384 protein-coding genes, 6 pseudogenes and 3 riboswitches (1 of these 393 running past the window's edge) are annotated in these 427,816 nt (G+C 63.6%); of the genes and pseudogenes, 163 read left to right on the top strand and 227 right to left on the bottom strand.

The annotated features are described in order from the left end of the window. The 6 genes from O0880_RS13685 to O0880_RS13710 all read left to right on the top strand — a co-directional run. Positions 1-718, top strand: the 3' portion of a protein-coding gene (locus tag O0880_RS13685) for a D-tagatose-bisphosphate aldolase, class II, non-catalytic subunit (RefSeq protein ID WP_289886944.1). 626 nt of this gene lie to the left of the window's left edge; 718 of the gene's 1,344 nt are visible here — the last part of the coding sequence; its start codon lies off the left edge, out of view; the stop codon is at positions 716-718. Positions 719-753: 35 nt separating this feature from the next. Next, positions 754-1,521, top strand: coding sequence for a DeoR family transcriptional regulator (locus O0880_RS13690; RefSeq protein ID WP_071323842.1), 768 nt, complete (start codon positions 754-756; stop codon positions 1,519-1,521). Between the two features lie 3 nt (positions 1,522-1,524). Next, positions 1,525-2,619: an N-acetylglucosamine-6-phosphate deacetylase gene (locus O0880_RS13695; RefSeq protein WP_289886945.1), complete on the top strand. Its 1,095-nt coding sequence runs from the start codon at positions 1,525-1,527 to the stop codon at positions 2,617-2,619. A gap of 29 nt (positions 2,620-2,648) precedes the next feature. Continuing rightward, positions 2,649-4,442 (top strand): MFS transporter, encoded by a 1,794-nt coding sequence (locus O0880_RS13700; protein WP_289886946.1) that lies wholly within the window; start codon positions 2,649-2,651, stop codon positions 4,440-4,442. 209 nt (positions 4,443-4,651) lie between these two features. Continuing rightward, on the top strand, positions 4,652-6,049 hold the full coding sequence (locus O0880_RS13705) for an amino acid permease (protein ID WP_289886947.1): 1,398 nt from the start codon (positions 4,652-4,654) through the stop codon (positions 6,047-6,049). A gap of 75 nt (positions 6,050-6,124) precedes the next feature. Continuing rightward, the gene (locus tag O0880_RS13710; protein ID WP_289886948.1) at positions 6,125-7,411 is read left to right on the top strand and encodes a DUF445 domain-containing protein; all 1,287 of its coding nucleotides are present in this window, start codon (positions 6,125-6,127) and stop codon (positions 7,409-7,411) included. Positions 7,412-7,418: 7 nt separating this feature from the next. Here O0880_RS13710 and O0880_RS13715 read toward each other — a convergent pair whose 3' ends face one another. From O0880_RS13715 to O0880_RS13725, 3 genes are read right to left on the bottom strand one after another with little or no spacing between them, the layout of a single operon-like run. Next, positions 7,419-8,441, bottom strand: a complete 1,023-nt coding sequence (locus O0880_RS13715; protein ID WP_289886949.1) for an LLM class oxidoreductase — start codon at positions 8,439-8,441, stop codon at positions 7,419-7,421. Between the two features lie 18 nt (positions 8,442-8,459). Beyond that, positions 8,460-9,083: a glutathione S-transferase family protein gene (locus O0880_RS13720; RefSeq protein WP_289886950.1), complete on the bottom strand. Its 624-nt coding sequence runs from the start codon at positions 9,081-9,083 to the stop codon at positions 8,460-8,462. Continuing rightward, on the bottom strand, positions 9,080-10,477 hold the full coding sequence (locus tag O0880_RS13725; RefSeq protein ID WP_289886951.1) for an MFS transporter: 1,398 nt from the start codon (positions 10,475-10,477) through the stop codon (positions 9,080-9,082). Before O0880_RS13725 ends, O0880_RS13720 begins: the two co-directional genes overlap by 4 nt. A gap of 124 nt (positions 10,478-10,601) precedes the next feature. On the opposite strand from O0880_RS13725, the gene gcvA reads away from it, so the two are divergent. The 5 genes from gcvA to O0880_RS13750 all read left to right on the top strand — a co-directional run bounded on the left by gcvA (position 10,602) and on the right by O0880_RS13750 (position 16,251). After that, positions 10,602-11,507, top strand: a complete 906-nt coding sequence (gcvA, locus tag O0880_RS13730; protein WP_289886952.1) for a transcriptional regulator GcvA — start codon at positions 10,602-10,604, stop codon at positions 11,505-11,507. Positions 11,508-11,569: 62 nt separating this feature from the next. Beyond that, positions 11,570-13,363: an alpha/beta fold hydrolase gene (locus O0880_RS13735; protein ID WP_289886953.1), complete on the top strand. Its 1,794-nt coding sequence runs from the start codon at positions 11,570-11,572 to the stop codon at positions 13,361-13,363. Between the two features lie 45 nt (positions 13,364-13,408). Next, positions 13,409-14,257 carry a universal stress protein gene (locus O0880_RS13740; protein WP_289886954.1) on the top strand — a complete coding sequence of 283 codons (849 nt, stop codon included), beginning with the start codon at positions 13,409-13,411 and terminating at the stop codon, positions 14,255-14,257. A 109-nt stretch (positions 14,258-14,366) separates the two neighbouring features. Next, on the top strand, positions 14,367-15,434 hold the full coding sequence (locus O0880_RS13745; RefSeq protein WP_289886955.1) for an alpha/beta hydrolase: 1,068 nt from the start codon (positions 14,367-14,369) through the stop codon (positions 15,432-15,434). Between the two features lie 118 nt (positions 15,435-15,552). Beyond that, on the top strand, positions 15,553-16,251 hold the full coding sequence (locus tag O0880_RS13750) for an alpha/beta hydrolase (RefSeq protein WP_071323853.1): 699 nt from the start codon (positions 15,553-15,555) through the stop codon (positions 16,249-16,251). A 231-nt stretch (positions 16,252-16,482) separates the two neighbouring features. Here O0880_RS13750 and O0880_RS13755 read toward each other — a convergent pair whose 3' ends face one another. Continuing rightward, entirely contained in the window at positions 16,483-17,469 is a 987-nt protein-coding gene (locus O0880_RS13755; protein ID WP_289886956.1) for a magnesium and cobalt transport protein CorA, read from the bottom strand. Positions 17,470-17,559: 90 nt separating this feature from the next. After that, positions 17,560-18,192 carry a hypothetical protein gene (locus O0880_RS13760; protein WP_289886957.1) on the bottom strand — a complete coding sequence of 211 codons (633 nt, stop codon included), beginning with the start codon at positions 18,190-18,192 and terminating at the stop codon, positions 17,560-17,562. A gap of 243 nt (positions 18,193-18,435) precedes the next feature. On the opposite strand from O0880_RS13760, the gene O0880_RS13765 reads away from it, so the two are divergent. The 3 genes from O0880_RS13765 (at position 18,436) to O0880_RS13775 (ending at position 22,389) form a co-directional block, all read left to right on the top strand. Further along, a complete protein-coding gene (locus O0880_RS13765) occupies positions 18,436-18,948 on the top strand; it encodes a sigma-70 family RNA polymerase sigma factor (RefSeq protein ID WP_289886958.1) in 513 nt (170 codons plus the stop codon). Further along, the gene (locus O0880_RS13770) at positions 18,927-19,907 is read left to right on the top strand and encodes a FecR domain-containing protein (RefSeq protein WP_289886959.1); all 981 of its coding nucleotides are present in this window, start codon (positions 18,927-18,929) and stop codon (positions 19,905-19,907) included. The genes O0880_RS13765 and O0880_RS13770 overlap by 22 nt, the downstream gene beginning before the upstream one ends. Positions 19,908-19,968: 61 nt before the next feature. Beyond that, positions 19,969-22,389 carry a TonB-dependent receptor gene (locus O0880_RS13775; RefSeq protein WP_289886960.1) on the top strand — a complete coding sequence of 807 codons (2,421 nt, stop codon included), beginning with the start codon at positions 19,969-19,971 and terminating at the stop codon, positions 22,387-22,389. Positions 22,390-22,430: 41 nt separating this feature from the next. On the opposite strand, the gene O0880_RS13780 is transcribed toward O0880_RS13775, so the two are convergent. Beyond that, positions 22,431-23,639, bottom strand: coding sequence for a hypothetical protein (locus O0880_RS13780; protein ID WP_289886961.1), 1,209 nt, complete (start codon positions 23,637-23,639; stop codon positions 22,431-22,433). 294 nt (positions 23,640-23,933) lie between these two features. Here O0880_RS13780 and O0880_RS13785 point away from each other — a divergent pair, with 294 nt between their 5' ends. Continuing rightward, positions 23,934-25,298 carry a serine hydrolase domain-containing protein gene (locus O0880_RS13785; RefSeq protein WP_289886962.1) on the top strand — a complete coding sequence of 455 codons (1,365 nt, stop codon included), beginning with the start codon at positions 23,934-23,936 and terminating at the stop codon, positions 25,296-25,298. A 118-nt stretch (positions 25,299-25,416) separates the two neighbouring features. On the opposite strand, the gene paoC is transcribed toward O0880_RS13785, so the two are convergent. From paoC to O0880_RS13825, 8 genes are all read right to left on the bottom strand, one after another. Next, positions 25,417-27,621: an aldehyde oxidoreductase molybdenum-binding subunit PaoC gene (gene paoC / locus O0880_RS13790; protein ID WP_289886963.1), complete on the bottom strand. Its 2,205-nt coding sequence runs from the start codon at positions 27,619-27,621 to the stop codon at positions 25,417-25,419. Between the two features lie 4 nt (positions 27,622-27,625). Continuing rightward, on the bottom strand, positions 27,626-28,594 hold the full coding sequence (locus tag O0880_RS13795) for a xanthine dehydrogenase family protein subunit M (RefSeq protein WP_289886964.1): 969 nt from the start codon (positions 28,592-28,594) through the stop codon (positions 27,626-27,628). Further along, positions 28,591-29,259 carry an aldehyde dehydrogenase iron-sulfur subunit PaoA gene (gene paoA / locus O0880_RS13800; RefSeq protein ID WP_289886965.1) on the bottom strand — a complete coding sequence of 223 codons (669 nt, stop codon included), beginning with the start codon at positions 29,257-29,259 and terminating at the stop codon, positions 28,591-28,593. Before paoA ends, O0880_RS13795 begins: the two co-directional genes overlap by 4 nt. A gap of 108 nt (positions 29,260-29,367) precedes the next feature. Continuing rightward, positions 29,368-30,078: a sigma-70 family RNA polymerase sigma factor gene (locus tag O0880_RS13805; protein ID WP_289886966.1), complete on the bottom strand. Its 711-nt coding sequence runs from the start codon at positions 30,076-30,078 to the stop codon at positions 29,368-29,370. Next, positions 30,075-42,695: a filamentous haemagglutinin family protein gene (locus O0880_RS13810; protein ID WP_289886967.1), complete on the bottom strand. Its 12,621-nt coding sequence runs from the start codon at positions 42,693-42,695 to the stop codon at positions 30,075-30,077. Before O0880_RS13810 ends, O0880_RS13805 begins: the two co-directional genes overlap by 4 nt. A 144-nt stretch (positions 42,696-42,839) precedes the next feature. Then, positions 42,840-43,829, bottom strand: coding sequence for a FecR domain-containing protein (locus O0880_RS13815; protein ID WP_289886968.1), 990 nt, complete (start codon positions 43,827-43,829; stop codon positions 42,840-42,842). Positions 43,830-43,837: 8 nt separating this feature from the next. Then, on the bottom strand, positions 43,838-44,413 hold the full coding sequence (locus tag O0880_RS13820; RefSeq protein ID WP_156894832.1) for an RNA polymerase sigma factor: 576 nt from the start codon (positions 44,411-44,413) through the stop codon (positions 43,838-43,840). Next, positions 44,410-45,135, bottom strand: a complete 726-nt coding sequence (locus O0880_RS13825; protein WP_289886969.1) for a hypothetical protein — start codon at positions 45,133-45,135, stop codon at positions 44,410-44,412. The genes O0880_RS13820 and O0880_RS13825 overlap by 4 nt, the downstream gene beginning before the upstream one ends. Positions 45,136-45,343: 208 nt before the next feature. On the opposite strand from O0880_RS13825, the gene O0880_RS13830 reads away from it, so the two are divergent. From O0880_RS13830 to O0880_RS13840, 3 genes are read left to right on the top strand one after another with little or no spacing between them, the layout of a single operon-like run. Then, entirely contained in the window at positions 45,344-46,360 is a 1,017-nt protein-coding gene (locus tag O0880_RS13830; RefSeq protein ID WP_289886970.1) for a M14 family zinc carboxypeptidase, read from the top strand. Next, positions 46,357-47,172, top strand: a complete 816-nt coding sequence (locus O0880_RS13835) for an alpha/beta hydrolase (RefSeq protein ID WP_289886971.1) — start codon at positions 46,357-46,359, stop codon at positions 47,170-47,172. Before O0880_RS13830 ends, O0880_RS13835 begins: the two co-directional genes overlap by 4 nt. Continuing rightward, positions 47,169-48,221, top strand: a complete 1,053-nt coding sequence (locus O0880_RS13840) for a serine hydrolase domain-containing protein (protein ID WP_289886972.1) — start codon at positions 47,169-47,171, stop codon at positions 48,219-48,221. The genes O0880_RS13835 and O0880_RS13840 overlap by 4 nt, the downstream gene beginning before the upstream one ends. A gap of 93 nt (positions 48,222-48,314) precedes the next feature. On the opposite strand, the gene O0880_RS13845 is transcribed toward O0880_RS13840, so the two are convergent. Together O0880_RS13845 and O0880_RS13850 are read right to left on the bottom strand one after the other, a co-directional pair. After that, the gene (locus O0880_RS13845) at positions 48,315-49,406 is read right to left on the bottom strand and encodes an agmatine deiminase family protein (protein WP_289886973.1); all 1,092 of its coding nucleotides are present in this window, start codon (positions 49,404-49,406) and stop codon (positions 48,315-48,317) included. A 12-nt stretch (positions 49,407-49,418) separates the two neighbouring features. Further along, the gene (locus O0880_RS13850; protein ID WP_289886974.1) at positions 49,419-50,591 is read right to left on the bottom strand and encodes an agmatine deiminase family protein; all 1,173 of its coding nucleotides are present in this window, start codon (positions 50,589-50,591) and stop codon (positions 49,419-49,421) included. Positions 50,592-50,720: 129 nt separating this feature from the next. Here O0880_RS13850 and O0880_RS13855 point away from each other — a divergent pair, with 129 nt between their 5' ends. Further along, on the top strand, positions 50,721-51,617 hold the full coding sequence (locus O0880_RS13855) for a LysR family transcriptional regulator (RefSeq protein WP_289886975.1): 897 nt from the start codon (positions 50,721-50,723) through the stop codon (positions 51,615-51,617). On the opposite strand, the gene O0880_RS13860 is transcribed toward O0880_RS13855, so the two are convergent. Continuing rightward, positions 51,618-52,133: a phospholipase D family protein gene (locus O0880_RS13860; RefSeq protein WP_354669892.1), complete on the bottom strand. Its 516-nt coding sequence runs from the start codon at positions 52,131-52,133 to the stop codon at positions 51,618-51,620. Between the two features lie 1,020 nt (positions 52,134-53,153). After that, on the bottom strand, positions 53,154-53,744 hold the full coding sequence (locus O0880_RS13865; RefSeq protein WP_289886976.1) for a hypothetical protein: 591 nt from the start codon (positions 53,742-53,744) through the stop codon (positions 53,154-53,156). Between the two features lie 546 nt (positions 53,745-54,290). On the opposite strand from O0880_RS13865, the gene O0880_RS13870 reads away from it, so the two are divergent. After that, positions 54,291-54,815 (top strand): nuclear transport factor 2 family protein, encoded by a 525-nt coding sequence (locus O0880_RS13870; protein WP_289886977.1) that lies wholly within the window; start codon positions 54,291-54,293, stop codon positions 54,813-54,815. 125 nt (positions 54,816-54,940) lie between these two features. Here the strand turns inward: O0880_RS13870 and O0880_RS13875 are convergent, their stop codons facing one another. Next, entirely contained in the window at positions 54,941-55,738 is a 798-nt protein-coding gene (locus O0880_RS13875; RefSeq protein WP_289886978.1) for a hypothetical protein, read from the bottom strand. 64 nt (positions 55,739-55,802) lie between these two features. Then, positions 55,803-57,329, bottom strand: coding sequence for an MFS transporter (locus tag O0880_RS13880; RefSeq protein WP_289886979.1), 1,527 nt, complete (start codon positions 57,327-57,329; stop codon positions 55,803-55,805). Positions 57,330-57,474: 145 nt separating this feature from the next. Between O0880_RS13880 and O0880_RS13885 the strand changes: the two genes are divergently transcribed. Together O0880_RS13885 and gstA are read left to right on the top strand one after the other, a co-directional pair. Then, positions 57,475-58,338: a LysR substrate-binding domain-containing protein gene (locus O0880_RS13885; RefSeq protein ID WP_289886980.1), complete on the top strand. Its 864-nt coding sequence runs from the start codon at positions 57,475-57,477 to the stop codon at positions 58,336-58,338. Between the two features lie 272 nt (positions 58,339-58,610). After that, complete coding sequence (gstA, locus tag O0880_RS13890; protein WP_289886981.1) at positions 58,611-59,219, top strand: glutathione transferase GstA; 609 nt, start codon at positions 58,611-58,613, stop codon at positions 59,217-59,219. 21 nt (positions 59,220-59,240) lie between these two features. On the opposite strand, the gene O0880_RS13895 is transcribed toward gstA, so the two are convergent. Continuing rightward, entirely contained in the window at positions 59,241-59,687 is a 447-nt protein-coding gene (locus tag O0880_RS13895) for a PaaI family thioesterase (protein WP_071323877.1), read from the bottom strand. A 177-nt stretch (positions 59,688-59,864) separates the two neighbouring features. Here O0880_RS13895 and O0880_RS13900 point away from each other — a divergent pair, with 177 nt between their 5' ends. The 4 genes from O0880_RS13900 (at position 59,865) to O0880_RS13915 (ending at position 63,409) form a co-directional block, all read left to right on the top strand. Continuing rightward, positions 59,865-60,962, top strand: a complete 1,098-nt coding sequence (locus O0880_RS13900; RefSeq protein ID WP_289886983.1) for an acyl-CoA dehydrogenase — start codon at positions 59,865-59,867, stop codon at positions 60,960-60,962. Positions 60,963-61,091: 129 nt separating this feature from the next. Then, on the top strand, positions 61,092-61,925 hold the full coding sequence (locus tag O0880_RS13905) for an HDOD domain-containing protein (RefSeq protein WP_071323879.1): 834 nt from the start codon (positions 61,092-61,094) through the stop codon (positions 61,923-61,925). Between the two features lie 111 nt (positions 61,926-62,036). Continuing rightward, positions 62,037-62,468: a hypothetical protein gene (locus tag O0880_RS13910; RefSeq protein ID WP_071323880.1), complete on the top strand. Its 432-nt coding sequence runs from the start codon at positions 62,037-62,039 to the stop codon at positions 62,466-62,468. A 20-nt stretch (positions 62,469-62,488) separates the two neighbouring features. Further along, on the top strand, positions 62,489-63,409 hold the full coding sequence (locus O0880_RS13915; RefSeq protein WP_289886984.1) for a DUF2145 domain-containing protein: 921 nt from the start codon (positions 62,489-62,491) through the stop codon (positions 63,407-63,409). Here O0880_RS13915 and O0880_RS13920 read toward each other — a convergent pair whose 3' ends face one another. The 5 genes from O0880_RS13920 to O0880_RS13940 form a co-directional block, all read right to left on the bottom strand. Next, on the bottom strand, positions 63,410-63,994 hold the full coding sequence (locus tag O0880_RS13920) for a flavin reductase family protein (RefSeq protein WP_289886985.1): 585 nt from the start codon (positions 63,992-63,994) through the stop codon (positions 63,410-63,412). Continuing rightward, complete coding sequence (locus O0880_RS13925; protein ID WP_289886987.1) at positions 63,995-64,465, bottom strand: GNAT family N-acetyltransferase; 471 nt, start codon at positions 64,463-64,465, stop codon at positions 63,995-63,997. 47 nt (positions 64,466-64,512) lie between these two features. Beyond that, a complete protein-coding gene (locus O0880_RS13930; RefSeq protein WP_289886988.1) occupies positions 64,513-65,142 on the bottom strand; it encodes an NAD(P)H-binding protein in 630 nt (209 codons plus the stop codon). A gap of 46 nt (positions 65,143-65,188) precedes the next feature. Continuing rightward, on the bottom strand, positions 65,189-66,469 hold the full coding sequence (locus tag O0880_RS13935; protein WP_289886990.1) for an arsenic transporter: 1,281 nt from the start codon (positions 66,467-66,469) through the stop codon (positions 65,189-65,191). A gap of 119 nt (positions 66,470-66,588) precedes the next feature. Continuing rightward, a complete protein-coding gene (locus tag O0880_RS13940; RefSeq protein ID WP_289886992.1) occupies positions 66,589-68,235 on the bottom strand; it encodes a DUF4394 domain-containing protein in 1,647 nt (548 codons plus the stop codon). A 213-nt stretch (positions 68,236-68,448) separates the two neighbouring features. Here O0880_RS13940 and O0880_RS13945 point away from each other — a divergent pair, with 213 nt between their 5' ends. Genes O0880_RS13945 through O0880_RS13955 form a run of 3 tightly spaced genes read left to right on the top strand, consistent with a single transcriptional unit; the run spans position 68,449 to position 69,891 of the window. Further along, a complete protein-coding gene (locus tag O0880_RS13945) occupies positions 68,449-68,721 on the top strand; it encodes a DUF6150 family protein (RefSeq protein ID WP_289886993.1) in 273 nt (90 codons plus the stop codon). A 41-nt stretch (positions 68,722-68,762) separates the two neighbouring features. Continuing rightward, entirely contained in the window at positions 68,763-69,332 is a 570-nt protein-coding gene (locus O0880_RS13950) for a type VI secretion system tube protein Hcp (protein WP_289886994.1), read from the top strand. 4 nt (positions 69,333-69,336) lie between these two features. Then, on the top strand, positions 69,337-69,891 hold the full coding sequence (locus O0880_RS13955) for a contractile injection system tape measure protein (protein WP_289886995.1): 555 nt from the start codon (positions 69,337-69,339) through the stop codon (positions 69,889-69,891). A gap of 21 nt (positions 69,892-69,912) precedes the next feature. On the opposite strand, the gene O0880_RS13960 is transcribed toward O0880_RS13955, so the two are convergent. The 3 genes from O0880_RS13960 to O0880_RS13970 are packed head-to-tail and all read right to left on the bottom strand — an operon-like array spanning position 69,913 to position 75,616. Next, positions 69,913-71,295, bottom strand: a complete 1,383-nt coding sequence (locus O0880_RS13960) for an efflux transporter outer membrane subunit (protein WP_289886997.1) — start codon at positions 71,293-71,295, stop codon at positions 69,913-69,915. Beyond that, a complete protein-coding gene (locus O0880_RS13965; RefSeq protein WP_289886998.1) occupies positions 71,295-74,441 on the bottom strand; it encodes an efflux RND transporter permease subunit in 3,147 nt (1,048 codons plus the stop codon). The genes O0880_RS13960 and O0880_RS13965 overlap by 1 nt, the downstream gene beginning before the upstream one ends. A 41-nt stretch (positions 74,442-74,482) precedes the next feature. After that, on the bottom strand, positions 74,483-75,616 hold the full coding sequence (locus O0880_RS13970; RefSeq protein WP_289886999.1) for an efflux RND transporter periplasmic adaptor subunit: 1,134 nt from the start codon (positions 75,614-75,616) through the stop codon (positions 74,483-74,485). A 166-nt stretch (positions 75,617-75,782) separates the two neighbouring features. On the opposite strand from O0880_RS13970, the gene O0880_RS13975 reads away from it, so the two are divergent. Both O0880_RS13975 and O0880_RS13980 read left to right on the top strand, forming a co-directional pair. Further along, on the top strand, positions 75,783-76,532 hold the full coding sequence (locus O0880_RS13975; protein WP_071323893.1) for a response regulator: 750 nt from the start codon (positions 75,783-75,785) through the stop codon (positions 76,530-76,532). Next, positions 76,532-77,617, top strand: a complete 1,086-nt coding sequence (locus tag O0880_RS13980) for an ATP-binding protein (RefSeq protein WP_289887000.1) — start codon at positions 76,532-76,534, stop codon at positions 77,615-77,617. The genes O0880_RS13975 and O0880_RS13980 overlap by 1 nt, the downstream gene beginning before the upstream one ends. Positions 77,618-77,626: 9 nt before the next feature. On the opposite strand, the gene O0880_RS13985 is transcribed toward O0880_RS13980, so the two are convergent. After that, positions 77,627-78,520 carry a LysR family transcriptional regulator gene (locus O0880_RS13985; RefSeq protein ID WP_354669886.1) on the bottom strand — a complete coding sequence of 298 codons (894 nt, stop codon included), beginning with the start codon at positions 78,518-78,520 and terminating at the stop codon, positions 77,627-77,629. A gap of 99 nt (positions 78,521-78,619) precedes the next feature. Between O0880_RS13985 and O0880_RS13990 the strand changes: the two genes are divergently transcribed. After that, positions 78,620-79,618: an aldo/keto reductase gene (locus tag O0880_RS13990; protein ID WP_289887001.1), complete on the top strand. Its 999-nt coding sequence runs from the start codon at positions 78,620-78,622 to the stop codon at positions 79,616-79,618. A 109-nt stretch (positions 79,619-79,727) separates the two neighbouring features. Further along, positions 79,728-80,366 (top strand): NAD(P)H-dependent oxidoreductase, encoded by a 639-nt coding sequence (locus O0880_RS13995; RefSeq protein ID WP_289887004.1) that lies wholly within the window; start codon positions 79,728-79,730, stop codon positions 80,364-80,366. Positions 80,367-80,421: 55 nt separating this feature from the next. On the opposite strand, the gene O0880_RS14000 is transcribed toward O0880_RS13995, so the two are convergent. The 26 genes from O0880_RS14000 to tssB all read right to left on the bottom strand — a co-directional run bounded on the left by O0880_RS14000 (position 80,422) and on the right by tssB (position 111,535). Continuing rightward, positions 80,422-81,732 carry an ATP-binding protein gene (locus O0880_RS14000; RefSeq protein ID WP_071323897.1) on the bottom strand — a complete coding sequence of 437 codons (1,311 nt, stop codon included), beginning with the start codon at positions 81,730-81,732 and terminating at the stop codon, positions 80,422-80,424. Continuing rightward, complete coding sequence (locus tag O0880_RS14005) at positions 81,726-82,391, bottom strand: response regulator transcription factor (protein ID WP_289887008.1); 666 nt, start codon at positions 82,389-82,391, stop codon at positions 81,726-81,728. Before O0880_RS14005 ends, O0880_RS14000 begins: the two co-directional genes overlap by 7 nt. 72 nt (positions 82,392-82,463) lie before the next feature. Beyond that, positions 82,464-83,789 (bottom strand): hypothetical protein, encoded by a 1,326-nt coding sequence (locus O0880_RS14010; protein ID WP_289887010.1) that lies wholly within the window; start codon positions 83,787-83,789, stop codon positions 82,464-82,466. Positions 83,790-83,835: 46 nt separating this feature from the next. Further along, on the bottom strand, positions 83,836-84,960 hold the full coding sequence (gene tssA / locus O0880_RS14015; RefSeq protein ID WP_289887011.1) for a type VI secretion system protein TssA: 1,125 nt from the start codon (positions 84,958-84,960) through the stop codon (positions 83,836-83,838). Positions 84,961-85,031: 71 nt separating this feature from the next. Beyond that, positions 85,032-85,712: a formyltransferase family protein gene (locus O0880_RS14020; RefSeq protein WP_289887012.1), complete on the bottom strand. Its 681-nt coding sequence runs from the start codon at positions 85,710-85,712 to the stop codon at positions 85,032-85,034. Continuing rightward, the gene (locus O0880_RS14025) at positions 85,709-89,929 is read right to left on the bottom strand and encodes a type VI secretion system protein (protein WP_289887013.1); all 4,221 of its coding nucleotides are present in this window, start codon (positions 89,927-89,929) and stop codon (positions 85,709-85,711) included. Before O0880_RS14025 ends, O0880_RS14020 begins: the two co-directional genes overlap by 4 nt. Beyond that, a complete protein-coding gene (locus tag O0880_RS14030) occupies positions 89,923-90,789 on the bottom strand; it encodes a DotU family type IV/VI secretion system protein (protein ID WP_083411838.1) in 867 nt (288 codons plus the stop codon). Before O0880_RS14030 ends, O0880_RS14025 begins: the two co-directional genes overlap by 7 nt. 3 nt (positions 90,790-90,792) lie before the next feature. Beyond that, entirely contained in the window at positions 90,793-92,127 is a 1,335-nt protein-coding gene (gene tssK / locus O0880_RS14035) for a type VI secretion system baseplate subunit TssK (RefSeq protein ID WP_083411839.1), read from the bottom strand. 17 nt (positions 92,128-92,144) lie between these two features. After that, entirely contained in the window at positions 92,145-92,675 is a 531-nt protein-coding gene (locus O0880_RS14040) for a hypothetical protein (protein ID WP_232251287.1), read from the bottom strand. 32 nt (positions 92,676-92,707) lie between these two features. After that, positions 92,708-94,117, bottom strand: coding sequence for a cation:dicarboxylase symporter family transporter (locus O0880_RS14045; protein ID WP_289887020.1), 1,410 nt, complete (start codon positions 94,115-94,117; stop codon positions 92,708-92,710). Then, on the bottom strand, positions 94,114-95,457 hold the full coding sequence (locus O0880_RS14050; protein ID WP_289887021.1) for a cation:dicarboxylase symporter family transporter: 1,344 nt from the start codon (positions 95,455-95,457) through the stop codon (positions 94,114-94,116). Before O0880_RS14050 ends, O0880_RS14045 begins: the two co-directional genes overlap by 4 nt. Before the next feature lie 3 nt (positions 95,458-95,460). Next, positions 95,461-96,324 (bottom strand): ABC transporter substrate-binding protein, encoded by an 864-nt coding sequence (locus O0880_RS14055; protein WP_289887022.1) that lies wholly within the window; start codon positions 96,322-96,324, stop codon positions 95,461-95,463. Beyond that, a complete protein-coding gene (locus O0880_RS14060; RefSeq protein WP_289887023.1) occupies positions 96,321-96,569 on the bottom strand; it encodes a hypothetical protein in 249 nt (82 codons plus the stop codon). The genes O0880_RS14055 and O0880_RS14060 overlap by 4 nt, the downstream gene beginning before the upstream one ends. Positions 96,570-96,613: 44 nt before the next feature. Further along, positions 96,614-97,000 carry a DUF4280 domain-containing protein gene (locus O0880_RS14065; RefSeq protein ID WP_071323903.1) on the bottom strand — a complete coding sequence of 129 codons (387 nt, stop codon included), beginning with the start codon at positions 96,998-97,000 and terminating at the stop codon, positions 96,614-96,616. Next, on the bottom strand, positions 97,000-97,725 hold the full coding sequence (locus tag O0880_RS14070; RefSeq protein WP_071323904.1) for a hypothetical protein: 726 nt from the start codon (positions 97,723-97,725) through the stop codon (positions 97,000-97,002). Before O0880_RS14070 ends, O0880_RS14065 begins: the two co-directional genes overlap by 1 nt. Next, positions 97,726-99,687: a type VI secretion system tip protein TssI/VgrG gene (gene tssI / locus O0880_RS14075; RefSeq protein WP_071323905.1), complete on the bottom strand. Its 1,962-nt coding sequence runs from the start codon at positions 99,685-99,687 to the stop codon at positions 97,726-97,728. Further along, complete coding sequence (gene tssH / locus O0880_RS14080) at positions 99,684-102,389, bottom strand: type VI secretion system ATPase TssH (RefSeq protein WP_289887024.1); 2,706 nt, start codon at positions 102,387-102,389, stop codon at positions 99,684-99,686. Before tssH ends, tssI begins: the two co-directional genes overlap by 4 nt. Before the next feature lie 5 nt (positions 102,390-102,394). Next, complete coding sequence (gene tssG, locus O0880_RS14085; protein ID WP_289887025.1) at positions 102,395-103,492, bottom strand: type VI secretion system baseplate subunit TssG; 1,098 nt, start codon at positions 103,490-103,492, stop codon at positions 102,395-102,397. Continuing rightward, positions 103,480-105,243 (bottom strand): type VI secretion system baseplate subunit TssF, encoded by a 1,764-nt coding sequence (gene tssF / locus O0880_RS14090; protein ID WP_289887358.1) that lies wholly within the window; start codon positions 105,241-105,243, stop codon positions 103,480-103,482. Before tssF ends, tssG begins: the two co-directional genes overlap by 13 nt. After that, positions 105,240-105,701 carry a type VI secretion system baseplate subunit TssE gene (gene tssE / locus O0880_RS14095; protein WP_289887026.1) on the bottom strand — a complete coding sequence of 154 codons (462 nt, stop codon included), beginning with the start codon at positions 105,699-105,701 and terminating at the stop codon, positions 105,240-105,242. Before tssE ends, tssF begins: the two co-directional genes overlap by 4 nt. Before the next feature lie 177 nt (positions 105,702-105,878). Further along, on the bottom strand, positions 105,879-107,087 hold the full coding sequence (locus tag O0880_RS14100) for a hypothetical protein (protein WP_289887027.1): 1,209 nt from the start codon (positions 107,085-107,087) through the stop codon (positions 105,879-105,881). A 166-nt stretch (positions 107,088-107,253) separates the two neighbouring features. After that, complete coding sequence (locus O0880_RS14105; protein WP_289887028.1) at positions 107,254-107,778, bottom strand: hypothetical protein; 525 nt, start codon at positions 107,776-107,778, stop codon at positions 107,254-107,256. A 95-nt stretch (positions 107,779-107,873) separates the two neighbouring features. Beyond that, positions 107,874-108,509 (bottom strand): YopT-type cysteine protease domain-containing protein, encoded by a 636-nt coding sequence (locus O0880_RS14110; protein ID WP_289887029.1) that lies wholly within the window; start codon positions 108,507-108,509, stop codon positions 107,874-107,876. A 371-nt stretch (positions 108,510-108,880) separates the two neighbouring features. Then, a complete protein-coding gene (locus O0880_RS14115) occupies positions 108,881-109,366 on the bottom strand; it encodes a type VI secretion system tube protein Hcp (RefSeq protein ID WP_071323912.1) in 486 nt (161 codons plus the stop codon). A 76-nt stretch (positions 109,367-109,442) separates the two neighbouring features. Continuing rightward, positions 109,443-110,930, bottom strand: a complete 1,488-nt coding sequence (gene tssC, locus O0880_RS14120; protein WP_289887030.1) for a type VI secretion system contractile sheath large subunit — start codon at positions 110,928-110,930, stop codon at positions 109,443-109,445. 47 nt (positions 110,931-110,977) lie between these two features. Further along, positions 110,978-111,535, bottom strand: a complete 558-nt coding sequence (gene tssB / locus O0880_RS14125; RefSeq protein ID WP_071323914.1) for a type VI secretion system contractile sheath small subunit — start codon at positions 111,533-111,535, stop codon at positions 110,978-110,980. Positions 111,536-111,916: 381 nt separating this feature from the next. On the opposite strand from tssB, the gene O0880_RS14130 reads away from it, so the two are divergent. Both O0880_RS14130 and O0880_RS14135 read left to right on the top strand, forming a co-directional pair. Further along, positions 111,917-115,186, top strand: coding sequence for a winged helix-turn-helix domain-containing protein (locus tag O0880_RS14130; RefSeq protein WP_289887031.1), 3,270 nt, complete (start codon positions 111,917-111,919; stop codon positions 115,184-115,186). A gap of 11 nt (positions 115,187-115,197) precedes the next feature. Then, positions 115,198-115,599 carry a hypothetical protein gene (locus O0880_RS14135; RefSeq protein WP_071323916.1) on the top strand — a complete coding sequence of 134 codons (402 nt, stop codon included), beginning with the start codon at positions 115,198-115,200 and terminating at the stop codon, positions 115,597-115,599. Here O0880_RS14135 and O0880_RS14140 read toward each other — a convergent pair. Further along, on the bottom strand, positions 115,560-116,300 hold the full coding sequence (locus O0880_RS14140; protein WP_071326501.1) for a hypothetical protein: 741 nt from the start codon (positions 116,298-116,300) through the stop codon (positions 115,560-115,562). The two genes, O0880_RS14135 and O0880_RS14140, sit on opposite strands and share 40 nt — an antisense overlap. A 358-nt stretch (positions 116,301-116,658) precedes the next feature. Here O0880_RS14140 and O0880_RS14145 point away from each other — a divergent pair, with 358 nt between their 5' ends. Together O0880_RS14145 and O0880_RS14150 are read left to right on the top strand one after the other, a co-directional pair. Beyond that, positions 116,659-118,536: a LodA/GoxA family CTQ-dependent oxidase gene (locus O0880_RS14145; protein WP_289887032.1), complete on the top strand. Its 1,878-nt coding sequence runs from the start codon at positions 116,659-116,661 to the stop codon at positions 118,534-118,536. Continuing rightward, on the top strand, positions 118,533-119,633 hold the full coding sequence (locus O0880_RS14150; protein WP_289887033.1) for a tryptophan 7-halogenase: 1,101 nt from the start codon (positions 118,533-118,535) through the stop codon (positions 119,631-119,633). The genes O0880_RS14145 and O0880_RS14150 overlap by 4 nt, the downstream gene beginning before the upstream one ends. Positions 119,634-119,651: 18 nt before the next feature. On the opposite strand, the gene O0880_RS14155 is transcribed toward O0880_RS14150, so the two are convergent. Further along, entirely contained in the window at positions 119,652-120,230 is a 579-nt protein-coding gene (locus tag O0880_RS14155) for a TetR/AcrR family transcriptional regulator (protein ID WP_289887034.1), read from the bottom strand. A 111-nt stretch (positions 120,231-120,341) separates the two neighbouring features. On the opposite strand from O0880_RS14155, the gene O0880_RS14160 reads away from it, so the two are divergent. Continuing rightward, positions 120,342-121,190 (top strand): SIP domain-containing protein, encoded by an 849-nt coding sequence (locus tag O0880_RS14160; protein WP_289887035.1) that lies wholly within the window; start codon positions 120,342-120,344, stop codon positions 121,188-121,190. 22 nt (positions 121,191-121,212) lie between these two features. Here O0880_RS14160 and O0880_RS14165 read toward each other — a convergent pair whose 3' ends face one another. Next, positions 121,213-121,842, bottom strand: a complete 630-nt coding sequence (locus O0880_RS14165; RefSeq protein WP_289887036.1) for a hypothetical protein — start codon at positions 121,840-121,842, stop codon at positions 121,213-121,215. 457 nt (positions 121,843-122,299) lie between these two features. Here O0880_RS14165 and O0880_RS14170 point away from each other — a divergent pair, with 457 nt between their 5' ends. After that, positions 122,300-123,499 (top strand): YbfB/YjiJ family MFS transporter, encoded by a 1,200-nt coding sequence (locus tag O0880_RS14170; protein ID WP_289887037.1) that lies wholly within the window; start codon positions 122,300-122,302, stop codon positions 123,497-123,499. A gap of 114 nt (positions 123,500-123,613) precedes the next feature. Beyond that, entirely contained in the window at positions 123,614-123,940 is a 327-nt protein-coding gene (locus tag O0880_RS14175) for a hypothetical protein (protein WP_289887038.1), read from the top strand. 532 nt (positions 123,941-124,472) lie between these two features. On the opposite strand, the gene O0880_RS14180 is transcribed toward O0880_RS14175, so the two are convergent. The 15 genes and pseudogenes from O0880_RS14180 to O0880_RS14255 form a co-directional block, all read right to left on the bottom strand. Next, positions 124,473-124,925 carry a hypothetical protein gene (locus O0880_RS14180; protein ID WP_289887039.1) on the bottom strand — a complete coding sequence of 151 codons (453 nt, stop codon included), beginning with the start codon at positions 124,923-124,925 and terminating at the stop codon, positions 124,473-124,475. Further along, the gene (locus O0880_RS14185) at positions 124,922-144,361 is read right to left on the bottom strand and encodes a hemagglutinin repeat-containing protein (protein WP_289887040.1); all 19,440 of its coding nucleotides are present in this window, start codon (positions 144,359-144,361) and stop codon (positions 124,922-124,924) included. Before O0880_RS14185 ends, O0880_RS14180 begins: the two co-directional genes overlap by 4 nt. A 144-nt stretch (positions 144,362-144,505) precedes the next feature. Next, positions 144,506-145,468, bottom strand: a pseudogene (locus tag O0880_RS28125) (filamentous hemagglutinin N-terminal domain-containing protein); the annotation flags it as partial. Positions 145,469-145,550: 82 nt separating this feature from the next. Then, positions 145,551-147,323: a ShlB/FhaC/HecB family hemolysin secretion/activation protein gene (locus tag O0880_RS14200; protein ID WP_289887043.1), complete on the bottom strand. Its 1,773-nt coding sequence runs from the start codon at positions 147,321-147,323 to the stop codon at positions 145,551-145,553. Positions 147,324-147,583: 260 nt separating this feature from the next. Then, a complete protein-coding gene (gene guaA, locus O0880_RS14205; protein WP_071324006.1) occupies positions 147,584-149,194 on the bottom strand; it encodes a glutamine-hydrolyzing GMP synthase in 1,611 nt (536 codons plus the stop codon). 70 nt (positions 149,195-149,264) lie between these two features. Next, positions 149,265-150,725, bottom strand: a complete 1,461-nt coding sequence (gene guaB / locus O0880_RS14210; protein ID WP_071324007.1) for an IMP dehydrogenase — start codon at positions 150,723-150,725, stop codon at positions 149,265-149,267. Between the two features lie 217 nt (positions 150,726-150,942). Continuing rightward, positions 150,943-151,311, bottom strand: a complete 369-nt coding sequence (locus tag O0880_RS14215) for a response regulator (RefSeq protein WP_289887044.1) — start codon at positions 151,309-151,311, stop codon at positions 150,943-150,945. A 344-nt stretch (positions 151,312-151,655) separates the two neighbouring features. Continuing rightward, the gene (locus tag O0880_RS14220) at positions 151,656-153,101 is read right to left on the bottom strand and encodes an ATPase domain-containing protein (protein WP_289887045.1); all 1,446 of its coding nucleotides are present in this window, start codon (positions 153,099-153,101) and stop codon (positions 151,656-151,658) included. Beyond that, positions 153,101-153,514: a hypothetical protein gene (locus O0880_RS14225; protein WP_289887046.1), complete on the bottom strand. Its 414-nt coding sequence runs from the start codon at positions 153,512-153,514 to the stop codon at positions 153,101-153,103. The genes O0880_RS14220 and O0880_RS14225 overlap by 1 nt, the downstream gene beginning before the upstream one ends. 71 nt (positions 153,515-153,585) lie before the next feature. Continuing rightward, positions 153,586-154,956 carry a hybrid sensor histidine kinase/response regulator gene (locus O0880_RS14230; protein WP_289887047.1) on the bottom strand — a complete coding sequence of 457 codons (1,371 nt, stop codon included), beginning with the start codon at positions 154,954-154,956 and terminating at the stop codon, positions 153,586-153,588. Between the two features lie 160 nt (positions 154,957-155,116). Continuing rightward, positions 155,117-155,353: a hypothetical protein gene (locus O0880_RS14235; protein WP_289887049.1), complete on the bottom strand. Its 237-nt coding sequence runs from the start codon at positions 155,351-155,353 to the stop codon at positions 155,117-155,119. A 338-nt stretch (positions 155,354-155,691) separates the two neighbouring features. Beyond that, positions 155,692-156,309, bottom strand: coding sequence for a hypothetical protein (locus O0880_RS14240; protein ID WP_289887050.1), 618 nt, complete (start codon positions 156,307-156,309; stop codon positions 155,692-155,694). Positions 156,310-156,437: 128 nt separating this feature from the next. After that, entirely contained in the window at positions 156,438-157,121 is a 684-nt protein-coding gene (locus O0880_RS14245; RefSeq protein ID WP_289887051.1) for an SOS response-associated peptidase family protein, read from the bottom strand. Positions 157,122-157,190: 69 nt separating this feature from the next. Continuing rightward, positions 157,191-158,084 carry a hypothetical protein gene (locus O0880_RS14250; protein ID WP_289887052.1) on the bottom strand — a complete coding sequence of 298 codons (894 nt, stop codon included), beginning with the start codon at positions 158,082-158,084 and terminating at the stop codon, positions 157,191-157,193. Between the two features lie 76 nt (positions 158,085-158,160). Then, positions 158,161-158,244 (bottom strand): annotated as a pseudogene (locus O0880_RS14255) (DNA adenine methylase); the annotation flags it as partial. A 370-nt stretch (positions 158,245-158,614) separates the two neighbouring features. On the opposite strand from O0880_RS14255, the gene O0880_RS14260 reads away from it, so the two are divergent. Then, positions 158,615-159,007 (top strand): hypothetical protein, encoded by a 393-nt coding sequence (locus O0880_RS14260; protein ID WP_289887053.1) that lies wholly within the window; start codon positions 158,615-158,617, stop codon positions 159,005-159,007. Between the two features lie 28 nt (positions 159,008-159,035). Here O0880_RS14260 and O0880_RS14265 read toward each other — a convergent pair whose 3' ends face one another. The 34 genes and pseudogenes from O0880_RS14265 to O0880_RS14430 all read right to left on the bottom strand — a co-directional run bounded on the left by O0880_RS14265 (position 159,036) and on the right by O0880_RS14430 (position 187,734). Continuing rightward, positions 159,036-159,305: a hypothetical protein gene (locus O0880_RS14265; protein WP_289887054.1), complete on the bottom strand. Its 270-nt coding sequence runs from the start codon at positions 159,303-159,305 to the stop codon at positions 159,036-159,038. Further along, a complete protein-coding gene (locus O0880_RS14270; RefSeq protein ID WP_289887055.1) occupies positions 159,302-159,697 on the bottom strand; it encodes a hypothetical protein in 396 nt (131 codons plus the stop codon). Before O0880_RS14270 ends, O0880_RS14265 begins: the two co-directional genes overlap by 4 nt. Further along, positions 159,694-160,158 carry a D-Ala-D-Ala carboxypeptidase family metallohydrolase gene (locus tag O0880_RS14275; RefSeq protein ID WP_289887056.1) on the bottom strand — a complete coding sequence of 155 codons (465 nt, stop codon included), beginning with the start codon at positions 160,156-160,158 and terminating at the stop codon, positions 159,694-159,696. Before O0880_RS14275 ends, O0880_RS14270 begins: the two co-directional genes overlap by 4 nt. Beyond that, positions 160,155-160,583, bottom strand: a complete 429-nt coding sequence (locus O0880_RS14280) for a hypothetical protein (RefSeq protein ID WP_289887057.1) — start codon at positions 160,581-160,583, stop codon at positions 160,155-160,157. Before O0880_RS14280 ends, O0880_RS14275 begins: the two co-directional genes overlap by 4 nt. A gap of 74 nt (positions 160,584-160,657) precedes the next feature. Further along, positions 160,658-161,797, bottom strand: coding sequence for a tail fiber domain-containing protein (locus tag O0880_RS14285; protein ID WP_289887058.1), 1,140 nt, complete (start codon positions 161,795-161,797; stop codon positions 160,658-160,660). Then, the gene (locus O0880_RS14290; RefSeq protein WP_289887059.1) at positions 161,797-162,627 is read right to left on the bottom strand and encodes a hypothetical protein; all 831 of its coding nucleotides are present in this window, start codon (positions 162,625-162,627) and stop codon (positions 161,797-161,799) included. The genes O0880_RS14285 and O0880_RS14290 overlap by 1 nt, the downstream gene beginning before the upstream one ends. Positions 162,628-162,631: 4 nt before the next feature. Continuing rightward, positions 162,632-163,330 carry a hypothetical protein gene (locus O0880_RS14295; RefSeq protein ID WP_289887060.1) on the bottom strand — a complete coding sequence of 233 codons (699 nt, stop codon included), beginning with the start codon at positions 163,328-163,330 and terminating at the stop codon, positions 162,632-162,634. Then, complete coding sequence (locus tag O0880_RS14300; RefSeq protein ID WP_289887061.1) at positions 163,330-163,647, bottom strand: hypothetical protein; 318 nt, start codon at positions 163,645-163,647, stop codon at positions 163,330-163,332. Before O0880_RS14300 ends, O0880_RS14295 begins: the two co-directional genes overlap by 1 nt. Position 163,648: 1 nt before the next feature. Further along, a complete protein-coding gene (locus tag O0880_RS14305; protein ID WP_289887062.1) occupies positions 163,649-164,707 on the bottom strand; it encodes a hypothetical protein in 1,059 nt (352 codons plus the stop codon). Beyond that, complete coding sequence (locus O0880_RS14310) at positions 164,704-166,173, bottom strand: hypothetical protein (RefSeq protein WP_289887063.1); 1,470 nt, start codon at positions 166,171-166,173, stop codon at positions 164,704-164,706. The genes O0880_RS14305 and O0880_RS14310 overlap by 4 nt, the downstream gene beginning before the upstream one ends. After that, positions 166,170-171,710, bottom strand: a complete 5,541-nt coding sequence (locus O0880_RS14315) for a phage tail length tape measure family protein (RefSeq protein WP_289887064.1) — start codon at positions 171,708-171,710, stop codon at positions 166,170-166,172. The genes O0880_RS14310 and O0880_RS14315 overlap by 4 nt, the downstream gene beginning before the upstream one ends. Next, complete coding sequence (locus O0880_RS14320) at positions 171,710-172,048, bottom strand: hypothetical protein (RefSeq protein ID WP_289887065.1); 339 nt, start codon at positions 172,046-172,048, stop codon at positions 171,710-171,712. Before O0880_RS14320 ends, O0880_RS14315 begins: the two co-directional genes overlap by 1 nt. 8 nt (positions 172,049-172,056) lie before the next feature. Beyond that, entirely contained in the window at positions 172,057-172,530 is a 474-nt protein-coding gene (locus O0880_RS14325; protein WP_289887066.1) for a hypothetical protein, read from the bottom strand. 122 nt (positions 172,531-172,652) lie between these two features. Further along, the gene (locus O0880_RS14330) at positions 172,653-173,159 is read right to left on the bottom strand and encodes a BRO family protein (protein ID WP_289887067.1); all 507 of its coding nucleotides are present in this window, start codon (positions 173,157-173,159) and stop codon (positions 172,653-172,655) included. A gap of 94 nt (positions 173,160-173,253) precedes the next feature. After that, positions 173,254-174,459 (bottom strand): phage tail tube protein, encoded by a 1,206-nt coding sequence (locus O0880_RS14335; protein WP_289887068.1) that lies wholly within the window; start codon positions 174,457-174,459, stop codon positions 173,254-173,256. A 67-nt stretch (positions 174,460-174,526) separates the two neighbouring features. Continuing rightward, positions 174,527-174,928: a DUF4128 domain-containing protein gene (locus O0880_RS14340; RefSeq protein WP_289887069.1), complete on the bottom strand. Its 402-nt coding sequence runs from the start codon at positions 174,926-174,928 to the stop codon at positions 174,527-174,529. Beyond that, a complete protein-coding gene (locus O0880_RS14345; RefSeq protein WP_289887070.1) occupies positions 174,925-175,401 on the bottom strand; it encodes a hypothetical protein in 477 nt (158 codons plus the stop codon). Before O0880_RS14345 ends, O0880_RS14340 begins: the two co-directional genes overlap by 4 nt. 20 nt (positions 175,402-175,421) lie before the next feature. Next, positions 175,422-175,796: a hypothetical protein gene (locus O0880_RS14350; RefSeq protein WP_289887071.1), complete on the bottom strand. Its 375-nt coding sequence runs from the start codon at positions 175,794-175,796 to the stop codon at positions 175,422-175,424. Then, positions 175,796-176,167, bottom strand: a complete 372-nt coding sequence (locus O0880_RS14355; protein ID WP_289887072.1) for a hypothetical protein — start codon at positions 176,165-176,167, stop codon at positions 175,796-175,798. Before O0880_RS14355 ends, O0880_RS14350 begins: the two co-directional genes overlap by 1 nt. Beyond that, on the bottom strand, positions 176,164-176,676 hold the full coding sequence (locus tag O0880_RS14360; RefSeq protein ID WP_289887073.1) for a DnaT-like ssDNA-binding protein: 513 nt from the start codon (positions 176,674-176,676) through the stop codon (positions 176,164-176,166). Before O0880_RS14360 ends, O0880_RS14355 begins: the two co-directional genes overlap by 4 nt. A gap of 51 nt (positions 176,677-176,727) precedes the next feature. Further along, entirely contained in the window at positions 176,728-177,228 is a 501-nt protein-coding gene (locus O0880_RS14365; RefSeq protein WP_289887074.1) for a hypothetical protein, read from the bottom strand. Positions 177,229-177,290: 62 nt separating this feature from the next. Then, positions 177,291-178,283: a major capsid protein gene (locus O0880_RS14370; protein ID WP_289887075.1), complete on the bottom strand. Its 993-nt coding sequence runs from the start codon at positions 178,281-178,283 to the stop codon at positions 177,291-177,293. A 2-nt stretch (positions 178,284-178,285) separates the two neighbouring features. Continuing rightward, a complete protein-coding gene (locus O0880_RS14375; protein ID WP_289887076.1) occupies positions 178,286-179,071 on the bottom strand; it encodes a DUF6651 domain-containing protein in 786 nt (261 codons plus the stop codon). Between the two features lie 131 nt (positions 179,072-179,202). Continuing rightward, complete coding sequence (locus O0880_RS14380; RefSeq protein ID WP_289887077.1) at positions 179,203-179,484, bottom strand: hypothetical protein; 282 nt, start codon at positions 179,482-179,484, stop codon at positions 179,203-179,205. Between the two features lie 96 nt (positions 179,485-179,580). Further along, positions 179,581-180,201, bottom strand: a pseudogene (locus O0880_RS14385) (phage minor head protein); the annotation flags it as partial. A 60-nt stretch (positions 180,202-180,261) separates the two neighbouring features. Continuing rightward, entirely contained in the window at positions 180,262-180,663 is a 402-nt protein-coding gene (locus tag O0880_RS14390) for a hypothetical protein (RefSeq protein ID WP_289887078.1), read from the bottom strand. Then, on the bottom strand, positions 180,664-182,031 hold the full coding sequence (locus O0880_RS14395; RefSeq protein WP_289887079.1) for a DUF4055 domain-containing protein: 1,368 nt from the start codon (positions 182,029-182,031) through the stop codon (positions 180,664-180,666). Positions 182,032-182,045: 14 nt separating this feature from the next. Next, positions 182,046-183,332, bottom strand: coding sequence for a terminase family protein (locus tag O0880_RS14400; protein ID WP_289887080.1), 1,287 nt, complete (start codon positions 183,330-183,332; stop codon positions 182,046-182,048). Continuing rightward, the gene (locus O0880_RS14405; RefSeq protein WP_289887081.1) at positions 183,313-183,774 is read right to left on the bottom strand and encodes a DUF2280 domain-containing protein; all 462 of its coding nucleotides are present in this window, start codon (positions 183,772-183,774) and stop codon (positions 183,313-183,315) included. Before O0880_RS14405 ends, O0880_RS14400 begins: the two co-directional genes overlap by 20 nt. Positions 183,775-183,804: 30 nt before the next feature. Continuing rightward, entirely contained in the window at positions 183,805-184,401 is a 597-nt protein-coding gene (locus O0880_RS14410; RefSeq protein ID WP_289887359.1) for a putative metallopeptidase, read from the bottom strand. Between the two features lie 68 nt (positions 184,402-184,469). Further along, the gene (locus O0880_RS14415) at positions 184,470-184,610 is read right to left on the bottom strand and encodes a hypothetical protein (RefSeq protein ID WP_289887082.1); all 141 of its coding nucleotides are present in this window, start codon (positions 184,608-184,610) and stop codon (positions 184,470-184,472) included. Positions 184,611-185,680: 1,070 nt separating this feature from the next. After that, entirely contained in the window at positions 185,681-186,223 is a 543-nt protein-coding gene (locus tag O0880_RS14420) for a hypothetical protein (RefSeq protein WP_289887083.1), read from the bottom strand. 117 nt (positions 186,224-186,340) lie between these two features. Beyond that, a complete protein-coding gene (locus O0880_RS14425; RefSeq protein WP_289887084.1) occupies positions 186,341-187,348 on the bottom strand; it encodes a 2-hydroxyacid dehydrogenase in 1,008 nt (335 codons plus the stop codon). A gap of 173 nt (positions 187,349-187,521) precedes the next feature. Further along, complete coding sequence (locus tag O0880_RS14430) at positions 187,522-187,734, bottom strand: hypothetical protein (RefSeq protein ID WP_289887085.1); 213 nt, start codon at positions 187,732-187,734, stop codon at positions 187,522-187,524. A 111-nt stretch (positions 187,735-187,845) separates the two neighbouring features. Here O0880_RS14430 and O0880_RS14435 point away from each other — a divergent pair, with 111 nt between their 5' ends. Further along, positions 187,846-189,393 (top strand): recombinase family protein, encoded by a 1,548-nt coding sequence (locus tag O0880_RS14435; RefSeq protein ID WP_289887086.1) that lies wholly within the window; start codon positions 187,846-187,848, stop codon positions 189,391-189,393. A 24-nt stretch (positions 189,394-189,417) separates the two neighbouring features. Here O0880_RS14435 and O0880_RS14440 read toward each other — a convergent pair whose 3' ends face one another. Together O0880_RS14440 and O0880_RS14445 are read right to left on the bottom strand one after the other, a co-directional pair. Next, positions 189,418-189,849, bottom strand: a complete 432-nt coding sequence (locus O0880_RS14440) for a MepB family protein (RefSeq protein WP_289887087.1) — start codon at positions 189,847-189,849, stop codon at positions 189,418-189,420. Positions 189,850-189,875: 26 nt separating this feature from the next. Beyond that, positions 189,876-190,211, bottom strand: a complete 336-nt coding sequence (locus O0880_RS14445) for a hypothetical protein (protein ID WP_289887088.1) — start codon at positions 190,209-190,211, stop codon at positions 189,876-189,878. A gap of 26 nt (positions 190,212-190,237) precedes the next feature. On the opposite strand from O0880_RS14445, the gene O0880_RS14450 reads away from it, so the two are divergent. Both O0880_RS14450 and O0880_RS14455 read left to right on the top strand, forming a co-directional pair. After that, complete coding sequence (locus tag O0880_RS14450) at positions 190,238-190,582, top strand: TfoX/Sxy family protein (RefSeq protein ID WP_289887089.1); 345 nt, start codon at positions 190,238-190,240, stop codon at positions 190,580-190,582. A 146-nt stretch (positions 190,583-190,728) separates the two neighbouring features. Then, positions 190,729-191,553, top strand: coding sequence for an SGNH/GDSL hydrolase family protein (locus O0880_RS14455; protein WP_289887090.1), 825 nt, complete (start codon positions 190,729-190,731; stop codon positions 191,551-191,553). Between the two features lie 42 nt (positions 191,554-191,595). Here O0880_RS14455 and O0880_RS14460 read toward each other — a convergent pair whose 3' ends face one another. Genes O0880_RS14460 through O0880_RS14475 form a run of 4 tightly spaced genes read right to left on the bottom strand, consistent with a single transcriptional unit; the run spans position 191,596 to position 193,892 of the window. Continuing rightward, positions 191,596-192,267, bottom strand: a complete 672-nt coding sequence (locus O0880_RS14460) for a DUF6475 domain-containing protein (protein WP_289887091.1) — start codon at positions 192,265-192,267, stop codon at positions 191,596-191,598. After that, positions 192,254-193,033, bottom strand: a complete 780-nt coding sequence (locus O0880_RS14465) for a YdaU family protein (protein WP_289887092.1) — start codon at positions 193,031-193,033, stop codon at positions 192,254-192,256. The genes O0880_RS14460 and O0880_RS14465 overlap by 14 nt, the downstream gene beginning before the upstream one ends. After that, on the bottom strand, positions 193,030-193,437 hold the full coding sequence (locus O0880_RS14470) for a hypothetical protein (RefSeq protein WP_289887093.1): 408 nt from the start codon (positions 193,435-193,437) through the stop codon (positions 193,030-193,032). The genes O0880_RS14465 and O0880_RS14470 overlap by 4 nt, the downstream gene beginning before the upstream one ends. Then, complete coding sequence (locus O0880_RS14475; protein ID WP_289887095.1) at positions 193,434-193,892, bottom strand: nuclease domain-containing protein; 459 nt, start codon at positions 193,890-193,892, stop codon at positions 193,434-193,436. The genes O0880_RS14470 and O0880_RS14475 overlap by 4 nt, the downstream gene beginning before the upstream one ends. Positions 193,893-193,981: 89 nt before the next feature. On the opposite strand from O0880_RS14475, the gene O0880_RS14480 reads away from it, so the two are divergent. After that, a complete protein-coding gene (locus O0880_RS14480) occupies positions 193,982-194,638 on the top strand; it encodes a hypothetical protein (protein WP_289887096.1) in 657 nt (218 codons plus the stop codon). An 8-nt stretch (positions 194,639-194,646) separates the two neighbouring features. Here O0880_RS14480 and O0880_RS14485 read toward each other — a convergent pair whose 3' ends face one another. Together O0880_RS14485 and O0880_RS14490 are read right to left on the bottom strand one after the other, a co-directional pair. Next, a complete protein-coding gene (locus O0880_RS14485; RefSeq protein WP_289887097.1) occupies positions 194,647-195,876 on the bottom strand; it encodes a phosphoadenosine phosphosulfate reductase family protein in 1,230 nt (409 codons plus the stop codon). Between the two features lie 335 nt (positions 195,877-196,211). Next, a complete protein-coding gene (locus O0880_RS14490; protein WP_289887098.1) occupies positions 196,212-196,607 on the bottom strand; it encodes a hypothetical protein in 396 nt (131 codons plus the stop codon). 69 nt (positions 196,608-196,676) lie between these two features. On the opposite strand from O0880_RS14490, the gene O0880_RS14495 reads away from it, so the two are divergent. Then, on the top strand, positions 196,677-196,979 hold the full coding sequence (locus O0880_RS14495; protein ID WP_289887099.1) for a hypothetical protein: 303 nt from the start codon (positions 196,677-196,679) through the stop codon (positions 196,977-196,979). A 16-nt stretch (positions 196,980-196,995) separates the two neighbouring features. Here O0880_RS14495 and O0880_RS14500 read toward each other — a convergent pair whose 3' ends face one another. Continuing rightward, positions 196,996-198,855: a DNA cytosine methyltransferase gene (locus tag O0880_RS14500; protein WP_289887100.1), complete on the bottom strand. Its 1,860-nt coding sequence runs from the start codon at positions 198,853-198,855 to the stop codon at positions 196,996-196,998. 32 nt (positions 198,856-198,887) lie between these two features. On the opposite strand from O0880_RS14500, the gene O0880_RS14505 reads away from it, so the two are divergent. Then, the gene (locus O0880_RS14505) at positions 198,888-199,136 is read left to right on the top strand and encodes a hypothetical protein (RefSeq protein ID WP_289887101.1); all 249 of its coding nucleotides are present in this window, start codon (positions 198,888-198,890) and stop codon (positions 199,134-199,136) included. 11 nt (positions 199,137-199,147) lie between these two features. On the opposite strand, the gene O0880_RS14510 is transcribed toward O0880_RS14505, so the two are convergent. Next, positions 199,148-199,498, bottom strand: coding sequence for a hypothetical protein (locus O0880_RS14510; protein WP_289887102.1), 351 nt, complete (start codon positions 199,496-199,498; stop codon positions 199,148-199,150). Positions 199,499-199,656: 158 nt separating this feature from the next. Here O0880_RS14510 and O0880_RS14515 point away from each other — a divergent pair, with 158 nt between their 5' ends. After that, a complete protein-coding gene (locus tag O0880_RS14515; RefSeq protein WP_289887103.1) occupies positions 199,657-199,953 on the top strand; it encodes a hypothetical protein in 297 nt (98 codons plus the stop codon). Between the two features lie 146 nt (positions 199,954-200,099). Here the strand turns inward: O0880_RS14515 and O0880_RS14520 are convergent, their stop codons facing one another. The 4 genes from O0880_RS14520 to O0880_RS14535 all read right to left on the bottom strand — a co-directional run bounded on the left by O0880_RS14520 (position 200,100) and on the right by O0880_RS14535 (position 201,130). After that, a complete protein-coding gene (locus O0880_RS14520; protein ID WP_289887104.1) occupies positions 200,100-200,270 on the bottom strand; it encodes a hypothetical protein in 171 nt (56 codons plus the stop codon). Continuing rightward, the gene (locus tag O0880_RS14525; protein WP_289887105.1) at positions 200,267-200,530 is read right to left on the bottom strand and encodes a helix-turn-helix transcriptional regulator; all 264 of its coding nucleotides are present in this window, start codon (positions 200,528-200,530) and stop codon (positions 200,267-200,269) included. The genes O0880_RS14520 and O0880_RS14525 overlap by 4 nt, the downstream gene beginning before the upstream one ends. A gap of 76 nt (positions 200,531-200,606) precedes the next feature. After that, on the bottom strand, positions 200,607-200,822 hold the full coding sequence (locus O0880_RS14530) for a hypothetical protein (protein ID WP_289887106.1): 216 nt from the start codon (positions 200,820-200,822) through the stop codon (positions 200,607-200,609). Positions 200,823-200,839: 17 nt separating this feature from the next. After that, complete coding sequence (locus O0880_RS14535) at positions 200,840-201,130, bottom strand: hypothetical protein (RefSeq protein WP_289887107.1); 291 nt, start codon at positions 201,128-201,130, stop codon at positions 200,840-200,842. Between the two features lie 115 nt (positions 201,131-201,245). Here O0880_RS14535 and O0880_RS14540 point away from each other — a divergent pair, with 115 nt between their 5' ends. Continuing rightward, positions 201,246-201,512, top strand: a complete 267-nt coding sequence (locus O0880_RS14540; protein ID WP_289887108.1) for a hypothetical protein — start codon at positions 201,246-201,248, stop codon at positions 201,510-201,512. Here O0880_RS14540 and O0880_RS14545 read toward each other — a convergent pair. From O0880_RS14545 to O0880_RS14555, 3 genes are read right to left on the bottom strand one after another with little or no spacing between them, the layout of a single operon-like run. Further along, positions 201,448-201,843: a hypothetical protein gene (locus O0880_RS14545; protein ID WP_289887109.1), complete on the bottom strand. Its 396-nt coding sequence runs from the start codon at positions 201,841-201,843 to the stop codon at positions 201,448-201,450. The two genes, O0880_RS14540 and O0880_RS14545, sit on opposite strands and share 65 nt — an antisense overlap. Continuing rightward, positions 201,840-201,974, bottom strand: a complete 135-nt coding sequence (locus O0880_RS14550) for a hypothetical protein (RefSeq protein ID WP_289887110.1) — start codon at positions 201,972-201,974, stop codon at positions 201,840-201,842. The genes O0880_RS14545 and O0880_RS14550 overlap by 4 nt, the downstream gene beginning before the upstream one ends. Then, positions 201,971-202,324: a hypothetical protein gene (locus tag O0880_RS14555; protein ID WP_289887111.1), complete on the bottom strand. Its 354-nt coding sequence runs from the start codon at positions 202,322-202,324 to the stop codon at positions 201,971-201,973. Before O0880_RS14555 ends, O0880_RS14550 begins: the two co-directional genes overlap by 4 nt. A gap of 79 nt (positions 202,325-202,403) precedes the next feature. On the opposite strand from O0880_RS14555, the gene O0880_RS14560 reads away from it, so the two are divergent. From O0880_RS14560 to O0880_RS14570, 3 genes are all read left to right on the top strand, one after another. After that, a complete protein-coding gene (locus O0880_RS14560) occupies positions 202,404-203,099 on the top strand; it encodes a S24 family peptidase (RefSeq protein WP_289887112.1) in 696 nt (231 codons plus the stop codon). Between the two features lie 122 nt (positions 203,100-203,221). Next, positions 203,222-203,989: a hypothetical protein gene (locus O0880_RS14565; protein ID WP_289887113.1), complete on the top strand. Its 768-nt coding sequence runs from the start codon at positions 203,222-203,224 to the stop codon at positions 203,987-203,989. A gap of 88 nt (positions 203,990-204,077) precedes the next feature. Then, a complete protein-coding gene (locus O0880_RS14570) occupies positions 204,078-204,494 on the top strand; it encodes a J517_1871 family lipoprotein (RefSeq protein WP_289887114.1) in 417 nt (138 codons plus the stop codon). Between the two features lie 73 nt (positions 204,495-204,567). Here the strand turns inward: O0880_RS14570 and O0880_RS14575 are convergent, their stop codons facing one another. Then, entirely contained in the window at positions 204,568-204,852 is a 285-nt protein-coding gene (locus O0880_RS14575) for a hypothetical protein (protein WP_289887115.1), read from the bottom strand. A 14-nt stretch (positions 204,853-204,866) separates the two neighbouring features. On the opposite strand from O0880_RS14575, the gene O0880_RS14580 reads away from it, so the two are divergent. The 19 genes and pseudogenes from O0880_RS14580 to O0880_RS14670 all read left to right on the top strand — a co-directional run bounded on the left by O0880_RS14580 (position 204,867) and on the right by O0880_RS14670 (position 215,778). Further along, on the top strand, positions 204,867-205,100 hold the full coding sequence (locus tag O0880_RS14580) for a hypothetical protein (RefSeq protein ID WP_289887116.1): 234 nt from the start codon (positions 204,867-204,869) through the stop codon (positions 205,098-205,100). Between the two features lie 740 nt (positions 205,101-205,840). Then, positions 205,841-206,065: a hypothetical protein gene (locus O0880_RS14585; RefSeq protein WP_289887117.1), complete on the top strand. Its 225-nt coding sequence runs from the start codon at positions 205,841-205,843 to the stop codon at positions 206,063-206,065. Further along, positions 206,062-206,295 carry a hypothetical protein gene (locus O0880_RS14590; protein WP_289887118.1) on the top strand — a complete coding sequence of 78 codons (234 nt, stop codon included), beginning with the start codon at positions 206,062-206,064 and terminating at the stop codon, positions 206,293-206,295. Before O0880_RS14585 ends, O0880_RS14590 begins: the two co-directional genes overlap by 4 nt. Before the next feature lie 34 nt (positions 206,296-206,329). After that, on the top strand, positions 206,330-206,821 hold the full coding sequence (locus O0880_RS14595) for an HNH endonuclease (RefSeq protein ID WP_289887119.1): 492 nt from the start codon (positions 206,330-206,332) through the stop codon (positions 206,819-206,821). Between the two features lie 145 nt (positions 206,822-206,966). Further along, positions 206,967-207,146, top strand: coding sequence for a hypothetical protein (locus tag O0880_RS14600; protein ID WP_289887120.1), 180 nt, complete (start codon positions 206,967-206,969; stop codon positions 207,144-207,146). Between the two features lie 235 nt (positions 207,147-207,381). Beyond that, positions 207,382-207,522: a hypothetical protein gene (locus O0880_RS14605; RefSeq protein ID WP_180979345.1), complete on the top strand. Its 141-nt coding sequence runs from the start codon at positions 207,382-207,384 to the stop codon at positions 207,520-207,522. After that, positions 207,519-207,764 (top strand): hypothetical protein, encoded by a 246-nt coding sequence (locus tag O0880_RS14610; RefSeq protein WP_289887121.1) that lies wholly within the window; start codon positions 207,519-207,521, stop codon positions 207,762-207,764. Before O0880_RS14605 ends, O0880_RS14610 begins: the two co-directional genes overlap by 4 nt. A gap of 112 nt (positions 207,765-207,876) precedes the next feature. Beyond that, positions 207,877-208,998 (top strand): RecT family recombinase, encoded by a 1,122-nt coding sequence (locus O0880_RS14615; RefSeq protein ID WP_289887122.1) that lies wholly within the window; start codon positions 207,877-207,879, stop codon positions 208,996-208,998. Beyond that, entirely contained in the window at positions 208,995-209,642 is a 648-nt protein-coding gene (locus tag O0880_RS14620; protein ID WP_289887123.1) for a lambda exonuclease family protein, read from the top strand. Before O0880_RS14615 ends, O0880_RS14620 begins: the two co-directional genes overlap by 4 nt. Continuing rightward, a complete protein-coding gene (locus tag O0880_RS14625; protein ID WP_289887124.1) occupies positions 209,639-210,925 on the top strand; it encodes a hypothetical protein in 1,287 nt (428 codons plus the stop codon). The genes O0880_RS14620 and O0880_RS14625 overlap by 4 nt, the downstream gene beginning before the upstream one ends. Positions 210,926-210,955: 30 nt before the next feature. Then, positions 210,956-211,246 (top strand): KTSC domain-containing protein, encoded by a 291-nt coding sequence (locus tag O0880_RS14630; RefSeq protein ID WP_289887125.1) that lies wholly within the window; start codon positions 210,956-210,958, stop codon positions 211,244-211,246. 28 nt (positions 211,247-211,274) lie between these two features. Then, positions 211,275-211,739, top strand: coding sequence for a DUF1367 family protein (locus O0880_RS14635; protein WP_289887126.1), 465 nt, complete (start codon positions 211,275-211,277; stop codon positions 211,737-211,739). A 10-nt stretch (positions 211,740-211,749) separates the two neighbouring features. Beyond that, positions 211,750-212,640: pseudogene (locus O0880_RS14640) on the top strand (recombination-associated protein RdgC); the annotation flags it as partial. Positions 212,641-212,664: 24 nt separating this feature from the next. Further along, a complete protein-coding gene (locus O0880_RS14645; RefSeq protein ID WP_289887360.1) occupies positions 212,665-212,970 on the top strand; it encodes a DNA translocase FtsK in 306 nt (101 codons plus the stop codon). Beyond that, positions 212,967-213,383, top strand: a complete 417-nt coding sequence (locus tag O0880_RS14650; protein WP_289887127.1) for a hypothetical protein — start codon at positions 212,967-212,969, stop codon at positions 213,381-213,383. The genes O0880_RS14645 and O0880_RS14650 overlap by 4 nt, the downstream gene beginning before the upstream one ends. Then, positions 213,380-214,096 carry a hypothetical protein gene (locus tag O0880_RS14655; protein ID WP_289887128.1) on the top strand — a complete coding sequence of 239 codons (717 nt, stop codon included), beginning with the start codon at positions 213,380-213,382 and terminating at the stop codon, positions 214,094-214,096. Before O0880_RS14650 ends, O0880_RS14655 begins: the two co-directional genes overlap by 4 nt. Then, complete coding sequence (locus tag O0880_RS14660) at positions 214,093-214,335, top strand: hypothetical protein (protein ID WP_289887129.1); 243 nt, start codon at positions 214,093-214,095, stop codon at positions 214,333-214,335. Before O0880_RS14655 ends, O0880_RS14660 begins: the two co-directional genes overlap by 4 nt. Before the next feature lie 25 nt (positions 214,336-214,360). Further along, positions 214,361-214,663, top strand: coding sequence for a hypothetical protein (locus tag O0880_RS14665; RefSeq protein ID WP_289887132.1), 303 nt, complete (start codon positions 214,361-214,363; stop codon positions 214,661-214,663). Between the two features lie 5 nt (positions 214,664-214,668). After that, complete coding sequence (locus tag O0880_RS14670; protein WP_289887133.1) at positions 214,669-215,778, top strand: DUF3596 domain-containing protein; 1,110 nt, start codon at positions 214,669-214,671, stop codon at positions 215,776-215,778. Positions 215,779-215,974: 196 nt separating this feature from the next. On the opposite strand, the gene O0880_RS14675 is transcribed toward O0880_RS14670, so the two are convergent. Both O0880_RS14675 and O0880_RS14680 read right to left on the bottom strand, forming a co-directional pair. Continuing rightward, the gene (locus O0880_RS14675) at positions 215,975-216,271 is read right to left on the bottom strand and encodes an RnfH family protein (RefSeq protein WP_289887134.1); all 297 of its coding nucleotides are present in this window, start codon (positions 216,269-216,271) and stop codon (positions 215,975-215,977) included. Next, positions 216,264-216,695, bottom strand: coding sequence for a type II toxin-antitoxin system RatA family toxin (locus O0880_RS14680; protein WP_035818194.1), 432 nt, complete (start codon positions 216,693-216,695; stop codon positions 216,264-216,266). The genes O0880_RS14675 and O0880_RS14680 overlap by 8 nt, the downstream gene beginning before the upstream one ends. 93 nt (positions 216,696-216,788) lie before the next feature. Between O0880_RS14680 and smpB the strand changes: the two genes are divergently transcribed. Beyond that, complete coding sequence (smpB, locus tag O0880_RS14685; protein ID WP_034784131.1) at positions 216,789-217,238, top strand: SsrA-binding protein SmpB; 450 nt, start codon at positions 216,789-216,791, stop codon at positions 217,236-217,238. 321 nt (positions 217,239-217,559) lie between these two features. Here the strand turns inward: smpB and O0880_RS14690 are convergent, their stop codons facing one another. The 5 genes from O0880_RS14690 to ppsA all read right to left on the bottom strand — a co-directional run bounded on the left by O0880_RS14690 (position 217,560) and on the right by ppsA (position 223,160). Further along, positions 217,560-217,868: an H-NS histone family protein gene (locus tag O0880_RS14690; RefSeq protein WP_010397665.1), complete on the bottom strand. Its 309-nt coding sequence runs from the start codon at positions 217,866-217,868 to the stop codon at positions 217,560-217,562. Between the two features lie 613 nt (positions 217,869-218,481). After that, positions 218,482-219,426 (bottom strand): stomatin-like protein, encoded by a 945-nt coding sequence (locus O0880_RS14695; RefSeq protein ID WP_071324010.1) that lies wholly within the window; start codon positions 219,424-219,426, stop codon positions 218,482-218,484. A gap of 15 nt (positions 219,427-219,441) precedes the next feature. Then, positions 219,442-219,858, bottom strand: coding sequence for an NfeD family protein (locus O0880_RS14700; RefSeq protein WP_289887361.1), 417 nt, complete (start codon positions 219,856-219,858; stop codon positions 219,442-219,444). A gap of 205 nt (positions 219,859-220,063) precedes the next feature. Further along, complete coding sequence (locus O0880_RS14705) at positions 220,064-220,561, bottom strand: Dps family protein (protein ID WP_071324012.1); 498 nt, start codon at positions 220,559-220,561, stop codon at positions 220,064-220,066. A gap of 169 nt (positions 220,562-220,730) precedes the next feature. Further along, positions 220,731-223,160: a phosphoenolpyruvate synthase gene (ppsA, locus tag O0880_RS14710; RefSeq protein WP_071326512.1), complete on the bottom strand. Its 2,430-nt coding sequence runs from the start codon at positions 223,158-223,160 to the stop codon at positions 220,731-220,733. Positions 223,161-223,312: 152 nt separating this feature from the next. On the opposite strand from ppsA, the gene O0880_RS14715 reads away from it, so the two are divergent. After that, positions 223,313-224,161, top strand: a complete 849-nt coding sequence (locus tag O0880_RS14715; protein ID WP_152255341.1) for a pyruvate, water dikinase regulatory protein — start codon at positions 223,313-223,315, stop codon at positions 224,159-224,161. 63 nt (positions 224,162-224,224) lie between these two features. On the opposite strand, the gene O0880_RS14720 is transcribed toward O0880_RS14715, so the two are convergent. The 16 genes from O0880_RS14720 to rpsB form a co-directional block, all read right to left on the bottom strand. Continuing rightward, a complete protein-coding gene (locus O0880_RS14720; RefSeq protein WP_289887138.1) occupies positions 224,225-225,010 on the bottom strand; it encodes an RNA methyltransferase in 786 nt (261 codons plus the stop codon). Next, a complete protein-coding gene (rnhB, locus tag O0880_RS14725) occupies positions 225,007-225,645 on the bottom strand; it encodes a ribonuclease HII (RefSeq protein ID WP_071324015.1) in 639 nt (212 codons plus the stop codon). Before rnhB ends, O0880_RS14720 begins: the two co-directional genes overlap by 4 nt. A 32-nt stretch (positions 225,646-225,677) precedes the next feature. Beyond that, positions 225,678-226,853: a lipid-A-disaccharide synthase gene (lpxB, locus tag O0880_RS14730; protein WP_289887139.1), complete on the bottom strand. Its 1,176-nt coding sequence runs from the start codon at positions 226,851-226,853 to the stop codon at positions 225,678-225,680. Beyond that, a complete protein-coding gene (gene lpxA / locus O0880_RS14735) occupies positions 226,837-227,625 on the bottom strand; it encodes an acyl-ACP--UDP-N-acetylglucosamine O-acyltransferase (RefSeq protein ID WP_289887140.1) in 789 nt (262 codons plus the stop codon). The genes lpxB and lpxA overlap by 17 nt, the downstream gene beginning before the upstream one ends. A 1-nt stretch (position 227,626) precedes the next feature. Continuing rightward, positions 227,627-228,121 carry a 3-hydroxyacyl-ACP dehydratase FabZ gene (fabZ, locus tag O0880_RS14740; protein WP_071324018.1) on the bottom strand — a complete coding sequence of 165 codons (495 nt, stop codon included), beginning with the start codon at positions 228,119-228,121 and terminating at the stop codon, positions 227,627-227,629. Beyond that, positions 228,118-229,173: a UDP-3-O-(3-hydroxymyristoyl)glucosamine N-acyltransferase gene (lpxD, locus tag O0880_RS14745; RefSeq protein WP_071324019.1), complete on the bottom strand. Its 1,056-nt coding sequence runs from the start codon at positions 229,171-229,173 to the stop codon at positions 228,118-228,120. Before lpxD ends, fabZ begins: the two co-directional genes overlap by 4 nt. Before the next feature lie 76 nt (positions 229,174-229,249). After that, positions 229,250-229,768, bottom strand: coding sequence for an OmpH family outer membrane protein (locus O0880_RS14750; RefSeq protein ID WP_071324020.1), 519 nt, complete (start codon positions 229,766-229,768; stop codon positions 229,250-229,252). Between the two features lie 51 nt (positions 229,769-229,819). Continuing rightward, positions 229,820-232,156: an outer membrane protein assembly factor BamA gene (gene bamA, locus O0880_RS14755; protein ID WP_071324021.1), complete on the bottom strand. Its 2,337-nt coding sequence runs from the start codon at positions 232,154-232,156 to the stop codon at positions 229,820-229,822. An 82-nt stretch (positions 232,157-232,238) separates the two neighbouring features. Then, positions 232,239-233,600: an RIP metalloprotease RseP gene (gene rseP, locus O0880_RS14760; protein WP_289887141.1), complete on the bottom strand. Its 1,362-nt coding sequence runs from the start codon at positions 233,598-233,600 to the stop codon at positions 232,239-232,241. Then, a complete protein-coding gene (ispC, locus tag O0880_RS14765; RefSeq protein WP_289887142.1) occupies positions 233,597-234,781 on the bottom strand; it encodes a 1-deoxy-D-xylulose-5-phosphate reductoisomerase in 1,185 nt (394 codons plus the stop codon). Before ispC ends, rseP begins: the two co-directional genes overlap by 4 nt. A gap of 11 nt (positions 234,782-234,792) precedes the next feature. Continuing rightward, on the bottom strand, positions 234,793-235,626 hold the full coding sequence (locus O0880_RS14770; RefSeq protein WP_141168853.1) for a phosphatidate cytidylyltransferase: 834 nt from the start codon (positions 235,624-235,626) through the stop codon (positions 234,793-234,795). After that, positions 235,626-236,393, bottom strand: a complete 768-nt coding sequence (uppS, locus tag O0880_RS14775; protein WP_071324025.1) for a polyprenyl diphosphate synthase — start codon at positions 236,391-236,393, stop codon at positions 235,626-235,628. The genes O0880_RS14770 and uppS overlap by 1 nt, the downstream gene beginning before the upstream one ends. A gap of 99 nt (positions 236,394-236,492) precedes the next feature. Beyond that, the gene (frr, locus tag O0880_RS14780; RefSeq protein WP_046684961.1) at positions 236,493-237,053 is read right to left on the bottom strand and encodes a ribosome recycling factor; all 561 of its coding nucleotides are present in this window, start codon (positions 237,051-237,053) and stop codon (positions 236,493-236,495) included. A 295-nt stretch (positions 237,054-237,348) separates the two neighbouring features. After that, the gene (pyrH, locus tag O0880_RS14785; RefSeq protein ID WP_034752258.1) at positions 237,349-238,065 is read right to left on the bottom strand and encodes a UMP kinase; all 717 of its coding nucleotides are present in this window, start codon (positions 238,063-238,065) and stop codon (positions 237,349-237,351) included. A gap of 147 nt (positions 238,066-238,212) precedes the next feature. Beyond that, the gene (tsf, locus tag O0880_RS14790) at positions 238,213-239,124 is read right to left on the bottom strand and encodes a translation elongation factor Ts (protein WP_071324026.1); all 912 of its coding nucleotides are present in this window, start codon (positions 239,122-239,124) and stop codon (positions 238,213-238,215) included. Between the two features lie 156 nt (positions 239,125-239,280). Then, the gene (rpsB, locus tag O0880_RS14795; RefSeq protein WP_071077760.1) at positions 239,281-240,033 is read right to left on the bottom strand and encodes a 30S ribosomal protein S2; all 753 of its coding nucleotides are present in this window, start codon (positions 240,031-240,033) and stop codon (positions 239,281-239,283) included. A gap of 379 nt (positions 240,034-240,412) precedes the next feature. Here rpsB and map point away from each other — a divergent pair, with 379 nt between their 5' ends. The 4 genes from map (at position 240,413) to O0880_RS14815 (ending at position 245,544) form a co-directional block, all read left to right on the top strand. Then, positions 240,413-241,225 carry a type I methionyl aminopeptidase gene (gene map, locus O0880_RS14800; RefSeq protein ID WP_071324027.1) on the top strand — a complete coding sequence of 271 codons (813 nt, stop codon included), beginning with the start codon at positions 240,413-240,415 and terminating at the stop codon, positions 241,223-241,225. Between the two features lie 35 nt (positions 241,226-241,260). Continuing rightward, entirely contained in the window at positions 241,261-243,828 is a 2,568-nt protein-coding gene (locus tag O0880_RS14805) for a [protein-PII] uridylyltransferase (protein ID WP_071324028.1), read from the top strand. A gap of 48 nt (positions 243,829-243,876) precedes the next feature. After that, positions 243,877-244,626, top strand: a complete 750-nt coding sequence (locus O0880_RS14810) for a pseudouridine synthase (RefSeq protein WP_034752263.1) — start codon at positions 243,877-243,879, stop codon at positions 244,624-244,626. A gap of 153 nt (positions 244,627-244,779) precedes the next feature. Beyond that, positions 244,780-245,544, top strand: coding sequence for a PilZ domain-containing protein (locus O0880_RS14815; protein ID WP_083411866.1), 765 nt, complete (start codon positions 244,780-244,782; stop codon positions 245,542-245,544). A 177-nt stretch (positions 245,545-245,721) separates the two neighbouring features. On the opposite strand, the gene def is transcribed toward O0880_RS14815, so the two are convergent. From def to O0880_RS14850, 7 genes are all read right to left on the bottom strand, one after another. Beyond that, a complete protein-coding gene (gene def / locus O0880_RS14820; protein ID WP_071324029.1) occupies positions 245,722-246,258 on the bottom strand; it encodes a peptide deformylase in 537 nt (178 codons plus the stop codon). Further along, positions 246,255-247,148 (bottom strand): UTP--glucose-1-phosphate uridylyltransferase GalU, encoded by an 894-nt coding sequence (galU, locus tag O0880_RS14825; protein ID WP_071324030.1) that lies wholly within the window; start codon positions 247,146-247,148, stop codon positions 246,255-246,257. The genes def and galU overlap by 4 nt, the downstream gene beginning before the upstream one ends. A gap of 54 nt (positions 247,149-247,202) precedes the next feature. Then, complete coding sequence (gene ligA / locus O0880_RS14830; RefSeq protein ID WP_289887148.1) at positions 247,203-249,569, bottom strand: NAD-dependent DNA ligase LigA; 2,367 nt, start codon at positions 249,567-249,569, stop codon at positions 247,203-247,205. Positions 249,570-249,583: 14 nt separating this feature from the next. After that, complete coding sequence (locus O0880_RS14835) at positions 249,584-250,756, bottom strand: cell division protein ZipA C-terminal FtsZ-binding domain-containing protein (RefSeq protein WP_289887149.1); 1,173 nt, start codon at positions 250,754-250,756, stop codon at positions 249,584-249,586. Further along, a complete protein-coding gene (gene smc, locus O0880_RS14840; protein ID WP_289887150.1) occupies positions 250,753-254,280 on the bottom strand; it encodes a chromosome segregation protein SMC in 3,528 nt (1,175 codons plus the stop codon). Before smc ends, O0880_RS14835 begins: the two co-directional genes overlap by 4 nt. Positions 254,281-254,475: 195 nt before the next feature. Then, a complete protein-coding gene (locus O0880_RS14845; RefSeq protein ID WP_289887151.1) occupies positions 254,476-255,111 on the bottom strand; it encodes a phosphatase PAP2 family protein in 636 nt (211 codons plus the stop codon). A 157-nt stretch (positions 255,112-255,268) separates the two neighbouring features. Next, positions 255,269-255,841: an ATP-dependent Clp protease proteolytic subunit gene (locus O0880_RS14850; protein ID WP_071324034.1), complete on the bottom strand. Its 573-nt coding sequence runs from the start codon at positions 255,839-255,841 to the stop codon at positions 255,269-255,271. Positions 255,842-256,009: 168 nt separating this feature from the next. After that, positions 256,010-256,096: riboswitch (glycine riboswitch) on the top strand. 28 nt (positions 256,097-256,124) lie between these two features. Next, positions 256,125-256,230, top strand: a riboswitch (glycine riboswitch). Positions 256,231-256,303: 73 nt separating this feature from the next. On the opposite strand from O0880_RS14850, the gene gcvT reads away from it, so the two are divergent. From gcvT to gcvP, 3 genes are all read left to right on the top strand, one after another. Beyond that, positions 256,304-257,425, top strand: coding sequence for a glycine cleavage system aminomethyltransferase GcvT (gene gcvT / locus O0880_RS14855; protein ID WP_289887152.1), 1,122 nt, complete (start codon positions 256,304-256,306; stop codon positions 257,423-257,425). A 71-nt stretch (positions 257,426-257,496) separates the two neighbouring features. Next, complete coding sequence (gcvH, locus tag O0880_RS14860) at positions 257,497-257,877, top strand: glycine cleavage system protein GcvH (protein WP_071324036.1); 381 nt, start codon at positions 257,497-257,499, stop codon at positions 257,875-257,877. 103 nt (positions 257,878-257,980) lie between these two features. Continuing rightward, complete coding sequence (gene gcvP, locus O0880_RS14865; RefSeq protein WP_071324037.1) at positions 257,981-260,881, top strand: aminomethyl-transferring glycine dehydrogenase; 2,901 nt, start codon at positions 257,981-257,983, stop codon at positions 260,879-260,881. A 262-nt stretch (positions 260,882-261,143) separates the two neighbouring features. On the opposite strand, the gene O0880_RS14870 is transcribed toward gcvP, so the two are convergent. Beyond that, positions 261,144-261,284 carry a hypothetical protein gene (locus O0880_RS14870; RefSeq protein WP_156894868.1) on the bottom strand — a complete coding sequence of 47 codons (141 nt, stop codon included), beginning with the start codon at positions 261,282-261,284 and terminating at the stop codon, positions 261,144-261,146. Between the two features lie 190 nt (positions 261,285-261,474). Here O0880_RS14870 and O0880_RS14875 point away from each other — a divergent pair, with 190 nt between their 5' ends. From O0880_RS14875 to O0880_RS14890, 4 genes are all read left to right on the top strand, one after another. Continuing rightward, positions 261,475-262,692 carry a Bcr/CflA family efflux MFS transporter gene (locus tag O0880_RS14875; RefSeq protein ID WP_289887153.1) on the top strand — a complete coding sequence of 406 codons (1,218 nt, stop codon included), beginning with the start codon at positions 261,475-261,477 and terminating at the stop codon, positions 262,690-262,692. Positions 262,693-262,714: 22 nt separating this feature from the next. Next, the gene (locus O0880_RS14880; RefSeq protein ID WP_289887154.1) at positions 262,715-263,338 is read left to right on the top strand and encodes a TetR/AcrR family transcriptional regulator; all 624 of its coding nucleotides are present in this window, start codon (positions 262,715-262,717) and stop codon (positions 263,336-263,338) included. 414 nt (positions 263,339-263,752) lie between these two features. Next, a complete protein-coding gene (gene mgtA / locus O0880_RS14885; protein ID WP_289887155.1) occupies positions 263,753-266,437 on the top strand; it encodes a magnesium-translocating P-type ATPase in 2,685 nt (894 codons plus the stop codon). A gap of 36 nt (positions 266,438-266,473) precedes the next feature. Then, positions 266,474-266,815 carry a DUF6677 family protein gene (locus O0880_RS14890; protein ID WP_071324040.1) on the top strand — a complete coding sequence of 114 codons (342 nt, stop codon included), beginning with the start codon at positions 266,474-266,476 and terminating at the stop codon, positions 266,813-266,815. A 19-nt stretch (positions 266,816-266,834) separates the two neighbouring features. Here the strand turns inward: O0880_RS14890 and O0880_RS14895 are convergent, their stop codons facing one another. Continuing rightward, a complete protein-coding gene (locus tag O0880_RS14895; RefSeq protein ID WP_071324041.1) occupies positions 266,835-267,401 on the bottom strand; it encodes an Rrf2 family transcriptional regulator in 567 nt (188 codons plus the stop codon). A 64-nt stretch (positions 267,402-267,465) separates the two neighbouring features. Next, positions 267,466-268,674 (bottom strand): FAD-dependent oxidoreductase, encoded by a 1,209-nt coding sequence (locus O0880_RS14900; protein ID WP_289887157.1) that lies wholly within the window; start codon positions 268,672-268,674, stop codon positions 267,466-267,468. A 141-nt stretch (positions 268,675-268,815) separates the two neighbouring features. On the opposite strand from O0880_RS14900, the gene O0880_RS14905 reads away from it, so the two are divergent. Then, positions 268,816-269,505, top strand: coding sequence for a ribonuclease HI family protein (locus tag O0880_RS14905; protein WP_289887158.1), 690 nt, complete (start codon positions 268,816-268,818; stop codon positions 269,503-269,505). On the opposite strand, the gene O0880_RS14910 is transcribed toward O0880_RS14905, so the two are convergent. The 3 genes from O0880_RS14910 to O0880_RS14920 all read right to left on the bottom strand — a co-directional run bounded on the left by O0880_RS14910 (position 269,502) and on the right by O0880_RS14920 (position 273,643). After that, positions 269,502-271,139: a methyl-accepting chemotaxis protein gene (locus tag O0880_RS14910; protein WP_071324044.1), complete on the bottom strand. Its 1,638-nt coding sequence runs from the start codon at positions 271,137-271,139 to the stop codon at positions 269,502-269,504. The genes O0880_RS14905 and O0880_RS14910 overlap by 4 nt on opposite strands. Positions 271,140-271,256: 117 nt before the next feature. Continuing rightward, a complete protein-coding gene (locus O0880_RS14915) occupies positions 271,257-272,876 on the bottom strand; it encodes a methyl-accepting chemotaxis protein (RefSeq protein ID WP_071324045.1) in 1,620 nt (539 codons plus the stop codon). A 275-nt stretch (positions 272,877-273,151) separates the two neighbouring features. Beyond that, positions 273,152-273,643: a chemotaxis protein CheW gene (locus O0880_RS14920; RefSeq protein ID WP_071324046.1), complete on the bottom strand. Its 492-nt coding sequence runs from the start codon at positions 273,641-273,643 to the stop codon at positions 273,152-273,154. 359 nt (positions 273,644-274,002) lie between these two features. Between O0880_RS14920 and O0880_RS14925 the strand changes: the two genes are divergently transcribed. The 4 genes from O0880_RS14925 (at position 274,003) to O0880_RS14940 (ending at position 277,878) form a co-directional block, all read left to right on the top strand. Then, entirely contained in the window at positions 274,003-274,662 is a 660-nt protein-coding gene (locus O0880_RS14925; RefSeq protein WP_289887159.1) for an HD domain-containing protein, read from the top strand. Between the two features lie 138 nt (positions 274,663-274,800). After that, the gene (locus O0880_RS14930) at positions 274,801-276,090 is read left to right on the top strand and encodes a TCR/Tet family MFS transporter (protein ID WP_289887160.1); all 1,290 of its coding nucleotides are present in this window, start codon (positions 274,801-274,803) and stop codon (positions 276,088-276,090) included. 99 nt (positions 276,091-276,189) lie between these two features. Beyond that, complete coding sequence (locus O0880_RS14935) at positions 276,190-277,011, top strand: transporter substrate-binding domain-containing protein (protein ID WP_289887162.1); 822 nt, start codon at positions 276,190-276,192, stop codon at positions 277,009-277,011. Between the two features lie 9 nt (positions 277,012-277,020). Continuing rightward, positions 277,021-277,878 (top strand): DMT family transporter, encoded by an 858-nt coding sequence (locus O0880_RS14940; RefSeq protein WP_289887163.1) that lies wholly within the window; start codon positions 277,021-277,023, stop codon positions 277,876-277,878. Between the two features lie 3 nt (positions 277,879-277,881). Here O0880_RS14940 and O0880_RS14945 read toward each other — a convergent pair whose 3' ends face one another. After that, positions 277,882-279,786: a CocE/NonD family hydrolase gene (locus O0880_RS14945; protein ID WP_289887164.1), complete on the bottom strand. Its 1,905-nt coding sequence runs from the start codon at positions 279,784-279,786 to the stop codon at positions 277,882-277,884. A 363-nt stretch (positions 279,787-280,149) separates the two neighbouring features. Between O0880_RS14945 and trpS the strand changes: the two genes are divergently transcribed. The 4 genes from trpS to O0880_RS14965 all read left to right on the top strand — a co-directional run bounded on the left by trpS (position 280,150) and on the right by O0880_RS14965 (position 285,161). Then, positions 280,150-281,226 carry a tryptophan--tRNA ligase gene (trpS, locus tag O0880_RS14950; RefSeq protein ID WP_232250904.1) on the top strand — a complete coding sequence of 359 codons (1,077 nt, stop codon included), beginning with the start codon at positions 280,150-280,152 and terminating at the stop codon, positions 281,224-281,226. Positions 281,227-281,357: 131 nt separating this feature from the next. Continuing rightward, complete coding sequence (locus O0880_RS14955) at positions 281,358-282,953, top strand: pyridoxal-dependent decarboxylase (protein WP_289887165.1); 1,596 nt, start codon at positions 281,358-281,360, stop codon at positions 282,951-282,953. Between the two features lie 44 nt (positions 282,954-282,997). Beyond that, a riboswitch (Fluoride riboswitch) is annotated at positions 282,998-283,072 on the top strand. A 92-nt stretch (positions 283,073-283,164) separates the two neighbouring features. Then, entirely contained in the window at positions 283,165-284,433 is a 1,269-nt protein-coding gene (locus O0880_RS14960; RefSeq protein WP_289887166.1) for a voltage-gated chloride channel family protein, read from the top strand. After that, the gene (locus O0880_RS14965) at positions 284,430-285,161 is read left to right on the top strand and encodes a class I SAM-dependent methyltransferase (protein ID WP_289887167.1); all 732 of its coding nucleotides are present in this window, start codon (positions 284,430-284,432) and stop codon (positions 285,159-285,161) included. The genes O0880_RS14960 and O0880_RS14965 overlap by 4 nt, the downstream gene beginning before the upstream one ends. An 8-nt stretch (positions 285,162-285,169) precedes the next feature. Here O0880_RS14965 and O0880_RS14970 read toward each other — a convergent pair whose 3' ends face one another. Next, the gene (locus O0880_RS14970; protein WP_289887168.1) at positions 285,170-285,727 is read right to left on the bottom strand and encodes an XRE family transcriptional regulator; all 558 of its coding nucleotides are present in this window, start codon (positions 285,725-285,727) and stop codon (positions 285,170-285,172) included. A 51-nt stretch (positions 285,728-285,778) separates the two neighbouring features. Here O0880_RS14970 and O0880_RS14975 point away from each other — a divergent pair, with 51 nt between their 5' ends. Further along, positions 285,779-286,684, top strand: coding sequence for a DMT family transporter (locus tag O0880_RS14975; RefSeq protein ID WP_289887169.1), 906 nt, complete (start codon positions 285,779-285,781; stop codon positions 286,682-286,684). Between the two features lie 3 nt (positions 286,685-286,687). Here the strand turns inward: O0880_RS14975 and O0880_RS14980 are convergent, their stop codons facing one another. Then, positions 286,688-287,635: a cupin-like domain-containing protein gene (locus tag O0880_RS14980; protein WP_289887170.1), complete on the bottom strand. Its 948-nt coding sequence runs from the start codon at positions 287,633-287,635 to the stop codon at positions 286,688-286,690. 52 nt (positions 287,636-287,687) lie between these two features. Then, positions 287,688-288,671, bottom strand: a complete 984-nt coding sequence (locus O0880_RS14985; RefSeq protein ID WP_289887171.1) for a chemotaxis protein CheB — start codon at positions 288,669-288,671, stop codon at positions 287,688-287,690. 138 nt (positions 288,672-288,809) lie between these two features. On the opposite strand from O0880_RS14985, the gene O0880_RS14990 reads away from it, so the two are divergent. Further along, the gene (locus O0880_RS14990) at positions 288,810-289,157 is read left to right on the top strand and encodes a DUF1294 domain-containing protein (RefSeq protein ID WP_289887172.1); all 348 of its coding nucleotides are present in this window, start codon (positions 288,810-288,812) and stop codon (positions 289,155-289,157) included. Positions 289,158-289,304: 147 nt separating this feature from the next. Here O0880_RS14990 and O0880_RS14995 read toward each other — a convergent pair whose 3' ends face one another. From O0880_RS14995 to O0880_RS15010, 4 genes are all read right to left on the bottom strand, one after another. Beyond that, the gene (locus O0880_RS14995) at positions 289,305-290,048 is read right to left on the bottom strand and encodes a DNA-binding protein (RefSeq protein ID WP_071324059.1); all 744 of its coding nucleotides are present in this window, start codon (positions 290,046-290,048) and stop codon (positions 289,305-289,307) included. A 156-nt stretch (positions 290,049-290,204) separates the two neighbouring features. Then, on the bottom strand, positions 290,205-290,822 hold the full coding sequence (locus tag O0880_RS15000; RefSeq protein ID WP_289887173.1) for an LON peptidase substrate-binding domain-containing protein: 618 nt from the start codon (positions 290,820-290,822) through the stop codon (positions 290,205-290,207). Positions 290,823-290,873: 51 nt separating this feature from the next. Next, positions 290,874-292,112 carry a DEAD/DEAH box helicase gene (locus tag O0880_RS15005; RefSeq protein ID WP_071326518.1) on the bottom strand — a complete coding sequence of 413 codons (1,239 nt, stop codon included), beginning with the start codon at positions 292,110-292,112 and terminating at the stop codon, positions 290,874-290,876. Between the two features lie 128 nt (positions 292,113-292,240). Next, complete coding sequence (locus tag O0880_RS15010) at positions 292,241-294,316, bottom strand: TonB-dependent receptor (RefSeq protein ID WP_289887174.1); 2,076 nt, start codon at positions 294,314-294,316, stop codon at positions 292,241-292,243. 393 nt (positions 294,317-294,709) lie between these two features. Between O0880_RS15010 and asd the strand changes: the two genes are divergently transcribed. Further along, entirely contained in the window at positions 294,710-295,558 is an 849-nt protein-coding gene (asd, locus tag O0880_RS15015; protein ID WP_289887175.1) for an archaetidylserine decarboxylase, read from the top strand. A gap of 18 nt (positions 295,559-295,576) precedes the next feature. On the opposite strand, the gene O0880_RS15020 is transcribed toward asd, so the two are convergent. Then, the gene (locus O0880_RS15020; RefSeq protein WP_071324062.1) at positions 295,577-296,482 is read right to left on the bottom strand and encodes a LysR family transcriptional regulator; all 906 of its coding nucleotides are present in this window, start codon (positions 296,480-296,482) and stop codon (positions 295,577-295,579) included. 123 nt (positions 296,483-296,605) lie between these two features. On the opposite strand from O0880_RS15020, the gene O0880_RS15025 reads away from it, so the two are divergent. Continuing rightward, positions 296,606-297,205 carry an NAD(P)H-dependent oxidoreductase gene (locus O0880_RS15025; RefSeq protein ID WP_071324063.1) on the top strand — a complete coding sequence of 200 codons (600 nt, stop codon included), beginning with the start codon at positions 296,606-296,608 and terminating at the stop codon, positions 297,203-297,205. Positions 297,206-297,273: 68 nt separating this feature from the next. Continuing rightward, positions 297,274-298,155 (top strand): pirin family protein, encoded by an 882-nt coding sequence (locus O0880_RS15030; protein ID WP_289887176.1) that lies wholly within the window; start codon positions 297,274-297,276, stop codon positions 298,153-298,155. Positions 298,156-298,180: 25 nt separating this feature from the next. On the opposite strand, the gene O0880_RS15035 is transcribed toward O0880_RS15030, so the two are convergent. Then, entirely contained in the window at positions 298,181-299,869 is a 1,689-nt protein-coding gene (locus O0880_RS15035) for a methyl-accepting chemotaxis protein (protein ID WP_289887177.1), read from the bottom strand. 220 nt (positions 299,870-300,089) lie between these two features. Between O0880_RS15035 and O0880_RS15040 the strand changes: the two genes are divergently transcribed. Then, on the top strand, positions 300,090-301,037 hold the full coding sequence (locus tag O0880_RS15040; protein WP_071324066.1) for a cation diffusion facilitator family transporter: 948 nt from the start codon (positions 300,090-300,092) through the stop codon (positions 301,035-301,037). 41 nt (positions 301,038-301,078) lie between these two features. On the opposite strand, the gene O0880_RS15045 is transcribed toward O0880_RS15040, so the two are convergent. From O0880_RS15045 to O0880_RS15055, 3 genes are all read right to left on the bottom strand, one after another. Continuing rightward, positions 301,079-303,328 carry a bifunctional (p)ppGpp synthetase/guanosine-3',5'-bis(diphosphate) 3'-pyrophosphohydrolase gene (locus O0880_RS15045; RefSeq protein WP_071324067.1) on the bottom strand — a complete coding sequence of 750 codons (2,250 nt, stop codon included), beginning with the start codon at positions 303,326-303,328 and terminating at the stop codon, positions 301,079-301,081. 30 nt (positions 303,329-303,358) lie between these two features. Then, positions 303,359-303,709, bottom strand: coding sequence for a RidA family protein (locus O0880_RS15050; RefSeq protein WP_071324068.1), 351 nt, complete (start codon positions 303,707-303,709; stop codon positions 303,359-303,361). A 66-nt stretch (positions 303,710-303,775) separates the two neighbouring features. After that, positions 303,776-304,657 carry an alpha/beta hydrolase gene (locus O0880_RS15055; protein WP_071324069.1) on the bottom strand — a complete coding sequence of 294 codons (882 nt, stop codon included), beginning with the start codon at positions 304,655-304,657 and terminating at the stop codon, positions 303,776-303,778. Between the two features lie 340 nt (positions 304,658-304,997). Between O0880_RS15055 and O0880_RS15060 the strand changes: the two genes are divergently transcribed. Further along, the gene (locus O0880_RS15060; protein ID WP_232250906.1) at positions 304,998-306,335 is read left to right on the top strand and encodes a dicarboxylate/amino acid:cation symporter; all 1,338 of its coding nucleotides are present in this window, start codon (positions 304,998-305,000) and stop codon (positions 306,333-306,335) included. Positions 306,336-306,577: 242 nt separating this feature from the next. Further along, positions 306,578-306,988 carry a DoxX family protein gene (locus tag O0880_RS15065; protein WP_071324071.1) on the top strand — a complete coding sequence of 137 codons (411 nt, stop codon included), beginning with the start codon at positions 306,578-306,580 and terminating at the stop codon, positions 306,986-306,988. 50 nt (positions 306,989-307,038) lie between these two features. On the opposite strand, the gene O0880_RS15070 is transcribed toward O0880_RS15065, so the two are convergent. Both O0880_RS15070 and O0880_RS15075 read right to left on the bottom strand, forming a co-directional pair. After that, a complete protein-coding gene (locus O0880_RS15070; RefSeq protein WP_289887178.1) occupies positions 307,039-307,689 on the bottom strand; it encodes a CoA transferase subunit B in 651 nt (216 codons plus the stop codon). 20 nt (positions 307,690-307,709) lie between these two features. Beyond that, the gene (locus tag O0880_RS15075) at positions 307,710-308,411 is read right to left on the bottom strand and encodes a CoA transferase subunit A (RefSeq protein ID WP_289887179.1); all 702 of its coding nucleotides are present in this window, start codon (positions 308,409-308,411) and stop codon (positions 307,710-307,712) included. 145 nt (positions 308,412-308,556) lie between these two features. Between O0880_RS15075 and O0880_RS15080 the strand changes: the two genes are divergently transcribed. Continuing rightward, positions 308,557-309,123 carry a PAS and helix-turn-helix domain-containing protein gene (locus tag O0880_RS15080; RefSeq protein ID WP_289887180.1) on the top strand — a complete coding sequence of 189 codons (567 nt, stop codon included), beginning with the start codon at positions 308,557-308,559 and terminating at the stop codon, positions 309,121-309,123. Positions 309,124-309,132: 9 nt separating this feature from the next. Here the strand turns inward: O0880_RS15080 and O0880_RS15085 are convergent, their stop codons facing one another. The 3 genes from O0880_RS15085 to O0880_RS15095 form a co-directional block, all read right to left on the bottom strand. After that, positions 309,133-309,948: a phytanoyl-CoA dioxygenase family protein gene (locus O0880_RS15085; protein ID WP_289887181.1), complete on the bottom strand. Its 816-nt coding sequence runs from the start codon at positions 309,946-309,948 to the stop codon at positions 309,133-309,135. An 8-nt stretch (positions 309,949-309,956) separates the two neighbouring features. Further along, positions 309,957-310,535, bottom strand: coding sequence for a methyltransferase domain-containing protein (locus O0880_RS15090; protein ID WP_289887182.1), 579 nt, complete (start codon positions 310,533-310,535; stop codon positions 309,957-309,959). Positions 310,536-310,640: 105 nt separating this feature from the next. Continuing rightward, on the bottom strand, positions 310,641-311,417 hold the full coding sequence (locus O0880_RS15095; protein WP_070221564.1) for an SDR family oxidoreductase: 777 nt from the start codon (positions 311,415-311,417) through the stop codon (positions 310,641-310,643). Between the two features lie 262 nt (positions 311,418-311,679). Between O0880_RS15095 and O0880_RS15100 the strand changes: the two genes are divergently transcribed. The 12 genes from O0880_RS15100 to O0880_RS15155 all read left to right on the top strand — a co-directional run bounded on the left by O0880_RS15100 (position 311,680) and on the right by O0880_RS15155 (position 325,951). Beyond that, the gene (locus O0880_RS15100) at positions 311,680-313,356 is read left to right on the top strand and encodes an electron transfer flavoprotein-ubiquinone oxidoreductase (RefSeq protein WP_198043693.1); all 1,677 of its coding nucleotides are present in this window, start codon (positions 311,680-311,682) and stop codon (positions 313,354-313,356) included. A gap of 232 nt (positions 313,357-313,588) precedes the next feature. Next, positions 313,589-316,810: a tetratricopeptide repeat protein gene (locus tag O0880_RS15105; protein ID WP_289887183.1), complete on the top strand. Its 3,222-nt coding sequence runs from the start codon at positions 313,589-313,591 to the stop codon at positions 316,808-316,810. Then, positions 316,807-317,922, top strand: coding sequence for a dTDP-4-amino-4,6-dideoxy-D-glucose aminotransferase VioA (gene vioA, locus O0880_RS15110; RefSeq protein ID WP_289887184.1), 1,116 nt, complete (start codon positions 316,807-316,809; stop codon positions 317,920-317,922). Before O0880_RS15105 ends, vioA begins: the two co-directional genes overlap by 4 nt. Before the next feature lie 40 nt (positions 317,923-317,962). Further along, positions 317,963-318,979, top strand: a complete 1,017-nt coding sequence (locus tag O0880_RS15115) for a ketoacyl-ACP synthase III (RefSeq protein WP_289887185.1) — start codon at positions 317,963-317,965, stop codon at positions 318,977-318,979. Positions 318,980-319,024: 45 nt separating this feature from the next. Further along, complete coding sequence (locus tag O0880_RS15120) at positions 319,025-319,243, top strand: acyl carrier protein (RefSeq protein ID WP_071324080.1); 219 nt, start codon at positions 319,025-319,027, stop codon at positions 319,241-319,243. Positions 319,244-319,245: 2 nt separating this feature from the next. Further along, positions 319,246-320,301 carry a ketoacyl-ACP synthase III gene (locus tag O0880_RS15125; protein WP_289887186.1) on the top strand — a complete coding sequence of 352 codons (1,056 nt, stop codon included), beginning with the start codon at positions 319,246-319,248 and terminating at the stop codon, positions 320,299-320,301. 3 nt (positions 320,302-320,304) lie between these two features. Continuing rightward, entirely contained in the window at positions 320,305-321,063 is a 759-nt protein-coding gene (locus tag O0880_RS15130; protein ID WP_071324082.1) for an SDR family oxidoreductase, read from the top strand. Positions 321,064-321,071: 8 nt separating this feature from the next. After that, the gene (locus O0880_RS15135) at positions 321,072-321,704 is read left to right on the top strand and encodes a NeuD/PglB/VioB family sugar acetyltransferase (protein ID WP_289887188.1); all 633 of its coding nucleotides are present in this window, start codon (positions 321,072-321,074) and stop codon (positions 321,702-321,704) included. Further along, positions 321,701-322,720: a Rieske 2Fe-2S domain-containing protein gene (locus O0880_RS15140; protein ID WP_289887189.1), complete on the top strand. Its 1,020-nt coding sequence runs from the start codon at positions 321,701-321,703 to the stop codon at positions 322,718-322,720. Before O0880_RS15135 ends, O0880_RS15140 begins: the two co-directional genes overlap by 4 nt. A 164-nt stretch (positions 322,721-322,884) precedes the next feature. After that, positions 322,885-323,736: a flagellin gene (locus tag O0880_RS15145; RefSeq protein WP_071324085.1), complete on the top strand. Its 852-nt coding sequence runs from the start codon at positions 322,885-322,887 to the stop codon at positions 323,734-323,736. A gap of 192 nt (positions 323,737-323,928) precedes the next feature. Continuing rightward, complete coding sequence (locus O0880_RS15150) at positions 323,929-324,783, top strand: flagellin (RefSeq protein ID WP_289887190.1); 855 nt, start codon at positions 323,929-323,931, stop codon at positions 324,781-324,783. A gap of 58 nt (positions 324,784-324,841) precedes the next feature. Next, complete coding sequence (locus O0880_RS15155; RefSeq protein ID WP_289887191.1) at positions 324,842-325,951, top strand: hypothetical protein; 1,110 nt, start codon at positions 324,842-324,844, stop codon at positions 325,949-325,951. Between the two features lie 47 nt (positions 325,952-325,998). Here O0880_RS15155 and O0880_RS15160 read toward each other — a convergent pair whose 3' ends face one another. Genes O0880_RS15160 through O0880_RS15190 form a run of 7 tightly spaced genes read right to left on the bottom strand, consistent with a single transcriptional unit; the run spans position 325,999 to position 332,310 of the window. Next, a complete protein-coding gene (locus O0880_RS15160) occupies positions 325,999-328,086 on the bottom strand; it encodes a flagellar biosynthesis protein FlhA (protein WP_071324088.1) in 2,088 nt (695 codons plus the stop codon). Continuing rightward, a complete protein-coding gene (locus tag O0880_RS15165) occupies positions 328,083-329,222 on the bottom strand; it encodes a flagellar type III secretion system protein FlhB (RefSeq protein WP_071324089.1) in 1,140 nt (379 codons plus the stop codon). Before O0880_RS15165 ends, O0880_RS15160 begins: the two co-directional genes overlap by 4 nt. Beyond that, positions 329,212-330,012 (bottom strand): flagellar biosynthetic protein FliR, encoded by an 801-nt coding sequence (locus O0880_RS15170; RefSeq protein WP_071324090.1) that lies wholly within the window; start codon positions 330,010-330,012, stop codon positions 329,212-329,214. The genes O0880_RS15165 and O0880_RS15170 overlap by 11 nt, the downstream gene beginning before the upstream one ends. 12 nt (positions 330,013-330,024) lie before the next feature. Further along, the gene (locus O0880_RS15175; RefSeq protein ID WP_071324091.1) at positions 330,025-330,297 is read right to left on the bottom strand and encodes a flagellar biosynthetic protein FliQ; all 273 of its coding nucleotides are present in this window, start codon (positions 330,295-330,297) and stop codon (positions 330,025-330,027) included. Positions 330,298-330,300: 3 nt separating this feature from the next. Continuing rightward, positions 330,301-331,071, bottom strand: coding sequence for a flagellar type III secretion system pore protein FliP (gene fliP / locus O0880_RS15180; RefSeq protein WP_071324092.1), 771 nt, complete (start codon positions 331,069-331,071; stop codon positions 330,301-330,303). Further along, positions 331,068-331,433, bottom strand: a complete 366-nt coding sequence (locus O0880_RS15185; protein WP_071324093.1) for a FliM/FliN family flagellar motor switch protein — start codon at positions 331,431-331,433, stop codon at positions 331,068-331,070. The genes fliP and O0880_RS15185 overlap by 4 nt, the downstream gene beginning before the upstream one ends. 1 nt (position 331,434) lies before the next feature. Beyond that, the gene (locus tag O0880_RS15190) at positions 331,435-332,310 is read right to left on the bottom strand and encodes a FliM/FliN family flagellar motor switch protein (protein WP_071324094.1); all 876 of its coding nucleotides are present in this window, start codon (positions 332,308-332,310) and stop codon (positions 331,435-331,437) included. Between the two features lie 554 nt (positions 332,311-332,864). On the opposite strand from O0880_RS15190, the gene O0880_RS15195 reads away from it, so the two are divergent. The 17 genes from O0880_RS15195 to O0880_RS15275 all read left to right on the top strand — a co-directional run bounded on the left by O0880_RS15195 (position 332,865) and on the right by O0880_RS15275 (position 346,611). Then, positions 332,865-333,203, top strand: coding sequence for a flagellar hook-basal body complex protein FliE (locus O0880_RS15195; RefSeq protein WP_071324095.1), 339 nt, complete (start codon positions 332,865-332,867; stop codon positions 333,201-333,203). Between the two features lie 49 nt (positions 333,204-333,252). Beyond that, positions 333,253-334,977 (top strand): flagellar basal-body MS-ring/collar protein FliF, encoded by a 1,725-nt coding sequence (fliF, locus tag O0880_RS15200; protein WP_289887194.1) that lies wholly within the window; start codon positions 333,253-333,255, stop codon positions 334,975-334,977. Further along, positions 334,955-335,995 (top strand): flagellar motor switch protein FliG, encoded by a 1,041-nt coding sequence (locus tag O0880_RS15205; protein ID WP_071324097.1) that lies wholly within the window; start codon positions 334,955-334,957, stop codon positions 335,993-335,995. Before fliF ends, O0880_RS15205 begins: the two co-directional genes overlap by 23 nt. Continuing rightward, positions 335,992-336,681 carry a flagellar assembly protein FliH gene (gene fliH / locus O0880_RS15210; RefSeq protein WP_071324098.1) on the top strand — a complete coding sequence of 230 codons (690 nt, stop codon included), beginning with the start codon at positions 335,992-335,994 and terminating at the stop codon, positions 336,679-336,681. The genes O0880_RS15205 and fliH overlap by 4 nt, the downstream gene beginning before the upstream one ends. Beyond that, a complete protein-coding gene (gene fliI, locus O0880_RS15215; RefSeq protein ID WP_071324099.1) occupies positions 336,678-337,988 on the top strand; it encodes a flagellar protein export ATPase FliI in 1,311 nt (436 codons plus the stop codon). Before fliH ends, fliI begins: the two co-directional genes overlap by 4 nt. An 8-nt stretch (positions 337,989-337,996) precedes the next feature. Continuing rightward, on the top strand, positions 337,997-338,434 hold the full coding sequence (locus O0880_RS15220) for a flagellar export protein FliJ (protein WP_071324100.1): 438 nt from the start codon (positions 337,997-337,999) through the stop codon (positions 338,432-338,434). Positions 338,435-338,523: 89 nt separating this feature from the next. Next, on the top strand, positions 338,524-339,951 hold the full coding sequence (gene fliD, locus O0880_RS15225; RefSeq protein ID WP_071324101.1) for a flagellar filament capping protein FliD: 1,428 nt from the start codon (positions 338,524-338,526) through the stop codon (positions 339,949-339,951). 51 nt (positions 339,952-340,002) lie between these two features. Next, positions 340,003-340,392: a flagellar export chaperone FliS gene (fliS, locus tag O0880_RS15230; RefSeq protein ID WP_071324102.1), complete on the top strand. Its 390-nt coding sequence runs from the start codon at positions 340,003-340,005 to the stop codon at positions 340,390-340,392. A 31-nt stretch (positions 340,393-340,423) separates the two neighbouring features. Beyond that, positions 340,424-340,702: a hypothetical protein gene (locus O0880_RS15235; RefSeq protein WP_232250907.1), complete on the top strand. Its 279-nt coding sequence runs from the start codon at positions 340,424-340,426 to the stop codon at positions 340,700-340,702. 2 nt (positions 340,703-340,704) lie between these two features. Beyond that, on the top strand, positions 340,705-341,892 hold the full coding sequence (locus tag O0880_RS15240) for a flagellar hook-length control protein FliK (RefSeq protein WP_289887197.1): 1,188 nt from the start codon (positions 340,705-340,707) through the stop codon (positions 341,890-341,892). An 11-nt stretch (positions 341,893-341,903) separates the two neighbouring features. Beyond that, complete coding sequence (locus O0880_RS15245) at positions 341,904-342,368, top strand: flagellar basal body-associated FliL family protein (RefSeq protein ID WP_354669887.1); 465 nt, start codon at positions 341,904-341,906, stop codon at positions 342,366-342,368. Between the two features lie 33 nt (positions 342,369-342,401). Beyond that, positions 342,402-343,145 carry a FliA/WhiG family RNA polymerase sigma factor gene (locus O0880_RS15250; RefSeq protein WP_071324105.1) on the top strand — a complete coding sequence of 248 codons (744 nt, stop codon included), beginning with the start codon at positions 342,402-342,404 and terminating at the stop codon, positions 343,143-343,145. 80 nt (positions 343,146-343,225) lie between these two features. After that, positions 343,226-344,140, top strand: a complete 915-nt coding sequence (gene motA, locus O0880_RS15255) for a flagellar motor stator protein MotA (protein ID WP_034757817.1) — start codon at positions 343,226-343,228, stop codon at positions 344,138-344,140. Beyond that, positions 344,124-345,128, top strand: a complete 1,005-nt coding sequence (locus O0880_RS15260) for a flagellar motor protein MotB (RefSeq protein ID WP_289887199.1) — start codon at positions 344,124-344,126, stop codon at positions 345,126-345,128. Before motA ends, O0880_RS15260 begins: the two co-directional genes overlap by 17 nt. Positions 345,129-345,144: 16 nt before the next feature. Next, the gene (gene flgM / locus O0880_RS15265; protein WP_289887200.1) at positions 345,145-345,435 is read left to right on the top strand and encodes a flagellar biosynthesis anti-sigma factor FlgM; all 291 of its coding nucleotides are present in this window, start codon (positions 345,145-345,147) and stop codon (positions 345,433-345,435) included. Then, positions 345,432-345,872, top strand: a complete 441-nt coding sequence (gene flgN, locus O0880_RS15270) for a flagellar export chaperone FlgN (protein ID WP_289887201.1) — start codon at positions 345,432-345,434, stop codon at positions 345,870-345,872. The genes flgM and flgN overlap by 4 nt, the downstream gene beginning before the upstream one ends. Further along, complete coding sequence (locus O0880_RS15275; RefSeq protein ID WP_289887202.1) at positions 345,859-346,611, top strand: glucosaminidase domain-containing protein; 753 nt, start codon at positions 345,859-345,861, stop codon at positions 346,609-346,611. Before flgN ends, O0880_RS15275 begins: the two co-directional genes overlap by 14 nt. A gap of 7 nt (positions 346,612-346,618) precedes the next feature. On the opposite strand, the gene flgA is transcribed toward O0880_RS15275, so the two are convergent. After that, positions 346,619-347,239 (bottom strand): flagellar basal body P-ring formation chaperone FlgA, encoded by a 621-nt coding sequence (gene flgA, locus O0880_RS15280; protein ID WP_289887203.1) that lies wholly within the window; start codon positions 347,237-347,239, stop codon positions 346,619-346,621. Between the two features lie 281 nt (positions 347,240-347,520). Here flgA and flgB point away from each other — a divergent pair, with 281 nt between their 5' ends. The 13 genes from flgB (at position 347,521) to O0880_RS15345 (ending at position 358,659) form a co-directional block, all read left to right on the top strand. Continuing rightward, positions 347,521-347,883, top strand: a complete 363-nt coding sequence (flgB, locus tag O0880_RS15285; RefSeq protein ID WP_071326523.1) for a flagellar basal body rod protein FlgB — start codon at positions 347,521-347,523, stop codon at positions 347,881-347,883. 8 nt (positions 347,884-347,891) lie between these two features. Beyond that, entirely contained in the window at positions 347,892-348,308 is a 417-nt protein-coding gene (gene flgC, locus O0880_RS15290; RefSeq protein WP_289887204.1) for a flagellar basal body rod protein FlgC, read from the top strand. Positions 348,309-348,311: 3 nt separating this feature from the next. Next, positions 348,312-348,965 (top strand): flagellar hook capping FlgD N-terminal domain-containing protein, encoded by a 654-nt coding sequence (locus tag O0880_RS15295; protein WP_071324111.1) that lies wholly within the window; start codon positions 348,312-348,314, stop codon positions 348,963-348,965. Positions 348,966-349,019: 54 nt separating this feature from the next. Beyond that, positions 349,020-350,198, top strand: coding sequence for a flagellar hook-basal body complex protein (locus O0880_RS15300; protein ID WP_071324112.1), 1,179 nt, complete (start codon positions 349,020-349,022; stop codon positions 350,196-350,198). Positions 350,199-350,224: 26 nt separating this feature from the next. Continuing rightward, a complete protein-coding gene (locus tag O0880_RS15305) occupies positions 350,225-350,953 on the top strand; it encodes a flagellar basal body rod protein FlgF (RefSeq protein WP_071324113.1) in 729 nt (242 codons plus the stop codon). A 33-nt stretch (positions 350,954-350,986) separates the two neighbouring features. Then, a complete protein-coding gene (gene flgG / locus O0880_RS15310; RefSeq protein ID WP_198043695.1) occupies positions 350,987-351,775 on the top strand; it encodes a flagellar basal-body rod protein FlgG in 789 nt (262 codons plus the stop codon). Beyond that, a complete protein-coding gene (gene flgH, locus O0880_RS15315) occupies positions 351,775-352,449 on the top strand; it encodes a flagellar basal body L-ring protein FlgH (protein WP_071324115.1) in 675 nt (224 codons plus the stop codon). Before flgG ends, flgH begins: the two co-directional genes overlap by 1 nt. A gap of 9 nt (positions 352,450-352,458) precedes the next feature. Continuing rightward, on the top strand, positions 352,459-353,571 hold the full coding sequence (locus O0880_RS15320; RefSeq protein ID WP_071324116.1) for a flagellar basal body P-ring protein FlgI: 1,113 nt from the start codon (positions 352,459-352,461) through the stop codon (positions 353,569-353,571). 2 nt (positions 353,572-353,573) lie between these two features. After that, positions 353,574-353,975: a rod-binding protein gene (locus O0880_RS15325; RefSeq protein ID WP_289887362.1), complete on the top strand. Its 402-nt coding sequence runs from the start codon at positions 353,574-353,576 to the stop codon at positions 353,973-353,975. Between the two features lie 83 nt (positions 353,976-354,058). Next, complete coding sequence (gene flgK, locus O0880_RS15330; RefSeq protein ID WP_289887216.1) at positions 354,059-355,420, top strand: flagellar hook-associated protein FlgK; 1,362 nt, start codon at positions 354,059-354,061, stop codon at positions 355,418-355,420. 10 nt (positions 355,421-355,430) lie between these two features. Then, positions 355,431-356,342, top strand: a complete 912-nt coding sequence (gene flgL, locus O0880_RS15335) for a flagellar hook-associated protein FlgL (RefSeq protein WP_071324118.1) — start codon at positions 355,431-355,433, stop codon at positions 356,340-356,342. Between the two features lie 5 nt (positions 356,343-356,347). Continuing rightward, positions 356,348-357,403, top strand: a complete 1,056-nt coding sequence (locus O0880_RS15340) for a hypothetical protein (RefSeq protein ID WP_289887218.1) — start codon at positions 356,348-356,350, stop codon at positions 357,401-357,403. Between the two features lie 155 nt (positions 357,404-357,558). Continuing rightward, the gene (locus O0880_RS15345; RefSeq protein WP_289887219.1) at positions 357,559-358,659 is read left to right on the top strand and encodes a glycosyltransferase family 9 protein; all 1,101 of its coding nucleotides are present in this window, start codon (positions 357,559-357,561) and stop codon (positions 358,657-358,659) included. Here the strand turns inward: O0880_RS15345 and O0880_RS15350 are convergent. Next, positions 358,644-360,809, bottom strand: coding sequence for an EAL domain-containing protein (locus tag O0880_RS15350; protein WP_289887220.1), 2,166 nt, complete (start codon positions 360,807-360,809; stop codon positions 358,644-358,646). The genes O0880_RS15345 and O0880_RS15350 overlap by 16 nt on opposite strands. A gap of 116 nt (positions 360,810-360,925) precedes the next feature. After that, the gene (locus O0880_RS15355) at positions 360,926-361,375 is read right to left on the bottom strand and encodes a hypothetical protein (RefSeq protein ID WP_289887221.1); all 450 of its coding nucleotides are present in this window, start codon (positions 361,373-361,375) and stop codon (positions 360,926-360,928) included. A gap of 195 nt (positions 361,376-361,570) precedes the next feature. Here O0880_RS15355 and O0880_RS15360 point away from each other — a divergent pair, with 195 nt between their 5' ends. Beyond that, entirely contained in the window at positions 361,571-362,038 is a 468-nt protein-coding gene (locus tag O0880_RS15360) for a PACE efflux transporter (protein WP_289887222.1), read from the top strand. Here O0880_RS15360 and O0880_RS15365 read toward each other — a convergent pair. After that, positions 362,014-362,895: a LysR family transcriptional regulator gene (locus tag O0880_RS15365; RefSeq protein WP_071324123.1), complete on the bottom strand. Its 882-nt coding sequence runs from the start codon at positions 362,893-362,895 to the stop codon at positions 362,014-362,016. The genes O0880_RS15360 and O0880_RS15365 overlap by 25 nt on opposite strands. Positions 362,896-362,968: 73 nt before the next feature. On the opposite strand from O0880_RS15365, the gene O0880_RS15370 reads away from it, so the two are divergent. Next, positions 362,969-363,172: a DUF3460 family protein gene (locus tag O0880_RS15370; RefSeq protein ID WP_071324124.1), complete on the top strand. Its 204-nt coding sequence runs from the start codon at positions 362,969-362,971 to the stop codon at positions 363,170-363,172. A 141-nt stretch (positions 363,173-363,313) separates the two neighbouring features. Here O0880_RS15370 and O0880_RS15375 read toward each other — a convergent pair whose 3' ends face one another. Both O0880_RS15375 and O0880_RS15380 read right to left on the bottom strand, forming a co-directional pair. Continuing rightward, on the bottom strand, positions 363,314-364,030 hold the full coding sequence (locus O0880_RS15375; RefSeq protein ID WP_071324125.1) for a DUF882 domain-containing protein: 717 nt from the start codon (positions 364,028-364,030) through the stop codon (positions 363,314-363,316). A gap of 132 nt (positions 364,031-364,162) precedes the next feature. Further along, complete coding sequence (locus tag O0880_RS15380) at positions 364,163-364,999, bottom strand: EAL domain-containing protein (protein WP_289887223.1); 837 nt, start codon at positions 364,997-364,999, stop codon at positions 364,163-364,165. A 235-nt stretch (positions 365,000-365,234) separates the two neighbouring features. Between O0880_RS15380 and O0880_RS15385 the strand changes: the two genes are divergently transcribed. After that, positions 365,235-366,047 carry a class II glutamine amidotransferase gene (locus O0880_RS15385; RefSeq protein ID WP_289887224.1) on the top strand — a complete coding sequence of 271 codons (813 nt, stop codon included), beginning with the start codon at positions 365,235-365,237 and terminating at the stop codon, positions 366,045-366,047. Between the two features lie 75 nt (positions 366,048-366,122). Here O0880_RS15385 and O0880_RS15390 read toward each other — a convergent pair whose 3' ends face one another. Then, positions 366,123-366,653 carry a GNAT family N-acetyltransferase gene (locus tag O0880_RS15390; RefSeq protein ID WP_289887225.1) on the bottom strand — a complete coding sequence of 177 codons (531 nt, stop codon included), beginning with the start codon at positions 366,651-366,653 and terminating at the stop codon, positions 366,123-366,125. A 348-nt stretch (positions 366,654-367,001) separates the two neighbouring features. Between O0880_RS15390 and O0880_RS15395 the strand changes: the two genes are divergently transcribed. After that, complete coding sequence (locus O0880_RS15395) at positions 367,002-368,057, top strand: sulfate ABC transporter substrate-binding protein (protein WP_071324129.1); 1,056 nt, start codon at positions 367,002-367,004, stop codon at positions 368,055-368,057. Positions 368,058-368,116: 59 nt separating this feature from the next. Here the strand turns inward: O0880_RS15395 and O0880_RS15400 are convergent, their stop codons facing one another. Further along, a complete protein-coding gene (locus O0880_RS15400; protein ID WP_289887226.1) occupies positions 368,117-368,602 on the bottom strand; it encodes a hypothetical protein in 486 nt (161 codons plus the stop codon). 173 nt (positions 368,603-368,775) lie between these two features. Between O0880_RS15400 and O0880_RS15405 the strand changes: the two genes are divergently transcribed. Then, positions 368,776-368,994 carry a TOBE domain-containing protein gene (locus tag O0880_RS15405; RefSeq protein WP_034757699.1) on the top strand — a complete coding sequence of 73 codons (219 nt, stop codon included), beginning with the start codon at positions 368,776-368,778 and terminating at the stop codon, positions 368,992-368,994. A gap of 59 nt (positions 368,995-369,053) precedes the next feature. Here the strand turns inward: O0880_RS15405 and O0880_RS15410 are convergent, their stop codons facing one another. Genes O0880_RS15410 through O0880_RS15420 form a run of 3 tightly spaced genes read right to left on the bottom strand, consistent with a single transcriptional unit; the run spans position 369,054 to position 371,527 of the window. After that, the gene (locus O0880_RS15410) at positions 369,054-369,485 is read right to left on the bottom strand and encodes a DsrE family protein (protein WP_289887363.1); all 432 of its coding nucleotides are present in this window, start codon (positions 369,483-369,485) and stop codon (positions 369,054-369,056) included. 48 nt (positions 369,486-369,533) lie between these two features. Beyond that, on the bottom strand, positions 369,534-370,283 hold the full coding sequence (locus tag O0880_RS15415) for a LytTR family DNA-binding domain-containing protein (protein ID WP_289887227.1): 750 nt from the start codon (positions 370,281-370,283) through the stop codon (positions 369,534-369,536). Then, positions 370,280-371,527, bottom strand: coding sequence for a histidine kinase (locus O0880_RS15420; protein WP_289887228.1), 1,248 nt, complete (start codon positions 371,525-371,527; stop codon positions 370,280-370,282). Before O0880_RS15420 ends, O0880_RS15415 begins: the two co-directional genes overlap by 4 nt. A 417-nt stretch (positions 371,528-371,944) precedes the next feature. Between O0880_RS15420 and O0880_RS15425 the strand changes: the two genes are divergently transcribed. Continuing rightward, positions 371,945-372,823: a serine hydrolase gene (locus tag O0880_RS15425; RefSeq protein ID WP_071324134.1), complete on the top strand. Its 879-nt coding sequence runs from the start codon at positions 371,945-371,947 to the stop codon at positions 372,821-372,823. Positions 372,824-372,943: 120 nt separating this feature from the next. Here the strand turns inward: O0880_RS15425 and O0880_RS15430 are convergent, their stop codons facing one another. Further along, positions 372,944-373,876 (bottom strand): DMT family transporter, encoded by a 933-nt coding sequence (locus O0880_RS15430; RefSeq protein ID WP_071324135.1) that lies wholly within the window; start codon positions 373,874-373,876, stop codon positions 372,944-372,946. 109 nt (positions 373,877-373,985) lie between these two features. On the opposite strand from O0880_RS15430, the gene O0880_RS15435 reads away from it, so the two are divergent. After that, positions 373,986-374,885 carry a LysR substrate-binding domain-containing protein gene (locus O0880_RS15435; RefSeq protein ID WP_289887230.1) on the top strand — a complete coding sequence of 300 codons (900 nt, stop codon included), beginning with the start codon at positions 373,986-373,988 and terminating at the stop codon, positions 374,883-374,885. 8 nt (positions 374,886-374,893) lie between these two features. Here the strand turns inward: O0880_RS15435 and O0880_RS15440 are convergent, their stop codons facing one another. The 6 genes from O0880_RS15440 to O0880_RS15465 all read right to left on the bottom strand — a co-directional run bounded on the left by O0880_RS15440 (position 374,894) and on the right by O0880_RS15465 (position 390,194). After that, the gene (locus tag O0880_RS15440; RefSeq protein WP_289887232.1) at positions 374,894-376,831 is read right to left on the bottom strand and encodes a methyl-accepting chemotaxis protein; all 1,938 of its coding nucleotides are present in this window, start codon (positions 376,829-376,831) and stop codon (positions 374,894-374,896) included. 204 nt (positions 376,832-377,035) lie between these two features. Further along, a complete protein-coding gene (gene recD, locus O0880_RS15445; protein ID WP_289887233.1) occupies positions 377,036-379,003 on the bottom strand; it encodes an exodeoxyribonuclease V subunit alpha in 1,968 nt (655 codons plus the stop codon). Then, a complete protein-coding gene (gene recB, locus O0880_RS15450) occupies positions 378,993-382,652 on the bottom strand; it encodes an exodeoxyribonuclease V subunit beta (protein WP_289887235.1) in 3,660 nt (1,219 codons plus the stop codon). The genes recD and recB overlap by 11 nt, the downstream gene beginning before the upstream one ends. Further along, on the bottom strand, positions 382,649-386,068 hold the full coding sequence (recC, locus tag O0880_RS15455) for an exodeoxyribonuclease V subunit gamma (protein WP_289887236.1): 3,420 nt from the start codon (positions 386,066-386,068) through the stop codon (positions 382,649-382,651). The genes recB and recC overlap by 4 nt, the downstream gene beginning before the upstream one ends. 74 nt (positions 386,069-386,142) lie before the next feature. After that, complete coding sequence (locus O0880_RS15460) at positions 386,143-389,166, bottom strand: CHASE domain-containing protein (protein WP_071324140.1); 3,024 nt, start codon at positions 389,164-389,166, stop codon at positions 386,143-386,145. Between the two features lie 137 nt (positions 389,167-389,303). Continuing rightward, complete coding sequence (locus O0880_RS15465) at positions 389,304-390,194, bottom strand: LysR family transcriptional regulator (protein ID WP_289887364.1); 891 nt, start codon at positions 390,192-390,194, stop codon at positions 389,304-389,306. A gap of 107 nt (positions 390,195-390,301) precedes the next feature. Between O0880_RS15465 and O0880_RS15470 the strand changes: the two genes are divergently transcribed. Next, positions 390,302-391,309: a cyclase family protein gene (locus O0880_RS15470; RefSeq protein ID WP_289887237.1), complete on the top strand. Its 1,008-nt coding sequence runs from the start codon at positions 390,302-390,304 to the stop codon at positions 391,307-391,309. 10 nt (positions 391,310-391,319) lie between these two features. Here O0880_RS15470 and cobA read toward each other — a convergent pair whose 3' ends face one another. From cobA to O0880_RS15530, 12 genes and pseudogenes are all read right to left on the bottom strand, one after another. Then, positions 391,320-392,090, bottom strand: a complete 771-nt coding sequence (cobA, locus tag O0880_RS15475) for a uroporphyrinogen-III C-methyltransferase (protein ID WP_289887238.1) — start codon at positions 392,088-392,090, stop codon at positions 391,320-391,322. 14 nt (positions 392,091-392,104) lie between these two features. Beyond that, complete coding sequence (locus tag O0880_RS15480; RefSeq protein WP_289887239.1) at positions 392,105-393,283, bottom strand: CmpA/NrtA family ABC transporter substrate-binding protein; 1,179 nt, start codon at positions 393,281-393,283, stop codon at positions 392,105-392,107. A gap of 157 nt (positions 393,284-393,440) precedes the next feature. After that, entirely contained in the window at positions 393,441-394,094 is a 654-nt protein-coding gene (locus O0880_RS15485; RefSeq protein WP_071324145.1) for an ANTAR domain-containing protein, read from the bottom strand. Positions 394,095-394,158: 64 nt separating this feature from the next. Further along, positions 394,159-394,350, bottom strand: a pseudogene (locus tag O0880_RS15490) (methylmalonate-semialdehyde dehydrogenase (CoA acylating)); the annotation flags it as partial. Positions 394,351-394,417: 67 nt separating this feature from the next. Beyond that, the gene (locus O0880_RS15495) at positions 394,418-395,917 is read right to left on the bottom strand and encodes a CoA-acylating methylmalonate-semialdehyde dehydrogenase (protein ID WP_289887240.1); all 1,500 of its coding nucleotides are present in this window, start codon (positions 395,915-395,917) and stop codon (positions 394,418-394,420) included. Between the two features lie 11 nt (positions 395,918-395,928). Next, positions 395,929-396,729 (bottom strand): 5-deoxy-glucuronate isomerase, encoded by an 801-nt coding sequence (iolB, locus tag O0880_RS15500; protein WP_289887241.1) that lies wholly within the window; start codon positions 396,727-396,729, stop codon positions 395,929-395,931. Continuing rightward, positions 396,726-397,640: a myo-inosose-2 dehydratase gene (gene iolE, locus O0880_RS15505; RefSeq protein WP_289887242.1), complete on the bottom strand. Its 915-nt coding sequence runs from the start codon at positions 397,638-397,640 to the stop codon at positions 396,726-396,728. Before iolE ends, iolB begins: the two co-directional genes overlap by 4 nt. Position 397,641: 1 nt before the next feature. Then, positions 397,642-399,513 (bottom strand): 3D-(3,5/4)-trihydroxycyclohexane-1,2-dione acylhydrolase (decyclizing), encoded by a 1,872-nt coding sequence (iolD, locus tag O0880_RS15510; protein ID WP_289887243.1) that lies wholly within the window; start codon positions 399,511-399,513, stop codon positions 397,642-397,644. Continuing rightward, positions 399,510-401,456, bottom strand: coding sequence for a 5-dehydro-2-deoxygluconokinase (gene iolC / locus O0880_RS15515; protein WP_289887244.1), 1,947 nt, complete (start codon positions 401,454-401,456; stop codon positions 399,510-399,512). Before iolC ends, iolD begins: the two co-directional genes overlap by 4 nt. An 8-nt stretch (positions 401,457-401,464) precedes the next feature. Continuing rightward, positions 401,465-402,250 (bottom strand): ATP-binding cassette domain-containing protein, encoded by a 786-nt coding sequence (locus O0880_RS15520; RefSeq protein WP_071324152.1) that lies wholly within the window; start codon positions 402,248-402,250, stop codon positions 401,465-401,467. A gap of 3 nt (positions 402,251-402,253) precedes the next feature. After that, positions 402,254-403,387: an ABC transporter permease gene (locus O0880_RS15525; RefSeq protein ID WP_289887365.1), complete on the bottom strand. Its 1,134-nt coding sequence runs from the start codon at positions 403,385-403,387 to the stop codon at positions 402,254-402,256. 188 nt (positions 403,388-403,575) lie between these two features. Continuing rightward, positions 403,576-404,625: a sugar ABC transporter substrate-binding protein gene (locus tag O0880_RS15530; RefSeq protein ID WP_071324153.1), complete on the bottom strand. Its 1,050-nt coding sequence runs from the start codon at positions 404,623-404,625 to the stop codon at positions 403,576-403,578. Positions 404,626-404,885: 260 nt separating this feature from the next. Here O0880_RS15530 and O0880_RS15535 point away from each other — a divergent pair, with 260 nt between their 5' ends. Genes O0880_RS15535 through O0880_RS15545 form a run of 3 tightly spaced genes read left to right on the top strand, consistent with a single transcriptional unit; the run spans position 404,886 to position 407,783 of the window. Next, the gene (locus tag O0880_RS15535) at positions 404,886-405,752 is read left to right on the top strand and encodes a MurR/RpiR family transcriptional regulator (RefSeq protein WP_071324154.1); all 867 of its coding nucleotides are present in this window, start codon (positions 404,886-404,888) and stop codon (positions 405,750-405,752) included. Beyond that, complete coding sequence (iolG, locus tag O0880_RS15540; protein ID WP_289887367.1) at positions 405,745-406,731, top strand: inositol 2-dehydrogenase; 987 nt, start codon at positions 405,745-405,747, stop codon at positions 406,729-406,731. Before O0880_RS15535 ends, iolG begins: the two co-directional genes overlap by 8 nt. Before the next feature lie 29 nt (positions 406,732-406,760). Beyond that, positions 406,761-407,783 carry a Gfo/Idh/MocA family oxidoreductase gene (locus O0880_RS15545; protein ID WP_289887245.1) on the top strand — a complete coding sequence of 341 codons (1,023 nt, stop codon included), beginning with the start codon at positions 406,761-406,763 and terminating at the stop codon, positions 407,781-407,783. A gap of 45 nt (positions 407,784-407,828) precedes the next feature. On the opposite strand, the pseudogene O0880_RS15550 reads toward O0880_RS15545, so the two are convergent. Continuing rightward, positions 407,829-408,086 (bottom strand): annotated as a pseudogene (locus tag O0880_RS15550) (addiction module antidote protein); the annotation flags it as partial. 142 nt (positions 408,087-408,228) lie between these two features. Here O0880_RS15550 and O0880_RS15555 point away from each other — a divergent pair. Next, positions 408,229-409,446, top strand: coding sequence for a hypothetical protein (locus O0880_RS15555; protein WP_289887246.1), 1,218 nt, complete (start codon positions 408,229-408,231; stop codon positions 409,444-409,446). Between the two features lie 3 nt (positions 409,447-409,449). Here O0880_RS15555 and O0880_RS15560 read toward each other — a convergent pair whose 3' ends face one another. Continuing rightward, complete coding sequence (locus O0880_RS15560) at positions 409,450-410,820, bottom strand: MFS transporter (RefSeq protein ID WP_289887247.1); 1,371 nt, start codon at positions 410,818-410,820, stop codon at positions 409,450-409,452. 232 nt (positions 410,821-411,052) lie between these two features. Between O0880_RS15560 and O0880_RS15565 the strand changes: the two genes are divergently transcribed. Continuing rightward, positions 411,053-411,604 (top strand): TetR/AcrR family transcriptional regulator, encoded by a 552-nt coding sequence (locus tag O0880_RS15565; RefSeq protein WP_198043982.1) that lies wholly within the window; start codon positions 411,053-411,055, stop codon positions 411,602-411,604. A 21-nt stretch (positions 411,605-411,625) separates the two neighbouring features. Here O0880_RS15565 and O0880_RS15570 read toward each other — a convergent pair whose 3' ends face one another. Genes O0880_RS15570 through O0880_RS15580 form a run of 3 tightly spaced genes read right to left on the bottom strand, consistent with a single transcriptional unit; the run spans position 411,626 to position 415,098 of the window. Continuing rightward, a complete protein-coding gene (locus O0880_RS15570) occupies positions 411,626-413,089 on the bottom strand; it encodes an ATP-binding protein (RefSeq protein WP_289887248.1) in 1,464 nt (487 codons plus the stop codon). Continuing rightward, positions 413,082-413,795 carry a response regulator transcription factor gene (locus O0880_RS15575; RefSeq protein ID WP_034757625.1) on the bottom strand — a complete coding sequence of 238 codons (714 nt, stop codon included), beginning with the start codon at positions 413,793-413,795 and terminating at the stop codon, positions 413,082-413,084. The genes O0880_RS15570 and O0880_RS15575 overlap by 8 nt, the downstream gene beginning before the upstream one ends. Beyond that, positions 413,770-415,098, bottom strand: a complete 1,329-nt coding sequence (locus O0880_RS15580; RefSeq protein WP_289887251.1) for an ABC transporter substrate-binding protein — start codon at positions 415,096-415,098, stop codon at positions 413,770-413,772. Before O0880_RS15580 ends, O0880_RS15575 begins: the two co-directional genes overlap by 26 nt. Positions 415,099-415,453: 355 nt before the next feature. Between O0880_RS15580 and O0880_RS15585 the strand changes: the two genes are divergently transcribed. From O0880_RS15585 to O0880_RS15610, 6 genes are all read left to right on the top strand, one after another. Continuing rightward, the gene (locus tag O0880_RS15585; protein WP_071324160.1) at positions 415,454-416,716 is read left to right on the top strand and encodes an ABC transporter substrate-binding protein; all 1,263 of its coding nucleotides are present in this window, start codon (positions 415,454-415,456) and stop codon (positions 416,714-416,716) included. 111 nt (positions 416,717-416,827) lie between these two features. Continuing rightward, positions 416,828-417,742 (top strand): sugar ABC transporter permease, encoded by a 915-nt coding sequence (locus O0880_RS15590; protein WP_289887252.1) that lies wholly within the window; start codon positions 416,828-416,830, stop codon positions 417,740-417,742. Between the two features lie 8 nt (positions 417,743-417,750). Next, on the top strand, positions 417,751-418,590 hold the full coding sequence (locus tag O0880_RS15595) for a carbohydrate ABC transporter permease (protein ID WP_071324161.1): 840 nt from the start codon (positions 417,751-417,753) through the stop codon (positions 418,588-418,590). Positions 418,591-418,600: 10 nt separating this feature from the next. Beyond that, positions 418,601-419,734 carry a sn-glycerol-3-phosphate ABC transporter ATP-binding protein UgpC gene (gene ugpC, locus O0880_RS15600; RefSeq protein WP_289887253.1) on the top strand — a complete coding sequence of 378 codons (1,134 nt, stop codon included), beginning with the start codon at positions 418,601-418,603 and terminating at the stop codon, positions 419,732-419,734. Positions 419,735-419,824: 90 nt separating this feature from the next. Beyond that, positions 419,825-421,060, top strand: coding sequence for a carbohydrate porin (locus O0880_RS15605; protein ID WP_289887254.1), 1,236 nt, complete (start codon positions 419,825-419,827; stop codon positions 421,058-421,060). Positions 421,061-421,172: 112 nt separating this feature from the next. Continuing rightward, a complete protein-coding gene (locus O0880_RS15610; protein ID WP_289887255.1) occupies positions 421,173-422,339 on the top strand; it encodes a ParB/Srx family N-terminal domain-containing protein in 1,167 nt (388 codons plus the stop codon). Positions 422,340-422,578: 239 nt separating this feature from the next. On the opposite strand, the gene ugpC (O0880_RS15615) is transcribed toward O0880_RS15610, so the two are convergent. The 5 genes from ugpC (O0880_RS15615) to O0880_RS15635 form a co-directional block, all read right to left on the bottom strand. After that, complete coding sequence (gene ugpC / locus O0880_RS15615; RefSeq protein WP_289887256.1) at positions 422,579-423,688, bottom strand: sn-glycerol-3-phosphate ABC transporter ATP-binding protein UgpC; 1,110 nt, start codon at positions 423,686-423,688, stop codon at positions 422,579-422,581. Positions 423,689-423,697: 9 nt separating this feature from the next. Next, a complete protein-coding gene (locus O0880_RS15620; protein WP_071324167.1) occupies positions 423,698-424,567 on the bottom strand; it encodes a carbohydrate ABC transporter permease in 870 nt (289 codons plus the stop codon). Further along, the gene (locus O0880_RS15625; protein ID WP_034777935.1) at positions 424,564-425,448 is read right to left on the bottom strand and encodes a sugar ABC transporter permease; all 885 of its coding nucleotides are present in this window, start codon (positions 425,446-425,448) and stop codon (positions 424,564-424,566) included. Before O0880_RS15625 ends, O0880_RS15620 begins: the two co-directional genes overlap by 4 nt. Before the next feature lie 115 nt (positions 425,449-425,563). Further along, complete coding sequence (locus O0880_RS15630; protein ID WP_289887257.1) at positions 425,564-426,817, bottom strand: ABC transporter substrate-binding protein; 1,254 nt, start codon at positions 426,815-426,817, stop codon at positions 425,564-425,566. A gap of 374 nt (positions 426,818-427,191) precedes the next feature. Next, positions 427,192-427,816, bottom strand: a 625-nt coding sequence (locus O0880_RS15635; protein ID WP_289887258.1) for a carbohydrate porin, incomplete at its 5' end; no start/stop codon positions are given.

Below are 427,816 nucleotides of genomic sequence, written 5' to 3' on the forward strand. Positions count from 1 at the left end.
GCTGGACGTGCACCGCCGCGCCTTCCTCGACAACGGCCTGCATGGCGCCTGGCGCCGCGTGATCGCCATGGTGGTGCAACCGGGCGTCGATTTCGACCAGAGCAGCATCCAGCACTACGACGCGGATGCCGCCGCCGAACTGTCGGCCTTCGTCGCCGAGCAGCCCGGCCTCGTGTTCGAAGCCCATTCCACCGACTACCAGCGCGAAGCGGCCCTGCACGCCATGGTGCGCGACCATTTCGCCATCCTGAAAGTGGGTCCCGCCGCCACCTTCGCCCTGCGCGAAGCGCTGTTCGCCCTGTGCCAGATCGAGGAAGAACTGCTGCCGGCGGCGGCGACCTCGCAACTGATGCAGGTGCTCGACGACGTCATGCTGGCCAAGCCGAAGAACTGGATCAAGCACTACCTGGGCACGCCGGAAGAACAGCGGCTGATGCGCCGCTATGGCTTGAGCGACCGTTGCCGCTATTACTGGGGCGAGCCGGAAGTGGCGGCCGCCGTCGACAAGCTGCTGGCCAACCTGCAGGACCTGGCGATTCCGCTGCCGCTGCTGAGCCAGCATTTGCCGGAACAGTACCTGGCCGTGGTAGAGGGCAGCCTGGCCGTGGCGGCGCCGGCCTTGATCGAGCACAAGATCGGCAGCCTGCTGGCGCAATATGCGCGCGCCTGCAACCGCAATGCGGCGGTGGCCATCGTTGCCGAAGCGGCAATCTGTTAAGCTCGGCATTTTCATTTTTTACTGAGCCCGCCACCATGCGAAATACCAGCCAACGCCGTGAATCCATCCTCCAAATGCTCGCCCAGCAGGGCTCGGTGCAAGTGACCGATTTGGTGGAAAAGCTCGGCGTGTCCGCGGTCACCATCCGCAGCGACCTCAATGCGCTGGAAGCGCAAGGCATGGCCACGCGCAGCCACGGCGGCGCGACGTTGACGCGCACGCCGCCGCCCGAGCACACGATACGCCAGAAGGACGCCATCAACCACGAGCAGAAGGAGCGCATCGGCGCCTATGCGGCGCGGCTGGTGCAACCGGGCGACAACATCATCATCGACTCGGGCACCACCACCATCTCGCTGGCGCGCCACCTGCGCGACGCCACCGGCGTGACGGTGGCCACGAACGGCCTGAATATCGCGTGGGAACTGGCCGATGCACCGGGCGTGGACCTGATCCTGACGGGCGGCCTGCTGCGCAAGCAGTCGCTGTCGATCCAGGGCAGCCAGGCCGAGACCTGCCTGCAAGCCTACAGCTTCGACAAGCTGTTCCTCGGCGTGGACGGCTTCGACCTGCAGTTCGGCGTCACCACCCACCACGAGGCGGAAGCCAGCCTGAACCACAAGATGGTGGAACGGGCAAAGAAAATCATCGTCCTCACGGACGCCTCCAAGTTCGGCCGCGTCAGCCTGCACCGCATCGTGCAGCTGGACCGCGTCGATACCGTCATCACCGATGCCAGCATCAGCCAGGAGTACCGCGAAGGGCTGCAAAAGCTGGGCATCGAACTTTTCATAGCGGAATAACACATGCTGAGCGGCAGAATCCTTACCCCATCTGGCTGGATCACGGGCACCATCACTTTTGACCAGCGTATCGTCCAGATACAGGAAGACCCTGCCGCCGACAGCGCGCTGACCATCCTGCCCGGCTTCATCGACCTGCACGTGCATGGCGCGGCCGGCGTCGACATCATGGAAGGCGGCGACGCCGGCGCCACCGTGGCGCAAGTGCATGCGCGCCATGGCACCACGGCCCTGCTGGGCACCACGCTGACGGCAAAGGAGCCGTCGATCCTGCGCGCCCTGCAAGGCTTGGCCGGCGTCATCGCGCAGCGCCCGGCCAACGGCGCGCGCATGCTGGGCGTGCACCTGGAAGGCCCGTTCCTGAATTTGCACCGCCTCGGCGCGCAGCCGCCCGACGTGGTGCAGGCCAGCCTGGCGCTGGTGCAGCGCTTTCACGCCATCGCCCCCATCAAGGTGCTGACCATGGCGCCGGAAATCCCCGGCCACCTGGAGCTGATCCCGCAGCTGGCGGCGATGGGCATCCGCGTGCAGATCGGCCACAGCGCCGGCACCTATGACGAAGGCGTAGCTGCGCTGAAGGCCGGCGTCTCCGGCTTCACGCACCTGTACAACGGCATGACGGGCATGACCCATTACGATCCCGGCATGGTGGGCGCGGCGCTGGCGCATGCCGAATACGCGGAAATCATCCCCGACCTGCAGCACGTGGCCAAGGGCGCCCTGCGCGCGGCCCTGCGCGCCATCCCGCGCCTGTACGGCGTGACGGACGCCACCTCGGCCACCGGCATGCCGGACGGCGAATACGGCCTGGGCACGCAGCGCGTCTACAAATGCATGGGCTGCGTGCGCCTGGCCACGGGCTCGCTGGCCGGCAGCGTGCTGACCATGGACCAGGCCCTGCGCAATTTCGTCGACCTGGGCCTGGACCTGGCCGACGCCTCGAACCGCCTGTCGCTGTACCCGGCCGACTACCTGGGCGAATCCGAACGGGGCCGCCTGGCGCCCGGCGCCTGGGCCGATATCGTCGTCCTCGACGCCAGCCTGCAGCCAGTGTCCGTCTTCGTCGAAGGCACGGCCATCGATCTTTCCACCCGCTAGACCACTTCAACCCCACCTCCGGAGTTTCCATGCACGACACGTCACACAAGGCCCCCGTGTGGGCCATGCGCTACCTGCTATTTATTGCCGGCATGGGGGGATTGCTGTACGGCATAGACATCGGCATCATCGCCGGTGCCCTGCCCTACCTGGAATCGACGGCCTCGGTGGCGTGGAAACTGACGGCCCAGCAGCTGAGCTTTATCGTCGCCGCCGTGCTCCTGGGTTCCGTCCTGTCGTCGCTGTTCGCCGGCGCCCTGGCCGACCTGCTGGGTCGGCGCTGGGTCATGTTCTGGGCCGGCGCCCTGTTCAGCGCCAGCATCCCCCTGATCGCCCTGGCCGACGGCTACACACCGCTGCTGCTCGGTCGCTTGCTGCAAGGCATCAGCGGCGGCTTGATCGGCGTCGTCGTGCCCCTGTACCTGGCCGAATGCCTGCCCGCACAACAGCGGGGACGGGGCGCGGCCCTGTTCCAGCTGCTGCTGACCATCGGCCTGGTGGCGGCCGCCCTGATCGGACTGGTGCAAGCGCAGACGGTGGAAACGGCCACGCAGGCGGCGCAGGCGCTGCCAGAGGCGGGCCGCATCGCCGCCATCTTCACGGCCAAGGACCACGCCTGGCGCAGCATCTTCTGGGTCTGCCTGACGCCGGGCCTCGTGTTTACCGTCGGCGCCCTGCTGCTGGCCGAGTCGCCGCGCTGGCTGGCCCGCCGCGGCCGCGTGGAACAGGCGCGCCAGTCGCTGCTGCGCACGCGTTTGCCCCATGAAGCGGACGCGGAACTGCGCGAGATCCTCGATACCCCCGAAAATGCGGCCAGGGTGGACGGCAAGGGCAAGGCCAGGGATCCGCTGCTGAGCCGCCGCTACGTGCTGCCCTTCCTGCTGGCCTGTCTGATCCTGGCCTGCACGCAGGCGACGGGCATCAATTCCATCCTCGCCTATGTCGTCAACATCCTCAACCAGGCCGGCCTGTCCGGCGCCTCGGCCAACATGGCCGACGTCCTGCTGAAAGTGCTGAACGCCGTGATGACGGTGGTGGCCGTGCTGCTGGTGGACCGCAAGGGCCGCAAGTTCCTGCTGATGCTGGGCACGGGCGGCATCATCGTCTCGCTGCTGGCGGCGGGCCTGCTGTTCCGCGGCGCCGAAGCGGGCCTGGCCGACGTGCGTCCCGCCATCGCCGCGCAGATCCAGAACGATGGCCTGGCCCTGCACCTCGATGCGGCCACCCTGAGCGCGCTGGGCGCGGCCGCCGACGGCACGCCGCAGCAGCTGACCATCGCCTACGCCTACGGCCCGTTCACCAACGTGAAGAGCCTGCGCAGCGACGATCCCGTGCTGCGCCAGGTGACGATCGCCCGCGAGGATGCCGTGCAGGCCGACAGCGTCATCGGCGTGTTCTTCCGCAAGCTGCACCTGAATCCGTTCGCCGACCCGGCCGCCGGGCGCAAGGCGCCGCTGCGCATCGAGAAGGCCAGCCTCGGTCCCGTGCCCTCGTCCACGCACGGCTGGCTGGTGGCGATCGCCATCTGCGTGTTTGTCTCCAGCTTTGCCGTGGGACCGGGCGTGTGCGTGTGGCTGGCCCTGTCCGAGCTGATGCCGACGCGCATACGCTCGAACGGCATGAGCATCGCGCTGCTGGTGAACCAGTTCGTCTCGACGGTGATCGCCGCCATCTTCCTGCCGACGGTGGGCTTGCACGGCTATTCGACGCTGTTCTTCTTCGGCGCCGGCTGCACCGTCGTGTACTTCCTGGCCGCCGCGTTTTTGTTGCCGGAAACCAAGGGCAAGACCCTCGAGGAAATCGAAGCGCACTTCGCCAAATGAGTCATTAAGCAGGCAAGGCAGTCTCCTTTACGGCCCCGGTCCATCATCCCGGGGCTTTTTTTTGCCTGCTGAACAAGCTTGCAGGGCTGGCGTGCACGGCAAAGTACATATTTCCTTCTAGAATGCCTGCAGGCTGGGCTAGAATCTGGCTGCGTCGTGCTGCCCACGAGGCGGCAATGGCGCCATGACAAAAACACACAGGAGAGACAGTGAGCTTATTTAGAACCAAGAATTTGGATGATATGATCGCCCACAGCAAGAAGCCGGGGGGACTGGCGAAAGTGCTGGGCCCCTTCGACCTGGTGCTCATGGGCATAGGCGCCATCGTCGGCACCGGCATTTTCGTGCTCACCGGCACGGGCGCCCTGACGGCCGGCCCCGCCCTCTCGCTGTCCTTCGTCGTGGCGGCCGTCGCCTGCTGCTTCGCCGCCCTGTGCTATGCGGAATTCGCCTCCACCGTGCCGGTGGCCGGCTCCATCTATACCTACAGCTATGCCACCCTGGGCGAGCTGGCCGCCTGGATGATAGGCTGGGACCTGCTGCTCGAGTACGGCCTGGCCGCGGCCGCCGTCTCCGTCGGCTGGTCCGGCTACTTCCAGTCGCTGCTGTCGGGCTTTGGCATCGTGCTGCCCGTGGCCTTGACGGCCGCCCCGGGCGCCCTGCCTGGCGTGACCACCTTCATCAACCTGCCGGCCCTCGTCATCATGCTGGCCCTGACGGCCATGCTGGGCTGGGGCGTGCGCGAATCGGCGCGCCTGAACAACATCATGGTGGCCATCAAGGTGGGCGTGGTGCTGCTGTTCATCATCTTCGGCGCGCGCCACGTGCAGCCGGCCAACTGGCAGCCTTACATGCCGTTCGGCTACCACGGCATGCTGAGCGCCGCCGCCCTCGTGTTCTTCGCCTTCATCGGTTTCGACGCCGTCACCTCGGCCGCCGAGGAAGTCAAGAAACCGTCGCGCGATCTGCCGATCGGCATTATCGGCTCGCTGGCCGTGTGCGCCGTGCTGTACGTGGTGGTCTCGGCCATCATGACGGGCATCGTGCCGTACCAGAAATTCCTCGGCGTCGACCATCCCGTCTCGCTGGCCCTGCAATACGCGGGCGAAAACTGGATCGCCGGCTTCGTCGACCTGGGCGCCATCCTCGGCATGACCACCGTGATCCTCGTGATGGCCTTCGGCCAGACGCGCATCATCTTCGCCATGTCGCGCGACGGCTTGCTGCCCAAGCGCCTGTCGACCGTGCATCCGCGCTTCCACACGCCGTTCTTCGCCACCTGGCTGGTGGGCATCGTGTTCGGCCTGATCGCCGCCGTGATCCCGCTCAACATCCTCGCCGAGCTGATCAACATCGGCACCCTGGCCGCCTTCACCATGGTTTCCGTTGCCGTCGTGGTGCTGCGCAAGCGCCGTCCCGACCTGCCGCGCGCCTTCCGCTGCCCTGGCGTGCCGTATGTGCCGGCGCTGGCCGTGATCCTGTGCGTGGGCCTGATGACCTTCCTCAGCTGGGTCACCTGGGTCGCCTTTTCCATCTGGCTCGTGCTGGGCCTGATCATCTACTTCGGCTACGCGCGCCGGCGTTCGCTGCTGCACCCGCCGCAGTAATCCATCACGCCGGCGACACGTTTCGCCGCCGGCGCCTTAAGATGGCGGTCTCGCAACCCATGCAGGCCGCCATCCATGCAACGCTCCCCCGACCTCATCGAACAGCTGGACCGCAGCACGGACCAGCTTCAGCGCACGCGCCTGCGCAATATGCAGCTGCTGGCCGCCGGCTTGCTGCTGCTGGCGGCGCTGGTGTTTGCCGTCGCCCGCGCGCAGCGCGGCGGCCACCCGGCCTGGGGCTATGTGGAAGCGTTTGCCGAGGCCGCGATGGTGGGCGCGATTGCCGACTGGTTCGCCGTCGTCGCCCTGTTCCGCCACCCGCTGGGCATCCCGCTGTGGCACACGGCCATCATCCCGAACAGCAAGATGGAAATCGGGCGCAGCCTGGGCGCCTTCGTGGAAAACCATTTCATCACCGAGCAAGGCATCGCGGAGCGCATCGCGCAAGCCGATCCGGCCGGACGGCTGGGCGCCTGGCTGGACGACCCGCAGCATGCGCGCCAGCTGGGCATGGCCAGCGCCGGCGTCGCCAAGCATCTGCTGGCGCTGGCCGACCATGAAAAACTGGGCCGGCTGCTGCGCGCACAGGCCAGCGCCTACCTGGGCCAGTTGAACGTGTCGGACGTCGCGGCCGACTGCATCGATGCGCTGGTCGCCGACGGCAAGCCGCAGGAACTGGTGGATTTCCTGCTCGACCGCAGCGCCGCCTACCTGGCCGACGAGCGCCACCACGCCACCATCGGCGACTTCGCGCTGGGCGCCTTCCAGATCGAGAACGCGCTCGTAAAAAAGGCCTTGAAGGCGTATGAACCGCGCATGATCGCCTCGCTGCAAAAGTTTGCCCTCGCCGTGCGCCTCGACCCCGGCCACCCGCTGCGCCAGCGCATCGCCGGCTGGATCGCCGACAGCGCGCTGCACCTGAAGGCCGATCCGCACTGGCAGGAAACCGTGCGCCGCTACCAGCAGCAGCTGGTCGCCAGCGACACCGTGCAAGCCATGCTGGGCGAGCTGTGGGACACCATCCACGCGCGCCTGCTGGCCGACCTGCACGCCGACCGGCCCGTGCTGGCGGAGGCCATCGCCGGCCTGGCGCGGAACACGGGCAAGGTGCTGGGAAAGGACGCGGCCGCGCGCGCCTGGCTGAACGACGCCATCGTCGCCGGCAGCGGCACGCTGGTGCGCCGCTACCGGGGCGAAGTGGGCGCCTTCATCGAAAACCGCCTGGCCCTGTGGAGCAAGGAAGAAATGAGCAGCCGCATCGAGCTGGCCATCGGCCGCGACCTGCAATTCATCCGCATCAACGGCACCGTCGTCGGCGGCCTGGCCGGCCTGCTCATTTACGCCGCCAGCCAGGCGTTCTAGCGGCCCCTCACCACTGCGGGCCGCGCGCCGGCATGCCCGCATGCGAGGGAAAATGCGGCAGCACCTCCTCGGCCAGCTCCTGCAGCACTTGCGCCGCCGGCCGCTGCCCGTGCTGGATGCCCAGTGCCGCGTGGTTGACGCCCGCTTCGCGCCACTCGCCCAGCAGGTCGATCAAGCCCTTGCGCCCCGTGCGCAGCACATAGCCGCTGCGCACGGGCGTGCGCGGGTAATCGGCGTCGTCCACCAGGTCCAGCCACTCGTTGCACATGTGCGGGCGGAAGCCGCCATCGGGGATGCAGGCGCGCCAGGCGCGGATCTTGTCCGCCAGGCGGCGCGGTCCGTCCGGCGTATGCGTCGCTTCCGGATACGTCAGCCAGCCATCCGCGTGGCGTCCTATCCATGCCAAAGGCTGGCCCGAGGAACTGGTGACGACCAGGGGAATGGCGCCGGCGGCCGGTTTCGGCAGCAGTTCGAGGCCATCGAGGCTGCCCAGCGGGCCGCTGATCTGTGCCGGGCCGGGGCGCAGCAGCTGGCGGAACATGTGCACCGCCTGCGCATAGCGTTCGCCGCGCGTCGCGTGCGGCACGCCATACGCGGGAAATTCGCTGGCGCGGTCGCCCGCGGCCGTGCCCAGCACCAGGCGTCCGCCCGACAGCTGGTCGATGCTGGCGGCAGCCTTGGCCAGGTCGACGGGATGGCGCAGCGTGAAGATGGCGCTGCCCGTGGCCAGGGCCAGCGTCTGCGTGCGCGCCGCCAGGTACGCCAGGTAGGTCCACGGGTCGAACAGCTGGCCCGCATCGCCGAAGCGGCGGTCGTACAGGGGAATGTCGCGCACCCAGGCGGCGGCAAAGCCTTGCCGGTCCATGGCGGCGACAAGGTCGGCCTGGCCGGCCAGCGCCCGCATGTCGCCCTGGTAAAAGCGCAGCGGCAGGAAGATGCCGAGCGTGAGCGCGCCGGGCGCGAACATGCGGCGGTAGCCGGCATGACGGACAAACGCGTGCGAGGACGCGCCGGAGGTGTCAATGATCATGGGGTTCCTTGTCGTGGATCAGGCGCCCGTGGCGGGCGCGGGAATGGAGATGCCCAGCCGGACGGCCGGGCGGGCCGCCACGCGGGCGTACCAGGCACGCACGTGCGGCCAGGCGGAAAAGTCGAAGCCGACCAGCCGCGCGATGTGCAGCCAGCCAAAGCTGGCGATATCGGCCATCGAATACTCGTCGCCGGCCAGGTAGGCGCAGGCGGCCAGGCGGCCTTCCATGGTGGCGAAGGCCGCATCGCACAGCTGGCGGAAATGCGCCGCCGCGGCGGCATTCGCGCCCGCTTCGGCAATCTCGAAATGCACGCGCTGGCCCAGCAGCGGCCCCATGCTGGCCGCGTGGAAGACCAGCCAGGTGATGGCGGCCCAGCGCTGCGCGGGTTGCGCCGGCAGCAGCCGCCCCGTCTTCTCGGCCAGGTACAGCAGGATGGCGGCCGATTCGAACACGGTGATGCCCGCCTCGTGATCGACCAGCACGGGTATGCGGCCGTGCGGATTGAGGGCCAGGAAAGCGGCTTGGCGGTGCTCGCCCTGCTCGATGCGCACGTGGCGCAGCCGGTACGGCAAGCCCAGTTCGGCCAGCGCGATGGTGGCCTTGAAACCGTTGGGCGAACTGTCGGTGTACAGCTCGATCATGGCGTCGCCTCCCGGCGCACGGCCTTACCGGGCAGAATGGCCACGGCGCAGGCCAGGCCCGCCGCCACCAGGCAGGCGGAAACGAGGATGGCGCTGCTGTAGCCTTGCGCGGCCGTGCCGCCGCCGGCCAGCACGGCGATGCTGACGGCCACGCCCACGGCCAGTCCCACGGCGGAACCGACTTCCTGCGTGGTGGTCAGCATGCCGCCCGCCAGGCCATGGTCCGCTTCCGGCACGCCATCGATGCCGGCCACGGTCCAGGCGGGAAAGGCCAGGCCGTAGCCGATGCCGGCCAGCACGGTGCCGGGCAGGATGGACGCGCTCCAGGCGGACAGCGTGGCCAGCGCGCTGCCCAGCAGTGCCAGGCCGCCGATGAACAGCAGCATGCCGCCGACGATGACGGGCTTGGTGCCGCAGCGGGCGATCAGCGCCGGCCCGGCCCAGGCGCTGGCCAGCATGAAGGCGACGGCCATGGGCAGCAGTCCCAGCCCCGTGCGCGTGGCGGAAAACCCCAGCACTTCCTGCATGGCCAGGGCCACGACGACAAAGGTGGGGCCCAGCGCCGTATTGGCCAGCAGCGACACCACGTTCGCACCGCCCGTCGAGCGGCGCCAGAAGACGGCCAGCGGCATCAGCGGCGCGGCCACGCGGCTCTCGACCCAGACGAACAAGGCCAGCAGGGCCAGCGCCGCGGCGACCAGGCCGAACGTGAGCGGGTGCGCCAGGCCCACGTGTTCGCTGTTGGCGAAGGCAAACACCAGCATGGCCGCGCCCGAGGCCACCAGCAGCGCGCCCCACACGTCGAGCGGGCCGGACGTCGCGGCGGCATCGGGTTTGCCTGCCGGCAAGGCGGGCGACAGCGCCAGCACCAGCGCGCCGACCGGTACATTGATCCACAGCACCCAGCGCCAGCCCAGCAGGTCGGTGATGAAGCCGCCCAGGATCAGTCCCGCGACAAAGCCGCTGGCCGCCACGGCCGTCCAGGCGCCCAGCGCCCGGTTGCGCTGCGCAGGCTCGGGAAAGACGGCCAGCAGCAGCGAGAATGCGGCCGGCGAAAACATGGCGGCGCCCAGGCCCTGCAGCGCGCGCGTGGCCACCAGCATGGCCGGGCTGTGCGAAAAGCCGCCGAGCAGGGACGCCGCCGTAAACAGCAGCACGCCGGCGAGGAAGACGCGGCGGCGGCCGAACATGTCGGCCGCGCGCCCGCCCAGCAGCAGGAAGCCGGCGATGGCCACGCCATAGGCGTTGATGACCCACTGCAAACCGCCCGGGGTGAAGCCCAGGCTGCGCTGGATTTGCGGCAAGGGAATCATGGTGATGGAAAAATCGAGCAAGGCGACGAATTGCGTCGTGCACAGCAGGATCAGGCAAAGTTGCCGATGTGAAAGTAGCATAACCATCCTATTGATATAGTTTTACTCAACGTCAAAATGAGCGTCGCAGGCCCGTATAATGCGTTGCTGTCGAATAAAACTGAAACGATGCTTTTTGCCTCATGACTATAGAAAAACTATACCGATGAACCATCCTTTACCGCTCCAGGCACTGCGCGCCTTTGTCGAAGTGGGCCAGCGCGGCAGCATCAAGGCCGCCGCCGAGGCGCTGCATGTGACGTCGGGCGCCGTCAGCCAGCAGATCCGCTTGCTCGAAGAGCGGGTCGGCATGGCGCTGTTTACACGCGAGCGCCAGGGTTTGCGCCTGACGGAAGCGGGCGGCAAGGTTCACCCTGCCCTGCTGGCCGCGTTCGCACAGATCGCCAGCGCCAGCCAGGCGCTGGAAGACATTGCCGGGCGCCAGACGCTGACCGTCAGCACGGTGGCCACCTTTGCCGCCGCCTGGCTGGTGCCGCGCCTGGGCCGCTTCAACCAGCGCCACCCGCAGATCGAGGTGCGCGTGGAAGCCACGTCGGCCCTGGTCGACCTGCGCCGCGACCGCGTCGACGTGGCGCTGCGCCACGGCCTCGGCGACTATCCGGGCCTGCTGGTGACGCGGCTGATGGCGCCCGTGCTGGTGCCCGTCGCCAGCCCGGCCCTGATGGCGGGCCAGCCCCCCATCGCCACGCCAGCCGATTGCCTACGCTACCCGCTGCTGCACGACACGGACCGCGCCGACTGGCCCCTGTGGCTGGCCGCGCACGGCGCGCCCGATGAGGAGCGCGCGGCGCGCGGTTCCGCCTTCGAGGACGATTTCCTGTTGATACGCGCAGCCGAGGCGGGCCAGGGCCTGGCCCTCGTGCCGCAGCTGTATGCGCAGGAGGAAATCGCCGCCGGGCGCCTGGTGCAGGTGCTGGACCTGCCGTGGCCCGCGCGCTTCGCCTATTACCTGGTGGCGCGTCCCGATGCGGCCGCGCGCCCCGCCGTGCAGGCGTTCATGGCGTGGATCATCGAAGAGGCACGGGCGGCGGGCGTATCCGGCCAAACTTGATGTAGATCATAATTTTTTGAACAAGCTCTTGCTATCCTGTAAAAAAATGACGGGAGTCCTGGATGAGCAAGAGGCAGCAGGCAGCAACGGCACATGAACGCGCAGGCAGCGCCTGGCAAGGCGCGCCCGTGCCCGATTACCCGGAAAGCGCGCCGGAAGGCGCCACCCTGGACCTGCTGCTGAATGCCTGGCTGGGCAAGTTCACGGGCGGCATCTCGCCCGTCGCCCTGGGCAATGCCTATGCGGACTGGCTCGGCCACCTGGCGCTGGCGCCATCGAAACAGCAAACCCTGCTGCTGGAAGCGTGGAAGAAGATCGGCCGCTGGCAGCAGTACGCCATGCAGTCGGCGCAGTCCGGCGCCGCGCTCGGGCAGCCGTGCATCGCCCCGCTGCCGCAGGACCGCCGCTTCGACGACCCGGCCTGGCAGCGCTGGCCCTACAACCTGGTCTACCAAGGCTTTCTGCTGCAGCAGCAGTGGTGGCACCGCGCCACGACGGGCGTGCGCGGCGTCTCGCCGCACCACGAGGATGTCGTCACGTTTACCGTGCGCCAGTGGCTCGACATGCTGGCGCCGTCGAACTTCCCGCTGACCAATCCCGTGGTGCGGCAGGCCACGCTGGAAAGCGGCGGCGCCAACCTGGCGCGCGGCATGGCCCGCGCGGCCGACGACTGGCAGCACGCGGCCATGGGGCCATATGCGCCCGATGCGCGCCGCTACAACGTGGGCGGGAACGTGGCCGTCACGCCGGGCAAGGTCGTGTACCGCAACGACTTGATCGAACTGATCCAGTACGCGCCGACGACGGCCAAGGTGCACGCGACGCCCGTGCTGTTCGTGCCCGCCTGGATCATGAAGTTCTATATTCTCGACCTGTCGCCGCACAATTCGCTGGTGCGCTACCTGGTGGGCCAGGGCCACACGGTGTTCATGATTTCGTGGAAAAACCCGGGCGAGGAAGACCGCGAGCTGTCGCTGGAAGACTACCGCCAGCTGGGCGTGATGGCCGCGCTCGACGCGGTGGCGGCCATCGCGCAGGCGCCGCAGGTGCACGCCGTCGGCTATTGCCTGGGCGGCACCCTGCTGGCGATCGCCGCCGCCAGCATGGCGCGCGACGGCGACACGCGCCTGGCCAGCCTGACGATGCTGGCGTCGCAGGTGGACTTCAAGGAACCGGGCGAGCTGTCGCTGTTCATCGACGAGAGCCAGGTCAGCTTCCTGGAAGCGGCCATGTGGAAGCAGGGCTATCTCGATACGCGGCAGATGGCGGGCGCCTTCCAGCTGCTGCGTTCGAATGACCTGATCTGGTCGCGCCGGCTGAACCACTATCTGCTGGGTCTCGATGAGCAGGACAGCGACCTGATGGCGTGGAACGCGGACGCCACGCGCATGCCTTGCCGCATGCACTCGGAATACCTGCGCCGCCTGTTCCTGCACAACGACCTGGCCGAAGGCCGCTACCGCACGGCGGGCCGCCACATCGCCCTGCCCGACATCGACGCGCCCATCTTCGCCGTGGGCACCTTGACGGACCACGTGGCGCCGTGGCGCTCCGTCTACAAGCTGCAGCTGCTCACCGACACGGACGTCACCTTTCTGCTGACCTCGGGCGGCCACAATGCGGGCGTCGTCTCGCCACCGGGCCAGGCGCGCCGCAGCTACCAGCTGGCCACGCACCGCCACGACGATGCGTATATCGACGCGGACAGCTGGCAGCGGGACGTGCCGCACCAGCAGGGTTCCTGGTGGCCTGCCTGGCAGGCCTGGCTGGCGGAACGCTCGGGCGGGCGGGCGGCGCCGCCGGCGATGGGCGGCGCGCTGGGCGACGCGCCGGGCAGTTATGTGCTGCAGCCTTGAGCCGAGTCCTCCCTTCCCCCTTTCCCCACTTTCCAGGACGATGCCATGCCCTACACCACCCTGCTGGTCCACGTAGACAATTCTAGCCACTGCCCGCGGCGCGTCCGCCTGGCCGTGCGCCTGGCCATCGCCGAAGGGGCGCACCTGATCGGCTCGGCCATGAGCGGCATCTCGCGCTACGCGTATGGCGGCGGCGTCAACGCCTTGCAGTTCGCGCCGGCGCAAATGCAGGCGCTGCGCGGCCAGGCCAGCGACGCCTTGCACGATTTCGAGCGCATCGCCCGCGAAGAAGGCTTGTCGGCGTATGAAACGCGCTTCGTCGACGACGACGCGCAAGGCGCCCTGCTGCTGCAGGCGCGCTATTGCGACTTGCTGATCCTGGGCCAGACGGACGCGCAGGACACGCCCTCGCGCGTGATCGCCGGCACGGCCGAGTATCTGATGCTGCATTGCGGCCGCCCCGTGCTGATGGTGCCGCACGCGCCCTCGCCCACGGCGACCGCCGCCATCGGCCAGCGCCCGCTGCTGGCCTGGAACGGCAGCGCCGAAGCGCTGCGCGCCATCACCGATGCGCTGCCGCTGCTGCGGCGCGCGCAGCAGGTGACCCTGGCCGTCGTCAATTCCCACGCGCAGCCGGCCGCGCATGGCGAACAGCCGGGCGCCGACCTGGCCCTGTACCTGGCGCGCCACGGCGTCAATGTCGACGTGCTGCAGCACGACACGCCGCCTGGCCAGGACGTGGGCGCGGCCCTGCTGGCCATGGCCGCGCAACGCCGGTGCGACCTGCTGGTGATGGGCTGCTATGGCCACATGCGCCTGCGCGAAACGTTGCTGGGCGGCGTCACGCGCACGGTGCTGCAGGAGATGACCTTGCCGGTGCTGGTGTCGCACTAGGAGGCGGTGCCGGCCGGCGCCGTCTTCAGCCTTCCTTCACCCCATCCTCAGCGGCGCTTCATGCGCGGCGCCGATACTGGCCATGCCCTCATCCCTACAGGAGTACCGCATGACCGGAACCGACGACGCCATCCCCCATCTCCACGCCCGCCGGCGCCTGCTGTTCGGCATGGGCGCGCTGGCCGGCCTGGCCGCCTGCGGTGGTGGTGGCACGCTGCCATTCGCCGCCGCGGTGAGCGACCGGCGCATCGCCGTCGCCCCCGGCGTCAGCCTGCACGTGCGCGACTGGCGCGGCGCTCCTGGCAGCGAGGACGATGTGATCGTGCTGCTGTCCGGCCTGGGCGGCAATGCGCATGCATTCGACAGCCTGGCGCCCGCGCTGGCGCGCCGCCACCGCGTGCTGGCCGTCACGCGCCGCGGCGATGGCTCTTCCAGCAAGCCGCTGCCCGTGGACGGCGCCAGCTACGCGCCCGCCATCCTGGTGGCCGACCTGCTGGCCGTGCTCGACGCCTTGCAGGTCCGGCGCATCATCCTGGCCGGCCATTCCATCGCCGGCAACGAGGTGACCTTGTTCGCCGGCCGCCATCCGGGCCGCGTGCGCGGCGTCGTCTACCTCGACACCACGTTCGACTACAGCAATCCCCTGCCCTGGCGCGGCGAGCCGGAACCCGACGAGGATGAGCTGAACCCGCCCGAGCCGGCGCCGGCCGACATGGCGTCGATGGACGCCTCGATCGCCTATGCGCAGCGCATCCACAAGCAGTGGTGGCCGGCCCTCGATGCCTACTGGCGCGATACGCTGCAGGTGCAGGCCGACGGCTCGGTGCGCCCCGCTACGCCGGCGGCCGTCGCCACGGCCATGGCCACGGGCGCGTACGCCCATGTCCCCGACTACCGGGCCGTGCGCGCACCGGCGCTGGTGATCGCCGCCCAGCCGGGCAGCCTGCGCGACGTCACGCCCTGGCTCACGGCGCAGAGCGAACCGCGCCTGCTGGCGGCGGCGCGCACCTTCCTGCGCATCTACCCGCAGGCGCACCAGGCCGACTTTGCGCGCACCGTGGCGGCGCTGCCGGGCAGCACGCTGCTGGTGCTCGACAACGCCGCCCACGCCGACTTCTTCATCGAGTATGAGACGGCCGTGGTCCATGCCATCGAAGCCATGCGCTGGGAGAAGTAAAACGCCGGCGGCCATGTGCGCCGGGAAGGTCTACAATGGATGAGCACCTGCCGCCGTGTCGTTCCTTCCAGGCAACTGCACGGCATACGTCCTTCCCTACACCACAAGGAGTACCCGTATGAGCAAGCAAGCCACCATCGTCCTCGTCCATGGTTTCTGGGGCGGCGCCGCCCACTGGAGCCGCGTCATCCTGGAATTGCGCCGCCAGGGCCACACGGCCATCCGCGCCGTCGAACTGCCCCTCACCTCGCTGGCCGACGACGCCGAACGCACGCGCAAGATGGTGGCGCAGGTGCAGGGACCGGTATTGCTGGTGGGCCACTCCTACGGCGGCGCCGTCATCAGCGTGGCCGGCAACGCGCCGAACGTCGTCGGCCTCGTGTACATCGCCGCCTTCGCCCCTGACGCGGGCGAAAGCCCGGGCAGCATCACCCAGGAACACCCGCCTCTCGGCGCGGCCAACCTGGAAGGCGACAGCGACGGCTACCTGTGGGTGAAGGCCGAGCAATACCACGACAGCTTTTGCCAGGACCTCGATGCGGAAGAAGGCGCCGTGCTGGGCGTGGTGCAAAAGGCGCCGCTGGCCAGCACCTTCGGCGACACCGTCAGCGACCCGGCGTGGAAACACAAACCCAGCTGGTACCAGATTTCCAGCGCCGACCGCATGATTGCCCCCGTCAACCAGGAGCGCATGGCGGCGCGCCTGAACGCGAGAAAAGTCATCACCCTGAACGCCAGCCACGCTTCGCTGGCCTCGCGCCCCGCCGAGGTGACGGCACTGATCCTGGAAGCCGCGGGCGCCGTGGCGCCGGCATAGGCGGCACAGGCGGCACGGGCAAAAAAAAGGCTCCTGGAAACCAGGAGCCTTGTGGCGTCGGACAGACGATGTGATCCGCACCGGCGGCTCTGGGGTGCAGCGCCGGCCGGACCGCTATCCACGCCAAGGAGGTTCAGCCACTTGCCATCAACCACCTTCACTAAGACCATTTCATCGTAGCAGCTAATTCGGCGGGAAAACTCTCCAATATTTGCATGCCGCCCGCCGCCGTTACAGCCAGCCGTCGCGCTTCAGGCGGCGGTGCAGCAGGTAGCAGCCGACGAAAATGCCGACGATCACGGCCGGGTAGCTGCCGCGCCATTTCAGCTCGGGCATGAATTCGAAATTCATGCCGTACAGACTGAAGACCATGGTGGGCACGGCCAGGATGGCGCCCCAGCCGGCCAGGCGCTTGACGACCTCGTTCTGGCGGATCGAGATTTGCCCCAAAGCCACTTGCATGGCGGAATTGACCATCTCGCGCATCTGGCCCGCCGTGTGCGTGACGCGCTTCACGTGGTCGAGGATGTCGCGGTAATAGATGCGGTTTTCCTTGGGCACGATGTCGCCATGGAAACGGATCAGCTGGGTGCAGATTTCATGCAGGGGGTTGACGGCCGCGTCGAGTTTCAGCAGTTCCGTCTTGAGCTGGTAGAAATCCTGCAGCTTGTCTTCGCTCAGGCTGGGCTTGAACAGCTGGGTTTCATACTGCTGGAACCTGGCCTGCAGATGGTCGATGCAGGGCTGATACTGGTCGACGATGAAATCGATGATGGAATACAGCACATAGCCGGGACCGCTGGCCAGCTTGTCCGGCACGCTTTCCTTGCGTTCGCGCAACTTCGCATAGCCGGCCGAGGGGCCGTGGCGCACGGTGATGATGAAGCGGCAGCCGAGAAAGACGTGGGTTTCGCCGTAGACGATGGCGTCGCCATCCAGGCTGGCCGTGTGCAGCACCATGAACAGGGTGTCGCCGTACTCCTCCAGCTTGGGCCGCTCGTGCGCCCCTTCCGCATCCTCGACGGCCAGTTCGTGCAGGCCGAAAGCCGCCTGCAGCGCCTGCATGGCCGTGGCATCGGGGCCGGCCAGGCCGATCCAGACGAAGCAGTCTGGGTCGCCGAGAAAGTCGCTCACCTTGTCGATATCGAAATGCGCGATCTTCTTGCCGTCGCGATACGCTTCGCAATTGACGACGGCGGCGTGGGTACTGAGGTCCATGGTGGTTTTCGGGCTACGATGTCGGGCCGCCAGTATAGCGGAATGGCCTTTGTCACTCTGTTAAGTTGACCGCTCCGCCCGCCACAGCGCTTAAAACAGGCCGAACAGCGATTTTTTCGGCGCCGCGCAGCTGGCGGTGACGGGCGCGGCGATTTCCTGTTTCGCCGCCGGGTCCGTCACGTCGAGCAACACCTGCCTGCACTTGTTGTCACCGAGGAAACGGAACTCCACCTGGTATTTCTTGCCCGCTTCCGGCGTCAGCTGCAAGGTCAAGGGCCCGCAGGAACCGGCGCGCAAGCCATGTTCGGCCGGCCAGTCGGCGTAGGCCTGCACCCACACCGGCTCGCCCGCCGTCAGCGTCTTCTCCACTTCCGGCAGCACGCCCGTCATGCGCCGCGAGCGCTCGACCATCTTCGAAATAAATGGCAGCAATTTCTCGCGCAAGGTCGTGGCGTCGTACACCTTGCCCGCCGGCGTAAAATCCTTGCACCCTTCCGCGCTGCCGCTGGTGCCGTACTCCACCACCATCTGCTCGCCCGACGATACCAGGCTCAGCTTCGCGACGACCGGCGCGGCGGCCGCTTCGGCCACGGCAGGCGCCGCCGCCGGGGTTTCCACCGCCGGCGCCGCCACGACCTCGTCACCCGCCTGGCTTGCCCCGGCACTCGCGCCGGCCACAGCCAGCAAGACACTTAATACACCACGCACACTATTTTTACGCACAAGAAATCCAGATCCAAAGTAAGTTTCATCGAAATATTAGTTGATTCAACGCAATTAATATTGCCATAAAAGATAATATATTAAATATTTCCATATGGCAACTCCATGCCATCGAGCCATGCTGCCGCCCATGGCGCCTCCATTGACATTCAGGCACGTCAATGTAAAATGAGAACCATTCGCATTTAAGAAGCACCTGCACGCCTGCGGCATGGGGACTTCCGCGCCAACCTGGAGTGTGCCGTGACGTATGCCGTATCCCCCGCCGCCGATCCCGTCGCCCGACTGTACGGCGAGCACCATCCCTGGCTGCTGCGCTGGCTGCGCGGCAAACTGGCCTGCACGGACCACGCGGCCGACCTGGCGCAAGATACCTTCGTCAAATTGCTGGCCACGCCAACGGAGCGCGCCGTCGGCCTGCGCACGCCGCGCGCCTACCTGACCACCGTGGCGCGGCGCCTGCTGATCGACCATTACCGCCGCCAGTCGCTGGAACAGGCCTGGCTGGCCACCCTGGCCCAGTTGCCCGCGCCCGTCACGCCGTCGGCGGAAGAGCGCTTGCTGATCCTGGAAACGCTGCACCAGATCGATACGCTGCTCGATGGCCTGGGCGCGAAGGTGCGCACGGCGTTCCTGCTGTCGCAGCTGGAAGGCCTGGGCTACGCCGAGATCGCCGCGCGCCTGAACATCAGCGAGCGTACCGTCAAGCGCTACATGGTGCAGGCGCTGGCACAATGCATCCTGCTGCTGGCATGAGCGCCGCCATCGATGCGCACGCCGCGCATGAAGCGGCGCACTGGATGATGCGCCTGCAAGGCGGCGAACTGGACGACGCGTCACGGCAGGCGCTGGCCCGCTGGCGCGCCCGCCATCCGCGCAATGAGGCGGCCTGGCAACGCGCCGAGCAGGTGTGCCGCACCTTCGGCATGCTGTCCGCGCCGCTGGCCATGCCGGTACTGGACCGCCCAGCCCGCATCCAGCGCCGCGCCACCCTGAAAACCCTGGCCGTGCTGATCGTCGCCGGACCTGCCGGCTGGGCCATGCTGAAGGTGGCGCCGTGGCAGGAATGGACGGCCGACCTGCGCACGGCCACGGGCGAGATCCGCCACCTGACCCTGGCCGACGGCAGCCGCCTGAGCCTGAACACGGCCAGCGCCGCCGATATCGGCTTCAGCGCCGCGCTGCGCCTGGTGCACCTGCGTGCCGGCGAAATCCACGTGACGACGGCCCCCGATCCCCATCCTGGCCGGCGCCCATTCATCGTGCGCACCAGTAACGGCAGCGTGCGTGCCATCGGTACGCGCTTCACGGTGCGCCAGGACGCCAGCCTGCTGGGCGCGCGCACCCATGTGGCCGTGGCGCAGGGCGCCGTCGAAGTGCGGCCCGCCGAAGGCCGTCCCGTCATTCTGCAGGCCGGCTGGCAAGCCAGCTTCGACGCGGCGGCCGCCAGCGCGCCGCAGCCGCTGGCGCCGCAGGCAAACGCCTGGCTCAAGGGCTTGCTGTACGCGGACGACACGCCGCTGGCCGACGTGCTGGCGCAGCTGGCGCGCTACCGCCACGGCGTCGTGCGCTGCGATCCGGCCGTGGCGCACCTGCGCGTCTCGGGCGTCTACCAGCTGCGCGACACGGACGCGCTGCTGGCCCTGCTGCAAGCGTCGCTGCCCATCCGCGTGCGGCGCCATAGCCGTTTCTGGATTTCAGTCGAGCCCGCATAAAACTTTTACAAAGAATGTCCCTTTCCGCCATGTGCCCCGTCAATCCACACAGGACCAACACATGAACGAAGGGAAACACGCAATGAAGCACTACCGCAACACCAGCATCACCCTCGCCCTGCTGGGCAGCCTGGCCCTGGCACCGCTCGCGCACGCGCAGCAGCTGCAGCAGGATGGCCCAGCGCGCCACTACCAGGTGGCCGCCGGCCCCCTCAGCACGGCCCTGTCCGCGTTTGCGGCCGAGGCCGGCGTCAGCATTTCCGGCGCCGCCAGCCTGTACGCGGGCTTGAGCAGCCGCGGCTTGAACGGCCATTACAAGGTGGCCGACGGTTTCGCCCGCCTGCTCGACGGCAGCGGCCTGATCGCCATCGACCAGGGCGGCGGCCACTACGCCGTACGCCAGCAGCCGTCGGCGGCGGACGCCGCCACCCTGCCCGGCATCGCCGTGCGCGCCACGGCCGAGCGCAGCACCAGCACGGAAGGCACGGGATCCTATACGACGCCGGCCACGGCCAGCGCCACGGGCCTGGTGCTGTCGCTGCGCGAGACGCCGCAATCGGTCAGCGTCATCACGCGCCAGCGCATGGATGACCAGGACTTGCTGACGGTGCGCGACGTGCTGCGCAACACGCCCGGCATCGCCGTCAACCAGTTCGACACGGAGCGCAGCACCTTTTCCGCGCGCGGCTTCGACGTCGACAATTTCCAGTACGACGGCGTGCCCACCACGTATAAAGTGCAGTATTCGGGCGGCGAGTCGGAAATGGATTCGTTGATCTATGACCGCGTGGAAGTGACGCGCGGCGCCACGGGCTTGCTGACGGGCGCCGGCTACCCGTCCGCCTCGATCAACCTCGTGCGCAAGCGGGCCAGCGCCAGGCAGTTCGAAGGCCAGCTGTCGCTGGCGGCCGGTTCGTGGAGCGATTACCGCGGCACCGTCGACCTGGCTACGCCCCTGAACGGCGACGGTTCCGTGCGCGGCCGCGTGGCCGGCGCCTGGCAGGACCGCAAATCATTCACCAGCCACTATGCGAACCAGCGCCAGCTCGTCTATGCCACCGTCGAGGCGGACCTGGCGCCCGGCACGGTGGCCAGCGTGGGCGCCAGCTACCAGAAGAACGACCCGAAAGGCAGCAACTGGGGCGGCTTCCCGCTGTGGTACAGCGACGGCACGCGCACGGATTTCGACCGTTCCGTCTCGACGGCGCCGCGCTGGGCCGCCTGGGCCACGGAGCAGACGAATGTGCACGCCACCGTGGAGCACGCGCTGGGCCAGGGCTGGAAGGCGCAGGCGCAAGCCATGTACAGCAAGCATACGGAAGACACGCCGCTGCTGTTCCTGGCCGAGCGGCCGGACCGCATCACGGGTCTGGGCATGCTCGGCTATCCGAACCGCTACATCGGCCAGCGCGAGCAGAGCAGCGCCGACCTCAAGCTGTCCGGCCCGTTCACCCTGGGCGGACGCCAGCACGAAGTCATCGTCGGCGCCAATTACACGCTGCAGCGCGCCGAGTTCAGCGTCAAGGAAGCGCTCGATCCCGAGCCGATCGGCAATTTTCTCGCCTGGGACGGCAGCTACCCGCAGCCGGCCTGGGGCGAGCCCGTGCTGTCGGAAAAATATACCACCAAGCAATATGGGGCGTATGGCGCGGCGCGGCTGAACCTTGCCGACCACACCCGGCTGATCGTCGGCGGGCGCCTGAGCCGCTGGGACAAGGACCGCATCGGCTTCGATGGCAGCGCCCGCTTTGCCTTCGCCAAGAGCAAGTTCGTGCCGTATGCGGGCCTGGTGGTCGACTTGAACAGCGTGTATTCGGCCTATGCCAGCTACACGGACATCTTCCGCCCGCAGGAAAACCAGGACCGCACGGGCGCCTGGCTGGACCCGCTGACGGGGCAAAGCATGGAAGTGGGCTTGAAAGGCGAGTTGCCGGGTGGACAGTTGAACGGCGCCATCGGCATCTTCGAGATCAGGCAGGACAAGCTGGCCCAGCCGGACGGCGCGCACAGGATTCCCGGCACCACCACGCAAGCGTATTACGCGGCGCGGGGCGCCACCAGCCGTGGCGTCGAGGGAGAACTGTCGGGTCGTCTGGCGCCGGGCTGGAACGTGACGGCCAGCGCCAGCCACTTCCGCGCCAAGGACCGCGAACAGCAGGATATCAACACCCTGTCGCCCCGCTCGACGGCACGATTGTTTACCACCTGGAAAGTGCGCCCCGACCTCACCGTGGGCGGCGGCATCAACTGGCAAAGCAAGTTCTACTTTGACGACGAGGGCCCGGACGGCAAGGAAAGAATCACGCAGCAAGCCTACAGCACGGTCAGCCTGATGGCCACGTATCAGCTGTCGCGCCAGCTGACGGCCCAGCTGAACGTGGAAAACCTGCTCGACAAGCACTACATCAACATCAACACCTATGCGCAAGGCACGTATGGCATGCCGCGCAGTGTGCGGGGGACGTTGACGTACCGGTTTTGACGCGCATCAATACCGATACGTCAGGCGCTGCATGGCCGCCCTTACTTGGCCTGCAGCACTCCCCACATGAAGTCGAATTTGCGGGAGCCCTTCAGGACGGCTGGCATCGGCGCGCCGGTCGGATTGAAGGGCAGCATGGCCTTGGCCCCCAGCGATGTCGCGCCTGTGGCGTCGTACGACGCATACGCATGGCAAGCGATACAGGATGACGCCGTCACCGTGCCATTGCCGACCACGCGTTCAATGACCGAATTGCCCAGTGCGGTCGGCGTGCCGTCGGCCGTCACATAGTCGACCTGGGTCGACTTCAGGCAGTAATTCTGCCAGACCGGCGACAGCTTGGCCTGGGTCATCAGCATTTGCAGCATGCTCGACTTGTCGCAGGCGCCGTACTGGGTGTTGATGGCGCGCCGGTTGGGCGCCACCACGGGCTGCTCGGCGCCAAAGCTGTCATAGCAGCCGAGGTCGTCGCAGCGGCCTGGATTTTTCTGGTGTTCAAAAGTGCCCCACACCCAGTTCGGGTTCTGCCGGCTGCTCACATGCAGGGCCACCAAGGCATATTCCACCTTCTCGGACACGCTGGTGTAGTACAGCGAGCGGATGCGTTCCGGGCTGCGCAACTCGGGTATCCATTTGAGCAAGGTATCCACGGGTACCCAGTCGCCCTTGACGGAGACGGCATCGGTCGGCATCTGCACATCGAGCGCGCGCTGGTAGGCCGCGGCCAGGCCCGCCCGCGTATGCAAGCCGTTCTTCTTGATATAGTCAAACTGCGGACGATTGCGCCTCACCTCTTCGGCGATGCAGGGCACCGGCGTGCCATCGACGGGAAAACCGCCCGCAGCGGCATTGCCCGGCGCGATGCAAGGCAAATCGACCGGACCGCCGCCGTGCAGTTTCGTCCTCAGCAACGCGCTGGCCTGGAATTTCCGCGCCGTACCTGGACTCGGCCAGGCGGGCGTCGCCGTGAACGTGTCGGCATCCGACGCCCAGGTATCAAAGATCACCGATGGTGGCTGCGCGCCTGGCGTGGGCGCCGTGAACTTGGTAAACAAGCGCCAGATGAACTCGTCGGAGTTCATCTGCATGCCGTTCACCGGGCCGGCGCGTGCCGTGTCGACGACGCGCGCCACGCCAGGCGTCACGGCGGCCTCGGGCTTGGCCGCATGGGCGGCGGACGCGGCCAGGGCCAGGCCGGCGCCGATGAACATCGTGGCCAGTATTGTCAACCGTTGCGGTATCTTGAACATGCATGCCTCCGTAAACTCGCTTGTCAGTCGGAAATGGGCTGGCCGTCAACGAAGGGCGCCAGCAAAGGGCGGTGCGGGGAAAACAAATGAAAATACGACAGTTTGTGCATGGATTAGCTCAACATGCTTATCACTTCAAAACATCGGATACCGAAGATTGAACGCCACCGAAAAGCCGTTCAGGCGAGGGATGTTGCTGAGTCTAGCAACTTAAGTGATGTCCAAACACTCACATTGTAACCATGAGGAAATTAGTTTCCCAACGTCATACTTGACGGTAAAAAGCCAGGCAGCATGCGCGATAGCGGCGTGCGCGGGTACTTCGCAGCCGGCCCGTGTGCAGGCTGCCGGTCGGGTCGCGTCATGGGGGGAAGGCAAGGCGGGCAATCCGCCGTCACATGTCTTCGAATTTTGCCGTTCTTGTCATACACTGGCAACGCTTTCCCGTCCATGCATGCAGGCGCACGAACGCATGGGCAAGGTCATCGACGCCGCCGCCAGCCTCATTCGCACAAGCGGCGCAGCGTTTCCTTTGCCATCAACCAAGCCACCATATCCCCCATGAAAACTTCTTCCGCTGACAGCAAAACGATTTTTTCACTACCAATCTTGACGATGTCTTTTGTATTGACCCTCTCCAGCTTCGTGCATGCCCAGGCCGGCGATCGGTCGTCGGCAGCCAAGACAGATGACTACTCCGCCAAAATTGACCGCCTGATACAAGCAACCAGTCCAAGAAATTTCAATGGCGTCGTCCTCATCACGCAACATGGCAAAACGAAATACTCAAAAGCCTACGGCTATGCGGATATTAAAAATAAAACCCCATTAACGCCCGAAGACAACTTCAGGATCATGTCGAACAGCAAGCAAATTACGGCGGTGCTGATTTTAAGAGAAGTTGAAAAAGGCACAATAGACTTGCGCAGTCCCGTCAGAAAGTACTTGCCTGACTTGCCGCAAGCCTGGGCCGACGAAGTGACCGTGCATCAGTTGCTCAACTTTTCGGCAGGCATCAGCGCAATCGACCAGCCACTGAATTTCAAGCCCGGAACGGACTTTTTGTATGGCGTGACCACCTACAGCATGCTGGGCAGTATTTTTGAAAAAGTCTCCGGCAAAACGTATATCGAGGCGGCCAATGACTTGTTCAAGGAACTGGGCATGAAAAACAGTTTTTGCTATGAGGAAAACAAAAGCAATAAGGTCATCAATGGCTATGTCAATGCGAAAAACGCCTTCGAATTGCGCGAGCATCCAGTGCAGGGAAAAGGCTGGATCAGCTTCATTCCAGCAGGTGGCATTGTTTCAAACGCCAGGGACTTGAATATCTGGGATGAAAAGCTTCACAAGGGAAAAATTTTAAAGCCGGAGACCTATCGACTGATGACCAGTTACGACATCTCCAGCCAGCATGTGGCTTTTGGCAGCGAAAAACATGGCTATGGGTACGGTGTCTATGTGAGCGACAAGACGCCCGTCACATACATAGGGCACTCTGGCAAAGGCCTGGGATTCGCATCGATCAAGGTATATTTTCCTGAGAAAGATGTCGATGTGATTGTCCTGGAAAACCAGTACAGCGAAGACAGCGCCCTGCATTACTATTTTGAGATAAAAATAAGAGAAATCGTCATGAATAGCAGTCTTTTACGATAGCGCGGGCCACCCCAAGTACAGCGTTTCCGTCACGCCGCGGAGGAAAAAACACCCGACGGTGCGAAACGATGCCAGGTGACATGGCGCAGCCATCGCGCCATGCTCCCCACGCGTCCGGTTACGCCGTCAGCTTGCCATCGAGCTTGCCAATCAGCTTGTCCAACGTTAGCGGATACTCGCGCACGCGCACCCCCGTCGCGTTGTACACGGCATTGGCGATGGCGGCCGCCACGCCGCAGATGCCCAGCTCGCCCACACCCTTGGCCTTCATGGGCGAGGACATGGGGTCCGTTTCGTCGAGAAAGATGACGTCCTGGTGCGGGATGTCGGCGTGCACGGGCACTTCGTAGCCGGCCAGGTCGTGGTTGACGAAGTAGCCGCGGCGCTGGTCGACCACCAGCTCTTCCATCAGGGCCGCGCCCACGCCCATGGTCATGGCGCCGATCACCTGGCTGCGCGCCGCCTTCGGATTGAGGATGCGGCCGGCCGCGCACACGGCCAGCATGCGGCGCACGCGCACTTCGCCCGTGTCGCGCTCCACGCCCACTTCGACGAAATGCGCGCCAAACGTCGATTGCTGGAATTTCTTGTCGAGGTCGCCGTATTCCATGTGGTCTTCCGCGACGACGTCGCCATGATAGGCGGCGGCAGCGAGCGGCACGCTGCGCTCGCCCTGGCTCACCTGGCCGTCGGCAAAGCGCGCGTCTTTCTCGTCGAAGCCCAGCTTGCCGGCGATGGCCTGGCGCAGGCGCACGCAGGCCGCGTACACGCCGGCCGTCGAGCTGTTGCCGCCCCACTGCCCGCCCGAACCGGCCGAGACGGGGAAATCCGAATCGCCGAGGCGCACCACGACCCGGTTCAGAGTCACGCCCAGCATCTCGGCCGCCGTCTGGGCGATGATGGTGTAGCTGCCCGTGCCGATGTCCGTCATGTCCGTCTCCACGGTAATGATGCCCTTGCCGTCGAGGCGCACCCTGGCGGCGGACTGCATGACGAGGTTGTTGCGGAAGGCGGCCGCCACGCCCATGCCCACCAGCCAGCGGCCGTCGCGCCGCGCGCCCGGTTGCGCCAGGCGCTCCTTCCAGCCGAACTCCACGGCGCCCGTGCGCAGGCAGTCGATCAGGCGGCGCTGGGAAAACGGCCGGCCGGGCTTTTCCGGATCCACTTTCGTATCGTTGAGGATGCGCAAGACGATGGGATCCATTTTCAATTTCTCCGCCATCTCGTCCATGGCGATTTCCAGCGCCATCAAGCCCGGCGCCTCGCCCGGCGCTCGCATGGCGTTGCCCTCCGGCAGATCGAGCACGGCCAGGCGCATGGCCGTCATGCGGTTGGCGCCCGCATACAGCAGGCGCGTCTGCAGCACGGCCGTTTCCGGCTGGCCGCCCTTCAAGTCGCCCGACCACGATTCATGGCCGATGGCCGTGATCTTGCCGTCGCGCGTGGCGCCGATGCGCAGGCGCTGGATGGTGGCGGGCCGGTGCGTCGTGTTGTTGAACATCAGGGGCCGCGTCAGCGCCACCTTCACGGGACGCTGCGCCGCGCGCGCACCGAGCGCCGCCAGCAACGCTTCGGCGCGCACGAACAGCTTGCCGCCGAAGCCGCCGCCGATGTAGGGCGAGACGATGCGCACCTGGTCTTTCGGCACGCCCAGGGTGCGCGCCAGGTCGCCGCGGCCCCAGTCCACCATCTGGTTCGCCGTCCACAGCGTCAGCTTGTCGCCTTCCCAGGAGGCAATCGAGGCGTGCGGCTCCATCATCGCGTGCGACTGGTCGGGCGTCGCATACATGGCATCGAGGCGCACGGGGGCATTGGCATAGGCGCCGGCAAAATCGCCGGCGCGGCTGTCGGGCTTGCCGTCTTTCGGCTTGCTGGCGCCGCCCCTGGCCTTGGCCAGGTCGAATGCGCCCTGCTGTTCCACATATGTGACGTCGAGCAACTGCGCGGCCGAGCGGGCCTGCTCGAAGGTTTCCGCCACCACCAGCGCGATGGCCTGGTGGTAATGCTGGATGTCCGGGCCGCCCAGCAGATGGGCCGTATTCATCTTGCCCTTCCCCAGCTTGCCCGCCGACTCAGCCGTGACGATGGCCAGCACGCCTGGCGCGCGCCGCGCGGCGCCGGTATCGATGGACGCGATGCGGCCCTTGGCGATGGCGGCGCCGACGACATGGCCGTAGGCGGCATGCGGCGCGGCGGCGTGCTGTTCATACGCATACGGCGCCGTGCCCGTGGTTTTCAGGGGGCCGTCGATGCGGTCCGTGGGCCGGCCCACGACTTTCAGCTGGTCGATGGGATTGGTGGTCGCAGGTGTCGTGAATTTCATGGCCCTAGCCTTTCTTCGCTTGGACTGCTTGTGCTTCCCTCAGCACGGAGGCTATCGTGCGCTCGGCCAGGGTCACCTTGAAGCCATTGTCGTCCGTCGGCCTGGCACCGGCCAGCAACTGCCGGGCCACGGCGGCGGCGCCATCGGGCATGGCCTGTTCCGCGCCCGCAACCCGCCACGGCTGCGGCGCGACACCGCCCAGGGCCAGCCTGCCCGTGCCGTCCGGCAAGATCACCGCCGCGACGGACACCAGCGCGAACGCGTACGAGGCGCGGTCGCGCACCTTGCGGTACATATGCGTGCCGCCCGGCGGCCGTGGCAGCACCACGCCCGTGATCAGTTCGCCTGGCTGCAAGACGGTCTCCACGTGCGGCGTATTGCCCGGCAGGCGGTAAAAGTCGGCGATCGGTATCGTGCGCACGGCGCCGTCGGCGCGCACCGTGTCGATGCTGGCGTCGAGCACGCGCATGGCCACGGCCATGTCGCTCGGGTGCGTGGCGATGCAGGCATCGCTGCCGCCCACGATGGCCAGCGGCCGGCTGAAGCCGCCGATGGCGGAACAGCCGCTGCCCGGCACGCGCTTGTTGCAGGCCTGGTTTGTGTCATAAAAGTAAGGACAGCGCGTGCGCTGCAGCAGGTTGCCGGCCGTCGTCGCCTTGTTGCGCAGTTGCGCCGACGCGCCGGCCAGCAAGGCGCGCGACAGCACGCCGTAATCGCGGCGCACCGTGGCATGGGCCGCCAGCGCCGTATTGCGCACGAGGGCGCCGATGCGCAAGCCGCCATCGTTTGTTGCTTCCACCTTGTCCAGGGCCAGGCCATTGACGTCGATCAGATGCGCGGGCGTCTCGATCTCGAGTTTCATCAGGTCGAGCAGATTCGTGCCGCCGGCGATGAAGCGGGCGCCCGGCGTGCGCAGCGCGGCCGCCGCTGCCTCGGCCGGCGTGGCGGCCTTCTGGTAAGTAAACACTCTCATGCCGGCCTCCCCGCCACCTCGGCGATGGCATCGATGATGTTGGAGTAGGCGCCGCAGCGGCACAGGTTGCCGCTCATGCGTTCGCGCAACTCTTCGGGCGTCGCCTGCGGCGCCGCGTTCAGGTCCGCGCTGACATGGCTGGGGATGCCCTGGCGGATTTCGCCCAGCGCGGCGATGGCCGAACAGATCTGCCCCGGCGTGCAATAGCCGCACTGATAGCCGTCGTGTGCGATGAAGGCTGCCTGCATCGGATGCAGTTTGTCGGGCGTGCCCAGGCCCTCGATGGTGGTAAGCTTGGCGCCGTCATGCATCACGGCCAGGGTCAGGCAGGCATTGATGCGCTGGCCGTCAAGCATGACGGTGCAGGCGCCGCACTGGCCGTGGTCGCAGCCCTTCTTGGTGCCCGTCAGGTGCAGGTGTTCGCGCAAGGCGTCGAGCAAGGTGGTACGCGTGTCCAGTTCCAGGCTGTGGCGCTGGCCATTGACCTCCAGCGTGACGTTCATCAACACGGGCGGCGGCGCCTGGCCGGCCTGGGCGGCCGTTTTTACCGCTTCCGCCGCGCCGGTGACGCCGGGCACGGCCACGGCGGTGGCCGACAGGGCGCCGGCGATCAGCAAGCCGCGCCGGCCTGTATCGATACGATGGACCTGCTTGATCTCGCTCATGTCGCGCTTCCTCCTGGCAGTTGGCTGGGTGGGCGCATGCAGGCCCGAAGTGCCAGTCTGGCGGCAGGACATGTACGCGTCTGTACGCGAACGTACGCAGAACTCCGCTTAACTCCCCATTTGCGCCTGTCCCTGGCGCACGCGCAAACTGCGCCGGGGCGTGCCGACGCCGCCCAGCGCCGCGTAGCCCGTGTGGCGGGCGCAGTGGTCGAGCGCCTGGCGCAGGGCCGTATCGACGTTGCGCAGCGACATGTCGTGCCGCTCGGCCACTTCCTGCCGGGTCAGCTCATCGACGCGCAGCGCTTCGAGCACTTGCCGGTGGCGCCGTGGCAACAGTTCGACGGCCTGCGCCAGGCGCCGCAGGTCCGCATGCAGTTCGGCCAGGCGTTCCGGCCCCGCCGCCGCATCGGCCAGGCGCTCGATGCCCTCCTCTTCCCCATCGCCCGCGTCCGCATACAGCCAGGCGCGGTTGCGGCGCAGGCTGTCCGTGGCCGCATTGCAGGCGACGCGGAAGACATAGGCGACGGGACTGTGCGCCAGCGGCGCGCCATTGCCCGCCCCCAGGCGCAGCCAGGCGTCGTGCAGGCTGTCGCTGGCCAGCTCGGCGCAGCCCAGATGCCGCGTCAGGCGACGGTGCAGGCCCGCGTAATGGCTTTCCAACACCGCCTGCAGCTGCGCGCCCGGCCCTGGCGCCGACGCCATGTCGTTGGCGGCCCGCAGACGGGGCCGCATGGCTGGCCAGCAGCGGGCCATGCGCGCATGCCCCACAGCGCCCGCTGCCATGCGCAATGGCAACATTTCCACCATGCCGGCCATCATGGCGACAGCCTGCTGCGCTCTTGCGCCGTCAACTGGCGCGTGGCCGATTCCGGCAGCGGGCCCAGGCCCAGCACGCGCACGGCGCTGCGCGGGTTGTAGTCGGCCGCCTCGATGCGGGCGCCGTCCAGCGGGGCCGCTTGCGCGCTGTCGGGCGGCGCGTCGCCGCCAAAGCCCAGCACGCGCACCGTGAACACGGATGGCTGCGCCGAGCGGGTGGCGGCGCGCTCGCGCTGCACCACGTCCTGCGCCGCCGCCGTGGCCTGGGAAGCGGCCGCGCTGGCGTTCGTCATGGCCGCCACGTTGACGGACGCCACCGTCGGCATGCCTTTCGCTTCGCCCTTGACCTGGATATTCGCCGCGTTCATCACCTTCAGCGCGGCCAGGTTGACGTTGCCCGAGACGCGGATGCCCGCCTCGCCCGCGTCGATGGTGCCCAGCGGCGCCAGCAAGTCGACGTCGCCGGCCGGCACTTCCGCGATCGGCGCCAGCGTGGCGATGCCGGCGCCCGTGCTGGGCACGTCGGACGACAGGGTCACGTTGCCCCAGTTGTCATACACGCGCTTGGGCGGCGTGTAGACGATGGTCGACTTCGAGCCACGGCCCGCGTTGATGTCGCCCGTCGACGACCAAGCGAGGATGTCGCCGCCAAACGTCGTCATGATGCGGCTCTGGCCCAGCAGGATGCTGCCGTGCGAGAACAGGTCGATATTGCCGCCGCCCTTGGTGATGACACCCGAGGTCGACGGCGGCGCCTCGCCTTCGATGCCCAACACCTGCTGGCCGCCCGGCGTCAGCAGCGCGATATCGCCGCCGAAATTCGTGTGCACGTAGCCGCTGCGGGGAACGATGCGGTCATAGTTCAGCGAAATCGGGTTGTAGGCGGCATACGTGCCGCGGTACATGACGATATCGCCCGCATACGAAATCGCCTTGCCGCTGGCGTCCGTGGCCGGCGCCAGGCCCGCGATGGCGTTGCGGCTGCGCAAGAAGCTGCCATAGCGCGAGCTGTCCGCATCGTTGTACTCGCGCCCGCCTGCCTTCAGTTCCGCGAAATACACGGTGCGGGCGAACACGCGCTGCTGCGGCTCGGGCAAGGCCAGGTAAAAGGCCAGCGCCTCGGCCGCCGTGCCCTTGAAGCCGTAGCGCTCACCGAGCCAGGTTGCCAACTCACTGTCGTACGATTTCACCACCTTGCCCGCCTGGTCCGCCAGCGGCACGCCCTTCTGCGCCACGTTCGCCGGGTCCAGATACGGCTTGACGAAGCGCAAGTAATCGAGGCCGGCCGCGCCCACGCCCGCCTGCATGGCGATGCCGGCGCCCGGGCGCTTGTCGCCCGCCACCACGGGACCGAGGCTGACGACGCTGCCTTTATCCTGCATCAATATGTTGCGGCCCGCGCTGATATCGAGCGTGCCGGGACCGGCCACGTTGAAGGAACTGCCCAGGATGTCGCGCCCGGCCGAGACCACCGATACGTCATATGCATTGTTGTGCACGAAAAGGTTGCTGAGTATCCTGAAGCGCATCTCGCCGGCGGCGGTGCCATCCAGGGCTTCCAGCTGCGCCGTGCCGCTGCTGACGATATCGCGTCCCGCCTTCATCCACACGGGTTGCGCCCCCTCGTACCAGGTGATGCCCGCATGCGCGGCATCGGTGAACTCGATGATGCGGCCGCTATTCACGCCCACCAGGTCGCCCGTGGCGGCATAGATGCGGGCGGCCTGCGTACCGCTGTTCGCAGGGCCGGCCGAGGAATTCGGTCCGAAGGCAAACAGCGGGAAGTTCCATTTCGTTGCTGGCGTCCCCTTGTTAGAGACATTGGCAGCCAGGGGATTGGTCACGTAAGTACTGAGATCCCAGCCCGTAAAGCCAGGCTTGAACGGCGTAACGATGCTGTCGGCGGCGGCACCGGACTGGCTGACGGCATAGCCGCCCGCATAGATGGAATCGCCGGCAAGCCACTGCAGCTGCGCATTGGGCGATGGCGCCAGCACCAGCGGATCAGCATAACTGGTGGCGCCATTCGAGTCGACAACTGCCTTGCCGTAATACAAGCTGCCATGCGGCGCCGCGGCCCGCACGATGGACGGGTAGACGATGGCCAGGTCGGTGGCCGTGCCAAGCGACCCGCTCAGGGGAGTCATATTGCCGCCGGCAGAGAACAGGTCGAGCGCCGTGCGCGGCGTCCACAGGCTGAACCAGCTGTAGCCATAGCCCTGCTCTCCGGACGGGCCGGTGAATGGCGTGGCATTGGGTAGGGTCGCGCGGCCGGGGTCGGCCACATCCTGCAGCGCCTGGTCGCCCAGGGTCGCCACGCTGAAGGTGGCGTCGCCGGGTACCAGGAGCATGCCGCCGCGCGGCGTGGCGCGCGTGGCCGTGAAGGCATCATAGGCCCGCGTTTCCAGCGGTACGTGCTGGGTAGGCTGCGAACCGTACTCCAGCGCCAGGCTGCCCAGCTGTGCGGCCGACGTTTCCGCGTGGCCCCGCAAGTCGACCAGCGCGCCATTCAGATAACCGCCACCGGGCGTGCTGGCGGGATTGAGCGCACCGCCCACGCGCAGGTCGAGGTCGCCGCCGCCCGTCAGCAGCAGGCTGCCGTCGGCCTGCACGCGGCCCGTGCTGCCCACGGCCAGCAGCAAGCCCTGCGAACGGGGATTGATGCTGGCGTTGTAAGAACTGCCCGTCAGCAGTGTCTGCACGCCCGCATCCCCCGCCACCTCGGCGCGCACATTGCCGCCGCCCAGGGTACCGAAGCCCGTAAAGCCCAGCACGGTGTCGGCCAGGGTATCGCGGCGCATATAGCTGCCGAAGTTGATCCACCACGCCGTCGGCTGGGCCGGGCCGCCCGTGGCCACGCCGCCGCTGCCCTGGCGCCACAGCCAGTTGCCCACCGGCACCGAATCGGCCAGGCCATCCTTGCTGACGGGACGTTCGTTGTTGGCGCTCGCCGCGTTGATCAACGCGCCGCTCAAGTTACCCGCCACCTTCAGCAGCAGATTGCCGCCCTGGTCCGGATACCATGCCCGGTAGATGCTGTCGGCGCCGCCATCGACCAGGCGTTCATGCGCGCCGTCGGGGTTGCCCAGCACAGTACCGTTCGCATTGCGCGAGCGCGGCAGGTTGTACGGATCGCCGGCCACCGTCGGCGAAGACGACATGCCCGCCGTGTACACGCCATACAGGCTGTCCATGCGCAGGTCGCCGCCGCTGACGAGGTCCAGGTCGCCCGTGCCCGTGCGCAGCACGCTGTGGCGCAGGCTGCTCGCCTTGTAGTCGAACGTGGGGTTCGGCGTGCCGCACCAGGTGGGATTTTCCTCGCAAATGGTGGGCCAGCCAAGCGCCACCGGATCGAGCAGGTCGCCCTCCTTGGTTCTGGGGTCGGCAAACTCTTCCGCGCCTTCTTTGGTCCACACGTAGGACACCCTCAGATCGCACCAGCTGGCGGTGTCGGCGCAGAACTTCGCAATCGTGGTGCCGTTCTGATTGAGAAATTCCTCGGAGATCGGTTCGCCCGCCACGATGCCTTCGATGCCCTGCTCTCCCGCTTCCTTGCTCCAGTACTGCACGCCCTTCGGCGGCACCAGCACGCCATACATGCCGTAGTGGCTGTCGGCCAGGCGCAGGGTGCCGCGCGCGGGATGCGCCTGCACGCTGCGCGTGTCGGCCCCGTCCAGGTCGGCGCCCGCCACCAGGCGCATGCCCCACGCTTGCGAACCTTCGGCCAGCATGGGCGCGATGGCCCACAGCTTGCCCTGGCTGCCCGCCACTTCCGGACGCAGCTCGATTGCCGCCACATTGGGCAACAGCTTGACGTCGGTGCCGGACGGGATCAGGGAGCCCACGGCCAGCGCCAGGTTGCCATCGAGTACAAAGACCGAGCGTTCACCGGCCACGCCAGGCAGCGGCACGCCCTTGGGCCAGGTCATGGCGCTCACTTTCACCGCTTGCTTGAGCACGCTGCCGGCGTCGAGGCGCATGCCGGCCGTAAAGGTCTGCTCCGTGGCCAGCAGGCTGCCGGCCGCGTGGACGATCTTGCCGGCGCTGTCGCGCACGGCAGCAGCCAGCACCGTGCCGGCCGGCACGATCATGGCCTGGTCCAGGGTCACGGCCACGGGCAGGCGCGTATTGGCCATCAGGTTGAAACCCTTGATGGGCAGGTCGTAATTGAGCGCGATTCCGCCCGGGAACAGCGTGCCATCGGCCACGGTCACGCCCTTGCCCGGCACGATGACGTCGCTGCCATTGATGTCGCGCCCCGGCAGCAGGCGCCAGCCGTTCTCGTCCTTGGTGGCGGGCGGCGGCGCGAAGCCGTCGTTGATGCTGCCGTAGATGCTCAGGTCGCCGCCGGCGCGCAGCAGCAGGCTGCCCACCTCGCCCGAGCCGCGCACAGTCGTGCGCTGGAAGCGGGGATTGAGGCTGGCGTAGCGCATGCCCGACAGATCCACGTCGCCCTGCACCACCAGGTCGCCGTCCGCCGTCCTGCTGGCGATATCGACGCCGGGACGCACATGCAGCGCATCGGCATACGCGGCCGTGGCCAGGCCCGCCAGTTTGCCGTTGCGCAAGTTCGTGTTGGCCAGCGCCGCGTCGATGAAAGCCGCGCTGTCCCCGTGCTTGCTGTCCAGGTAAGCCTGGTTGATCACCTGGTACGGCCGGCCGCCGGCCGACAGGTCGGGCGCCAGCACGCCATTGGCATCGGGCGTCATGGCGTAGGCCGCGTCGTCGTAGCGCTGCATGGCGTTGACGGCGATGGACTTCGCGCCGCGGATGGTCAGGCCGCCGCCGGCCGCGATGGCGATGTCGCCAAAGGTGGCGGCGTCGACGTCCGTGCGCGCGCCGCCGCTGCCCAGGCGCGGCGCGCTCAATTCCAGCGTGCCGCGCGCGGCGCCGTCGTATTCGCCCTTGCCCTTGCCGGCCACGGCGGCCGTGCCGTGGCGCACGTCGATCTGCGCGCCGCCGGCCAGGTTCAATGCGCCCTCGCCCGCATTCAGTTCCACCATGGCCCGGTTCGGGCTGTCGATGATCTTGCCATAGCTATCGACGCGCAAGACCGTGCCATGCGCGTCGAGCACGGCGTTGCCGGCCAACGTCACTCCATGCTTGCCGGCCAGGCGGATGCTGCCCACGCGCTCGCCGCTGGCATCGATCACGCCAGCGACGGTGAGACGGCCATTGTCGACCGACACCTGCACCTCGCCCGCCTTCAGCTCATTGCCTATCGTCAAGTCGCCCCGTTTCAGCTGGAAGCTGCGCGCGCCCGTCACGCCGCCTTCCGTCAGGCGCGTGTTCAGCGACGCGAACTGGCTGTCCAGGTTGCCGCCCGCGCCCAGGGTTTGCGCGCGCACGTCCACGCTGCCCTGCTTGTACGGCACCATGGTGCCGCCCGCGTCGTAGCTGCCGCTGGCGCCGCCCAGTATCTTGCCCAGCAAATCCACCATGCCGGCCCCGCCGTCGAGCGCCACCGCCTTCAGGCTGCCGGCGCGGTTGTGCTCGGCCGACAGGTCGATCACGGCGCCGCTTGCTGCGCGGATGTCGCCGGCGCGGCTGTCCAGGGTCACGTCGCCGCCCCAGCTGTATTTGTCCACGTCGAAGAAAGTGCTCTTGCGGCCCGCCAGGTCGAGGCGGGCGCCGTCGGCCACGGTGATGTCGTGCTGCGCGCTGACGGTGAGCTTGCCGCTCGGCAGCACCACGGCCGTGGCCACGCTGACGCTGTCGCCCTTCAGGCTCAGCTGAGCACCGAGCCCATCGTTGTTCTTGACGGGTGCCGCCGGCGCCACGCCGGCCGGCGCCGCCACCGTCAGCGCGCCGCCCGCCGTATAGCTGTGCACGGAGCCGGCGTCGCCCGTCAGCAGCGGCGTGATGATGTTCAGCTTGCCGCCGCTGTACTGGTAGCCCTTGCCCGTCTCATAGCCGTCCTGCGCCTGGTAGACGGACAGGCTGCCCTTGTGGTTGGCCGTGACTTGCCCGCCGGCCTTCAGGTTGACGTTGGCAAAGCCCAGCGCCAGGCGGTCGAACGAGGCGACGCCGGCCGGCTGCGTGAACGGGCCGAAGCCGAAATCGATGCGTTCCGCTTCCAGGTTCAGGGTGCCGCTGCCCGTGCCGGCGCCATGCGTGATCACATTGCCGGCCGGCGACAGGGCGCCGCCCCAGATCAAGTTGGCCGTGCGGATGGTGGCCACCGCGTCGTCGCCGCCCTGGCCATACATGGCCGGCGTGGTCAGCACCAGGCGCTCCAGGGTGGACTTTCCCGTCGTCTTGTCGTAGGTATCGAGCACCACGTCGCCATAGAAATTGACGCTGTCGGCCGCGCTCAGCATCAGTGCCTGCAGGGCCGGCGCGCCCGTGCTGGTGTCGCCGCGCAGCAGGCGCTCCAGCACGCCCTGGTTCATGGCCAGGCCGCTGGAGCGCGTGCCGCTGGCCTGGGCCGCCGCCAGCGCCTCGCTGCTGCCCATGTTGATGGCGCCCACCGCCAGGCTCAGGTTGCGCGTGCCGTAGCGGGCCGAGTTGTCCAGCTCAAAACTGCCATTCGTCGACATCAGCAAGGTGCCTTCCGAGTACAGGCTGGCCGTGCCGGCGCAGGCGTCGCCGCACACGCCGATGCTGATGCCGCCGCGCGCCGAACCGCCGACCGGGGTCACATTCATCAAGCCGTTCGAGGCGGCCAGCATGTGGATGCCCTCGTTGCTCTGGTAGATAAAACCGTCGTTGGAGTCATAGGCGGCCTTGCCGCGCCCCAGCGTGTTGATGCCCGCGCCGGGCGCAACATCGATCAGGCCGGCGGTCCATTCCGTATTCCAGGGATCGCGCGCCAGCAGCATCACTTCCGGCGCCGCCAGGATGGCGCCGCGGCGCAGGTAGATATTATGTGCCTGCGCCGTGCCAAAACTGATGTAGTTGCCGCCCTGTCCGTAATTGATGATGGGCGTGGAACCGATGACGATGCGCGCCGCGCCGATCGCGTTCAGGCTGCTGGCACGCAGCGTGACGCCGCCAAAATCCGGCGTGGCGGGCGCGCCGTCGGCGATGATTTCCAGATCCTCGGGGCCGCCCGCGATCACCGACACGGTGCCGCCGAAGCCGCCCGTGGCCGCGCCGAACTTGCCCGTGCCCTCGAACTGGAAGGAATCGATGCCGGCGCCGGGCGCCAGCTGCAGCTTGAACGTCTTCGCATCGGCCGGCAGCAGCGGGCGGGGAATGCCCCGCGTTTGCGCGTCGGCCAGGGCAAACGCCGTATAGCCCATTTCGTTGTACTGCGAATACGTGCGCAAGACCTTGGCCGGCGTGAGTATCAGCTGGCTGGCCAGCGGCGCGCGGATATCCGTGCCGGCGATCGACAGTGTGCCGGGCGCGGCCCAGGAACCGTTGCGCAGCGGCTGCGCCGGGGCGCCGCCACTCGCCTGCCCCGCCAGGCCGTTCAGTTCCACGCGGAAGGCGCCCGGCAGCAAGGCGTAGGTCGATGGCATCAGGGTGTAGGTGCCGGCGGGCAAGCCCGGCACGCCGCTGCCTATCGTCACCTGCCGGCCCACGGCCGGGTCGGCAGCGCCCTTGTCGCCGCCCACGGGCGCCTGCGGCGCCTGCACGCCCGGCACGATGGCGTACACGGGATTGGTCGCCAGTCCCGGCAAGACAAAGCCGCCGTTCGCCCCCACCTGCAGCAGCGGATGGTAGCGCGCATCGGTGGAGCCGCCGCGGCCGGCGACAAAACCGGCGCCCGTCAATTCGCCGCCGCCGGACAGGTCCAGCAGCGCGCCCGGCTTGACGGCCACGGCCACGCTGGCGATATCGACGCCGATGCGCATGGCGCCATTGGCGCTGCTGCCGCCGACGCCGAGAAACTCCGTCTTCTTGCCGTCGACGTTCCAGTTCTGGCCATCGGCCGTGCCGCCATACGGCATGACCATGCCGGCGGCGCTGACGGAAGTAACACTGCCAGGCAAGAAATTGATGCTCAGGCTATTCTCGTCCGCGCGCAGGCTGAGACCCAGGTTAAGCAGGCCCAGCGGCGCGCGCACGATGCCGCCCTGCTCGATATGGGCGGCACCCAGCTGCAGCATGCCAAAGGCCGAGTACGGCACGGCGGGAATGCTGTCCGTGCTGCGCGCGATGGTCAGGCTGCGCTCGGGGTCGTAGACGATATTGCCATCTTTTATGTCCATGCCCACGCGCACGGCGGCGCCGGCGCCCGTGGCCGGATAAAGCTGGGCCGCCTTGAGGGTCATGTCGCCCGGCGCCGACAGCACGGTCGTCGGCTGGTTGCCATCCCAGCCCAGCGGCGACAGCAGGAAGCGCAGGTCGCCGCGGCTGGTCAGGCGCACGTCGTTGGCCGCGACGTCGACCATGCCGCGCACGTCGATCAGGTCGCCCGCAATGCTGATCTGGCTGGCGACCGGCGACTGTCCTGCGCTGCCTGGCGTCGTATAGAAATCGCGGCCGGCCGGCCTGATGCTGGCCAGGCGCACATACGGCGCCGCCACGCTGACCTTCGCATCGGGCGAACTGCCGGGCGAGAGCACGGGCGCGCCGTACAGCTGGAAGCTTTGCTGCATCGTCAGCGCCACGTCGCCATCGAAGCTGGCGGCGCCCAGCAGGGCCAGGTTGCCGAAACCGCCCGCTTCCACTTGCTCCACAGAAAAACGGCCATGGCCGTACTGCAGCGCCTGCGCCCCGTCGCGGGCTGTCACCTTGTCAGCCAGGTCGCTGGCCGCCTGGCGCTGCGTCAGCCGCAGCTGGCGGCCCTGCAGCACCCTGGGCGTGGCCAGCACTTTCAGGTATTCGGGCGTGCCCGTGGCCACGGACAGGGTGCCGCCCGCCGCGCCCGCGCCGCCGGCCCTGGCCCGCAGCTGGCCGTCCAGATACAGGCCATTGTTCGACGCCAGCGCGATGCTGCCGCCTGCGCTGGCTACGTCGATGGCGTCGCCATCGACATCGAGCACGGCGTGCGCGCCGGACGCATCGAGCACGGCGCCGTCGCGCACGACGACGAACAGGCTGGCGGCCGAGGTGCTGCCCTGCGCATGGTCGATCTCGCCGCCGACGACGATGCTGCCGCCATCGACCACCTTGCCGTAGCGCCGGCCCTGCGCATCCGTGGCGCTGACGGCGCGCGAGGCCACGTCGAGCACGGCGTTCTCGCCGAGCCAGATGGAGCGGCCATGGCCGGCCGCCTCCACCGCCTCGGCGACCGGCCTGTCGACGCCCACGCCGCCCAGGCTGATCTTGCCGCCCCAGGCGTTCAGCCGGCCTTCCACCGTCAGCTGGCCCACGCTGGACAGCTTGATGGACTGGCCCGCATCGACGCTGACCACGGCATTCTTGCCCACCAGCAGTTCGGCGATGGCCATGTCGGCCGCGCCGGACTGCATGTCGCCCACCTGCAGGGCCAGGCTGGCGCCCTTGCGCTGCGTCAAGGCGCCCTTCAGCGGATTTTCCGTGACCTGTTCCGGCATCCACAGGGCCAGTTTTTCATTGTCCACCAGGCGCAGCACGGGCATGCGCACGTCCACCTGCGTGCCGTCGGCTACCGTCACGCCCTGCTTGCCGACCAGGCTGTAGCTGGAAAAGCCCTTGTCGAAGAAGCCGCCGCCCAGCTGCACGGTGCCTGCCTCGGGTTTTTCCATTGGGCCGATCATGATCTTGTTGGCCTGCAATTCCAGCTTGCCGCCGCCCGCCACGCCATGGCCGCGCACTTGCGCGCCTTCGCCCAGCGCCAGGTCGGCCTTCGCGCCATAGCTGGCCAGGGTCACGCTGCCGCCCTTGCCGCCCTGCTGTTTCGCCTGCGCCAGGATGGCCGCGCCGGAGCTCACGTCGACCAGGCTGCCATTGCCGACGCGCACGTCGCCAAACGCGCGCAGGGACACGCTGCCGCCGTTCACGTAAGGCAGGCCGGCGGCGGCCAGCGGATCGCGCAGCACGTTGCTGAACAAGCCGCTGGCATCGAGCGTGACGCCGTCGGCCAGCACCAGCGTGCCCGGGGGCGCGCCCGGATTGACGTAGGTATCGAGCATGCCCAGCGCACCGACCTGGTTCAGCACGTTGCCGGCCGCGATGCTGCCGCCACGGCTGCGCAGGCTGGCATTGATGGCGACGTCCTTGCCGAACACGGTGATATTGCCGCCATCGGCCACCTGCAGCGCGCTGTCGATGGTGATCGCGCCTTTCGCGGCGAGGCGGATGGCACCCAGCTGCTGCTCATTGAGCAAGCCCGTGTCGAGCAGCAGCCTGCCCTGGCGCTCGGGCGCCAGCACGCTGTCCACGTCGAGTCCGGCGGCGATGCCATCCTGCACGCGCGTCAGGCGTACCTCGTCCATGACGGCCGACAGCGCATGCTGCAGCACGCCCGTGCGCTTGTCGAACATCGGCTGGTACTGGCCGACGATCAGCTGGCCCCGCTGCGCGGCCGCCAGCTGCGACTGCTGGTAGCCGTCGAGCAGCGCCTGCGGCGCCTGGGTCTGGCGTTCGCCCTGGAAGACGTCGCCCGCGATGCCGCCCTCCAGCACGGCCGAACCGGTGGCCACCACCAGCTTGCCCGCATCGCGCCCCACCGTGTAGCCGTTTTCCAGCCGCTGTTGCGCGGCGATCAATGGACTGGCGTAAAACGCGCTGGCATCCTTGCCCCAGCGCGCATGCTCTTCCTCGTAGCCCTTGTACACGCCCGCATACGCCAGGTCGGCCGGCGCGCTGCCCGCCTCGTGCAGCTTGCCGTCCGCGCCTGTCAGCCAGGTCTGGCGCAACGCGCCCGTCTGCACGTCCAGCGTGCCGCCCGACAGGTTGATGCTGGAGCCAAGCTGCGTGACGACATCGTGGCCGCCGAAGGTCACCGTGCCGCCCTGCGCCATCCATTCGCTGACGGAGTGGCCCTGCGTGCCCAGGTAACCGGCCACCTCCAGCAAGCCGCCGGCCGTGTACCAGCGGTCGCTGTCGTAGCCGTTCGTGCCTTTGGGTAGCAGCACCAGCTTGCGGCGGTCGACCCAGATGCTGTTGTTGATCAAGGCCTTGCCGTCGCGGTTGACGGGCGCATCGCGCTGCTCGTTGCCCTGCACATTGATCTCGACATTGTTCGCCGCCATGGCCACCTTCACGCCGACGGCGCCGGCAACGTCGAGCCGGGCGCCGTCGCGCACGAGGCTGCGGCTGGCCGCGTTGACGGCGATCTGGCCGCCCGTGGCCAGGGTCAGCGAATCGCCGAGGAACTCCACCGTGCCGGCGCTGCCGATTTCGATGCGCGACTGGTCGCGGCGGTCGCTCACGGCGGCGATGTTTTCCGTCGCCACGGCCGGCCCGCGCATGGCGTCGCGCTGGCTGTCGAGCGCCGTCGTCTTGCCGTCGTCCTCGATGACGATGGTCGTGGCGGCGCCCCGTCCCAGGGTCACGCCGGCGTCGCTGCCCAGCGCGTTCAGGTGGATGGTGCCGCGCGTGGCCGTGGTGGTCGTGGCCAGCAGCACGCCGTCCTGGCGCACTTCGCGGCCCGCCAGCGTTACGTCGCCTTCGCGCGCCTGGATCAGGCCCGTGTTGACGACCTTGCCCGCCGTGCTGCCTGCCGCGAACTGGGGCGTGACTTCGCTGCCGCGCGTGGTCGACAAGGGGTTGCCGTCCGTGCCCACGCCTTTCTTGATGCTGAAACTGTCGCCGGCGGCCAGCAGGGCCTGGCCCTTGGGTGTGCTGATCTCGCCCCCGTTGTGCACTTCCTTACCCAGCAGCATCACGTAACCGCCGCCTTCCGTGCTGCCCTTGGGCGCGCTGCTGCTGATACGCGCGCCGGCCAGCACCTGCACCTTGCCGGCCGCCTCGGTAAACGTCGCGGCGCCGGCCGTGCCGGGGCTGTAGATGCCGTCCTTCTGGAATTGCGCGTCGCCGATGCGGGCCGCGGCCGCCACCAGGCTGCGCGTGTCGACCTGGCTCGCGCCATTGAAGACGATGCCGTTGCGGTTGACGATCAGCACCGTGCCGTCGGCCTTGATCTGGCCCTGGATCTGGCTGGGACGGGCCAGCGGATCGTTGACCCGGTTCAGCACGGCCCAATCCTTTTGCTGCTGGAAGGTCAGGCTCGTGTCCTTGCCGACGTTAAACGTTTCCCAGTTCAGGATGGCCTTGTCCGCCGTCTGCTGCACCACCACGGCCGTCTTGCCCGCCGCCACCGTCTGCACGGGCGCCTGGGCGTTGAGCCAGCCGGCCGTCAGGCTGTTGGTGTCGACCTGCAAGCCGCCTTTCACGAGGCCATCGGGCGCGCCGGGCACGCCCGCCGCCTGCTGGCGCGCCTGCGCCTGGACCGCCTGCTGCGCGGCGATGGCGCGCGCGGCCAGGTGCAGATTGTTGAGCGAACGCTGTAACTGCTGATTCGCCTGCTGGCCCTCGGGCCGGCTACCCTGCGGCAGCGGCTGGCCGCTCGGCAAACGGCCGGCCGTGCTAGCCGTATTTTGCGCCGCGCCCTTGGCCGCGAACCAGCCGCCGCTGAACGCCTGCTGCGCGCGCGCCGGCGTCGTGAAGGCGCCCGCCATCAGCATGGTGGTCAATGCATAGGCGAGCGGCGTGAGCCGCAAGCGGCTGCCCAGCGTGGAACAACGCTGCGCACCCGTGTCAACGTGCGGGACGGGGCGCTGGGCAGTGTGAAGCTTGGTCATGGCAATGGTTTCCTGGCTAGAGAGAAGGGAACGGAGCCTGGCTGTCGCACAAGCGTCCACACCTCCATGACGTAGCTGGATGGCGGAAGGGATAATGTTTTTTGAAAAATATTTTCTATCAACCCGGCCGCGAAGAAAAACGCATCAGCTGAGCAGCACGATGCCGCCCGGCAGGCTGGTCATTTGCGCGCCGTACAGGTCGCGTATCATCGCCAGCGCGCCATCGGTCTGGCCGATGGAAAAGCGCATGCGCACGAGGCGGCGGCCCAGCTCGGCATTGCGCAGCAGTACCTTGCCCGGCCGGTAGCGGTTGATTTCATCGACGACATGGGACAGCGGCTTGCCGGCGAACGACAGCGCCCCCGTGCGCCAGGCGCTGGCCTCGCCCGCCGGCGCCGCCGTGGCCGCCAGCATGGCCTTGTCGTCATACACCAGTTGCTGTCCCGCATCGAGGGTCTGGCGGCGGTGTTGCCAGGCCACTTCCACGGCGCCCGCCAGGCAGGTGACGCAGACGGCATCGTCCGTGTGACGCACATTGAAGCGGGCCGATTGCGCCAGCAGGCGTCCCTCGCCCGCCACCACGGTCACGGGCGTGCTGGCACCGCTGGCAACGATTTCCGCCTCGCCGGCCAGCAGTTCGATCGCTTCCTGCGTCCGCACATTGATGCGCGTCTGCGTGTTCATCTGCACCGTCAGCTGGCGCGACAGCGCCACTTGCCGCTGCTCGCCCGTACCCGTGCGGTAATCGGCGCTGAGCTCCTGCAGCGATGGCCAGGCGCCCAGCGGCGGTCGCAGGGCCAGCACGGCGACGCCGGCGGCCAGCGCGCCGCCGAGAAAGGCGCGGCGTCCGGGCCGGGCCGGGAACGCCAGCACGGCCGCCCGCTGCGGTGCGGCCGCCTGCGCCTCCCCTTGCAGCGCCGGGTCGAGCGCCTGCCACAGCTGCCTGAGCTCGCGCCAGGCGCGCGCATGCGCGGGGCTGCGCGCGCACCAGGCGCGCAAGGCATCGGCGTCGGCCCGCGTAAAGTCGTCGCCGCGCAGCCGCGCCCACCAGGCATCGGCTTGCCGGCCGATGGCCGCGTCGCTGTCATCGGCGCTGGCGGCGGGGCCGCGTGGATCGGGGTCAGGAGCATTCATGGGTTTCATCAATATTTACGGCGGCCCGACACATCGCTGCGCTGGACGGCCTCGGCGTCGGCCATGCACGTTTTACAGTGTTGCATGGCGGCCTGCAATTCTTTCTTCACCATCGCCACGGAAATGCCGAAGCGCTCGGCGATCTCCGCGTTGAGCAAGCCGTCGACCCGGGCCGCCGTCAGGATGGCGCGGCGGCGCGGCGACAGCCCGGCCAGCGCCGCGTCCAGCGCCTGCACGTCGAGACGCGCCGAAACGATGCGCGCCGGGTCGCCGATATCGTCGCCGCTCTCGTCGGCCATGTGCATCAGCTCTTCGCGTTCGCGTTCCGTGACGATGATACGGTCGCGCCGATAGGCGTCGGTGGCGATATTGGCCGCCATGCGCAGGAGATACGCGTCGGGATTGTGGACGGGAGCGGAGGCCGGCCCCGGCGACACCATCGCTTCGAGGCGCAGCCAGGTTTCCTGCAGCGCATCGGCCGCATGGTGCTTGCAGCCGACCACGCGCTCGAGGCGCCAGCGCAGCACGGCGTAGCGTGAACTCAGGTGCCGCTTCAGTTTGGTGCGCAGGTCGGGCATGCTCATGGCGCGGCCCCTCCCGGCGCGCTGGCGGCGCAATCGACTTCGCTGCCCGGCCCCTGCGGCAGCAGCAGGATGGAAACGGGCTGCGGCATCGACGGCAGCGGCGCCGCGCCCACGCGCATGCCCAGCACCAGGCGCGCGATGGCCGTGTCGCGTGCGCGCAAGCCCGTGCTGTCGAGCAGTTGCACCCGGTCCACCACGCCGGCGCGGTTCAGGTACAGCTGCAGCGCCAGGCGGTAGCCGCCGGGACGCGTCTGCGCCGCGCGGCACAGCAGCCCCAGCAAAACGTGCTGCAGGCGGCTCACGTAGGCCGCATGGTCGCCGCCGCCGTGCAGGGCGCCAGGAATGTCGGCGGCCGCCACCACGGCGGCCTGCGGCAAGTCGGCGCCGGCCGGGGCATACACGATGACGGCTTGGGCATCGGACTGGCGCGCCTGCAGCCTCGTGCCCTCGAGCAAGGCTTGCAGGGCCACGCCGGCGGCATGCGCGCCGCGCACGGTGCCCGACTGGCGCTGCGCGTAGCGCTGCTCCATCAGCACGGCGATGCCCGTGCGGCGGCTGTAGAGATCGAGCGCGTCGCCGAGGTTCTGCGCGGCGATATCGAACTGGAAGACAGGAGCGTCGGCGGCCTGCGCCCGCACGGGCCCCGCCGCGGCCAGGAAGCCCAGCAGCACCAGGTATCCCGCCAGCGCAAGCACATGGACGGATGCCGGGCTGCCTGTCATATCGCTATCTTGTCGCTATCGTGTGAAGGGGGAACTGCGCAAATTGGGGTATTGCCAAGTTAAAATTCTTGCGTCAACTGCAATAGACTACACAGCAAACATGACGGCTTCGTGACATGCCGGCCATCAATAAATTTCGTCATGCGGGATGTCGGGAACGCTGCTGATTTCGGCTACACTGGCTGTCACTCTCCTTTTCCGACGCCGAATGATCGAAAAGAATTTGCCCGAACTGGTCATGCTGAAACGCCTCATCGACGAGGGCGGCAAGCACCTGGAAGTGGCCGCGCCCTGCACTGTCGCCATGGACGGGCGCGAATTTCCCGTGTACACCATTGCGCTGGGCAACCCCGGTCCGGACGTGCCCGTGCTGGGCTTTTTCGGCGGCATCCACGGCCTCGAGCGCATCGGCACGCAAGTACTGCTGTCCTTCCTGGAAAGCCTGATCGCGCGCCTGCGCTGGGATGCCACCCTGCACCAGCAACTGGAAACGATGCGCCTCGTGTTCATGCCGCTGGTCAATCCGGGCGGCATGTGGCAAGCCACGCGCTGCAATCCGAACGGCGTCGACCTGATGCGCAATGCCCCGCTGAGCGCGCGCGAAAGCGTGCCGTTCATGCTGGGCGGACAACGCTACAGTCCGCGCCTGCCCTGGTACCGGGGCGCGCAAGACGCGAGCATGGAAGCGGAAAGCCAGGCCGTATGCGACTTCGTCGAGCGCGAATTGCTGTCGCGCCAGTTCAGCATCGCCCTCGATTGCCATTCCGGCTTCGGCTTGCGCGACCGCATCTGGTTTCCCCACGCGCATACCAAGGTGCCGATACAGCACCTGGCCGAGATCGGAGCGCTGGAAGAGCTGTTCAGTCAAAGCTATCCGAACCACGACTATGTGTTCGAGCCGCAAAGCCGGCAATACCGCACGCATGGCGACCTGTGGGATTATCTGTACCTGAACGGCACCGGCTACAGCGGACGCGTGTTCCTGCCGCTGACGCTGGAAATGGGCTCGTGGCGCTGGGTCAAGAAAAACCCGCGCCAGCTGTTCAACCGGGTCAGCATCTTCAACCCGACGGCCACGCACCGCCTGCAGCGCGTGCTGCGGCGCCACCTGGTGTGGTTCGACTTCCTCATGCGCGCCGCCAGCAGCCACGGCCGCTGGGTGCCGGAAGGCCTGGCGCACAAGGCCCAGCGCCGGCGCGCGCTGGCGCAGTGGTACGAATCATGACGCAGATCAATACGCAGGAAAACTGGATCCTGCTGCGCGGCCTGATGCGCGAACAGCGCCACTGGGGCGCCTTCCCCGCCACCCTGGCGCGCGCCCTGCCCGGCGCCCATATCGTCACGCCCGACTTGCCCGGCAACGGACAACGCCATGCGCAGGACAGCGCCACGCGCGTGGCCGCGATGGTGGAGTCGTGCCGCCAGGATTTGCTGGCGCGCGCAATCGCCCCGCCCTACCGCCTGCTGGCCCTGTCGCTGGGCGGCATGGTGGCCGTGGAATGGGCGCACCGCTATCCGCAGGAAGTGGCCCGCTGCGTGCTGCTCAACACCAGCATGCGGCCCTACAGTCCGTTTTACCGGCGGCTGCGCTGGCAAAACTACGGCGCGCTGCTGCGCCAGCTGCTGCTGGGCGACCAACGCAGCCAGGAAGCGCTGATCCTGCGCCTGACCAGCCGCAGACATGCGCAAGGCAACCCCACCCTGTTGGCCGACTGGCTCGGCTACCAGCAGCAATACCCGGTCAGCCGCCGCAATGCGCTGCGCCAGCTGCTGTCGGCCGCCCGCTACCGCGCCCCTGCCACTCGTCCCGCCATGCCGGTGCTGGTGATGGCCGGCGCGCAAGATCAACTGGTCGACCACCGCTGCTCGCTGCGCCTGGCGCGGGCCTGGCAAGCGGACTGCCTGATCCACGGCGACGCGGGCCACGACTTGCCGCTCGACGAGGGGCTATGGGTGGCGCAGTCGCTGGCACGCTGGCTGGGGGTGGCAGCGGCAGACCATGACCAGGCATGCACGACACCGTCAACATGCAAATGACACACCAGACAGATCCTGCAGACCAGCTGGCCGCGCTGGTGGAAAGCGGCGTGCACGACCAGGTTTTTCCAGGCGCGGCCTGGGCCATGGGCTCCGTCCACCACGGTATGGCGGGCGCGGCCGGGCGGCTCACGCCCGATCCCGCCAGCGCCGCGATGCGGGCCGACACCTTGTTCGACATCGCTTCGCTGACCAAGATCGTCAGCGTATGGGCGCTGACCGGCAGGCTGGTGGGCCAGAAACGGCTGCGCCTGGACAGCCGCCTGGCCGACGTGCTGCCCGGTACGGCAGGCTATGCGCTGGGGCCGGTGACGATTTTCCAGCTGCTCACCCATACGGCGGGCTTGCCGCTGCGCGCGCGCCTGCGCGCCAGCTACGGCGAGGTGCGCGAGGACATCGTGCGCGGCGTACTGCGCGAGCCGCTGGAAGGCCGGCCCGGCGTGGCCGTGGACTACACGGACCGCGCGGCCCTGATCCTCGGCTTTGTCATCGAGCGGCTGCTGGGCATGCCGCTGGACGAGGCGCTTGCAGAGTACATTTTGCGGCCGCTGGGCATGGCCGCCACGGGCTTCGGCCCGGTGGCGCCGCGCCACGGCCAGCTGGTCGCGCCCACCGAGTACTGCGAGCAGGCCGGTGCCCACCTGTGCGGCGTCGTGCATGATTTTTCGGCCCGGCTGCTGGGCGGCGTGTGCGGCATTGCCGGGCTGTTTTCAAACGTGTTCGACCTGCAACGCTTCCTGCAGACAATGCTGGCGACATCGACAGGGCAGCACGGCGGGGCATTCGATGCCGGCTGGGTAAGCGCTTCGCTGACAGTGCAGACGGGCGCGCTGCATCCCGCGCGCGGGCTGTTCTGGCATCCGGCGGCAGGCACGGAACCCGGGGACGACATCTGGTGCCACCTGGGTTTCACGGGCACGGCAATGTGGCTCAGCCCGCGGCGCGGCCGCTATGGCGTGCTGCTGACGAACAAGCTGTATTACACGCGCGATTCCGCCAGAATCAACGGGCTGCGGCGCGACTTCATGCGCTGCGTGTTCAGCGGATGAGCAGCGGATGAGGCGCGACCTGCCGAGCCGGCGGCGCCGTCGCCGCCGTTCCCATGCAAGGGACGGACAACGACACGCCTGCCGGCCTGGCCCTCACGCCGGCTGCTGCTGCGTGGTGCAGTGGATGCCGCCGCCGCCGGCCGCGATGGCGTCGATATTCAGTTGCACGATGTCGCGCCCCGGGAATTGCTCGCGCAAGATGGCCTTGGTATTGCGGTCGGCTGTCGCATCGCCGAATTCCGGGCACAGCACGGCGCCGTTGCAGACATAGAAATTGATGTAGCCGGCGGCAAAGTCCTTGTTTTCATACTGCGGGCGCACATGGCCCGGCCCCGGCAAGACCACCACGTGCAGCGGCCGGCCGCGGGCGTCGGTCGCCTTGCGCAGGATGTCGAGGTGGCGCTGCGTGACGGCCCGTTCGGGCGACGTCGGGTCGCTTTCAAAGCCGGCCGCGACGACGCCGGGCGCGCAGAAGCGCGCATAGAAATCCGTGTGGCCATCCGTGATGTCCTGGCCGGCGATGCCGGGCAGCCAGATGACTTTTTCGATGCTCAGCAGCCGGCGCAGCTCCCGCTCGCATGCGGCCTTGCTCACGCCAGGGTTGCGGTTGGCGTTGAGCACGCAGCTTTCCGTGATGATGGCCGTGCCCTGGCCATCGACTTCGATGCCGCCCCCTTCGAGCACCAGGCTGCTTTCCAGCACGGCCACGCCGGCGCGCCCGGCAACAAAACCGGCCACCAGCGCATCGTCGTCGTAATCCTGCTTTTCGCCCCAGCCATTGAAATTGAAATTCACGCCGGCCAGCGCGCCGCCCGCCTGCTTGACGAAGACGGGCCCCGTGTCGCGCATCCACAGGTCGTCGATGGGCTGCACCAGCAGCCTGACCTTGCTGCCGCACAGGCGCGCCGCCACGTCGTAGTCCTCCTCGTTGACGAGCATGTGCACGGGCTCGACGCTGGCAATCGCCTGCGCGATGCGCGCCAGGTTCGCTTGCGCGCCCGCCTTCAGGCGCTCGCCCCACACCTCGTCGTTGGCGCCGAACGCCATCCAGGTGGCGGAGTGGCGCTCGCCTTCGTCGGGCATGCGCCAGCCCGCGCCCGCCGCCAGGGCGGGCATGGCAGGCAGGCCGCTGGCGGCGCCGGCCGCCAGGCCCAGGGCGCCAGTCAGGAAGTGTCGTCGTAGCATGCTGTTCTCCTTTTATCCAATTTCCTGCTGCGTGGTGCAATGGATGCCGCCACCACCGGCCGCGATGGGGTCGATATTGATCTGGATCACGGCGCGCCCCGGATACAGTTCCATATATTGCGCCCTGGCCCGGGCATCGGCCTGCGCATCGCCGAATTCGGGGATGAAAATGGCGCTCCTGGTGGCATAGTAATTGATATAGCCGGCGGCGAAGGTATTTGGATTGTTTCCTGGCCGAATCTGGCCGGGACCATCGACGACGACGATCTGCAGCGGCTGGTTATCCGCATCGGTGGCACCGCGCAGGATCTTCAGGTGGCGCCGCGTCAGCGCATGGTCGTACGATTCCGTGTCCATCTCGCGGTGCGCCGCCACCACGCCGGGACGCACGAAGCGGGCGTAGAAATCCGTGTGGGCGTCCGTGATGTCCTGGTTCTTGATGCCAGGCAGCCAGATCACCTTACGGATGCCCAGCAGGCGCAACAGTTCAGCCTCGCAATCGGCCTTGCTCCAGCCCGGATTGCGGTTGCTATTCAGCACGCAACTTTCCGTGATGATGGCCGTGCCCTTGCCGTCCACTTCCAGCGCGCCCCCTTCCAGCACCAGGCGCGTGGACAGCAGCGGCACCCGGGCCTGGGCGGCGACGACGTCGGCCACCACGCCATCCTTGCCCGATTGCTGCTTGTTGCCCCAGCCATTGAAGTTGAATTTCACGCCGGCCCGCTCTCCGTTCGGCTTGCGCACGAAGACGGGCCCCGTGTCGCGCATCCATAAATCGTCCAGCTCGGCGGGAATCAGGGTGACGCCCGCATCGAGCAATTGCCGCGCGCTGGTCAGTTCGGCTGGACGCACCAGCATGTTGACAGGTTCGTGCGCGGCGATGGCGTTGGCGATGCGCACCAGCGCCAGCTGCACCTGCGGCACTTGCGCGCGCGTCCAGATGGCGTTCGAGGCGCCGTACGCCATCCATGTCGCCTTGTGGGATTCGGCCTCGTCGGGCATGCGCCAGCCGTCGGCCTGAGGCAGGCCTCCGTTGCCGCCACTATTGATCGGCGGCAATGGCGCGGTGGGACCTGTGCCCGGCCCGCCCTCGGCGCCACCGCCGCAGCCGGCCAGCAAGCCGCCCATGGCCAGCGCGCTGCCGCCCACCATGCAATGACGCAAGAAATATCGACGTGTGTGCATATCCATCCTTTATTCATTAACAAGATTGCCGCGCGCCATAGCTGGCGTCTCGGGATGGAGAGCATTGTCGGCCGATCAAGACATGAAAACAAATGATATGATTTGCCTTAATTCATTAACTTTTCTCATATGTCAGAACATCGCATTCCTTCGCTGAAGTTGTTGATGGGCTTTGAGGCGGCGGCCCGTCACGGCAATTTCTCGCGCGCGGCCGACGAGCTGCACGTGACGCAGTCGGCCATCAGCCACCAGGTGCAATTGCTGGAAGAACAGGTCAAGCAGCCGCTGTTCCGTCGCGCCGGACGGGGCGTGGAGCTGACGGTGGCCGGCGAAGTGCTGCTGCGCAGCGTGCAGCGCTCGATGACCGTGCTGCGCAGCGGCCTGGGACGCATCGCCACCTATCTCGATCCGGGCCTCGTGGTGCTCGTGTGTCCGGCGCCCCTGCTGCACGGCTGGCTGCAGCCCCGGCTGCGCGCGCTGGAGGCGCAGCTGCCCGAACTGTGCCTGCTGCTGTCAGTGGACGAGAGCGCCCGCTTCGTCGATGAAATCGACGTCGATATCGCCATCGGCGACCGTCCCCTGCTGCAGCAGGACTTGCAGGAAATCCCCCTGCTGCACGATGAATGGGTATTGGTCGCCAACAGCGAGCTGGCGGCGCGGCTGGCCGGCATGCCGCAGGAGGCGCATCACCTGCACGCGGATCTGGTGTGTCTGGAAGAAAGCCTGACGGGCGACGCGACGGCGCCCCTGTTCCTGGGCCCGCTGGCGCGCTTTCGCAAGCGGGCCATCTACGACGACGCGCGCCTGCTGCTGGACGCCACGCTCGACGGGCGCGGCATCGCCTGCCTGCCGCGCCTGCTGGTCGATGCCAGCCTGGCGCGCGGCCTGCTGCACCTGTTGCCCGCTTACCCCAGGGTGCCGGGCGCCACCTGGTGGCTGTCAGGCGTGGCGGAACATCCGCGTTCGCCCATCGTCGGGCAAGTATTCGACTGGCTGCGCGCGCAAGGCGCGGCGCAGGAGCAATGATCAGGGCTGCGGCACGCGCGCATAGTCGAGGCCGCTGGCCCAGCGGTTTTCCCAGTGCGCCAGGTACGATTGCGCCAGGCGCGCGCTCTGCCACACGACGAGCACATTTTCGCTGTTGGCGGTAGCGGCATCGGCCGTGTAGTTGAAGCTGCCGTTCTGCACGCTCACGCCATCGGCAACGATGTACTTGTCGTGATGCAGCGCGTAGCGGGAAATGATACGGGTGGGAATACCCGCATCGACAAGGCGGTTCAAGGCGGCCCGGCTGTTCTTGCGCGCGTTGCGCCGCGCATCGACGAGCACCCTGACGTCCACGCCCCGCTGCCGCGCCCGCAGCAAGGCCTCGACCACATGGGGCGAGCTGAACGAATAGGCGGCCAGCCGGATCGTCGACGCCGCGCTATCGATGACCTTGAGCACCAGCGCCTCCGCCCCGCCATCGGGCGAAAACGCGTTTTCGATGGTGACCGTGGAGGCGGCGTCGGCGGCAAGCGATACTGGCGACGCCGACGACACGCCTGCGGCCAGGCACAGCGCAACGGCAAGCAGGATGTTCTTCACGCGGGCATTCCCCTGTTTCAATGAGTAGAATTCTATAAAACGCTACACCCAGCGCAGACAAGCACAACTTCGCCATGCCCAAATGCGCCCCATAGCTTATCGCTACAAAGACGTGGCATCGCGACCTGAATGGCTGCATGCACCAAACGTTAGCGACGCCTACTCACTGAGCGCTTGCGTTTCCACGAACTTTGCGGACCATATAAGCGACTGGAAACACAACGGATATTGGTTTTTCGACTCACCGTCCGTCATGATCAAACTGGCGGCCGACAATGCGATTGTACTCGACGGCCTCAAGCTCTTCTACTATGAACTATTCGAAGAAGAATTTGACGGTGAGAGCAGGGAATGGAGAACTTTCGAACCCGAGTCCTCATTCGAACTGAACGTTGTCTTACCTCAAACCAAAGTTTTGCAAAGTTTCAACGTAACCTTATTTACGTGCCAGACCTCCCCGGAATGCTCGTCCCTCTCGTGCAATTCCTTCGCTGCGACGCTTCCCGCCAATCAGCATTGTCTATTCAATACATTCCATGTAGCCAGGCAGGCAGTAGAAAACAATGGATTTCCCGCATGCGGGCCTGGGCCATATCGGATTATTGCGGTCTATTCAATACGATAGATACTGGCTGGGGCACATGTTCCTGGCCGGTTGCCGTCGTTGGCCCGCTGACTGCGCACCGTGAGGTGAAATGACTACCGCAATAGTCGGGGGATCGCGCAGGACGGCAGCAAACCGCATACGGCCCCATGGCAGTAATAAACCTATTGTCACCGCCACCAACAAACTCGCGGCGTCCAGCTGGCCACCTGCGAAAGAGTCGTTCACAATGTGCCTTGGCAATTCGCAACGCCAATCAGGCCGCTGCATCCAGCTTCGATTTTGCTGGCGCCAATTTCCAGGTATCCAGCAGCTAAATTGCTCGTCCCTATCGGCGGCTCCCTGCTTGACTTGCCGCCTGCCGCATCAACTCACTTCCCGGCAACAGCAAGAGATGACACCAGTATGGCGGCTTGCTGCATGACTTCGCCAGCATTCTCAATTTTACTGTGCTGAAGAGAAACCTTCACGTCGACATCCCGGTACGAAAAGTACAAATGGCAGATTTCAGTTTCGTAGCAAATAATGGAGCCGATTGTATATACCGAATCATTTTTTTCAGGACTTTTCCTGAAATACCAATTATACCGACCGCAGGAATCGATGCATTGATACCATCCAAACTGCGTCATTTTGAGCGCATTCGCAGTGTCCCCTTCGTCAACCATCGCATCGAAAGGAGAAGGAAAGCCTTTTCCTTTTCTTTCCATGCTGGACTGCAGGAAAATACCCCATTTGCCGAAATAAGGACCATTGGGAATCTCCAAAAACGCACCTTCCGTGTTATCGAGTGGAGCGGCATCCCTTCCAACATCGGAAGCAATAATAATCTGAGGATTTGGAACTCGAAAGGTTAGCCCTGCAATTTTCAATTCCACTATTCGCTGCGACCAAAAATAAGATCCTGCAATAAGCAATACCAAGGCAAAAAACGAAACTCCAACTTTACTTATACGCATCATGCTCTCTCTTGCAAGCCTGAAAATTGTCCGCTGGCTTTTGGTTCATCCGGGGCGCCAACGCCACCACCCTGAGACAGTGCCGTTACCACTGAAACAGAAACCACATGCGCCGGGCGGCACACAGAGATGCAGATCTCTCGATGAAACGCTGGTGCCAACAGAACGCGAATGCACTCCTCAGCTTTGGTCAGTTGCCAATCGTTTGCAAAGCCGCCAAGGCCAAGCGCCCGGCAGATGTTTTCGGATGTGTAGTTGGCGTTGAGCATAATCGCAGAAAAATTAAGGTATCGTAAAAATCGGGAAACGATAAGGTATCAGGCAATAGGCGGCAAGACACAACCATTCGAACGTCCGCATCTGGCTGCGGCCACTGTCCGGCGATATACAACGCCCCCTGTTGAAAAACCCGAGATGCAACTCATCCCTCGATTCGTGCAGTCCGTCGCAATTGACATCAAGCATGTCACATTTCCCTTAAAATCGGTCTTCACAAATAGAGGCAGCCAGCCGTCGATAACTTTCATCCAGTTCTAAAAGGAACAACTCATGTGGAAATCTGTATCCGCGCGCTCTTGCCTCGTAGTGGCGTCGGTCGCCGCTCTTGCTGCCTGCACCACTTCGAATGAAACGGCACATCAGCAATCGTTTTCCAAAGCGCCGGAGCAATTAAAGAAGCAAATAGAACACATGGACGTAGCCTTGTTCGCTGCTTTCAATGCCTGCGATGTCGCCGCATTTACAAACTACCTGACTCCGGATGTCGAGTTTTACCATGACGAAGGTGGCCTCATGCTATCGGCCGATTCTCAGGCGGAAGGCTTGAAAATGCGCTGTGCCGAGCAATCGAAAAACGGTGAGCTGCGGCGTGAATTAGTCAAGGCTAGTCTTGAAGTCTATCCAATTAAAAATTATGGCGCCGTTGAAATTGGCACGCATAATTTTTACAGGACTCTGCCGGGCAAACCGGAAAAATTGACGACTGTGGCGAAATTCATGCATATTTGGCAGCAGGATGGCAAGCAATGGCGTGTCTCGCGCATCATCAGCTACGCGCATTCGGCACCCAACTAGCAATGGACAAAGGAGACCGACAAAACCAGTCCCCTTCAGAATGTCGGCCCATATCACTTGCGTCCGACTCCATTGTAGTGTGCCCGGCTGAACTGCCTGTTCACCTCAGGCCAGGCATGCCGCGGCTATGGCAGCCGGTGCCGGAACGTGGGTTCGATGTTGCGCGCATGCAGCCAGCGCACGATGTCTTCCAGCGTGGCGTCCTGCAACAGCAAGCCTGGCTGGGGAGCGGGCGTGACCACGGGTGATGGGGCGGCGGGAACGGCGGCAGGCACTGCCTCGGCCAGCCCCGCATGCCCCTGCAGCTGCGCCAGCGCCTGCGCGAACTGCGCCGGATTGATGCTGCGCAAGCTTTCCAGGAAGCCCAGCTGTGCCGTCGGCGGCGGCGGCATGTCCAGGCCCGGCTCGTCGACGAAGGCGGCGCCCATGCTGGGGTGGATAAAGGCAGCCCACTTGCCCGACGGCTGCAAGCATGGCGGCAGCGCCGCCTGCTCCACGTAGGCGGGCGGCGCCACGGCGAGGATCTCGGTCGATGCGGGCAAAAAAGTCGCGCGCAGCAGTTGCACGAACTGGCGCGCCTGGGCGACGGGCACGGGCGTGGCCAGCGACAGCCATAACTGGAACGCCGTGCCCGAAATGCTGACGGCAGGCGCCGGCAAGTCCAGCTCATGCTGCACGGCATTGGCGATCGTGCACAGCGCGCTCCAGTGCGCTTCGCCGCCGCCCTTGCCGCCAAACTCCAGCACCAGCGCGCGCGCCAGGCCGCTATCGGTAACCAGCCGCACCGCTACCGTCTGCTCGCCCGACAGATGGCGCGCCAGCACGGCCGGCGTCAGCGGCTGCGCGCCGCCCTCCGCGTCCAGATACTGCTGCTGTGCATCGAACAGATACAGGCGGTTGAGTTCAGAAATCAGTTTGTGCATGTGCGGCTCCGTAATGACGTTGCGCAACACTTGCCAACGTGCGCAGATTATAGCCGCCCGCACGCTAGCGCATGGGCAGACCGGCCACGCGCTGCGCCCGCCTGACGCCGAACACCAGCCAGCTGGCGGCGGCAAACAGGCAGGCGGCCACGCCGCCGTACAGCATCACGGCGCCGAAACCCTGCGTCAGCGCCAGCCGCACGGCGCCAGCCGGCAGCGTCAAGCCCAGTTCGCCAGCGCCCTTGCCTGCCGACAAGCCTTCCGCCACGGCCCGCAACGCGGCGGCGTCCAGGCCGGCAGGCAACTGCGCGCGCACGGCGGACTGGATGGATTCGACGAGGATAAAGCCCATCAGCGCGATATTGATGGACAGGCTGACCATGCGCGCGCTGATGTCGATGCCCGAGGCCATGCCCGCGCGTTCGTTCGGCACGGCGCCCGTCGTCGTGTTGGTGACGGGCGTATTCGTCAAGCCCAGTCCCGTGCCGGCCAGCAGGCAGCCGGGCAAGATCGTCAGCCAGCTGGCGGCGTCCGCGCGGCTGCCCCACAGCATCAGCAGGAAACCCGCGCCGATGGCCAGCAAGCCGGCGGGGATCACCGCATCGGCCCGGTAGCGCAGCGCCAGCCGCTCGGCCAGCGGCGGCACGAGCAAGGTGGGCAAGGTGTAGGCCAGCAAGGTCAGGCCCGTGCCCACGCTGCTGTAGCCGAGGCAATTTTGCACGTACAGGGGCAAATACATCATGAAAGGCCAGAAACTGAAATTCATGCCTGCCGAACCGAGCAAGGCGCCCGAAAACCGGCGCAGGCGAAACACGGCAAAATCGACCATCGGTTCCGCCCGGCGCCGCTCGATGACGGCAAACAGCATCAGGCTGAGCAGTGCCACGGCCAGGCTGGCCACGCTGCGCGGATCCGTGAGACCCAGCGCCGGCCCCTGCGTGATGCACCACGCCAGGCTGAACACGCCCAGCGACAAGCTGGCGATGCCCGCCACGTCGAGCTTGCGCCGCTGCGGGTCGCGCGATTCGCGCACGCCCAGCCACACCAGCAGCAGCGTCACAATCGCCAGCGGCCCGTGCACGAGGAACACCCATTGCCAATTTGATAGTGCGACGATGGCCGCGCCGATGAGGGGACCAAAGCCCAGGCCGATGCCAAAGACGATGCCCCAGGCACCAAACGCCCGGCCCCGCGCGGCGCCCGCCTGGAATTGCTGCGACAGCACGGCCACCTGGCAGATCAGCATGGCGCCCCCGGCCATGCCTTGCAGGAAGCGCGCGGCGATCAGCACGCCGGTGCTGCCGGCCCAGCCGCACACGAGCGAACTGAGGCCGAACAGGGCCAGGCTGGCGAGAAACAGGCGTTTGCGGCCATAGCGGTCGGCCAGGGTGCCGGTGGCCATCAACACCGTGGTGCAGGCGATCGTGTAGGCGTTCATGATCCATTGCAACTGCTTGAAGTCGCCATGCAGCACGGTTTCCAGCGTCGGCAGGATCACGGGCACGCTGGAAATTTCCAGGCCGAACATGAGCGAAGCCAGGCACACGGCGGCCAGTGTCATGCGATTTTGTTGTGTAGAAGAAAGTAGCATCGAAGCCCAGTCAAAGTCATTGGTTAAGGCACCCGGCAAGAAATGCCTGTGCCGCGCCATTCTAGGCAGCCCCGATTCATGAGGGAAATGATAAAATTTTGTACAATTCATTCATTTTCATCATGAATCATCAGGACCACAGGCCATGGACTTCGATACCGCATTGCTGCGCGCCTTTGTCGCCGTACAGGAAACGGGCGGTTTCACGCGCGCGGCCGAACGGCTGCACCTGAGCCAGTCCGCCATCAGCCACCAGATCCGCCGCCTGGAGGAACAGGCCGGCACCGCGCTGCTCGTGCGCACGACGCGCCGCCTGCGCCTGACCGAGGATGGCGAGGATTTCCTGCGCCACGCGCGGCAGGTCCTGGCGGCCCAGGATGCGCTGTCGCGGCGTTTCCAGCGCTCCTCGATTGCCGGCGCCGTGCGCTTTGGCGTGCCGGAAAATTTCATGGGCGCCCGCCTGCCTGCCCTGCTGGCGCAATTCGCGCGCCTGTTTCCCGCCGTGCGCATGGATGTCACGGTGGGCACCTATCTTGACCTACAGAAACTGGTGGCGGCCGATGCGCTGGACCTGGCCGTCGTCATGGCCCTGGCCGGCAGCCAGGAGGACGCGGCCGTGCTGCGCCGCACGCGCTTCGTCTGGGCGGCGGCGCAGGATTTCAGCCATGACGGCGCACTGCCGCTGCCGCTGGCGTTTTCGCCGGCGCCCTGCATGCACCGGCAAGTGGGCGTCGATGCCCTCGAAGGCGCCGGGCTCGACTGGCGCGTGGCGTTTACCTCGCCCAGCCAGCAGGGCTTGCGCGCCGCCGTGCTGGCCGGGCTGGCCATCACGGCCCTGCCGCAAGGCGATCTGGAAGCGGGCATGGTGGTCATCGATGGCCAGCATGGCTTGCCCGCCCTGCCCGCCGCCCAGTTCCAGCTGCTCTGGCGCAGCGCCAGCAAGACGGCGGCGGCCGAGGCGTTCGGCCAATTGCTGCGCGAGTGGTCCGCGGCCAGCCACGCTGCCTGAGCTCAAGCCGTCCGCTGTCCCGCCCCGCCGGCGCCCTTGTCGACCGTATCCGAACCGCCCAGCCCCCCCGCCGCCGGCCGCTGTGTCGTTCCGGCCCGGCGCCTGGCGCGCGGCGCACACACGGTGTCCCGGCCATCGCCGGCGCCGCCATCCCGCGGTTTGAGCCAGCGCAATCCTTTACTGGGCGTGAACAAAGAAGTGAACGAACACGCATTTACCGTGCGGCAGCGCAGGACTATAGTGGCATCTTTCCCACCTGTTCAAGGATCGCCATGAAACTCTTTTATTCTCCGGGCGCCTGCTCGCTGGCTCCCCACATTATCCTGCGCGAAACGGGCACGCCGTTCACCCTGGTGAAAGTCGACCTGGGCCAGCACCGCACGCAGGAAGGCGGCAATTACTACGAACTCAGCCCGAAAGGCCAGGTGCCGCTGCTGGCGCTCGACGATGGGACTACCTTGAGCGAAGGTCCCGTCATCGCCCAGTACATCGCCGAACAGGCCGGCAAGCAGGAGCTGTTGCCGCCCGTGGGCAACTTTGCCCGCTACAGGGTGCTGGAATGGCAGAACTACATCACCTCCGAGCTGCACAAATCGTTCAGTCCCCTGTTCGATCCCCGCCTCGACGCGGCCGCGAAGGCCTTGTTCACCCAGCAACTGAGCAAAAAATATGCATGGGTCAATAGCCGCCTGGAAGGCCAGTCCTACCTGACGGGCGACACCTTCACGGTGGCCGACGCCTACCTGTTCGTCATCACGGGCTGGGCGCCGCACCTGGGCGTGGATTTGTCCGCACTGGCCAATGTGCAAGCCTTCCTGGCCCGCGTGGGCCAGCGCGACAGCGTCAAGGCGGCGTTGGCGGCCGAGAAAACGGCGGCCTGACGCCGTCTTGCTGGCCGGGACTCAGGTTCTTTCCGCCTTGCCGTGCATCACCATGATGGTTTGCTGCATCAGCGCGCACAAGGTTTCCCGGCCCTCCTTGACGGCGAACACTTCGGCCTGCGTGACGATCAGGGTGCGGCCCGGCCGCACCACCTTGCCGCGCGCGATCAGCTTTTCGCCATCGGCGGGCGCCAGCAAATTCATCTTGTATTCCACCGTCAGCACGGACGCGCCGTCCGGCACCAGCGTCATGGCCGCATAGCCGGCGGCCGAATCGGCGATCATGCCCACCACGCCGCCATGCACGAAGCCATGCTGCTGCTCGATGCCGCTCCAGTGCGGCACGTGGATTTCCGTGCTGCCATGCGCCACCACGGGCAGGCTGGCCTGGATCAAGGTCATGGCATTTTGCAAGTCAAAACTGGCGCGCACGCGCTCGGCGAAGTGCGGGTCCGGAAGATGGGCCATGGTTGTATGCTTTCAGGATAGGCGCTGCGTGGCAAGAGATCATGCACTGTACCTGCTTATGCCCGACTGCGGCAATGCTCACCGGTAGCGGCGCACCAACGGCGAACCACCCCGAACCACCCCGTACACGCCGCACTATGCGAAAATGCCCGCCTTTGCCATTGCCGGACCTTGCCCATGCCGCACGCTGCCATAGCCCCCCTTTCCGAGCGCGACGCGCGCCGCATCGCGCACCATGCGCCGGCGGCCGACGCCGCCCGCTTCCTGCACCCTGCCCAGCAGGCGCTGCTGCACCGGCGCGGCTGGCTGAGCATGCTGGCGCCGCGCAGCGCCGGCGGCGCCGAGCTGCCCCTGCCGCAGGTGGTGCGGCTGGAAGAAGCCGTCGCCGCCGTCGACGGCAGCATGGGCTGGGTGCTGACCCTGTGCGCGGGCGCCGGCTGGTTCGCCGGTTTCCTCGCCCCCGAAATGGCGCGCAGCATCATCGGCACGCCGCGCGTGTGCCTGGGCGGCAGCGGCGCGGCCACGGGCCACGCGGACGAGGAAGGCGACGGCTACCGCATCACGGGCAGCTGGGACTACGCCAGCGGCGCGCCCATGGCGACTCACTTCACCCTGAACGCCCAGCTGCGCGCCAACGGCGTCCCCCTGCTCGATGACGCAGGAAAACCGCGCATCCGCGCCTTCCTCGTGCCGGCCGCGCAGGTGCAGCTGGTGCCCTCATGGAACAGCCTCGGCATGCGCGCCAGCGCCTCGCACAGCTACCGCATCGACGGCCAGTGGCTCGGCAAGGAGCATGGTTTTACGATCAGTCCCGACACCGCGACGGCCGATGGCCCCCTTTACCGCTACCCGTTCTATTCACTCGCTTACGTGACCCTGGCGGCCAACGTGGCCGGCATGGCCAGCCACTTCATGGAATTGGCCGTAGCATGCATGCGCCACCGCCGCCACGCGCGCGCAGGCTTGCCGCTGCTGCAGGTGCCGGCAGTGGCGGACTTATTACAAAGCAAGCAGGATGCGTTTGCGGCCGCCCGCGCGCGCTTTTACGCCGAACTCGACGGCAGCTGGGCCACGGTTGCCGCCGGCTCCTCGCTGGAGGCGGACGCCATGCAGGCCGTGCAGGCCAGCTCGCTGGCCCTGGTGGCCGCCGCGCGCGCGGCCGTCGACGATCTGTATCCGTACTGCGGCCTGTACGCGGCCCGCGAAGACAGCACCATCAACCGCGTCTGGCGCGATTTCCACACGGCCAGCCAGCATGCGCTGCTGCTGCCGTAGCTTTCAGCCGTCAACGCAAACAGCCCGCCCGCCATGCTTGACATTCATCATGGCCCGTTCGGCAGCGAAACGCGTGCCGGCGCGCATAGCCTGATAATATTCAGCATTGCTATTTCGCGGCCCCTATCCATGCACGTCAACACCCTCAGCAGCCTGGCGCAACTCCTGGCCAGTGCCGAAACGGAATCCCTGGCCTTTCCCACCAGCGTCAATACGGCCTTGCTCCTGCAAAAGGAACTGGCCAATCCCGATTGCCATTCGGCCGAGATCAGCCGTTTGCTGCTGTGCGAACCGACCTTGTCGGCGCGCGCCGTGGCCCTGGCCAACTCGGCCCTGTTCGCGCCCGGCATGGCGCCCGCCATCACCAGCGTGCGCGCGGCCGTGGAACGGCTGGGTCACCGCAACCTGTATTCGCTGGCGACGGCGGCCGTCATCCGCCAGCTGAATGCGGGCATCAAGGACCCTGAGCTGCGCGGCCGGGCTACCCAGCTGTGGGCGCACACCGTGCACGTGGCCGCGCTGTCCCATGAAATTGCCAGCATCGTCACGGACACGGATGCCGATACGGCCCTGTTTGCCGGCATCGTGCATGAGGTAGCCGGCTTTTATTTGCTGGCGCAAGCCGACAAGACGCCGGGCCTGTACGCGCAGTTGGAAACGCAGATGGCGCCCGCGCTGGAAGTCATCGGCCGCGGCCTGATGGGCCAGCTGGGCGTGCCGCCGTCCGTGGCCGACGCGATCGTCGCCTTGCCCGGCTCGACCATCATGCTGCCGCCGGAAGGCTTGCGCGACACCCTGCTGCTGGCCAAGGCGCTGGCGCCCGTGCCCTCGCCCCTGCCGCAGGCGTCCGTCACCGTCAGCGCGCCGCTGCAAGCTTACCTCGACAGCGACCCCGTGCTGCAGACGCTGCGCGAGCAGCCTTCGGCCGAGGCCAGGGGCCTGATCGCGGTACTGCTCAGCTGATGGCCGATCTGCTATGATGCGCAGGCCGGGACGACCCCGGCTTGCCCCTTATTTGCAATTACTAATGCGTCATCCGCTCACTGGAAAACTGCCTTGACTACCTCCTTACGCATGCTCGGCCTGGCCGCAGCACTGACCATGGCGTGCAACGCCAACGCCGACAGCTTCGTTTCCTCGGCCTCCAGCGCCGGTTCCCAGTCGAGCGGCAGCATTTCCGATTCGCTCAACGGCTCGAGCAACAGCTCGTCGCGCGACAACAAGGTGGCCAATGGCCCTTACCGCATCATCGACGTGGCCGCCATGCCGGGCCGCGACGGCATGACGCGCCTCACCCTGCGGGCCGACGCCACGCAAGCGCCGCTGGTGCTGGACTTGCCGCAAGCGGCCCTCGACAAGCAGCAGCTGGCGCAGGGCGACATGGTGTATGCGCAAAACCGCGCCTACGGCATCGAGTTCTCGCGCAACGACACGCGCGCCGCCTTCTTCCTCGTGCTGGCCGACGACTGGTACGGCGAACTGGCCACGCGTCCCGTCAGCCTTTGATTCGGCGTTTGAGGTCAAGCGTGCGCCCGCGCCGCCTGGCGCTGCTGCTGGCCGTCTGCGCCGCATTCGGCGGCGCCGGCGCGGCGCATGCAGGCACGTCGCCCGCTTCCGCGCGCTTCTGCGACCGCGCGCAGGAACTCACGGCCGCGGAACAGGACCGCCTGCTGCGCTTTGCCGCCGTCGTGCGCGAGGAGCTGGCCGCCACCGAAGGCAGCGTGGCGCTGATCAGCCGCTCGGGCCTGGACCTGGCGCGCTTCGGCATCCGCTATTCGCACGCGGCGCTGGCCTGGCGCCATGACGATGACGGCGGCTGGTCCGCGCGCCAGCTGTACTACGCCTGCGACGAAGGCCGTCCGCGCATCTTCGACCAGGGCACGGCCGGTTTCGCCATGGGCACGGACAATCCCTCGCTCGGCTACATCGCGCTGGTAAAACTGCCGGCGGAGACGGTGGCGCCCCTGCGCCGCGCCCTGCTCGACCCCGTGCGCGTGCAGCAACTGCTGGCGGGACGCTACAGCGCCAACGCCTATGCCTATGATTTGAAATACCAGAATTGCAACCAGTGGGTGGTGGAATTGCTGGCCTCCGCCTGGGGCGAGCTGGCCGCAGGCAGCGACTTGCGCGCCCGCGCCCAGGACTGGCTGCGCGCCGCGCCGTATGCGCCCGCACCCGTCGACGTGGGCTCGCGCTGGCTGATGCTCGGTTCCGTCTTCGTACCGCTCGTGCACATGGACGACCACCCGCGCGAAGCCATCGGCACGATGCGGCTGCAAGTGAGCCTGCCGGCCAGCCTGGAAGCGTTCGCGCGCCAGCGCCTGCCCGCCAGCGAACGCGTGGAAATCTGCCACGACGGCAAGCAGGTGGTGGTGCACCGGGGCTGGGAAGCCATCGCCGACGGTTGCGTGCCGGGCGCGAACGACCGCGTCATCGCCCTCGATTGATTACGTAGCCGCGTCGAGCGCCTCGCCGATCGCATAGAAGCGCCCGCCCGCGATGTAATGCAGGCTGCGCCACTCCGGACCGGCATCCTCGAAATGCCAGTGGCCGTCGCGGAACACGCGCGTGTCGGCCCAGGCGCCCACCACTTCGCCGATGAACAGGTCGTACGCTCCCTGGTTGTGCGGCTCGGGGATCAGGCGGCAGGCCAGCCAGGCCGAGCATCCGGCCACGAATGGCATATCGAACCCCTCGCGTTGAAACAGCTGCACGCCGGCGCGCGCCAGCTTGTCCGGCTGCGCGTCGAGGCTGTGCGTGCCGACGGCATGCGTGAGCTGCAGCTGCGCCGCCGTCGGCACCTGGATCACGAAAGTGCCGCTGCCTTCGACCAGCGCGCGCGTGCGCGTGGCCTTGTCCAGCACCACGGTCAGCTTCGGCGGCGCGAAGTCGAGCGCGCAGGCCCAGGCCGCCGCCATCACGTTGTCCACGCCGCCATGGCGCGCCGAGACGAGGATGGAGGGACCATGGTTGAGCAATCGATACGCCTTTTCCAGCGGCACCGCAGCGACATGGCTGTCGGCGGCGGCCATCTACGCCCGCTCCGCGGGCAATTGCAAGACCATGTCCCACTGGTCGAGGCCGGGCCCGATGCCATCCGGCGTCACCTTCACGGGCACGAAGCCGAAGCGTGCATAAAACTGCTGCGTGTGCTGGCTGGTATTCATGTTCACGCTGCTCACCTGCGGCATGGCGCCGATGGCATCGAGGCGCGCCTGCGTCAGCGCGTGGCCCAGACCCTGGCCATGCAAGTGCTGCGCCACCATGCCCCAGGACAGGCTGGCCACGGTGCCGTCCGCCTCGAGCGCATGGCCGCCGCAGGCGACGATGCGCGCATCACCGTCGATGACGCGCTCGATGACGAAATAGGGGTGCGCCGATGCATCGAGCCAGGCGGCAAAGCGGACGCGCTCCGAGGGGTCGAAAAAACGCGGCGTGTTGCCGTCGAAGAGGGCCAGGCAGGCATCGCGGTCACTGGCCAGGTAAGGACGTACTGTCTGCATAGTCTGTACTCGCAAGTCAAGGAACGGGAATTATACGGCGCGCGCGTTCACAGCAATCTGTCGGAGGCCACCACGTGCACGCCCGGCGCGGCGGCGATGGCCGCTTCCAGCAAGGCGCTGGCGATGCGCGGCGCCGGATTGATGCGCCAGCGCGGCGGCAGCATGGGGCCCAGCACGCGCAGGATGCGCAAGGCGGCGCCCTCGCCCGCGCGCGCCACCTCGCGCTCGCCGCCGATCAGGCCGGGACGCACGTGCGTGAGCGAGGCAAAGCCCAGCTGCTCGAGGTCGCGTTCCAGCTCGCCCTTGACGCGGTTATAAAAGATGCGCGAAGACGCGTTGGCGCCGGCCGCCGAATTCAAGACATACGCGCGCGCGCCGGCCGCCAGCGCCAGGCGCGCCGCGGCCAGCGGATAGTCATGGTCGACGCGCCTGAACACCTGCCGCGTGCCGGCCACTTTCATGGTCGTGCCCAGGGTGCAGATGACGGCGTCCGCCTGCCACCACGGCGCGTCGGCCGGCAAGCGGTCGAAGTCGACGACGGGCGCCTGCAGTTTCGGCTGCGCCGGCAAGGCCCGCCGCGACGGCGCCACGACGCCCGTCACGCGCGCATCGGCCAGCGCCAGGCGCAGCACTGCGCGTCCCACCAGGCCCGTGGCCCCTATCAGTATCAATTGCATGCTTTCCTCGTTGTGGCGGCTTCTCAAGCGCCACCATACACGGAACTCAGCCCAGGCGCAGCGCCAGCGCCGCCAAGGTCACGAGCAGCACGGGCACGGTGAGCACGATGCCGACGCGGAAATAATAGCCCCAGGAGATGTGGATATTCTTGCTGTCGAGTACATGCAGCCACAGCAAGGTGGCCAGGCTGCCGATGGGCGTGATCTTCGGCCCCAGGTCGCTGCCGATGACGTTTGCATAGATCATCGCTTCGCGCACGGTGCCCTGCGCCGTCGTCGGGTCGATGGCCAGCGCTCCCACCAGCACCGTCGGCAGGTTGTTCATCACGGACGACAGCAATGCCGTCAGCACGCCCGTGCCCATGGCCGCGCCCCACACGCCCCAGGCGGCAAAGTGGTTCAGCATGGCCGTCACATAGCCGGTCAAGCCCGCATTGCGCAAGCCGTAGACGACCAGGTACATGCCCAGCGAAAAGACGACGATGTGCCACGGCGCATGGCGCAGCACGTAGCGCGTGGAAATCACGTGGCCCTTGCCCGCCACGCCCAGCAGCAGCGCGGCGCCCACGGCGGCGATCAGGCTGATGGGCACGCCCAGGGCTTCCTGCGAGAAGAAGCCCACCAGCAGCAGCGCCAGCACCAGCCAGCCGGCGCGGAAGGTGGCCAGGTCGCGGATAGCGGCGCCGGGAAGCTTGAGCTGCGTGGCGTCGTAGTCGCGCGGGATATCCTGGCGGAAAAAGAGCAGCAAGGCCGCCAGGGTGGCCAGCACGGCCACCACGTTGACGGGCACCATCACGGACGCGTATTCGGCAAAGCCGATCTTGAAATAGTCGGCCGAGACGATATTCACGAGGTTCGACACCACCAGCGGCAGGCTGGCCGTGTCGGCGATGAAGCCGGCCGCCATGACGTAGGCCAGCGTGGCTTTCGCGGAAAATTTCAGGGCGCGCAGCATGGCGATGACGATGGGCGTCAGGATCAGCGCGGCACCGTCGTTGGCGAACACGGCGGACACCAGGGCGCCCAGCAGGACCAGCAGCACGAACAGTTTTCTGCCGCTGCCGCCGCCCCAGCGCGCCACGTGCAGCGCAGACCACTCGAAGAAGCCGGCCGCGTCCAGCAGCAGGCTGATGATGATGACGGCAACAAAGGTGCCGGTGGCGTTCCACACGATATGCCAGACGACGGGAATATCGGCCCAGTGGATGACGCCGGCCAGCAAGGCCACGCCGGCGCCGATGACGGCGCTCCAGCCGATGCCCAGGCCGCGCGGCTGCCAGATGACGAGGGTCAGGGTGGCGAGGAAGATCAGGAAGGCGGTGAGCATGCGATAAAGTCCCGTACGATGCGGCGTCGCGGGCACCATGCGCCGCAGCCTGTGAATGTCAACAATACTTCCATGATACTGGAATTATTGAATCAAAGCAAAGCCGCGGCGGATTGACGTCACTTGAGCGCGATGGCGAGATCGGCCAGCCCCACCGCCCCGTTGCCGATGGCGGACAGGGCCGGCGTGGCCGCGCCGCCGCTCGGCACCGCGGCGCCCGTCGCCAGGTCGATGCGGTACAGCGAGCTGGGGCCCGTGGCCGACGTGCGCAGGGCCGCCAGCACCAGGCCGTTGGCGCCGCCCGCGATATCGAAGCCGGCGTCGCCCATCACCGCCACGCCGAGCGGTCCCACGTTCGCCAGGGCACCGTCGTTGGGCGGATTCTGCAGGGCCAGGGCAGCGCTGGCCGTGTCGATATCGAACAGCATGGTCGCCGTCGTGCCGGCATAGCTGTTGGTGTAGGCGGCGGCCGTGACGACGGGCGCCGCGCCCGCGCGGTTGATGGCGCCATCGGTGGTGGTGGCGCCCGTGTCGGCATTGATGCGCAGGCTTTGCCCCGTGTTGCCGATCACGCGCAGGCGGTCGGCGACGGGATTGAAATCGACGCCGAAGGCCGTGCCGGCAAGGCCCGTGTAGGGCGCCGTCACGTCGGCCGCATCGGCCGCCAGGGTTGCCTTGACGGTGGCCATGCCCGTGGCAGGGTCGATGGTGACGAGGCGCGCGGCCGAGGAAATACCGTACAGCACGCCATCCTTGGGCCGGATGTCAAAACCCAGCAGGCGCTCGCCCGCCGCCAGGCCCGTCACGGCCACGTTGGCGTCGAGGGTGTTCGGCGTGGCCGTCTTGAAGGTGACGATGCGGCCGTCGTCCGTCAAGCCGTAGGCGATGGGCGCCGCCTGGGCCTTCAAGGCGATGCCGCGCAGCTCTTCGCTCGCGCCGATGGCCGCCACCAGGGTGGCCGGCGCGGCGGTCGCCGCCAGGTTCAGGGTGTACAGGTTGCGCGCGCCGGCCACCGTCATGACGGCGTAGCCCGTGTTGCTGCGCGCGTCGATGTCGAAGCCCGCCACGCTGGTGGCCGCCACGCCCAGCGGCACGGCGCCGGTCAGGGTGCCGTTGTTGGGCGGATTCTGCGTGTACAGCGTGGCGTTGGCCGCGTCGATGACAAATAAGGTCGTGCTGGCCGTGCCGGCGAAGCTGTTGGTGTAGGCGGCGGCCGTGATGGCCGTATTCGCGGCGCCGCCATTGATATTGCCGTCCGTTGTGGTGGCGCCCGTGTCGGCATTGATGCGCAGGCTCTGTCCCGTGTCGCTGACGATGCGCAGGCGGTCGGCGACCGGGTTGAAATCGACGCCGAACTGCGTGCCGGCCAGCGCCGTGAATGGCGCCGTGGCGTCGGCCGCGTCGGCCGCCAGCGTCGCTTTCAGCGTGGCGACGCCGGTCGCGCCGTTCAGGGTGTACAGGCGCCCCGTGCTGCCGAGGCCATACAGCTGGCCGTCGGCGGGCCGGAAGTCGATGCCCAGCAGGTTTTCGCCCGCCTGCAAGCCCGTGACGGTGGCCGTGGTGCGGATGGTCGCGGGCGTGGCGCGGTCGAACGACAGCAGCTTGTTGCTGGCGGTCAACACGAAGACGTCGCCGGCGACCACCGCGGGCGGCGGTGGCGTGACGGAATCATCGTGGCTGCTCCCGCCGCCGCAGGCGGACAAGCTCATGGCGACGGCGGAAACAAGCAGCAGCTTGGCAAATGGCAAGGTTGGCAAATGTGGCATGGTCGTGGCCCCTGTAAGAGTGAGTGGACGTGCCGCCATGCCGCATTCGCGGCGAGCGCACCCCTGTACTACGCGCCATGCCCGCATTTGGATGCAGCGGTGCAAAAAAAGTTTTCCCTCGCCCCTATTGTGATTGTCTTTAGGCAACTAAACCGGTGTATAGTGCCAGGGTGCCCGACACGCGCATCGACCCACTCACGACAGGAGAAGCAGGTGGCCCGTATCTACCATACCAGCAACATGGGCGAAGCCACGGTACGGGTGGCCCTGGTGGCGCGCGACAGCGCCGAGCTGCTCGTGCACCGCCCGGCCAGCTTGGGCATGGCGCACGGCGAGGCCATGTGGTTCTTCATCGACGACCGGAAAAGTGCCTCGGCATGCGTGTACTTTTGTTCGCCAGTCATGGCGCACCTGAGCATCTGCTTTGTCGACCGCGCCGCTGACGCCGGCTGGCAAGTGGCGCGCCCGAAACATATCCACCTGTAAGCGCACACCGCCCCCGAGCATCGACAAGAGAGAGCATCGCCATGGATTTGATCTTATTGGAACCCGGCAACGGGGAACTCGTATTCGGCAAGGCGCCGGGCGGTGAAAGCAAGGGAATCGACGCCATCTGGCGCGACGCCGCTGCGCTGCAGGGCATGGGCCCATGCATCGAGCTGGTCTCGCTGCACCAGGGCATGAAACAGCAAGTGACGACCGACGTCGGCAACGCGGCGCGCACCGCCGGCCGGCCCGTCATCACCGAATTTACCTGTGTCAAATATGTCGATGCGACTTCGGTCAAACTGTACGAGCTGTGCCTGCTGGCGCGACCGCTGGGCACCGGCGCGACCCAGCCGACCAGGCTGTACATCGCCCGCCATTCGAGCAGCACGACGGCCAACGTCATCACCATTGCCCTGCGCGACGCGCTGATCAGCGAAATCCAGCTGCAAACCCATGCCGACGACATGCCGACCGAGCAGTTCAAGCTGAGCTTTACGGAAATCCTCTGGAGCCACAGCGTGCAGCAGGCCGACGGCCAGCCCGGCGCCCAGCACACGACGGGCTGGAGCCTGGCACGCAACCGGCCGATTGCGGCCTTTACCGGATAATTACATGAACGACGCCATCCATCCGCCAGCGGCGCCCGCCGGCGCCCCCCCGGAAGTCAGCTACGTCAACAACGCCGGCCTGGTGCTGTTCCATCCTTTCCTTGAGATGATGTTGCGAAAACTCAATGTGCTGATGCCCGCGGAGCCTGGCGCGATGCGCGTGCGCAGCGAGGACGGCGCGCGTGCCGTGCACTTGCTGCAATACCTGATCGATGGCAGGAGCGACAGGCCAGGCTCGCAATTGGTGCTGAACAAGCTGCTGTGCGGCCTGGATCCCGACTTTCCGGCGCCACCCGTGCACCTTGCGGCAGAGGATATGGCGCTCGGCGACCACCTGCTGGCCGCCGTCATTGGCAACTGGCTCAACATGCAAAAGATGTCGTCAGCGGCCTTGCGCGAAACCTTCCTGCAGCGCGAAGGCCGCCTGGAATGGCGCGACGGGCTATGCACGCTGACCGTCCAGCGCAGGACGGTCGACGTGCTGATGAACCAGCTGCCATGGAGCCTTGCCTTCATCGGGCATCCCTGGATGCCGCAGCCCCTGCACGTGAGCTGGTAGGCGCGCGCCGGCCAAAGTTCGCTATTCTTCCAGCCCGCCCCCCAGCGCCTTGTACAAGGCCACGGCCGACTTGAACTGGTCGCGCCGCACGTCGAGCAGGGTTTGTCGCGCCGCATACGCCTGGCGCTGCGCGTCGAGCAATTCCAGGCGGCTGTCCTGGCCCGCGTCGTAGCGCAGCTGCGACAGGCGCTGGCGCTGCTGCGCCGCCGCCACCACGCGCTGCTGGGCGTCGATCTGCTGCGCATACGTGGCGCTGCCGGCCAGGCCGTCGCGCACTTCGCGGAAAGCCGTCTCGATCGCCTGTTCGTACTGCAGCACGGCCACGTCCTTGCGCAACTGCGACAGGCGCAGTTCCGCGCGCAGCTGGCCGCCCTGGAACAGCGGCTGCGTGAGCTGGGGCGCGAACGACCAGCTGCGCGCGCTGCCACGGAACAAGTCGCCGAGCTCCGGGCTGGCCAGGCCCAGCTGCGCCGTCAGCGACAAACGGGGGAAGAAGGCGGCGCGCGCGGCGCCGATTTCCGCATTCGCCGCCACCAGCGCGTATTCGGCCTGCAGGATGTCGGGACGGCGCGCCAGCAAGTCCGACGGCAAACCAGGCGGCAGCTGCGTCAGCACGGGCTGGCCGTCGAGGGAATGGCCTGGCGGTAAATCGCCAGGCAGCGGCGCGCCGAGCAGCAATTCCAGGTTGTTGCGCGCCAGGGCACTGGCCCGCATGCGGGCCTGCACGTCCGCCTCCGCCGTGGCGGCCTGCCCTTGCGCTTGCGCCACGTCCAGGCCGCTGCCCTGCTGCGCGCCATGCAGGCGCTGCGTCAGGAGCAGCGCCTGGCGCCAGTCGGCCAGGGTTTGCCGCGCCAGCGCCAGCTGCTCTTCCGCCAGTCGCTGTTCCAGGTAGGCATCGGCCACGCCGCCGATCAGGGCCATGCGCGCGGCGCGCTGGCCCTGCTCCGTGGCCAGGTAGCGCGCAAACGCGGCGTCCGACAAGGAACGCAGGCGGCCAAACAGGTCGATCTCGAACGCGCTCATGGCGACGCCCGCCGAAAACTGGCTTTGTACCGCGGGATTTTGTCCCGCGCCATCGGCAGCGCGCTGGCGCGTGCCGCCGCCGTTGAGGCCAATGGCGGGATAGCGGCCCGCATCCTGGATCTGGTACTGGGCCCGCACGGCTTCCACGTTGAGCGAGGCCACGCGCAAGTCGCGGTTGTTTTCCAGCGCCAGCGCGACGAGGCGCTGCAGGCGCGCATCGAGCAGCATCTGGCGCCAGCCCAGGTCGGCGGCGGTGCCTGCCGCCGACGGCGCCGCCGCGTCATAACTGGCGGGGATGGGCGGCGCCGGCTTGACCAGCGGCGGCGTCAATGAACACGCCGACAACAGCGCGGCGACGGGTAACAGATAAAACCAACGCATTACGACTCTCCTTCCACCGCCTTGACGGCGGTGTGACTATTGCGTTTCTTGACATAGCTGCCCACCTTGTCGACGGCGCCCAGCACCACGACAAAGAACACGGGCACGAAAAACACGGCCAGCACGGTGGCGGTGATCATGCCGCCGAACACGCCCGTGCCGATCGCGTGCTGGGTTTCCGCGCTGGCGCCCGTGGCCAGCATCAGCGGCACGACGCCCAGCGCAAAGGCCAGCGAGGTCATCAAGATCGGGCGCAGGCGCAGCCTGGCCGCTTCCACCGTCGCCTCGACCAGTCCCTTGCCCTGCGCCTGCAGCTGGCGCGCATATTCGACGATCAGGATGGCATTCTTCGCCGACAGGCCGATGATCGTGATCATGCCGACCTTGAAGAACACGTCGTTCGGCATGCCGCGCATCATCACGGCCAGCACGGCGCCGAGCAAGCCCAGCGGTACCACCAGCATCACGGAGACGGGAATCGACCAGCTTTCATACAGGGCCGCCAGCACGAGGAAGACCACCAGCATCGACAGCGCCATCAGCATCGGCGCTTGCGAGGCCGATTCCTTCTCTTGCAGCGACTGTCCCGTCCACGCCAGCGCGAAGCCGGGCGGCAGCTGTTTCACGAGCCGCTCCATTTCCAGCATGGCGTCGCCGCTGGACACGCCGGGCGCGGCGCTGCCCGAGATGCGCGCCGCCGGATAGCCGAGGTAGCGCACCAGCTGCAGCGGCGATTCGCTCCACACGGGACGCACCAGCTCGCCCATGGCCACCATGCCGCCCGCGTTATTGCGGATGCGCAAGGCCAGCACGTCGTTCAGCTGCATGCGCGCGGGCGCATCGGCCTGGATGATCACCTGCTGCATGCGGCCCGCGTTGGGGAAGTCGTTGACATAGGTCGACCCCATGGCCGCCGTCAGCATGTCGGCGATGGCCGTAAACGACACGCCCAGCGCTTCGGCCTTGGTGCGGTCGATATCGAGGCGCACGCTGGCGCCGGGCGGCAAGCCGTCCGGATACACGCCCGCCACCTTGCTGCTGTGCGCGGCCAGTCCCAGCAGCTGGTTCTGCGCCGCCTGCAGGGCGGCGACGCCCTGGTTGGCGCGGTCTTGCAGGCGCAGGGAAAAGCCGGACGAATTGCCCAGTTCATCGATGGCCGGCGGCATCAGGCTCATGATCACGCCCTCCTTCGCCTGCGCCATGGCGGCCTGCGCCAGCGCCACTTCTTCCTGCGCCGTGGCGCCGTTGCGCTCCTTCCAGTCCTTCAGCATGGTGAATGCCAGGCCCGCGTTCGGTCCCGCGCCGGAAAAGCTGAAGCCGAGGATCGACTGGTTCACTTCGATGCCGGGCCGCGTGGCCGTATGCGCCTCGAACTGCTTGACGACATCGAGCGTGCGCTCCATGGTGGCGTCGGACGGCAGCTGGATCGAGGTGATGAAGTAGCCCTGGTCTTCTTCCGGCAGGAAAGCCGAGGGCAGCTGCAGGAAGGCCACGCCCAGCGCAGCGACGATGGCGCCGTACACGAACATCGAGCGGCCGGCCCGTTTCAGCATCGCCACCACGCCCTTTTCGTAGCGGGCCGTCATGCGGTCAAAACAGCGGTCGAACCACAGGAAGAAGCCCTTCTTGTCGTGGTCGTGCGGCCCGATGGGTTTGAGCATGGTGGCGCACAGGGCCGGCGTCAGGGTCAGCGCCAAAAAGGCAGAGAACAGGATCGAGACGGCCATGGCCAGCGTGAACTGGCGGTAGATCGCGCCGACGGAACCGCTGGCCAGCGCCATCGGGATGAACACGGCCGTCAGCACCAGCGTGATGCCGACGACGGCGCCCGTGATTTCGCGCATGGCCTTCGACGTCGCTTCCTTCGGCGACAGGCCCTCGGTCGCCATCAAACGCTCGACCGCTTCCACCACCACGATGGCGTCATCGACGATGATGCCGATGGCCAGCACCATGCCGAACATGGTCAGCACGTTGATGGAGTAGCCGGCCAGCAGCATCACGGTAAATGTCCCCATCAGGGCGATCGGCGCGACGATGGCGGGAATCAGGGTATAGCGTATCTTTTGCAGGAACAGGTACATGACGAGGAACACCAGCACCATCGCCTCGAGCAGGGTGACGATGACCTTTTCAATCGAGATCTTCACGAACGGCGCCGTATCGAACGGCACCGAATACTTGATCCCGGCCGGCATGGTGTGCGCCAGTTCGGCCATGCGCGCGCGCACGGCGGCCGCCGTCTGCACGGCGTTGGCGCCCGGCGACAGCATGATGGCGGCGCCCGAAGCGGCCTGGCCATTTTCGCGGATGCTGAAATTGAAGCTTTGCGCGCCCAGCGAGACGCGCGCCACGTCGCCGATGGTCACTTTCGAGCCGTCCGCATTCGCCCGCAGCACGATGGCGGCAAATTCTGCCGGCGTCTGCAGCTGGCCCTGCACCGTCAGCGGGATGGTCACGCGCTGACCCTCCACGGCCGGCGAATCGCCGAGGCGGCCCGGGGCGATCTGCGCATTTTGCTGCGCCACGGCCGCCGTGATGTCGCCCATGGCGATGTTGTACGACACCAGCTTGGCCGGGTCGACCCAGATGCGCATGGCCCGCTCGGAACCGAACAGCTGCACCTTGCCCACGCCGGGAATGCGGCGCAGCTCTTCCGTCACGTTGCGCGCCAGGTAGTCGCCCAGCGCCACTTCATCGTGGGCGCCATTGTCGGAGATCAGACTGACGATCATCAGGAAGCCGGACGATGCCGATTCCACGGTCAGGCCATTTTGCCGCACGGCCTGCGGCAGGCGCGGCTCGATGGCTTTCAGGCGGTTTTGCACGTCCACCTGGGCCATTTCCGGGTTCGTGCCCGGCTGGAAGGTGACGGTGATCGACGCCGACCCCGAGGTATCGGTGGACGACTCGAAATACAGCAGGTGCTTGACGCCGGACAGTTCGCGTTCGATCAGGCCCACCACGGAATCGTTCATGGTTTGCGGCGTGGCGCCGGGATAGTTGGCGCTGATGCTGACGCTGGGCGGCGCCACCGAGGGGAAGCGCGCAATCGGCAATTGCGGTATGGCGATCAGTCCGAACAGGACGATGAAGACCGCCACCACCCACGCAAAGACGGGGCGGTTGATGAAAAATTGAGGCATGTAATTAAACTTTCAACAAGTACGCTTTCAATGAATACGGATCAACGCGTCTTGGCGGCAGCAGCGCTTGCCACGACGGCTGGCTTCCACGGTTGCGGCGCGGCCGTGGCGCCCGGCTGAAGGCGTTCCTGGCCTTCGATGACGACGGTTTCGCCGGCCTTCAGTCCGCCGTTGACCACATACTGGTGGTTGACGACGTCGCCCACGGCGATCGGTTTCAGGCTGGCCTTGTTCGTGCCATCGAGCACCCAGGCCTGCGCCTGGCCATCGCTGCTGCGCAAGACGGCCTGCTGCGGCACGAGCACGCCGTCGGCCTGCACGGCGCGGGCGATGCGCGCGCGCACGAACATCCCCGGCAAGAGCTGGCGCTGCGGATTGTCGACCAGCACGCGGATGGTGGCGTCGCCCGTGCCCGCATCGATGCTGATGCCGGAGAACAGGATGCGTCCCGTGACGGGATGCGGCCGGCCATCGGCGCCGAGGATGGTCACGGGCAGCTTGTCGGCGCCGCCCGTACCGTCCGAACCTGCGGCCTGCAGCGCGGCCAGCGCGGCGGCCGGCTGGCGCACGTCGACATACACCTTGTCGATCTGCTGGATGCGCGCCATCGGCGCCGCGTCCGCCAGGCCGACGAGCGCGCCCTCGGTCACCAGTTCGGAGCCGATGCGCCCGGCAATCGGCGCCTCGATGCTGGCAAAGGCCAGGTCCAGGCGGCGCCGGGCCAGGCTGGCCCGCGCCTGCGCCACGGTGGCCAGGGCTTGCTCGCGCTGCGCCACGGCGTCGTCATACGCCTGGCGGCTGATGGCGTCCGCCTCGACCAGCGGCTTCAGGCGCTCGGCCTGGCTGCTGGCGCGGTTCGCCGTGGCCACCGCATGCTGCAGGGCGGCGGCGGCCGAATCGACGTCGGCCTGGAATGGCGCCGGATTGAGCTGGAACAGCTTCTGCCCCGCCTTCACGTCGGCGCCCTGCTCGAACTGGCGGCGCAGCACGATGCCGCCCACCTGCGGGCGGATGTCGGCCGTGCGGAACGCGGCCACCCTGCCCGGCAATTCGTCGCTGAGCACCACGGGCGCGGCGTGCAGCTTGAGCACCGTCACGGCGGCAGGCGGCGCGGCCCCTTCCTCGGGCGCGGGCTGGGAACAGGCGGCCAGGCTGAGCAGCGCCGCGGTAATCAAACTATTTTTCCTGGTGAAGTACTTTACTGGCATGACTTTTCTCTATGGCTGATCCCAACCGGCGGTCCGGTCGACAGATAACCAGAGCATAAAAGGCCAGCATGGATGTTCCGTCAAAGAAATGTGGAGATTCGATGGAGAGCGCGAAGAATGCTAGACTATTTGCATGAACTATCTCCACAGCTCCAGTCAACCATCGTTCCTTGCCACCACCCCGCCCGCCGCCCTCGTCCTGATCGCCGAAGATGAACCGCAGATCGCCCGCATCCTGGCCGGCTACCTCGAGCGCGACGGCTACCGCACGGCTTTCGCGCTGGACGGGCGCGAAGCGCTGAACCAGCACCTGGCGCTGGCGCCGGACCTGCTGCTGCTCGACGTGCAGATGCCGCAGGTCGACGGCTGGGGCGTGCTGACGGAAGTGCGGCGGCGCGGCGAGACCCCCGTCATCATGCTGACGGCGCGCGACCAGGACGCCGACAAGCTGGCCGCCCTGCGCGTGGGCGCCGACGACTACATCATCAAGCCCTTCAATCCGGCCGAAGTGGTGGCCCGCGTGGCCGCCGTGCTGCGCCGTTCGCGCGTGCGCCATCACCCGGTCGGCGGCCAGCGCCTGCGCTGCGGCCCCATCGATATCGACCAGGAAACCTATGTGGCCAGCGTGCTGCGCCACGGCACGCCCGTGCCGCTGAGCCTGACCCTGACGGAATTTCGCCTGCTGGCGCACCTGGCGCGCACGCCGCGCCGCGTCTGCAGCCGCCTGGAACTGCTGGAAGCGTGCATGCCTGAAAGCAATTCGCTGGAACGCACGGTGGACAGCCATGTCAGCAAGCTGCGCAAGAAGCTCGAGGAAGCCGGCGTCATGAACATGCCGGCCAGCCTGCGCGGCGTCGGCTACCGCCTGGAAAGCGACGCCTGATGCGCTTTACCGGCCTGAACCGGCAGATCGTGCTGTCGATGTCCGTGCTGATGGTGTGCAGCATCCTGCTCATCTGGATCGGTTCCTGGATCTTCTTTGCCGTCGCCTTCAAGATCGATCCCGGCATGCTGTCCGAGCCGGACGACTGGTCGCCGACGACGGCGGAATGGCTGTGGATCTTTGCCATCACCATCTTCGGCTTGCTGCTGGCCGCCTTCTTTGCCATCAAGCTCGCTTCGCGCATTTTAAAACCGATCAATTCCGTGATGGACAGCGTGCGCCGCGTGGCCCATGGCGACCTGTCCGCGCGCGCTTTCGCGGGCGACCGCAGCCTGGGCGAAACGGCCATGCTGGTCGATGACTTCAACAGCATGGCCGAACGCCTGCAGCGGGCGGCCAAGGAAAGCGAAACGTGGAACGCGGCCATCGCGCACGAACTGCGCACGCCCGTGACCATCCTGCGCGGCACCCTGCAAGGCGTCGTCGATGGCGTCTTCAAGCCCGAGGAAGTGCCGTTTTCCAGCCTGCTGGCGCAAGTCGAGGACCTGGGCCGCCTGATCGAGGACTTGCGCACCCTGAGCCTGGCCGACAGCGGCTACATGCAGCTGCGCATGGCGTGGACGGACCTGACCCTGGAAATCGAGGAAGTGGGCCGCCTGCTGGCGCCGGACATGGAAGCGGCCGGCTTTGTGCTGCAATTGCAGCTGTCCGATCATCCCGTCTGCTGCGACGCGGCGCGCATCCGGCAAATCGTGCTGGCCCTGCTCGACAACGCGCGCCGCTATGCGCATCCGGGGCTGCTGCGCGTGCGCACCCGCGTGCAGGCCGGCCAGTATTTCCTCAGCGTCGAGGATGCGGGTCCCGGCATCCCGGACGAACTGGCGCCGCATGTGTTCGAGGCGTTCCGCCGCGGCGACAGCGCGCGCGTCGACCTGCACGCGGGCAGCGGCCTGGGACTGGCCGTGGTCGAGGCCATCGCCCGCGCGCACGGCGGCAGCGCGGCCTGCGCCCGCGGCGCGGCGGGCGGCACCCTGTTTACAGTGAAATGGCCGGTCGAGCATGGCGCGCCGCCAGCCGCTGCCTGACCACGCCGGCTACGCGCCGCCGTCCGCGCGCAGCATGTCGACAAAGGCGCGCAACACGGCCGGCATCTGCCGCCGGCTCGGGTAGTACAGGAAGTAACGGGGCGGCGGCGGCAACCAGCCTTCCAGCACGCACGCCAGCCGCCCGGCCGCGATGTCCGCGCGCGCATCGGCCTCGTACACATACGCCAGCCCGGCGCCGTCGCGGGCCGCGCGCAGCATCAGCTCATCGTCGTCAAATACCAGCGGGCCGCCGACGGCGATGCTGACGCCCTCGCCGGCCTGTTCGAACTCCCACGCATACTCGCGCCCGCTGGGAAAGCGCCGGACGATGCAGGCATGCGCCAGCAGCGCGCGCGGCGTGGCCGGCGCGCCATGGGCCGCCAGATAGGCCGGCGACGCCACCACCACGAAAGGCTGCGGCGCGCCCACGGGCACGGCGATCATGTCCGCCGCCACGTACTCGCCGAAGCGGATGCCCGCATCGAAGCCGTCGCGCACGATATCGATCATGCCGTCATCGGTGACCAGCTCGACCTGCACGCGCGGATGGCGCGCCACGAACGACGCCAGCATGGGCGCCAGCAGCAGCCGGGCGGCCGGGCGCGGCACGTTCAGGCGCAGCTTGCCTGCAGGAACATCCTGCAGCGTGCTCAAGTCCAGCAAGGCATCCGTGATTTCGCGCATGGCCGGTTCCAGCCGCGCCAGCAGCTGCTGCCCCGCCTGCGTCGGCGTGACGCTGCGCGTGGTGCGGTTCAGCAGGCGCACGCCCAGGCGCTCTTCCAGCGCGCGCAGCGCATGGCTGAGGGCGGAAGCGGACACGCCGCGCTCCAGCGCCGCCTTGCGAAAGCTGCGCAGGCGGGCGACGGCGGCAAAAGCCGTCAATTCATTCAGGTCGGCCATCATTCATGAGAAAAATTCAGCAATACATGCAGGATAAGCGATCTTATCGCATGCTGTTGCCTGCTCCATACTCATTGCATCTTTTTTTGAAGAGGAATGACCATGGAATACCGCACACTGGGCACATCGGGCCTGAGCGTCGCACCCATCGGCCTGGGCTGCATGGGCATGAGCTTTGCCTACGGCGGCACCGACGAGGCAAGCGCCTTGCGCGTGCTGCACCGCGCCGTGGAACTGGGCGTCACCCTGATCGACACGGCCGAAGTATACGGCCCCTACGCCAACGAGGCGCTGGTGGGGCGCGCCCTGAAACAGCTGCGTGGCAAGGTCAGCATAGCCACCAAGTTCGGCTTCCGCATCCTGCCGCACGGCCAGGGCGTGGAACGCATGGCCGGAGTGGACAGCCGCCCGGAACACATCGTCCAGGTGGTGGAAGCGTCGCTGTCCCGGCTGGGCGTCGACTGCATCGACCTGCTGTACCAGCACCGCGTGGACCCCGCCGTGCCCATCGAGGACGTCGTCGGCGCCATGGCCGGGCTGGTGCGGGCGGGCAAGGTGCGCCACCTGGGACTGTCGGAAGTGTCGGCCGCCACCCTGCGCCGCGCCCACGCCGTGCATCCGATCGCGGCCGTGCAATCCGAATATGCGCTGTGGAGCCGCGACGTGGAAGCGGACGTGCTGCCCGCCTGCCGCGCGCTGGGCATCGGCTTCGTGCCCTACAGCCCGCTGGGACGCGGCTTCCTGACCGGCAAGCTCGCTTCCAGCGCCGCGCTGGCGCCTGACGACTATCGCCATAGCTTGCCCCGTTTCCAGCCGCAAGCCATGGCCGCCAACGGGCGCCTGGTGGCCGCGCTGCAACGCCTGGCCGCCGCGCGCGGCGCCACGGCGGCGCAGCTGGCCCTGGCCTGGCTGCTGGCGCAAGGCGGCGACATCGTGCCGATTCCCGGCGCCCGCAGCCTGGCGCACCTGGAAGAGAACGTCGCCGCCGCGCAGATCGTCCTGAGCGACAGCGAGCTGGCCGCCATCGGCGCCGCCATCGCGCCCAACGCCGTGCAGGGCGCGCGCTACCCGCAGCATGAGCTGGACATGCTTGGCCTGTAGACAACCATGCTTGAGTGCGCTATACAAGTTTCTTTTTACCCGTCGCACTTGAAATGGCTGAATCCGCTATCATTTCCAATCTGAACTATTCATTATGAAAGGGATTTATATGTCCGATTTGCTCGAAACACTGCAATGGCGCTACGCCACCAAGAAAATGGACCCGACGAAAACGGTGCCGCAAGACAAGGTCGAGCGCATCCTGGAAGCCGTGCGCCTGACGGCCAGCTCCAGCGGGCTGCATCCCTATGAAGTGTTCGTGGTGACGAATCCGGCCCTGCGCGAGCAGATCAAGCCGCATGCGTGGAACCAGTCGCAAGTGACGGACGCCTCGCATTTGCTGGTGTTTGCCGCCTGGGACAATTACACGGTCGAGCGCATCAACAAGATGTTTGACCTCGTCAACACCGTGCGCGGCTTCAAGAACGAAGGCTGGGAAGCGTACCGCCAGCAAATCCTCGCCACGTATCCGCAGCGCGACGCCGAGACCAACTACCAGCACGCGGCGCGCCAGGCCTACATCGGCGTGGGCACGGCCCTGATCGCCGCAGCGCAGGAAAAAGTCGACTCGACGCCGATGGAAGGTTTCGACCCGGCCAAGGTCGATGAAATCCTCGGCCTGCGCGCAAAAGGCCTGCGCTCCGTCGTCATGCTGCCGCTCGGCTACCGCGCCGATGAAGGCGACTGGCTGGTCGACCTGAAAAAAGTGCGCCCGGCGCGCGAGCAGTTCATCACCGAGCTGGCGTAAGCACCGCGCCTCTCGAAAAAGCGGATGCCGGCAACGGCATCCGCTTTTTTTTCGTTCACGCCGCCTGCGGAAAGCGCACCGTCACGCACAGTCCCCGTCCCGCCTCGCCGTCGGCCAGCGCGATGTCGGCCCGGTGGTGCTCGGCGATGTGGCGCACAATGGACAGGCCCAGGCCGCAGCCCCAGGCATCGTTGCCATCGGGCCGGAAGAAACGGTCGAACAGGCGCGCATGGTGCTGCAACGGCACGCCGGGACCGTTATCGCGCACGCGCAGCAGCGGCCGGCCATCTTCCTGCGCCGCCTGCAGGTCGACCCTGCCGCCCTGCTGCGTGTAGCGCAAGGCATTGTCGATCAGGTTGTTCAGCAAGACTTGCAAGCCGTCCGGGTCGGCTTTCACCATCACCCTGGTCGGCAATGTTTCAACCACGCCCAGGTCGATGTCGCGGCTGTCGGCCAGCGCGCTGTGGTCGGCCACAGCCGCTTCCAGCAATTGTCCCAGATCGACAGACTGCAGCTGGCTGGCCGTCAGCGCCGTCTCGTGGCGCGCCAGACTCAGCAGCTGGCGCACGAGGTGGGTGCTGCGGTCGAGCCGCTCGTGCAGCCTGGCCAGCGCGGCCGCCCGCGCCGCCTCGCCGCTGGCCCGTTCGGCCAGCTGCAACTGCAGCTTCAGCGCCGTCAGCGGCGAGCGCAATTCGTGCGCGGCATCGGCGACAAAGGTGCGCTGCGCCGTCAGCGCCGCCTCGAACTGTCCCATCAGTCCATTCAGCGCCAGCGCCACGGGCCGCAGTTCGGGCGGCATGTCGTCGGCCGCCAGCGGCGTGAGCGCATCCGGCGAGCGGCCCGCCACCGATGCGGCCAGCCGGTGCAGCGGCGCCAGCGCCCGTCCCACCACGGCGACGATCAGCAGCGCCAGGATCAGCGCGAACACCAGCAGCGGCGCGCCGGCGCGCATGGTCATCTGCCACGCCAGCTGGTCGCGCACGGCCTGCGCCTGCGCCACCTGCACGTAACGGCCACGCCGCGTCTCGCCGTACAGGCGCCAGTCCTCGCCCTGCACCAGGACGTCGGCAAAACCGGCCAGCGCATAGCGCGGCAGTGGTGACTGGCCCGGCAAAACGGGTAATGGCTGGCCCGCCTCATCCCACGCCTGCAGCACGAACGCCTCTTCCGGATCCTGCGCGGCGGGCATGCCCGTCTGCGGTTCGAACTCGTCGGGCAAGGCCACGGCCAGCTGGCGCAGCTGCAAGTCGGCCAGTTCATTGGTTTCTTCCAGCAGCGAGCGGAACAGTGAAATGCCCGCACCGAGCACGCACAGCAAGGTGGCGGCCAGCAATCCGAGCAGCAACTGGCGGCGAATGCTCAGCATGGCGCCACGCGCATCTTGTAACCGACGCCGCGCACGGTCTGGATGCAGTCCGCGCCGAACTTCCTGCGCAGCTGGTACACGTACACGTCGACGGTATTGCTTTCCACTTCGCTGTCCCAGCCATACAGCTTTTCGCCCAGCTGGCGCTTCGACACCACCTTGCCCGGATCGTCGAGCAAGGCGCGCAGCACGGAAAACTCGCGCGGCGGCAGCTTGATCTGCTCGCCTTCGAACGTGACGTCATGGCTGGCCAGGTCCAGCGTCAGCGCGCCGTGCTCGATGATGGAGCGCGAACGGCTGACCCTGCGGCGCAGCAGCGCGCGTATGCGTGCCAGCAACTCGTCGAGGTCGAACGGTTTTACCAGGTAATCGTCGGCGCCGCTGTCGAGCCCCTCGACGCGGGCCGGCGTGCCGTCGCGCGCCGTGATGATCAGCACGGGCAAGTCGGCGCCGCGCCTGCGCGTGGCGCGCAGCACTTCCATGCCCTCCTTGCCGGGCAAGCCCAGGTCCAGCAGCATCAGGTCGTAGGCGAAGCCGGCCAGCGCCAGCTCCGCATCGTGGCCATCGCGCACCCAGTCCACGGCATAGCACTCGCCAAGCAAGCCCTCGACCATGCTTTCCCCGATCATCGGATCGTCTTCCACCAGCAACACGCGCACGCCTGTTCCCTCAAAATCTTGAAAAGACCGCTATCTTACCGTGGCAATGTTCCTGCGTGAAAAAGCGGGCCTTTACATATGTCTTTCCAGCGAGGCAATGCGCGCAATAATCTTGTTCCTGATACGGTCCAGCTTGAGATCGAAGGTGGGCGGATATGCCTTGCCCTTGAGCCGCGGGTCGTTGCTGCTGTTCACGCCAAAGACGCATGCCAGGTCGACAATTTCCATATTCGGGGCGCTGTCGCGCTGCTCCCATTCGCTGGCGATGTCGGGAAATGTCAGCAGCCAGGTGAGTACGACCTCGATCTCCTTGACATGGATATAGTCTTGCCGCGCGCCAGCCAGCTTCACGCTCGGCTGTTGATTCTTGCTGCGGGGATGGGCTGGAACAATGCTGTCGAAAAGGGCAATGGAACCGATTTCCCCGCCCTTGGTGGGGCTCGATGGCATTTTCCCGCCCAGCAGGTGCAGTTGCCCGGCACGCGTGACGGGCCCCATGGCACGGCTGATGGAGTGATCTTTCTTCGCCAGTTCAGCCATGCGGGCCTTGTCGTCCGCACGCACCGCCTCGCTCCAGTCGCGCGCATAATCGGCCTTTCCCACGGGCGCCCTCAGTTCCGGACCGGGTACCGCATCGAATGCGCCGACAGGCTGCAGGGCCAGCGGATGCCACAGGATGGCCCCCCAGGTAAAGCCGGGCACGGCGCCTTCCGCGATATCGAGCAGCATCAGGTTGATGGGCCAGGCGCGGATGTTGCGCGATGGTTCCGCCAGGAAGATGGCGGCAACAAACACGGGCAAGCCATGCTGCAGCCGCGAATAATTTTTCCCGATTGACACCTTGAGCTGTCTTTTCATGATGTCGCGCATGGCCTTGGCTACCATGGGTGCCTTTTCCAGCGTATTCCAGCTGGGCACCTCACTGGCATGAAAAGGCTTGCTATTAGGAAATATGCTGGCGGGATCGGCAATCCGCTGGGCGCCTACCTGGTAGGTGGGTTCGCTCAGCGTGTTGTTGTTCTTCCAGGCCGCCAGGTCATTGACCCCCATGGTGCTGTGTTCCAGCAGGTGTCGGTCGTCCAGGCCCTTCATGTCGTTCGGCGCCAGCCCCTTGCGCCAGACGGGGCCGATATCGCTGAAATATACCTTGACGTCCTTGTGCAGCAGGCGGCCACAGACATTGAAATACACATTGTCATTGCCGCTGCCGGCCGTATTTTTCATGCGCTGCGAACTGTTCAGCCAATCCTCCGCCGTTTCGGGCACGAAGGGCTTGTCTGTCGTGCCGCTGCCGTGCACGTGCCGCGCCGTCAGCGCAGCACCGGCCAATTTTTCGCATAGTGCCAGCAGATGCATGCCATCGATGACAAAATGGGTGCCCCTTAATAACAGATACATGGCTTGCCTCCTCGTTTGCCGCAACGTCGCGTTTTACAGTCGCATTTCACAAGCGTATGCCCAGCACATTCACCAGGCGGTTCAAGTCGCCCTCCTCGCGGATGATTTCCGCGATCACCTCGGGCAGCGGCATGCGGCCCCAGTTGACGGCGCGGCGGATGAGGAATGGCGTCGGGCTGTGCGGCTCGATCTGCGCCAGGTATTCGGCCAGCGCCTCGAGCGTGGCGTAGGCTTCCGTGCGGTTGCGCCAGCGCGCGGCCATGGGCGCCGGGCTGGCGGCCGGCGCGGCCGCCGGCATCGCATCGCCGCCGTCCGGCGCGGCGCAAGCGGCCAGCTCCGCTTCCGCCTCGTCCGGCGCCGGGTCCAGCGCCTGCTCGTCCTGCAGTTGCAGCAGCACGCGCTGGACGGTTTCCAGCACGCCGCGCAGCTTCAGCAGCCGTGGCGCCTGTTCGCCCAGGCGCGTGTCTAGGAAGTCCGCCATGCCGTCGAGGCAATCGAGGCCGTGCGCGACGGCGGCGCCCACGCGCGCCAGCTCGCCGCCCATCTGCGCCGCCGCGAACACGATGTCGGCGCGCGTCAGCGGCGCATCCTCGCCCGCGCCCGCATCGGCGCGCTCGCCAGGCACGGGCGCCACGTCCTGCGCCGTCATGCGCTCCCAGTCGGCCAGGGTCAGCGGCGGCAGCTTGCCGCCCAGTACCAGCAGCGGCGCATGCAGGCGCACGCTCACGCTCAGCGACTCATTCAGCCACTCGAGCGGCGCCAGGCGCGCATCGGCGTCGCCGTCGTCGTCGATCAGCGGATGCACGTCCGGCCAGTAATCGCGCAGCAAGGCGTCGACCAGGCGCAGGCCGTGATACAGGCCGGCAAAGCCGCGCTGGCGCAGCCACGCCTCGGCCAGCCAGGCGGCGATCTGCACATCCTTCGAGCGCGCCGTCAACACCTCGCCGCAATGCTGTTCGATCAGCGCCCAGTCGGCGCGCTTGAGCGGGCGCTCCCATTGCCCCATCGGCAGGCTGGGGTCATCCTCCTCGCGCAGCAGGCGGATCTCCATGCAGACGGCGTCGTAGCGGGCCGACTCGCCGCACGGCGCCTCGGGCGACAGGGGGGCCAGCAAGGCGTTCAGGCGTTGCTGGTCGGCGGCGCTGAGCAGGAAATCAGGAATGGCGTGCATGGTCGTGTCTTTTCGGTTGAGCTGGCGTGGCAGGGACAGCCGCGCCAGGAAGGAGGAAGCGGGCGCCATCGTCAGGCGGCCGCATGGCGGGCCTGCGCGGCGTCGATCAGCCTGGCCACCTGCTGCGCCAGGAACTTGGCCGCCAGCGGCGAGGTACTCTTGTGCAGGTCGACCACCGAGGCGGCCGGCGGAAAGTAGATCTTGTCCGACAGCGCCACCAGCCGGCCCGTGTCGAAGCCGTCGTCCACTTCATGCAGGGCGATGACGGCATGGTCGGCGCCATCGTCGAGCAGGGCCTGGAACGGGTTCGGTCCCGCGTAGGCCGACGGCCAGCCATCGTCCACGCACGGGTGCAGGTTGTAGAAGCCGTGGCGCGGGAAGCGGTGCAGGCGCGCGTCGAACTGCTGGCCGAAGGTGGCCGCGATGCACAGCTCGGGGCGCCACTCGCGTTCGTACAGGCGGTAAAACTCCTCGCTCTTCACGCGGCCCCGGTAGGCCGGCAAGCCGTGTGCGGCCGCCAGGCGCGCCACCATCGCCTCCTCGTCCGCGCTGTGCGGATACGACCAGACGCGCCGCTCGCGGCTGACAAAGCCCACGCGCGGGTCATCGGTGGCCACGCCGACCACCTCAATGCGCGGCGCCAGCGGGCCTTTCAGCAATTCGCTGAGCACGTGAAAACCCCGGTAAAAGCTGCCGAACACGGCCACCCGCACGGGCGCCCCGCCCGCATGCCCCCGGTCGGTGGCGCTCACCGCTCGCCCCTGTCGGCCTGCATGCTGAGCCTGTCGGCGGCGCCGCCCGTGGCGGGCAAGGCCGCTTCCTGCCAGGCCGGCGCCTGGACCGGAAACACGGCCGGCCAGGCCAGCGGCGTGCGCTTGCCCGGCGCGCTGACGGCCAGGCGCACGAAGACGCGGGCGCGGCTGTCGGCGGCGGGCACTCTGCCCGTGGCGTCGGTATTGGCCAACGGAAACTCGAAACGCAGCAGCGGCGCCCGCCCGTCGCTGCCCGGCGCCTCTTCCTCGCGATACGCGCCGATGAACGAGAACAGGGCCCACGGGTCGTCGAAACGGTAGCTGACCGTGCGCTCGGCCACGGCCATGTGCGGCTGGCCCGCGTCGGCCTTCGGCGTGCCCGTGCCGTCGCGCGCCAGGCGCATGGACAGCAGCACGGCCATGCCCGGCTCCCAGCGCAGCGCGCGCGGGGCCTCGTTCTGCCGCACGCTGGCGCCGCCGATGCTCAGGGTCCATTCGATGATCTTGTTGCCTTCCGCCTCAGCACCGGGATTGGCGCGGAACTGCGCCGTCACGTCGAGGCCGCCCGCCTGGCCCTCCTCGGCTGGATACAGGGGCGCCAGCACGTCGCGCACGCGGCGCAGCTGCAGGTTGGCCTTGCGCACGGCGGCGCTGACGGCGGGCCGGCCCGGCTCGCGCTCGGCCTGCGCGCTGGCGGCGCTGGCCCGTTCATACAGCTTCATCACGGCGCCCACTTCCTCGCGGTCGGCCGGCACGGCGTCGCTGGCGCGGCCGCGCGTCCCCGCCGCGCCGGACAGCGCGACGAACGGCAGGCGCCGCCCCAGGTCGCGGTTGTAGACCTCGGCGAAACGCTCCCACTCGCCCTGGTAATGGCTGGCCGACAGTTCGCGGCAGCGCGCCAGCAAGCCGCTTTGCAGGCCATGCAGGCGCTCGGCAAACACGTCGGCGCCGCGCCGCTGCGCCATGCGCGCGCCCAGCTTGTCGGCGCAGTTGGCCAGGTCGATGTCGGCGCTGCCGTTGAGGATGAACTGCTCCACCGCCAGCAGCGAACTGGTGGGACTTTTCAGGCGGTAGCGGCGCAAATCGGCCAGGATGGCTTGCCAGCGCGCCACCAGCGGCTGGCTGGCGGCCGCGCCGGACAGCTGCGTCAGCACGCCCTCGACCTGCTTGCCGAGGATCTCGATGAATTCCTGCTGCTGCGCCAGGTAAGCGTTCAGGCCGGCCCCGTCGCCAGCCGCGAAAGCCTCGACCAGCGCGCCCTTCTCGCCCTTCCAGCCCTGGAACGCGCGGTCGCGCGGCACGAACACCTCGCCCGCCGTGAACACCTCGTCCAGCCGACGCAGGCGCGACATGGCGTCGCGCGCCAGCGCCGTATCGACTTCGGCCACGGCCTGGCGCGCCCCCATCTCCTCCAGGCGGGCGCGCACGCGCAGCACGCTCGCATAGTCGGCGTCGCTGGCGGCGCTGGGCAATTCCGCCGCCGCAATCGTCAGCGCCTGCGCCAGCGCGCCATGCACGCTGCCGGCCAGGGCCTGGTCGACGAGGGCGCTGGCCGGCTGCTGCAAGCGGCTGGGCAAACGCGTGTACGGCCCCGCCTGGAACGCCTTGCGCGCCTCGGCCAGGCTGGCGGCCCGCTCCAGCTGCGCCTTGTCCCAGCGGATGGTGGCGCCGGCTGGCACGTCAGGCAGGCGCACGGGCGTCTCGGCCCGCATGTACGGCGGCGCCATCAGCGCCGACACGGCTTCATGCAAGGCCTTGCGTTCGGGCGTGAAGGCCCAGCTGGCGGTGGCGCCGGCCCAGGCCAGGCCGGGGCCGCCCGCGTCAACGGGGTTGGGCGCGGCCAGGGTGGCGTCCCAGGCCATGACGAAGCGGCCGAAGCCCTGCGTCGCCAGCTGCCGGCTGTCCTGCGCGCCCACCTTGCCCAGCAGCGAATTGGCACCGATGCGTTCGAGCATGGCGTCGTGCGCGGCGCCCAGGTTCAGGTTACTTTGATGCATCCAGCCGCCCTTGCCCACCATCAGCTGGCTTTGCTGCGCATCGAGCGCCGCGCGCAGGGTTTGCCACTGGCGCAGCTGGGTGTCGAGGTCGCTGCTGCGCTGTACGCCGTCGAACAGCCCGCCCGTGCTGGCGGCCACGGCCTGCTCGGCGCGCAGCAAGCCATTCTCGTCGAACAGGCGGCGGTACATGGCGCCGCTGGCCAGGTGCAGCGAACAGCGGGCCGCCTCCTGCATCGGCTCGATGGCCAGCGACGGCACGTTTTGCGCCACTTCGCGAAACAGCGCGGCCGTGCGGGCCGGCGTGCCGTTCAATTCCGTGCCCAGCAGCACGCGCACGACGAGCGCCAGGTCGTCGCCCGAGGCCGGCACGGAACTGGGGCCCTTCAGGCGCAGCATGGCGCTGACGACGCGGTCCAGCTCATCCATGCGCGCCAGGTATTGCAGCATCGCCAGGTAGTGCGGCAAGTCTTCCAGGTTCAGCGCGCTGGGCGCCGGCACGCCCGCCTGCTCATGCCAGCGCGCCGGCAAGGTGCACTGGGCGCCCGCGATCAGGCTGCCCGTGGCCGGGTCGCGCGGCACGCCCGTCAGCTGGCTCAGCTGCGCGAAGGCGGCACGCCTCAGCGCTTCGAAGGCGTTGTCGGCGAAGCCCTGCTCCAGGCGCTGCTGCACGCGGTCGTGCAAGTCGTCGAAGATGGGCCAGGAACCGGGCATGAAAAGGGAGCTGAAATGCGCCTCGCCCAGCTGTTCGATGTTGAGCAAGGCGTCGACGGCGCGCTGCTGGCTGCGCTGGGCATTGGGCGCGCCGCCGGCGGCCGCCGTCCAGCCGGCCGCCGCGCGGCCACTTTGCAGGCTGGCGCGGTCGTCGCCGTTCAGCGCATCGAGATAGACGATCATTTCGCCGGCCAGCCGGTGCAGCTGGAAGCTCGAAACAATCAGGCCCAGCGCCCACAGGGCCGGCAACAGCAGCGCCGACCAGTAGGCCAGGCGGCCGACGGCCGGCCGGCGCATGCGCTGCGACGACGCCTGCACCAGGCCCACTTCGGCAAAGATCTTGCGTTCGAAGATGTCGCGCAAAAAGACGGGCATGCCGTCCTGCGGCGCCGCGACGGCCGCGTCCTGCGCCCCCGCGCCGGCCAGCGCCAGCTGCGTGTGCTCCGCCCCGTCTGTCAATGCGGGCGCCGCGGCCGCGCCGGCTGTGGCGGCCAGCAGCGCGGCTTCGTCGCTGCAGTCGCCCGTCAGGTAGATGCCGCGCAGCAGGAAGGGCTCGTGATAGGCGCTGGGCCGCATCAGCTCCTCGCAAAACACCTTCAGGCCCGCGCGCAGCCGCTCCACCTCGCTGGGCAGGAGGAAATACGCGCGGCTGTCGGCGTCGGCCTGCTCCAGCGCGCACAGTTCGGCGCAGCTGTCGGCCACGGCGCCGACGATCTGGTCCATCGCCGCGTCGACCCACTGCACGCGAAACGGCGCCACCAGTTCATATGGCGATGCCCAGCCCAGGATGGAGCGGCGCATCGGCTCGGGCAAGGCCACGCCGAACGTGGAAAAGCCCGGCAGCACCTCGCACTCGGTCACCACCAGGTGGATGGGAAAGCGCAGCGCCAGACGGTTCTGCGCCAGCCACAGGCGCCGGTGGATGGCCTTGGCGCGCGCCACCAGTTCCAGCTGGCCCTGCGGATCGCTGGCCAGCAGGGCCGCGCACGGCATGGCCAGCACGATGCCGTCGAAGGGCCGCTGCGGCCGGTAGGCGCGGCACAGCCCCAGGAAATCGTCCCAGATGCCGTTGCTGGCGGCGCTGTCGGGATCGGGCGAGCCCAGGTACTCGGACTGCAGCTGCACCACCACGCCCTTGTCGAAGAAATTCCAGGCGATGCCCTGGGCGGCCGCCGTCAGGCTGCTGTCGGCGCTCAGCGCGCTGGACAGGCCGGACTGCGCCAGCGGCACGGCGCGGCCCGTGCTTTCATTGAGCAGCAAGGTCCACGACAGGTTGTAGCGCTCGGCGCGCTCGGCCAGATTGGCTTCGATCAGCTCGATCGCATGGCGGAAGGACAGGCGCAGCGATTCGGAACCCAGCAGGCGCAGCTTGCTGCCCGCATTCGCCGTGGCGGCCTGGCCGCCGCTGCGCAGCGCCGCGCTGATGACGACGGCCAGCAGCACCAGCACCAGCAGGGTCACCAGCAGTAGCACGGCGATGGCCAGGTTATCGGAGAGGAAGTTCAGCATGGCGCCACCTCGCCCTGCGCGACAGCTTGCAGCGCCAGCGGCGGCGCGGGCCGCAAGTGCACGATGGCCGGCGAGACAGGCGCGCTGAGGGCCTTGCGCACGGGCCACGATTGCCATAGCCACAACACTTCCGATATCCCCAGCAGTATCAGCAGCACCAGCACCAGGATGGCGCCGCGCCGGCTCAGCCGGGACAGGCGCCGCCCGCCGCTGTACGACAGCGTGCTCGCATACGGCTGCTCGGTGAGGACGGCGTCGCGCGCGCGCATGTCGGGCGCGCGCTGGTAGACGAACTGGAACAGCTCGCGCCGGTAGTCGGCGATCTGCGCCAGGCCCGCGCCGTCGCGGTAGCGGCCCTGGAAGCCCAGCGACAGCAGGTACAGGTACAGGCGCGCCACGGCCCGGCGCGCCGGTTCGCGCTCGCGCAGCAGCTGGTCGATATCGGCGAACACCTGCTGGCCGGCGTGGCCGGAATTGAACAGCGTCGCTTCGAGCAGCACGTGGCGCCAGTGCGTGCGTCCGGCCCAGTCCGTGTGCAGCAGCACTTCGTCGGCCAGGGCCGCCTTCAGGAAGCGTCCCTGCAATTCCGCCTCGGCGCCCGCCTTGCCGCCCTGCCGCCCCGCCTCCAAGGTTTGCAGCTCGATCAGCTGGCTCAGCTTGCGGCTCAGCGCTTCCGCGCCGGCGCGGCCATCCGCCTCGCCCAGGGCCGCGCCCTCGGCAACGGACTGGTTGAGCAGCGCCACGAAGGCGCGGAACTGGACGCTGGCAAGGTCGTTGCCATCGCCGCCGAGAGGGCGCGCGGCGCCTGCCGCCGCGCCGCTGGCGCCGTGCGCGCCATGGACAGTATCCTGGAGTGTCATGCTTCAGCCTTTGATGAACAAAACGACTTCCTGCGGGCGCTGTGCCTGCAGGTGTTCGTTGATGTTGCTAATGAGCAAATCCTGGCCGGCGACGATGAACTGGTCGGTGACCTCGATGGCGAACAGGCTGCAGCCCTGGCTGCCGCGCAAGCCCAGTTCCGGCGCGCCGTCGATGGGGCCGCGCGTCGCGCCCAGCACGCGGCGGTCGCCCAGCGACGCCGACACCGTGCGCGAGCCGATCACGGCGCCCGCCATCCACGCCGCCAGTTCGCGCTCGCGCTGGCCGCGCAAGCCCACCACCAGGCGCGTGCCCTGCCCGCCCAGCCATTCCGGCCGCAGCGGCAGGGAAAACACCTGGCCGTTCAAGTTGAAGGTGCAGGTCTTCCATTCCTGGCTCACTTCGCCGACCAGGTCCAGCAGGTTGCCCAGCACGCTGTCGAAAGCCGCATAGCTGTCGCCATGCACGTAGGCGGGCGGCGCCAGCGGCACGGCGCCGGGGCGCAGCGCCGACAAGGGACCGAGCTGGGCGCACAGGGCCAGGTACAGCGGCAGCGGCTGCACCGGCCCCGCATCGAGCGCCGCTTCCAGCAGCGGCAGGTGCAGGGTCAGGCTGGACAGGCGCGCCCGCTGTTCCAGCATGGCCAGCCGGTCTTCCAGCCGCGACGAGCCCGTGGCCGTCTGGCGCGCGAGGAAGACGGCCTTGTTGCGCATCAGCGCGGCCAGCGCCTGCGCGCGCTGCAAAATGGCCGAGGCGGCGGGCACCTCGAGCTGGGCCGGCCAGAAGGCGCAGCGGCGCACGCTTTCGTTTTCCTTGCGCAAGATCATCAGCTGCAGATGCACCCAGGCCGGCCCCGGCACCTTGCCGGCCATCAGGCACAGGTTGGCGGCCATGCGCGGCACCTCGTCGGCCAGCGCTTCGGACACTTCGTCCTCGACGAGCGGGCTGTCGACGCGGCGGAACATGGCTGGCTGCCCCGGCAGGCGCAGCGAACGCGCAGTGCCGACGGCCAGGTAGACGGGCAAGTCGTGCTGCTCCATGCCGGCGGCGTACGGCGCCAGGTCCAGTTCCAGCACGTAGTCCTGCGCCTGGCCGGCGTCGTACGCCACCGCCATGCCGTTGGGCAAGATGGCTTGCAGCGCCGTGATGCGCAGCTTGCCGCTGCTCAGCCTAGCCTCGTCGATGGCCAGCACGCGCACGCCCCAGGCGGCCGGCTGGGCGGCCAGCGCCTGCCAGCCCACCAGGGCGTCCACGCGGGCGCTCTCCTGCTGGAAATGCTGCGGAGTGAGCAGCATGCCTTCATGCCACTGGATACGGTCATACAACATTGCTTCGGCCATGGCAGATGCTTCCTCGGTTAGCGGGCGGCGCCCGTCTTGATGTCGCTGGCGGCGAACCCCTGCGCGTTCAGCTGCAGCACATAGGCGCTGCTGCCGAGCAGCAAGCGCTCGCGGTGTTCGCCGGGATTGGCATAATTGGCAAAGACCAGCGCGGCCCAGACGCGCTGCTCGCCGAAGCGTTTGGCGTCCAGCTGCAGCGCCTGGCCCGGCGTGATTTCCACGGCCAGCACCGTCAGGGCTTCGGGAAAGGTGCGCTGCAAGTCGCCCTTGGCGGCAAAATAGCGGCTGGCCGGCATGGCGGCCAGGGTGTCGAGCACGGCCTTGTCCCTGACCAGCACCACGTCGACGGCCAGCGCGCTGTTGCCGTTGGCATCGTTGGCAGCCACCAGGGTCACCGTCTGCCAGTCGGGCTTGACGGGCCGCGGGTCGCCGCGCATCAGGGCCAGCGCGCCGCAGCCGGCCAGCATGCTGGCCGCCAGCAGGGCCAGCGCCAGCTGCGTCATCGCGCGGTGTGCGCCGGCCTGCGTCGATTCGGGCTTGAAAGACATGGAATATCCTGTACGTAATGAGTAAGAAAACCTTAGTAAGTCAGCATCAGCATCTTGCGCAGGCCGGCGCCCAGGCCCGCGCCAAACACCGACAGCAGGGCCGCCGCCAGCAAGCCCGCGCCGAGCCAGGCCTGGCGCCGTCCCAGCACCAGCAGCAGCGGCGCGGCAGCAGCGGCGCTGGCCGCCACCGCCTGCTGCGGCAGCGCCGCCTCGCTGCCCAGCGCGATCAGGGCGGCGGCGGCCAGGTAAGACACCAGGTTGCGCGCGCCCTCGCACAGCACTTCGAGCATCAGCAGCACGGGCAGCATGGCGTCCAGCGGCAAGCCCAGCGACGCCTGCAGCACGCCGGCCCACAGCACCGCCTTCACGCCGGGCACGCCGATAGCCCACAGGGCCGTCCAGGCAGCCAGAAAACCGATCAGGAGAATGTCCGCCATGCCCGGCGGCTGGCCGTACACATTCGCCACGAAAACGGCCAGCACGGCGAAAAACAACGCCTCGCCCGTCTTGATGAAGACGGGGCAGATCGAGGCCATCAGCTCCACCACGCCGCGGCTGAAACCGAGGCGCACGCTGAGCGCCTCGATGAATTCGGGCAGCGCCGCCGCGCCGACTGGCGCGAACAGGCAGACGGTGACGGGCTCGCGCAGCGCCGTCAGCACCTGCCACGGGTGCGTCTTCAGGCGCCAGGCCAGCAGCCCCACCACCAGCGCGCAGCACAGCAGCACGCTGCCGTACCAGGTGAGCAGGAAGCCCGTCAGCAGGCCGATCGACTCGCCGCCCGCGCTGCTGGTGGCGGCCGCGGCGAGGATGAAGGCCGTCAGCGGCAAGCCGATATTCACGGAGCGGATGGCCAGCTCCATGCCGCGGTACACGGCTTCGAGGATGCTGCTCAGCTGATTGCTGGCCTCCGGGCGCTGCACGGCCACGGCGGCGCCGAACAGCAGCACGCCGATCAGCACCGACGGCGCCGAGCCGAACGCCATCACGGCATACAGGTTGCGCGGCACCAGCGGCGGCGCCGCCACCGCGCCCGCCGCCGCCTCCCCGGCATGCAGGCTGACCACGGGCGGCGCCTCGGCGCGCATGGCCAGGCGGCCCAGCGACGCTTCCTGGCCCGCATCGAGGCCGGCGCCGGCCGCGCCCAGGCTGGCCAGCACGGCGCCGCCCAGGGCGCACAGCAGCATGAGCAGCAATCCCAGCAGCGCCAGCACGCCGAGGCGGCGCCACTGCTCGCCGGCCGCCGCCATCCGTTGCAAGCCGAAATACACGGCCAGCACGAGGAAGGGCAAGGCCGCCACCTGGATCAGCGACAGATAGATGGTCGACAGGGCGGCAAACAGGGGCGCGCCCTGCGGCCACAGCATGCCGACCCAGGCGCCCAGCAGCACCGCGCCAAGCAAGGTGGCGGGCTGGTGCAGGATGTCGCGCAGCAGCTTCATGACTGCAGGGTCACGGGACGCGCGCAGATCAGCGACACGGCCGCGCAGTTGGCGATGACGGTAAGCGCCGTGCGGGCCATGGCGCAGACGGGATCGACCGCCACGAACAGCACGAAGGCCGCCTCGAACGGCAGCGACAGGCTGGCGCACACCACGCCCATCAGCGACACCGTCACGACGCCGGCCATGCCGGACGAGGCAAAGCCCGTCAGCGCCGACAGCCCGGCCAGCAGGGCCAGGTCGGACGCCGACAGCGTGCGGCCGTACAGGGCGGCGATGAACATGCTGCCGCAGACGAAATACGCGACCGGTCCGGCGCGCAGCAGGGCCACGCTGAGCGGCACAAGCAGTTCCACGCGCGAGCGGGCAAAGCCCAGGCGCCCCACCAGCGCATTGACCATGGCCGGCATGCAGGCGGCGCTGTTGTTGGTCGCCACGCCCAGCGCGAACGGTTCGCGCATGGCCTTCATCACCGCGCGCGCACCGACCCCGGCGCGGTGGCGCACGACGGCCATGGCCACGCCGACCAGCAGTACGCTGACGGCCAGGAAGCCGCCGACGAAACCGGCCATGGCCGCCATCGGCGCCAGGCCCGTGCGCGCCACCTGGCCGGCCGCCATGCACACGAGGATCAACGGCAGCGGCAGGTTGATCCAGCCGGTCAGGGTCTGGCACGCCTTGTAGACGGTTTCCAGCGCATCCTGCAAGCCCGTCGAGATGCGGCTCGGCACCTGGCCCACGGCAAAACCGAACAGCAGCGCGAAGACCAGCGCCTTGAGCGTTTCGCCATTCGCCAGCGCGGCGAAGATATTCGACGGGATCAGGGTGCGCAGGATCTCCTGCGCGCTGGCCGAGGCCGGCGCCGGCTCCGGCGTCAGCAGGGCCATGGCCGTGTTGCTGCCATCGGCATCGCCGCCGACGATATGCCCGAGCGCGGCGCGCGTGCCCTCGGACATGCCGCCGCCCGGATGCAGCAGCCAGGTGGCGACGGTGGCCAGCACGGCCGCGGCCAGCGCCAGCAGCACGAACACCACCACCACGCGCTGCACGATCTTGCCGGCCCCGCCCTCGCGGTACAGGTTTTGCAGGCTCAGCACCACCGCCGACATCATGAACGGCAGCACCACCATCGTCAGCAGGTCGACGTAGACGACGCCGACCAGGCCCAGCGGACGCGCCACGCCGGGCGCCGCCCAACCGATGCTCGCGCCCAGCAGCACGCAGGCCAGCACCATGAAGGGATTGATGGCCAGCGCGCGGAAGCGGCGCAAGACGGCGCCCGGCTGCGGCGCGGGCACGGCGGCCACGCTGTCGATGTCGGCATTCACGGGGGTATGCATGGTCTACCTCGCCAGTTTCAGAGCGCTGGCCACGCTGGGCTTGTCGGCGCGCGTGCCGATCACCTCGTTGACCAGGGACAATAATGTCGTGTCGCGCACGCCCACCATCACGCTCAGCACGGATTGCGCATCGCTGAAGGTCACCGTGCGCAGGGTCAGGGCCAGGCGCGGATCGCGCTCGAGCACGGCGCGCACCTCGAGCTCGTCGCGGTAGGCGCCGGCCACCTCGCCGCGGCTGACGGCATCCACCAGCGCCGGCCAGGTGGGATACGGCTTCACGGTCGCCTGCGGGAAATGCCGGCGCGCGTACTCCTCCCACGAAGTGTGGGCGATGACGCCGATCTGGCCCTTGAAGTCGCGCATCACCTGCTTCAGCGGGCGCTCGCCGGCCATTTCCGCGAAGCGCACGCGGTTGATCAGCATGGCGTGGCCCAGCAGCATGTACGGCGTCGAGAACAGCACCATCTGGCTGCGCCGGAGCGTGCGCCCCAGGCGGCCGATGGCGATATCGGCCTGGCCGACGCCGACCAGCTCGACCACGCCGTCGATGCTGGCGCCGCTGCGGTCGAAGCGCACGGGCACGCCCAGCTCCTTGCCGATGCTGCGCGCCAGATCGACGTCAATGCCGCTCAGCACGCCATTTTTCTCCGTGTAGAACGGCGGGCTGTCGGCCTTGAACATGGCCACCACCAGTTCGCCGCGCGCGACGATGCGGGCGATGTCGGGCGCCATCAGGCGGCCATCGGCGCCGCGCACGAGGGGCGAGCCGGCCGGCAGCGGCGGCAGGCCGTCCGTGGCCAGCGCGGGCGCGCAGGCGCAGGCCAGCGCCAGCGCCAGGGCGCGGCAGCAGCGTGGCAGGCGCGTCATGGCGCCTCCCCCGCCGGCGCGGCGGCCGCCACCGGCGGCGCGACCGCCACGGCCGATGGCGTTGCAGCGGCGGCGGCGCCATGGCCGCGCGCGACGCCATGGCCGCGCGACACGCCTGGCGCTTCCCCGGCGGCCAGCCTCTGGCCCAGCTGGAAACCCAGCGCGAACAGCAGCACCAGCAGGGCCACCACCGCAAAAAACCCGACGGCCACCAGGCGCGGGGTAAGGCTTAATCGGTATTCCATCGGCTCACTCGGCAAAGTCAAGGTTCATCGGATGTAACGGACGTTCAGGGCACGGCCACGGTCATCTGGCCCGGCATGCAGATTTCAATCACGCCGCCGAACATGCACATCAGCTTGGAAGCGTTGTTCAGGGTCGGCATATTGCCCAGCAAGACCGTGGGCGAACCGGGCACCCACGGCGCAGTGGTCATGGGAATGCACGGCATGGGCACCAGCACGCCCAGCGCCGCCGCCGTGGCCGCCGCCACCTGCGGGTTGGCCATCGACATGCACATGCCGAAGGGCAGGATGTTGACCATGGGCTTGTTGTCCATGATGTTGGCGTCCGGCATAATCGTCATCACCTTGTTCAACGGCAGCACCATCAGCGTGCCGGGCGCCATGCCGAACGAGCATTTCAGCATCGCCCCGGCGCAGACTTGTTGTCCCATCAGTCCCCCCTTAGCAGTTTTTTCAGGCGCTCGAACAGGGCCGGCGCCGCCTCGGCATTGCCCTGGCGCCGGCCCTGCGCATCGAAGCGGGCCGGCGCCGCCAGCGGCACGCCTTCGCGGTAAATCACTTCTTCCATCAGCGCGCCGCCGGGCCAGTAGCGGCGCAGCGGCCCATGCAGCAGGTTGGCGCGGTAGGTGCAGCGCTGCAGCACCTGGCCTTCGGCGTCGTAATCGGCGCTCTCGCCTTCGAGCAGGCCGGCGCGGTACCAGGCGCTGCGCACCTGGCGTCCCTCGTGGTAGAACAGGGCCTGGCCGTCGAGCTGGCCGTCGGCCAGCTGCAGCCGCGCCGTCATCTGGCCCGCCTCGTCGAACGACAGCGACGGTCCGCTGGCGACGCCGCCCGACATGGTCTGCGCGGCGATCCGGCGGCCGTGGAGGAAGGTTTCGATGAGGCCGTGCGCCAGGCCGTGCTGGAAGGCGCTGCGCTGCACCACCACGCCATCGTCGCCATACAGGGCCACCGTGCCGTGCAGCTTGCCATCCTGGAAATGCGCCGTCATCGCTGGCTGGCCGCCCGGCCCGTACTGTTCCAGCGGGCCGTGCAGCACGCCGCCGGCCATGGTGCTGCGCAACAGCAGGATGCCGGCGTCATCGTGCTCCTCCACCACGCGGCTTTCGCGCACGGCGGCGGGGGGAGCGGCGGCGGTTGAAAAGTCGCTCGTCATCTAGTTCACCTTCGCCATGGCGCCCTTGAGCGTGAGCATGGCGCCTGCTTCCACCGTCTGCGTGGCGTCGGCCTTGCTGTTGATGACGGGCGCCTTGTGGTCGATCTGCACGCCCGCCTTGGTACTGAGCTTGGTGCCCGCCTCGCAAGCCAGCTCGGTGCCGGCCTTGTTGCTCAGCGCCGTGCCGGCCTTGGCCGCCAGCGTGGTGCCCGCTTCCAGCGCGACGGCGCCGTCCGAGACGATCTTGATGGCGCCCTTCACCGTAATGCTCAGGCTGCCGTCGATGGTCAGCGCATAGTCGCCCTTCACCGTGTGCTTGAACGCGGCCTCGTTGGCGTGCGTCTCGGCGCCCGTCACGGTCACGCCGCGCGTGCCGGCCACCGTGTGCGTTTCCTTGCCCTTCTTGACGTCGACCGTGCGGTCGCCCTCGTCCAGGGTATGGATTTCGGCGCCCTTTTTGACGGTCGTCGTCAGCGCATTCTCGATTTCCGTCAGCATGTCCTTCTGCGCGTGCAGGTACAGCTGCTCGGCGTCCTTCTTGTCTTCGAAGCGCAATTCGTTGCCGGCGCTGCCCTGCTTCGACGACAGCGTGCGCAGGATGGACTGCGTCTGGTTGGCGGGCAAGGTGGCCGGCGTGACGTTCGTGCCGTTGTAGACGCTGCCCGTTACCAGCGGCCGGTCCGGGTCGCCGTTCATGTAGCTGATCACCACTTCGTGCCCCACGCGCGGCAGGAAGAAGGCGCCCACACCCTTGCCCGCCGTCGCCTGCGCCACGCGTATCCACGGCGCGCGCTTGTCGTCGGCGGCGTCGCGGTCCCAGGGAAAGCGCACCTTGACGCGGCCATGCTTGTCGGTCCAGATTTCCTCGCCGGCCGGCCCCACGACCTTTGCCGTTTCGCAGCCGGCCGCGCGCGGACGCGTCGTCACCACGGGCGCGCGGAACGGCACGGCGGCGGGAAAGGCTTCGAAACAGTTGCTGTAGCCCTCGCTGTTCGCCGTATGCTGCACGCGGCGCAGCACGAAGCTGGCGTTCAGCGCCGCCACGAAATGGCCGGACAGCGCAAAGCGCGTGCCGGCCGCGAACGGATAGCAATAGCTGTCGCCGCGCAGCACCTCGGCCGTGGCCTGGTCCGCCTCCACGCGCAGCTGGGCCAGCGCCTTGGCGGCGGCCACCGTCGGATGGCCGCTGGCAAACTCATAGCTCTTGCCCTTGCCGCCCGTGGCCGCGAAGCTGCCTTCGAGCGAGGTGTCCGGGGTGACGAAGTCGTAGTCGTTGACGGTCATCTGCTGCAGCGCGATGCGGTGCTCGCTGGCGAAGCGCGTCACCGTGTCGGCGGGCCGCTGCATGCCCGTGTCGGGCCAGAAGCGGGCCGTGGCCGCGCCCGCGCAATCGGCGCAATGGGCCGGCGCGTCGGCCAGCACCATGGTGTGGCCGCTGCTGCTGAAGGTGAAGAAATAGAAGATGCCGGCCTGCTCCATCAGGCGCGAAATGAAGTCGAACGCCGTCTCGTCGTACTGCACGCAATACTCGCGCGCGGCATACGTGCCCGCCAGCTTGGAATCGAAGGCGATGCCAAAGCTCGTCAGCACGGCCTTGATGACGGCGTCCACGCCCTGGTTGGGGAAGATCTTGCGGTCGCGCGACAGGGTCAGCAGCCACAGGGCCGGCGCCAGTTCCGCCTCGTAGGCGGCGAAATCGCGGTCCTGGCCGCTCTGGATGAAGCGCGTGACGATGCCGCTGACGTAGCGCGACGGGCCGTCGGGCAGCGCGATGGTCACCGTCATGTCCTTGCCCACGACGGCTGCGGCGCTGAGGCTGGTGCTGGGCGAGCGCATGTGCAGGTGGAAGCGGAACAGCTCGGACAGTCCCTCGCTGCCCGTCATGCTGTCGAGCAGCAAATCGTCGGCGCCCAGCGGCGAACTGACGCGCAGCAAGCCCGCCTGCTTGAAGTTGGCCTTCATGCGGCCCCCCGCACGGGGCTGTCCCGGAAACCGTAGACGAACTGCTGGCCGGCGCCCATGGCCATGTGCACGGCCGAGAACGCGGAAGCCGTGGCGATGCGCTCGAGCACCAGGCCCGACAATTGCGGCAAGACCGTCTGCGTGAGGATGTAATCGATATTGCGCGCGCCGCTGTCGACTTCCGTGCAGCGCGCCGTGATGGCGGCCGTCACGGCGTCGTCCCAGCTGAAGCGCGCGTGGTGGTTGGCGGCGAAGCGCTCGGCCAGGCGCGCCAGCTTCATTTCGACGATGACGCTGATTTCCGCGTCGCCCAGCGGGTAGTACGGCACCAGCACCACGCGCCCCAGGAAGGCGGGGCTGAACTGGCGCAGCAGGGCCGGGCGCAATTGCGCCACCAGGGCTTCGGGGTCGGGCAGGCGCTTGCCGCGCGCATCCTGGCAGGCGCGCGTGATCACATCCTGCGCCGCGTTCGACGTCAGCAAAATCAAGGTGTGCTTGAAGTCGATGCTGACGCCCTCGCCGTCTTCCATCGTGCCCTTGTCGAAGACCTGGAAGAACAGCTCGAGCACGTCGGGATGGGCTTTTTCCATTTCATCGAGCAGCACCACGCTGTACGGACGGCGGCGCACGGCTTCCGTCAGCACGCCGCCCTTGCCGTAGCCGACATAGCCGGGCGGCGCGCCCTTCAGGCTCGAAATCGTGTGCGCTTCCTGGAATTCCGACATATTAATCGTGATCATGTTGCGCTCGCCGCCATACAGCATGTCGGCCAGCGCGCACGCCGTTTCCGTCTTGCCCACGCCGCTGGGGCCCACCAGCATGAACACGCCGACGGGCTTGCCCGGATCGTCCAGCTCGGCGCGAAAGGTGCGCACGCGGCGCGCGATGGCGTCCAGCGCCTGGTCCTGCCCCACCACGCGCTCGCACAGGCGCTCGTGCAATTGCAGCACCGTGTGCACCTCGTCGGCCAGCATCTTGCCGACGGGTATGCCGGTCCAGCCCGAGATGACGCCCGCCACCATGGACGAATCGACGCAGACGGGCACCATGGCTTCGTCGTCCTGGATCGCTTCGAGTCCCTTTTGCAGGCGCTGCAGCTGGGCCGCCTGCGCCGCATGTTCGTCGGCTTCGGCACCGGTATCGCCGCCGGCGTCGGCCCCGCCCACGCGCGCGGCGATCGTGCGCCGCAGGGCCAGGATTTCCTCCACGGCGCGGCGTTCTTCCGCCAGCTTGGCCACCAGGGCCGCATGGCGCTCGTTCATGCGCGCCAGGCTGGCCGCCTGCCGTTCGCCTTCGGCCGCGTCGCCCTCGCCACGCCCCAGCTGCTGGCGCACGATGCGCAAGCCTTCCGTGGCCTGCACCATGTCGTATTCGAGCGCCTCGAGCTGCGGCGGCGTGCCGGCCAGCGCGATGGCCACGCGCGCGCACGCCGTATCGAGCACGCTGATGGCCTTGTCCGGCAGCTGGCGTCCCGTGATGTAGCGCTGCGACAGGCGCACGGCGTCGCGCACGGCTTCGTCGAGGATTTCCACCTGGTGGTGGCGCTCGAGGGTGGCCACCATGCCGCGCAACATGCCGATGGCCGCTTCCGGCGTCGGCTCTTCCACCTTCACCACCTGGAAGCGGCGCGCCAGGGCCGGGTCGCGCTCGACGTGCTTCTTGTACTCGGCCCAGGTGGTGGCGGCGATGGTGCGCAGTTCGCCACGCGCCAGCGCCGGTTTCAGCAGGTTGGCGGCGTCGCCCTGCCCTTCGCTGCCGCCCGCGCCGATCAGCTGGTGCGCCTCGTCGATGAAAAGGATGACGGGCGTGGCGGCCGCGCGCACTTCGGCGATCACGGATTTCAGCCGCTGCTCGTACTCGCCGCGCACGCCGGCGCCCGCCTGCAGCAGCGCCAGGTCCAGCGAGCAGACGCGCACGTCGGCCAGCACGGCCGGCACGCTGCCTTCGGCCACGCGCAAGGCAAAGCCTTCCACCACGGCCGTCTTGCCGACGCCCGCCTCGCCGGTGAGGATGGGATTGTTCTGGCGGCGGCGCAGCAGAATGTCGATGATCTGGCGGATTTCCGCATTCCGGCCGCGCACGGGGTCGATGCGCCCGGCGCGCGCCTGCGCCGTCATGTCCACCGTGTACAGGTCCAGCGCCGGCGTGCCGTTCGCCCCGCCGCCGGCGCTGCCGGGCATGGCGGGCGCCAGCGGCGCGCCCGGCGCGGCGCCGGCGGGACCGGCGTCCTCGCTGGAGCCGGCCAGCAGCGACGCCAGCTGCGCCTTCAGCGATTCGCGCGGTATCGTCAGCAACGCCGGCGCCGTCTCGATCAGCATGCCGCGCAGGCTGTCCAGTTCCAGCAGGGACAGCAGGACGGTGCCGGAGCGGATCTGCTGGCTGCCCAGCAGCATGGAACTGGTGAGCCAGGCCTCGCGCAGCAGCGGCACGAAATGCGGCGACATGGCCGGCGTGCGGCTGTTGCCGCGCTTGAAGCCGTCGATGCACGCCTGCACCTGCGTGCGCACGGCGTCCGCATCGACGCCGAAGTGCGCCAGCAGCAAGACCCAGTCGGGAGCGCCCGCGTCGAGCAGCGCCAGCAACAGGTGTTCGACTTCCACATTGAAGTGCGTCTGCTTGACGCACAGTTCCGCCGCGCCGCCCATGGCCCGCTTGCACTCGGGATTGAGGTGGGACAGCAAGGTGCGGATATCGATTTCCATGGGGCTCAGTTCCAGTCGTCGGCGTGGGTGGGGGTGGTGCCGGCATGGGCGCCGGCCGCGTTCAGCACGAAACGCACCGGCTGCACATGCGCGGACGATGCGCCGCCGGCGCGGCCGCACAGCCAGGCGCTGTGGCCGAGCCGGGGCGCCAGCGCCTGGGCCGCGGGCCGTTCCAGCGTGCTGGCCGGCGACGCGGCCAGGGTCAGTTCCAGGGTCGCCGTCATGCCGCGCTGCAGGTGGCGCGCCACCAGCCAGGCCAGCAGCGCGCACTGCGCGCCGCCGGGCAGCAGCGCGGCGAATTGCGCCGGCGCCAGCGCCGGTGCCGTGAGCGCGATGCCAGCCGACTGGTCCCAGGCGCGCGCGCCCAGGCAGGCGCCCATGCCCAGGGTTTGCGCGCCCATGCCGCGCCGCGCCTGGCGGCCTTGCAGGCGGGCGCGGTCGCTGGCGGCCAGTTCCTGCCAGGCGCCGATGAATTGCTGGCCGCGAAAATCGATGCCCATGCGGTCGCGCAGCAGGGTCAGCAAGGTGGCCATGGAACGGGGGGCGGCCCCCTGCAAGCCCGCGTGGCGCAGCCAGGCCAGCTCGCCGCCGGGCGCCTGCGCGCCCTCGGCGCGGCCCAGGCCGGACAAGGCGTCGAGGCTGCGCGGCAGCGGCGCCGTCGGCCGCTGCCCTGGCTGCGGCACGGGAGAAACGCTGCCCGGCTGCAGCGCCAGGTGGTGCTTGCCGCGCCCCCGGTACCAGAATCCCAGCAGGCGCTGGTTGAAGATGTCGAGGAAATCGAGGCCGGCGCCGTCGCGCTGGCGGCGCCCTGCCAGCAGCAGTTCCGTGAATGGCGCGGCCAGCGGGCCCTGCGCGCCGGCCAGCGACAGCGCCGCCGTGCGCAGGGTCAGGGCCGGTCCCGGGCGCGCGCTGTCGCCCAGGCTGGCGATGTCGCTGGGGGCAAACGCCATGTCCACGTGGGCGCCCAGGCGCAGCGCCTCGTCCAGGCCCTGGCCGTGGCCGACCTGTGTACGCGCGGGCGCACTGCGTTCGAGCAGGCTGATGGCCTGGAACAGGTTGAAGGTGTGCGGCGCGCGGCGCAGCAGTGCGATCAGATCAGGCATTGTCGTCCCGTCATGGCAGGCCATTGCATCCAGGGTTCGCCGTGGCGCACGACGGACAGGCGCACGAAGGAATTGGCGGTCGTGTACAGGGCGAAGAAGCGCGCCAGCACGCCGGCCAGCACCAGCGGCGACGTGCCGGCGAAGGCGTCCGTGTCGAATTCGAGCACGATATCGGTGCCGCGGCAGTGACCGCGCCAGCCCTCGCTGCCGACGCGGGCCGTGCCGGCGCGGGCAGCCAGGCGCTTGATGCCGCGGATCTGCACCTGGTCGCGCGCGCTGCCGCCGGCAAACAGCAGCAGCATGTCGCGCAGCGTATCGGCGCCCGTGCTGCCATCGACGAGCGAACGGTGGTTCAGGCGCAGCAGCGACACGAGCGACCACAGGGCGTGGTTGGCCATGGTGGGCGGGCGCTGCACGCTGGGCTGGTACAGCGCGCGGATGGTCGTCGAGGCAGCCACGCCGTCGCCGTAAAAGCGCGTGCCGGGGCCGATCTGCTCGGCCAGCAGGCGGTTCGTGCACAGCAGGCGCGCATACGCCACCGGCTCGCTCAAGGCTTCCCGCACGTCGCCCCGGTCGACAAAGCCCAGGTACACATCGGTGCCGCAGATGCCCTTGCGCAGACTCGTTTCGCGGCGCATGGTCCAGGATAGCGCTGGCGCCTCCGCGTCGGCGCCCTCGCCGCCCGCCTGCGCAAACGCGCTGGGGATGTCCACGCTGCGTTCGCCGCGCGGGTCGGATACCGTCACGCCGAGGACCGAGTGCACTTCCATGACGGCGTCGCGCCGGCGGTCGGGCACGAGCAGGTATTCATAGTGGCGCCGGTCGAAGACGACGGGCTCGCTGGTGACGGGGAACAGATTGAGGGCCGGCACGCAGCCAAGCAGCACGTTGCCGGCGTCGAGCAGCGCCAGCACGGGCGCGCTGTGGCCGAACACGAGGCGCAGCGCGAAGCCGGCGCCGCTGCCCAGGCGCCCGCGCAGGCCGCTGACGTCGAAAAACTGGAACTTGCGGGGAAAGGCGAAATACTCCTGCAGCAGGCCGTACGCGGGATGCGCGTGGGCCGGGCCGCCCAGCATGGCCTCGTCCTCGGCAAAGCCCACCTCGGCCAGGTGGCGCGCCGCCAGCCGCTGCACGCCGCCGCTGGACACCACTTCCAGGTGATCGAGGCTGCTGATCAGCATTTCATGCAGCGGCATGGTGGTCAGCAGATCGCCCGACAGGTGCAGGCGCAGCGTGTCGAGTTCCAGCTCGGCCACGTCGACGCCCTCGTCGCAGCGCACCTCGAGGCGCAGGGTGCGCGGATCTTCCTGCACGATGGCATGCACGCGCAGCGGCCACAGGGTGGTCTCCCACGCCACCTGGAAGCGGCACTGCTCGCCCGTGGCGGCCGTGGCCGACAGCATGGTGCCGCGCGCCACCCGCGTGCCGGCCGTGACCTTGCCTTCCGTGGGGTCGAGCGCCATCTGCATCACCGTCATGGCCGGCACGGGCTGCGTCAGGCTGGGACACAGGTTGTCGAGCATGGCGGCGGCCACGCTGGGGAAATCGCGGTCGAGCTCGCGGTGCACGCGGGCGTTCAGGAAGGCGACGGACTGGATCAGGTGCTCCGTGTGCGGGTCGGCCGTCTCGGCGCCCGTCAGCACCAGGCGCTGCGCCACCTTCGGGTAGCGGGCGGCGAAATCGGCCGACTGCGTGCGCAGATAGGCCAGTTCGCGCCGGTAGTATTCGAGCAGCTCGTCCTGGGGATTCATGCGCATCGCGTCGCCCCCTGGGCGGCCCGGTCGTCGAGCACGACGTCGAACTGCACCTGGCACAGCTGGCGCCCCAGCATCGCCGTCGCCGCGATGGCCACGCGCGCCGCCGTCGGCTTGCCGGCATCCGGCGCGACCCGCACGCTGACGCGCGACAGCCGCGGCTCGTACAGGGCGACGGCGTGCGCCAGCACCTGCTGCCACAGGGCCAGGTCGGCGGCCGACTGCGGCGACAGCGCCAGGGTGTCGGGCAAGCCGTAGTCGAGCACCGTGGGCGCGTCGCCGAGGAACTGCGCGATGCTCATCCCGTTGCGCACATTGAACAGGCGCGCCAGATCGAGCTGCAGCGAGTGCCGCAAGCCATCCACGTCGAGCACCCTTCCATCGGCGGACGCATCCGGCTCGCCGCCGAGGCGGTCGAACAGGGGAACTAGCGAGCCGGCTGGCGTGGCGTGCATGGAAAACCCATTCAGGTGGTTACTGGAAAGTCCGGCTCCCTGCCATGGCAAGGCGCGCCCGGGGAAACGGAGAGTGCGGATTGATGGTAGGACCGGGGGATGGCGTAACACAAGTAACAGGTGGGTATCAGGGACGGGAGTCGTTGCCGGGCGGATGGATCAAGGACAGCCGGGCGACTAGTCGAACAGATGCATGACTGCCGCCGCAACTTTCTTCATGTCGGCCAGCTTGAATGCATTCGACAGTTTTGATGCAATCTCGGCCATCGCAGTCACCTTGCCCTTGCTGCCAAACGTGGTCTTGAATGCGGCGGGATCACGACGCCGCTGCGCTTCGATCGCCTTGCCCATCGAGGTCGGCATGGCACTGATCGTCACCGGGACAATATTCGGCGTGTGCCAGGCTTCGACCCTGTTGATCGTTACCTGTGGCGACGTCAGGGTATCCATGAAGACCACTTTCTGCCCCCACAATCCCAGCGCGTCCATGCCGCCGCTTTTCATGCCGACGTGCACCACGTCGCAGTCATAGAAGGTGGTCATGTAATTGAAAAAACCGTTCTCCTGGAATCGCCCCATGAAGCCTTCCCGCCGGCTGCGCTTCCAGAATGCGCCGAGATTGAAGACAAAGGGCAATGCCGCGGTTTCCTCGTTAAAACCATCGCCCACGAGAAAAATGGCCTTCACGTTACAGAACGCGTACAGCGCGGCGCACAGCTGAAAATTGCCTGTTTCGGAGGAATCATAGTGCGGGTTGGCGCCGCCCAGTGCGCGCGACGGATTCGGCGCGCCGGACGTGCGGCCCCACATGCAGATGAACTTTTCGCGTCCGGTGGACCTGCCGAAACGGTCTATGTATTCCTGCATGAACGACATGCAGATGTCGTTGTAGGCCTTGGACTGCACTTGTTCCCCGCCGCGCACGATATCGGCCCAGACCGGACTCAAAGGCTGGCCCCTGGCCATCTGCTGCACCGCGTCTTTCGCATAGAACGTGGCGTCATACGGTGTGCGGGCATTGTCGAGATTTGCCACCGCCGACATACCCACCATCGCCCAGTTCTTCGTGAGCGGGTCCGTGTGGTACAGGGTAAACCGGTTGCCGACCTTGAGAATCGGCTGTATGGCGAAATGAATATCGTTGAACAGGCCTGCCGCGCCAAATTCTTCCGCCACCACGAGCAGTATCGCAAATGGCCTCGATGGATCGACCGAGAAATGGTGAATCGCCGCCGCGTAGATATGGCAAAAATCACCGGTTTGCCAGCTGCCGATGACGAAAACCGGGCCATCCCTGTGCGCCGCCAGGCAATCCTTGAAACGGTCACAGATGACCGCCCTGTCCTTGCGCTCGTCCGGGGTGAATGTGATGGGGATTTTATACATGGATGCAATTCAATCAATGACCAGACTGCCCAGGGTTCCTGGACGGGACCAGCACGGATACGGAGTCGAACGATGGCGGAAGCCTTCCCTGGCCAGCAGCAGCCATGCCGCTATCGGCATGAGCACACACCGGAACGCTGGTCGTGGCCCATATCGGCCTGTTTTATTAGCGGGCAACAAGGCGCTGGCTGCGATACGCACGGGCAGCACCGCTGTCACTCGTGGGCGCGGAAGCGATAACGGCTGCCTTGCCGCCTTCATTGACCTGACTTGCGCCGGCATGGCCTTTGACACTGCAAAGTACCGTGCGCGTTGCCATGGCATATTGAAAGCGCAGTACATATTGCAGGCCATGGCCGTTTTCAGATTGACAACCGTTCAACACTATCTTGCCTTGAAACGTGCTCTTCAAACCTTTGGACATGAGCAAATGTGCAAGCTGTTCTGGCGTCACCGGCCCGAAAAATTGCGCTGCCTGTGCCACGTCGGCGGGCACTGGCGCAGCGCCATGCGCGTCGATGTACAGCGTGCCATCGTCGTCTAGTGTATTGAGCAAGTGTGGTGACGCCGTCTCCAGCGCAATGGACGTATTTTCCGGAGCGTCAGGCGTCTTGCATCGTCGCCTGCCTTCTGCTGCTTGTTGCATCACGGCGTCTGCATGGCCGGCGACGACGATTAATTTGGCAACCATTTTGATTTCTCCAGTGTATGTCCACCAAGGGGCGCCGGGATCAGGAGCCAATCAGGCATTGTCAGAGAATCACGCATAATTGGCGGGCTTGGCGCTTAATTCTTTTTGACCAACAGATGGCCGAACGTAAAGGTATAAGGCATGAAGCGCTCAACCAGATCAGCAACCGCAGTTGATAAATCGACACGCCACAATCCGTCATTAGGATCGAAAAAATGGAGCCCTTCCCCCGAGTAATGCAGGACGACCGTATGTCCTAAAGGTTGCTGAAGGTCAAAAAGCGTTGCAGCATTACCCGCTTTTTTACTCAGCAAAATCAGAGTTTCAATCAACGGACCAGTCCCGCCCTCATAGTAAGAAGAAAGGGTGCCGATATTCTTGATTCCATTACCAACCATCATCTCCGTAATGACATTGTGGCGAACCTGTATTGCCGTGTTCTGAGTCAACCGCCCCGATAGATTTTCTATGTTCGCATCTATATTTCCAAGTTCGTCTCGCACATACATCGGCCTCGCCACGTCGTGAACTTTAAGTTGCTGCGCCTGCATATGCGACTCGGCCTTGCGTGCTACCGAAGATATGCGATCGAACATTTCATAGATAGCTTGCACCGCATCGCCAGTATCTAGCGCGTGTTTGCAAAACTCAATTGAGATTCCCCAACACGCACCGCCAGGCCGCGCCCTGAACATGGCTTGATTGCAACCGACCAAATGTTCGAGTGCCATACATTTACCCCGACTCTGAAAATTTTCTTAACAACCTGGCGAAATTGCGATAATCGTTTTACCCGGGATACCAGGCGCATTTCACGCGCTGCCATAAACTGCCATGCCCCACCTCGTGGCGCTTTTGTTGAGTGGAAGGCATGCGGACATCCAGACCAATACCTCACCCCAGTGGCAAAACGGATATGCCGATAGCCAGGCGGTTCCGCACCGGGCGCCTCCCTATGTCGCCTTCGGCGACCTGCAGAAGCTAAGGTTTGTCGAAATGCAAGGTAACGCAAGCAAAGCGTCCATGTTGTGGCGCTAACTTAGCCGCTATGCTCACAGGTTATATTGGCGTCGTGCAATTTTTTATGCACGCGCTCTACTCCTTAATCCGCCTTCATCGTCTCCAGATTCCAGTTCCACGTGCCCGTGCCCTTGGACGTCGAATCCGTCTTCTGCTGCGTGAAGTCGGCCTTGATCTTGGTGAAATTGATCGAGAACGAATCGTTCGGGATGCCGCCGCCGCCGCTGCAGCTCATTTGCGAGATCATGGCGTTGTCCATGACGTAGGTCATAAAGTTCATGTAGACGCCGTTTTCCACGCGGCCGATGTTCAGCTTGGCCGGACCGATCTTGGTGCCCTGGGTGCAAGCCTTGAACAGTTCCGTGGTCGACAGGTCGGACGACTTCGAGAACGACATTTCCGACAGCACGGCGCGGCCCATGGTGCGTTCCGTGTTGCCGGCATCGTTACCCATGGGCAGGTAGGCGTTGTGGGAAAACGAGCTGACGATGATCTTGTCGGCATAGCCCGTGATGGTGCAGTTGCCCTTGATGGTGGCGCCCAGATCAAGGATGAGTACGTCTGACATGAATAGCTCCGTAAGGTGAACGCAGCGGCAGCGGCGTCATGCCGCGGCCGTGCGGAGGTGCGTTAGGAATGGACCATCAAGCGGCCGAGGCCGGCAATTCCGCCACCAGGCGTATCGAGGTGGTCAGCTCTTCCATCTGGAAGTGCGGCTTGAGGAACACGGTGGCCGAGTAGGCGCCCGGCTTGCCGGCCACTTCGGTCACGTCGACCCGCCCTTCGGACAGCGGGAAACGCGCCTTCTCGCCCTGCGAGGCGTTGGAACTGAGCAGCACGTAGTCGCTGAGCCAGTTGTTGAGGAAGTTTTCCACGCTCGAACGCGTCTGGAAGCTGCCCACCTTGTCGCGCATGATCACCTTGATGTAGTGGGCGAAGCGCGAGGCGGCCAGCACGTACGGCAGGCGCGAGGACAGCGCCGCGTTGGCATTGGCCGTGTCCAGGTTGTACAGCTTGGGCTTGTTGACGGACTGGCCGCCGAAGAAGGCCGCCATGTCCGACCCCTTGGAATTGACCACCGCGATGAAGCCCAGGTCGTTGAGTTCCTTTTCGCGCCGGTCCGTGATCGCCACTTCCGTCGGGCACTTGAGCACCACGTCGCCATCGTCCGTCTTGAACGAGTGCGCCGTCAGGCCCGTGATCTTGCCGCCGCCCTCGACGCCGCGGATGGCCGTCGTCCAGCTGTGCTTGGCGAAGGAATCCGTGATGCGCAAGCCCAGCTGGTAGGCCGCGTTGGCCCACAGGTATTTGCCGTGGTCCTTGCCGTCGACGTCTTCCTCGTAGGCGAACGATTCGACCGGGTTGGTCTTGGCGCCGTACGGCAGGCGCGCCGCGTAACGGGGCAGCACCAGGGCCACGTAGCGCGAATCTTCCGTTTCGCGGAAGCCGCGCCAGGTGGTCAGCTCGGCGCTCTCGAAGATCTTCGACAGGTCGCGCGGCACGCCCAGCTCGGTAAACGAGGTCATGTCGAACAGCGACGGCGACGCGGCGGCGATGAACGGCGCGTGGGCGGCGGCCGCCACTTTCGACAGGCGCTGCAGCAGGGCCATGTCTTGCGGATCGCGGCCAAAATAATAGTCGCCGATGAACAGCGAGTACGGGTGGCCGCCGAAAGTGCCGTATTCCTCTTCGTAGACTTTCTTGAAGAGCACGCTCATGTCGTGGTCGACGGCGCCTTCCAGGTCTTTCAGCAGTTCCTTTTTCGACACGTTGAGCAGGCGCAGTTTCAGCTTGCTGCCCGTTTCCGTGCCCATCACCATGTCGCGCAGGCCGCGCCAGGAACCTTCCAGTGCCTGGAAGCGCTCGTCGTGCAGGATGGCGTTGAGCTGCTCGCTGAGGATGGTGTCGATCTGCGCCACGCGCTCGTTGATCATGGTGACGATGCCCTTGTCGGGCGCTTTTTTCATGCCTTCGTCGAGCACCTGGGTGGCGAATTGCCCCAGGAGCGTGCGCGCGTAGGCGTTTTGCGATGGCTCGACTGCCATTTTTCCTTCCTGGACGATGCGATCCAACAGGCTGAGTTCCTCGTTGGTAGTGCTTGCACCGGCCTGTACCGCTTGCTTGCTGGCCATGATGGTTTCTTTCTCTGAATGTGGGAGAAAACAGCGCGTGGGCGCTATCAGGATGCGGCGGGCTCGGTGCTCTCGGCAGCCGCTTCAGGTGCCGCGGCCGTGGCCGCCGGGGTGGCCGTGCCGCCTTCTGCCTGCAAGGTTTTGAGCTCTTCCGTGTTCTGCACGATATTTTCCAGCAAGGAATCGAGCTCGTCGTTGCCATCGAGCTTGCCCAGCAGGTCGCGCAGTTGCTGGCGCACTTCCAGCAGCTTGGCCAGCCGCGGGATCTGCCTGGTGATGGCTTCGGGATGGAAATCGTCGAATTGCTTGAAGTTCAGTTCGATCTTCAGGTTGCCGTCCTTCTTGTAGGTATCGGGCACGGACAGGTCGAGGCGCGGCGCGATCTTCGCCATCACCTCGTTGAAATTGTCGCGGTCGATTTCCACCAGGCGGCGCGCCTTGAGTTTCGGCGGCGCCACCAGAGGCTGCCCGGACAAGTCGGCTAGCAGGCCCACCACCAGCGGCAATTCCTTTTTCTCGATGGCGCCCCCCACTTCCACGTCGTAGGTAATCTGGACGCGCGGCGGACGGTTCCGTCCCACCCATTTTTGCAAGCTGTCTGACATCACACCCTCACTAGAAATTTTATGCAGCGGAGAGACGGCCAGGTGGGTGGGTGAAGCGCCGCACAGCTTGCGCAAGCCCGGGCCAACCGTTGAAAACACCGTCCACACATGTTGTAAATCGGGTAGTTCGGAAATGATGGTAGGACTGTGCCGCGGCGTAACACAAGTATCAACGTGGTATCAGGCCCGGACCCGTGTGTCGCCTGGGCGCCGTGTTACGCGCCGCTGTTACGCGAAACAGACAGCCGTTAAAAGACGTCCATTTCGCTGTTGCGGCCAAGAAAAATCGTGCTAAGATAGTAAAATTGCATTACAGAAACACATCATCATGTCTGCTTTGCGTGCCTCCGCCCTGCTTCCTTCACCGCACCCGGCCGCCGCATGAAAAACCGGTTTCGCTTTGGTGCCTGGTTCGTCCATCCCTCCACCAACAGCATCGAGAACGCGGACGAGCGGCGCCAGATGGAACCGCGCACGATGGATGTGCTGCTGGCGCTGTGCATGGCGAAGGGCGACATCGTCAGCGCGGACGAGCTGCTGGAGCGGTGCTGGGGCAGCACCCTGTACGGCGACAGTCCCCTCCACAAGAATATCGCGCAACTGCGCCGCCTTCTCGGCGATCACGCCACGTCACCCGTCTACATCGAAACGATACGCAAGCGCGGCTACCGTGCCCTGGCGCCGCTGGACTTCGACTTGCCGGGCAATACCGCGCGCAAGAGCTGGGGCGCCGGCTCGCCGTTTCGCGGCTTGCTGGCCTTCGATGAAAGCCACGCCGACGTGTTTTTCGGGCGCGACGAAAGCATCCGCCAGCTCAGCGACGCCGTGCAGGCACAGGTCAGCAGCGGCTTTGCCCTGATGCTGGTGCTGGGCCCCAGCGGCTCGGGCAAGACCTCGCTGATCCAGGCCGGCCTGCTGCCCGCCCTGTCGGGCGAACGCGCGGGCGCCGAGCTGCGCCTGCTGGCCAGCACCACCTTCGACTTGATCGACCAGGGCGAACAGACCCTGTTTACAGCGCTGGCGGGCGCGCTGCTGGATCTGCAATGGGAAGACCGCTGGGCGTTTCCTGGCGACAATGCCGTTTCCCTCGGCACGCGCCTGGAGCACGGCTGTGCCAGCGTCATCGCCGAGCTGGACGCCGCGCTGGCCGAACGGAACCTGCCCGGCACGCGCTTTGCCATCTTCATCGACCGTTTCGAGGCCCTGTTCAATGTCACGCGCATCGGCGAGCCGGAGCGGCGCGCCTTCCTGCACACGCTGGAACAGCTGGCCCGCAGCAGCGCCGCCGTGCTGGTGCTGGCCTGCCGCAATGATTTCTATCCCAGCCTCGCCAGATACACCCTGCTGACGGAAGGCAAGCGCCACGGCGGCCATTTCGACCTGGGCCCGCCCGGCGTCAGCGATTTTGCGGAAATCATCCGCAAGCCGGCCGCGGCGGCCAAGCTGACGTTCGGCATCGACCCCGTCTCGCTGGCGCGGCTCGACGATGTGCTGTGCAAATGCGCGGCCGACAGTCCCGACGCCCTGCCCCTGCTGCAATATTGCCTGCAGGAACTGTATCGCATGCGCACGCAGGATGGCGAACTGAGCTTCGAAGCCTTCCATCAGCTGGGCGACCTCGAAGGCGCCATCGGCCTGCGCGCGGAACAGGTCGTGCTGGCCATGAGCGAGGCCCAGCAAGCGTTCCTGCCGCATATCATGTCCCTCGTCAGCGTGCTGTCGATCGATGAAGAGAACGTCACCAGCCAGCGCGCGCCGTGGTCGGCCCTGCGCGGCGAGGCGGCGCGCCAGGCGATGGACGCGCTGGTCGAGTCGCGCCTGTTCGTCAGCGACCTGGTCGGTGGCGTGCCCGTGTTCGGCATCGCCCACGACGCCATCCTGCGGCGCTGGCCGCGCATGACGGACTGGATCACGGCCCACCGCGGCGCGCTGCGGGCGCGCGGACGCCTGGCGCAGCAGGCGGGCCGCTGGCGCGACGAAGGCCGGCCCGTGGATTTTTTGTTGCCACAAGGAAAATTGCTCGACGAAGCGAAGGAATTGCGGCAAGCCGGCGTGCTGACGCTGACGGAACCGGAAAGCGAATTCATCCGCAGTTCCGAGCGGCGCGCGCGCCAGCGCGACCGCGTGCGCGTGCTGGCCCTGGCGCTGATCGTCGTGCTGGCCTTGCTGGCGTCCATCCTCGGCCTGAGCGCGCTGGCGGCCAAGCGCACGGCGGAATTGCGCCGCAGCGAGGCCGAAAGCCTGATGGATTTCATGCTGGGCGACTTCGCCGACAAGCTCCGGCCACTGGGCCGGCTGGAATTCCTCGAGTCGGTCAGCCTGAAGGCATTGCGCTACCTGAGCGGTTCGCAGGACGACGACCTGAGCCCGAACGCGCTGACCTTGCGCGCCAGAGGCTTGCAAGTGATTGGTGAAGTGAGCCGTTCACGCGGCGACTCGAAACACGCCATCGATGCTTTGCGACAAGCCAACACCATCCTGATGCGCCAGCACCGCATGGCGCCGCAAGATACGCAGGTGCTGAAGAACCTGGGCGCGAACGCCTACTGGGTGGGACAGATGCACAAGGACCAGAACAATTGGCAGGCGGCCGAAGACGCCTGGCGTGAATACCAGAAATTCGCCGACCTGCTGCACCGGCTGGAGCCCGACAATGTCGAATGGTGGGTGGAACAGTCGTATGCCCACAACAACCTGGGCGCGCTGGCGCAGACGCGCGGCATGCCGCAGCAGGCCGTGCCGCAGTTCCTGCAATCGATCGCCCTGAAGCGGCGCGCGCTGGAACACGCGCCCGATTCGCATAGCGTCGCCGCCGAGCTGGCCGACAGCTATTCCTGGCTGGCGTCGGCCAAGGAATCGCTGGGCGAGCTGGACGAGGCGCAACAGCTGTACGCGCACGAAATGCAGCTGGCGCTGGACTTGCGCGAGCGTTTCCCTGGCGAATCGATGTGGATCTACCGCCTGGTGCGCGCCTTGCAGCATCGGGCCATGCTGGGCGTGGCGCGCGGCATGGATGCCGATGCCCTGCGCGACTACGATGAAGCGAAACAGTTGTTTACCCAGATCGTGGGACAGGACCGCAACAACCGGGCCTGGCAGGGAGAGCTGACGAACCTGGAGCAGGAGCAACTGCGCGTGATCGCCCGCGGCACGCCGGCGGCCAAGGTATTGCCCAGGCTGACGGCCGTGCATGGACGGCTGCAAACGATGCTGGCCCTGGACCCGAAGAACGCCTCCTGGGCGCGCCGCGAGGCGCTGGCGCGCGCACGCATGGGTGCGGCGCTGCGGGCGACGGGCAAGGCGGAAGCGGCGCGGCAGGAAATCGACAGGGCCAGCGCGGCGCTGCAGCAGCTGTACGCCGGCAACCCATCCAGCCTGAGCGGCAGGCTGGCCCTGATCGAAACCTTGCTGCTGCTGGCGACGCTTCAGCAGGAACAAAAAGATTTCATATCATTAATGATGACATGTAAACAAGCGTATGGCATGATCGAAGAGGAAGGCGCCTCAACGATGAACCATCAAATCCTCGATCCCTGGGTACGCGTCAATGCCTGCCTGCAGAACGAGGAGGCAGTCCAGCTGGCGGCCGACCGTTTGAAGCAGATCGGTTATCGCGAACACTCGTATGTCCAATTCATCTCCACTCGTTAAGAAGGAATCGTATGGCATTTACTACACCGCAGCGTACCATCACCATCTCCATCATAGGCAACGATCAGAATGCGCAAGTGCGGTACAGCTACTGGTCGCCCATCACCGGCCTGACCTATCAGCAATCCCCGATTTGCGACCTGACCAGCAAGCAGGCGACCTATTGCCTGTTCCTCCTGGACTACGAGTCCACGCGCAATGGCTGGACCATTGTCAACACTTCGCCAAACGGCACGTCGCCCGTGCTGGCGCAGGTGGCGGGCGCGTACAACCTGTCGGTGATGACCATCAACCCCTACACCACGCTCGACACATACAACTTCTATATTAACTACCGCAACGCCTTGACCGGCATCGAAGTATCGTTCGATCCTCAGGAAGGCAACATCCCGCCTGGCCGTCCGGAAATGTAATGCTGCAGCTGGCCGCAAATTGCCGTGGCCAGCTCTTCCTGCATGGCCATGCCCAGCTCGCCCCGGCTGTCGAACTGCGATAGCCAGGCAATATGGCCGGCCGCCGCGTCAACCAGGCGCATGCATGCGCGCACGCGGCCCTGCTCGACGCGGATGCTGCCTTCGAGCCGCTGCGCGGGACGCAAGGCACCGGCCCCGGGCCAGGCCGGCGCCATGTCCGGCAACAGCACGCCACTGCCGAAAGCCTGGAACAAGCGGCAACCCAACTCTTCCTCCAGACCGCTGACAAAGACACTGCTGCTGCCATCGCAGGTAAGATTGCGTAACGACAACATCTGCAGCGGAGGTGGCTGGTCCAGGGACTGGAACGACGCCCTCCTTTGCGTGACTTGCGGGACATATTTTCCCAGCGGGATACTAATCTGCACCTCGGGCACGGCCGCCAGACTCTTGTAATAGGCCGCCAGCCGGCCGCGCAAGCGCCCTACCTGCACCCTGACGACGGGATCCAGGCTGGTGTCGTACAGATGCGCGTCGCGGCGAAACACTTCCAGGCCAATCGCATACTCGCTGATCTGATGCTCGAGTCCGCCGAGTTTTTTCTCCACCAGGAACGACAGCAAGCGGCACATGCGCGGCGCCTTGGCGAACGTGGGACTGGCCAGCAATTGCCGTACCGACTGCCATACAGCATCTTGCATAAAAGAAACATCGCTGGCGTCTGCCGCCAGTTGGAGTCGAGCATTCATGAGAGATTCCGATGAGAAGTATTTTCCGCGATGCACTTGTTGCGTGCTGGAAATTACTCTAATGGAAGCCTGGAATTCTTACCTTACGATCACCTTACGGTGGGATTTCCCCGGGCCAGGCGCTTCGCAGATGCTGCAAAAAAACATTTTCCGCCGATCCAATCCCTGCCCGGACAAGTTCAGGGGGAATGCGCCACGGGCGTGAAAATGTCCCGCGCGAAATGCCCGATGCGGTGACTATGTGCGTATTTGGGCGAGATTTTATGCGGTATATTTTCCTTCCCTGTAATGCCACCTGGAAAGGAATATCATGTCCGGCCCCTCGCTTACTCCCCCTCAAGATACCCGCATCGTCAAGGCAGCCATCTATCCGCCGATCGGCATCGCGCGCGTCGGCAATAGCCCGACGGAATACTTTCTGGGACCGGAAGTGCCGGAGCCGGCCCCCAGGCCGGCCGGCTATTACCGCGAGGCGGCCGGAGCGATCAAGCGCCAGGCGGCCGGCTTCCGCATCTACGGCTTGAACGCAGCGGGCGTCGCGGTGGCCGAATTGAACGCCAGCAATGCCGACATCGAATGGTCGGTGACGCTGGCCAACACCAAGGCCGCCTGGTACCAGTTCCAGATCGCGCTCGACATTCCGGAAGCCAATGCCACCCAGCCCTCCTTCCTGCGCAACATGGCCGTCACCGACCGCGCGCTGCTGGCCATCACGCCGGGCGAGCGCAAGATCAGCGGCAGCGAACAGCCGGCCGTGGCCTTCGACAGCGGCAGCTTCATGGGCCAGCGCGTCTACCTGGGCGAATTGCGCACGGATGCCATGGGACGGCTGATCGTGCTGGGCGGCCACGGCAAGTCGGCTTCGTGGAATGGCGCGCGCGCCATCACCTTTGCCAACAATGAAGGCTGGCATGACGACACGGCAGACGGCCCCGTCTGCGCCAGCGTGCGCTACCAGGGCAGCGCCTTGCCCGTCGACATGGCCTGGGTGGTCGTCGCGCCGCCCGATTATGCGCCGCAGCAAAAATCGGTCCGCACGATGTGGGATTTGATGCGCGACCTGTTCGTTTCCGAAGGAAAGCTGGCAGCGCCCGCCGTTCCCTCATTCCAGGATGATATCCGCCCCATTTTCGAGCGCCTGTCCAACCTGCAATGGGTCAACGCCGGCTTCGCCGCCGCCTTCGGCTGGGATGGCAGCACGCCGTTCAGCCGCGACGAGTGGATGGCGCGCCTGGCCAGCCCGTCCGAGAACCGCAAGGAATGGCGCACGGTCATCTATAACCAGTTCCGCCAGTTTGAGCGCGACGCCTGGGCGCCATCGCCATGGCCGTGGCTGTATGGCGACGCGATGGCCATCCCGCCGGCAGACACGCCGCGCCAGAACTGCGCGCTGAGCAACTTGCAATTGCGTTTCCTCAAACAGTGGGCGGCCGGCGAGTTCACGGCCGACTATGCGCCCGGCAAGCTTCCGCCGCAAAGCCTGGCCGAGGTGGAACTGTCCCTGCAACCGGACACGCTGCTGCGCGCGGCCATGGAATTCTGCCTGGCCGACGCCTTCCACCCCGGTTGCGAAATGACCTGGCCCATGCGCCAGGCCAGCATGTACAGCGCCCCCTTCCGCCTGGCGCACCGTCCGCCTGGCTGGGTGGAGCCGGATTACGGCGCCGTCTTGACACCAGACAATATCAGCAGCCCCTGCTCGGCACAGATCGCCGGCGGCGTCACGCGCTGGATGGCCGTGCCATGGCAGACCGACACGGCCAGCTGCCGCTCCGGCTACCAGTCCGACTACGATCCATACGTGCCCACGTTCTGGCCCGCGCGCGTGCCCAACCAGGTGATGAGCAAGCTGGCCTACGATACGCTGATGAACCGCGAAGTGCCCGCCGAGGAACGCCTGGCCGCGTTCGCCCGGCGCGCCGCGTGGATACGCCCGCTGGGCAACATCAGCTATGAAGAGCAGATCAACAACATGATCGCCGACCTGGCCCAGGTGGGCGTGGTGGAAGTGCGTCCCGGCCCCACGGACGTGAGCGGCTTCCCGGCCAGCGTGCAGGTCGAGAACTTGCCGCAGCCCATGGCCGGCAGGCACCAGCTGCGCGCCGCCGCGGCCATACCGGACGAGTTCGTCGACGTCGACTTGGAAGGGACGGAAAAAGCGCGCCACCTGCAGCGGCACCGTTTGTGACGGTGCTGCAGGCCGACGTGCTCGTCGTTGGCGCCGGCCCTGCCGGCGCCACGGCCGCGCTCAACCTGGCGGGCCGGCACCGGGTCTTGCTGGTCGACCGGCTGGCCGCGCCGCTGCCGCGCATCGGCGAATCGCTGCCGCCGGCCGCCGCGCGCCTGCTGCGGGACATGGGGCTGCTCGAACCCTTCCTGCGCCAGGGTCATGCGCCCTACCACGGCAACCGTGCCTGGTGGAACGGTGCGCAGACGGAGCACCACTTCCTCAGCGACCCCGATGGCCATGGCTGGCACCTGGCGCGCGGCACCTTCGATCTGTGGCTGCGCGAGGAGGCGCGCCAGCGCGGCGCCGCACTGCTGGCCTCGGCCAGTGTCGCGGCAATGACCGCCGGGGATGAGGGCTGGCGCGTGCGGCTGAACACGCAAGGCGGCACGTGCGAGGCCATCGCGCGCATCGTCATCGACGCCACGGGGCGCAATGCACAGCTGGCGCGCAAGGCCGGCGCGCGGCGCCAGCGCAGCGACCGCTTAATATCCGTCTGGCAATATGGGCGCGACCTGGCGCCGTCGCAGCGCGGTTTTTCGCACATCGAGGCATGCGAGCACGGCTGGTGGTACAGCGCCCCCCTGCCCGGCCAGCGGCGCGTGCTGGCCCTGCATACGGACGCCGACTTGCTGCCGCGCGCAGCATTGCGCGACACCAGCTGGCTGGAAACGGCGGCGCGGCGCCTGCCGGGCTTGCAGGCGCTGCTGGCACAGCAAGACTATGCCTCCGATACGCGAGCCATGGCGACACCGGCCCACTCGGCAAGCCTCGACGCTGGCGCCGGACCAGGCTGGTTCGCCGTCGGCGACGCCGCCCTGAGCTTCGACCCCTTGTCGTCGCAGGGCATCTTCAACGCCCTGTACACGGGCCTGGCGGCCGCCGAGGCCGCTGACCGAACGCTGCATGGCGATGCCGGTGCTTTCCACCACTACAATGGGGAACTTGCGGCCATCGGCGCGGCTTACCGGCGCCACCTGGCATTCTGCTATGGCCAGGAAACACGCTGGCCCTCAGCGCCGTTCTGGAACCGGCGCCGGCAAGCGCGGACCGCCTGACATCCCGGCGCCAGTCGTTCAAGGCCATGCAATCGGCAGGGCAAGCGCGCCCACGATCAGCGCGCGCATGCCCAGGTCAAATTCGGCCTCGATCCCGGCCTCCTCCCCGTCCCATTCATCGCCCGCCTGCGCATACACGGTGTCGGCCAGGGCCACGCAGTGCAAGGCCACCGTCGACAGCAGCCAGCGGGCGCGGGCCTTGGGCAGTGCGTAGGCATGCGCGACGTGTTCGTGGTGGGCATCGATCCTGGCCAGCATGGCGGGCGGCGTTGCCTTGCGGCGCAGCAGATACGGCGCCAGACCCGGGTGCGCCTTGACAAGTGTCCGCAGCGAAGCACTGAAGCGCACCAGGTAGGCGTCCAGCCCATCGTCGCCGGCAGCCGGCATTTCCCAACGAACAAAAATTTCCTCGGCAACCAGCAGCTTGAGCGCCGCCAGATTCGCCACATGCTTGTAGAGCGCCATATGACTGACGCCGAGCAAGGCGGCGATGCCGACAAAAGTCAGGCTGGGCAAGCCCATCGCGATGCCGGCGTCGGCGATGCGCTCGCGCGTGATGGTGCGGGGACGCCCGGGGCGCGGTCCGGGGCGTGTCACAGGCGTTGCAGTATTCATATGTATTTTTGCGTGGCGGCAGCTGCGTTGTCGGTTTTGGATAATTAGTTTAGCATGATGAAACTAATTACCCAAGACTAAGGAGTCAGTACCATGGCAGAAATGTCGGAACAGCAACCCAGCGGCCAGCTGCGCAGCGCCGAGCATGACCGCAGCCTGCATGAAGTCACCGCCGCCGTCAGCGCCATCGCGCGCCCCGTTCCCAGCGTGCTGCGCGTCACGGCCAGCCTGGCCCGCTCGGGCGACGACGCCAACTGGTCGCTGCCCAACGTGGCCTTCCGCATCCATCTGGACGGAGCCGACCATGGTGGCGCATCGCGCATCTATACCGTGCGCAGCTATGACGCAGCCACGGCCGCGCTTACCTTCGATATCGTGCTGCATGCCCACACCAGCCCGATGATGCGCTGGGGCGCCGGCCTGCGCGTGGGCGACACCTTCCGGCTCACCGGGCCGCGCCCGCAGTTCACCGTGGCCGATGGCAACGGGCGCAAGGTCGCCCTCTTCCTCGACGAGACGGGCATACCTGCCCTGTACGCGATGCTGGAACAATGGCCCGCCAACGTTGCCGGCATCGGCTGGGTGGTGACGGATGATGCGGCGGCGTTTGACGAACTTCCCGCCGTGCCCGGTCTGCAGCTGCAGCGCCTCGGCAGCGCGCATGTGGCGCCGGACGGCCCGCTGGCGGCCCAGGCAAGCAAGCTCGCCAACCCGCACGATTATGTGATCTGGGGCGCCGGCGAACGCGACGAAATGCGCGCGCTGCGCCAGCATTTCCGCATCAAGGCCGGCCTGGCCAAGGAACAGGTACTGGTGGCCGGCTACTGGAAGCGCGGCGTCAGCAATACCGAAATCGACGCGCGCCGGCGAGCGAGTTTCGACCGCCTGATCGCCAATGGCGGCACCCTGGCCGACTTCGACGACCTGGCGGTCGAGGTCTAAGCCGCCCCGGGGTGCCGGCGCCTTAGCTGGCGGCGAAGTCGAAGGTCCACAGGCCCTGGTTGCGGCTCAGCGCGACGTCCACTTCGGTGGCCGTGTCCGGCATCACGTACTGCGTCATGTCCGAGAAATTCTGCACGATGTAAGTCTGGCCCACCATGGGCGGCGTGGCCACCATGAAATAAAAATTGGGCAGGTACTCGAAGCTCACCGTCATGTTCGTATCGACATACGGCATGCTCACGACGGGCCTGCCGCTGACATACCAGTTGCTGTCGAACTGGATGTAGGGATTGGTCTGGTTGATCACGCCGCACTGCTGCGGCGTCAGCTTGGTTTGTGCCAGCGACGTGGCGGCAGGCTGCAGCTGCGGCGACAAGCCGGCCGGGCTCACGACCGACAGCAACTGGCCCGGCAAGACGTTCTTGCGGCCCGAGAAGATCTTGCTGTCGTTGACGTCGAGGCTGCTCACGTCGGTCGAGATCTGCGCCTCGTAATCGAACGATTCGGTAGCGCCGGCCGATCCCGTCAACACTTGCCAGGCGTGGATCTGGTAATTGCGCTGCGGCTGCTGCGGTTTCAAAAAGACCAGCACGGTCTTGCCTTGCAGCTCGTCCGCTGACACGTTGAAGTTGACGTTGAATCGGGTAGCCATCAATTGCTCCTTGCTCAGGACCTGCGCGGACTCGGGAAAAACAGCGCCGGGAAGACGAGTCCGCGATTCCCTCCAGCGCCGGTGCTTGCTGCATGCACATGCCATGCCCATGGAGCTGGCGTTCATGCGATGTCAGCCAGGGCGGGAATGTCACTGCTTTTAATTTCTCATTTGCAAGTATATGTTATTGCATGGCTTCAAAAGCAACAATATATAAGCGCATGAGCACCCGCCTATCTCCGGCATAAAGTGCTCCATGGCGGCGCTACAACAGTCGAAAAGGCCAGCGGAGAGGCAGCCGGCAAATACTTGACTTCTAAATCAATATTCATTAACTTGATAGTAAAAAGGCATGCGCTGAACGTCGCACCGCGCTGCCCCATAGTCCCCGCCTGCCGACATGCCGCACCTCGGCTTCGATTCCACCGCACGCGTACACACTGACAGGTCTCCAGGCATGCCGACACACGATCATTCCCCGGCCCATCCGCTGGCCACGGCGCTGGCACTCTCGCTGGGCGCGGCCGTCGCCCTCGGCCTGTCGCGCTTTTCCTATGGCTTGCTGCTGCCGCCCATGCGCGCCGACCTCGGCTGGTCCTACCTGCTGGCGGGCGCCATGAACACCTTCAATGCGCTCGGCTACTTTCTCGGCGCCCTGGCGACGCCCGCCCTGATGCGCCGCCTCGGAGTCTGGCGCTTGCTGGTCGCCGGTTCCGTGCTGGCCAGCATCTTCATGCTGCTGTCGGGCCTGGTCAGCGATACCACGGTCCTGTTCCTGCAGCGCGTGTGCGCTGGCGTGGCCAGCGCCTTCATGTTCATCGCCGGCGGCGTGCTGGCGGCGCGCCTCGGTTCCATGCATAGCCGGCATGCCGGCTTCTATATCGGTCTGTATTACGGCGGCACGGGCTTCGGCATCGCGCTATCGGCCCTGCTGGTGCCGGCTGCGCTGGCTGCCGCGCACGAGCACGGCGCCGCGCATGCCTGGCAATGGCCATGGCTGGCGCTCGGCATCGCCTGCCTGCTCGCCACCGCCATCATGGCCTTGCCAGCCAGGGCCATCGGCGAAGCGCCGCGCACCCTGGACGCGAAGCAGCGCTTCGCCTGGCGCGATTTCGCCCCCAGCCTGGCCGGCTACTTCATGTTTGGCGTCGGCTACATCGGCTACATGACCTTCGTCATCGCCCTGCTCAAGCAGCAAGGCATGACACCCGCCTTGATCACCGTGTTCTACACTGTATTGGGCCTGGCGGTGGTGGCGTCGTCGCGCATCTGGGCGCGCATGCTGGACCGCTACCAGGGCGGCGAATCGCTGGCGATCTTGAATGGCGTGCTGGGCACGGTCACCATCCTGCCCGCATTGACGAGCTTTGTACCCGTCGTGTTCCTCTCCGGCCTGGTCTTTGGCGCCGTGTTCCTGTCGGTGGTGGCGTCGACCACGGCCCTGGTGCGGCATAATTTGCCGCAAGCATCCTGGACGGCAGGCATCAGCGCCTACACGACGGTGTTCGCGCTGGGCCAGATCGTCGGGCCCATCGTCGTCGGCTGGATCGCCGACGGCCCTGCCGGCCTGGAGCGCGGCCTGATCGCCTCGGCCATCGCCCTCTTCATCGGCGCGGCACTGGCAGCGCGGCAGAAGGCGCTGGCAACGGCTGCATAAGCGACTTTTGCCTTATCTCGTGCTGGCGTAAAAAAAACCCTGATGAATCAGGGGCTTGGCAGGCACTTTGATCTGGCGTCACCTTATGATGCCGGATAAGAAATTATTCATTCAATGGTCAACGAGCTGGCCAAGCGCTTGATTTTTCAGTATTTTCCAAACCATTCAGTTGCCGATACCCTCAAAAATACCCTCACCTGCAAAACCCGTCATTGCCAGTTTGTCGCCGGCGCGAGAGGAGAGGAAAGTCCACTCACTCACAGCGGCCATCAGATTCTTCTGGGCGACGCCGCGTTCATTTCAGCACATCAGCAATCGCAGCGTTCCGATGCATTCAAAGATACGCCAAGGCAACAGCGCCGCGCGGTCACACTGTCACTTGCGCAATATCAGGCCCGCTATAGCAACAGAAACGAAACAATGGCACGCTTACGCATCTAAATTTTTTTAAGATGGCCAGTTCCTCCTGGGCACTGCTAAGGTCACGTCGTAACTGTTCTATCTCATTCAGATTGCCAACCGGTAGCCGGCCGGGTGAGCGCAAGGCTTCGTCCATGGATTGCTCATCGAGTTTCTTCACCCATTTGTAGAGCTAATTGCGACGTAGCCCTAGTTCTACCGCCAAATTCGTGGCACTTTGATTGCCCGCGCAGCCGCGCTACCGCATCGCGCTTAAATTCATCTGTGAATGCGGCGCGCAACATTGGTGTTGATTTCGATAAAGTGGGAACGATCTCCCGTTTCGAAGGCAATTGATTCTTTTCATGAATATCTCCGGGGCACATTGTCCCCTATTAGAATGTCCATGAAAACCGGACTAGCCAACCTACCCCGTCATACCGAGCAAAACAGCCAGTCTAATCATACCTAACTAAAAAAGTTGACACTTGCCGCAGACAAGGTAAAACAGGAATGAAATCGCATGCAAATAGCCGACCTGATCGCCTGCACAAGCTTCACTCCTCCAGCTCCTCTATGTTCTAAAAATAGACATTTGCGCAATATGATTATCATTGGAGAATTCAATATGAATAGCAAAACTGTCTTTATCATATCTCACCCACTTCCTAATTTCCCCCAACAAAAGATCTTTTCGCGCCGCCCCGAACTCCAATGGGCAGCCTAATTTTTCAAAAACAAAATTCTCATCGGACTCACTTCCTAGGTCATCCAAATACCCTTTATAAGCAGAATACTCTTCATTTCCCAAAAAATAAAAATGAATATGATTCAAACTACCACCCCTAAAACCAAATTCCACACCAGATTTCCTAAATTGATAATATCGGGTCTTTCCAATATCATCACTAGAAAGATCCTCAGTCACTTCAGGAACATCGCTAAAAAAACTTCTCAGCTGCTTAAAATAAATCCCATCTTCTGCGCCACCCAAAGCAGAAATACATTCACTTATGGAAATTCTCATTTTGTAACTCCTATATCTTTATTTCTCTGAATAACCTTATCAATTGCAGCATCAATATTTACGGGATCATATCCTTTATTCAATAAGTTTTCTCTATGAACATTTAAATCCCTACAGGCAGCCCCACATAAATCGTTAGCATCCAATGTTATTTTTTCCAAATTATTCTTACCGCCATAGGTTCGTCCATCGATATGGACTTCACGTGGAACCTCAATTACAGTGGCATTTTTATAAAGATTGTCAGCTTCAATTTTTGTTAGCGGGCGTTTCAATTCAGTCTCTTTCGCCATTCGCAACGCTGCAAAAGAAGGTATATGATCGTGTTCTAAGTTATCACCTTTAATTGCACGCTTACTCAACTCTTCATATGATCCAACTTCTAGTTCACCAACAGGTTTACTTACTACTTTATCCTTTTTTTTCGCAACTTCCTCTAGATCATTAAACAATTCTTTTGCGGGGACATCAATGTTTTTTTCAATAGAAGGAACTTTGCTATTTTTAAATATTTCACCTATCCCACCAATTTTCTTCAAGGTCCCAGCAAAACCAGCGAATCCGATCCCCGCAATACTCGTTGCGCCAACGGTTCCATTCTTAACAGCCTCTCCATTATATCCGGCCTCTTCAAATCCATTGGCAAAAAAACCACCAACGATGCCCGTGGCCTGTCCTACCAGCTTTTCCACTGCAGGTATCTTTTGAACCCCATAAATGATTGGGCCTGAAGCAAAATCGAGGGTTTCCAAAGTATATTTGGCAACCATATTACTTTCAACGTAATCGCCGAAAGTAATCAAAACACCACCTACTCCTTGCGTCCCCTTGTCAATTATATCTGTCCCCAAGAATGGACCCTGTTTAGAACCAGTCTCCGTGTACTGATGTTCAACATCACCGGTAGGAGCATCTGTACTGCCCATCGGTCTGACCTCCACATTCGGCGTACGTGGAGTGTTAACCGCAGAAAGCCCCGCATTTGCAAAATTGGCCGTGACTTCGGCAATTTGCTGTGGTGACGCGCCACGCAAACTCAAGTAGTTTCCTATGCGACGATTTACCTCGTTCTGGGGAAGATTTTGAGACTCAGGGTCAAACCGCAGATTAGTTAGAAGCCTCAGTGCTTCCCAGTCCTCCTTCGACGTGAACTCATTGAACCCGGCGTCGGTTGCAAGTTTCTGCACACGTGCTTGTTGCTCATAGGAGAGTGCCTTCAAGGACTCAGGAATATTTGCATGGTAAAGCAGGCCTGATACGCTACTCCCTCCAGCGCTTGCTACCGCACCACCCAGCCCTCCCCCCAAGGCGCCAGCCAACGCGTTGGCCAATATACGCGAGGAACCTCCTTCACTCCAGTTATGCTCAATTTCGGCTGCTTGCTTGTACATCTCCTCACGTTGCGCCCCATCCGGCACATCCGCTGCCGCCTTCTTCAGCTTGTCGGCCTCGTCCAGCTTTCCGTTCGCAAATTTTCCGATTTCAGCAGTGGCCGCCTTACTGAACGCTTCTGTAATCGCCACTTGCGCCTGCACTTCTTTTTCCAGATTTTTGCCGTCCCAGCCTTTCTTTAGTGCCCCACTACTATCTTTTTCGCTGCTCACATCACGATTCAGACCTGCCAACATTTCTGCCGTTGTCTTGCCCGTCAATGCTTCTTGTTTCTGCGCGTCACTGATTAAGATCGCGCCGCCGCTAATCCCGGATGTCGTGGTACTTCCTTGGCTGCCTGACACGCTACCAAATCCAGCAGAGCCACTCGACCCCGATTTGCTGTTTGCTGCAGCGATTTTCTCCGGCGTACTCGCCGTATTCTGCGTCCCAACTTTGGCTTCCAACGATCCGCTCAAGCTGAACCCGCTCGCCGAATGCTCGTCCTTGTTTTGCAGCTCGCTCGTCGTCAAGGTGCCCGTGATCAGCGAGTTCTTGCCATCTGTGATGGCCTTGCCGCTGCTGGCAATCACGCCGGCCTGCAAATCGGTATTGCCGGCGACGTTGATCTGGAAGCCGCCGTCGCCCGCCTTGATGCCGCTTTGCTCGGTGACACTGGCAAAGTCACCTTTGGCCTTGTTCTTCGAGATGCTGCCACCGACGCTGCTGGCGCCATAGCAGGCAGGAGGAATACACAAGCTCATGTTGAAGCCCGCGCTGCTGCTCTTGCTGGCGTAGGTACTCGTATCCTGCAGACTGATAATGTTCAGGTTGCCGCCGATGGCGCCCTTGACCGCGTCCGCCGCCAGGATTGCGCCTTGCAAGGTCGTGTCGCCACCACTGATGACGGTCGCGGTCTTGCCTGCTGTCACATAGGTGTTGGTGTAGTAATTGTCCGTGCCATCGGCCTTGCCGCGCGCCTGGTTGGCCGCAATATCGAGGCTGAAGCCATTCTGCGCGCCGCCGAAGGTATAGCCGACGCCGATGCTGGAACCGCTGCTGCTGTTCTTGCTCGTTTGCGTCGCCGTATTTTGTGCCGCAAGCAGGTTGATCTTGTCGTCGGCGAACAAGGTAAGATTGCCGCCTGTAGCAATCTTGCTGCCAACTACCGTCAAGTCGCTGTCCGCCCCTGCCCCGGTCGCAACGATGCTGACGTTGCCCGCAGCATTGACCGCGCTGCCGACCACCGTGCTGCTGCTCTGGTGCATGTCGCTTTCGCTCTTGCTGCTGCCCAGGCTGACGCTGATCTTGATGCCAGCAGTGTTGGTCAATCCCTTCGAAGCCATGCCAGCCAGATCCGTGGCCTTCGATGCCAGAGTCACGGCCGCCAGTGCCTGCATGCGCGAGTCCTTCGTTTGTTCGGCTGCTTTTGCCAGGCTGCCGATGCTTTTTACGGCATCGACAATCGGCACATTAACCGTGCCGCCAAGGGCCACCTTGCTGAAGGTCGTGTGCTGCTCGCTGGCATTGCTGTTGTACGCCTCCTTGATCAGCACATTCTTGCCCACGATGCTGATATCGCCAGGCAAGCCGCCATTCGCACCCGCGCCGGTGGCTAGTACTTCGCTGGCCGTCTGCGTATACGTCTCGCCCGCGCGCAGCGACACATTGCCGCCCAGGCTGGCAATCTGGCTGCCCACTTGCGCCACGCCCGTGTTCTTGCCATCGCTGGTGGTTTTTACCGTGCCGAAAGCTGGCTGGGTGAAGCTGCCGATAAAGCCGGACTTCTTGCTGTAGCTGCTCGACGTCGTGTCCTTGTCATTCTCGGCACTGACGATGCTCAGGTTGCGCAAGGCGGTCAAGTCAATATTGCCATCGGCCACCACCGTGCTGCCCTTGATGGCGACGTCGCGTCCGCCCACCATCGTCACACTGCCGCCACTGACGGCGCTGCCAGCCTGGGTAACGGTGCGCCCATCGTCGGCCTGGCTGGTCAGCGACTTGCTCAGGCCAAAGGTACCGCTCTTCTTGACTTGCTTGGAGTGAATCTCCTTGCCGTCCAGTCCGACGGATTCGATACTGATATCGTTTTTTGCCATTAAATTGGCGGCCTCGTGCGCAAGTACCGATGAACCCGCCACCTTCAGGTCATGCCCGGCAACGATATCGACGGTATTGCCCGTCAATGAAGTCCCCAGCGCCGTGCTGGTCTGCACGAGATCGTGCGTGGTCGTCGTTTTGCTGGAGAAAGTACCGCTCTTCTTGACCTTGCTTGCCACATCCAGGCTGTCGGTGGCCACGCCATTGAGCAGGCTGATGTCATTGCCCGCCACCAATGCTAGCGCCCCGCCCGCCTGCACATCGGCCGCGCGCGCCAGCAAATCATTTCCTGCCTGCAAATTGACATTGCCGGCGCCGATGATCTGGCTCCCCACTTCGACCGTCTTGCTTTCTTTGCGGTAATTGTCCGCGTTGCGCACTTCATCGTGCTTCGACGCGACGGTGACGGTATTGAGGGTCAGGTTATTGCCTGCGACCAAGCTAGTCTGGCCATTCACGCCGGCATTGGCGATGACGCCGCCGGTCAGCGTCAGATCACGCCCCGCCTGGGCGATCAGCGTATTGCCTTCGCCCGTGCCAGTCACATACAGGCCCGCCACCTTTTCAACAGTGGTACTGGTTTCGCTATTACCCGCCCCTTTCGTGCTTGCATCGCTGACCGTGGTCGTGACCACATTGATGTCGCGTCCCGCACTGGCAATGAGCTTGTCAGTCGCTATCACCTGACTGCCAACATTATTAATATCATTGCCAGCCATCATGACGATCTGCTTACCGCCAAGTTCGCTACTTTGGCTGGCACTTTTTCCGGAGTTCACGCCATCCCAGCTGCGATGCGTCTCTTTATCAAGTACCATAGAAATATCAATATTGCGTTCGGCCGACAACCGCAACGTCTCTGCAGCCTGAATATTTGCCGCCTTCAACTGAATACTGTCACCAGCACTCAACTGGATATCGCCTGCCGATGATATATCGCTAATATTTTGCTGTACGGACGAATTAGTGGCGTAGCCATCTCCATAAACTTGCAGTCGCTGATCCCGACCACTACTTACCGTAGTAACGGCGATATCCCGGCCAGCGGCAATGCCCACACCACCGCCAGCAACCGTATTGACGATGGATGCACCCGCGATATTGACATCGCGACCAGCAGATACGAGCAGATTACCTCCTGTTCCACTACCGCTATCCGTTACGTAAAGCCCGGCTAACCGATCAAGGCTGGTACTACTCAGACTGCTCTTGCCATTATCGCTACTGGAGGTCAGTGAAGACGTCTTCACGTTAATATCCCGGCCAGCACTGACTTGCAGCCCGCTATTGGCTGAAATGGTACCGCTGATATTGTTCAGGTCATTTCTGGCATGGGCGGAAATGGCATCGCCAGTAATGCGCCCGCCCAGGTTTTCGATATTTTCCGCGTTCAACTTGACGATCGTGCGCCCAGCAATCGTACCGCTATTGGTCAAATCGCCTTCGAGATTCAGATTGACCTCCTTGCCGGCCAACAATCCGCCCTGGCCATCAATGTCGCCCTCACGCACGCGCACATACACTTGCGGAGTCAACACCTTCTGCGTGCTGCCATCCGCTAGCACGACTTCCTGCTCGACCAGCCAGACAATATCGCTGGTCAGCCCCGCCATTTGCTCCGCCGTCAACGCAATACCGGGACGAAGGTCCCATTGCTTGGCAAACGCAATGCCCTGATCCATCAATGCCTTGTACTGCTGTTCGTCGTTGCTGTAGTCACCCACGAAACGCTGTCCCGTCAGCGCGGCTACTTGTTCGCGCACCAGGCGCTGTTCGTAGAAGCCGTCGCCCAGGCGCTTTTGCGTCACGGATGGATCGTTTTTAACTTGATTGAGCAAATAGTCGGATCCCGTCCATTCCCGGTAACTGGCAAAGCGGGGATCGGTTTCCACCAGATAGCGCGACGATGGCGCAGAGCTGATCTGATACAGGCTGGCGTTCGGAACCTGAAGGGTTGAGCCTGTTGTGCGAACCACCTGTGCACGCGTCGAAGGATTACCCAGTTTCACCTGAGTAATGCCATTCATGCGCACCTGTCCCATGCCACTGGCAGCGCCGGCGTGTGCCGCGCTGCCTGTCGAGGCAGCGATGGCCACGTCTTGCAGCGGGTTCAATCCGGTTGCGGCGCTTGCTTGGGCGCCGTTGACACCCGCCAGTGCAGTCGACGCCAGCGTTGCGATCTCGCCTGCCCGGCCAAGCGTGCCGGCATCGGCAATACCGCCCGGCCCGCCTTTGCCCTGCACTTGATCTGCCGCAATGCCGGCCCCGGCGACGGGAACGAGGCCCGTATGCAAGCTGGCATGGGTGCCGGCAACACCACTCAACTGAGCAGAATTCACCGTCCCAACCTCTCCAGCCTGGCCAAGGGCGCCACCATGAGCGCCGCTGCCGGCCCCATTGCCGCCAGACACGAGCTTCGTCGCACCAACCGTCGAGCGAGACAGCAAGGCTACATCGACTCCCGCGCCATGCTGACCAGCGCTGCTGACCGCATCAACACGCGTGCCGGATACAGCATCAACGGCAACGGTGCGAGCCGCATCGCCCGTGCGCGCGCTGCCTTCCATTCCTTTACTACCGGAAGCCAGCGCTGCGCTTTGTCCTGCCACAAAACCTACGGCCACAGTCGATGCATGCTTCAATTCGGAGGCAGTATCGGCTGTGACACCTTGCGCTGCATTGAGCTGGCTGGTCGGTACCACACCAACAGCTGCATTGCCGGATGGATTGCCAACCCGATCAGCCTTCTGAATAGTACTTCTCCCATCCACATCACCAATTTCCTTACCGCTCACATCACCGGAGCTTTCAACCCCGACCGAACCCAAGACAACAGTTGACGCATTAATACTTGCAGAGGTATTTCCTATGCGCTCAGCCCCAGTGCTGACGCCAGTTGCTATAGCATTGGTCGGCCGGGTACCTTGCCCCGCGGGTGTCGAAAATTGCTCGTTACGTGCGGTGCTCGGAGACGTAGAGGGGAGTACCTGAATTTCATTTATATCTGGGAGCCGTGTAACATCGGTTCCCCTATTTATTTCGTTGTACATACGGGCGGTAAACATGTTGGCAGTGCCCACCACTCGCACTGTTTTTTGCCCTTGCGTTGTTGTATTCTTTAAAACAGTCTTATCCATATCCAATGCACCACCGGCAATGATATGGCTATTATCATTTTCAATAGCGCTCGAAGTTATTCTTATATTATTTCCTGCGATAATTCGGCCAGGATCTGAGCGAGTAACAACGCTTTCGCTTGTAATCTTCTTCACAGATCGCGCAATAAATTCGATGAATATTCCAACGTCGGTATATAGCGTGTATAGATTTTCCCCATATCGACTAGGTGCTCCGGTTTTCCCAATCACAACAATCCTCGGATCTCCTGCGTCGTAGATATTTCCGTTTCCGATAAGTTGATATTGAAGGATAATTGCAGCTGAATCATCCTCTACAACATTAAATTCCAAATATTTATTCAAGACTCTAACCTGCCCAGCTGCCAAATCCAGATTCCCCAACGCCTCGATCGTCGCACTGGCATTGGTCACCGAGCCAGCCCAGCCAGTGGCAATGCGGTTGGCATCCAGATAGCCGCCAATGGCCATGTCGCCGCCGCTGAAAATCAATCCATGATCACTATTGTTTAACGTCGTTGCACCGATATCGAGGCGCTCGCGGGCGGCGATGGTGGCCGCCACGCCGCCTTCCATGTCATTGTTGACGGTAGCGCCACCGATGCTCAGATGGTCGCCATAGATGCGGCCCGTGCCCATGTTGTTCAGCGTGCCGACGTTCAGTTGCGTACTGATGCCGTCGATCACGCCGCGGTTGTTCAATACGCCGCCGACGTTGACGCGCGTCGTGCCTGCGTTGATGTCGCCCGTGCTCGTATTGTCGAAATTGGCCGCGCCCAGGGTCAGCATGCTGAGCGCCTGGATCTTGCCGGCATTGGCCAGCTGCCCGCCGATGGTGATATCCGCATTGCGGTTGGCCATGATCTCGGCGCCCGCGTTCAGCGTAAAGTTGCCGGCCAGGTCCAGCGCCATATCTTGTTGTGACAGCACCTTGCCGTCGCCGCTCAAGCTGCCCGCGCGGATGTCGGTACGCAAGCCGCCGATCATGGTGCCAGCCGTATTGGTCACGGCCAATCCACGGCCGGGACCGGTGTCCTGCAGCGCCAGCGCGCCGCCAGCGCTGAGCATGCCCAGTGTGTTGTTGATAATGCCTGCGCTGTTGATCGCCAGGTTGCCGTCGGCGCGCACCGCGCCCTGCACATTGCTGACATTGGCGCTGTTCAGGGTCACATGGATGCCTTCGATGCCCTGGTTCGCGCCCAGGGTGCTGGCATTGTCGATGGCGCCACCCGTCACCGTGACGGCGGCGCCGGAACGGATCAAGCCTTGCTGATTGTTGACGCTGCCGCCACCGGCGTTCAGACCGAGATTGCCCAGCACCTGGATTTGCCCGCCCTGGTTCTGCAAGCCGCTCAGAGTCAGGTCCAGCGCCGACTTGCCAACGATCTGGCCGCTACGATTGTCCAGCTGGCCCACGCTGCCCGTGACGTTGCCCGCGGCGCCCAGATAGCCGCCCGCATTGTTCCAGCTGCCCGTGTGCAGGCTGAGGCCGGCGCCACTGCTGATGCCGCCAGCGCTGCCCGGATGGCGCACCGCATACGCGCCCGCATTGGTGTTCAGCAAGGCATTACCGTGCGTATCAATGTTCATGGCGCCGCCCGACTGCAGCAAGCCGCCATCATTGTCCAGGATGCCCGTCTGCAAATTGACGGTTCCTGCGCCCGCCAGGGTGCCCTGGGTGTTGTTGAAGACTTGGCCGTGCGTGTCGAGCGTGACGTTCGCACCGGCAATGGTACCTTGCCCGTTCCACAGGCCGCTATTGCGCAGGATGATGTCGCCACCCGCTTGCATGGTGCCGCCATTGTTGACAGTCGCGCCGGTAGAGATCACCTGCAACTGGCCCTGTACCGAGGCCAGCTTGCCGCCGGCGCTGTTGTCGACGCTGGCCGCGTTCACGGTCATATTGCCCGTGGCGGCCAGCAAGCCACCCGCATTGTTCAATGCCTGCGCCACGTTCGCCGTCAGCTGCCCGCCCGCCGTGGCGCTGCCTCCCTGGTTCAGCAGATTTCCTGCGCCCAGCACGACATTGCCGCCACCGGCGATGGCGCCTCCATGGCTGTTGTCGAGCACATTGTTTGCCGTCACCGTCAGATTGGCCGTGCCGGCCGCCTGCAGCTTGCCGCCCTGGTTGTTGAGGGTCGGTGCAACAATCGTCGTGTTGCCGTTGCTGGCAATCGTGCCGCCGTGATTGTCCAGGCTGGTAATCAGTTGAATGCTGGTATCGCCCTTGCCCAGCTGCGTCAGGTTGCCGCCGCCATTGTCCAGGGTCGCGCCCGTCACGCTGATTTGCTGTGCGATGGTGCTGGCGTTGCGGTGGTCGATGGTGCCGGCCGTCACGACCAGCGCGCCATTGCCCGTGATCTGTCCACGCTGGTCGTTCAACTGCGCGGCCTGCAAGCTCAAGGTGCCGCTGCCCGCATGTTCGATCTTGCCATCCGTATTCGTCAGCGTACCCGCCTTCAGGCCCAGGTTGGCGCTGTTGACGGCGATGCGCCCGCCCGTGTTGTCCAGCACGCCTGCTGGCGATGTCAGCTCGATGACGGTGTTGCCCGTGCCCGTCTGCACGATGCTGCCTTGCTGGTTGTTCAGGTTGCCAACGCCAACAGCCAGTTGGCCGGCGCTGACATCGCCGCGCTGGTTGTTCCAGCCGGCCTGTCCAGATGTGATCGTCAAGGCGCCCGGCGTGGTGACGACGGCGCCGCTGGTGCTGACATCACCAATTGTCGCCGTGAGGCTGATATTGCCAGCGCTGCTGCGGCTGCCGCCCAGGTCGACACTGCCGCCGCTCAGGACGGCATTGCCAGCAGCCAGCACTTGCCCATGGGCACCCAATGCCTGCATCGTCGTGACCTGCAGATTGCCGCTCGTTTGCAAGCTGCCATCGGCTTTCACGCCCGCGCCGATCAAACTAGCTGCGCCGCTGTTGACGCTATTGGCGCTGATGGTGTTGTTGCCCTGGGCCAGAATCACACCGGCATTTTCCAGCGCCCCACTCACCTTCAGCACTTGCTCGCCGCCGGCAAACAGGCTGCCGCTGTTGCGCACGCTGCCCGCCGTCGTCGTCAGATTGCCGCTGGCAACGATGCTGCCCTGTTCATTGAGCAACTCGTCCATCGTCAATTGCGCATTGCCGCCCGCGGATTGCAACTGGCCCAGGGTGTTGTCCACCTTGCCGCCAGCTACGGTCAAATCGCGGCCGGCAACGATCACGCCGCTGGAATTGTCCAGCTTGCCCGTCGCTGCCACGCTGACATCTTGCGCAGACGCGATACGACCATGGTCGTTCAGCAATTCACCCGTTTCCACACGCACATTGCCATTCGCCTCGATCTTGCCGCCACTATTGTCCAGACGCGTGCTGGCCTGTATCGTTGCCGCACTCGTGCCCAGCTGCGTGATCTGCCCCTGGCGATTGTCCAGGCTGCCGGCGGACACGCCCACCTGCTGCGCCAGCAGGCTGGCATTGCGGTGATCGATGTAAGCTGCCGCCACCTGCAGCGCGCCATTGCCCGTGAGCTGGCCCCGCTGGCCGTACAGATTCGTGGCGCGGATGTCCAGCACACCCTTGCCTGCGTGCTCGATCTTGCCATCCACATTCGTCAAGTCGCCCGCCTGCAGGCGCAGCTTGGCGCTGTTGACGGCGATGCGCCCGCCTGTATTGTCCAGCGTATCCGTCTCGATGACGGTGTCGCCAGCACCCGTCTGTATCAGCGTACCCCTGGCATTGTCCAGATTGGCCACGCGCAGGGACAGTTGTCCAGCGCTCAGGCTGCCGCCCTGGTTCACCAATGCCTGGCCATTGGCGGCATTGGCCGTGATGGCGAGCAAGCCATTGGTCGACACGACGGCCTTGCTGGTCGTCACATTGCCCGCCAAGGCCGTCAAGCCGATGTTGGCCGCGCTGGTCTGGCCACTGCCCACGTCGACCGATGCACCCGTCAGTTGCAGCTGGCCGGCCGCCATGTTCTGGCCAGCAGCTTGCAAGGCGCCTCGAGCCGTCACCGTCAGGTCACCGGCAGCGGCAAAGCTGCCATCGGCGCGCATGCCTGCCGCCAAAAGCCCATTACCACTCAGACTGCCTGCCGTGATCGTCGTATTGCCCAAGGCGGCCAGCGAACCCGTATTGCTGAGCACGCCGCCGATGTCCAGGGTCTGGTTGCGCCCGGCATACAGCACGCCCGCGTTCAGCACGTCGCCACTGACCTTGGCCGTGATATCCGTGCCCGCGCTGAGCGTGCCCTGCGCATTGCGCACGCTGGCCGCGTCCAGGTTCAAGGCGCCGGTGCCTGCCTGCAGCAGGCCGCGCGTATTGTCGATGGTGCCGCCTAGGTGCAGATCCGTCGCCGCCGCGATCACGCCGTCGATATTGACGAGCGCGCCAGTGCTGGCGATGTCGGCGGACGTTGCCGAGGTGATCTTGCCTTTGGTGTTGTCCAGGCTGCCAATCTGCACCGACAGCGCGCCATTGCCTGCAATCTCGCCACTCGTATTGTCGAGCTGGCCCGTGACGGCAACCGTCATGCCGCCCTCGCCCGTCTGCAGCAAATGGCCACCCCGGTTGCTCACGCTGTCGGCCTGTACATTCAGGGTCCGTCCCGTGGTGGTGGCGTTGGCGTGGTCAAACAGGCCAGCCTTCAGATCGACGGCGCCATTGCCGATGATACTGCCGCCGGCGCCCTGCAAGGTGGCTGCCGTGATGGCCAGGGTGCCGCTGCCCGCATGCTCGATCTTGCCGCCCGCATTCGTCAAGGTGGCCGCGCCCAGGGCCAGGTTATTGCTGTTGACGGCGATGCGCCCGCCGTTGTTGTCCAACTTGCCCGTCTGGATGACGGTATCGCCCGTGCCCGCCTGGATCACAGTACCTTTGGCGTTGTCGAGATTGCCAAGGTGCAGATCGAGCTGGCCAGCCTGCACTGTACCTTCCGTATTGTGCAAGGTCGCATTGGTCGTGATGTTGAGCGCGCCTGGCGTCGTGACCACCGCCTTGATCGTGCTGACATCGCCCTGGGTTGCCGTCAGGTCGATGCTGGTCGCGCTGGTCTGGCTGCCAGACAAATCTACGCTGACGCCTGTCAAGACCGCCTTGCCCGCCGCCAGGTTCTGGCCATGCACGGCCAGCGCTTGCGTGGTGTTGATCGTCAGGTCGCCAGCCGTGCCCAGCTTGCCATCGGCCTGCATGCCGGCGCCGAGCAAGCTGCTTGCGCTGCTGTCGAGGGTTTTCGCCGTGATGCTGTTGTTGCCCTGTGCCGCGATGACGCCCGTGTTCACGACGGCGCCTGTTACGGTCAGGGATTGATTTCCGGCCGCATACAGACTGCCCGTGTTGTTCAGGCTGGCCAGTGTCGCGTTCAGGTTGGCGCCGGCAAACACGTTGCCTGCGGTATTGTTCAAGTTCGCCACATTCAGGGTGGCGTTGCCGGCCACGGCCTGCAATTGGCCCTTGGTATTGTCGATATCGCCACCGGACAGCTGCAGATGACGTCCTGCCGCCACCGTGCCTTCCGTGTTGTCCAGGCTACCGACTGTAAGCTCGGCATCCTGCGCCGCCACGATGCGGCCAGCGTTGTTCAGCAAAGTGCTTGCCTTCACCAGCGCATCGCCATTGCCTTCGATCTTGCCGCCCGTATTGTCCAGTTGACCAGTGGCGTTCACCGTCATCCGTCCGGCGCCCGCCTGTGCCAGGCTGCCGCTGCGGTTGTCCAGGTTGCCAGCGTTGATGGTCAACTGATTCGCCATCGTCGTCGCATTGCGGTGGTCGAAGGTGGCTGCCGTGATGTCGAGCTTGCCATTGCCCGTGATCTTGCCGTGCTGGTTGTCGAACCGGCCCGCGTTGATGGCCAGCACGCCGGCACCCGCGTGCTCCAGCTTGCCATTGATGTTCGTCAACACCGTCGCGTTCAGGGCCAGGTTGGCGCTGTTGACGGCGATGCGCCCGCCCGTGTTGTCCAGCTTGCCCGTGGTAATGACGGTGTCGCCGGTACCCGTCTGGACGATCTCGCCGCTGGCGTTGTCCAGATTGGCGACGTTCAGCTGCAACTGACCGGCCACCAGTTGTCCCTGGCTGTTCACCAGTGATTGGGCGTTGTTTGCGTTGGCCGTGATGGCCAGCAGATTGCTGGCGGAAATCACCGCCTTGTTCGTTAGTACGTCACCGCTGCGCGCGGTGATGGCGATATTCGCTGCGCCCGCCTGGCTACCCGACAGATCCACGCTGGAACCCGTCAGCGTCGCACTGCCTGCCGCCAGGTTCTGCCCGCTCGCTTGCAGCACGCCATCGGCATTGATGGTCAGATCGCCCGCCGTACCCAGGCTGCCGTCCGCTTGCACGCCGGCACCCAGCAAGCCGCTGCTGGTCACTTTGCCAGCCGTAATATGGGTGTTGTTGACGGAAGCAATGGAGCCGCGATTGGTCAGCAATCCACCGGCCGTCAGTTGCTGATTGCGGCCCGCATACAGCAGGCCCGCATTATTCAGATCAGCGCTCACTTTCGCCGTCAAGTCCGTGCCGGCGCTCACCGTGCCTTGCTGGTTCAGCAAGGTAGCGGCATCCAGACGCAAATTGTCCGCCTGCAATACGCCGCGCGTGTTGTCGATATTCACACCGCCCACATGCAAGTTGGCAGTCGCTGCCATCACGCCATCGGTATTGTTCAGCGTACCCTTGCTGGCGATGTCGGCCGATGCGGCGGACGTGATGCGGCCCTTGCTATTGTCCAACACGCCCGCCTGCAGCGTCAGGACGCCCGTGCCCGCATGCTCGATCTTGCCGTCCTTGTTCGTGGCGCTAGCAGCGTCGATGTGCAGGTTCTTGCTGTTGACGGCGATGCGGCCCGCTGTGTTGTCCAGATTGCCGGTGACGATGCGCGTGTCGCCGGAACCCGTCTGCAAGATAGTGCCCTTGGCGTTGTCCAGATTGCCCACATGCAGGTCGAGCTGGCCTGCCTGCACTGTGCCTTCCGTGTTGTGCAAGGTGGCGTTGCTCGTGACGTTCAATGTACCCGACGTCGTCACCACGGCTTTATTCGTGCTGACATCGCCCTGTATTGCCGCCAGGCCGATGTTGGCGGCACCGGTCTGGCTGCCAGCGATATCAACATTGGCACCCGTCAAGTTCGCATTGCCGGCCGCCAGCACCTGGCCGTGCGCGGCCAGCGTTTGCGTGGTGCTGATCGCCAGGTCGCCAGTCGTGCCCAGCTTGCCATCGGCCTGCATGCCGGCGCCGATGAGGCTGCTAGCGCTGCTGTCGAGGTCATTCGCCGTGAGGCTGGTATTGCCCTGCGCCGCAATGACGCCTGTGTTCGTCACTGTACCTGTTGCGGCAAGGGATTGATTTCCGGCCGCATACAGGCTGCCCGTGTTGCTTAAACTATCGAGCGTGGTGTTCAGGTTGCCGCCAGCAAATACGCTGCCAGCTGCATTATTCAATTTACCGACAGTCAAGGTCGCATTGCCAACGACGGCCTGCAGCTGCCCCTTGGTATTGTCGATATCGCCACCGCTCAATGCCAGATTGCGGCCGGTGGCCACCGTGCCTTCCGTATTGTCCAGGCTAGCGACGCTCAACGCGGCATCCTGCGCCGCCACGATGCGGCCAGCGCTGTTCAGCAAAGTGTTTGCCTTCAGCAGCGCATCGCCATTGCCTTCGATCTTGCCGCCCGTATTGTCCAGCAAGCCAGCAGCATTGACGCGCATCAAGCCGTTGCCCGTCTGAGCCAGACTGCCGCTGCGGTTATCCAGGCTGCCGGCATTGACGGTCAGCTGATTCGCTACGGTCGTGGCATTGCGGTGATCCAGGGCGGTAGCCATGATGTCGAGCTTGCCATTGCCCGTGATCTTGCCGTGCTGGTTGTCGAACCGGCCCGCGTTGATGGCCAGCACGCCGGCACCCGCGTGCTCCAGCTTGCCATTGATATTCGTCAACACCGTCGCGTTCAAGGCCAAGTTGGCGCTGTTGACGGCGATGCGGCCGGCCGTGTTGTCCAGCTTGTTCGTGGTGATGACGGTGTCGCCCGTGCCCGTCTGCACGATCTCGCCGCTGGCGTTGTCCAGCTTGGCCACATTCAGCTGCAACTGTCCGCCCACCAGCTGGCCCTGGCTATTCACCAGTGACTGGGCATTAGTCGCGTTGGCGGTAATGGCCAGCAGATTGCTGGCGGAAATCACTGCCTTGTTCGTTAGTACGTCACCGCTGCGCGCGGTGATGGCGATATTCGCTGCGCCCGTCTGGCTGCCCGACAAGTCCACGCTGTCCCCCACCAGCACGACGCTGCCCGCCGCCAGATTCTGTCCGCTCGCTTGCAACACGCCATCGGCGTTGATGGTCAAATCGCCCGCCGCCCCCAGGCTGCCATCGACCTGCACGCCGGCACCCAGCAAACCGCTGCTGGTGACTTTACCAGCGGCAATAGTCGTATTGCCAACGGAGGCGATGGAGCCGCTGTTGTTCAGCGCACCGCCCACCGTCAGTTGCTGATTGCGGCCCGCATACAGCAAACCGGCGTTGTTCACATCGCCACCGACCTTGGCGGTCAGGTCAGTACCTGCGCTGACCGTGCCTTGCTGGTTCAGCAGACTGCTTGCATCCAGAGTCAAGTTTCCTACGCTCGCCTGCAATACCCCCCGCGTGTTATCCAGTGCAATGCCGTCGACCTGCAGGCCGGTGGTTGCGGCGATCACGCCATCGCTATTGTTCAGCGTGCCCTTGCTGACGACAGAAGCCGCAGCCGCCGAGGTGATGCGGCCCTTGCTGTTGTCCAGCACGCCTGCTTGCAGATTCAAGATACTCGTACCCGCATGTTCGATCTTGCCATCGCGGTTCGTCAGCGTGGCCGCATCGACGGTCACATTCGCGCTGTTGACGGCGATGCGCCCAGCTGTATTGTCCAGATTGCCGGTAACGATGCTCGTATCACCCGTGCCCGTCTGCAAGATAGTGCCCTTGGCATTGTCCAGATTGCCCACATGCAGGTCTAGCTGGCCCGCCTGCAAGGTACCTTCCGTGTTGTGCAGGGTCGCGCTGGTCGTCACATTCAACGCGCCTGGCGTCGTGACGACCGCCTTGTTCGTGCTGACGTCGCCCGTTGTGGCTGTCAAGCCGATGTTGGCGGCACCGGTCTGGCTGCCAGCGATATCAACATTGGCACCCGTCAAGTTCGCATTGCCCGCCGCCAGTACCTGGCCGTGCGCGGCCAGCGTTTGCGTGGTGCTGATCGCCAGGTCGCCAGCCGTGCCCAGCTTGCCATCAGCCTGGATGCCAGCACCGATGAGGCTGCTAGCGCTGCTGTCGAGGCCATTCGCCATGAGGCTGGTATTGCCCTGCGCCGCGATGACGCCTGTGTTTGTCACTGTACCTGTTGCGGCAAGGGATTGATTCCCAGCCGCATACAGGCTGCCCGTGTTGCTTAAACTATCGAGCGTGGTGTTCAGGTTGGCGCCAGCAAATACGCTGCCCGCTGCATTGTTCAATTTACCGATGGTCAAGGTCGCATCGCCAACGACGGCCTGCAGCTGCCCCTTGGTATTGTCGATGTCGCCACCGCTCAATGCCAGATTGCGGCCGGCGGCCACCGTACCGTCCGTATTGTCCAGGCTAGCGACGTTCAACGCGGCATCCTGCGCCGCCACGATGCGGCCAGCGCTGTTCAGCAAAGTGCTTGCCTTCAGCAGCGCATCGCCATTGCCTTCGATCTTGCCGCCCGTATTGTCCAGCAAGCCAGCAGCATTGACGCGCATCAAGCCACTGCCCGTCTGCGCCAGGTTGCCGGCGCGGTTGTCCAGGCTGCCGGCATTGACGGTCAGCTGATTCGCTATCGTCGTGGCATTGCGGTGATCGAAGGTGGCTGCCGTGATGTCGAGCTTGCCATTGCCCGTGATGTTGCCGTGCTGGTTGTCGAACCGGCCCGCGTTGATGGCCAGCACGCCGGCACCTGCGTGCTCCAGCTTGCCATTGATGTTCGTCAACACCGTCGCGTTCAGGGCCAGGTTGGCGCTGTTGACGGCGATGCGCCCGGCCGTGTTGTCCAGCTTGTTCGTGGTGATGACCGTGTCGCCGGTACCCGTCTGCACGATCTCGCCGCTGGCGTTGTCCACATTGGCCACATTCAGCTGCAACTGTCCGCCCACCAGCTGGCCCTGGCTATTCACCAGTGACTGGCCGTTGGCCGCATTGGCCGTGATGGCCAGCAGATTGCTGGCCGAGATAACGGCTTTGTTGGTCATGATATAGCCGCTGCGCGCAGTGATGGCGATATTCGCCGCGCCCGTCTGGCTACCCGACAGATCCACGCTGGAACCCGTCAGCGTCGCACTGCCTGCCGCCAGGTTCTGCCCGCTCGCTTGCAGCACGCCATCTGCATTGACTGTCAGATCGCCTGCCGTACCCAGGCTGCCGTCCGCTTTCACGCCGGCGCCCAGCAAACCGCTGCTGGTGACTTTGCCAGCAGAAATAGTAGTGTTGCCAACGGAGGCGATGGAGCCGCTGTTGTTCAGCGTACCGCCCACCGTCAGTTGCTGGTTGCGGCCCGCATACAGCAGGCCGGCATTGTTCAGTTCGCCGCTGGTGCGCGCCGTCAGATCCGTACCGGCACTCACTGTCCCCTGCTGGTTCAGCAAGGTCGCTGTGTCGAGACGTAAATTGTTCGCTTGCAACACACCACGCGTGTTGTCGACTCCTGCCCCCGCCAACTGTAGCTCTTGCGTGGCGGCAATCACGCCATCCGTATTATTCAGCGCACCCTTGCTGGCAATATCGGCCGATGCAGCCGACATGATGCGTCCCTTGCTGTTGTCAAGCACGCCTGCTTGTACTTGCAGGCCGCCATTGCCGGCAATGCTGCCGCGCGTATTGTCCAGTGCCTGCGCCACGTCCACGCGCATCTGTCCTGGCCCCGTCTGCTGCAGGGTGCCGTCGCTATTGTCCAGCTGGCCAGCCTGCACGGTGACCTGCTGCCCGGAAGTGACTGCATGGCGGTGGTCGATCGTTTCCGACTGGATATCCACCAGGCCGTTGCCCGTCACCTTGCCGCGCTCGTCATCGAAGCGCCCTGCTTCTATGTGCAAGCTGCCCGTGCCCGCGTGTTCGATGCTGCCATCGCGGTTGATCACATGGTCCGCAGTCAGCGTCAGCTTGGCGCTGTTGACGGCGATGCGTCCGCCCGTGTTGTCCACGGTGCTGCCTTGCAGTGCCGTGTCGCCATTGCCCGTCTGAATCAGGGTGCCGCCGCGATTGTCGAGCGATCCCGTTGTGATATCCAGCTGGCCCGCACTCAACGTCCCGCGCACGTTCGACAGGGCCTGGCTGCTGCCGGTCGCCGCCACGGACAGCAGGCCGGTGGTGGTCACCAGCGCGTTATCGGTGATGACATGGCCGGTGCTGGCATTGAGCGCAATGGCCGCGCCGCCCGTCTGGCTGCCGCTCAGGTCGATGGCGGTCGCTTGCATGCTGGTCTTGCCAGCGGCCAGGTTCTGACCATGGGCGCCGATCGCTTGCGTGGCCGTCAGCGCCAACTGCCCGCTGCCAGCCAGGCTGCCGTCGGCGCGGATGCCGGCGCCCAGCAAGCTGCCAGCCGTGCTGTCGATGCGGCTGGCGTCGATGCGGTTATCGCCCTGCGCGGCAATGACGCCGCTGTTGCTGACGGCGCCGCTCACCTGCAGCGTCTGGTTGCCGGCCGCATACAGGTTGCCGCTGTTAAGCACTTCGCTGGCCTGGGTGGCCAGGTTGCCGCCGGCAAACACGCTGCCGGCCGTATTATTCAGCTTTGCCACCGACAGGCTGGCATCGCCCGCCAGCGCCTGGACCTGGCCACGCGTATTGTCGACGTCGCCGCTGTCCAGACGCAGCTTGCCACCCGCCGCCAGGGTCGCCTCGGTATTGTCCAGGCCGCCCGTGCTCAACGCAAGGTCGCCCCCGGCAACGATGCGACCTTTCTGATTTTGCACAGAAGTCGCTTGCAGCGTCAGCGCGCCATTGCTTTCCAGCGCACCACCCCGGTTGTCCAGCCCGCCGCGCAGTTGCACGCGGGCAGCTCCCTGGCCGCTCTGCGCCAGGGAGCTGCCCCGGTTATCGAGGCTGCCGGCGTCTATGCTCAATTGCCCCGCAACCGTGCGGGCATCATGGTGGTCGATATGCTCGCCCGTCAGCGCCAGCGCGCCATTGCTGACGATACTGCCGCGCTGCAAGTTGACGTGCGCCGCGCCGATCTCCAGCGCGCCCGTGCCCGCGTGCTGGATTTGGCCGTCCTGGTTGCTCAGGCTGCCCGCCTGCAGGCGCAGCGCCTGGCTATTCGTGGCGATGATGCCGCGCGTATTGTCCAGCGCGCCCGGCAAGCTGATGGCGAGATCGCCGCTGCCCAGCTGCGTGAGCTGGCCGCCCACATTTGACAGGTCGTGGGCGCTGACGGCCAGTTGCTGGCCTGTCAGCTGCGCCGCATCGCTGCGCACGGTGTGTGCCGCATCCAATTGCAGGCGCTCACGGGCACTCACTTGCGCGCGGCTGGCGTCGAGGTCGCCAGCACTGGCGCCCAGGCTGACATTCGCGCCCGACACTTGCGCATTGGCAAGATCAAGATGGCGCGCGGACAGGCCGCTGTCGCCGGCTGCCACGGCTGTGCCATGCACGGCAATGGTACCGCCGGCAGAAACGTTCAGCTTGCCGCTGCCGGACACGGTGTTATCCAGCTTGAGACCTGCCGCCAGCACGGAACCTTCCCCCGCATCGACACGTGCAGCGGCGCCCGTGGCGTGCACGCCGACATTGCCCTGGGCGCCGATGACGCCGCTATTGGCGATATTGCCCTGCGCCTGCACCTGGCTGTCGCCGCCCGCATACACGGTGCCGCTGTTGGCCACGTCGCCCGTCACCGCAATACTGGTCTGGCTGCCCGCGCCGGCCGACTGGATGTTGCCGCTGTTGCTCAGCCAGCCATTCGCTTGCAGCACCAGGTTGCCGGCCGTGGCCGCCAACACGCCCGCGTTGCGCACGCCCAGGCCTGCTTCCGTGCCGACCAGGGTGATCTTGCCCGCGTACATGCCGCCCAGCTGTGCCACGTCCAGCGCATACGTGGCGGCCGGCCCCACGCCAGACGCTGCGCCCGCCACGCCATGCGCCGCGTCGATCTGGTTCGTCCCCGTCACCACTTTCAATTCCTGCGCCCAGATGCCGCCGTTGATCTGCGCGGCGCGCGCCAGGATCGCCGTATAGTCGCTCAGCGACGTATCCAGGCCCCGGCCGTTGATGGTCACTACCCCACGCTGCACCATGTAGCCGTCCAGGCTGCCGCCATTGAGAATCGGCGTGCCCGTCGTCAGCACGACCCGGCTGGCATTGATGAAGCCGCCGCCATCGACGCTCACGCCGGCCGGATTGGCGATGACGACTTCGGCACGCTGCCCCGCCACCTCGACATAGCCGCGCAGCTGGCTGGGGTTGGCCGAATTGACTTCGTTGAGGATCACGCGCGCGCTGCCGCCCGCCAGCCATGGATTGCCTTGCACCCAGCCGCCCGTCTGCGTCTGCACGTTGCCGCGGCTGTTGTTGAGGATGGCGCCATTCGCCGTCACGTCGAACTGGCTGTAGGTGTTGCGCGATACGCCTGCCGCGCTCGGCGTCTGGATATTGACTTGCGTCACGCCGTTGGCGCTTTGCACCACGGTCGGGCGCTGGCGGCCCGGCGCGTTCGGATCGGCCACGATCTGCCCCATGGCAGGTCCCGCGACGAAGGTCACCATGCCCAGCGCCCCGAATACGGCCAGCGCCAGCGGCCGCAAGCGGCCATTCACACTTAAACTTAGCCCGGCACCGCCATCGCCTTCAAACACGCCGCTGTCCAGGCCACCTTCTCCCTTGGCCGCCTTGCCTTGCGACGAAGCGTTTTCGGCGACGACCATCAGTTGGCCACGGCGTTTGTTGAAGATGATGCGGTACAGGTTCTTGTTCATGAAATGTCCTAATGACAATCAATTAATGCGATATGGGGAGAAGAGAACGGCTGGCGGGTGGCGGCGTCTCATCGTGTTATTTTTAATAGCTGGCGTTCAGGCTGAAACCGGCCGTATGGCTGGCCGTGCGGAACAGTTCGGGCTTGTGCACGGGCCAGCCGACAAAGGCGTCGTACTGCACGCCCAGCCACTGGCCGCGCAAGCCGACGAAAGCACCCGTCAGACGGCGCGCGATCAGCCATTCGGCGGACGGCCCCGATACTTCGCCGTGATCAAGCCCGGCATACGCCTCCTGGCCGCTGCTGCCCAGCGGCATGCCGATTTCGTTGCGCAGCAGCCAGCCACGTTCGGCCGACAAGCTGCTTTCGCCGTCATAGCCGCGCACCGTGTAGCGCCCGCCAATCGCAAAGCGGTCTTGCGGCACCAGCGGCGTGCGGTTGTGCTGCATGCGCCAGCTGCCGGAGTAACGCAGCGGCTGGCCGGCGACCTGGAACGGCGCCGACAGGGCCGCGTCGGCCAGGATCAGCTTGAAGCGCGACGTGCCTTCGCCAAACGCTTCCTCGGGCGCCGCCATCGCGTGCATGGCGCCCGTGCCGCGCCGGTATTGCAGATTCAGGTCCAGGGTGGCTTGACCGAGGAATTCACGGTGGCCGATACCCAGCTCCCAGCCGGCCATGCGGCGGCGCTGCACTTCCACCTCCGTATCGTCGATGAAGTTCTGCGCGGAACGCTGCCAGCCCCGTAGCGACACCGTCGTCTTGCGCGAGGCATCGCGGTACACCAGGCGCGACAGTTTCACTTCCTTGTTTTGGCTGGCGCCGCTGTAGTTGTAGTCCTGGCTGATGCCGGCCACGGACTGGTGGTAATGGCTGTCGCTGGCCGTGAAAGCCAGCAGCCAGTAGGCGTAGGGAATCGAATAATGCGCCACCATGCCGGCCGTGCCGCGCGGACCGTCGCGGTCGCCGTCGACGTTCTGGTTCAGACTCAGGTAAAACAGGTCGTTCAGAGTCAGCCAGTGGTCATACGACAGGGTCACGCTGCCCTGCAGCTTGCCCGTCGAGCGCGAACCGCCATCGTCGAGGCCCAGCGCCAGGCGGAATGGCAAACCCTGCTTCCACTGGATCTGCAGGTCGCTCTCGCCCGGCTTCGCGTTGCCACCCTCGGCCGGCATGATCTGGATATCGGCTTCGGCCGTCGGCACGCGCTTGAAGTTTTCCAGCGCCTGTTCCGTATCGCGCACATTGAGCAAGTCGCCCGGCCGCGCCGGCACGGCATTCCACCAGGTGGCGCGGGGATTGGTGCCGGGCGCAAAGCCGATCTGGCGGATGCGCCCCGGTATCACGCTCAAGGCCAAAGTACCCTTGCTCAAGTCCTGCGGTTCGGCCAGCACGCGCGTGGTGACGTAGCCGCGTGCGATGATGGCGTTCTGCAGCCGCCCCATCAGTACATTGATGGCCTGCGTGCCCAGGCAGCGCCCCAGCGCGGAGTCCGGCGCACCGAGGTCGTCGCGCCCGGCGGCGGCCAGCGCCCACTGGAACTGCGCGGCATCCTCGCCCCGCAATTCCAGACGGTCGATGGTAAAGCATGGCGCTTCGCCTGAAGGCAGGCGGTTGGCGGAGGCGGCTGCGGGCGCCTCGAGCAGGCGCACGTCGGGCGTGCGTTCCTGCTGCTGGCGCAGGAAGCGCTCGCGCTCTTGCTGGCGGATTAATTCTTGGCTGGCATCGTCGCGCTGGCTGGCGCCAGGCGGATTGGGAAGGGGCGGCGCGATTTCAGGACGGGTCTGCGCGGACACGGCGGCACACAGGGTGCCGCTAAACAAAAATACACCGCACCATGGCGTCAAGCGCAGGTGCATATGTTGCCTTAAATAATTATTTATGTAAGGAAATTATAAAATATATATTTCTATATGGCAACAGTATTTATTTATTGAGAACTTTACCTCTTTGGTAACTGCCTTTCAACTATCCAATTACCACTAGTAAACAGATGCGCCGCCTTGTGGCAGCAGCACGGGCAATGGGAGCCCCGGCATCGAGGCCATAAAAAAAGCCCTGTAAAAACAGGGCTTTGGCTTACCTAATCAGCAAGAACAGGAAATTTTATAATGGAAACTTATTCCCACTCGATGGTCGCCGGTGGTTTGCCGGAAATATCGTAGACAACGCGGTTAATGCCGCGCACTTCGTTGATGATGCGGTTCGAGACCTTGCCAAGCAGGCTGTGCGGCAGGTGGGCCCAGTGAGCCGTCATGAAGTCTTGCGTCTGCACGGCGCGCAAAGCCACTACGTATTCATAGGTGCGGCCATCGCCCATCACGCCCACCGATTTGACGGGCAGGAAGACGGCGAACGCCTGGCTGGTCGCTTCGTACCAGTTTGCTGGCAGCGCGTCCGGATCGACGGCCTGCCCGGCAACGAATTCGTATGGCGTGTTGCGCAGCTCTTCGATGAAGATGGCGTCGGCGCGGCGCAGCAGGTCGGCGAACTCTTTCTTGACTTCACCGAGGATGCGCACGCCCAGGCCCGGGCCCGGGAACGGGTGGCGATACACCATGTCATGCGGCAAGCCCAGGGCCACGCCCAGCTTGCGCACTTCATCCTTGAACAGTTCGCGCAGGGGCTCGAGCAGTTTGAGCTTCATGGTGTCCGGCAAGCCGCCCACGTTGTGGTGGCTCTTGATCGTCTGGCCCTTCTTGCCTTTACCGGCCGATTCGATCACGTCCGGATAGATCGTGCCTTGCGCCAGCCATTTGGCGTTGACCAGCTTGCCCGATTCGACCTGGAACACTTCGACGAACTCGCGGCCGATGATCTTGCGCTTCTGCTCAGGGTCGGCCACGCCGGCCAGATGGCCCATGAACTGGTCTTCCGCGTCGATGCGGATGACTTTCACGCCCAGGTTCTTGGCGAACATGTCCATCACCATCTTGCCTTCGTCCAGGCGCAGCAGGCCGTGGTCGACGAAGACGCAGGTCAGCTGATCGCCGATGGCGCGGTGGATCAGCGCGGCCGCGACGGACGAATCGACGCCGCCGGACAGGCCCAGGATGACTTCATCGGTACCGACTTGCGCGCGGATCTTTTCCACCGCTTCGCTGATGTAGTCGGGCATGTTCCAGTCCGACTTGCAACCGCAGATTTCATGCACGAAACGGCCGATGATGGCCTTGCCCTGTACCGTGTGCGTCACTTCCGGGTGGAATTGCACGCCGTAGAACTGGCGCTCTTCGTCCGCCATGGCGGCGATCGGGCAGCTCGGGGTGTTGCCCATCAGCTTGAAGCCTGGCGGCATGTCCAGCACCTTGTCGCCATGGCTCATCCACACTTTCAGCATGCCGTGGCCTTCGTCAGTGACGAAATCAGCAATGCCGTTCAGCAATTTGGTGTGGCTGCGGGCACGCACCTCGGCGTAGCCGAATTCACGCACCAGGCCGTTTTCCACTTTGCCGCCCAGCTGGGCCGCCATGGTTTGCATGCCGTAGCAAATGCCCAGCACGGGCACGCCCAGCTCGAACACGGCTTGCGGTGCGCGCGGCGAATCGCCTTCCAAGGTGGAATTGTGGCTGCCCGACAGAATCACGCCGGCGGCGCCATAGTTGCGCACGAATTCGTCGCTGACGTCGTAGGGGAAGACTTCGGAAAACACGCCGGAATCGCGCACGCGGCGGGCGATCAGCTGGGTGACTTGGGAGCCGAAATCGAGAATAAGGATTTTAGAATGCATGGTCGGAGCTTTATTCAGGGTCAATTGCAAAACCGGCGCACTGGGCGCCGGTCTGGACTTTCGTTACCGCTTACTCGGAGCGATAATTTGGCGCTTCTTTCGTGATCTGCACATCATGGACATGCGACTCGCGCATGCCGGCCGAGGTGATTTCCACGAATTCCGCCTTCTCGCGCAGCTCGTCGATGGTGGCGCAACCGCAGTAACCCATCGATTGACGCACGCCGCCCACCAGCTGGAAGATAATCGCCAGCACGCTGCCCTTGTAGGCGACGCGGCCTTCGATACCTTCAGGCACGAACTTGTCGGCCTTCATGGTGGCGTCCTGGAAATAACGGTCAGCCGAACCATCGGACATCGCGCCCAGCGAACCCATGCCGCGGTAGGACTTGTAGCTGCGGCCCTGGTACAGGATCACTTCGCCTGGTGCTTCTTCCGTACCGGCAAACATGGAACCCATCATGACGGTCGAGGCGCCAGCGGCCAGCGCTTTCGAGATGTCGCCCGAGAAGCGGATACCGCCGTCGGCGATACATGGCACGCCCGTGCCTTCCAGTGCCTCGGCCACGTTCGAGATGGCCGTGATTTGCGGCACGCCCACGCCGGCGACGATACGCGTGGTGCAGATCGAGCCGGGACCGATGCCGACCTTGACCGCGTCGGCGCCGTATTCGACCAGCGCCTTGGCGGCAGCGGCGGTAGCGATATTGCCGCCGATCACTTCCACGTGCGGATACTTGGTCTTGATCCACTTGACGCGGTCGAGGATGCCTTGCGAGTGGCCGTGGGCCGTGTCGACCACCAGCACATCGACGCCGGCGGCGACCAGCAGGTCGATGCGCTCTTCATCCTTGGCGCCCACGCCGACAGCAGCGCCGACCAGCAATTTGCCCTGGCTGTCTTTCGACGCGAACGGGTGCGAAGTCGACTTCTGGATATCCTTGACGGTGATCAAACCACGCAGTTCGAATGCGTCGTTGACCACCAGCACGCGCTCGAGGCGATGCTTGTTCATCAGGCGCTTGGCTTCGGCCGTATCGGCACCTTCCTTGACGTACACGAGCTTGTCGCGCGGCGTCATCTTGGCCGATGCTTCGGCGTCGAGTTCCTGTTCAAAGCGCAAGTCGCGGTTGGTGATGATGCCGACCACTTCCTTGCCCTTGACGACAGGGAAACCGCTGATGCCGTATTGTTCCGTCAGCGCGATGACGTCGCGGATTTTCATGTCTGGCGGAATCGTGATCGGATCGCGCAGCACGCCAGCTTCGAAACGCTTGACGCGGGCCACTTCACGCGCCTGGTCTTTCGGATTCAAATTCTTGTGAATGATGCCGATGCCGCCTTCCTGGGCCATCGCGATCGCGAGGCGGGCTTCCGTCACCGTATCCATGGCTGCGGACAGCAAGGGAATATTCAAGGTGATATTGCGGGTCAGGCGAGTTTTGAGGGACGTATCGGCGGGCAGAACGTTGGAGTAGGCTGGGACGAGCAGCACGTCATCGAATGTGAGTGCTTTTTGAAGTAGACGCATAGCATTTCCTATTGGCGCAAAAGCAGATTATACAGAAATTCTTGACTCCTGTCTTAAACATTCGCAAACCGCTGTAGACATAGTGGGAATGCCGTTTTGGCTTCCCCCAAAAAGTCTGGGAAAGTCTAGAAAAGTCTGTGTTTTCGCCCAAATTTCGCCCTCGTTTTACAGCAACTTTGACACGGTCCTGCCTTGCCCTGAAGTGTCAGGTATGCAACTAGCTCAAGGACTTCAAAATGTCATCGAGGCATGCGGGCTTCAACAAGTGCTGATCAAATCCGGCATGCTTCACCTTGGTACGTGTCTCTTCGTCTCCCCATGCAGTTAGCGCCACAAGCTTTATATGACTCAATGCAGCACAACCCCTCAGCGTGGTGGCAACATCGAGACCAGACATCCCTGGCATCCCAAGATCCAGGAACAGCACGTGAGGCACAATCAAGTTCGCAACTTCGATTGCAGCGGATCCGTTATAGGCAACATGCGCATCATGTCCACACAAGACTAAAAACTCGGCAATCATATCTGCGGCATCCTGATTATCGTCCACGACTAAAATTCGCAACGTATGGATCTGATTTGCCATATTAGTAAGCCTGTTTGTAACCATACTTGAAGCACGAGAAATCCGCAGATGCCGGCAAATTTTGGGGCAGCTGACAAACATATATCTTGATCAAGTTATGCCAATGAAACCATTCTTTGATGCAATCATGAATATAGCTATTGCAACAATAATCCTAACACCAACTTATGCTGGTAGTTCAGCAATTATCTCCCAAGCCAGGGTAGGACAAAACGCCCTTTAGAAGTAGCCAAAAACACGCCGTAGCAATTGTTCTGATAATCATTTTCTATAGGTATATAGGTTTTACTGCGAGTAGCTCAGAGATCAGGTGAGCTCAGGCCGGCTCCCGAGAAGGAAGGCGTTCAGATACATACTGGCTGCCCAGACAAAATACCTCTATAGCCACTCAATACAGCACCCATCTTGATCCCCTGCTCGTCGATATCGTAGAAGCGGATATCCTTGCTATGGCGGCTACCGCGTACCTTCACCACCGACACCACGCGCTTGAACTGACCTTCGAGCTCAATATAGCGCTGCATAACAATAGCATCAGCCAGGAAAGCGTTACCATAAGAACTGAAACGCAGCACGGTGTACTGGTCTTCCAGCTCGGCCGTCATTAGCACCGAAACCCCCATGTCAGTCAGTGCAGCCACTAGGCGATACAGCGATTCACGGAAGTCCTCGCGAAACATGGAAGCCAGCGCCATTTCAAAACCAGACAAGGAATCAATGACTACGCGCTTCGCCTTCATACGCGTGATCATGCCCACCAGATCGTGCAGAATTTCATCCAGCGACAAATCTAGGGTGCGCGTGTTAATCACACCGATCTGACCGGAATTGACGAGTTCATTCAATTGGTGGCTGAGCAGCTGGTTCGGGCTTTTCTCAAAAGCTGCGATCACTCCGGGCTCGCCACAACGAACGCCCTCTGTCAAAAATTGCGTTGCCAGCACTGTCTTACCGGAACCAGAAGGCCCCACCACCAGCAGCGAGTATCCAGCCGGCAATCCCCCGCCCATCATACTGTCCAGCTCAGGCAAGCCCAGAGACAAGCGTTCGTTAGCCGGAATACTGACCGCCTCCATGCCGCTGGACTTCAGCACGGCACGCGAGAAGATTTCTACGCCATTGTCGTTGATGCGAAAGGTATGCACGCCTAAGCTTTGCGCTTGCCCACGCATTTTGACTACCTGAATCTTCCGTACCATGGCATCACGATGCACGAGTTGCGACAACCACAAAATGCCGTCGGCGACGGTAAAGACTGCGCTAGATTCGGCCTCAGGCGCCAAGTACTCTCCAATTAGAAACGTAGTTGCCAACCAACTCGTCATTTGGTTCCCTAGCTGCTGCACAAAATGCTGCAAGCCTGCGGCGCCTGTATCCAGATCTTTAGCCGATTGCACTACAGAGCGAAAGGAATCGACGAAGACTAGACTGGGAGAAAACGCCTCGACCTCTTCAGCAATACGGGCCAGCACGCGATCGAAATCACCATCAAGCAAGTCGGCCGACAGATTGACAAACTTGATCGACTGGTTGATTTTGTCAACATCAAAAAAGGGGAACTGCTGTTGATAGCGCAACATCTTAAGAGGCGGCTCGCCCAGCACCGTGAAAAAAAGTGCCTTCCGCTCCTGCGTGGCGAGTGAAAACATAATCTGGTGAGCTAGAGTCGTCTTGCCGCTACCAGGTGTGCCAGCCAGTAGATTAAAGGAGTATTCCGGTATTCCGCCGCCCAGCAGTTCGTCCATGCCCGGCACACCTGAAGCCAGGCGTTGGATGGTGACTTTGTTCATTAGTTCGGCTCCGTTCCAGCATTAATCACAACGTCATCACCCCAGGCCTTCAGGAGGATGCTATTCGTTAAGAGTTCGCCAATTAATAAAATAAGGGTATCGATAAAGTGCATCATCATCTCTGTACTTGCCTCGCAAGCGACTGCATTGGACTGTCCCATCAAGCTGGCCCGCAAGGCGCTCATGGCAGATTGCAATGCTTGGGGTGGATGGGGCTCCAGCCAAACGAACTGTTTCTGACTCTGGTGCAGGCTGCGCGCATACATCGACTCGACGCCCCTCTCACCAATAATCTGGCTCAGTTCAGCGGCTAGTTGTTCCCAAAGGCGAATACTGACGTCTACCACTGTACTTGGGTCACGTAACAGCACGTGCGTTATGTTGCGCTGCCGCTGTTCATGGACTGTGGCCATAATCGGGTCTTTTCTCTGCGGTTTTCGGTGCTTGGACCATGTTGAACAAAAGCGTTAGAACTCCGCACACATTAACGGAGAGCCGTTGCCATGATTATTTTCGACAAAATATCGATATTGATGGGCTTTACCAGGTAATGATCAAAACCCGCCTCAACTGCCCTGTTGAACTGGTCAAGCTGGCTATAGCCAGAAGCAGCGACAAAACATGGCAGCGGCGCCATAAGTCCGGCCCGTGCGGAACTAATCACCTGATACCCATCCATAACTGGAAGACCAATATCGCACACGATGACGTCATAAGGATCAGCCAGCAGCGCCCGCAGTCCTGCCGGGCCGTCATGCCGAACCTCGACCATATGGCCGTCATGGCTGAGCAAGAGCGCCAACATTTCCGCAGCGTCCACATTATCTTCAATCAGTAATATTCTCTTCGGGATGATCTCAGGCGATGAATGCTCGACAGCTTCCGGCATAGGTGGCGACAACTGGGATACCGGGAATTTCAAGATAAATTGACTGCCGAAGCCCACGCCGGCACTGAATACTTCGACAGTTCCCCCATGCAGCTGCGTAATAATCCGCACCAAGGATAGACCGATGCCAAGTCCGCCCTGAGCACGTTCAAGCGACCGAAACCCTTGGGTGAACAGATCGAAAATAAATGGTTGCAAATCCAGGGCGATGCCTGCACCGTCATCACTAACAATAATTTCGACGATGCCTCCATTTAGTTTAGCCACGATATCAATGTGGCCAAAATCGGGCGTAAATTTACTGGCGTTTATGATCAGATTCGCGAAAACTTGGGTAAGGCGCACGCTGTCAGCGTCGATGGCTAGTGGCTCTTTTGGCAAAGTGACCGTCAGAATCTGCTGCCGTTTGTTGATGTTCGGCTGGCCGACTTCAACAGCGCCTGAAAATATATCGCTCAAGTGCAATGGCTGAAGCTGAAGTGAAATTTTGCCACTACTGACACGCGACGCATCGAGCAAATCGTCGATTAATCGGGCCATATGCCCCACCTGACGGCCAATTACGGCATTCACATGCGTCAGTTGGGCATCACCCTCAATTCTTCTGGCTAATAGATCATTGGCCATCGCGATCGGCTGCAAAGGATTGCGCAACTCATGCGCCAACATGGCAAGAAATTCTGTCTGCCTTACAGTAGCCGCTTCCGCAGATGCTTGAAGATCCTGGGCGCCGAATGTCGCCAGCACCAAATTCTGATTTGCTTCGCGCAACTGCGTGATACGCAGAGCAAAAGCATCAGATTTATCCTTTTCCTGGACTTCCATCTTGGCCATGATCAATAACTGATTGATCGTTTCACGCAGCAGCTTGACCTCTTTGTGGTGCAAGGCATTTAACGCAGCTATCTCAATCGGAAGATGGGGAGGCGCACTCTCATGGTCCGTAGGGAGTCCAATGTAGCGCATGATAAAAATTTACGGCTTGTGGAGGCCGACAAAAGACTACTTTTCGCCCATCGACGCTCACTCTGCCATCGTCGCGCGCGCCAGCTAAATTGCTGCAAACACTCATATTTCTGTATCAGGAGACAATACTATACATTCATGTAAAAAAGGGAAATTCAAACTACTTATCGTTCAGAATGCGATCGGGAGTTGCATAATTTGCAATTTGCCAGCCCATTGCAAGTGCTGACTGTACAGCTTCACGTTCCGTTGCGCGATTTTGCAAATTCGGTTCAGCGACATCCTCGAATCCGCATTTTCTGAGTATCAGTTGCCCCTGCCAACATCCCTCAGGAAGTTCGCAAGCGAATGCTGTAATCGTAAAACCGTTGTGAATAGTAGGATTGTCATAAACCATATTTCCTCCGAACAAATATATTCATCAATGAAAAAAGTTTGCCAATTCAGTATAGTCACAATTACAGCAACATACCGCCATACGCAGCTTATTTTGATCAATCAAAAAAAATACTAACAAAAAGTTGATCCTATTCAATTCTCTGTCCTCGCCCCCCAGTTAGAGCATACCGTCAGTTACCAGCACTAGGACAACCTGCTGCTCAACTATCGCAGCGCGGCCGCCGGCGGCCAAGTCGTTGTGCTGGTCGACCAGACGCAGCGCGTAGTCGGCTGGGCGTCATCGGGAAATCATTGCATGAAAGATGGGATAGACCTTAAAGGCGTGCAGGAGTGACTCTAATGCATGCGCACCTCGCTCTTCGACAGCTCGCGTTCTTTGAAGTCTATGTCGATCAGCCACCCACCTCGCTCCAACTGCTCGGGCCGGCTCTCAAATGCTTCCCGCAATCGCAAGCCTCCCAGCTCGAACGACTCTTCCGACATCCACTCGATGTGACAGTCTATCAAACGCCCCTCCGGAAACGTGGAAATCTGATGACTACGCAGCTCGGCGCAAGTGGTATGCCGCTGTAGCACATTTGAATAGTCGTCGGCCACAGCCAGCAACCCGCGCGAGCCACTACTCTCACGCGCAAGTTTTTTCGGTAGCGCTACTCCGGATCGATACAGTTCCTTGACCCTGAATCCGATCGCTTTTTCCGGCACGAAAAGTTTGCACACCCAGGTCTGGGCGACCTCGCGGGCGTGGCCAGACTCATCCCTCGTTGCCTCAATGCCGCTCAGCACCAGATTCCATCCCTGTGCCCGCACCAGCTTGGGCCTGGCAAGCTGCGCCAGAATACGCGGCGCACCTACCGTCTGCAAGCGCGCTACTTTTGACGGGCGCCGATTCCCCTCCAGCGTGACTTCGACCACCAGCAACTCCAATAGTATGGCACCCTCGACCACCGGCACGGGTGCTCCTAGCGCCGCCCCGCCCTCTCGCCGTCGCTTCGCCCATACCTTCATCACGCACTCCGAATATACTGTACATACATACAGTATATTGGCAAAAATAAGCGACGAGAAGACGAAATTTGTAACTAGAAGAGCCCGCCCTGCCCCACGGGTGTAACTGGCTCAGGCACTTTCGCACGGGTTCGAGACTGCATCGGATCGGGCTGCGCAACGAGCAGGTCGGCAGGATACTGCCGATAAACATCCTCTTCCGAAACCAGCGAGCCGTCCAGCCAGCCTTGATACTGGTCAGGGTCCAGGATCATCACCATGCGCTTTTCATCATCGGGCTTGTGGAAGCGCTGCATCAACGGGTGCCCGTCGGCGTTGATCGTCAGCATCGAGAACGAGAGCAACTGATCAGCTGGGCGGTACTCCCATATTCCTGCGATGGACACCGGGCCGCCGTCGGCGCGCTCAATGCGCCAACGCACAGGCTTGCCAGTTTCGTAGTTGGGTTCGAAGAAGTTGGCAGCCGGGATGATGCAGAACTGCTTGCGCTTCCAGGCGTTGCGGAAGGATGGCTTACTGGCCACCGTCTCGGTACGCGCGTTGTAGGTCTGCCGAGCGAGCTTAAGGTCAGCCCAGTGCGGCACCATGCCGAACATCGCAGGGGCGATTTCCAGTTCATCGGGCGCCTCATGCGAGCCACGCAGGATGGGTGTCATATAACCGGGCCATGCCTCGGGCGGCAGGTCGAGTTGATGTGAGCGAACACCGAAGTGGCCTTCAATTTGCTCTTTACGGCTGGGGGTATAGTCGGCGCACATAAAAGCATTTGTTATGCAACAATTTCAAAAAAATTCTTGGCTATTTTAGGCTTTAGTTTGCAAAAAAACTCATGGTGCCGCATCTATAGTATCAAATACCATGTTTATTTTTCCGAGCCTATGATTATCTAACGCAATATAAGTTATCGGACTATACCTTTCAAGAATTATAATTTCTAACGCCCAAAGAATTTCCAAAAAAAACCCCTCATGATCATCTTGCACAGAAGTATTATTTTTAAGCCAAGTTACACTAACTTCTCTCCTCCCACTTAAAGAGGAGCTTGGAATATTAATCGACTCTTTCGCAACATATTTCATTTGATCATAATATTGATAATTTTTTATTTTAGCAAGAATTTCAACGGGAGGGATTTGCTCGTCATTATGGGAAAATGCCTTTTTCAAAGCGTAAATTTCATCCGGCTTGATATCACACATCATGGCGAACAACTTTAAAGTATTTGACTTCCATTTTCCAGCGAGATCATTTTCAACATTCCTCGATTTTTCTTGTTGTTTACTTGCGATTTTATTTGCCTCCTGCAATGCCTTCTTCCAAATATCCTTTTCGGCCTCATAATTCTTAAAGTATGTCACTTGCTCGTCACGATCGAATGGAATCTTCCTTTCCTCTGCAAGAATCATTTCAGCCTTCCCAATTGATTTCTGGATTGTATATTTTGAAATTGCCGTATCAAAAAATGGATACCAACGCCAATAAATAAAACCTACCACCATTGGAAACACAAAGAGACAAACAACCCATTTAAAAGGATAGGCAGAATATAGAACATCATCGATGAAATCAATCTTCTCGGAATACTTTCCATCCCCAAACAACACAAGCATCAACTTATAATTAATTATCGGCCAAGAAATTATAGCTGAAGCCAAAAATGTATTATTGAATCGATTTTTAATTGTATTAAGTATATTTTCAGGAAGTTCAGATATTGACATTTTATTATCCAATTAAGACATTCAAGTATCATAATACAAGTTTACCTCAACGGTCATTTTTTTACACGATTCCTCTGCAGATATGCGATGGAAATTGAGGGATGATGCGGTCGGCCAGGCGTCGCTTGCCGCCGATCCAGGGGATGATGGGAAATGCCAAAATGTGTACCTCCTAATGGTAGAGTCGAATTCCTCCCATGAGGCAATCCAAGCCTACTTGGGTCACTGGCTTGACCCGCACCGAAATCGGTTGTCGCAGTTGACGCAGCGACAACCGATATATTCCTACAGCCACCACTGTGCTTATCCCAATAAAAATAAAGTACCCGGCATGCGGCTACTGCCCTTGCATTCTATAAAAGCGGGGGGCAATTGCGCTTCTGCACCTGCAATTGTTACTTGTGTTACTTGAAAAATCTCACCTACTATTCACTTAGGCCAGAGGAGGCAATTCCATTCAAGTTGGATGCGAACTTCGATTACTGACGTATAACAACTCGTTATAAAAAAAGCCACCAAAGGACAACGTTATGCCACGCCCAGAAGACCAAGCCGATTTGGATAGGAATGCAGCGATCGTTCAGCGTTATCACGCTGATGAAGCCGCAGGCGATGTACATTTCGGCGCGGCGCGCTATCAACAAGCGAAGAATTCTTATCAATTAGCAATTAATGGCCGGACTGCGTCGACAGCCCTCGTGACAAGACTCGGCATCCCAAGGGATGCAGGTCATCAAAATGCCATAAATTTTTTGCAAACCAGAATTGCAAATTGCAATGCAAATTTAACTGTCCAACAGGCTGCCGCAGCAGCAGCGGCAGCTAATGCTGCGGCGGCAGCGGCTGCAGCGGCCGCTGCGGCGCCCCCACCACCACCTCGCGCTTCCCCTGCTTCTTGGGCAGCTCTGCTAACCCGACGTTAAGACTGTTACCCCCAACTTATCAGTCTTTCTAAAGACAGCCAGCCAACACAACTTCCAAGTCTGCCTCATACCTCCGGCCGCGCGACCAGTCCCGTGCCAGCGCCAAGACCATTTCACCGTCTGTTGCCACCGACGTCAGCCCGTCGAATTCGTAGGCTGGGCGCTGCGGCGCTACCTTTACACATGGTGTAAATACTGGAATCTCGACGCGCACGGGGGTTGTCGGCGCGCTGGCGCAGCCAGCCGACAGCACCACGACAGCCAAACCTGCCAATTTGGTCAAGTTGCCGATTTTCATCGCACGCCCTCCAGCAGCAGCCTCACGGCCGGCATGGCCTCGTCGCAAGTCGTGGCACGCGCGCCAGTGATCCGTGCCAGGGCCGCGTCGTACTTCCGGCCCGTGGCAACGGCAGCCGCCCGCGCCGCAGTGCCGCGCTCCTGCGCCGCCAGCGTGGCGGCGGCCATCCCATCGATGGCGCGATTTTGCTCGGTGATCGATGCGCGCAGTTGCGCGCTGACGCCCTGCTCCTGCACCAGCGCAGCGCGCGCGGCGGCACGGTCGCCAGCGGCCAGCCACCAGCCGGTCCCAGTGGAGCTGGCCACCAGCAGCAGCGCGGCGGCCAGTACGATGGCGACCGCCTTCCAGATCCCACTGACGACGCCGGCCGCCAACGCGCCCAGGGCGCTCAAGGCCGCACCTGCAAGATACCAGCGCGCGTGCCGTGGCGGTCGATGGTGATGATGCGGTTGATCGGCTTGGCCACCATCTTTGTGCTGACATGCACCCAGGTCAGCTCGTTGATGATCTGCCCGATGCCGAACTCGTCCAATTTCGGCAGAAGCGCCTGACATACTTGGTATGGCGTCATGCGCAGCGCCTTGAAATCAGCTGCGCAGCCGCGCACATGGTCGCTGCCATCGCTGCTGCCGATGCCACGATTCACTGGAATCGAGCGGTAGCCGCTGATGTTGGTCAGCGGCGTGTCGATGCCAGCGCAAGCCGTCAGGTAATTGCGGATGCGCTGCAGCAGCTCGGCCGTGCACTGCAATTCCGCCATCACGGCCGGCGTCGGCGTGTTGTCGGCACCATGGCGGGCGGCCCAGTCCGAAGCAGTCAGTTCCTGTAGGGTGAAGTTCTTGGTGAGGTTCACAGGCCACCCCGCACGTCCTTGACGATTGCGGCCGCGTCGCGCGCCAGCTCGCCGATGTCCTTGTCTTTGCGGTTGTCAAGCCAGCGCACCGTGGCGCCCAGCACCCACCAGGCCGGCAATCCGGCGGCCACCATCAACGGCGCGGCGATGAACAGGAAGCCCAGCGCCGGGTCGCTGCCGTAGAGTACGGCGACGGCGCGCGCGCTGTCGAACAGGCCCGGCATCCAATTGCGCACGACCACGACCAGGGCCGGGCCCATCAGGGCGGAAAAGAGAATGGTGACGAAGAAGCGCACGCCCGCTTCCTTGGCAGTTTTTGGCCACATGAACATGAATCCCAGTGAGGTTGCAGCAGCGCCGGCCAGGACCGGGATGCCAAAAATTTTAATCAGTGCGCCGCCGGCGGCGGTCGTTTCGATGGCCATGAATGCCTTTCAGGTAGTGGAAATGAAAAAACCGCCCGAAGGCGGCTGGATTGCTACGATTGAACGATATGAAATTATGGAACCACGCTTTCCAGGGCGGCGAGCCGGGCCTCGATATCGGTCTGGCGCGCCGCCAATCCAGCTGCGATAAACTGGTTCAACTCGTCATAGCGGAATGCGTAGCGGTCGCCAGCGGGAATCGTTTCCGTCCAGGCAGCCCGCATTTCCCGGTCGTCTGTCGCCTCGATGGCCGCATGCTCGATGACTTCACCCTCCCACGAGTCGTGGCAGATGAATCCATAATTGAACGGGTCGAGACCGTGCGACTCCATGATCTGTATCACGTCCTGGACGGTCGGCCCGATGTGCTCGCGGGCGCCGTTCCCCTTCAGCGCTATGGCGGTTTTCCAGCGATAGACTCCAATCGCCCTTGCCAGATCGGTGGCCGCCGCAATCTCCACGGATCCGAGCGAGCGAAATGCGTCCTTCTCGCGCGCATCCGAGGTGATGGTTGGAGCGACTGAAAAATAGGAATTCCCCCAGCGATAATTGGATAGGCCAAGATTGTGTGATGTGTCGAAACTCGGACGAACTACCCCGCCGTCCGATGCTAAAACCAAATGGCTCGTGCCACGGACCACAAAATTTTCGCCGGTGCCGCCAGCTATCAGCGCCCCACCATCCGAGCCGACATACCCAATTTGCAGCTCGCCACCGCCTTTTATAAATGCCATGTAGGAAGTTGCAACAAGGTTCGATTTGAATACAGCCCAGATAGAGGCATTCGAGTTTAAGGAGAGTGCCCCTCCAGAATGCGACCAAGTACCTGTAGTGTTCGGATTTGCCGCATTCGCTTTCAAACTGATCGCTGACTGTTGCTCGAGCGAGACCGGTTTGTTGGCATCGCTGGTATTGTCCACATTGGACAGGCCAACATCACCCTTGTAGCCTTTACGTGCCTTTCCGTCCAACGCTTCCTGTTGCTTGATCGATACCGGTTTGTTGGCATCGCTAGTATTGTCGACAGCCCCAAGGCCCACGTCGCCTTTATTGCCCGAAGTGGCCACGGCCGCCAGCAAGGGCTTGTTCAAGATTTGCCGCAGCGAGCCAGGCGCTGCGGTCCAGTCGGCCTGAATTGGCTGCAGCTGCCCCTTCGCCAGCAAATTGAGCGCGTCGAGCCAGTCCGGCATGCCGGGATAAAAGATGTCTGCCATTACAATTCCTCGATTTCAAGCGATGTTGCATAGGTTTCAAAATATGGCGTCGAAATGGCGGCCAGGTCGCTGAGTCGGCCATATAGCTGGTGGGCTTGTTCCAGCTCCGGATCGACATCTCCTGGGAACAGGCTCACCAGAATTGGCCTGCGCTTGCCGTTACCGCGCACCAGGCGCCACACGGCGGCGCGGTCCCGCGGCGTCATGTGCTCGAGCGGCAGCGACAGCTTGCGGTAGGCGCTGCCGACGGCAACGCGCTGCTCGCCTGCGGCCGTCCGGTATAGCGTCGACGTGTCGAGCGGCGTCACGCTGGCGCCGTAGCTGGCGTTGTTTTCAGGCTCCCAGTAGTTCCCCATCACCAGGCGCGAGCATTCGATGTAGCCGGCGGGATTGGCGGGATCAGTGAGGTCGATGACGAATTGGCGCGCCGTCGTGCGCGGGAACCAGGCCCGCGCATAGGCGCCGCCGCCAAAGGAAAAGGCATTCACTGCCATGGCTGTGGCGCCCCAGTCCCAGGCGCCCAGCGGCGCATAGGCGCACGCCAGGACCAGGCCGGTATCGATCACCGGCACGGCGTCGCCTGGCGCAGCAAAGCCCCGCACACGGATCTTGGCATTCGAGGTCAGGTTGCAGAAAGGCAGGACCACGCCGCCGACAATTTCGCCCAGCGGCAGCGTCGCCGTGATAGTCAGCGTCGTGCCCGCCGAGCGCAGCACTGCGGACTTGCGTTCGCGCTGCAGGTTGGCCGGACCGAGCGCGCCGGCCTGGCTGGAGGCGGTAAGCACGGCGCGGTCGGCCACATTGTCATGAATGATGCGAAGATTTGCCATCGGTTCAATATCCAGTCACGTCAATAACAGCAAACACATTCCCATGCGGCGTTTCGCCACGCACGGGAAAATACACAGCCTGCCCAGCGTTCGCCGCGAAATAACTGAATGTCATACGCTTGTCGATCTGCACGCCTCCGCCAACAGCCTTTACCATGCCCATCATTTCCACATACAGTGCGGATACCGCAGGTTGAGCGCCGAACACTGTCACCATCATTTTCATGTATGCGGTAATGCAAATCGCTGCATAGCTCCGACCTGGCGTATAGCTAAATACGCCGTCGCCGTTGGTCACGCCAGCAAAAACCAGCGGCTTCTTGGACGCACAAAAAACCAGCGTGCCGTCGTCGCGAAATACCTGAGCGCCTGCCGTCGCGTTCGAGGTAGTAATGGGCAAGAAAAAATAAAGATCAATCATCGTCCCTACCGGGCCGCCAGACAAGATGAGCGCAGTCCCCCCACTGACCGATGTGACAACGCAATACGCGTCGCAGCGCCAGGCAACAATCTCACCGGCCACAACCGGGACAATCACGTAGCTGGCATTGACAAGATCCGGGCCTTGGTAGATCCCTTCGTCTCCACCTCGATCGGTGTCAGTCACGACCTGGATGTGGCGCGACAGCACCATAGAGCGATACATGCCATCGATTTGATAATCGTCACGCCCTTCATTTTTCAACTGGAAACCGGCAGTCATTATTTAATTCCCAAGATTAATGTGCACGGTGGCAGGTTGGGGCTGGGATATTCTGCAGGTCGGTACCGTGTCCATGAAACCGAATCGCCAGAAAATACGCATACGGGCAGAGTGAAATTTTCATAAAACCAGCCTGGCTGGCCCTTGCCCATCAGCGGAATGGCAAAGGGTGTACCAGATGCCAGTCCAGCGAAGGTCGCCGATCCGGAGGTCGCGGTACCGATATCAATCTGGCCAATCAAGCGCCCGATCAGCATTGTTGTGTCGAGGTACAGTGCGCCATTCACACCATCCCAAAGTTGCAGTCCGCATGGCATGTCACCACACTCCAAATCTGGCAATTAAATTACCCGCAGCGTTATAAATCCGGATACCGTTACTGTCGTATTCCGTCCGCTGGCCATTCGTTGCACTACGAATCAGGCCAAAGGTGCCTGTCGCGGCCTTTAACTCCCCCGCAAAAGTACCCGTGGCCGCTTGCAGCGCGCCAGCAAACGTACCGGTTGCCGCGCCCAGCGCACCGCTGAAAATGGGGGAGCCATTAACAATGGAAAATTTCGGAGCATAAATATTGCCCTCGGCATCGATCTGCACATATTTGCCAAGCGCGACGTTTCCGAGCAGCAGGCCGCTTGCGCTTAAATGAAAGCCTGTTCCTAGATTGCTGGGCCAGGCATAGCCGCTGTGCGGGTAGCCGCTGCCGCCATGGATCGTGACACCCTGAAAATCTCCCGCCTTGATCGCGCCAGCGTCGACGGCAATCGCGCTCAGCTGCCCCACCTTCAGTGCATTGAGGTAAGGTGCGGCCCAGCTGGTGGTCCCGCTGGCCGGGTTGAAAATACCGTCAGACCGGTACAGCGATTCGCCGGCGCCGAAAGCCTGCGGGGAACCCTCCCAAACTGTGCCAGCGCCCCAGGTGCTAAGTGGCGGAAATGAAGCACTTCCTTCTGTGCTGATCGTTGCCGGCGCGCTGGCCAGCGAGGACAGGTTGGTCTTGCTGTAGCAGACGCGCGAAGAATTGCCAGTCACGCCGTCGAATATCTTGCTGACGGTCTGGCTGGCCGTATAGGTCAGGCCATCGGCCACGATGCTCGCCGTGACCGTCACGCTGTCGCCCACCATGCCGCCATACGTCAAGGTGGCCACGTTGCCGACGCGCGTCAGCACGCTGGCATTGCTTGTCGAAAACGTCACCTGTCCCTGCAAATTCACAAGACCGGAGGTAAAGTCGATGCTCGCCGGCGCCGCGATCGTCGTGGCCGCCACCTTGAAGGCTTGCGCCGTGGCCGCCAGCAGCAGCACCCGGTCGCTGGCAGGCGCGAAGCGCGGCACGGTGCTCATGATCAAGCGGTCCCGGGTACCGCCGATGGGGGTCATGCCAACACCCCGACGGTGACGCGGCCGGTCAGCCAGGACGGCGACAGGGTCACCACCACGCCCGGTACGCCGTCCTGCAGGCCAAACCGGCTATCGCGCAGCACCACGGGCTGCCCCAATTCCAGCAGCATCATTTCCGGCTCTCCGTCAAACTCGTAAATCGTGCGTTGCACCTTGTGCAGCGCCAGGCGCCGCGCCGCCTCCGCACGGGCGTCTTCGGTGGTTTTGAGGCATGTATCGACTTGCGGCGGATCATCGGTCAAGCGGTAGCGCGCCTTGACCGCCTCATCGACTACCGTCTCCGTCAGCCACTCAGTGGCGTACAGGTCGGCATGCGCGGGCGGAATGCTCGTCGTCAGGTTGGCCTGCACGGTCCAGTTCCGGTCGTAGCCAATCTTGACGGCCGCCACCACGGCCAGCCGCTGCGACGGATGCAGCGAACCCTCCAGCATCTGGTCGGGGCCGATCTCGACCGGCACGCCAGCGGCTGGCAGCGCGATCTGGATCAGGCGCAACTTGCCGGTGCGCGACATCAGCGCTTGCGCGCCCACGCTGGACGCCAGCTGCTGGATGGCCTGCGCCTGGTTGGTCCGGTCTGCTACATACAGGCCCACCAGCTGCGGATGGGCTGCGTCGAAGGCGGCCAGGTTGACCAGGTCCAGGTCGGCAGCAGTGAAACGGTCGTCCGCCTTGCCGTAGCCGGTGGCAATGCGCTGCACCAGCGGTGCGATCCGTGGCGCATAGCCGCCGGCGTTGTCGCCCTGCACGCTGGCCGTCACCACATTGGCCAGCGGGTTGATGGTCAATTTGAAGCGGCCCGCAGCGTTGTCGACCGTGATCGGCACGGGCTTGCCGTTGGTGCGCACCTCGAAAATCGAGTCGACCGCGCCGAGAAACCCGTATTCCAGCGTCGCCGGGTTCGTCAGCAGCGGCGCCACGTTGTGGCATTCGCCCAGCGGGATCGGCAGCGTAACGTCCTTGTTGGTCGAAACGCCGCCCAGCTTGGCCTCGGTGATGGGCGTGTCCAGGCGCTGCAGCTTGTCGCGCAGCGCCAGATTGATCGCATTGCGGTCCGTGCTGCCCACGTCGGCAATGATGCCGTCGAAGACCAGGCGAAAATCCGCGCGCGGCCAACGCAGGTCGCCCGACCAGACCTTGATCGGCCGGTTCCGCCAGACGTCGGCGAGCCAGCCATCGAGCGCGCCATCAGCATTGTCCAGCTCGATATCACCGCCGGACAATCCCGCTTCGCCCGTCAGGCTTACCTGCTCGGTGAAGGCCAGGCCGCCCGTGGCCAGCGGCAGGTACTCGGTATTCGCCGGCACCTCGAGCGTGCCCGTGAGATACGGCCGAGAGGCGATAAACCGCGTCACCTCCTGGCCTGCCACGTTCACCTGCACCTCGATCAGCACCATGCGAATGGCCGAAGGTGTCTCCAGCCATTCCAGAAATTGCGCATCAGTCATTTGCTGTACTCCACCTGTTTCACCCGAGCGGCTGCCCGGGCAGATTTGTCGATGCCGTCCACCACGGTTTTTGCGGCAACGGCGTTCGATTCGACTGTGGCCTGGATGGCGGCGCCGGTTTGCTTGCCCTGATCGGCACGCAAGCCCTTGATTTCCTCACGCATGCCCTTGTTGTCTTCACGCAGTCCACGAATCTCGGCCACCAGAGCATCGGTGTTGCCACCCCCTTGGCTTGGCGCGCCCCCAAAGTAACGGCGCATGGCTGCCGCCGCTGGCGCATCGACCACCACTTCGCCCTCGTGCAACTCGGCTGCGTAGCCGTCGAACGGCACGTTGGCCAGGCCGCCGGCGTGGGAGCCGTCGAACTGCACGCCCAAGCCGGTCGCCGTGCCCATCGCCACATGCAGATTGGCAATGGCTTGCGCCACTGTCAGCACGCTGTCGTTGATGGTGATCAGGCCTGATACCTGAGCCTTGAGCGCGTCCAGGCTGGCCTGCTGCACGTCGACCTGCGCCGCAGCCCATTTCGCCGCGTCCTGGTTCGCCGCGATGACGCGCGCGTAATCAGCGGCGTATTTGGCATCCGACGCATTGACCACCTGCGAGGCGCTCAGGAACGCCTGCTCGGCGGCGGACAGTCCGGATTGCGCCGTCGTGTCGCCGGCATTGGCCGCTGCCAGGGTCTTCTCGAACTGGGCCCGCGCCTCGGCGTATTTCTGCTCCGGCGTCAGAATGGACTGGTTGCCCAGGTTCATACTCGCGTTCAGGCCGTTCAGGGTGGTCACCCACGCTTTCGATTTCTCCAGCGCCGTCTTGGCCGCGGCCGATTCGGTGTCATAGGCTTTGGCCAGCGCATCCTTAGCCGACACCACCGCCTTCGCCGCCTGCACCTGGTCAAACAGCGCCTTGTTGATGTCGGCGATGCCGGCGCGCTGGATGGCCAGCAGCTCCGTTTCGCTTTTCGTCAGCTCGTTCAGCTGCTTTTGCAGGTCACGGCGTTCGCTGGCGATCTCACTGGCAGTCTTGTTCGCGGCAGCCAGGTCGCCCGTGGTACCGGCCAGCTCGGCCGCGTAGTCGGCTGCCTTCTTGAATGGTTCGGCGATGGCGATCAGCTGCGCATACATGGACTGGCCAGCGGCCGTGTTCAAGTCTTGCGCCATTACCAAGGCCTTGAACTGCTCGACCGTGGTGACGCCAGAGTGTCCCAGCTTGCCCATGGCATCGTTCACCGACTTCGTAATCGGCGCCATGCGCTCTGCTTCCGTCAGGAAATTCTCAACGAAGTAGCTCGTGCCGCTGGTCAACGTCTCAAGGCCACCAGCGGCAGCGATCAGGCTTTCGCTGAGCGCCACCGCACCCAGGCCAGTCGTGTTAAAGGACTTGCCCAGCACGGCAAGCACGTCCGACACTTGCATGTAGTTGTTGGCAACTCGCGCCAATGTTTCCAGATAGCCCTCGCCGACAGCCTGATATTTTTCCAGGCCGCCCACGCCGAACTTGGCCATGTCATCGCCCAGCTTCGAAAAGGCGCTTTCCAAGGCTTTCTGCAGTTCGTCACCCTTCAAGTCCTTCAGGCTGATTTTCCCAAGATCAACCACAAACGTATTCAAACGAGCGGTAAAGGCATCGCCCCCCATGCCGAGCGCATCAGCAGCCCCGACAATGGTCGAACGCATGCCCAAAATGATTTTGGTGAACTGGCCATCTGCTTCCGCACCAAGTGCAGTCATAGGGCTGCTGTACTTGTCACTGGAGAACCAGCCACCGCTTTTTTTAATATCGGTGTACTGGCTCGTAGTCATGCCGCTGGCGAGCACCTGCGACAACGAAGCCTTCGAAGCGGTCAGCCCGGTATCAAGGGTGCTAACCTTCCCTCCAAAAATCGAGCCAAGCACACCGCCCGTGATCTTGCCTATCAAACCTCCGGTAAGTTTGTCCAGTGTCAAACCGATAATGCCACCAGTTAACGCCACGCCCATTGTGGAGGCGCCAAATGCTGCTGCGCCTCCCTTACTATCTGCGGCAATCGCCCCGGTAACACCAGAGGTGCGCACCAACAAACTGCCAAGGCCACCGATGCCCGATACGATCTGCTTGAGCGAGACCACCATCGAAGAGGAATAAGCCAGGCCCAGGCCGGAGTTTTTCTCCATAATGGCCAGGCTGTGTGCGATCGATTCTGACTTCGCCGACGAATCCCCCAGCGCCGTCCCGGTACCAGTTGCAGCTTGGCGGTCCTTGGCGGTCGTGTCCGTTCCACTCACACCGCCGATAGCAACACCAAGGGCTGCCACAACGGCAGCCATAGCAGCCATACGACCAAAAGCGGTATAGGGGTCGCCCTCGCCTTGCGTCAGCACAGCATTAATCCCTTTTACTACCGTCAGAGCAACCTCAGCTGCATGCATCACCTGCGATGCTGCTGCCATGGCTTGGTAGCCCCTCGATCCCTCGCTAAAGAAGCCCTGTGCCGCCGTAGTCATGTCTGCGTAGGATTTGATTTGTGCTGTGGCGCCCGACAGCTGCGCGCGGTTGATGGCTGCGATTCTGTCAGGATTGTCGTCGCTCAGCTTCTTCGCTTCGCGCAATTCCTTTTGCGCCCGCAGTTGCCCGGCAACACCCTCGCTGTAAGCCTTGAACATCTGACCAATTGCTTTACCTCCATTTCCGAATGCGGTGGACAAGCTGTCAGCAATCGATTTGCCAGCACGGTCCCAGTCCTTGATAGCCTGATTGGCGAGGTTTTCCATGTGCTTGGCGTCGCTTTGGGCATCCAGCCCTTGCGCCAGGCGCGCGCGCGCAGAGCGTTGGTCCTCCAGATATTTCAGAATGGCGGGTGCTTGCGCCAGTTCCACCTCCGTCGCACCAGCTGCGGCTTGGCCGGCCATGAACTGCTTCTGGTAAGCGATGGCCAGATCTAGTTGCGCTACAGCCTCGCGTTCGATGGAACCGCGCGAGACCTCGCGGCCACGATTTGCCTCTTCGATCTTCTGCGCTTCTTGATTGATGCTCGAAACGTACTTGTTCATTGCATCATTGGAAGCCGCAGTTAAAGCATCCTTGCGCAACCGCTCCTCTTCATCGCGATACTTCCGATCCGCAAAAAATGTCTTTTCGGCACCATCAAGTTTGCCTTGTATAGCCTCAATCTCCTTTTGGTGCCGCTCCTCCTCCGCCTTAGTCGCACTCTTATGCCTTTTGAGGGCAGCCAGTTCACGTTGATAACCATCAACCTCAGCCTCATAGGTTGCAAGCGCATACGACCGCTTATTCTCGTAGGACTGCTCAGCCGAAAGATTCCCGGCCCGAAAGTAAAGATCGTCTAACTTACCAAGCGCGTCGAAGTGCGCCTTAGTGTCTGCTGTCTCGCGTTCGAACTGCTTCAGTTGCGCGGACAAATGGATGTTCTCGGGTTGGTCCACTTTCGCAGCCGTCGGTTTCTTCGAGAATTCCTTGATAGTCGCGAGGCGGCGCGCCTCGATGGCCTCCGGCGTGATCATGGCCAGGATGAGGGGGTCGCTAGAATTCAAGTCGATGAGCCCTTGCTGCGTCCTCCTGTTCTTCTCCAGTTCAATATTCAGACGGCCGAGAGATTCCTCCTTGCGCTTATCATCTGCAGCCTGCATACGTTGCATATCATGCATTAAGGCAGACTTTTTCTGCTGCTCATCGCCTTGGCCAATACCCTCTGCCTGCGCAATATTCAATTTCTCAACCGCAGCGGTGAGGCCCAACACGATTTTTGTTCTCGTTGCGTCCATCTCCGGAGAAATGGAATCTGGCGCTCGCCCCAAACGAACATTACTTTCTTTTAACTCCCGATCAAACTCGTTCAAACGGAAGCTGTAATTTTTGACGTCTTTGGCTGGAGTATTCTTTTGTCCAAACTCCCCAATTGCGTCCACCGCATCACCAATCGCTTTTGTAACCTCGTGCCAGGCATGCGCGACATCACTGAGATTGGCGAGCATTTTCTTGGCTCCATCCTCCCCCGCTTTTGCAAACTCCAACGTTGCCAGAGCAGATGCGGCCTTTTGATCGCCTTCTTTTTCTAGAGCGCGAATGTGAGCAAATACCTCAATGGTCAAGAAGTGATATGTGTCATCAAGCTTCAACGCTGCGCGAGTAATAGCTTCCGTAGAGCGAGCGCCATTGCCAGTCATTTGCACCGCGAGGGACTCGAATTCTTTTATGGTATTTTTTGCACTGCTACTGCCGGCATACTCTAGGGCAATTACGGCGCTCGTGATATATCCGATCTGCTCACTTGTAAATTTCCCGCTTCCCGCCAAATCGGTTACCACCTTTTTTGCCTCTCGAATGCTTCCGCCAGCGGTAGTCGCAGCACGCGCCATTTCGTTGAGCGAATCACTCGTAGCGCCAGCGTAATTGTTCGTCGAGATCAGTGCATTATTCATTTCTCGCTGCTGGCTTGCGCCTTTGATCATGGCGTACGCCACCGTGCCCAAGGCTGCAGCAAAGGCCAGTGCAGCTAAGCCGGCGGCGCTGAATAGCAGGCCAGCAGCACCAGTCTGCTCGCCCAGCACCATCATCGAGCCGCCAAAACGCTGGAACTGGCCTTGGCTTAACTCATGGGCGAGTACCAGCAGTTCGCGCTTCGCACTGGCTGACTGGAAGCTCAAGCCCTCCATGTGGCCGCCCGCTGACTTCGCGCCGGCTCCGGCCTCGGCCAGCTTGTTGATCAGCGGTGACGCGGCGTCGGATACACCCAATTGGGCGGCTCGATAGGTTTGTAGCTGCTGGGTCGTCATGCCCAACGTGGCCACTTGGTCCTGCAGACTTTTGATAAAGCGATCGCCAGCCTGGGCCGCACGATCCTGCGCGCTGGCGGCATCCCGCGCGGCCCGCTCCTCGCGATGCATGGCATCAATGCTATTGCCCAATGCCGCTGCCTTGGTCTGGGCCGCGCTCCCCAAGCCCAATTCGGCTGCGCGATAGCGCTCCAACTCGCCGCGTGCCATTCCGAAAGTATCGATCTCACGCTGCAGCTGCATCAGCATTCTGTGATTGGACTCTTCCAGGGTTCGAGCTGCTTCGGCGGCCTGCCGCATGATGCGGGTCGTGTCGGCCATCGCACCGTTGTAGTCAGCCTGCTTCTTCCAAGTACGCTCGGTGGCATTGCCGAGACTATCAATCCCGGAGGCGGCGGCCTCACTGCTACGCCAGACGCCCATAGATGAGCCCATAAACCCATCGAGCGTGTTACTGCCGCCCAGGAATACCGTGCGGATGCGGTTAGCAGTGGCGCCCATCGCGTCGATAGATGCGGTCGCAGCATCCACCTTTTGGACCACGCGCGCGCCTGCCTCGCCCACGGCATCGACAGCGGCTGCACCTTCCGCAGTTTTACCCTTGGCGTCCGCGCTCGCCTTGCCAAGTTTGTCTATGGCCGTCGTCGCGCTGTCGACCTTCTTCTCGACACTCTCACTGGCGGCGCCGAGGCGATCCATGGCCTGGGCGCCCTGCTCCAATTGGCGCGTGTCAATCGAAAGGCCAAGCTCGGCGATATCAGGCATTATTTTTCCTTCTTGTTTTGATGATGTATAAACAACACATCAAGGCGATCAATGACTGCCTCTTCGAATGGTTCGAAGCGAACGCCGTGGCGCGCCTGCCAAGCCAATATCTCGGCACTGGTCAACGAGTTCACGGCCATGCCACATTGGCGCTTCTGGTTCAGTTGTGCGAACCAGGTCCAGATGTAGGACAGTTCAGGCGGCAACTGCGGCACGGCCGGCGCCTCGGGCGCGCGATAAAGCGGGTTTTGCCGGGCGGTGTCTATGTGGTCGCCCTTTGCATTTCCATCGCCGGCTGCTGAAGCACGATCAAACAGGTGATCGGCATACAGCAGCAAGCTCTGGATCAGACCTTCAAAAAATTGGCGTCGTTTTCCAATGCGGCCATGATGCGGTCTTGCCAGGTCGGGTATTTGTCGAACGCCGTGGCGATCAGGGTCTTGTCGAAGGGGACCGGCGCGCCGTTGCTGGTGAAGCCGTACCAGTCAACGGCCACGGCCAGCGCCAGGCGTTTCTGGTTGTCATCGATGACGTGCACCAGCTGATCGGCGCCTTCATCCGTCGAAGCGTCGATGGCCGTCTTGCGGCGCGCCGATTTCTTGTAGCCTTCAGCGCGAACCGCGTGGCTTTCCTTGCGGTACTCGTCAGAGTTCTTGCCGACGATCTTGATACCGGCCAAGGGCTCGCCGTCGGCATCGAAGATCACGGGCACGTCGAAGGTCACGCGCGCGGCAGGCGCGGACAGGTTGGCGATGTCGAAGCCGGCGACGGCGATGACTTGAGCGGCGTTCAGGGCTGCAGGTGCTTGGGTGGTGTTCATGGGTGGTGCCTTTCGTGGGTTTTGATAAGTGCCCGTGCCGGCCGCCGCGCCCACGAAGGCGACAGCGACCGGTCGGTGCTGGGCTCGGCTTGCGCCAAAAGAAAACCCGGCGCTTGGCCGGGTCAGGAAAGAAGTGATGGTTGAATCTGGATGCTGATCTGATGCAACCGCTCGGCAAGCGGTGGCTTGCGGGTCTTATGCTCACTCAGACCCTTGCCGCACATACTGGCAAAGCGATCCTGGTCGTCCGCAGCCGCCTTTGCCTTGAACCAGGCGGCCATCAGTGAACGTGTGGGCGATGCCTGACGCTCGAGTTCATCAAGCTGATCGAGCACCCATGCGCGGAACTCGACACCTCTATTTGTCCTTGCAAACATGCCGACCAGGTGAGCGCCGCGCAAACTGAACAGGCGCGTGTCCGATGGTTGTATGCCAAAACCCAAAGTGGTGTTCCGAAAAATCAGCGTCATCGAAGGTGAAAACTCCCTCTGATGCCTCAAAAAAATGCGGGACACCTGGTCCGTCCTGCTGTAGCCGAGGGCCGTGGCAATATCCGCAGCCGTGAGCCACGTTTTCCCGTCGCTTTCAACCAGTTTGAATGTGTGGTCGTTAAATTTCAATTCTTGCATGGCGATTGCCTTTCATATTAAGCCCCATCGGGCGCAAAAAAACCGCAGTTAAACGGTTGCCGAACGAAGCCCGGCGCATGGCCGGGCATATTGCTTACACCAGGCTCGTATCCTGGAACGCCACGGTGGTGGCCTCGTGCTGCGCGTCGATGCCCTGGTAGCGCAGGATGTCGAAGGCGCAGGTGATGATCTTGTTTTTTTCGCCATCATCGACCTTGGCCGACGTGATCTTGATGCGGCCCATGGCGATCGTCATGACCTCAGCCAGCGGCGCCGTGCTAGCCGCCATGGCATAGGCCAGCGACAGCACGACTTCCTGCTTGAAGTAGTCGATGTATGCCGAGTCCTGCATCAGCACCGTGAACTGGCCGCTGCCCAGCACCTTGCCGCGCGAGGCGGCCGTGGCGAACTTCGAACCGATCACCGGATCGATCTTGACCTGGCCATCCAGCGACAACGACATGCCCGTGCAGATTTGCGACGGGATGCCCGCCACCGACAGCATCGCGGTGGCGCCGGAGAACTTGCCGGTGCCGGGCGTGGCGGCCGGTACCGCGAAGTACGCCACCGGCGTGGTTGCATCTTCCAGCTTGCCCATCAGCGTGAAATCCATGCTGGTGATGCCGTTGGGTTGCACGGCCAGGTCGACCTTGCTAACCAGCTGGTCGATAAAGCAGCGGTTGACGCCAATGCCCGGATCCTGCACTTCCGCCGTGAACCAGTCGGTGGTATGGCCGGCCAGCGGCGTGAAGCTGCGCTTGCCGGTCGCGGTCACCGTCACCGGATCGCCTTCGGCTTTGACAGTCATGGCGCTGCCGTTCATGAACTGGCCCGTCAGCTTCAGGGCCGTGGCGGACGTAATGAAGAAATTCTTGCCGTTGTTGGCGGCGCCCGTGGTCAGGAAGCCACCGATGCGCACGACGGTACCGGCGCGGTGGCCGTCGGCCAGCCAGGAGCCTGCGCTGCGCGTCAGGCCTGTTGCGCCCGATGCGATGGTATTTTGCGCCGCGGTGGTACCGCCGGCCGTGAAGTCGCGGCGCAGCAGCGCGGCCAGCAGCACGGCGTAAGTACCGCAGCTGGCTTCACCCTTGATGGCGCCGGAGGTCCGGAAGTTGCCCAGGCGCGTGTCGCTCTGTTGCTGGCTCGGGTCGATCTCGTTGCTCGAGTACTTGTCGGCGTCCGTGTCGAACGTCGCTGTCACGCGCGGATAGAGGCGGCCGGCGGCGGCCAGGGCCTTCGTGCCTTCCGCTGTTTGCTTGCCGATAACGAGCAGGCTGTCGATGCCGTTTGCAGTGGTCATGGTGTGGATTGCCTTTCTTTGGTCGAAAAAAAAGACCGCCGAGGCGATCTGTGTGGGGTGATGCGGCTTACAGGTTGCAGAACCAGCGAATCTTGACAGGGACCATCCAGCGGTCGCCTTCCTCGCGGCCGCTGGCGATTTCCGGTGTGCGCTCGATCTGCACAGTCAAATCGCCCTTCGTGAAGCTTGCGCCGCGGTGGAACAGCTCCCTGATCATTTCAGCGCGCGCGCCGGCAGCGGCAGTCCCCTGCCCCGGCGGATACAGCAAGCTGACCTGGAAGATGCCGCTCTCCTGGCGAGAGCCATCACCCATGGAATGATTGGCCGGTTCCGCCGGCAGCAAATAGGCTGCCTGGTATGCCCGGCCAGTGACCGGCGTGTACGGCACGTTCTGCCATGCGGTATCGATGGCTGGCGTGAGACTGAACAGTGCCGCCTCCAGCGCAGCGCGTATTGTTGATTGGCTCATAATTTATAGCTCGAATAGCCCTGGGCGAACTCGCTTGCGGTGGTTCCGTCGCGCACGCCGTTCACGGCGTTGTCCACAATGGTGCGGAATTCCACGACCGTCAGCATCACCACGCCCACGGGCGCCTGGCGGGACCAGCCCTCCTCGATGCGCTTTGCGTAAGGCAGGTTGTTCACCATGTAAATCACGTCGCCCGCCTTAGCCGAGCTGATCGTGCTGCCGTGGGCGGCGATGGTGGCGCTGCCGTCTTTGTCGATCAGGTCGCGCACGCCGGCGGCAGGCGAGCCGATGGAAAGCTGCCAATTGGCGCGGAAGCGACCACCGCTATAACCAGGTGGCGGCTTGTGCTTCCAGAACTTGGCGTCACCGACCGGCGAACGCTGCACCAGCTTGTTGTCAATCTTCATGGTGATGGCGCGCACCACCAGGTCCTGGCTCGCCTTGGTCTTGGCGATGAATTCGGCGATCTGCATCGAAAACGACATACTGACCATCAAAGCCCCCTGAGTTGCAGCGTGTACAGCACGGCCACGTCGACCGGCGCTGTGGTTTCGACGGCCTTCGCCGTGTAGCTGGCGCCGCCGAACAGCACTAGGTCGGCCGCCGTCGGCGCCGGCATGGGAGTGCCGTTGCGCTGCAGCGGCGACAGCAACAGCTGCTGGTCGCCAGCCAGAATCAGCGTGCCGTCGATATTCTCGGCCTCGTAATTGATCTTGACGCCCGTGCCTTCGTAGTCGGTGGTGGTGCTGGGCGCCGCGCCTAGGTCTGGGTCGTATTCAGCTGTCACCACCTGGCGCAGCACCACGATGCCGCCCTTGCGGCGCAGCGAAGCGTCGGCACGCGCGGCCGTCTTTGCGTAGTCGGTCATCAGTCAGCCTTCAGATAGTCATGCGGCGGAGTCTTACTGAAGCGGACCGCCTTGATGGCGGCCTTGCCGTCAATCAGCGCGCGCAGCACGCGATGCCAGCCGTCCATGATGAAGCCCTCTTGGCTCAGAATCACCGGATGACGGGTGTCAACGTCCAGCGCGCGCCGCATGTGGTGCGCCATGCCGAACGGCGAGCCTTCTGGCGACCAGACTTCGGTGCCGAGATAGATAGCCGCCAGTGGCAGGTCAAACGGCTCCAGATCCTTGGAGCGAGCGATGAGGTTTGTGACCGTCCACACCTTGCCGTTATGGCTGTACGTATTCTCGTGCGCAGCGCAACCCTCGATTTGCACTACAGGGAATCTGCTCATGCTCGCACCACCCTGATCGAATTGCCGCCACCGGCCGAGCCAAAATACGGCGCCAGGAGCGCGTCCACGGCCACGAAGCGCTCGCGCGCATCCGTGGTGTTCTGGAAGTACTCCGTTTCAAGCGGTCCCGTTTTGTCTTTTTTTATCGCGTTCGAGCCGGTATCGAGGTCTGGCAGCAAATCCTCGCCGCTGCCGGCACGCACGGCTAGGTCGATGCAGGCATTGACCACGTCCGCAGGAACGGTAGTGCTGGGAACAATGAAGCCGTCCACGACTACGTTGTAGCGTGGCCAGTCCAGCGTTTGGTGCTGATACACCCGGCGGCCGGCCCAGCGCATGCGGTAAGTGGCCATGAACTGCGTGGCCTTGCGCAAGGCGATCTCCTTGGACGCTTCGGTCAGCGCCGCCCAGGCGGTTAGACCCAGGCAAATGCATCGCGCATCCGCCGCGGCGACGCTGGCATAGGATTCGGCATCGGTCAGGCCGGCGCCAGTTTCAGTGATGAGCATGATGGTCCTGATGTGGAATGCCCGCGCGCAGCGAGAGGTGCTGGCCAGTATCTATGCCTTGGCGGCTTTGGTTGGCTTATCAGTCGAGGTGGCAGTGGCGGCCGGCGGCGGAGCGGTGGACACGGTGACGGCAGCAGCGGCATCCTTGGCAGCCTGCAGGCTCGCGGCTTCGTTGCGCAGGCGCTGCGCTTCGATTTCATTGGCGGCGCCCAGCGCCTCGATGCGCTCCTTCGCCTCGACCAGACGCTGCTCACGCTCATCCAGTGCGCGCTCGCGCTCCAGCAGCAGGTCGCTCGCTGCGAGCAGGTCAGCACGAGCTGAGAGGAGATCGGCTGCGGTCGGAGCGTGGTCGCCATTCGTGGGCATGGCCCGCTCAGCATATTCTGCCTTGATCGTAACTTCCGGCACGTCTTCAGCAGCATTCACGCGGTCAACAGCGACGGTTGAATCAACGATCTTGAGGCCGGCCTGGCGCGCCAGCGCCTTGACATCCTCGTTGTATTGGAACATCGGTCCCGCGAGATACCAGATGTTATTTTGATCTTTTCCCATTTGATACTCCATTTTCTGCTTGATGGAAGATGCCGCGCCCCGCTTGGAGGCGCGGCAGCGGCTTACTTGGTCGCGTCACCGATGGTGATCACGCCTGCCGTGTGCTTATCGCTGGTGGCAATCTTGTCCCAGTTGGAGCCGGTAGCGAGAGCAGCATCGGTTGGCGACTTGCCGCCCGAAGCTTCATCCCAGGTGTAACCCTTCAAGCCCAGGCCAAACGTGTAATCGACCTGCATCGTGGTTTCGATGCGCTGATTGCCATTGGTCGTTTCGATGTTGCTGATGATGTCCGAACCGTCGGTGACGGTTGCAGCACCTTCGGCCAGCGACAACACGCGCAGCTTCGCAGGTGCAGCAGGGCCTGGCGACGCACCGACAGCGGCCGAATACAGCGCTGGCGCGTCGGTGACAACCACGGGTTTGCCGAGGATATCGACAACGCGGACGTTCTGGGCTTGGAACAGCTGCTTTGCATTGGCCAGGTTGGTGCCGATCAGTTTGTGAAACGTCGTGCCATTCATGATCTGCGCAACCAGATTGCCGCTGTGGTCACCGAACTTGCCGTGGGCTTCGTTCATGGCGATATAGTCCACGCCTTGGGTCGCGCTCACATCGTTGACGGTGTTGGCGTTGTTGCTGATGGCAGCGACCAGGGCTGCAATCGCGGTGTTCAGCTGGTCCGCCATCATCGCTTCGGCAAAATTGCGCGAGGCAACTTCGATGCCTTCCGCGGTCGGCTTGTGCAACCAGGTCATCTGCGAGGGCTCGAAACGGATCGGGCCGAAGCCACCGGCGATCTTGACCGAACTGTGTTTCAGCTGGGTCAAATCCGTAGCTGCAGCCGCACCATTGGCGCCGTAGCGATTCACACGGCGCTGCGCCGAATGAATGGCAGCGAAGAACGATTCTTGCAGGAAGTCGCCTTCGAAGCCTTCGGTCGTGAGACGGATGGCGCCGTTACTGGCCGCGTTGAACTTTTCCACCATCTGCGCCAGCGTCTCGATGGTCGCTGGCATGATGTACTTATTGAAAACTTGCATTTGGGAGAGGGACATTTTTAGCCTTTCGCTAATTCAGGATATTGAGCAGCAAAAGCAGCGGCACGCTCTTCGCGCGTCCCGCCGAGATTGCCCGTTTGTTTTTGGCCGCCACCACCGCCATTTGGTTGTTGCGCACCGCCGCCGGATGCGCCCGAGCCCTTGAGAATCTGATCCTTGTACGGATACTGATCCACCAGGGTTTCGAGCGCTTCGTCAAAGTCGGCCACATCGCCAGGGCGGGCGCGCGAGAAAATCTTGTTGCCTGCACCGTCGTAGGCGACGATCTTGCCGGCCTCGACCTTGAACGCCTGGCCGAAGCGCGCCTGGACCAGGTCGACCGGAATGGCGAACTTTTCGGAGATGAGTTTCGAGCGATTGAAGCTGCCGCCGATCATTTCCGAATACAGGTTGCCGGTGATGGCATCCAGTTCGGTCTTGGTGCGTGCCAGCTCGTCGGCGTGGGCCTTGTTGGCAGCGGCGACCTGCTCTTCTGCTGCCTTCTTCGCTGCCAGCTTAATTTCTTCAACCTTGCCGGCCGCGACCAACTTGCCTTCATCGACGTTCTTCATCAGTTCGATCGCTTTCGTAGCAGCGGCAGGGTCGTCAATGCCAGCGAACGCTTGCAGCTTAGCTTCGGCAGCCTCCTTCGCTTCGCGGTGAGACTTTGCCTCACCGTTCAGGCCTTGGATTTTCTGCACCGCGGCGACTGCATCGAACGGGACTTCCTTCCCGTCGTCATGTACGTAGACTGGCTTGCCATCCTGGACAACGACATTACCATTTGCATCGAGTTTGAGTTTCATTTGGTGGCTTTCTGGGCATCCGCCCATGTGAATGGCCTTCAGGCCGTGCACCGCGTCGCGTCCGCTTGCGGCATAAAAAAAGCCGCCTGGTTGCCCAGGCGGCCTGAAATTATTTAAAAACGTAGTGACAATTATATTTGTATGGGGAAAAATTTTAATCTAATACGAAGCCAAGTGCCTTCATCTATCGGACATTTTGAGACCTCATCAATAATAAAATGACCAACCATCCCGTCGATATTTGCGGGAGCGATACATTGCCAACTCATAAACAAATGAATCGTTTTCCAAATTTCATACTGGCAATCAATTTTTATCCATATTCCGGACGAATTAAAATCGACATCTTCATCAAATAATGGAATGGCAGGAGAAATTGTCCAATAATCAATACGCAGTCGCATCAAGGTCATAATATTCTCACGTCAACCTGCATGGAATTTTTGACACACTGCGAAGACTTAAAATTATTCATAGCTGGATGATATCCCATATTCAAACAGCCAGTCTTATCGATATTTCAGTTGCAACTCATCTAAAGTCAGCTTGCGCCCCCTGATGTTCATCAGGTCGTTCAGCGTGATCTTCCCCGCCTCATACATCTCGGCGCGCCCTGGGCCCAAGTACTCCGCCCGCCAGGCCTTGTCCTTGCTAGCCAGGAAGTCCTTAAAACTCAATTTGCTGCTGACCGGGCCGCCGTCGCTGGGTCGCATGCTCTTGCCCGGCTCGTCCAGTTCGATGCCCACATCCTTGAATGACTTGGTGCGCGTGCTGAGCACGCAACGGCAGCTGAAGTGAATGCCGCCCGGCCCACCCGCCCACTCGTGGGTGTGGTTGATCGGCTCTTGGTCGTCCAGCGAGTACTCGCGCAGATCGCGCATGGCGCACAGCAGGCAGGTGTGCGAATCCAGCGTGGCCAGCCACACCAAGCACTCGATCAGGTCGCTGTTCTGCTGAAACGACGCCAGGCGAGCGGCATTGGCCACGGCCTGCACCGAACTGTGCACCAGAGCGCGAGCGTTCGCGTCGGACGTCTTCAGGATACCGGGCATGACCTCTGCATCGCCGACGGCCTTGGCACTGGTGCCGACGACGCGCGCCACGATTTGCGAGGTCGTTTCACCCTGTGCCGCGCCGAGCCGGACCTGGCTGGCGAAGCGGAACTGCGTGTCGAGCGCTTGGCGTTTCCATCAGTCCGCAGAAGACGCGCCCTTGATCAACGTGTCGCCGACCAGCTTTTCGAGGTAGGTGGCCGGCGGCAACTTAGCGCCCAGCTCGATCTTCAGCGCCTGCGTCAGCACTTTGGCCGTGTAATCGGCCTCGATGCGCACCATGCCGGTCAGGTTGCGGGTCATTTCGGCCTGCATGCCGGTGTAATGCGACGAAATCACCGCATTCGACTCGCGCAGCAGCGCGCTCAGGCGCTGCTTGCCGTATGTCGATATCTCGCCCTCGCTCAGCTTGGCCGACAGCTCCCTCGACATGGCGGCCATCAGCAACAGTATCTTCTCTTGCGTGCCAGCGGAAAAGCGCAGCAGGTTCAGCGAGTGCACGAGAAACATCTCGGCAATCCACTCTTCGAGCGCGCCCATTTATGCCGCCAGGAGGTCAGGCGGGGCGGACTGGATGCGCTCTTGCTCATCCTCCCACTTCAGGTCTGGCGACACGATGCCGCGGCGTTGCAGTTCATTGAAGTAGGTTTCGCCGGAAATCCGGTTATTGGCCACACTCTTGAACAGCAGCTCGGCACTGGCCTCGGCCAGCGACGCTGCGCCGAAGTCCTTGAAGATGGTGATGTGGCCACCTTCGACCTCACCCACCCATTCAGCCAGGAACTGCAGCGCCTGATCGCCGGCGTCCTCAACGTTGCTCGCGATCTTCTGCAGCGCGCATGCGCCCTGTTCGTTGTCGGCCAGGGTCTGGGATTCGGTCACGTTGCCTGGCTTAATCACCAGCAGTTCGGCGCCGGCCTGGCGCATACGGTCTTCGAGGTCGAGGATGGACAGACGGCCGGCCTCGATGGCCTTTCCGCCGTGTTCAACGAATTTCAGGTCGCCATCGGGCGAATCTGACTTGACTGCAGTTCCGGCCCCGACGGCAATATCACTTCCTTCGAGCATCTTCGCGAACAGGATTGGCACGCGCGCGATGTGCAAAATGTTCTGCTGGTCGCTCTTGCTCTGCCAATGCTCGACGTTGCTGTGCGCCAGCTCAAGCAGCGGCGGCGTGGCCTGCATGTAGCCCAGGCGCTTGCCGTAGACCGGCACGAAGGGAATTGTCTCCAGCGTGGTGACACCTTCCTCGTACAGCGCCCATTCCTTCTTGCTGCCGGTTTCGCGCTGACGCCAGGTCTGCCAGGTGCCGCGCCCCAAGACGCGCACCTGCTCGATTTCCTTGGTGTCGAAGTCGCCATTCGGCTCGGACACGCTTTCCAGCAGCCGCAACTGGGTCAGCCCGTTCAGGCTGGTCGCATTCTTCGGCAGCCAGCCCAGGACGTTCTGCACGTGGATCTGAACGAAGTACGGACGTACGCCTGCGGCCTGCTCGTCGGCCTTCGTGACCAGGTTTCCAGCCTTGGGGAAGTCGACCAGGATGCCGGCGAAGCCGTACCCCATCGCATCCTGGGTGATCTCCGACAGGAAGCTGTGTAGGTCGCGGCCGGACAGGTCGACATTTTGCAGCCAAGGCTTGAGCCGCTCCGGCACATCCTCGCCCAGCGTCACCGGCTTGCTGAACGGCTTGGCCGACAGCACATCGATGGTGCGGGCATATGCCGGGAACAGCGTGGCCACGGCCAGGCGCAGCTCGTAGCTCTTATCGTCCTCGCCGGGCCACTGCGGCAGATACTTCTTTCCGGCGGCCCGCATGGTCTTGGTGCCGCCCAGCAGCGCGGCGATCAGCGCACAATCCTCGTTCAGCTTCGCGGCTTCGGCTGATTGTTTGCGTACGGCGTCGGTCATGAAAATCCTTGTTGTTACATGCGCAGCGGCGCGGTGGTCGTCGTGCTCTTCACGATCGGGTAGCGCTTCACTAGGAAGTAGCCATTCGCGTCATTCGGGTGGTCGTGGCCAGACTTCTTGTCCGGCTGGCCGTCGGCGCCCCACACCTGCTGCTCCAGTGCCTCGGTGGTGGTCGGGCACTGATCAGTGTTGATCTTCCAGCGGCGCTCGCCCTGCGCGTTCAGGATCATGCCGTTGTAGGCGTTGACCCGGTCCTTGACCGCAGGGTTTGAGTGATTCACTTCGAGAATGAAGCCCGCCTGGCGCAAAATGGACAGGTCGGACTCGCTCGCGTTCTTGCTGCTGGTGTTCTGGCCGGACGCATCTGGGAAAATCTTCACCTGGTGGCCTTTGTCCTTGAAGTCTTCCTTCAGGATCCTGGCCATGGCTGGCGTGTCGCGGACTTGCACCCGTTCTGCCAGCGTGCGCGGCAGCCCTTCCCGCACCACGTTGATGCAGGCAGTCATGTTTTGCACGTTGAAATCCAGGCCCACCATCAACGGCTCGCCGGGCAGGATAATCTCGTTCGTATGGTTCAGCGCGCGGTCGAAGTCGGCGTACACGCTGCCGCTGGTCAGATTGGTGAACCTGCCGCGCAGATAAGCATCGATCAGCGCAGGCGGGTAGCTGGCCATCAGCGACGGGATATAGTCGTCCGGCAGGTTCAGCTCATTGTCGAACGTGCTTGCCTGGATCAGGCCGTACAGGCTGGCCAGCTCTGGCTTATCCCGGATGGCCTTCACGAACTGCTGATAGACGAACTTGAAGCCCTCGGGCGTCGTCGTCACGTCGATGCCGTTCATCAGCCCCGGCACCTTGTAGCGCATACGGGCGATGATCTTGCGCCAGGCCGTCTGCGCCTTCTTCAGCGGCATCACGTCCAGTTCATCGATCAGCGCGTGGCCGATCTTGAAGCCGACGATGGTTTCCGGCTTTTCCATCGAGCGGCAGATGACGGTGCCACGGTACCGGCGGCCCTCGTACACCTCGACTTCGTGGTCGCCCTGCTTCACCTTGATGCGCAGGCCCATCGCGTAGGCCACCTCCTCCATCGTGGGATAGAAGATGTCGCGGATCTGCGGATAAGTCGGCGCAAAGTAGCCCTGGTTAATGCCCGGCCACTGCCAGAAGTGAGCGCAAATGCCCGCGCAGCCCACAAACGTCTTGCCCGAACCGAACCCGGCCACATAGGCCTTGAACTTGTGCGGCAACTGCAGAAAGCTAGATTGCGGGACGTTCAGGTCAAACTGGATTGTCGTCATGGCGCTTGGCGTCTTTCACGCCGAAGGTAATGGCGACAGGTGTGGGCGCCTGGTCGGCCTGCTCGGCCTTACCCTTGTTCACGTAGATATCGCCTACTTCCTTGGCGGCCTGCTCGTAAAGGCTGGCCACCAGCGGCAAGTTGCGCATGTTCTCGGCCTTCTGCGCCAGGCGGCCAAGTCCCCGCAAGCGGAATGCCTTGCTGGCAATCGGGATTTCCTCGGCCGTGGCACGGAACTTGGCCCGGGTCTCTTCGAAGATCATTCGCCACTTCTGGCTCAGGTTGCGGCCGACGTAGGTATTCGGGTCGTACAGCGACACCTGCTGCCGCGGCACGTCGAGGCCGAATTCTTCCTTTACTGCAATCGATACCTGCGTCGGCGAGTCGAAACAGGCCAGCGCGTTGACGATGTACAGCTTCACCTCGTCCTTGAGTGCGGCCATGTTTTAGTTTCCTGTAAAGCAACGTAAAGGCTACGCAGCCTTTAGAAGACACGTTCCGCACGCCCTCGCTATGTTGATTTTCGCCACTTCTGGCGCCGTCCTTGCTGCGTCGATAATGCGCTGCACGTCCTCGCTGGCGCCGTAGCGCCGGACCACGCCGACAAACTCCTCGACGTCATGAGCACGCATGCACAGCTTCGGCAGCCCGTATTTGTTGAAAGCTGGCGCGCCGAACTCGTCGAGCTCCTGACCAATATGAAATAGCTCGTGCTCGAGCAGCGCGCAGAACTCGGCATCGCTGCAGGTCAGGCAATACGATGCGTCCAAGGTAATCAGGAAGTCCGGCACGGCGCCGAACCAGTCACCCATCTGCTGTTGCTGGCGGCCCTTCTGCCACGGACCACAACGGAACGTGACTTCTTCGCACTGGCCCAGCACCGTGCGGCCGGCCTTGTTGAAGCCGTGCGGCGCCCACAGGAACTGCACATCGGCATATTCCAGGTGGGCGTGGTCTTCGTTGTAGAGGGCGCCGCCTTCAGTGAGGATGGTGCCGCGGGCCCACTTCAACACCTCGGGCGCGGGCATGTACCGATTGTTCAGTGGGTCGGTGAATTCGGTCGGAGGCATCGGGCGCGCCGATATGGGCGCTGCGGAATTGCGGCTTTTCTTCATTCCGACCTACTAGATGTAGTGTTTCATGCACCGTCGACGCTCAAATTGTCCGGCGGCATCGTCATGCCAAGCACCCAAAGCGCGATAGAGTCGCCGGCATTCAGCACGGCCAGCACTTCAGCGCTATGGCGCCAGTACGACACCACGGCAGGCAGATCGCCCACGTGCGTGCGCCTGATCCGGAGCACCCCGCATGACGCCTTAGCTTGGTCCCCACCCGCCGGTGCGCCAAGCACCATAGATGTTGAAAATTACGCGTTGAATTGCACACGTGACAAACGATTGATGAAAATCAATTCGGGAGTGTCTATTTTCGCCATGATTTAATTTTCCATCGGGAAATACATGTGCATACCAAAAGATCCTGGAGCTACGCCCCAATCGTTGACGGGTTCCCGTCCAGACAAAGAAACTGAAGAAATCATCGAAACTGCGGTGCGCATGGCAGTGGAAGTTGGCATGGCGGCCGCGGAGGCTTATCTGCAAGAGCACAACGTAAGCAAATGGACTGCGTTGCGCGTACTGAGTCACGCTCCTGAGATGCGGCGAAAGCCGCGCTGATTACCATCTTCCTCGATGTAGCATATGGTCCGACCTGAACTACCAAAGGGACCATTTACTTCGTGCTGGCATTGTTCAGCCTAATGAGCTTCGATAAATGTACAGTGCGCAAGCTCACACAAAAGATGACATATAATTAATTTTATTCTATCAACCTGCGGCGTCCAGATGAAAAATTTAGAGGTTGCTTTACCTACTCGATTCAGAATATATGTTTCTGTAAATGATATCGAGCTAAACGACCTACTGCGACTGCTCACCAAGCAAGTAGCAATTTTTTATGAGCCACTTGAAGTCACTACCGACAGGTACTCGTCTGTACCACTTCGGAAAATTACTTTCGCTGTTCCTTCCTCCTTCCACCTAACAAGCACTATGGTTTCTAAATGGCTTGTATCCTTGAAAATAATTGGTGGACAGATCGTGAAGGACTAGCTTGAAAACAAAAAACCCGCGACCAAAAGGTGGCGGGCTTCAATTTTTGATCTGACGTGAAACGTAATCGGTAAATTCAAGGCGAGCAGGTCCGATGCAGGGCTGGGTACTATCGCGAGTTCCAGCTATCGGTGGCGCGGTGCGCACATTACGATTTCCGGAAGAATTTTCTTGAACTAAGGTCCCCAGTATACCGCGGAAATACTGTTTGCAAACACAGGTTTAAAGAAAACCTGCGCTAGGTGTCTCCGCCGCGTAACAATCCGCTCGCCCTGCCGGAATGGCTGTCGTAAATGGCGCTCAACTCGCTGACCATGTCCTTGACGCGCTCCAGCTCCAGGCCAGCCACGCCGTACACGGGCGCCACGCCGGTTCCTTTGCACGAGGTGCACTGCCCGTTCCCGAGCAGCACCTTGACGCCAGTACCACTGCAGCCTTTGCACTTGCCATCCAGCCAGTGCGCCAGCGATCTCTCGGCCACGCGGCGATATAGCGCCTGTGCCGACTGCGCATCCCAGGCCGTGTTTTCTGGCACCCATCGCCGCGTCCGGCCGCGCCGGATCACCTCAACTGTCCAGATGCGCAGCAGCTGCATCAGGTTCTGCTGGTTACCCTCGAACAGGCGGTTGAGCGTGCCATCGGCGTACTTTACGCGACATAGCAGCGCGCCGATATCACCAGCTAATGCCGCGGCGGCAAGCGGGTCCGTTTGGTGGTGCTGCCCATCGTCCATCAGATTGCTCGATCCAATCGACGCAATGTACCTTTCAGCAAATCCCATGCTCTACTCCTGTCCGAATTCGACAATCGTAGCATGCGATTTCCTCTTGATTGGCAGAGGTAAGCGTCATCTGCAGCGCAAGAAAAGCTCAGCTAACGTTGGCAACAATAAAAACCGTCAATATGTACCTGGCACAAGGTTCACACACTCGGCGCCATGCTGATATGCAGACAAATTGTCGAAGGTTGTTGACGCAATCTCGCGCATCGCTTCTATCGTAAAGAAACCTTGATGTCCGGTAACAAGAACGTTCGGGAACGTCATCAGACGTTGGAATATGTCGTCCGTGATGATGTCGCCGGACCGATCCTCGAAGAAAAGATTGCTTTCCTGCTCGTACACATCGATGGCCAAGGAGCCAAGCTGACGTGACTTCAAAGCGTCAATGACCGCCTGCGTATCAATGAGGGCACCGCGCGAAGTATTAATCAGCATGGCGCCTTCCTTCATCAGATTAAGCGTGTCTGCGTTTATTAGATGGTGTGTGTCAGTGGTGAGTGGGCAATGCAGTGAGACATAATCCGATTCCGCGAGAAGCTCCGACAACTCGACCATCAGGCCAAAGGTCTCAAACTCCGAGGATGGGAATGGATCATAACCAAGCAAACGGCAACCGAATCCATGAAAAATCTTTGCTGTTGCTAAGCCGATGTTCCCCGTTCCGATGATGCCTACTGTCTTGCCGTGAAGGTTGCTTCCCAGGAGCCCGTCGAGTGCAAAGTTTCCTTCGCGAACTCTGGCATAGGCCCGGTGGGTCCGTCGATTTAAAGTAAGTGTCAATGCCAAGGCATGCTCAGCCACAGCTTCAGGTGAGTATGCTGGCACGCGCGCGACAAAGAGGTCCAAACGCCGCGCCGCTTCCGTATCAAGATTATTGAAGCCTGCACAACGAAGCAAAATCGCACGCACCCCCACATGAGCAAGAGCGTGTAACACCTCGGCATCCAAGACGTCGTTCACAAACACACAAATAGCCTGGCACCCTTGCGCAAGCGACACCGATTGCAAGGACAGGGACTCGGTGTGAAAACGCATTTCCACCGCATCGTGCGCATCACGTTGATCTGCCTTTTCATTGAGAAAACGTCGATCATATGGTTGTGAGCTAAATACAGCGATTTTCATCTTCGGAATCCTTTGCACCAGTGTGTTTCAAATACGTTAAAAATACAGTTCCACGAGAGGTTACTCCTTTCTCAATGCTATGACCACGCAATTGGGCGCCACGTATTTAGACGGCCAATCAGAGAAAAGGGAGGGTTCCTTCAAAATCGTGCGACACTAAGACAACACTTGAATCATTCCGGATGGATGTCAGCGCTCTGACGATGCTTCAAAATAGAGCCAGCAGGCCGAGAAAACCGCTCATTTTGCAGCGCAGCTCTTGCAACTTCCTCAAGAAACCCTGCATCAATTAGCATCAGTAGTGCAAACTCTAGACCATGAACTTGCTTCAGATGTACCCCAGCAGCAATAAGTCGTAGCGTTTTTTCAGTGGCATTATCGAACATAGCACCCTCCCTGTTTAATAAGGATGCGACAGGCGAAAGTCCATGTGTTGATCCGTATCAAGCTAGTGCGAAAAGCAACACGTGTTTGGTATCAGCCCCTTGAGGAATAACATGCGACGCAAAGCTGTAGTGCACGTTCCAAAGATCCAAGCATCAGGCGCAAAGCCAACTGCCGCAGCTTACCTTCGCATGTCTACAGACAATCAGAACCACTCGATCTCACATCAGCTACATTGCATCGCTGAGTACGCGGATCGCAATGGCATAGAAATTATCAAAACATACACCGACGAGGGAAGAAGTGGACTCGATTACTCATCACGCCCGGGGCTGCGTTGCCTGATCGAAGACGTGCAAAGCGGCAATGCGCCGTTTCAGTCGATTCTTGCTTATGATATAAGCCGGTGGGGACGATTCCAAGATTTGGACGAGAGCGCCTACTACGAATACATATGCCGCCGCGCCGGGATCTCCATCGTTTATTGCGCCGAGGACTTCGAGAACAATGGATCTTCGGTTTCCTCAATAATTAAGAGCGTAAAGCGCGCGATGGCTGCCGAGTACAGCAGGGAACTTTCTACCAAGGTATTTGCAGCTCAGTGTCGATTTGTCGAAATGGGATTTAAACAAGGTGGCCGAGCAGGATTCGGATTGCGCCGGATCCCTGTCAGTGCAAGTGGCAAGGCCAAGCCGGCGTTGGCATTTGGCGAGAGGAAGAGCCACCCTACAGACCGTGTGGTCCTTGTTCCTGGGCCTAGCGATGAGCTCGAGATTCTTCGCGGCGTGTACGACTGGTATGTGCTGGAAAAGCTAAGTGAAAGCGAAATTGCCTTCTTGCTTAACGCCATGGAAGCCCCTCGCGAATGCGGACGAGCTTGGAGTCGAGACTGCGTACGGGATGTTCTTACAAACGAAAAATACATCGGCAACATCATCTACAACAGAGCATCTTTTAAGCTCCGAAAGCATCACATCGAAAATCCAGCGTCGATGTGGATACAAAGAATCGGTGCCTTTCCTCCCCTCATCCCAGTTGCCCTTTTCCGTAAAGCGCAGCAAGAGCGCAAACATCGCCTCGCTCCGATACCAAAAGAAAAACTCTTAGAAATGCTTCGAAAGTTACATCATAAGCACGGAAAGGTAACTACTGCCCTAATCGACCAGGATGATGCACTTCCCGGCGCACAAATGTTTGCATACTACTTTGGGACCATGCTAGAGGCCTATGCCTTGGCAGGATTGCCACCTACCAATTTATGCAAGAATGTAGCTACCCGGGCGGTTGTGCGCAATGTCCGCGCGGAAACGCACGATCAAATCGCAACGTTTATAACAAATGCAGGAGTTGGTTTGGAGAGAGGCCAATCGAGGAATACGTTCTTACTTAATGGGATTACGATTTTAAAAACAGCTATCGCGCGGTGCCTCTACGAGAAGAAGGCCCTTCCCCGCTGGCGTGTCCGAATGGACGAAGAATCCAGATGCGACTTCGTTCTCGCCGTACTTCTTGACCTTGAAAACACTAAAGCAAATGCATTTTTCCTTTTCCCGAAGGCCGACTTCCTCAAGGTGCAAATTACTCTTACTGAGGCAACCATGCCCACTCTTAGCAGGTATCGACACGCCTCTCTCGATGCAATATTTGGGGCAATTCAATAACCAGTTCCATACAGATGCACATAATCAAATTTCAAGTAGTCGAGCAAGACCTAACTGATCCCCTTCCGCTACAAAACCTGCCCCCTGCCAGCGCTGAGTGCGCAGTGCCTGGCCCGATTCAGGCACACACCACGGCGGGTACACGCGCAGCGCACGCTTGCCTCCGGCTCCGGAGCGCGACATTAAGCCTCGCTCGATCAGCACGCTACGCGGAAAAATGAAAAATCCTTGCTGCGCGCCGTCGCTGACGGCGATGATGACGACATCGACGAGATCAGTGTCGTCCAGCGGGGCAATCTCGGCGTCGGGATGGGGGCGCTTCCAGACGGTGACGAATTGCCCGGTTTTCGTCGGCGTGGTTTTAGCCACGCGCAAGACCAGCCGCTTGCCGTCCAGTTCGGCGCGGCAGGCACCATAGTCGGCGCTTTCTGCCTCCGGTACGGGCCGTTCCGTCAAGCCGAGGGCATCCCAAGGGCTGCTCCTCATTCCGTGCTGAACTCGGCTGCCGCCTTAGCCGCCCATAACGCCTCGGCGTGGCTGGCGAACGGGCTGTCGTAACCGTCGACGCTGCCATCGATGTCGACAAAATATAGCCACCAGCCATCGGCCTGCTGGCGGATGGCTGTGTGGCCCGGTGCGCAATGGCGCGCGATTTCCTCACTGGCGGCCAAGGTGATGATAGTAATACCGCGATGGATGATGGCATGGACTGTCATGGCAAGCATATTCAATGCAAAATAATCAATGCCCGCAGTGTAACCGGTGCGGCTGGATTGTTGGTAAAAAATGGACGTCCGCAGCAGTGCCTTGCGATACACTGCAACGAGAACAAGGGAGAGACAACATGGCATCACAACAAAGCACGGTGGATTTTTTGCTCGACCAGATGGCGGGCGCGGGCGACGTCAGTGCAAAGAAGATGTTTGGCGAGTACGGCCTGTATTGCGACAGTAAGATGTTCGCCGTCGTCGCCGACGACCAGCTGTATATCAAGCCAACGGACGCAGGGCGCACCTGGATTTGTGCGCAAGGCGCGCTGCAGGAAGCACCGCCCTACCCGCAAGCCAAACCATATTTTTTGATCGATGGAGGACTGTGGGACGAGCGCGATTGGCTGAGCCAGCTGGCGCGACGCACGGCCGATGCATTGCCGTTCCCCAAACCGAAGCCGCCTAAGCCGAAAAAATAACTTGTACTAATATGCAACGGTAATACAAATCGCAATCGTGACTATTGGATAGTTTTTAAAACGTTGGAGTAGATAAACTTCTGGTAACTTCCAAAAAGTAATATGTCTCTCAGGATCGGGTAAGCGCGTCACCTAAGCCGCAGGATATGCCGATTATCGTTTCAGGAGAAGCTATGGGCAATGTGTTCTGGTCAGACAGCGCAATGATGATGGAGGGCCGCTACCCTTCGATCCTAGCTGTTGGCGACTCCTGGTTCTGGTATCCATTCCCTGGAGGCTCACTGATCAACCAACTTGGCGAACTTGTCGAGACTAAAGAGCACGTCATATTCGCACTTGGCGAAAACGGCGCGGAGGTCGTCGATTATGTAGCCGGCAAACACTCCAAGTTAATCAGAAAGGCACTCAAACTCCACGGTCCATCACTCTCGGCGGCGTTCATTAGCGGCGGTGGAAACGACTTTGCAGGCGTCAATGATTTGAGACCGATGCTCAATATCAATTGCTCGACAGCGAAAACACCGGATGATTGCTTCCGGCCGGGTACGGACGACCGAACCCTCGAATGGCTGATGCGCAAAACCGCCGAGAATTACGAAATACTCATCGGCCAGATCATGGCAGCGACGGGGCCAGACGTACCTATCGTTCTCCACAATTACGATTACGCATTACCCACTGGAAAAGGGGTGTTCGGCAAGGAATCGACATGGCTCCGCATGGCGTTGGATGACGCAAATGTACCATTAGCCTTGCAGGCAGGCTGTGTCAGACTCGTAATCGACAAGCTAACTGCCGAACTTGTAAAACTAACTCAAATCGATCCGACACGCATATTACTTGTCGACAGCCGTGGATGTCTTGAGCCGAACCAATGGGCCAATGAAATCCATCCAAAGCCGGCTGGGTTTAAAAAAATTGCGGTTACCCGCTGGCAGCCGGTACTTCAAAGCCTCAGCTTGGCCGGCTAATGTTTGCGAGACAGATGCTTGCGTAATGGGCAGTCGCTGCATTTACCGCCTACTGTTGACGGTATGTTCAACGCGTATGTTCGGATTCATCCGCGTTACACCCATCGCCATTGCAGAAGCGTGCCGCATTTCGAGCAGTGGCTGAGTTGAACCAAACGCTATGACCCGGTGTGCCTGCTCCTGGTCGCCAATCAGCGTCGGCCCTTCTCCTTCAAAGCCCGCTTGAGCGTTCTGTGCTTCAGCAAGACCCACCAAGATCGGCGGATATTCTGGATGCTCATTACGCATGCGATAGCCTCGGTACCGGTTCTCAAACTCCTTTGCAATAAATGGCCACTCCTTCTCGGTCTTCACGCCCAGCGCCGTCCATCCTCCCATTTCCGTCAGAACGCGGTGTACCAGGGCATCATCAAATGCAACGCTGCGGTAAGTGCCGACGACCCGCAGTGCGCGGTCGACCTTGGCCCAGGCCACCAGCGCCGAGTCTTGCGTCGTGCCACCCATCATGCGGATCAGATCGGCCGGCTTCGGTGCGAACTGGCCGCTATCGGGGTTGCGAACGTGGCGATCGAAGGCCTGGCGCACAGCGGCAAGGTCGTACTGCCGCAAAGCACCCCACCAGATCGCGATCGCGAACTCGCTGGTCGCCCGTCCGTACAGCTCGGTAATGCCGCCCACCATGCCGGCGAAATCCTCGTAGTCATCCTGCGTCATACTGTCCTCCCTGTGCTCCTGCGTTGCCGAAAATTCGGGCCTTGGCTCGCTCTGCAGCGGCCATGGTCTGGTCGTAGACAGTACTGGTGCCCTGCCCTGGCCCAGCGCGCACCCCGTGCTGCGTGATCCATTCGGCTTTGAGGCTGCGCCAGCCACGCTCGCAGCAGATGCGCAATGCGCCTTCCAAGGTCAGCCCTGCTTTCTCCGCTTCGCGGACGATGCCCTGGATGGCGGTCTGGGTAATCGGCGCCTTGTGCTTCGTCCGCAGCGCCTTGAAATCAGCGACGATCTGAGAATCGACGCCGGGAAACAAAGCATCGGGAGCCGGAGGCGACTTGTCTTTTGTTTTTACTGGTTTATGGTTATTGGTTATTGGTTCTTGGTTATTGGTTGGCAGTGCGTCTGCATTGCCTTCGCTATGCGTCTGCATAGCATCCGTACTGCTCCCCTTATTCCATCGCTTGTTGGCGGCATCTGCGGCCTTCATGCACTTGTCTTTGAACGCAGCTATCTCCGCATCGCAGCGCTTATGCACCCACCCTGCGTCCGTTGCCTGGAAAAACTCCTGCAGGACTATGCGCACGGCATCCTTCTCCTCATCCGAGCGCGCGCGCACCAGCCGGAAGAGTCCGGCTTCGTCGTTCGACAATGGGGCTTCCGTGCTGTAGTAGCGATCCATCAGGCGACGGTATGCACCGTCCTCCAGTAGCGAAAGATGTGCGGTGTCGGTGGTGTAATCGCCAATGTGGTGGCTGTAGTAGTTCAAGGCCGGGCCTCCTGCGCACGCACCGCGCCGAACAGCGCCACCACCAGTGGATCGCCCACGGCACCCGCCTTACGGATCCAGTACTTACTGCGCCAGCGCGCCTTCATCGAGTCATAGCGGCCATCCTTCTTGGCCTTGGCCTCGAAGCGCAGGCGAATCTGGCGCTTGGTCAGGCGCTGCACCGTGCACGGAGCGTCTGGCAAGTTGCCGACGGCATACACGGCCATGGCAGCGCCGGCGCGCGGATGCGGTTTCCAATTGGCGATGTAAATCTTGCGCTCAGCGTGCAGCAGGCGAACCCAGCGCAGCACTGCCGCTTGGCTGACGCCTGACTTGTTGACGATATCTGCTTTGGTGCCTGGCATTGCGCCCAACACGAATTCACGGAAGTTAATGCGCGTCATGTGTGTTCCATATTATGTTTTTGGTCACTAGGCACCGCAGCTAGCAAGCCCATCGACCGTAAAATTTCGTTTGTGCAACTCACGGCCGCGCGAAAGGCAGCCTCCAGGCCGGCCAGCGACAGATCAGCCGGGCGCGGGCGTCGGCCGTCGAGCACGTCGTGGCAGGCGCTGCAGCCGAACGCCGCGGCGGTGTCCGGCGCCTTCAGGCCCATGCCCTTCCCGTCTGCCAAGTAGTTCGAATGGCAGAGTACTGTCGTTTCGCAGGCGTGGTTGCAAATTCCCGGCAACTGCAGCGTGCAGTCCTGGCCGCGGGCGGCGCGCCGGATCGGCGTCGAGACCGGACCTTTCGACTTCAAACCAGCCTTGCGCTTCGGCGCCGTGCGCTGGTGCGATTGCACGGAGAGCATGCCGGTGTTGGGCATGGGAGAGGTGCGCTTAAATGGCGTGCGCGTCATGGGTTTTCCCGGCTTCATGGAAGAGTGCTTCATTTCCTACCGCCAATTGGCACCGTGGTACGATTACGCCAATAAAAAACTGGATAAAAATGAAAATTTGGCAAGCATTCTGCGGCATCGGAATCGTGAGCTTTGCGGTTGGATATATCGGAGCGCAACTCGATTGGGCCAGTAATAACGCTCCTGCCTGGGTCCAGGCTGTCGGATCTATAGTCGCCATTTTTACGGCCATCTGGATCCCTTGGCATCAACAGCGGCTGGCTGCTCAGAGCGCTGAACGGACGGCTACAAACGAGATGCGCGCGTTGCTCGAGCTCTTGGAGCTCGAACTTTTGATGAACTTTGAGGCACTTCAAACTACCGTCGGCCCTATGCTTGAAGCGGATGAACAGAACGGAGCTTTTTTGGCGGAATATCCAGTGCCGGCAAACCCTGTCGAAATCTTCAATGCACTTCTTCCTAAAATCGGCATCGTTCAGCCTGCCGAGTTGCGTACTCAAATCGTTCGCGCCTCGAATGCATGTGGTGGACTTGCGATGAATTTCTCCTATAACAATCGCCTCGCAAGTGCTTGGAATCAACTGAATATGCAAGCGCGTCGCACACAAAGTCCCGAGGACTTGCACGCAGTAGCGGATGCGCGGCGAGAACTGGAGTCGTATGGCCCCTTGCTGAGGAGTCAGTGGCTGCTTGCTAAAGGGGAGATTGGCAAGACGTTGTCGCAACTGAATGCCGTGCTGAGATAGTTTTTGTTTCATAACTCTCCCTCTGAAAACAAGCGAGGCTGTGCCGCGCCATTAGCGTAGACCGTGTCCATGATGGTCGTGGCGATCGGCTCGTCACCGTCCCATCCATGGGGCCAAGTTTCCAAAGCGATCAGCTCACCGATGCACGCCTCCTCCTCGGCGTTGATCAGGTCGATCTCGGGCCGGCCGGTGGCGCGCGCCACTGCGTTGACGGAGGCTTGGATGGCCAAGATGCGGCCCAGGCCCATCAGTCGTGCCTCGAACGTCAACGGGCCCATGCGCTGGGGATTTGCCGCCACCGCGCCGGACTTGAGGATTTTGCGCCCGGCCTTGCGCAGCCGGTGCTGCGGCCCGCGCAATTCGCGCCACAGCGGCTTGATTCCCTTGAGTGGAGCCAGATAGGCCCATTGCGGGTTCAAAAGGATGGTATCGAGCGCTTTGTCTTCGGCCGCCAGCGGGCAGCCGATGCAGCCGGTGCGCATATTGACCTCTTCGGCCTCGTCGCCGCCGTAGGCGTCCGCGATCATCGCCGTGCTCCAGTCGCCGAACTCGGCCGAAGGTGCCCAATGAGGCAGCCACTCCCACACATGGCAGACGCGCCAGTGCAGCAGCGGCGCCAGCGTTGAGAGGCGACCGCGCAGACCCTTGGCGTTCGGCAGCACCTGCTGATACCAGCCTTGGCCGCACTCGGCGCCGTCCTTGCTGCAGCTCATTTCGATGCGGTGGTCGCGGATTGCACTTTCGCCCTGGCGCACGCCGGTGATCATCAGTATCTGGCCGTCGAGTTGGTCCAGGCGGTCGCGCAGCGTCTGCTCCATCGGGTCGATCTTGATCTGGCGCGTGCACCAGCGCAGCGTGTTGTTATTCGGCGGCGGCACGCCACGGCCCAAGATGTAGACCATGAACCGCTTGTCCATCGGCGCCGTGACGACCTCAACGCGGATGCCGCGCTCTTCCAGTTCGTCCATGATCTGGCGCGCCGCGATGGCCAGCGGCGGCAGCTCTTGGCGCGTATCGGCGTAAAACACCGTCAACGACTTGGGGCGCGCGATTTTGCTGGTGTCGAGCAAGAAGGTGATCAGCGTCAGCGTGGCGCTGGAATCTTTGCCGCCGGACCAGGCAATGCCCCAGTGCTCGTGCGTAGCGCCGTAGGCCAGCAATGACTGGATAGTCAGGTCAATGGAATCGGTCATTTGCAGGCGCTGGGCGCCATTTGCAAAAATATCAATTTGATTCATAATGAAAAACCTTTAACTTATTGGGAACCAAAATGGCTATTCGTCACGGACTTGAAATCGAGCACAATGGCGTGATGTACAAATTCAACGGACTCAACAACGCCTTGAGCTTCCTAAAATGTGTAGAGGCGCCACGCAGCGATGTCACTGCATGTGCAAAAAGGTGGAGCTGCGTCGGCACTCGACCGGTGCCAGTTACGCCAAAAGCGCTTACTCCAAAATCCTCGACCTCGAAGCCCAAATAAGTCATACCGTTCCCCAGTCATCTTCATCAGCGCTGCCGCGACCCGCACATATCGCCTGTTCGGTGCCTGTCAATTCGTACGCGTGGCGACTCACGATTCATCCTCCATCGCGCGCTTGATGCCAGCGCCGTCGAGGCCAGCAGCCCGGCAGCCCAGGCCGGTAGCATGGAAGTAAGTCATTTCGTTGGCGGCGCGGCCAACCGTGGCCAGTCCCGCAGCCACCAGGCGTTGCATGGACTCGAGCTGCTGGCCGCTGCCAGCGGCAAAATAATTGCGCCAGCCCCACTTGGATTTCGGGTATTGCTTCACGGCGCCCAGCATGTGCTGCAGCTTGGCGAAGTCGCTAGGCAAGATTGCGTCACGGACGGCGGCCAGCGCGCTGGCGGCGCATTTGCGGTGCTGGGACAGTTGCTTGGCGGTGGTGCGCTTGCCGCAGGCGCAGGCCTTGCGCATCAGCGAGAAGGCGGGCGCAGTTTGGTTTGCCAAATGGTGGCGGGTAGTTCGAGCTGGATTGGTGATCATGTTATGATGCCCTTTTGGCAATTGGAGTGGCCCATGCTTTTCAAATTTGAAATTACAGCTGGCTTAGCTGGTGTTGCGATGGCCTCCACCGATGGCTCAGTTGTAACCGTGCATCTAGCGCTCGACGCGAAGGGTGTAGAGCCGCAGCCCACATACAAGATCATGTTTTCGCAGCACGATTGGATCTCAGCTCGGGAGCAAGAGACAATCTGCGAAGATGGGGCGCGAATTGCGATCGCACACTTCACGGCGAGCTTTATGAAGCCAGAAGCGCTTTTGCACTTCACGGCGACAGCGGACATGGGGCGCTGGCCCGGGCGGCTTGTGAAAGGGTAAGAGAAAGGTATTCTCATCACGCCACCCTCGCAATCTCGCGCTCAGGCGCGAAGTTGGAGCGCATAGCAGCATCAATTCGACGGCCAAGCCAAGCGATATTCGAGACGGCCCAGCTGTTGCCGATGGCCTTATAGCGAGGCCCGTCAGCTGCTGAGCGCGCGACCTGGTCGCGTGCCATCACCCCGCCACGCAGCAAATATTTGATCCAGTCCTGATCGAGCTTTTCCGGACGGATCGTGCGGCCGAACGGAATGAGCGTGTAGTCGTCTGGGAGGGCTTGAAGGCGCTCGCACTCGCGGGGCGTGAGTCGGCGAACTGCCATGCCCGGCGCAACGTACGTCGTTTGCTTCATGCCTGGCTGCGCAGACAGGGCGCCGGATATCTCGCCATCGCCACCCATGAGGCGCACTTCGTCGCGCGTGTTTTGACAAAAAGCCATTGCCGGCACTATCGGCTGGCCGCGTCCCGTGCCATCCTCACTTGCATCGAATCCCTCAGCTTTTAGCGTGTGAGCAATGTCGCCGGTGATGCAGACAGCCTGCACTTCGGCGCGCGCCTCCAACGTATAGGCGATATGCTCTTGCACGCCAATGCCATCCGGGCCGCTGTTCGGATTCGTGCGTAATGCCCCGGCCTGAATCGCATAGCTTGATTCTGACACATCCGACCAGTGCGACATTCCCATGCTATCGCGGATGGCCACCGCCTGCGCCTGCGGGCTGGAACCGCCAAGCGCGCCGAACACTTCAGTGCTGCTCACGCAGTCCTGGCGGGCATCAAAGGCGATCGCCGGTGGCTGTCCGCCGTTTGCATGGCTCGCATTGTGATTTCCCGCACGTAGCGTTGGCGACAGGTTGAGCGTGGCGTCGCCGCCATAGTCTTTCATGCTGAAGGCGATCGGGATCAGCATGCCGGCTTCGGCATCCTGCTGTGTGGCGCTGCCAGCGGCCTTGCCGTTCGCCTGCAGCGTACCGGCAATCAGCGTGTCCAAACCATCGCCACATGGGCGCTCAACGCTGCGCGCCACTGGAGCGGCTACGGAAGCACCGAAAGCAATGTCTTTCCCGTCGACCTGTCGTGCTCCGCCAATATCCTCGGTACTGACTGGCTGCAACCCGAGGCCGCATTCGTCCTGCACTCCGCCACGGCGCGCAGCGCTCGCTCTAACTGTGCCGGCAATGTCTTGCGGCGATTCTCGGCTCGGCGGAGAATCCCGGCGCACGCCGTCGAACTCAAAAAGTACCGCTGCGGGATCGAACCCCTCTCCAGCACTTGCGATAACGAACACACGACGGCGTCGTTGGGCCACTCCGAAATATTGGGCGTCGAGGATCCGCCACGCGACTGTTCGCGCGGGGCCATACACACAACCAGCGTACGCCCATTTGCCCCCTGGCGGTTCGATTGGATCATCTTCGCCGGCAAGGCCAGCAAGGAAGCAGCCGAAGGCATTGTCTTTTGTGGAGAGCACGCCCGGGACGTTTTCCCAGAAGACAACGGTTGGAAGAAGTCCAGCTGCAGCGCGTCGTGCGTCAATTTCATCTGCAATCTCGCAAAAAACAAGGGAAAGGTTGCCGCGTTCGTCGTCAAGCGAATTGCGCAGCCCGGCGATCGAGAACGCTTGGCACGGCGTACCGCCGCAAAACACGTCCGGCGCTGGCACGAAGCCATCACGGACAAGGGCGGCAACCTTGGTCATGTCGCCCAGGTTTGGCACGTCCGGATAGTGGTGTGCCAGCACGGCGCAGGGGAACGGCTCGATCTCGGCGAGCCATGCCGCGCGCCAGCCAAGCGGGTTCCAAGCGACACTGGCGGCTTCTAGGCCACTGCACACAGAGCCGAACGTAAAAGATGCCGTAACGAAATCTCGCTTCATGCTAGGATTCCTCCCTCAACTTGGAGATCGGGATGCGCGAAAGTTACAAATACCGCGGTTGTGACATCGAAGTTTGGGCTCAGCAACTTACCACTCGGGGTAACGTGGGCAAATTCGCAGGAGGCTTCACAATTTCGCGGACACCTCTTGCAAAAGAACAGTCGATCTCCGGAATTCGCAACGAGTTGCAGCCCCCAGAAACAGAAAAAGCTGCGCGTGAACATGCGTTGCAGGTTGCAAAGGAATGGATCGACGATCAATGGTTCGCCGACGGCCTTTGAAGACTGTTTTTTCAGCATGACGCCACCGCTGCTGTGGGAGCACCGAACAACGCTGCAACCAGGCTATCCCGGCCGTGCTGGCCACGAGGCCAGTTGCTGCTGCGGCTGCGGTACAGGTCGAATTCGGCCTGATCGTCCAAATCGGGCAAACCGTACAGGGCTCCAATGTGCTTCGAGGAAGCCTCGATCATGACTATCTTGCCGGCTTCAACAAGGACGCTCAACCGTTTGCGCGCGGTCTCGCGGTGCATACCCAAGTCGACTGCAAGGTCTACGATGGTCGCAGCACCGCAGCGCTTGACCATGGCCAAAATATCGGCGGCGTGATCAACGTTAATCGAAATGCGAGCGCAGTCCGTCATGGCTGGCCTCCGATCATTGGCACTTCCAAAATTCCACCAATGAAGCTAAGTTGATTTGCATCAACTATCAGGTTGGCCTTAACCGATATGGCTACAGCTACACTCTTACCATTGCTACAGGAGCTGCTAAACTGAAATTTCGACCTAGAAAGGGAGAGATGAACAACGTCAATAGACATATCGTGAATGGTTTTACATATCACGTTGATACAATTCAGGAAGTTAGTAACCGCCACAGAGGTCAAATTTACATAGTTGGCCGCGAAGACACCGGGGAGACATATTCCCCGCCAAAGATTATCTGCACGCCAACCACGTTCAAGACCGCGCGCGCCGCTATCATCGAAGCAGAGTCCTACTGCTACGAAGTTTTTCATAATGGAGATTTGGATGGTCTTCTGGCTGTCACTGAATTCCAAAGAGCCAACGGGGACTATATCTACCACCCCGATTGATACTTCTTTTGCTAGAGTAGCCAGTACAACTTGAAAACCCCGAGATTTACCTGCCGTGTTTGTAGGAGACCTACTGGTGTACAATTCACACATAATTTCTTCCGGAAATTAGGATTCAAGGAAAGCCCGCCTGCATGCGGGCTTTTTTATTGCCCGGCACGCAGCTCTTCGAGCATTGTTTCGTAGTGCTGACGCGTCCGGACATGGCCAGGATCGACTGGCAACGCGCCGTCGTTCGGCTCTTGCTGGGCGTGGCCGCCCTCCTCGGCCCGCGCCGCGCTGGCGCCGGCCTCAGGCTGCAATACCACCCAGGTCAAGCCGCCACCTCGGCACGCGCGATGCGCTTGAGCTCGCGGATCGACACGTCGAAGACCTCGTGCATGCGGAGCAGCAGCGAAGCGCCGATTGGCAGGCGGCCGTGGCGGATCTTGGAGATCACTGGCGGCGCCACTTCCAGCGCGCGGGCCAGAGCTGCGTCGTTCTTCGGGCCCTTGGCCAGCAGCGTGTCGAGCAGGTCGTTGTTGCCATCGGCGTTGTTCAGCGAGCCATATGGCGTAATTGCAGTTGTTTGCGTCATGTCATGTTCCTAATTGATGGTGATTAAAGTGGCCAAATCCGGCCATGCGATGCTGTAGCTATTGGGTGCGGGTTCGTTATGGCGGCTCACGCCGCGGCACCTCGTACTTCTTCGCCACCCTGTCGGTGGCATCGCGCCATTTCTGGCGCGCTTCCTTGTGCGCAGCCTTCGCCGCGCTCTCGCCCTCCCCGTCCTTGGCGCCCTGCAGGTCTTTCTCGGCCTGCCGGTAGATCATCGAACGCTGGAAAACCAGCTCCTTTTCCTCGGCCGTGACCTCAGCTGCTCTATTCAATAGCTGCCTCCATGCCGTTAAACCCGCATCCGCACGACGCGCGGGACGACGCCAAAGCACGGGCGCGGCGCCGGAAAAATCTGGGCCCTGTTATTTCCTGATCTGGGCCTAGCCCCGCTGGAAAACGGCGGCGTATCATTCCGTTTCGGCCTGGCGTCCAGGTGATTGCGGATGATCACGATCGTGCATTCGTTCAGCACGTCGCTGACGGTCTTGCGCATCGCAGTACATGCGGCTTGTAAGGCATCCTTGTTCTCGTCAGTGATGTAGCCCTTGACGAGCGCGGTACGTTTTTGCTTCTGTTTCATGGTTTTCTCCTGGTGGTCGGTGTTACAGGGTTTGGGTACAGCGAAAAATAGGTAGAAGTTGCCAACGTGTTAAATTTCCATTCCCACGTATCAATTCACAAGAAAGGCAACCTCCATGGAAAACGAAACCTATGTGGTAAAGCTTGCTCTGGATGCGAATGCACCTGTGCCTTGGCCTAAAGACGTGCCTGCGCCGGCTGTTGGCGACAAAATAACTGGCTTAATCCACGGCCTCGCAGTCAAAGGGACGGTGGTCGAGCGTGAATGGGGTGTCGACTTCGCTCCTGGAAAAGCGGTGATTGCCACAGCGCTGACGATCACTGTGAAATCTCAAGCACTGGCGCGACCAAAATCGGCAACAGTCCAGCCGCTGAAACTTTGACGGCATTCGAACGCGGGCCGGTCGCATTGACGAGGTACACCACGGAGCCCTCGCGCATTGCGATGGTTGCCGTGTAGCCGCCAGCGCTGGGCGTCACTTCAAAGGTTGGCGCGAACGGGTCGGCGGACGGGCTTATGGCAGCTGGAGTGATAGCGGTCGGGCGTTGCGGTTCCGAAAATTCTCGCAAAGCAGCTTCGTCATGCTGATGCTGGCAAAGAGTCGTCAGCAACGCCGTTTGAATGCGTAGCTCGGCCAGGATGGCAAGTTGAATTGCGCGGTAGCTTGGACTCACCACAGGTCGAGCTGCTTCTTTCTTTGTCGAGGTGCTCATGCTGGCTCTTTCAGTTGTTTCAGGCATTCATCGAACGGCACGCCAGGTGGCAGCTGGTGCAGTTCGAGCAGCGGGATGTGCACAAAGGCGCCTGCCGGGCGCGGCGGGAAAATGGGGATCAGGCGGATCATGGCTTGGCGCCCACGTCGATACCGACGGCGGCGCGCGCAGGCACAGTGTCAAAGATGGCATTGGTGGGGGGCAGCTGGCGGCCGGCGTGGCCCGGGCTGAGCACGGAGTCGGTGGCACGGCGGGTAGTTGCGCGAGCAAGTAATGCCTCATCAGATTTCGCGTTGCAGTCCGTCTCAAGCGAAGCAAACACCTTGGGGCGCGCCAGCCGCAAAAACATCAACCGGGCTGGAGGGATGCCCTCCTTCCGCCACTCCGATACTGATGGGTCTTTCACGCCACAAAGGCGCGCGGTTTTCGACGTCCCGCCCAGGGCGTCAATGATCTCATCGGGCGTTAATTCTTTAGTCATGCCTTATTTTAGGCATTCCTAAATTTATTTGCAAGATATATTTAGGCATAGCTTTTCATATAATTGTTAGGATTGCCTAATGAATTGGCACAAACGACTTACGCAGGCCCGAGAGGCCAAGGGAATCAAAAAATCAGCTTTTGCGAAGCTGGTAGGAGTGTCCGCGCCCACCGTCACGGATTGGGAAAACGGCGATACCAAGATGATCGAGGGCGCCAACTTGATAAAGGTTTGCGCGGCATTGGCGATTTCACCTGAATGGCTACTCAATGGAATTGGCGAGCCGAACAGCAATACGTTTGCGATGTCGACGGAGCCCCCTAGTAACTTCGACCGAAACGCCACGCCGGCAGCGCTTGGAAGTCGGGCCATACCCATCATTTCGGCCATCCAGGCTGGGGCCATGAGGGAAATATCTGTCCCATACCCCGTGGGTAGTGGATATGCCACCGTATTCGTAGATGACAGCTATTCGCAATGGGCATTCGGGCTAGAGATCGACGGCGATTCGATGCTCCCCGATTTCCGTCCGGGCGACATAGTTATCATTGAGCCAGAGTGGGAACCCCGGCCAGGAGAGTGTGTAGCGGCCAAAAATGGCAAGGACGAGGCAACATTCAAGAAATACCGTCAGCGCGGCACCAATGAGGCCGGCAACGATATTTTTGAACTGGTGCCGCTGAATGATGACTTCCCGACTCTACGGAGCGATGAAACGCCACTGAAAATTATTGGCGTTATGGCGGAGCATAGAAGGAAGGCGCGCAGGCGATAATTGACAACCTCATCCCCGCATAGCGGCCTGGCAAGTGATAATTCCTTTTATTCCCCACTTGTAATTTTTCGTGCCATCGCACGACGCAATGACACCTATCCTTGCCTAAAGTATCAAACACGATGACAAAACTCATATTTGCAACGATAGCCCTAACCGCCGCCCAGTGCGCAAACGCAGCGCCGCGCATCCTCCCGCCAGTTGAGAGAGTGGAAAACGTCAGCAGTTATTTTTTATCACCAAAAGTTGGTGAAGTGGCCAAGGCCGAGGTGGGCGAGTCCCTCTACAAAGAGGGCACAAAAACACTCCTCACAAAATATAGGGCTACGCTTAAAGAAGATGCATCCAGCACCATGGCAAACGGCTATAAATTAAGCATCAAGGCCGGCGCCCAAGGTGTGATGCTTATGCGCCCAGATACGAAAATGCCCCTGCTTTGCTTCGTAACGAATAACACCGGCCTCATGGGATTTTTCGGGGATTCGAATGTCACTGGCTGCCTTGCAGACATCAACGGTGACCAGGTATTTCGCCAATCGATGTTCAAGGAATACCAGGGCTACTTTCCCCTTGAAAAGCCGGTGCCATATGATGTTAAAAAAACCGAAACGCTGATTGAGAGTCGTGATGATTTTCACGTCGACGTCCTGTATCAAGGCGTAAGCAGGGGTGAGGTCAAGATTTCCTATAGAGAATTTTCTGGCGGCATGGCCAGGCCAGCATTTAATCAAGACATCGCGTATGAGTTGGGTAGCGACGGAACCGCAACGATTGGATTCAAAGGCATGCGCATCAGGGTGCTAAAAGCCAACAGTGAAATGATCGAATACGTTATTGATCAGCCAATGCCATCACTCGCCAAATATCGGGAAATTCTGATCGCAAAGTAGGCGAGATTGTAGGCATCGATGCGGCGCAGGCGGCCTGTGATTGAGAGGTGACAATTCGCTAGATTTCCTGTTGTCAATATTTCATATAATGCTGCAGCGCAACGGCACGCCCTTGCCGGAATCACCGATCGATAAAATGAAAAAAAACCTGCTCTTACTGGCCTTGATGGCTTCTCTGGCTGGCTGTGCAACTAGCAATATTGCTCACAAATATCAGGCCACGCCAACACCAGAACTTGCAGGCACTTGGGTAGGCACGGCAACGATGCAGACCCATACCATGTTGATTCGCCCAAATGGAACTGGAGAAGTTTGCTGGGAATCCATGGGGAAATACAACACGATGCCAATGACGATTAGTAATGGAAAAATTATCACGCTAGGCGAATCGGAGCTAAAACGAAATGCCGATGGCACGTTTTCCCAATGCAAGTGGGGTGTTTGCATGGATTTTAAACGCACCGAGCAAATTGCGGCTGCCTGCCGCGAATGGCTGAAGCAGTAGGTTCGCCACCCGCCGCGCCTCACCACCAAAGGCAAGCTCACCGCATCGCGGCGGCGGGTGTGCGGCTAGTGAATTAGGCTGCCGACTTGCGCGGCACGCGCGGAGTATAAGCGCCCGTCCCATCACGCTCATGCTTGGCCGCCCTGGTCTCCCATTCGCGCAATTGCTCCGGCGTAGCATCGACCATAGTAACGGGCTTCCGGCAGAGCTTCTCGCCCAGCGACGCAAAGTATGCGTCGATGATCGGGCGGGCATATTGGCGGAATTGGACTGAAGGTATCCCGAGTGCGTCACAATGCTCGGGATAATCGCGCAGCAAAGCCAGCGCTATTTCGGCTGGGTGTTTTTCGTTTGCCATTTTAAGGAATCCTTATGAGCAATATTTTGTTTGAAAATTCCACCGTTGACGGCGGCCAAGGCCGCATCGCTGGAGTGGGCGATCCTTGCAGCGAAATCGTCAAAGCCATATACGGCGACGACGTTTCCCCACCAATTCAGAACGTGATTATCGAAGTACTTACATCGTCCGGCGCACTGGTTAGGCTAGTTATTCCAAATTCAAATACAGGTACTGCGTCCGTTTATTTGGACGATAAAGAAATTTGACCCCCCTTTTTTTCGGTCGAGGGATGTGATCATCAGCGTCCCACCCACCCCAACACCCTTCCCGCATCCGGTCCAACCGGGCTTTCCTTGCGACGGAGTCGAATTATTTTCCACTCCTATTTCCCCTCTATAGGCACTAAAAAGTACCTTATCTTGCTCTTGATGCCAGCTTTTAATCTTGCACTTCAAGGTCAAGAGCACTGCGCTTTTCTCTATATCCTAGGCTTCGGGACGGAGAACAGCACCTCCCAGTAGTCAAGCAAGAACTTGACTACCGTGAAGTGCTACATGCCTCCTGAGAATCCAGGGACGCGTTTCACATAGGGCAGACGTTGGGCCGTTTCCTGCTCCCGTCGATTAGCGCTCCGCCCTCTATCACCCACGCCTGCGGCCACTCAATTCCTTCTTGCCGCCCTACACGCCTTGTTCGTTTTGCCGGTTTCCCCTGGGGTACTGCGAGGCGCTGCCGGCTCCATCTATCTGGACTTGCACTACCCGGCGAGATTTGGTCCGGGCTTCCGGTCGCTTTTTAGGCGACGAAGCAATTATATCCAAATTATTTAGGCATGCCGAAAATATACCTTGACACAACATTTAGGAATGCCTAAACTTAAATCCGTCGAACAACAACCACCGGAGCAAACCATGTCACATGCCGAACTTGCAGCACTCGAAGCGGTCCTCATCGCCCACGGCGAAGTAATCCCAGAAATCGCAATCCCAGCGCGCGGCTAATCGTCATGAAGATCGCCTCGAACATCAGCGCCGCGAAAACCACCAATGACAGCCATTGCGCAGGCCTGGTTGCCAGCATCGGCTGCCCTCGCCGCCTGGAAATTTGCAACTCGTTCGGTGCCAGCTTGCCGCGTGGTCGGTTGCAGTACGTGGAAAGCGGCGCTGCCGCCGCGCTGCGCGCCGAAGCCTACCGCAACTACTCCGGCCCTTGGCGGATGGAAGCAGCATGAGTGCCCGCGACGCGCTGCCCGGCCTGTTCACCGCCCCTCCGGCGCGCGCAACGCTGCGCAAGTACAACGTGCAGATCAAGTTTGAGGATGGGAATTTTCAGGCAACAGCTTGGGCAGGCAGCCCGAATCAAGCACATGAGCTGGCGCGAGTAGATGCGCGTATGGCGTCTTGCAGCGGGACGTTTTACGGCAAAGAGCTGAACTGGATTGCGGAGCTGGCGAAGGTTTAAGCGGTCGCCCGCCGCCAAGAAAGAAGAGGCTTGCATGGAATTGAACTACGAAAAATTGATTGCAGAGCTGCGCTACGAACGTGAAACGGGGCTTTTCTTTCGGGTCAGAACAGCATCCAGCAACGCGGTCAAGGGCTCTATTGCGGGATCAATAGGCGGTGCGGGGTATGTCTTGATCAAGATTTCAGGAGTGAATCATGCAGCCCACCGCCTTGCCTGGCTACATGAATACCGGAGCTGGCCAGATGACCAAGTTGATCATGTGAATGGAATCAAAACCGACAACAGAATTGCCAATCTTCGAGCATGCACTTCCGCGCAAAACCGATGCAATCGCGGCAAAACCGTCGCAAACAAGTCGGGGTTGAAAGGTGTCTATTGGCATAAGAAAGACCAGCGGTGGGTGGCTCAGATACGAGCAAATGGCAAAAGATTCCTTCTTGGAAATTTCAAGAATAAAGAGGATGCACACCAGGCATACCGTGCTGCCGCACTCAAACATCACGGCGAATTCTCAGGAGTTTAGTGGTCGCCCGGAGCCATAGGTAAGCCGGGACGGGGCTGGCAGCCAGAAAAAATGCCCGATGGTACAGAGTGGCCCGATTGATCTTCGTGAGGATCAGGCGCCCGGGGAAGCCCAGCGCCACAACCAACCTTGAAGGAAATACAGCATGTCGAAATTCAAAGAAAACCAGAAAGTGAATGTGAAGGGCACGAAGACCGACCCGGCGGCGCGCCCTGGCAAGTTCGTGCAGACGCACCCAGGCGCTCGCGGCGACTTCCTGGAAGTGCTGCTGGAAGGCTCGACGCAAAGCCAGCGCTTCCGCCCTTCGCAGGTGTCGGCAGCCTAATTTCACCCCGGCTAGTCGCCCTGGCCCGTCTCGCCGGCGTAACCGGCGGCCAACAAAGCAAGGGATGGGCGTGAACTTCGCCTCGATCTTCGCTCAGTTAAAGCGAAGGCCGGCCTCGAAGCAGCTGGATTTGTGACCAGCCCCTTGCTTTGTTGGCGGCCCACCAGCCGCAGGAATCACACGCCCGACGGATTTTCTCGGGTCGCCAGCAAACCATTAACCAGAGGAGCAAGACATGAGCTACATGATCACCATCCGCACCGGCCCGCGCGCCGAGGATGTCGCGCACTTCGCGGCCATCGGCAACCTGGCCGCACTGATCGATGCCGCCTACGACGACGGCGCCCTGGGCGTGACTGCGATGGTGCGCCCATGATCGCCCTCTTCCACCGCCTGCTAGCCGCCCACCGCTACTACCAGGCACAGCACCAACACCGCATGAACAAGATGCGCCTTGCCGGCGTGCGCCGCGAGCTGGCCGGCCTCGAAGAAATGCGCAAGGAACTGATCACCGCACAGATCGAAGCGCTAATCGACCTGGACGCATCCGCCGCGCGCGTGCAGCGCCTGGGCCGCGCCCACAGGGAGGCGCAGTGGACGTCGTCAGTCAAGCCGTGATGGACGTGGCCAGCCAGGCCCTGCGCAACTGGCATGCCGGTCACGCCATCGTCTACGCCGTCCGCCTGGCGCTTTTGAAGGCAGAAATTATAAAACTCACAAGGAAAAAGTCATGAACGCAGTTACGCAAGAAAGCCACACCGCTATGCAGGTTCCGCAATACGACCAAGGTGAGTTGCCCGTCGTAGCCACCAGCAGCGCCGCCCTGATCCTTGACAGCGCGAGCATGGACAGCATGATGCGCCTGGCCGACATTATGGCAAAGGGCCGCGCCACCGTCCCGGAACACCTGCGCGGTAATGCTGCCGACTGTGCGGCCGTAGTGATGCAGGCTATCCAATGGCGCATGAACCCGTTCGCCGTCGCGCAAAAAACCCACTTGGTAAACGGTGCCCTTGGCTATGAAGCACAGCTGGTCAACGCCGTGATCCAGTCCAGCGGCGTGACCGAAGACCGTTTCAGCTACGAGTGGTACGGCCCTTGGGAAAAGATCATCGGCAAGACGAAAGTAATTACCGTGCCCGCCAAAGGTGACAAAAAGGAATATCAGTTCCGTGTGCCTGATTACGGCATGGAGGCCGAGGCAGGCCTGGGTGTCCGCGTCTCTTCGACGCTCAAGGGCGAGATCGTGCCACGCGTGCTCGACCTGCTCCTGGTTCAGGCGAGCGTGCGCAATTCCCCACTTTGGGCCAGCGACCCCAAACAACAGCTTGCCTATCTGGCAGTCAAGCGTTGGTCGCGTCTTTATGCACCCGACGTAATCCTGGGTGTCTACACGCCCGACGAGCTGGACGAAGGCAACCGCGAGGCGCGCGATATTACGCCGGATACCGGAGGCAAGCGCGCACCAGCGCCAGCCCAGGCAACCCAAGCATTGATCGACGCGGCCGAAGCTGCCGCAGGCAAAGGTGTAGCAGCCTATCAAAAATTCTGGACTGATACCGGCGTGCCAAATCGGAAAGCCTTGGCTGCCGATCACGAAAGCCTGAAAGCAAAAGCTGTGGCTGCTGATCAAAGTCGTACGGTTGATGCGGCGCCGGTGGCCAGTGCAACGCCTCCCCCACTCTCGCCTGAAATGGAAGAATTGGCTGCCGACCTTGGCGCAGTCGCTGACGAGGGCCTTGAAGCATTTGTTGGCGCTTGGGATCGACTCTCCAAGACCACGCAGGACAAGCTGGCCGGCGCCTACCCGGCAATGAAGGCACGTGCAGAAGCTGTCGAGGTGTCCAAATGATCGTCCTTACCTGCGAGCAAGGAAGCCCCGAATGGCATGCCGCCCGGGCCGGGGTCATCACCGCCAGCATGTTCGTGGTGGCGCGCGCCAAGCTGAAATCGGGTGCAAACAAAGGCCAGCCCACGTCAGCGGCCAACGACTATGCATTCCGCCTGGCCATCGAGCGCATCAGCGGCATGCCGCTCGACGAAGGATTCGAAACCTATGCCATGCGACGCGGCCATGACCTAGAGCCGGCCGCGCGCCATGAGCACGAAGTCCAAAGCGGTCACGTTGTCGAGCGCGCTGGCTTTGTCCTTACCGAAGATCGCCTATTTGGCGCCAGCGCGGACGGACTGATTGGTGACGATGGCGGCAGCGAATACAAGTGCCTGATTTCGCCCGAACGCCTCCGCGACGTACTGATTAACGGCGATTTCAGCGAGTTCATGGACCAGGTGCAGGGCTGCATGTGGATCACGGGCCGCCGCTGGTGGGATTTCTGCCTGTACTGCCCTGCTCTGGCTCCAGTCGGCAAGGAACTGTGGTTCCGTCGCGTCGAGCGCGACGATGCCTACATCGATGCAATGGTGCTCGACCTGGTCGATTTTGAAAAACTGGTTACTGAAAACGAAACAATTTTACGAATGAAGGAGGCAGCATGATCACCGAAACCACCCAGGCCGCGCCGGCCGCCACCGCCCTCACCCTGCCGCAGCGCGCCGCCGTCGCGCTGGGCGCCGTGGACTACGAGGCAAAAATCAAGGAACAGGTTGCTGCCTCGACCGATATCACTGCCGTAATCGATCCCGCCGGGCGCGAGCAGGCACACCGCATCGGAATGAATCTGCTGAAACTGCGCACCGGCATCAAGGCCGTCGGCGAGGCCGCACGGAAAGACGCGACCGACTTCAGCAAGGCGGTGATTGCCAAAGAAAAAGACCTGATTGCACTGATTACGCCAGAAGAAAATCGCGTGTTCGAGCTGCGCGACGCCTACGACACCAAGGTCGAGGCCGAGAAGCAAGCTGCGATTGCGAAGGAGCGCGAACGCATTACTGCGATCCAGGCTGATATTGCGGCGATCCATGATGCGCCGCTGGAACTGGTAGGCAAGTCCGCTACCGATATTCAGGCGGCCGTAGCGACGGTGGCTGCCATCGTTGTGGACAAGGAGCGCTTTGCCGAATTCGAGAAGGATGCTGCCAAGGTCGTTGCCGAAGTGAGCGCCAAGCTGGCCAGCCTGCATGCCGCAGCAGTGGCGAACGAAGAAGAAGCCGCACGCATTGCCGCCGAGCGCGCGGAGCTAGCGCAACTTCGCGAAGCCGCTGCCGAGACCCGGCGCCTCGCCCAAGTGGAGGCTGACCGCATCGCTGCCGAACGCCAAGCCGAAGACGACCGCCGTGCGGCGCTTGCCGCCGAGCAGGAAGCGGAGGCGCTGCGCCAGCGCGAAGCCCATGCCGCTGAATTGAAAAAGCAGGCAGACGCCCAAGCCGAACAAAACCGACTGGAGCAAGTGGAAATCGCACGCCAGCGCCAGGAACTGCTGGACATGCAGGCCGCTGCAGCCGAAGCCGCACGGCTGGCACAGGTCGAAGCCGACCGCCTGGCACAGGTCGAAGCCGACCGCCTGGCCAATGATGCTGCGCAAGCCGCGCAGCTCGCCGTAGCGCGCGCCGCCGAGCAAGCCGCCCAAGTTGTGGCCCCGCCTGCTACGTCTATGGAGCACACCCGCAGCGCCCCCGCCGCCAACGCGCCGGCACTGAGCCGCCCAGTGCCAGCACCGGACCTGCTCGACGCCGCCGCCGATGACCTCTACCCGGCCGACAGCGACATCCTCGATGTGATGTTCGACCAGTTCGGCCTGACGGCAGCCGAAGCCATCGACCGTCTGGCTAAGTTCGACTTCGCCGCCGCGCGCGCCAGCCTGGTCGCCGAATCGGCATAAACACCACCCGCCCACCACCTGGAGAAAACAATGAATACAGCAGCCGCAGCACCACAAATCACCCTGCAAGCAATTCAATCCTCGCAGATCGCCGCCATTGGCCACTGCCCAGCAACCGAGACCTTGGCCGTGCAGTTCTTCCGCAAAGGCGCGCCGGCGGACGTGTACCACTACGCCAACGTCACTGCCACCGAATACGCGGCCTTTGCCGGTGCCGAATCCATCGGCAAGCACTTCTACGCGCACATCAAGCCGCATGCCGACAAGCATCCGTACACGAACATGGGCACGCCGGCTATCGAGCTGGTGCCAGCTGCGTGACGGCCGGGTGCCGCGCGGGAGCACCGCCTTGACAGAAATCGTGCTCATGAAAATGGCCAACATACTCGTGCCACACGACGAGGTCGCGGCCGATTTCATCCAGAAGATGAAGGCCGGCGCATTGATGCATGCCGACTTCAAGAAGGTGAGGAATTACCAGTTTCACAAGAAATACTTCGCCCTTGTGACTTTCGCCTTTAATCAGTGGGAGCCGCGCGGCGGCCTGACTTACAAGGGCCAGCCCGTGGCGAAGAACAAGGAACGCTTCCGGAAAGACATAGCGATTCTGGCCGGTTTCTTCGAATCGACAGTGAACCTCAAGGGCGAGGTACGTCTGGAGGCGAAAAGCATTTCGTTTTCGCAGATGGACGAGATTGAGTTCGAGGCCCTGTACAGCGCGACCATCGACGTGATCCTGTCCCGGATTTTAACCAAATACACACGCGACGACCTGGAAGCAGTCGTTGAGCAGCTACTGCGGTTTGACCGCTGAAAGGTATCAGATGTTTTTCAAGAACCTGCAAATTTACCGTCTGCCCGTGAATTGGCCCATGAGCGCCCTGGAGCTGAACAGTATGCTCGAGCGCCAGGCCTTCACGCCCGCCACGAGCGCCGAGCTGCAGCGCCAGGGCTGGGCTGCACCGCGCGGCGCCGGCGCGCCCCTGGTGCACACCGTCAGCGGCCAGTTCCTGCTGCAGCTGAAAACCGAGAAGAAGCTGCTGCCGTCGACCGTAGTCAACCAGGTGGCCGCCGCCCGTGCGCTGGAAATGGAAGAGGCCCAGGGCTTCGCGCCCGGCAAGAAGGCCATGAAGGAACTCAAGGAGCGCGTCACCGACGAGCTGCGGCCGCGCGCCTTCGCCATTCTCAGCACCACGGCCGTGTGGATCGATCCGGTCAACGGCTGGCTGGTGGTAGATGCGGCCAGTCCGAGCAAGGCCGATGAGGTGGTCAAGCTGCTGTTGAAATCCGTCGACATGCTGCCGCTGGAAAGCCTGCGCGTTATGCGCTCGCCAGTCGGCGCGATGACGGAATGGCTGCAAGCGGACGAATCCCCGGCCGGCTTCACGGTCGATCAGGATGCGATCATGCGCGCCACGGGCGAAAGCAAGGCCCAGGTAGCGTATAAGCGCCACACCCTCGAAGCGGACGATATCCGCCGCCACATCGCCGCCGGCAAGCAGTGCACGCGCCTGGCCATGACCTGGAGCGACAAGATCAGCTTCGTGCTGGACGAGTCGCTGGCCATCAAGTCCGTCAAACCACTGGAAATTATCAAGGAAAGCGCCACGCGCAATGACGACGAGCGCTTCGACAGCGACTTCGCGCTGATGACGGGCGAGCTGGCGAAGCTACTAGCCGACCTGGTCGAGTCGCTGGGCGGCGAGGCTGTTGTGGGTCTGGCGGCTGTAGGTGCTGCGATGGCGCGTCCTGCAGCGGGCCATGAGCCTGTGCGTGAGCAGCGCGTTGTGCTGGAGTTGAGCGGCCAGACGCCCGGCACCGTGCCGCCAAGCGACGGCAGCGCGAGCGATCCGCTGTATAGCCAAGCCGTCGAGGTCGTGCGCACGCAGCGCCGCGCATCGGTATCGCTGGTGCAGCGCCACTTACGTGTCGGCTTCAACCGGGCAGGCAACCTCCTGGAAGCCATGGAGGCGCTGGGTGTGGTGAGCGGCATCGCATCGAACGGCAATCGCACGGTGCTGGCTGCGCCAGGAGCGGCAGCATGAGCGCGCGCACCCCTGGCATGCTGATGGTCGGAGAAACGCCCCTCGACAACGATGGCGTACCCGAAACCGTTATCGGCGGTACCGGCCAATTTGAAAATCACGCTATTGCAGTGGCCATCGACTTCAAGAACGCGCCCGGTATGCGCGAGGCCAACGCCCGGCGCATGGTCGCCTGCTGGAATGCACTCGACGGCTTGCATGACGATGCGCTTGGCGGCGGCTGGACGGCAGCCGGCATGAATGCTTATGCGAAAGACTTGGAAAACAAGCTGGCCGTGGCACGAGCGCTGCTGAGCGAAGTAGTGAAACCGCACGATGACCACATCAAGGCAGTTCATGCCTCAGGCGAGAAGCCTGCAGTCAATCCGCTGGCCATCCGGATACACGACTTCCTGAAAGGCGGTGCAACGTGAAAGAGCGCCCTATCCTCATGAACAGCGCCATGGTGCGCGCCTTGCTCGACGGCAGCAAGATCCAGACGCGGCGGATCATGAAGCCGCAGCCAGAACCAGTGCCGCATCGCCCAGGTGATTACCAGTGGCCTTGCAACGCGTTCCAGTCGATGGTGAGCGTTTCGGATACGCGCGCGCCTGGCGCTCACGGCATGGCCGGCGATGCCTGCCCCTACGGTGCGCATGGTGACCGCCTGCGGGTGCGCGAGACGTTCTTTGCCTACGGCCGCTGGGAAACCCGGTCCAGCGCCAAGAAGGCGCGCGACGAACGGCACTTCGTGGACATGACAGTGGGGTGCGACCGCGTCTACCAGTTTGCGGCAGACGATCCTGACCTGCCTATGGCAGAAGGCCGTGGCGGCGCCCTGCCCGGCTGGTACATGCGGCCAGCCATCTTTATGCCGCGCGCGGCCAGCCGGATCCTGCTGGAGATCGTGTCGGTGCGTGTCGAGCAACTGACCGACTGCAGCGAGGCCGATGCTCTCGCCGAAGGCGTGGCCATCGACCGGTCTGGCTGCCATTTCATTGATGGCGCCAACGGCCGGCATATGTCACCAGTCGGAGCTTCTGCTGTAGAGGCATTCGCGTCGCTGTGGGAATCCATCAACGGCACCGGCAGCTGGGCATTGAATCCATGGGTGTGGGTGATCGAGTTCAAGCGGGGGGCGCCATGAGCAGCCGCAGCCCAGCGCCTGTGCCGGAGACCCCGGCCGAGGCCGCCTACAAGCTGGACCGCGCCGTGCTGCGCGCGATCCACACCTGCCAGCCCGTGCTGGTCGACGGCAAGCAACACCACTTGCGCGGCATGAGCGCCCAGGTGCTGGGTGGCGGCGTGTCTTCCGTGATTTACCTGATGGGCGACGCGACACCGCGCCAACCAAGCGAGATAACCTTTTTGGAGCATGAAAAATGATTAATCTCTTAGCCGGGAGTGCGCCATGAACATGAGCGAGCACGAAGTGGTGGCCAGGATGGTTGCCGCAATCGAGCGTGCCCACCAGCCCCTTACTTGGGTAAAGCTGGAGCGCTACGTCGAAATATCAGGCGATTCCGTCGATTCCGTGCAGGCCCGCCGCAAGGCTGGCAAATGGCTCGATGGCAATCAATGCAAAATTGTGGATGGCCGGCTGTGGATCAACCTGCCGGCAGTAGAAGAATGGGTAGCAAAATGGGAACAAGCAAGTCCAGCCCGCCAGGCGTCGAACTCCGGTCGGGCGTCCAAAGCGAATCGATCCGCATAAAATTCATGTATCGGGGCACCGAGTGCAGGGAAACGCTGAAGCTCGCGCACAGCAAGGCAAACATCAAATACGCCGAGCGGCTGCGCGGCGAGATCCTGAACGCCATTGCGCTGGGAAATTTCAGCTATGCCAAGTACTTCCCTGATTCGACGCAGTTGAAGAAGTTCGGCTTGCAACCTCGGGGCAAGGATGTAACCGTTGGCGAGCTGCTTAAACAGCAGTTCGACATTTATGAGCGCATTCTCGCGCCCAGCACGTTGAAGAGCTACAAGCGCGTGCTCAACAAAATTCTGTTGGAGCAATGGGGCGACACCCTGCTCACCGAACTTACGCCGGCTGCGCTGCGCACCTGGATTGTCGATCTTTCGCTGAAGGCCACCTCGGTCCGTCAAATTCTCATCCCTCTGCGCGGCGCGCTGGAGCTTGCGATAAACGACGATTTGATCGACAGCAATCCGCTGGACCGGGTGAAATTGCAAAAAACATTAGACCGCGACGCGTATAAGGCGGAATACGAGGTGGATCCGTTTTCCGCCCAGGAGATTGCGGCCATCCTCGCGGCGGCCCAGGGCCAGGCCAGGAACGTCTTTCAGTTTGCCTTCTACACGGGCATGCGCCCGAGCGAGTACATCGCGCTTCGCTGGGAATCGATCGACTGGGCAGGGTTCAAAGCGAAAGTGGAGCGTTCGCGCGTGATGGGCGAATCCCGAGAGGAGTTAAAGACGCGCGCCGGCCGGCGCTTGGTCGACCTGCGGCGTGGTGCCGTCGAGGCGCTGGTTGCGCAGAAACAACATAGCTTCCTCGCTGGCGGCCTGGTGTTCTTTGATCCGGCTACTGGCCAGGGCTGGGACAACACACAGCGCCTGAGCCTCTTCTGGGCGGCAATGATCAAGAAGGCCCAGGTCCGCTACCGAAATCCGTATCAAACGAGGCACACATTCGCGTCGACGCTGTTATCGACGGGCGCCAACGCAATGTACGTGGCAAAGCAAATGGGGCATACCGATACGACCATGATCACCCGAACGTATGGCCGCTGGGTTGAGCAGGAGGGTGGCGTGTTGCCTGATCAGTATTGCAAAATGACTGATGGGCCAAAGGCAGGGGCAGCTTAGAATTTTCGCCCACGTTTCGCCCATGCTTATTGCGGAATGGCTGGAACCCGCATGGATGCTTGCTTGTGACGGATGAAAGCAACTTATACAGAAAAAAGCGCCCTCCGTCCTTGCAGCATAGAAAAGATATTTGGAAATAGCAAAAAAATGTCGCGCCAGGCAAGGCCTGCGGGGCTGCCGCCGCCCCCTGCCCCGCTCAGGCCTTGGCTGGCTTGTTCCCCGCGCGGCGCCGGCGCGCCTCTTTCGGATCGGCTTGCAATGGCCGGTACACCTCGACCCGGTCATGCTCGCGCAAGACGGTATCGAGTGGCTTCTTCTTGCCATAGATGCCGACCATATTGATGGCCAGGTCGAGGCCGGGCACGTCCTGCAGCAAGCCGCTCAACGCCACCGCCTGCTCGATGGTAGTGCCGGCAGGCACGCGCAGGGAGCGCAGGAAGCTGCGCTCCGGCAAGGCATGGCACACTTGCACCTGAATGGCGGCCTCAGCCATACACGGTCTCCGCGCGCTTGCAGAAGGAATCGACCATGCTGTTGGCAATCATGCCGAAGACAGGACCGATGATCTGTTCCAGCACACGGCTGGAAAACTCGTAATGCAGGTCCAGTTCAATCTTGCAGGCATCTTCGCGCAGGGCCTTGAAGGTCCACACGCCGTCGAGGGTCTTGAAAGGGCCGTCCACCAGCTTCATCTTGATGGAGGTAGGCGGCACGTTCTCGTTGGACGTGGTGAAGCTTTGGCGCACGCCGTGGTAATGTATGCCCACGCTGGCGACGACCGTGTTCTCGCCCCGCTCGCGAATCTCGACCGCACCGCACCATGGCAGAAATTTGGGATAATCCTCCACCGCCGCCACCAGTGCGAACATCTGTTCGGCGCTGTAGCCGAGAAAAACTGATTTATGTACTACTGCCATTGAAGAACCATTTGCTATGATGTTGGATACATTTGATTTTATCGCGCTTGCGCGAGACAGTAGTTTAACCGACCCGCGCACATTTACCATCTCATGACCATAGCAGACAACAGAAAAGCCTTCCACGACTACTTTATCGAGGATCGCTACGAAGCGGGCATCGTGCTGGAAGGCTGGGAAGTCAAAGCCATCCGCGACGCCCGCGTACAAATCAAGGAAGCCTACGTCGTCGTCCGCGGCGACGAGCTATTCCTGTTCGGCGCGCATATCAGCGCCTTGCCGACCGCCTCCACCCATATCCACCCGGAAGCCGTGCGCACGCGCAAGCTGCTGCTGCACCGCGCGGAAATGGATAAGCTGATCGGCAAGGTCGAACGCTCCGGCTATACGCTCGTGCCGCTCAACCTGCACTACAAGGGCGGCCGCGTGAAATGCGAAATCGGCCTCGCCAAAGGCAAGAAGCAGCACGACAAGCGGGCCGCAGAACGCGACCGCGATGGCGCGCGCGAAGTCCAGGCCGCGATGAAATCGCACCGCCGCTAATACCCGCCCCGTATCGGCGTGCACAGCGAAACAAATAAAACCCGGCATCATGCCGGGTTTTATTTTGCCCATTGCCTACGGCTGGCGGATAAATAAACGCAGCGCATAACGGTCAAGCGGGAAGACACAACGGATAAGGCGGGAGATAAGGCGGGAAATAAGATCGGCAGTATCAAAAATACCACTTCGATAATAGCGGAGAATACAGGTTGACCGAGGCTGGCCGGGGGAATGCAGATAAAGGAAGTTCCGGATGCTTGTATGCTGCTTTGTACTACACCTGTACTACCACACAGGACAAGCATCCGAATGAATGGTGTATTACACCTTCAGCAGATCGCGCGACTTGCCCGAATCGGTCCACTCTTTGACCCATTTCGGTTGACGGCCACGGCCAGTCCATTGTTGCGTTGCATCATCCGGATTGCGATAGCGCACTGCAACCGTACCGGTTTTAGCGCGGATACCCGTGCCGACCAGATCTTTTACCGAAACGCCGACGCTCTGGGCGATTGCCAGAATTTGCTCGCGCGCCTTGGACAGGTCGTCCTGTTCGCGTTTCTTCATTTGCTTCTTGATGTCATCCTGCAGCGTACGCAGTTCCGACAGGGATAAGCTGGACAGATCCATGATATTTCCTTGTGTGAGTTGAAAAATATAACTGAACAGTTAAATTCTATCCAATTGTAACGCGCCTGAGGTGATTTTTCTTCAGATTTGAATGTTTTTTACGATTCTTTTACCAAAAAAACCAGCTTTACAGGGCCGTGCGAGGGTGAACACGCCAAATCGGTGCGGTTTCCAGGCAGAGAATCTGCCGGAACGAGCATGGAGGATTCAACGCGGCGCCGACCGACGCCATTTATTTTGCAGCACTTTTTGATCCATTGCAATTTATAGTAATAATAAATGACAATTCCAAAAGCACATGGGGGCAATACTATCCCCCATCATTCAGCATTACCTGCGCAAACTGAATATCTATCGACGCACCGGTCTTATTTTGCATGCCGCAGATAGACAAAGGGCCTCACTGTAATCGAAAACAAAAACATGTGCTGCACGCCTGACATATTATTCAGGTGCACCAGCATAACATGAAGAAAAAAACGCAGCGGGATGCAGCCTGCCTGTATCGTGCGGTATTGCTCCCCTGCCCCGCTCCCCAAATGCAAACCGCCCGCTATTAAGCGGGCAGTATTGCCAAATCACACACTATTGAATAACTAGTCAGCTCCGATACTCAGGGAATAGCCACGCCGCTTTTCGGCTTCTGGCTCTTCACCACTTGCATCGCCGTCGCGATCAAACCACTCATGTCGCCCAGGTTGGCCGGTACGATAATCGAGTTATTCGTTTTCGCCAATTGCGCAAACGCGCCTACATACTGTTCGGCAACTTTCAAATTGACGGCATCCTCGCCACCCGGTTCGCGAATGGCGGCGCCCACCTGGCGCAATGCTTCCGCACTCGCCTGCGCCAGCGCCACGATGGCCGTAGCCTGCCCTTCGGCGCGATTGATGGAAGCCTGCTTCTCGCCCTCAGATCGGGCAATCGCCGCCTCACGTTCGCCACTGGCGATATTGATCTGTTCCTGCTTGCGTCCCTCCGAAGCGGCAATCAGCGCGCGCTTTTCACGCTCGGCTGTAATTTGCGCCTGCATCGCATGCAGGATCTCTTTTGGCGGCGTCAAATCCTTGATTTCATAGCGCAATACTTTCACGCCCCAATTGGCCGCGGATTCATCGATGGCATTCACGATGGCCGTATTGATATGATCGCGTTCCTCAAATGTCTTGTCGAGCTCCATTTTGCCGATCACCGAACGCAAGGTCGTTTGCGCCAACTGCGTGATGGCGGCAATATAGTTCGACGAGCCATACGAAGCGCGCATGGCGTCGGTGATCTGGAAATACAAAATACCATCGACCTGCAATTGCGTATTGTCGCGCGTGATGCAAACCTGCGGCGGCACGTCGAGCGGAATTTCCTTGAGCACGTGCTTGTAGGCGATACGGTCGACAAAAGGCACGACGATATTCAGGCCAGGTCCCAATACCGCATGGAATTTACCCAGGCGCTCGACGACCCAGGCGTGCTGCTGCGGCACCACATTCACCGTCTTGAAGACAAAAACCAATGCCAGCAATAACAAGATCAGCGTCACGCTTCCGATGCTTACTTCCATAATCTACTCTCCAGGTTATCCAACGATCAAACGGCTGCCGCGCACGGCACGTATGGTGTAATGGCCGGCCTGCGTATCGCTGCCGGGTATCAACTCCACATCCCACAAGGCACCGCGATACATGACGCGCGCCGCGCCATCGACCCAATGCGTGACCGCCACGCTTTGGCCGATATCGATATTCACATTCGGATCCTGCGCCACGTCTCGACGCGCAGCCTTGCCAAAACGGCTGCGCCGCAATAACAGCGTCGCAGCCACGCCGACAAGCGCGGCCGTCACGGCCTGCCAGCTGCCATTCGCGCCCGCCAGCGCCATCAATCCGCCGGCACTGATGCCGATGGCGATCATCAGCAGATAAAACGTGCCTGTGAATAGCTCCAGGATCAATACCGCGCCAGCCGCCACAAACCAGCCCACCCATTCAGCCATGATGCCTCCGTCCATACAAATCCCAAAATAAAAAACCCCGCAGCCTATATAAGCGACGGGGTTTAATGCGCAGCACTGCCTGATTTTATTCTTGCCATACACCTATATACAGGCAGTCTAACGCAATTCCTGATGGCGTCAATAGGCGGTGGCCGGTTTGCCGCCGCATATCAGGCGCGCAGGACCGGCAGGATGGCCGGCCAGCTTACTCTTCGAGCAGGCTGCGCAGCATCCACGCCGTCTTTTCATGCAGGTCCAGGCGTTGCGTGATCAGGTCGGCCGTCGGCTGGTCATTGGCCTTTTCCAGCAGCGGGAACAAGCGGCGCGCCGTGCGCGCGGTCGCCTCCTGTGCCGCCACCAGGTGGCTGACCATGTCCAGCGCCGGCGGCACGCCATCGATTTCCTTGATCGAAGCGAGCTTGACGAATTCCTTGTACGTGCCGGGCGCCGGATAGCCGAGCGCGCGGATACGTTCGGCGATCAGGTCCAGCGCGCCCCATTGTTCCGTGTATTGCGTCATGAACATCAGGTGCAAGGTATTGAACATCGGGCCCTTGACGTTCCAGTGAAAGTTGTGGGTCATCAAGTACAGGGTATAGCTGTCAGCCAGCAGGCCGGACAGGCCCTCCGCGATCTTCGCGCGGTCCGCTTCGGAAATGCCGATATCGATCTTTGCAGCTTTGGTCGGTTTCTTGCTTGCCATGAGAACTCCCGTTTCAATGTATTGGTGGAATCATTTTAGCTGATCTGGCGCAAGCTCATCGAATACAGGCGTGCGCGGCATGGTGATCGCCCGTCCTTACATGACGGGCATAAAAAAAACCCGCTGCCAGGTGCGTGGCAGCGGGTTTTTCATGCGGCAGAAAAGAGGCTTACGCTTTCAGCGCGGCCAGCTTTTGCCAGGTGTCGATCACCGAGTCCGGATTCAGGGACATCGACTCGATGCCCTGCTCCATCAGCCAGACGGCAAAGTCCGGATGGTCGGAAGGACCCTGGCCGCAGATGCCGATGTACTTGCCGCGTGCCAGGCAAGCCTTGATGGCCAAGGCCAGCAGGGCTTTCACGGCAGGATCGCGCTCATCGAAATCGGCCGCCAGCAATTCCATGCCGGAATCGCGGTCCAGGCCCAGGGTCAGCTGGGTCAAATCGTTCGAGCCGATCGAGAAGCCATCGAAATGGTCGAGGAACTGGTCGGCCAGGATGGCGTTCGACGGCACTTCGCACATCATGATCACGCGCAAGTCGTTCTCGCCGCGCTTCAAGCCGTTTTTCGCCAGCAGGTCGATGACTTTCTCGGCCTGGCCCAGGGTACGCACGAATGGCACCATGATTTCCACGTTCGTCAGGCCCATGTCATTGCGCACGCGCTTCATCGCTTCGCACTCCATGTTGAACGCTTCGGAGAAGTCGGCCGACAGGTAGCGCGCCGCGCCGCGGAAGCCCAGCATCGGGTTTTCTTCGTCCGGCTCGTAGCGCGAACCGCCGATCAGCTTCTTGTACTCGTTCGACTTGAAGTCGGACAGGCGCACGATGACTTTTTTCGGCCAGAAGGCGGCGGCGATGGTGGCGATGCCTTCGGCCAGCTTGTCGATGTAGAACGCTTTTGGCGAGGCATGGCCGCGCGCCACCGATTCCACGGCCTTTTTCAGGTCGGCGTCGATGTTCGGGTATTCAAGAATCGCGCGCGGGTGCACACCAATATTGTTATTGATGATGAATTCCAGGCGCGCCAGGCCCACGCCGGCATTCGGCACGGACTGGAAATCGAACGCCAGCTGCGGATTGCCCACGTTGAGCATGATCTTGGTGTCCAGCTTGGGCAATTCGCCGCGCGACACTTCCGACACTTCCGTTTCCAGCAAGCCATCGTAGATCTTGCCTTCGTCGCCTTCCGAGCACACGACGGTGACGAAGGTGCCATCCTTCAGCACATCGGTCGCGTCGCCGCAGCCGACCACGGCCGGCACGCCGAGCTCACGCGCAATAATTGCTGCGTGGCAAGTACGGCCGCCACGGTTGGTGACGATGGCCGACGCGCGCTTCATGACCGGTTCCCAGTTCGGGTCCGTCATGTCGGCAACGAGCACGTCGCCTGGCTGCACGCGTTCCATGTCGGCCGGGTCGTGGATCACGCGCACGGGGCCGGCGCCGATCTTCTGGCCGATGGCGCGGCCGGAGGTCAGCACGGTGCCGGTGCTTTTCAGCTTGAAGCGTTCCTGCACGTCGGTCGCCTTTTGCTGCGACTTGACGGTTTCAGGACGCGCCTGCAGGATGTACAGCTTGCCGTCGCGGCCATCCTTGCCCCACTCGATGTCCATCGGACGGCCGTAGTGGTTCTCGATGATGACGGCGTATTTCGCCAGTTCCACCACTTCGCTGTCGTTCAGCGAGTAGCGATTGCGCATTTCGACGGGCACGTCGACGGTTTTCACGGAACGGCCAGCCTTGGCTTCGTTCGTGAATTCCATTTTCAGCAGCTTCGAACCGATATTGCGGCGGATCACGGGCGACTTGCCCTTTTCCAGCATCGGCTTGTGCACGTAGAATTCGTCGGGGTTGACGGCGCCCTGCACCACGGTTTCGCCCAGGCCATAGCTGGAAGTGACGAACACCACGTCCTTGAAGCCCGATTCGGTGTCGATGGTAAACATCACGCCAGCCGCGCCCAGGTCGGAGCGCACCATGCGCTGCACGCCAGCGGACAGCGCCACTTCAGCGTGCGTGAAGCCCTTGTGCACGCGGTAAGAGATGGCGCGGTCGTTGTACAGCGAGGCGAACACCTGCTTCATCGCGTCGAGCACGTTGTCGATGCCGACCACGTTCAGGAAGGTTTCTTGCTGTCCGGCAAAAGACGCATCCGGCAAGTCTTCCGCCGTGGCGGAGGAACGCACGGCAAACGACATTTCCGTGTCGGAGTCGGCCACCAGCTTGGCATAGAACTGGTCGATTTCAGCAGCCAGGCGCGGCTGGAATGGGGTTTCCACGATCCATTGACGGATCTCGGCGCCCGCTTGCGCCAGCGAGCGCACGTCGTCGATGTCCAGGCCTTCCAGGCGCTGGGCGATGCGTTCGGCCAGCGGCAGGCCGCCATTGGCGCTATACGACAGGAAGTCGCGGAATGCCTGTGCCGTGGTGGCAAAGCCACCGGGCACGCGCACGCCAGCCTCGGCAAGCTGGCTGATCATTTCGCCCAGGGAGGCGTTCTTGCCGCCGACGGATTCGACATCCGTCATGCGCAAATGCTCGAACGAGGCGACGTACACCGCGTCCTTGTCTTTCTCCTGCGATACTGCGTTGGTCATAATGACACCCTTACTGATGATAGAAATCTTTACGCGCGGCGCACAGACAGTCTTCTTGTTATTCTTGGCGTCGTGCAGCACAATCATACCGTTGCAGCCATTTTACCTTGTGCGGCGCAAATTGACGACGCACAATCTCGATCCGAAAACCCATGACACAAGATCCACGCCCCCCTCTGCCCTCAGCGGCACGTACCGTTTTCTTCGTTTCCGACGGCACCGGCATCACCGCCGAAACGTTCGGTCACTCGGTGCTGACGCAGTTCGATCTGCGCTTCCGACAGATCCGCCTGCCCTTCATCGACACCATGGACAAGGCCTACGAGGCAGCGCGCAAGATCAACGAAGCCTTCGCCGCCGATGGCCAGCGCCCGATCATCTTCTCGACGCTGGTCAAAAATGACCTGTCGGCCGTGATCCGCAAGTCCAGCGGCATGCACATGGACCTGATCCAGACCTTTGTCGCGCCGCTGGAACAGGAGCTGGGCGTGATGTCGACGCATACCATCGGCCGCTCGCACAATATCGTCGACAGCGAGGAATACAAGAACCGCATCGAGGCGATCAACTATTCGCTGGCGCACGACGATGGCCAGTCGCACAAGAATTTGTCATCGGCCGATGTCATTCTGGTCGGTGTTTCGCGCTCGGGCAAGACCCCGACCAGCCTGTATCTGGCGATGCAGTATGGCATCAAGGCGGCCAATTATCCGCTGATTCCCGACGATTTCGAGCGCGAAAAGCTGCCATCGGCCCTGCTGGAATTTAAGAATAAAATTTTCGGATTGAGCATTACGCCCGAACGTTTGTCGGAAATACGCAACGAAAGACGGGCTGGAAGCAAGTATGCGGCGATTGAAAACTGCCGCTACGAGGTCAACGAGGCGGAAAAAATGATGAAGCGCGAAGGTATTCGCTGGCTGTCGTCGACCACCAAGTCGATCGAAGAGATCTCCACGACGATCCTGCAGGAGATCAAGCCGAACCGCCGCGAATATTAATTCACGGCGCGCGACGCAAAAACGGGGCCCTGGCGGCCCCGTTTGCATTCATGCGCGCGATGCCTACGCCTGGCCCTGGCGCACCTGCTCGAAGAAGCAGACGGCGGCGCAGGCGGCCACATTCAGCGACTCGATCTGGCCCAGGTGGGGAATCACCACCTGGTGCGTCGCCATCGACAGCAGATCGTCGGCGACGCCCTGCCCTTCGTGGCCGAACAGCCAGGCCACCGGCTGGCGCAGGTCGACGTCGTACAGGCGCTGCGTGGCATAGCCGCTGGTGGCCAGCGTGGCCACCTTGGCGCCGGCCACCAGCGCGGCCAGGTCGACGTTTTCAAAGATGTCGAGCACGAAATGGGCGCCCATGGCCGCGCGCAGCACCTTCGGCGACCAGCAGAACGCCGTGCCGGCGCTGCAGTACACCTGCGTGATGCCGGCGGCGGCCGCGCTGCGCAGGATGGAGCCCACATTGCCCGGGTCTTGCAGGTTATCGAGCAGCACGGCCGACACGGACACGGGCTGCGTGACGGCCCGCTCCGGCGTCTCGATGAGGAACATCACGCCCACGCCGTGCTCGACCTGGCTGACGGCGTGGTACAGCGCGTCGGGCAAGCCCAGCACGTGCGCGCGCTGGCTTTCCAGCTGGCCGACGATGTCCGCCACTTCCGGGTTCTGCAAGGCGCTCTCGCTGACGATGCACTGTTCCGGCATGCCGCGCAGCTGCAGATACGACTGGCACAGGTGCACGCCGTCGAGCAGGGTGCGGCCCGACTTGCGCCGCGCCTGCGAACTGCCCGCCAGCTTCAGCAAATCCTTGTATTGCGCGTTGTCGCGCGAGGTGATCGTCTTCATGCCACCACCTCCTGCGCGCCAAACAGATCGATCACATTGCGCACGGGCGCGAACGAGCGGCGGTGCACGGGCGAGGCGCCGTGCAGGTGCAGGCGTTCCAGGTGCAGCTTGGTGCCGTAGCCCTTGTGCTGGTCGAAGCAATACTCGGGGTATTGCGCATGCAAATGCACGAGGGCGGCGTCGCGCGCCGTCTTGGCCAGGATCGAGGCGGCAGAGATGGAATCGACCTTGTCGTCGCCGCCGATGATCGCCATGCCGCGTATCGGCATCACGGGGCAGCGGTTGCCGTCGATCAGGGCCAGGGTCGGCACGGTGGACAGCGCCTCGACGGCGCGGCGCATGGCCAGCATCGACGCCTGCAGGATGTTCAGGCGGTCGATTTCCTCTTCCGACGCTTCGGCAATGGCCCAGGCCAGGGCCTTGGCCCTGATCTGCGGCGCCAGCAAGTCGCGCTTGGCTTCGCTGAGTTTCTTCGAGTCGCGCAAGCCGTCGATGGGCTGGTTCGGATCGAGGATCACGGCGGCGGCGAAGACGGGGCCGGCCAGAGGACCGCGCCCTGCCTCGTCGACGCCGCAGACGATTTCGTCGAGCGAGAATGGCAAGTCGTCAAACAGGCCGGGATAGATATTTTTCACGTTGATTCTTTAATTGAAGCGATGCTCTGGGTTTATTTCCGATGACTGGCGATGACCTGCATGACGGCGTTGGCGCTTTCCTGCTCGCTGTCGCGCAGCAGGCTGTGATGCATGTCCGTGAAGCGCTGCACCAGGCGCAAGCGCCCTGGCACGTCGCTCAGCTGCCGCCACATGGCGTCGGCCAATGCTTCAGGGCTGGCCGCATTCTGCAGCAGCTCGGGCACCAGGTAGTCGCGCGCCAGGATGTTCGGCAAGCCTATCCACGGCTGGTAGCCCATGTGGCGCATGATTTCCCACGACGCCCGCATCATCCTGTAGGCGATGACCATGGGCTTCTTGTACAGCGCCACTTCCAGCGAGGCCGTGCCGGACGCCACCAGCACCGCATCGGCGGCGCAGATGGCCGTGTGCGAGCCGCCATCGGTGAGCAGAATCTCGACGTCCTGCAGGCCCGCTTCGGCAATCAATTGCAGGAAGTACTGGCGCTGCTTCTCGCCGGCCATGGGGGCGACGAAGCGCAACGAGCGGTCGCGCGCCAGCAGCAGCTTGCAGGCGCCGACAAAGGCCGCCGTATTGTATTTGAGTTCGCCCATGCGGCTGCCCGGCATCAGGGTCACCACGTTCGCATCCTCGGGCAAGCCCAGGGTGCGGCGCGCGGCCGCCTCGTCCGGCTGCAAAGGGATCATCTCGGCCAGCGGATGGCCGACATAGGTGACGGGCACGCCCGCCTTGCGGTAGATCTCTTCCTCGAAGGGGAAGATCACCAGCATGTGCGAAACAGCCTTGATGATTTTCTTGATGCGTCCGCCGCGCCAGGCCCAGATCTGCGGCCCGATGTAATGCACGGTGGGGATGCCCCCTTCCTTCAACTGCTGCTCCAGTCCCAGGTTAAAGCCGGGATAGTCGGCGCCGATGAAGACGGCGGGACGCTCGGCCAGCAGCTGGTCGCGCAGCGCGTTCTGGATGCCCTTGATTTCGCGGTAGCGGGGAATGATCTCGAACAGGCCGCGCACCGTCAGCTTGTCCAGCGGCCAGTCGGAAACAAAGCCCTGCCTGGCCATGTGCTCGCCGCCGATGCCGTGGAAGCGCGCGCCGGGCAGCTGCGGCACGAGGCCGGACAGCAGCCGGCTGGCCAGCAGGTCGCCCGACACCTCGCCGGCGACGATGGCGACCGAGAGGCCGCCTGCCTGGTCAGCGGACGATGCCACGCGACGCGACGCCAAGGAATTCGCGCATGGCGCGTATGTGCGGCGCCGCTTCGGGCGAGGCCACTTCTTCTTCGAACAGGGCCGCCTTGGCTTCTTCCAGGGTCAGCCCGGAGCGGTAGATCAGCTTGTACGCGGTGCGCACGCCGTTGATCTGCTCGCGCGTAAAGCCGCGGCGTTTCAAGCCTTCGATGTTCACGCCATGGGCCTGCGCCGGATTGCCGCTCAGCAGCACGAACGGCGGCACGTCCTGCGTCAGGCTGGTACTCATGCCGACGAAGGCATGCGCGCCAATCTTGCAGAACTGGTGCACATTGGCGAAGCCGCTCATGATGACCCAGTCGCCGATCTCCACGTGGCCCGCCAGCTGGGCATTGTTCGAAAAGATGGTGTTATTGCCCACCAGGCAATCGTGCGCCAGGTGCACATACGCCGAGATCCAGTTCTCGTTGCCCAGGCGCGTGACGCCGCCGCCCTGCACGGTGCCGGTGTTGAAGGTGCAGAACTCGCGGATGGTGTTGCGGTCGCCGATTTCCAGGCGCGTCGCCTCGCCCGCCCATTTTTTATCCTGCGGCTGTGCGCCGATGGAGGAAAACTGGAACAGGTGGTTGTCGGCGCCTATCGTCGTATGGCCGTCGATCACCACATGCGGGCCGACCTTGGTGCCGGCGCCGATGCGCACGTGCGGACCGATGATGGAATACGGGCCCACTTCGACCGAGCTGTCGAGCTCGGCCTTCGGATCGATCACTGCCGTGGAGTGGATGGCCGCCATGTTACTGCCCCGCTGGCTGGCTCGCAGACTGGCTCGCATCCTGCGCGCTGCGGATGGTGCACATCAGTTCCGCTTCCAGCGCGACCTTGCCGTCGACCGAGCCGACCGCCTTGTATTTCCAGATGCCGCGCGAAACGCGCAGGATTTCGACGTCCATCTTCAGCTGGTCGCCCGGTTCGACAGGACGCTTGAAACGCGCATTGTCGATGCCGACGAAGTACACCACCGAATTCTCATCGGGCTTGACGCCCATCGTCAGGAACGACAGCAAGGCCGCCGTCTGCGCCAGCGCTTCGATCATCAGCACGCCAGGCATGACCGGCTTGTGCGGGAAGTGGCCCTGGAAGAACTCTTCATTGACCGTCACGTTCTTGATGGCGGTGATGGATTTGTTCGCTTCCCAGTCCAGCACGCGGTCGACCAGCAGCAGCGGGTAGCGGTGCGGCAGCAGCGATTTGATGGCCAGGATGTCGAGGGTCTTTTTTTCAGTAGTCATTTTTCGTCTTGCGTGGTCAGTGTTTTAATTGTTTTTTCAAGCGCGCGGATTTTCTCGCGCATGCTTGACAGGTTGCGCACGATGGCGGCGCTCTTTTCCCAGTCGGCGTTCTTGGCCAGCGGATAAAAACCCGTGTACTGGCCCGGTTCCGCGATCGAGCGCGACACCATGCTGCCCGAGCCGACGTGGACGCGGTCGGCGATCGTCAAATGGCCCAGCACCATGGCGGCACCGCCAAAGGTGCAGTACTTGCCGATGACGGCGCTGCCGGCCACGCCGACGCAGCCGGCCATGGCCGTATGCGCGCCGATATGGCAGTTGTGGCCGATCTGGATCTGGTTATCCAGCTTGACGCCGTCTTCGATGATGGTGTCGGCCAGTGCGCCGCGGTCAATGGTGGTATTGGCGCCGATATCGACATCGTCACCGATCACCACCCTGCCCGTCTGCGGAATCTTGATATACACGCCGCCTTCGTTGGCGAAGCCGAAACCGTCGGTGCCGATCACGGCGCCCGAATGGATGATGCCGCGCTGGCCGATCACGCAGCGCGCATGGAAGGTCACGTTGGCGAACAACTGGGTGCCGGCGCCGATGACGGCGTCGCGGCCCACGACGCAGCCAGGGCCGATGACGCAGCCGGCGTGCACCACGGCACCCGCTTCGATCACGGCGTGCGCGCCGATGGATGCGCTGGCGTTCACCTGCGCTTCCGCGTCGACAAAGGCGCTCGGATGGATGCCCACCGGCGCCTTGATTTCATGCTGGGCGGCGAAATACTGCGCCGCGCGCGCGAAATACACATAGGGATTCGGGGTGACGATGCGCGCGCCGGCGTACTCGGCGCCGATCAGCGCATCGTCGGCCGGCGTGAGGATCAGCGCGGCAGCGCCGCTCTGGGCGGCCTGCGCGCGGAATTTGCTGTTGCTGAGAAAGCTGATGTGCGAAGCGCCGGCGTCGGCCAGCGGCGCGATACCCGTGACTTCCAGGTCAGGTTCGCCCGCCAACTGCCCGCCGAAGCGTTCGACCAAATCTCCTAGTCGAGTGCCCATCTGATTACCTTTATAAATATAAATACGCCTGACAATGCACGCAGCGCATGCACTGTCAGGCGTAAAACTATTACAGTTACTTGTCCAGCGCCTTCAAGACCTTGTCGGTAATGTCGATGCGTGGACTGGCCCACAGGGCTTCCTGCAGCACGATGTCATACCCTTCGATATGCGCCATCTGCTGGATGATGGTGTTGGCTTTTTCCGCGATGGCGCTGCGCTCTTCATTCGTGCGCTGGCTCAGGTCTTCGCGGAATTCGCGCTGGCGGCGCTGCAATTCCTTGTCCAGCTCGAAAAATTCGCGCTGGCGCTTGGCGCGCTCCGCCTCGCTCAGGGTCGGCATGTCCTTTTCCAGGGCCTCGTTGGCCACCTTGAAGCGGGCAGCCAGTTCCTGCACGGCCTTTTCGCGCGAGCGGAATTCTTCGGCCAGCTTGGCGCTGGCCAGCTTGGCCAGCCTCGATTCGTTATAAATACGTTCGCTGCTGATCCAGGCGATCTTCGACTCCTGAGCCTGCGCCTGCACCGGCAACAGCGAACTCCAGCACAATGCAATCACGGCAAGGGACTTGGGCAGGGTAGCGGATGCGGTGTTCATGATACTCCATGGTCAAAAAGTAAAAGCTGGCGCCCGGGTCCAGAGGGCCGGTTAGAAACCGGTACCCATCTGGAACTGGAAGCGCTCCAGGCGGTCGGTCGGCTTGGCGTTCAGCGGCTTGGCATAGCTCAGCTTGAGCGGGCCCACCGGTGAAATCCAGCTGATCCCCAAGCCAGCAGAATAGCGCATTTGCGAAATACGCATTTTTTCGCCTTCCTGGTAGACCTGGCCGCCGTCGAGGAAACCGAACCAGCGCAGGCTGCGGTCATTGCCCGAACCGGGGAATGGCATCTGCAGCTCCGCGTTGGCGATCAGGCGCGAAGCGCCGCCCAGTGCATCGTTGGTGGACGGCTCGACCGCGCCCAGCGAGGAACTCAGGTAGCCGCGCACGGAACCGATACCGCCGCCGTAGAAGTTCTTGAAGACCGGATAGACGTGGTTGCCGATGCCATGGCCGTAGTCGATCTCGCCCTTCAGGGCCAGCGTGACCTTGCTGAACAGCGGACGGAAATACTGGTGCTCATAGATGGCACGGAAGTATTTCTGGTCGCCGATCAGGTCAGCCTCCAGATTGATGCGCTGGTAGCGGCCGATCGATGGCGTCAGGGCGCTGTCGCGGCTGTCGCGCTGCCATGCGGCCGTCAGCGGGATCGAGTTGGTGGTGGCCGAACCGATACCATCGGACGGGCCGCCGTTGTCGATCACATACTGGCGGAAGCGCAGCGGGCTGGTTTGATCCGTTTCGATACGCGAGCGCTCGGCGCCGATACCGAAGAAGACGGTATCCATTTCCGAGAACGGCACGCCGAAACTGACGCGGCCACCGGTCTGCTTGATCTTGTAGCTGCCGATGTTCAGCGCCGGCGGTTCCGTCGTGCGCAGGTAGACTTCGAAGCTGCGCGAGATGCCGTCATCCGTGTAATACGGATTGGTTTGCGAAAACGCGATGGTGCGGCTGTAATGGCTGGTATTGAGTTCGATGCCGACCGTGTTGCCGCTACCGGCGAAGTTGGCCTGGGAAATCGAGGCCGACAGCGTGAATTTTTCCGATTGCGAGAAGGCGCCGCCGATCAGGAAGTTGCCGGTCGGTTTTTCCACCACCGTCACGTTGACGTCGACCTGGTCGTTCGTGCCCTGCGCTTCCGGCGTGTCGATGGTCACGTCCTTGAAGTAGCCGAGGCGGTCGACGCGGTCGCGCGACAGCTTGATCTTGTTGCTGTCGTACCAGGACGATTCGAACTGGCGGAATTCGCGGCGGATGACTTCATCGCGCGTGGTGGTATTGCCGGCGATATTCATGTGGCGCACGTAGACGCGCTTGCCCGGATCGATGAAGAAGGTAAAGCCCACTTCATGCTTTTCGCGGTTGATCTCGGGATTGGCGTTGACGTTGGCAAAGGCGTAGCCGAACGTGGCCAGGCGGTCCTGGATGCGCTTGTTCGTCGCCGTCAGGCGCGCGCCGGAATAGATCTCGCCTTCGCGCATCAGGTTCAGCGCCTTCAGTTCTTCTTCGCGGCCGAACATCTCGCCTTCGAACTTGGTGCCGGCGATCTTGTATTTCTCGCCTTCGGTGATATTGATCGTCAGGTAGATATCTTTTTTATCGGGCGTGATGGAGACCTGGGTCGAATCGACCTGCATCTCGATATAGCCGCGATCGAGGTAGTAGGACTTGAGCGATTCGATATCGCCCGTCAGCTTGGTCTTCGAATACTGGTCGGCCTTGGTGTACCAGCTGAACCAGCCGCCCGTATTCAGGGCCAGCTGCTCGCGCAATTCCTTGTCCGAAAACGCCTTGTTGCCGACGATGTTGATCTGCTTGATGCGGGCCACGTCGCCCTCGTCGACGGCGAATACCACGTTGACGCGGTTACGCTCGATCGGCGTGACGGTGGTGGTGATCTTCACGCCGTACAGGCCATGCGACAGGTACTGGCGCTTGAGTTCCTGTTCCGCGCGGTCGACGGACGCCTTGTCGAAGATCTTGGCTTCACCCACGCCAATTTCCTTGAGTGCCTTGACCAGCACGTCTTTTTCAAATTCCTTGGTGCCGGTAAATTCCACCGAAGCGATGGCCGGGCGTTCCTCGACCAGCACCACCAGCACGTCGCCATCGACTTCCAGGCGCACATCCTTGAAGAAACCCGTCGCATACAGGGCCTTGATGGCGGCAACGCTCTTCTCGTCGGAGAACGTCTCGCCGACCCGCACCGGCAGGTAGCTGAAGACAGTGCCCGCTTCGGTACGCTGGATCCCTTCGACCCGGATGTCCTTGACAGTGAACGGCTGGACGGCCAGCGCGTGGCCGGCACAGAAGGCCATGACGGCAGCGCCGATCAGGCTGCGGCGAAAGGAAGGCAAGGCAAAACGAGCAGAATGTAATTTCATTGGGGTTATTCAATGGTAAATCAATGGACAACATACACAAAAGATTGCTTGTGCGACTCACTCAATGGCATCAACCATCGCTTTAATTAATCAGCCGCAATACGTCATTGAAGACGGCAAGCACCATCAAGGTCAGCAACAGACCGATCCCCAGGCGTTGGGCAATCTCGCCTACGCGCTCCGGCAAGGGGCGTCCGGTCAAAACTTCCAGCGAATAATACAGCAAATGCCCGCCATCCAGAACAGGAATGGGTAGCAAATTCATCACGCCCAGACTGATACTGATGAAGGCGATGAAGCTCAGGTAGCTTATCAGGCCGATGCGCGCCGTCTGGCCCGCGTAATCGGCGATGGTAATCGGCCCCGTCACATTCTTCAGCGAAACCTGGCCGGTGATCATTTTACCCAGCATTTTCAGGCTCATCACGCTGGTATCCCATACCTTGGTGGTGGCCTTGCCCACGGCGGCGAACGGTCCCGATGCCACGGTGATCATATCCGGCACCTGGCCCAGCTTCGCCTGGATCTTACCAACTGTTACAGCTCCCCCGGCACCGGCGCCCGGCACGGCTTCGGGCGTGATGGACAGGTTCAAGTCCCGCCCTTGACGCAGCAGTTGCAATTGCAGGGTCCGGCCCGGCGTGCGGCTCAGGATATCGATGATGGCAGCGACGTCCTGCACGGGCTTGCCGTCGATGGCCAGGATCTGGTCGTCCTTCTGCAAACCGGCGCGCGCGGCGGCGCCACCGGGCATGATTTCCATCATGGTCGGCGCAGAACGGGCCAGGGTCAGGCCCAGCTTGCCCAGCACGTCGCCTTCCAGATCCGCTTCCGTCAGGCTGGCCGTCGGCAGGTTCGCTTCCTGCACGCCGCGGTCGGGCCGGCGCACTTCGATGCGCGCCTGCTGCTTGTCGAGCGCGGCCTGGATCAGTTCCCAGCGCAGCTCGGACCAGCTGGCCACGGCCTTGCCATTCACGGTCTCGACCGTGTCGCCGCTGCGCAGGCCGGCCGTGTAGGCGGCCGTCTGTTCCGCCACGGGACCGAGCTTGCTCGATGGCTCTTCAATGCCATGCATGAACAGGCCCGCGTACAGCACGATGGCGACGAGGAAATTGGCCAGCGGGCCGGCGGCCACGATGGCGATGCGGCGCCACACGCTCTGACGCGTGAATTCGCGGCGCAATTCGCTTTCCGGCAAGCCGCTCAAGTCCTGCGCACGGCTGTCAAGCATGCTCACATAGCCGCCCAGCGGCAGCGCGGAAATGGCCCATTCCGTCTGGTCCTTGCCAAACTTGCGCGAATACACCACTTTCCCCATGCCGATGGAAAAACGCAGCACTTTCACGCCGCACCAGCGCGCCACCAGGTAGTGGCCCAGCTCATGCAGGGTAATCAGCGAACCGAGCGCGACGATAAACGCCAGCAAGGTGGTAATGAGCGTCATGCGGCCAGCCTGCCGGCGATATACGCCTGCGCCGCCACCCGGGCCAGGCGGTCCTGCTCGATCACGGCCTCGATGCTGGAAGCGGCGCCATGCGGCACAGTCTCGATCACATGCGCAATCACGCGGTCGATCTGGCGGAAGCCGATCTGCAGGTCGAGGAAGGCTTGCACGGCCACTTCATTGGCCGCGTTCAGCAGGGCCGGCGCCGTGCCGCCCGCGCGCAAGGCATCATACGCGAGCGCCAGGCAGGGGAAACGGCGGAAATCGGGACGCTCGAACTGCAGGGTGGCCACTTGCGCCAGATCAAGCTGCGCCACGCCGGAAGCGATACGCTGCGGATAGGCCAGCGCGTGCGCGATCGGCGTGCGCATGTCCGGATTACCCAGCTGGGCCAGCACGGAACCGTCGATATACGACACCATCGAATGGATCACGCTTTGCGGGTGGATCAGCACCTCGATCTGCTCCGCCGGCGCGCCGAACAGCCAGTGCGCCTCGATCACTTCCAGGCCCTTGTTCATCATGGTGGCCGAATCGACGGAAATCTTGCGCCCCATGGCCCAGGTCGGATGCTTGCACGCCTGCTCGGGCGTGACCTTGTCGAGCGTCTCGACGTCGCGCGTGAGGAAAGGGCCACCGGAAGCCGTCAGCACGATCTTCGCCACGCCAGCGGCGCCAGGCGCGCGGCCATGGCCATGCGGCAGGCACTGGAAGATGGCATTGTGCTCGCTGTCGATCGGCAGCAGCACGGCGCCGTTGTCGTGCGCGGCATCGATGAACAGCTGGCCGGACATGACGAGCGCTTCCTTGTTTGCCAGCAATACTTTCTTGCCGGCACGTGCCGCCGCCAGGGTGGGCGCCAGGCCGGCCGCGCCGACGATGGCCGCCATCACGCCCGTGACCTGCGGCGCGCTGGCGATGGCGCACAGGGCGTCCACGCCGTACTCGACTTCGGTGGACACGCCCTGCCCGCGCAGCAGACGGGTCAGCTCAAGCGCGGCGGCCGCCGTGCCAACGACGGCGCGCTGCGGACGGAACTGCACGCATTGGGCGGCCAGTTCGGCCACCTTGCTGTGCGCACTCAGCGCGTACACGCTGTATTGATCGGGATGACGCGCGAGCACGTCCAGCGTGGAGACGCCGATCGAGCCGGTCGCACCAAGGATGGTGATGTATTGCATGAAAGAGTTCCTTAAAGCCAGCTGGCCACCAGGGCGGCGAACGGCAAGACCGGGATCAACGCGTCGATACGGTCAAGTACGCCGCCATGGCCAGGCAGCAGGTTGCTGCTGTCCTTGATGCCGGCGCGGCGTTTCAATTGGGATTCGAACAGGTCGCCGACGATGCTGGCGGCAACGACCAGCAGCAGCACCAGCAAGGCCACCAGCCAGCCGCGGCGCAGTTGCAGCTGCACGGCGAAGGTATCTTGCAGGACCGGCAGCGATGGCGCGGCAACGATGGTGATGGCAGCGATGACCAGCACGGCGATGCCGCCGCCGATGGCACCTTCCCAGGATTTCCCTGGGGAAATACTTGGCGCCAGCTTGCGCTTGCCGAAAGCCTTGCCCGAGAAATAGGCGCCGATGTCGGCGATCCATACGAGGGCCATCACGGACAGCAGGTACAAAGGGCTATGCAGGAACAAGGCGATGATGGCGACGAAGCAGCCGACGATGGTCACCGGATACACGAGGCTGAGCAAGGTATTGCCCAGGCCCTCGGTCGGCGGCAAGCCCGTCGCCAGCGACGGCACGAAACGGATCAGCCAGATGGCCACGCAGAGCGCGAACCAGAAATTGAGCTGCGCCATGCCGTTGCCGACAAAAAACGTATAGGCGAAGGCGGCGGTCCAGACGGCGGCGATCAGCAGCGCCTGGCGATTTTTGAAGATGCGGAAGCTTTCCCAGACGGCGGCGCCGAAGAACGCCGTGGCGATCACGGCGAAGGCGGGGAAATAATTCAGATACAGAACCGGCAGCAAGACCGCCAACAAGACCAGGGCGGTGATTATCCGTGTTTTCAGCATCAGTTTGTCTTTTCGGTTAATTGCGCGCTGGTACGGCCAAAGCGCCGTTCGCGCTGCTGGTAAGAGGCGATTGCCGCGTCAAGGCTGTCGCCATTGAAGTCGGGCCAGAAGGTATCGGTAAAAAACAACTCAGTGTACGCCAGTTGCCACAGCAGGAAGTTGGAAATACGCTGTTCGCCGCCCGTGCGGATAAACAGGTCAGGCTCGGGCGCATACGCCATCGCCAGATGCGGCGCCAGCTGCTCTTCCGTGTAGGCATGTCCGGCAGCCTGGCCACTGGTGGCTGGCTCTACCGTCATTTTATTCACCGCCTGCATGATGTCCCAGCGTCCGCCATAATTGGCGCAGATGGTCACCGTCAGACGTGTGTTGCGCGCCGTCTTGCGCTCGGCATCGGCGATCAGCGATTGCAGCTGCTCATTGAAGCGCGACAGGTCGCCCACCACTTTCAGGCGGATATCATTGGCATGCATCTTCACCACTTCGCGTTCGAGCATGGTGACGAACAGGCGCATCAGCATCGACACTTCCTCTTCCGGGCGACGCCAGTTTTCCGAACTGAAGGCAAACAGGGTCAGGTAGCCGACGCCCCGTGCGAGACACGCCTCGACGACGCCGCGCACGGCCTCGGCGCCCTTGACGTGACCGGCCACGCGGGGCAGGAAGCGCTTGGTTGCCCAGCGACCATTGCCATCCATAATGATTGCCACATGGCGCGGCACCGTGCCCACCTCGGGTACTGCCGTTGTCGAACTCGAATAGATCATGAAAACGTTAATGCCAAAAATAAAAGATAGCTATTATGCGCCAAATAGCACTGCCCGGAAAAGCCATGCTTTCCCGGGCAGTCTGGAAGAAGCTGAAAACTAGACGGTCAGCACTTCTTTTTCTTTGTCGACGACCATCTTGTCGATGTCGGCGATGAACTTGTCCGTCAGCTTCTGCACTTCTTCCGACGAGCGGCGCTCGTCGTCTTCGGAGCAGGCTTTTTCCTTGACCAGTTTTTTCAGCGACTCGTTTGCATCGCGGCGGATATTACGCACGGCAATTTTCGCGTCTTCCGCTTCGCTCTTGACCAGCTTGACCATTTCCTTGCGGCGCTCTTCCGTCAGCGGCGGAGTCGGCACGCGGATCATGTCGCCCTGCGCCGATGGGTTCAGGCCCAGGTCGGCGTCGCGGATGGCTTTTTCGACGGTGGTGGCCATTTTTTTCTCGTATGGCTGCACGCCGATGGTGCGCGCGTCGATCAGGGTCACGTTGGCAACCTGGGTCAGCGCCGTCGGCGAACCGTAGTAATCGACCATCACGTGGTCCAGGATACCCGTATGCGCGCGGCCGGTACGTACCTTGGCCAGGTCGGCCTTCAGCGTTTCCAGCGACTTCGTCATGCGTTCCTGGGTGTTCTTTTTAACGTCAGCTAAGGACATGCTGCTCTCCTGTGGTGACGCCTGTCAAAACCTGCTGCGCGTCGGCACAGGCGGCCAGCGATGCTCACCGTACCTTGGTACGGCTGCGCTTCCCGGCCACCCCTGCCATCCGCTCGCGACGGTGTTATCAGGCGTTGTTAGTGATAAATAATCTTAAATGTGCTTCTACATACAGAACGGCTGGCGCCCGTCCAGCGTGCCGAAAACCGCTCAGGGCAAGGCGCGACACCGCAGCCAGCACGAATAATACGGCAAGGTGGAGCAACGCCGCCAAGGACGGTTTCTCGGCGCTCGCTTATACGTGTACCAGAGTGCCCTCGTCCTCGCCCATGATGACGCGCATCAGCGCGCCGGGCTTGGTGATCGAAAATACCTTGATCGGCAATTTCTGGTCGCGGCACAGGGCGAATGCCGTGGCATCCATCACTTGCAGGTGCTTGGCGATGGCGTCGTCGAACGTAATCGTGTGGAACAGGGTGGCGTTCGGATCCTTCTTCGGATCGGCCGTGTAGACGCCGTCGACCTTGGTGGCCTTCAGGACGATCTCGGCGCTGATCTCGGAACCGCGCAAGGCAGCTGCCGTGTCGGTCGTGAAGAACGGATTGCCGGTGCCGGCGGCGAAGACGACCACTTTGCCTTCTTCCAGGTACTGCAGGGCTTTCGGGCGGACGTACGGCTCGACGACCTGTTCGATGCCGATGGCCGACATGACGCGCGCGGTGATGCCGACGTGGCGCATGGCGTCAGCCAGGGCCAGCGCGTTCATCACGGTGGCGAGCATGCCCATGTAGTCGGCGGTGGCACGGTCCATGCCTTGCGCGCCAGGCGCGACGCCGCGGAAGATATTGCCGCCGCCAATCACGATTGCCAGTTCCACACCCAACTTCGCCACCTCGGCCACATCGGCCACCATGCGCTCGATCGTGGCGCGGTTGATGCCGTAGGGATCATCGCCCATCAGGGCTTCGCCGGACAACTTGAGGAGGACGCGCTTGTAGGCTGGTTTTGACATGAGCTGGGGCTCCATAAATGAGGTTATTCGAGTATGACATGGCGCAGCGCCTTGCAGCGCCGGATAGGCGCGCGGGGCTGCCCATGCCGCCGCCCGGCACGACAGGTGCGGGCGGGCCAAAAAAACGGGCCTCTCGGCCCGCTTTACTTACGCTCCCTGGGAGGCAGCCATCTGTGCTGCGACTTCTGCTGCGAAGTCGTCTTGCTTCTTCTCGATGCCCTCGCCCACTACGTACATGGCGAAACCTTTGACGCTGGTGTTAGCCGCCTTCAGCATTTGCTCAACCGACAGCTTGTCGTTTTTCACGAAAGCTTGGTTCAGCAGGGAAACTTCTTTCAGGAACTTCTGTACGGAACCTTCCAGGCGCTTGGCCAGGATTTCCGGCGATTGCGCTGGCTTGCCTTCGGCGGCCGCTTTGGCTGCGTCTTCTTCGGCTTTCAGTTGTGCAACCGAACGCTCTTTTTCGATCAGTTCCGCAGGAACTTGCTCGGACGACAACGACACCGGCTTCATTGCAGCGATGTGCATGGCCACGTCCTTGCCCACTTGCTCATCGGCGCCGTCGAATTCGACGATCACGCCAATGCGCGAACCGTGCAGGTACGATGCCAGCTTGTTGCTGGTTTCGAAACGCTGGAAGCGGCGGATGGTCATGTTTTCGCCGATTTTGCCGATCAGGGCAGCGCGCACGTCTTCCAGGGTCTTGCCATCGAGTGGCAGGGCCAGCAAGGCAGCAACGTCAGCTGGGTTGTGTTCCGCTACCAGACGGGCAGCGTTGTTGGCCAGTGCCAGGAAATCGTCGTTTTTCGCAACGAAGTCGGTTTCCGAGTTCACTTCGACCAGGGCGCCTACGCCGTTGGCGATGTAGGTTGCCACGACGCCTTCAGCCGTGATGCGTGCCGATGCTTTCGATGCCTTGCCGCCCAGTTTGACGCGCAGGATCTCTTCCGCACGAGCCATGTCGCCATCGGCTTCGGTCAGTGCTTTTTTGCATTCCATCATTGGTGCGTCGGTTTTGCCGCGCAATTCGCCTACCATCGCTGCTGTAATCGCTGCCATGTGTTTCTCCTGATTCGGTGAGTCGATAGTCGCGGCCGGGCTGACGCCTCGCCTGCGGTCACTATCGTTTTTTTGTTAAAAAAAAGGGGGAGCTGCTGCCACCCCTTTTCCCTTACTGCTGTGCTTACAAACGGCTATCCTGCGATAGCCTGGCCATTAAGCCTGTTCGTTCACTTCGACGAATTCGTCGCCAGCGGCTGCTTTAACCATTTCAACAACTTCGTTACCGGCAGCTGCACGGCCTTCGATGATTGCATCAGCAACACCGCGAGCGTACAACATGATGGCTTTCGAGGAGTCATCGTTACCTGGGATCACGAAGTTCACACCTTCTGGGGAGTGGTTGGTATCGACAACGCCGATGACCGGGATACCCAGTTTAGCTGCTTCGGTGATCGCGCCTTTGTGGTAGCCGACGTCGACGACGAAGATTGCGTCAGGAATGCCGCCCATGTCCTTGATGCCGCCGATCGATTTTTGCAGCTTGATCATTTCGCGGGAGAACATCAGCGCTTCTTTTTTCGACAGCTTCTCGATCGAACCATCTTCAACCATGACTTCCATGTCTTTCAGACGCTTGATCGAGGTTTTGATCGTTTTGAAGTTGGTCAGCATGCCGCCCAACCAACGTTGATCAACGAAAGGCACGCCAGCGCGTTGTGCTTCAGCAGCGATGATTTCGCGAGCTTGACGCTTGGTGCCAACCATCAGGATGGTGCCACGGTTTGCAGCCAGTTGACGCACGTGCTTCATTGCGTCCTGGTACATCGCCATGGTTTTTTCCAGGTTGATGATGTGGATCTTGTTGCGATGGCCGAAGATGAACGGTGCCATTTTTGGATTCCAAAAACGGGTTTGGTGACCAAAGTGGACACCGGCTTCCAGCATTTCGCGCATTGTTACGGACATTATTAACTCCAGGGTTGGGTCTGGAATCCGATCAGTCACCATACAGGCACCCTTGTCGACCGGATTCGCGTGTTTATATAAATTAAAGACACTGTTTTACTACATTGCTTAAAAGAGAATTCAAGCAACCCGGGATTCTACACCAAAATGCCCGCCGCATCAAGTCCGCACTGCAAATCTAACGCGCAGGGAAAAGCCCCCGGCGCACCAGGCTGGTGCAGCGCGCGCTTTGCCGCACAAATCGCCGCCCGCCCCCAGGAAGGAGGCGGCGGATCATGGGCGCCTCGTTTATAATTTCGACATATTTGCAGACTTTTTCCGTTAACCGGGACGCGTCTGTGCTTTTCACCCGAATATCTTGCAGATTGCGAATAACATCATGTCCACCATCCGTATCAATTCCGCCGCCGACATCGAAGGCATGCGCATCGCCGGCAAGCTGGGCGCCGAAGTGCTCGACTACATCACGCCATTCGTCAAGGTCGGCGTCACGACGGGCGAGCTGGATCGCCTGTGCCATGAATACATGGTCAACGTGCAGGGCACCATCCCCGCCCCGCTCAACTATTGCCCGCCCGGCTACACGCCGTATCCGAAAGCCATCTGCACCTCCGTCAACGACGTCATCTGCCATGGCATTCCGGGCGACAAGGTGCTCAAGAGCGGCGACACCGTCAACCTCGACATCACCGTCATCAAGGACGGCTATCACGGCGACAACAGCCGCATGTTCCTCGTCGGCACGCCGACCATCCTGGCCAAGCGCCTGTCGGAAATCACATATGAATGCATGTGGCTGGGCATAGACCAGATCAAGCCGGGCGCCCACCTGGGCGATATTGGCCATGCTATCCAGCAACATGCGGAAAAAGCCGGCTACAGCGTGGTGCGCGAATTCTGCGGCCACGGCATCGGCAAGGTCTTCCATGAAGAACCGCAAGTATTGCACTACGGCAAACCAGGCACGCTGGAACGCCTGGAAGCGGGCATGATCTTCACCGTCGAGCCGATGATCAACGCGGGGCGCCGCGAAATCCGCGAAATGAACGACGGCTGGACCATCAAGACCAAGGATCGCAGCCTGTCGGCGCAGTGGGAGCACACGGTACTGGTAACGGAAACGGGCTATGAAGTGCTGACCGTGTCGCCAGGCATGCCGCCGCCACCGGCCTTGATCCTGAACAAGGCTTAATTTTTTAATCGCACGCACCGCCACCCAGGGCCTAGATGAAAAAGCAAGTTCGGGAACAGCTGAAGCAGCAACTGAAAGCCGACCGCCAGGTCGTCATCGCCGCCTTCCACGCCGATGGCAAGCCTGAAAAACTGCTGCGCAGCCTGCGCCACAGCGTCGATGGCGTGCTGGCGCGCGCCTGGCAGGAAGCTGGCTTGCCGCCAGGCACGGCCCTGGTGGGCGTGGGCGGCTATGGCCGCGGCGAACTGTTTCCCTATTCCGACGTCGACCTGCTGATCCTGCTGCAACAGGCGCCGGACCCGGCCACGCAGGAAAAGCTCGAGGAACTGGTGCAGCTGCTGTGGGACCTGGGCCTGGAAATCGGCCACAGCATCCGCACGGTCGATGAATGCCTGGTCGAGTCGAAGGCCGACATCACCGTGCAAACCAGCCTGCTCGAGGCGCGCCTCGTGTGCGGCAACGCCGAGCTGTTCGCGCAGCTGCAGCAGCGCTACGACGCGGCGATGGACCCGCAGGCGTTTTTCCAGGCCAAGACGGCGGAAATGCGCCAGCGCCATGCCAAGTATGAAGACACGGCCTTCAGCCTGGAACCGAATTGCAAGGAAAGCCCGGGCGGCCTGCGCGACTTGCAGGTGATCCTGTGGGTAGCCAAGGCGGCCGGCCTGGCCAATTCCTGGCGCACCCTGGCCACGGGCGGCCTGATCACCCTGACGGAAGCGCGCCAGTTGATGGAAAAAGAGCGCGCCTTCAAGGATATCCGCGTGCGCCTGCACCTGCACGCGGGCCGCCGCGAAGACCGCCTCGTGTTCGACGTGCAGACGGCCATCGCCGAATCGCTGGGCCTGCAAGCGACGGGCAGCGGGCCGCACATGCGCCGCGCCAGCGAATTTCTCATGCAGCGCTATTACTGGGCCGCCAAAACGGTGACCCAGCTCAACACAATCCTGCTGCAAAACATCGAAGCCCGCCTGTTTCCGCAAGACGATGTGCCCGTGCCCATCAACGCGCGCTTCAATGAGGTCAACAGCCTGATCGACATCAGCGCCGACGATACCTTCGAGCAAACCCCGTCGGCCATGCTGGAAATCTTCGTCCTGATGACGGAGCGTCCGGCCCTGAAAGGCATGACGTCGCGCGCCACGCGGGCCCTGTGGCACGAACGCTTCAAGATCGACGCCGCGTTCCGCCAGGACCCCGTCAACCGCGCCCTCTTCCTGCGCATCATGCAGGCGCCCGTCGGCATCATTCACGCGCTGCGGCGCATGAACGAGATGAGCATCCTCGGGCGCTACCTGCCGAATTTCCGCCGCATCGTGGGCCAGATGCAGCACGACCTGTTCCACGTGTACACGGTCGACCAGCACATCCTGATGGTGGTGCGCAATATGCGCCGCTTCACCATGAGCGAGCACGCGCACGAATATCCGTTCTGCAGCCAGCTGATGGCCGATTTCTCGCAATCGTGGCTGCTGTACGTGGCGGCCCTGTTCCACGACATCGCCAAGGGCCGCGGCGGCGACCATTCCAAGCTGGGCGTGGCCGACGCCACCCAGTTCTGCCAGGACCACGGCCTGTCGGCCGAGGATACGGAACTCATCGCTTTCCTGGTGGAAAATCACCTGACCATGTCGCAAGTGGCGCAAAAGCAGGACCTGTCCGATCCGGACGTCATCGCCGCCTTCGCCAAAGTGGTGAAGGACGAGCGCCACCTGACGGGCCTGTACCTGCTGACGGTGGCCGACATCCGCGGCACCAGCCCGAAAGTGTGGAATGCGTGGAAGGGCAAGCTGCTGGAAGACCTGTACAAGATCACCTTGCGCGTGCTGGGCGGCGAACCGCACACGGCCGACCGCGAGCTGAAGAACCGCCAGCAGGAAGCGCTGGCCACCTTGCGCCTGTACGGCTTGCCGCCGGACGCGCATCTGAAACTGTGGCAGCAGCTCGACGTCGCGTATTTCCTGCGCCACGACGCCTCCGACATCGCCTGGCAGACGCGCTCGCTGTATGACAAGCTCGACAGCAAGTTGCCGGTGGTAAAATGCCGGCTGGCGCCCATCGGCGAAGGCTTGCAGGTGGCCGTCTATATTCCCGACCAGCCCGACCTGTTCGCGCGCATCTGCAGCTATTTCGACCGCAAGAACTTCAGCATCCTCGACGCGAAGATCCACACGACACGCAATGGCTATGCGCTCGACACCTTCCTCGTCACCGAGCAGAACTTCGCCAAGAGCTATCGCGACATCATCAGCCTGATCGAGCACGAGCTGGGCGAACTGCTGCAGTCGCAGGCGCCGCTGCCGCCGCCGGGCAAGGGACGGCTGTCGCGCCTGTCGCGCACCTTCCCCTTCCAGCCGACCGTGGACTTGCGGCCCGACGAAAAGGGCCAGTACTACCTGCTGTCGGTGGCCGCCAACGACCGCACGGGCCTGCTGTACTCGATCGCCAATGTGCTGACCAAGTACCGCATCAACCTGCACACGGCCAAGATCATGACCCTGGGCGAACGGGTCGAAGACGTCTTCCTCGTCGACGGCCCCGCGCTCAACAATGCCCGTAACCAGATATTGCTGGAAACCGATTTACTCGATGCGCTGAAGGTCTGAAGCTTTCCGCGCAGCGCCTACTCTTATTGATTTAGTGAAACACAGACCATGACCGAAGAATTATTACGCCTGTCCAAACGCATGTCCGAACTGGGCCTGTGCTCCCGCCGCGAAGCCGATGAATGGATCGCGCGCGGCTGGGTCCGCGTAGATGGCAAAGTGGTGTCCGAACTGGGCAGCAAGGTCTATCCGAGCCAGCGCGTCACCGTGGAACGCCAGGCGGCAGCCGAGCAGTCGAAACGCGTCACCGTCCTCATCAACAAACCGGTCGGCTATGTCAGCGGCCAGGCCGAAGATGGCTACACGCCCGCCGTGGCCCTGATCAAGGCCGAGAACCGCTGGGCGGAAGACCGCAGCCCGGAACAGTTCCACCCCACGCAGCTGCGCAGCCTGGTGGCGGCCGGCCGCCTGGACATCGATTCCGTCGGCCTGCTGGTGCTGACGCAGGATGGCCGCGTGGCCAAGCAGCTGATCGGCCACGATACCGATATCGACAAGGAATACCTGGTGCGCGTCAGCTACACCAAGGGCGGCACCCTGCCCGACAGCGAATTGAAAAAGCTCAACCATGGCCTGTGGCTCGATGGCAAGCCGCTGCTGCCGGCCAAGGTGCGCTGGCAAAATGAGGATCAGCTGAGCTTTACCTTGCGCGAAGGCAAGAAACGCCAGATCCGCCGCATGTGCGAAGCCGTCGGCCTGAAAGTGCTGGGGCTGAAACGCGTGCGCATCGGCAAGGTCAAGCTGGGCGACCTGCCGACGGGCCAATGGCGTTATCTGAGCGCCGACGAACAGTTTTAATGGTGGCAGATCAAGATGGCATGCCGCGTGGCATGCCAGACTACACAAGTAGCAGGAATATAGTGGCACAAGGATAATTATTGTGATTTGCTTAGCAAATATTGCCCTGAACCTATACACTATTCCCCATTAGAACAGAAGAGATACGCCGTCGTGAACGATCCCATTCCCAATCCCCTGCGCAAAGGCGCGCCCAGCCTGGCTGACGTGGCCGAGCCGATGGCGCCAGGCACCAAGCCGCACCACATGAGCGACCCATGGGATATCGGCGAAACCCTGTGCAGCCTGGCTGATAACGGCGACGCCATTTCCATCTATCCCACGGAGGGCGAAGACGTCATCATGGCGCGCATCCTGTCGGTGGACGATGACCTGCCGCAATTCGTGCTGGAACTCAACGAGGGCGCCACCCTGCCCCCGGGCGGCGCCACCTTCGTGTCGTGGGTGCAAAGCGCCAAGCTGCAATTCACCATCAATGGCGAATGGCAAGCCTATCCCGAACGGCCCAACGTCTACCTGACGAACTTCCCCAGCCATTGCTTGGTGCTCGAGCGGCGCGAATCGACGCGCCTGGAAACGCCGCTGGGCGTGTACTACCTGGCCGCCTTCGTGCTCGAAGGGCGTCCCTACGAATTGCAGCTGTATGATTTTTCCGCCGGCGGCATCGGCATGCGCGCCCACCCGCGCGATACGGTCGGCCTGTACGTGGGGCGCAAGCTGTCGCGCGTGCGGCTGGAGCTGGGGCCGGACAAGGTCATGATCGCCGACCTGGAAATCCGCCTGTCGCGCACCTTCCGCTCCTTCCTGCTGGGCGAGCAAGTGCAGATCGGCTGCCGCTTCCTGAACTTGTCGGTCGCCATGCAGGAAGAATTGAAAATGCTGCTCGATAACATGGGCAGCGGACGCAAGGTACGCTAGGTGCGCTGCACGCATGAAAAATGGCCGCCCAGCTGATGCTGCGCGGCCATTTTTTGTTTAACAGCCAAAGTCACGAGGCGCCTGAAAAACGTTCAGGGCAAGGCGCATTGCCGAAGACTGTACGAATAGTGCGGCGAGGCAATGCAACGCCGCCATGGACGTTTTCTCAGGCGCAGATCAATCGTCGTCGTTCGGATCCAGGTCCGGAAACATCACTTCCGTAAATCCGAACTGCGTGAAGTCGACGATACGCATCGGATACAAAATGCCGTGCAAGTGATCAACCTCGTGCTGCACCACGCGCGCATGGAAGCCGTCGCAGTCGCGGCTGATGGGCTGGCCGAACTGGTCGACGCCTTCATAGTGCAGCTCGCTCCAGCGCGGCACGCTGCCACGCAGGCCGGGCACGGACAGGCAGCCTTCGAAGCCCTCTTCCTTGCGTTCCGACAAGGGCGTCAGCACCGGATTGATCAGCACGGTTTCCGGCACTTGCGGCGCATCGGGATAGCGCAGGTTCTGCTTGAAGCCGTAGATCACCAGCTGCAGGTTGACGCCGATCTGCGGCGCCGCCAGGCCCGCGCCATTGGCCGCGTGCATGGTGTCGAACATGTCGGCGATCAGCGCATGCAGCTCGGGCGTATCGAATTCACGTACCGGCTCGGCCATGCGCAGCAGGCGCGGATCGCCCATCTTTAAAATTTCACGTACCGTCATTTGATATCCAGTGTCGATTGCAGTTCTTGCAGGTACAGGCGGAAGGCGGCCCCCGTTTCCGGATGCTTCATGCCCATCGCCGTCGTGGCTTTCAGGTAGCCGAGCTTGGAGCCGCAGTCATAGCGCTGCCCCGTATAACGGTACGCCAGCACGCGCTCTTCGCGCATCAGGGCGGCGATGCCGTCCGTCAGCTGGATTTCGCCGCCGGCGCCCGTGCCCAGGTTTTCCAGGTGGTCGAAGATGCGGCTGGTCAGCACATAGCGGCCGACGACGGCCAGGGTCGATGGCGCCTCTTCCGGCGCCGGCTTTTCCACGATGGCCGACACCAGTTCCAGGTCGGGCTGGTAATGCTGGGCGCTGACGATGCCGTACTGCCGGGTTTCCGCGCGCGGCACATCCTGCACGGCCAGCAAGGAGCAATTCTCATACTGGAACACATCGGCCATCTGCGCCAGCACGGGACGCATGCCGTCTTCCACATCCATGAAGTCGTCCGCCAGCAGCACGGCGAACGGCTCGTCGCCGATCACGGGGCGCGCGCACAGCACGGCATGCCCCAGGCCCAGCGGCGCCGACTGGCGGATGTAGATGCAGTTGATGTGCTTGGGAATGACGTTTTGCACCATTTCCAGCAACTGGCGCTTGCCAGCCGCTTCCAGCTCCGTTTCCAGCTCATAAGCCGTGTCGAAATGGTCTTCGATGGCGCGCTTGTTGCGCCCCGTGATGAAGATCATTTCCGTGATGCCGGCCGCCACCGCCTCTTCCACCGCATACTGGATCAGCGGCTTGTCGACGATGGGCAGCATTTCCTTCGGTTGCGCCTTGGTGGCAGGCAAGAAGCGGCTGCCCAGGCCGGCGACAGGAAAGACTGCTTTTCTGATTTTCTTCATGGGTCTATCTGCAAAATATTGAATGTATACCGATGACCGTGGATCATGAGCGCGCTATTCCTGTGCCAGCAAGGCCAGCAGGCCGGCTTCGTCGAGCACGGCCACGCCCAGTTCCTGGGCCTTGGCCAGCTTGCTGCCGGCATCCGCACCGGCCACGACAAAGCCGGTTTTCTTCGACACGGAACCGCTGACCTTGCCGCCCGCCGCCTCGATCAAAGCGGCCGCCTCGTCGCGGCCCATGGTGGGCAAGGTGCCCGTCAGGACGAAGGTCTTGCCGTCGAGCTTGCCACCGGCGGCTGGCAGCTCGGGCAATTGTGACAGCAATTCAGTACGCAAGGCGTCCAGTTGACCAAGCAGCGCGACATTCTCTTCCGTCGCCAGCCAGGCGGCCAGCGCTTCGGCCACGGCGGCAGGCAAGCCCGCGTGGAAGCTGGCGCCCTGCGCGGCCAGGCTGGCCAGCGTCACGCCCCGCTCCACCAGCTGCTTGCTGCGCGGCTCCGTCAGTTTCGGAATGCCTAGCGCGGCCAGCAACTTCGTTTGCTCGAGTTGCGTGCGCAGCTTGGCGCTGGGCGCGTGTTCTCCCTGCGGCGTGACGCCGGCGGCCAGCAAGGCATCGAGCGCCTGCTGGTTTTTCGCTTCGGCAAAGAAATCGGCGATCGATTCAGCCACGGTGCCGCCGATATCGGGCAGCACGCGCAACAGGGCCGCCGGCGCCCGCCGCACATAGTTCAGGCTGCCGAGCCACTCGGCCAGGGTCTTCGCCGTCGATTCGCCCACATGGCGGATGCCCAGCGCAAACAGGAAGCGTTCGAGCGGCGGCCGCTTGCTCGCCTCTATGCCCGCCAGCAAGTTTTCCGCCCATTTGGTGGGAATCTTGCCTTGTTGCACCGTTTCCGGCGTAGAACCATCGCGCTCATCGGCACGCAGCTTCATTTCCAGCAATTTGTCCAGGGTCAGGCTATACAGGTCAGCCAGGCCATGCACGTATTCGAGTTCGACCAGGGTATCGATATAACGTTCCCCCAGTCCCTCGATATCCATCGTGCGCCGGCCCGCGAAGTGGCGGAACGCTTCCTTGCGCTGGGCCGAGCAGAACAGGCCGCCCGAGCAGCGGGCGATGGCCTCGCCCTCTTCGCGCACCACGTGCGAACCGCACACGGGGCATGCTTCCAGCATCTTGAACGGCAGCGGCGCCGGTTCCGGACGCTTTTCCAGCACCACGGACAATACTTCGGGAATGACGTCGCCGGCGCGGCGCACGATGACGGTATCGCCCACGCGCACATCCTTGCGCAGCACTTCATCTTCATTGTGCAAGGTGGCGTTGGTCACCGTCACGCCGCCGACCGACACGGGCGCCAGGCGCGCCACGGGCGTCATGGCACCCGTGCGGCCCACCTGGATGTCGATGCCCAGCACCACGGTCAATGCCTCTTCGGCGGGGAACTTGTGCGCCAGCGCAAAGCGCGGCGCGCGCGAGACAAAGCCCAGCTCCAGCTGGTCTTCCGTGCGGTTCACCTTGTAGACGACGCCGTCGATTTCATACGGCAGGGCGGGACGCCGCGCGCCGATATCGGCGTAGTAATCGAGCAAGCCCTGCGCGCCCTGCACCACCTTGCGCTCCGACGAGACGGGGATGCCCAGGGTTTCGTACCAGTCGAGCAAGGCCGAATGCGAGGCCGGCATGGCGGCGCCGTCGAGGGCGCCGATGCCATACGCATAGAAGCGCAGCTTGCGCTGGGCCGTGATGCGCGAATCGAGCTGGCGCAGGCTGCCGGCCGCCGCGTTGCGCGGGTTGGCGAATTCCTTCTGGCCCGCCTCGCGCTGGCGTTCATTCAGGCGGGCAAAATCGGCCTTGAACATCATCACTTCGCCGCGCACGTCGAGCAGCGCCGGCACGTTCTTGCCATGCAGGCGCAGCGGGATGCCGGAAATGGTGCGGATATTCGCCGTCACGTCCTCGCCCGTGGCGCCATCGCCGCGCGTGGCCGCCTGCACGAACAGGCCGTGCTCATAGCGCAGGTTGATGGCCAGGCCGTCGAATTTCACTTCGGCCACATAGGCAACGTCGGCACCGTCGAGGTCCAGGCCCTCGCGCACGCGGCGGTCGAAGTGGACGATATCGTCCTCGGAGAAACCATTATTGAGCGACAACATCGGCACAGCGTGCGTGACTTGCTCGAATTGCGGCAAGGGCGCCGCGCCCACGCGCAAGGTGGGCGAATCGGGCGCGCGCAGCTCGGGGTGGGCCGCTTCCAGCGCTTGCAGTTCGACAAACAGCTTGTCGTACTCGGCGTCGGGAATGGTGGGATTGTCGAGCACGTGGTAGGCGTGCAGGTGCCGGTTGAGTTCGGCGGTGAGTGCCAGAACGCGCTGGGCGGCATTGCGCGCGGCGGCGTCCTGGTTGGTCAGATCAGTCATTGTTGCGGGATTCTTCAGCTAAATAAACGCATGGCGCGGGTGGAACCGGCGGGAATGTCGGCCGCCTCCATTTCCTGGTAAAACTCCTGTACCTGGCCGGCGATCTCGGCCAGCGCCGCATCGGACAGGGCCTGGTTGTAATCGTCGACGATGGTCGCATCCAGGCGGCCCACCAGCGCGCGGGCGCAGGCGATCATGGCGCCGAAGCCGTCGCGCGCGGGCGCCACGCAGGGCACGTCCAGCAGCAGGGTCAAGCGGGGCGTGGTTTCCTCGGCCAGGGTGACGTTGGTCGACAGCGAGAACAGGAAACCGCCATCGCCGTCGGGCATGACGAAGCGGCCATCGGGACGCACGTCGAAGCCTTGTTTCTCCAGCGCAAGCAACAAGGTGGAAATGGCCCACGGCGCGCCGTTGGTGTGCAGGTTCACGCCCAACTGGGCATCGTGGCCGGCAACGAAGCGGTGCAGATTGCGCGCTTCGGCCATCACTTCCATCATGTCGGGCACTTCCGGCTCGGCGCCGATGTCGTCAGCCACGCCGCGCAGGCGCGTGACCAGTTCCGAGTATTCGAGTTCGTTCAAGGCCGTGCTGCGGCTGGCCAGCTGCACGCCGCCCTGCATCTTGGTGTAGACACCGCCATGCGTGATCGGTTCCCAGTCGCCATTCACGTGCAAGCCGATGAAATGCACGGGCTTGTTGCCCACCAGGCGCAAGGTTTGCAGTACGGGCAGGATCTTGTCGCCGCGCACAGGCGCTTCCAGCGACAAGGGCAGCAGGCAGTCGATCAGCGGGTCGACCAGGCTGGTGGCCTGTTCGCTGGCCGCGCTCACTTCCTGCACGGGCGGCGCGGGTGGCGCGGCCACAGGAGCCGGCGCGGCCGGCGCGTCGCCCAGCGACGGTTCCGCATGCACGGGCGCGTCGGGCACGGCGGCCGGCGGCGGCGCGCCGAACGACGGCTCGGCCTTGGCGGACGGGGCCGCATCGAAGCGCGGTTCCTGGCGCAGCACCGGTTCCTGGGCGTCCACGGCGGGAGCCTCGCCATCGCGCATCAGCACGTCGTCATGGTCGGTGGAAAAAGCCCGCTCCACGCTTTTCTTGGCCTTGTATTCCTGCCATTTATTGTACGAGAAAACGCCGACGATAAAGACGCCGCCGGCGCCGAACAAGGTAATTTGAAGGTCTGTCATGCTGCTTGTGCCTCGGTAGCAAAATTTGCGGCGGACTCCATGTCCACCGCCACGATGCGCGATACGCCCTGCTCCTGCATCGTCACACCGATCAATTGATGGGCCATTTCCATCGCAATCTTGTTATGCGAAATGAAAAGGAATTGGGTCTGGTCGGACATGCGCTTGACCATGCGGCAGAAGCGTTCCGTGTTCGAATCGTCCAGCGGTGCATCGACTTCGTCGAGCAGGCAGAACGGCGCCGGATTCAGGCGGAACATGGAAAACACCAATGCGGTCGCGGTCAGCGCTTTCTCTCCACCCGACAACAGGTGGATGGTGGCATTTTTCTTGCCAGGCGGCTGTGCCATGACTTGTACACCGGAATCGAGAATCTCGTCGCCCGTCATGGTCAGTTTCGCCTGGCCGCCGCCAAACAGAATCGGGAACAGCTCGGAAAAGTGGTGATTGACCTTGTCGAACGTGTCTTGCAACAGGTCGCGCGTTTCCTTGTCGATCTTGTGGATCGCGTCTTCCAGCGTGTTGATCGCTTCCGTCAGGTCGGCATTCTGGGCATCGAGGAAATTCTTGCGCTCGGACGCCTGCGCCAGCTCGTCGAGCGCGGCCAGGTTGACGGCGCCCAGCGACGTGATGGCATTCGTCAGCCGCGTCACTTCGCCCTGCAAATACGATGGGCGCATGTCCGGGTGCAACTTTTCCGTCAGGGCGGCCTCGTCGGCGCCCGACTCCAGCAGTTGCTGGGCAAACTGCTCCTGGTTCAGGCGCGCGGCCTGTTCCTTGAGCTGCATTTCCATGATCTTGTCGCGCTGCGGCTGCAAGCTGCGTTCCGACTGCGTGCGCGCATCTTCGGACAGGCGCAGCTGCTGCGTGATCTGGTCCAGTTCATGGCGCGCATCGGCCAGCGCCCGCTCCTGCGTCGTGCGGCGTTCGAGCAAATCCTGCAAGCCGTCGGCGGCCGCGCCGCTTTCCAGGCTGGCCAATTCCTGCTGGCCCGCCTGCAGGCTGTCCGTCACCTGCTGCGCCTGCGTACTGGCCGTGGCGATGTTGCGGCGCAATTCCTCGATCTTCGCGCGGTGGGCTTTTTCCGCGTATTCCGTATCCTTGGCGGCCCGTTCCAGGTCGCGCAAGGCTTCGCGCGCCTCGGCCAGGCGCTGCTCCTTCTGCAGGAAGTCCGTGTGGCCGTCTTCGTGCGCTTCCTGCAAGTTGCCCAGTTCCATGTCCAGCTGTTCGAATTTCTCTTCCGATTCCAGCTTGGTCTGCATCTGTTCCGCTTCCTGCGCGGCGATCTCGGCCAGGTCCGCGCCGATCTGCGTGCTGCGCTGGTTGAAACGCGCTTCCACTTCGGACAGTTTCACCACGTCCAGTTGCAGCGTATGCACGGAAGACGTCAGCTGCTGTATGCGCAAGCGCAAGTCCGACAGGTTGCGCGTCAAGGCTGCCACGGCCGCGTCGGCCCTTACGGAACGGGCGCGCGCCTCTTCGGCCAGCAATTGCTGCGCGCGTAATTGTTTACCGATATTCTCGATTTCCTGCTGGCGGCCCAGCATGCCTTCCTGCTCCGAATCGGCCGCATAGAAGCGCACGCTGGTGGCCGTGACGACATGGCCGGCGCGCGTGACGAAATAGCCGCCCGGCGGCAATTTGCCGCGCTCGGCCAGTGCCTCGGCCGCGTCTTCCACGGCATAGGCGTTGTACAGCCAGTCCTGCAGCAGGCCGCGCAAGCCCGGATCGTTAAGTTTCAGCAAGTTCAGGAACGGTTTCAGGCCGGCGATTTCCGCCACCGGCAGCGGCGCCACCGTCGACGGCGCGTACAGGGCCAGCTTGGCCGGCGGCGCGTCAGCAAAGAAGGCCTTGGCCCAGTCGATATTCGACAGTTGCAGGGCCGACGTGCGCTCGCGCAAAATCGATTCCATGGCCGCTTCCCAGCCCGCCTCGATCTGCAGCTTTTGCCACAGGCGCGGCAAGGTGTCGAGCTCGTGCTTTTTCAGCCATGGCTGGACCTTGCCCTGGGTCTGTACGCGTTCCTGCAATTGTTTCAAAGCGGAAAGGCGCGCTTCCAGCTGGGCGTTGGCGGCTGTTTCTGCATTGACCTGCGTTTGCGCCTCGGCGCGTTCCTGCTCGAGCTTGGGCTGCTGCTCCAGCGCCTCTTCCAGGTAGAATCCCTGCTCCTCCAGCGCCTGCTGCTTTTCTTCCAGCTGCAGCTTCAGGTTTTCCAGGTGGCTGCTGTCGGGCAGGCTCAGGCTGTTCTTTTCCTGCTGCAGGCGCTCGCGGCGCGTCAACAGGCTGGCCAGGATGTTCGAGGCGTTGCGCTGGTGCGCCGATTCCAGTTCCAGCTGCTGCTGGGCCTGCATGATCCTGGCCCGCGATTCCGTGCTCTTGTTTTGCGCGGCGCGCCAGGCGGCATCGAGCTCGGGCAATTGCTCGCCTTTCTGCTCGGCCATCATTTGCGACTGTTCCACCTTCGCGGCCAGCTCTTCGAGGTGGAATTCCGCCTCTTCGATCTGTTCCTGGTACTCGCCGCCCTGCTGCGTCCACTGGTCGCGCTGGGCCGTCAGGGTGGCCAGCTGCGCCTGCAGGCGCGCGCGCGATTCGATGACGAACTTGATCTGCGCTTCCAGGCTGCCGATTTCCGCATTCGTCTGGTACAGATGGCCTTGCGCCGTGTGCAAACGGTCGCCCACGGCAAAGTGCGCCTGGCGCATCTGCTCCAGGGTCAGCTCGACGTTGCGTAGCTTGGCCGTCTGCTCTTCCAGGTCCGTCTGCGCCTGTTCCACTTCGCGGAAATAGCGCGTCTGCTCGTTTTGCGCCTCGTTCTTGCGCAGCAGCCAGAGCAGCTTCTGCTTTTCTTCCTGGTCCGCCTGCAAGGCGTGGAAACGCGTGGCCACGGCCGCCTGCGCTTCGAGCTTTTCCAGGTTGGCATTGAGTTCGCGCAAGATATCTTCCACGCGCAGCAAGTTTTCGCGCGTGTCCTGCAAGCGGTTTTCCGTCTCGCGGCGGCGTTCCTTGTACTTGGAAACACCGGCCGCCTCTTCCAGGAAGACGCGCAACTCCTCGGGGCGCGATTCGATGATGCGCGAAATCATGCCCTGGCCGATGATGGCGTAGGCGCGCGGGCCGAGGCCCGTGCCGAGGAAGATGTCCTGGATGTCGCGCCGGCGCACGGGCTGGCCGTTGATGTAATAGGTGGAGGTGCCGTCGCGCGTCAAGGTGCGCTTGACGGCGATCTCGGCATACTGGCCCCACTGGCCCGACGCCTTGCCATCGTTATTGTCGAACACCAGTTCGACGGAGGCGCGCCCGGCCGGCTTGCGGTGGGTGGAACCGTTGAAAATGACGTCCTGCATCGACTCGCCGCGCAATTCGGACGCTTTCGATTCGCCCAGCACCCAGCGCACGGCGTCGATGATGTTCGACTTGCCGCAGCCATTCGGCCCGACCACGCCCACCAGCTGGCCTGGCACCTGGAAATTGGTGGGATCGACGAAAGACTTAAATCCCGACAACTTGATGGAAGAGAGACGCACGTGTTTTAGAGTTCCTGGCCTATGCTGGCGGTTGATTTATGGGTGAACCCGGTTCGTATTCAGTTTTATGGTCACCACGGCCACCGTGACCGCCATTGCGGCGATGGCAGTCCGGTCACGCACGGCTGAAAAGTGGTTCATCATACCATTTCCTGATGCTTTTCTGGCCAAAAAACAGCAGTCCCAGCCTGCGCATCACGGGGCGGGACGGCCATCTTGCGCCAGTTTCCAGTCCGCGCGCGAAAAAACGCGCTCATGGCCGGACAAGGCCATGGCCAGTTTTTGCAGCCACTGCTCGGTCGGCATCGGTTCCGCCTTGAAGCTGAGGGCGATCATCAGCACCAGGCAAGCCAGCGCCAGCGCATGGCTGACGGCGATGTTGACGGCGCCGCGGGCGCTCCACATGAAGCCCAGCGCCACCGCCAGGCCCAGCACGCAGCCGCTGACGGCTTCCGACACGCTGTGCGCATGCACCACCACGCGCGAAATGGCCACCAGCACGGCAAACGCCACGCCGCAAGCGACACCCGCATGGCGCCAGCGCGGGTCGGCCCGCTGCAACAGGACATACAGCAAGACGGGAAACACGGCGCCGGCGCGCATGGCGTGGCCGCTGAAACCCGTGAAGTCGAGCGCGCTGCTGCCCACGCCCCAGCTCATGAAGGCCAGCTTCGACAGCACCACCAGGGCCAGACCGCCGCCGTACCACAAGCTCCAGCTGAGCACCAGCTTCCACTGGCGCGACACCAGCAGCCACAGGGCGATGGCCGCACCGGCCGGCCCCATCAGGGACATGTCGGCCGCAAAAGAAATCCCGTTCCACCAAGTCATCGTGCCTGCGCTTATTCATGATCAACGTGCACTATGCCATGACACGGCCCGGTTCAGCGCGCCTTTTGATGCACTGCGGCGAAGAATTACATTCCATTACAAAATTCCCACACGGAAATAACTCCCGCCGCCATCACCGGCGCAGGCACCGGACCGCTCAGATATTCGTCAGGCGCTTGCCCTTCGGCGGCGTGAAGTCGCGGATCGAGGCGATCATGCCCACGTCCAGCGCCTGGTCGGCCGTCAGGTGCAGGTCGGAATATGCGTGCACCTGCCACTGCTCTTCCGTCAGGCTGACGTGGTTGCGCAGGATGCGCTCGGTGCGCATGTCATCGGCGCGCAAGCCCTCGACGATGATGCTGAGCGCGTCGGGCCGCGAACCGGGCGACGCCGTCGCGTGCGACTTGTGCACCATGAAGCGGGCCGTGTCGCTGGCATGGCGCTGGCGCCCCGCCAGGAACAGGGTCACGGCAATCGATGCCACGGCGCCCGCATTGTAGGTGATGATGTCGAGCGGCAACTTGCTGAGGTAGTTGTACAGGCAGATGCCGTCGCTGACATAGCCGCCGTTCGACTGGATCAGGATGTGCGCGGTGGTGAGCTTGTCTTCCGTGATATCGGCCACGGCATTGAAGACGCGCCGCACCATATCGCTGTTGACGTCGCCGGAGAGGGTGAAATACCCGTGCTGCTCGGTGTTGTTTTGCGTCTCGCTTTGTGTAGTGTTCATGGCAGGCACCCGCAAGAAAGCCAGGCTTTCATGATAGCGCATTCGCGCGCGGGCGGGCGCCCTTTTGCGCCCGCCCGGCCTGCCGCCAGCCCCGCAAACAAGCGCCTTGGCGGCGCCGGAACAACGTCTTTTCAGATTGACAGAAAGACCCTGCTGGCATATATTCCTCACACTTGATCGGGAGAGGGCAAACCAGCGTTGCCGCCGAAGGGGCACTACCCAAAAACTCTCAGGCAAAAGGACCGATCAGGCGGACTGAAGCTGTTGCTTTGGCGACATGTTTTAGCTCAACTCTGGAGAGCGACCGCGGCACATGCCGGCGGTCCACCGAAGGGGCGCACGGGGCAAGCCCCCGTAATCTCTCAGGTACAAAGGACAGGGGGGTCAGTGATCACGCCGACAAGCCGTGTTTGGCTTTGTGTGTTCTGTTAACTTCCCCTTTACCTTCGTCCCGAGGATTCAATGACGCTCAAAGCGACCCCACTCAATAACGCCCACCGTGCCCTCGGCGCCCGCATGGTCGATTTCGGCGGCTGGGACATGCCCGTCAACTACGGCTCGCAAATCGAAGAGCACCACGCCGTGCGCGGCGACGCCGGCATGTTCGACGTGTCGCATATGTGCGTGGTCGACATCGAGGGCCCGAACGTGCGCGCCTTCCTGCGCGGCTTGCTCGCCAACAACGTTGACAAACTGCAAGTATCGGGCAAGGCGCTGTATTCGTGCATGCTGAATGCCGAAGGCACCGTCATCGATGACTTGATCGTCTACTTCTTCAACGAAAACTGGTTCCGCCTCGTCGTCAACGCGGGCACGGCTGAAAAAGACGTGGCCTGGATGCAGCAGCAAAATACGGCCACCAACAGCGGCCTGACGATCACCGAGCGCCGCGACGGCAATGCCCCCATGGCCCTGGTGGCCGTGCAAGGCCCGAACGCGCGCGCCAAGGTATGGCAAGTGCTGCCGGAAACGCAAGCCGCGTCCGACGCCATCAAGCCATTCAATGTCGTCATCGTCAAGGACACGGCGTTCGGCGAAGTCATGCTGGCGCGCACCGGCTACACGGGCGAAGACGGCTTCGAGATCGGCGTCGCCGCCACCCAGGTGGAAGCGCTGTGGAACGCCCTGGCGGCAGCAGGCGTCAAGCCGGCCGGCCTGGGCGCACGCGACACCCTGCGTCTGGAAGCGGGCATGAACCTGTACGGCCAGGACATGGATGAAAGCGTCAACCCGCTCGACGCGGGCCTGGCGTGGACCATCGACCTGGTCAGCGAGCGCGACTTCATCGGCAAGGCCGCCCTGCTGGCCCAAGGCCAGAACGCGCAATTCGTCGGACTGATCCTGCGCGAAAAAGGCGGCGTGCTGCGCGCCCACCAGAAAGTCATCATCGCCGGCAGCAGCGCCACGGGCGAAATCACCAGCGGCACCTTCAGCCCGACCATGCAGGAAGCGATCGCCCTGGCGCGCGTGCCGAACGGCGTGAAGGTGGGCGACACCGTGCACGTGGAAATCCGCGGCAAGCGGCTGGCCGCTTCCGTCGTCAAGCTGCCTTTCGTGCGTAACGGTAAAATCCTGGCTGCGTAAGGTTTTATAGAGCCGCCCGCAAGACCGTACAACCATAATCAATAACGAACACTTACCATCTGGAGCCACACATGAACATTCCTGCAGACCTGAAGTACACCGCATCCCACGAATGGGTACGCCTTGAAGGCGACGGCACGATCACCGTCGGCATCACCGAATACGCGCAGGATGCACTGGGCGACATCGTCTTCGTCGAACTGCCAACCGTGGGCAACACCTACGGCGCCGGCGACGACGCCGCCGTGGTGGAATCGGTCAAGGCAGCGAGCGACATCTACGCGCCGATCGCCGGCGAAGTCGTGGCCGTCAACGACGCCGTGGTCAATTCACCTGAATCGATCAACGCCGACGCTTACGCCAACTGGCTGTTCAAGATCAAGCCAGCCGACGTGTCGGCCCTGGACGGCTTGCTTGACGCTGCCGCCTATGGCGCCACCACCGGCGCGTAATCGCGTTTGATACACGGGCCGCGTTTGCGGCCCGTTTGCATTTTTTCTGCGCTGCGCCCGCGCGCCGCATCCCGGTTTTTCAGTCTTTTTTGGCCTCTATATCATGACCCGCACCAGCCTGACCCAACTCGAAGCACGCGATGCCTTCATCGCCCGCCACATCGGCCCCTCCCCTACCGAACAGCAAGCCATGCTGGCGACCCTCGGCTATCCATCGCGCGCCGCGCTGATCGACGCCCTGGTGCCGGCCAACATCCGCAACAAGGGCGCGCTGCCCCTGGGCGCGTACTCGCAGCCGATGCCGGAACAGGAAGCGCTGTCGCGCCTGAAAGCCATCGCCGGCAAGAACCAGGTGCTCAAATCCCTGATAGGCCAAGGGTATTACAATACCTTCACGCCCGGTGTCGTTTTGCGCAACATCTTCGAAAACCCGGCCTGGTACACGGCGTACACGCCTTACCAGCCGGAGATTTCGCAAGGCCGCCTGGAAGCCATTTTGAACTTCCAGCAAGTGATCACCGACCTCACCGGCATGGGCATCGCGAATGCCTCGATGCTGGACGAAGGCACGGCCGCCGCCGAGGCGATGACCCTGATCCAGCGCGTGGGCAAGTCGAAATCGAACGTGCTGTACGTCGCCAATGACGTGCTGCCGCAAACGCTGGAAGTGGTGCAGACGCGCGCCCAGCCGATCGGCATCGAGGTGCGCACCTTCGACCCGGCGGAGATCGAGTCGCTCGACGGCTGCTTCGGCGTGCTGCTGCAATACCCGGGCGTCAACGGCGTCGTGCGCGACTACCGCGCCGGCGTGGAAAAACTGCATGCGAACGGTGCCATGGTCATCGTCGCGGCCGACCTGCTGGCCCTGACCATGCTCACGCCACCGGGCGAATGGGGCGCCGACGTCGTCGTCGGCAACAGCCAGCGCTTCGGCGTGCCGCTCGGTTTCGGCGGCCCGCACGCGGGCTACCTGTCCACGCGCGATGAATTCAAGCGCAATATGTCGGGCCGCCTGGTGGGCGTGACCGTCGATGCGCAAGGCAACAAGGCCTACCGCCTGGCCCTGCAAACGCGCGAACAGCATATCCGCCGCGAAAAAGCCACCTCCAACATCTGCACGGCGCAAGTGCTGCTGGCCGTGATGGCCTCGATGTACGCCGTCTACCACGGCCCTGCCGGCCTGCTGCAGATCGCCCAGCGCGTGCACCGCTTTACGGGCGTGCTGGCGGCCAACCTGAAGACCCTGGGCTACGGCATCGCCAACGCCAGCTACTTCGACACCCTGACCGTCAACGTCGCCGATGCGGAAAAACTGCACGCGACGGCACTGAAGCACGGCGTCAACCTGCGCAAGGTCGACGCCACCCACGTCGGCCTGTCGCTGGACGAAACCACCACGCGCGCCGATATCGCGCTGCTGTGGACGGTCTTCGCCGACGGCGTCGCCAACGCGCCTGCCGCCCCGGACCTGGACGCCGTCGAAGCGGCCGTCACCAGCGCCCTGCCGGCGCAGCTGGCGCGCGAGAGCGCCTACCTGACCCACCCCGTCTTCAACAGCTACCACTCGGAACACGAGATGCTGCGCTACCTGCGCAGCCTGGCCGACAAGGACCTGGCGCTGGACCGCACCATGATCCCGCTCGGCTCGTGCACCATGAAGCTGAATGCGACGTCGGAAATGATACCCGTCACCTGGCCCGAATTTTCCAACATTCACCCGTTCGCGCCGGATGCGCAAACCGTGGGCTACCGCGAAATGATCTCGCAGCTGGAAGAGATGCTGTGCGCCTTGACGGGCTACGCCGCCGTCTCGCTGCAGCCGAACGCCGGCTCGCAGGGCGAATACGCGGGCCTGCTGGTGATCAAGGCCTACCATGAATCGCGCGGCGAAGGTCACCGCAACATCTGCCTGATCCCGTCGTCGGCGCACGGCACCAACCCGGCGTCGGCCAATATGGTCGGCATGCAGGTGGTCGTCACCAGCTGCGACGCCAACGGCAACGTGGACCTGGCCGACCTGAAGGCGAAGGCGGAAAAGCACAGCGCCAACCTGGCCTGCGTGATGGTCACCTACCCGTCCACCCACGGCGTGTTCGAGGAAGGCATCCAGGAACTGTGCGAGATCATCCACTCGCACGGCGGCCAGGTCTACATCGACGGCGCCAACATGAACGCGCTGGTCGGCGTGGCCGCTCCTGGCTCGTTCGGCGGTGACGTCTCGCACCTGAACCTGCACAAGACCTTCTGCATCCCGCACGGCGGCGGCGGACCAGGCGTCGGCCCGATCGGCGTCGGCGCCCACCTGGCGAAATTCCTGCCGAACCAGCGTTCCTCGGGCTACCAGCGCGACGCTGCCGGCATCGGCGCCGTCAGCGCCGCGCCATTCGGCTCGGCCAGCATCCTGCCGATTTCGTGGATGTACATCGCCATGATGGGCGCGGAAGGCTTGACGGCCGCCACCGAGACGGCGATCCTGGCGGCGAACTACATCGCGCGCCGCCTGGCGCCGCACTACCCTGTGCTGTACTCGGGCCACGACGGCCTGGTCGCGCACGAGTGCATCCTGGACCTGCGCCCGATCACGGACGCCACCGGCATCAGCAACGAAGACGTGGCCAAGCGCCTGATGGACTTCGGCTTCCATGCGCCGACCATGAGCTTCCCCGTACCGGGCACCCTGATGATCGAGCCGACGGAAAGCGAATCGAAGGTGGAGATCGACCGTTTCATCGACGCCATGATCGCCATCCGCGCGGAAATCGCCAAGGTCGCCAGCGGTGAATTCGACCACGACGACAACCCGCTGAGAAACGCGCCGCACACGGCACAGGTGTTGATGTCGGACAACTGGGAACGCAAGTACAGCCGTGAAATCGCCGCCTACCCGGTCGCGTCCTTGCGCCAGCGCAAATACTGGCCGCCGGTCGGCCGCGCCGACAACGTGTATGGCGACCGCAACCTGTTCTGCGGCTGCGCGCCCATCAGTTCCTACGAAGAGGAATAAACGCCAGGCGCCCGCTTTCGCGGGCCTGTCGGCGACAAGAAGGCAGGCCATTCGGCCTGCCTTTTTTCATGCACGCATGAACATGGCTGTGTAGCCTGGATTAGCGGAACGTAATCCAAGCTCGCCACCGGCTTTGTCAACGCTGTTGTCGGATTACGCGCTGGCACGCTAATCCGACCTACTGACTGGCGAAAGCCAGGGGCATTAAAACAGAACGGCAGACCGATGGTCTGCCGTTTTTTTATTGTCGCCAGCCTGATCGTTACAGGGCCAGCAAGGCCGCGCCCGGCACGGCCATGGCGCCGGCCACGATGGTCAGGCACACGACGTCGCGCCGCTCGCAGCGGGCGCGGTGCGAACTCCACGCCGCGAACAGCAGCGCCGCCGCGATACCGCTGAGCATAATGCCGAATTCCATCATGCCATCTCTCCCCGCGCCGCGGGGGCGCCTGCCTTGGCTTCCGTTCTCATCATCATCTCATCCTTTTCATAGTGTGTAAAAATGAAGGCTACCTACCGGTAGGCAGTAAGTGTACAATAAAAATGGCAGCGGCGTCCATGCCGCGCTTTTTTGACGATACAAAGGAAGAACAATGCAGCAGCAATCCCCCCTCCCCGCCGCCAGTCTCGGGCTGGCGGCCTCGCTGGCCCTGGTGGCCATCCTCGGCCCGGCCGGCATCGACATGTACCTGGCCTCGATGCCGGCCATGGCGCGCGAACTGCACACCTCGTATGCGAACGTGCAGCTGAGCCTAACCGTCTTCCTGCTGGCGCTGGGCGGCGGCCAGCTGCTGTGCGGCCCCCTGACGGACATGCTGGGCCGGCGCCGTCCACTGCTGGCGGGCATTGCCGTCTACATCGTGGCGGCCGTGTGGGCGTCGCAGGCGGAGCAGCTGTCCACCCTGCTGCTGGCGCGGACGCTGCAGGGCCTGGGCGCCGCGCTGACCCTGGTGGTGGTGATGAGCATGGTGCGCGACGTCGCCGACGGCGTCAAAGCGGCGCAACTGTTTGCCCTCCTGATGACCATCGTCGGCCTGGCGCCCGTGCTGGCGCCGGCCGTCGGCGGCTTGCTCGACGCGCATTACGGCTGGCGCGCGGTGATGCTGGCCCTGGCCGCCCTGGGCGCCGTAACCCTGCTCAATAGCACGCTGTTCCTGCCGGAAACCCTGCCGCCGGCCAGGCGCATCGCGCCGCGCGGCATGCACCGCACGTATGCGCGCATCGCGCTGGACCGCGCCTTCCTGCTGCCCGCGCTGGCCCTGTCCGCCAGCTTCTTCTTCCTCTTTGCGTACATCGGCGGCGCGTCGCTCGTCTACCAGCGCGATTTCGGCCTGTCCGCCGGCAGCTTCGGCCTCGTCTTCGGCGCCACGGGCGTGGCCGTGCTGCTGGGCGCGATGGCCAGCGGCCGCCTCGTGGGCCGCCACGGCATGGCGCGCCTCGGCGTGGCCGGCAGCGCCGCCATGCTGGGCGGCGCGGGACTGGCCCTGCTGGGCGCCTGGGCCGGCTTCGGCATCGCAGCCGTCGTGCCCGGCATGTTCGTGGCCCTGTTCGGCCTGGGCATCGCGGAAGCGGCGCTGATGGCCATGGCCATGGGCTCGCAGCAGCGGGCGCTCGGCTCCACGGCCGCGCTGCTGGGAGCCATCCAGATGAGCTTGTCGTCGCTGGCGACGCCGCTGGCGGCCAGCCTGTCCGAATGGGGGCCCGTGCCATGGCTGCTGTTCTTGACCGTGGCCGGCCTGCTGGTATCATGGCTGACCCTGGCAACTGCGCGCGTCCATCCGGCACGCGCCACCGGCCTGGCGGCGCACTGACGCCTCACCGAATACAACCCTGATGATCAAGAAACGCTCGGCTTCCGCCGATAAAATCTGTGCCGTTGCCGTTGGGCATTTTTCCGAACATGGCTACGATGCCTCGTCCCTCAGCGACATCGCCGAGCAGGCCGGCATGCGCAAGGCCTCGCTGTACTCGCACTTCGCCGGCAAGGACGCCCTCTTCCTCGATGTCTTCGCCGACGCGCTGGAAGAGGAACACGCGTTCATGCAAGCCTGCTTCGACGACGAGGCAAACCTGAGCCCGCTAACGCCGGCCACGGGCGGCCAGCTGGCCGGCGCCCTGTATTGCGACCGCATGGCGCAGCGCTACGCGGAGTCGGCCCACCTGCGCTTCCTGCTGCGCACGGCCTACCTGCCGCCCGCCACCTTGCGCGTGCAGGTCGGCAGCGGCTTCGAGGCGCTGCTGGTGCAGTTGCTCCAGTATTACGTCGCCAGCCTGGGCCGCCTGGCGCCGGCATTGCCTGCCGCGCGCATCGAGCTGTATGCGCAAGCCTACCTGGGCATCGTCGACAGCCTGCACGTCGAGCTGATCTACGCGGGCGGCGCCGCCCTGCAGCAGCGCCACGCGGCCCTGTGGCAGATCCTGTCCGACTCGCTGGCGATGGCGGTGCAGGCGGCCTGAAGCCGCGCGGTAGAAGGCCATGCAACATCGTGCCACAGCCACATTACACTTTGGAAACCTAAGATTTCTTCAGTTGACACCCTTGCAGCGCATCCATAAGATGCCCTCATTATTCATTTACGGAGTCCCACGTGGGTACTTGTTCTAGTGACAGTAGCCGATCTTGTATCGGTGATTGCCTCGGCAGCTAAACAGCAAGCAACGCGGAACTTCCTTTCCTCCGTGCCTTGCTGAGCAAGGTGCGGTGTCTCTCGCAGCCAGTCCGGCTGCGCGCCTCTCCCCCTCTTACCGATCGCGACCGGCTACTGACCCGGATTGCCCGCCAGCGCCATGCTTTGCCATGCGCGCTGGCGGCACGCAAGTCTTGCCTGCGGCTGCGCCGCCCGTCAACACCTCGTCGTGAAAGGAAGAGCCATGAATCTCTTCACCCGCTTATTCGAATCGTTCCTGCGCAAGCGCCACACGGCCGGCCATTTCCGCCGCCGCGCCATGCCGCTGGAAAACAGCACGGCCCGCCCCGTGCCCGACCACCTGGCGCGCCAGCTGCTGGCCGCCGCCCACGAAGACCTGGCGACGGCCCTGAACCGCCTGCATACGCGGGCCGAAGGCTTGCGCGATGCAGAGGCGCAAGTGATCGGCGCGCAAACGGGGCCGAACGAAGTCGAGCATGAAAAACCGCTGGCCTGGTACCAGCACCTGTGGCTGTGCTACAAGAACCCGTTCAACCTGCTGCTGACCGTGCTGGCCATCGTTTCCTACCTGACGGAAGACCCGAAGGCGACCATCGTCATCGGCACCATGGTGATCCTGTCGACCCTGCTGCGCTTCGTGCAGGAAGGCCGCTCGAACCGCGCCGCCGAACGCCTGAAAGCCATGGTCAGCAACACGGCCACCGTGCTGCGCAATGGCCAGCAGGGCGAGCTGCCGATCCGCCAGCTGGTGCAGGGTGACATCATCGTGCTGTCGGCCGGCGACATGATCCCCGCCGACTGCCGCTTGCTTTCCGCGAAAGACCTGTTCGTCAGCCAGGCCGCCATGACGGGCGAATCCCTGCCCGTGGAAAAGATGGCCGAGCTGGCCGACAGCGCGGGGCGCGACCCGATGGAGCTGGCCAACCTGCTGTTCATGGGCACGAATGTGATCTCGGGCGCCGCCACGGCGCTGGTCTTGGCTACCGGCAACCGCACCTATTTCGGCACCATCGCCACGCGCGTGACGGCCACCGAGCGCACGCCGACGGCCTTCGAGGCCGGCGTCAACAGCGTCAGCTGGCTGCTGATCCGCTTCGCCCTCGTGATGGCGCCGCTCGTGTTCCTGATCAACGGCTGGACCAAGGGCGACTGGATGGAAGCGTTCCTCTTCGCCCTGTCCGTGGCCGTGGGCCTGACGCCGGAAATGCTGCCGATGATCGTCACCAGCACCCTGGCCAAGGGCGCCGTGAAACTGTCGAAAAAGAAAGTCGTCGTCAAGCGCCTCGACGCCATCCAGAACTTCGGCGCCATGGACGTGCTGTGCACGGACAAGACGGGCACCTTGACGCAGGACAAGATCGTGCTCGAACGCCACACGGACGTCTTCGGCCAGCCGTCCGACGAGGTGCTGCAATTCGCCTATTTGAACAGCCACTACCAGACAGGCCTGAAAAACCTGCTCGATCGTGCCGTGCTCGACCATGTTGAACTGCAGACGGAAATGCAGCTGGCCCGCGACTATGTCAAAGTCGATGAAATCCCGTTCGATTTCGTGCGCCGCCGCATGTCCGTCGTCGTTTCCGAACGCGACGACCACCATGAGCTGATCTGCAAGGGCGCCGTCGAGGAAATCCTCGCCGCCTGCAGCCATCTGCGCCTGGGCGGCGTGAATATTCCCCTCGACGCCGCCCTGCTGGCCAAGGTGCTGGAGACCACGCACGGCTTGAATGCGGAAGGTTTAAGAGTGGTGGCCGTGGCCGTCAAGGAAGTGCCGCCGCATAAAACCGTGTATGGCGTGGCCGATGAAACGGCGCTGACACTGATCGGCTACGTCGCCTTCCTCGATCCACCCAAGGAATCGACGGCGCCCGCCCTGCGCGCGCTGGCGGAACACGGCGTGACGGTAAAAGTCTTGACGGGAGACAACCACCTGGTGACGGCGAAGATTTGCCGCGAAGTGGGCCTGGCCGTGCATGGCGTGCTGCAAGGCCCGCAGCTCGACGACATGGATGACGCCACCCTGGCCAGGGCGGCCGAGGACAACACCGTGTTTGCCAAGCTCAGCCCGCTGCACAAGGAGCGCCTCGTGCGCGCCCTGCGCGGCAATGGCCATATCGTCGGTTTCATGGGCGACGGCATCAACGATGCGCCGGCCCTGCGCGCGGCCGACATCGGTATTTCCGTCGATTCGGCCGTCGATATCGCCAAGGAAGCGGCCGACATCATCCTGCTGGAAAAGAGCCTGATGGTGCTGGAAGAAGGCGTGCTGGAAGGCCGCCGCACCTTCAGCAACATGCTCAAATACATACGCATGACGGCCAGCTCGAACTTCGGCAATGTGTTTTCCGTGCTGGTGGCCAGCGCCTTCCTGCCATTTTTACCGATGCTGCCGCTGCACTTGCTGGTGCAAAACCTGCTGTATGACGTGTCGCAGATCGCCATCCCGTTCGACAACGTCGACGCCGAACTGATCCAGCAGCCGCTGAGCTGGAACCCGCGCGACATCGGCCGCTTCATGGTGTTCTTCGGCCCCATCAGCTCCATCTTCGACATCAGCACGTTCATCCTGATGTGGCATGTGTTTGGCGCGAACAGCCCGGAACAGCAGACCCTGTTCCAGTCCGGCTGGTTCGTCGTGGGCCTGCTGACGCAAACCCTGATCGTGCACCTGATCCGCACGCCCAGACTGCCCTTCATCGACAGCATCGCGTCCGTGCCCCTGCTGGTGGCGACGACGGCCATCATGGCCGTGGGCGTGTTCCTGCCGATGGGACCGCTGGCGAGCTATTTCAAGCTGCAGGCTTTGCCGCTGGGCTACTTCCCCTGGCTGCTGGGCATTCTCGTCTGCTACACCCTGCTGACGACGTTCATGAAACGCGTGTACCTGCGCAAATTCGGCTGGCAATAGTATGATGGGCCGCTCTTACCCCTACAAAAGGCGCGCATGAGCGGCTCTTCTCTTTCCAAGCGTAATCTCGCCCTGCTGCTGTCGGCCCTGGTGTTTCCCGGCAGCGGGCATTTCGTCATCGGCCGCAAGGCGCGCGGCTGCCTGTTCCTTGTTCCTGCCCTGGTCGCGCTGGCATTCGTATTGCGCCAGATCATGGCACGCTTGGACCAGGTCATGGCACAGATCGACAGCGGCGCCCTGCCCCTCGACGTGCAGCTGATCGTGGAAAGAGTCGATGCGCTGTCCGCCAACGACGGCCCGGCCATGACGGTGGCCGTGGGCGTGCTGGTGCTGTGCTGGCTCGGCAGCCTGGTCGATACCGTGCTGTTGAAACCTTAGGATCAACGTCAAACGAGCGTCAAGCCGCATCGTCCTTGACGCGGCGCGTCTTCGGTCCGCGAATGGCGGCGATGCGCGCCTCGCTGCGTTCCTGCACGCGGCCGCTGAACCAGCCCTGCACATCGGCGCCAAAGCCGGCCGGCGCCACGCTGCCGAAACCTTGCGCCAGGTCCAGCAAGCTGGTCTTGGCCAGTTCGGCGCGCATGCTTTTCTCGGCGCGCAGCATCAGCGCATGGATGCCGCACACGCCGCTCGTCATCCAGCCCGGCGGCTCGCCTGCGTACAAGGTGCAGCGGCTGCGGATCTGCTGGCAATCGAACAGCGGTTTCGGCCCTTCGATGGCATCCACCACGTCGAGCACGCTGATCTCGCCCGCAGGGCGCGCCAGCTGGTAGCCACCACGGATGCCTTCGGACGCCGTCACGATGCCCGCCTTCTCCAGCTTGGGAAAGATTTTCGCCAGGAAGGAGACGGAGATGCCCTGCAACTCCGCCAGGTCGCGGCTGCTGGCAGGCTCGGCAAGCGGCTGGGCCAGATACAGCAGGCAATGCAAGCCATACTCGGTGCCGCTTCCATAATGTGCCATGATGCCATTCCTCCGTTGCAAAACGGGGACTTTATCACTCCACGTTAGCTGCCGCAAGGCGCGACTACAGCGACAGTTCGAACGCCGGATCGGCGGCGGCCAGCGCTGCGGCGCTGTCGGCCGGTGGATAGATCACGCGGCCATTGATGGTCACCTTCATGGCCTTGCCCTCGCTGCCCGTCAGCCACACCTTGCGCTCCCAGCCCTGCGTCACGACCGCGCCCCACGCCCCCAGGTCCAGGCAAGTCACATAATACGGCTGGCGGTAGGGCCGCGTCGCCAGTCCCAGCAGGTCTGCCACGGCATTGTCGCCCGACGAGCGGCCAAGGAACATGGCGTGCTGGCAGCTCATCAGCGTGTGATTGCCTGCGTCATCCGTGGCGGCGACGGCGGCGTCGCCCGTGGCAAAAACCTTGCCGGCGCCAGGCACGCGCAAGTCAGGCGCCACCCGCAGGCGTCCCGCGGCATCTTTCTCGCCGGGAATCTGCGCCGTCAGCGCGCTGGCCCGCACGCCCGCCGTCCACACCACGGTGTGCGCCTCGATGCGCTCGCCATCGGCGGTGCTCAAGCCGCCCGCGTCGATGGCGGCGACCGCCGAACCAAGCCGGCATTCCACGCCCAGCTCAGCCAGCGCCTGTTCGATCACGGGGCGCGGTCCCGGCCCCAGGTCGGGACCGATATCGGATGCCCGCTCGACAATGATCACCTTGATATCGGCATCCGCGCCCAGGATGGCGCGCAGGCGCGACGGCAGTTCGGCCGCCAGCTCGATGCCCGTGAAGCCGCCGCCGGCCACGACGACGGTATTGCGCGCGGCCGATGCGGGCCGGGCGGCCAGCGCGTGCAGGTGCGCATCGAGCGCCACCGCTTCGTCGCGCTGGTCGGTGCTGAAGGCAAACTCTTGCAGGCCAGGGATATTCGGCCGGAACAGGCTGCTGCCGGCCGCCAGCACCAGGCGGTCGTAGGCCACGCTCGAACGGCTGCCATCGGCGGCCACGATGTCGACTTCGTCGCTGTCGCTGCGGATGGCTTCGACCTTGCCGGCGATGAAGCGCACACCCGTGTCGTCGAACAGTTGCTGTAACGGCGCCACCATGCTCGCGGGCGCCGGTTCGTACAGGCGCGGGCGCATCGTCAGCATGGCTTCCGGCGCCACCAGCGCCACTTCGACCTCGCCGGCGGGCATATTTTCCAGCCTCAGGCGACGCACGGCCGCCAGGGCACTCCACAATCCGGCAAAGCCGGCACCAATGATCAATACGCGCTGTGTCATGTTTTTCTCCTTGAGTTGATAACGCAGACTATATCACTCCGCGTTATAGCGTGCAAGCGGGCATGCAAAAACGCGACAGCCTGCCTTGCGGTCTGTGCCGCACTCGCGTAGATTCGCGGCACGACGACGAGGGAAAGCCCCATGCAACAGGAACTGGAAACATTGCTGACAGCAGCGTTCAAGAGCGAGCGGGCGCAGGCGCGCCGGCTGGCCGCGCTGGAAGGCATCGCGGACGACACGGCGCTGCAGCGGATACTTGAACAGGCATCCGGCACCTTGGGTCTGGCCGCCCTGCTGGCGACACGGCTGCAGGCGCATGCCGCCGAAGCGCAGCGCAAGGCGCAAAAAATCAGCGACCGCCAGCAGGCGCAGGCGGCGCGGCGCGTGCAGGCGGTGCCGGCTTCGGCCTGGCGCGGCTGGTTCGATGGCTCGGCCCACCCGAACCCGGGCAAGCTGGGCATAGGCGCCCTGCTGCTGGGGCCGCATGGCGAACGCATCGAAGTGAGCCAGGCGGCCGGCCATGGCAATAGCAGCGAGGCGGAATATGCGGCCCTGACGGCCGTGCTGCAGGCGGCACTCGGCGTGCGCCCGCCCCAGCTCTTGCTGTATGGCGACAGCCAGGTGGTGATCAATGACGTGCTGGGGACGACGCCGGTCGGCGCCAGGGGGCTGGAAACGCAGCGGGCCACCGTCGTGGCCCTGCTGGAACAATTCAATGATGTAACGTTGCGCTGGATTCCGCGCCACCGCAATGGCGAGGCGGACCGGCTGTCGCAGCTGGCGATCGCCGGCTGGGTGGAGGAGGAGGCTATTCCTCCGTTGGCAGATTAAGCGGCGCGGCCGATCCGCAAGGCTTCCTTCGGCTCTTTCGCCAGCGGCCGCTTCATCCCCTTCAAGCCGCTGACGCTGGCTTGCTGGCCATTGAGCTTGAACACGCTGACGACTTGCGCCAGGTTGTGCGCCTGGTGCTGCATCGATTCGGCGGCGGCCGCCGATTCTTCCACCAAGGCTGCATTTTGCTGTGTCACGGCATCCATCTGGCCGATGGCGCGGTTGATCTCGTCGATGCCCACGCTTTGTTCGCTGCTGGCGGCCGTGATTTCCGTGATGATGTCGCTCACGCGCTGCACGCTGTCGACGATGTCGTTCATGGTCGAACCGGCCTGCGCCACCAGCATGCTGCCCGCGTTGACCTGCTCCACCGAGGCGCCGATCAGGGTCTTGATCTCTTTCGCGGCGCTGGCCGAACGCTGCGCCAGGTTGCGCACTTCGGACGCCACGACGGCAAAGCCGCGGCCCTGCTCGCCCGCGCGCGCCGCTTCCACGGCCGCGTTCAAGGCCAGGATATTCGTCTGGAAAGCGATGCCGTCGATCACGGAAATGATGTCGACGATCTTGTTCGACGAGGCATTGATCGATTCCATCGTGCCCACCACCTGCGCCACCACCTCGCCGCCCTTGACGGCCACCTGCGCCGCCGACGCCGCCAACTGATTCGCCTGGCGCGCATTGTCCGCGTTCTGCTTCACGGTGCTGGTTAGCTCTTCCATCGACGAGGCCGTCTCTTCCAGCGAACCGGCCTGCTCTTCCGTGCGGCTCGACAGGTCCTGGTTGCCGGCGGCAATTTGCGTCGACGAGGTGGCGATGCTGTCCGTGCCGCTGCGCACTTCGCTGACGATGGTCAGCAAGCTCGTGTTCATGTCTTTCAGGGCCAGCAGCAGTTGCCCGGTTTCATCCTTGGCGCTGGCGTCGATCTGCGCCGTCAAGTCGCCATCGGCCACCTTGCGCGCCACGTCCACGGCCGTGCGCAGCGGGCGCACGATGCCCATCGTCAACAACCAGGCGCACACGACGCCAAAGCCCAGCGCCAAGGCAGCCAGCACCAGCAGCAGGTTGCGGCTGGTCTTGGCCACTTCATCGATATCGCGCGCTGTGGCGTCGATGCTGGCGCGCTGGTGTTCCAGCATATTCATGATGACTTTCTGGTACTTCGCCGAGCCCGGCACGAAGACGGCCTGAAAAGCCTTTTCCGCCTCGGCTTCCTGGCCGCCCGCCTTCAGTTTCGACACTTGCTCGCGCGCATCCAGATACACCTTGCGCTGTTCGCTGACCTGGCGGAACAGTTCCGTTTCTTGCGGACCAGAAATCAGGGCTTCGATTTTCTTTTGCAGTTCGCCCGAGACGACGGACGACTGTTTCGCTTCTTCCGCGAAATACGCTCCCAGCGACGTGTCGGCGCTGCGCACGATGGCCGTGGTGCGGCGGATGCCGCTGTCGATCTTGCTGTACCAGTCGGAAATATAGCGTTCCTTGGCCAGCGGCTGCTCCATCATGTTGCGCGTGGCCGTGGCCACGTCATGCAAGCGCCACACGCTGATGCCCGTAATAAGCATGGAAAACAGCAAAATCACGGCAAAACCCAGGCCGAGGCGCACACCAATACTGACGTTTCTTAACAAATTCATGTGAATATCCTAAAAAAGCGGAACCAGACTACAAAAGAGTACAAAGGAAAGGCCGAACACGGCAGCCACTGCCGCGGGCAAGCAGTGCTGCGCTTGCCCCTGATATTGAATATGCGCTTAGCCCAGGCGCAAGGCTGGCGGCGACGCCGGGCGCCGGGCGCCCTGCAAACCGCCGGCCATGGCTTGCTGGCCATTGAGCTTGAACACGCTGACGACTTGCGCCAGGTTGTGCGCCTGGTGCTGCATCGATTCGGCGGCCGCCGCCGATTCCTCCACCAAGGCTGCATTTTGCTGTGTCACGGCATCCATCTGGCCGATGGCGCGGTTGATCTCGTCGATGCCCACGCTTTGCTCGCTGCTGGCGGCCGTGATTTCCGTGATGATGTCGCTCACGCGCTGCACGCTGTCGACGATGTCGTTCATGGTCGAACCGGCCTGCGCCACCAGCATGCTGCCCGCGTTGACCTGCTCCACCGAGGCGCCGATCAGGGTCTTGATCTCTTTCGCCGCCGAGGCTGAACGCTGGGCCAGGTTGCGCACTTCGGACGCCACGACGGCAAAGCCGCGGCCCTGCTCGCCCGCGCGCGCCGCTTCCACGGCCGCGTTCAAGGCCAGGATATTCGTCTGGAAAGCGATGCCGTCGATGACGGAAATGATGTCGACGATCTTGTTCGACGAGGCATTGATCGATTCCATCGTGCCCACCACCTGCGCCACCACCTCGCCGCCCTTGACGGCCACCTGCGCCGCCGACGCCGCCAACTGATTCGCCTGGCGCGCATTGTCCGCGTTCTGCTTCACGGTGCTGGTCAGCTCTTCCATCGACGAGGCCGTCTCTTCCAGCGAACCGGCCTGCTCTTCCGTGCGGCTCGACAGGTCCTGGTTGCCGGCGGCAATTTGCGTCGACGAGGTGGCGATGCTGTCCGTGCCGCTGCGCACTTCGCTGACGATGGTCAGCAAGCTCGTGTTCATGTCTTTCAGGGCCAGCAGCAGTTGCCCGGTTTCATCCTTGGCGCTGGCGTCGATCTGCGCCGTCAAGTCGCCATCGGCCACCTTGCGCGCCACGTCCACGGCCGTGCGCAGCGGGCGCACGATACCCATCGTCAACAACCAGGCGCACACGACGCCAAAGCCCAGCGCCAAGGCAGCCAGCACCAGCAACAGGTTGCGGCTGGTCTTGGCCACTTCATCGATATCGCGCGCCGTGGCGTCGATGCTGGCGCGCTGGTGCTCCAGCAAGTCCAGCACCATCTTCTGGTACTTGGCGGCGGCCGGCACGAAGGTTTTTTCAAACACATCGTTGGCGGCCTCGACCTGCGATTCGCCCTTCAGCTTGTAGACCTGGTCGCGCGAACCGATATACACCTTGCGCTGCTCCAGCAAGCCCGCGAACATGGCCTTTTCCTCCGGCTTGTCGATCAATGCCTCGATCTTCTTTTGCAGCTCGGCCGAGCTGGCCGACGAGACTTTCGATTCCTCGGCGAAATAGCCGCTGAGCGAGGTGTCGCTGCTGCGGGCGATGGCGATCGTGCGGCGCACGGCGCTGTCGATGCGGCCATACCAGTCGGAAATATAACGTTCCTTGGCCAGCGGCTGCTCCATCATGGTGCGCGTGGCCGTGGCCACGTCATGCAAGCGCCACACGCTGATGCCGGTAATAAGCATGGAAAACAGCAAAATCACGGCAAAACCGAGTCCGAGCCGGACACCGATGCTGACGTTGCGTAATACATTCATGTAACTATCCTAAAAAGCCCCAAGGCCAGCGTGGCAACAGGCTGGCGATCCCGCTCAAGAGCGGGCGCTGGCTGGCCGCTATAGCGAATCGGCATAAAAAGTGAAACTGGCGCACGGTTCGGCTGAACCGTGCGCCAGGAAATGCGCTAGCGTGCGCCTTGCAGAAAAAGCAAACAATGCTTAGGGTCAATTGTTTCTCAAAAAACCCTCCCGGCACCGGGGTGTCAGGACATGTCGAGGGCAATGCAACGCCGTCCTGGACTTTTCCTGGTGGCCTAGGCGGCCAGTTTCTCGATCAGACCCATGTCGGCGCTGGACATCAGCTGGTCGATATCGACCAGAATCAGCATGCGCTCGTCGATGGTGCCGAGGCCGATCACGTATTCCGTGTTGATCGAACGGCCCATGTCCGGCGCCGGCTTGATCTGTTCGGGCAGCAAGGTGGTGACGTCGGAGACGCGGTCGACCACCATGCCCACCACGCGGTTGCCGATATTGAGGATGATGACGACGGTGAACTGGTCGTAGCTGGGCGTGCCCAGGTTGAACTTGATGCGCATGTCGACGATCGGCACGATGATGCCGCGCAGGTTGACCACGCCCTTGACGAACTCGGGGGCGTTGGCGATGCGCGTCGGCGTTTCATAGCTGCGGATTTCGCTGACTTTCTGGATGTCGATGCCGTACTCTTCCTGGCCCAGGGTAAAAGCCAGGTATTCGGCAGCCTTGGCAACGGCCGCGCCAGATTCGCTGGAAGTGGTGCTCATGATAATCCTTTAGTTAAATCGCCCGGGGGCGCAGGCCACGGCACGCTGCATGCATGCCGTTGACGTGACAAGAGCCATCCGCAAGGAATGGCTCCGACTTATATGTTTTTGCAAATACTTTCCTGCAATTAGCTTATGCTTCTAATTTCCGTGCGGCAATGTTACCCCATGTAAATTTTACATGCACTAAAAAAGAGCGTCTGGCGGCGGGCTTCATTGCCAAAGAGGAAATTACGTGGCAAAAACGGCACGCTGCGCGGCACCCATCGGATCGCCGGCACAGGCGCCGGCACGGCCCGGCCCGTCGTTTTATGCCACACTGCGGCCTTTGCCTCCCTTGTCTTTTAGAAGTCTGAACCATGCATACCTTGCTTTCCCAATGGCAGCCGCGCCTGCTGGCGCTGGCCACGGCCGGCCTCGGCGACGACAGCGCCCACGACATCAACCACCTGCACCGCGTCTGGCGCAATGCCGAACTCCTGCTGCAGGAGCATGCCGACGCCGATGCGCTCGTGGTCTTGGCCGCCTGCTATCTGCACGACCTGGTCAACCTGCCGAAAAACCATCACGAGCGCCACCTGGCGTCGCGCCAGGCGGCCGCGCTGGCGTGCCGCCAGCTGGCGGAACTCGGTTTCCCGGCGGATAAACTCGCTGCCGTCGGCCACGCCATCGAAACGCACAGCTTTTCCGCCAATCTGCCGCCGCACACCATCGAAGCGCAAATCGTGCAGGATGCCGACCGCATCGATGCACTCGGCGCCGTGGGGCTGGCGCGCCTGTTCTATACGGCGGCGCGCATGGACAGCGCGCTGGCGCATGGCGCGGACCCGCTGGCGCAGCATCGCGAACTTGACGACAAGGCATATGCGCTCGACCATATCGTCACCAAGCTGGACAAGCTGCCCGGCAAGATGCAGACGGCGGCGGGCCGCGCCCTGGCCGAACGACGCCTGGCCGTGCTGACGGATTTCCGCGCCACCTTTGCCGCCGAATGGGGCGCCGCTTCCGGTCCGGCTTGATGGCGATAGCCAGCATCGCGCATGCTGTCTATAATATAAGGCTCAGCTATCGCGCCACGGCAGCACCGCGTCGGCGCAACGCCAACAACTGAACCCCGCTGGCCGCACGCCTGCGCGGGGTGTGCGCCGAAAGCATGCATGTCCGATAAAACCAGCCCCGACAGCCATTCCACGTCTTCCCCCGCCGCGCCTGCGCGTGCCGGCAACCTCAATTTCATCCTCGTCTGCGTCTTCATCGACATGCTGGGCATCGGCCTGGTGGTGCCCGTGCTGCCCATCCTGATCGGCGACTTTGTCGACGGCAAGGATGCGCAGGCGTTCTGGTACGGCATCATGGCGGCCGTCTTCGGCTTGCTGCAATTCATCTTCATGCCCATGCTGGGCGCCATCAGCGACCGCGTGGGGCGCCGCCCCGTACTGCTGTATTCGATGGCGGGCATGAGCGTCAACTTCCTCACCACGGGCTGGGCGCCCAACCTGGCCTGCCTGTTCATCGGCCGCGTCATCGGCGGCGTCTCGTCGGCCAGCATGTCCGTCGCGGCCGCGTATGCATCCGACGTCTCCACGCCGGACAACCGCGCCAAGAGCTTCGGCAAGATCGGCGCCGCCTTCGGCCTGGGCTTCATCTGCGGCCCCATGCTCGGTGGCCTGCTGGGCGAAATCAATCTGCACCTGCCGTTCTACGTGGCGGCGGGCCTGTCGGCAGCCAATTTCATCTATGGCTACTTCATGGTGCCCGAATCGCTGGCACGGGGACCGGGGCCGCGCGCGCCGTTCACCCTGGCCCGCATCAACCCGTTCGCGGCCCTGCTGAAACTGGCGCGCCGCACGGAAATCCGCGGCCTCGTGGTGGCTTTCGGCCTGATGACGTTTGCGCAGATGATGCTCAACACGACGTGGGTGCTGTACACGCACTTCCGCTTTGACTGGACGCCGCGCCAGAACGGCATCGCCCTGTTCTGCGTGGGACTGTGCGCGGCCGTGGTGCAGGCGGGCCTGCTGGGCATCCTCATCAAGCGCTTTGGCGAAGTGCGCCTGTCGCTGCTGGGCATGGCGTCGGGCGCCCTCACCTATCTGCTGTATGGCCTGGCCACGCAGGGCTGGATGATGTATGCGCTGATCCTGTGCAATCTGCTGGCCTTTGCCGCCGGCCCGGCCCTGCAAGGCATCATCTCGAAGTCATCCAACGCCGGCGAACAGGGAGAATTGATGGGCTCCCTGCAATCGATCAGCAGCCTGGCCATCATCATCATGCCTTTGCTGGGCAGCATGATCCTCGGCGAAGTGAGCCACCTGCCGGCGCAGGACTGGCGCATCGGCAGCACCTTCTATCTGTGCGCCATCATGCAAACTGGGGGCATCGTCGTGGCCTGGCGCTACTTCAAGGCGCAGCGCCAGACGCGACTTGCGGTTTCCACCACAAAGTAGTCAGCAGGATAATATTGCATTTGAGAAATAAATAGGCGAGAATGGGGAATCAGCCGCGCGTTACCGACGTCCGGCATTCGATGGTGAGCAAGGATGGGTATGACTGACTTTTATTCCAGCGCCTGGCGCCGAACCGTGGCCATGCTGGCGCTGGCGCTGCCATCCCTGGCTGGCGCGCAATGCTCGCGCGACATCCAGGTGCCCGTGGCGGCCATCGGCGCCAGCGTGGTGATCAATGGTGCCAGCATCGGCGGCATCTACCCCGACATGCTGCGCAGCATGGGCGCCAAGGTCGGCTGCCATTTCGTCTTCACGGCCGTGCCCCGCGCGCGCCTGGAAGCGATGTTCGAGACGGGCAAGGCGGACATGCTGATCCCCGCCAGCAGCACGCCGCGGCGCGACCAGCACGGCCTGTTCATCCCCCTGATGGGTAACCGGCCCCTGCTCATTTCGCTGCAAGGCGCGCGCGCCCCCATCAACACCATGCAGGAATTGATGGAGCGGCGCGAATTGCGCGTGGCGCTCGTGCGCGGCTACGACTATGGCACGCCGTACCAGGCGCTGGCCAAGGAACTCTCCAGCCAGGGCCGCCTGTTCTACGAGGTCGACGCGCTGTCCGTGGCACGCCTGATGCAAAGCGGCTTCATCGACGCCACCATCATGAGTCCCACCATCCTCGCCGGCGTGGCGCAAAACGATGCGCGCGTGTACGGCCTGGCGGACCGCCTGCGCCTGGAAGCGCTGCCCGAGCTCCCCTGGGGCATGAGCGGCGTCTATCTGTCGCGCAAGACCTTGACGGCCGATGACCAGGCCACCCTGCGCGAACTGCTGGAAAAGGCGGGCCGCTCGGGCACGCTGATGGATGGCTTCCAGCGCCATCACCGGCAGGAACTCTTGTCGCTGAGCATACGTCCCCGCTAGGGCCCTCGCATGTCGGGTTTGGTCGTCGCCGTCGTCCTGTTTGCCGCCCTGCTGCACGCCAGCTGGAACGCCATCGTCAAGTCGGGCAAGGATACCTTTCTCAGCACGGTGCTGGTCTCCGTCGGCGCGGCCCTGATTTCGCTGGCGGTCCTGCCATTCGTCGCTGCTCCCGCGCCCGCCAGCTGGCCCTACCTGGCTGCCTCGGCCGTGGCCCAGCTGGCCTATTATTCGCTGCTGGCGGCCGCCTACAAGGCGGGCGACATGAGCCACGCCTACCCCCTGATGCGCGGCAGCGCGCCGCTGATCGTCGCGCTGGCCAGCTGGCCGCTGATCGGCGAGCGCCTGTCCTTCACGCAGATGGGCGCCGTCGGCTGCATCTGCGCCGGCATCTTCGCCCTGTATGTTGCCTCGCGCACGCCCGCCATCGGCGGCATGCCGAAAAACACGGGGCGCGCCACGGCCTTTGCACTGGGCAATGCCTGCGTCATCGCCAGCTACACGCTGATCGACGGCATCGGCGTGCGCCTGTCCGGCGCGCCGGCCACCTATACCATGTGGATTTTTGTCTTGAACGGCGCCGGACTCTTGCTGTGGACGGCGGTGCGCCGCCCGGCCGACCTGCTGGCGTATGCGCAAACGCAATGGCAGCTGGCCGCGTTCGGCGGTTTCGGCACCCTGGCCTCGTATGGCCTGGCCCTGTGGGCCATGACGCAGGCGCCCGTGGCCGCCATCGCCGCCCTGCGCGAAACGTCGATTTTGTTCGCCATCGCCATCGCGGCCCTGTTCCTGCGCGAAAAAATCAGCCCCCGCCGCTACCTGGCCATCGGCCTGATCGCGGCGGGCGCCGTGCTGATGCGCGCAGGCTAAGGCTTACTCGTTCGGCGCGATCGGCAACTCGATGGCGCTGGCCGCCCCTGCCGCGTGGTACACGCGCTGCGTGGCCTTTCTATAATGGCCCGGGTCGGCCAGGAAGATGTTCGGCACGTAGTTTTGCGGGTTGCGGTCATACAGCGGGAACCAGCTCGACTGTATTTGCACGGCGATGCGGTGGCCGGGCAGGAAGACGTGATTCGCGTTCGGCAAGGCGAAGCGGTAGCGCTCGACCTTGCCTGCCGGTATCGGCGTCGGGTGCTCGAAGCTGTCGCGGTAGCGCCCGCGGAAGATATCCATCGCCACGCCCAGCTGGTAGCCGCCCATGGCCGGCTGCGACGGCACTTCGTCCGGATACACGTCGATCAATTTCACCACCCAGTCGGCATCCGTGCCGCTGGTGGCGGCAAACAGGTTGACCATCGGTGCGCCGGCGATGCGCACGGCTGTTTTCAAGGGCTCGGAAACATAGCTGAGCACGTCCGTGCGGTCGGCATAGCCGCGCTGGTCGCTGACCAGCCATGGCTTCCACACGTCGCCATCGTTCAGGCGCACGGGACGGGGCACGAAGGGCACGGGCTTGGCGGGATCGGCCACGTATTCATCGAAGGCGCCTTCAGCCGCATCCGCGGCGCCCGATGGCGTCGCAAAGCCCAGCTTGTAGCCATCCTGCAGATAGATCGGCGTCAGCTTGGTGTCGCACGTCTCGCACGCCAGCGGCCACTGCTGCAGGCGCTGCCACTGGTTCGTGCCGCTCTGGTACGACACCACGGGCGCCGTGTTCGCGTCCGGCGCGCCATCCTTCAGGTACTGGTTGAGGAATGGCTGCATGACTTTGGCACGGAACTGGCGCGCCGTGTCGCCGTCGAACTTCAAGGCGCCCAGGCTCGAACCTTCATAGTTGACGCCGCTGTGGCGCCACGGGCCGATGGCCAGGTAATTGAGGTTGTTGCGCTTGTCGCGCCCTTCCATCGCCGCGTAGGTGGCGTACGGGCCATAGATGTCTTCCTGGTCCCATTGCCCCACCACGTGCATGGTGGGCACGATCAGCGGACGCTTGGCGAGGATCTTGTCGAGCGCCTGTTCCTGCCAGTAGCTGTCATAGGCCGGGTGTTCGAACAGCTTTTTCGTGTACGTCAGCTTGTCGATGCCGAACTTCTTCGCGTAGTCGCCGGCCGAGCCGATGCGCAGGTAGGCGTCGTAATCGTCATACACGCCGAGGGCCGGCGATTCGCCGCCGCCGCGCACGCTGGTCTGGCCCGCGATGTACGACAGGCTCGGCATGCGGAAGGCGCCGTTGTGGAACCAGTCGTCGCCGCGCCAGCCATCGACCATGGCGCTCATGGGGATGGCCACCTTCAGCGCCGGATGCGGGTCGACCAGGGCCATCAGCACCGTGTGGCCCTCGTAGGAAGAGCCCAGCATGCCCACCTTGCCATTCGTTTCCGGCACGTTTTTCACGAGCCAGTCGATGGTGTCCCACGCATCGGTGACATTGTCGACCTTGGTATTGTTCAGCGGGCCGCGCACGGGACGCGTCATCACGTAATCGCCTTCGGAGCCGTACTTGCCGCGCACGTCCTGGAACACGCGGATATAGCCGTTTTCCACCAGGGTGTCGTCGCCCTGCGGCAAGGTGGCCAGCATGCTGGGGCTGGCGGCGCGCTGGGCCCGGCGTGCCGCGTTGTACGGCGTGCGCGTGAGCATGATCGGCGCTTTTTGCGCCCCTTTCGGCACGACGATCACCGTGTACAGCTTGACGCCGTCGCGCATGGGCACCATCACCACGCGCTTGACGTAATCATTCAGATCCGGCATCACCAGCTTGGCGCCGATATCGGGCGCCATCGGCGGCGTTTGCGCCAGCACGGGGGCGGCAAACACGGAATTCAAGGTGGTACTCAAAGCCAAGGCCAGACCGGTGAGCCGGACGGGGGACGCAACGCGCATACTGTTCTCCAATGGGTTCTTGCCACGTAAAAGTGGCCGAATGGCAATAGTACCCGGAAAGCAAGGCCAGCAGAAGGCAAGCTTCTGACGCGGCGCAGCAGATAAATCGGACCGCAACTTGACAGAACGCGTCCGAACTGCAACCATAACGCCATGAAATTTATTCATTCACAACACGCCCGCTTGAATTGGTGGTCCCGCTCACTCCGCGCGGCCACTGCATAGTGATGTGATTTATGATCAACGCCGCCTCGATCGGTGGCGTAACAGGCTGGAGCCTGGATCATCCCCGATGCAGGCGGCTCGAAAGGAAACTTGATGAGCTTGCCTAATACCCCCGCTACCCCAGACACCGAGAATACCCCTGCCGCGCCGCTGTCGGCCGCCGCCATCGCTTCGCAATCCGTGATCCTGACGGGCGACCGTCCTACCGGCCCCTTGCACCTGGGTCATTTCGTGGGCAGCCTGCGCGACCGCGTTGCCTACCAGAACAGCTACAAGCAATTCATCATGCTGGCCGACGCGCAGGCGCTGACGGACAATATGGACGACATCGACAAGGTGCACCGCAACGTCGTCGAAGTGGCGCTCGACTACCTGGCCGTCGGCATCGATCCGACGAAAACCACGGTCTTCATCCAGTCGCAGATCCCGGAACTGGCCGAGCTGACCTTTTATTACCTGAACATCGTCACCGTGGCACGCCTCGAGCGCAACCCTACCGTCAAGGAAGAGATCCGTTTGCGCGGCTTCGAGCGCGACATCCCGGCCGGCTTTTTGACCTATCCGGCCAGCCAGGCGGCCGACATCACGGCCTTCAAGGCGGGCGTGGTGCCCGTGGGCGAAGACCAGATTCCGATGATCGAGCAGACGAATGAAATCGTGCGCCGCTTCAACCGCATGTACAACCGTGAAGTGCTGATGGAATGCAAGGCGCTGGTACCGGACATCGGCCGCCTGCCCGGCATCGACGGCAAGGCGAAAATGAGCAAGTCGCTGGGCAACACCATCAACCTGGGCGCGACCTCGGCCGAAATCACGGCCGCCGTGAAAAAAGTCTATACCGACCCGCTGCACCTGCGCGTGGAAGACCCGGGCCACCTGGAAGGCAACATCGCGTTTACCTATCTGGACGCCTTCGACCCGGAAAAAGCGGCGCTGGCCGAGATGAAGGCCCATTACGTGCGCGGCGGCCTGGGCGACAGCATCGTCAAGAAACGCCTGGACGTGGTCTTGCAGGAACTGCTGGCGCCGATCCGCGCGCGCCGCGAGGAATTCGCCAAGGACAAGGGACAAGTCATCCAGATGCTGAAGGAAGGCACCTTCAAGGCGCGCGAAGTGGCGGCCCGCACGGCCGATGAAGTCAAGTCGGCGCTGGGTCTGAACTACTTCTAAGCTGCTTCTCATTAACAAATAGCAATAGCAAACTGATGCGCCTTGGCGGAGTCGGGTAAAATCCCGCTTCCCCCAGGGCGCAATTCATTTGTCACCGTGGCACCAGCAATCAGTAGAGAAGACAACGCGCAATGACCGATACCGCTATCGAACGGCTGCTGCAGCAGCATTTTTCCATCGATGCGCTGCAACAGGCGCCCGCGCCCCTGCTGCAGGCGCTGCGCATGCTGGGCGGCTGGCTGGCCGCCGAACGCAGCGAAGCGTATCCGCACACGCCGTACGCCGAACTGCTGACGCAATTGGGCGACACGCGCCCGCCCGCGCACGGCATGGCGGTGGCGGATTTTCTGCAGGAACTCGATACGACCGTGCTGGCCAATACGGCCCAGCTGAACCACCCGCAATACATCGGCCACATGACCCAGGCATTGCCCTGGATCAGCGTGCTGGCCGAGGCGTTTACGGCCACCCTGAACCAGAACCAGGTGAAGATCGAGACGGCGTATGTGTCGACCCTGATCGAAAAGCAGATGCTCGGCTGGCTGCACCGCCAGGTGTACCAGCAGTCCGATAGCGTCTACGCGCAGGCGATGGCCGCCACCAGCGGCGCGCTGGGCAATGTCGTCAATGGCGGCACCATGGGTAATTTGACGGCCCTGGCCGTGGCGCTGGAAAAACAGTTGCCCGGCACGCGCAAGCGCGGCCTGTTTGCCGCCATGCAGGATGCCGGCCATGCGGGACTGGCCGTGATCGGCTCGGCCCGCAGCCATTATTCCGTAAAGAAAGCGCTGGCCACCCTGGGACTCGGTGAAAACGCCCTGCACCTGGTGGCCGTCGACCGCGACAACCGCATCGATGTCGCCGCGCTGGAAGCGACCATTGCCGATTTAAAACTGCGCAAGATCAAGGTCGTTGCCATGATCGGCATCGCCGGCACGACGGAAACAGGCGCCATCGACCCGCTGGCCGCCATGGCCGCCATTGCCGCGCGAGAAAACATCTGGTTCCATGTGGACGCGGCCTGGGGCGGCGCCCTGCTGATCGCCGAGCAATACCGTCCGCTGTACGACGGCATCGCCCTGGCCGACTCCGTCGTCATCGACGGGCACAAGCTGCTGTGGGTGCCGATGGCGCAAAGCATGGTGCTGTTCAAGGACAGCGCCAGCCTGAACCTGCTCAAGCACAATGCCAACTACATCCTGCGCGACAATTCGGGCGACCTGGGCCAGACCTCGCTGGAAGGCTCGCGCCGCTTCGACGCCTTGAAACTGTGGACCTCGTTCAAGGTGCTGGGCGTGTCCGGCTACACGACCCTGCTGCAGCAGGCGGCCACCCTGTCCGGCCAGTTGCAGGATTTGCTGGCCGACCAGCAGGATTTCGAGCTGGTCACGCGCTCCGACACCTTCATTCTGACCTACCGCTACGTGCCCGTACACTTGCGCCAGCGCATGGAAGCCTTGCTGGCCGGCGGCCAGGCGGACGCAGCCGCCGAACTGAACAGGCAACTGAACACGCTCAACGCCAAGCTGCAAAACCGCCAGAAGGCGGAGGGCCACAGCTTCGTCTCGCGCACCGTGCTCGAGTCGACGCGCTACCCTGGCCCGACCAATGTGCTGCGCGTGGTCATGACGAATGTCAAGACGCGCCCCCACCACTTGCGCGCCATCCTGGCCGAACAGCGCGCCATCGGCCAGGCGCTGGTGGCGGAACTGGGCTTGCAGGATTGACCATAATCAAAAATCAATAGTCTGCGCCAGCCGGCAGTGCTAGAATTTTGACTGGAGATGGCATTCCTCCCACGCAACTCTTCGTGAACCGCCCTCGGGCTGATGATGCCTGCAGACTTTCCTGGACTTCCGGAAAGATGCAGGCGCGCACCCAGCGCCCAGACATCGCCCGCCGCCTGTCCAGGTTCCATCGACTCCAGACTGGACACGCATGATGACCCGCCGCCCTGCCTTCCTCGCCGCCCTCGCCGACTTGTTGTTGCATCTCGTTAAATGGCTGCTGATCGCCTTCGCCGTGGCCGTGCTGGCCGGCACGGCGTCGGCCGCTTTCCTGTTCGCCCTCGACTGGGCCACCCGCACGCGCCTGGCGCAAACCTGGCTGCTCTGGCTGCTGCCCGTGGCCGGCTTTGCCGTCGGCTGGCTGTACTTGCGCTACGGCAGCAAGGTCGAAGGCGGCGCGAATATGCTCATCGATGAAATCCACGATCCGAAAAACATCATTCCGCTGCGCATGGCGCCGCTGGTGCTGGGCGCCACCGTCGTCTCGCATTTGTTCGGCGCCTCCGTCGGGCGCGAAGGCACGGCCGTGCAGATGGGCGGCGCGCTGGCCGACCAGTTGACGCGCCTGTTCCGTTTGAAGAATGAAGACCGCCGCATCATCCTGATGGCCGGCATCAGCGCCGGTTTTGCCTCCGTCTTCGGCACGCCGCTGGCGGGCGCCATCTTCGGCCTGGAAGTACTGGCCATCGGCCGCTTGCGCTACGAAGCCATGCTGCCCTGCCTGGCCGCGGCCGTCATCGCCGACCAGGTGGTCCTGCTGTGGGGTCCGCTTTTGCACATTGCCCACACGCATTACGCCGTGCCGCCGATCCCCGCCATCTCGGCCTGGACGCTGGGCGCCATGGTCATCGCGGGCGTGCTGTTCGGCGTGACCGGTAAAGTGTTTGCGCAAGCCACGCACGGCTTGAGCGGGCTGATGAAGCGCTGGGTCGCCTACCCTCCCCTGCGTCCGCTGGCGGGCGGCCTCGCCGTCGCCCTCGCCGTGTGGCTGCTGGGCACGGACCGCTACATCGGCCTGGGCATTCCCACCATCGTCGACGCGCTCAAGGGGCCGCTGCCGGCGCATGACTTCCTCGGCAAGATGGCGTTTACCATTGTTTCGCTCGGCACCGGCTTCAAGGGTGGCGAAGTGACGCCCCTGTTCTACATCGGAGCGACATTGGGCAATGCGCTGGGGCCGCTGCTGCACCAGCCCGTCACCCTGCTGGCCGCCATCGGCTTTGTTGCCGTGTTTGCCGGCGCAGCGAATACCCCCATCGCCTCGACCCTGATGGCCATGGAACTGTTCGGCGCGGAGCTCGGCGTGTACGCAGCCATCGCCTGCGTCGTGGCCTACCTGTTTTCCGGCCATGCGGGCATTTACCGGGCGCAGCGGGGCGGCCATGCGAAGCGCACAGCCAGCAAGGAGCTTGATACATGACACAGAATATCTACGACAACGACGCCTTTTTCACGGCCTACGGCCAGCTGCCCCGTTCCGTCGGCGGACTCGACAGCGCACCCGAATGGCCGGCCCTGCGCGCCATGCTGCCGCAGCTGCAAGGAAAACAGGTGCTGGACCTCGGTTGCGGCTATGGCTGGTTCTGCCGCTGGGCGCTGGACGCCGGCGCGGCGCGGGTGCTGGGCGTGGATGTCTCGGAAAAGATGCTGGCGCAGGCGCGCAGCATGGGCCGGCACACGGCCGTCAGCTATGCCCGGCTTGACCTGGAACAACTGAGCTTGCCGCCGGCCGGCTACGACCTCGTCTACAGTTCGCTGGCATTCCACTACATCGAGCGCTTCGACGCCTTGCTGGCCGCCATCCGCCATGGCTTGAAACCGGGCGGCAAGCTGGTGTTTTCCATCGAGCATCCCATCTTCATGGCACCGCGCCAGCCCGGCTGGCTGACGGATGCGCAAGGCCGCAAGAGTTGGCCCGTCGACAGTTACCAGCAGCAAGGCCCGCGCGTGTCGGACTGGCTGGCGCCAGGCGTCGTCAAGCAGCACCGCACGCTGGGTACGACGCTGAATTTATTGATACAAGCCGGTTTCCAGATTGAACACGTGGAAGAATGGGGTCCCACCGACGAACAGCTGACGCAACAGCCGGCGCTGGCGGAAGAGCGCGAGCGGCCGATGCTGCTGCTCATCGGCTGCGGTCTCGGCTAAGCGCGCCGTCAGCTGGCCACGTTGCGCGTAAAGCGCAAGGTGGAGGCGCCCGCATTGACGTAGGCATACGCTTGCGCGCTGCTGAAGACCAGAAAATCGCCGCTGGCCAGCTGTCTGGTCCCAGCCGCCAACTCCAGCTGCAACTGCCCTTCCAGCACATAAATCATTTCGCTGAAGCCGGCAGGGTCGGCTTGCGCATCGTAGCGCTCGCCCGGCGCCAGGGTCCATGACCACAGCTCCACCTGGCGGCTGGCGGGGGCCGCGCCCAGCAGCACGGCCTGGCTCGCCTGCGATGCACTTTGCCACATCAGCACGCGCAGGCTGTCATGCGGCTGCCGCGGCGGCTGGACCAGGTCGACGAAGGCCACGTTCAGCGCGGCCGCCACGTGGTCGAGGTTGGCCAGGCTGATGTTGGTGCCGCCCGCCTCGACGCCGTTGAGCATGCGCCGGCTCAGGCCGGACAGACGGGCCAGTTCCTCCTGGCTCAGTCCGGCAGCGAGGCGCAGGCGCCGCAGATTTTTGGACAGGTGTGCCAGCACGCCACCGGCCTCGGCTTGACTGCGCAATATATTGCTCCTATGATGATGGGAAATATTTTGCTCATAGCATAGCTCCCCATGAAAACACACGCAAGTCCCCCGCCCGCCCTCGGCCTGCCCGAACTGGCCCTGATCGCCATCACCTTCATCTGGGGCGGCACCTTCCTCATCGTGCAGCACGCAGTGACGGTCAGCGGCCCGCTGGCCTTCGTTGCCGCCCGCTTCGCCGTCGCCGCCGGTATCGGCGCCCTGATTTGCCGGGGCCAGCTGCGCCAGTTGACGAAGGCGGAGTTGCTGACGGGTATGGCAATCGGCGTCAGCATCTTTGGCGGCTACGCGCTGCAAACCTATGGCTTGATGCATATCACGAGCAGCAAGTCGGCCTTCATCACGGCCTTCTATGTGCCCATCGTGCCGCTGGTGCAATGGCTGGCCTTCAAGCAGCGGCCCCATCCGGCCGTGTGGGCGGCCGTGGCGCTGGCCTTTGTTGGCTTGCTGCTGCTCACCGGCACCGATGGCCTGAGCATGGGCTTTGGCAAAGGCGAGCTGATGACGGCCGTGGGCGCCATCGCCATCGCGCTGGAAATCATCCTCATCAGCCGCGTCTCGCCGCAACTGAACATCCTGCGCGTGACCATCGTGCAACTGGCCACGGCGTCGCTGATCGCCCTGCTGCTGATGCCCGTCATGGGCGAAGCGCCGCCCGCCCTCAGCCAGACCTTCCTCCTCAGCGTGCTGGCCCTGGGCTGCGCCAGCGCGCTGATCCAGTACGTGATGAACTGGGCGCAAAAGCGCATTTCCGCCACCAAGGCTACCCTGATCTATGCGGGCGAACCCGTGTGGGCCGGCGTCATCGGCCGCATCGCCGGCGAACGCCTGCCGGCCCTGGCCATCGTCGGTGCGATCCTGATCATCGGCGCCGGCATCCTCAGCGAATGGCGGCCGAAGCGCGCGCCGGACGCCGGCAAGGCCGTGCAACCCTGAATTTCACTCCACGCCGCGCCGCAGTGCCGGCTCGCCATGCAAGGCAAACGGCACGGCCCTGGCCCAGCGGTTCGAGGATAGCGAGAACGTCAGCGCGCGCACCTGGTGGTACCAGCCGGCGGGCACGTACAGCATGTCACCCGGCTCGACGATGCATTCGATCATGGCCGCCTGGCGCGCCAGCGGGAAGCGCTGGAAATCGGGCGCCTCGGGGTCGAAAGGCGAGCCGAACAGGATGGCGTTCGCCTCGCTGGGATACAGGAAGGCATCGTGGTGTGGCGGCGATAAAAAGATGCGCTTGCTGCCCCACACTTGCGCAAAGATATTGTCGTCGTAATCGCAATGCAGGGGCGTCACCGTGCCGGCCGGCCCGACCCAGAAGCGTGGCGGCCCCATCTTGTCAAAATACGCGGGCCAGTGGCACAGGCTGTTCAATTCGCGCAGCTCCAGGTTGCCCAGGTAAGGCGGCAGCGCGTGCTGTCCCTCTTCCACCAGGTCCAGGTATGCCCCCATCGACATATCCTGCATGGCGCGGTCGGGCGCGAACGCCGTGTTGATGTAGTCGCCCACGCGCGCGCGCACGGGCACGTGACTGTAGCGCTCGCGCAAGACGCCGGGCGCCAGCCCGGACAAGGGCCAGCGCTTGACCAGGCCGCTCATCAGGAAAGGCAGGCCCAGCGCAGCGCGGGCGCGGAAGGCGGCCGCGTCCAGCATGCCCAGGCGCGGCACCTCGGCGATGGCCGGCAAGTGGCGCGCGGCGCGCCGGATGGCCTCGCGCATGGCGTGGATGGACGTCACGCCGCGCACCTGCGCATCCTTGTGCTCGCGCGCGAGCTTGCGGGCAAGGGCCGCCTCGGGCGAGCTGAAATCGGCTGGCGGCCGCGGCGGCAAGGCGCGGGCCGCGCCAGGCGCCGTGGCGGACTGGGGAGGTAACTTTTTCTCTACTGACATAAGCTTCTTTACGATGGACGCGTTGCCTGGCAGACGGCAACAGAGCGCTATTCTAAGCCAGCAAGGTGCGCCTGAGCACGTCGGCCTGCTCGCCAGCCTGGCGCGCCCTGGCGCCGTATTCGCTGGCCGTGCCCGGATGCAGCCATGCCTGGGCCTTGGCGGCCAGGTCCAGGTACAGCCTTTCCTTTTCCTGCAGCGCCCGGATGGCGGCCCAGATGGCCTCTTCCGCCTTGTCATTCTGCAACTCGCCAAGCACTTGCGCCGTGAAACTGTGGCCCGTATGGCAGCGGAAGCGCTGCGGCTGCTGGCCGTGCACTTCCCATAGGGTGCCTTGGCAGGCCGGGCAGGTAAATGTGGATGGCGCGGCAATTTTTTCCAGTTGTTCCATATTCCCCACTCCCCTGGCAAAACGGTTTTCCACGGCGATCCAGTGCGGCGCCGGCTGCAGCGCCTGGGGCGGCGCCGGCTTGCCGCTGACCAGCGCCAGCAGGGCCGGAGCGATCTGAGCAACGGGCAGGCGCCAGTCCACGTCCACGTGGTCGATGGCGCTTTGCGGCATCGACGGCGCCACGGCTTCCTGCGGCTCCTGCACCAGCGCCTTGCCGCCGCACGCCTTGATGGCTTGCAAGCCGGCCGTGCCATCGTCGAGGTAGCCGCTGAGGATCACGCCCACGGCCCTGGGGCCGAACGCGGCCGCCGCGCTGCGGAACAGGGGGTCGATGGCCGGGCGCGTGTGGTTTTCCTTCGGGCCGCGCGTCAGTTCGATGGTGGCCTGGCCAGCCGCGATGGCGACCAGCATATGCCGGTCTGGCGGCGCCAGCAGGATGCGCCCCGGACGCACGGGTTCGCGCTCTTCGGCAAAGCGCACGGGCAAGGAGCAAGTCTTGCCGAGGATATCGGGCAGGATGCTCTTGCGCGCGCCCACATGCGCGACGACCAGCACGGGCGCCGGCAAGGTGGCGGGCAAGGCGGCAAAGATGCAGGACAACGCTTCCATGCCGCCCGTGGAAGCTCCGATCAGTATCAACGCTTCCATGCCAGCCCCCCTTTCGCGCGACGCGTCCCCGCAGTCATTCTGGAACGCCCGCAGCGCCGATTCCGTGCGCCGCCTAACACAGGACGCCATGCGCCGGCGCTGCGGTTACAATGCGGCTCCGCCACTGCCGTGACCGCCATGCCCTATCTGATACTTGCCGTATTTGTCCTCGCTTACCTGCTGGCCAGCCTGCTGTGGCACGTGCCCGTGCTGGTGGCGGCCGTGTACGGCGTGATGAGCGTGACTTGCTTTGCCGTCTACGCCATCGACAAGCGGGCGGCCCGCACGCAGGCGTGGCGCACGCCGGAGAAAACCTTGTGGCTGCTGGGATTGCTGTGCGGCTGGCCGGGCGCCGTGCTGGCGCAGCAGTGGTTGCGCCACAAGACGAGCAAGACCTCGTTCCAGATCGTGTTCTGGATTACGGTCGCGCTGAACATGGGGGGATTTGCCTGGCTATGCATGCGCTATGCGCAGCCAGGCGTCTAGCAGGCAGACTTGCCACACCGCACAAAACCGTAGCGAGCGGCATGGGCTGTGCTTGAGAAGCGCAGCTGTGCGCATGCACGGGGCCGCCGAGTCACTGAGCATCGTACGCCGCAAATCGCGACGCGCTGCAGGTTTTGGCGGGTGTTCTTAAACGGGCGTCTTGAAGATCGGATCGACGATGAACTGCTGCGCCTTGATGCGCAAGGTGCGCTCTTCGTCCAGTTCGGCGCGCGTTTCGCCCAGTTCCTCGCGTTCCGCCTCCAGTTCCAGGCGCACGGCCGCCAGTTCCGTTTCCACGCGCGTCAGGCTTTCCAGCTTCAGCTGGGCCTGGATCAGTTCGGCACGGGCCGCTTCGGCCGCCTCTTCCAGGCGCGGGATGCCTTCGAGCTTGAATTGCGCCTTGGCCAGGTCCATGCGCGCCTGCTCGGCAGCCTCTTCCAGGCGCGGCAAGCCCTCCAGCCGCAATTGCGCCTTGGCCAGGTCCGTGCGGGCCTGGTTGGCGACCTGGCGCTCGCGTTCGAGTTCCTCGCGCAGGGTTTCCAGTTCGCCCGCCTGCAAGTCCAGCACTTCCTGCTGGCGCTCGTTTTCGCTGGCCAGGTCCATCAATTCCTGTTGATTGTCGTTCATCTCGGCTTCATGCGCACTGTGGCTGGCGCTCAATTCCTGTCCTACATAATCGAGAATGGCTTGCTGCAGCACGGGCGACAGTTCGGCCGCCGCGGCGATCTGGCGCTGCGCACCGGCCTTGCGGCGCTGCAAGAGCTTGCTGATGGTGCCCAGGCAGGCGCCATTGCCCAACCGCTCGCGCAGCGCGCGCACCGTGATGGCCAGGCCTTCGGCCGCCATCGCCTCCATTGCCGCATTGATCTGTTCCGCGCTTGCTTTTGCCATGTCGTATTCTCGTGAATGTTGCCTGGGGCCATATTACTGGGACTATCTTGCCCAGGGGCATTATCTTATGCCAGCGGCGGCAAAGCGTAAAGTATTTCTCAATAGAAATTGCAATTGCACAACGGAAGCGTGTGCAAACATGCGGCCTGGTCGCCGTCAGTCTTCCAGCAAGCCATTTTCCGTGAGCATGTCCTGCACCAGTTCCAGGCGCAGCACGGGATTGTCCTGGCTGAGCAGCAGCTGTTTTTGCATGGCCGTCAGCGACAGCAGTTCGCACCAGCGGTTCGCCACCCAGCCGCACTCGTCGAGCCGGTATGGCGGCTGCAGCGGCATTTGCTCGGGCGGGATCTTTTGTTCCTGCAAGGTGCGGATCAGCGCGCCCAGGGCGTCGGCCACGTTCTGCTGCTCTTGCGGGATGGGGATGGCCTTATCCGGCGGCAAGGTCTCGATCCGCGCCGTCCACAGGCCGTGTTTCAGCTGTTCGCTGGAAACGATGTGAAAGCGCTCCATGCCCATGCATTTGATTTGCAGCAAGCCCGACAACGGCGCCGCCCAGTCGATGACGCGCGCCAGGGTGCCTACCGGCGCCAGCGTTTCCAGCTGGCCCGGCTTGCGCACTTCCGCGCCATCCAGCAACTGCACCACGCCGAACGGCTGCTCGCCCATGATGCACTTGCGTATCATGTCCAGATAGCGCACCTCGAAGATCTGCAAAGGCAGATAGCCGTCGGGATACAGCACCGTATTGAGCGGGAACAAAGGTATCGAGGTCATAGGCGCATGATGGCACGAATGGCATATCCGTGCAGCGCGCCTTGCCCCCGATTACTTGTAGAAGCGGCGCTTCTTGGCGCGCTCGGCCGCCTTCGGCGCCAGCACTTTGACGGCCTTCTTCTGGATCGTGCCGCCGGCGGTCGTGCCCGGCACGCGATGCTCCGCCTCGTAACCGGGTTCTTCGGCGCGTTTGAGCGTTTGCCGGGTCAGCGCTTCGACGGCCGACAGCAATTCCACCTCGTCGGCGCAGACGAGGGAAATCGCCTCGCCCGAAGCGCCCGCGCGGCCCGTGCGGCCGATGCGGTGGATATAGTCTTCGGCCACGGTCGGCAAGTCGAAATTGACGACGATCGGCAATTGGTCGATGTCCAGGCCGCGGGCAGCCACGTCGGTGGCCACCAGCACCTGCACCTCGGCCGCCTTGAAGCGGGCCAGCGCGCGCAGGCGGTTCGGCTGCGTCTTGTCGCCGTGGATGGAATCGGCGCGCACGCCCTGCTCCAGCAAGGTGTTCACCAGTTGCTCGACGCCCTTGCGCGTCTTGACGAAGACCAATACCTGGCCCCAGCGCTTTTTCTTCAGCAGGTGCAAAAACAGTTCCGGCTTGCGTTTCTTGTCGCACACGATCACCGACTGTTTCACGGCCTTGACGGTGCTGTTGCGCGCGCTTACCTCCACCGAGACAGGGTCCTTCAGCATGGTTTTCGCCATGGCGCGGATGGCGTCCGAGAAGGTGGCCGAGAACAGCAGGGTCTGGCGCTGCTTGGGCATGGTCATCAGCAACAAATCCAGCTCGCGCTCGAAACCGAGGTCCAGCATGCGGTCGGCTTCGTCCAGCACCAGGGTCTGCACTTGCTCAAACTTGACGGCGCCCTGCGTCTGCAAGTCCAGCAGGCGGCCCGGCGTGGCCACCAGCACGTCGAGGCCCTTGCGCAGCTTGCTGATCTGCGGCTCGATGGGCACGCCGCCATAGGCGACAAAGCTGCGCAGCGGCAAGTTGCCGCCATAGCTGCGGAAACTCGCATAGACTTGCTCGGCCAGTTCGCGCGTAGGCACCAGCACCAGCACGCGCACGCATTGCGGCGCCACCACGCCTTCCAGGGTCAGGCGCTGCAGCAGCGGCACGGCAAAGCCGGCCGTCTTGCCCGTGCCCGTCTGGGCGGCGGCCATCAGGTCGCGTCCGGCCAGCACGGCGGGAATCGATTGCGCCTGCACGGGCGTCGGCTTGGCATAGCCAAGCTCGTCAAGTTTGCGGACCAGGGGATCGATCAGGCCGAGGGAGGAAAACGTCATGGGAAAAGCAATCTTGGCAAATGAAAAGGTGGCGCGTACGGACGGGCCGCGCGCGCGATTGCCGAGATTATAGGCCAGCGGGGATGCCGGCCGGGGTTTCACGACGGATTTTCAGCCTGGCATCAGCATCAAAACTTCATTTCCATGGTCGCGCGCGCTTGCGGCGAGCTCGGTGAAATGCTGTTGCGCTGTATCGTGCCGCTGGCGTCCGTGTAGCTGGTGCGGCTTTCGAAGTCTTGCGCCAGCAGGTTCGATACGGCCAGGCGCAGCTGCTGCTTCGCGTTGAATTTCCACAGCGCATAAATATCGAGGTCGCGCCGCGGTGTCGTATAGGCGCTCTGGCGCTCGGTGATGCGCACCGGGCCGCCATTGCGGAAGTTGAAGCTGCCGCCCGTCGTCAGCACGCCGTCCGGCGTCTTGTAGTCGAGACCGACGTTGCCGCTGACGGGCGTTTGCTGGTCGAGCCGGTTGTCCGGCCCCGGCACCTGCTCCACCTGCGACCAGTTGCGGCTGACGCTGGCGCGCACATCCAGCGCCGGCACGGGTCCGGCCAGCACGGCGCGCAGCGGGAACTTCGCTTCCAGTTCCAGTGTCTGCGTAGTCGCGCGGCCGTCGTTGACGGGCGTGGAAACCCAGCGCTCATTGAGATACAGCAAACCCTGACGCGTGTAGCCATCGATGCGGCGGGCCGAGGCGCGCGCACTGAGCAAGGCCCCTTCGGCCCAGTAATGTTCGTAGGAAGCGTCGATGCCCAGCGCCAGCTCCGGCTTCAGGTTCGGATTGCCTTCGCGGTCAGGCTCGGTCTGGCTATTATTCGTCGACATCATACGGCGCGGAATCAGGCTGGAGGTGGCCGGCGCCTTGTAGGTGCGCGTCAAGGCCAGGCGCACCTGGTCGCCCTTGGTGTCAGGCAATTTCCACAAGGTTTGCAGCAGCGGGCTCCAGACGCTGCTGCGCTGCTGCACCTCGTCATACGTGTTGCCGATACTGCGCGTATCGATGCCTTCCCAGCGCACGCCCGCATACATGGACCAGCGCGGCGTGATATCCCACTCGTCCTGGGCATACAGCGCCAGGCGCTTGATGTCGGCATTAAAGTCTTCATCGACGTTGAATGGCGGGCGCCCGCCCGGCAAGGCCAGCTCGCGCTGCCAGCGCTCCTCGTCGCGCTTGCTGTAGCCGCCATCCCAACCCATCGACAAGGCATGGCCCGGGATGAGCGGCGAAGAATACTTGCCGGTGGAAGAGATGCTCTTTTCCGACGCATCCACGCGCGCGGTACGGTCCAGCGCCAGTCCCACGCCATCGATATGGCCGAGCGGGTGGTTATCGGACGAATTATTGCTGAGGCCTACGCGCAGTCCCAGTTCCAGCCTGGCGCCGCCATCGAGCTTGCGCACCCAGGTCAGGTCCGTTCGGCCAAATACATAGTGGTTGCCGCCGTCGCTGTCGTTCGTATCGTAGTCAGGTCGCAAGCCCATGATCGTGTCGGTACGGCTGTGAGTACGGCTTTCGTTGCGTCCGAGATTCAGGAAAAATTGCGCCGTCAGATTATCGCCGCCGGGAAAAGCCCAGTTCAGGCGCGGCGACATGTTGATGCCTTCCGAACGGCCATCGCCCGTGCCTTTGCTGTTGCGCAGCAGATTTTGCTGGCCGTCCGGCAAATAGCCAAGGTCCCGTGCCGGGTTTGCATAGTGATAGTCATAGCGATAAAAGGAGGCCGCCAGCGAATAGGAAAAAATGCCGTCCTTGTCCGACAATTGCAGGTTGCCATTGCTGGAAAACGCATCGCGCCCGCCCCCCGCGCCCAGCTTGACGTCGCGCTGCGCCGTCTTCACGGCTTTCTTGAGCACCACATTGATGGTGCCGGCGATCGACTGCGTGCTGTACTCGGCGCTGGCCGCATGCAGGATCTCGATGCGCTCGATGACGTCGGGCGACAGGGTGTCGAGCGAGAAACCGGCCGGCGCCCGTTCGCCGTTGAGCAAAATCTGCGTGTAGCCGCTGCCCAGGCCGCGCATGCGGATTTCGCCGCCCGAGCGCCCGGCCGCGCCGGACACGGTGATGCCGGGCAGGCGCTTGAGCACGTCGGTGACGCTGGTGTCGCCATACTTGAGGATTTCTTCGCTGCTGACCACCATCTTGCTGGCCGTATCGTCGCGGCGCGGATCATAGCCGCCGCCCTTGACTTCGACGGTTTGCATGGCGGGAGCGGCGGACTTTTCGGCCTTCTCGGCCTTCAGCGGCGCGGCGGCGGCATCAGCGGCTGGCGCGTCGGATTGCTGGGCCTGGACATTCCAGGCAAGTAAAACGGCGGAACAAAGAATGGTAAGGCGGAGGCAACGGCGTGGCATCATGACCTGGCTAAAAAAAGTTGGCTGAATAAAAATGGCTAAAAGCTAAAAAACAGGCCGCTGTATTGTGCTGCAATTTTTTCCGAGTGGCACAGTTTCCTGAAAATATTCCCTATGGCAAATTAAATTCGGCAGCAGACTGCGATATGTCCCCTTGCATACGGTACATATCATTGCGTACCACATCGCCGCTATAATGCGTTTTCGCCATTATTCCCACCACCCCGTCAAAGGCTTCCCATCGTGTCTGACCGTCTTGCCGTTTTGCCTCAATATCTGCTGCCCAAGGGAGCGTTGACCAACTTCGCCGGCCGCATCGCCGGCGCCAAGGGTGGCGCCATGACGACGCGCCTGATCCGCTGGTTCGTCGGCCGCTACAACGTCAACATGGATGAGGCGCTGGACCCGGACATCACGCACTACGCGAGCTTCAACGACTTCTTCACGCGCGCGCTGCGCCCCGACGCCCGTCCGCTGGCGCAAGCCGACTATGTCTGCCCCGTCGACGGACGCATCAGCCAGTTCGGCACGATCGACAAGGACCAGATCTTCCAGGCCAAGGGCCACAGCTTCAGCACCACGGCCCTGGTGGGCGGCGATGCGGCCCTGGCAGCGCAGTTCGAACACGGCAGCTTTGCCAATCTGTACCTGAGCCCGCGCGACTACCACCGCATCCACATGCCGTGCGACGGCCGCTTGACGCGCATGATTTATGTGCCCGGTGAATTGTTCTCCGTCAACCCGACAACGGCGCGCGGCATCCCCGGCCTGTTCGCCCGCAACGAGCGTGTCGTCTGCGTGTTCGATACGGCCAACGGTCCGTTCGTCATGACCCTGGTGGGCGCCACCATCGTCGGCAGCATGGCCACCGTCTGGCACGGCGTCGTCAACCCGCCCCGCACGGGCCAGGTGCGCGACTGGAGCTATGCCAACGACAATGTCGTGCTGAAGCAAGGCGACGAGCTGGGCCGCTTCCTGCTCGGGTCCACCGTCGTCATGCTGTTCCCCAAGGACAGCGTGCAATTCAATGCCAACTGGCAACCGGCCGGCCCCGTGCAGCTGGGCGAAGTCATGGGCAAGCTGCCCAAGTAAATTGCTCTCGGCGCGCGCCTACACGGGCGCGTCCGTGCGATACATTTCCTCCATCAAGTCCAGGAACGCGCGCGTCTTGGCCGGCATCAGCCGCCGGCCGGGAAACACGGCCCAGCCCGTGACCAGCGGAAAACTCCATTCGGGCAAGACCCGCACCAATTCCCCCGTCGCCACGTATGCCTTGGCAAAGCGGTCCGTGCTGGCCGCGATGCCCACGCCCGTGCACGCCATGCGCACCAGCAACTCCGGAGAATTCGCCAGCAGGCGCACGGGCAAGTCGCGCTCCCATGTCGTCTTGCCGCGAATCAAGGTCCAGTGCACGAGGCCATGCACGGCCCGTGGCAGGCTGAGCAAGTCATGGCCATACAGGTCGTCGGGATGCTCGGGCAAGCCGTGCACGCTCGTGTATTGCGGCGACGCATACAGCGCCAGGGTGCTGAAGGCAACGCGGCGCGCGGCCAGGCTGGCGTCGTCGGGCAAGTTGCCCATGCGGATGGCCAGGTCGAAATTTTCTTCCAATAAATCCACGCGGCGCGCCGACAGGTCCAGCTCCAGCGAAATGGCCGGATAGCGGCGCACGAATTCGGCCAGCACCTGGCGCATCAGCGCGTCGCCGAAATCGGCGGGCATGGAAATGCGCAGCAAGCCGCTGGGCCCCGCCTGGCGGTGCTGCGCCAGGGCACCTGCCGCCTCCGTTTCCTCCACCACCTTGCGCGCATGCTCGAGCAGGCTGGCGCCAAACTCCGTCAGCGCCAGCTTGCGCGTGGTGCGCAGCAGCAGCCGTTCGCCCAGTTTCGCCTCCAGCTGCGACAGGCGCCGCGACAAGGTCGACTTGGGCAAGTCCACGCGCACGGCGGCGCGGCTGAAACTGCCGCATTCGACGACGCGGGCAAACAGCAGCAAGTCTCCGGGATCGATATCCATGTTTGACCTCTTAACTTTATTGTTCCACCAGTGGATTAATGTTATCCATTTTAACGGCTTCCGCATCAATTTTGGAATTGCTATAGTTCATCCATCGCAAGACACCTCACACGGAGAAACAAGATGAACATCCTGCAAATCAATTCCAGCGCCCGCAGCACCGGTTCCGCCTCGACCCGCCTGGCCGACGCCCTCGTCGCCCGCGTACAGGCGGGCAACCCGGACGCCGCCCTGGTCCGCCGCGACCTGGCCGCCGTACCGCACCCCGTGCTCGACGAGCCGACCCTGCAAGCGCTGTTCACCCCGGCCGACAAGCGCACGCCGGAACAGGCGGCCCGCATCGCCCTCGACGACGCGCTGATTGCGCAAGTGCAAGCGGCTGACGTGATCGTCATCGGCGCGCCGATGTACAACTTCGGCATCACCGTGCAACTGAAAAGCTGGTTCGACGCGATTGCCCGCGCCAACGTCACCTTCAAGTACACGGAAAACGGCCCCGTGGGCCTGCTGACCGGCAAGAAAGTCTATGTGGGCCTGTCCCGCGGCGGCTTGCACCGCGATAGCGCCCACGACAGCCAGGTGCCATATCTGAACACCATGTTCGGCTTCCTCGGCATGACCGACGTGCAATATGTGTATTCGGAAGGCATGGGCATGGGCCCGGAAGCCGTGGCCAAGGCGCAAGCGCAGGCCGATGCCGAGATCAACGCGATCCTGGTATAAGTACAACGATTGATGGGCATCAACCCGGGACGGCGCACGAGCGCCGTTCTTCCCAACTGGAGAGCAGCATGAGCGACATCAATACCCTCAGCAAACCGCGCGCCGTCGAGCGCGTGATCGCCGGCCAGGCCGTCATGGATGGCGCCGGCGTGAAGATCAACCGCGTGCTGACGCAGCAGCTGCAGCGCCGACTCGACCCGTTCCTGATGCTCGACAATTTCGCCAGCGACAAGCCGAACGACTATATCGCCGGCTTCCCCGAGCATCCGCACCGGGGCTTCGAGACAGTCTCGTACATGATCACGGGACGCATGCGCCACCGCGACAGCGCGGGCAACGAAGGCTTGCTGACCTCGGGCGGCGTGCAATGGATGACGGCCGGCAGCGGCGTGGTCCACTCGGAAATGCCGGAGCAGGAAGCAGGCGTGATGGAAGGTTTCCAGCTATGGCTGAACCTGCCCGCGCGCGACAAGATGCGCACGCCGTGGTACCGCGATTTCGAGAGCAGCGAAATTCCCCGCTACACGACGGATACGGGCGTGGTCGTGCAAGTGATCGCCGGCGAGAGCCATGGCGTGACGGGCGCCGTGCAGCGCGAGCTGACGCAGCCGCTGTACCTCGATATCGACTTGCCGGCCGGCACCAGCTTCGAGCAGCCCTTGCCGCCAGGTCATAACGCCTTCCTGTACACCTTCCGTGGCGAAGTGCAGGTGGATGGCAAGGCCGTGCCGGCCCTGCGCATGGCGATCCTGGCCAATACGCCGGGCAGCGACGGCGTGCGCATCGAGGCGCCCGAAGGCGGCCGCGTGATCCTGATCGCCGGCCAGCCGCTGAACGAGCCGATCGCGCAATATGGTCCGTTCGTCATGAATACCCAGGCAGAGGTATTCCAGGCCGTGCAGGACTTCCGCGAAGGCAAGTTCGGTGTAACGGCCGCGCCAGCCGCCTGACGCCGGCAAGGCGCGGCACGGCCGCTCACAGCGCCTGGAACACGTGGCCGGCGCGCGTCGTGACGCTCGCCCTTGCCGCGCGTTTCAGCTGCTTCACGTTGCCAGCCACGCGCCGCGCGCCGCGGGCCAGGCTGGCCACCGGCGCCGCCGCCGTGCTGGCGGCCCCCGTCGCGGCCAGCTTGAAGATGCTGACCACCTGCACCAGGTTGGCGGCCTGGTCCTGCAAGGATTCGGCCGCCGCCGCGGCTTCCTCCACCAGGGCCGCATTTTGCTGCGTCACGGTATCCATCTGCGTGATGGCTTGATTGATCTGCTCGATACCCGACGTCTGCTCCTGGCTGGCGGCCGTGATTTCACTCATGACGTCCGTCACGCGCTTGACGCTCTCGACAATTTCTTCCATCGTCGCGCCCGCCTGCTCGACCAGCTTGCTGCCGGCATCGACGGCGTCGACGGAATGCGTGATCAACTCCTTGATTTCCCGGGCCGCGGCGGCCGACCTCTGCGCCAGGTTGCGCACCTCGCTGGCCACCACGGCAAAGCCGCGTCCCTGCTCGCCGGCCCGCGCCGCTTCCACGGCCGCGTTCAAGGCGAGGATATTCGTCTGGAACGCGATACCATCGATGACGCCGATGATGTCGACGATCTTCCTGGCCGATTCATTGATCGAGCCCATGGTGCCGACCACTTGCGCCACCACGTCCCCTCCCCTCAGCGCGACATTCGATGCCGACTGCGCCAGCTGGTTCGCCTGGCGCGCATTGTCCGCATTCTGCTTGACGGTCGAGGTCAGTTCCTCCATCGACGAAGCCGTTTCTTCCAGGGAACTGGCTTGCTCTTCAGTACGCGAGGACAGGTCCAGGTTGCCTGTAGCGATCTGGCCCGAGGCAGTGGCGATCGTATCGATGGATTCGCGGATGTCGCCAACCGCCTGCGCCAGGTTTTGCTGCATGATCTGCATCGCATACAGCAGGCTGTGGTCGTCGCCGCTGTGGGTGGTCACCGGCACGGCCAGGTCGCCGGCGGCGATGCTGCGCACGATATGCGCCGCGTATTCCGGCTCGCCGCCCAGCTGGCGATAGATATTGCGGATGAGGAAAAAGCCGATCACGGCGGCCAGCAGCGCACCGAGGACTATGATCGCAATGATGATCGTACGTAAAGTGACATAGCGGGCGCTCGACTCCTCGTATTCCTTTTTCGCCTCGTCGACTTGCAGCTTGTGCAAGGCATTGATGCCTTCGCGCATCGCCGGGATCAGCGTTTGCAGGTGCGCCTCGGCCTGCCTGGCGCCGTCGATCTTGCCTTCGCGCAGGGCCGCGACGGCCGGCATCAGGCCTTCCCTGACCATCTTCTCGCGGTCGACGGCAAATTTATCGGCCAGCAGTTTCTCGTGCGGCGTCAGGTACGTTGCCATGTAGGCATTCCAGATCTTGTTGACCTCGGTGATCGTCGCCTCTATCGTTTCCGCCTTGGCGTGGATCTTCGCGGCGACGGGGTCAAGCAAGGCTTCGGCCAGCTGCAGCCGGCTGCGCACCAGCAGGCTGTCGATGCGGGCGACTTGCTCCAGCGCCACGGTACGGTCTTCATAGGCCGTCTTCAAGCCTTCATTGGTCTTGTTCATGCCATACAGGCCAAACAAGCCGATCACGATGGACAGCAGGGACAGAAAACCGATCACGACACTCAAATGCGCCTTCAATGTCATCTTCATTGCTGGATCTCCAGGTAGGTCAAGCGACTTTCATGCGTTCTCACCTTGTCATGCCGCCATGCGCCAAGTTGGCTGGCATCAGCAATAAATTATGCAGGGAACTGTGCAAGCAAATCTCCCGCTTTGTCACCGGCCAGTTTCCCCCTCCTTGCCGCGTGCCTGCGCCCGGCATCGCCGCATTTCCTTTACACTAGCGCAACATCCACCCACCACCGACTCCATGCACGAGACTACCGAACACGATGCCACCCACCTACACGCCCATTTAAAAGGCGACGCCAAGCACACCCATTCGTTCGAGGGACGCAGCCAGAGCATCCTGGCCTGGGCGCTGGGCCTGACCCTGTCGTTTGCCGGCATCGAGGTGGCGGCCGGCTTCCTGTCCAATTCGCTGGCCCTGATTTCCGATGCAGGCCACATGGTCACGGACGCGGCCGCGCTGGGCCTGGCCCTGCTGGCGCAACTGATCGCGCGCCGTCCGCCATCGCCGCGCCACTCGTTCGGCTTCGGCCGCGCCGAGGCGCTGGCCGCCTTCGTCAACGGCCTGGCCATGCTGTGCGTGGTGGGCTGGATCTGCTACGAAGCCGTGCTGCGCTTTTCCGCCCCGCAAACCGTACAGGGCGGCATGGTCTTCGTCGTGGCCTTCATCGGCTTGCTGATCAACCTGGTGGTGGCGTGGGTCTTGTCGAAGGACAAGCAAAGCGTGAATACGCGCGCCGCCCTCGTGCACGTGATGGGCGATTTGCTGGGATCGGTCGCCGCCATCGTCGCCGGCGCCGTGATCTATTTCACGGGCTGGATGCAGATCGATCCGCTGCTGTCGATGCTCGTATCCCTGCTGATCCTGAAATCCACGTTCGGGGTATTGAAAGAGTCCTACCACTTCCTGATGGAAGGCGTGCCCATGCAGATCGACTACATCGCCGTGGGCACCGACGTGGAACAGGTCGATGGCGTGATCGCCGTGCACGACCTGCACGTCTGGGACATGTCGCCGGGCCAGCCGGCCCTGATCGGCCATGTGGAAATCGAACACCTCGACCACTGGCCGAAGGTCTTGCGCGCGATCAAGAAGATGCTATTGAGTAAGCACGGCATCGACCACATTACCCTGCAGCCGGAGACGGCCACGATGGCGGGCTTGCATGCAAGCGACAAGACGCACTGACAGGGAGACGTGGGAATCCGGGCCGGATTCCCACGGATAGATTAACTTCTTCTTGCCTCAAGCACGCCACTGACGTCCTTGATCACATTCAGCGCCTTCAACAACTGCGCCGTCGAACTGATCTCGGCCGTAAACGTCATGCGGGCCTGGCCCTTGGCGCTTTGGGTGTTGACGCCGATCACGTTGATCTTTTCGCGCGAGAAAATTTCGGAGATGTCGCGCAGCAAGCCCTGACGGTCGCCCGCGAGGATGAAGATGTCGACCGGATAGACGGTGTCGTGGCCCGTGCTGCCCCACTCCGTGAAGATCACGCGTTCTGGCGCCTTGGCGCGCATTTCCTCGAAATTCTTGCACGTGGCGCGGTGGATGGAGACCCCCTTGCCGCGCGTCACGAAGCCGACGATGCTGTCCGGCGGCGCCGGCTTGCAGCACTTGGCCAGCACCGTCATCAAGCCTTCCGTACCCACCACCAGCACACCGGACTTGGCGCCCTGCTCCACGCTGGAAGCGCGGCTCTTGCCCACCAGCACGGCGTCTTCCGGCACCACCACTTCGCCATTGTCGTGCAGCGCCTGCTCCACGTGGCGCAGGCTGAATTCATCCTTGCCGACCGACAGGAACAGCTCGTCGACTTTCGCAAAGCCTAGCTTTTGCGCCAGCGCCTCGAGGTTGACGGCCGTCTTGCCTTCGCGCTGCAGCGATTTTTCCACCAGCGCGCGGCCGTGGGCCAGGGTTTCCTGCATGTCGATGGCGTGGAACCAGGCGCGTATCTTCGAACGCGTGCGCGTGCTGACGGCGTAGCCGGCGCTGAGCCAGTCGCGCGACGGCCCGGCCGTGCCCGGCGCGCCCTTGGCCGTGATGATTTCGCAGGTCTGGCCGTTCTTCAGCTGCGTATTCAGGGGTACCATGATGCCGTCGACCTTGGCGCCGCGGCAGCGGTGGCCCACGTCCGTATGCAGGTGATAGGCAAAGTCGACGGGCGTGGCGCCCACGGGCAGTTCCAGCACCCTCGCCTGCGGCGTCATGACGAAGATGCGGTCGTCCAGCGTGGCGGATTTGAGCTTTTCCACCCATTCGCGCTGGATTTCTTCCTGGCCCACGACGGCGTCGGCCACTTCCGTCTTCCAGGCCAGCAACTGGCGCAGCCAGGCGATCTTTTCGTCGTACTTCTGGCCGGCGAAGTTCGAGCCGCCCTCTTCCTTGTAGCGCCAGTGCGCGGCCACGCCGTATTCGGCAAAGCTGTGCATTTCATTGGTGCGGATTTGCACTTCCAGCGGGCGGCCATCCTCGGCCGTCACCACCGTGTGCAGCGACTGGTAACCGTTGGGTTTCGGCCGCGAGATGTAATCGTCGAATTCTTTCGGGATCGGCGTCCAGATATTGTGCACCACGCCCAGCACCGTGTAGCAGGTCTTGACGTCGGCGACGATGACGCGGAAGGCGCGCACGTCGTACAGGGCCGTGAAGTCCAGCTCCTTGCCGCGCATCTTGTTCCAGATGCTGTAAATGTGTTTCGGGCGGCCAAAGACTTCGGCCTGGATGCCGGCCGAAGCCAGCTCCGTCTGCAGGCGCAAAATCGCCGAGGAAACGAAGCCCTCGCGCATCATGCGCTTTTCTTCCAGCATCTTGGCGATGCGTTTATATGCTTCCGGCTCGATGAAGCGGAACGACAGGTCTTCCAGTTCCCACTTCAGCTGCCAGATGCCGAGGCGGTTCGCCAGCGGCGCGTACAGGTCCAGCGTTTCCTTGCCGTACTCGCGCGTCATTTCATTGAACAGCTTCAAGTCGGCAAAATAGCGCAAGGTGGTGACGCAGGCGGCCAGGCGCACCAGCACGACGCGCATGTCGGACGCCATCGCCAGCAGCATCTTGCGCAGGGTTTCCACCTGGGCCACGGCTTGCTGCGCCGCATTCTTGCCACGCCCGCCAGTGCTGCCGTGCTGCGCCTGGGTCAGCGCGCGCAAACGTATCAGCTGGCGCACGCCGGTGGCCAGGTCGCACACCTGCTTGCCGAAGCGCGGCTCGATATCGGCCGCGGTGTCCGGCTCGAGCAGGGTCAGCTCGAACATCAGGCCGGCGATGCGCGTTTCCGCATCGCTGCGCAGGAAGGCCAGCGTGGTGGCGACGCCAATGGCGAAGTCCAGCGCGGAGCGGCCGGCGAAGGTCTGCTTGTCGCCGTACGCTTCGGTGGCATACGCAAGCGCGTCCAGCACGCGCGCGCTATCCGGCGCACTCAAGCCCTCTACCAATTGTTCCGATGTGGCGCTATGCGGGGCCGAGATGGAAACCATGTAATACCTTCAACTTAGTAAATCAACAGCTTAACGTTCTGCAGCGATGATGACGATTTCAACCAGGCAAGCTGGATTGGCCAGTTTGGCCTCTACCGTGGCGCGCGGCGGCGTGTGGCCGGAAGCCACCCAGTCGTCCCACACTTCATTCATGCCGGGAAAATCCTTCATGTCGGCGATATAGATCTGGCACGACAGGATGCAAGTCTTGTCGCTGCCCGCTTCCATCAGCAGGCGGTCGACGTGGCCCAGCACTTCGCGCGTCTGGCCGACGATGTCCTGCGTCGTGTCTTCGGCGATCTGGCCCGCCAGGTAGATGGTGCTGTTATGAATCGCCACTTCGGAGAGGCGTTTGCCTACGTGCAATCGTGTAATTTCCATCTTATTTCTCGTTTCGGTTGTTTCAAAATCGGTCGTGCGTTACTGCGGTATGACGGTGTGACGCTATTACTTGCCCAGCAAAAACTTGCGCGCGATGGCGATCTGGTCGTCGTGCACGAACGTGGGGGCATGGCCGACGCCGGCGATTTCCACCAGTTCCGCCTTCGGGCCGCGGCCCAGCATGAGCGTGGCCGTGTCATGCGACAGCAAATCGGATTCCGAGCCGCGCACCAGCAGGGTCGGACAGCGCACGGCATCGTACGCGGCCCACAGCATGGCTTCGTCGCTGGCCGCCGATTCCGGCGTGGCCGAGCGGAACGGCATCGCCAGTCCCATATCGTAATGGCGGCGCCAATGGCCATCCTTATCCTGGCGCAACACATCGACCGCCAGTTTATGCCATTCGGCGTCCGTGTGCGGGCCGAAGCTGGCCGACACGTCGCGCACAAACTTGGCGCCCTGCTCGAAGGTCTCGAAACGCAGGTCCTGGCCGATATAGTCGCCGATGCGCTGCAGCGCTTCCGGCGCCAGGGTCGGGCCGATATCGTTCAAGACCAGCTTGCTGATCGGGCTGTGCGGCAGCGATGCCAGGCCCAGGCCGATCAAGCCGCCCATCGACGTGCCGAACCAGTCGACCGTCTGGCGTTCGCCATTGGCCAGCACGCGCGCCAGCAGGGTCACCATGTCGCTCACATATTGCGGCACGCGGTAAAACTGCGGGTTGGCCAGCCAGCCCGAGCGGCCACGGCCCACCACGTCGGGACAGATGACGCGGTAATCGCTGGCCATGGCGCGCGCCAGGTTGTCGAAGTCGTCTGCCACGCGCGTCACGCCATGGGCGCAGACCAGCACGTTCGGATTGTCCGCCGCGCCCCATTCCTTGTAGGACATGGTGTGCAAGCCTGCGGGGGAGATGCACTGGACAGATTTGATGCTTGCTTCGATCATGCGATTCCTTATAAGGCCAGACAAAAACCTGCTGCGCGTCGGTGCTTGCGGCCGGCGATGCTCGCCGTACTCCCGTACGGTTGCGCTTCCCGGCCAGCACTCCCTTCCGCTCGCTACGGTTTTGTCAGGCGTCGTTATTTGGTGGTAAAAAAACAAAGAAACCGGCAATTTGCCGGATGCCCCGCGCTCGACTCTTCGGCAGTGTAGCGCAGCGCGGGCAATGCTCCAAGCGCGCGCCTGAAATGCTGCGCCGCAGCACTCCATTCATGGGGCGATACCCGATATAGCGAAAGTGCATATCTGCGGTTATCCACAATTGAGCGGCCCGTCCAATCGGTGGATGATCGCAGCATCAACCCGCAAGAGGAGACCACTCGTGAAAAAACCATTCTATAAAATCCTGTACGTCCAGGTGCTGTTCGCCATCGTGGCTGGCGTGCTGCTGGGGGTGTTCTACCCATCGAACGCCGTCGACATGAAACCGCTGGGCGACGGCTTTATCAAACTGATCAAGATGATCATCGCCCCGGTGATCTTCTGTACCGTGGTCTCCGGCATCGCCGGCATGCAGGACGTCAAGAAAATCGGCCGCGTGGGCGGCAAGGCGCTGCTGTACTTCGAAGTGGTCTCCACCTTCGCGCTGGCCATCGGCTTGCTGGTTGCTAACATTCTGAAACCGGGCGCCGGCTTCAACGCCGATCCGGCCCACCTGGACGCCAAGTCGATCGCGCAATACACGCACGCCGAAGGCTTGACGACGACCGACTTCCTGATGAACATCATCCCGAAGACCTTCGTCGACGCGTTCGCCAAGGGCGACATCCTGCAAGTGCTGCTGATCGCCGTGCTGTTCGGTTTCTCGCTGTCCTTGCTGGGCGAGCGTGGCCGCCCTGTCACCAAGCTGATCGACGAGCTGTCGCACGCCATCTTCGGCATGGTCAACATCATCATGAAAGTCGCCCCGATCGGCGCGTTCGGCGCGATGGCCTTCACCATCGGCAAATACGGCCTGGCTTCGCTGATTCCGCTGGCTAAACTGATGGGCTCGTTCTACCTGACCTGCTTCCTGTTCGTCTTCGTCGTGCTGGGCCTGATCGCCAAGTACACGGGTTTCTCGATTGGCCGCTTCCTGCTGTACATCAAGGAAGAACTGCTGATCGTGCTGGGCACCAGCTCGTCGGAATCGGCGCTGCCGGCCCTGATGAAAAAACTCGAGCGCCTCGGCTGCTCGAAACCGGTGGTCGGCCTGGTCGTGCCTACCGGCTACTCGTTCAACCTGGACGGCACCAACATCTACATGACCATGGCCGCCCTGTTCGTGGCGCAGGCAACCAACACGGAACTGACCATCTGGCAAGAGCTCACCATCCTCGGCGTGGCGATGCTGACCTCGAAAGGCGCCTCCGGCATCACCGGCGCCGGCTTCATCACCCTGGCCGCCACCCTGGCCGTGGTGCCGACGATTCCCGTGGCCGGCATGGCGCTGATCCTCGGCATCGACCGCTTCATGAGCGAATGCCGCGCGCTGACTAATTTTGTGGGCAACGGCGTGGCGACCATCGTCGTGTCGAAATGGGAAAAAGAGCTGGACATGGACAAGCTGCATAGCGAGCTGGCCAATCCGACCTCGCCCGTCGATGACGCCTACATCGCCCCGGCAGTCAATATCGTCAAGTAAGCGGCCTCCCCCGCAGCGGCAATACGAAGAAGCCCCGCAGAGCGATCTGCGGGGCTTTTTGCATGGGCGCCCGCTGTTGCATCATCAACCAATAGTTAATGATGCATCAACTTGAAGCCCGATGATTAATCGACGGAAAACAATTACAGTTACAGCACTGTTCGCCAGCAAGCTCCCGCATAATGACATTGCGTTAATGCAAGCCTGACACCGAACCATCGACCTTTTTGAATGGAGTACTCATGTCCCTCACGCCCGCCTTTTACGCCACCTGGAGCCCACGCCTGCTGGGCTTGCTTCGCATCATCCTCGGCTTTCTCTTCCTGCAGCACGGCACGGCCAAGCTGTTCGGCGCGCCGCACGTGGCCATGTTCGACGGCCTGCAATTGTTTTCCGTGATGGGCGCCGCCGGCGTCATCGAGCTCGTCGGCGGCACGCTGCTGCTGATCGGCCTGTTCACGCGCCCCGTCGCCTTCATCCTGTCGGGCCAGATGGCGGCCGCCTACTTCATGGCGCATGCGCCGGCCGGCTTCCTGCCCATCCTGAACGGCGGCGAAATGGCCGTGATGTACTGCTTCACCTTCCTGTATTTCGCGGCAGCGGGCGCCGGCGCCTACAGCCTCGACGGCTTGCGCGGCAAGGCGGGCGCATAAAAAAAGGGCGGACATCGCTGTCCGCCCTTGCATTTCCTGCAACCATCCGTTTATACGGCGGACACGTCCAGCTCAGCGCCCGTGGCCGCCTGCACCTGTTCCTTGGTCACGCCTGGCGCCAGCTCCACCAGCTTCAGGCCGTTTTCCGTCACGTCGATCACGCCCAGGTCGCTGATGATGACGTCGACCACGCCCACGCCCGTCAATGGCAGGTCGCACTGCTTGAGCAGCTTGTGCGACGTCGTGCCATCCTTGGCCGTGGCCACGTGTTCCATCAGCACCACGACGCGCTTGACGCCGGCCACCAGGTCCATGGCGCCGCCCATGCCCTTGACCATCTTGCCTGGAATCATCCAGTTCGCCAGGTCGCCCTTTTCCGACACTTGCATGGCGCCCAGGATGGCCAGGTTGATCTTGCCGCCGCGGATCATGCCGAACGAGTCGGCCGAGCTGAAGTAGGCGGCGCCCGGCAAGGCCGTCACCGTCTGCTTGCCGGCATTGATCAGGTCCGCATCGACTTCCTCGTCGGTGGGGAACGGGCCGATGCCCAGCAAGCCGTTTTCCGACTGCAGGAACACTTCGATATTTTCCGGTACGTAATTGGCCACCAGGGTCGGCAAGCCGATGCCCAGGTTCACATAAAAGCCATCCTGCAATTCCCGCGCAGCACGCGCAGCCATTTCGTCTCTCGTCCAAGCCATGATGTTCTCCGTATTCTTTTTTAAGCTTCGCTGCGCACGGTGCGCTGCTCGATGCGTTTTTCCGGGTTCGCGTTGACCACGATGCGATGCACGAAGATGCTCGGCGTATGCACCTGATCCGGATCGATCTCGCCTACCTCGACCAGTTTTTCCACTTCGACGATGGTGATCTTGCCAGCCATGGCCACGTTCGGGTTGAAATTGCGCGCCGTCTTGCGATAGACCAAATTGCCCGCGCGATCGGCCATGTAGGCTTTCACCAGCGACACGTCGGCCACGAGACTGCGTTCCATCACGTACTGCTCGCCGTCGAACTCGCGGATTTCCTTGCCGTCGGCAACGATGGTGCCCACGCCCGTCTTGGTAAAGAAGGCGGGAATGCCGGCGCCGCCGGCGCGCAGCTTCTCGGCCAGCGTGCCTTGCGGCGTGAATTCCAGTTCCAGCTCGCCGGCCAGGTACTGGCGCGCGAATTCCTTGTTTTCGCCCACATAGGAGGCGATCATTTTCTTGATCTGGCGCGTGGTCAGCAGCTGCCCCAGGCCGAAGCCGTCCACGCCGGCGTTGTTGGAAATGGCTGTCAGGCCCGTCACGCCCGAATCGCGCAAGGCGCCGATCAGGGCTTCGGGGATGCCGCACAGGCCGAAGCCGCCGACAGCGATGGTCTGGCCATCTTGGACGATACCGGCCAGCGCCGCAGCGGCGTCAGGATAAACTTTATTCATGGGTGTCCCTCTATTTTGTTAAGCTTTGGCCTAGAGTCCAGGACTCTGGCAGCGACTCAGCATAAAATACGCGAGTGGAAAGTACAATACCGTAGAACTACCGGCGCCGTGCCGGCAATCCCCCTGTGAGAGTGATACGCATCAGATGAACGCCGCGTCAGCCATCGACTATGAAAGCATCTTCCTGCACGCGCCCGTCGGCATGTGCATGTCGGAAAACCGCATCATGCGCAGCTGCAACGAAGCGCTGGCGGCCATGTTCGGCTACGCGCGCGCCCAGCTCGACGACCAGTCGTTCGAGGTACTCTACCCCACGCACGATGAATTCCTGCGCACCGGTGACCGCATCATTCCCATCATGAACGCCAGGGGCCGCTATTCGGATGAGCGCATCATGCGCCGCAGCAATGGAGAATTGTTCTGGTGCCACGTCACGGGCCACGCCATGCTGCCCGCGCAGCCGCTGGGGCCGGGCATCTGGACGTTCGAGGATGTCAGCGAGAAACGTCCCGTGACGGCGGAACTGACGCCGCGCGAGCGCGAGATCGCCGCCCTGCTGGTGGAGGGCAAGACGAGCAAGCTGATCGCCCGGCAGATCGACCTCAGCCCCCGCACGGTGGAAATGCACCGTGCCAAGCTGATGCGCAAGTTCGCCGCCTCCACCTCATCCGAGCTGGTGCACAAGCTGGTGGGCTTGCAGCTGCAGCGCTGACGGCGGAGGTCAGGGCGCGCCGGCCTGTTCCCGCCTTGCCTGTTCGTACTTGATGATTTTCAATACCCTGGAGTTGGCAAAATACTGGATGCAATTGAGCGGCGAATAGAAAATATCCGTTTTCCATTCCCCAGACACCAGCTCCTTGCCCGTCGGGTCGTCGGCAGGCTGGAAAATCGTATCGGCCAGAATGCGGTGGACGCCAGACACATTCGGCCCCGACTCATGCCACGTCGAACTGTTCATGACCACGAAATCGCCGGCATTCAAAACAGGCGTGACCTTGACGAACTTGATGCTGAAACTGTCGGGATTGATTTCGCCAGCATCGCCGAGATAACCGAGTTTATGCGAGCCGACATAAAAACTCATTGCGCCGTTGGCCTCATCCACACGGCTCAAGGCGGTAAAAACGCTGCACTTATTCAGATTGCCCAGGTGATAACAGCTATCCTGATGCAGGAATACCCGGTTGGGGCTGAACGCATCCTTGATGACGAAGCGGTGATTGTATAGCGCCACGTCGGGACCGAATATCCGCGACAGCGTTTCGGCATAGACCGGCGCACGGTACATTTCCAGCAATTTTTCCGGCAGCTCTTCGGTCAGCGACACCGGATTGGCCTGGCTGACATTGCGGCCGGAGCGCAGCTTGGCGTCATAAAACATGTCCCACTCGTGCTGCCACTGCGCCAGCAGATCCGGTGCAATGGCGTTACGCACGACAAAGACGCCCGTCTCCCGGAATATCTCCGGCACGAATCGATCCCCGCTGATGCGCAGCAAGACGTCCTCGGCCTGTTCATTTACTGCAGCCAGTACCATCACCACTCCTAGATAAAACGGAACGTCAGTTCATTGTCCTGCGTGTTCTTGAACTTGTTGCACTTCGCCAGCACGTTATATTTGATCGGGAACAGCTCACGGTCGGGCGTTTCCAGAATATCGATTTCAATGATGTCGAAATCGCGCAGCAAGGCGCTCCAGCCATGCTCGGTAATACGCCAGCAGTCCGGAATCGGGCCATGGATGCGCCAGTTCAAGGGAGCGGAAATGAGCAGATAGCCTTCATGCTTGAGGATGCGGCGGATTTCCTTGACGGTGTCAAACGGATTGAGCGTATGCTCAATCACTTCCAGACAGACGACGCAGTCATAGGCACTGTCCACGATCGCCGCATTGACCTTGGTGATGTCGCCCACCAAGGTGGGGCTGTAGGTATCGACGATATCAAAGGTATCGACGCTGAAATTGCTGAAGTTTTCGCGCACGGTGGAGCGATCCTGCGGCCCCACTTCCAGCAGCTTGCCCGTCTCACCGGCAAGCTTGGCGGCGGTCCTTGCAACAAAAGCGTTCAAGTGATCGCGGGCCAGCTGAAACGTGTCATTATCAAACTTCGAGGGAGTTGCCATCGTGAAATTCTCGTATATTATGGTTATGCTCGGACGCTATGCCGCAAGCAAAACCATCATAGCCGCTAATTTTCCATGTGGCAACAATCCCCTGCCCCATGCCAGTTACATGCTGGCCATGCCGCCGTCAGCGGAAATAATCGCGCCGTTGATGAAATGCGAATCCTCGCCCGCCAGCAACAGCAGCAAGCCGTCGAGGTCTTCCGGCTTGCCTGGGCGCTTGTTCGGCAGCATCTCGATCAGCTTCTTGCCTTGCTCGGTGGCGAAGTAATCTTCATTGATCTCGGTGGAAATGTAGCCGGGACAGATGGCGTTGGTGTTGATGCCATACTTGCCCCACTCCACGGCCATGGCGCGCGTCATGTGCACCATGCCCGCCTTGCTCATGCAATACACGCCGATCTGCGGCAGCACCTGCAAGCCCGCCATCGAGGCGATATTGATGATGCGGTGCTGTTTCTTCGGGTCGCCCTTGGCGCGCGCGATCATGCGCTTGGCCGTTTGCTGGGCCACGAAGAACGATCCGCGCAGGTTGGTGTCCATCACGAACGAGTAATCTTCGGGCGTGACGTCGACCAGGCGTTGCGTGGTGGAGACACCTGAGTTGTTGACGAGGATATCGATGGGCCCCGCTTCCGTTTCCGCATGCGCGATGGCCGACTTGATGCTGGCGAAGTCGGTCACGTCGAGCGACACCACGTGCGCGGCGCCGCCATCGGCTTCGATCTCGGCGCGCAACTCCTTCAGGCGTTCGGTGCGGCGCGAAGCCAGCACGACCTGGGCGCCGGCCTGGGCCAGCACTTTCGCAAAGCGCGCGCCGAGGCCGCTCGACGCGCCGGTAATCAGGGCAATCTTGCCCTCGAAATTGACTTCTATGCCCACGAGCTACTCCTGTTTTATTTTAGACAACACTTTACGCCGTGCCACTGGCACAGGGGCAAAATCGCCCGCGGCGCACTTGAGCAAAAGTAAACGCCATCATTACACAAAATGGCGGGATTTAGATTGCGGCGAGGGGCAATGTCACGCAAAATGGCGCCAAAGTTGCAATCCTCGCCAAAAACAAGCACACTCGTGCTTAAATTTCCCCCGATGATGCTTTATTATCCTTTGCTATCTAATTGAGTGACTATAAATCGAGACCATGACACAGCCTAATAACTTAGTTGAACAGTACGGACCGCGCGAGACCATGGAGTATGACGTGGTCATCGTGGGCGGCGGCCCCGCAGGTCTGGCGGCGGCGATCCGCCTGAAGCAGCTGGCCGCGGAAAAGAGCCAGGAAGTGTCCGTCTGCGTGCTGGAAAAAGGCGGCGAACTGGGCGCGCATATCCTGTCGGGCGCCATCATGGACCCGAAAGCGTTGACCGAACTGATCCCGAACTGGAAAGAACTGGGCGCGCCGTTGAACACGGAAGTGACGGAAGACCGCATCCTGTTCCTGACGGAAACCAAAGCGTATAAAACGCCAAACTTCGCCGTGCCGGCCTGCTTTGAAAACCACGGCAACTACATCGTCTCGCTGGGCAATGTGGTGCGCTGGATGGGCCAGCAGGCGGAAAACCTGGGCGTGGAAATCTTCCCCGGCTTCCCTGCCGCGGAAATCCTCTACAACGACGACGGCTCCGTGAAAGGCGTGGCGACCGGCAACATGGGCGTCAAGCGCGACGGCCAGCCCGGCCCCGACTTCCAGCTGGGCATGGAATTGCACGCCAAGTACACCCTGTTCGCCGAAGGCGCGCGCGGCCACCTGGGCAAGCAATTGATGGCCAGGTATGACTTGAACGCCGGCAAGGACCCGCAATCGTACGGCATCGGCATCAAGGAATTGTGGGAAATCGATCCGGCCCAGCACAAGCCGGGCCTGGTGATCCACTCGAGCGGCTGGCCGCTGGACACGAAAACCTATGGCGGCTCCTTCCTGTACCACCTGGAAAACAACCAGGTGATGGTCGGCTACGTGGTGGGCCTGAACTACGAAAACCCGTATTTGTCGCCATACGAGGAATTCCAGCGCTATAAAACGCATCCGGAAATCCGCAAGTTCTTCGAAGGCGGCAAGCGCATCTCGTACGGCGCGCGCGCCATCGCGGCCGGCGGCCTGCAATCGTTGCCGAAGCTGGTGTTTGCCGGCGGCGCGCTGATCGGCTGCGATGCGGGCTTCCTGAACATGAGCCGCATCAAGGGCAGCCACGCCGCCATCAAGAGCGGCATGCTGGCGGCCGAGGCGGCTTTCGGCGCGCTGGGCGAACAGCGCCAGCACGACGAACTGACGAGCTACCCGGTCGCATTCGAGCAATCCTGGCTGCATGAGGAACTGCACGTGGCGCGCAACGTCAAGCCATGGCTGTCGAAAGGCCTGTACCTGGGCAGCCTGATGACGGGCATCGACCAGCTGATCTTCCGCGGCAAGGCACCATGGACCCTGCACCACACGCATGGCGACCACGAATGCCTGAAGCCGGCCGCCCAGTCGAAGAAGATCGTGTATCCGAAACCCGATGGCAAGCTGACCTTCGACAAGATGTCGTCCGTGTTCATCTCGAACACGAACCACGCGGAAGACCAGCCCATCCACCTGACCTTGAAGAACGCCAGCGTGCCCGTCGATGTCAACCTGGCCACGTATGCGGGCCCGGAAGCGCGTTACTGTCCGGCCGGCGTGTACGAGTTCGTAAAGAACGACGATGGCGCCGAACGCCTGCAGATCAATGCGCAGAACTGCGTGCACTGTAAAACCTGCGACATCAAGGACCCGACGCAAAACATCGTCTGGATCACGCCGGAAGGCGGCGGCGGGCCCAACTACCCGAACATGTAAGCGCCCCCGGGCGCAGCTGGCGGGTTCGCACCCGCCAGCGCATGCGACGACAGCGCGGCGCCTTCGGGCGGCCGCGCTTTTTTATTTTCATGACAAGCTTTCCTGCCGCTGTGGCCTGCCGGGAACAGCTGGAATTGCTCAATGATGCTCTAAAGCAAAATTCCGTAGGGAAATTTTCTATTCATCTCTGCCAGCAGTTACAATTGCCGCTGGTACATTTTCCCTCCCTCCCATGAACACTGACGCCACCTCCGCAACGCAACTCGACACCCAACTGGAGCTGGCACTGAGGGAGCACCAGGCTGGCCGCCTGGAGCAGGCGGAAGACCTGTATGTCGCCATCCTGCAGGCACAGCCCTACCATGCCATCGCCAACCACAACATGGGCCTGCTCGCCGGCCAGGTGGGGCAATTCCGGGCAGGACTGCCATTCCTGCGCAAGGCCCTGTCCGTCAATCCGGACGAGGGCCAGTTCTGGCTGTCGCTGGCCGACGGCTTGCTGAAGGCGGGCGAGCGCGACGAAGCGCTCGACATCATCGACACGGCCATCGGACGCGGTCTCGACAACGACCAGTCGCAAGCGCTGCGCGTGCGCATCGCCGAGGCGATCGCCGCCGCGCCAACGGCCGCGCAATGCCAGCAGCTCATCGACCTGTACCAGGCCGGCCGCTACGCGGACCTCGAACAGGGCGCCCATGCGCTGATCGCCCGCTACCCGACCTCCGATTTTGCCTGGAGCGTGCTCGGCACCGCCCTGCAGGTGCAAGGCAAGGATGCCCTCGACGCGCTGCAAACGACGACACTGCTGACGCCGTATGACGCCGAAGCCCATTGCAACCTGGCCAACGCCTGGCAGGCGCGCGGCGACTATGCGCAAGCCGTGCAGGCGTATCAGCAAGCACTGCAGTTCAATCCCGCGTTTGCCGAGGCGCACAGCAACCTCGGCGGCGCCCTGCAAGCGCTCGGTGCGCTGGACGAGGCGGAGCAAGCCTACCTGCAGGCGATCGCCCTGCGCCCCGACTATGGCATGGCGCACTTTAACCTGGGCAACACGCGCAAGGCGCGCGGCGACCTCGACGGCGCCGTCAGCGCCTACCAGGCGGCCCTGGCCAGCATGCCCGCCGACGCCGAAGTGTTCAGCAACCTGGGCAATGCCCTGCAGGGACTCGAACGCAACGAGGAGGCGGCGGACAGCTATCGCCGCGCGCTGGAACTCGATCCCCGGCTGGTCATGGCGCACAGCAACCTGGGCGCCGCCCTGCTCAATCTGGCCCGGTTCGACCAGGCCGAAGCAAGCTACCGCGCGGCCCTGGCGCTGGCGCCGCGCGATGCCGGCCTGTGGAATGGCCTGGGCAACAGCCTGCAGTCGCAGCAGCGGCTCGACGAGGCGGCCGACGCCTACCGCCAGGCCCTGGCCGTCCAGCCCGGCTATCCGCAAGCGCAGTCCAACCTGGGCAGCGTACTGGTGAGCCTGGCCGAGTTCGACGCGGCCATCGCCTGCTACCGCCAGGCCCTGCTCCTGCAACCGGACAGCGCCGATGCGCACACCCAGCTTGGCCTGGGCCTGCAAGCCATCGGCGCACCCGACGAACTGGACGAAGCGCTGACCATGCACCAGCGCGCAGTGCAACTGGCGCCCGAGAAACAGCAGGCATACACCTGCCTGGGACATTGCCTCAAGCAGATGCGCCGCTTCGAGGAAGCGCAAGGCGCCTACCGACAAGCGCTGGCTTTTTCGCCCGATGTCGCCAACCGGCATAACGACCTGGCCATCGCCTTGCAGGATGCCGGCGATTATCCCGAAGCCATCCGCATGTATCAGCACGCGCTGACACTGGACCCGCAGTCGACTTTGATCCATTGCAACCTGAGCGTGGCGCTGGAAGACAGTGGCCAGCCGGAGCAGGCGCTGGTCTACCTGCAGCGCGCGCGCGACTTCGCGCCCGATTCCAGCCGCGTGCACTTTATAATGGGCAACTGCCTGCGCTCCCTGAAACGCTACGACGAAGCGCTGGCCAGCTATGGCCGCTCGCTGGAAGTGCAGAAGGATTTCATCGGCTCGCACCTGAACATCTGCGCCACCTACAGTGAAATGGGACGTACCGACGATGCCGTCCAGGCATGTCGCTCGGCACTGGCCAAGTATCCGGAATACGATGATATCTACAGCAACATGCTGTTTGGCCTGTCGCATGTGCATTGCGACGACCCGGCCACGCTGGTGGCCGAGCATTTCGGTTTCGGCGAGCGCTATGAAACGCCCCTGCGCGCCGCATGGCAGCCGCATGCGAACGACCGCGATCCGCAGCGCCAGCTGAAGATCGGCCTGGTCTCTGGCGATTTCTGCAACCATGCGGTGGCGCATTTCATCACGCCGTTGCTCGAGGAACTGGCCACGATGCCGCAGTTTGCCTTGTATGCGTACTACAACAACAGCCGCGTCGACAGCGTGACCATGCGCATCGCGCAGCTGCTGCCGAACTGGCTGCCCGTCACCCACCTGAGCCAGGAAGCGCTGGCCAAACGCATCCGCGCCGACGGCATCGACATCCTGATCGACCTGTCCGGGCACACGGCGAAAAATTGCCTGCTGGCCTTTGCCCGCAAGCCGGCGCCCATCCAGATGAGCTGGATAGGCTACCCGCTGACGACGGGCCTGCAAGCGATGGATTACTACCTGAGCGACCGCTTTTTCTCGCCACCCGAGGAATTCGCCAGCCATTTCACGGAAAAACTGATCTTCCTGCCGACCATTGCGCCCTTCCTGCCCTCCGAACATGCGGACGGCATCCTGCCGGCGCCCGTGCTGACGAATAAATACCTGACCTTCGGCAGTTTCAACCGTCCCAACAAGCTGAATCGCCCGACCATCGCGCGCTGGGCCAAGGTCTTGCGCGCCATCCCGGACGCGAAAATGCTGCTGGCGGCCATGCCCGAGGCGGGGCCGCATCCCGTGCTCACGGCCTGGTTCGCCGAGGAAGGCATCAGTGCCGACCGGCTGATCTTCGAGCCGCGCGCCAACATGGCCAACTTCCTGTCCATGCATCACCGCGTCGACATCTGCCTCGACACGGCGCCATATGGCGGCGGCACCACCACCTTCCATGGCTTGTGGATGGGCGTGCCCACCCTCACCGTTGCCGGACCAACAGTACCCAGCCGCGCCGGCACGTCCATCCTGCGCCACGTGCAGCTGGAAGAATTCATCGCCCGCGACGACGAGGAATTCGTCAGCAAGGCCCTGCATATGGCGGCCAATCCCATGCTGCTGGGCGCCTACCGCTTCAGCACGCGGCACCGCCTGGTGCAAACGGCGCTGGGCCAGCCGCGCCTGATTGCCGAAGGCGTGGCCAACAGCCTGCGCCTGGCCTGGCAGCGCTGGTGCGACGACTTGCCACCGGTCAGTTTCGATGCCCCGCTCGACAGCCAGCTGCCCGGGGAGATCGCGGCATGAGCGGCAACAAACCCATCTACGTGACGCAGCCCCTGCTGCCGGACTTGCAGGATTTCCTGCCTTACCTGGAATCGATCTGGGAAAACAAGATACTCACGAACGGCGGCCCCTTCCACCAGCGGCTGGAACAGGCGCTGTGCGAGTATCTGGGCGTCAGGCATATCTGCCTGTTTACCAACGGCACGCTGGCACTGATGACGGCCCTGCAAGCCTTGCGCATCAAGGGTGAAGTCATCACGACGCCGTATTCCTTCGTCGCCACGGCCCATTCGCTGCTGTGGAATGACATCAAGCCCGTCTTTGCCGACATCGATGCGCGCACGCTGAACCTCGATCCGGCGCGCATCGAGGCGGCCATCACGCCGCACACGACGGCCATCATGCCCGTGCACTGCTATGGCCAGCCCTGCGATGTCGAGGCGATCCAGAAGATTGCCGACAATTATGATCTCAAAGTCATCTATGACGCCGCCCATGCCTTCGGCGTGCGCCACCGGGGCACCAGCGTGCTGAACTATGGCGACCTGTCCGTGCTCAGCTTCCACGCGACGAAGATCTTCAACACCTTCGAAGGCGGCGCCATCATCTGCCCCGACGCCAAGAGCAAGCAGCGCATCGACCACCTGAAGAATTTCGGCTTCGTCGATGAAGTGACGGTCGTCGCCGCCGGCATCAACGGCAAGATGAGCGAAATCAATGCCGCCTTCGGCCTGCTGCAACTGAAGGGCATCGACCAGGCGCGCCAGCAACGCCAGCTCATCGACGCGCATTACCGGCAGCGCCTGGCCGGGGTGGCCGGCATCACCTGCCTGGAACAAATGGATGCCGAGGCGGCCAACCATGCGTATTTTCCCATCCTCGTCGGCCCCGACTATCCGCTGGCGCGCGACGCCCTGTTCCAGCTGCTGCGCGAACGCGAAATCTATGCGCGGCGCTATTTCTACCCGCTCATCAGCGATTTCCCCATGTACCGGGGCATGCCGTCCGCCGCACACGCCAACCTGCCGGTGGCGCGCCTGGCCGCATCCCAGGTGATCTGCCTGCCGATCTACCCGGCGCTCGAGCTGGCGACCGTGGACGCCATCACCGCCGTGATCGCCAGGACCGCCTGAGCGCCGCGCCCTCCCCATCGACCCAGACAACGGCCACCGCATGTCCCACTACGCCCAACTTACCGCCGTCGCCTACCACCTGCCGCAGGCCATCCTGACGAATGCCGCGCTGGAACAGGAGTTCAGCGACTGGCCGGCGCAAAAGATCCTCGACAAGACGGGCATCGCGCAACGCCATATCGCCGCGCCGGACGAAACGGCCAGCGACCTGGCCTATCATGCCGCGGAAAAACTGTTTGCCACGCATGACATCGCGCGCGCCGACATCGATTTCCTGATCCTGTGCACGCAGGCGCCCGACTACCTGTTGCCCAGCAGCGCCTGCGTGCTGCAGCAGCGCCTCGGCTTGCCGACCTCGTGCGGCGCGCTCGACATCAACCTGGGCTGCTCCGGCTACGTGTATGCGCTGGCGATGGCCAAGGGCCTCGTCGAGAGCGGCATCCGCAAGAAGGTGCTGCTGCTGACGGCCGACACCTATTCGAAGTACATCAATGCGCGCGACCGCAGCGTGCGCACCCTGTTCGGCGACGCCGCCGCCGCCAGCGTGATCGCCGGCGGCACGCCAGAACAGGCGCTGGGACCGTTCGTGCTGGGCACGGACGGCAGCGGCGCCAACAACCTGATCGTGCCGGCCGGCGGCATGCGCACGGCGCGCAGCGCGGCGACGGCCAGCGAAACGGAAGATGCCTCGGGCAACTGGCGCAGCCAGGACGACCTGTTCATGGATGGCGCGCAGATCGTCCAGTTCACCCTGGGCGCCGTGCCGCGTACAATGCAGGAATTGCTGACCGCCGCCGGCAAGACCCTGGACGACATCGATCACGTGATCTTCCACCAGGCAAACAAGTTCATGCTCGACGCCCTGCGCCGCAAGATCCGCATCCCGGAAGACAAGTTTGTGATTGAAATCGATACCGTCGGCAATACCGTCTCGTCGACCATTCCCATCGCCATCGCCCGCGCCCGCGCCTCGGGCCGCATCCGGCCGGGCGACACGGCCCTGCTGCTGGGCTTTGGCGTGGGCTATTCCTGGGCCGGCACGCTGGCGCGCCTGTAGGCGCCCCGTCCGCCCCAGTACTGAACACCTCTGAAAGGAAACATAATGCAAGAATTTTTCAACGGCATGGCCGACATCCTGGAAATCGACGCCGACAAGGTCGTGCCCGAGCTGAAACTGGGCGACTACGCCTGGGATTCGCTGGCCATCATTTCCACCATCGCCCTCGTCGACGACCTGTTCGACCAGATGCTCGAAGGCCAGGCCCTGGCCAAGTGCGAGACCATGGCCGACGTGCTGGCATTGATCGCCGTCAAGGTCTGACCATGTCCAGCCAGCGCCTGGAATCGGGACTGCCCTTCAGCAGCGCGCACCTGTCCATGCGCGGCGTCGTCTGCGCGCTGCCGCGCACGCAAATCCATAACGCGGACCTGGCCGCGCGCTTCGGCGCCGAGGCGGTCGCCGATGTGAGCAAGATGATCGGCGTGCAATCGCGCCGCCGCGCCGCCGACGGACAGACGACGGCCGACCTGTGCCAGGCAGCCGCGCAAACCCTGCTCGACGATCTGGGCTGGGAGCGCGATAGCATCGACGCCCTGATCTTCATCTCGCAAACCCCCGATTACGTGCTGCCGGCCACGGCCTGCGCCCTGCATGGCCGGCTGGGCCTGCACAAGGCCTGCGCCGCCTTCGACATCAACCTGGGCTGCTCCGCCTACGCGTATGGGCTGTGGCTGGCGGCCAAGATGCTCGATGGACAAGCCATGTGCCGCATCCTGCTGCTGGTGGGCGACACCATCAGCAAGACCGTCGACGAGACGGACCGCGCCACCGCCCTGCTGTTCGGCGACGCCGGCACGGCCACGGCGCTGGAATTCGATGCCGCCGCGGCGCCCGCCCACTTCATCGTCGGCAGCGACGGCGGCGGCGAACGCCACCTGATGATGGCCGCCAGCGCCTGCCGTCCGTATGCCGGCGACGATGCGCGCCTGGCGCAGCGCGATCCCGCCAAGCTGTACATGGATGGCGGCGAAATCTTCAATTTCACGCTGAAGAGCATTCCGCCGCTGGTGGCGGACCTGCTGCGCCTGGCCGGCCGCACGAGCGACCAGGTCGATGCCTTCCTGTTCCACCAGGCAAATACCTTCATGCTCAAGCACATCATCAAGAAAGCCAAGCTGCCGCCCGAGCGTGCACCGATCAATATGGACCGCTACGGCAATACGTCGAGCGCCTCGATTCCCCTGCTGATCGCCGACAGCCTGGGCGCCGCCGCGCAGGGCCAGACCATCGCCATGTTCGGCTTTGGCGTCGGCTATTCCTGGTCGGCAGCCGTGCTGGGCCTGCAATCGCTGACCGTCAACCGCCTTATCGAAGTCTGAACCATGATCTTTCAACCCGACATGCTGGCTGGCCAGCGCATCCTCGTCACCGGCGCCTCGTCCGGCATCGGCCGCGAAACGGCCCAGCTGCTGGCGCGCTGCGGCGCGCAATTGCTGATCAGCGGACGCGACCCCGAACGCCTTGAGCAGACCCTGCAGTCTTTGCAAGGCGACGGCCACCGCGCCGCAGTCCTTGAACTCGATGGCGGCGACCACATCGTCGACTTCCTCAAGCAAGCCACGCAGGACGCGCCCCTGTCCGGCATCTTCCATGCGGCCGGCGTGGAACTCTTGCGCCCGGTCAAACTGTCCAAGGCCCAGCAGTTTGACGAGGTGTTCGCCTCCAGCGTGAAGTCGGCGCTGGCGCTGGCGCGCGGCGCGGCCCTGCGTGGCGTGCTCAACGATGGCGCCGCCCTGCTCTTCATGTCGTCCGTGGCGGCCCAGAGCGGCCAGTCCGGCATGAGCGTGTATTCGGCGGCCAAGGCAGCCATCGATGGCCTGGTGCGCGCGCTGGCCGTGGAACTGGCGCCGCGCGGCATGCGCGTCAACAGCATCGCCGCCGGCGCCGTCGAGACGGAAATGCATGCGCGCCTGAGCCGCGGCTTGCCGGACGAGGCCATGCAGGCCTACGCACAGCGCCATCCGCTCGGCTTCGGCCGCAGCAGCGACATCGCGCAGACGGCGGCCTTTTTGCTGTCGCCGGCCGCGCGCTGGGTCAGCGGCGCCACCTGGGCCGTCGACGGCGGCTACCTGGCCCGTTAGGAGAACCCATGCAAACCATCCTCATCGTCGGCGCCGGCCGCTTCGCGCGAGAAATGCTGTGCTGGCTGGAAGACAGCCTCGATCCCGCCACGGCCCGCATCGGCGGCCTGCTCGACGACACCGTCCCTCCCGCAGCGCTGCTCGATGCCGACTACCCGTATCCGGTACTGGGCAGTATCGTCGACTACCAGCCGGCGCCCGGCGAGACGCTGCTGCTGGCCATCGGCGCGCCGAAGGCCAAGCTGGACATCGCGCTGGCGCTGGCGGCGCGCGGCGCGCGCTTCCATACGCTGATCCATCCGAGCGCCATCATCGCGCGCACGGCGCGCATCGGCCAGGGCGCCGTCATCTGCCCGTTCGCCCTCGTTTCGGCGGGCAGCGAACTGGGCGACTACGTCACCATCAACAGCTACGCCAGCGTCGGCCATGACGCCGTGCTGGAACAGGGCTGCACGCTCAGTTCCCACGTCGACATCACGGGCGGCGTGCGCCTGGGCCAGGCCGTCATGGTCGGCTCGGGCGCGTCGATCCTGCCGCGCGTGGCCGTCGGCGCCGGCGCCACGGTCGGCGCCGGCGCCGTCGTCATGCGCCGCGTGGCCGAAGGCGCCACCGTGTACGCTCCACCCGCAAAGACTTTATGACTCCCACTTCCCAGGCGCGGCAGCTGCGCGACCACTTCTGGCACCTGCTGTGCCATCGCAGCGAATTGCCCGACAGCGGCGACTACCTGAAGCTCGACTGGCTGGGCGAGGAAGTGGTCGTGTATAACGACCAGGGCGAGCTGATCGCCTTCGACAACCTGTGTCCGCACCGCGGCACGCGCTTTTTCACGGAAAAACGCGGCAATGCACCGCTGGCCTGCCCCTACCACGGCTGGGCTTACCGGGCCGGCGCCATGCATATTCCCTGCCGCGAGCGCTATGCGCCGGCCGAACTGGAGCACGCCCGGCTGCAGGTGCTGCAGCTGGACTGGTGCGCCGACTTCCTGTTTGCCGCGCCGCAGCCGCGCATGTCGCTCGCGGCGCAGCTGGGCGACACGCAGGCCACCCTGGAAAATATCTCCTTCAACATCGCCGGCCTGGGCGACTTCAACGCCTATGACTATGAGTGCGACTGGCGCATCGCGCTGGAAAACGCGCTCGAACCGCTGCACGTGCCCTTCGTGCACCCGGAATCGCTGGCACAGTTGCAACTGGACGATGGCGAAAACCGGTTCACGGACTGGACCTCGACATGGGAAGCGGGCCTGGGCAACGCCGGCATGGCGAGGAAACTGCGCTCCATCAAGCGCCTGTTCCAGCTCGACAGCCAGTTCGAGGGCTACCAGAGCCTGTACCTGTTCCCGTTCACCATGCTGTCGTCGACCTTTTCGTACTCCTATTCGCTGCAGCATTTCTTCCCATCGGCCCAGCCGCAGCGCACGCATTTCTCGAGCCGCCTGCTGAAGGCCGTCACCAGCCCCGCCGCTGCCGCCTCGCTGCAGGGCTTTTTCGACTCGAGCGCGCAGATGAACCGCCAGGTATTCGAGGAAGACCACGCCATCTGCCGGCGCATCGCCGTCCAGGCGGCCGACAGCGCGCGCTTCAAGATCCTGTCCAGCGACGAGGCCAAGATCGCGCATTTCCGTGCCTGCCTCGCGGCGGCGGGGCAGCCGTGACGGGGCTGGCGGCCCGTCCGCGAGCCGATGTGAAACTTTTTTAAAAGAATTTAAAAAAATTTCCACAAAGCATTTAATAAGCTTATGCGGATGGTCGTCTTGTACTTGGGAGAGCACAAAGAACCGTTGCTCCGGACTGAACCCACCAAACCAGGAGTTACACCATGCTGAGCCTTCACACTAACAACGCTGCACTGTCCGCACAAAATTCGATCACCCGTACCCAAAGCCAACTGTCGACCTCGATGACGCGCCTGAGCACCGGCTTCCGCATCAACTCGGCAATGGATGACGCAGCAGGCCTGCAAATCGCAACCCGCCTGAAAGCACAAACCAGCGGCATGACCGTTGCAATGTCGAACACCCAAAACAGCACCTCGATGCTGCAAACGGCCGAAGGCGCGTTTGACGAAGTCACCAACATGCTGATCCGCATGAAGGATCTGGCAACCCAGGCAGCCGATGCTTCGTCGGGCGCCAAAGACAAAACCGCAATGCAATCGGAATACGATGCACTGGGCCTGGAACTGTCGAACGTGATGAAAAACACCACCTTCGGCGGCAACAAGCTGCTGGTAGGCGGCACCCTGGCATCGTCGATGACGTTCCAGATCGGCGCGAGCTCGACCGAAACGATGGCATTTGACGTTTCCGCCAAAATGACCAGCCTGACGGCATCGCTGACGTCGGCTACCGCCAACTACGCTGCAGCTTCGACCGGTACCGAACTGACCAGCACCGCCAACGCCACCATCGCTCTGCTGGAAACGGCAATCGGCGACGTCGGCACCGTTCGCTCGGCACTGGGTGCTGCTGCCAACCGTCTGGACCACGTCAATACCAACTTGTCCAACATCGCCACCAACACCAAAGCCGCTACCGGCCGCATCATGGACGTCGACTTCGCTACCGAAAGCTCGAACATGACGTCGTCGCAAATGCTGCTGCAAGCTGGCACAGCAATGTTGAAACAAAGCAACAGCATGTCCTCGATGGTCATGTCCCTGCTGCAATAATATGTCCCTGCCTGGCCGTTCGCGGCCAGTCGCTGAAAACCAGGCCGCGGCCTGGTTTTTTTTCGTCCCGCCCCGCCCCGCCTTTGCATGCAAAGGAAACTATTTCCTGGCAATCTTTAACGATGTGGCCCGCACGGTCGCCTGTCTGATAGGTAAGCCCATCCAACAGCCGTCATCCACAGGAATCGCCGAGTGCTGAGCCTCCATACGAATATCGCCGCACTAGCCGCACAAAATGCCGCCGCACGCGCGCAATCGCGGCTGTCGACGTCGATGACGCGCCTCTCCACCGGCTTTCGCATCAATTCGGCCATGGATGACGCGGCCGGACTGCAAATCGCCACGCGGCTGCGGGCGCAGGCGAGCGGCATGGCCGTCGCCATGCGCAACACGCAAAACAGCACCTCGATGCTGCAGACGGCCGAAGGCGCGTTCGACGAAGTGACCACCATGCTGATCCGCATGAAGGACCTGGCGACCCAGGCCGCCGATGCTTCCTCGGGCGCCAAGGACAAGGTCGCCATGCAGGCCGAATACGACGCACTGGGCCTGGAACTGGCCAACGTGATGAAAAACACCAGTTTCGGCGGCAACAAGCTGCTGGCCGGCGGCACGCTGGCATCGTCCATGACGTTCCAGATCGGCGCCAGTGCGAGCGAAACGATGGCGTTCGACGTCTCGGGCAAGATGGCCGGCGTGCTCGCTTCGCTCGGCGCGGCCAGCGCCAACTTCGGCGCCCCCGCCACCGGCACGGAACTGACGGGCAGCGCGAATGCCACCATCGCCCTGCTGGAAACGGCCATCGACGACGTCGGCGGCGTGCGTTCAGCCCTGGGCGCGGCCGGCAACCGCCTCGACCACGTGCATAACAACCTGTCGAACATGGTCACCAACACCAAGGCGGCCATCGGCCGTATCATGGATGTCGACTATGCGGCGGAAAGCGCGAACATGACGTCGGCGCAGATGCTGCTGCAGGCCAGCACGGCCATGCTCAAGCAAAGCCAGAGCATGCAGAAATTGATACTCTCCCTGTTGCAGCCATGATGGCTGACGCGGCCCGCGCGGCCGGCCTTTTTATGGAACCCGACCTGGAAGCAGTGGCATGGCGATAGACCGCATTTCATCAGGCAACCCTGTCCCCCTGATTACCCAGCGCTTCGACGTCAGTCCCGCCACGCCGATGGTGCCGGGCGTGGTCCAGCCGCTGGTGCCCGTCGGCCCCTACATGGCGCCGGCGCCCGATGCCGGCACCCTGCCCGCCCAGCTGCAGCAAAAGGCCCAGGACAGCCTGGCGTCCCTGATCAAGCCGAATGCCGATGGCGCCGGCGCCACGCCGCGCGACAGCAGCGCCATGCAGGTCAACCAGCTGTTCTTTACGCGCCAGCTCGTGTGGCAGCCGCCCGATGCGGCGCAGCTGGCCGCTTCCTGGCGCGTGATGGTCAAGACATATGGCGAGCAATACGCGGCCCTGCAGGAACAGGCGCGCGGCCAGCATGTGCCGGGCAACCTGTTCATGGCCGAACAGCAGCCGGCCCTGCTGCGCGAAGGACCGCGTCCGCCCCTGAGCATCGACAGCGAAGCGTGGCGCTTTGCCGTCTACGGCTGGGGCGGGCAACGCTTGCTGCTGCGCGTGCTGGCCAGCGACGACGATGAAGACGCGGCACCGCCACGGCGCGGCGGCAAGGTGGCCCTGCGCGTGGAACTGATCATCCTCGGCATCGGCCGGGTCGTGATCCAGATGGAGCCGGCCGGCGACGGCGTGCTGCTGGAACTGGCCGCCGATGAAGAGGCCGCCCTGCGCCATCTGCGCCTGGCCCTGCCCGACATCGCCGACGCCGTGCGGCGCGCCGGCCTGCGCGTGCTGCGCTGCCGCCTGAACCGTCAATTGCATGCGCAGCGCGTGCATGGCAACTATCCGATGCAGGCGGCGGCCGCCTCGCTGTCGCTGCCCCTGTTCCGCGCCATGGCCGAAGTGGCGCTGCTGCTGACACGGCCGGAAACGGAAGCGGCAGCCGAACCCGACGCCGCCGCGCCGGCCGCCCACGCGGAAGCGGAAGCGGAGGAAGAAGTCTTTGTTTCGAAGGAAGTGGCGGCGCCGCTCGATTACGATTACGGCGACGAAGAAGAGGACGCGGTGCCAGGCAGCACCGTGCTGCTGCTGGCCGACGGCCAGGAGCACGAGCTGCTGCCGCCGATCGACGAGCAGGATTGAGGCAATACCCATAAAAAAAACGGCGCCCGTAGCGCCGTTTTTTTTGCCTAGCCCACCGTGCCGATGATGCTCACTTCGCGGTTTTCCGGGATTTCGTTATACGACAGCACGTGCAGGCCCGGCGCGAACAGGCGCGCATAGCGGGCCAGCAGCGGACGGATCTGCGGCAGCACCAGCAGCAGCGGCGGCGTCGCCTGCTGCTTCATCTGTTCGCGCGCCACCGGCATGTTCACTTGCAGCTGGGACAGCAAATGCGGGTCGATCGGATAATTGTCCAAAGTGACCTTGCCCGACTGGCGCGCCTGGTTCAGCGAACCGAGCAGCATGTTTTCCAGCTCGCCGCCCAGGTTGAATGCCTGCATTTCCATCTTCTGGCCGAACAGGCTGCTGACGATCTGGCGCCGCAGCGCGCAACGCACTTCGGCCGCCAGCAGGATCGGATCCTTGGTCGTTTCCGAGCTGTCGAGCAAGGTGGTGGCGATGGGCACGATATCCTTCAGTGACACGTTTTCAGCCAGCAAGACGCGGAATACGCGCAGCAGCTGCGTGTGCGTGAGCGCCTTGTCCAGCGCGCCGGCCAGCTTCGGCGACAACGCCGTCAGGCGCTCCATCATGGCCGACACGTCTTCGTGGCGGAACAGTTCAGGCAGGTACTCGCGCACCATCTTCGACAAGTGCGTGGCGATCACGCTGGGCGCCTCGATGACCTGGTAGCCGAGGCCCAGCGCATGCGCCTTCTCGCTTGGCTCGATCCACGTCACGGGCATGCCGTAGGCGGGCTCGATGCCGGGAATGCCGTCGAGCTGGCCATACACGTTCGGCGACGGGATCGCCATCAGGCGGTCGGCCTGCACTTCCGCCTGCGCCACCACGGTGCCCGACAGCACGATCGCGTACTGCGACGGCTTCAGGGCCAGGTCGTCGCGCACGCCGATGTTCGGCAGCAGCAAGCCCATGGCCTCGGACAAGCTCTGGCGCACGCCCTTGACGCGCTTGTTCAGCGGTTCGCCCTGCGTTTTATCCACCATGCCGACCAGCTTATAGCCGAGCATCACCATCAATGGCTGCACGGCAGGCAATTGCTGCCACTCCAGCTCGGCCGGACGCTCGTCGCGCAAGGCCGCCTCGATGGCCGCCATGCCGGCCGCGTCGGGCCCCTTCACGCGCTTGGTCAGGCGCCAGGCAACAAAGGCCAGCACGGCGGCGAAGGTCATGAACATGAACCACGGCATGCCCGGAATCAGGGCCAGCGCCACCATCATGCCGGCCGCGCTGAAGATCACCGTCGGCGACGTCAGCACCTGGCCCGCCACCTGCTGTTCGAAGTCGCCCGAATCGCTGATGCGGGTGACGAGGATGGCGGCGGCGGCCGACAGCAGCAGCGCCGGGATCTGCGCCACCAGGCCATCGCCGATGGTCAGCAGCGCGTACTGGCGGAAAGCGTCGCCGAACGACAGGTCGTGCATCAGCGAGCCGATGGCCACGCCGCCGACCATGTTGATGATCAGGATCAGGATACTGGCGACGGCGTCGCCGCGCACGAACTTCGAGGCACCGTCCATGGCACCGTAGAAATCCGCTTCTGCAGCCACGTCCTTGCGGCGGATCTGGGCTTTTTCCTGGTTGATCAGGCCGGCGTTCAGGTCGGCGTCGATGGCCATCTGCTTGCCCGGCAAGGCATCCAGGGTAAAACGCGCCGACACTTCCGAGATGCGCTCGGCGCCCTTGGTGACGACGGCGAAGTTGATGATCATCAAGATCACGAACACCACGATACCGACGACGAAGTTGCCGCCGATGACGACGTTACCGAAGGCCTCGATCACCTTGCCGGCCGCGTCCGCGCCCGTATGGCCATGCAGCAGCACCACGCGCGTGGACGCCACGTTCAGCGTCAGCCTGAGCATGGTGGTGGCCAGGATCACCGTCGGGAAGACGGAGAAATCGAGCGGCCGCTTGGCCGAGACGCTGACCAGGATGATGATCAGTGCCAGCACGATATTGAAGGTGAACAGGATATCGAGCAGCACCGGCGGCAGCGGCAAGATGATCATCGCCAGGATCACCAGCAGGAACAGCGGCGTGGCGAACTTGTGGCGGCGCATTTCGGCAACCACGCGGTTCAGGAAATTCATGAAGGTACTACCTCGCTCAAATGAGATGGCACGACCACCTCGGTGGGAAATGGGGGCTGGGCGGCGCGCTGCCCAGAACGGAATGCTTTCAGCTGCAGGATATAGTTGAGCACCTGCGACACGGCCTGGTACAGCTGCACGGGGATCTGCTGCTGCACCTGGCTGGTGTTGTAGATGGCGCGCGCCAGCGGCGGCAACTCCAGCGTCTCGATATGGTGTTCCTTCGCCACTTGACGGATGTACAGCGCCATCTCGTCGACGCCCTTGGCGACGACGAACGGCGCCTCGGCGCGGTCCTGGTCATACTTGAGTGCCACGGCGTAATGCTCGGGGTTGACGATCACCACATCGGCGTCGGGCACGGTCTTGCGCACGCTGCGCCGGCCGATCTGCTGCTGCAGCTGGCGGATGCGCTGGCGCACTTCGGGGCGCCCTTCGCTGCTCTTGTGCTCTTCCTTGACGTCCTGCTTGCTCATGCGCTGGTTGCGGGCAAAGAAGAACGCCTGCGCCGGCACGTCGATGATGGCGAACAGGACGAAGACGGAAATGAGCGCCATCAAGCCGTCGAGCATCAGCGACGAGCCATCCAGCATGGCTTGCTGCAGGGGCCGGTGCTGCAAATCCACGTATTGCGCCAGGCTCGAGCGGCTCACGTGCACCAGCACCATGCACAGCACCACCGCCTTGGCGATGGAGATGACAAACTCGAACGCATGCTTGGGCGCGAACAGGCGGCCCAGGTTCTTGGCCGGGCTCAGGCGCTCCATCTTCGGCATCCAGTTCTTCGTGCTGATGACCCAGCCGCCGGGCACCATAGAGCCGAGCACGACAAACAGGGGCACGCAGAACAGCGGTATGACCATCTTGATCAGCAAACCCACCGAGGTGGTAAACGCCATCGACATGGCATTTTCGAGCGCGCCCTTGCTGTCGAGCGGCATGAAGGCCATGGCGAACAGTTCGCGGAAACTTTCCAGGTAGCCCGGCAGCAGGAAAATAAACACCTTCATGCTGATCAGGATGCCGAGCGCCGTCGACAGGTCGCGCGACCGCACCACCTGCCCTTCCTGGCGCGACTTCTTCAGCTTTTGCTGTGAGGCCTTTTCTGTCTTGTCGCCGGTGCTGTTATCCGCCATGGGCCACCCGCATCTGTTCCTGGATCATGTCCAGGACCCGGTTGGTCATGGCGATATAGTGCTCGGGCACGTAGCGCACGATCTGCGCCAGCATCAGCAGGCCGAACACGGTAATCATGGAAAACCCCAGCGAAAACAGGTTCAGCGACGGCGCCACGCGGTTCAGGAAGCCAAAGCCCAGCTGCACCACCATGGTGGAAAACACGATCGGCAAGGCCAGCAGCATGGCGGCGGCAAAGATCCACGCCACGTTGTAGGCCACCGCCTGCAGCAGCATGGGGCCGTAGCCCTGCCCCACGGGCCAGGCCGTGAAACTGGCGCCGATCACGCCCGTCAGCACCAGGTGGCCGTCGATGGCGAAAAAGACGATCATGCACATGATGGTGAGCAAGCCGGTGATGACGTCCGACGACGTGCCGTTCAGCGGGTCATTCATGACGGCCATTGAAAAGCCCACCTGGCTCGACACCAGGTAGCCGAGCACCGACATCACCGACATGGCGAAGTGAAACGCCAGGCCCAGGATGAAGCCGATGACGGCCTGCTCCAGCGTGGCGACGAGGGCGTGCAGGGAAAACGGATCGATCTTCAGCAAGTCCTGCGAGGCGCCCGAGGCTTGCATCACGGGCAGCATCAGGATCGCCAGCACCAGCGACAGCAGCACCCGCACGGGCACGGGCACCATGGCGTCGCCGATCACGGGCGACGCGCTGAGCATGGCCAGGATGCGGCAGAACGGCCACCACACGGCCAGCATGAACGGCAGCACCTGATTGAAAATCTGATCCATGGGCGCGCGGCGCTATCCGACCAGGGTGGCCGCGCGCTGAAAAATGGAAACGCAATAATCCATCAGGTAACCCGACATCCAGCGCCCGGCAAGGATCAGGGCCAGCAAGGTGACCAGCAGGCGCGGCAGGAAGCTCAGCGTCTGCTCGTTGATCTGCGTGGCGGCCTGTACCAGCGCCACCACCAGGCCCGTCAGCAGACCGGGCACGACCAGTATCACCACCAGCAGCATGACGATGTGCAGCGCTTCGATGACGAGGTCGACGGCGACTTCAGGGGTAAACATGCTTCAATAGCCCTGTATGCTGGTAACTAGGGTGTTGACGGTCAGGGTCCAGCCATCGACCAGCACGAACAGCAGCAGCTTGAACGGCAGGGAAATGACGAGCGGAGACAGCATCATCATGCCCATCGCCATCAGCACGGACGCCACCACCAGGTCGATGATGAGAAACGGTATGAACAGCATGCAGCCGATCTGGAACGCCGTCTTGAGTTCGGACAAGACAAACGCGGCCAGCTTGACCGTGAAACTGTGGTCTTGCGGGCGCATCGTCGACGGTTCGCCCGCCAGGTGGGCGATCTGCGCCAGCGCCGCCTTGCTCGTCTGCGCCAGCATGAAGCGCGAAATCGGCACTTCGGCGATCTTCAGCGCTTCCTGCATGCCGATCTGGTCGCGGTCGTAAGGCACGAACGCTTCCTTCCACACCTGGTCGCCGATGGGGCGCATGACCAGCAGGGTCAGGATCAGGGCGATGCCGGTGACGATACGGTTCGGCAAGCCCTGCTGCAGGCCCAGGGCCTGGCGCAGCAGGGACAGCACGATGACGAAGCGGGTAAAGCTGGTCATCATCATGACCATCACGGGCAGCAGCCCGAGCAGGGTCATGACGACGAGGATCTGCATCTTGACCGACAGGTCGGTCTTCGCGCCCGGCACGATGCCGGACAATAAATCCTGCGCGCCGGCGGCGCTGCAGCACAACATCAGGACGGGAACGGCCAGCGCAGCAGCCAGCGTGCCGCGGCGCCGGCTCAAACCGGGTACCGCCAGCTTCATGCTGTCATCATGTCGAGATTGAGGCCGTCGAGGTCGATGACTTTCAGGCCATAGTTCTCGCCGGCCACCACCACTTCGGCGCGGCCGATCGGCGTGCCGTTGACCTTGATCACCAGCGGTTCGCCGGCCAGCATGTCGAGTTCGATCACGCTTTCCGGGCCGATGGCCATCAGCTCCTCGAGCGAGATGCGGGCCGAGCCCACTTCCAGGGTCAGGGTGACGGGAATCTTGCGCATCATTTGCGGAATGTCGCGCCGCGCGCGGGTGCTGGCCACGTCGGAGACGTCGCCCTGGTCGATGATCATATCGTCGCCCAGGTCTTCCAGCAGGGTTTCGCTCTGGTTGGTATCGGTCATATTCATATTATTCGACATCTTCAAATGAGGTTAAACAGAGCTTGCCCTTGTGTTCGGAAACGGCTGCCGTAAACAGACGGGAATCGTCGAGCATCACATCGGTGCGGCTCAGGCTGACGGGGATCACGTCGCCCACGCGCAAGTCGAACAAGGCGCCCAGCTGCACTTGCTTGCTGACCAGGCGGCCTTCCAGCGTCACCTGCAGGCGCGAAGCCAGCGGACGCACGCTGCGCAGCGCCTTCTTCGCCTGCGCGCGCTCCGGCAGCAGGCCGCGCAGCACGTCGGCCATCAGGCGCTTGTCCAGCGAGAACCAGAAGGTACCGCTCTGCCCCGCCTCGACATCGCTGAGCGAGACGGTGACGATCCAGCTGCCGCGCGGCGGATGCACGCCCGACTGCACGGCCACCTCGGCGCTGGCGTCGATGCTGCTGCTCTTGCCCAAGGTGTGCAGATTCTTGTGGATGCGGGCGAACAGGCTGGTAACCAACTGTTGTCCGAGCACCACAGCCAAACGCTCTTCCGTGGCCGTCACGCGCACCTGCGCCGGATCGGGCAAGGCGCCCTTGGCGCCGGCACTACCATAGCGATAGTTCAGGACACTGAGCAATATCTGGCGTTCGAGGGTGAAGCCGGTCTGGCCCGCAGGCGTGGAAAAACTCAGCCAGCGATTCACGCTGTCCTCGTTTTCGACGCGCGACAAGGCGACGGCGTCGATCTGGAAATTACCCCAGTAGCGGCGGTTCATGGGCTGGCGCAGGGCCACGGCCAGGTCGTCGCGCAGCTGGGCGCCGAACACATGCAGCAAATGGACAGGACGTCCAAGCAGACAGGAATCCAGGACTTGATGGCGCACAGTTTGATCTGTCTTGGTAATGGTTGTCATGTAGTGGTCATGTCGGTATTGCGGTGGCAGAACAAATTATACGGATCGCCCGAAATTAAATACAGCATCATCTTGCCTATGTGAACGGCGGCGCAAGCAAACGATTGCGCATCGTATCGCATGCTGGATGACTACGGTGCTGAACAATACATGAAAATCATAAATATTGCCATGTATCAATATTCCTTGAGCCAATCCACTCTTTACTTTATAGTTGCCGCGAGGTAAGCTTATAGCGACATAATTTAGATTTGCAGTGCGCCATTCCGCTTACCTGATTCCGGTTTTTATGGCAGTTTCCAGCCCCTCTGATTGCCACCTGTAGAAACTTTTATCAGCTAGACATTCGTTGTCATGGCCTTGCAAATAGTGTGCGTTCGTCAGCGTGGGTTTGCTTGATACTGCTCGCAGCGGATGGTGTGGCAACTGATAAAACTGATGGGTCCAGGGGCATCGGACCAGGCAAAAAAGGCACCGCGGTGCCGCTTGCGCCGGAATGGCAACACCAGTATTTCTGATTGATACGTCACCGCATATTGAAAGTAGAGGGCAAGATGAGCAATGAACTCGCAGGTCTGATCAAGGCCGATCTGGCAGCACTGAGCAACGACGCGCGCGCCCTGGGCGCCAGCATCATGCCCGCCGCCCAATTCGGCGCAGGGGAAACATCGGGCTTCTCCTTCGCGCAAACCATGAAAGACGCCGTCGGCAAGATCAACAGCGACGACCGCATGGCCGCGCAAAAAATGAGCGACGTCGACAGCGGCAAGAGCGACGACCTGGTCGGCGCCATGCTGGCCAGCCAGGAAGCGAGCCTGTCCTTTTCCATGTTGATGCAAGTGCGCAACAAGGTCATGGGCGCCGTCGACGAACTGATCAAACTGCCTTTGTAAGCTCCACGCCCCAGCCTCCCAGCGAAAGTTACCCCAAGTGATTACCACCATGAAGTCCGCATTTGCGCGCTGGCGCCTTGGCGCCCAGCCCGCCATCCCGCCTGCCCTGCTGAAAAACCTGGTTCCCATCGTCGTGCTGGCCATCGGCATCACCGCCATGGTGACCATGTATTTCTGGCGCGACCAGGCCAACTACAAACCGGTCTTCGGCGCACGCGAAAAAGTGGCCGTGACGGACATGATGGCAACGCTGGACGCCGAACACATCCCTTACCGCCTGCATCCGGACAGCGGCCAGGTGCTGGTGCCGGACGCCATGCTGGGCAAGGTGCGCATGCTGCTGGCCTCGAAAGGCGTGACGGCGCAGCTGCCGGCCGGCCTGGAGCTGATGGACAAGAACGACCCGCTGGGCGTATCGCAATTCGTGCAGGACGTGCGCTTCCGCCGCGGCCTGGAAGGCGAGCTGGCGCAAAGCATCATGACCATGGACGCGATCGCTTCGGCGCGCGTCCATTTGTCGATTGCGAAATCGACTTCCTTCGTCGCCAGCGACGGCGACAAATCGTCCGCCTCGGTAGTCGTGGCCCTGAAGCCGGGCCGCACCCTGGCGCCGGAACAGATCGCCGCCGTCATCAACATGGTGGCCGGCAGCGTCGCCAGCCTGGCGCCCACGCGCGTCAGCCTGGTCGACCAGGGCGGCAACCTGCTGTCCTCGCACATCGACCTGACGGACGGCTTCGACGCCTCTGCCGCCGGCAACGAAGGCGCGAAACGTTTCCAGGATGACATCCGCCGCAACGTCACGGGCCTGCTCGGTCCCGTCATCGGCGAAGACAACTTCAAGCTCAGCGTGACGGCCGCCGTGAACAACGACCGCGTCGATGAAACGCTGGAAAAATACGGCGAAGCCCCGAAAGTGACCAGCGAAGCGATGCGTGAAGAACAGGAGCGCAACCGCACCGTGGCCGGCATTCCCGGCAGCCTGTCGAACCGTCCGCCGGCAGCCGCCGTGCCGGCCCCGGCCGATGCCGCCGGCGCCGCCCCGGCCGATGGCGCACCGAAGCCGTCCGACGATGGCACGGCACGCAAGAACGCCACCACGCGCCAGTACGCCTACGACCGCAGCATCACGCAGATCAAGCGCAGCCGTGGCCGCCTGGAAAAACTCAGCGTCGCCGTCGTCCTCAACAGCGCCGCCGCACCGAATCCAAAAACCGGCTGGACCCCTGCCGAACTGGGCAATATTGAAAAAATGCTCACCAGCGGCCTCGGCATCAACGCCCAGCGCGGCGACAGCCTGAGCCTGACCGCGCTGACCTTCCCCGCCAAGCCGCCCGTGGCGCAGTGGTGGGAAGAGCGCGACACGGTCGTCGACTTCAGCAGCTGGCTGCTGTACGCGCTCGGCGCCGTACTCGGCTACTTCCTGATCCTGCGCCCCCTGCTGCGCCTGCTGACTTCGCGCCTGGCGCCGCCAGCGCTGAAACAGATCGATCCAGCCCTGGCCCTGGGCGGCAGCGCCGCCGGCGCCAACGGCGTGACCGTAGCCGGCGCGCCAGCGCTGGGCTTGAACGGCTTGCCGGCGCTGGAAGGCGAAACGGGCGCCGGCAGCATGCCGGTGGTGCCGCTGCTGGAAAACTATGACTTGCCGCCGCCTGGCTCGGCAGTCGACGTGATGGTCGACCACCTGAAAGTGCTGGCTGAAAAAGAACCCGAGCGTGTCGCCGAAGTCGTCAAACAATGGATGCAGAAAAATGGCCGAACTCAACAACAATAATTCCCCTGACGCCAACGAGTACGAAAGCGTCAGCCTGAATCCCGTGGAACAGGCAGCCATCGTGCTGCTGAGCATAGGCGAAGAACAGGCGGCCAACGTGCTGCGCTGCCTGTCGCGCGAAGAATTGCTGGAAGTCACGCAAGTGATGTCGCGCATGAGCGGCATCAAGGTCGAGGCCGTGAAAACGGCCATGCAGACCTTCTTCGACGACTACCGCCAGCAAAGCGGCGTGCACGGCGCCTCGCGCAGCTACCTGAAGCGCTCGCTGGACATGGCGCTGGGCAACGATATCGCCAATAGCGTGCTGAACAACATTTACGGCGATGCCATCCGTCCCAAGATGGCGCGCCTGCAGTGGGCCTCGCCGAAATGGCTGGCCGAATACATCGTCAACGAACACGTGCAGATGCAAGCCGTCTTCCTGGCCTTTTTGCCGCCCGCGCTGGCCGGACAGATCCTCGACGCCCTGCCCGTCGAAGGCCGCGACCTGGTGCTGCTGAACCTGGCCCGCCTGGACGAGATCGACCGCGACCTGCTGGTCGAGCTCGACGAACTGGTGGGCCGCTGCCTGGGCACGCTCGACACGCAAAGCACCAGCGTGGAAGGCATCCGCCAGGCGGCCGAGATCCTCAACCGCATGCCGGGCAACCGCGCCGCGCTGGTCGAACTGCTGCGCGCGCACGACCCGGACGTCGTGTCGGAAATCGAACTGAGCATGTACGACTTCCTGATCCTGGCCACGCAGAGCGACGTCACGCTCACGCGCATCCTGGAAGACGTGCCGATGGAACAGTGGGCCATCGCCCTCAAGGGCGCGGAACCATCGATCCGCGACGCCGTGCTGAAAACCATGCCGCGCCGCCAGGCACAGAGCTTCGAAGACATGATGCGCCGTTCCGGCCCCGTGCCGTTGAGCCGTATCGAACAGACGCGCCAGGAAATCATGGCCACCGTCAAGGGCCTCGCCGATGCGGGCGAGATTGAAGTGCAACTGTTTGCCGAAGCGGTGATTGAATGAAGCACTTTCGCTCGTATCGTTTCCCGCCGCTGTCGCAATTCATCGCCGCCGGCCAGCGCAGCGCCAACGAGGATACGGATGGCCAGTGGCAGGCGTCCGTCTCGGAAGGCTTCGAGCAGGGCCAGCGCGACGGCTATGAAGTGGGCCTGGTGCAAGGCCAGCAGGATGGCTACGACACCGGACGCAACGATGGCATGGCGCAGGGCCGCGAAGAGGGCCGCAATGAAACGCTGGTGGCGCTGGACCGCCTGGCGCGCCCCGTCGACGCCATTTTGCGCGACCTGAAAAAGGTGCGCGCCGACTACCGCGCCGCGCAGCGCAAGGAAGTGGTCGACCTGGTGGCCAAGGTGGCGCGCCAGGTGATCCGCGCCGAACTGGCGCTGCAGCCCGTGCAACTGCTGGCCCTGGTCGATGAAACGCTGGCGTCGATGCCGCCCACGCGCGAGGAAATCGACGTCTTCCTCAACCCGGAAGAATTGAAACGCATCAGCGAACTCGATCCGAAGCGCGCCAAGCGCTGGAACCTGATCGCCGACGCCCGCCTCGACGCCGGCGAATGCCGCATCAAGGCTGGCGACAATGAAGTCGACGCCGGCTGCCATCAGCGCCTGTCGGCCTGCATGGAACAGGTCAGCAGCCACCTGGCGCTGGCCGCCGAACACGCGGACCAGGGCGCGCCTGCATGATCGCCGACACGCTGCGCAGCTTCGAGATCGGCGACATCCCGGTCGCGACCCCGACCGGCCGCCTGGTCGGCGCTTCCGGCCTGCTGCTGGAAAGCGCCGGCTGCCGCCTGCACACGGGCCAGCGTTGTCAAATTGAAACTGTGAATGGCGAGTGGCTCGATGCGCAAGTGGTCGGCTTCCGCGAAAAACTGTCCTACCTGATGCCGTTCAAGAAGGCCACGGGCCTGACCACGGGCGCGCGCGTGCTGCCCCTGCCCGACAAGGCCAGCCTGCAGATCGGCCCCTCGTGGCTGGGCCGCATGGTCAATGGCCTGGGCGAGCCGATCGATGACCTGGGCCGCCTCGGTGGCGAACACATCCTGGAAGTGACGCCGCCGAAGGTCAATCCCCTGAAGAAACAACCGGTGGTCGAACCGCTGGACGTGGGCGTGCGCGCCATCAACAGCATGCTGACTCTGGGCAAGGGCCAGCGCGTGGGCCTGATGGCCGGTTCCGGCGTCGGCAAGAGCGTGCTGCTGGGCCTGATCACGCGCCAGACGGTGGCCGATGTCGTCGTCGTCGGCCTGATCGGCGAACGGGGCCGCGAAGTGCGCGAATTCGTCGAAAAGTCGCTCGGTGCCGAAGGCTTGAAGAAAGCCGTGCTGGTGATCGCGCCGGCCGACGAATCGCCATTGATGCGCATCATGGCCACCGAGCTGTGCCACTCCATCGCCGCCCACTACCGCGACCAGGGCAAGCACGTGCTGCTGCTGGTCGATTCGCTGACGCGCTATGCGATGGCCTTGCGCGAAGTGGCGCTGGCCTTGGGCGAACCGCCGGCCACGCGCGGCTATCCGCCATCCGTGTTTTCGAACTTGCCGCAACTGGTCGAGAGCGCCGGCAACGGCGCCCATCCGGAAGGCAGCATGAGCGCCATCTACACGGTGCTGGCCGAAGGCGACGACCAGCAGGATCCCGTCGTCGACACGGCGCGCGCGATTCTCGACGGCCATATCGTGCTCACCCGCGAACTGGCCGAACGGGGCCACTACCCCGCCATCGACATCGCCGCCTCGATCAGCCGCTGCATGGCGCAGGTGATCACGCCCGGCCACATGCAGGCGGCGCGCGCGCTGAAGGCGTCGATGGCGCGCCATGCGCGCGTGCGCGACCTGATTCCGCTGGGCGCCTACGTGCCCGGAGCCGACCCCATCACCGACCGCGCCGTGCAACTGCACGCGCCGATCGAGGCATTCCTGTGCCAGGGCACCAAGGAAGAGGCGCCGATGGCGCCCTGCATCGAACAACTTGAACAAATCATGGCCTAGGAGCATTTGTGAGCGACTCGCATACCATCCGCAACCTGACCACGCTGGTCGGCCTGCGCAGCACCGAGGTGGAACGCCTGCAGGGCGAAATGGCGGCGCAGACGGCCGTGCGCGAACGCTACCAGAAGAACCTGGAGCGCCTGACGGGCCTGTACACGGATAGCGGCCCCAGCGGTGCCCTGCCCCTGGCCCTGTCCGTCAACTGCGGCAACTTCAAGCAGGCGGTCATGCAGATGGCCGACCAGCACCGTACCGACCTGCACTTGCACGAGGCCAACATGGCCGTGTCGCAGCGCGCCCTGAACACGGCCTGGGCCAAGCGCGAGGTGCTGGACCAGGTGCTGACGCAGAAACAGAAGCATGTTGCAAATGAGCAACAAAGAGTCGATGCCAAGCGCCAGGACGAACTGGCGACGCAATTCTGGTTCCGCGGGCAGGTAAAATGAAGCTTGTGTAAGTTTCTTTCAGGAAAACTTCACAAAACGGGAATGGGGGTCGCCTTGTACCGGTATATCCCTTTATTCAGGAGTCTGGCATGGCAAACGTAATTACTGCACCGCAATACGATCCGATCGTCACCGCAAAAAACCTGGCGACCAAGGCAGTCGCGGCGCAGCAGGACAAGTTGACTAAGCAGACCGCGCTGGCGAACAACACGGCCACGGCGCTGAACAACCTGAAGCTGGCCATGAGCGCCTTCCAGAGCTCGATGACGACCATGAGCAGCAGCACCAAGTCGCTGCTGAGCCAGTCCGCCACCTTCAGCAATACCGCATATGGCAGCGGCACGGCCGACGCCACCGCCGTCGCCGGCAGCTATTCCTTCTTCGTGCAGCAGCTGGCCACGGCCAGCCAGACCTCGTACGGCGGCCTGACCAGCAGCCCCGCCGCCGGCAGCGGCACGCTGGCCGTGCGGATCGGCGACCCGCTGGCCCCCGTCACCGCGGACAACAGCTTTGACATCGACCTGAGCGCCGCCGACAAGGATGCCGACGGCAACCTGACGCCGCAGGAAATCGCCGCCGCCATCAATGGCAACAGCAAGAACAATTCGCGCGTGACGGCGTCCATCGTCACCATCGGCAACCAGGCGCAGCTGGTATTGACGTCTAACCTGACGGGCAAGGAAAACGCCGTCACGCTGGACGCCTCGAGCGTGACGAACACGGCGCTGACCAAGGCGCTGGTGACCGATGCGGCCACCAACATCAAGGAAGTCGTCAAGGCGCAGGACGCCATCGTCTGGCTGGGCGCGAAAGACACGGGCACGCAAATCACCCAGGCATCGAACACCTTCACCAACGTGACGGGCGTGAAGATGACGTTCAGCAAAGCCATGAACACGGGCGACGCGCCGGTGACGGTCACGGTGGCCACCGACAGCGGCGGCACGGCAACCAATGTGCAAGCGTTCGTCGACGCCTACAACAAGCTGAAAAGCGTGCTCGACGGCCTGGCCAGCTCCGGCGATCCGGACAAGAACGTGGCGGCCGGCATCTTCGCCCACGATTCGGGCTTGAACGCGCTGCGCAGCAACATGAACAATCTGCTGCGCCAGAGCATCGGCGGCGTTTCGCTGGTGTCGTATGGCGTGACCGCCAACCGCGACGGCACGCTGAGCCTGAATACGGCCAAGCTGACGGCCAAGCTGGCATCGAACCCTGGCGACCTGGACAAGTTGTTTGGCAACAACAGCCTGTCGGCCCCATCGGGCGTGTTCGGCGGCCTGGACAAGGCGCTGAGCCAGTGGAGCAACATCACCAAGGGCCAGCTGGTGCAGCGTCTCGACGCCAATACCAGCCTGCAGAAGTCGCTGACCAAGAGCACCGATTTGCTGACGGCCCAGTACAACACGGCCTACAAGCGTTTCCTCGATCAATTTACGCGCCTGCAAGTGATGCAGGAGCAAATGTACAAGACGGTCGACATGTTCGACGCCATGTTCGGCAACGACAAATCCTAAGGCGAGCGTGCCTGCCGCGCCGCCGCAAGTTTAGACAGTGAGAAATAAGACATGTTAAACAATGAAGCTTACGGCAACTACCATGCAGTCAACCTCGATGCGCAGACGTCGCGCGCCTCGCCAGTCGAACTGGTGCTGGTGCTGACGGATGGCCTGCTGGAAGAACTGGCGCGCGCGCGCGGGCATATCGTGGGCAAGCGCTACGAACAGAAGGCGATCAGTCTGGATAAATGCACGCAGATCATCAACGGTCTGTCGAGCTCGCTCGATTTCGACAATGGCGGCGAAGTGGTGGTCAACCTGGCGCGCCTGTACGACTATTGCGTGGCGCGCCTGTACACGGCTGGCATCAAGCTCGACCCTGCCCTGATCGATGAAGTGACTACCTTGATGACCACCATCAAGCGTGGCTGGGTGGGCGTCCAGGCCAACAATGCCTAGGCGCGGCGTCCTGCAACAGCTGAACCGGCAATTGAGCGCCGCCATCGCCCAGAAAGACTGGGATGCGATGGGAAAACTCTCTGCCAGCCTGGCGAAAAACATTCCCCTGCTGGCAGAACGTGGCGCATGGAATGCGCTGGAACAAACAGAATTGTTGCAATTGCGCAAAATTCACGCGCAAGCGGTTAAAATTTGCTCTGAGGAAAAAGAACGCCTGGGTTTGCATCTGGGCGCATTACAGGCAAATAAGGAAGGTTGGGTCGCCTACGCCGCGCTCGGCGAATTCGACTCTGAAGGGTATCAAGCATGATCATGAGCTTCAACACAGCACCGGCGCAGCCTGCGCCGACGACCAACGCAGCACCGGCGCTGCCGGCACTCTTGCCCGGCTTGCCAGGCGGCGCCGCGCCCACGGGCACGACGGCCAGCGCGCCATCGGCCCTGCCCCTGTTCGCGCAAGTGCTCGATGTGGCGGGCGTGACGACGCAGGACACCGCTGCCGTCTCCGCCAACGATGGCGACAGCCACGACGATGCCGACAGCGACGCCGCCGGCAAGAGCGGCGGCAATGCCGATAGCGGCAGCCTGCCAGCCATGGCGCTGCCCGTCATCGGCTTGCCGCTTGCCCCCATGCCCGTCGCCCTGCCGCAACAGGCGGACGCGGCGGCGGCAGAAGCGCGCGGCGCCGCGCAGACGCAGGTGCAGGCCAGCGCGGCGCAAGCCAATCCGGCACTGAACATCAGCCTGCATCCGGCCGCCGTCACCCTCAGCAGCCAGGCTGTGCCGCAACCGGCGGGTCGCGACACGCGCGAACCGCTGGCCGCCGCCAACCCATTGCCGGCAGCCAAGGGCGGCGCGGACAGCGCCACGGCCCTGCCGTTTGAATCGCTGCTGAAACAAGCCGCCCCCGTCGCTGCCGCTGTCGCCGCCCCCGCGCGCGATGGCGAGCGGGCCGCCAGCCCCGCCGCATCGGCCGCGCCCAACCTGGGCCTGACGGGCGCCGTGGCGAACGCCACGCCCGCCGCCGCCGGCGGCGACACGATCAAGCTCAACGGTCCAGCCCAGCAATGGCAGGAACCGCTGCGCGAGGCGCTGGGCGAACGCCTGCAGACGCAGATCGGCCGCAACAGCGAACACGCGACGATCCGCCTCGATCCCCCCATGCTGGGCCGCATTGAAATTTCCATCCGCCACACGGCCGGCGCGCTGCAAGTGAATGTCACGGCGTCGAACACGGAAGTGCTGCGCCAGTTGCAGGGCATCGGCGAAAACATGCGCAGCGACCTGGCGCAGCGCCAATATACCGACGTGGCCGTGAATATCAGCGCCACGCCGCGCAGCCCGGCCGCCCAGGCGTTTGCCGAAGGCGATGCGCGCGGCCAGCGTCAGCCGGGACGCCAGCAGGACGAGGCGGAACCGGGCCGCGCCCTGTCCGACGGCACGCCAGCAGGCACATCCTCCAGCAACACTTACGCCATGCATGAGCGAGAGTACAACTGATGAATATGAAAATGAAACTGATAACCGGCTTTGTCGCGGTGGCCGTGCTGGCCGCCGGCGCGGCCGGTGGCGCCATCTGGTACCTGGCCAAGCCCGTGTCCGCGCCTGGCGCGGTTGCTGAAGCAAAAGCCCCGCCGCCGCCCGCCACGGGCAAGAAGGCGCGCAAGTTCATCACGCTCGACAAGGTCATCGTGATGCTGCGCCGCGGTCCGGGCGACAGCGACACGCACTACCTGTCTGCCGACCTGGTGATCGCCACCACCGAGGAAAAGGAAAAGCTGACCAAGGACCACTTGCCGCTGATGCGCTCGATCGCCGTCAGCACGCTGTCGAGCTTTCCCATGGACAAGGCGCAAACCATGACGGTGGAGCAGTATGCCGAGCAGATCAACAAGGCTTTCAATGTCAGCTATGAACGCGAACAGATGGAAAAGCCGTTTACCGAAGTCATGGTCGGCAAGCTGATCATTGAATAAGCCGACACGCCAGCCGACCTAGTGGGAGATCCCTTGGCCTATGTAGAGCAATACCAGGAAGCGTATGGCGCCGGCGAATATGCGGCCGCCAGCGCTTGCGCGGCCGTGCTCAGTGTTGCTGAAGAGCAACAACATCTGGTGGCGTATGCCCCCCTGGTGAAACGCATCGTGCGTCAGCTCAATTCGCAGGTATCGGGCGCCATCGACCGCGACGACATGGAACAGATTGGCCTGATGGGCTTGCTGGAAGCGCTGCGCCGCTACGGCGTGCCCGACCAGTCCTTCGGCAGCTATGCCAGCCTGCGCATCCGCGGCGCCATCCTCGATGAATTGCGGCGCCAGGATTGGCGCCCGCGCGCCGTGCGCCAGGAAAGCCACCGCCTGCGCGACAGCGTGCGCGCCCTGACCCGGCGCCTGGGCCGCGAACCGCTGGACGCGGAAATCATGGCGGCCCTGAAGCTGACGCCGGAAGCGTTTCAAGAATACCAGCTGGCGGAAAACGCCGAGCTGATCGCCAGTTTCGACGAAGTGCTGCAGGAAAGCCTGGGCCAGGCCGACAGCGCACCGAGTCCGGAAGAGCAATTGATGGTGCGGCGCAGCCTGGAGCAGGCCCTGCGCGCGCTCGACGAGCGCGAACAGCGCGTGGTGCAGATGTATTACGAATTCGAATTGAGCTATAAGGAAATTGCCGCCGTGCTGGACCTGAGCGACGCCCGCGTCTGCCAGCTGAACAAGACGGCACTGGGCAAGATGAAAGCCATGCTGCAAGACGATTAACAGTGAAGCGCCAGTTCGGCAATAGTTTCAGTAAAACCCATCAAATTGATGCAGCACAATGACGCAGAAAGGCAGTTGACATGGTAATTATCGGTATCTTAATCGTGATGGGGTGTGTATTCGGAGGCTTCGCCCTGATGGGCGGCACCGTCCACGCGATCTGGCAACCGGTCGAGTTGATCATCATCATCGGCGCCGCCGTCGGCGCCCTGGTGCTGGGCAACCCCAAGCATGTACTCGGTGAAATGCTGCACCAGATGCGCAAGATCGTCACGCACAAGAAGCAAGGCTCGGAATTCCAGCGCCAGTTGCTGCTGCTCATGTATGAACTGCTGCAAACGGCAGCCGGCGGCCTGAAGGCGCTCGACGCCCACGTCGAGGCGCCGCGCGAAAGCGCCCTGTTCCAGCGCTATCCGCTGGTGCTGGAAGAGCCGAAACTGCTCGCTTTCATCGTCGACAACTTCCGCTTGATGGCGATGGGCAAGATCAACGCGCATGAACTCGAAGGCGTGCTGGAGCAGGAACTGGAAGCCATCCACGACGAATTGCTGCAACCGTCGAAGTCGCTGCACAAGATCGCCGAAGCCATGCCAGGCTTCGGTATCCTGGCCGCCGTGCTCGGCATCGTGATGGCCATGAATTCCGTGGCCGACGGCGCCGATGCGGCGGAAATCTCGGAAAAAGTGGGCGCCGCCATGGTCGGTACCTTCATCGGCATCTTCTTTTGCTACGGCGTGCTCGATCCGATGTGCAATATGATGAAACAGCTGGTGGGCGAGGAAGGCTCGACCATGGAATGCGTGAAGGTCGTGCTGGTCACGCACGTGGCGGGCAAACCGCCGCTGCTGGCCATCGATGCGGGCCGCCGCCTGGTGCAGCTGAACATCAAGCCAAGCTTCGCCCAGCTGGAAAGCTGGATCAATGCGCTGGAAGATGGCGGCGCGGAACAAGAGCAAGGCCAAGGCCGGGGAGGCCGCCGTGCTAAAGCCGCATGAGAAACATGAACAGGCCATCATCAAGCGGGCCGGTCGCAAGCATGACGACGACGGCCACGGCGGTGCCTGGAAGGTAGCGTTCGCGGACTTTTGCCTGGCCCTGCTGTCGCTGTTCCTCGTGCTGTGGCTGATGGCCGCGCGCGAGCAGCAGGCGATGAAGGAAATCATGATGGATGCCAGCGCCGGCAGCCGCCAGGGCGAAGGCCAGGGCGTGATGCCGGAACAGAAAGGCGGCCCCCGCGGCAGCCTGATCGAGCGCTTCCCCATGCCCCGCAAGGGCACCGGCGACACGCGCACGGAAGGCAAGCAGATGCATGATGGCAAGGCCGGTTCGGCGCCGAAAAATGAAACCAAGGTCAGCTACCAGTCGCCGGAAGACTTGATGGCCCTGTCGCGCGCGCTCGACAAGCTCAGCGATGAAGCGGGCCTGAAGAGCAATCTGCAATCGGTGATCACGCCCTACGGCTTGCGCGTCATGCTGCACGATACGGACAAGCAAGGCATGTTCGTGCGCGGCAGCGCCGTGCCGACCGACCGCTTCCGCAAGCTGCTGCGCCAGATGGGTCCCGTGTTTGCGCAGATGGAGAACCAGATGCTGATCGTCGGCCATACCGATTCGATGCAGTACGCCAATACCGGCTATGAAGGTTATTCGAACTGGACCCTGTCGGCCAACCGCGCCATGTCGGCGCGCGCGCAATTGCTGATTGGCAGCATGAGCCCGGACAGCGTGCTGCAGGTGGTGGGCATGGCCGACCGCGCGCCGCTGGACGTGAAAAACGCCAGCGCCGGCATCAACCGCCGCATCGAACTGTTAATATTGACGCGTGGCCAGGCTGACAGCATCGCCGCCATGTTCGGCATGGCCGGGCAAAGGGCGCAAGGCGAAGAGCTGCAAGTGGGTGAACCGGACTCGGGCACGCTGCAACGCCTGCGCGAGAAACTGGGCTTGCCCGCCAAGAAAGAACGGGACGAGCATGCAAATTAAGGGCAAGGGACAACGTATGAAAATCTCCTCCGGCAATACCGGTGCCGCCGTGCGCAGCGGCGCCGTGGCCCCTGCCGAGGCAATCGCCGAGAACGCCGGCGCCGGCGCCGTGTCGCCCGGCTCCTCGGCCGGCACGGAAATGCAATCGGCCGTACTGCAGCCTGCCATGGCCGCCCTGCGCGCCATGCCCGAGATCGACCACGAGCGCGTGACCATGCTGCGCGATGCGCTGGCCAAGGGCGAATTGCCATTCGACCCGTCGAAACTGGCGGGCCTGATCCAGCGCTTCCATGGCGGCGAATCGTGACCGCGCCGCGCAAGGGCATCACGCGCCAGGAAGCCGTGCGCCGCGTCCTGCAGGGCATGGCAGATGACCAGCTCGGCTACGCCGCGCTGCGCACCTTGCTGGACGAACAATTCCAGGCGGCTTTGCAGCACCAGAGCGCCCAGTTGACGGCCCTGGCCGAACCCGTGATCGCCGCCGTCGAACAGCTCGATGCGCGCCGGCGCCAGCGCGTCAGCCTCGTCACTGCCCTGCTGGGTCCGCAAGGCGATATGGCGCAATTGTTTGCGTTATTGCAAGAAGAAGCGCGCAGCAAGGCCCAGGCCGACTGGGCGGCGCTGGAACAGATGGTGCTTGAATGCAAGCGCCTGAATGCCCGCAACAGCGAATTTTTAACCGAACAGTACAGCATCATGCAGCGCGTGCTGCATGGCGAGGAAGATACCTATGCGCCAGGCTGATTTTTCAGGCATCCGCGCCACGGCGGCGACGCCATCGACGGCGGCAACGAATGCCGTGCAGAGCAATATGCGCGCGACCAGCGGCACCGCGTCCACCGGCAGCTTTGCCAGCGTGTTCCAGCAGGTGCAGGGCGAAGTGGCCCGTTTCATCGAACAGGGCGGCGGCAACGCCACCGCCCTGAACCCGCAGGGCCGCGCCTACCTGGAACAGAGCCAGCCCGTCAATGTGCTGGGCAGCATCAACCAGGGCGGCGAGATCGGCGAAGTGCAGCAGCAATTCCTCGCTTCGATCAAGCCATGGACGGAAGAAACGGGTGCGCGCCTGGGCGTGGCGCCGGAAATCGTCGCCGCCCACGCGGCGCTGGAATCGGGCTGGGGCCAGCGTCCGCTGCGCCAGGGCACGGGCGCCGACACGAATAATTTGTTCGGCATCAAGGCCAGCGGCAAATGGCAGGGCGACGTGGCCAGCAATGTCACGACCGAATACGAAGCGGGCAGCGGCACGGCCCTGAAGAAGACCGAGCGCTTCCGCAGCTATCCGGACCAGGCCAGCGCCTTCCGCGACTATGCGCAGGTGCTGCTCGACAATCCACGCTACCGCGCCGCCCTGAACACGGGCGCCGACGCGGGCGCCTTCGCGCAAGGCCTGGCGCGCGGCGGCTATGCCACCGATCCCAACTACGCCGCCAAGCTAACCCAGCTGGCGACGCGCCTGCAGCGCACGGCCGCCGCAGACTGATCGTCCCTTAACGGCCGGGAATCTCGGCCGGTTCCACCACGCCCGCATCGACCACCCTGGCACGTATCACCGTGCCGCTGGTGGCGTTGCGCACGCGTATCACCTCTCCCAGCGCACCGGGATCCATGGCTTCGCCGGCCATGCTCACTTCCACCTGCTCCTTGCGCGCGACGATGCTGACCGCGCTGCCGCGCTTGATCAGCATGGGCGACGCCAGCTGTCCCTGGCGCAGCACTTCGCCGGCGCGCAAGCTGCGCCGGCTCGACAGGCCGACGGCGCCGGGCAAGGAGGAAATACTGTCCGGCACCATCGTCACGTCGCGCCGCGCCAGCGCCACGTCGCCGGCCTGCAGCGGCGTATTCGCCGTCACGGGCGCGCTGGTGACGGCCACCTGGGCCGTGACGCTGCCGCGCACCAGCATTTCATAACGCCAACCGTTGCTTCCAGGACACACTGCCACGAAGCGCATGCGCTGCGCGGAGCGGCTGTCGGCCGCCTCCAGCGCGACGGGCGCCGCGCACGCCGGCACGGGGCGCGTGCTTTTCACGACGGCCACCTGGAATTGCGGTTCCAGCAACCCGGCCGTGGCCGCCTGGTGCGCCAATTGCTCACGCGCCAACTGTTCCACACGTGAAAATATATTGTCGGCTGGCAATTCTGCGCGTCCTGCACTACTATATAGGCTGGTCAGTAAAAATAGGCCCGGAAGCAGTATGTGAGGACGTGGCGCCTTGTTTCGGATCATCGTAATGCTGTTGAAATGAATCATTGCTAACCTTAATTAAAGATACTGAAGCGGCATGACCTTACCATGCGTCAACATGACCTGGCTGGGATTTTACCTCCGCACCACCTGTTTTCTGGCCCGAACTGCAAAAAGCACGATCGAATTCAACACAAAGGATGACCATGGGGATTAATTTCAAGGAAGCGCTGGGCGTGCATGCCGACGCACTCGGACTGCGTGCCGACCGCACGCGCGTGCTGGCAGCCAACATCGCCAATGAGAACACGCCTGGCTTCCAGGCCATGGACATGGATTTCGGCAGCGCCCTGCAGCAACTGCAGGACAATGAAGCCGGCCTACTGTCGACCGATGACGATGCCAGCGCCCTGTACCGCGTACCTTTCCACCCCAGCCGCGACGGCAACACCGTCGAAATCGGCGTCGAACAGGCGGCATTCTCGCAGAATGCCACCGACTTCCAGACCAGCCTGACTTTCGTCAACATGAAACTGAGGGGTCTGTCCAAGGCCATCTCCGGACAATAAGGACCCGCATGAGCTTCCAGGATATTTCCAAGATCGCCGGTTCGGCGATGGCGGCGCAGACCGTGCGCCTGAACACCATCGCCAGCAACCTGGCCAACGCCGATTCCGTCGCCGGTTCCGAAGGCGAAACCTACCGCGCGCGCAAGCCCGTGTTTTCCGCCGTGATGGATGGCCCCGGCGCCAGCGGCGCGGGCGGCCGCGTGCAGGTGCTCGACGTGGTGCAGAGCGATGAACCGCTGCGCAAGGTCTACGAGCCGGGCCACCCGATGGCCAATGCCGACGGCATGGTGTACTACCCCAACGTCAATCAGGTGGCCGAGATGACCGACATGATGTCGGCCTCGCGCGCGTTTGAAACGAATGTCGAAGTTCTGGGCCGCATCAAGTCGATGCAGCAGTCGCTCCTCAAATTAGGTGAAGCATAAGCCATGGAAACGAATCTCTTTACAAACAACAGCAGCGGCAGCAACAGCGGCAGCAACGCCGTCAAGTCGCAAAGCAATGCCACGCAAGACATGTTCACCAAGCTGCTGGTGGCCCAGATCAAGAACCAGGATCCGCTGGCGCCGACCGACCCGAGCCAGTTCGTCAATCAGTTGACGCAGCAGGCGCAGACGGAAGCGATGCAGAACCTGTCGGCGCTGACCAGCGCCAATGCCAGCGTGCTGCAATCGATGCAGGTGCTGGCCCTGGGCGCGCAAGTCGGTTCCGAAGTGATGGTCAACAGCGACACCGTGCAGCTCGACAAGAGCAAGGTCAGCGGCAGCATCGCGCTGGCCGCCGGCACCACCAAGACCACGGTGACCCTGAAAGGCGTCGACGACAAGGAATACAAGATCGAACTGGGCGCCAAGTCGCCCGGCACCGTGCCCTTCACCATCGACCCCGTCGCGTTGGGCTTGCCTGCCGGCACCTATAAAATGACGGTCACCACCAATGGCACTGAAAAGCCGTCGGTCGACATCGCAGGCAAGCTCAACAGCGTGCGCCTGTCGTCCTCCGGCAGCATGATCTTGAGCGTGTCGAACCTGGGCGAAGTCAACCCTGGCGCGATCACCGGCTTCAACGGTAAGACGGCCTGATCCGCCCTCACCTTTCCTGAACACTAATCTCGTCCTTCACTAAAGGAAGTCAACATGAGTTTCGACATCGCCCTGTCCGGTATCCAGTCCATCAACCAACAGTTGAACAGCACCAGTAACAATATCGCCAATGCCGGCACCTACGGTTTCAAGAGCAGCCGCGCCAACTTTTCGGCCATGTACGCCGGTTCGCGCGCGACGGGCACGGAAATCGGCTCGGTCACGCAAAGCATGTCGCTCAATGGCGGCGTGCTGAACACGGGCCGCGCGCTCGACGCGGCCATCGACGGCCGCGGCTACTTCGTCACGCGCGATGCGCAAAACACCATGAACTACAGCCGCGTCGGCATCTTCTCGGCCAGCAGCGACGGCAAGCTGATCGATTCGAACGGCCGCCTGGTGCAGGGCTATGCGTCGGTAAAAGGCAGCACCACCCTGGGCACCATGGGCGACATGGTCATTCCGACGGGCCAGATTCCCGCCGTGGCGTCGACCAAGCTGGCGTATGCCGCCAACATGTCGTCCGAATGGACCATCAAGGCCGTGCCCTTCAACAAGACCAACGAACTGAGCTACAACAGCGGCAAGTCCTCGATCGTCTACGATTCGCTGGGCGCCAAGCACTCGCTGGGCCAGTACTTCGTCAAGACGGCGACGGGCGTGGACGTGCATTACACCTTCGACAACGTCGACGTGACGCCGGTGACGAGCATGACGTTCGACACCTCCGGCAAGCTGGTGACGGGCACGACCGCCTCGCCAGTCCTGCCGACGCCGCCTGGCGCGGCAGCCATGACGGTCGCCATCGACTACACGGGCACCACCCAGTTCGCCGGCGAAGCAACGACCTCGACCGACCGCGCCGACGGTTATGCCTCGGGCACCTACACGGGCGTGGAACTGGCCGACGACGGTTCCGTCGTGGCGAAATACACGAATGGCCAAAAACAAAGCATCGGCGTGATCGCCCTGGCCACCTTCCCTGACGAAGGCGCACTGACCGCCGTCAACGATACCAGCTGGGTCGCTTCGACCACGTCCGGCACCGCCATGTACGACCGTCCCGGCGTCGGCATGGCCGGCAAACTGGTGACGAGCTCGCTGGAACAGTCGAACGTCGACATCACCTCCGAACTGGTGGGCCTGATGACGTCGCAGCGTAACTACCAGGCGAACTCGAAGGTCATCTCGACCGAGAACGCCATGCTGCAATCGCTGATGCAAGCGCTGTAATCGCCACCACGCAAGGGTAAAGCATAATGGATGCGCTGATTTATACCGCCATGAGCGGGGCCGACCGGGCCCTGCGGGCACAGCAGGTACACGCCAACAACCTGGCCAACATCGAGACGGGCGGCTTCCGCGCCAACCTCGAGGTGTCGACCGCCCAGCCGCTGCAAAACGGCTATGGCTACGACGACCGCCACATGACGCAGACGCAGTCGAGCGCCATCGCCACGCGCACCGGCACCATCAAGGAAACGGGGCGCGAGCTCGACGTGGCCGTCACGGGCAACGGTTACCTCGCGGTGCAATGGCAAAACGGCGAAGCCTACACGCGCGCCGGCGCCATGGACCTCGATGAAACGGGCGCGCTGACCATCAACGGCCGGCCCGTGCTGGGCGAAGGCGGTCCCATCACGATTCCCGAGCACACCAGCCTGTCGATCGGCGGCGATGGCACGATTTCCATCCAGGTACCGGGCACGGCGCAGATGCAGACCGTCGACAAGCTCAAGCTGGTCAACGCGGAAACGGGCGAGCTGACCAAGAACGAGGCGGGCCTGATCGTGGCGCGCAGCGGCGAAGACTTGCAAGCCGACCCGACGGTGCGCCTGCGCGACCGCCACCTGGAAGGCAGCAACGTCTCGGCCGTCGAGGAAATGGTCGCCACCATGAGCCTGAACCGCAGTTTCGAGTTGCAGATGAAAGTATTCAAGGCCAGCGACTCCATGACTGAGTCCGGCAACCGCCTGCTGGGCGCCTAAGCCCAACGCCCATCAAATTATCAGGAGTAAATCATGAATCCAGCAATGTGGATCAGCAAGACCGGCGTGCAGGCACAAGATGCAAAACTGCAAGCCATCGCGAATAACCTGGCCAACGTCAATACCGTCGGCTTCAAGCGCGACCGCGTCGTCTTCGAAGACCTGTTCTACCAGGTCGAGCAGCAGCCGGGCACGCAGCGCGCCGACAACACCCTGTCGCCATCGGGCGTGCAGCTGGGTAACGGCACGCACATGGTCGGCACGCAAAAGGTGTTTACCACCGGCAGCCTGCAAACGACGAGCCGCGAATTCGACGTCGCCATCACCGGCAACGGCTTTTTGCAAGTGCTGCGCCCGAACGGCGAAGCGGCCTACACGCGCGCCGGCCAGCTGAGCCTGAATGAAAATGGCGTGATGGTCAACGCCCAGGGCTTGCCGCTGGTGCCGCAGATCACCGTGCCGAACAATGCCACGGCCATCACCATCGGCGAAAACGGCATGGTCACGGCCACGGTGCCGGGCAATGTGGCTGGCACGGAACTGGGCCAGCTGAACCTCTCCAGCTTCGTCAACCCGACCGGCTTGCTGGCACTGGGTGAAAACCTGTTCCAGGAAACGGCATCGAGCGGCACGCCGACGGAAGGCCGTCCCGGCGAAGGCGCACTGGGCAAGCTCAAGCAATACGCGCTGGAAGGCTCGAACGTGCAGGTGGTCGAAGAGATGGTCGACATGATCGCTGCCCAGCGCACCTATGAAATGAACACCAAGGTGCTGTCGGCCGCCGACAATATGCTGCAATACCTGGCGCAAGCGGCACGCTGATGAAGGCCGCAATGAAAGCTTCGGCGGCCCTGCTGCTGGTGCTGGCGGCCGGTTGCGCCAGCCGTCCGGCTGCGCCGCTGGCGCCCAGCTTTTCCGATACGCCGCTGCCGGTGGCGCCGCGCAGCACGGCGCGCGGCGGCGTCGCCGGCGGCGTCTTCAATCCCGATGCGGGCCTGGCCCTGACCTCGGACAGCCGCGCCTTCCGCGTCGGCGATGTCGTCACCGTGGCCCTGCAGGAAACCACGCAGGCAAGCAAGAAGGCCGGCACCTCGTTCAACAAGGGTTCGTCCGTCGGCGTCGCCGCCGCCGGCCTGCTGGGCAAGACTTTCCCGAAGACGGGCATCGACCTGTCCGCCGACCGCAACTTCGCCGGCGACTCGACCAGCACGCAGCAAAATGCGCTGTCCGGCGCCATCACCGTGATCGTGCAGGAAGTGCTGCCGAACGGTTTGCTGCGCGTGCAGGGCGAAAAAACCCTGACCCTGAACCAGGGCGAGGAATTCGTGCGCCTGCGCGGCTACCTGCGCTCGGCCGACATCGATTCGAACAACCAGGTGTCATCATTGCGCATCGCCAATGCGCAGATCGCCTATTCCGGCCAGGGCACCCTGGCCGAAGCCAACAAGCCAGGCTGGCTGACGCGTTTCTTCGTCGGCCCATGGATGCCGTTTTAAGGTGACATCATGAAATTTCGCTCCGCCCTGCCCCTGGCAGCCATGCTCGCAGTGCTGTCCGGCCTGTCCCTGCCCGCCAGCGCCGCGCAAGTGCTGCGCAACCTGGTCAGCATCGAGGGCGTGCGCGACAACCCGCTGGTCGGTTACGGCCTCGTCGTCGGCCTGAACGGCAGCGGCGACACGACGCAGGTGAAGTTTTCCAGCCAGTCCGTGGTCAACATGCTCAAGCAGTTCGGCGTCAAGATGCCGGACGGCGCCGAATCGAAAAGCAAGAACGTCGCCACCGTCATGGTCAGCGCAGTGTTTCCGCCCGGCTACCGCCGTGGCCAGGCCATCGACGTCACCGTGTCCTCGCTGGGCGACGCGAAAAGCCTGCGCGGCGGTACTTTATTGCTGACGCAGCTGCGCGCGGCCGACAATGAAACGTATGCGCTGGCGCAAGGCAACGTCGTCGTCGGCGGCCTCAACGCCACCGGCAAGAGCGGCTCGTCCGTCACCGTCAACACGCCCACCTCGGGCCGCATTCCGAACGGCGCCAACATCGAGCGCGAAATCCTCAGCGATTTCTCCACCAAGCCGACCGTCACCCTGAACCTGCGCCACCCGCACTTCGAGACGGCCATCAACATCGTCGAAGCCGTGAACCGCCGTTTCGGCGCCGTCGCCACCACCAGCGACGCCACCAGCGTGGAAGTGCTGGCGCCGGAAAACCCGACCCAGCGCGTGGCCTTCATGGCCAAGCTCGAAGCCTTGAGCATCGACGTCGGCGCCGATACGCCGAAAGTGGTCTTCAATTCGCGCACCGGCACCGTCGTCATCGCCGAAGGCTTGCGCGTGAAGGCGGCCGCCGTCACGCACGGCTCGCTGAAGGTCATCATTTCAGAAAGTTCGGCCGTCAGCCAGCCGGCGCCGTTCGGCCGCGGCCAGACCACCGTCACGCCGCAATCGAAGGTGTCCGTCGACCAGGGCAACGGCAATATGTTCAAATGGCCGGCCGGCGCCAAGCTGCAGGCGATCATCGACGTCGTCAACAGCCTGGGCGCCTCGCCCGACGACATCATGGCAATTTTACAAGCCCTCGACCAGGCAGGCGCCATCGAAGGCGAACTGGTAGTAATTTGATGATCAATATCAACGACAGCAGCAGCGCCCTGCCCTCGGCGCTCGACGACCGCTCCCCCGCGGCGGCGACGCCGGCCGATCCGCGCTACGCGGCCAAGGCCACCGAGGCGGCCGTCAAGTTCGAAGCCTTCTTCATCTCGCACATGCTGCGCCAGATGCGCTCGGGCACGCGCGAGATGGCGGGCGAAGACAGCGTCTTCAAGGACCCCATCAACAGCGACATGCTGGAAATGGCCGACAATCTGGTGGCCGACAAGATGGCCGGCCAGCGCGCCTTCGGCATCGCCGACGCCATCCTGCGCCAGCTGCTGCCGGCGGCCAGCGCTCCCGTTTCAGCCAACGCCACGGCCAAGGGCGCTGTCAAAACCGACAATATTGCAGCGGCGCTTAATAAATCCGTCTGAAGCGTCGCCTGTTGTAGGTAACAACGATTCCAGGCCTGCTGCCACCCGCACGCGCCACACTCTTCACGAAAGAACCTTGCCCAATGAGCATCATCAGCAATGCATTGTCAGGCAGTATCGCCGCCCAGGCCGCACTCAATGCGGCCAGCCAGAACATCGCCAACCTGCAAACGGCAGGCTATACCCGCCAGGGCGTGCTGTTGACCTCGCTTGGCGCCGGCGTCGGCGTGCGTTCGGCCGGCAATGGCGTGGAAGTGTCGGCCCTCCTGCGCTTTGCCGATGCCTACAAGAGCCAGCAAATGTGGCGCGCCGCGTCCGACCAGGGCGCCCGTTCGCAGACCCAGCCTTACCTGACGCAGCTCGAACGCGTGATGGGCGACGATGCGTCGAGCATCAGCAATGGCCTCGACGGCTTTTTCGCCGCCCTCAACGCGGCCGCCGTCGACCCCACGTCGACGCCGTTGCGCCAGCAGATCATCACGGCGGCCGACGCCATGTCGCAGCGCTTCAACAGCATCAGCACCGTCATGGGCAACCAGCTGCTGTCGGTGCACCAGCAACGCGCCGCCATCGTGCCGCAGGCCAATACGGCGCTGCAGAATATCGCCGCGCTGAACCAGCGCATCAGCACCTCGACGGCCTCGGGCACGAACGTGTCGTCGCTGATGGATGCGCGCGACCAGCTGATCGACGGCCTGGCCGCGCAGATGGGCATCGAAGTACTCGACCAGCCCGACGGTTCGCGCAATGTCTCGCTGAAATCGGGCCAGCCGCTGGTCATCGGCGGCATCGCCGGCTCCCTGAGCAGCACCATGACGGCGACGGGCGACCAGACCCTGAGCCTGGACTTCGCCAAGTCGACGTACACCCTCGACACCGTCGCCATCGGCGGCCAGATGGGCGGCCTCGGCGAATTCGAACAGAACACCCTGAAGCCGCTGCAGCAGTCGCTGCGCGACATGGCCAGCAGCGTGGCCAGCAAGGTCAACGCGCAGCTGGCCCTGGGCCAGACCATGACCGGCACGACCGGCGGTCCCCTGCTGGTGTACGCGAATGACAAGCTGAGCATCACCGCCGGCTTCAACGCCAAGGACCTGGCCCTGTCGCTGACGGGCGCTGCCGGCGACAGCGGCAACTTGCAGAAATTGATCGACATCAAGAATCAATCGATCAATGTCAACTGGGTGGGTTCGGTCCTGATCAGCGACGCCGACACGCAGCTGGTCGGCAAGCTGGGCATCTACAGCCAGCAGAACCAGGCCTTGCTGAAGACGGCCAATACGGTGCGCGCGCAAGCCATCGACGACTGGAAGTCCACCAGCGGCGTGAACAAGGACGAGGAAGCGATGAACCTGGTCGAATTCCAGAATATGTATCAAGCAAACATGAAGGTCATTTCCGTGGCGAATACCTTGTTTGACGCCACTTTGGCAATGATGGGTTAAGGAGAAGATCATGCGTGTCGCCAGTAGCCAGTACCAATCGCTGATCAATATTTCGCTTCAGCAAAACCAGGAACGCATCAATTACCTGACCCAGCAGATGTCGTCGGGCCTGCGCATCCAGCTGCCGTCGGACGACCCGATCGGCAACGTGCGCATTTCGCGCCTGACGCGCGAGCAAGCCATGGTCTCGCAATACCAGGACAATATCGCCACGGTAAAAGTGCGCCTGCTGAAAAATGAAAATTACCTGTCGAGCATGGTCACCGACATGGGCCAGGCGCGCGACCTGCTGGTCTGGGCCGCCGACGGCGGCAATGCGCCGGACGACCTGAATGCGATGACGCAATCGCTGACGGCCATGCGCGACAGCGTGCTGTACACGGCCAACCTGAAGGACCAGGAAGGCCGCTACATGTTTTCCGGCACCGCCACCGACCAGCCCGCCATCAAGTATGACCCGACGGCCGCCGTGGGCGCGCGCTACACATATATTGGCAACACCGACACGCAAACCGTGGTGGTGGGCAATGGCGTGACGCAGGCGGCCAACGTCGACGTGAAAAACCTGGAAGTGTGGCTGAACAAGATCGACCAGGCCATCACCACCCTCAGCGTCCCGGGCGTCAACGCCAACGATCCGGCCGTGCGCACGGTGGTGGGCGCCGCGCTCGACGGCACGGATGACGGCATGGATTTGCTGGCCGGCAAGATCGCCATCTTCGGCGGCGCGCAAAACATCCTGACCACGCTTTCCGGCAACCTGGACAACGTATCGCTGTCGAACAATACCGCCCTGCTGGACTTGAAGAAGACCGACATGGGCGCGGCCGCCATCGAACTGACCGGCTACCAGACGGCCCTGCAAGCGACCTACAAAGCCTACGCCAAGGTGGGCACCATTTCCCTGTTTGACCTTCTCTGACCATCATGCACATCGCTCAGACCTCTTCCTCCTCCGGCGTCAGCGCCAAGGGCGCCGGCACAGCCCGCGTCGTCGATGACGCGTCCGCCGCCATCAACGGCAGCGCCAGCTCCAGCGCGCGCCCTGAAGCGCCGGCGCCGGCGGCGAGGAGTTCGACGGCGAGCCTGAAGCGTGGCCTGAGCAACTGGGATCACCAGCTGCAGGGAGAAATTTCCAACGCCCAGCAGACGCTCGACTACCTGGCGCGCAGCAGCAGCCAGCTGCAGGCGCTGAAAAGCGAGCTGGCCGCCAAGCTGGCCGCGCGCCAGGGCCGCGAGGGGCAGGTCGAGGCGCGCGTGCGCCAGTTCAGCAATACCTGGCGCCAGCGCGCCAGCGCCTCGGGCGGCACGCTCGATGCACAGCTCAGCTACACCAGCCCGCAGCCGGCGCAGCAGAACTTCAGCATCCGCGGCCTGACCATGGCCAGCCTGCAGGAAGGGCCGCAGGAAGTGCTGGCCTTCTCCGTGGGCGGCGCGAACCAGGCCTTGCGTTCCGTGAATATCGAACCGGGTCTCAGCGGCGAGCAGATCATCGCCCGCTTCGACCAGGCGCTGATGCCGTCGGGCATCCGCGTCAAGCAGGGCGAGAATGGCGAACTGGTGTTCAGCACGCCGGAAGCGGCGTGGGCCAACGTGCGCGACAGCCTGTCCGTGCGCGGCAGCGGCATCCGCTACCCGACCGGCCAGATGAGCCGCGTGCGCACGGATGCGGAACCGGCCGCCATCGCGCCGGAAGAATGGAATACCGGCGACGTCGAAGCCCTGCGCGCCACCTTGCAGCAAGTGGTGCAGGCGCTGGCGCACCTGCAGCAGGCACGCAGCTCCGTCAGCCTGGCGCTGGCGCAAGCCACGGGACGGGTGGCGCGGGCGCAGCCGGCGCAGGTCAGCGTCAGCATGGACACGCTGGCGGAAAACTTCACGGAAAAAGCCAGCAAGCCCGGCTATGAATCGCTGCTGGCGATCAGCTCGGCCCTGGTCGGCATCAGCCGCGAACGCGTGGTCGCCCTGCTGGGACTGGGCTAGGCGCCGCCTGCGCGCCGCGCCGTCACGCGGCACGGCGCACATTAAAATCGGCGCTCCCCTATCTGCCGGCGGTGAAAATCCGTAAGATGCTGCTGGTGCGCCGGCGCCATGCGATGGCCGCCAGCACATCCCCGTCATCCACACCCGGAGTTCCCTTGATTAAGACCGTCGCCCGGCTGATCAGTCATGCCCTGCTGGGCAAACGCGGCAAGCAGCCGCTCGATATCGCGCGCGTGCGCAAGGTATTGATTTTACGCAATGACAAGATCGGCGACATGATCGTCACCACGCCGCTGCTGCGCGCCTTGAAGCAGCACTATCCCCACTGGCAGATCGACGTGGCCGCCAGCAGCGCCAACCGCGCGCTGCTGGTCGGCTGTCCGCATGTCGACGATGTCGTAATCTGGGACAAGCAATCGCTGCTGCGCGATCTGCGCACCACCATCGCCGAGCTGCGCCGGCGCCGCTACGACGTCATCTTCAACCCCTACAACCGTTTTTCCATTCCCTTGCTGTTGCGCATCAAATGGCTGGGCGCCCGCTATTTGACGGGCTTTGCCATTCCCAAGTACGGCACCTCGACGGCCAGCCTGGGCATGTTCGACCATACGGTGCCGTGCGACCGCAACGCGCACATCCTGCGCAGCTACTTCGCCGCGTTTGCCGCCTTTGGCTTGCGCGACATCGATGAGCGCTACGAACTGTATGGCGTCGATGCGCACGCGGCGCCGGTGGATGCGGCCTGCGACGCCCTGCTGCGCGCCTACGCGGGCCTGTTTTGCCTGAATTTTCAAGGAAGCAATACGCAACGCACGGTCAGCGTGGCCGACGCCCAGCGCTGCTGCGCCGCGCTGGCGGCGCGCTATCCGCGCCATGCCTTGCTGGTGATCGCCGCGCCAGGCGGCGAAGCGCGCGCCGGGGAAATCGTGCACGGCGCCGCCCGGCCGAATGTGCTGCTGGCGCCCGCGACCGCTCATATCCTGGCGCTGGCGGCCCTGATCCGCCGCTGCGAACTGGTGGTGTCGCCCGACACGTCGGTGATCCACCTGGCCTCGGCCTACGACAGGAAAATCGTCGGCTACTATATCCGCACCGACAATTACCGCTGGTTCTACCCGGCCAGCAGCCGCTACCGCGTCCTGCTGGCGCCCGGCCTGACCCTGGACAGCGTCAGCGCCGCCGACACCGTGGCGGCCGTCGAGCAGCTGATGGACGGCGATGGCGAGGCAGGCCAGCCCCGTCAGGCAGCCGGCTGAGCAGCCAGCATGGCGCCCAGCTGCGGCGCCGGCAAGGCATCGGAAAAGAAATAGCCCTGCGCATAATCGCAGCCGGCCGCGCGCAGCAGGTCGCGCTGCACGGCCGTCTCCACGCCTTCGGCCACCACTTTCAGGCCCAGCCGCTGCGCCAGCGCGATGATCGCTTCGCACAGGGCCAGTTCGGCATCGCCCTGCCCCAGTTCGCGCACCAGCGAACGGTCGATCTTGAGAAAATCGATATCGAACTTCTTCAGGCAGCCCAGCGAGGCCTGGCCGCTGCCGAAATCGTCGAGCGCCAGCGCCAGGCCCATGGCGCGGAACTGGCGTAGCCGCTCGCCCACCTGGCGCGCCTCGTCGAGCAGCACGCCTTCCGCCATGTCGATCACGATGGCGCCCGGCGCCAGTCCTTCGCGCGCCAGGTGCGCCGTCCAGTCCTGGTACAGCGCCGCATCGCAGCGAAATTCCACGGCGGACTTGTTGATGCTGATCTGGAATGCGGCGCCGGACGCGGCCTGCCACTGCCGGGCCTGGCGCACGGCTTGGCGGAAGACCCAGTCGCCGATATCGATGATCAAGCCATTGGCTTCCGCAAACGCCATGAATTCGGCGGGTGCGAGCAGGCCGCGCTGCGGGTGGCGCCAGCGCAGCAACGCCTCGGCCCGCGCGATGCCGCCGCCCTGCAGGCTGACGATGGGCTGGTAATGCAGCTCGAACTGTTCCAGCGCCAGCGCCAGGCGCATGTCGCGCGCCGTGTTGCGGCGCAGTTCGGCCGCCTGCTGCAAGGCCGGCGTGAAATAGCTGTAGCAGTTGCGCCCCGCATTCTTGGCCGCATACATGGCCTGGTCGGCATGGCGCAGCAGGGTTTCCGTTTCCTCGGCGTCGGCCGGATACAGCGCCACGCCCACGCTGGCCGACACTTGCGCGCTGTCGCCATCGAGCATGAAAGGCGCGGCCAGCGCCGCGATCAGCCCCTGCAGCACGCGTTCGATGCCGCCCAGCTGGCCCACGCCGGCCAGGAGGACGGTGAATTCATCGCCGCCCAGGCGCGCCACCGTATCCGTCGAGCGCACGCGCTCGCTGATGCGCCGCGCCGCCAGGCGCAGCAGCTGGTCGCCCTTTTCGTGCCCGAAGCGGTCATTGACTTGCTTGAAATGGTCGAGGTCGATGAACAGCAAGGCCAGGCAAGCACCTTCGCGCTTGGCGCGGCGCGCCTCGTTATGCAGGCGGTCGAGGAACATGTGGCGGTTCGGCAAGCCCGTCACCTGGTCGAAGTTGGCTTGCTGCCAGATGCGCTCGGACGCCTCGCGGTGGGCCGTGATGTCGCTGACCAGCGCCAGCGCGCCCAGGTAGCCGCCGCCGGAATCGAAGATGGGATTGGTGGCCAGCGTGGCCCACAGCGCGCTGCCGTCGCGGCGCAGGAACTTGAATTCATGGCGCTCGGCGATGCCGTCCTGGCGCCGCGCGATGTTGCGCTCGAGAATGGCACGCCCCTCGTCGTCCATGAAGGCCACCAGCGGCTGGCCCAGCATGTCCTCGATCTGGCAGCCCAGCATGTGCGCCATCTTCGGATTGACAAAGCTCGTCAGCGCCTGCGCATCGATTTCCCAGATGCCCTCCTCGGCGCTGTGGACGATGCGCCGGAAGCGCTCCTCGCTGCGTTCGAGCGCGGCCAGCTTGCCTTCGGCCTGCTCCAGCACCAGGCGCAGCGTCTGCCCGCCAGGATCGGCGCTGCCCAGCAGGCTGACGGGCAAGCCCGGTTCCGGCGCATCCGGGCGCAGCCGCACTTGCAGCTGGATGCGCTCCGGTTCATCGCTGTTGAGCACGCGCTGCACGAACTGCGCGTAATCGTGGCGGAACGCCTCGTGCACGTAGGAACGGAACAGCACATGGCCGGGGCAGCCGCGCGCCAGGCCGAACAGTTCGGCGGCGACCAGGTTCAGCTGCAGGATCACGCCATCGAGGCCCAGCACGAAATAGGCGACGGGCGCCAGCAGGTACAAATCGTTGAAATACGCCTGTTCGCGCTCGACCCGCACGCGCGCGGGGCTGAAGACGCCGTCGTCGAGCAGGGGGGCGTCAGGCCGCGGCGCGCCGTCGTCGGGACGCGCGGAGGAATCCAGTCCAGGTACCGCATGCGGTGGTTTGTCCATGGTTATCCTTTGCAGCGCCGCCCAGACAATCAGGCGGACACTGCCCCGAGACTAGCACTTAGCCGGCCCAGTGTCGAGCCATGCGCGCCATGGATAACTTTTTTACAACAAGCGCCTCAGCGTCCGTGCGCCATAGGGCGCCGGCGCAAGCCGAAGTCGTGCCCCACCACCAGCAGGGTGCTGGCCACCAGGCAGGACAGGCCGACGATCAGCTGGATCAGCTTATCGTCAGGCAAGATCCACAACGAGGATGCAGGCGTCTCGCAGCCGGTGGCGGCGCTGATCAGCGGCGCCACCCAGGCCGCGTCCGGCGTCACGTCGAGCACCACCGCGCCATCGGCGCTGGTCTGCATGTAGATGTCGCCGCCTTCGGCCAGGGTGAAGCAGATGCCGACGCCCGTTTCCGTGGCGCGGATATTGTCCTGCATGCTGCGGTTATGTTCCTCGATCCACACTTCCACGTCATACGGCGTTTCCAGGTGCTCCCAGGGGCGGGGGCGGAAACGCGGGCGTTCGTCCGGCGTGGCGGGGGACTCCGGGGTGTTGCTGTCTGCTGCGCCTTGCATGCTCTTGACCTCATCTGCGGTGGTACGGCGGAACCAGTTGCCCGCCAGCCCACATTATCCACCGTCTGCCCGTTGCGCGGTATGCCGGCGTGCGCCTTCATTCCATGGATCCATCAGAAAAACTGACAGCTATCAACTTCAAACATCAGCATGACTGACTTAAAATATGCGCCACTTCTTCTTTACAGGCTTTACATGCAAGGCATCAAACGCAAAATCGTCTACGTCACCGCCTTTGAAATCATCGGCATGGCCATTTCCACACTCTGGCTGACCCTGCTTTCGGGCGAATCGCCCACCAGCACGGGGCCGCTGGCGATCATGATCACCACCATCGCCGTCATCTGGAACCTGCTGTACAACACGGCCTTCGAATACTGGGAAATCCGGCAAGTGTCGCGCACGCGCACCGTGTGGCGCCGCATCCTGCATGCGATCGGCTTCCAGATCACCCTCGTCATCTACCTGATCCCGCTGATCGCCTGGTGGCTCAATATCAGCCTGTGGCAGGCGTTCGTGCTCGACTTCGCGCTGATGCTGATCATTCCCTGCTACAGCTTCATCTTCAACTACTTCTTCGACGGCCTGTTTGGCGTGCCCCTGTCGGCGCAGCAGCCGAAAGAAGAACCCACCGACGTTCAGGCCGCTTCGCTGAGCAACTGAAGAAAGGACCGCGCCGCCATGCCCAGCGGCCGGTCCTTGCACCACACGAGGTGGATAGGCAGCACCAGGCCATTGCCCGTGTTCTTGAACGCGACGCGGCGCACGCGCCCCGCCGCCAGCGAATCGGCGATGGCCGAGGCGGCGAAATTGCCCCAGCCCAGGCCCGCCTCGACCATGGACAGCGCCATCGGCAAGCTGTCCGTGCGCCAGTAGGACAGTCCCACCACGGGACGCGCATCGGCCAGGTCCAGCTCGCGGCTGGCCACGATGATCTGGCGCAAATTCACCAATTCCTCGATATACAGGGGCCGGCCCGCCTCGCTGGGTGCATGCTGCGTGGAAATAATCGCCAGCAAGGCGTCGCTGCCCACCAGCTGGAACTGCTCTTCATGGTTGATGCGCCCGCCGCCGAAGGCCATGCAGGCGCTGATGCGGCCCCGGTGCAGCATGTCGAGCACGTCATCCTGCGGCGCCGTCAGCACCTCAATGTCGAGCAGCGGGTGGCGCTGCGACAAGGCCCGCACGGCGCGCAAAAAAGGCGCATGATCGAGTTCTGCCGCGATGCCCAGCGAAATGCGGCTTTCCAGGCCTTGCGACAATTGCTGCGCATGCAAGTGCAACTGTTTCAGCTGGTCGGCGATCAGGCGCGCATGGGGTATCAGGGCCACGGCGGCCGGCGTGGGCACGGCTTCGCGCGCGCCGCGGTCGAACAGGACGATCCCCAGTTCCGCCTCGATATTCGCGATCGCCATGCTGACGGCCGACGGCGCCCGCCGCAAGGCGCGCGCGGCGCTGGAAAAGGAACCGCCGTCGACGACGGCCAGGAACAGTTCGATGTTATGGCTGGAAAGTTTCATGGGGCAGGAAGGGAAAAGCGGCACTTTTGCGCGCGCCGGCGGTCAAACAGCAAGGACAAGCACAGGAGCAGCCATGCATCATGCACTCACCTACCGCCGCGGCGGCTATGTATCGGACTTTACCCGCTTTATCGATGGCTATCTGCAAGCGCATCCCGAGGTGCAGGCCAGCCAGCGCCGGGGCTGGCGCATCTTCTGGGAGCGCCCCGTGAATTTCGACGCATGGCGGCGCGCCGGCAACGACAGCGTGCCGGAGCCGCCCTACCACTACGATTAGCGAGCAGGCGCCTGACAACATCGTCGTGGCATCATCGTGGGGGGGGCAGCCACTGGCGGGCAGGACTGCAGCCGTACCAGGGCACGGCTGCAGTGGCCATCGCAGGCCGCAAGGCGCGCCGCGCGCGGTTGGGCCTGGCGCTTAGCCTTTCCAGGTGCGCTGCAGCCCCGTATCGGCATGGATCCAGCCGCCACGGGGGCCGGAACGGTAATAGAAGCCCACGCCGCCCTGCTTGAAGCTGCGCACGAGCGAACCGAGCACTTCCGCGTTCAGGTTGGCCACGCGGATGTCGGCGGCACGGCCCGAGATGTGCAGCGACTGGCGCGCGGCCGGCACGCCCGCTTCGCGCAGCCGGCTGTTCGACTCGGCCGTGCGGTAGCCTGACAAAATCTCAAGCGGCTGCTCGATGCCGTAGCGGGCCACGAACGCTTGCGTGCCCCACAGGGTTTCCAGCAGTTTCGGGTCGATCGGCGCCGTCTTCTTGCCGTTGACGTCACGCAGCAGATGGCACAGCTCCTGGTAGGCTGAATCGATGACCTCGCCATCTTTCCAGTACAGCAGTTTCGCCTTTTCATTGCTGGCCGGGCGCACCACTTCCAGCGTGCGCGGCTTGAGCCAGAATTCCAGGTCCAGCGCCTGCGCGTCGAAGATGTCGGGTGGCGGTTCCAGCTCCGTGATGGGCTGGCGCGTCTGCGAGGTCACGGAGCGGTCGATGCTGGCCAGCTGCGTCGGCTGCGGCGGCACGCCCGTGCGCGGAGCGCGCGGCTTGGCGCTGGCCGTGGCCGAGGCGGGAGCGGCCGTGCGCGAGGCGCAGCCGATGAGGGGAGTGGCAACCAGGCCCAACGCGGCCAAGCTCATACCGTGGTGTAGAAAATTTCTGCGCGATGCCATAGTCATTCCAATATAACGATACGAATACTATAGCGTATTGTGCTGCGAAGAAAAACCCTCAATGCCTATCGTACGGGCCTGATTGCGGCCCATGGCGCCTCAGGCGGCAAAAGCGACGGGCGCGGCGCCCCCTTTCGCCTGTGCCAGCGCCGTCAGGGGCTTGTCCAGCAAATAGCCCTGCGCCACGATGGGCAAGCCCGTGGCCGCGGCGATGCGCTGCAGCGCGGCCAGCGCGGCCGGCGTGTCGAGGCGCTTGAAGACGACGCGTATCTTGGCCGCATGGCACAGGGTGACGAAACTGGCGGCCGCGTCCTCGTCGCTGAGGTTGCCCGCGTCGAGCTTGAAGGCGTGCGGATGCAGGCGCTCCAGCATGCCCGTGGCCTCGTGCACGCTGGCCACGTTGATGGCCAGGCGGAAACCGTTGCGGCGGTAGTTGTCGGCCACGTAATTGAGCAGCCAGCCCTGGTTCGGCGTAACGGCCGGCAATTGCAGCACGATGCGCTCGATCGGCAAGCCCAGCGCGTCGAGGATGCGCTGGAAGGCGTGGCCATGGTTGCTGCTGACGGCGCTCAGCAGGCGGTCATGCACGTTCAGGTACAGGTCCGACTGTTCCGCTTCCGGCTGGCGGAAGAAATTGATGGCGTGCAGCATGCGGCACAGGCGGTCCAGCTCCACGGATTCATCGTCGCTGGCCGCATGGTCGAGCAAACGCCACAGCGACAGGCCTTCATCGGCCCTGGAGACGCTGCGCGCCAGGCCTTCGAAGGCCACCAGCTTGCCGCTTTCCAGTTCGCGCAGCGGCTGGAAGGCGCTCGTCATGGTGCAATTGAAGAAGCGCCCGAGCGCCCTGCCCTCGTCATCGAGCCAGACGCTGGTGCCGGCCTGGGTTTGGTGCGACAGGCGGGCCAGGTAGTTTTTCAGGACGGGAAACGGCATGGAGGGCTCCTTCATCGGGCTGCACCAAAGCCCCTCATGGGGACGGCGGTGCCAAAGTGTGCAGACTAAGGCAAGGCGAATCGCAGGAGAACGAATGGTTTCGCCGTTTGATATGCGCCCAGCGCATAAGGAAAAGACAACGGCCGGCGCATAACGATAGTCAGAAACATTCCTTCCCGCCCCCTGGTCCAGGCTTTACTGTTGCCGTGTACCGATATCATCAGGAAGGGCCGCCATGTGCCAGTTACTCGCTATGAACAGCAGCAAGCCCGCCGCGCTGGGTTTTTCATTCGCCGGCTTCGCCGAACGGGGCGGACGCACGGACGAGCACCGCGACGGCTGGGGCATCGCCTATCATTCCAGTAGCGGCTGCACCCTGCTGACGGACCACCTGGCCGCCATCGATTCGCCGCTGGCGGCCACGGTGCAGCAGCATCCCGTCAAGGCGAAGAACATCGTCGCGCACATCCGCAAGGCCACGCAGGGCCGCATCGCGCCGGAAAACACGCACCCGTTCGCCCGCGAGCTGTGGGGCAAGACCTGGTCCTTCGCCCATAACGGCGACTTGAAGATGTGGGCCGCGCCCGCCAATGCGCATTACCGCGCCAGCGGCGACACGGACAGTGAACAGGCGTTCTGCCACTTGCTGGCCAGCCTGCGCGCGCGCTTTCCCGGTGGCGAACCGGCACGCGGCCTCCTGCGTGCCGCCATCGCCGAGGTCGCCACGGAGATCGCCGCGCATGGCAGCTTCAATTTCATCCTCTCCGATGGCGAGGTGCTCTTCGCCCACTGCTCCACGCATCTGCACTACGTGATCCGCGAATACCCATTTTCCGTGGCGCAACTGATCGACTGCGAGCGCAGCATCGACTTTCGCCAGCACAACCACCTCGACGACCGCATCGCCGTCATCGCCACGCATCCGCTGACGGAAAACGAGGACTGGGTGGCGTTCGCGCCCGGCGAATTGAAACTGTTTGCCGGCGGCACCCTGCTGCAGGCAAGCGAGACGGCGCCGCAAGGCGTGTATATCCAGATCAGTTACTGAAGGGAAATTGTGAGGGAGATGCTCAAACGGAGGAAAAGGCCCGCCGCCGGATGGGCGGGCTGAGGGGAATGGCCGTCAGGCCGAGTTGCAGTTGCAAAAGCGCTTGCGCTTGGGATCGCCGCTGGCCAGGCCGGCCGGGTCGATCTGTTTCCAGCAAAAAATGGTTTCCACGCCATACGGCGAGCGCACATTGCCCGCCTCGACATAGCCCTGCTTGACGAAAAAGGTCTGGCTGCTGGCCGTGCTGTGCAGCTGCAGGGCCTTGATGCCCCACTCCCGGGCCTGCTCTTCCAGGCGTTCCACGAGGGCCTTGCCCGCGCCCCGGCCTTGCGCCTCGGGCAGCAGGTAGCACAGGGCCAGCTTGCCGGCGCGCGTCAGCAGGCCGACGCCGACGACGGCGCCCCGGTCGACGGCGACCAGCGAAAAATTGGTGGGCGAGGCAAACCAGCACGCCACCATCTGCGGTGTTTTATTGCCCAGCCAGGCTTCCAGGATGGCCGGATCATCGCGATGATCGAGGCTGCAGCATTCGACGATCGAGCGTCGTAATACATTGCACGCTTCGAATGCGTCAGTCGATGTTGCAATACGAATTTCAAGACTCATGTACGCTCACAAAATATTCCAGTTGCCGATACAGGCGGTTTTCACCCTGTAGCGCGCAATTCGACTATACACCAAGCGGCGCTTTCGGGTTTTTTCGCGCCACGCCACGGGTCGGTTTTACCCATGGCATGACGTTGCAGATCAGCGCCCATCCCCGTAGATGAATACCCCCCCTGCCGGGATAAACTCTAGGCCCTGCCACGCATCTTGCCCACGAATGTTTCCAAAAAACGATATCTGTTTTTTAGAGGAAACGGGAATCGGATCTAAGCATATTACGAAAAATTCGTTTCTTTTCCGGCCGGAATTTTAGACTATGTCTATCTATTCTCACAACAAGAGTTCAACATGACCCATACCAACGCCGTATCGACGACCGTATCGACGCTCAGCCAACGCTCGCGCCGCTGGTTCCTGGCCAGCGCCCTGGCCGCCTCCGCTGCCGCCATGAGCCTGCCGATGTCCGCCAGCGCGGCCGAACCGGTGGTCTTGCTGAATGTCTCGTATGACGTCATGCGCGAACTGTTCAAGGACGTGAATCCCGCATTTATTGCTGAATGGCAAAAGAAAACGGGCGAAACCATCACCATCAAGCAATCGCACGGCGGCTCCAGCAAGCAGGCGCGCTCCGTCGCCGATGGCCTCGAAGCGTCCGTCGTGACCATGAACCAGGCCAACGACATCGATCTGCTGGCCGACCGCGGCCTCGTGGTGGCCGACTGGGCAAAAAAATTCCCGAATAACGCGGCACCGTTCTATTCGACCATGGTGTACCTGGTGCGCAAAGGCAACCCGAAACAGATCAAGGATTGGGACGACCTGGCCAAGCCCGGCATCAAGGTCATCGTGCCCAACCCGAAAACCTCGGGCAATGGCCGCTACACCTACCTGGCCGCATGGGGCTATGCCGTGAAAAAAGGCGGCACTGAAGCGCAGGCGCGCGACCTCGTCACCAAGCTGTTCAAGAACGTGCCCGTGCTCGACGGCGGCGGCCGCGGTGCCACCACCACCTTCACGCAGCGCGAAATCGGCGACGTGCTGGTGACGTTTGAAAATGAAGTGCAACTGGTGCGCAAGGAATTCGGCGACAACTTCGAAGTCGTGTATCCAAGCATCTCCATCCTGGCCGAGTCGCCGGTGGCCGTCGTCGACAAGGTGGTCGACCGCCGCGGCATCCGCAAGGAAGCCACGGCCTACCTGCAATACCTGTACTCGGAACCGGGCCAGGAATGGGCCGCGAAGCACTTCCTGCGGCCGCGTTCGGCCGCGGTCGCGAAGAAATACGCGGCCAGCTTCAAGCCGATCACCCTGTTCACGGTCGACGATGTGTTTGGCGGCTGGAAACAGGCACAAAAGAAACACTTTGACGATGGCGGCGAGTTCGACAAGATTTATCAGAAGTAAGTTTGCGCTACAACAAAAAAACCGGGACATGTCCCGGTTTTTTTGTTGCCGCCACGCCGTCACTGTTTCTTCAGCAGCAGCCTAAATTGCGGCAGCCAGCGCTCGCCCGACTGGATTTCGCCGTGCGCCTCGTAGGCGTCGCCCGACGGCGTCCAGCGCACGCGGTACGTCAGGACCTTGCCGCCGGCGCCCACGTACTGCGTGGCGGGAAAGTCGAGGCCACCATCGGCCGGCAGCATCGTGCCACGGCTGTAGCCGCCGCTGTTTTCCACGTACAGGAAGGCCACCTGGTTCGCCGCGGCGTCGTGGTAATACGTGGTTTCGCCCACGTAGTCGGGCTTGCCGGGGCTGCGCACCGTGTGCACGTCGCGCAGCATCTTGCCGCCATATAGCCACTGGAAACAGTGCTCATCCGTTTGCCTGCCGCCAGGGAACTCGCCCTTCCAGCAATGCCCGGCCAGGAAGGCCATCGGCTGCAGCGCCGCGACGGCTTGCGCCTGCACGGCGGACGAGGATAACAGCAGCAGCGGCAGCAGGATGCGCATGGAGGAACTCCCGTTGGCAAGCGTCCAGTATAGGCGAATAATATGCTTGCGTCAGCGCTGGCGCACGCTTTGCGCATAACGATATGCGCATCGATTCGTGGTCAAAACGGCGCGCGCGCCGTACTCTGGCCATGTCGCGCCGCACGGCGTATTACGGGAATAAAGGAAACATCATGGCTATCTCGGAAGTGAACGTACGCAACCAGTTTCGCGGCAAGATCAAGGAAATCATCTTCGGCCCCGTGGTGTCCGAGGTGGACGTGGAAACGCCGCACGGCATCGTCACCTCGGTGATCACCTCGCGCTCGATCAAGGACCTGGACTTGAAAGTGGGCAGCGAAGTCATCGCGCTCGTGAAATCGACGGAAGTGTCGATCGCCAAGATCCAGTAAGCGCCGTCTCCCCCATGCGCCGCGCCCCGCCATCCTGGCGGCGGCGCGGTTTTTTTGTCTTACGGCTTGATATACACATACCCTTCCTGCGCCTGCAGGCGGGTCACCTCGGCCACGCCCGACGGCACGATGACGGCTTCGGGCAAGACGCGCTGGCGGTCGATCTTGCGGCCTTCGAGCGTGTTATTGCAGACACGAAATCCCACGCCGCGCCGCGCCAGCTCGCGCACCGCGACGTCGTACGGCGTCCCATCCTTGGCGATGGCGCCATCGAGCAGGAAGTCGATGCCGGGGCCATGCGCGACGAGCACGATGGTGGCCTGAGGGCTGGCGTCCAGGTGATTGCGGATATTCCTCAGCGCAGCCGTGGCATTGTTGGCGTCATTGACGTGATAGACGACTTTTTCCGCCCTGGCATCTGCCTGCGCCGCGCTGGCGGCAGTGCAGGAAAACAAGGCGAGGAGGACGGCGGCGAAGCAGCGGCGAAACATGTTCATGAGATTCCCATTCAGTGGCAAATTAAAAACATTGCCATCATATCAATCCCTGAACAAATACGTAAAGGTCCGGCTGACGGGCAGTTTTTCCGTACTGCCACGCAGCAGCACCTGCATGCGCTCGGCGTCGATGCGTTCGGCCGCCGCGATGGCGCTGACATTGACCATGGTGCCGCGGTGGATTTGCCAGAATTGCTCAGGATCAAGCCCGCCCAGTAAATCCTTCAGCGGCGTGCGCACCAGCGCTTCCGCGCCGGCCAGCACGACGCGCGTGTACTTGGTGTCGGCCTGGAAGAACAGCACGTCATTGACGTCGATCAAGCGGATCTGCTTGCCCACGCTGGCCTTGATCCATTTCAGTTTTTCGCGCGGCGGCGCCGGCAGCGCCGCGCGCAGCGAGTGCAGCAGGCTGGCCATGTCGGCCGGCTGCGCATCGAGCTTGCCGCGCAGGCGGGACAGCGCGCGCGCCAGCCGCTCGCCCTGCACCGGTTTCAGCAGGTAATCGACGGCGCCCGCGTCGAACGCGTCGACGGCGTACTGGTCATACGCGGTGACAAACACCACGTGCGCCCGCGTGCCGATGCGCTCGGCCACTTCCAGGCCCGACAGGCCGGGCATGCGGATGTCGAGGAACACCACCTGCGGTTCATGCTCGAGGAAGCCGTCCCAGGCATCGTTGCCGTTTTCCGCCACCAGCACGATGCGCGCCTCGGGCCAGGCCAGCGCCAGCATGGCTTGCAGGCGCTCGCGCATCAGCGGCTCGTCTTCGGCGATCAGGATGGTGGCGTTCATGCGGCCAGCTCTTTCGTCATAACATTGATCGGCAACACAATCTCGGCCACCACCCCGCCCTCGTCCCCATCGCGCACCTGCAGGCTGGCGGCGGCCGTGGCCAGCCGCAGCCGGCCGCGCACATTCTCCAGGCCCAGGCCGCCGCCGGGCACGCCGCCCGCGCCCAGGCCCACGCCCGTATCCCGCACGCGCAGGCACATGGCGCCATCCGCGTCCAGCACGGCCGAGACGGCGATCTCGCCGCCGCGCAGCGACGGTTCGATGCCATGCTTGATGGCGTTTTCCACCAGCGTCAGCAAGATCATGCTGGGCACCGGCGTCCGCGCCAGGCCCGGCGGCAAGTCGAGCCGGCAGGACAGGCGCGCGCCCATGCGCACCTGCATCACTTGCAGGTAGGCTTGCACCACGTCGAATTCCGTTTGCAGTGGCACCTGGTCGGCGCGCATCTCGGCCAGGCTGGCGCGCAGGAAGGCGATCAGGTTGGCCGTCAGCGCGGCCGCCTGCGCCGCGCCCTGGGCGCCCTGCTCGGCCAGCTGCTGCACGGCGCCCAGGGTATTGAACAGGAAATGCGGTTCGATCTGCGCCCGCAGCAGCCGCAGCTGCGATTCGCTCAGTTCGCGCGCCAGGCGGTCGCGCTCGGCATCCTGCTGCAGCTGCAGGGCCAGCGCCTCGTACTCCCTGTTGCGCCAGACGACGACGATCATGACGGGCACCAGATACACGAGGCCGGAAACGAGCGCGGCCCAGGCGCCCACGCGCGCGCCGCGCTCGAGCGCCGCGCCGACGGAACTGTTGCCCTCCAGCATAGAGCGCAGGATGCCGATGCCGACGCCGGCCAGGGCGGGCAAGACCAGCAGCAACAGCGCCTTGAGCTTCTGCTGCGCCAGCTTGCGGTAATTGAACCAGACGCCCAGCACGCCCCACGCCATCGCCAGGCCGAGGACATTGCTGAGCACCACGGCCTTGGCCCAGCCTACCCTGTCGGGCAGCAGCAGGTGCAGCGCGACGCCGATCAGGCTGAACAGCAGCACCAGCCTGGCTGCCGCCAGGTAAAAGCCGGCGCCCCGGTACTTGAGCATGAAGGCATGGAATTGCTGGCGCTCGATCGGCGTCAGGGTGACCAGCCGCAAGGCCACCCAGCGCCGCCAGCCATGCGGCAACTGGGCCGCCGTATCCGGATGCGCGAGTACCCTGAGGGTTTCATCGTCGTAACAGCGATACCATCCGGCAAATTTTTTCCACATGCTGCGTTCTCCCAGTCGCGTTAATCAGGCATGAACGCAGTCTACGGCGCGCCGTTTCCAGGGCACAGCGTCGGGCGACGAAACACGAAGCGGCAGGCATCAACGACGAAGCGCGCGGCGCGCGTCGGGGACGTGCCGGCCAATATTGCTGAAATAATACGAAGTTTCCATAACGAAATCAATAATTGCGTAACAATTTTCACTCCGGCAAGAATAAGCGCTTTTATTTGCCAAATTGGCCGCAACGCCGCCTGTGGCGCGCCTGTACCGTAGACATCGCTTGATCTTTAATGGTATTGTCTACACTTGGCAAATATTGCCTCCGAGATACATGCCGCGTTCCCTCGCGGCCCTGTCCCGGCTTTGCGCGCAGCGCCCACGGTGGCGCCCCAAAACTGCTTTTCCACATACGATCCCATGCTCAAAAAAATGTTCGCCGCGGTGCTGATGACGCTTTCGACAGCGGCCATCGCCGTGCCTTTCGGTTCCCAGTCGATACTGGTGGTCGAAGACGGCACAGGCAAAGTCTTGCTTGAAAAAAATTCCAACGTGGTGGTGCCCATCGCCTCGCTGACCAAACTCATGACAGCCATGGTCGTGCTCGATTCCAAGGCCAATATGCAGGAAGAGATCAGCATCGACCGCGAAGACGTCGATACGCTGAAACACAGCACCTCGCGCGTGCCCGTGGGCGCCACGCTGAGCCGGCACGACGTGCTGCAACTGGCGCTGATGTCGTCCGACAACCGCGCCGCCGCCTCGCTGGCGCGCACCTTTCCCGGCGGCCCGACCGCGTTCGCCGTGGCCGTCAACGCCAAGATCAAGGCGCTGGGCATGCACCAGACCGTGATCGAAGAGCCGACGGGCCTGTCGCCGAACAACCAGTCGACGGCGGCCGACCTCGTCAAGATGGCCGTGGCCGCCTCGCGCTACCCGGAAATCAGCCGCATCACCACCGATTCGAAGGACGTGATCCAGATCAAGGGCCGCGACGTGGAATACCACAACACGAACCGCCTGGTGGGCGCCAAGGGCTGGGATATCGGCTTGTCGAAGACGGGCTACACGAATGAGGCGGGACGCTGCCTGATCATGCGCATCAAGTCGGCCGGCAAGTTCGCCACCATGATCCTGCTCAACGCGCGCGCCAATTCCGTGCGCGCCATGGACGCCGTCAATATCCGCCGCATGCTGGCGGCCGAGAACGGCATCGAAGAGCCAAAGGTGATGCGCGCCTCCGTCAGCCGGCACAAGAAGGCGCCGGCGAAGCCATCGAAGCGCCGCCGCGCACGTTAAGCACGGCTGAGAAAACGCCCATGGCGGCGTTGCAGTGCCTGGCCGTACTAGTCGTACTGCCTGCGGCACTGCGCCTTGCCCTGAACGTTTTTCAGGCGTGCTTTCATACCGGAAAAATACTTATTTCGCTTGCCGGTTGGTCATCACCACGCCGGCTATCGTCACCGCGCCGCCCACCAGCATCGAGGCCAGCACGGGTTCGCCCAGCAGCGCCGCCGCCAGTACGATGCCGAACACGGGCACGAGGTTGTTGAAGACGGCCGTGCGCGACGGGCCCAGCGCCTTGACGCCCTCGTAATACCAGACAAAGCCGATCACCGTGCCGAACACGCCCAGGTAGCCGATGGCGGCCCACACTTGCCAGCCGAAGCTGCGCCACGGCACGCCCGGAAATTCCACGGCCGCGCCCACCAGCAGGAAAGCCAGGCCCCACATCGATGCATACGTGGTGGCGGCGATCGGGCTCAGGCCCTTCAGCGCGACCCGGCCGATCAGGGTGTAGGCGGCCCAGCTGGAGATGCCGCAAAACATGAAGACCTCGCCGGCGCCGATGCCGCCGCCCGTGCCGTGCAGCACGCCGGCGATATCGCCGCGCGTGATGACGATGGCCGTGCCGCAGAATGCCAGCATGATGCCGAGCCACTTGAAGGAACCGAGCCGTTCGCGGAACAGCATGGCCGAGGCCAGCGCCGTGACGATGGGGTTCAGGGCCACGAACAGGGCCGTGCGGCCGGCCGGCATGCGCGACAGCGCCGCCAGGAAGCACAGGTTATACAGGAAGATGCCCGTCAGGCCCAGCGCCGCCGTCGTCGCCAGCTGCTTGCGGTCCAGGCGCGGCAAGCCCCCTTCGAGTTTCCATGCCAGCACGACCAGCAGCAGCACGGCGACGCCGAAGCGTCCGCTGGCTGCCGTCATCGGCGGCATCTGCTGCGCCAGCACGCGGCCCGCGATAAAGGTGCCGCCCCAGAACAGGGCGACGAAAATCAGTTTGAGGTAGACGAGCGGCGATTGCACGGAAGGCAAGGCGGCTGACGGTACGGCGGTAGTGCGCATGGAAAGTCCTATGATGTCGCTTGTGCAGCGGACGCTGTACGTATATATTAATACTAATATCAACTCATGAAATAATGAGCAAATACTCATAACTCAACAAAACCACACCATGACCTTCACGCAACTGGAAATTTTTACCCTGGTGGCCGAACTGCACGGCTTTTCCGCCGCCGCCGCGCAGCTGGGCATCAGCCAGTCGGCCGTCTCGCATGCGCTGAAAGCGCTGGAAAAGGAGATGGGCGTGGACCTCATCGTGCGCCACCAGGCCTCGGCCGAACTGACGGACGTGGGCCGCCAGCTGCTGGTGCGCGCGCGCGAAATCCTCGGCCTGTCGGAAGCCATGCGCCAGGAGGCGGCCGACGTGCTGGGCCAGCGCCAGGGCACCTTGCGCATCGGCTCGTTCGGCCCCACCTCCTCGCTGAATCTGCTGCCGGCCATCACGGCGCAGTTCCGCCTGCGCTATCCGGGCATCGACCTGCGCATCGACGAGGGCGCCGACCATGAAGTGGTGCAATGGATACGCGAGCGCAGGGTCGACGTGGGCTTCGTCGTGTTGCCCGACGAGCGTTTCGACACGGCGCCGCTGGTGGAAGACCAGATGATGGCGCTGGTGCCGCGCAGCCACCCATTGGCGCAACTCGACACCATCACCCTGGCACAGCTGTGCGAAGGGCCGTTCATCATGTCGGAAGCGGGTTGCGCCTGCCTGATCGAGCCGCTGTTCGCCAACGCGGGACTGCAGCCGCACGTGCCCTACCGCATCAGCCAGGTCATCACCATCCTCGACATGGTCAGCCGCGGCGACGGCCTGTCCATCGTCGCCGAGCTGGCCCTGCCGCAGCGCCTGCGCCAGCAGTATCCGGAGCTGGTCGCCCTGCCCTTGAACCCGCCCGTCAGCCGCAAGGTGGGCCTGGCCGTGCGCGACCGGCGCCAGAACACGCCGGCCACCAACGCCTTCTTCGACGTGGCAAAACAGATGGCGCCGACCCTGGCGCCCCGGCGCGCCTGACACCCGACTTAAAAAGTCTCCCACTCCTCGCTGCGCTCCGCCTTGACGGCGGCCGTGCTTGCCGGACGGCTGGCGAGGCGCGGCGCGACGGGCGCGCGCACCACGGGCCTGGCTGCCTGCGGCGGCGTCTGCTGCGCCGGCGCCGGCCCGTCATCGAGCTTGAACACACTGACCACCTGCGACAGGGTGCTGGCCTGCTCTTGCAGGCTTTCCGCCGCGGCGGCCGCCTCTTCCACCAGGGCCGCGTTCTGCTGCGTCACCTGGTCCATCTGCGCGATCGCCTGGTTCACCTGTTCGATGCCGGAACTCTGTTCCACGCTGGCGGCCGTGATTTCGCCCATGATGTCGGTAACGCGCCGCACGCTGTCGACGATTTCCTGCATCGTCGCTCCCGCTTCGCCGACGAGCCGGTTGCCCGAGTCGACGGCACTCACGGAATCGTCGATCAGCAGCTTGATTTCCTTGGCGGCGGCGCTGGAACGCTGCGCCAGGCTGCGCACTTCCGTGGCAACGACGGCAAAGCCGCGTCCCTGCTCGCCCGCGCGCGCCGCCTCCACGGCCGCATTCAAGGCCAGGATGTTGGTCTGGAAGGCGATGCCGTCGATCACGCTGATGATGTCGACGATCTTGTGCGACGAGGCATTGATCGAAGTCATGGTCTCGACCACTTGCGCCACCACTTGCCCGCCCTTGCTGGCCACGCTGGAGGCCGAACCGGCCATCTGGTTGGCCTGGCGCGCATTGTCGGCATTCTGCTTGACGGTGCTGGTCAGTTCCTCCATCGAGGCGGCCGTTTCTTCCAGCGAGCTGGCCTGCTGCTCCGTGCGCGAGGACAGGTCCTGGTTGCCGGCGGCGATTTCCGACGACGATATCCGCACCGATTCGCTGGCCGTGCGGATCTTCACCAGCACCACGGCGATCTTGTCGACGAAGCGGTTGAAGGCGCCGGCGATCTGCGCCAGTTCATCGGCGCCGGAAGCGTCGAGGCGGCGCGTCAGGTCGCCCTCGCCCGAGGCGATGTCGTCGAGCGCGTCGCGCACCAGTTCCAGGCACTTGAGCATCTTGAATACCAGCAGCGACAGCAGCAGCGCCGCCGCGCCCGTCAGCAGCAAGGCCGTCACCGTGGCCGTCGTCAGCATCGTCTGCAAGGCTTGCATGGCTTCCTGCTGGTCGAGCACCACGGCCAGCAGCCAGTCCGTGCCCGCCACGCGCGTCACATACAGCTTGCCGTCGCGCCCGCCCAGGCGCACGGCGTCGCTCTGGCGCGCGCTTTCCAGCCGGTTGATCTGCGCGGCCGACAGCGCGGCGTCGAGTTTCGATACCGGCTGCAGGCTCAGTTCCTTGTCGGCGTGGGCGATGATGGTGCCGCCCTGATCGATCAGGAAGGCAAAGCTGTGCGGCGTCGGCTTGATCGCCACCACGTTCGCGATGACGGTATCGAGCAGCACGTCCGCGCCCGCCACGCCCGTCGGCGCGCCCTTGGGGCCCACGGGCGCCGTGAACGACACCACCAGCTTGTGGCTGGCCGCATCCACGTACGGCGGCGTCAGCATCGGCACGCCGGCCTTGACGGTATCCGTGTACCAGGCCCGCGCCGTGGGATCGAAATCGGCAGGACGTCCGGGATGGGTGAACACCGAGCGCTTGTCCGCGTAGCCGATGAACACTTCCGCAAAGTCGCCGGCCTGCTCGGCGATCTGGAAGGCGCGCAGCGGATCGGGCGTCTCGGCCGACATCACGACGGAGGCCATGACCTTTTTCTTGCCATCGACCCATTGCGCCAGCACGGCCGACTGGCTTTGCAGCAGTTGCTGCATCTGCTGGTCCAATGAGGCCAGCATGCTGCTGCGCGTGGTGACGTAATTGGCGACCGAGAGGGCCAGCATGGACAGCACGACGATGGCAACGCAAATCAGCACCAGCCGCGTGCGCAACGATGAAAACATGGTGTACTCCTTGAGTGTGATTTTGATGGTGTAAGACGGCAATGCTGCCGTGAATGCCCGCCCCAGCATTCTCACACAAAAAATTGGAACATTATCACTCAATATCCGGAATACATAATATTTATTACCTCATAGCAACACCCTCGTGTCATGAATGTAATTGCCATGATTGCCCCCTGGTCAAGTTTTCGGCCAGGGGATCGCTCAGCCTATCAATGCGCGCAGCCCGCTGGCGCGCTGCGTGCGGCGCAAGATCGCGTCGAACAGCACGGCTTGCGTGGGCGAGACGAGGGTAAAGAACTCGCGCGCGCGCGTGATGCCCGTGTAAACCAGCTCGCGCGCCAGCATGGCGCCGCCTTCCTGCGGCAGCACCAGCACCGTGTGGCGAAATTCCGAGCCCTGCGACTTGTGCACCGTCATGGCGAACGCCGTTTCCACATGGCGCAAGCGCGTGGCCAGCACGCTGCGCACGTTGTCGCCTTCCAGGAAGTACACGCGCAGGGAACCGGGCCGCGCAGGGTCGCGCAGGGTCAGGCCGATGTCGCCATTGAACACGCCCGTGCCGTAGTCGTTGCGCGTGACCATCACGGGACGGCCCACATACCACTCGCTGCGGCGGATCCAGCCTTCCTTTTCCAGGCGCAGCTCGATGGCCGCGTTCAGGCCCGCCACGCCCCACTCGCCTTCGCGCACGGCGCACAGGATGCGGAACGACTCGAACGCGTGCAGCACGGCGCGCACCCAGTCATCATGCCGCGCATGCGCTGCTACGCCGGCATGCACCAGTTCCAGATAGGGCTGATAGCCGCCCGGCGCCTCAGGACGTCCGCGCAGGGCCAGGCGCAGCACGTCTTCCTGCTGCGCGGGCACGATCCACGCCACCTTGCCGCCGCTGTCGCGCGCCAGGCACTCTTGCGCGGCGCGGGGCTGGCCCGTATTCACGGCCAGCGCCAGTTCGCCGATCGGGCCGCTGAAGCGGTGGCTGTGGCGCAGCATCACCGTCTGCTGCGCCAGCGCGCCGGCCGCCCCCGCAAAACCGGCGGGTATGGCCACGCCGCTGGCCGCCAGCGCGTACGCGATGGTGTCGGGCGCATAGCCGCCCGCCTGCGCGTCGTGGCACAGGTCGCCCAGCACGGCGCCCGCCTCCACGGACGCCAGCTGGTCCTTGTCGCCGAGCAGGATCAAAATGGCCGTGGGCGGCAAGGCGTCGAGCACGGACGCCATCATCTCCAGGTGCACCATCGACGCTTCATCGACGATCAGCACATCGACGTCGAGCGGATTGCCCGCGTGGTGGGCGAAGGCGCGCGTATCCGGACGCGCGCCCAGCAAGCTATGCAGGGTGCGCGCGGCGCCCATGCGCCGCGCCAGCTCCAGCAAGGGCAGCGCCGCGCCCGCCTTCGCCGCCAGGCCCTCCAGGGCCTTGTCGATCGACTGCTTCAGGCGCGCGGCCGCCTTGCCCGTGGGCGCGGCCAGCGCGATGCGCAGCTGTTCCGGCTGCGGCGAGACGGCAAACAGCAAGGTCAGAAGGCTCGCCACGGTGTACGTCTTGCCCGTGCCCGGGCCGCCCGTGATGATGGCCACCTTGCCGCGCAGGGCGATGGCGCACGCCACCTTTTGCCAGTCCGGAGCGCCATCGCTGGTGGGCTGGTCGAACAGGATATCGAGCCATTGCCGCACCTGCGCCAGCGGCGGATTCGCCAAATCCTGCGCGCGCGCGGCGATTTTCCCGCCCACCAGGGTCTCGTCGCGCCAGTAGCGGCGCAAATACAGGCGCGCGCCATCGAGCACCAGCGGCTGGCGCACATCGGCGGCGCCCACCTGCCACACCTGCGGCGCAGCGGCCAGCAGCGCGCACCAGCCATCGACGGTGCCCGGCAGCGGGCCCGATACGGCCAGCACGGCGTGCCACAGCTCCTCGCTCCAGCCCAGCAGCTGCGACGGTTCGCCCGCCAGGTCGGCCAGCATCAAACAGCTGTGGCCCCGCCCTTCCAGCTCGGACAGCACCACGCACGCCACGCCCACGGCGGCCATATCGGCTCCGGCGGGCGCATCGTCGTCCAGGGTGACGATGAAACGGGCAAAGGCGGCGCTCAGGCGGCGCAGGTGGCCCGCCTCGGCGACGCCGTCGAAATGGGTGAACAAGGCGTCCAGGGCCGCGTCATGCTTCATGGTGTTCCGTTTCTTCCAACAGTTGATCGAGGCCGTCCAGCAGTTCCAGCTGCGGCGCCAGCCAGTAGCAGCCGTGCGTGTCCGCATTCGCGATGCCGCGCAGGAACAGGAAGATGGCGCCGCCCAGGTGCTCGGCGGGGTCATACTCTGCGCCGAGCCGGCTTTTCAGCAGCCGGTGCAGCGCCAGCATGTAGATGGCGCCCTGGATGTCGTAACGGTGCTGCGCCATGCCGGCCGCCAGCGCCGGCGTGTGGTAGGCAGCGTCATTGCTGCCCAGCGCATTCGACTTGTAGTCGAGCACCCAGTAGCGGCCCGCCCTTTCGATGACCAGGTCGGCAAAGCCTTTCAGCATGCCGTGCAGCTGGCGCCGCGGCAGCACGGGACGCGGCGCGCCATCGAGCAGCAATCGCGTGCACAGCTTATCGAGCGCCTCGGTCGACAGGTGCTCGCTGGGGAACCAGAACTCCATCTCCGACAGGGTGCTGTCCAATTCGGACAGCGAAGCGCCAAGCAGCGGCAGCGGTGTGACGGCCACCTCGCGCAGCCAGGCGATGGCGTCTTCCTGGCGGTGGCCCCAGCCGGCCCGCTCGCAGCGCGCGGCCAGGCGCGCGTCGAAACGGGCCTCGTTGACGCAGTCGAAGCCTTCGCTGCCCATCCATTCGAGCTGCTCGTGCAGGAAATTGCCAGGCACGGAACCGCGCGGGAAACGGTGCCATGGCGCGTCGCCCGTTTGCAGCGACGGCACGGCGGCCACGCCCGTGCCGTCTTCCAGCAGGGTTTCTTCCAGCGCCCGCTGCGGCACGTGCACGCTGGCCACGGCGCCGATCTGGCGCGTCAGCGAGGTAAAGCTGCCCACCGACCAGTCGCGCTCGAACTCCCCCGCAAACACGGGCGCCGGGCGCAATTCGGGACGCCGCTCGACGCGGTCGAGCACCGTACAGGCGTCGGGCTGCGCCAACGACCCCACGCAGATGGCGTCGCAGCTGCCCGCCACCTGCTGCCAGCGCAGCAGCAGCTGGTCGGCCGGCAGCCTGTCGCCGCCCGTCAGCAGGTAGCCGAGCGCCGATTCGTGCAGGGTGTTGTCCCCTGCCTTGCGCGCCGCCAGCGCGGCCACGCCCAGCCACAGGAAGTGGCGCGCGCGCGTCAGCGCCACGTACAGCAGGCGCAAGTCTTCCTCGATGCGCGCCTCTTCCACCAAGGCCATGGCCTCGTCGGACAAGGACAGGTCGAGGCGGCGTTCGCCGTCCTCGCCCGCATACTCGAAGAAGCTGCGGTTGCGTTTATCCACCTTGCGCGCCGTGACGGCGAACGGCAGATACACGAGCGGGTATTCGAGGCCCTTGGACTTGTGCACGGTGATGACCTTCACCAGTTCCGCATCGCTCTCCAGGCGCAGCACGCGCTCGTCGCCGCTCTCGCCTTCGCCGGCGATCTGCTCGGCCAGCCAGCGTATCAATGCCTGTTCGCCATCGAGCTGGCGGCTGGCCGACTGCAGCAGTTCGGCCAGGTGCAGCAGATTCGTCAAGCGCCGCTCGCCGCCCGTCTGCTGCAGCAGCATGGCCGGCAGCTGCAATTCATGGATGAAGCGGCGCAGCATGGCCAGCACGCCCTGGCGCTGCCAGATCAAATGCAGGGCTTTGAGCTGCTCGACCCGGCGCTCCCATTCCAGCTCGTCGCTGGACAATCGCGCCAGCTCGCCCAGCGGCAAGCCGATGGTGCGCGTGGCAAACGCGGCGCGCGCCAGGCCGCCGTCGAGCGGGTTGGCCAGCGCCGCCAGCCAGCGCAGCACGTCCTGCGCCTCCTCGCTGTCGATGACGGAATCCTTGTCGGACAGGTACACGCTGGCGACCCTGCGGCGCGCCAGCGCGCGGCGGATGGCCGCCGCTTCCTTGCGGTCGCGCACGAGGATGGCGACATCGGCCGGCTGCAAGCGCGTAAAACCGGCGGGGCCGGCGAAGCCCGCCTGCGGATCGCCCAGCATGGCGACGATGTGCTCGGCGCAGTGCTGGGCGAAATATTCGCGGTAGCCGTCGCCGCGCAGCGTTTCGTCGCTGGCGCAGGCCGCCAGCAGGGCCGGCAGCGGACCGCCGGCGTTCACCAGCCGTTCGTCGCGGCCCTTGGCGTCGACAGCCTCGAACGGCAGCGGATTTTCATCCCCTTTGCGGTAGCGGAAGGCGCCGGCCGGCACTTCGGCGCGCTCGGCGTGCAGGAACAGCTGGTTGACGGCCGCCACCAGCGGCGCCGTCGAACGGTAATTGGTGCCCAGCTGGTAGTGGCGGCCGTTCGTCGCGCGCCGCGCCGCCAGGTAACTCTGGATGTCGGCGCCGCGAAAGCCGTAGATCGACTGTTTCGGGTCGCCGATCAGGAACAGGCCCAGCGACGCATCGTTGTCGGCGATGCGGTACAGCAGATTGAAGATCTGGTACTGCGCCGGCGCCGTATCCTGGAATTCATCGACCATGGCCAGCGGATACTGGTCGACGATGCGCTGGCGCAGGGCCGCGCCATTCTCGCCGGCCAGCGCGTCGTGCAGCCGTTGCAGCATGTCGGCAAAGCCGAACTGGCGCGACTGGCGCTTCAATTGATCCATGCGCCGCGCAATCGCCGCCGCCGCATGCAGGTGCAGCTTGTGCGCCAGCGGCGTCAGGGCCGCCAGGGCGATCCCCAGCGCCTCCGTATGTTCGAAGCACTCGGGCACCTGCGCCGTGAAACTCTTGGCAAACGCATCCTCGATGCCGAATGGCGTCAGGCGCTCCCACGCCTTGGCCGTGATGGCCGGCTGCAGCAGCAGCGGATCCTGCGCCCACTTGCGCAAGCCATCGAACCATTTCGCCAGGTTTTCCGGCTTCATCTTGACGCCATTAAAACACTTGGGATTGACGGCGCGGTGCTCGTTGATCCACGCCGCCATCCGGTCGGCGCGTTCGACCCAGCCCGCCTTCAGGGTGGCCAGCTGCGCGGCCAGGGCCCGCTGTTCGCGCGCGATCAGGGCCGACAGCGGCTCATCGTCGGCGATCCGCATGGCGCCGGCGCGGCGCGCCAGGTCGCGCACGCCTTTCTTCAGGACGCCGACGTCGGGCCAGCAATCGAGCAGCACCTCGAGCGCCTGCGGCGCCAGCGGATAGACTTGCTGGCGCCAGTAATCGTGGGCCGCATCCTCGAACAGGGCCTGCTCGTCGCTGACCAGCTCCTCGTCGAACAGGCTGCCGCTGTCGAACGCGTGCTCGCGCAGCATGCGCTGGCACCAGGCGTCGATGGTGAAAATGGCCGCCTCATCCATCGTCTCGGCGGCCAGCATCAGCCGGTGCGCGGCCTTTTGCCGTTCGCTCTCGTCCGGATAGGACTCGAGCAAGGCATCGAGAAAGGAGTCGCTGCCGCCGGACTCGTGGCGGAAATACGCGGCCGCCTCGATCAGGCGCTCGCGCACGCGGTTCGACAGCTCGCGCGTGGCGGCGCGGGTAAACGTCATCACCAGGATATCTGCCGGCAGCAGCGGGCGCACGAAACGGCTGGCGTCATCGCCATGCCCCAGCACGAGGCGCACGTACAGCGCGGCGATGGTCCAGGTCTTGCCCGTGCCGGCCGAAGCCTCGATCAGGCGCGAGCCATGCAGCGGGAACGCCAGGGGGTTGAGCAAATGGCTCGTCATGCTTCTTCTCCGGCGCCATCGACAGGCGCGCTGATCGGGTCGAGGGTGATGTGTTCGCGCAGCCATTCGGCCAGCGGGCCATACAGCTCGCGCGTGCAGTCCTGCCACGCCTCCTCGAGCGCCAGCGCGGAAAAATCGGGCCACAGGCGCGCCAGGCACAGCTCCTCGCGTTCGCCCGAGACTTCAAAGCCGCCATCGTAGACGGCGCGCGGGTCGCCATCCTGCACCAGCGCCAGGCCCGTCTTGCAAGCCGTCGGCAACGGATGGTTCATGCCTTCGCGCCATAGCGCCAGCAGGGTCGCCAGCGCCGCGCGCGAACTGGCGGCATCGAGCGGCGCCATGCAGACAATGGCGTCGCGCGCCACCAGGTAGCCGGTGACGGAAAGGCCGAGGGCGGCGGCGGCCAGCTGGCGCAGCCACATCAGCATCAGCTTGTCGCCGCGCGCCTGGCCGGCCTTGTTCATCACTTTCGAGGAAATCTGCATCAGCCAGGCCGTTTCCTGCCCGTTGCTGCATAATTTGTCGAGCCAGTCGTCGATCTGCACGTCGCCAAACGCCAGGTTCACGGCGCGCTTGTCGGCCGCCAGCGGGAACGAGGCGCGCAGCGACAGCCAGGCGCTACGCACGGGCAGCAGCGCCTCGACCAGCTGCTCCTGCACCTGCTGCCCGATCAGGCCGATCGGCAGCACGCCCTCGCGCGCCAGGCGCTGCGCCCTGCCCTGCAGGCTGGCGCGCACGTCCTCGAGCGCTTCCACGGCGCCCGCGTCGTCGAGCATGGTGTCTTCCAGCAGATAGCGCTCGAGCGCATTCAGGCCAAACGGTTCCTCATCCTCGCCCAGCATGGCCGCATCGGCAAAATGCACGCTGAGGCGGCGGCGGAAGAAATACTTGACGGGCTGGCGCAGGAAGCTGGCCAGTTCGCCCAGCTTCAGGCGCGTGCCGGGATCGAGTTCGTAGGGCCCCAGCGGCAACGCCTCGGCCTGCGCCTGCGCGTCGGCATGCGCCACGCGCCATTCGCGCGCATACGTGAGCAGGCCGCCGGCCTCGAAATAGCGGCGGCTGAACGGCTGCAGCGCATGCCCGGTCGTCAGGCTGGCCAGGTGGCGATCCAGCGACCAGCCGGCCGCCAGATAATCGCGCAGCTGCGACACGAGCACGGAGGGCGGCTGTTCGGAATTGTCGCGCACATTGCGCCCCACCCAGCTGACGTACAGCTTGTCGCGCGCGGCCAGCAAGGCTTCCAGCATCAGGTAGCGGTCGTCGTCGCGGCGCGAACGGTCGCCCGGGCGCGCCATGCCCGGCAGCGCCAGCAGGTCGAAATCGGCTTTCTGCGCGCGGCGCGGGAAGTCGCCATCGTTCATGCCCAGCAGGCAGACGACGCGGAACGGCACGGCGCGCATCGGCATCAAGGTGCAGAAGGTGACGCCGCCGGAGACGAATTGATGGTTCAGGGTCGGTTCGTCGAGCGCGCCCAGCCACGCCACGCGCAGCACGGAGAGCGGCACCGGCTCGATGAAGCCTGCGTGCTCGCAGGTTTCCAGCCAGCCCTGCAAGGCGCCTTCCAGCTGCGCCAGGGTCAGGCGGTCGCCCTCGTCGTCGGCGTCGAAAAAGGCCGCCAGCAGCGCGCGCGCCTGCTCGCCCCACTCGGCCGGCGTGCGCGCGCCGGCCAGCACGCCGCGCCAGTGCAGCAGCGCCTCGACCAGCTGCGCCAGCGAGCCCGCCAGCGCCGCATCGAGGCCGCCCACTTCCGCATACGGCTCGATGCCGCCAAAGCTGACGCCAACGCCGCTGGCGTAGCCGAGCAGCATGCGCCGCACGCCGAAGATCCACGCATTCTGTTCGCCGGCCGCGCCCAGTCCCAGGCCGCTGCGGTGATGCTGGTCCAGGCCCCAGCGCACGCCGGCCCCTTCGATCCAGGCGCCCAGGGTGACCAGGTCGTCCGGCTGCAGGCCGAAACGGGCCGCCAGCGCTGGCACGTCGAGCAGGTCGCGCACCTCGCTCTGGCGGCAGCGCTGCTGCGGCAGCTGCAGCAGCCACTCGAGCGCGACGAGCAGCGGATTGACGCTGCGGTCCTTCACGTCGCCGATCTCGAACGGGATGAAACGCTCGTCGTTGCGCCGGTACTGGCCAAACACGGCGTGGATGGCGGCCGTGAAGGTGTCGATGTCGGGCACCATCACCACCACGTCGCGCGGGCGCAGGCCCGTCTCGCCGCTATGCGCAAACATGGCCAGCAGCTGGTCGTGCAGCACTTCCACCTCGCGCTGCACGCTGTGCGCCACGTGGAATTCGATCGAGCGGTCGGCCGCCTCGGGCGGCGTTTGCGCGTGTTCGGCCAGCGGGCGCAGTTCGCGGATGGCCACCTGCACCTGCTGCAGCAAGGTCTCGCCCGTTTCCTCGCCGAACAGATCGATGCGCAGGCGGTCGTCGCGCCCTTCGGCGGCTGCATGCTCGTCGAATTCATCGAGCATGCGGATGAAGTCGCGCCCCTGCCTGCCCCAGCTGGCCAGCAGCGGATGGCTGTGCGCATGCAGTTCTTCGAGCGGAATCTCGGCCAGGTCGGTGCCGTTGCGCTGGCGCTGGCGCTTGTTTTGCGCGCGCAGCAAGTCGCGCCCGTCGATGATGTCGCCCCAGTAGAACTGGCACGGATTGGGCACGGCCAGCACCACCTGCGTGTGGCGCGCCAGCGCGGCCAGCGCCTGCAGGGTTTGATACGGCAGGGCCGACACGCCGAACAGCACCACGCGGCGCGGCAGCTTGCCGACCGGTTCCTCGCCGGCGGCAATCGCCGCCAGGAAGGCGTCATGGATGTCGGCACGGCCCGTGTCGCGCTCGGCCGCGTCGACATCGAGGCCCACGGCGCGCCACAACTGCGCCTGCCAGCGCTGGTCTTCCCTGAGCGCGATGGACTCGCCGCGCGCCGTGCGCAGCAGGTCGCGTCCCGCCGTCCAGTCGGCCAGCCAGTCGGCGCGGTAGACCTGGTACTGGTCGAACAGGTCGGCCAGGCGCTCGGCCAGCTGCAGCCGGCGTTCGGCATCGCCATCGGCCAGGAAATAGCGCAGCGGCGCAAAGACGGGATCGGCCAGCAGCGACGGCAGGAGCCGCATCAGGCGCCACGTCAGCGGCGACTTGTCGAACGGCGACACGCGGGGCACGCGTTCGCGGCCCAGCATGCCCCGGTAGCTTTCCCACAGCAGGCGCGCCGGCAGCGCGATGCGCGTGGCGGCGCACACGCCCATCTCCTCGGCCAGCGCGATCTTCAGCCATTCGGCCACGCCATTCGACTGCACCAGGAAGATGTCGGTCTCCAGCGGCGCCAGCGGATGGTTGCGCAGCCACTGGAAGACGGCGGCGCGCAGCTGCTCCAGCTGGTTGCCGTGCAGGATGAGGAGGCCGGGCGTGACGGGAGTTTGCATGCTGTTCCGATGAATTGGCGCGCCTGCGGCCATCGTGGCGCAGGCGCAAAACGCGTATTATCGCCGCTCCCGCGTCAGGGGGCGTCGCTGGCGGCAAATTCCAGTGAAATTTGTTCGGCCACCTGCGCCAGCGCCGGCTCCAGCGCCGCCAGCAGCGCGCGCGCCTGCTCCATGCCGCCATCGCGGCGCAAGCCTTCGATCGACTGGCACAGCGCGGCAAACGCATGCGCGCCCACGGCCAGCGCCGACGACTTGCTGCGGTGCCCCAGGTCGGCCAGGCGCCCCAGGTCCTGCAGCGCCATCGCCTGCTCCATTTCGGCGATGCCGTCGCGCGCCGTATCCAGGAACAGCTGCGCGTACTTGCGCATCTTGACGCTGTCGTTGCTGAAGGTCAGGGCCAGCGTGGCCAGGTCGAGGATGGCCGTGTCGCGCCGCTCGGGCGCCGCGCGCGGGACCGGCGCCATGCCGTCCGCCCGGGCCGCCAGCTGCCCATGGCCGATGCCGCCACGCAGGCGGAACCATTTCGCCAGCAGGTGGAACAGCAGGTTGGGCGCGATCGGCTTGGTGACGAATTCGTCCATGCCCGCCTCGAGGCAGCGCGCGCGGTCCTCGCTGCCCGCGTTGGCCGTCATGGCGATCACCAGCAGGCCGGACAAAAGCGGGTCGGCGCGGATGCGGCGCGTCGCCTCGAAGCCATCCATTTCCGGCATCTGCACATCCATCAGCACGCAGTCGTAGCGCTGCCGGGACAGCAGCTCGAGCGCTTCGCGGCCATTGCCGGCCACGCAGACGGTGGCGCCCGCGTCTTCCAGCAGTTCGCAGCCCACCTGCTGGCTGAAGACGTTATCTTCCACCAGCAGGATGGAGGCGCCGCGGATCACGCCCAGCACCTCCGGCTCCACCTGGGCGATGCTGTCGTCGCTGGCCGGCACGCTCTTTTCCAGGCGCGCCGTGAACCAGAAGGTGCTGCCCAGGCCCGGCTGGCTGTACACGCCCACCTTGCCTTTCATCAGCTCAGCGAGCTGCTTGCTGATCACCAGTCCCAGTCCGCTGCCGCCATACTTGCGCGTGGTCGACGGGTCGGCCTGGTGGAAGGAGCGGAACAGCTGCGCCACTTCTTCCTGGTTCATGCCGATGCCGCGGTCCTGCACCTCGAAGCGCAGCATGCTGTGGCTGCCGCGCTCCTCGGACTGGCGCACGCGCACGAAGATGCTGGCATTGTCGGAAAACTTGATGGCATTGCTGACCAGGTTCAGCAAGACCTGCTCCAGGCGCAGCGGATCGCCGCGCCAGCGCTGCGGCAGGTCGAGCGCAATATCGAACTGCAAGGTCAGCCCCTTGACGGCGGCCGCGTCGCCCAGCTGGCTGGCGATATTCGCCAGCAAGGTATCGAGGCGGAAGTCCAGCACTTCCAGTTCCAGCTTGCCCGCCTCGATCTTGGAAAAATCGAGGATGTCGTTGATCAGGCCCAGCAGGTGCTGGCCCGAATGGTAGATTTTTTGCAGATAGTCGCGCTGGCGCACGTCGGCCACCGACTTCAGGGCCAGGTGCGCCATGCCGATGATGCTGTTCATCGGCGTGCGGATTTCATGGCTCATGTTCGACAGGAAGTCGCTCTTGGCCTGGCTGGCCGCGTCGGCCTGCTCCTTGAGCCGGTGCAGCTCCGTGACGTCGGTGGACAGGCCGATCAGCCCCGTCACGGGACCGGGCAAGCCGAGTGGCACCTTCACGCTCCACAGGTGGTGCACCTGGCCTTGCGCGTCGACGAAGCGCTCCTCGCCGACGAACTTGGCGCCGCTGTCGAAGACCTGGCGTTCCGTGCGCTGCGCGGCGGCAGCCGCATCGCCGACCATCAATTCCCCATCCTGGCGGCCGATCACCTGTTCCGCGGAACGCCCCAGGATCGTCGCCGTGCGCGCGTTCACGTAGCGGTAGCGCAGGTCGGCATCCTTCATGTAGACGTAGGCGTCGACGCTGTCGAGCACCGTATCGAGCAGGACGCGCTGCGCCACCGCGCGACGACGCGAGCGGTACAGCGTGTAGATATAGCCATAGATCAGCAGGGTGCCCGCCATGCCGACGGCCAGCGCCAGCCACGGAAAATAGCGGTCGAAGCCGCTGTACAGCTCCGCCTTGCGGACGCGGAAATGGGCTTTCCACAGGCCGCCCTGGTAGGCCACCGGCAGCACCTGGTCGAAATACGCGGCATCGCTGCCGGGCCGGGGCGGCGCGGCGGCCAGGTCGCCGTCATCGTTGAACAGCAGGCGGTCCTGCGGCGTGATGCGCAGCACGCCATCGGCGGGCAGCGCTTCGGCGGCGCTGTACAGGGTCAGGTGCAGCGGTTCGAGCGCGCTGCGTTCGAGCGCGCTGTGCACGAGCTGCGCCACGCCGAAGCCGATGCCCACGGAACCCTGGTAGGCGGCGCGGCGCTCGGCCACGCTGCCCTGCGGCATGCCGTTGCGGTACACGGGCAGGCGCATGCCCAGGCCCACGTGCGCGGGCGGCCCCTTGATCATGATTACCTGTCCCGACGCGCTGATTTCGCCGCTGTCGCGCGCCTGGTTCAGGGCCCGCGCCACCAGCGGATTGGCGCCGATATCGACGCCCATGCGTTCACCCAGCAGGGAATCGGGTTCCAGGTAGGTCAGCACCGTGTATTCGGGCCGCTCGCCGGCGGGCCTGATGGTGAAGGCCGGATAGCCGCCCGGCGCCAGGCTGCGGTCCTGGCGCACGGCCTCGATAAAGGCCGCGCGCTGCGCCTGCGTGACCGCCACGGCATAGTTGACCGATTCGATGGCGGGAAACTGGCGCGCGATATCGAGACCGCCGACATAGTCGTGGAACTGCCGGCGCGTCAGCGGGTCGCTGGTGCGGAACAGGGCTTCGAGCCCGCGCAGCAGGTCGGAATAGCTTTTCACGCGCGTGGCCAGGCTGTGCTGGGCGCCGTGCGTGAGGTTGTCGAAACGCTGCTCGGCGTCGTCGTTGACGGTGCGCGCCGCCCCCGCATACAGCGCGCCGCCCACCGCCAGTGCCAGCAGCAGTCCTCCCGCCCAGATTCCGATGCCTGATACCGCCCCGCCCTTGCTCAAAGTGTGCATTGTCGATCGCTTATTCCGGTTCCTCGAATGTGGGGCGCAAGTGCGCACAGCACGAGGATACTATCAAAGCCCCCGCCCCACGCGTTTGCGGACGAAAAAAAGCCCGCGCGATGGTTGCCCTGGAAAGCACCTGGTAGCTAGCCCGCCTGCAGCGCCTCGGCCAGGAAATCGCAAAAGGCGCGCACCTTCTGCGGCACATGGCGGCCATCCGGGTACAGCGCATACACGCCGCGCCTGGCCATGCCGTGCGACGGCAGCACGCGCGCCAGGGCGCCGCTGGCCAGCAGCGGCGCGGCAACGAACGACGGCAGCGCGCCCACGCCCACGCCGGCCACCAGCATGTCGGCCAGCAGCAGGCTGCTGTCGGCGGAAAAACGCACGGGCAGCACGATGCTGCTCACCCCTTCCGGGCCGTCGAGCTGCCAGATGCCGGGACTGTCGGCCAGCCGGTAGGCCAGGCAATCGTGGCCGTGCAGGTCGAGCGCCTGCCGGGGCGTGCCGCGCCGCGCCAGGTAGGCGGGCGCCGCGCAGATCATCTGCTCGACTTCGCCCAGGCGGCGCGCCACGAGGCTCGAATCGGCCAGCGCGGCGCGGATGCGCAGCGACACGTCATAGCCCTCGCCGACGACGTCGCGCAGCCGGTCGTCGAGGGTCAGCTCCAGCTTCACCTCGGGATGACGCGCCATGAACACGGGCAGCAGCGGCGACAGCACCTTCAGGCCGAACGACAGCGGCACGTTGACGCGCAATCGCCCCGCCACCTTGCCGGCGCAGCCGCGCGTGGCCAGTTCCAGCGCGGCGATCTCGTCGAGCAGGCGGCAGCATTCGAGATAGTAGGCGCGGCCGCTGTCCGACAAGCTCATGCGCCGCGTCGTGCGCACCAGCAGCAGGGTGCCCAGCCGTTCCTCGAGCTGGCGCACCTGCTTGCTGATGGCGGCCGCCGACTGGTTCAGTTCCAGCGCCGCCTTGCTGAAACTGTCGCGTTCTACCACGGCGCGAAATACGCGCATGTGCGCGAAGACATCCATCATTCTTTCCTTCTGGTTAAATATCTTATTATTTTATCGCTGATTATCATTGAAATGGAAAACAATATGATGGTGACTTCTTCATACACCACTAGCAAGGAGTTCCCATGTCCCCATTCTCTTTCTCCCTGAAAACCCTGCCCTTGCTGCTGGCCCTGCTGGCTGGCGCAGCACACGCCACGCCGGTCAGCCCGGCCGCCGCCCTGCCCGAAGTGGGCATCAGCCCCTGGGGCCCGAAAGACGAGATCGGGCGCCTGAACCTGATGACGCCGGCCTCGCGCGCCGCCATCCTGGCCCGCATCGACGGCGGCAAGAGCTATGACCTGGCCGTCGATTTCTATATCGGCATGCCCAGCTGGCAGGCGGCAGGCGACCCGCCCTACCTGATGTGGATGACGCACACGCCGAAAGGCAATGTGGTGGCCGACTCGATGAACGTGGGCGAGCAGATGAACCGCCACGTCAGCTACACGGGCTCGGCCGTCTCCATGTATGCACACATGGGCACGCATATCGACGCCCTCAACCATTTCGGCTTGAACGGCAAGATCTGGAACGGTTTTACGGAAGAGCAATACCTGGGCGACCGGGGCTGGACGGTGACGGGCGCGGAAAAGCTGCCGCCCATCGTCGCGCGCGGCGTGCTGATCGACGTGGCCGTGGCCAAGGGGCTATCGCAGCTGCCCGACAATTACCGGGTCACGCGGCAGGATTTGCGCGCCGCGCTGGCACGCCAGAAGGTGACGCTGGAAAAGGGCGACGTGGTGCTGATACGCACGGGCCGCATGCAGGACTATGAGCAGGCGCAAGCGTACATGGCCAATCCGCCCGGCCTGTCGCTCGATGCGGCCAAATTCCTCGTCGAAGATGGCGGCGCCATGGTGGTGGGCGCGGATAACCTGAGCTTTGAAGCGTTTCCGTCCGAAGTGGCCGGCAACTACCTGCCCGTGCACACTTATCTGCTGGCGCAGCAGGGCACGCCCATCATGGAACTGGTCGACCTGGAAGCCCTGTCGCGCGACAAGGTCTACCAGTTCGCCTTCATCGGCGCCTCGCTGAAATTCCGTGGCGGCGACGCGGCGCCCATCCGCCCCGTGGCCCTGCCGATCCGCTAAGCCGTCCGCTTCAGGCGGAAACGGCCAGCGGCCGGCCCGCGCCATGGTCATCCCAGGCATCGGCGCAGCGCACCACGTCGCCCACGACGATGATGCTGGGACTGCCCAGGCCGCTGGCCAGCAAGTCGCCGGGCAGGCTTTGCAAGGTGCCCAGCAACTGGCGCTGCGCCGGCAGGCTGGCCGATTGCACGACGGCCACCGGCGTGCCGGGCGCCATGCCGCCGGCCAGCAAGCCGGCCTGGATGGCCGCCACCCTGGTCACGCCCATGTAGATGACGAGGGTGAGGCCGCTTTGCGCCAGCGCAAACCAGTTCGGCTCGGACGCGCCATCCTTGCCATGTCCCGTGACGAAAATCGCGCCCTGGCTCCAGCCGCGGTGCGTCAGCGGCACGCCGATGCCCATCGGTGCGGCCAGGCCGCTGCTGATGCCGGGTATGACCTCGACGGCCACGCCATGGCTGCGCAGATAGGCGCGCTCTTCGCCGCCGCGCCCGAACAGATAGGGGTCGCCCCCTTTCAGGCGCACCACCTGCTGGCCGGCGCGCGCTTCGGCCAGCATCAGGCGCTCGATGAACGCTTGCGGCGTCGAGGCGCAGCCGCCCCGCTTGCCCACCTCGACCACGCGCACGCCGGGCGCCGCATGCGCCAGCACGGCGGGATTGACGAGGTCGTCAATCAGCACCACGTCGGCCCGCGCGATGGCTTTCACGGCTTTCAATGTCAGCAAGTCCGGGTCGCCGGGACCGGCGCCCACGAGGGTAACGCAGCCTTGTCGTGCCATGATGCACTCTCCAGTCAGAAAAAATGGCCGATGGGGAACGACGCCGCATACGCTTCCGGCGCGCTGCCGTCCCACAGCACGCCGTCGCACAGGGTCGAGCTGCGCATGAGCACCGTCGGCACGGGCGTCTGCGTCATTTCCGCCGCCTGGCGGTACAGGTCGATGCGGTTCACCTGCCGCGCCACGCCCAGATAGTCGGGTTCGTCGCGCAGCAAGCCCCAGCGCCGGTGCTGGCTCATGAACCACATGGCGTCGGACAGATAGGGAAAATTGACGGCGCCGCCGTCATGGAACTTCAAACCGTGCGCATCGTTCCAGGTCTTGCCCAGTCCATCCTGGTAATGGCCGAGAATGCGCGGCGCCAGCAGATCCTGCGACGTATTCAGATAGGTCGGCTCGGCCAGGATGGCCGCCATCGCCAACCGGTTGGCATCGCTGGCGTCGATCCAGCGCCCCGCCTCGAGCACGGCGGCGATGAGGGCGCGGCAAGTGTTCGGGCAGGCGCGCGCGAACGCGGCGCTGGTGCCCAGCACCTTGCCCGGATGGTCGGGCCAGATATCCTGGCTGGTGACGGCCGTCACGCCCACGCCATCGACGATGGCCTTGTAACCCCACGGCTCGCCCGCGCAAAAGCCATCCATCTGGCCGGCGCGCAAGGCCGCCACCATCTGCGACGGCGGCACCGTCATCACGCGCGCGTCGCGCAGCGGGTCGATGCCGTGCGCGGCCAGCCAGTATTGCAGCAGCATCGCATGGTTACCGGTTGGAAAAGTATGCGCAAACGCAAGCGGTCGTCGCATGGCGCGCATGGCCGTCGCCAGCGACGGGCCATCGACGGCGCCCTCGCGCGCCAGCGCCGCCGACACGGTCACGGCCTGGCCGCTGTGATTGAGATTCATCAGCACGGCCATGTCGCTGGGCTGGCCGCCGATGCCCATCTGCACGCCATACACGAGGCCGTACAAGACGTGGGCCGCATCGAGTTCCCCGCTATGCAATTTGTCGCGCACGCCGGCCCACGACATCTCGCGGCTCAGTTCGATCTTGATGCCGTATTTCTCATCCAGGCCCAGCCTTGCCGCCATGACCAGCGAGGCGCAATCGGTCAGCGGCAAGTAGCCGATGCGTATCGTCTGTTTTTCCGGATGCAGCGATCGCATCACGTGGGCGCTGGCGCCCGTTTGCTCTGTCATACCATTCCTTACTGATAAGTACTGTTTTGCCGCGCCGGCAGCGGCAAGGCCATGCCCATCCAGCAGCAAGGAACGTGCCTGTGCACGCCCTGTCCGTTGAAGCTGGAAACGCACCGGAATGGTGCATTGCACCACCATGTATCAGGAAAGGCGCGATTCATCCCAGCAAGTCTTCCACGTCGAGGATGCGCTGGGCGATGTCCGCCAGTTTCAACTTCTTGTTCATGGCCATGCTGCGCAGGCGCTGGTAAGCCTGTTCTTCCGTCAAGCCGTGGTGCGTCATCAACAGGCCCTTGGCCCGCTCGATGACCTTGCGCTCCTGCAACTTGTGCCGCGTGTCGAGCAATTCCGCGCGCAGTTTTTCTTCCTGGCGAAAGCGCGCCAGCGCCACGTTCAGCACGGGCTGGATGCGCTCGGCTTGCAGGCCGGCCACGATATAGGCGGACACGCCGGCCGCCATGGCCGCATCGATGCTGGCCGTGGCGCCGTCTTCCGTGAACAGCACGATGGGGCGGCGCTCGTCGCGCGTGGCGATGACGATGTGCTCGAGCACGTCGCGCGCATCCGATTCGGCGTCGATGATGATGAGGTCCGGCTGCAGTTGCGCGATGCGCTCAGGGAGGTAGAGGTCGGCTGGCAGCGAGGCGACGATGTCGAAGCCCGATTCCAGCAAGCCGATACGCAAGGCATTGCCGCGCCGGGCTTGCGCCGCCAGGGCCACGTCCGCGTGCACGCCGTGCTCGACGATGGGATTGACGACAACGATGCGCAAGGGGCGATCCGGCGCTGGCGGGGTACGGCTGGACGTCATGGGGGCGATCTGCAGTGGCTAAACGATTAACCACTGCAGTAAGCAAGAAGCGAACCAGATGGAATTATTTCAAGGTCGGCATGGCAAACTCGGCGCCCGCCGCCGTCGACGCCGGCCAGCGCTGCGTCACCGCCTTCTGCTTCGTGTAGAAACGCACGGATTCCGGGCCATGCGCGTGGTGGTCGCCAAACAGGCTGCGCTTCCAGCCGCCGAAGCTGTGGAAGGCCATCGGCACGGGGATCGGCACGCTGACGCCGGCTTTTTCCATCCCTGCCCGCCTGCACGCGGTGCGTGTACCCGCGCCGCCTGCAGTCTGGAGCGGTTTATTTCAAGGTCGGCATGGCAAACTCGGCGCCCGCCGCCGTCGACGCCGGCCAGCGCTGCGTCACCGCCTTCTGCTTCGTGTAGAAACGCACGGATTCCGGGCCATGCGCATGGTGGTCGCCGAACAGGCTGCGCTTCCAGCCGCCGAAGCTGTGGAAGGCCATCGGCACGGGGATCGGCACGTTCACTCCTACCATCCCCACCTGCACGCGGTGCGTGTATTCGCGCGCCGTGTTGCCGTCGCGCGTGTAGATGGCCGTGCCGTTGCCGTACTCGTGCGCGTTGACCAGATCCAGCGCGGTGGCAAAATCGGGTACGCGCACGATGCACAGCACGGGGCCGAAGATTTCTTCCTTGTAGATCGTCATTTCCGGCGTGACATGGTCGAACAGGCTGCCGCCGAGGAAAAAGCCCTTTTCATGGCCGGGCAGAACGAAGCCGCGCCCATCGCTGACCAGCTTGGCGCCTTCCTTGACGCCGGTGGCGATGTAGCCGGCAATCTTGTCCTTGTGCACTTGCGTGACGACAGGGCCCATTTCCGCCTTCAAATCCATGCCCTGCGTAATCTTTAACGCCGCGATGCGCGGCACGAGCGCCTCGACCAGCTGGTCGCCCACATTGCCCACGGCCACGACAACGGAAATGGCCATGCAGCGCTCGCCGGCCGAGCCGAACGCCGCGCCCATCAGCGCATCGACCGTTTGCGCAATATCGGCGTCGGGCATGACCACCATGTGGTTTTTCGCCCCGCCCAGCGCCTGCACGCGCTTGCCCTGCGCGCAGCCCGTGGCATAGATGTATTCGGCAATCGGCGTGGAACCGACAAAGCTGACGGCGCGCACATCGGGGTGGTGCAGCAAGCCGTCCACCGCCTCTTTATCACCCTGCACCACGTTGAAGACGCCGTCGGGCAAGCCGGCGTCGGTCAGCAGCTGCGCCAGCAGCAGGCTGGCCGACGGGTCGCGCTCGGACGGCTTCAAGACAAAGGTATTGCCGCAGGCTATGGCCATCGGGAACATCCACATCGGCACCATGACGGGGAAATTGAAGGGCGTGATGCCGACGCACACGCCCAGCGCCTGGCGGATCGACCAGGCGTCGATGCCGCCGGCCACCTGCTCCGAATACTCGCCCTTCATCATTTGCGGAATGCCGCAGGCGAACTCGACCACTTCGATGCCGCGCGTCACTTCGCCCTTGGCATCCGTGAACACCTTGCCGTGCTCGGCCGTGATCAGGGCCGCCAGCTGGTCCGAATGTTCTTCCAGCAATTCCTTGAACTTGAACATGACCCTGGCGCGGCGCAAGGGCGAGGTTTGCGACCAGGCGGGAAAAGCCGCGTGGGCGGCGGCCACGGCCGCGTTCAGCTCCGATGGCGTGGCCAGCGCCACTTTCGCCGTCACTGCGCCCGTGGCGGGATTGAAAACGTCGCTCGTGCGCTCGGAGCGCGAAGCCATGGGGTTGCCACCGATAAAGTGGCCAATCTGCTGCGTCGTCATTGTGATTCCTTTTATTTGGTGTTCATCAGCCATTCATGGGCCGGGTCGTTCTTGAAGTGCCACACGCGTTTCGGGCCGGCCATCACGTTCAGGTAATAGCCGTCATAGCCATACGGCACGGTGACGGGGTGGTAACCGCGCGGCACCATCACGACATCGTGGTTTTCCACGGCCATCGCTTCGTCGATGCTGCGGTCATCCGTGTAGACCCGTTGATACGCGAAACCCTGCTCTGGATTGAGGCGGTGGTAATACGTTTCCTCCAACGAACTTTCCAGCGGCACATTGTCGCTATCGTGCTTGTGCGGCGGATAACTCGACGAGTGGCCGGACGGTGTCAGCACTTCCACCACCAGCAAGCCATCGGCCTCTTCCGTTTGCGGCAGGATGTCGCACACATAGCGCGTATTGGCACCCTTGCCACGCACGGAGCGCGTCATCGACTGCGGGTCGATCAGCCGCGCCGCACGCTGGGTCGTGGCCGGCGCGCTGCACAGCGCCACTTCGGCTGCGGTCACGGCCGTGATGCGCACTGGCATGCCGCACGGCACATACACGGCATACGGCGAGCGCTCCTCGAAGACGCTGGCGCGTTCGCCGATGTCGCGCCACTCCTGTTCACCGGCCTTGACGGTGACCGTGCCCGTCAGCACGACGATGCACAGTTCGCGCATCCCCGTTTCCAGGCTCAACCGTTCTCCGGCCGCCAGGCGGTGGGCGGCAAAGCCCACATGCGTCCAGCCGGCGGACTCGGGCGTGACTTCCACGATCTTGCCGCCGGCCTGGCTGGCCTTCACCAGGAGCGGGCTCATGCCGCCTCCCGGCCCAGGCGGGGAATCGCCTCGACGAGCTTGGCAAGGTAATCATGGCCCATCTTCGCGTACTGGTAGCTGGGGGCGACGGCCGGATCCTGTTCCGCTTCCACCACCAGCCAGCCTTCATAGCCATGCAGATACAAGCGCGTCAAAATCGCCGGAAAGTCGATGCTGCCGTCGCCGGGTACGCTGAACGCACCATTGATGACGGCTTGCAAAAAGCTCCAGTGGCCATTACGCGCCAGTTTCACCACGTTGGGCCGCACATCCTTGCAATGCACATGACAGATGCGTTCGATATGTTTGTTCAACACGGCCAGCGCGTCGCCGCCGGCGAACGTGATATGACCGGTATCGAACAGCAGTCCCACTTCCGGCCCCGTCAAGGCCATCAATTGATCCACGTCCGCCGGGGTTTCCACGTAAGCGCCCATGTGGTGGTGGTAAGCGAGGCGCACGCCGTGCGCCAGCAAATGCGCGGCAAAGGCCGTCAATTTATCGGCATACGCCTGCCATTGCTGCGGCGACTGGAAACGCGGACGCTTATACAGCGGGCGCGCTTCGCCCTGGATGGCGTCCGCCACTTCGCCATACACCATGACGGTGGCGCCGCTGTCGGCCAGCAAGCGTAAATGCGCTGCCACGGAAGCGATCTCTTCTTCCACGGAGCGCTGCGCCAGGCGGCCCGAATACCAGCCGGAAACGCATGCCAGGCCATACTTGCCCAGCACCGCATTCAGGGCGGACGCTTCCTTCGGGAACTTGTTGCCCAGCTCGAAACCGGCATAGCCGATCTCGGCGCCCTCCTTCAGCGCCGTTTCCAGCGGCGTCTCGCCGCCCAGGCTCGGCAAATCGTCGTTCATCCACGAGATCGGGTTGATGCCGATCTTGACATTCCATGTGTTCATCTCAATTCCTTTGTTTCTGGCGATCGGTTTCATAACGGGCGCGGGCAAGCTGCACGCCAGCCTGGGTCGACACTTCCGGCACGGCCACTTCCCACCAGCAGCCGCCCTCTTCCGTGGTGCGCGTATCGTCCGTATTGATGCAGATCACATACGTGCGCGGCGCGGCGCGGGCGCGCAGCATGGCTTGCTCCAGTTCGGCGATGGACGCCGCGTGTTCGCTGAGGGCGCCCAGCGCGCGCGCATGCAGGGCGAAGTCGATGACGGGAGCGCCCTCGCCCGCCTGCAGGCAGTCGGCCAGCATATTGTTGAACGGCGCATTGCCGCAAGCCTGCTGCAGGCGGTTGATGCAGCCGTAGCCACGGTTGTCGAGCACGACGATGATGAGTTTCTTGTCCAGCATGACGGAAGTGGCGATTTCCGAATTCATCATCAGGTAGCTGCCATCGCCCACCATGACGATGACTTCCGCTTGCGGTTTCGCCATCTTCACGCCGAGGCCGCCGGCGATTTCATAGCCCATGCACGAATAGCCGTATTCCATGTGGTAGCCGCCGGGCGTACTCGTCCGCCACAGCTTGTGCAGTTCGGCCGGCAAGGTCCCTGCCGCGCAGACGACGATGTCGCGCGACGTCGACTCCGGCGATGAGCGCTGCACGGCGCCGATGACTTCGCCGTCATACGGCAGACCGGCGACTTCGCGCTGGCCCGTGATGGCCAGCACGGTGTCGCGCCAGGCCTGGCCCGCCTGCTGCGCGCGGTCCATCCACTGGCCGGCGCTGTTCCAGCCGTCGAGCCGGCGCGACAGGCCCTGCAATCCCAGAGTGGCGTCCGCCTGCAAGCCCAGACCACGGCCCTTCAGCACGTCGAAACTGTTCACGTTGACGCTGATCAGTTGCGCTTGCGCAAACAGCGAATTCGACCCCGTCGTAAAGTCCTGCAAACGCGTGCCGACGGCCAGCACCACGTCCGCCTCCGCTGCCAGCGCATTCGCGGCCGGCGACCCCGTCACGCCGATGGCGCCCAGTTGCAGCGGGTGGTTCCACGGCAAGGAACTTTTCCCCGCCTGGGTTTCCGCGACCGGAATGCCATGGCGCTCGGCAAACGCCTGCAAGGCGGCGCTGGCCTTGCCGTACAGCACGCCGCCACCGGCCACGATCAGCGGCTGTTTCGCGCCCTGCAGCAAGGCGGCCGCCTCGTCCAGTTCGCATTCGACCGGCGGCACGGCGCGGAAACGCACGATTCTCGGTTCAAAAAAATCGGCCGGATAGTCATGCGCCATCGTCTGCACGTCTTGCGGCAAGGACAAGGTGACGGGGCCGCAGGCGGCCGGGTCCGTCAAGGCGGCGATGGCGCGCGGCAAGGCCGTCAGCAATTGCTCCGGATACACGATGCGGTCGAAGTAGCGCGACAGCGGCTTGAAGGCGTCATTCACCGTGACGCTGCCGTCGCCCATGTCTTCCAGCTGCTGCAAGACCGGGTCCGGTGCGCGCGAGACGAACACGTCGCCGGGCAACAGCAGCACGGGCAGACGGTTGACGTGGGCCAGGGCGGCGGCTGTGAGCAGATTCGTGGCGCCGGGGCCGATGGACGTGGTGACGGCCATCATGCGCCGGCGCATGTGGGCCTTGGCATAGGCGATGGCCGAGTGCGCCATCGCCTGTTCATTGTGGGCGCGGTAGGTGGGAAATTGCTCCCGATACTGGTACAGCGCTTCGCCCAGGCCGGCCACGTTGCCATGGCCAAAGATGGCGAAGGCGCCGCCGAACAAGGGAGTCAAGCCCCCCTCGCCATCGTCCGTGCGCAGGGCGGCCAGGTAGCGCACCAGGGCCTGCGCCATGGTCAGGCGGATGGTCTTGTGCAGGGTCGCGCTCATGCCGCACGCTCCAGGCGGTTGCGCGTGCGCTGCCACAGGGAAATCAGCTGCTCGAAGTTGGCGCGCACGGCGGCGATCAGGCCCGTATCGTCGAGTTCGCCGGCCAGCCAGCGGCGGCTCGGCTCCTGGAAGATCGTGCGTCCCACCATGAAGCCACGGCAAGTGGTGCTGGCACTGGCCTGTTCGAAACTGGCGGCCAGCGCGGCGATGGGGGCATTCAAGCCCAGCAGCACCACGCCACGGCAGTACGGATCGCGCTCGTGCACGAGGGCATCGATCGCTTGCCACTGCTGGGCCGTCATGCTTTCCAACTTCCACCATTCGGGATAGATGCCCAGGTTGTACAGGCGCTTGACGGCGCGCAAGACCGTATCGTCGCCGTGCGGCAGCGAATCCGGCGGTATGACTTCGAGCAAGAGTTCGTGACCGCTCACTTGCGCCGCGTCATACAGGGCCTTGATCTGCGCTTCCTGTTCCAGGCGGTTTTCCACGGCGTCGTCCGGATGCAGCTGCACCAGGCACTTGATCACGTGTTCCTTCGGCCAGCTGACGAGATGCGAGCCGATGGAGCGGCCCCAGTCGAATTGCAAGGGATTCGAACCGGGCAATTCCACGGGACGGCCTATCCACCAGCCGCGTCCCGTCGCATCGTTGAGGGCGTCGACGCCATAGCGGCCATCGATCAGCACGCCAGTCTTGCCGGCCAGCTGCAATGCCGTTTCCGTCTGCGCCACGGCTTGCACCATCAGCTGTTTCAAGGCGGAGATACGCGATTCGGGCGCCCCCGTCTGTTGCGCCAGTTCAAAGAACTGCGTGCGGTGGTCGAAGGCGAACACGCACAGTTCCTCCCACTGCGGGCGCGCCACCGTCGTGCGGTGCAAACGGGACAAGGTGGCGTCCTGGTCCGGCTGCGTGAGTTTCGCCGCATTGGCGAGGAAGTAGTCGAGTTCGACGGGCGACGGCATGGCCGGCGCGCAACCGTGGCGCGACACGACCAGCGCGCCGCAGCCATTCGCATAGCGGCAGCACGCTTCGTAATCCTCGCCGCGCAGCCAGCCTTTCAGGAAACCGGAAAGGAAGGCATCGCCCGCGCCCAGCACATTGAGCACGTCGACGCGCACGCCACGGTAGTTATACGCATCGTCGAGGCTGGCCGGCACCACGCTGTCGATGACGGCGCTGCCCAGCGGACCGCGCTTGACAACGAGCGTGGCCACGGTGGCGGCCCGCACGGCGCGCAAGGACGCCATGATGTCGGCGCCGCCGCCGGCGATCATGAATTCCTCTTCCGTGCCGACGATCAGGTCGAACTGCGGCAGGATGGCCTGCAGGTGGCGGGTCACGCCCTCGTTCGAGACGAAACGCGTTTCGCCATCGGCCTTGCCCGACAAGCCCCACAGCACGGGCCGGTAATCGATATCGAGCACTGTGCGCACATTGCTGGCCCGCGCCAGCGTGAGCGCCTGCGTGCTGACGCCATGCATGGCAGCCGTGGAAAAATGCGTGCCGGTGATCAGCAAGGCTTTGCTCGAGGCAATGAAGGCCGCATCCACCGACGCCGGGTCGATGGCCATGTCGGCGCAATTGTCGCGGTAAAAAATCAGGGGAAAGGTATTCTTGTCCTTGATGCCCAGCATCACCAGCGCCGTCAGGCGGTCGCGGTCGATGCCGACATGGCTGACGTCGCAGCCTTCCTTCGACAAGGTATCGGTGAGGAATCTTCCCATGTGATCGTCACCCACCTTCGACAGCATGGCCGATTTCAGGCCCAGGCGGGCCGTGCCGAAGGCGATGTTCGCCGACGAGCCGCCCAGGTACTTGGCGAAGCTGGTGGCGTCTTCCAGCGGGCTGCCGATTTGCTGCGCGTACAGGTCCACCGCCAGGCGGCCCAGGCAGATCACGTCGAGCGCGCGGCCCTGGGCAAATTGTGTGGAATTATTCATGGCTATCCTTAAATCGTGACACCGTCGAGTTCACTCATCAGCGTTTGCATTTCCGCGCCGCCCGCCATCATGTCCAGCAAGGCATCCTTGGTCACCGTCTCCTTGGTGAACGTGCCCAGCGACTTGCCCCGGTTCAACAAAGTGAACGAATCGCCGACCGGATATGCATGGTGCACATTGTGCGTAATGAAGATGACGGAAATGCCCCGTTCGCGCGCCTTGTAGATCAGTTTGAGCACGTTGAACGATTGTTTCACGCCCAGGGCCGCCGTCGGCTCGTCGAGGATCAGCACGCGGGCGCCGAAATGGATGGCGCGCGCAATGGCCAGGCACTGCTTCTCGCCGCCCGACATGGTGCCGATGGCCTGGTGCGGGTCGCGCACCATGATGCCCATCTCGGCCAGCTTGGCGCGCGCCGTCTCGGCCGCATACTCGATATCCATCACCGGCACCAGGCCCAGCAGCTTTTTCATCGGCTCGCGGCCCATGAAGAAATTGCGCGCCACGGACAGCAACGGCACCAGCGCCAGGTCCTGGTAGACGGTGGCCACGCCCATGTCCAGCGCTTCGCTCGGCGAATTGAAGACGACGGGCTGGCCATCGACCAGGTATTGACCGTCGGTCGGCTTGTGCACGCCGGCCAGGGTCTTGATCAGGGTGGACTTGCCGGCGCCGTTGTCGCCCAGCAAGCAATGAACTTCCCCCTCGCGCAAGCGCATGGTGATGTTTTGCAGCGCCAGCACGGAGCCGAAACGCTTGCTGACATTCTCCAGAGCAAGAATATAGTCGCTCATGATTTACCTCGCTTCCGTGACGCGTGAGCGTACAAAGTTATTGAACAGCACGGCGATCAGCAGCATCACGCCGAGGAACACGCGGAACCAGTCCGAATTGATATTGGTGTACGTAATGCCGATCTGCACCACGCCGAAGATCAGCGCGCCGAAGCAGGCGCCGACGACGGAGCCATAACCGCCCGTCAGCAGGGCGCCACCGATGACGGCCGCGATGATGGCTTCGAATTCCTTCTGCATGCCGCGGTCGGCGGCGGCCGAACCCACGTCGCATACTTGCAAGGTGGCAAACAGGCAGGCGCAGAAGGCCGTGAAGACGAACAGCGAGATCTTGACCTTGCGTACAGGCACGCCCACATTCTTGGCCGCGTTGGCGTCGCCGCCGACGGCAAACATCCAGTTGCCGAAGCGGGTGCGCGACAGCACGAAAGCGGCGCCGGCGGCCAGCACCAGCCACCAGGCGATGACTTTCGGCACGCCCTTGACGAGCGGCGAACCGTCGTCGAGCACGGCGATCCAGCCATGTGTTCCCATCCACTGGAACAGTCCCGTGGCGAAGTTACCGTGGAACAGCAAGCTGGCCAGCCAGTCCTGCGCCGCCAGGTCGCCCACGCCGCTGACGATGGTGCGGTTGGCGAACATGATCGACAGGGCCAGGGTCAGGCCGCGCAGGATGAACAGGAAGGCCAGCGTGACGATGAACGATGGCAGGCGCGTCTTGATGACGATATAGCCGTTGAGCCAGCCCAGCGCCATGGAACCGGCGAAGGCGAAGATGATGGCGGCCCACAGGGGCCAGTGGAAATAAATCGTCGGGATGGCGATCATCATGCCGGCAAAGCCGATCATGGAGCCGATCGACAGGTCGAATTCGCCGGCGATCATCAACAGGCAGGCGCCGATGGCGATGATGCCCAGGTAGGACGCCACCTGCATCCAGTTGACGACGCCGTCGAGGTTGAACATGCCGGAATCGCCGGCCGTGATGACGAAGAAGGCAAACACGAGTACCGCGCCGGAAATGGAGGCGAACTCGGGACGGCCGAAAAACCGTTTGACCCAGCTGGTCGCGCCCACGCGCTCGTCGGCGGCGGCGGCTGGTTTGCTGGGGGCGCCGGAAGGCGGGGGAGGATTCATGCCGGGGCTAGCCAGGCTGGATTTGAGCGCAGTCATACAAATTCCTTTTAGTAATACTTGCAACAATTCCTGCTACCGATGTCAATTACTTTCCTGCCAGCATCGCTGGCGCCAGGCGTGTTCAGTCCCGCCCGCCGCCAGCCCGAGGGCGGTGGGCGGCGGGCCGGAACACTCTGGAACGCGATGAATTAACGGTATTGACCGGCGTACTTTTCGACCTTGGCGATGTTTTCCTTGGTCACGAAACCGGGGCCGGAGCTGATGTGGCGCGGGCCATAGATGGGCGTCAGGCCGTATTCCGCCAGGCGCGCCTGGTATTTCGGATTGGCAATCAGGATTTCCTTGACCTTGGCCAGGTCGGTGATCTTTTGCTGTTTCATGATGGCCATCACGGCGACGGGAATGTAGCCTTGCAGGTAGGGTTGCTGGTCGATGGCAAACTGGATGCTGCCATCCTTGATGCCCTTGGCAATTTCTTCCGACAGATCGAAACTGGCGAAGTACATCTTGCCTTTCAGGCCCAGTTTCTCGACGGCGCGCATGGCGGCCGGCGCCGAATCCGGTCCCAGCGCCAGCACGGCCTGGGTCTTCGGATTGCTGCGCAGATAGGCGCTGACCTTGCTTTCGATCACGCCAGGATCGACACCGTTGGTATCGAGCGTGGACGACTTGAAGTCGACGCCCAGCGCATCGGCAAAGCCGCGGCAGCGTTCGAACGACGAGGCATTCATCGCATAGTGGTTCACGCACACGAACGATTTGATGCCCGCTTCCTTGGCCCGCTTGCCGGCGCCCAGGCCCGCGTCATACTCGGGCTGGCCCACGTGCATGATGGCTTTCAACTGTTCGCTTTGCGCCAGGGTGCCCGAATTGATGGTCACGAGCATGATTTTCTTGGCCACCACCGTGCCCAGCGGCTTTTGCAGCACGCTGAAGTCGGCGATGTCGGCGATCAAACCATCGTAATTGCGCGCGGCCGACTGCTCGATCAGGCGCGCCATGTCGGCCAGGTCGCCATTCGGCGGATTGCGGTAGTCGACCGTGACGTTGAAATCTTCGCCGGCTTGCTTGATGGAATTTTTGATCGTGTTCCACCAGGAATCGGAATCGGGCGCATGGCTGACCATGACGAATTTCTCGCCGGCAGCGTGGCTGGCGCCGCCGCTCAGGCCCAGGCCCAGTCCCAGGCTGGCGATGGCCAGGCACTTCATCAAACCCTTGCTTTTATTGCTATGCATGAATGTCTCCTAGACGGATTAATTTTTATAGTTGCGAGCTTTTATGAAGGGTGTCACCGGCCTGGCCTTGCGGCACGCAAACCGATGCACTGCGCACAGCTTAGGCCACAAAAAAGACAAATGCAATAAAATTTTCAAAATAAATTTAAATAGAAATTCGTTTCTATTTTCAGGATTCCCTCCTATAATTCTCGCCAGAACCAGCCGCCGGACAAATTGATATGCCAGCGCGGCCCCGCAAGCACACAGAGGAAAAAATCATGGCAGCCACCGCCCCCATCGAACAATTGATGCAGCACATTGCCGCCGAGTACGACAACCTATCGCGTCAGCTGAAAGTCATCGCCCAGTACATCGAGAAGCACCGGGCCAGCCTGATGCTCGAGCGCATCAGCGACATCGCGGCCGCCTGCGACGTGCAGCCGTCGGCCATCGTGCGCTTCGCGCAGCGCTTCGGCTATACGGGCTTTTCCGAGATGCAGGACGTGTTCCGCCAGGCATACACGGACCAGGCCAGCGCCACGCCCGACTACCAGCAGCGCATCCGCAAGCTCATTTCCACGCGCGACACGGCCCTCAGTGCGGGCGACCTGACGCGCGAATTCGTCGGTGCCAGCCGCGCCGGCCTCGACGACCTGGCGGCCGGCCTCGACGACGCCCAGCTGGAAGCGGCCGTCAATCTGCTGCTGAAAGCGGACAACATCTATGTGATCGGCGTGCGCCGGTCGTTTCCGATCGCCTCCTACATCGCCTATGCGCTCGAGCATACGGACAAGCGCGTGCACCTGATCAGCGGACTGGGCGGCATGCACCGCGAACAGATGCGCAGCGTGCGCGAACGCGATGTGGCGATCGCCATCAGTTTCTCGCCTTACGGCAAGGAAACCCAGCAGTGCATCAAGGCGGCGCAAGACAAGGGTGCCAAGGTCCTCGTGATTACCGACAGCAAGCTGGCGCCGCTCGCGCGGGCCGCCGACGCGCTGTTGACCGTCACCGAGGGCAGCGCCTTCGCCTTCCGCTCGCTGACCAGCACCATCTGCCTGTGCCAGGCGCTGTTCATCGCGCTGGCTTACAAATTAGAGCTCGACATCGAAGAAATCCACACCCCAGGAGAACATGATGATTGAAGTAGCGTTGTTCGGCGCCGGACGCATCGGCAAAATCCACGCGGCCAACCTGGCTGCCCAGCCGGGCGTCCGGTTCAAGTACGTGGTCGACGTCAACGAGGAAGCGGCATCCGCGCTGGCCGTCTTGCATGGCGGCAGCAGCGCCACGGTGGAAGCGGCGCTGGCCGACCCGGCCATCAAGGCCGTCGTCATCGCTTCCAGCACGGACACGCACGCGGACCTGATCCTGCGCTCGGCCGCCGCCGGCAAGGCCATCTTTTGCGAAAAACCCGTCGATCTGACGATAGACCGGGCGCGCGCCTGCGCCGCCGCCGTCAAGGAAGCCAAGGTCATGTGCATGCTGGGCTTCCAGCGCCGCTACGATCCCACCTTCAATGCCGTCAAGACACGCATTGAAGCGGGCGAGATCGGCACGCCCGAATTGCTGGTCGTCACCAGCCGCGATCCCGGGCCGCCGCCGGTCAGCTACATCAAGGTGTCGGGCGGCATCTTCAAGGATATGCTGATCCACGATTTCGACATCTTCCGCTGGATACTCGACGACGAGGCCGTCAGCGTGCACGCCACGGGCAGCTGCCTGGTGGACCCGGCCATCGGCGAGGCGGGCGACCTGGACACGGCCGTCGTCACCATCCGCACGGCCAAGGGGCGTTTGTGCCAGATCAATGCCTCGCGCCGCGCCGCCTACGGCTACGACCAGCGCTTCGAAGTGCTGGGCAGCGCCGGCATGCTGCAGGCGGGCAACCACAAGCCGACGGAAGTGACGGCCTATGGCGCCGTCAACGTCAGCGTGGACAAGCCGGAAGATTTCTTCCTCGAACGTTATCGCGTGGCGTACGCGCAGGAAATGGCGCATTTCTTTGACGCCCTCAGCCACGGCACGCCGCTGCGCACCACGGTGCACGATGGCTTGAAGGCGCTGGAACTGGCCGAGGCGGCCACCCTGTCGTGGCGCGAACAGCGCGTCGTGGCTGTGTAAAAAGACAATAACAAGATACTGGAGACCAGATGTCATCCCCAACATTGAAAGTAGGCATCGTCGGCCTGGGCCGCCTGGGCCAGCGCCATGCCATCAACCTGGCGCAGCGCGTGCCGAATGCGCAAGTCGTGGCCGCCTGCAGTCCCGTACCGGCCGAACTGGACTGGGCCGCCGGCACGCTGGGCATCGCCACCGGCTACGCCGACTACGACGCGCTGCTGGCCCACCCGGACCTGGACGCCGTGTTTCTCGTCACGCCCACGTCGCTGCATGCGGACCAGATCATCGCCGCCTTGCGCGCCGGCAAACACGTGTTTTGCGAAAAGCCGCTGTCGCTGGACCTGGCCGACTGCCTGAAGGTGGAAGCGGAAGCGGCGCGCCATCCGCACTTGACGGTCATGATCGGCTTCGTGCGCCGCTTCGACGCCAGCTACCATGACGCGCAGCAAAAGATCGCCCAGGGCCTCGTCGGCAAGCCCTACCTGGTGCGTTCGCAGACGTGCGACCAGAACGACCCCAGCGGCGCCTTCATGCGCTTCGCGCCCACCAGCGGCGGCATCTTCCTCGATTGCAGCGTGCACGATATCGACCTGGCGCGCTGGCTGCTGGGCAATCCCGTACCCAAACGCGTGTATGCGAGCGGCACCAACGCCATCCACACGGGCTTGCAGGCGTTCGGCGACGTCGACAATGGCCTGGCGACGGTCGAGTTTAGCGATGGCAGCATGGCCAGCTTCATGGCCTCGCGCACCATGGCGCATGGCCATGAAACCCTGACGGAAGTGTTCGGCACTGGCGGCAGGCTGGCCGTGGGCAGCAATCCGCGCCTGAACAGGGTGGAAATTTCGGATGCGCATGGCGTGCGCAATGAATGCACGCCGGACTTCTATGCCCGCTTCGCCGACGCCTTCTTGATCGAGGCGCAGGAATTCACGGACGCGGCACTGGGCCGGCGCACCCTGTCGCTGACCCTGCACGACGCGACGGAAGCGACGCGCATCGGCCTGGCCATGACGCAAGCCATGCGCGAAGCGCGGCCGGTGGAGTTCTAGCCATTTGCAAACAGCCCAGGCGGCCGGTGCGGGAAACGGCTGCCTGGGTTCCACGGCCAGGCGCAAGCCCATGGCGCCGAGGATGGCCGTGAGCGTGCTCAGCGAGGAATTGCCATCGGCCGACAAGGTGCGGTACAGCTGGGTAGGATAGAGCCGGGCCGCCTGCGCCACGGCGGGCACGCCGCCAGAGGCGCGCGTCAGCTGGCGCAGCACGCTCAGCAGTTCGCCATGGTCGCCATCGACGAGGATATTGTTGATCAGTTCAAGGGCGAAATCGGCATCGCCGCGGTACAGCTCAGCCATCGCCTCCTCATGCGAGCGGTCTCTCGGTGGCTTGCGGATATCCTCTTTCATGTCCCCTCTCCTTCCAGTCGTGCCAGCAGGCACAGGCACGCCATTGCGCTATACAATAAGTGCCTGCCCAACCGCGAAAAGCCCCGCCACCATGACGCATACCGACAGCAACTCCCCTTCCCTTGCCGGCGTGGCCGAACGCTACGTCAAGCTGGTCCTGGCCATGGGCCGGCACGACGCGTCATATGTCGACGCCTATTACGGCCCGCCGGAATGGCAGGCAGCCGCGCTGGAACAGCAACAGGGCTTGCGCGATATCCAGGCAGCCACGAACGAGGCGCTGGCCCTGCTGGGCGACGAATCTTGCCTGCGCGCCAACAACCTGCGCAAGCAATTGCAGGCCGTGCTGGCCAAGGCGGAGATGCTGCAGGGCGTGCGCCTGGATTTCGACACGGAAAGCGCGCGCCTGTACGACGCCGTCTCGCCCCATCAAAGCCGTGCCCACTATGAACAGCTGGTGGGCGAAATCGACGCCCTGCTGCCTGGCGCCGGCACGGTGAGCGACCGGATCAACGCCTTCCGCAGGCAATTCATCATTCCCGCCGACAAGCTGCGTGCCGTGATGGACGCGGCCATCCGCGCCGGCCGCGAGCGCACCCTGCAGTACATCGCCCTGCCGGAAGGTGAAGATTTCGTGCTGGAATTTGTCACCGACAAGCCGTGGAGCGGCTACAACTGGTACAAGGGCAACTACCAGAGCGTGATCCAGATCAATACGGACTTGCCCATCTATATAGACCGCGCCGTCGACCTCGGCTGCCATGAAGCGTATCCGGGCCACCACGTCTACAACGTGCTGCTCGAGCGCGACCTGGTGCGCGGCAGGGGCTGGATCGAGTACTGCATCTACCCGCTGTACTCGCCGCAATCGCTGATCGCCGAAGGCACGGCCAACTACGGCATCGAACTCAGTTTCACGGAGGCGGAACGGCTCGATTTCGAACAGCAGGTGCTGTACCCGCTGGCCGGCATCGATCCGGCGCTGGCGCCCCGCTACGCGCAGCTGAACAGTCTGCTTGCGAGGCTCAGCTACGCCGACAACGACATCGCGCGCCAGTACCTCGAAGGCGGCCTGACGCGCGAGGAGGCGCTGGAATGGCTGGTCAACGTACGCCTGTATCCGGCCGAAAAATCGGCGCAGCGCCTGCAGTTCTACGACGCCATGGGCGCGTACGTCATCAATTACAACCTGGGCCAGGACATGGCGAAAGCCTATGTCGAGCGCCAGGGCACCACGCGCGAAGCGCGCTGGGCCGCGTTCCGCGATTTGATGTCGTCGCCGCGCGTGCCCAGCGCTTTGCGGGCCTGAGCCTTACTTCGGCGGCAGGCGGTACAGCGGCACGGCCACGGCCAGGCACGCCAGTCCCGCCAGCAGCATGGCCAGCTGAAAACCGGCTGCCAGGGCGGCAGCCTGGCCCGCCCGCTCCAGCAGCGCGGCGGCGCGCAAGCTCATCACGCTGCCCAGCACGGCCACGCCCAGGGTCATGCCCGCCTGGCGCAAGGCATTCATGATGGCCGAGGCCATGGCGGCTCGCTCGCCGCCCACGGACGCCATCGCCAGCAAACCGGTGGCTGGCACGGCCAGGCCCATCGCCAGGCCCAGCAGGCCGAACAGGCTGCCGACGATGACATAGGGCGTCCGCGGCGCCAGCGTCGCCGTCGCCAGCAGCACCAGCCCCGCCAGCACATAGCCACCCAGCATCAAGCGCCGCAGGGACACGTGGCGGCTGAGGCGGCCAAAGCACATGGAAACGACGCCCATGGCCGCGAACTGCGGCAACATGCGCCAGCCGCTGGCCCCAGCCGGCCAGCCCTGGATTTGCTGCAGGTACAGCGAGAAGAAGAACAGGCTGCTGTAACAGGCAAAGCCCAGCACCAGCGACGCCAGGTTGATCGATGCAAAGGCCCTGTCGCGAAACAGCCGCAGCGGCAACAGGGGGCGCGGCGCGCGCGCTTCGACGGCAAGGAAGGCGATGAAGGCCAGCAGCGCCACGCCCAACGACGCCCAGGCGGCCGCGCCGCCCGCCTCGCCCAGCGCGATCAAGCCATAGGTGAGCGCACCGAGCCAGACGATGCTGAGCACCTGCCCGGCACGGTCCAGCGCCGCCTGCTCACGGTAGTGGCGCTCCGTGATGCCCCAGGCGCCCAGCAGCATGGCCAGCACTCCCAGCGGCAGATTGATCAGGAAGATGCTTTGCCAGCCCGTGGCCTCGAGCAGCATGCCGCCCAGCAGCGGCCCCAGGATCAGCGCCAGCGCGCTGAAGGCCGACCAGCCGCCGATCACGTGCGCCCGCTCGCGCGGGTCGGGAAACGCGTGGCTCAGTATCGGCATGGCGCCCGGTATCAGCAAGGCCCCCGCCACACCCTGCACGGCCCTGCCCGCCAGCAGCAGCGGCAGGCTGGCGGCCAGCGCGCACAGCAGCGAACCGGCCGTAAACAGCGCCACGCCCAGCAGCCAGATGCGCTTGTGCCCATGCCGGTCGCCCAGCGGTCCGGCGGACAGCATGCAGGCCGACAGGCAGAGCGCATAGGCGTTGACCACCCACTGCAAGCCTGCCATGTCCGTCGCCAGCGCCGTTTGCAAGGTGGGCAAGGCGACGTTGACGATGCTGATGTCGAGCGAGGCGAGAAAGGTGCCCAGGTAGGCGGCGGCCACCAGGGCCGCGCGGCGATAACGTTGCATGGAGTCGCTCCAATTCATGAGTTCGCCTTCATCATATCCATCGACTGACCGTCGGTCAATTGAAAATGACAAAGCGCTCTTGCCATGTCTGGGAATCGCGCGCCGCGTCATTTATACTGCAGCCATGTTTCCATCCCGCCCAGCAAGCCCCGCCATGCCCGATGCCGCCCCTGCCACGGACGCGCCGGCGCGTCCCCGCACCAAGCCAGCCGAAGTGCGCCTCGATGAATTGATGGCCGCCGCCGAACGGCTATTCCTCGACAAGGGTGTCGAGGCGACCACCGTCGGCGACATCACCAGCCTGGCCGGCGTGGCGAAAGGCACCTTCTATCATTATTTTCCATCCAAGCACGAGATGCTGGCGGCGCTGGCCGGGCGCTATACGCAGCACTTCCTGGCCAGCCTGGAAGCGGCCATCGGCCTGTGCATGCCCAACGACTGGGAAGGCCGGCTGCGCGCCTGGGTGCAGGCAAACGTGGCCACCTACCTGCGCACCTGGCAATTGCACGACATCGTCTACACGAGCCACCGCCGCAGCATCGGCATCGATCCCGCGGACAATCGCGACAAGGACGCCATCCTGGCCCAGCTGGGCGCCATCCTGGCGGGCGGCGCGGCGGCGGGCGCGTGGCCTTTGCCGCAGCCGCGCCTGGCGGCCCTGATGATTTACTCGGCCGTGCATGGCGTGACGGACGACGCCATCGCCGCGCAACTGCAGGACAGCAGCGCCTTCGCCACCGACGTGGCCGACGCCTGCCTGCGCATGCTGGGCACGCAGCGCTGACGCAGGCGGCCTGGCGACAGCTCAGTGCGCCGGCAGGCGGATGGTCGCTTCCAGGCCGCCGTCGCGGTGGTTGGCCAGGGTCAGCTCGCCGCCGTGGGCCTGGACGATGCTGCGCGCGATGCCGAGTCCCAGCCCCATGCCATGCGCGTTTTGCTCGCGGCCATGTTCCAGGCGCACATACGGTTGGAACAGGCTGGCAAACGCCTCTTCTGCCACGCCGGGGCCGTCGTCGCGGATGCGGATGACCACGTGCCCTCCTTCGCGGCATGCCGACAGATGGGCCGTCTTGCCGTAAAACAAGGCATTGTCGAGCAGATTGCCGATGGCGCGCTTCAGCGCCAGCGGCTTGGCCTTCACGCTCAGGCCCGTCTCCACGTAATGCACGTCGTGGCCCGCCAGCTGGGTACCGCGCACCATGCGCTGCAGCAAGGCGTCGAGCCGCACCTCGGTGGCGTTTTCATGGATGTCGCTATCCTTCACGCATTGCAGCGCGCCCTTCACCATCATGTCCAGCTCATCGAGGTCATCGTGGAATTCGTTGCGCTGCACATCGTCGTCGAGCAGTTCCGTGCGCAGTTTCAGGCGCGTGATGGGCGTGCGCAAATCGTGCGAAATCGAGACGAACAGCCGTTCGCGGTCTTCCAGGTAGCGCTGGATGCGTTCGCGCATGGCGCTGAAGGCGCGCGCCGTCTGCACGAATTCGCGGCTGCCCGTCTGCGGCAGCGGCGGCGGCGTCTCGCCACGGCCAAACGCTTCGGCCGCGTCCGACAGGGCCGCCAGCGGCCGCGTGGTCCAGCGCACGACGAGGATGGACAGCAGCAGCACGGCCGCCAGCGACAACGCTTGCAGCAGCACCCGGTCCAGGGTCCACGGGTTACTGCTTTGCAAGAAATACGGGTTGGGCATCAGTGCCGCCAGGTACAGCCAGTTACCCGGCTCCAGCTCGGCCTGGATCACGAGCACGGGCGCGGGATTCGGTTTCAGCAGCAAGATATGCTGGACCCAGTTTTCCGGCAAGTCGCCGATGTGCGCGCCGCTGTCGGCCACCACCAGGTCGCCCGGCCAGGCGAAGCCCACGCGGTAGCCGGCCAGCTGCGGCAAGTCGCTCTTCAGCGCCGCGCCCACCGTGGCCACCACCGTATCGGCCAGCGCGTGCGGCGCGATTTCGCGGATGGCCAGCGGCCCCTGGTTGACGTTGACAAAGAAGCGCGTGCCGCCCATCTCGCGAAATTGCTGGATCAGGATGGGCCGGTAATTGGCCGGCAGGCTGAGGAAAAAGCGGATGGTGCTGGCGGCGCTGCGGGCCAGGTGCTGCGAAGCCATGCGCGCCTCCACCGCCGAGTCGCGGCGCAGCTGCGTGGCCCAGATCAGGTTGCCCACCAGTTGCGTGGCCAGCACGCCGGCCACCATCACCACGGACAGGCGCCCCAGCAGCGACGGCGGCAGCAGGCGCCCCAGCAGCCGGCGCATGCCGCGCTCAGGCATGCCCACTGCTCACGTCGGCCGAAAACACATAGCCGGCGCCGCGCACCGTCTTGATCAGCATGGGCTGCTTGCCGTCATCCTTCAGGCGCAGGCGCAGCCGGCTCACCTGCACGTCGAGCGAGCGGTCGAGCGGCCCCGCGTCGCGCCCTCGTGTCTGTTCGCACAGCACGCTGCGGTCGAGGATATCGCCCGGATGCTCGACGAAATAGCGCAGCAGCTGGAAATCGAGGCCCGTCAGCTGCAGCGCTTCGCCGTCGGCATCCGTCACCGTGCGCTCCAGCGTGTCGAGGGTAAAGCCGACGAAACGGTAGTAGCGGGGCGGCGCGGCCGCGTCGATGCCCGTGCGGCGGTGGATGGCCTTGATGCGCGCCAGCAATTCGCGCGGGCTGTAGGGCTTGGCGATGTAGTCGTCGGCGCCCAGCTCCAGTCCCACCACGCGGTCCGTCTCGTCGGAACTGGCCGTCAGCATGATGATGGGCACGTTCGAGCGGGCACGCACCACCTTGCACAGGGCGAAACCGTCCGTGTCGGGCAGCATCACGTCGAGGATCACCAGCGACAGGCTGTCGACGTGGCGGTGGAATTCGGCCAGGAAGGTGGCGCCGTCATGCGCCAGGCCCACCTCGTACTGGTTCTTTTCCAGGTAGGCCTTCAGCAGCATGCGGGTCTTTTGATCGTCGTCAACGACCAGGATTTTGCGCGACATGGTCTCGTCCTTTTTTATTCAGTGCCTGCAACATGCTGCCGATGCGGCGCTGTGCGTCGGCCGCGCTGATCGTCTCGTCCAGGAAATAGCGGTGCACTTCGGCGATGATGGCGTCCTTGCTGGTTTCATCGGTGGCCATGCGGTGCACGAGGCTGGGCGCCTGGAAGGCGGCGCCGCGCGCGAATGCCTGCGCCGAGGCGCGCCCGCAGCTGTCCAGGCGCGACAGGTCGGCCTGGCGCATGGCGGGAATCGAACCCTTCACCTGGCTGTATTCGAGCTGCACGGGCGGCGAAGCGACCACCTGCGCCAGCTTTTCCTGCGCGCCCTGGTGCGTGTAATCGGATGCGAACATGGCCAGGGTATCGATGCTGTACAGGTGGTAGTCGCCCGTGTCGGGTGCGGCGGCGCAGCCGAACACCTCGTCCGTGGCGCGGCCCCAGGCGTTCAGCTCGCCTTTCGCCCAGTCGCCCATGATGTACATGGCCGCCTCGCCATCGCCCACCTGGCGCGCCATTTCGGGCCAGCCCTGTTCGCGCAGCGGCGTGCCCATCCATTGTTTCAACGACCTCAGCCGCTGCAAGGCGTGGCGCAGGCGCGGGTCCGCATACGCCTCGGCCTTCTTCTCGACAAACAGGGCGCGGTAATACGCGGGCCCCGATTCGGCCAGCACCAGCGTTTCAAACAGCGTGGCCACCTGCCACGCTTCGCTGCTTTGCGCCAGCGGCGTGATGCCGGCCTGGCGCAGCTTGCCGGCCACGCGCTCGAAGTCGCTCCAACTGCGCGGCACGGCCAGGCCCAGGCGCTGGAAGATCTTGCGGTTGTAAAACAGGGTGTTGATGCGGTGGATGCCGGCCGGCACGCCCATCGTATGGCCGCGGTTCTGCAGCAAGCCCCACACGGTGGGATACATGGTGGCGCGCCAGTTGTTGCTGGCGGCGACGCTGTCGAGCTGCAGCAGCAAGCCCAGGTCGCTCCACTCGCCCAGCGTGTAGCCGATCAGCTGCATGACTTCCGGCGAATTGCCAGCCAGCACGCGGCTCTTCAAGACCTTGCCCGCGCCGACGCCGGCGCCGCCCGCGATGCCCGCGTCGCGCCATTCGATGCCTTCCTGCGCCAGGCGCGCCACCAGCACGTCAGCGGCGCGGCGCTCGCCGGCCGACGTCCACCAGTGCAGCACTTGCAGCGCTTCGGCCCGCACGGGCACGCTGCCAAACAGGGTTGCCAGCAGCGCCAGCGCCGCCACGCCGCGACGGCGGGCGGCCCCGGCATGGCGGTCGGCGGTGCTGCGCGGTGGCGTCTTCAATCCTGTCCCCTTTTTCTTGTCGCGACAAACTATAGCCCAACTACAAAACAGCATGTTGGTAATTTAGTACCTTGATTTGTAAAGAAATGTGAGCTTTTGTTGCCCTATCTTGCGCGACTCATCAACCAGCGCGGCCGCCTGACGCCCCGCACGGCGCGCCACGGCAGCGAACGACGGTAAGGAAAGGTAAGCAGGTGCGCTTGCGCATTTCGATATTTCCCTTTTGAATCAATGACATACGCGATGCAGGCCGGCGCCATGCCGGGTGCTGGCGTCACATTTTCCCCGATGCTACTGTCCGCCAACTGCAGCGTAACAGGCAGCCAAACAAGACCAACACCAACAAGGAGACGACATGCAACAGCATGCAAAAGGCGGCGTGGCCGCGCGCAACACATTGCTGGCCCTGCTGCTGGCCAGCGGCACGGCACAGGCGGGCACGCTTACCATCGAAAGCTGGCGCGTGGATGACAAGACGCTGTGGGAAACGGTGCTCATCCCCGCCTTCCAGAAAAAGCATCCTGGCATCGACGTCAAGTTCTCGCCCACGGCCCCCACCGAATACGATTCCACCCTGAATGCGCGCCTGAGCGGCGGCACGGCCGGCGACTTGCTGGCTTGCCGCCCGTTCGACGTCTCGCTGGCCCTGTACAAGCGGGGCCAGCTGGAAAAGCTCGACGGCAAGGCCGGCATGGACAACTTCCCCGCCTCGGCCAAGGTGGCGTGGCAGACGGACGATGGCAAGGACACCTTCTGCATGCCGATCGCTTCCGTCATGCATGGCTTCCTGTACAACAAAAAAATCTTCCGCGAACTGAAGCTGCAGCCGCCCGCCACGGAAGAGGAATTCTTCAAGGTGCTGGAAACGGTCAAAAAGAGCGGCAAATATGCGCCGCTGGCGCTGGGCACGGCCGACCAATGGGAAGCGAACCAGGTGATCTTCACCAGCATCGGCGCCAATTACTGGAAGGGCGAGGATGGCCGCAAGGCGCTGATCGCCGGCAAGGCCAAGTTTACCGATCCGCAATTCATCGCCGCCTGGGAATATGAAGCACGGCTGGGCAGCTATCTGTCCAAGGGCGCCAGCGCGCAAACCTATGGCGACAGCCAGAACCAGTTCGCGCTGGGCAAGGCCGCCATCTACCCGTCCGGCTCCTGGGACATCGCCTATTTCAAGCAGGATCCGGAGCTGGAACTGGGCGCCTTCAACCCGCCCGTGCGCAAGGCCGGCGACAAGTGCTATATCTCGGACCACACGGACATCGGCATGAGCGTCAACAAGAAGTCGAAGAACAAGGAAGACGCCTACAAATTCCTCGCCTGGCTCGGTTCGCAGGAATTCGCCGACATCTATACCAACAAGGTGACGGGCTTCTTTTCGCTGTCGAACCATTTGATCTCGATCAAGGACCCGCTGGCCAAGCAGATGAATGGCTGGCGCGCCAGCTGCGCCTCGACCATCCGCCTGAACGCGCAAATCCTCAACCGTGGCGAACCGAGCATGGAAAACGAGCTGTGGAACGTCAACGCCCAGGTCTTGAACGGCAAGCTGGCGCCGAAGGACGCGGCGCGCCAGATCCAGGCCGGCTTTGCCAAGTGGTACAAGCCGCAGCAATAAGCCCCGCCATCCTCCCCGCGCGACCGGTCCGAGCAGTGCGATGCAGCGGCCGGCGGCGCGGTTTTGCCGGCGGCCCCGCCGCCGGTGCTTTTCTTCGTCTGGAGTTTCGCCGTGAAAAAAGCTTTCCCGTGGCACGTGCTCGTGTTCCTGGCCCCGGCGCTGGTCATCTACTCGCTGTTCAGCGCCCTGCCCCTGGCCGATACCCTGCGCCTCGGCCTGTACACGACCGATGAGGGCGGCCAGCACCATTTCGCCGGCCTGGCCAACTACGCCACCATCCTGTTCGACCCGCAATGGTCGCAAAGTTTCTGGAATGCGATGTGGAACAACTGCAAGTTTTTCCTCATCCACATGCTGCTGCAAAACCCCATCGGCCTGCTGCTGGCCACCCTCTTCAGCCTCAAGGGCTTGAAGGGCGAACGCAGCTACCGCACCCTGATCTTCCTGCCCACCCTGCTGTCCGTCGTCATCATCGGCTTCATCTGGCAACTGATTCTGTCGCCGCTGTGGGGCGTGGGCCAGTCGCTGATGGATGGCGTCGGCATCGGCCGCCACTTCGCGCCGTGGCTGGGCCAGGAATCGACGGCCCTGCTGACCATCGCCCTCATTTCCGTTTGGCAATACATCGGCATCCCCATGATGCTGATCTATGCGGCCCTGCTGGCCGTGCCCGAGGAAATCATCGAGGCGGCCCACGCGGAAGGGGCCAGCGCCATGCGCATCTTCTGGCAAATCAAGCTGCCGCTGATCTGGCCCACGCTGGGGCTGGTGACCATCCTCACCTTTGTCGCCAACTTCAATGCCTTCGACCTCGTGTATTCCGTAAAAGGCGCGCTGGCGGGGCCGAACTATGCCACCGACATCCTCGGCACCTTCTTTTACCGCACCTTCTTCGGTTACCAGGCCCAGCTGGGCAGTCCCACCATGGGCGCCGCCGTGGCCACCATGATGTTCCTCGTCATCCTCGCGGGCGTGGGCGTGTATTTTTTTTTCGTGCAGCGCAAGCTGACACGCTACGAACTGTAAGGGCCGCCATGCGCAACGTTTCCACCCGCCCCCTGGGCCGCGCCGCCGTGCATGCGATCCTGGCCGGCTATACCATCATCGCCCTGTTCCCCATCGTCCTGATCCTGATCAACTCGGTCAAGACGCGGGCCGCCATCTTCGACAATCCGCTGGCCCTGCCCACGCCCGCCACCTTTTCCCTCGTGGGCTTTCACAAGGTGCTGGCCAACTCGGACTTCCTGCTGTATTTCGGCAACAGCCTGTTCGTCACCTTGCTGTCGCTGCTGCTGATCGTGCTGTTCGGCGCCATGGCCGCCTGGGCCTTGTCCGAATACACGTTTACGGGCAACCGCCTGCTGACCCTGTACCTGGCGCTGGGCATCATGATCCCCATCCGCCTGGGCACGGTCTCCATCCTGGAACTGGTGGTGCGGCTCGACCTGATCAACACCCTGACGGCGCTGGTGCTGGTCTACACGGCGCAGGGCTTGCCGCTGGCCGTGATGATTCTGTCCGAATTCGTGCGCCAGGTGCCGCGTGAACTGAAGGATGCGGCGCGCTGCGACGGCGTGGGCGAGTTCGCCATCTTCTTCCAGGTGATCCTGCCGCTGATCCGCCCCGCCATCGCCACGGTGGCCGTGTTCACCATGATACCCGCCTGGAACGACCTGTGGTTCCCGCTGATCCTGGCGCCGTCGGACCGCACCAAGACCGTCACGCTGGGCGTGCAGCAATTCATCGGCCAATACGTGACGGACTGGAACTCCGTGCTGGCGGCACTGTCGCTGGCCGTCATTCCCGTGCTCGTCATGTACGTCATTTTCTCTCGTCAACTGATCCGCGGCCTGACGTCCGGCGCGGTCAAATAATAGGTGCGCCATGGCCCATGTAAGCCTGCAACAACTGACCAAATCCTATGACGGCCACAGCAATGTGCTGGCCGGCATCGACCTCGACATCCGCGACGGCGAGTTCGTCGTGCTGGTGGGCCCTTCCGGCTGCGGCAAATCGACCCTGCTGCGCATGCTGTGCGGCCTGGAAAGCATTTCGCAAGGCACCTTGTCCATCGGCGGCAAGGTCGTCAACGACTTGCCGCCGGCCGAACGGGGCATCGCCATGGTCTTCCAGAGCTATGCGCTGTATCCGCACATGAGCGTATTTCGCAACATGGCCTTCGGCCTGAAGATCGCCGGCGCCAGCAAGGACGCCATCGCCCGGCGCGTGCGCCACGCGGCCGCCATCCTGAAGATCGACCACTTGCTGGAACGCCTGCCGCGCGAACTGTCGGGCGGCCAGCGCCAGCGCGTGGCCATCGGCCGCGCCATCGTGCGCGAACCGCAGCTGTTCCTGTTCGACGAGCCGCTGTCCAACCTCGACGCGGCCCTGCGCGTGCAGACGCGGCTGGAAATTGCCAAGCTGCACCGCCAGCTGAACGCCACCATCGTCTACGTCACGCACGACCAGGTCGAGGCGATGACCCTGGGCGACAAGATCGTCGTCATGCATGGCGGCCATATCCAGCAGGCGGGCACGCCGCTCGAGCTGTACCAGCAGCCGGCCAACCGCTTCGTGGCCGGCTTCATCGGCGCGCCGATGATGAATTTCTTCGAGGGCAAGGTCATTGCCGCGCAGGATGATGGCGTGCGCGTGGCGCTGGCCAGCGGCCAGGAAATCACGGCCCTCGTCGATCCGGCCGGCCTGCTGGCGGGCGACGCCGTCACGGTGGGCCTGCGCGCCGAGCACATCCTGGAAAACGGCGCCGGCAGCGCCCGCTTCCGGGGCGTCGTCAGCCTGGTGGAACATCTGGGCGAAGCCAATTTCATCTACCTGACGCTGGACAACGGCCAGGAACTGGTGATACGCGGCGACGGCAACAACCGCGTGCCGCTGGGCCAGCCATTCACGGTCTCGGCCGCCAGCAGCGCCTTCCATCTGTTCGACGCGCAAGGCGTGGCGCGCACGCGGCGCCAGCCCGGCAACCTGGTTTCATCGAAACAGATACTGGCCGCCTGAGCATCGCGCCCAGGCAGTCCCCCGATTGGATCGGCAGCGATCCGGTACGACGTGCCCAAGCACGCATTTTTATAACGACAAGGAGACTCCATGCAACACCCGATCAAGACCTCGCTGGCCCTCGCCTGCACTGTACTGCTGGCCTGCGGCGCGGCCCACGCCAGCGATGCCGAAGGCGAATACCACGGCTACTTCCGCGCCGGCCTCGGCTCGAGCACGGACAGCCGCGGCCCGCAAAGCTGCTACGGCCTGGGCGGCAATACCATGCGCTACCGGCTCGGCAACGAATGCGACACCTATGGCGAGTTCGAATACCAGAAGGAGATGGCCAGGTCGGCCAACGGCGTCAGCTTCGTCGGCCATATCATGGTGGCCGCCTACACGCCCAGCTCCGCCGTCAGCGATGCGGACCTGAGCATGTCGAAGATGTATGTGGAAGCGAAAAACATACCCGCGCTCAATGGCGGCACGGCCTGGATCGGCAAGCGCTACTACATGCGTCCCGACATCCACATGCTGGATCTGCAATACATCAATATGAACGGCACGGGCGGCGGCATCGACCAGTACAAGCTGGGGCCGGGCCGCATCAGCTATGGTTTCTTCAAGGATAACGACAAGCCGGGCAACTCGGCCATCCGGCAAAACCTCGTCTACCAGGGCATCCCGGTCAACCAGGATGGCACGCTGGAAGTGCTGACCACGCTCATCACGCCCGACAAGAAGGACAGCAGCTCGCACAGCGGCTGGCAAGCGACCGTGCTGCACAAGCAGGATAAGGTATGGGGCGGCGCCAATACCTTCGGCATCCAGTACGGCGTCGGGCCGGGCACGGGCGCCGGCGGCCAGTGCTGCGACCGCATGGGCACCACGGGTTCGATCCGCAACGGCAGCGACGTCACGCGTTTGCGCATCTTCAATTCGCTGTGGATACAGCCGACACCGGAATGGAGCGCGGAAATGATCGCCATCGTGCAGCGCGACAAGTCCGACGCCTCGGGCGGCAGCTCGACCTGGACCACCCTGGGCGTGCGCCCCGTGTATGCCGTCAACGACAACTTCAAGCTGCAGTTCGAACTGGGCACGGACCGCGTGACGTCGCCCACGGGCGGCGCCGCGCAGCGCCTGACCAAGCTGACCTTTGCGCCCACCCTGACGGCGGGCAAGGGCTACTGGTCGCGCCCCGAGCTGCGCGCCTTTGTCACTTACGGCAAATGGAACGACGCCGCCACGCCTGCCGTCAACAAGGCCAATGAATCGGGCCCCGTGTACGGCAACGCCACCAGCGGCACCTCGTTCGGCCTGCAAGTGGAGACGTGGTTTTAAGCGCCGGTTTCAAGCCTACAACTTGATATGGCGCAGTGCATGCGCCTGTCGGGCTGCGCGAAATCGCGTGCCGCGCTATGCTGCACGCCATACCGCACACTTCGGAGGTCGCATGCACGCCGCATTTCCACGGGCCGCCGCCGCGCTGGCCCTCGCTTTCGCCAGCATGGCCTGGGCCCGCGATGCCGTCGTCGCGCCCGCCCTGAGCGCGCGCCAGCAGGCGCTGATGGCCACCTTCGTCGGCAGCGCCGCCCAGCCGCGCATCCTGCAGGTGAGCCTCGATGAACTGCATCCGACCCAGCCGGCCATCGGCTACGACCAGGTGTATTACAAGCTGGGACGCTATGCGGCCGAAGAAAAGCACATCGCCGACATCGCCAAGCCGAAGAAATTCGCCGACCTGTGCGAAGCCAATGGCCAGGGCGACGTCCTGTCCGGCACGGCCAATGTGGCCGGCGCCACCCTGGGCGCCCCACCACCCGGCTACCGCTGCAAGGCGGCCGTGGGCAGCCGTCCGGACGACATGAAGACCGTCGTCATCGGCCCGCAAGGCAAACTCTACCTGACAGATGGCCACCACACGTTTTCCACCTTCTGGGAGGCCGATGGCGGACGCAACCACCGGTTGAAAGTCTGGGTCAAGGTCAGCGACAATTTCAGCGCCCTGGACGAATCCGCGTTCTGGACGCGCATGCGCGCGGAAAACAAGGTGTGGCTGAAGGATGGCCGCAACCAGCCCGTCGCGCCGCAGCAGCTGCCGGCCGCCATCGGCCTGCAGTCGCTCGGCGACGACCGCTACCGCGCGCTCGTCTACTTCACGCGCGAAGTCGGCTACGAGCCGCCCGACCACGCCACGGAATTCCTCGAATTCTATTGGGCCGACTGGCTGCGCGGCAAGCCGGCGCTGGACCTGGCGCGCATCGACCTGCTGAACCCCGCCGCGTATGCCAACGCGATTTTGCAGGCGGCGCAGGCCATGGTGGCGCTGCAACCGGCCGATATCGTCAGCGGCGGCAAACGCGCGGCGGACCTGGGCGCGCTGGACGAGGTCGACCATGAAACGCTGGCTGAATTGACGCAGGACAAGGGCAAGCTGCGCTACGCCATCGACTACCGCAAGTCGCTGGGCAGGCAGGGCCGCATGCGAGGGAGCGTGCCGCGGACCTCAGTCCGGCCGTTCCACCAGGTAGCCCTTCCCTTGCAGCTCCGTCAGGTAGCCGTCCGGCCGCAGCAAATCGGCCAGGCGCAAGGTGGCGAAGGTGCTGGCATTGGCCGATAGCGCTTTCTCGGCGGCGGCGATCCACGCCGTCTGAATGCGCGCCTTCACATTCTGCAGCCCCGCGTGCTTGCGGGTGAACTCGGCATTGCGCATGGCGTCGCCGCAGGCGCAGCAACATGATGGTCTTCCTTGTAAAGTTCTCTAAACAATAACATGCCGTTTGCCGCACCGGGGCAGCGCAGGCGCAAAAAAGCCCGCCGGCTCCGTGGAGCGGGCGGGCCCGGATGACGCAGCGGCGCTTACGCGATGCGCTCGCCGTTGGCCGGATCAAACATGGCCGCTTTCGACAGGTTGAACGACAGCTGCATGGTCTGCCCCGGCAGCACCGCTTCGCGCGGGTGCGTACGGCAAGTGACTGCCGCGCCGTTCAGGCGCGTCGTCAGCAGGGTGTCGGGACCGGTCGGCTCGACCAGGTCGATCAGGCAGCCCAGTTCCTGGCCCACGTCGCCGTGCGCGCTGCTCATGTCCGTGATCTGTTCCGGACGCACGCCCAGGATCACCTCGCGGCCAGCATGGCTGCGCAGCTTGTCGGCGGCGAATGGCAGGGCCAGGCGCATGCTCTTGCCCGCGTTCTCGATGGCGACAAACACGTCGTTGCCTTCGATGACAGGCTTGACGGTGATGAAGTTCATCGACGGCGAGCCGATGAATCCTGCCACGAACAGATTGGCCGGATTGTCGTAGATTTCCTGCGGCGTGCCCAGCTGCTGCACCACCCCATCCTTCATGACGGCGATCAAATCGCCCATCGTCATCGCCTCGATCTGGTCATGCGTGACGTAGACGATGGTGGCTTTCAGGCGCTGGTGCAGCAGCTTGATCTCGGCGCGCATTTCCACGCGCAGCTTGGCGTCCAGGTTCGACAGCGGTTCGTCGAACAGGAACAGCGACGGCTTGCGCGAAATGGCGCGGCCCATGGCCACGCGCTGGCGCTGGCCGCCCGACAGCTGCGCCGGACGGCGGTCCAGCAAGTGCGTGATCTGCAGCGTTTCGGCGACGCGGGCGACGATTTCCTCCTGCTCGGCCTTCGGCACTTTTTTCACATTCAGGCCAAAGGCGATGTTCTCGCGCACCGTCATCGACGGGTACAGGGCGTAGGACTGGAACACCATGGCGATGTCGCGGTCCTTCGGCGGCAAGTCGTTGACGACCTTGCCGTCGATGAGGATTTCGCCCGAGGTGACGCTTTCCAGGCCGGCCACCATATTGAGCAAGGTCGATTTGCCGGAGCCGGAGCCGCCGACGAGGATCAGGAACTGGCCATCCTTGATCTCGATGTCGATGCCTTTCAGGACTTCGACGCCATTCGTGTATACCTTGCGGATGCTGCGTATCGATAAACTGGACATATTCTTTCCTTAACCTTTGACTGCGCCTGCGGTCAGGCCGCGCACAAAATAACGGCCTGCGACCAGATAGACCAGCAGGGTCGGCAGCGCGGCAATCACCGCGGCCGCCATGTTGACGTTGTATTCCTTCACGCCCGTGGACGTGTTGACCAGGTTATTCAGGCCCACCGTGATCGGCTGCGAATCGCCGCTGGCGAAGACGATGCCGAACAGGAAGTCGTTCCAGATCTGCGTGAATTGCCAGATGATGCAGACGACGAAAATCGGACCTGAAATCGGCAGCACGATCTTGCGGAAGATCAGGAAGAAGCCGGCGCCGTCGATGCGGGCCGCCTTGATCAGTTCTTCCGGCACGCCGATGTAGTAGTTGCGGAAGAACAGGGTCGTGAAGGCCGTGCCATACACCACGTGCACGAAGACGAGGCCCGTGGTGGTATTGGCCAGGCCGAATTCGCCCAGCAGGCGCGCCATCGGCAGGATCACCACCTGGAACGGGATGAAGCAGCCCACCAGCAAGGCGGCGAACAGCGCTTCGGAACCGCGGAAACGCCAGTGCGCGAACACATAGCCGTTGAAGGCGCCCAGGAAGGTCGATATCAGCACGGCAGGAATCACCATCTTGATCGAGTTCCAGAAGAACGGCTGCATGCCGTCGCAGGTGACGCCCGTGCAGGCCGATGACCAGGCCTTGGACCAGGAATCGAACTGCCACACGTGCGGCAGCGCCAGCAGGTTGCCGCTGCGGATCTCGTCGAGCGACTTGAACGACGTCGACAGGGTCACGTACAGGGGCACGATGTAGTACACCGCGAACAGAATCAGCAGCAGGTATACAACCACCCGTCCGAGGGTGAGCCGGTTATTGCGTGTGTGTGTCATCTCATCGCCTTTGCGCTGCGCGTTTCCAGGTACATCAGCGGCACGAGCACGGCCACGATGGTGGCCAGCATCATCATTGCCGATGCCGAGCCCAGGCCAAGCTGGCCGCGGGTGAAGGAAAACTGGTACATGAAGATGGCCGGTACGGACGACGAGTTGCCAGGTCCGCCAGCCGTCAGTGCGATGACCAGGTCGAAGCTCTTGATGGCGATATGCGCGAGGATCAGCAGCACGCTGAAGAACACGGGACGCATGGCGGGAATCACGATGCGCCAGTAGATCGTCGGCAGGGACGCGCCGTCGACTTGCGCCGCCTTGATGATTTCGTCGTCGATGCCGCGCAGGCCGGCCAGGAACAGGGCCATGACGAAGCCCGACGACTGCCAGACGCCGGCGATCACCACCGTGTAGATGGCCATGTCGGAGTTCACCAGCCAGTCGAAGGTAAACGAGGTCCAGCCCCAGTCGTGCATGACCTTTTCCAGGCCCAGGCTGGGATTGAGCATCCATTTCCAGGCCGTGCCGGTAACGATGAAGGACAGCGCCATCGGATACAGGTAGATGGCGCGCAGCGCGCCTTCGGCGCGGATTTTTTGGTCCAGCAGGATCGCCAGGAACAGGCCGATGGCAATGCTGCAACCGATGAACAGGACACCAAAGATGCCGAGGTTCTTGAGCGAGGTCCACCAGCGCTCATTGTCGAACAGCTCGTAGTATTGCACCAGGCCGGCGAACTCGTAGTTCGGCATCAGCCGCGATTCGGTCAGCGAGAGCCAACCGGTCAGAAAGATAAAACCATAGACGAATACCAGGCTGGCGATGAGCGTCGGGCCCAGCACCATCTGCGGTATCCATCGGTCGAATTGCTTGCGTATGGACATAGGACAGCCGTAGAAGTAAAACTGCGTGTGGCACGCGCCTGGGCGACTGCCAGGGTGCGTGCCTGCGATGCATGCGATGCAGAACGCGCCGGCGGGGACGCCGGCGCTATCGTGATTACTTCACTTTTGCCGCTTTGGCCAGTTCGGCAACGGCGTCTTTCGAGCTCATGTTGGTGTTCATGAACTTGGCGACGACGTCGAACACGGCGCCTTGCGTGGCCGATGGCAGGGCCATGCCGTGGGCGAACGACGGCAGCAGCGCGCCGGTCTTGTTGGTGGCGTCCATGTCGTCCATCGATTTCAGGGCGCAAGCGTCGAACTTGTCCTTGGAAACGCCGGTGCGCACCGGGATGGAACCCTTGTTCAAGTTGAAGATCGACTGGAACTTCGGATTCATGATGGCGTTGGCCAGGGCGATCTGCCCTTTCTTCGCATTCGCATCCTTTTGCGTGAACATGGCAAACGAATCGATGTTGAAGGTGTAGGCTTTTTCGGTGCCTGGCGCGGCCACGCACAGGTAGTCCTTGCCTGGCACCTTGCCGGCGGCCGTGAACTCGCCCTTGGCCCAGTCACCCATGAACTGGAAGCCGGCCTTGTTGTTGATGACCATGGCGGTCGCCAGGTTCCAGTCGCGGCCGGCCGCGTCCTTGTCGATGTAGGTCTTCACCTTGCCCAGGGTGTCGAACACCTTGAGCATGGTCGGGCCGGTCAATTCCTTCTGGTCCAGCTTGAGGATGGCCTTCTTGTAGAATTCCGTGCCGCCCACGCCCAGCGCGACCGATTCAAACACGGTGGCGTCCTGCCATGGCTGGCCGCCGTGGGCAATCGCGATGCCGCCCGATTTCTTGATCTTCTCGGCCGCTTCGAAGAAGGCTGGCCAGGTGGTCGGGGTGGTGGCGACGCCAGCTTTTTTCAGCACTTCCGGATTGACCCACATCCAGTTGACGCGGTGGACGTTGACGGGAGCGGCGACGTAGTGGCCCTTGTATTTCATGATGTCGGCGACGACTTTCGGCAGCACGGCATCCCATTTGCCTGGAATGGCGGCATCATCGATATTGGCCAGCACGCCTTCCGCGCCCCACTCCTGGATCGACGGGCCCTTGATCTGGGCGGCCGTTGGCGGATTGCCGGAAATGACGCGGGTCTTCAGCGCGGTCGCGGCGTTTTCGCCAGCGCCGCCAGCCACGGCGAAGTCTTTCCAGCCGAAGCCGCTTTCTTTCACGATTTGCTGCAACTGGCCCACGGACTTGGCTTCGCCGCCGGACGTCCAGTAGTGCAGCACTTCCACGTCGGTCGCGAATGCGCTGCCAGCGAATGCCAGGGTGGTCAGTGCGGCCAGTTGGGTAATCTTGAATTTCAGTTTCATCTCCACATTCCTTTTTTGATCAAGCTTTTAGGGGGCTTCGGCATACGGGGGCCGAAAAAGGTGAAAAATGCGCCTGTGCCGGCGCTCTTGTGCTCAGACCCGCTTGCAAACGGGCATCATCTTCAGTGAAAAGACGGCGCCGTGATCCATGACATAGTCATAACACGATTTATATCACGGGACGGCGCCAAAAACGCATCCGCGAAGGATGCGCCAGGTTGATCTGCATTTAAAACCAAATAAACCCCGGACAAAACCGTCGCGGAGGGCTGTGATGCGTGGCCGCGAAGCGCAGCCGTGCTGGACAAGGGGGTACCCAGCCGGTGCGCATCGCAGGCCGCATTCACGGCGCGCGACAGCCTGGATCCGTGTGTTTAGAACCAGGTTTCCACTTGGAAACCGTACGAGGTGCCGCTGGTATTGTTGTTGTAGATCGGGCCGCCGTTGTTCGACGCATTGACCGAAGCGGTGGCCGCATCGTTCCATTTGCCGTAGGTCACGAAGGCGCGCAGCTCGGGACGCGACCACAGGCCAGGGCCGGCCGAGATCGTCGGCGCGATGGTCAGCTTGGTCAGGCGCTTGGCCGGCAGGCCGCCCGCTTGCGTCACGCGGTCCGTGCCCAGTTCCGTCACCAGCTTGAAGTTGTTGGTGAAGGCGTACACAGGACGCACGCCGATCGAGGTCCAGGTCGAGGAACCGGTGACGTTCGACTCGTCTTTTTGCCACAGGGCGACGAATTCCATGCCGAAGTTTTCCATCGGCTGGATCGCCATGTCATTGAAGATGCGCGTGCGCTTGCGGTCCGAACCGTAGGAAGTGCTGCCCGAGGCGCCCATCTGGCCGTTGCCGTCGCCGCCGATGCCGGGGCCGACGCCATATTGCACGCCGAAGGTGTTGCCGCCGCCGAAGACTTTGCCTTGACGGTGGAATGCCGACAGTTGCCAGCCGTTATGTTTCGGGCCGTAGATGTCGTTGTCCTTGCCTTCGGCCGTGATGATG

It is taken from the genome of Janthinobacterium sp. SUN118 (assembly GCF_030397695.1).
Taxonomy (GTDB): Bacteria; Pseudomonadota; Gammaproteobacteria; order Burkholderiales; family Burkholderiaceae_D; genus Janthinobacterium.

What these genes read in the sequence shown, in the direction of transcription:
- O0880_RS15085 (WP_289887181.1), bottom strand. Translation starts at nt 309,948, where the DNA reads ATGGTACTGGCTGCAGTAAATGAACAGGCCGAGGACGTCTTGCTGCGC.
- O0880_RS14265 (WP_289887054.1), bottom strand. Translation starts at nt 159,305, where the DNA reads ATGAAAATCGGCAACTTGACCAAATTGGCAGGTTTGGCTGTCGTGGTG.
- O0880_RS13885 (WP_289886980.1), top strand. Translation starts at nt 57,475, where the DNA reads ATGGACTTCGATACCGCATTGCTGCGCGCCTTTGTCGCCGTACAGGAA.
- O0880_RS14065 (WP_071323903.1), bottom strand. Translation starts at nt 97,000, where the DNA reads ATGGGACAACAAGTCTGCGCCGGGGCGATGCTGAAATGCTCGTTCGGC.
- O0880_RS14410 (WP_289887359.1), bottom strand. Translation starts at nt 184,401, where the DNA reads ATGCCTCCGACCGAATTCACCGACCCACTGAACAATCGGTACATGCCC.
- O0880_RS13815 (WP_289886968.1), bottom strand. Translation starts at nt 43,829, where the DNA reads ATGAATGCTCCTGACCCCGATCCACGCGGCCCCGCCGCCAGCGCCGAT.
- O0880_RS15385 (WP_289887224.1), top strand. Translation starts at nt 365,235, where the DNA reads ATGTGCCAGTTACTCGCTATGAACAGCAGCAAGCCCGCCGCGCTGGGT.
- O0880_RS14060 (WP_289887023.1), bottom strand. Translation starts at nt 96,569, where the DNA reads ATGGAATACCGATTAAGCCTTACCCCGCGCCTGGTGGCCGTCGGGTTT.
- O0880_RS13870 (WP_289886977.1), top strand. Translation starts at nt 54,291, where the DNA reads ATGTGGAAATCTGTATCCGCGCGCTCTTGCCTCGTAGTGGCGTCGGTC.
- O0880_RS14925 (WP_289887159.1), top strand. Translation starts at nt 274,003, where the DNA reads ATGCATACCTTGCTTTCCCAATGGCAGCCGCGCCTGCTGGCGCTGGCC.
- O0880_RS14485 (WP_289887097.1), bottom strand. Translation starts at nt 195,876, where the DNA reads ATGAATCAAATTGATATTTTTGCAAATGGCGCCCAGCGCCTGCAAATG.
- O0880_RS15405 (WP_034757699.1), top strand. Translation starts at nt 368,776, where the DNA reads ATGGCTATCTCGGAAGTGAACGTACGCAACCAGTTTCGCGGCAAGATC.
- O0880_RS13690 (WP_071323842.1), top strand. Translation starts at nt 754, where the DNA reads ATGCGAAATACCAGCCAACGCCGTGAATCCATCCTCCAAATGCTCGCC.
- fliI (WP_071324099.1), top strand. Translation starts at nt 336,678, where the DNA reads ATGATCGCCGACACGCTGCGCAGCTTCGAGATCGGCGACATCCCGGTC.
- O0880_RS15160 (WP_071324088.1), bottom strand. Translation starts at nt 328,086, where the DNA reads ATGAATTTCCTGAACCGCGTGGTTGCCGAAATGCGCCGCCACAAGTTC.
- O0880_RS14560 (WP_289887112.1), top strand. Translation starts at nt 202,404, where the DNA reads ATGAATTGGCACAAACGACTTACGCAGGCCCGAGAGGCCAAGGGAATC.
- iolG (WP_289887367.1), top strand. Translation starts at nt 405,745, where the DNA reads ATGATTGAAGTAGCGTTGTTCGGCGCCGGACGCATCGGCAAAATCCAC.
- O0880_RS14435 (WP_289887086.1), top strand. Translation starts at nt 187,846, where the DNA reads ATGCGACGCAAAGCTGTAGTGCACGTTCCAAAGATCCAAGCATCAGGC.
- map (WP_071324027.1), top strand. Translation starts at nt 240,413, where the DNA reads ATGTCCACCATCCGTATCAATTCCGCCGCCGACATCGAAGGCATGCGC.
- O0880_RS15010 (WP_289887174.1), bottom strand. Translation starts at nt 294,316, where the DNA reads ATGCAAACCGTCGAAGTCAAGGGCGGCGGCTATGATCCGCGCCGCGAC.
- O0880_RS15465 (WP_289887364.1), bottom strand. Translation starts at nt 390,194, where the DNA reads ATGGATGTCTTCGCGCACATGCGCGTATTTCGCGCCGTGGTAGAACGC.
- O0880_RS15045 (WP_071324067.1), bottom strand. Translation starts at nt 303,328, where the DNA reads ATGGTTTCCATCTCGGCCCCGCATAGCGCCACATCGGAACAATTGGTA.
- O0880_RS13810 (WP_289886967.1), bottom strand. Translation starts at nt 42,695, where the DNA reads ATGACCAAGCTTCACACTGCCCAGCGCCCCGTCCCGCACGTTGACACG.
- O0880_RS15155 (WP_289887191.1), top strand. Translation starts at nt 324,842, where the DNA reads ATGGCGATAGACCGCATTTCATCAGGCAACCCTGTCCCCCTGATTACC.
- O0880_RS14625 (WP_289887124.1), top strand. Translation starts at nt 209,639, where the DNA reads ATGATCACCGAAACCACCCAGGCCGCGCCGGCCGCCACCGCCCTCACC.
- smpB (WP_034784131.1), top strand. Translation starts at nt 216,789, where the DNA reads ATGACCATAGCAGACAACAGAAAAGCCTTCCACGACTACTTTATCGAG.
- O0880_RS14235 (WP_289887049.1), bottom strand. Translation starts at nt 155,353, where the DNA reads ATGGTTTATGACAATCCTACTATTCACAACGGTTTTACGATTACAGCA.
- O0880_RS14610 (WP_289887121.1), top strand. Translation starts at nt 207,519, where the DNA reads ATGATCGCCCTCTTCCACCGCCTGCTAGCCGCCCACCGCTACTACCAG.
- O0880_RS14460 (WP_289887091.1), bottom strand. Translation starts at nt 192,267, where the DNA reads ATGACGCAGGATGACTACGAGGATTTCGCCGGCATGGTGGGCGGCATT.
- O0880_RS14200 (WP_289887043.1), bottom strand. Translation starts at nt 147,323, where the DNA reads ATGCACCTGCGCTTGACGCCATGGTGCGGTGTATTTTTGTTTAGCGGC.
- O0880_RS15350 (WP_289887220.1), bottom strand. Translation starts at nt 360,809, where the DNA reads ATGGACAAACCACCGCATGCGGTACCTGGACTGGATTCCTCCGCGCGT.
- O0880_RS15185 (WP_071324093.1), bottom strand. Translation starts at nt 331,433, where the DNA reads ATGAATATGACCGATACCAACCAGAGCGAAACCCTGCTGGAAGACCTG.
- O0880_RS14810 (WP_034752263.1), top strand. Translation starts at nt 243,877, where the DNA reads ATGACCGAAGAATTATTACGCCTGTCCAAACGCATGTCCGAACTGGGC.
- O0880_RS14425 (WP_289887084.1), bottom strand. Translation starts at nt 187,348, where the DNA reads ATGAAAATCGCTGTATTTAGCTCACAACCATATGATCGACGTTTTCTC.
- O0880_RS15620 (WP_071324167.1), bottom strand. Translation starts at nt 424,567, where the DNA reads ATGACACACACACGCAATAACCGGCTCACCCTCGGACGGGTGGTTGTA.
- O0880_RS15080 (WP_289887180.1), top strand. Translation starts at nt 308,557, where the DNA reads ATGAACGCCGCGTCAGCCATCGACTATGAAAGCATCTTCCTGCACGCG.
- paoA (WP_289886965.1), bottom strand. Translation starts at nt 29,259, where the DNA reads ATGAGCGAGATCAAGCAGGTCCATCGTATCGATACAGGCCGGCGCGGC.
- O0880_RS14500 (WP_289887100.1), bottom strand. Translation starts at nt 198,855, where the DNA reads ATGAAGCGAGATTTCGTTACGGCATCTTTTACGTTCGGCTCTGTGTGC.
- O0880_RS14470 (WP_289887093.1), bottom strand. Translation starts at nt 193,437, where the DNA reads ATGACGCGCATTAACTTCCGTGAATTCGTGTTGGGCGCAATGCCAGGC.
- O0880_RS14250 (WP_289887052.1), bottom strand. Translation starts at nt 158,084, where the DNA reads ATGTCAATATCTGAACTTCCTGAAAATATACTTAATACAATTAAAAAT.
- O0880_RS15400 (WP_289887226.1), bottom strand. Translation starts at nt 368,602, where the DNA reads ATGCGCATCCTGCTGCCGCTGCTGCTGTTATCCTCGTCCGCCGTGCAG.
- fliS (WP_071324102.1), top strand. Translation starts at nt 340,003, where the DNA reads ATGTTAAACAATGAAGCTTACGGCAACTACCATGCAGTCAACCTCGAT.
- O0880_RS14590 (WP_289887118.1), top strand. Translation starts at nt 206,062, where the DNA reads ATGAGTGCCCGCGACGCGCTGCCCGGCCTGTTCACCGCCCCTCCGGCG.
- O0880_RS13795 (WP_289886964.1), bottom strand. Translation starts at nt 28,594, where the DNA reads ATGAGAGTGTTTACTTACCAGAAGGCCGCCACGCCGGCCGAGGCAGCG.
- rseP (WP_289887141.1), bottom strand. Translation starts at nt 233,600, where the DNA reads ATGACGCTCATTACCACCTTGCTGGCGTTTATCGTCGCGCTCGGTTCG.
- O0880_RS14890 (WP_071324040.1), top strand. Translation starts at nt 266,474, where the DNA reads ATGAGCGGCTCTTCTCTTTCCAAGCGTAATCTCGCCCTGCTGCTGTCG.
- O0880_RS14895 (WP_071324041.1), bottom strand. Translation starts at nt 267,401, where the DNA reads ATGGCACATTATGGAAGCGGCACCGAGTATGGCTTGCATTGCCTGCTG.
- O0880_RS14230 (WP_289887047.1), bottom strand. Translation starts at nt 154,956, where the DNA reads ATGCGCTACATTGGACTCCCTACGGACCATGAGAGTGCGCCTCCCCAT.
- tssE (WP_289887026.1), bottom strand. Translation starts at nt 105,701, where the DNA reads ATGCACGCCACGCCAGCCGGCTCGCTAGTTCCCCTGTTCGACCGCCTC.
- O0880_RS15380 (WP_289887223.1), bottom strand. Translation starts at nt 364,999, where the DNA reads ATGCCGTTTCCCGTCCTGAAAAACTACCTGGCCCGCCTGTCGCACCAA.
- O0880_RS14105 (WP_289887028.1), bottom strand. Translation starts at nt 107,778, where the DNA reads ATGGTTGCCAAATTAATCGTCGTCGCCGGCCATGCAGACGCCGTGATG.
- O0880_RS15355 (WP_289887221.1), bottom strand. Translation starts at nt 361,375, where the DNA reads ATGCAAGGCGCAGCAGACAGCAACACCCCGGAGTCCCCCGCCACGCCG.
- O0880_RS13920 (WP_289886985.1), bottom strand. Translation starts at nt 63,994, where the DNA reads ATGGCCGCCGCCGACAGCCATGTCGCTGCGGTGCCGCTGGAAAAGGCG.
- rpsB (WP_071077760.1), bottom strand. Translation starts at nt 240,033, where the DNA reads ATGTCCGTAACAATGCGCGAAATGCTGGAAGCCGGTGTCCACTTTGGT.
- O0880_RS14575 (WP_289887115.1), bottom strand. Translation starts at nt 204,852, where the DNA reads ATGGCAAACGAAAAACACCCAGCCGAAATAGCGCTGGCTTTGCTGCGC.
- O0880_RS15145 (WP_071324085.1), top strand. Translation starts at nt 322,885, where the DNA reads ATGCTGAGCCTTCACACTAACAACGCTGCACTGTCCGCACAAAATTCG.
- galU (WP_071324030.1), bottom strand. Translation starts at nt 247,148, where the DNA reads ATGAAGAAAATCAGAAAAGCAGTCTTTCCTGTCGCCGGCCTGGGCAGC.
- O0880_RS14545 (WP_289887109.1), bottom strand. Translation starts at nt 201,843, where the DNA reads ATGAGCACCTCGACAAAGAAAGAAGCAGCTCGACCTGTGGTGAGTCCA.
- O0880_RS14805 (WP_071324028.1), top strand. Translation starts at nt 241,261, where the DNA reads ATGAAAAAGCAAGTTCGGGAACAGCTGAAGCAGCAACTGAAAGCCGAC.
- O0880_RS13990 (WP_289887001.1), top strand. Translation starts at nt 78,620, where the DNA reads ATGGAATACCGCACACTGGGCACATCGGGCCTGAGCGTCGCACCCATC.
- O0880_RS14260 (WP_289887053.1), top strand. Translation starts at nt 158,615, where the DNA reads ATGCCACGCCCAGAAGACCAAGCCGATTTGGATAGGAATGCAGCGATC.
- O0880_RS13975 (WP_071323893.1), top strand. Translation starts at nt 75,783, where the DNA reads ATGAACTATCTCCACAGCTCCAGTCAACCATCGTTCCTTGCCACCACC.
- O0880_RS14875 (WP_289887153.1), top strand. Translation starts at nt 261,475, where the DNA reads ATGCAGCAGCAATCCCCCCTCCCCGCCGCCAGTCTCGGGCTGGCGGCC.
- O0880_RS14525 (WP_289887105.1), bottom strand. Translation starts at nt 200,530, where the DNA reads ATGACGCAAACAACTGCAATTACGCCATATGGCTCGCTGAACAACGCC.
- O0880_RS15365 (WP_071324123.1), bottom strand. Translation starts at nt 362,895, where the DNA reads ATGAAACTTTCCAGCCATAACATCGAACTGTTCCTGGCCGTCGTCGAC.
- O0880_RS14770 (WP_141168853.1), bottom strand. Translation starts at nt 235,626, where the DNA reads ATGCTGAAAACACGGATAATCACCGCCCTGGTCTTGTTGGCGGTCTTG.
- O0880_RS14960 (WP_289887166.1), top strand. Translation starts at nt 283,165, where the DNA reads ATGATGACCCGCCGCCCTGCCTTCCTCGCCGCCCTCGCCGACTTGTTG.
- iolB (WP_289887241.1), bottom strand. Translation starts at nt 396,729, where the DNA reads ATGAGCCCGCTCCTGGTGAAGGCCAGCCAGGCCGGCGGCAAGATCGTG.
- O0880_RS15305 (WP_071324113.1), top strand. Translation starts at nt 350,225, where the DNA reads ATGGATGCGCTGATTTATACCGCCATGAGCGGGGCCGACCGGGCCCTG.
- O0880_RS15440 (WP_289887232.1), bottom strand. Translation starts at nt 376,831, where the DNA reads ATGTTTTCATCGTTGCGCACGCGGCTGGTGCTGATTTGCGTTGCCATC.
- O0880_RS14905 (WP_289887158.1), top strand. Translation starts at nt 268,816, where the DNA reads ATGCAACAGGAACTGGAAACATTGCTGACAGCAGCGTTCAAGAGCGAG.
- O0880_RS14495 (WP_289887099.1), top strand. Translation starts at nt 196,677, where the DNA reads ATGCTTTTCAAATTTGAAATTACAGCTGGCTTAGCTGGTGTTGCGATG.
- O0880_RS15420 (WP_289887228.1), bottom strand. Translation starts at nt 371,527, where the DNA reads ATGTGGAAAAAATTTGCCGGATGGTATCGCTGTTACGACGATGAAACC.
- O0880_RS15340 (WP_289887218.1), top strand. Translation starts at nt 356,348, where the DNA reads ATGCACATCGCTCAGACCTCTTCCTCCTCCGGCGTCAGCGCCAAGGGC.
- O0880_RS15025 (WP_071324063.1), top strand. Translation starts at nt 296,606, where the DNA reads ATGAACATCCTGCAAATCAATTCCAGCGCCCGCAGCACCGGTTCCGCC.
- O0880_RS13910 (WP_071323880.1), top strand. Translation starts at nt 62,037, where the DNA reads ATGCTCGGCCTGGCCGCAGCACTGACCATGGCGTGCAACGCCAACGCC.
- O0880_RS14330 (WP_289887067.1), bottom strand. Translation starts at nt 173,159, where the DNA reads ATGCAAGAATTGAAATTTAACGACCACACATTCAAACTGGTTGAAAGC.
- O0880_RS15415 (WP_289887227.1), bottom strand. Translation starts at nt 370,283, where the DNA reads ATGAACGCCACCATCCTGATCGCCGAAGACGAGCCGCTGATGCGCGAG.
- flgB (WP_071326523.1), top strand. Translation starts at nt 347,521, where the DNA reads ATGGGGATTAATTTCAAGGAAGCGCTGGGCGTGCATGCCGACGCACTC.
- O0880_RS15480 (WP_289887239.1), bottom strand. Translation starts at nt 393,283, where the DNA reads ATGACAGAGCAAACGGGCGCCAGCGCCCACGTGATGCGATCGCTGCAT.
- O0880_RS14355 (WP_289887072.1), bottom strand. Translation starts at nt 176,167, where the DNA reads ATGAGCAGATTCCCTGTAGTGCAAATCGAGGGTTGCGCTGCGCACGAG.
- O0880_RS15395 (WP_071324129.1), top strand. Translation starts at nt 367,002, where the DNA reads ATGACCCATACCAACGCCGTATCGACGACCGTATCGACGCTCAGCCAA.
- flgM (WP_289887200.1), top strand. Translation starts at nt 345,145, where the DNA reads ATGAAAATCTCCTCCGGCAATACCGGTGCCGCCGTGCGCAGCGGCGCC.
- O0880_RS15070 (WP_289887178.1), bottom strand. Translation starts at nt 307,689, where the DNA reads ATGGCTTGGACGAGAGACGAAATGGCTGCGCGTGCTGCGCGGGAATTG.
- O0880_RS15470 (WP_289887237.1), top strand. Translation starts at nt 390,302, where the DNA reads ATGTCCCCATTCTCTTTCTCCCTGAAAACCCTGCCCTTGCTGCTGGCC.
- O0880_RS14930 (WP_289887160.1), top strand. Translation starts at nt 274,801, where the DNA reads ATGTCCGATAAAACCAGCCCCGACAGCCATTCCACGTCTTCCCCCGCC.
- gcvA (WP_289886952.1), top strand. Translation starts at nt 10,602, where the DNA reads ATGAACCATCCTTTACCGCTCCAGGCACTGCGCGCCTTTGTCGAAGTG.
- O0880_RS14700 (WP_289887361.1), bottom strand. Translation starts at nt 219,858, where the DNA reads ATGGCTGAATGGGTGGGCTGGTTTGTGGCGGCTGGCGCGGTATTGATC.
- pyrH (WP_034752258.1), bottom strand. Translation starts at nt 238,065, where the DNA reads ATGTCAAAACCAGCCTACAAGCGCGTCCTCCTCAAGTTGTCCGGCGAA.
- iolD (WP_289887243.1), bottom strand. Translation starts at nt 399,513, where the DNA reads ATGAGCGCGACCCTGCACAAGACCATCCGCCTGACCATGGCGCAGGCC.
- O0880_RS14660 (WP_289887129.1), top strand. Translation starts at nt 214,093, where the DNA reads ATGAGCAGCCGCAGCCCAGCGCCTGTGCCGGAGACCCCGGCCGAGGCC.
- O0880_RS15595 (WP_071324161.1), top strand. Translation starts at nt 417,751, where the DNA reads ATGCGCAACGTTTCCACCCGCCCCCTGGGCCGCGCCGCCGTGCATGCG.
- O0880_RS14580 (WP_289887116.1), top strand. Translation starts at nt 204,867, where the DNA reads ATGAGCAATATTTTGTTTGAAAATTCCACCGTTGACGGCGGCCAAGGC.
- O0880_RS13780 (WP_289886961.1), bottom strand. Translation starts at nt 23,639, where the DNA reads ATGTTCAAGATACCGCAACGGTTGACAATACTGGCCACGATGTTCATC.
- O0880_RS14480 (WP_289887096.1), top strand. Translation starts at nt 193,982, where the DNA reads ATGAAAATTTGGCAAGCATTCTGCGGCATCGGAATCGTGAGCTTTGCG.
- O0880_RS13825 (WP_289886969.1), bottom strand. Translation starts at nt 45,135, where the DNA reads ATGACAGGCAGCCCGGCATCCGTCCATGTGCTTGCGCTGGCGGGATAC.
- O0880_RS14225 (WP_289887046.1), bottom strand. Translation starts at nt 153,514, where the DNA reads ATGGCCACAGTCCATGAACAGCGGCAGCGCAACATAACGCACGTGCTG.
- O0880_RS13735 (WP_289886953.1), top strand. Translation starts at nt 11,570, where the DNA reads ATGAGCAAGAGGCAGCAGGCAGCAACGGCACATGAACGCGCAGGCAGC.
- iolC (WP_289887244.1), bottom strand. Translation starts at nt 401,456, where the DNA reads ATGAATAATTCCACACAATTTGCCCAGGGCCGCGCGCTCGACGTGATC.
- O0880_RS13820 (WP_156894832.1), bottom strand. Translation starts at nt 44,413, where the DNA reads ATGAGCATGCCCGACCTGCGCACCAAACTGAAGCGGCACCTGAGTTCA.
- O0880_RS15195 (WP_071324095.1), top strand. Translation starts at nt 332,865, where the DNA reads ATGAGCAATGAACTCGCAGGTCTGATCAAGGCCGATCTGGCAGCACTG.
- recD (WP_289887233.1), bottom strand. Translation starts at nt 379,003, where the DNA reads ATGAAGCATGACGCGGCCCTGGACGCCTTGTTCACCCATTTCGACGGC.
- O0880_RS14380 (WP_289887077.1), bottom strand. Translation starts at nt 179,484, where the DNA reads ATGACCTTGATGCGACTGCGTATTGATTATTGGACAATTTCTCCTGCC.
- motA (WP_034757817.1), top strand. Translation starts at nt 343,226, where the DNA reads ATGGTAATTATCGGTATCTTAATCGTGATGGGGTGTGTATTCGGAGGC.
- O0880_RS14360 (WP_289887073.1), bottom strand. Translation starts at nt 176,676, where the DNA reads ATGCTCATCACTGAAACTGGCGCCGGCCTGACCGATGCCGAATCCTAT.
- O0880_RS14000 (WP_071323897.1), bottom strand. Translation starts at nt 81,732, where the DNA reads ATGCTGAGCATTCGCCGCCAGTTGCTGCTCGGATTGCTGGCCGCCACC.
- O0880_RS14055 (WP_289887022.1), bottom strand. Translation starts at nt 96,324, where the DNA reads ATGACGCGCCTGCCACGCTGCTGCCGCGCCCTGGCGCTGGCGCTGGCC.
- O0880_RS14025 (WP_289887013.1), bottom strand. Translation starts at nt 89,929, where the DNA reads ATGCTGAACTTCCTCTCCGATAACCTGGCCATCGCCGTGCTACTGCTG.
- O0880_RS15630 (WP_289887257.1), bottom strand. Translation starts at nt 426,817, where the DNA reads ATGAAACTGAAATTCAAGATTACCCAACTGGCCGCACTGACCACCCTG.
- O0880_RS14395 (WP_289887079.1), bottom strand. Translation starts at nt 182,031, where the DNA reads ATGACCGACGCCGTACGCAAACAATCAGCCGAAGCCGCGAAGCTGAAC.
- guaA (WP_071324006.1), bottom strand. Translation starts at nt 149,194, where the DNA reads ATGCATTCTAAAATCCTTATTCTCGATTTCGGCTCCCAAGTCACCCAG.
- O0880_RS14370 (WP_289887075.1), bottom strand. Translation starts at nt 178,283, where the DNA reads ATGTCCCTCTCCCAAATGCAAGTTTTCAATAAGTACATCATGCCAGCG.
- O0880_RS14100 (WP_289887027.1), bottom strand. Translation starts at nt 107,087, where the DNA reads ATGTATAAAATCCCCATCACATTCACCCCGGACGAGCGCAAGGACAGG.
- O0880_RS15050 (WP_071324068.1), bottom strand. Translation starts at nt 303,709, where the DNA reads ATGGAAATTACACGATTGCACGTAGGCAAACGCCTCTCCGAAGTGGCG.
- tssG (WP_289887025.1), bottom strand. Translation starts at nt 103,492, where the DNA reads ATGCCTGATCTGATCGCACTGCTGCGCCGCGCGCCGCACACCTTCAAC.
- O0880_RS14170 (WP_289887037.1), top strand. Translation starts at nt 122,300, where the DNA reads ATGCCGACACACGATCATTCCCCGGCCCATCCGCTGGCCACGGCGCTG.
- O0880_RS14750 (WP_071324020.1), bottom strand. Translation starts at nt 229,768, where the DNA reads ATGAACACCGCATCCGCTACCCTGCCCAAGTCCCTTGCCGTGATTGCA.
- O0880_RS15040 (WP_071324066.1), top strand. Translation starts at nt 300,090, where the DNA reads ATGCACGAGACTACCGAACACGATGCCACCCACCTACACGCCCATTTA.
- O0880_RS15570 (WP_289887248.1), bottom strand. Translation starts at nt 413,089, where the DNA reads ATGCCTGAGCGCGGCATGCGCCGGCTGCTGGGGCGCCTGCTGCCGCCG.
- flgH (WP_071324115.1), top strand. Translation starts at nt 351,775, where the DNA reads ATGAAGGCCGCAATGAAAGCTTCGGCGGCCCTGCTGCTGGTGCTGGCG.
- O0880_RS14985 (WP_289887171.1), bottom strand. Translation starts at nt 288,671, where the DNA reads ATGGAAGCGTTGATACTGATCGGAGCTTCCACGGGCGGCATGGAAGCG.
- O0880_RS14300 (WP_289887061.1), bottom strand. Translation starts at nt 163,647, where the DNA reads ATGCCATGCGGACTGCAACTTTGGGATGGTGTGAATGGCGCACTGTAC.
- O0880_RS14110 (WP_289887029.1), bottom strand. Translation starts at nt 108,509, where the DNA reads ATGGCACTCGAACATTTGGTCGGTTGCAATCAAGCCATGTTCAGGGCG.
- O0880_RS14940 (WP_289887163.1), top strand. Translation starts at nt 277,021, where the DNA reads ATGTCGGGTTTGGTCGTCGCCGTCGTCCTGTTTGCCGCCCTGCTGCAC.
- O0880_RS15165 (WP_071324089.1), bottom strand. Translation starts at nt 329,222, where the DNA reads ATGGCGGATAACAGCACCGGCGACAAGACAGAAAAGGCCTCACAGCAA.
- O0880_RS14130 (WP_289887031.1), top strand. Translation starts at nt 111,917, where the DNA reads ATGAAAAACCGGTTTCGCTTTGGTGCCTGGTTCGTCCATCCCTCCACC.
- O0880_RS15370 (WP_071324124.1), top strand. Translation starts at nt 362,969, where the DNA reads ATGCATCATGCACTCACCTACCGCCGCGGCGGCTATGTATCGGACTTT.
- O0880_RS14975 (WP_289887169.1), top strand. Translation starts at nt 285,779, where the DNA reads ATGAAAACACACGCAAGTCCCCCGCCCGCCCTCGGCCTGCCCGAACTG.
- mgtA (WP_289887155.1), top strand. Translation starts at nt 263,753, where the DNA reads ATGAATCTCTTCACCCGCTTATTCGAATCGTTCCTGCGCAAGCGCCAC.
- O0880_RS15410 (WP_289887363.1), bottom strand. Translation starts at nt 369,485, where the DNA reads ATGTTTCGCCGCTGCTTCGCCGCCGTCCTCCTCGCCTTGTTTTCCTGC.
- O0880_RS14870 (WP_156894868.1), bottom strand. Translation starts at nt 261,284, where the DNA reads ATGCTCAGCGGTATCGCGGCGGCGCTGCTGTTCGCGGCGTGGAGTTCG.
- ligA (WP_289887148.1), bottom strand. Translation starts at nt 249,569, where the DNA reads ATGACTGATCTGACCAACCAGGACGCCGCCGCGCGCAATGCCGCCCAG.
- fliF (WP_289887194.1), top strand. Translation starts at nt 333,253, where the DNA reads ATGAAGTCCGCATTTGCGCGCTGGCGCCTTGGCGCCCAGCCCGCCATC.
- O0880_RS15055 (WP_071324069.1), bottom strand. Translation starts at nt 304,657, where the DNA reads ATGATCGAAGCAAGCATCAAATCTGTCCAGTGCATCTCCCCCGCAGGC.
- O0880_RS13805 (WP_289886966.1), bottom strand. Translation starts at nt 30,078, where the DNA reads ATGATGGCCGGCATGGTGGAAATGTTGCCATTGCGCATGGCAGCGGGC.
- guaB (WP_071324007.1), bottom strand. Translation starts at nt 150,725, where the DNA reads ATGCGTCTACTTCAAAAAGCACTCACATTCGATGACGTGCTGCTCGTC.
- O0880_RS15075 (WP_289887179.1), bottom strand. Translation starts at nt 308,411, where the DNA reads ATGAATAAAGTTTATCCTGACGCCGCTGCGGCGCTGGCCGGTATCGTC.
- O0880_RS14965 (WP_289887167.1), top strand. Translation starts at nt 284,430, where the DNA reads ATGACACAGAATATCTACGACAACGACGCCTTTTTCACGGCCTACGGC.
- O0880_RS13935 (WP_289886990.1), bottom strand. Translation starts at nt 66,469, where the DNA reads ATGCTCACCGCCTTCCTGATCTTCCTCGCCACCCTGACCCTCGTCATC.
- O0880_RS15530 (WP_071324153.1), bottom strand. Translation starts at nt 404,625, where the DNA reads ATGCATAGCAATAAAAGCAAGGGTTTGATGAAGTGCCTGGCCATCGCC.
- ugpC (WP_289887253.1), top strand. Translation starts at nt 418,601, where the DNA reads ATGGCCCATGTAAGCCTGCAACAACTGACCAAATCCTATGACGGCCAC.
- uppS (WP_071324025.1), bottom strand. Translation starts at nt 236,393, where the DNA reads ATGATCTATTCGAGTTCGACAACGGCAGTACCCGAGGTGGGCACGGTG.
- O0880_RS14880 (WP_289887154.1), top strand. Translation starts at nt 262,715, where the DNA reads ATGATCAAGAAACGCTCGGCTTCCGCCGATAAAATCTGTGCCGTTGCC.
- O0880_RS13770 (WP_289886959.1), top strand. Translation starts at nt 18,927, where the DNA reads ATGCATCCTGCTGCTGGCATGAGCGCCGCCATCGATGCGCACGCCGCG.
- lpxA (WP_289887140.1), bottom strand. Translation starts at nt 227,625, where the DNA reads ATGGCGGCCATCCACTCCACGGCAGTGATCGATCCGAAGGCCGAGCTC.
- O0880_RS15130 (WP_071324082.1), top strand. Translation starts at nt 320,305, where the DNA reads ATGATCTTTCAACCCGACATGCTGGCTGGCCAGCGCATCCTCGTCACC.
- O0880_RS14920 (WP_071324046.1), bottom strand. Translation starts at nt 273,643, where the DNA reads ATGAGCACCACTTCCAGCGAATCTGGCGCGGCCGTTGCCAAGGCTGCC.
- O0880_RS14955 (WP_289887165.1), top strand. Translation starts at nt 281,358, where the DNA reads ATGACCGATACCGCTATCGAACGGCTGCTGCAGCAGCATTTTTCCATC.
- O0880_RS14430 (WP_289887085.1), bottom strand. Translation starts at nt 187,734, where the DNA reads ATGTTCGATAATGCCACTGAAAAAACGCTACGACTTATTGCTGCTGGG.
- O0880_RS15555 (WP_289887246.1), top strand. Translation starts at nt 408,229, where the DNA reads ATGACGCATACCGACAGCAACTCCCCTTCCCTTGCCGGCGTGGCCGAA.
- def (WP_071324029.1), bottom strand. Translation starts at nt 246,258, where the DNA reads ATGACGGTACGTGAAATTTTAAAGATGGGCGATCCGCGCCTGCTGCGC.
- O0880_RS14600 (WP_289887120.1), top strand. Translation starts at nt 206,967, where the DNA reads ATGTCGAAATTCAAAGAAAACCAGAAAGTGAATGTGAAGGGCACGAAG.
- O0880_RS14325 (WP_289887066.1), bottom strand. Translation starts at nt 172,530, where the DNA reads ATGAACACCACCCAAGCACCTGCAGCCCTGAACGCCGCTCAAGTCATC.
- O0880_RS15520 (WP_071324152.1), bottom strand. Translation starts at nt 402,250, where the DNA reads ATGAGCGACTATATTCTTGCTCTGGAGAATGTCAGCAAGCGTTTCGGC.
- O0880_RS14675 (WP_289887134.1), bottom strand. Translation starts at nt 216,271, where the DNA reads ATGGCTGAGGCCGCCATTCAGGTGCAAGTGTGCCATGCCTTGCCGGAG.
- O0880_RS13855 (WP_289886975.1), top strand. Translation starts at nt 50,721, where the DNA reads ATGTCAGAACATCGCATTCCTTCGCTGAAGTTGTTGATGGGCTTTGAG.
- O0880_RS14910 (WP_071324044.1), bottom strand. Translation starts at nt 271,139, where the DNA reads ATGAATTTGTTAAGAAACGTCAGTATTGGTGTGCGCCTCGGCCTGGGT.
- O0880_RS14045 (WP_289887020.1), bottom strand. Translation starts at nt 94,117, where the DNA reads ATGAAGCTGCTGCGCGACATCCTGCACCAGCCCGCCACCTTGCTTGGC.
- O0880_RS15035 (WP_289887177.1), bottom strand. Translation starts at nt 299,869, where the DNA reads ATGAAGATGACATTGAAGGCGCATTTGAGTGTCGTGATCGGTTTTCTG.
- O0880_RS15060 (WP_232250906.1), top strand. Translation starts at nt 304,998, where the DNA reads ATGATCGCAGCATCAACCCGCAAGAGGAGACCACTCGTGAAAAAACCA.
- O0880_RS15430 (WP_071324135.1), bottom strand. Translation starts at nt 373,876, where the DNA reads ATGCGCACTACCGCCGTACCGTCAGCCGCCTTGCCTTCCGTGCAATCG.
- O0880_RS14515 (WP_289887103.1), top strand. Translation starts at nt 199,657, where the DNA reads ATGAACAACGTCAATAGACATATCGTGAATGGTTTTACATATCACGTT.
- O0880_RS13835 (WP_289886971.1), top strand. Translation starts at nt 46,357, where the DNA reads ATGACGCAGATCAATACGCAGGAAAACTGGATCCTGCTGCGCGGCCTG.
- O0880_RS14650 (WP_289887127.1), top strand. Translation starts at nt 212,967, where the DNA reads ATGAGCGCGCGCACCCCTGGCATGCTGATGGTCGGAGAAACGCCCCTC.
- O0880_RS15205 (WP_071324097.1), top strand. Translation starts at nt 334,955, where the DNA reads ATGGCCGAACTCAACAACAATAATTCCCCTGACGCCAACGAGTACGAA.
- O0880_RS14390 (WP_289887078.1), bottom strand. Translation starts at nt 180,663, where the DNA reads ATGGGCGCGCTCGAAGAGTGGATTGCCGAGATGTTTCTCGTGCACTCG.
- O0880_RS14165 (WP_289887036.1), bottom strand. Translation starts at nt 121,842, where the DNA reads ATGGCTACCCGATTCAACGTCAACTTCAACGTGTCAGCGGACGAGCTG.
- O0880_RS13960 (WP_289886997.1), bottom strand. Translation starts at nt 71,295, where the DNA reads ATGCGTTGGTTTTATCTGTTACCCGTCGCCGCGCTGTTGTCGGCGTGT.
- O0880_RS14315 (WP_289887064.1), bottom strand. Translation starts at nt 171,710, where the DNA reads ATGCCTGATATCGCCGAGCTTGGCCTTTCGATTGACACGCGCCAATTG.
- O0880_RS14995 (WP_071324059.1), bottom strand. Translation starts at nt 290,048, where the DNA reads ATGGCAAAAGCAAGCGCGGAACAGATCAATGCGGCAATGGAGGCGATG.
- O0880_RS15525 (WP_289887365.1), bottom strand. Translation starts at nt 403,387, where the DNA reads ATGAATCCTCCCCCGCCTTCCGGCGCCCCCAGCAAACCAGCCGCCGCC.
- tssH (WP_289887024.1), bottom strand. Translation starts at nt 102,389, where the DNA reads ATGGAAATCGATATCCGCACCTTGCTGTCCCACCTCAATCCCGAGTGC.
- ppsA (WP_071326512.1), bottom strand. Translation starts at nt 223,160, where the DNA reads ATGACCAACGCAGTATCGCAGGAGAAAGACAAGGACGCGGTGTACGTC.
- O0880_RS15140 (WP_289887189.1), top strand. Translation starts at nt 321,701, where the DNA reads ATGACTCCCACTTCCCAGGCGCGGCAGCTGCGCGACCACTTCTGGCAC.
- O0880_RS13755 (WP_289886956.1), bottom strand. Translation starts at nt 17,469, where the DNA reads ATGGACCTCAGTACCCACGCCGCCGTCGTCAATTGCGAAGCGTATCGC.
- O0880_RS15125 (WP_289887186.1), top strand. Translation starts at nt 319,246, where the DNA reads ATGTCCAGCCAGCGCCTGGAATCGGGACTGCCCTTCAGCAGCGCGCAC.
- frr (WP_046684961.1), bottom strand. Translation starts at nt 237,053, where the DNA reads ATGTCCTTAGCTGACGTTAAAAAGAACACCCAGGAACGCATGACGAAG.
- O0880_RS14295 (WP_289887060.1), bottom strand. Translation starts at nt 163,330, where the DNA reads ATGACTGCCGGTTTCCAGTTGAAAAATGAAGGGCGTGACGATTATCAA.
- O0880_RS15610 (WP_289887255.1), top strand. Translation starts at nt 421,173, where the DNA reads ATGCACGCCGCATTTCCACGGGCCGCCGCCGCGCTGGCCCTCGCTTTC.
- O0880_RS14850 (WP_071324034.1), bottom strand. Translation starts at nt 255,841, where the DNA reads ATGAACACTACACAAAGCGAGACGCAAAACAACACCGAGCAGCACGGG.
- tssK (WP_083411839.1), bottom strand. Translation starts at nt 92,127, where the DNA reads ATGGCCGAAGCAATGTTGTATGACCGTATCCAGTGGCATGAAGGCATG.
- O0880_RS13995 (WP_289887004.1), top strand. Translation starts at nt 79,728, where the DNA reads ATGTCCGATTTGCTCGAAACACTGCAATGGCGCTACGCCACCAAGAAA.
- O0880_RS13700 (WP_289886946.1), top strand. Translation starts at nt 2,649, where the DNA reads ATGCACGACACGTCACACAAGGCCCCCGTGTGGGCCATGCGCTACCTG.
- O0880_RS14715 (WP_152255341.1), top strand. Translation starts at nt 223,313, where the DNA reads ATGACACAAGATCCACGCCCCCCTCTGCCCTCAGCGGCACGTACCGTT.
- O0880_RS14595 (WP_289887119.1), top strand. Translation starts at nt 206,330, where the DNA reads ATGGAATTGAACTACGAAAAATTGATTGCAGAGCTGCGCTACGAACGT.
- O0880_RS13905 (WP_071323879.1), top strand. Translation starts at nt 61,092, where the DNA reads ATGCACGTCAACACCCTCAGCAGCCTGGCGCAACTCCTGGCCAGTGCC.
- O0880_RS13725 (WP_289886951.1), bottom strand. Translation starts at nt 10,477, where the DNA reads ATGCTACTTTCACATCGGCAACTTTGCCTGATCCTGCTGTGCACGACG.
- O0880_RS14220 (WP_289887045.1), bottom strand. Translation starts at nt 153,101, where the DNA reads ATGAACAAAGTCACCATCCAACGCCTGGCTTCAGGTGTGCCGGGCATG.
- O0880_RS14475 (WP_289887095.1), bottom strand. Translation starts at nt 193,892, where the DNA reads ATGACGCGCACGCCATTTAAGCGCACCTCTCCCATGCCCAACACCGGC.
- O0880_RS14680 (WP_035818194.1), bottom strand. Translation starts at nt 216,695, where the DNA reads ATGGCAGTAGTACATAAATCAGTTTTTCTCGGCTACAGCGCCGAACAG.
- flgL (WP_071324118.1), top strand. Translation starts at nt 355,431, where the DNA reads ATGCGTGTCGCCAGTAGCCAGTACCAATCGCTGATCAATATTTCGCTT.
- O0880_RS14245 (WP_289887051.1), bottom strand. Translation starts at nt 157,121, where the DNA reads ATGTGCGCCGACTATACCCCCAGCCGTAAAGAGCAAATTGAAGGCCAC.
- O0880_RS14310 (WP_289887063.1), bottom strand. Translation starts at nt 166,173, where the DNA reads ATGACTGATGCGCAATTTCTGGAATGGCTGGAGACACCTTCGGCCATT.
- O0880_RS15000 (WP_289887173.1), bottom strand. Translation starts at nt 290,822, where the DNA reads ATGACCTCGATACCTTTGTTCCCGCTCAATACGGTGCTGTATCCCGAC.
- flgG (WP_198043695.1), top strand. Translation starts at nt 350,987, where the DNA reads ATGAATCCAGCAATGTGGATCAGCAAGACCGGCGTGCAGGCACAAGAT.
- gcvP (WP_071324037.1), top strand. Translation starts at nt 257,981, where the DNA reads ATGACCCGCACCAGCCTGACCCAACTCGAAGCACGCGATGCCTTCATC.
- O0880_RS15065 (WP_071324071.1), top strand. Translation starts at nt 306,578, where the DNA reads ATGTCCCTCACGCCCGCCTTTTACGCCACCTGGAGCCCACGCCTGCTG.
- O0880_RS15390 (WP_289887225.1), bottom strand. Translation starts at nt 366,653, where the DNA reads ATGAGTCTTGAAATTCGTATTGCAACATCGACTGACGCATTCGAAGCG.
- O0880_RS15320 (WP_071324116.1), top strand. Translation starts at nt 352,459, where the DNA reads ATGAAATTTCGCTCCGCCCTGCCCCTGGCAGCCATGCTCGCAGTGCTG.
- O0880_RS14180 (WP_289887039.1), bottom strand. Translation starts at nt 124,925, where the DNA reads ATGAGAATTTCCATAAGTGAATGTATTTCTGCTTTGGGTGGCGCAGAA.
- O0880_RS14535 (WP_289887107.1), bottom strand. Translation starts at nt 201,130, where the DNA reads ATGAAACAGAAGCAAAAACGTACCGCGCTCGTCAAGGGCTACATCACT.
- O0880_RS15575 (WP_034757625.1), bottom strand. Translation starts at nt 413,795, where the DNA reads ATGTCGCGCAAAATCCTGGTCGTTGACGACGATCAAAAGACCCGCATG.
- O0880_RS14140 (WP_071326501.1), bottom strand. Translation starts at nt 116,300, where the DNA reads ATGCAAGATGCTGTATGGCAGTCGGTACGGCAATTGCTGGCCAGTCCC.
- O0880_RS15535 (WP_071324154.1), top strand. Translation starts at nt 404,886, where the DNA reads ATGGCAGCCACCGCCCCCATCGAACAATTGATGCAGCACATTGCCGCC.
- O0880_RS14550 (WP_289887110.1), bottom strand. Translation starts at nt 201,974, where the DNA reads ATGATCCGCCTGATCCCCATTTTCCCGCCGCGCCCGGCAGGCGCCTTT.
- vioA (WP_289887184.1), top strand. Translation starts at nt 316,807, where the DNA reads ATGAGCGGCAACAAACCCATCTACGTGACGCAGCCCCTGCTGCCGGAC.
- O0880_RS14705 (WP_071324012.1), bottom strand. Translation starts at nt 220,561, where the DNA reads ATGGCAAGCAAGAAACCGACCAAAGCTGCAAAGATCGATATCGGCATT.
- O0880_RS13775 (WP_289886960.1), top strand. Translation starts at nt 19,969, where the DNA reads ATGAACGAAGGGAAACACGCAATGAAGCACTACCGCAACACCAGCATC.
- O0880_RS14280 (WP_289887057.1), bottom strand. Translation starts at nt 160,583, where the DNA reads ATGGCCATCGAAACGACCGCCGCCGGCGGCGCACTGATTAAAATTTTT.
- O0880_RS14050 (WP_289887021.1), bottom strand. Translation starts at nt 95,457, where the DNA reads ATGCATACCCCCGTGAATGCCGACATCGACAGCGTGGCCGCCGTGCCC.
- O0880_RS15190 (WP_071324094.1), bottom strand. Translation starts at nt 332,310, where the DNA reads ATGACAACCATTACCAAGACAGATCAAACTGTGCGCCATCAAGTCCTG.
- O0880_RS14615 (WP_289887122.1), top strand. Translation starts at nt 207,877, where the DNA reads ATGAACGCAGTTACGCAAGAAAGCCACACCGCTATGCAGGTTCCGCAA.
- O0880_RS14695 (WP_071324010.1), bottom strand. Translation starts at nt 219,426, where the DNA reads ATGGAAGTAAGCATCGGAAGCGTGACGCTGATCTTGTTATTGCTGGCA.
- O0880_RS13925 (WP_289886987.1), bottom strand. Translation starts at nt 64,465, where the DNA reads ATGCAGACAGTACGTCCTTACCTGGCCAGTGACCGCGATGCCTGCCTG.
- O0880_RS14335 (WP_289887068.1), bottom strand. Translation starts at nt 174,459, where the DNA reads ATGACCACTGCAAACGGCATCGACAGCCTGCTCGTTATCGGCAAGCAA.
- O0880_RS14720 (WP_289887138.1), bottom strand. Translation starts at nt 225,010, where the DNA reads ATGAAGACGATCACCTCGCGCGACAACGCGCAATACAAGGATTTGCTG.
- O0880_RS15020 (WP_071324062.1), bottom strand. Translation starts at nt 296,482, where the DNA reads ATGGATATCGATCCCGGAGACTTGCTGCTGTTTGCCCGCGTCGTCGAA.
- O0880_RS15120 (WP_071324080.1), top strand. Translation starts at nt 319,025, where the DNA reads ATGCAAGAATTTTTCAACGGCATGGCCGACATCCTGGAAATCGACGCC.
- paoC (WP_289886963.1), bottom strand. Translation starts at nt 27,621, where the DNA reads ATGAAATTCACGACACCTGCGACCACCAATCCCATCGACCAGCTGAAA.
- bamA (WP_071324021.1), bottom strand. Translation starts at nt 232,156, where the DNA reads ATGAAATTACATTCTGCTCGTTTTGCCTTGCCTTCCTTTCGCCGCAGC.
- O0880_RS13715 (WP_289886949.1), bottom strand. Translation starts at nt 8,441, where the DNA reads ATGATCATTGACACCTCCGGCGCGTCCTCGCACGCGTTTGTCCGTCAT.
- O0880_RS13950 (WP_289886994.1), top strand. Translation starts at nt 68,763, where the DNA reads ATGGATTTGATCTTATTGGAACCCGGCAACGGGGAACTCGTATTCGGC.
- fabZ (WP_071324018.1), bottom strand. Translation starts at nt 228,121, where the DNA reads ATGACTACTGAAAAAAAGACCCTCGACATCCTGGCCATCAAATCGCTG.
- O0880_RS13985 (WP_354669886.1), bottom strand. Translation starts at nt 78,520, where the DNA reads ATGATGGCCGACCTGAATGAATTGACGGCTTTTGCCGCCGTCGCCCGC.
- O0880_RS13980 (WP_289887000.1), top strand. Translation starts at nt 76,532, where the DNA reads ATGCGCTTTACCGGCCTGAACCGGCAGATCGTGCTGTCGATGTCCGTG.
- O0880_RS14365 (WP_289887074.1), bottom strand. Translation starts at nt 177,228, where the DNA reads ATGGGAAAAGATCAAAATAACATCTGGTATCTCGCGGGACCGATGTTC.
- O0880_RS15275 (WP_289887202.1), top strand. Translation starts at nt 345,859, where the DNA reads ATGCGCCAGGCTGATTTTTCAGGCATCCGCGCCACGGCGGCGACGCCA.
- tssA (WP_289887011.1), bottom strand. Translation starts at nt 84,960, where the DNA reads ATGCACGCCATTCCTGATTTCCTGCTCAGCGCCGCCGACCAGCAACGC.
- O0880_RS13830 (WP_289886970.1), top strand. Translation starts at nt 45,344, where the DNA reads ATGATCGAAAAGAATTTGCCCGAACTGGTCATGCTGAAACGCCTCATC.
- O0880_RS15375 (WP_071324125.1), bottom strand. Translation starts at nt 364,030, where the DNA reads ATGAGCTTGGCCGCGTTGGGCCTGGTTGCCACTCCCCTCATCGGCTGC.
- O0880_RS14690 (WP_010397665.1), bottom strand. Translation starts at nt 217,868, where the DNA reads ATGGATCTGTCCAGCTTATCCCTGTCGGAACTGCGTACGCTGCAGGAT.
- gcvH (WP_071324036.1), top strand. Translation starts at nt 257,497, where the DNA reads ATGAACATTCCTGCAGACCTGAAGTACACCGCATCCCACGAATGGGTA.
- O0880_RS14400 (WP_289887080.1), bottom strand. Translation starts at nt 183,332, where the DNA reads ATGACGACAATCCAGTTTGACCTGAACGTCCCGCAATCTAGCTTTCTG.
- fliH (WP_071324098.1), top strand. Translation starts at nt 335,992, where the DNA reads ATGAAGCACTTTCGCTCGTATCGTTTCCCGCCGCTGTCGCAATTCATC.
- O0880_RS13710 (WP_289886948.1), top strand. Translation starts at nt 6,125, where the DNA reads ATGCAACGCTCCCCCGACCTCATCGAACAGCTGGACCGCAGCACGGAC.
- O0880_RS14935 (WP_289887162.1), top strand. Translation starts at nt 276,190, where the DNA reads ATGACTGACTTTTATTCCAGCGCCTGGCGCCGAACCGTGGCCATGCTG.
- O0880_RS14565 (WP_289887113.1), top strand. Translation starts at nt 203,222, where the DNA reads ATGACAAAACTCATATTTGCAACGATAGCCCTAACCGCCGCCCAGTGC.
- O0880_RS14450 (WP_289887089.1), top strand. Translation starts at nt 190,238, where the DNA reads ATGGCATCACAACAAAGCACGGTGGATTTTTTGCTCGACCAGATGGCG.
- O0880_RS15090 (WP_289887182.1), bottom strand. Translation starts at nt 310,535, where the DNA reads ATGGCAACTCCCTCGAAGTTTGATAATGACACGTTTCAGCTGGCCCGC.
- O0880_RS15135 (WP_289887188.1), top strand. Translation starts at nt 321,072, where the DNA reads ATGCAAACCATCCTCATCGTCGGCGCCGGCCGCTTCGCGCGAGAAATG.
- O0880_RS13840 (WP_289886972.1), top strand. Translation starts at nt 47,169, where the DNA reads ATGACACACCAGACAGATCCTGCAGACCAGCTGGCCGCGCTGGTGGAA.
- O0880_RS14835 (WP_289887149.1), bottom strand. Translation starts at nt 250,756, where the DNA reads ATGACAGACCTTCAAATTACCTTGTTCGGCGCCGGCGGCGTCTTTATC.
- O0880_RS15240 (WP_289887197.1), top strand. Translation starts at nt 340,705, where the DNA reads ATGAGCTTCAACACAGCACCGGCGCAGCCTGCGCCGACGACCAACGCA.
- O0880_RS14980 (WP_289887170.1), bottom strand. Translation starts at nt 287,635, where the DNA reads ATGTCAGTAGAGAAAAAGTTACCTCCCCAGTCCGCCACGGCGCCTGGC.
- O0880_RS13965 (WP_289886998.1), bottom strand. Translation starts at nt 74,441, where the DNA reads ATGCCTCAATTTTTCATCAACCGCCCCGTCTTTGCGTGGGTGGTGGCG.
- O0880_RS14555 (WP_289887111.1), bottom strand. Translation starts at nt 202,324, where the DNA reads ATGACTAAAGAATTAACGCCCGATGAGATCATTGACGCCCTGGGCGGG.
- flgC (WP_289887204.1), top strand. Translation starts at nt 347,892, where the DNA reads ATGAGCTTCCAGGATATTTCCAAGATCGCCGGTTCGGCGATGGCGGCG.
- O0880_RS13955 (WP_289886995.1), top strand. Translation starts at nt 69,337, where the DNA reads ATGAACGACGCCATCCATCCGCCAGCGGCGCCCGCCGGCGCCCCCCCG.
- O0880_RS14915 (WP_071324045.1), bottom strand. Translation starts at nt 272,876, where the DNA reads ATGAATGTATTACGCAACGTCAGCATCGGTGTCCGGCTCGGACTCGGT.
- O0880_RS15485 (WP_071324145.1), bottom strand. Translation starts at nt 394,094, where the DNA reads ATGACGTCCAGCCGTACCCCGCCAGCGCCGGATCGCCCCTTGCGCATC.
- O0880_RS15560 (WP_289887247.1), bottom strand. Translation starts at nt 410,820, where the DNA reads ATGCAACGTTATCGCCGCGCGGCCCTGGTGGCCGCCGCCTACCTGGGC.
- O0880_RS13865 (WP_289886976.1), bottom strand. Translation starts at nt 53,744, where the DNA reads ATGATGCGTATAAGTAAAGTTGGAGTTTCGTTTTTTGCCTTGGTATTG.
- O0880_RS15005 (WP_071326518.1), bottom strand. Translation starts at nt 292,112, where the DNA reads ATGACGTTTTCCTCCCTCGGCCTGATCGATCCCCTGGTCCGCAAACTT.
- cobA (WP_289887238.1), bottom strand. Translation starts at nt 392,090, where the DNA reads ATGGCACGACAAGGCTGCGTTACCCTCGTGGGCGCCGGTCCCGGCGAC.
- O0880_RS15565 (WP_198043982.1), top strand. Translation starts at nt 411,053, where the DNA reads ATGGCCGCCGCCGAACGGCTATTCCTCGACAAGGGTGTCGAGGCGACC.
- O0880_RS13785 (WP_289886962.1), top strand. Translation starts at nt 23,934, where the DNA reads ATGCGCGATAGCGGCGTGCGCGGGTACTTCGCAGCCGGCCCGTGTGCA.
- O0880_RS14510 (WP_289887102.1), bottom strand. Translation starts at nt 199,498, where the DNA reads ATGACGGACTGCGCTCGCATTTCGATTAACGTTGATCACGCCGCCGAT.
- O0880_RS13850 (WP_289886974.1), bottom strand. Translation starts at nt 50,591, where the DNA reads ATGCACACACGTCGATATTTCTTGCGTCATTGCATGGTGGGCGGCAGC.
- fliD (WP_071324101.1), top strand. Translation starts at nt 338,524, where the DNA reads ATGGCAAACGTAATTACTGCACCGCAATACGATCCGATCGTCACCGCA.
- fliP (WP_071324092.1), bottom strand. Translation starts at nt 331,071, where the DNA reads ATGAAGCTGGCGGTACCCGGTTTGAGCCGGCGCCGCGGCACGCTGGCT.
- O0880_RS14645 (WP_289887360.1), top strand. Translation starts at nt 212,665, where the DNA reads ATGGCGCGTCCTGCAGCGGGCCATGAGCCTGTGCGTGAGCAGCGCGTT.
- O0880_RS13895 (WP_071323877.1), bottom strand. Translation starts at nt 59,687, where the DNA reads ATGGCCCATCTTCCGGACCCGCACTTCGCCGAGCGCGTGCGCGCCAGT.
- O0880_RS14670 (WP_289887133.1), top strand. Translation starts at nt 214,669, where the DNA reads ATGTATCGGGGCACCGAGTGCAGGGAAACGCTGAAGCTCGCGCACAGC.
- O0880_RS15175 (WP_071324091.1), bottom strand. Translation starts at nt 330,297, where the DNA reads ATGTTTACCCCTGAAGTCGCCGTCGACCTCGTCATCGAAGCGCTGCAC.
- O0880_RS13875 (WP_289886978.1), bottom strand. Translation starts at nt 55,738, where the DNA reads ATGCACAAACTGATTTCTGAACTCAACCGCCTGTATCTGTTCGATGCA.
- O0880_RS14605 (WP_180979345.1), top strand. Translation starts at nt 207,382, where the DNA reads ATGAGCTACATGATCACCATCCGCACCGGCCCGCGCGCCGAGGATGTC.
- tssB (WP_071323914.1), bottom strand. Translation starts at nt 111,535, where the DNA reads ATGTCAGACAGCTTGCAAAAATGGGTGGGACGGAACCGTCCGCCGCGC.
- O0880_RS14135 (WP_071323916.1), top strand. Translation starts at nt 115,198, where the DNA reads ATGGCATTTACTACACCGCAGCGTACCATCACCATCTCCATCATAGGC.
- O0880_RS14585 (WP_289887117.1), top strand. Translation starts at nt 205,841, where the DNA reads ATGAAGATCGCCTCGAACATCAGCGCCGCGAAAACCACCAATGACAGC.
- iolE (WP_289887242.1), bottom strand. Translation starts at nt 397,640, where the DNA reads ATGAACACATGGAATGTCAAGATCGGCATCAACCCGATCTCGTGGATG.
- O0880_RS15300 (WP_071324112.1), top strand. Translation starts at nt 349,020, where the DNA reads ATGAGTTTCGACATCGCCCTGTCCGGTATCCAGTCCATCAACCAACAG.
- O0880_RS14570 (WP_289887114.1), top strand. Translation starts at nt 204,078, where the DNA reads ATGCTGCAGCGCAACGGCACGCCCTTGCCGGAATCACCGATCGATAAA.
- O0880_RS14070 (WP_071323904.1), bottom strand. Translation starts at nt 97,725, where the DNA reads ATGACGAGCGACTTTTCAACCGCCGCCGCTCCCCCCGCCGCCGTGCGC.
- O0880_RS13880 (WP_289886979.1), bottom strand. Translation starts at nt 57,329, where the DNA reads ATGCTACTTTCTTCTACACAACAAAATCGCATGACACTGGCCGCCGTG.
- O0880_RS15435 (WP_289887230.1), top strand. Translation starts at nt 373,986, where the DNA reads ATGACCTTCACGCAACTGGAAATTTTTACCCTGGTGGCCGAACTGCAC.
- O0880_RS14160 (WP_289887035.1), top strand. Translation starts at nt 120,342, where the DNA reads ATGGCAGAAATGTCGGAACAGCAACCCAGCGGCCAGCTGCGCAGCGCC.
- O0880_RS14175 (WP_289887038.1), top strand. Translation starts at nt 123,614, where the DNA reads ATGGTCAACGAGCTGGCCAAGCGCTTGATTTTTCAGTATTTTCCAAAC.
- O0880_RS14405 (WP_289887081.1), bottom strand. Translation starts at nt 183,774, where the DNA reads ATGGCCGCACTCAAGGACGAGGTGAAGCTGTACATCGTCAACGCGCTG.
- O0880_RS14345 (WP_289887070.1), bottom strand. Translation starts at nt 175,401, where the DNA reads ATGCAGATCGCCGAATTCATCGCCAAGACCAAGGCGAGCCAGGACCTG.
- ugpC (WP_289887256.1), bottom strand. Translation starts at nt 423,688, where the DNA reads ATGTCCAGTTTATCGATACGCAGCATCCGCAAGGTATACACGAATGGC.
- O0880_RS14285 (WP_289887058.1), bottom strand. Translation starts at nt 161,797, where the DNA reads ATGGCAGACATCTTTTATCCCGGCATGCCGGACTGGCTCGACGCGCTC.
- O0880_RS14900 (WP_289887157.1), bottom strand. Translation starts at nt 268,674, where the DNA reads ATGACACAGCGCGTATTGATCATTGGTGCCGGCTTTGCCGGATTGTGG.
- O0880_RS14630 (WP_289887125.1), top strand. Translation starts at nt 210,956, where the DNA reads ATGAATACAGCAGCCGCAGCACCACAAATCACCCTGCAAGCAATTCAA.
- O0880_RS14990 (WP_289887172.1), top strand. Translation starts at nt 288,810, where the DNA reads ATGCCCTATCTGATACTTGCCGTATTTGTCCTCGCTTACCTGCTGGCC.
- ispC (WP_289887142.1), bottom strand. Translation starts at nt 234,781, where the DNA reads ATGCAATACATCACCATCCTTGGTGCGACCGGCTCGATCGGCGTCTCC.
- O0880_RS14505 (WP_289887101.1), top strand. Translation starts at nt 198,888, where the DNA reads ATGCGCGAAAGTTACAAATACCGCGGTTGTGACATCGAAGTTTGGGCT.
- O0880_RS15425 (WP_071324134.1), top strand. Translation starts at nt 371,945, where the DNA reads ATGCTCAAAAAAATGTTCGCCGCGGTGCTGATGACGCTTTCGACAGCG.
- recB (WP_289887235.1), bottom strand. Translation starts at nt 382,652, where the DNA reads ATGACGAGCCATTTGCTCAACCCCCTGGCGTTCCCGCTGCATGGCTCG.
- O0880_RS15030 (WP_289887176.1), top strand. Translation starts at nt 297,274, where the DNA reads ATGAGCGACATCAATACCCTCAGCAAACCGCGCGCCGTCGAGCGCGTG.
- O0880_RS14420 (WP_289887083.1), bottom strand. Translation starts at nt 186,223, where the DNA reads ATGGGATTTGCTGAAAGGTACATTGCGTCGATTGGATCGAGCAATCTG.
- O0880_RS14030 (WP_083411838.1), bottom strand. Translation starts at nt 90,789, where the DNA reads ATGACACTCCAGGATACTGTCCATGGCGCGCACGGCGCCAGCGGCGCG.
- tssF (WP_289887358.1), bottom strand. Translation starts at nt 105,243, where the DNA reads ATGAATCCCCAGGACGAGCTGCTCGAATACTACCGGCGCGAACTGGCC.
- O0880_RS15105 (WP_289887183.1), top strand. Translation starts at nt 313,589, where the DNA reads ATGAACACTGACGCCACCTCCGCAACGCAACTCGACACCCAACTGGAG.
- O0880_RS14845 (WP_289887151.1), bottom strand. Translation starts at nt 255,111, where the DNA reads ATGACTTGGTGGAACGGGATTTCTTTTGCGGCCGACATGTCCCTGATG.
- O0880_RS13740 (WP_289886954.1), top strand. Translation starts at nt 13,409, where the DNA reads ATGCCCTACACCACCCTGCTGGTCCACGTAGACAATTCTAGCCACTGC.
- O0880_RS14040 (WP_232251287.1), bottom strand. Translation starts at nt 92,675, where the DNA reads ATGTCTTTCAAGCCCGAATCGACGCAGGCCGGCGCACACCGCGCGATG.
- O0880_RS13940 (WP_289886992.1), bottom strand. Translation starts at nt 68,235, where the DNA reads ATGCCACATTTGCCAACCTTGCCATTTGCCAAGCTGCTGCTTGTTTCC.
- gcvT (WP_289887152.1), top strand. Translation starts at nt 256,304, where the DNA reads ATGACGCTCAAAGCGACCCCACTCAATAACGCCCACCGTGCCCTCGGC.
- O0880_RS14540 (WP_289887108.1), top strand. Translation starts at nt 201,246, where the DNA reads ATGGAAAACGAAACCTATGTGGTAAAGCTTGCTCTGGATGCGAATGCA.
- O0880_RS13750 (WP_071323853.1), top strand. Translation starts at nt 15,553, where the DNA reads ATGAGCAAGCAAGCCACCATCGTCCTCGTCCATGGTTTCTGGGGCGGC.
- O0880_RS15605 (WP_289887254.1), top strand. Translation starts at nt 419,825, where the DNA reads ATGCAACACCCGATCAAGACCTCGCTGGCCCTCGCCTGCACTGTACTG.
- O0880_RS14145 (WP_289887032.1), top strand. Translation starts at nt 116,659, where the DNA reads ATGTCCGGCCCCTCGCTTACTCCCCCTCAAGATACCCGCATCGTCAAG.
- O0880_RS13695 (WP_289886945.1), top strand. Translation starts at nt 1,525, where the DNA reads ATGCTGAGCGGCAGAATCCTTACCCCATCTGGCTGGATCACGGGCACC.
- O0880_RS15245 (WP_354669887.1), top strand. Translation starts at nt 341,904, where the DNA reads ATGAAACTGATAACCGGCTTTGTCGCGGTGGCCGTGCTGGCCGCCGGC.
- O0880_RS13745 (WP_289886955.1), top strand. Translation starts at nt 14,367, where the DNA reads ATGACCGGAACCGACGACGCCATCCCCCATCTCCACGCCCGCCGGCGC.
- O0880_RS15360 (WP_289887222.1), top strand. Translation starts at nt 361,571, where the DNA reads ATGCAAGGCATCAAACGCAAAATCGTCTACGTCACCGCCTTTGAAATC.
- O0880_RS15495 (WP_289887240.1), bottom strand. Translation starts at nt 395,917, where the DNA reads ATGACGACGCAGCAGATTGGCCACTTTATCGGTGGCAACCCCATGGCT.
- gstA (WP_289886981.1), top strand. Translation starts at nt 58,611, where the DNA reads ATGAAACTCTTTTATTCTCCGGGCGCCTGCTCGCTGGCTCCCCACATT.
- O0880_RS13720 (WP_289886950.1), bottom strand. Translation starts at nt 9,083, where the DNA reads ATGATCGAGCTGTACACCGACAGTTCGCCCAACGGTTTCAAGGCCACC.
- tsf (WP_071324026.1), bottom strand. Translation starts at nt 239,124, where the DNA reads ATGGCAGCGATTACAGCAGCGATGGTAGGCGAATTGCGCGGCAAAACC.
- O0880_RS14305 (WP_289887062.1), bottom strand. Translation starts at nt 164,707, where the DNA reads ATGACCCCCATCGGCGGTACCCGGGACCGCTTGATCATGAGCACCGTG.
- trpS (WP_232250904.1), top strand. Translation starts at nt 280,150, where the DNA reads ATGAGCTTGCCTAATACCCCCGCTACCCCAGACACCGAGAATACCCCT.
- O0880_RS14010 (WP_289887010.1), bottom strand. Translation starts at nt 83,789, where the DNA reads ATGTATCTGTTATTAAGGGGCACCCATTTTGTCATCGATGGCATGCAT.
- O0880_RS14215 (WP_289887044.1), bottom strand. Translation starts at nt 151,311, where the DNA reads ATGGCAAATCAGATCCATACGTTGCGAATTTTAGTCGTGGACGATAAT.
- O0880_RS15115 (WP_289887185.1), top strand. Translation starts at nt 317,963, where the DNA reads ATGTCCCACTACGCCCAACTTACCGCCGTCGCCTACCACCTGCCGCAG.
- O0880_RS15545 (WP_289887245.1), top strand. Translation starts at nt 406,761, where the DNA reads ATGTCATCCCCAACATTGAAAGTAGGCATCGTCGGCCTGGGCCGCCTG.
- tssC (WP_289887030.1), bottom strand. Translation starts at nt 110,930, where the DNA reads ATGGCCAGCAAGCAAGCGGTACAGGCCGGTGCAAGCACTACCAACGAG.
- recC (WP_289887236.1), bottom strand. Translation starts at nt 386,068, where the DNA reads ATGCAAACTCCCGTCACGCCCGGCCTCCTCATCCTGCACGGCAACCAG.
- O0880_RS14340 (WP_289887069.1), bottom strand. Translation starts at nt 174,928, where the DNA reads ATGAGCCAATCAACAATACGCGCTGCGCTGGAGGCGGCACTGTTCAGT.
- lpxD (WP_071324019.1), bottom strand. Translation starts at nt 229,173, where the DNA reads ATGGGCACTCGACTAGGAGATTTGGTCGAACGCTTCGGCGGGCAGTTG.
- O0880_RS14455 (WP_289887090.1), top strand. Translation starts at nt 190,729, where the DNA reads ATGCCGATTATCGTTTCAGGAGAAGCTATGGGCAATGTGTTCTGGTCA.
- O0880_RS14665 (WP_289887132.1), top strand. Translation starts at nt 214,361, where the DNA reads ATGAACATGAGCGAGCACGAAGTGGTGGCCAGGATGGTTGCCGCAATC.
- O0880_RS15295 (WP_071324111.1), top strand. Translation starts at nt 348,312, where the DNA reads ATGGAAACGAATCTCTTTACAAACAACAGCAGCGGCAGCAACAGCGGC.
- O0880_RS14375 (WP_289887076.1), bottom strand. Translation starts at nt 179,071, where the DNA reads ATGAAACTCAAACTCGATGCAAATGGTAATGTCGTTGTCCAGGATGGC.
- O0880_RS14350 (WP_289887071.1), bottom strand. Translation starts at nt 175,796, where the DNA reads ATGACCGACTACGCAAAGACGGCCGCGCGTGCCGACGCTTCGCTGCGC.
- O0880_RS14620 (WP_289887123.1), top strand. Translation starts at nt 208,995, where the DNA reads ATGATCGTCCTTACCTGCGAGCAAGGAAGCCCCGAATGGCATGCCGCC.
- flgK (WP_289887216.1), top strand. Translation starts at nt 354,059, where the DNA reads ATGAGCATCATCAGCAATGCATTGTCAGGCAGTATCGCCGCCCAGGCC.
- O0880_RS15460 (WP_071324140.1), bottom strand. Translation starts at nt 389,166, where the DNA reads ATGCACACTTTGAGCAAGGGCGGGGCGGTATCAGGCATCGGAATCTGG.
- O0880_RS15585 (WP_071324160.1), top strand. Translation starts at nt 415,454, where the DNA reads ATGCAACAGCATGCAAAAGGCGGCGTGGCCGCGCGCAACACATTGCTG.
- O0880_RS14115 (WP_071323912.1), bottom strand. Translation starts at nt 109,366, where the DNA reads ATGTCAGACGTACTCATCCTTGATCTGGGCGCCACCATCAAGGGCAAC.
- tssI (WP_071323905.1), bottom strand. Translation starts at nt 99,687, where the DNA reads ATGAAGGCCAACTTCAAGCAGGCGGGCTTGCTGCGCGTCAGTTCGCCG.
- O0880_RS15100 (WP_198043693.1), top strand. Translation starts at nt 311,680, where the DNA reads ATGACACAGCCTAATAACTTAGTTGAACAGTACGGACCGCGCGAGACC.
- O0880_RS13900 (WP_289886983.1), top strand. Translation starts at nt 59,865, where the DNA reads ATGCCGCACGCTGCCATAGCCCCCCTTTCCGAGCGCGACGCGCGCCGC.
- O0880_RS13930 (WP_289886988.1), bottom strand. Translation starts at nt 65,142, where the DNA reads ATGCAATTGATACTGATAGGGGCCACGGGCCTGGTGGGACGCGCAGTG.
- O0880_RS15170 (WP_071324090.1), bottom strand. Translation starts at nt 330,012, where the DNA reads ATGGATCAGATTTTCAATCAGGTGCTGCCGTTCATGCTGGCCGTGTGG.
- O0880_RS14290 (WP_289887059.1), bottom strand. Translation starts at nt 162,627, where the DNA reads ATGGCAAATCTTCGCATCATTCATGACAATGTGGCCGACCGCGCCGTG.
- O0880_RS15625 (WP_034777935.1), bottom strand. Translation starts at nt 425,448, where the DNA reads ATGTCCATACGCAAGCAATTCGACCGATGGATACCGCAGATGGTGCTG.
- O0880_RS13845 (WP_289886973.1), bottom strand. Translation starts at nt 49,406, where the DNA reads ATGCTACGACGACACTTCCTGACTGGCGCCCTGGGCCTGGCGGCCGGC.